The sequence below is a fragment of the Pseudomonas sp. HLS-6 TE3448 genome, assembly GCF_053629555.1.
The window spans coordinates 3142870-3600222 of record NZ_JBRJIO010000001.1; the positions used below are offsets into that span (position 1 = coordinate 3142870).

A 457353-nucleotide genomic window follows, 5' to 3' on the forward strand; every position below is an offset into this window, starting at 1 on the left:
ATCAATTGCGTCAGTGACGAAGAAACCCTGGGTGGTCACTTCCTGCACCTGCTGCATGACAAGAAGCCGAGCGACCTGCACGTCAAGGTGATGAACGTTTCGCTGATCCTTTATGCAGAGCACGAGTTCAACGCCTCGACGTTCACCGCCCGTGTTTGTGCCTCGACGCTTTCGGACCTGTATTCCTGCATCACCGCAGCCATTGGTTCGCTGCGTGGCCCGCTGCATGGTGGTGCCAACGAAGCAGCCATGGAAATGATCGAGCGCTTCTCTACGCCTGAGGACGCCATCAGCGGCACCTTGGCCATGCTGGAGCGCAAAGACAAGATCATGGGCTTCGGTCATGCGATCTACAAAGAGTCCGATCCGCGTAACGAAGTGATCAAGGGCTGGGCAAAACAATTGGCCGATGAAATGGGCGATACCGTGCTGTACCCGGTATCCGAAGCCATCGACAAGACCATGTGGGAGCAGAAGCGCCTGTTCCCGAACGCCGACTTCTACCATGCCTCGGCTTACCACTTCATGGGTATTCCGACCAAGCTGTTCACGCCGATCTTCGTGTGTTCGCGCCTGACCGGCTGGGCTGCTCACGTCTTCGAGCAGCGCGGCAACAACCGCATCATTCGTCCAAGCGCCGAGTACACCGGCGTTGAACAGCGTAAGTTCGTGCCAATCGAGCAACGCTGAGAAGGGTGAAGCTGAACAGGATGTGCTTGCAGGTCCCGGCAAGGCCGGCTCCTGCAGGCGCTGTTCAGCGTTACCTACCGCTGACCTTTCCGTGATTGAGTCCCGCGCCATGAACACAGCATTTCGCAAGAACCTGCCCGGCACCCGCCTGGATTACTTTGACGCCCGTGCGGCTGTCGATGCAATTCAGCCCGGCGCCTACGACAAGCTGCCCTACACCTCCCGCGTGCTGGCAGAAAACCTGGTTCGCCGTTGCGACCCGGCCACCCTGAACGCTTCGTTGAGCCAGTTGATCGAGCGCAAGCGCGACCTCGACTTCCCCTGGTTCCCGGCGCGGGTGGTGTGCCATGACATTCTCGGCCAGACCGCACTGGTCGACCTGGCGGGTCTGCGTGACGCCATCGCCGATATGGGCGGTGACCCGGCCAAGGTCAACCCGGTAGTACCGGTACAACTGATCGTCGACCACTCGTTGGCCGTGGAGTGTGGTGGTTTCGATCCGGACGCCTTTGCCAAGAACCGCGCCATCGAAGACCGTCGCAACGAAGACCGTTTTCACTTCATCAACTGGACCAAGCAGGCGTTCAAGAACGTCGATGTGATCCCGCCAGGCAATGGCATCATGCACCAGATCAACCTGGAGCGGATGTCGCCGGTGATCCACAGCACAGACGGGGTGGCCTTCCCGGATACGCTGGTCGGTACTGACAGCCACACCCCGCATGTCGACGCACTGGGCGTTATCGCCATTGGTGTTGGCGGCCTTGAGGCTGAGAACGTTATGCTCGGTCGTGCGTCCTGGATGCGCCTGCCGGATATCATCGGCGTCGAGCTGTCGGGCAAGCCACAGCCAGGCATTACCGCCACCGACGTGGTGCTGGCGCTGACCGAATTCCTGCGTAAGGAAAAGGTCGTGGGTGCCTACCTTGAGTTCTATGGCGAGGGCGCGCGTGCACTGACCCTGGGTGACCGTGCAACCATTTCCAACATGGCCCCGGAGTATGGCGCCACGGCGGCGATGTTCTCCATTGACCAGCAAACCATCGACTACCTGAAACTCACCGGTCGTGAAGACGAGCAAGTGAAGCTGGTCGAGACCTATGCGAAGGTCGCGGGCTTGTGGTCCGACAGCCTGGCGCATGCCGAGTACGAGCGTGTGCTGCGTTTTGACCTGTCCAGCGTCGTGCGCAACATGGCCGGCCCGTCCAACCCGCACGCTCGCGTGGCAACCAGCGACCTGGCCGCCAAAGGCATTGCCGGTCAGTGGGAAGAAGTTCCTGGCCAGATGCCCGATGGCGCTGTGATTATTGCCGCCATCACTAGCTGCACCAACACCAGCAACCCGCGCAACGTTATTGCTGCCGGCCTGCTGGCGCGTAACGCGAACAAGCTGGGCCTGACCCGTAAGCCGTGGGTGAAGTCCTCGCTGGCGCCAGGTTCCAAAGCGGTAGCCCTGTACCTGGATGAAGCCGGCCTGACGTCCGAGCTGGAACAGATGGGCTTCGGCATCGTGGCGTTCGCCTGCACCACCTGCAACGGCATGTCCGGTGCACTGGACCCTAAAATCCAGCAGGAAATCATTGACCGCGACCTGTACGCCACGGCAGTGCTTTCGGGTAACCGCAACTTCGATGGTCGTATTCACCCGTATGCCAAGCAGGCCTTCCTGGCATCGCCGCCGCTGGTGGTTGCTTACGCCATTGCCGGTACCATCCGTTTCGATATCGAAAAAGATGTGCTGGGCGTGGTCGATGGCAAGGAAATCCGCCTGAAAGACATCTGGCCGACTGACGAAGAAATCGATGCCGTGGTCAAGGCATCGGTGAAGCCAGAGCAGTTCCGCAAGGTCTACATTCCGATGTTCGCCATCCACGAAGACACTGGCCCGAAAGTCGAGCCACTGTATGACTGGCGCCCAATGAGCACCTACATTCGTCGTCCGCCATACTGGGAAGGCGCGTTGGCGGGCGAGCGCACCCTCAAGGGCATGCGCCCGCTGGCGGTGCTGCCGGACAACATCACCACGGATCACCTGTCGCCGTCCAACGCCATCATGCTGGACAGCGCTGCGGGCGAGTACCTGGCCAAGATGGGCTTGCCTGAAGAGGACTTCAACTCTTATGCGACCCACCGTGGCGACCACCTGACCGCCCAGCGTGCGACCTTCGCCAACCCGAAACTGTTCAACGAAATGGTTCAGGAAAACGGCAAGGTCAAGCAAGGTTCGCTGGCGCGGATCGAGCCGGAAGGCAAGGTCACTCGCATGTGGGAAGCCATCGAGACCTACATGGAGCGCAAGCAGCCGCTGATCATCGTCGCCGGTGCCGACTACGGCCAGGGGTCGTCCCGTGACTGGGCAGCCAAGGGCGTACGCCTGGCCGGTGTCGAAGCCATCGTTGCCGAAGGTTTCGAGCGTATTCACCGTACCAACCTGGTGGGCATGGGTGTCTTGCCGCTGGAGTTCAAGCCGGGCGTCAACCGCAAGACCCTGGGCATCGACGGCACTGAGACCTTTGATGTGGTGGGTTCGCGTACCCCGCGTGCCACGCTGACGCTGGTGATCAACCGCAAGAACGGCGAGCGGGTCGAAGTGCCGGTCACTTGCCGTCTCGATACCGGCGAAGAAGTGTCGATCTACGAAGCGGGCGGTGTATTGCAGCGCTTTGCCCAGGACTTCCTCGAGTCGGCTGGCGCCAAGTGATGTAGGCGCCTGCAGGGGGCAGTGTTTGCCCCTGCAGGCACACCGCTGATTATGTGGGGGGCGGCCATGCCGTCCCCTGCGACGGGCGAGCAGTATCCAACAGGACAAGATTCCCATGGCTCACGTACCGCAGATCAAGATTCCCGCTACCTACATCCGTGGCGGCACCAGCAAGGGCGTGTTCTTCCGCCTTCAGGATTTACCCGAGAGCGCCCAGATCCCGGGCGCAGAGCGTGACGCGCTGTTGCTTCGCGTGATTGGCAGCCCAGACCCGTATGGCAAGCAGATCGATGGCATGGGTGGAGCAACCTCCAGCACCAGCAAGACGGTCATCCTCTCGCGCAGTATCAAGCCGGACCACGATGTCGATTACCTGTTCGGTCAGGTCTCCATCGACAAGCCATTTGTCGACTGGAGCGGCAACTGTGGCAACCTGTCGGCAGCGGTCGGCTCGTTTGCCATCAGCAGTGGCCTGGTCGATGCCAGCCGCGTGCCGCAGAACGGCATCGCGACCGTGCGCATCTGGCAGGTCAATATCGGCAAGACCATCATCGCCCATGTACCGATCACCGAGGGTGAGGTTCAGGAGACCGGTGACTTTGAGCTCGACGGTGTGACCTTCCCGGCTGCCGAAGTACAGCTTGAGTTCCTCGACCCGGCCGCCGAGGAAGAGGGCGCTGGTGGTTCGATGTTCCCAACCGGCAATCTGGTTGACGACCTCGAGGTGCCGGGTGTCGGCGTGCTCAAGGCGACCCTGATCAATGCCGGTATCCCGACCATTTTCGTTCAGGCCGAAGCCGTAGGCTGCACGGGTACCGAGCTTCAGGACGCAATCAACGGCGACCCAGAGGCATTGGCCAAGTTCGAAACCATTCGTGCTTACGGTGCGCTGCGTATGGGGCTCATCAAGCACCTGGACGAAGCTGCCACGCGTCAGCACACGCCGAAGGTTGCGTTTGTCGCGGCGCCTGCTGACTACATCGCTTCCAGTGGCAAACCGGTCGCGGCGAAAGACGTCGACCTGCTGGTTCGTGCGCTGTCCATGGGTAAGCTGCACCACGCCATGATGGGCACGGCGGCGGTTGCCATCGGTACCGCTGCAGCCATTCCGGGTACGCTGGTGAACCTGGCGGCCGGTGGTGGTGCGCGCAGCGCTGTGCGTTTCGGTCACCCTTCGGGTACCTTGCGGGTAGGCGCTGAAGCCGTTCAGGAAAACGGCGAGTGGACAGTGACCAAGGCCATCATGAGTCGCAGTGCGCGTGTATTGATGGAAGGTTGGGTGCGTGTGCCCGGCGACGCCTTCTAAAAGCGTCTAGCGTGTTTTCCCTGTCGCCGACAAGGCGTGCTTCCCAGCAGGAGCAAGGCTTGTCGGCGATGCTGTTTTCAGTGGGTGTGTAACTGCGTGGCCCGGCATAACCTCAAATGGGGTTACAGGTATTTGAGAATGCGCCCTTGAAAATGCACAGTGTCCCCTGTTTCCGTGTTCAGGAAGAGCGTTTGTGCAGATCGGGCTGCTGGGGTGAACGAGCTCCAGAAGCCGCCTCTTGGTTCACTCACTGCTGAGACGCGGTAACCGCGCTGATCGCGCAGCACGAACTCGAACGTTGCGGGGTTGTCGTTGTCGCCCTCAAGCTCGACTTTCCAGAAGTCGCAAACCTCGGCCACTTGATAGAACCCCAGATAGCCATTGCGGCTCACGCCGACCTTTGCGCCACTGTAGGCGCCGTCGGGTGCTGCGCTGATGTTGTAATGGATGCGATCTTCAATGTGTTCGATGAAATCGAAACGAAAGGCCACATTGGGTTCGTCCTGCTCACTCTGTATAAGCCAACCATCCCCCGCAACAGAGTTATCCTTCAGGTACCCAACCGGGTAGAGGTACTCTCCTGTTGTACTCAACAGTGTGGCAATAAATGATTTTCCGCTGATGTCGGCCATGTCAGGCTTCCTGTGCTGGTTATGGTGTTAAGCGCGTCCTTGGCGCTGGGCCAACATAAGCCAGTGGAAGAGTCGCATTCAGTCGGAAACACACCCTGAGCGCTTTTATGCGCGGGGTGTCAGTGAGTACGCGGCGCTTGCATCGCGGGCAAGCCCGGCTCCTGCAGGGTTGTGTGGCAGGCTTGCCAGCCCTGTGGGGCTCAGAAAAACAAATGCCCCGACAGGTCGGGGCATTTGTTTTGTAGCTGCTGCAAGCTGCGTTTTCACGCAGCCTGCAATGGCTAAGTCAGCTTAGGCTTGAACGACCGGGATGTTGGCGTTCGCAGCGGCTTCACGGAACTCAGCGATCTGGTCGAAGCTCAGGTAGCGGTAAACGTCGGCAGCCATGCTGTCGATGTTCTTCGCGTACGCCATGTACTCCTCGACGGTCGGCAGTTTGCCCAGGATGGACGCGACTGCAGCCAGTTCGGCGGAGGCCAGGTATACGTTGGCACCATCACCCAGACGGTTCGGGAAGTTACGGGTCGAAGTCGACACAACGGTCGAGTTCGCAGCAACGCGAGCCTGGTTACCCATGCACAGCGAGCAGCCCGGCATTTCCATGCGCGCGCCAGCCTTGCCGTAGATGCCGTAGTAGCCTTCTTCGGTCAGCTGGTGAGCGTCCATCTTGGTTGGCGGCGACAGCCACAGGCGCGTTGGGATCGAGCCTTTGACCTTCTCCAGCAGCTTGCCGGCAGCGCGGAAGTGACCGATGTTGGTCATGCACGAACCGATGAACACTTCGTCGATTTTCTCGCCCTGTACGGTCGAGAGCAGACGGGCGTCGTCCGGGTCGTTCGGGGCGCAGAGTACAGGCTCTTTGACGTCGGCCAGATCGATTTCGATGATCTCGGCGTATTCGGCGTCCTTGTCGGCTTCCAGCAGAACTGGGTTGGCCAGCCAGGCTTCCATCGCTTGGGCGCGACGTTCCATGGTGCGTGCATCGCCGTAGCCTTCGCTGATCATCCAGCGCAGCAGGGTGATGTTCGACTTCAGGTACTCGGCGATCGCTTTTTCTGGAAGCTTGATGGTGCAACCTGCAGCGGAACGTTCAGCCGAGGCGTCAGACAGTTCGAACGCTTGCTCGACAGTCAGTTCGTCCAGGCCTTCGATTTCCAGGATGCGGCCGGAGAAGGCGTTGATCTTGCCTTTCTTCTCGACGGTCAGCAGGCCTTTCTGGATGGCGTAGTAAGGGATGGCATGAACCAGGTCACGCAGGGTGATGCCAGGTTGCAGTTTGCCCTTGAAGCGCACCAGGATCGACTCTGGCATGTCCAGCGGCATGACGCCGGTGGCAGCAGCGAAGGCGACCAGGCCGGAACCGGCCGGGAAGGAGATGCCGATCGGGAAGCGGGTGTGCGAGTCGCCGCCGGTGCCGACGGTGTCAGGCAGCAGCATGCGGTTCAGCCAGCTGTGGATGATGCCGTCGCCTGGACGCAGGGACACGCCGCCACGGGTGCGGATGAAATCCGGCAGGGTGTGGTGGGTGGTGACGTCGATTGGCTTCGGATAGGCCGCGGTGTGGCAGAACGACTGCATGACCAGGTCAGCGGAGAAGCCCAGGCACGCCAGGTCTTTCAGCTCGTCACGGGTCATTGGGCCAGTGGTGTCCTGGGAACCCACGGTGGTCATCTTGGGCTCGCAGTAGGTGCCTGGACGAACGCCAGTCACGCCGCAGGCCTTGCCGACCATTTTCTGTGCCAGGGTGTAGCCTTTGCCGGTGTCGACAGGCTGCTCTGGTTTCTGGAACAGGTCGGAAACCGGCAGACCCAGCTCGGTACGAGCCTTGTCAGTCAGGCCACGGCCTACGATCAGAGGGATACGGCCGCCAGCGCGGACTTCGTCGAGCAGCACCGGGGTCTTCAGTTCGAAGGTGGTGATGACTTCGTCGGTGCCGTGCTTGCAGACTTTACCGGCGTGTGGGTACACGTCGATCACGTCGCCCATGTTCAGGTTCGATACGTCGAACTCGATTGGCAGTGCGCCAGCATCTTCCATGGTGTTGTAGAAGATCGGAGCGATTTTCGAGCCGAAGCAGAAACCGCCAGCGCGCTTGTTCGGAACGTACGGAATGTCGTCGCCGAAGAACCACAGAACCGAGTTGGTTGCGGACTTGCGGGACGAGCCGGTGCCAACCACGTCGCCGACGTAGGCAACCGGGAAGCCCTTGGCTTTGACTTCTTCGATTTGCTTGAGCGGGCCGATTGCGCCTTGTTGCTCAGGCACGATGCCGTCACGCGCCATTTTCAGCATGGCCAGGGCGTGCAGCGGGATGTCAGGGCGCGACCAGGCGTCCGGGGCAGGGGACAGGTCGTCGGTGTTGGTTTCGCCAGGTACCTTGAAGACAGTCAGGCTGTACTTCTCGGCGATGGCAGGCTTGCTGGTGAACCACTCACCGGCGGCCCAGGATTCCAGAACGGCCTTGGCGTGAACATTGCCGGCCTTGGCTTTTTCAGCCACGTCGTGGAAGGCATCGAACATCAGCAGGGTGTGCTTGAGCTGTTCGGCAGCAACAGCCGCCAGTTCGGCGTTGTCCAGCAGTTCAACCAGAGTGGCGATGTTGTAGCCACCTTGCATGGTGCCCAGCAGTTCGACGGCGCGTTTCTTGTCGATCAGTGGGGACTTGGCTTCGCCCTTGGCGACGGCAGACAGGAAGCCGGCCTTGACGTAGGCGGCTTCGTCCACTCCTGGTGGAACGCGGTTGGTGATCAGGTCGACGAGGACGGCTTCTTCGCCAGCAGGGGGATTCTTCAGCAGCTCGACCAGGCCTGCGGTTTGTTCGGCGTTAAGCGGCTGGGGCACGATACCCTGGGCGGCACGCTCTTCGATGTGTTTGCGGTAGGCTTCAAGCACAGTTATTACCCTCATCAGTGGTCCCAAATGGGTGTCCGGGACGCTCATCCAGAAATTCCGGTACCCATGCGCAATACGGCTTTTTGGGCCGCGTAGCCAGGGTTACAGGAAATCCTTACAGAAGCTGCTTTCAAAGTTTTACGCCTGTAGAACGGAGGCTGATGAGGGCTGGCGCGGGCATTCGACTGTCGAATCTCCCGCACCAACGCCGTTCTACCGGATGAACTGTGCTCGTGACGCTTTGAAAACAGCTTCTAACGGACATTGGCGCCTTTAAAAGGCCGGGTGATTCTACGGTAAAAAGTCGACAAAGGTAAGGCGAGTGCAATGACTTTGCGGGGTGACCACCGTTAGACAAAGGGCTAACATGGCGGCCTGTCCTGTCGCCTTGCTGTTGATCCCCCATGCCCAATCATTCCATCAAGACGCCTTGCGTCGGCCTTTGCTCCACTGTCTACGGCGACCTGGTGTGCCGCGGTTGCAAGCGCTTTCATCATGAAGTGATCCAGTGGAACGGTTACAGCGAAGAGGAAAAACGTGCGGTCTGGATGCGCCTGGAGCAACTGTTGGTGCAGGTGATGACGGCCAAGCTGGAAGTCTTCGATAGTGCGCGCCTGCGCCAGCAACTGGAGCAGCGACAGATTCGCTTCGTGCCGCAGCAGTCGGAGTATTGCTGGGCGTATCAACTGATTGCCCGAGGGGCGCGGGTGATCCGCGATGTGGAAGCCTACGGCATGGTTCTGCTGCCGGAGTTTCGCGAGTGGGAGTTGCCGCAGTTGCGCGATGCGATTGATCGCGAATTCTTCCTGCTGTCCGAGGCCCACTACCAGCGCTATATCGCGCCGGGCTTTTTGAAGAACGGGCTGGGCTGATACAGCGGGTCGGAGCCGGCGATGCCGGCCCCGACGGTGGCTAGCCTTTGGCCAGTTCTGCCAGGTGGTCGGCAGCTTCTTCGCTCTTGAGCACCAGTACATCGCTTTCCAGTGCGTCGAGTACCACCTCGGCAGTATTGCCGATCAGGGCGCCGGTGATGCCTGTGCGTGCCACCGTGCCGATCACGGTGAGCACGGCGTCCAGTTCTTTCACGTAGTGAGGAATCAGTACATCGGCGGGGCCTTCGGCGACATGCAGGCGTTCGTCGCTGATATCAAACTCCGCCTGGAACGCCTTGCACTCTTCGCGGTAGCGGGCCTCGATGGTTTCCTTGAGCTGATAGATCGGGTCGGCTGCCGAGAGCATGGGCGAGGGGTGGGCGCTGACGACATGCAGTTGGCCTTTGGCCAGGGTGGCGATCTCATAGCTGTGGTCGACGATGCGCTTGTGCAGGCGGCGATGGTGTTCATCATGGTTGCCAACATCCACGGCCGCCAGAATGACGCCGTTGGTCCAGGGCCTTTCGTGCTTGACCATCAGGACGGCGCACGGGCATAGACGCAACAGCTTCCAGTCCGATGGCGTGAGCAGGGCTTTTTTCAGCGGGTTGTCCGGGCGATGCTCTTTGATCACCAGTTCGCAGCCTTCGGCCTGTTGCACGTCGATGATCGACTCGTGCAGGGTGTCGTGCCAAGTCTGCTCGTAGGTGACATTGTTGTAGCCATCGTCGTGAAGCTGGCTGCACAGCAGGCTGAGCAGGGCGCTGTGGTCTTGTTTCTTGTCGCACATCAACAGGTGCAAGCGGGCACCTGTGGCGCCGGCGATGAGTTTTGCCCGGGTCAGGGCCCGGCTGTGGGCGTGCGTCGGGTCAAGTACCACCAGGATGCTGCGGACGGCTTGCATGAGCATGAACTCCCTTCTTCAATAGCGACCAATGACTGACTATAGTCGGCGCTCGATGGATCGGGTGTTGATACACATCAAGCATAGCCGGTGGTGATCGTCGCCTGCGTGCGTATAATTGCCGGCTTTGTCGTCGTCCTGTCCGTGAGCACCATGCACCTTATTCCCGAAATCGATGCGTTCCTGGCCTGCCGTACCCCTGATGCCTGGGTGGAGGCTGCGTTGGCCGATCAGGAGACGATGCTGATCGACCACAAGAATTGTGAGTTCAAGGCTGCCAGTACCGCCATGAGCCTGATGGCCAAATACAATACGCACATTGACCTGATCAACATGATGTCGCGCCTGGCCCGCGAAGAATTGGTCCACCATGAGCAGGTGTTACGCCTGATGAAGCGGCGCAAAATCGCCTTGCGGCCGGTCTCGGCAGGTCGCTATGCGTCGGGCTTGCGGGCGGTTGTGCGTAACCATGAACCGGTAAAGCTGGTCGACACCCTGGTGGTCGGTGCTTTTATCGAGGCGCGCAGTTGCGAGCGTTTCGCTGCCGTAGTGCCGCACCTGGACGAGGAACTGGGCAAGTTTTATAACGGCTTGCTCAAGAGTGAGGCTCGGCATTTCCAGGGTTACCTGAAGCTGGCCTATCAGTACGGTGAAGAAGCTGATGTCGACCGGGCGGTAGAGAAGGTCCGGGCGGCCGAAGCGGAGCTGATCACCGCGCCGGACAACGAGTTCCGCTTCCATAGCGGCGTTCCCAGCTGGCAGTAACGGCCCGCACGCGAAAAGGGGCATGGCCCCGGCCTTGTTGGTGATGGTGTCACCGGCATGCCTCTGCCCGAGCAGGGCGTGCCGACGACAGGTGTTCAGCGGAAAGCGAACGGTGCCAGTTGAAAGCCTTGCTCATCCACCTGCAAGGCCCAGCCCTGACGGTCCCAGTCCCCCAGTACGATACGCCGTGCTGGCGTATTGCCCAGCGCCAGTTTGTGAATCGCCGGGCGATGAGTGTGCCCGTGCACCAGGGTGCGCACGCCATGCTGCTGCATGACCCGTGGCACTTCCTCGGGCGTCACATCGACAATGTCGTTGGCCTTCATGCGGGTTTGCGTACGGCTTTCGCTGCGCAGCTTGCGCGCCAGTTTCTGTCGTGTACTCAGCGGCAAATGCCGCAGTATCCACAGGCTGAGCGGGTTGCGCAGGTAGCGGCGCAGCTTCATGTAGGCCAGGTCACGGGTACACAGGCTGTCGCCGTGCATCAGTAACACCGGTTCGCCACCCATTTCGACCACGCAGGGATCGTTCAGCAAGGTGCAGCCCGCTGCCTTGCAGAATGCCTGGCCGATCAGGAAGTCGCGGTTGCCATGCATCAGGAAAATCTGCGTGCCACTGTCGCTCAAGGCGCGCAGGGCCTGACAGATGGATGCCTGGTAAGGCGTCATGGCGTCGTCGCCGATCCAGGCTTCGAAAAAATCGCCAAGAATGTACAGCGCCTGGGCCTGTCGGGCGCGGCCCTCAAGCAGATCAAGAAACGCCCGGGTAATGTCCGGGCGTTCTTCTTGCAGGTGCAGATCGGAGATCAGCAGTATCACTCAATGATCTCGGCTTTCTCGATGATCACGTCGTCTTTCGGTACGTCCTGGTGGCCGGCCTTGGAGCCGGTAGGGACGGCCTTGATCTTGTCGACGACGTCCTGGCCTTCGATCACTTCACCGAACACGGCGTAGCCCCAGCCTTGCACGTTCTTGCCGCTGTGGTTGAGGAAATCGTTGTTGGCAACGTTGATGAAGAACTGCGCCGAGGCCGAATGCGGCTCCATGGTGCGGGCCATGGCGATGGTGTACTTGGCGTTGCTCAGGCCGTTGTCCGCTTCGTTCTGGATGCTTGGACGCTTGTCTTTCTTTTCTTTCATGCCAGGCTCGAAACCGCCGCCCTGGATCATGAAGTTGCCGATGACGCGGTGGAAAATGGTGTTCGAGTAGTGGCCGGCGTTGACGTACTCGATGAAGTTGGCCACGGTAATCGGGGCCTTTTCGGCGTTCAGTTGCAGGACGATGTCGCCGTGGTTGGTGCTCAGTTTGACTTTGGACATGCTGAAATTCGCTCTTTTCAAGGCAATTGAAATAGGTTGCGCAGGATCGCGTAATAACCCTGACGCTCAGTCTACAGGCGGCGATACGCGGTTCGCGGCTGTTTTTTTGCAATGGCGGTCAATATTCGCGCCTGTTTGTCGGTGCTGACCTGTCGGCAGCTTGACTGCTTCGGCTATGATAAGCGCTTTGATTTAGTCGGCCTACCCTGGCCGTGTACCCGTATTCAAGGATCCTATGAGCAAGCCCACTGCTGACACCGCTCCCAACGCCGCTGCCAAAGGCGCTCCCGCTGTCCCTGCGAACTTCTTGCGACCGATCGTGCAGGCTGACCTGGACTCGGGCAAGCACAGCAGCATCGTCACTCGTTTCCCGCCAGAGCCCAATGGTTACCTGCACATCGGCCACGCCAAGTCGATCTGTGTGAACTTTGGCCTGGCCGAGGAGTTCGGTGGTGCCTGCCACCTGCGTTTCGATGACACCAACCCGGCCAAAGAGGACCAGGAGTACATCGACGCGATCCAGAGCGACGTCAAGTGGCTGGGCTTTCAGTGGACCGGTCCGGTGCGTTATGCCTCCGACTACTTCGGCCAGCTCCATGCGTGGGCCGTCGAGCTGATCAAGGCCGGCAAGGCCTATGTCTGCGACCTGACCCCGGAGCAGGCCCGCGAGTACCGTGGCAACCTGACCGAGCCAGGCAAGAACAGCCCGTTCCGTGAGCGTTCGGTCGAGGAAAACCTGGACCTGTTCGCCCGCATGAAGGCTGGCGAGTTCAAGGACGGCGAGCGTGTACTGCGGGCCAAGATCGACATGGCTTCGCCGAACATGAACATGCGCGACCCGATCCTCTATCGTATTCGTCACGCCCATCACCACCAGACCGGTGACACGTGGTGCATCTACCCGAACTATGACTTCACCCATGGCCAATCCGACGCCATCGAAGGCATTACCCATTCGATCTGCACCCTCGAATTCGAAGGCCACCGCCCGCTGTACGAGTGGTTCCTGGACAACCTGCCGGTGCCGGCCAAGCCGCGCCAGTACGAGTTCAGCCGCCTGAACCTGAACTACACCATTACCAGCAAGCGCAAGCTCAAGCAGTTGGTCGACGAGCAGCACGTCAACGGCTGGGATGACCCGCGCATGTCGACGCTGTCCGGTTTCCGTCGTCGTGGCTACACCCCGGCTTCGATCCGCAACTTCTGCGACATGATCGGTACCAACCGTTCCGACGGTGTCGTCGACATGGCCATGCTCGAATTCAGCATCCGTGATGACCTCGACCGTACTGCGCCACGTGCGATGTGCGTGCTGCGCCCGTTGAAAGTGGTCATTACCAACTACCCGGAAGGCCAGGTCGAGCAGCTCGAACTGCCATGCCATCCGAAGGAAGACATGGGCGTTCGCGTCCTGCCGTTCGCTCGCGAGCTCTACATCGACCGCGACGATTTCATGGAAGAGCCGCCAAAAGGTTACAAGCGCCTGGAGCCTGCCGGTGAAGTGCGCCTGCGTGGCAGCTACGTGATTCGTGCCGACGAGGCCATCAAGGACGCCGACGGCAACATCGTCGAGCTGCGTTGCTCGTACGACCCGGACACCCTCGGCAAGAACCCGGAAGGCCGCAAGGTCAAAGGCGTCATCCACTGGGTGCCGGCGGCTGAGAGCGTCGAGTGTGAAGTACGCCTTTACGATCGTCTGTTCCGCTCCGCCAACCCGGAGAAAACCGAGGAGGGCGGCAGCTTCCTGGACAACATCAATCCCGATTCGCTGCAGGTGCTGAGTGGTTGTCGGGCGGAACCTTCTCTGGGCAAGGCCCAGGCTGAAGACCGCTTCCAGTTCGAGCGCGAAGGTTACTTCTGCGTCGACATGAAAGACTCCCAACCGGGCCGCCCGGTGTTCAACCGCACCGTGACCCTGCGCGATTCGTGGGGCAGCTAAGGAATCCTCGTGCTTACCATCTACAACACCCTGACCAAGAGCAAGGAAGTCTTCACCCCGCTGGAAGGCAACAAGGTACGGATGTACGTCTGCGGCATGACCGTGTACGACTTCTGCCACCTGGGCCATGGTCGCAGCATGGTCGCGTTCGATCTGGTCACCCGCTGGCTGCGTTATAGCGGCTACGACCTGACCTACGTGCGCAACATCACCGACATCGACGACAAGATCATCAACCGTGCCAACGAGAACGGCGAGTCGTTCGACGCCTTGACCGCACGCATGATCGACGCGATGCACGAAGACGAGCGCCGGCTGAACATCCTGCCTCCAGATCAGGAGCCGCGTGCCACCGATCATATCGCCGGCATGCACGCGATGATCCAGACCCTGATCGACAAGGGCTATGCCTACGCGCCGGGTAATGGTGACGTGTACTACCGGGTCGGCAAGTTTGTCGGCTATGGCAAGCTGTCGCGCAAAAAGATCGAAGACCTGCGTATCGGCGCACGGATCGAGGTTGACGAAGCCAAGCAGGACCCGCTGGACTTCGTCCTCTGGAAAGGCGTCAAGCCGGGTGAGCCGAGCTGGCCGTCGCCATGGGGCCCAGGGCGTCCAGGCTGGCACATCGAATGCTCGGTGATGTCCACCTGCTGCCTGGGCGAGAGCTTCGACATTCATGGTGGCGGCAACGACCTGGAGTTCCCGCACCACGAGAACGAAATCGCCCAGAGCGAAGCGGCAACCGGCAAGCCATACGCCAAGGCCTGGATGCACTGCGGGATGATTCGCATCAATGGCGAGAAGATGTCCAAGTCCTTGAACAACTTCTTCACCATTCGCGATGTGCTCGAGAAGTATCACCCGGAAGTGGTCCGTTACCTGCTGGTATCGAGCCATTACCGCAGCTCGATCAACTATTCCGAAGACAGCCTGCGTGAGTCCAAGGGTGCGCTGGAGCGCTTCTATCATGCACTGCGTGGCCTGCCGCTGGTTCCGGCGCAAGGTGGCGAAGAGTATGTCGAGCGCTTCAAGGTCGCGATGAACGACGACTTTGGCACGCCTGAGGCCTGCGCGGTGCTGTTCGACCTGGTACGCGAGATCAACCGTGTGCGTGACGCTGAGCCGCAGATCGCTGCCGGTCTTGCTGCTCGCCTGCGCGAGCTGGCGGGGCTGCTGGGTGTGTTGCAGCTGGATGCCGATGACTTCCTGCGTGCGGGCGCCGAGGGTCGTGTCGATGCCGCCGAGGTTGAAGCACTGATCCAGGCGCGTCTGCAGGCGCGGACCAACAAGGATTGGGCCGAGTCCGACCGTATCCGTGATCAGCTGACCGCCATGGGCGTGGTGCTTGAAGACAGCAAGGGCGGCACTACCTGGCGCCTGGCTGACTGACCAGCTGCGCCCTCGCAGGCAAGCCTGCTCCCACTGTGGGAGCGGGTCTTGCCCGCGATTCCCTCGCCAGTGCTACCGGCGACAATGCAGCACGAGCTTGGCGCCACCCAGCGCGCTTTCTCCTATCTCCAGATCGAACCCATGCAGGTCGACGATCGCTGCAACGATCGACAGGCCCAGTCCAAACCCTGGGTGCCGATGACCTTCCTCGCTGCGATAAAACCGTTTTAACACCGCCTGGCGCTCGTCTTCCGGAATACCGGGGCCGCTGTCCTGTACCTCGATATGCACGCCCTGTGCATCGCTGTGGGCGCTCAGTGCGACCTGGCCGTGGGCCGGGGTGAACTTGATCGCATTGCTCAGCAGGTTGGCCAGTGCCTCGAACAGCAATTCGCGGTCGCCGTGCAGGCTGGGCAGTTGGTTGGGTATCTGCAGGCTCAGGTTGATGTCGCCGTCTTCAGCCAATGGAAGGTAGAAGTCGTACAGCTCCAGCAGCAGTGCATGCGGGTCCAGTTCGACGAACCCGGCACGGCGTTGACGGTCTTCCAGTTCGCTGATGCGCAGCAGGCCGCGAAAGCGCGCCATCAGCGTGTCGGTTTCCGCGATAGCGTGGTCCAGTTGCTGGGTTTGTGCGGAGTCGTCGCCCGCTTGTTGGCGAATGCGGTACAGCTGGGCGCGCAGGCGGGTGAGGGGGGTACGCAGGTCGTGGGCAATGTTGTCGCATACACCCTTGACCTCGTGCATCAGCCGTTCGATACGGTCGAGCATGGCGTTGACGATGGCCGCCAGCATGTCCAGCTCGTCACGCCGCGGGGACAGTGGCAGGCGGTGTGTCAGGTCGCCGGCGACGATCTGTTCGGCGCTGGCCTGGATCGCCCGGATGCGTTTGAGCGGGCGACGGCGCAGCAGGTACCAGCCGGCGATGCCTGGAATGATCGTCAGTGAAAGCCCCCAGAGCAGGGCATGCAGGATGATCCGGGTAACCACGAACAGCGAGCCATTGTCACGTACCAGAACCAGCCACCGGCCGTCAGGGACCTTCAAGGCTACTGCATCGCAACTGTCCTTGGGCAAGTGGGGGGCATCTTCATCCAGGCAGCGGCCAAGCTCATGGATTCTGCCATCCAGGCCCAGCTCCGGGGGAATCTTGCGAATCTCGCCACTGAGTGGATTGAAGGCTGCATCGAACAGGCCGTAGGCATCGAAGCTGCGCTCCTCGAAGGCCTGGCTGGCAATCAGCGCATCATCCAGTTGTTTGCCGCTCATGTGTGCAAACAGGTGCTGGCGTTGTTGCAGCGAGTGCCGGGTGAGTTTGTTCAGGTAGCCGGACACCTCAAAGTACAACACCCCCATGAGGATGCTGCTCCAGGCCACGAAAAGGAAGCTGTACAGCGCCAGCAGGCGACTTGTGGATGAGCTCCAGCCCTTAGACGGGTTCGGCAATGGCATAGCCGGAGCCCCGCACAGTGCGAATCAGCGGCACTTGGCCCGGGGCGTCGATTTTCTTGCGCAGGCGACCGATATGCACGTCGATCAGGTTGGTGCCGGGATCAAAGTGGTAGCCCCAGACTTCCTCGAAAATCATCATGCGGGTGATGACCTGGCCGGCATGGCGCATGAGGAACTCCAGCAGCTTGTACTCGGTCGGTAACAGGTTGAGTGCCAGTTCGCCGCGTCGGGCTTCGTGGCTGATCAGGTCCAGTTCCAGGTCGGCGACCTGCAGGCGAGTCTGTGTGATGCCGGTGTTGTTTCGGCGCAGCAGTACTTCGACCCTGGCGGCCATCTCATCGGACGCAAATGGTTTGGTCAGGTAGTCGTCGCCGCCGGCGCGCAGGCCACGTACCCGCTCATCGACATCGGAGAGGGCGCTGATCATCAGGATCGGCGTGGTGATCTTCAGGTTGCGCAACGTGGTGACGATCGTCAGGCCGTCGAGCTCAGGCAGCATGCGGTCCAGCGTGATGAGGTCATAGCTGCCGGCGATGGCCTTGGCCAGGCCTTCACGGCCGTTGTTGGCCCAGTCAACCTCCAGGCCATGGCTGGAAAGTTCGGCGACGATCTCCTGGGCGGTGACAGCGTCGTCTTCGATAGTCAGTACGCGAGGCATGCTTTTACCTGGGCGGCGAGTGGAAGCTCGATTGTGCCAAAGAATAGGCGGTGCTCGGGTTAAAGAAAAATTCATCTAGCCGATCGCCGGTACGGCCGAGCGCTTCAGGCCAGAAAAAGAAACCCCGCCGGGAGGCGGGGTTCGGAATCAGGCGACCTTGACGATCCAGCCTTCCGGCGCTTCGACATCGCCACTCTGGATGCCAGTCAGCTCGTTGTAGAGCTTCTGGGTTACCGGGCCGACATCTGTCTCGCTGTAGAACACGTGCAGCTTGCCGTTGTACTCGATGCCACCAATCGGGGTGATCACCGCAGCGGTGCCGCAGGCGCCTGCTTCGGTAAAGCGGTCGAGTTCGTCGATCAGTACGTCGCCTTCGATCACGTTCAGGCCCAGACGCGATTTCGCCAGTTCGATCAGCGACAGGCGGGTGATGCCAGGCAGTACCGAGGCGGACTTCGGCGTGACGAATTCGTTGTTCTTGGTAATACCAAAGAAGTTGGCCGAGCCGACTTCCTCGATCTTCTTGTGGGTCAGTGGGTCAAGGTAGATGCAGTCGGCGAAGTGGGCTTTCTTGGCCTCGGCACCTGGCATCAGGCTGGCGGCGTAGTTACCACCGACCTTGGCGGCACCGGTGCCCTGTGGCGCGGCGCGGTCATAGCTGGAGATCAGGAAGTTGTGCGGCTTCATGCCGCCCTTGAAGTACGAGCCAACCGGGATCGCGAAGATCGAGAAGATGAACTCGGGCGCGGTACGCACGCCGATGTTGTCGCCTACACCAATGACGAACGGGCGCAGGTACAGCGCACCTTTGCCGTAGGGCGGAATGAAGCGCTCGTTGGCCTTGACCACTTGCTTGCAGGCTTCGATGAAGGCTTCGGTCGGTACCTGCGGCATCAGCAGGCGCGCGCAGCTGCGCTGCATGCGCTGGGCGTTCTGGTCAGGGCGGAACAGGTTGATCGAGCCGTCCTTGCAGCGGTAGGCCTTCAGGCCTTCGAAACACTGCTGGCCGTAATGCAGCGCGGTGGAGCCTTCGCTGATGTGCAGGGTGTTGTCTTCGGTCAGGGTGCCCTGGTCCCACTCACCGTTGCGCCAGTGCGACAGGTAGCGCTTGTCGGTCTTGATGTAGTCGAAGCCCAGCTTGTCCCAGTTAATGCTTTCGTTACTCATGGCACCCTCGATCGGTTGGCAAATGCCTGGTTGGTCAGGCGACGCATCTTGCGCAGGCAGCCACGATAATACATCCCGTGCAGATCGGAAACGCCTAGACGTGCATATTGGACGTGCGTAGGTGCCTCTTGCTGCACGGTCTCGGCAATCCGCGCCCGGTGTTCGACTAATGTCGTGGGGCTGATGCGCCGATCATGTCCCAGGCTCATCAGCCATGCACCAATTGCCCTTACCTGTCTCGGGGCTGTTCCTTGCTCAGTTCGAGCAGGCGTTCTACCCCGATGGGCTCCTCGGCCATCAGGGGGATCACGGCATAGCGTCTGGCGTGCTCACTGGCCACGTGCTCGATTTCCCTGAGCTCATTCTTTGCCCGTCTACGAAGCAGGGGCGATTGGGTTGTGGTGGCCGCGATGCTGTTGTTGATCACCCATGCCCAAGGCTCAATGCCAGCACGCCGCAGGTCGGCTTGCAGGTTGGCCGCTTCAAGTACCGGTGTCGTTTCGGCCAGTGTTACCAGCAATACCTTGGTTTTCTTCGGGTCTTGCAACTGCATCATCGGGGTACTGAAGTGCATGTTGCTGCCTTCCATTTGTCGGGCGATGTCGCGGTGGTAGGCCCCCGTGGCATCCAGCAACAACAGGGTGTGCCCGGTCGGGGCTGTGTCCATGACCACAAACCGCCTGCCGGCCTCTCGAATGACTCTGGAAAACGCCTGGAAGACGGCGATCTCTTCAGTGCAGGGCGAGCGCAGGTCTTCGGCCAAAAGGGCTTTTCCCTGCTCATCCAGGGCCGCGCCTTTGGTGGCCATCACGTGATCGCGATACCGCTGGGTTTCAACCTTGGGATCAATGCGGCTGAGGGTCAGGTTGCTCATTGAGCCGCTCAGGGTGTCGGCCAGATGCGCTGCCGGGTCCGAGGTGGTGAGGTGAACCGGCAAGCCCCGGTGGGCCAGTTCGACGGCCACCGCCGCTGCCAGGGTGGTTTTACCTACGCCACCTTTGCCCATGATCATGACCAGCCCGTGGCCATCCAGGGCGATGTCATCGACGAGGTCGCTCAGGCTTGGCGCATCAATGCGAACGGCGGGGGGCTGAAGGCCTTCAGCGTCACCCTTATCACGCAACAACTGTTTCAGGGCTTCAATGCCGACCAGGTCGAAGGCCTTCAGTGGCAGTTGATCCAGCGGCAGTGGCTTGAGTACGTCAGGCATTTGGGCAAGCGCCAACTGCTCCCGCGCATACACCGCTGCAGCCAGTGGGTCTTTTTCTGCTTCGCTGCCGGGCAGCACGCCGTTGACCACCAGGTACTGCTCGCGAAGGCCGAGGGTGGCGAGTTCTTCATGGGTGTGGGCCGCCTCGCGTAGCGCGGCATTTTGTGCCCGAGCGACCAGTACCAGCCGCGTGCGTGCCGGGTCGCAGAGCGCCTCAACCGCCTTGCGGTACTGGTCATGCTGTTTGTCGAGGCCCGCCAGCGGTCCAAGGCAGGAGGCGTCGCCCTTGCCGGTATCAAGAAAGCCACTCCAGGCGCCAGGGAGCTGCAGCAGGCGAATGGTATGCCCGGTAGGGGCGGTGTCAAAGATGATGTGTTCATAGGTGTCGGTTTGTCGGGAGCCGACCAGTAGTGCTGTGAACTCGTCGAAGGCCGCAATTTCCGTGGTGCAGGCGCCAGACAATTGCTCTTCCATGTTCTTCACGACACTGGCCTCAAGCACGCCCCGGGCAGGGCCAACAATGCGGTCTCGATAGGCCTGCGCTGCAGCCTGTGGGTCAATTTCGAGCGCTGACAAATTGGCCACCGAGGGCACCGGGGTGATGTGGTTGCCAATGCTGATGCCAAACACTTGTCCAACGTTAGACGCCGGGTCGGTACTCACTAGCAGTACGCGCCGACCTTGTGCGGTGAGCTGCAATGCCGTGGCGCAGGCAATCGAGGTTTTGCCCACACCGCCTTTGCCAGTGAAAAACAGAAAGCGCGGGGCATTTTCAAGAAACTGCATGAGGTGTTCCCTGTCGACGGTTCGGCAATCGCCAAAACCTGTGTTTGGAAATAAACGTGCGCATCAGTCTAGTGCCTGTCAGGGCAAGGCAATCACAGGGTGCCCAGGTTTCTTGCTGCGGAACCTGCTCCGGGCTTGAATCGGCATGACCTCTTGACAGTAAGTTGTACAAAAAACGGCGAAGCATCGCATTAAGCTGTACAAAACCAATTTTATGTACAACTATTTTGAAGTGCCGCTGTGCATGCAGTACCGAATGCCAGAGAAACCAACATTTCGGCGTTGTCAGAAAAGGTAGAGCCATGCCATGGACAGATCGCTATTTCCCCTGCTGCGTCAGTGTCTGACGCGCGTGGTCGACCGCAGGACCTTGGGCTTGTTGTTCAGCGCCCTGTTGTTGTGCAGCCCCGGTGCTTTCGCCAGTTGGCAGGCGCTGCTGCCCGGTGGTCGTTTGATCGGTAGCGCCGAGTTTCGGCTCTATGGTTTTCGTGTGTACAACGCGAGCCTGTGGGGCGCTTCGGCCCAGGTGGACTATCAGCAACCCTTTGCGCTTGAGCTGACCTATCACCGGTCGATTACCCGTGCCCAACTGGTAGACGTCAGCGTTGATGAAATACGTCGACTACGGGGCGGGTCGGTCGATGAAGTGCAACTCAAGCTGTGGCAGGCACAGATGGCGCGGGCCTTTGTCGATGTCGAACCGGGGCAGCGGATCATCGGGGTGTTCTTGCCCGGTGCCGGTGCGCGGTTCTACGTGGATGATCGTTTGCATTACGAGGTCGCAGACCCTGCGTTTTCGCGGGCGTTCTTTGATATCTGGTTTGACCCGCGTACACGTAACCCTGAGTTACGCCAGCGCTTGCTGGGCGGGCAATGACGATGAGGGTAAGCATGATGTGGAAGTCCTGTCTGCTGGCGTGCTGCTTGCTGTTGAGCAGTTGCGGCAACGTCGAAGTCGATCATTACCGCAACGAGGCGCCAGCATTGGACTTGCCGCGGTTCTTCTCGGTGCCCGTCCAGGCCTGGGGCATGTTCCAGAAGCGTTCGGGTGAGGTGGTCAAGCGTTTCCACGTGACCATTGAGGGGCGGATGGAAGGGCGCGTGCTGATCCTCGATGAGCGCTTCGTTTACAGCGATGGCACCCGTCAGCAACGCGTTTGGCGCCTGACACCGAAGGGGCCGGGGCGCTGGAGCGGTACGGCGGGTGACGTGATCGGCGAAGCCGAAGGTCAGGTGGCCGGTAATGCACTGCGTTGGCGTTACACCCTCAACCTGGAGGTGGACGGCGCGTTTTATCCGGTGCAGTTCGATGACTGGATGTACCTGATGGATGACAACACACTGATCAATCGCTCGTTCATGTCCAAGTTTGGCCTGGAGTTGGGGCAGGTGACCCTGTTCTTCCGGCGCGGCGGGGGTGAACCATGAACAGCCTGCCGGAGGGCTATCGGGCATTGGTGATCGGTGCGAGTGGGGCGATCGGTGGTGCTTTCGTTGATACGCTGCGTGAGGATCCCCGGTGTGCCGCCGTGCATGGCCTGGGGCGTGGCACACACCCGGTACTGGATTTGACCGACCCTCAGAGCATCGCCATGGCCGCACAGTTTTATGAAGGCCAGCCACCGTTTGATCTGATCGTCTTGGCTGCCGGTGTTCTGTACGGTGAGGGCTTCATGCCGGAGAAGGCGCTGGAGTCACTGAACCAGGCGCAACTGTTGGCAACGTTTCAGATCAATGCCATTGGCCCTGCACTGGTGTTGCGGCACTTTTTGCCCCTGCTCGGGAGCAACGGTCTGCTGGCGGTACTGTCGGCCAAGGTCGGTAGCATCGCGGACAATCACCTGGGTGGCTGGTACAGCTACCGGGCCTCGAAGGCGGCGTTGAACATGCTCCTTAAAACGGCAGCGATCGAAGCTGCGCGGCGTTGGCCCGGCAAGCGCCTGGTTGCGCTGCATCCTGGCACTGTTGCTTCAGCCTTGTCGCGACCTTTTCGTCCGGAAGCGCGGGCTCCGCGTGACGCCGTGGCGGACATGCTGGCCGTGCTTGACGGAGTCACCGCCGCCGACAGCGGCAGCTTTTTCAGCTACCAGGGCGAACGTTTGCCCTGGTAGTTCCACTGTGGCACCTCTAGACGGGGCTATGCCCCTGGGAGCGTCAAGTATGAACCTTCAGCAACTGTCAGGCTTTGCCGATGCCGGGCGCATTGACGAGCTCAATCTGGTTTCTCTTGAAGGCGGTATCTATGTCTTGCAGGCACTGATGGAGGGAAAGCTGCACCCGTTGCTTGACGAGCAGGGACACAACCTCTGCCTGCGCTCGACGACGCACGCCCGAGAGGTGTTGCAGCATTTACCTGAAATCCCCTGCCTGCTGGTGCAGAAGGTGGTGCATGACGAAATGTGCGGGCTGGGTAACAGTGCTGATGCGCCGCTGAAACTGCCGTTCTCCATACGCTCTACCTGGTAGTTGCAAGGAAACGGCGCGTGGCCCGAAGCGGTACCCTTGGCACCGCTCATTTCGGGCTTCTAGCCACGCGGTGCAAGGCGGGCAACAACAGCGCCCAGAGTATGGCCAGCAGGGCCAAGGATGGCCAAAGCCCATAGGGTAGGCCGACGTCTGCCAGGCGTGCACCGGCATAGTAAGACAACGGCCCACCCAACGCGCCGACAAGTGCCGCCAGCCAGAGGCGGGATGCCGTCCAGGCCAGGCTCTGGCGCAAGGTGCTGGCGAATAGCAGCCAGAGCATCGCCAGCCAGCCCGGCAGTACCCAGCGCGGCTCACCGAAATCGAACACGCCCAGGTTCAGTAACAGGCTGTCCAGCGCCCAGCCACAGGCAGCGATTTTCAACAGCTGGCGACATTCGCGTACCCGTACCGGAGCCCACGCCACGTGCAAGGCCAGGCATCCCAGTGCCAGCAATAGCCAGGCCGGGTGCCGTGCGCCAAATATGCAGGCTGCCCAGCCGATCTGGAACAGCACTGCATTGCCAATCAGGCGTCGGTTCATCCTCAGGCTTCCAGTGCCTCTAGCAGCGGCGCGGGACGGGCATCAGGTTTGGCCAGGACCAATTGCGCCACGCCGATACCACGTTCCAGGAAGCCACCCTCGCAGTAGCAGAAGTAGAACTCCCACATACGTTGAAAGGTTTCGTCGTAGCCCAACAGCTGCAATGCGTGGCGTCCCCGGCAGAGGTTCTCGTGCCAGTGGCGCAGGGTGCGTGCGTAATGCAGGCCGAAGTCTTCCAGGTGATGGACGTTCAGGTCCGTGTTACGGCTGGCAACGTCCAGCATGCGGCTCAGCGAGGGTAGGGCGCCACCGGGGAAAATGTAGCGCTGGATGAAGTCCACCGAGCGCCTGGCCTGTTCATAGCGCTGGTCACGGATGGTAATGGCTTGCAACAGCATCAGACCATCGTCCTTGAGCAGGCGTGCGCACTGTTGGAAGTAGTTGGGCAGGAAACGGTGGCCCACCGCTTCGATCATTTCGATCGAAACCAGCTTGTCATAGCGTCCTTCAAGGTCACGGTAGTCCTTGCGCAGGACAGTAATGCGCGCTTGCAGGCCTTGCTCGGCAACACGCTTGCAGGTGTAGGCGTACTGCTCTTCGGACAGTGTCGTGGTGGTCACGCGGCAGCCGTAATGAATGGCGGCGTAGAGCGCCATGCTGCCCCAGCCGGTGCCGATTTCCAGCAAATGATCGCTGGCTTGCAGGTCAAGCTTGCGACAGATGCGCTCCAGTTTGTTCAACTGTGCCTGTTCGAGGCTGTCTTCTGAGCTGCGGAACATTGCCGCCGAGTACATCATGGTCGGGTCCAGCAGGTGCTCGAACAGTTCATTGCCCAGGTCGTAGTGTGCGGCAATGTTGCGCTTGGAGCCCCTTCGGGTGTTGCGGTTGAGCCAGTGCAGGCCCTGAACCAGAGGACGCCCGAGGCGCGCCAGGCCGCCTTCCATGGCGTCGAGTACGTCAAGGTTGGCGACGAACAGGCGAACCACGGCGGTCAGGTCAGGGCTGGTCCAGTGACCGTGTACGTAAGCTTCCCCGGCGCCGATCGAACCGTTGGTGGCGATCAGCCCCCACAGTGCATCATCCAGCACCTGAAGCTCGGCCATCAGGCTGGCATGGGGTTCGCCGAATATCAGGCGCTGGCCGTCTACTACGACGGTCAGTTGGCCTTTGCGCAGTTGCGCCAGTTGGCGCAGCACCAGGCGTTTGAGCAAGCCTGTGCTACCGGCGGCGAGGGCTCCGCTTTTGGCTACGGCCAGGTTAGGGCTCTTCATGGTCAACGTCCTCGCTACGGTTACGGGCGACACGTAAATGCCGCTGGGTGTTGTAATGGGAAAAGATCGGCGTGCGCTTGAGCAGCAGGCGCAGGGCTTGCCAATAGATGGCAGTAACGGTTTTCGCCGACATCCAGGGAAAGGCGATCAATTGGCGGTGCAAGGTGCTGCGGGTCAGGGCTATGCGGTTCAGACCAAGACCGGCTTCAAACACCTTCTGCGGCCCATGCCAGTCCTGCATGGTGATGTTCAGGTGTTGCCCTGGCGCGGTGAAGCGCATGCGGTACTCCAGGTCGGGTGGCAAAAATGGCGAGACGTGAAAGGCTTTGGCGACGCTGAACTGCTGCACGCCGTGTTCATTGCACGGCAGCACATAGTGGAAGCGCTCGCGCCAGGGGGTATTGGTGACTTCGCACAGAATCGCCGCGAGCGTGTCATGCTCGTCGAAACAGAAGAAGAAACTCACCGGGTTGAAGGCCAATCCCCAGTTCCGCGCCTGGGTCAACAGGCGTATGGCGCCACCCGGTGCGTAACCCAGGGCCTCCACGAGCAGCAGATTGACCGCATCGGCAAGCGCCATGCCGTTGCGTGTGTAGCGTGGCAAGTAATCCTGTTCGCGGAAGCTGAACGCCGAAAACCGCTCGCGCCCGGCAAACGGGCTTAATGCAAACAATGCATCCTGCTCGGCCAGGTCCAGGTACAACATGCTCATGCGGTAGCGAAAGGCATGCGCGCGCGGGGACAGGCGCCGGTGGCTGACCCAGCCTTCATACAAGGCGCTGTTCATAATCGTTCACCGAAGTGCTGAGCCACCTTCAGTGCACTGACCACGCCATCCTCATGGAAGCCGTTGGCCCAGTAGGCGCCGCAGTAGTAGCTGTGCTGCGGGCCCATCAGTTCAGCGTGACGTGCCTGGGCCGCAAGGGCTTCGAGGCTGTACTGGGGGTGCGCGTAGCGAAAGCGACCGAGCACCTGTGCCGGGTCAATGGCGTCACTCTGGTTGAGGCTTACGCAGAGGGTGCGTGGTGCGTCCAGGCCTTGCAGGATGTTCATGTTGTAGGTCACGGCCGCTGGGCTGTGCTCGGGGCCACCCAGGCGGTAGTTCCAGCTCGCCCAGGCCAGGCGACGGTCGGGGAGCAGGCGCGTGTCGGTATGCAGCACGACATCGTTCTGCGCATAGCGTATGGCGCCGAGTATCTGTTGTTCCTGTTCGGTAGGCGTTTCCAGCAGCGCCAGTGCCTGGTCGCTGTGACAGGCAAACACCACCTTGTCGAAACGCTCGGTGCCGACAGCGCTTGTGATACTGACGCCCTCGGTGTCACGGCGTACACGTTGCACCGGGCAGTTCAGGCGGATGTGCTTGGCGTAGCTGGCTGTCAGTGGCTTGATGTAGGCACTGGAGCCGCCCTGGATAACCCGCCATTGCGGGCGGTTGGTGACTGAGAGCAGGCCATGGTTGCGAAAAAAACGTACGAAGAACGCCAAGGGAAAGCCGAGCATGTCGGCCAGTGACATCGACCAGATCGCCGCCCCCATCGGCACGATGTAGTGTTCGATGAAGCGATTGCCGTAGCCACGCTGTTGCAGGTAGCTGCCGAGGGTCGTGCTGGCGTCGATGTGCTGGCGGTCGAGGTCCAGTGGTGCTTCGCGATTGAAGCGCAGAATGTCCCGCAGCATTCCCCAGAACGCCGGTGAAATCAGGTTGCTGCGTTGAGCGAAGAGGCTGTTGAGGTTATTGCCGTTGTACTCCAGGCCGGTCTTTGGCTCATGTACCGAAAAGCTCATCTCGGTGGGGCGTGAGGTCACGCCCAGATGGTCCATCAGGGCAATGAAATTCGGGTAGGTCCAGTTGTTGAAGACGATGAAGCCGGTGTCGACCGCATAGTTCTGCTCGTTCAATTGAACGTTCACGGTATGGGTATGGCCGCCTACTCGCCCTTCGGCCTCGAATACGGTGATGTCGTGGTTACGCTGCAGCAGGTAGGCTGCCGTCAGGCCGGCAATTCCGCTGCCGACGATTGCAATACGCATGGGGTCAGGACTCCTGGCCAGGCCGTGCAAGCCGCTTGCCCAGTGCCAGTTGCCAGTGTTTTGGCAGGTGGCCGAGCAGCTTCAGGCAGGCGATAAACAGTGCTGGGAACGCCACTTCATAAGGACGGGCGCTCCAGTTTTCGGGCGATGTGGCGGGCGGCTTTTTCCGCCGACCAGCGCAACGGCATGGGGAAGTCGTTGCGTCGTGTCAGGGGCGTATCTACAAAACCCGGGCTGACCAGCGTGACCGCGATGCCTTGGGCATCCAGGTCGATCCGCAGTGAGTCGATCAGGTAGCGCAGGGCCGCTTTGGAGGCACCGTAGGCACCTGCTCGCGGGAGGGGCAGAAAGGTCACTGAACTGCCTATGGCCACCAGGTGCGGTTCATGGCCGCGTTGCAGCAGGGGCAGCGCGGTCTCGATGGTCAGGCTGGCGGTAAACAGGTTGGCTTGGACCACGCGCATCACCAGCGCGGCCTCGAAGTGCTCGGGCGTGAGGTATTCGCAGGTACCGGCATTGGCGATGACTTGATCCAGCGCGCCCCAGTGTTGAGTGATGCGCTCGCCAATTTGCCTGACCTGATTGCTGTCGAGCAGGTCGCCTGGCACGAGCAGTACCTGCCCGGGGAAGCGTGTCGCGAGTTGTTGCAGTGGGGCCGTGCTGCGCGCGGTCAGTGCGAGCTGATGGCCTTGCTCAAGCAGCACTTCGGCCAAGGCTGCGCCAATCCCGCTGCTGGCGCCGGTAAGCCAGATTCGCTTCATGCCAGCCTCCGCTTGAGCCCGCGGATCACGCTACCCAGCAAGGGCAGGTGTTCATAGAGCAGTGCGCCGGCATCGAAGTAGTCGCGGTGATAGTAGACCTTGTCTGCCCAGCGCAGATGGGAGCATCCGGTAACGCTGACAGGCGCTCCACCACGCAGGCGGGGGTGACGGTAGGTCATGGTCCAGCGCAGGTAGCCCGAACCTTCGGCGACTGCGTCATGGCCGTGGAACTGGAAGCTCAAGTCCTCGACATTGGCATACAGCTCGGAAAAGTAACGCTGCAGGGCGTTCAGCCCATTGATCTGATGCAGCGGGTCGATAAAGCACACGTCAGTGCTGTAGAGGCTTGAAAGGTGCTCCAGGTGGTCGCGATCCAGGGCGGCGAATCGCTCGGCGAACTGCTGCAGGAAGGTCGACATCCATAGGCCTCTAACTTGTACATTTGTAGGAATTTGTACAAGTTAAGGCTAAGGCAATATCTGTACAAGTCAATTTTTTTGTATAGATATTTTTTGTATCAATTTTGGGTCATTGCCAGCCTGTCCTCCAGCGCTCGCTGTCGCGAAGCTCGCGCCAGTCCAGCCATTCGCTACGACCGCTGTAGATGGCTTGCAACTCGATCTTCAGCAATGTGCCTTGTTCGTCATGCAGCAGATCGGTTACCAGAAAGTGTTTCTCTCGATTGAGTGGTGTGCAGGCTGTCCATTTGGACAAGGCCAGCTTTCGTGGATTGAAGCGGTTCATGGGAGCTCCTGCCGGTAACGCGGTGCTGTTCAGGGAGGGCGTCGGCGCAATTGCTGTCGAGTTATATTGTACAAATATATTTTCATGTACAAGCCTATTTTGCGTTGGGTGCTGTGGCGGTGTTGGGGCTCGCAGCTGCTATCTCGGCTTGTTCCAGGTGTTCCGGTACCGAGACGGACCAGCCGAGCTCAAGGCTGATGCGGCGACGCAGGGTATCGGCTGCCTCCGGTTCACCATGCACCACATAGGTGTGTTTGGGTGGGCGCTTGAAGCCACGCAGCCATTGCATGATTTCATCGGCGTCGGCATGTGCCGACAGGCTCTCCAGGGACACCACTTCGGCTCGCACCGGAACATCCTCGCCGTGCAGTCGAATGGAGGGCGCACCGGCGATGATCTGTGCTCCCCGGGTGCCGCCTGCCTGATAGCCGGAAAACAACAGGGTGTTATGCGGGTTGGGCGCCAGGGTCTTGAGGTGGAACAGCACCCGTCCACCGGTGGCCATTCCGCTGGCGGCGATAATCACGGCCGGGCCACGCTGTTGGTCCAGGCGTTTGGATTCTTCAACGGTGCGCACGATGTGGGTGGCGCGAAACATCGACTCGCATTCGCGTGGGGACAGCCGGTGTTCACTGCAAAATCGCTGATACAGCACCGTCGCATCTGTCGCCATGGGGCTGTTCAAATAGATCGGCAGGTCAGGAATCGCGCCGCTCTGTTTAAGGCGCGAGAGGTGATACATCAGCAACTGGGCACGGCCCACGGCAAAGGACGGAACCAGAGTAATGCCATGGCGCAGGGCTGTGCGGGTGATGACGTCAGCCAGTTGCTTTTCGGTGTCTTCGGGTGGGTGCAGGCGATCACCGTAGGTGGATTCAACGAACAGGTAGTCGGCCTCTTCGATGAGCTCCGGGGCGAGCATGATCGGGTCGTTGAAACGGCCCAGGTCACCGGAAAATACCCAGGTGGAACCGTCGGCGATGATCTCCACGGTTGCCGCCCCAAGGATGTGACCGGCAGACCTCAGGTGTATCCGGACGTCGGCGAGGATGTCTTGTGGATGGTGCAGGGCAATGGGGCGAAAGTGCTTGAGGGCGCGCTTGGCGTCGTCCTCGGTGTACAGCGGCAGCGCCGGATGGTGTTTGGAGAAGCCTCGCCGATTGGCGTATTCGGCCTGTTCCTCTTGCAGGCGACCGCTGTCGAGCAACAGGATACTGGCCAGTTCGCAGGTGGCCTCTGTGGCGTAGATGGGCCCGCGGTAACCGTCCCTCACCAGTGCCGGGATGTAGCCGCTATGGTCCAGGTGAGCATGGGTCAGGACGATGGCGTCCAGGCTGCGCGGTGGCATGGGGAACGGGGCCCAGTTGCGTACGCGCAAATGTTTGTAGCCCTGAAACAGCCCGCAGTCGACCAGTACGCGCTGACCGTTATGTTCCAGTAGGTACTTGCTGCCGGTAACCGTACCGGCGGCGCCGAGAAACGTGACGTGCATGGCATGTCTCCTCAACAACCCTGTCAACAGGCTGATACCACGCGCTGTGGCCAGGCCGGTTGTTCCTGTGTGCCCGCCCGGCAGTGCGTTGTCGGGCCTTGGCATGGGCGCGCGTCACGTACTCCAGTGATGCTCCATTGCCATGAGAGCGGGCATGTCCAGAATTTCCACCTCGCGCCCCGCAAAGCGAACGATCTGCAAATCGCGCAGGCGTGCCATGCACCGGCAGATGGTTTCGAGCCTTAACCCCAGGTATGAGGCAATGTCTTCGCGGGTCATACGCAAAACAAAACCCAGTGCCGAATAGCCACGCATGGCATAGCGTTGGGATAACTGTAGAAGAAAAGCGGCGAAGCGCTCATCGGCGTTCATGTTGCACATCATCAGTAGCCGCTCATTGTCCCGGACGATCTGCCGGCTCATCAGGCGGTTCAGGGTTTGTTGCAGAGCGGGGCAGTTGCGGGCCAGTTGCTCGATCTGGTGATAGGGGATCGGGCACACTTCGCTGTCTTCCAGTGCCAATGCGCTGCAGGCATAACGCGAGGTACTGATGGCATCAAGCCCCATCACTTCACCGGCCATCATGAAGTCGGCGACCATGCCGCGGCCGTGGGCGTCGATCAAGGAAATCTTGAAACAGCCCATGCGGACGGCGTAGAGGTAGGTTAGCGGATCATTGGAATGGTAAAGGGCAGCGCCTTTCTTGATGCGCATGCGCTGTGAGATCAATGAATTGAAGGTGTCGCGCTCGGCATGTGAGCAGCCGCCCGGCAAACAAAAGGCGCGTACTGCGCATTGAGCACAGGAAGCGCCTAGAGAGAACAGCCTGGTGCGTGAAACGGTGGGCGTGGTTTGCAGTTCGGCGTGTTCTAGAGCGACTGCGTTATTGTTAGGTTGCATAGCGTCTTGCTCCATGGGGAAGCGGTGAACTTCTGAAGCAGAGGCCACTGGGCACTAAGGCCTTGCAGTGGAGTCATCGCTGGAAGTCGACGTGCAGTGGGTGAGTGATGCGCTGCCTGGGAGCAGGGCTGGAGGATGTGCCGTGCCAGCGGGTGGGCGGCGCGCAAGGTGGCAGTACGTGTGGTGCTTTGATTCGGTCTTCCAGGCGCTGCACGAAACAGGTGGCTTCTGCTTCGGTCCGAAAGGCCACGACCCATGTGTCCAGATGAACCAGCCAGCGGCTGGTTGGTGCGTCCTTTTCGAGTTCGATCAGCATGACGACTCTCCTGTCGACGGATGTCGACGGTTACAAGGCGTGTTTCAAATGTCCTTTTTTCAAGAGCCTGAGTGTAAAAAGGCCTTCGTTGAAGGTGAGGCTGAAGTTGTTCAGCGATACCGAGGCAGGAAGGCGGTGTGAGGAGCGAAACGGCCCGGCGCACAGTGATGCGTCGGCACGCCGCTGAACGGCCCAGCCACTGAGCACCAGGTGTTTGGGGCTCAGGTCCAGGTGCAGGTTTTCAATACTCAAACCCTGCAGGTGGGCGTAAATCGTAAAGTTCGTCCTGCTGTTGGCGGCCGCCAATTCCGGGTTGCAGGGCAGCTCCACTTCGCGGCGTCGCAAGGCCGCCATGTCCGGTAATCGTGGCTTGCTCATCAGGGTTGAAAACATTTCGCATGCTCCCGGTCACTGTAGGGGGAACAGCCTCCATGCCTGAAACTATACGGTTTGGTGCTCTATGCGTTTAGCTACTGCTCAAGGCGTAATGGCGACTTTCATGACCCCGTCACGTTGGTGGGCGAACAGGTCATAAGCGGCTTCGATATCGTCAAGTTTGAAATGATGGGTGACCAGCGGCTTGAGGTCGACGCGACCACTGGCGACAACGTTCATCAGGCGGCGCATCCGTTCCTTGCCGCCAGGGCACAGGGTGGTAACGATACGGTAGTCGCCAAGGCCGGCAGCGAATGCATCGACCGGTATGCGCAAGTCGCTCGAGTACACGCCCAGGCTTGAAAGCACGCCACCGGGGCGCAGAACCCGCAGTGCCGACTCAAAGGTGGCCTGCGTACCCAGTGCCTCGATGGCGACATCGACACCGCGTCCATCGGTGAGCGCCATGATCTGATCCACCACATTGCCGGCCTTGAAGTCGACGGTGTGGGTAACGCCCAGCTGTTTAGCGACCTGCAGCGCGTGCAGCGACGGTGTCAACGCCGATGACGGTGGTGGCGCCCATCAGCCGGGCGCCGGCCGCTGCGCATAATCCAATCGGGCCCAGGGCGAATACCGCAACGGTATCACCGATTTGCACGCCGCCGCGCTCCGCACCGGAAAAGCCGGTGGACATGATGTCGGGGCACATCAACACCTGCTCATCGGTGAGGGTATCGGGTATCGGGGAGAGGTTGACCATGGCGTCCGGTACCCGCACATACTCGGCCTGGCAGCCATCGATGATGTTGCCGAACTTCCAGCCTCCCGTAGCACGGAAGCCATGCCGCGTGCCGGGGCCATCCTGGGATGCGCAGCCGCACAGGCAGGCGTAGCTATGGCCACTGGGCGTGATTGCGCCGGCGATCACCCGCTGTCCTTCGCTGAACCCCAGGACTTGTGAACCGAGTTTCTCGATGACCCCGACGGGCTCGTGACCAATGGTCAGCCCTTTGGCGACCGGGTATTCACCGCGCAGGATGTGGACATCGGTGCCGCAGATTGTGGTGGTGGTAATGCGCAGTAGCGCATCCAGCGGTCCAATCTCTGGAATTGGCTTTTCATCCAGAACAATACGGCCTTTTTCAACGAAGATTGCCGCTTTCATTTTCGCCATGGCTGTGTCTCCTGAGCGCAGCGCATCGGTTCTGATCACTTTCAACAGGCTGCTCCTGGCGAGGGGCTGAAAGGTTGATCTGAATCAATGAGTATGGCCCTGAAATCGTGGATCCGCGACCGTGTGTCGTTTTGCCGGTAAAAGAAATGCGGACTCTGACCCACATCAAGCCGCAGGGGGCAGGTGGCCGCAGGATAGGGCTTGAATTGCCTTTGGGCAGCACGCTTCCTGCTTGAAGGGCTGCAGGCCAACTTCCGTCTGATGAGAGGTGCGTCATGACCATGCAAAAACATCTTATGTTGGTGTCCTCGCCGTTGATGAAAGCCGGCCCGGCCTTTGACAGAGCCTCTGCCTTGGCAAAGGCACGGGATGAACCGCTGCACATTGTCGCCTTCGACTATGTGGAGGGGCTCGCAACAGCGGGGCTGGTCAATGCTGAGGCGCTGCAGCAGATGCGCGAGGGCTATGTGGAGCGACACCATGCCTGGCTTGAGGACCAGGCCCGGCCAATGCGCAAGTTGGGTATCGAGGTCACGACCGAAGTGGTGTGGGCCGAGGATGTGTTGCCAGAAATTCTGGCGCACCTGCGTGAGGAGCCGATAGACCTGGTAATCAAGGAGGTCGAGCACGAGTCACGCCTCATGCGCGCGATGTTCACTACCCTGGATATTCATTTGCTACGCGAGTGCAAGGCGCCATTGCACTTTGTGAGCAAAACCCGCAATGCGTTGCCGCGCAGGATTGTGGCTGCTGTTGATCCCTTCCACCCAGACGACCAGTACAAGGGCTTCAATGACCGGATCATTTATGAAGCGCTGAAACTGGCGATGCAGTGCAAGGCTGAAGTGCATCTCGTGTATGCCCATGACCTTTCGTCGATGGGCACGGGAGAGTACGGTTTTTCCACCGGTTCGATGCTGTTTTCCTCAAGCCTGGCGCAGAAGGTCTTCGATATTCAGGGAGAAAGCTTCAATGAGCTGGCCGAACGCAATGGTATCCCCGCTGAAAATCGGCACATGATTGTCGGTAACCCGGCAAAGGTCTTGTCCAGCTTTTCCGAAACCCGCGATATCGATGTCATTGTCATGGGGCGTGTGCATCGGCGAGGGGTGAGCAAAGGCTTCGGCAGTACGGTGGAAGATGTCTTGTACCGGATGCCTAGCAGCGTGCTGGTGGTCACCCCTGAGGACTTCGATGGTTAAGGGCCACCCGGTATGGCGCGCCCCGGTGACCCGGGGCGTGTTCGGGACGGTTAGCGGCTCAGCTCGAGTTCATGGGTCAGCTCGCTGAACTGGCCGTTTTCATAGCGACTGGTAAACCCCAGCTTTTTCGCCAGCCGATGCATGCCGTAGTTACTGGCCAGATCCAGTGAGATCATCTGCTTGAACCCGTTGCGGCGGGCAGCCTCGATCAGGTGCCCCATCAATAGCGTGCCCAAACCCCGGCGTTGCCAGTCGTCGGCAACCGCTACGGCGCATTCGCAGTGCTGCTCTGCTGGCATCGCCGCATAGCGGCTCACACCGACTTCGTGCAACTCGCCGTCGACATGCGCCAGCGCGACGTAGGCGACACGGTCGTGGCCATCCAGGTCCATCAACTGGTCCAGCAGGGTGAGGTCTTCTCGGTTGAATCCGCCCATGAAGCGAGCGCGACGGGCTTCGGCCGACAAGTGCCTGACAAACTGGAATTCGCGCAGGCGATCACGCTCCTGTAACGACCGGATCAGCACATGAGTGCCGTCATTCAAGGCTTCTATCCAATGCTCTTCGGTTTCACCCTGGCATAGCGCGGACAGGGCTTTGTGCTGGCTTGGATCAGTCGACATGGTGGTGCTCCCAGATGGCAAGGGGGGTGGAGGCCTGTTTGAAGGTGTACGACGATCAGCCGCGTTGCGTCTGATTTACATCAAGTCTTCAGTCCTTTGTGCGGTTGGGCGGCAGGCTTTGGATGGCTGGCGGGGCGCGGTTCAGAAATCGTTCCATGCAGGCCATTTGCTCGGCGTCGGTCACTGCTGAATAGGCGGCACTGTTGAGCCATTGGCTGTGGAGCAGTGCAAGGCGGACAACCCCGTTTTTCTCCATAAAGCGTTGGGAGATGCACTGGCATACCGGGCCCACCAGGTAGGCCAATGCCTGTTCCTGCTCGTTGGCGACCAAGGTGCTGGTTAAGCGGGTAACGCAGGTGGCGACAAGTGCTGCGCCAGCGCGCGCTGCCAGATAGGCCGTTGCGGTGTAACCGCCGACGAAAAGCAGCATGATAAGCGTGAGCAGGATCAGCTCGTGAGGTCGTCGACGGCGCACAGGGACGGCCCTCTCCAGCGTTTTGGGTGATGCATCGGCTGGGGTGCTGGACGCTCGCGCGCAAGCCAGACCGATCAGCCAGCAGCCCGTGGTAAAGATCAGAATCACTACCAGCAGCGCCAGCCACAGCCGGTTGAACACGTCGAACCCGGTGATGATCGCCAGCACGCTGACGAAACCAAGACCACCGACGACAAAGCCGAGCCGTGCCAAGGCGTCGATCAATCGGGCTTGTCGTTTGTCGACCTTCATGGCATCGCCCTCGTGCGCCTACCCACCTCAAGGGTAGTTCGCCGTGCAGCCTGTGCTCGGTGCATGGCCTGCTGCGCCACAACCACGCACGTCGGGAATTGGCCCACAACCTGCATTGGCCCCTGCATCGATAGCTGATCGATTGGTCAAACACGTTGTGCGCTGTTGTCGTGCATGAGGTGAGGGTTGTTCAACTGCACCTGTGGCCTGCTCGCCCTTTCGGCGCACAGTGCCCAGTGTTCACCGGGGCGGGTTGCATGTTTGTTGCTGAACCACTCGACGCCGCTTGCATCCCTGCAGGCTGGAGCGCCGAGCTCACGCTGCGTTTTGTTCGTTGTGACACGAAGACCTGTATTGGTGCGCGACGTCACTTCGGACCTCTTTTGGTGCAACGTCCGTTCTACCCCGAGGGCGCGCCGTGCCACGTGTATGTGCTGCACCCGCCGGGCGGTGTGGTGGGGGGCGACCGCCTGGCGCTGGATATCCACCTGGAGCCAGGCAGCCACGCGCTGATGACCATGCCCGGCGCCACCAAGTTCTACCGCAGTGCCGGCCCGACTTCGATCCTCAAGCAGCATTTTCACCTGGCAGAAGACAGCATCCTGGAGTGGCTACCTCAGGACAGCATCTGCTTTCCCGGCGCCCGTGTGTCGTTGCAGACCTGCTTTAGCCTGGCCCCCGGTGCCCGCCTGCTGGCGTGGGAAACCCTGTGCCTTGGGCGTCCGGTGATGGGCGAGACCTTTAGCCATGGTGCGCTGGACAGCTGCTTGCACATCGACATGCCTGATGATCCCGGCCTGCATGAACGCCTGCGCCTTGAGGGTGGGCACCTGGGCAAACTCGGCGGCTACCCGTTGCTGGCGACGTTCTGCGCCGCTCCGGCTAACCCGCAACTGTTGGAGCAGGTTCGCGCCCTGATCGACGACCTTGTCACGCCCGCCGGGGCAACCCTGCTGGGGCAACTGTTGGTGGTCCGCCTGCTGGACCACGACAACCAACGCCTGCAATCCACCCTGCAACGGCTGTGGCACGCCTTGCGACCGGCTGTTGTCGGCCTGCCGCCGTGCCCGCCACGCATCTGGGCTACCTGAGAAAACACACCATGGAACTGACGCCAAGAGAAAAAGACAAGTTGCTGCTGTTCACCGCGGCGTTGCTCGCCGAGCGGCGCCGCGACCGAGGGCTGAAACTCAACTACCCCGAAGCCGTGGCGCTGATCAGCGCCGCCGTCATGGAGGGGGCACGGGATGGCCGTACGGTCGCCGAACTGATGAGCCTGGGCCGTGAAGTCGTGGGTCGTGAGCAGGTGATGGAAGGTGTTGCAGAAATGATCCACGACGTGCAGGTGGAAGCGACCTTCCCCGATGGGACCAAGCTGGTCACCGTCCATGACCCGATCGTCTGACCGCCGCTGCAGGAGAACGCCATGATCCCCGGAGAAGTACTGGTCGCCGACGGCGACCTCGAACTCAACACAGGCCGCGAAGCGCTATGTGTCAGCGTCGCGAACCACGGCGACCGGCCAATTCAGGTCGGGTCGCACTACCACTTTTATGAGGTCAACAACGCGTTGGTATTCGACCGTGAAGCCACCCGTGGTTTTCGCCTGGACATCGCCGCCGGTACAGCCGTGCGCTTTGAACCGGGCCAGTCGCGTACCGTCAACCTGGTGGCATATGCCGGCAAACGCGAGGTCTACGGTTTTCAGGGGCGGGTGATGGGCAAGCTGGAGGCAGGGGCATGAGTCGAATTTCTCGTCAGGCCTACGCCGACATGTTTGGCCCCACCGTCGGCGACCGCGTGCGTCTGGCCGACACCGACCTGTGGGTGGAGGTCGAGAAGGACTTCACGATCTACGGTGAAGAGGTCAAGTTTGGCGGTGGCAAGGTGATCCGTGACGGCATGGGCCAGGGCCAGATGCTCGCAGCAGACGCAATGGACCTGGTATTGACCAATGCGCTGATCATCGACCACTGGGGCATCGTCAAGGCCGACATCGGCGTCAAGCACGGCCGCATTGCGCGCATCGGCAAGGCGGGCAACCCCGACGTGCAGCCGGGGGTAACCGTGCCGGTAGGGCCTGGCACCGAAGTCATCGCGGCCGAGGGCAAGATTGTCACGGCCGGTGGCATCGATTCGCACATTCACTTTATCTGCCCGCAGCAGGTCGAGGAGGCGCTGACCTCTGGCGTCACCACCTTCATTGGTGGCGGCACGGGGCCGGCCACGGGCACCAATGCCACCACCTGCACGCCGGGCCCTTGGTACCTGTCGCGCATGTTGCAGGCCGCTGATGCGCTGCCGATCAATATCGGCCTGCTGGGCAAGGGCAACGCCTCGCGGCCCGAAGCCCTGCGCGAGCAGATCGAGGCCGGTGCCGTGGGCCTCAAGTTGCACGAAGATTGGGGCTCGACGCCCGCAGCCATCGATTGCTGCCTGAACGTGGCTGAAGAAACCGACGTGCAGGTGGCGATCCACAGTGACACCCTCAACGAATCCGGTTGCGTCGAGGACACCCTGGCAGCCATCGGTGATCGCACCATCCATACCTTTCATACCGAAGGGGCGGGCGGTGGACATGCACCGGACATCATCCGCGCCGCTGCCTTCGGCAACGTGCTGCCATCCTCGACCAACCCGACCTTGCCGTACACCATCAACACGGTGGATGAGCACCTCGACATGCTGATGGTCTGCCACCATCTTGACCCGAGTATTCCCGAGGATGTGGCCTTCGCCGAATCGCGGATTCGCCGCGAGACCATCGCTGCCGAAGACATCCTGCACGACATGGGCGCTTTCTCGATGACGTCGTCCGACTCCCAGGCCATGGGCCGCGTCGGTGAAGTGGTGTTGCGTACCTGGCAGGTCGCCCACCAGATGAAACGGCGGCGCGGCCCACTGGCGCCGGACACCGCCCGCAACGACAACTTCCGGGTCAAGCGCTACATCGCCAAGTACACCATCAACCCGGCACTCACCCATGGCATCGCTCATGAGGTGGGCTCGGTCGAGGCCGGCAAGCTTGCCGACCTGGTGCTCTGGTCGCCGGCGTTCTTTGGCGTCAAGCCGTCGCTGGTAATCAAGGGCGGGATGATTGCCATGGCGCCGATGGGGGACATCAACGGTTCGATCCCGACCCCGCAACCGGTTCACTACCGGCCGATGTTTGGCGCCCTGGGGGCTGCCCGACATGCCACGCGCATGACCTTTTTGTCCCAGGCGGCGGTAAACCGAGGCGTGGATCAGGCGCTGGGCCTGCGCAGCCTGATCGGCGTGGTGAGCGGCTGTCGTCGTGTGCGCAAGGGCGACATGGTGCACAACGGCCTGCAGCCAACGATCGAGGTGGACTCACAGACCTACGAAGTACGCGCCGACGGCGAATTGCTGGTGTGTGAACCGGCCAGTGTGCTGCCAATGGCGCAGCGTTACTTCCTGTTTTGAAGGAGCAAGCATGATTGTCTTAACCCACCGGGTAACGGATGCGCCGCGAATCAGCGGCACCGTCACCCTCGCTCTCGACACTCGCATCAAGAGCCGCGTGCGCATCACCCTGGACGATGGCCGAGAGGCTGGCCTGATGTTGGAACGTGGCCAGCTGATTCGCGGTGGCGAGTTGCTTGCAAACGAGCAGGGCACAGAAGTGATTCGGGTACAGGCGGCTGCCGAGCAGGTGTCAACGGTGCGTAGCGACGACCCGTTGCTGTTGGCGCGTGCGGCCTATCACCTGGGCAACCGCCATGTGCCATTGCAGATCGAAGCCGGTTTGCTGCGCTACCAGCACGACCATGTGCTGGACGACATGGTGCGAGGCCTGGGCTTGCAGGTTGCCCGGGAGCCGGCGCCGTTCGAGCCAGAGGCGGGCGCTTACCAGAGCGCACCGCATAGCCATAGCCATAGCCATGCCCACGACCACCCCTTCGTGCGTGTGCCCGGCCACGCCCACCCCTGAACTCGACCTGGAGGCACCCCCATGAAAAAGACCCTGGCCCTTGCACTGCTGCTGATTGCGCTACCGGCCTTCGCCCATCCGGGGCATGACACCCACCCGCTGCAGGACGGCCTGCTGCACCCGCTGACCGGCCTTGACCACTTGCTGATGCTGCTGGGTACCGGTGTCTTGGCCGCATTGACCGGCCGCACCCTGGCACTGCCGTTGTTGACCCTGAGTGCCATGTTGGGTGGCGCCGTGCTTGGCCATCTGCTGGGTGGTGTGCCGGGTATGGAAGTCATGATCATCGGCTCGTTGCTGGTTGCGGCTGGCGCACTGCTGTTGCCGGGCCGTCAGCGCTTGCTGGCCCTGGCCATGCCACTGTTTGCCCTGTTCCACGGCTGGGCCCACGGGGTCGAGGCCAGCCCTGGTGCCTTCTGGGTATTCAGTGCCGGTTTCGTGGCCGTCAGCGCCATGCTGTTGTGGGTGGGCTTCGTCGGCGGTTGCCTGCTGCGTCGCCATCGCCGCTTGCAACACCTCTTCGGTGGAGGCTTGCTGGCGGGTGCAGCAATGGTGCTGGCCGGCTGATGAGTACCGATCTCAAGCTGCTGCGCCTGCTGCAGTTGGCCAGCCCCAACCTGCCGGTGGGTGGCTTCACCTACTCGCAAGGCCTGGAGTGGGCGGTGGAGGCGGGCTGGGTATGCGGTGCCGAAGGCTTTCGCGCCTGGCAGCGTGAGCAGCTCGAAGACACCCTCGGCCACCTCGACTGGCCACTGCTGGCGCGCCTGTATCAGGCCTGCTGTGACGACGACGCCTCGGCGTTCGCCCGCTGGAGCCAGTTCCTGCTGGCCAACCGCGAGACCGCCGAGCTGCGGCTGGAAGAGCGCCAGCGTGGCATGGCTCTGGCCCGGTTGCTGGATGGCTGGCAACTGTGTCAGGCGCCGGCATGGCGCCCGAGCCTGGAACTGACCCAACTGGGCGGCATGGCCTGGCTGGCCGCGCACTGGGGCATCCCGTTACGTGACCTTGCCCTCGGCCACGGCTTCGCCTGGCTGGAAGGCGCGGTGATGGCGGGGGTCAAGCTGGTGCCCTTCGGTCAACAGGCTGCCCAGAGCCTGCTACGCGACCTGTGCGGCGAGCTGCCTGGCGTGCTGGACACGGCCCTGACACTCCCTGACGCGCAACTCGGGGGTGGCCTGCCGTTGCTGGCCATCGCCTCGGCTCGTCACGAAACCCAATACACCCGATTATTCCGCTCCTGAGGAAACTGCCATGCAAAGCTACAAGCAACCCCTGCGCGTTGGTGTCGGCGGTCCGGTCGGCTCCGGCAAGACCGCATTGCTCGAAGCCCTGTGCAAAGCGATGCGCGACCATTACGAGATTGCCGTGGTAACCAACGACATCTATACCAAGGAAGACCAGCGCATCCTTACCGAAGCGGGCGCCCTGGCCCCCGAACGTATTGTTGGTGTGGAAACCGGTGGCTGTCCGCATACCGCCATCCGCGAAGATGCTTCGATGAACCTTGCCGCAGTGGAAGAGCTGGCGCGTAAGTTTGGCAACCTGGAAGTGATCTTCGTCGAGAGTGGTGGCGATAACCTCAGTGCCACTTTCAGCCCGGAACTGGCCGACCTTACGGTGTACGTGATCGACGTGGCCGAGGGCGAAAAAATCCCGCGCAAGGGTGGCCCGGGTATCACCAAATCGGACTTTCTGGTGATCAACAAGATCGACCTGGCACCCTACGTGGGGGCTTCACTGGAAGTGATGGAGCGTGATACCCAGCGCATGCGCCCTGCGCGACCCTGGGCGTTCACCAACCTCAAGACCGGGCATGGGCTGCATACCGTGATCGACTTCATCGTCGAGAAAGGCATGCTGGATGCCGCTCGCGCCTGAGGGCACGTACTGCCGAGCCTGGTTTCTACCCTGTTGTAGGGGCCGGGTTTGCTGTCGATGAACACATTGAATCATTTGCAATATTTACATGAGAATCATTACCAAATTAAAATCGATGCCATTCACACCCCTTTGAGCATCGCCTTTGAACGCCGTATCCAACCTGTTTTCTCGTTCACCTTCCGCTCCCTTCCTGCTCTGTGCGCTGACCAGCGCCATGCTGTCTGTTCCGGCTGCTGCCGAACCTGCACAGACCACACTGCCTGCGACGCAGATCGCCGCCGAGGCTTCCGACACGGCAGAAGGTTACCGTGCCAGCAGTGCCAGTACGGCGAGCAAAAGTGACGTTCCACTCAAGGACGAGGCACAGTCGGTCAACGTGGTGACACCGCAGACCATTGCCGACTACAACGTTCGCTCGCTGGACGATGCCATGAAGTTCGTCAGTGGTGTCAGCCAGGGCAATACCCTGGGCAACACCAAGGATTCGCTGGTCAAGCGTGGGTTTGGCACCAACGACGACGGCTCCATCCTGCGTGATGGGGTACGCTCGGTGGTCTCGCACAACTTCAGCGCCACCACCGAACGTGTCGAAGTCCTCAAGGGGCCGGCCTCGCTGCTGTATGGCGCCATGGAGCCTGGCGGCGTGATCAATGTGATCAGCAAACAACCCCAATACGTGCGCAGCACCACGCTCAGTGGCTCAGCCTTCAGTGAAGGTGGTGGCAGCTTTGGGGTGGACACCACCGGCCCGCTGGGTGATACCGGCCTGGCCTATCGCCTGGTAGCCGAGCGGCAGAGCGAGGACTACTGGCGTAACTACGGGGTCGACCAGCATACCCTCATCGCGCCATCGCTCAGTTGGACCGGTGAGCGCGCCAGCCTCACGCTGGCCTACGAATACAACGATTACACGAGCCCGTTTGACCGTGGCACCGTGTTTGTCGATGGGCATCCCGCCAGCGTCGACTATGACAAGCGGCTGGATGAGCGTTGGGCAAAAACCGAGGGGATCAGCGAAACTGCCACGGCGCGGTTTGAGTACCAACTGAGCGATGCCTGGAAGACCCGCCTGACCTACGGCTGGAATAACGACCGCTACAGCCTGGCGATTGCCCAACCCTCGGCACTGTCTGCCAGCGGTGTACTGCAGCGCCGGGCCAATGGTGGGCTCTACGATTACGAAACCCGCTATGCCAGCCTGGACTTCATTGGCCAGCAGGTATTTCTGGGGCAACAGCACGACCTGCTGATCGGTGCCGAGCAGGAAGACTCTGACAAGTTCCGCGGCAAGACCTACCGCAATGCCGTGGACAAAGACTTCAATATCTATTTGCCGGTTTACGGTGGCATGGATAAGCCAAGCCTCATCAGCCAGGCCGACAGCAACCTGAGCAATCAGCTGACCTCCACGTCGCTCTACCTGAAAGACAATTGGCACCTGAACGATCAGTGGATTCTGGTCTTGGGTGGCCGTTATCAGCATTACGACCAGTTCAGCGAACAGGGGCTGGGCAGCAAGCGGAAGTTGAACCGTGACAGCAATGGCGCCACCTTCCTGCCGATGCTGGGGGTGGTTTTCAAGGTCAACGACGACCTGTCGCTTTACGGTAACTACAGCCGTTCATTCGTGCCCAATGACGATGTGGACGACAATGGCAATACCTTTGATCCTGAAGAGGGGCGTAGTTACGAAGTCGGTGCCAAGTATGACCTCGCGCCTGGCCTCAACCTGAACCTGGCGCTGTTCGACATCGAGAAGAAAAACGTTGTGACCCCTTCGGCAGTAACCGGTATCAACGAGGCGGCGGGCAAGGTGGGTTCCCGTGGTCTGGAGCTGGATGTAACCGGGCGCATTGCCGAGCGCTGGGACATGATCGGCACCTATGCCTACACCCGAACCGAGATTCTTGACGACCCGCAGAATGAAGGTAATCGTCTGGGCCAGGCGCCTGAACACGTCGCCAGCCTCTACCTGAGCCACCACTTGCAGGTGCCTGCGGGGCTGGGTGACTGGCATGCGGGCGGCGGTGCTCGCTATGTCGGTGACCGCGCCGGAAACAACGAAAACACGTTCTACATGAGCAGCTACACCGTGGCGGATGCGTTCTTGCGCTGGGACGTACCGATGGCGGGCTACAAGACGCGCCTGCAACTGAACGTCGACAACCTCTTTGACAAGCACTACTACCCATCGAGCACCGGCAGTGCGTTGCAGGTCAATGTGGGCGAACCCCGTACGGCCAGGATCAGCGCCAGCGTCACCTTCTAGCGTAATCGCTGTGTGAGTTGGCTTGCCAACGATGCAGACGCCATCGCAGGCAAGCCAGCTCCAACAGAGCCCGCGCCAGCTGTAGGAGCCGGGCTTGCCCGCGATACAGACGCCGCGAACTCACGGACACACCACCGACGCCATCGCAGGCAAGCCAGCTCCAACAGAGCCCGCGTCAGCTGTGGGAGCGGGTCTTGCCCGCGATACAGACGCCACGAACTCACGGATACCCCACCGACGCCATCGCAGGCAAGCCAGCTCCAACAGAGCCCACGTAACCTGTAGGAGCCGGGCTTGCCCGCGATGCAGACGCCGCGCACTCTCTGAGACCCCACCGAGGCCATCGCAGGCCAGCCTGCTCCAACAGGCTCCGCGCCAGCTGTAGGAGCCGGGCTTGCCCGCGATGCAAACGCTGCGAACCCACGGACACCCCACCGACGCCATCGCAGGCAAGCCAGTTCCAACAGAGCCCGCGCCAGCTGTAGGAGCCGGGCTTGCCCGCGATGCAGGCGCCGCGAACTCGCTGAGACCCCACCGACGCCATCGCAGGCAAGCCAGCTCCAACAGGGCCCGCGTCAGCTGTAGTAGCCGGGCTTGCCCGCGATGCAAACGCCGCGCACTCACAGGCACCCCACCGACGCCATCGCAGGCAAACCTGCTTCAACAGCGCCCGCGCAACCTGTAGGAGCCGGGCTTGCCCGCGATGCAGACGCCGCGAATTCGCGGACACCCCACCGACGCCATCGCAGGCAAGCCAGCTTCAACAGCGCCCACGCAGCCTGTAGGAGCCGGGCTTGCCCGCGATGCAAACGCCGCGAACTCATGGACACCCCACCGACGCCATCGCAGGCAAACCTGCTTCAACAGCGCCCGCGCAACCTGTAGGAGCCGGGCTTGCCCGCGATACAAACGCCGCGAACTCGCGGATACGCCACCGACGCCATCGCAGGCAAGCCAGCTCCAACAGAGCCCGCACCAGCCTGTAGGAGCCGGGCTTGCCCGCGATGCAAACGCCGCGAACTCACGGGCACCGCGCCGAGGTCATCGCAGGCAAGCCAGCTCCAACAGGGCCTGCGCCAGCCTGTAGGAGCCGGGCTTGCCCGCGATGCAAGCGCCGCGTATTCAGCGGGCTAGGCACCACAGATCCAGCGCTCGGACGGTTACCTAAACAAGAAAATTCCCCGGTCGAACCTCACCAGTGCCTTCCAGCACCGGTATCTGCGCCTCGTCCTTCAGGTTCACTCCCGACAACTGCCGCCGCCAGGCCTCGCGCATCAGGTAACCCAGTTTGTGGGTGGCCATGGCGTAACTCAGCCCCTCCAGCCGCACATTGGAGATGCAATTACGCGATGCGTCGTTCAAACCCACCCGTGGGGCATAGGTGAAGTACAGCCCGAGGCTGTCCGGCGAGCTGAGCCCGGGCCGTTCACCAATCAGAATCACTACCATGCGTGCGCCGAGCCGTTCAGCCACTTCATCGGCAACGGCCACGCGGCCTTGTTCGACCAGGCAAATCGGCGCAACGCTCCAGCCTTCATCCTTGGCCAGTGCTTCGATACGCTGGAGCATCGGTAGGGCATGACGGTGTACCGCCAGCGCAGACAGCCCGTCTGCCACCACCAGGGCCAGGTCGACCCCTTCCGGTTGAGCCTTGGCGTAGTCGCGCAGTTGCGCCACCGACGCTTCGTTCAAGCGCCGGCCCAGGTCGGGGCGTTGCAGGTAGGTGTGCCGGTCTGGCGCGGCGCTGTGCAGGGCCAGGCTCTGCCCGCAGCCTGCTGCCAAACCGGCCAGGTCAAAACGCAGGTGCACCGCGTCACGTGCCTGGGCATGGGCGTACTGGAAGTCGAGTTGTGCGGCCGTGGGCAAGCTGGTGCCTGCACGGCCCAGGGCAATCCGTGCCGGGGTCAGGTTGCGCAGCTGTTGCCAGGGGTCGGGCTGGGCTGGGCTTTTGGCGTTATCGTCCATCGTTACCTCTACTTCAACTGTGCCAGGGCGTTGCGAAACAGCGGTGGTACGCCGCTGCCCAGGCGCACTTGGCCGTCGCGTTGTTGCAGGATGTCCATGCGGGCCAGCCATTCCTCAAACTCCGGTGCCGGTCGCAGGCCTAGGGCCTTGCGCGCATACAGGGCATCGTGGAATGAGGTGGTCTGGTAGTTGAGCATGACGTCATCGGAACCTGGAATGCCCATGATGAAGTTGATCCCCGCCACACCCAACAAGGTCAGCAGCATGTCCATGTCGTCCTGATCGGCTTCGGCATGGTTGGTGTAGCAGATATCGCAGCCCATGGGGACGCCGAGTAGCTTGCCGCAGAAATGATCCTCCAGTCCGGCACGGATGATCTGCTTGCCGTTGTACAGGTATTCCGGGCCGATGAAACCGACCACGGTGTTCACCAGGAACGGGTTGAAATGCCGGGCCACGGCATACGCGCGAGCTTCGCAGGTCTGCTGGTCGACACCATGGTGAGCGTTGGCCGAAAGGGCGCTGCCCTGTCCGGTTTCAAAGTACATCAGGTTGTTACCCAGGGTGCCGCGTTTCAGGCTCAGGCCCGCCTCGTAGCCTTCCTGGAGAATGCCAAGGCTGATGCCGAAACTGCTGTTGGCCGCTTGGGTGCCGGCGATGGATTGAAACACCAGGTCCAGTGGCACGCCTCGTTCAATTGCGGCCACAGAGGAGGTGACATGGGTCAGCACGCAGGATTGCGTTGGAATGTCGTAATGCTGGATGACCCCATCGAGCATCTTCAGCAATTCGCTGATGGCGCTGAGGCTGTCGGTGGCCGGGTTGATGCCGATCATGGCGTCGCCATTACCGTACAGCAGGCCGTCGAGCAGGCTGGCGGCGATGCCAGCAGGATCATCGGTCGGGTGGTTGGGTTGCAGCCGCGTGGACATCCGCCCACGCAGCCCCACGGTATTGCGAAAACGCGTCACCACGCGGATTTTCTGCGCGACCAGCACCAGGTCCTGAACGCGCATGATTTTTGAAACAGCGGCCGCCATCTCTGGGGTCAAGCCGGGCGCCAGTGCCTTGAGGCTGGCTTCGTCGGCTTCGTCACCCAGCAGCCAGTCACGAAAGCCACCAACCGTCAGGTGGCTGACCGGTGCGAAGGCCGCAGGGTCGTGGCTGTCAATGATCAGGCGTGTAACTTCATCCTCTTCATAGGGGATCAGGGCTTCGCTGAGAAAGCGCTTCAAGGGCACATCGGCCAAGGCCATTTGTGCCGCTGCACGTTCCGCGTCACTGGTGGCAGCTATCTCTGCAAGACAGTCGCCAGAGCGCGCCGGGCTGGCCTTGGCCATCAATTGCTTTAGGCTTTCAAAACGCCAGGTCGTGCCGGCGACTGTATGCACGAAGCTCATGGTGTGTCTCCTTACTCGCTGGCCAGTGCCACGGTGCCTGCGTTCTGGCTACGTACCGCGACGCAGAACAGCATGCCAATCGCCATCAGGCCAATGAAGATCCCGCAGATCAAGGTGTTGAACCAGACCATCGCCACCAGGCAGACCACCGCCAGCAACAGCGCAATGGCCGGTACCACCGGGTAACCCGGGGCACGGAAGGTGCGCTCGAGGTCGGGCTCGCTGCGACGCAGTTTGAACAGGCTGAGCATACTGACAATGTACATCACGATAGCGCCGAACACCGACATGGTGATCATCGCCGCAGTCAGGGTCATGCCCTGCAGGTTGATCAGGCCGTCGCTCAGGATGGCTGCGATACCGACTACGCCGCCGGCCAGAATCGCCCGGTGCGGGGTGTGGAAGCGCGACAGCTTGGCCAGCCCTTTGGGCAAGAAACCGGCGCGGGCAAGGGCGAAGAATTGTCGCGAGTAACCCAGAATGATGCCGTGAAAGCTTGCCACCAGGCCGAACAGGCCGATCCACACCAGCATGTGCATCCAGGTCGAATCGTTGCCCACGACCGACTTCATGGCCATCGGCAACGGGTCGTTGATGTTGGCCAGTGTGCGCCAGTCACCCACGCCACCGGCGAAGATCATGACGCTGATGGCCAGGCTTACCAGGGTCAGGATGCCGGCGATGTAGGCACGCGGAATGGTGCGTTTCGGGTCTTTCGCTTCCTCGGCGGCCATGGCGGCGCCTTCGATGGCCAGGAAGAACCAGATGGCGAAGGGGATCGCGGCGAAGATGCCACTCAGCGCGCCCAGGCTGAAGGTGTCGGCGCCGGCCCAGCCACCCAGGGCAAAGCTGCTGAAGCTGAACGCGGGTGCGACCACACCCATGAACACCAGCAGCTCCAGCACGGCGAGGATGGTGACCACCAGCTCGAACGTAGCGGCAATGCTCACCCCGACAATGTTGAGGGTCATGAAGACAAAGTAGGCGCCCACCGCGGCTACCTTCGGATCAAGGTTGGGGTACTGCACATTCAGGTAGGCGCCAATCGCCATGGCGATCGCAGGCGGTGCAAAGACAAATTCGATCAGCGTCGCCATCCCGGCGATCATCCCCCCGGTCACACCAAAGGCGCGCAGGCTATAGGCAAAGGGGCCGCCGGCATGAGGGATGGCGGTGGTCAACTCGGTGAAGCTGAAGATGAAGCAGGTGTACATCACTGCGACCAGCAGGGTAGTCACCAGAAAGCCCAGCGTACCGGCGGTGCCCCAGCCATAACTCCAGCCGAAGTATTCGCCGGAGATCACCAGCCCGACCGCGATACCCCAGAGGTGCAGGGTGCCTAATGTTGGTTTTAGTTGTGATACGGCCATGGTATGTCCCCTTGAAGGTGTACCCGAAAAAATGCCTGGCTGGGAGCATAACCACAGGCCTGCGCTCAAGACTTGACCGACCGGCACGGCCATAATTGCATTCGGTCAACTTTCGCCAAAGGCGCACGGATGGCGCGGACGGCACCGATCATGCCCTCACTTGGGGCAGGCCGGAATCACCCTGCTCAGTGTCACCGAGCGGCAACGGGTGCAGGCGCCACGGCCTACACACTGCCCATTGCACCGAGTATTCGGGTAGCAGTTTGGGGTGTCGGCACACCGGCAACATCCTGTGCTAAAGCGTTTATGCACAAAGGTACGGTATTTGCTTGAAGGGGTGATCGCATTCTCCACACGGTAACAGCAGCCATGTTCCAGTCATCCCTTGCCCAGGCTCCCCTGAATGCCCCTCGTGCGAACAATCGAGGTGTGCTCTCGGCAGCTGCCACTGGTATGGATGCCTTTATCGTCAACCATGGCGGTGACCTGGACCGGGTGTTCGGCCATGCCGGTATCGACCCGGAACAACTCCAGCACCCGACCTTGAGCCTGGCCTTGCCGAACTACTGTCAGGTATTGGAAGAGGCGGCGCAGCAGACCGGGTGCGATAATTTCGGCCTGCGTTACGGCGAGCAGTTCCAACCCCAGGCGCTTGGCCTGCTGGGCTATGTGGGGCTCTGTTCGGCCACCCTGGAAGACGCGCTGATCAACTTTGCGCAGGCCTTTCCCTATCACCAGCACAGTACCTTGATCCGCCTGGTTGATCAGGGCGAGTGCTACAGCTTCGATTACCAGATCCACCACAGCGCTATCCGCCAGCGGCGTCAGGACGCCGAGCTGACCATGGGCATGGCGATGAACCTGGTGCGTCATGTACTTGGGCCGAAATGGGCACCGCGTGAAGTCGCCTTTGAACACGCCCGGCCACAAGACTGGCATGAGCACCGTGAGGTATTCGACGCCCCGGTGTATTTCGAGCGCTCCTGTAACTCCATTTTGATTCCCAAGCGCGAAATCGCCGGCAAGGCCATGCCTGGCCATGACCCGGTATTGCTCACGCTGGTCAAGGATGCGATTCGGCAACTGGGCGAAACCAACGCCGGTCCGGATCTGTTGGAGCAGGCGTGCCAGGCCATCATCACGCTGCTGCCACAGGGTGATCCGAGCCTGGACAGCGTTGCCGATCAACTGCAACTGCCGCACTGGTTGCTGCAGCGTAAATTGCGTGAGCAGGGCCTGAGCTTTACCCAGTTGCTGGATCAGATCCGCCAGGACCTGGCCTTGCAGCATCTGGGGCAGCAAAACCTGAACATCTCCGAACTGGCACCACTGCTGGGTTACTCGGAAACCAGCGCATTTTCCCGCGCCTTCCGCCGCTGGTTCGGCGTCAGCCCGCGCCAATGGCGCAGCGAGCACTAGGCCTGCACAACCCTGCACGCGTTACGCTAGCCTGCCCTCAATGCCCACAGCACGTCCAGTACGTGTTGCGTAGGTCGCTCAACGTCGCCGGTACGGTGGGCGATGCCCAGTTGGCGCCACAACAAGGGCTGTAGTGGCCGCATGACCACCCGCGTATCGGGCAATGGCGTGTCGGCTTCGTGGGGCAGCAGTGTTGCGCCATAACCGGCCGCGACCAGGCTTTTGATGGCGTCGTTGTAGTTCAGTTGAATGCGTGGTGTCGGCTGGTGGCCGTCGTTGGCGAACCACTCGGACGTCAAGCGTGAAAGCCGTGTGCTGTTGTCATTCAGTATCAAGGGCTGGGTGGCCAGCCAATCGGGGGTGACGACCTCCGGGCACGCCCAGCGCGCAGGCAGGAACGCCATGACCGGGTCGCGTCGCCAGGGTTCGATTCGCACGCCCTTCGTTGCCGTTTGCGGGAGCGCGACCAGGCCAATGTCCAGCGTGCCTTCGACCAGTTTCTTCAGCGTCTCTTGCGAGGTCAGCACGGCGACCTGGACGTCGATCTCCGGGTGCTGCTGGCTCAGGGTTTCCAGCGCCTGCGGCATCAACTGGGCGATGGCTCCGGTCGAGGCACCCAGCCGTACGCGGCCAGCCAGCCCCTGCACCTGACGCTGCACCTCCTCAAGGGCTTGCTCGGCATCGGCCAACAAACGCCGTGCACGCTCCACCAGTGTTTCGCCAATCGCCGATGGCTGAACGCGCCCCCGTGTACGCGACAACAGCCGGGCGCCAACCCGTGATTCCAGATCGGCGATATGCAAGCTGATCGTGGGTGGCGCAAGGTTCAGCACCCGAGCGGCTTCGGCAAATGAGCCCAGGTCGGCAATCGCCACCAGCGTGCGCAGGCGGTCCAGGCTGATTTCACGCATGGCGGGTTCCTTGGTCAGAAAAACTGAATGTGATCGTTTGGAAATTCAACTTTTCCTATCTTAAGCCAGCATCGAAGATTAGGCCTGCTGATTTCTGACGTTCGAGAGCACTTCATGACCACTCCTCTTGTATTCATCGATGGCGACCAAGGCACCACCGGCTTGCAGATCCACCAGCGTTTGCGCGGTCGGACCGACCTGCGGTTGCTCACGCTCAGTGCTGAACACCGCAAGGATGCAACTCATCGCGCCGAGGCCATCAATGCCTGTGACATTGCGATCCTGTGCCTGCCCGACGACGCTGCACGTGACGCGGTAGCGAGTATCGAAAACCCCGCGGTACGGGTGATTGATGCCAGTTCGGCGCACCGCACCCACCCGGACTGGACCTATGGCTTCGCGGAAATGAGCCCGGAGCAGGCGCAGCGCATTGCGACGGCGCGGCGTGTCAGCAACCCCGGTTGCTACCCTACGGGGGCGATAGGCTTGTTGCGCCCACTGCGAGAGGCGGGGCTGGTGGGCGCGGACTACCCGATCAGCGTGCATGCCGTATCGGGTTACTCCGGGAGAGGGCGCGCGGGGGTGGAGGCGCATGAGGGGCAGAGCGCGTCGCTCGCACCGGCATTCCAGGTGTATGGGTTGGCGCTGGCGCACAAGCATGTACCGGAAATTCAACAGCACAGCGGCCTGAGTGAGCGGCCGATGTTTGTGCCTGCCTATGGGGCGTTTCGGCAAGGCATTGTGCTGACCATCCCCTTGCAGGTTCGGTTGTTGGCTCTGGGCACGAATGCGCGGCAGTTACACGCGTGCCTGCAGCAGCATTATGCCGGTGCGCAGTACGTGCAGGTCATGTCGATGCATGAGGCCAAGGCACTCACACACCTGGATCCGCAGGCACTCAATGGTACCGATCAATTGCGCTTGATCGTCCTGGAAAACGAACCTGCGGGGCAGGTGCTGTTGGCGGCCGTGTTCGATAACCTGGGCAAGGGCGCTGCCGGCGCTGCCGTGCAGAACCTGGATTTGATGCTGGTAGGCGCAGGCCACCCTTTACCGTCACGCCGGTAAGGGTGGCCTGCTCACGCAGTGGCGACCATGGGCCGCCTGGCCGCAATCAGGCAAGGTCGAAACGATCAAGGTTCATCACCTTGTTCCAGGCTGCCACGAAATGACGCACGAACAGCGGCTTTGCATCGCGGCTGGCGTAGACCTCGGCAATGGCCCGCAGCTGTGCGTTTGAACCGAACACCAGGTCAACGACAGTGCCTGTCCATTTGAGGGCACCCGTCGACCGATCACGCCCCTCCAGTACACCTTCAGTTGCAGCGGATCTCTGCCAGGTCGTGTTCATGTCGAGGAGGTTCACGAAGACATCATTGGTCAGTGTTTCAGGCCGCTGAGTGAACACGCCGTGCGCAACCTGCCCGACATTGCAGTTCAGGGCGCGCAGGCCACCGATCAGCACCGTCATCTCCGGGGCGCTGAGCGTCAGTTGGTTCGCCCGGTCCAGCAGCAGCTCGGCTGCCGATTCTTCAAGCCCGCTGCGCAGGTAGTTACGGAAACCGTCGGCGCTGGGCTCCAACACGGCAAAGGACGCCACATCGGTCTGCTCCTGCGATGCGTCGGTACGCCCGGGTGAGAACGGCACGGTCACCTCATGGCCAGCCCGTTTCGCCGCAGCTTCTATGGCTGCGCAGCCGCCCAGCACGATCAGGTCGGCCAGCGAGACGTTCTTGCCACCGGCCTGGGCGTTATTGAAGTCCTGCTGGATCGCCGTCAGTGTGTGTAGCACCTGCGCCAATTCAGCAGGTTGGTTGACCGCCCAGTCTTTCTGCGGCGCCAGGCGAATGCGCGCCCCATTGGCACCACCACGCTTGTCACTACCGCGGAAGGTGGCGGCCGATGCCCATGCCGTCGTAACCAGTTGCGCGATCGAAAGGTCGGATGCCAGAAGCCGGGCTTTCAGGGTTGCAATGTCCTGCTCCCCGATCAGTGGGTGATCCACCGCTGGAACAGGGTCTTGCCAGAGCAGGGGCTCCTGGGGGACGAGCGGGCCCAGGTAGCGAGAAACAGGCCCCATGTCCCGGTGGGTCAGCTTGAACCAGGCTTTGGCGAAAGCCTCGGCCAACGCCTGAGGGTCTGCGTGGAAGCGTTTTGAAATCGGCGCGTACACCGGGTCCATGATCAGTGCAAGGTCGGTGGTGAACATGATCGGTGCGTGGGTTTTCGTCGGGTCATGTGCGTCCGGTACGGTACCGGCGGCAGAGGCCTCCTTGGGCGTCCACTGGTGGGCACCGGCAGGGCTCTTGGTGAGCGTCCACTCGTAGCCGAACAGGTTCTCGAAGTAGTTGTTGTCCCATTTCACCGGGTTGGTGGTCCAGGCACCTTCCAGCCCACTGGTGATGGTGTTGGCGCCGTTGCCGCTGCCAAAGGTGTTTTTCCAGCCCAGGCCTTGTTCTTCGAGCGTCGCGGCTTCCGGCTCGGGGCCTACATACTGGCTTGGATCGGCGGCGCCGTGGGCTTTGCCGAAGGTGTGGCCGCCGGCGATCAGTGCCACGGTCTCTTCGTCATTCATGGCCATGCGGGCGAACGTCTCACGAATGTCCCGTGCTGCCGCGAGCGGGTCCGGGTTGCCATTCGGGCCTTCCGGGTTCACGTAGATCAGGCCCATCTGAACCGCGCCAAGCGGGTTTTCAAGTTCGCGATCACCGCTGTAGCGCTCGTCTGCCAGCCACTTGCCTTCCGGCCCCCAATAGATGTCGTCTTCGGGCTCCCAGATATCGACACGTCCACCGCCGAAACCGAAAGTCTTCAGGCCCATCGAGTCCAGGGCGACGTTACCCGCGAGCACCATCAGGTCAGCCCAGGAGAGACTGTTGCCGTACTTCTGCTTGATCGGCCAAAGCAACCGCCGTGCCTTGTCGAGGTTGCCGTTGTCAGGCCAGCTATTGAGCGGCGCAAAGCGTTGCGCACCACCCCCTGCGCCACCGCGCCCGTCAGCGATACGGTAGGTGCCTGCGCTGTGCCAGGCCATGCGGATGAACAGAGGGCCATAGTGGCCGTAATCGGCAGGCCACCATGCCTGCGAGTCTGTCATCAGGGCATGCAGGTCTTTGATCACCGCATCCAGGTCGAGGCTTTTGAACGCCTCGGCATAGTTGAAGGCTTCGCCCAGGGGATTGGCCTGGGGGGCGTGCGAGTGGAGGATTTTCAGGTTGAGTTGATCAGGCCACCAGTCGGCATTCGAGGGTGCCCCGGCTGTGGTGGGTTTGCGAGCGCCGCCCGCGAACGGGCAGGTTGCTTCGTTAGACATGATGCTCTCCTGTGATGTCCGGTTATCCGTCAAATCAGCGTGGAACCTGACGGTGGCGCCAGCCAATAGGTTTTCAGTATGGGATTCATAGTAGACAGGGAAGGTGAACAGTCTGGCGCTTTCGGATGTTTAAAATAATCGACTGGCGGCGGTGGGGAAGGTGTCTTTTAAGCCACAAAAATCCGCTTTACCCAAAAAAACGTCGCATTTCGTCTTTTTTTATCCAAATTCCAGCGGTAATTGTTTGACATATTTAACGGCTTTGGCAGACTGCAAAGCCGTTGTCATAAGTGGTTACGATTTCCTCGTGCTGGTTACAGATGAGCCGTCGTGCCGCCTGCGATACGCAAACAAAAACAACATAGTCAGTCGCGCTGCCCCTGCACGAGCCATGCTCGTCAGCCCGGTGTCGGACGAGCCAACGGAAAGTACAAATGCTGATTTGGTTTGTTGCGCTTTATCTGCTGCTCACGGTAGGTGTCGGTTTCTACGCGTCCACTCGCGTGAAAAACTCCAGGGACTTCGCTGCCGGTGGTCGCAGCATGTCCTTCCCGCTGGTCGCCGCGATGGTATTCGCCACCTGGTTCGGCTCTGAGGCCGTATTGGGGATACCTGCTACCTTCATCCAGGAAGGTTTCGCCGGCATTATCGAGGACCCTTTCGGTTCCTTTGGCTGCCTGATGTTGGTCGGCCTGATTTTCGCCCGCCCCCTCTACCGCATGAACCTGCTGACGCTCGGTGACTTCTTCCGCAAGCGCTTTGGCCCGAACGTGGAAATGATCACCAGTATTGTGATCATCCTCTCCTACCTTGGCTGGATTGCCGCACAGTTCACCGCACTGGGTGTGGTGTTCAACGTGCTCTCTGACGGCGCCATCAGCACCACCCAGGGCATGTTGATCGGCGCGGTGATCGTGCTGCTTTACACCTTGTTCGGCGGTATGTGGTCGGTTGCGCTGACAGACTTCATGCAGATGCTGATCATTGTCGCCGGCCTGGTTTATCTGACCTGGCTGATCGGTGACATGGCGGGCGGGCCTGCTGCGGTCATTTCCCATGCGGCCAACGAAGGCAAGTTCAGTTTCATGCACAGCTTCGAGCCGAAGGACTTCGTTGCCTTCATCGGTGCTGCGGTGACCATGATGTTCGGCTCGATTCCGCAGCAGGACGTTTATGCGCGGGTCATGTCGGCCAAGACCGAGAACATCGCAGCGCGCGCATCGATGGCAGGCGCCTGTTTCTACCTGGCCTTCTGCATGCTGCCGATTTTCCTGACCTACGCGGCCTCGATGATTGATCCGGCGATGGTTCAGCAATGGCTGGCTGAAGATGCCCAGATGATCCTGCCGCACCTTATCCTGGAGCGGACCCCATTGTTCGCCCAGATCATGTTCTTCGGTGCGCTGCTTTCGGCGATCATGTCCACCGCCTCTGGCACACTGCTGGCGCCGTCGGTGACCTTTACCGAGAACGTGCTCAAGCGCTTTTTGCCCGACATGAACGACAAGCAGTTCCTGCTGGCCATGCGCCTGACCATCCTGGTGTGCGCCATGGTCACGTGCCTGTTCTCACTGTTCTCCAATGCCAGCATCTACGAGATGGTGGGCAATGCCTACAAAGTGACCTTGGTTGCCGCTGCGGTGCCGTTGTTCGCAGGCCTGTTCTGGAAGCGCGCCACCACTCAGGGGGCTCTGGCCTCGATGGGTTTGGGCATGGCGTCCTGGCTGTGGCTGGAATACACCCATACCGATGCTGACTTCTGGCCACCGCAACTGGCCGGGCTGCTGTTCAGCTGGCTGGGCATGCTGCTGGGGTCGCTGTTGCCGCAGATCTCGACTGCCCGCGCCCCGGTTCGCGAGCACGGGGTGGGCAACGCCTCGGGTGCTGTCGCTGTCGAGTAAGCCTCGCGATAACGAGCCGATTGGCTGACGGTACGAATGAACGGGCAGTGCGCAAGCGCTGCCCGTTTTTTTGCGCGCAAACCAGACGCGCCTGCCCGTGAGAATTTCAAACACGGCGAAGACTTCTGTGAACACATTTCTGCAGTCGATGTCGCAACGCCGGGCAAATGGGTCATTTCTGCGAGAAGTAGTGAGTAAAACGCACGAAAACAACGGAAATTCAGCGCCAAAATAGTGGCATATTAATTGCTTCCGGGGCCTCGTATGGTTCGATAACTATAAGAGGGTCCAATTGCTATGACCATCACTTGCGTTGCTTCCCAGCATGTCGAGGTATCCTCGATTGCCTGCCAATGGCGCTTCACACGCCTCATGTCCTCAGCGTATGAAGAGAGCCAATGCTATGTTTTTTAAGTATTCCTTGCGCACGCAAATGCTGACGCTGCTGGGCGTCGGCCTGATGCTGGTGCTGTGTTCAGCATTGGTGTGTTTCAGCCTTTTCGCTAATAGCCTGAATACCTACAACGCGTTGCTGACGCGCTCTGCCCAGGCATCGAAGTATGTCAATGAAGCCAGCCTTGCATTCAAACGCCAATCTCAGGCGTTCAGTAGCGCAGAGCGTGGCCTGGCCGTGTTTGAAACTGAAGAACGCAAGGTTAGGGAGTGCTTGGCCAACGTGCTGGCGCTGGATATGGATCTGTCGCTAAAGGCCAAGGTCAATGACCTACTCAGCGCACATCAGGTATTCGGCGATCAGTATCGTGAGCGTCACGACGCCGTCGCGACCAATGGTGTGGACAACGGCATGGATCGGCCCGTCAGTGAGCAGATGGACGCCTTGGTGGAGCAGCTCTATCAAGACACCCAGACCCAACTTGGGCAGGTCGATGCCCATGCCGAGCGTATTGGCTGGGTCGGTACCCTGGCGCTGTTGCTGGTCAGTGTGCTGACGTGGCTGTTTGGCATGTGGTTGATCAACCGCAACCTGATCACACCATTGCGTGGTCTGATGGCGTCTATCGTCCAGCTCAGCCAAGGTCATTTTGGTCAGCGGATCAACAGTCACCGAGGCGATGAGCTGGGGCGTCTGGCGAAGGCGACCGACGCGCTGCATGACGTGCTCTCGGACACCTTCGCCGGCCTGAAACACGGCACCCGGCAACTGGATACCGCCAGTGACGAATTGAAGACCATCGCCAGCCAGTTGGGGCAGGGTGTTGAAAATCAGGGGTTGCGTACCGATCAGGTGGCGACTGCGATGCAAGAAATGGCCTCTGCGGCCCAGGAAGTCGCCAGCCATACCGCACAGGCAGCCCGTGCCGCTGACGATGCCGAGAACGCCACTCAGCAGGGCGAGAAGGCCATGCTCGGCATGGTCAAGAGCATCAATGACATTCGCGACGAAATCACCGGTACGGCCAGCGTTATCCATCGCCTGGAAGCCGACAGTGGGCGCATCGGCGAAGTGCTGGCGGTGATCCACAGTATTGCAGAGCAGACCAACCTGCTTGCGCTTAACGCGGCTATCGAAGCCGCCCGAGCCGGCGAACAAGGCCGAGGCTTCGCCGTCGTAGCGGATGAGGTGCGTAACCTGGCGCAGCGTACGGCGCAGTCAACGGCGGAAATCAATACCATTATTGATGCCGTGCAAAAGGGCGCGGAGCGCGCGGTGCAAGCGATCGAAAGTGGTAAGCGCAGCAGCGAGAATGGCGTCGAGCAAGTGCGGCAGGCCGGCGAAATTCTCAGTGGCGTTACTGGCGCGGTGCAGACCATCCGCGATATGAGTCAGCAGATCGCCACGGCCGCTGAAGAGCAAACACTGGTCACGGAAGATATTTCGCGCAACCTGTGCGAGCTGGTGGCGATTGCCGCGAGCAATCAGGAAAGCGTGCGCCGCACTGAAGGGGCCAGCAAGAACCTGCATCATGTGTCCAGCACCTTGGCTGAGCTGACCGGGCGACAGAGCTGTTGATGACGAAACCAATCCGAAGCGTTCACCTGCCGTGTGGGGTTGCTCGGTCAAGTGGTGGTCATTGTCGGAATCTGAAGCAGGTTCATTTGCTGTTCACCACATCAAAAAATCCGAGCGCCATCTCAATGCTGGTGAGGGTGGACCAGAGTGCGCTGAGGGTTTGGTTGTCGACCACCTCACAGGCTTTTGCGTTGGCGGCGTAGGCGGAACGTAGAAAAATGGATAGGTGTATCAGGGCATCTTCGGCATTGATGCAAGGACGGACGCTGAATAGCGGGTCGTGACCACCTTCGCAGGAGCCGAAAGTAGCGCTGGCGGTTTTTTGCAGGGTACAGGTGGGGGCGGATCGGGAACGACTTTTTGAATGGTGAACTCCTTTTGCAATGGAGCTGCCAGCTATCGCCGCGAAACGATAGGGTGGCAGCTGTACGCAGGTTCGCGGACCGAGGCAAAAGGAACTCGGCAGACCCGAAGGTCTCCCACGCACAGCCGCCATTACTCAGAAAACGGGCACAAAAAAAGCGCCTGGAATTGTGTTGGTGGGGCGCTGTAGCGCCTTTTGCTATTCGGGCCGCGACGCCCGGTCACTGAATTTGCAGCGACTGTATAAGGTTATCGGGGTTAGGAAGGGTATCCAAGCAATGGATCTGACAGGATTTGGGGTTACTGGCGTTAGCGACCGAGCCCTCAGAGAACGGAAAGCATCGCCTACAAGGTGGGCTCCTGCGACGCAGGTGTAGACGCCTGCCTTGTCGGCGATAGGGGGGTAGAGGTTCTAACGGTCAGGTCACGACTCGGTAGCACGGCTCGTACGCCGCTCCGCCCGGCAGTTTCATCCTGTGCTGCTCGACGAAGGCCTTCAGCAGGCGGTCCAGCGGCTGCATGATTGCCGCGTCACCGTGGATTTCATACGGGCCGTGTTCTTCGATCAGACGAATGCCTTTGTCCTTCACGTTACCCGCGACGATGCCGGAGAAGGCACGGCGCAGGTTGGCCGCCAGTTCGTGCGGCGGTATATCACGGCTCAGCTTCAGGTTGGCCATGTTGGTGTGGGTTGGGTCGAACGGGCGTTGGAAGCCTTCGTCGATCTGCAGCAGCCAGTTGAAGTGGAAAGCGTCGTTACGTTCGCGGCGGAACTGTTTGACGGTCTTCAAGCCTTCGGTCATTTGCCGTGCCACTTGGGCCGGGTCGTCGATGATGATCTGGTAGTGACGCTGTGCCGCTTCACCCAGGGTTGCGCCGACGAACGCATGCAGTTGGTGCAGGTAGGCTTCGGCGCTCTTTGGCCCGGTGAGGATGACCGGGAATGGCAGGTCCTGGTTGTTCGGGTGCATGAGGATGCCGAGCAGGTAGAGGAACTCTTCGGCCGTGCCGGCGCCGCCCGGGAAAATGATGATGCCGTGGCCGACGCGGACGAAGGCCTCAAGGCGCTTCTCGATGTCCGGCAGGATCACCAGTTCGTTGACGATCGGGTTGGGGGCTTCCGCAGCGATGATGCCCGGCTCGGTCAGGCCCAGGTAGCGTCCGCTGTTCATGCGCTGCTTGGCATGGGCAATGGTGGCGCCTTTCATCGGGCCTTTCATCACGCCGGGGCCGCAGCCGGTGCAGATGTCCAGTTTACGCAGGCCCAGTTCGTGGCCGACCTTCTTGGTGTACTGGTATTCCTCGGTGCTGATCGAGTGACCGCCCCAGCACACGACCATTTTCGGTTCGAGCCCAGGGCGCAGGGTGCGGGCGTTGCGCAGCAGGTGGAAGACGTAGTCGGTGATGCCTTGGGAGCTGCTCAAGTCGATGCGCAGGCTGTCCAGCTCGTTCTCGGTGTAGACGATGTCTCGCAGGGCGCTGAAGAGCATTTCGCGGGTGCTGGCAATCATTTCGCCGTCGACGAAGGCGCCGGCGGGTGCGTTGATCAGCTCCAGGCGCACGCCACGGTCCTGCTGGTGGATACGGACTTCGAAATCCTGGAAGGCGTCGAGAATGGTCTTGGCGTTATCGACGTGGGCGCCGGTGTTGAGGATGGCCAGCGTGCACTGGCGGAACAGTTGGTAGATGCTGCCCGAGCCGGCTTCGCTCAATTGCTGAACTTCGCGCTGGGACAGCGTTTCCAGGCTTCCTTTGGGACTTACCGACGCGTTGATTACATTTCTTGGGATCATTGTGTAATTCCTTTAAACGATGCCAGCCTGCCTGGGGTGGCCTGTGGCATTCGGAGGGTTGACACCGAACGTCGCCGCACAGGGCAGGTACTTTTCAAGCGCTCGGGCGATAACGCAAACACGGTTCTCAGGTCCTCCGTCAAATGTGCGTTCAGGTTATGGCTGATACCTCGTCGGGTTGTTGCCAGTAACCTGAAAGCACTGTGTGTTCAGGCGGTTACATTACTAATGCCACACTTTGCCGGGGCCTGTCTTTGAAAAAATACGAGAAAGGTGTGTCCTGGTACGCACGTGCCGGGTACTGCCCTTGACGCTGGGGCAGGAGGCAGGTTGCGTTTGTGCTGTGCAGCCGGGCTGAGGGGTAGGGCGTCGATTTGAGCATAGGCCGTGGAGCGAGGAACATTGCAGAAATTGCCGTGCCTTTGTTAGCGTATGAAACGTATACGTTGCATATACGGAGCCTCATCGTGGGTATCGTCAAGATTTCAGAACAGATGCATGAAGATCTGCGCCTTGCCAGCAATGCACTGAGCCGCTCGATCAATGCGCAAGCCGAGCACTGGATGCGCATTGGCATGTTGGCCGAGCTGCACCCAGAACTAGATCACAGCGCAATCTGCCGCCTGCTGATTCGTGCCGAACAGGCGGGTGGCCTGCATTTGGGCCAGCTTTCTGCACTGGCCGCTGCTGCATCTGGCGCCCGCGTCAAAACCGCCGTGGAGGCTGGACAATGAGCAAGAAAATTACCCTCAAGACACCCGCCGAAATTGCCATGGCGCGTGTGGCCGGAACACTGGCTGCCGAGGTATTGGCGATGATTGCGCCGCACGTCAAACCGGGCGTTTCGACCAATGAGCTGGACCGTCTGTGCCATGACTACATCGTCAACGTACAGAAGGCCATACCGGCCAACGTCGGTTACCACGGCTTCCCGAAAACCATCTGTGCGTCGGTCAACCATGTGGTCTGCCACGGCATTCCCTCGGACAAGCCGCTGGAAGAGGGCGATATCGTCAACATCGACATCGCGGTCATCAAGGACGGCTGGTTCGGTGACACCAGCCGCATGTATTTCGTCGGCAAGCCCCGGCCTGAAGCTGAACGTCTGGTCAGCACCACCTATGACGCAATGTGCGCCGGCATTCGCGCCGTGCGCCCGGGCGCTACGCTGGGTGATGTCGGCCATGCCATCCAGCGCGTGGCCGAGCAGGCCGGCTACAGTGTCGTACGCGAGTACTGCGGGCACGGTATCGGCAAGGTCTATCACGACGAACCACAGGTGTTGCACTACGGTACGCCGGGGCAGGGGCTGACGCTCAAGCCTGGCATGGTGTTCACCATCGAGCCGATGCTCAATGCCGGTAAGCGGCATGTGCGCACCCTCGGCGATGGCTGGACGGTCATCACCACCGACCGCTCGCTGTCGGCGCAGTGGGAGCACATGGTTGCGGTGACCGAGAACGGCGTTGAGGTGCTGACGCCCTGGCCGGAGGGTGCGCAGGGCAATTCGGCGACTGTTTGAAGGTGGGCGCCGATGTGCAGGCGTCGAGGCGAGCACGCGCTATAGTTCAGGGAAGCCTTTGATCAGCAGTCAGGCTTTCCTGGGGTTTACCGACCACGCGTACTAAACGTCCTGACGGGTAATTGAAATGCGCAACCTGATGGTGCTGTTGGGCATGATAGCTGCCCTGTCGTGCGCTTTCGCTGAAGAACAGGGGCCCGCTTTTCCGTACATTGTCGACGGCACCAACAGGATTACCGCGATACTGTCCGAGTCCCCGACGCCCAGTCGCAAGGACCTGATCAAAGTCAGCACCATTGCGTGTGACGCGTTGAAACAGTTGCTGATGGATCAGAGGTTTTACGAAGGGCTGTTTGCCGTTGCGAATACGATGCCGGATACCGCACCCGAACGGGCGAAGTGGGTGCGTGATATTGAGCTGTTCAACCTGCGTTTTCTGGCCATCGAACAGCGGACGTTTGAAAGGGCCGGGCTAGATGAGCGCGCCACCAAGAGCCTGGTGGACGCCTTGAGCAAGTACCGCTCCAGTGTGTCCAACAAGGTTGATCCCAAGGTCATGATCGATGCCATGGGGCGTGTGAAGGATGACTTCTGTAAAAGCGCTGTCGAGTTGCAGGACTTGGAAGACAAGGCCGTCGAACAGGCTCAGGTCGCGGCGTTGGCAGAAAGGTCAGCATGGCGCTGGAAGGGTATCGCCGTCATTGCCCTGGACGTCGGTGCTGCTGCTGCGATTATTGTTGGCAGTGGACCCGCGGGGGCCGTGGTCGCAGGGCCCGCTGTCACGGTCGTGGCCGGTGGGTCTATCGCGGTCGGCCAAGATATGATGGGGCGCGGAAAAGACTGACCGGCTAGTGAATCACCTGTTGGCTACTGCGGGCTCCTCTCTCGCAGCGCGCTACGCGATACCAGTATGCCCGGCAGCATCGGCGCCCAGAAACTCAGGCCGCGAAACAGCAGCGTCGCGGAGAGTGCCACGGGCAGTGCAATGCCCGCCCAATGCAGGGCACTGACCGCGCCGCCTTCAAATACGCCCAGCCCGCCGGGCGTTATGCCGATACTGCGCAACAGGCTGGCCAGCATGAAGGCGGCATACACGCCGCTCCAGTCGGCATGGGCTCCCATGGATAGCACCAGCGCCCAGAGGGTGGTGGCGTCCAGGAGGAAAATGCTCAGGTCCAGCAGGGTCGTGGTAGTCAATAGGTGCGGGTTACGGGTCAAGCCTGCGTCGGCTTCGTTCAGGGTGTCGAGGCTGTGTTTGACCCAGCGGTACCGGGTGATGCCGTTCAATGCGCGTGTGGGTTGATGCCCTTGCAACAAGGCCAGGCCGACGACCACGGCCAGGCTGCCCACGGTGAACAGCGTACAGGCGGTGATCAGCAGGGGGCTTGCATGCCCGTCCACGATCAGGATGACCAGCGCCCAGGCGATGGCCACTACGTAGGCAAGCATGTAGGAGAACATGCTGATGACAAAGCAGGAGATCACCACTGGGCGTGATATGCCGAGGCGCTCAAAGGCCGTGCTCACGGCGACGGCGCCGCTGACGCCATAGGTCGGTAGGGCCTGATCGAAGAACAGTTTGAGTAGCCCCAGCCTGCAGGCTTTCATCAATGACAGTCGGGCATGACCGGTGCGCGTGATTCGCCGATAAATCTGCCCCTGAACCACATAGGTCATGGCTTGCAAGGCCAGCGCCAGAACGAACCAGCCAGGCTGCACTTGTTGACTCAACTGGAGCAGGCTCTGTGCTTCCGAGAGATGCAGTGCGACGGCCACGACCCCTGCAAGTGATGCGGCTCCCAAAAGCCAGGAACTCCAAAGCACACCACGTGAACGCATACTGCGCAGGGCCGAGGACGAGCGGCTGTTGTGCGGGTTGTCAGGGCTGCTCATGTTTCACGCTGGCTAGATCAATGGGCGAGCAGGACGAGGCCTGGCTTTAGCTCGTTGTATGTAGTGGTAGAAAAAGCGTTTGGCCAGTTCGACCATCATCAGATAGACCAGCACCATGGCCCCGAGAATGGCGTAGAAGGCCGGGGGCAGCGGTACGAAGCCGAAATAGTGGTTCAAGGGTGAGTAGGGCAGTGCCAGTGCCAGTGCGACGACCGTCAGCGAGGTCACGGTGAGTACCGGGTTGGCGCGGCTCTTTAGGGGGTTGCCACGGGTGCGGATGATAAAGATCACCAAGACCTGGGTGCACAGCGACTCAACAAACCAGCCGGTCTGGAACAGCCCTTCATTGGCCTTTAGAACCTGCAGCATGATGTAGAAGGTCAGGAAGTCGAACAGTGAGCTGATCGGCCCAATGATCAGCATGAAGTTGCGGATAAAGGCCAGGTCCAGCACCTGTGGGTGGCGCATGTCCTCGGTGTCGACCTTGTCCAGTGGGATCGGCACCTCGGAGATGTCGTAAAGGATGTTGTTGAGCAGGATCTGTGTCGGCAACATCGGAAGAAACGGCAGAAACAGCGCTGCGCCGGCCATGCTGAACATGTTGCCGAAGTTTGAGCTGGTGCCCATCATGATGTACTTGAGGATATTGCCGAAGGTACGCCGACCTTCCAGTACCCCGGACAGCAGCACATGCAGGTCTGGCTTGAGCAGGATGATGTCAGCGGCTTCCTTGGCAACATCGACCGCCGAGTCTACCGAGATGCCGACATCGGCCGCGTGCAGCGATGGCGCGTCGTTGATACCGTCGCCCAGGTAGCCGACGACATGACCCCGGGCGCGCAGTGCCAGCAGCACGCGTTCTTTCTGCCCGGGATTGACCCGGCAGAACAGGTTGGCGGTTTCGACACGGGCACGCAGGGCATGGTCGTCCAGCAGGGCGATTTCCTTGCCAGTCAGCAGGCCGGTCACGGGAATGTTCAACTGCTCGCAGACATGCTGTGTGACCAGGTCACTGTCGCCGGTCACAATCTTGATCGACACACCCACTCTGGCCAATGCAGACAGCGCTGCACCTGCGCTGGCTTTCGGTGGGTCGATAAAGGCGCAAAAGCCGACCAGTATCAACTGCGCCTCATCGCCTACGACGGCATGGGCATGGGTTTGCTCTACCGTACGCCAGGCGATACCCAGCACCCGCAGGCCTTCCTGTTCCAACGCGTGATACTGGGTATGAATCGCTAGCCGGTCGGCCTCGCTCATGGGCCGGGCCTGGGCATCGGGGCCGCTTTCATAGTGGGTGCACAGCCCGATCACGTCGTCCGGTGCGCCTTTGACCAGCAGCCAGCGCTCCTGGCCGTTGTCGATCAGTACGGAGACACGTCGACGCTCAAAGTCGAAGGGCACCTCATCAACCTTGCTCCAGGTGCCCGGGTCGAAGTGGCTGGTGGCAAGAATGGCCTCATCGAGCGGGCTTTTCAGCCCGGTTTCAAAGTGGCTGTTGAAATAAGCCAGCATCAACGGGCGGTCGCTAGGCTGGCCCAGTGGGTCGACATGCCGCTCCAGGTGGATGACCGCTTCGGTCAAGGTGCCGGTCTTGTCGGTACACAGGACGTCCATAGAACCCAGGTCCTGGATCGCCGAGAGGCGTTTGACGATCATGTCCTTGCTCGCCATGCGCAGTGCGCCGCGTGAAAGCGTCACTGACACCACCATGGGTAGCAGCTCAGGGGTCAGGCCGACGGCTAATGCGACCGCGAAAATGAACGATTCCAGAAGGGGTTTGTGCAGCGCGACATTGACCAGCAGCACGAACAACACCATCAGCACCGTCAGGCGCATGATCAGCAAACCGAAGTGGCGTGTGCCCAGCTCAAACGCAGTGGGCGCAGACTGGCGGGAGACGCTGTCGGCAATGGCGCCGATGGCCGTTTGTGCCCCCGTTTTGACCAGCCATACCGTGGCGCTCCCGCTGATGACCGAGGTGCCCATAAATACCGCATTGCTCGCGTCGGCCAGTTCTGTGGCCGACGCTGGTGGCAGCTGTGCGTGTTTCTCAACAGGGTAGGGTTCGCCGGTCAACAGGGCCTGCTTCACGAAAAAGTCGCGGGCCTCGATCACCCGGGCATCTGCGGGAATCAGATCGCCGGCGCTAAGTTCCACGACATCCCCCGGTACAACCTCGGTTACGGCGATCTCCTGTGTCGTGCCATCACGGCGCACACGGGTACGTACCGCGACGGTATGGCGCAGTTTCTCGGCGGCGGCATTGGCGCGGTACTCCTGGACAAAGTCCAGCGTCACGCTAAGCATGACGATGCAACTGATGATGACGAAATTCACCACCTCGCCGCTGAGGGCCGAGATGGCGCTGGCGGCCAGCAGAATGATCACCAGCGGGTTGCTGAAGCGGCTCAGGTACTGACGCAGGATCGACCGTTGCTGTGTGCTGATAAAAGCATTGGGGCCGAATTGCGTCAGGCGGCGTTTTGCTTCGGCAGCCGAAAGCCCTGAGGTGAGGGTCGAACTGGCCTCAGTTGGAATCGGCTCCAGCCACCATGCTGTGCTTGGTGCACTGTTCGCCATGTCAGTGCCCTCTGTCATGAACCTGGTCGCAGTCAGTGTAGTTCGCGTGAACAGGGTGGCGTCCGATCAGGTGTCATAGGCAAAGGAAGCTGCGCATGGCTATGATTGAACGCCATGACAGCCTCTTTTCCGATCCGCCAACCCTGTCCACCCGGTGCCTGCGACTGTGACCGCGAACAGTTGCTGGACAGTCCTGGTGCCGATCAGCGCATCCTGCTCCTGACCCGCCAGGAGGAAAAGCGCCTGCTCGAGCGCCTGGAAAACCTTGAGAGCCTCGCTGACCTTGAGCGTATGAAGCGGCGTATGCATGAACAACTGGGCATCCGTCTGGATATTGCCCCGGGCGTCAATGAAGTGCGTACCATGCGCGGCATCGGTATTCATATCGGTGCGCAAACCGGGCTGTGCCGTAAAACTCGCCAATCGATTCCTGCCGCTATCCGCCGGGCATTGGAGCGTCGCCCCGAGATTGCCTATGAGTTGCTCAATGCCCACGACCTTCTGCGTGATGCTTGAGGTACCCGTGGGACACTGAATTGGCTCGGCAAGACGTGCCAGCAAAAAGCCATTCCTTTGGATATGCGGTATAAATTGTGCTCGCCGTTTCGGCAGTATCGACAGAGCTGAACATGCTGAGTCATATCAAACCTCAAGAGCTTGGCCTGTGCAGACCCGCAAATGCGCCAGGCATGTTGCCGGACAAGCGTTTTGACAGTCTTCTACGTATCGCCCGCGGCCATTTTGGGGTTGTCGATGCCTTGTTCCTGCCTGAAGCAGTAAGTGGCTTGTGGGCGGATACGCATGAGGGCAGGGCGCTGTCAGGGCTGCCTGATGTGTTTTCGCTGGGTCGATACTTTTCCCCGAATAATGATGTATTGGTGATCCCCGATACCGTTGCAGACGGGCGTTTTCGCAGGCCATTGCACGACACCTGCAACCGGCCGGTGCGTTTTCTGGCCGGCTGCCGGGTCATCACCCCAGCGGCAGAGTCGGTTGGTTTTTTTTGCCTGCTTGATGACGCCCCTCGGGACATGACTGCAGAGGACCAGGCATTTCTGCGCGACCTGGCCCGTTTGGCTGCCGAGATCATCGCGCGTGATGGCACACAGGCTCGCCTGGAGGAGGAGGTCAACACCCTGCGCGAAGGCGAGCGCCGCATGACGCTGGCTATCGCCGGTAGCGGAACCGGTATCTGGGATCGCGACATTCAGGCCGGTGAAATCTATTACTCCGCGGGCTGGAAGGCCATTCTGGGCTATGCCGATGCCGAGATTTCCAATCGTATTGAAGACAGTTACACGCGTATCCACCCGGATGACGTCGATTACGTGAGGGCTGCCATTCGCGCGCACTTTGCGCAGCAGACAGCAAACTACGAAGTCGAACACCGTATTCGCTGCAAGGATGGCCGCTACAAATGGATTTCCAGTCGGGGCCGGGTGGTCAGCCGCGACGCCGACGGTACACCGCTACGAATGATCGGAACCACCACTGACATTTCAGCCATCCGTGGCATGTCGGAGCGATTGCAGCAGACGGTCGACCTGCTCACCAACCTGACCAATGAAGTGCCCGGGCTGGTCTTCCAGTACCAACGCACGCCCGCGGGCGACTCGTCGTTCTCCTATGCCAGTGCCGGTATTCAGGACATGTATGAGCTGACGCCGGAGCAGGTCGCCGCCAACGATGCGCCCGTCAATCGGCTCATTCATCCCGATGACCTTCCGGGTTACCGGATGTCGTTTGATGTGTCGGCAGCAAGCCTGACACCGTGGCATTTCGAGTACCGCGTCTGGTTGCCCCGACAAGGCTTGCGCTGGCGCCAAGGTGATGCCCGGCCTGTTCGGCTAGCGGATGGCAGCACCCTCTGGCACGGATTCATCACCGATATTACCGAGCGTAAGCGGATCGAGGCAGAGCTTCATGAGTTCGCCACCGTGGACTTTCTTACCCAACTGCCCAACCGCCGGCATTTCATGATGCAGATCGAGGCTGAGTTGATGAAGGTGCAACGTGCCCTTGACCGTCACTCAGCCGTGTTGATGTGTGACCTTGATCATTTCAAATTGATCAACGATCAATGGGGGCATGCTGTCGGCGATCAGGCGCTCAGGCATTTTGCAGCCATCGTGCGGGATCAGCTCAGCGAATGGGACCTGGTGGGCCGCGTGGGGGGTGAAGAATTCGCCGTTGTGCTGAGTGGCAAGGACATCGCACAGGCGAGCGCTTTTGCTCAGTTATTGCAGCAGCGTATTACCGAGACCCCATTGCGGGTTGGCGACCAGCGCATTCCTCTGACCGTCAGCGTGGGGGTTGCGGCCATCATGCCCAGTGACACCAGTGCCGATGCCGCGTTGTCGCGGAGTGATGAGGCGTTGTACCGGGCCAAGAAAAACGGCCGTAACCGTATCGAGTGCTATTGACCGGTGCGCGGGTTACACAGGTAAACGCCAGCGGCTCAGTCGTACTCCGCTTCTTCATGTTCACCCAGCAGGCGCCGTTGCCGTGGTGTGGCCGCGTCCACGACTGCAGGGTTGAAGCGCCAGTACAGGTAGGGTGAAAACTTCTGGGCCACCATGCGTCGGCCATAATGCACTTGCAGCAGGTAGCGGGTGCGGTCGAGGGTGCGGTTGTCGCTGCCGGCATGCCACAGCTCGCTGCGAAACATCAGCACGTCCCCGGCCTCGCACAGCACCGGCTGTGCCGGTTTGCCTTGCCACTCATTTTCACCTGCCGCCGGTGGTCGCCCGGCGCGGTGGCTTCCCGGTATTACTCGCGTGGGGCTGAGGTCGGCATCGATCGTGTCCAGGTACAGATGTGCGGTACAGATCTGCATTGGCAACTCGAATGCAGGCTCGGCCAGCAGGTTTTGCGGCAGGGCCATGGCCAGGTAGTCCAGGTGCAGTGCAGCGCCGATGAAGCCAGGATGGCAGCGCCAGGCGGTCTGGCCAATGATGTGACAATCCTCGCCCAGGGCTGCTTCGGCCAGTTCGATAACCCCGCTCAGGTCGAGAAACGGCAACCACAGGGGGTCGCGGTTGAACACGCATTTGTAATGTTCAAGCAGGCCGCTGTAATCCCAGTGTTGGGGCTTGAGATTATCGATTGCAGCACGCAGGGTGGCGATTTGCGCAGCGTTCAGCACGCCGGGCAGCAGTACGAAGCCGTCTCGATGCAATGCTGCCAGGCGGCTGGCGGTCTGTGTGGGCAAGAGGTCGGTGGTGGCCATGGCGTGTCCCTGTATAACGCGGAAAGCACGCCTTCATACTGGCCCCCTGCGCGGTGCTGTGCCAGGCGCATCCACACCACACTGAGATGACCGTTGATTCAGAACGATAGGCGCTGTGAGCATGGCAGGGGGCATCAAGGCCCTGTCGGTGTTTGCGCCCGGTTGCGGAACTCTATGGGGCTGGACTGGACGTGTTTGCGGAAGAACCTGCTGAAATAGCCGACATCGCTGAAGCCCAGGCCGTGTGCGATCTGCTTCACGCTCTGACTGGAATGGGCCAGCTCGCGTTTGGCTTCGAGCACCAAGCGAGCATTGATTACGGTCATTGGTGTCATCCCCAGTTGCTCCTGGCACAGTCGACCGAGGGTAGCCGCGGTGACGCCAAGTTCATCGGCGTAATCGTTGAGCGAGCGATGCTGGCGAAAATGCACGTCTACCAGCTCACGAAAGCTGGTCACTTGCTGGCTGCGACGGGTGTTAGCGGTTGCGGGTGAAGGATCGCCTGCCGCGCTGAAACGCATGAACTGGATCACCAGGGCCAGCAGCAGCGACATGCTGCAGGCGACATGCTCGCGGGCGCGATTGTGGTACTCCTCGTACAAGGCCAGGCACAGCGGGAGGAGTGGGTCTTGCGCAGGTGACCAGTGCGGGATGGCTATCACCTGTGGTTTGAGCAGTTGCGGTAACAGCGTCGGGCATAGCATGCGGGTGATGCTTTCCAACGGGTGTTGCACGGCCGTTATAACATGCCCCTCGACCGCCCCGGCCCAAGAGAAACCATGCACGATCTGCGTGGGGATGAACAGTATGCAGGGGGCCTGGATGCTGACTTTGACATTGTCCAGCAGGACTTCACCGGCGCCGCTCTGCAGGTAGAGGATCTGCAGCAGACCCTCGTGGCGATGCGCTGAGATTTCCCAGTCGTGGGCGCCGGAGCGCTTGGAAATCGACTCCACATGCAAGGATTCATGCCATGCCGGCTGAGGTGATTCACCGTAGAGGGCGTAGTTGGGGATCTTGTTCATTGTTGTTATGAGTACTCTCGACCGTCAGGTCCTCGGTACTTTTACCCTAACCAACCTTCAGGGCATCAGGCAACTCTGTCTGCCAGGTGCAGCATCAGGCCGGGTGCGGGTGCGCAATTGTCGAAAAAGTCTGGTTGGTTGTGGGTTTTGTCCATTCTGACCAAGCACCTGATGCCCCTATGCTCTGGCTCACGTGAAGGAGCTGCCTGGCTTCCCTTTCGCGTCAGTCGCGGCCCGGTGCCGCGCAACGATGGCGGCTTGCTGCGCCGCCGCGCCTTCGAGACATGCTGGAGAGCGTCATGAATAACAATAATCAAGCGAGCAACTGGTTGGGCCTGGAGTCCGCCGTCTGTGTGATCACCGGCGCTGCCGGCGGCATAGGCGCGGCCATCGCCCGTGCGTTGGTGGAACAACGGGCCCAAGTGGTGTTGCTCGATCGCGATGACGACGGCTGCCAGGCTCTGGCGGCCTCGTTGTCCGAAACGTCTGCCACTGAGGTGGTGGCTCTGAGCTGCGATATCGCCGACTCGCAGAGTGTGCAGCGTGCCGCCGACTGGGTCAGCGAGCGCTTTGGGCGTTGTGACGTGCTGATCAACAATGCCAGTGTGCTGCAACCCGGCAGCCTTGCAGACATCAGCCTGGCGAGCTGGAATCGGTTGCTGGAGGTCAACCTCACCGGTTACCTGTTGTGCTCCCAGGCGTTCGGGCGGCTGATGCTGGCCAATCAGGCGGGCAGCCTCGTGCATATCTCCTCGATCGCTGCTCATTTTCCGCAGACCCACAGTGGTGCCTACAGTGCGGCGAAGGCCGGGGTGAGTATGCTTTCACGGCAGCTTGCCGCCGAGTGGGGGCCGCAGGGTATTCGCAGTAATGCGATCTGCCCTGGGCTGATTCACACGCCGCTGTCTGCAGCGTTCTACGCCGACCCCAAGGTCGAGCAGCAGCGTAAGGCGATGACGGCCAATCAGCGTATTGGCCTGCCCAGCGATATTGCCAATGCCGCGCTGTTTCTCGCCAGCCCACGGGCCAACTATGTCAATGCTACCGAGCTGACCGTCGACGGCGGCCTCGAAAGCATGTTGATGGCGTTGATTCCGCGTCCCGGTTACGAATCCCCGGCCACCCGCCGCTAGCCCAGTCGAGCCTGCAACGTTGCGCACGCCAGTGCGCGGCGGGCGCTTGCCTGCGGGACATGAACACGGAGATAACGACAATGACACGAATGAGTTCGACGGCGACACAGACCTGCGATGTGCTGGTGATCGGCGCAGGTGCGGGTGGCCTGGCCACTGCGATTGTCGCCAAGAAGCAGGGCCTGGATGTGATCGTAGTGGAGAAGGAGGCCTTCTTCGGCGGCACCACGGCGTTTTCCGGTGGTGTGTTGTGGGTACCCTGTAACCCGCAGGCCAGTGCCAGTGGTATTCAGGATAGCCGCGAAGCTGCGCGGACTTACCTGCGCAATGAAACCGGCGATTATTTTGACGCCGAGGCGGTTGACGCCTTCCTCGACAATGCACCGGCCATGGTGTCGTTTTTCGAGCGTGAGACGACCGTCAAATTCATGCCGACGCTGTACCCGGACTATCACCCTGACGTGGCTGGAGGGGTTGATATCGGTCGTTCGATCCTGGCCGCGCCTTTTGATATCCGTCAGCTTGGGGCCGACATGGCCAGATTGCGTCCGCCGCTGAAGACCATCACGTTCATTGGCATGATGTTCAATTCCTCGAACGCCGACCTGAAGCACTTCTTCAATGCCACCAAGTCGCTGACCTCGTTCATCTATGTGGCCAGGCGTCTGGCAACGCACATCAAAGAGCTGCTGTTGTACCGTCGCGGCATCAACGTCACCAGCGGCAACGCCCTGGCGGCGCGCCTGGCCAAGTCTGCGCTGGACCTGGGTATACCCATCCATACACAGACGGCAGCGCGCCAACTGTTGCAGGAGCGGGGGCGAGTGAGTGGCGCGCTGCTTAACAGCGTGCACGGTGAGTGGCGTATTGATGCGCGGTGTGGGGTGGTGCTGGCCGGCGGTGGCTTTTCGCATGACCTGCAGCGCCTCAAGCAGGCCTACCCTCACGTCAAACGTGGCAGCGAGCACTTTTCGCCAGTGCCAAGTGGCAACACCGGCGATGGTGCGCGCATGGCCGAAGCGGTCGGTGGCCAGCTTGAGATTCGCTTCAAGGATGCCGCCGCCTGGATGCCCGTGTCCAAGGTACCTATGGGCGATGGCAGGTTCACCGCTTTCCCGCACCTGCTGGATCGCTACAAGCCTGGGGTCATCGGTGTGCTGCGCAACGGTCAGCGCTTTACCAACGAGTCCAATTCCTACCATGACGTCGGCGCGGCGCTCATACGCGCCTGTGCAGATGAGCGTGAAACGGCCATGTGGCTGGTCTGTGATGCTCAAGCCATGGCCAAGTATGGCCTCGGTTATGCCAAGCCGGCGCCGATGCCACTTGGCCCTCTACTGCGCAATGGCTACCTGCTCAAGGGTGACAGCCTGGCTGAATTGGCCCGCAAGGCGGGTATCGAAGCTGCTGGGCTGGAGCAGACGGTGAGGCAGTACAACCTCGGCGCGGAACAGGGCGAAGACCGCGAATTCGGTCGCGGCAGCACCTGCTTCAACCGCTACCTGGCGGACCCACAGCATCAGCCGAATCCGTGCGTGGCGCCGATCGGTAAAGGTCCGTACTACGCGGTGAAGGTCATCATGGGTGACCTGGGTACGTTTGACGGGATCAAGACCAGCGTTGTGGGTGAAGTGCTCAACGAGACAGGCGCAGCCATTCCCGGGCTGTATGCCGTCGGCAATGACCGCGCGAGCATCATGGGCGGCAACTACCCGGGCGCAGGCATTACCTTGGGGCCGATCATGACCTTTGGCTACATCACCGCTCAGCACCTGGCGCAGAGCTTCAGGCCGCAGGCGGACAAACCCTCACAACAGGAGGTTGCATGATGAACCACAAAGCCATCGTCGATCACCGCATCTACACCATCAAGCCCCGCGGTATGGCCGAATTCATCGAGGTATTCGAACGTCTGGCCATGCCTGTTCTGCTCAAACACCTGGGGGCGCCTCTGGCGTTCTACAGCAGTTGCATCGGGCCGCTTAATCAAGTGGTGCATCTATGGGGTTATGACAGCCTGGACGACTTTGAGAAACGTAGTGCGGCGCGTGACCGTGACGAGACGTTCGCGGCTTATCTACAGGCATCGGCGCACCTGATCGTGGCTCAGGAGACACGCATCATCAAGCCCGTGCATTTCCAGAGCCTCAACCTGTTGTAACCAGGCCAACAATGCCGTGCGAATCGCTTCAACAATAAAAAAGCGGGTGCCGCAGCTTGGCTGTCGAGCACCCCTACAAAATAGAGGTGAACGTGGTGGATAAAGTTCAAGCAATAGACGTGCGTGAATTGATCAACAACCGGCCCGTCGGGGCTTATCAAAAGTGGGTGGTTTTTCTTGGCTTCCTGATCATCGCCCTGGATGGCTTCGATGTGGCGATCATGGGGTTTATCGCCCCACAATTGAAAATGGACTGGGGCCTCAGTCATCAGGACCTGGGCCCGGTACTGAGTGCCGCGCTGATTGGTCTGGCATTGGGGGCGCTGGTGGCCGGGCCTTTGGCTGATCGCTATGGGCGCAAGATTGTGCTGGTGGTGAGCGTGTTCTTCTTCGGTCTATGGACACTGGCCACGGCCTTTTCCCCTGACCTGACCAGCATGGTGATCCTGCGCTTTCTGACGGGGCTCGGGTTGGGTGCAGCGATGCCCAATGCCTGTACGCTGGTTTCCGAGTTTGCCCCGGATCGCAAGCGCTCGTTCATGATTACCCTGGCGTTCTGCGGCTTCTCCTTTGGCGCTGCCGCAGGCGGCTTTGTCTCTGCCTGGATGATTCCCAACTTCGGCTGGCAAAGCATGCTTGTACTCGGCGGTGTCGCGCCGTTGCTGGTGGCACCGCTGCTGTTCTTCAAGCTGCCAGAATCGGTGACGTTCCTGGTGATCAAGCAGGCACCACAGGCGCACATTCGTCGCATTGTCGACAAACTGGCGCCTGGCGTAGCCAGCGCCAGCTCAACCTTCTGCCTGCCGAAGGCTGCGATCGTGAATGCCAGTGCTCCGCAGATCGTACTGTCGGCACAGTACCGCTTCAGTACCCTGATGTTATGGAGCGGTTACTTTCTCGGTCTGTTTCTGGTCTACCTGTTCAGCAGTTGGTTACCGACGCTGGTCAAGGAGGGTGGCGGTTACAGCGTGGCCGACGCAGCCATCGTTACGGCGATGTTCCAGATCGGCGGCCCCGTGGGTTCCCTTGTGCTGGGTTGGGCGATGGACCGCTGGAGCAAATACGGGGTGTTGATCGTCAACTATCTGGCCGGCGGCCTGGTGATTTTCGCCATCGGTCAGACCCTGCAGCACTTTGCGTTGATGTGCGCCGCAGCGTGGATGGCGGGGTTCTGCTTCAACGGCGGCAGTGTTGGCCAGAACGCCCTGGCCGCGTCGATCTACCCGACTGAAGCGCGCGCAACCGGCGCCAGCTGGATGAGTGGTGTGGGTCGCTTTGGTGCCATCCTCAGTGCCTTTGCCGGGGCGCAGATGCTTAGCCTGGGCTGGTCGTTCGCGCAGGTGTTCAGCGTACTGGCGATTCCGGCGTTGCTGACGGCCTTGACTACCTATGCTCAGGGGCGGCGCGCAGCGGCTCTGGCCCGGCCCGGGGCTGTGCGACTGTCGCCCCTCTGAAACTATGCTGCTACTGGCTGTTCAGCCACTGGTGCAGGCCCCGCAGAGACGCTTAGACTTGTGGTTTACCGCGCAGCCATCGGCTGCGCACTCACAGGGAGGTGAATATGGCTTTTTCACACGATGAGCGCGCTGCGCTGCTGGATGTAAAGGGCGTTGGCCCCACCGTGGTCGACCGGTTGGAGCAGTTGGGTTTTAACTCGCTGGCTCAACTGAGCGAGGCCAACGCGCTGGATATCGTTACCCAGGCGGCGGCATTGGTGGGTTCCAGTTGCTGGAAGAACAGCCCGCAGGCGCGAGCGGCGATCGCAGCGGCGATTGCCCGGGCGAAGGCAGTGCAGGGCTGAGCGGTTTGCGCTGCTTGCGGGCAGGCATTGACGACGCAACGCACCTGCGCGAGGCTTGCGGCCATATTGAACAGAGGGTTCACACGATGTTGATCGACGCCACCCAGGCCACGCTGCTGGTCATCGATGTTCAGGAAAAACTCATTGGCGCGGTGACTGACCCGGCGGGCACCGTGGCCCGTACCCGCTGGTTGCTGGCTGCCACCGGTGAGCTTGGTTTGCCGGTGGTGTTCTCCGAGCAGTACCCCAAAGGCCTGGGCTTGACGCTGGCGGCACTCAAGGAGGCGGCACCCAATGCCGAGGTGGTCGAGAAACTGCATTTTTCCTGCGTGGCCGCCAACTGCCTGCCGGCCAGCCTGCTCGGCCGTGATCAGGTCATTGTCTGCGGTATGGAGACCCATATCTGCGTACTGCAAACCGTCCTGCACTTGTGCGAGGCGGGTAAGCAGGTGTTTGTCGTCGAGGATGCCTGCGACTGCCGTAGCCCACTGAGCCAGGCTGCCGGTGTGCAGCGTATGCGTGCTGCCGGGGCGCAGATCGTCACCCGTGAAATGGTGCTGTTCGAGTTGCTGGGCAGCGCCGGTCACGAGCAGTTCCGGCACATCAGTAAAACCTACCTGGTGGGCGAGCAGCCCTGAAACCGAGGCCCTTGCGTTGCAGGTGTCGCCTATCGTACCTGCCATTCTCGAGTAGGGAACGCCATGTTGTTTGTTGTCATGCTGGGGGGCAAGCACCCCGGCGCCAAGATCGAAGTTCACGATGTGGTTTTCGCTGTTGCCCCAAGCCTGGAGGCGGCTTATCCGCAATTGCGCGAGCAGTGGTTCGGCAGCCCCAAGGGCTTGCATATCGACTCCTGGCTTGAGGTTGATGGGGCTGAGGGGTATGTGTTGCACTGGTCCGACCTGCAGCCAGCTGCGGGTGATCCACGCTTGTACTTCATCAACCTTGGGGGTTATGAGCCGGGCAGTTTTGGCGAGGCTCATCGCTACCTGCTGGTGGTCGCGTGCAGTCCGGCGGAGGCCAGGCTCAAAGGCAAATTGCAGATGGCCCGAGACTGGCTCAAGCCGCATACCGATGCCGTGCTGGATGTCGATGACTGTATCGCGATTGATCAGGTGGGTGGACGCTACGTGCAATTGGTCGCGGGCGAACATGCACCCATTGCGCAGTTCAGCGATTACATCATTCTCTCCTGACGTGCCTGTGAGGTATGGCTGTGGCCTATTGATCTGAATTAGAGTGCGCGTTTTTCCACCCTCGATTTCTACAGGATGTTCCGATGAACACGCGTGCCCTCGTTTCCTTTTGCTCGACCCTGGCGTTGAGCAGCGTTGCGCTGTTGGCCCAGGCACAGGCCCAGGCAACGGTGGCTCAGGTCTTCAATGGCGAGATGCTGGGCAGCAGCCTGGGCTATTTTGAATCGGTTGCAGGTGTTGCCCAGGCTTCGGATGGCGATACCCACAGCTACCGCGTGCAAGGGTGCGAGGTTACCGCAACGGCAGCGGGCGGGAAGGTCAGTGCATTGCGCCTGGCGTTGTCGCCTACCTGCAAGGCTGACTTGAGCAGCTTTATCGGTACTTTTGCTCCGCCGGGCAATGAACCGTTGACGTTCGGTGCGCTTAACCGCTCTACAGGTGGCCCGATGGCGTTTTATGCAGACTGCCTGGACCTGTGTGGTAACGCCTATGATCCGTCGGTCTATGCCCTTTGGGAGGGGCCACATGCGGTCAACTTCACGCAAGTGATGCTAGAAGTGGTATTGGCGGGTGATCAGGCGGTCAACGCGGCCTACAACTGGCGTGAAGCGATCAGCAAGGCCAAGGGGGACGACTTCGTGGTCGATAGCCGTTTCAACTGCGAGCGTACGTTCGACCCGGCGGCGATGCATATTTTCCAGGGTGTGGAGGTGACGGCCGTGACCATTGGTAGTGGGCTGAGCACGCCCGGCTGCTGAAACCACGGCGGTATCCTTGCGGGTGGTCCATGACTTCACTTCGATTGCTGTTGTGCCTTGCTGTGTTGCTCGTGCTGGCCGGTTGCGCCTCACCGCGCACCACCCAGCCTGCCAGCCCTGCCGAGTTGCGGGCTCAGATCGCTCGCCTGTTGCCGGCCAACCTCGCCGATCGCCAGGGTTGGGCGAAGGATATTCAAGTTGCCTTTACCCACCAGGGCATTGCCGCAACCCGCGACAACCTGTGTGCTGCGCTGGCGGTCACTGAACAGGAGTCCACCTTCCAGGCCGACCCCAGCGTGCCAGGTCTGGGGCGCATCGCCCGTGAAGAAATCGACCGTCGTGCCGCCAGGCTGCATGTCCCGCAGTTTCTGGTCAATGCGGCGCTCAATACCCGTTCACCGAGTGGCAAGAGCTACAGCGAGCGCCTGGAAACGGTGCGCAGCGAGCGGCAGTTGAGTGCAATCTTCGATGACCTGATCAGCACCGTGCCCATGGGGCGCACACTGCTTGGCGGTCTCAATCCGGTGCGCACCGGCGGGCCGATGCAGGTGAGCATCGCCTTTGCCGAACGCCATGCCAAGGGTTACCCCTACACGTACACCGGCACGATCCGACAGGAAGTGTTCAGTCGCCGTGGTGGGCTGTATTTCGGGATTGCTCATTTGCTCGCTTATCCGGCGAACTATGATCGGCAACTGTACCGTTTCGCTGATTTCAATGCCGGTTGGTACGCCAGCCGTAATGCGGCGTTTCAGCATGCCGTCAGCCGGGCATCAGGTGTCAGTCTGGCGCTCGATGGCGACCTGATCGCCCCGGGTGCGATTCTGCCGGGAGCGACAGAGCGGGCCGTGAGGCAGTTGGGTGATGCGCTGGACATGCGCAACCCAGCGATCCGCAGTCAGTTGGAGGAAGGCGACAGCCTGGCATTTGAAAGTACTCGTCTTTATCGACGCGTGTATGCCCTTGCCGAGCAGCACGAGGGCAAGCCACTACCCCGTGCGCTGCTCCCGGGGATTGTGCTGGAAAGCCCGAAGATTACCCGCACGCTGACCACCGCCTGGTTTGCCAACCGGGTCGAAGCGCGTTACCAGCGTTGCATGCAGCGTGGTTAGGGGGACCACCGCCAGTGTCGGTACGGGCAAAGCCAGGCGGGCTAAAGGTTTGACCCGTGCGGTCGATAGGCTGACTAACGTAAATACCATCAGGACGATAAGCACATGGTCGGAATCAATACGCTGGCGGCCGGCATCAGCATCAACGGCAGCCCAAGTGCAACCAATGTCAATGGCGTCAGTATCAATGGCGCGGCGCCTGCCGAGGCGACAGCTACAAGCGGCGTCAAGGCCGACCTTTCCCAGGTGCGGGAGAATGGCGAGGCCAAGGCCAGTGGTGCCAGCACAAGCGACAGTGAGCCAGCACACATCAAGCAGTTGCGTGAGCAGATAGAGCGGCTACAAAAGCAGTTGGCCGAACAGCAGAAGCAATTGCAGAAAGCGATGGCCAGTAAGCAGGAGGAGACAGCCAAGGCGGCTGCGGTGATGGCCGCCCAAAGCGCCGTTTCAAGCACCATGGCCGCTATTCAGGTCGCGACCAGTGCCTTGCTCGAAGCCCTGACCACCATCGGTGGCGGCAGTTCGGGTTCGCTGGTCAGTACCAGCGCCTGATACGTGCCTTGGGGCCTGCCATGCATAACGCCGGGCAGGCCCTGTAACCCTTCAGTCGGCGACTGGCCGGTTCTGGGTCCGCTCTGACTTGTAGCGCATCGCCACGGCTGGCGCTGCGCTTGCCTTGCCGGTTTCCATCCACTGGCGCAGGCGGCTGGCGTCGGCAAAGTGGGTGTATTTGCCAAAGGCGTCGAGAATGACCATGGCCACTTGCCGGTCAGCCATGCGCGTCAGCAGCACCAGGCAATGCCCCGCCTCATTGGTGAAGCCGGTCTTGGTCAGCTTGATGTCCCAATCACTCTTGTTGACCAAGTGGTCGGTGTTACGAAAGCCCAAGGTGTATTTGGGTTTGCGGAACGCCACGGTCTTCTCGCGTGTGGTGCTCAACTCGCTCAGCATCGGGTAGTTGCGCGCGGCCAGCAGCAGCTTGCTCAGGTCGCGTGCGGTCGACACGTTGTACATCGACAACCCGGTCGGTTCGACATACCGCGTGTGGGTCATGCCCAGTGCGCGGGCTTTGCTGTTCATGGCCTTGATGAACGCATCGTAGCCGCCGGGGTAGTGGTGCGCCAAGGTTGCCGCCGCGCGGTTTTCCGAGGACATCAGGGTAATGAGCAGCATCTCTCGACGGTTCAGCTCACTGCCGAGTTTGACCCTGGAAAAGACGCCCTTCATTTCCTTGGTCTGCGCAATCGTGACGGGGATCACCTCGTCCATGCGCTGCTTGGCGTCGAGGACTACCATCGCGGTCATCAACTTGGTGACCGATGCGATCGGTCGCACGACGTCGGCCTTGTTGGCGTACAGCACCTGGTTGGTCTGCACGTCGATCAACAGAGCACTGCCGGATGCCAGGCGCAGCTTGGAAGGGTCACGTTGAACTTGCGCGGGTGGTTGGGCAACAGCATTCGACGAGACTGCGGCGGTACCTGTGAGCAATAGCAGCAGACTTAAAATCGAAAGAGAGGTTTTCACGTTGGCGCTCACTAAATGTTGGTATGTCGTTGGCTGTGCAAAGGTTTTCGGTAAAAAACCGTTACATTTTAGGAGTATGGCTCAGGGGCTGTCGATTGCCCCGGAATCATTAGGCCAAAAATGAAACAAATTTAACCTTGTCCCATGCGTGTACCTATCAGCCGCGTCTCCAGCTTCCCGACTTCCGACCAACCTGCTGATGAGCTGAGTCAGCGTGCGTAGGTAGAGCGTAGTACGGGGGCAGGCGATCTGAATGGTTTGGCGACATGAGGCACGTTGCCTGTTCACGCTTGGCATACTGTGCCTTCAGCGCATTTCAGGAGATCCGCATGACCCCCAGTAAAGACACCGTCTTGTGCATGTCTCTGGCAGGCCGTCCTGGCACCTTTGGCGTACGTTTTCACAACCACCTGTATCAGCAGTTGGGGCTGGATTATTACTACAAGGCCATGACCACCACCGATCTGCCCGCAGCCATCGGCGGGATCCGTGCCCTGGGCATTCGCGGTTGCGGTGTGTCGATGCCCTACAAGGAGGCCTGTATTGCCTTGATCGACGAGCTGGACCCATCGGCTGCGGCCATTGACTCAGTCAACACCCTGGTCAATACGGCTGGGCACCTGAAAGGCTACAACACCGACTATCTGGCAGTACGCCAACTGCTGGCGCGCCATCGTCTGGACCCGGACATGAGCTTTGCCTTGCGTGGCAGTGGGGGCATGGCCAAAGCTGTGGCCTGCGCGTTGCGTGATGCCGGCTTCGTCAATGGCACCCTGGTCGCGCGCAACGAAGCAGCGGGGCGGCGACTGGCGCAGGTGTGCGGGTATGGCTGGCAAGCAGAGCTTGGTAACCTGCGTGCACAGTTGCTGGTCAATGTGACGCCGATTGGCATGGCCGGTGGCGATGAGGCGGATCAGTTGGCGTTCGCGCCCGAGGCGATAGCGGCTGCACAGTGGGTGTTCGATGTGGTGGCGATGCCGGAGCAGACACCGTTGATCGTGCAGGCACAGGCGCTGGGCAAGCCGGTGATCACTGGTCTGGACGTGATTGCGCTGCAAGCACTGGAACAGTTCGTGCTGTACACCGGGGTAAGGCCAACGGACGAGCAGGTCGCCGCGGCAGTGGCGTACGCACGAATGCCATCGCCAGTGTTGGCGGCGCCTGCAGCGTTGTAGGCGTATTGTCGGGAGCCTGCCGTTGTCGGCCCGGCCACCCAGGCCGTGTGTGTTACTCCAGCTGCGCCAGGCGCTCTTCCAGCGCGGCGATACGGGCTTCCAGCGCTTCGATACGTTCCAGCGACACCGCGCTGGCGGTCGAGCGTTCCGGCCCTTGCTGCCGTGCTGCGAGGATGGCTTCGATGTCTTCCGGATCGCCGAATGCATGGGTGTACCGGTCTTCCCGCTGGCCGGCCTGGCGCGGCAGGTGCAGCGCAAAACCGCGTGCAATCAGGCGTTCAAGTTGATGCACGACCTGCTCGGCATCGTCAAAGTCGTGCATGCGGTTGCTGCGGGTCAGCAGCTCGTTGACGGTCTGCGGGCCGCGCAGAAACATCAGGCCAAGCAACGTCACTTGTGCCGGAACCAGCTCCAGGGCCTTGTCGATACGGTGTTCCCAGCGGTCGGCGCGGCTGCCCATCTGCAGGCGGGTCATGCCTTGGCTTTCCAGGGCGCGCAGGCTCTGGCCGACTTGGCCTTGACTCAGGTTCATCACCGGCTCACGGCTGGTTTTCTGGTTGCAGGCCAGCACCAGGGCGTTGAGGGTCAGTGGGTAGGTTTCGGGGTTGGTGGCCTGTTTCTCGATCAGCGAGCCGAGAATACGGACTTCGGTGCTGGTGAAGCGGGCAGGGGAAGCGGTTTCGTGTTCGGCGGACATGGCCCTGTCTCTATTCGAGGAAAGGCTCTAGCCTAGGTGCGGTTGACGGTAAAACACAAGCAGCCGGTGCCCGGGCACCGGCTGCAGGGGCATGGTCAGGCGCGAGCGGCTTGACGCTCTTTGGCCTGGCAGGCTGCGGCGGTGAAGAGTACGTCGGTGGAGGAGTTCAGCGCAGTTTCTGCCGAATCCTGCAGTACCCCGATGATGAAACCAACTGCCACCACTTGCATGGCGATTTCGCTGGGGATGCCGAACAGGCTGCAGGCCAGCGGGATCAGCAGCAGCGAGCCGCCAGCCACGCCGGAGGCGCCGCAGGCGCACACCGCTGCCACCACGCTGAGCAGTACGGCGGTCGGCAGGTCTACGGTGATGCCCAAGGTATTTACCGCTGCCAGGGTCAGGACGGTAATGGTGATGGCGGCACCGGCCATGTTGATGGTTGCACCCAGAGGGATCGATACCGAGTAGGTGTCTTCATGCAGGCCGAGCTTGTTGCTCAACGCCAGGTTGACCGGGATGTTGGCGGCCGAGCTACGGGTGAAGAAGGCGGTGATGCCGCTTTCACGCAGGCACATGAACACCAGTGGGAACGGGTTGCGACGGATTTTCCAGAACACGATCAGCGGGTTGACCACCAGCGCGACAAACAGCATGCAGCCGATCAGGACGGTCAGCAGGTGCAGGTAGCCGATCAGGGCATCAAGGCCGGACTCTGCCAGGGTCGAGGCGACCAGGCCAAAGATACCCAGTGGCGCAAAACGAATGACGACTCGTACGATCACGGTCACGCCGTTGGACAGGTCTTCCAGCACGGTTCGGGTCGTCTGGCCAGCATGGCGGATGGCAATGCCAAGGCCGATGGCCCAGGCCAGGATACCGATGAAGTTGGCGTTCATCAGGGCTTTGACCGGGTTGTCTACGGCGCTCAGCACCAGGCTCTGCAGGACCTCACCAATGCCACCCGGAGCACTCAGCGAGGCCTCGGAGGTGCTCAGTGCCAGGTGGGAAGGGAAGGCCATGCTGGCAACTACCGCAACCACCGCAGCCGCAAAGGTGCCCAGCAGGTACAGCACCAGAATCGGACGGATATGGGTTTCCTGACCATGGCGATGGTTGGCGATAGACGCCATGACCAGAATGAACACCAGGATGGGGGCGACAGCCTTCAGCGCGGAGACGAAGACCTTGCCAACAAAGGACAGGTTTGCTGCGGTTTCGGGTGAGATCAACGCGAGGGCGATACCAGCAATCAGGCCAACCAGGATCTGTAGCACCAGGCTGGTTCTATTCAACAGGTTTAGAACGGGGGTCATGGCAGGTGTTTCTCTGTCTTGTTCAAGGGTTTCGGCAGTGCCGAAACGTGGCGCATTGACGGCGTCTGGATGGCAGGGCCGCGAAAAAGGGCGCGACTTTAGCACAGTGTGCAGCCGAGGGTCGCTGCACGGTGTCGGAGCGTGGTGCAGGCGTGTAGTATGCCCGCCCTTTTGGCGCGGCTGCCGCCGCGTGCTTTCTGCGTTGGAGTGTGGATGTTATTGCCTATCCTGTTGCTGGCTGCGGCCGGCTTCACTGTATTGACCACGGAGTTCATTATCGTCGGGCTGCTGCCGGGCATTGCGCGTGACCTGCAGGTCAGCGTCTCCCAGGCGGGGCTGCTGGTGACCTTGTTCGCATTCACCGTGGCCTGTTGCGGGCCGTTTCTCACCGCGTGGTGCGCGCGCTTCGATCGAAAACGACTGTTTATCGGAATTTTGCTGGTGTTTGCGGCCTCCAATGCGCTGGCGGCGGTGGCTTCGAACATTTATGTAATGGGCCTGGCTCGGTTGATCCCGGCGCTCGGGTTGCCGGTGTTCTGGGCATTGGCCAGTGAAACGGCGGTGGACATCGTCGGCCCGGCTTACGCTGGACGCGCCATTGCCAAGATCAGCTTTGGTGTGGTGTGTGCGACGGTGTTTGGCATCCCGGTCGGCACCTTGATTGGCGACGCCCTGGGATGGCGGGCGGCTTTTGCGGTGCTGGCCGTGCTGGCGCTGGCCAAGGCGTTGTTGTTGTACGGCTACCTGCCACGCACCCCGCGTCAGACGCCAGCCTCGTCACTGCTCGGGCAATTTGGCATCTTGCGCAGCCGTTTGTTGCAGGGGCATGTGCTGTTGTCGGTGCTGGTGTTCAGCGGCATGTTCACGGCGTATACCTACCTGGCCGATATGCTTGAGCGCTTGGCCGGCTTCGATGGCAGCAGGGTGGGTTGGTACCTGATGGGGTTTGGTGCGGTCGGTTTGGTCGGCAACAGTCTGGGCGGTCGTGCCGTGGACCGTCATCCTCTGCTGGCGTCCAGTGGCTTCTGCGCCGTGATGGTCATAGGCTTGGTGGCGGTGGTGCCGAGCATGCAGTCCACGGTGGGCCTGATGTTGGCGTTGGCCATCTGGGGTGCGACCCAGGCCGCGCTGTTTCTGGTTTCCCACGTGCGCCTGATCAAGGCCGCCCCCAAGGCGCCGGCGTTTGCGGCTTCTCTCAATATTGCCGGGGCCAATCTTGGCATCGGCCTGGGGGCGATCATTGGCGGTTGGGTCATTGATACCCTGGGCTTGGCCCGCCTGGGGTTGTCTGCCGCTGTGTTGATCACGTCGTCGGTGATCCTGGGGCTGTGGTTGATGAGCGCGCGGTTCCGGCCAGAGGCCAGTTGAACAGCTCGCGTCGGGCGCCTTCGGTGATGGCAAGTATGCCGGGGTGTTTGACCTTGCGTTCCACCGAGATGGCATAGAACGACTCGATCACGGCATCCGTCTGGCCGATCAGCTCGACGCCGTACTGTCGACAGACCTCGTCGGCGATGACGCTGGGGGCGATGAATATTCCGCTGCCTGACTGCCCGAAGGCTTGCATCAAGGCGCTGTCATCGAAGTCACCGATGATCCGTGGTTGCACATTCTGTTCGGCAAACCAGCGCAGCAAGCGGCTGCGTACGACGGTTTCCTGCCCGGGTATCAGCAGTGGCGCATGTTGTAGCCCTTGAGGAAAGTTGGCCCCGTAGCGCGCGGCCAACGTGGCGGTGGCAAAGAAGCTGATGCCGCATTCTCCCAGCTTCTGGCTGTAGCCTTTGATGTCCAGGTGGCTGGGCATTGGGCTGTCGGAGATGACCAGGTCCAGGCGCTGAATCGCCAGGTCGGCAAGCAGGCGCTCCAGCTTGTCTTCGCGGCAACTGATGCGCAGTGGGTCGCTCATTTCCATGGTGGGGGCAATCAGCCGGTAAACGATGGACTTTGGCACCACATCCGCGACGCCAACCCGAAACAGGATCTGCTTTTCTTCTGGCTGTGTACGCAGCAGGGCCTCAAGTTCGCCGCCGATCTGAAACATGGGCTCGGCATAGCTCAGGGCCTGGCGACCGGTTTCGGTCAGTTCCAGTTGACGGCCTACGCGGCGAAACAGCTCTACCCCATAGGTTTGTTCCAGCAGGCTGATCTGTCCGCTGATGGTTTGCGGGGTCAGGTTCAGTTGCTCGCAGGCGCGCACAATGCTGCCGGTTTTGGCCACGACCCAGAAGTAGTGCAGCTGCCTGTAGTTGAGCATGAGGGCTCTCACTTCGTAAAAACCGAAGTATAACCCTTAAAAAAACGAATTTTCCTGATGTATCTCGGTCTTTAGAATGCATTGCTATCTAAAGCGCCGGCTTCAGGGCTGGCCGTTACAAGAGGAAAAAACATGCTTCACTTCAAATCGATTGGTACGCCGTTGGTGCTGGTGCTGGCGTTGTTTGCCATCAGCGGCTGTGAACAGGCAGAAAAGTCCGCCCAGCAGGTGCTCAATCAGGCCGCACAGTCGGCCAAGGAAGCCATCGACAAGACCAATGAAGCGGCTCAACAAGCCTTGAGCGAAGCCACAGGTTCGCAGGCAGAGAAGAAGCCTTCTGACACCGAGCGCGATGACAGCACTCAAGACATCTGATTCAACCAATCCCCCCGTTCAGGACTGATTCATGGAATACCTGTTAGAACTTGCTGCAAGCCCTACCGCCTGGGTCGCCCTGGCCACCTTGGTGGCCATGGAGATTGTCCTGGGTATCGATAACCTGATCTTCATTTCCATCCTGACCAACAAACTGCCTGAACAGTACCGCTCCAAGGCGCGGCGCGTGGGTATCAGCATGGCGCTGGTGATGCGTCTGGCGCTGCTCAGTACCGTTGCCTGGATCGTCCAGTTGACTGAACCGGTGGTTGACGTGTTTGGCCAGAGTTTCTCCTGGAAAGACATGATTCTGATCGCGGGTGGCCTGTTCCTGTTGTGGAAAGCAACCACTGAAATTCACCACAGTGTTGATCCCGTGGCACAGGAAGACGCCAAGGCGTCGTCGACCATTACCCTTGGCTTTGCTGCTGCGATTGGCCAGATCCTGTTGCTGGATATCGTCTTCTCGATCGACAGCATCATCACTGCTGTGGGCATGACCGAGCACTTGCCGATCATGATCATCGCCGTTATCAGTGCCGTGGTGGTGATGATGGTGGCCGCTGATCCACTGGCGCGCTTCATCAACGACAACCCGACTGTCGTGATGCTGGCCCTGGGCTTCCTGATCATGATCGGTATGACCCTGATCGCTGAAGGCTTCGGTGTCCACGTGCCAAAAGGTTACGTTTACGCGGCCATGGCGTTCTCGACGGCGATCGAAGTGCTTAACATCCTGTCGCGACGTGCTCGCATGAAGCGTGAAGAAATCTCGGCCTGATTACTGATTCAGGCGTGACGGCCGGCCCGGGTTAACCCGGGCCGGCCGTTGTCGTTTCTGTGGGGCTGAGTCAGTGTGCGTGGGCGTGTCGGCGCTGGCGATGAGGCACGCCTGCCGTCATATCCCGGGGTTGCAGGTGAGGGTGATGGTGGCGACGCGTGATGCGCAGTACGCCCCAGAGCATTGCGGCCGCGACGCTCAGCCAAGCGCCGATCAACATGAAAATCGCCAGTGTCAGGCTCATGTGTGCCTCCTTTAAGCCGAGCAGGCTCTTGCGCCTGCCTCATGCAACAGTCTAGCTGTTGTTACATGGCAAGCCATTGACCTATGGTCTAGCACCTTGGTCTGCTTTGTTCTAAGCCGTAGGCGGGCTATACCGCGAAGCGCTGCCGGCCTATGATCGCAGCCGAGGCCGGGCGCTGCCTGCCGGGCACCAGAACAAGCGAGAGTCCATGCCTGTATTTCCCATCGCATCCCGTCGTCTGTTTGCGGCTGTGGCCGTAACCCTGAGCCTGGCCGGTTGTGCCAGCCCATTCTCGTCTCAGCTCAATGGCATGGCGCAGCGGGTTGAGTTGAGCGGTGTGCCATATTTCCGTGGCAATGCGAACCAGAGTGCCTCAATGGCCTTGGCGGCGATATTGTCTCAACAGGGTGTGAGGATCACGCCAGGTTTGCTTGATGGCCCCCTGCATTTGCCGCAAGACGTCGACAAGCTGCCGGAGTCAATGCCGGCTGTAGCGCGTGAGTACGGGATGATGGTTTACCCACTGGACCGTCAGTTGCCAGCGCTGCTAACGCAGGTTGCTGCAGGTAATCCGGTATTGCTGCGTTACAGTGAGGGGACAGCGCTGTGGGGCGAGCCGCGGTATGCCTTGCTGGTCGGTTACGACCGCTACAAGGAACGCGTGCTGCTGCGTTCGGGCAATAATCGGCGCTTGCTGATGGGCTTCGACAGCTTCAATGCTGCCTGGCAGAAGGAGGGCGCCTGGGCTGTGCTGGTACAGCAACCTGGGCAGTTGCCGGCGCAGGTAGACCGGCAGCGCTGGCTCAAGGCAGCCAATGATCTGGCTCAGGCAGGCCAGGAACAGGCTGCCCGCCAAGCCGTCAAGGCCATTGGCCCGTGACGGCTTGAGCGGTAGGCGTTAAACGCCGAGGCGGTCGCGCAGGCTGTAGTACCAGGCACCGATGGCGCTGAACGGTACACGCAGCAATTGCCCGCCTGGGAACGGATAGTGCGGCAGCTCGGCAAACGCATCAAAGCGTTCTGCCTGGCCGCGCAGCGCTTCGGCCAGCACCTTGCCTGCCAGATGGGTGTAGGTCACACCGTGACCACTGCAGCCCTGCGAATAGTAGATGTTGTCGCCAAGACGGCCGACCTGAGGCAGGCGCGACAGGGTCAGCAGGAAGTTGCCGGTCCAGGCGTAGTCGATCTTCACGTCCTTGAGCTGCGGGAAAGCCTTGAGCATTTTCGGGCGAATGATCGCTTCGATATTGGCCGGGTCGCGTGCGCCATACACCACGCCACCGCCGAAGATCAGGCGCTTGTCAGAGGTCAGGCGGTAGTAGTCGAGCAGGTAGTTGCAGTCTTCAACGCAGTAGTCCTGTGGCAGCAGCGAGTGTGCCAGGTCGGCATCCAGAGGCTCGGTGGTGATCACCTGGGTGCCGCATGGCATCGATTTTGCGGCCAGCTCCGGCACCAGGTTACCCAGGTAGGCATTGCCGGCGACAATCACGAACTTGGTGCGGACTTTACCCTGAGGGGTGTGTACCACGGGGTTGGCACCGCGTTCGATGCGCACGGCAGGCGACTGTTCATAGATCTTGCCGCCGAGGGATTCAACCGCTGCAGCTTCGCCCAGCGCCAGGTTCAGCGGATGGATGTGCCCGCCGCTCATGTCGAGCATGCCGCCGATATAGCTGTCGCAACCGACGACTTCGCGGATGCGGCGCTGGTCCATCAGTTCCAGCTGATTATGGCCAAAACGTTCCCACAGGCGTTTCTGTGATTCCAGGTGGCCCATTTGCTTGGAGGTCAGGGCGGCGAACACGCCACCGTCTTTCAGATCGCACTGAATGTTGTATTTGGCGACGCGCTCACGAATGATCCGGCCGCCTTCAAACGCCATCTGCCCGAGCAGTTGTGCCTGTTTGGGGCCGACAGTGCGTTCAATGACGTCAATGTCGCGGCTGTAGCTGTTGACGATTTGCCCGCCGTTGCGGCCAGAGGCACCGTAGCCGACTTTGGCAGCTTCCAGGACAGCAACCTTGAAACCGTTTTCAAGCAGGAACAGTGCGCTGGACAGACCGGTGTAGCCGGCGCCGATCACGCAGACATCGACATCAATTTCTTCCTGCAAAGCTGGGCGCTGCGGAACAGGATTGGCCGATGCGGCGTAGTAGGACTGAGGGTAGGGGGTGTGCGCCATGGGGGTGGACCTCTGTTTTATATTTTTTACGTATGAGCTGATCCTATCAACAATAATTAACACCCGCTAGCGGGGTGTTTAAAATTCTGAAAACGACCAACCCACAAATATTTTTAATATTCAGTGAGTTAGCGCGAAAAAAAGAGTTGACACCATTCGTCAATTCCGTAGAATGCCGCCTCACAGCAGGCACATAGCTCAGTTGGTTAGAGCACCACCTTGACATGGTGGGGGTCGTTGGTTCGAGTCCAATTGTGCCTACCAAATCAGACCGCTCCTGTTGGCGGCAGCAAAAAAGGCGATCCGAAAGGGTCGCCTTTTTTGTTTGGGGCGATTTTTTGCGTGTTCAGGGCATGCAGCAAAAGTTTGATTTATTTGCATATTTCTATTTACGGGTTGTAAAAACCTGAGTAGAATGCGCCCCACAGCAGGCACATAGCTCAGTTGGTTAGAGCACCACCTTGACATGGTGGGGGTCGTTGGTTCGAGTCCAATTGTGCCTACCAAATTAAATCCACTTTAGTGTGGTAGCAAAAAGGGCGATCCGAAAGGGTCGCCCTTTTTGTTTGTCCGGGGAAAAAGATTTGAAAGCCGTGCGGTGTGGGTAGGGCTATTCCAGTTCTGCCACCGTCACCGTGTGCTTGAAGTGATGTCGCCACAGGTTTATTCCCAGTGCCCCTGAGCGATCCAGGGACGAGCCTTGGGTCAGGTCGGTAATCAATGTCGGTTGCAGCCCCGCATCGAATAGCACAAAGCCTGCCGCCAGCACGCAGGTGTCCGTCTGGATGCCGCATACCAGGACACGGTCCGGTTTCAATTGCTTGAGGTGGTTGAGGGTCTCGCTGGAGAGGCAGTAACCGTATTTGGCGAACACCCTGTCGGCCGCGATCAGGCAGTGCTCGTTTTTAGCGGGATGCCAGCCAAGTTGGCGTTGGAACGGGGTGTGGTGCTCGTCGTGGCGCTCTACCGTTGCGACTGACGGCATGCGCCCGAGGAGTGTGTTGATGCCTTCGACCAGCCACTGGGGTGGGTTGAAGGAAGGTTGTACGTCAATGATCAACAGTACCTGGTGCATAGCCGTCCTCTCGAGGGGAATGCGGGTCGATTGTAACTGCCGTTGCCTTGCAGGTGCTAAAATCCGCCGCTGGCATTCAGGAGATAGGCGCGTGCGCAAAGTGGCGGTGGTAATGGCGATGCTGGCGTTGGCTGGCTGTGAGAATGATGTAGAGCGCGCTCACAACAAGGTCGCCGAGCATTTGCAAAACCCGAAAACGGCCAAGTTCGCCAATGTTCGTATTAATGAGCAGGGCGATATTTGCGGTCAGGTTCGCGGCAAGGATGCGGCGGGCGTGGTGGAAGCCTATCGCAGCTACGTGGCGATCAAGCAGGGTGCCGAGTACGAAGTGATCATCGATCAGGACGGTAACAACCTGCGCCTGCGCGAGATCTGCGGCGGTGCCGACCTGCAGCGCAAGGCTGAAGCGCTGGCCGACCAGCCGGCTGCTCAGGGCTGGGATGTCGAAATCATTCAGGGGGCGAACATGGGCGCACTGACGGATATGACCGCGCGGCTGATCGAGCGTGGCATCCCGTCGTCGGTGGTTTACCGCGAGGGTAAGCCGGTGGTGCTGCTGGGCCCCTACGCGGACAAGGCGGCAGCGCTGGCGCAGAAAGCCGATGTCATGGCGCGCCTGGGTATCGACTCGGTGGTGATCCAGCACGACGCACCGCGATAGTCGCGTCGCGCCGGTTGTGGGTGAATGCCGGGCAGCGCCTGCGGGCAAGCGCTGCCCGGCGCGTCAACCGCAGGCCTTCATGTTGACCGGCCCGACAAACTCGTTGCCGTGGCCCATGACGCACGCCACCCGCTGGTTGCGCTGAAGCTCCCAGGCTTGAGGTGGGTAGGTCTTGTTCCAGGCTTCGTACAACTGGCGATCCTGTTTTGACAGGCGCAGGTTGTATTGCTTGCTCATATAGAAGTAGGTGCGTGCGATCATCCCGCGGATGGATGGGCGCGGCATCACCTTCTTCGCCTTGAAGTCGATCTGGGTCAGGCAGGAACCGTATTGTCCGTGTTGCTCGGGCAGCCAGCCAAAGCTGAAGTTGCTACGGTCACCGTTGACCTCGCCGATGCTCGGTACCAGGTTGTGCAGATCGGCTTCTGCGCGTTGATAGACCTGATCATTGCGCGAGCAGTTCTTGCGCCCGCCGTCCTGCCAGCACTGACGCTGATGGCCAATCTGCCAGGCCGGCACAATATGTTCCCATTCTATTCGCGCGGCGCGGTTGGCGTTCTTGCGCGGTACATAGCCGCAGGCTTCGAGGTCGACACGGTTGCCGTTGTACTTGCAGCCACAATAGAACTCGGTCGATTGCGGGGCGTAAAGTTTCCAGGCGACTTTCTTGGCTTCGCTGAAGGTGCGCGGGGCGTCGGCGTGGGCGGCGAAACTGAGCAGCAGGCAGGATACTGCAAAAATCTTGAATCTCATGCGTGCTCAGTCTTCCTTCGGTACAACCCAGAAAATCTGAACGCCGCCATCATCGCGATGCGCGAGGGTGACGTTATCGTTCTCGGCGATTTCTTCGAGCAGGGTTTCCCAGTCGTCGGGAGATTCATGTTCCAGGCGAAAGATCAGTGCTGACCGTGCTTTCTGTGCGGTCGGCGAATTGATGATTTTCTGGATGCGCAGGCCGAGTTGCTCGTAACTGCTGGCGGGGGTCGATGCTGAGGAAGTGGTTGCCACGGAGCGCTCCTTGTTTTTGCTGTATGTGCATACAGTATTTTACTGTAGGCCATTTCGCAACACCTTGTGGGTGTAGGAGCGCTTCAGACAGTGCATGCAGCGATTTGCTGCACGCCTTTGAAACTATTTTTGCGCTGTGATGCCCGCCGCAGAGCGGCGGGCGGCCGGAAGGCGGGGATCAGTACTCCCAGAAGATCCGCTGCAGCTCTTTGCTGTCCTGGGTCTTGGTCAAGGCAACCATTGCCAGAATGCGGGCTTTCTGTGGGTTCAGGTCATGAGCGACAACCCAGTCGTTCTTATCGTCCGGTTGCTCGGCGTTACGCAGCACGAACCCGCCGGCATTGACGTGGGACGAACGAATGATCTGTACGCCATTCTTGCGCAACTCCTGCAGGGCAGGGACTACGCGGGACGAGACAGAGCCGTTACCCGTGCCGGCGTGGATCAGTGCCTTGGCGCCGTTCTGTGCCAGTGCTTTGTAAGCAGTGTCCGTCACGTTGCCGTAGCCGTAGGCGATATCCACTTGGGGCAGGCTGCTGATCTGCTTGATGTCGAATTCCGAATCTTGAGTGTGGCGCTTGGCCGGAAGGCGGAACCAGTAGGATTTGCCTTCAACCACCATGCCCATCGGGCCCCAGGCGCTCTTGAAGGCCTCGGTCTTGATGTTGACCGACTTGCTCACGTCGCGGCCAGACTGAATTTCGTCGTTCATGGTGACCAGCACGCCTTTGCCGCGGGACTGCTTGTCGCTGGCCACGGCCACGGCATTATAGAGGTTGAGCATGCCGTCAGCGGACATGGCCGTGCCTGGGCGCATCGAGCCGACTACCACGATAGGCTTGTCGGTCTTCTCGACCAGGTTCAGGAAGTAGGCGGTTTCTTCGAGGGTGTCGGTGCCGTGGGTGATGACGATGCCATCGACATCCTTGCTGTCGGCCAGTTCGGCGACGCGTTTGCCCAGTTGCAGCAGGTTTTCATTGGTGATGCTTTCCGATGCGATCTGCATGACCTGCTCGCCACGGACGTTGGCCAGGTTGGCCAGCTCTGGTACGCCTGCGATCAGCTTGTCGACACCCACTTTAGCGGCCTGATACGTCGCACTGTTGGCAGCGCCGGCGCCTGCACCGGCGATGGTCCCGCCTGTGGCCAGGATGACCACGTTGGCCAGTTTCTGTTGACTCTCGACGTCCTTGGCGTTGGCGCCTGCAGGCAGGAGCAGCAGCAGGGCCAGGGCACTCGGTACAAAGGAGTTGAACGCAGCTTTCATTTTTGTTCTCGCTTATTGGTTGAAGTGCGGTGTTGCCAGGCAAAGAACAGCAGAAAGCGTACCAGTTCACTTGGTTTGGCTTAACGTATTGTTTTTATTGGAAATTATGAGTGCCTTGAACGTATCTTCTGGTGTTTTAGGGATCGGCTTCCCGAATTTTTCTGTATTTGGCTGTTCGGTTTTCCGATCTGTTTAAAGGATAATTCCCCTGCTTGGCCTCGCCGTCAGCTGATAGCGGGGCTATTTGACAAAGGTGGCGGGCATTTCCATAGTGAAGTAATGCAAACGTTTGCTACTTGATAACAATAATGTACCGGAGTGATTTCATGACGTTGCCCTTCACCGGACGCCTGCTCGGGGCTGTTGTGTTGAGCGCTCTCAGCGCTTTTGTTCCCGTTGCCCACGCGGTCGAACAGGCTGCTGTGAAGCCCAGGGTTGCCTTGGTCATGAAGTCCTTGGCCAACGAGTTCTTCCTGACGATGGAAGACGGTGCCAAGGCCTACCAGAAAAGCCACGCAGGTGAGTTCGACCTGGTGTCCAACGGTATCAAGGATGAGTCCGATACCAGTAACCAGATCCGTATTGTCGAGCAAATGATCGTTTCCCAGGTCGATGCGCTGGTGATTGCACCTGCCGATTCCAAGGCGCTGGTGCCTGTGATCAAGAAGGCCATGGATGCCGGTATCACGGTGGTCAACATCGACAACCGCCTTGACCCGGGCCTGCTCAAGAGCAAGCACCTGAGCGTGCCATTCGTAGGGCCAGACAACCGCAAGGGCGCTCGTCTGGTGGGTGACTACCTCGCTGCAAGGCTCACGGCCGGTGATCAGGTTGGCATCATCGAGGGGATATCGACGACCACCAATGCGCAGCAGCGTACGGCGGGCTTCAAGGACGCGATGGACGCGGCGCAGATGAAGATTGTCTCGGTGCAATCGGGCAGTTGGGAGATCGACAAGGGGCGCGCCGTAGCGTCGGCCATGCTCAACGAATACCCCGATCTCAAGGCCTTGCTGGCCGGCAACGACAGCATGGCGCTGGGTGCGGTCTCGGCGGTGCGGGCGGCGGGCAGGACGGGTACGGTGCAGGTGGTGGGTTACGACAACATCTCGGCGATCAAACCGATGCTCAGCGATGGTCGTGTGTTGGCCAGTGCTGACCAGTTCGCTGCCAGGCAGGCTGTATTCGGTATTGAGGTGGCGCTGAAGATGCTCAAGGGGGAGTTGCCGCAGGTGGATGCTGACAATGTCATCCAGACGCCGGTTGAGTTGGTCACGGCGCCGTAGCCTTCATTTCCAGTGAGTACCCTGTATGCCTGCGACTGAGGATATCGTGCTGTCGGTCAGCGCTGTGGGCAAAGCCTATGCGCAGCCTGTACTAAGCAATATTGACCTGGCCCTGCGCCGCGGCGAGGTCTTGGCCCTGGCGGGGGAGAATGGTGCCGGTAAAAGCACCCTGTCCAGGATCATCGCAGGCTTGGAACCGCCCACGGCCGGCCAGATGCAGTTCAACGGCAAGCCTTACCTGCCTGGCAGTCGCGCGGCAGCCGAGCGGTTGGGCGTGCGTATGGTCATGCAGGAACTGAACCTGTTGCCGACACTCTCGGTGGCTGAAAACCTGTTTCTCGGCAACCTGCCCGGTCGCGCCGGTTGGATCGACCGCAAGCGTTTGCGCGTACTGGCCCGGGCGGCTATGGCACAGGTCGGTCTTGAAGCAGTCGACCCGGATACGCGGGTGAGTGAGCTGGGCATCGGTCATCAGCAAATGGTCGAGATTGCTCGCAGCCTGATCGGTGACTGTCATGTGCTGATTCTGGATGAGCCGACCGCCATGCTGACGGCGCGCGAAGTGACATTGTTGTTTGCTCAGATCGAGCGCTTGCAGCGCCAAGGAGTGGCGATTGTCTATATTTCCCATCGACTGGAAGAGCTCAGGCATCTTGCTCAGCGAGTCGCCGTGCTGCGTGACGGTCAGTTGATATGCGTTGAGCCGATGCAGCGTTACAGCAGCGAGCAATTAGTCAGCCTGATGGTGGGGCGCGCGTTGGGTGAGGCGATTGACCTTGGCGAGCGTCGTATTGGCGAGCCGATTCTCACGGTCGATGGGTTGGGGCGGGGAGAGATGGTGTCTGATGTGTCCTTCGAAGTGCGCAGTGGCGAACTTTTCGGGCTCTACGGATTGGTCGGTGCCGGGCGTACGGAGCTGCTGCGATTGATTTTCGGCGCCGACTCGGCCGACCAAGGGCGTGTCGCTTTAGGTAACCCGCCCAGGTCGGTACACCTTGCGTCCCCGGCTGAGGCCGTGCGCGAGGGTATTGCGCTGATCAGCGAAGACCGCAAGGGCGAGGGCTTGCTGCTGTCTCAATCCATTACGGCGAACATTGCCTTGGGCAACCTGTCGGCGGTATCTCGAGCGGGTGTTGTCGACCGTGATGCGGAGCAGGCCTTGGCGCGACGGCAGATTGAAGCGATGCAAATACGTTGTACGGGTGCGGATCAGGTTGTGAGTGAGCTCTCTGGCGGGAATCAGCAGAAGGTTGTGATGGCGCGTTGGCTGGCGCGTGACTGCTCGGTGTTGCTGTTTGACGAGCCGACCCGTGGCATTGATGTGGGGGGCAAGTTCGATATTTATGGTTTGCTCGCCGAGCTCGCTCGTCAGGGCCGGGCGTTGGTCGTGGTTTCCAGCGATCTGCGCGAGTTGATGTTGATCTGTGACCGTATCGGTGTGCTCTCCAGAGGGCGCTTGATCGACACCTTTGAGCGTGACACATGGCGTCAGGATCAGCTGCTGGCGGCGGCCTTCGCCGGTTATCAGGGGAGCGCTGCATGAGTACCACGCCGGTTCAAGCCTCGGCTGCTGTTGCAGGCACGCGCGGCGGGCGTTATCAGGGTGTGGGTGCCTACCTGGGCCTGGCGGGTGCGCTGCTGATATTGATCGTGCTTTTTTCGCTGTTGAGCAGCCACTTTCTTTCCTACGCTACCTTCAGCATCCTGGCTAACCAAATTCCCGACCTGATGGTACTGGCGGTCGGGATGACCTTTGTATTGATTGTCGGCGGCATCGATTTGTCGGTTGGTTCGGTGCTGGCCCTCGCGGGTTCCATCGTCAGTGTCGCCATCCTCGGCTGGGGCTGGAGTGCGCTGCCAGCGGCGTTGCTCGGCATGGCCTGTGCGGCAATTGTCGGGACCGTTACCGGCTCGATTGCTGTCGCCTGGCGAATTCCCTCCTTCATCGTTTCGCTGGGTGTATTGGAGGTTGCGCGTGGCGTGGCCTACCAGATGACCGATTCGCGCACGGCCTACATCGGTGATGCCTTTGCCTGGCTGTCTGAGCCGCTGGTATTCGGTATTTCGCCCGCCTTCGTGATTGCCTTGCTGGTGATCGTGGTTGCTCAGTGGGTGCTTGTGCGCACGGTGTTCGGGCGTTACCTGATCGGCATTGGCACAAACGAAGAGGCTGTGCGCCTGGCGGGCATCAATCCGCGCCCTTACAAGGTGCTGGTGTTCTCGTTGATGGGGCTGCTCGCCGGGTTGGCCGCACTGTTTCAGATTTCCCGGCTGGAGGCGGCCGACCCCAATGCGGGCTCTGGGCTGGAGCTGCAGGTAATCGCCGCTGTGGTGATCGGCGGTACCAGCCTCATGGGTGGGCGCGGCTCAGTCATCAGCACCTTTTTCGGCGTCCTGATCATTTCCGTGCTGGCTGCAGGGCTGGCACAGATTGGCGTCTCGGAGCCAAGCAAACGCATTATTACTGGCGCGGTGATTGTTATCGCTGTGATCCTCGACACCTATCGCAGCCGGCGTACACGCAGGCGGAACTAAAAATGGCAACGATTAAAGATGTAGCGGCCTTGGCGGGGATTTCCTACACCACGGTGTCCCATGTGCTGAACAAGACCCGGCCGGTCAGTGAGCAGGTTCGACTGAAAGTCGAGGCCGCGATTGCTGAGCTCGACTATGTGCCCAGCGCAGTGGCGCGCTCGCTCAAGGCGCGCAGCACCGCCACGATTGGCTTGCTGGTGCCTAACAGTGTCAACCCTTACTTCGCCGAGCTGGCCCGGGGTATTGAGGATGCCTGTGAGCGCAACGGCTACTGCGTCATCCTGTGCAACTCCGATGACAATCCGAAGAAGCAGCGCAGTTACCTGCGGGTGTTGCTGGAAAAGCGAATCGACGGCTTGATTGTCGCGTCGGTAGGGGAGGATGGCGACCTGTTGGAAAGCTTGCAGACCGTGCGCGCGCCGATGGTGATTGTCGACCGTGCCCTCGATGGAGTGGAGGCCGACCTGGTGCGTATCGACCATGAGCAAGGGGCGTACATGGCTACGCGCCACCTGCTTGAATTGGGGCATCGAGACATTGCCTGTATCAATGGGCCTGCCAGTACCAGTGTTGCGCGGATGCGCCTGGCGGGTTTCACGCGTGCGCTGGCTGAAGCGGGCATTACAGTGGTTGAGGGCAGGGTGCTTGACAGTGACTTTTCCGGCCTTGGTGGGTATGGCGCTGCGGCAAGGCTGTTGGGGCAGAACCGGCCAAGCGCAATTTTTGCAGCTAATGACATGATCGGTATCGGTGTGTTGCGAGCGGCTGCCGAGCGCAATATCTGTGTGCCCAGTGAGCTGTCGGTGATCGGTTTCGATGATATCCAGCTGAGCCAGTACGTTTATCCCGCTTTGACCACGGTCGGCCAGTCGATCCGTGAGTTGGGCGAAATCGCGGTTGAGCGGTTGCTGCACCGTATTGCTGAGCCGGCCGGTAGCGCTGTTGAGCAGCGCATTGTGACGCCGAGTATCGTGCTGCGTGAGTCGACGGCACCGCGTCCGGACACGTTTACTGATTAGCGCAGAGGGCGCGGAGCCATGCAGGCGAGCATCGTGGTGGTTGGCAGCCTCAATATGGACCTGGTCGTGCGAGCTGAGCGCTTGCCCAAGGCGGGTGAAACCCTGGCGGGTGAGTCTTTCACCACTGTGCCCGGTGGCAAGGGCGCGAATCAGGCGGTGGCCGCTGCGCGGCTTGGTGCGCACGTTGCGATGATTGGTTGTGTGGGGGATGACGCCTACGGCGTGCAGCTGCGTCAGTCGCTGGCCGCTGAAGGTATTGATTGTCAGGCCGTCAGTATCAGTGCCGACACCTCCAGTGGTGTCGCGCTGATAGTGGTAGGCGCGGCAAGCCAGAACGCTATCGTGGTTGTTGCGGGTAGTAATGGGCAACTGCTGCCTGAGTCGGTACAGCGTTTCGATACGTTGCTACAGGCCGCCGAACTGATCATTTGTCAGCTGGAGGTGCCCGCCCTGACGGTACTGCATACATTGGAGCGTGGTCATGCATTGGGCAAGGTGGTGATTCTCAATCCTGCTCCGGTGGCAGGGCCACTGCCATCGAGTTGGCTGGCGTTGGCCGACTACCTGATTCCCAACGAAAGTGAGGCCGCGGCGCTGACGGGGCTTCCGGTGACGTCCCGCGAGACTGCCGAGGGCGCTGCGCTGAAACTGCTGGCGCTGGGTGCGGGCAAGGTGATCATTACCCTGGGTGGCGAAGGTGCTGTGTTCGCTGATGCTCAGGGGGTTGAGCATTTTCCTGCGCCGAACGTGCAGCCTGTCGACACCACGGCGGCAGGAGATACCTTTGTGGGTGGTTTCGCTGCGGCCCTTCTGGCTGGGCGCGGTGAGCGAGAGGCGATAGCCTTCGGTCAGCGTGCTGCTGCGTTATCGGTAACGCGAGCGGGTGCGCAGCCCTCCATTCCACGTCTTGGTGAGCTGGAATCGGTATGAGCGATGATGTCAGGTCCTGAGCGTGTCGCCCTGTTCGGGCGCGTAACGTCCGAGTATCTGTTCGATGAAGGCGCGAGCGGCATCGCTGCCCAGTTCCTTGACGAGCAGGTCGATGGCAATAAGGGTTAATTCTTCGGGGGTGCCTGGGCTGTAGGCGCTTTGACCGTCGGGCCATTTGACCTTTATGTCGGCGTCTATGTAGTGGCTTGCCATGGAAGTCTCGAAACGCGTGTGCAGGTGATGAGGATTCGAATGCCGCACCCTGGCGTTCGAAGGGGAGGTTAGATTGCCCTCCGCCAGTGCTGGCAGTAAATCATGCGCCTGATTCGAGCGCACTGCGACTTAGGAATAAGAACCGCTACATGGCAAACTATTGGTGTTTTGATTTCCAGGTGACCCCGTGCAGATTGATCTGAACAACCCCGAGCAATTTACCCTTGAAGCCGTTCGCGAACTGCTCGCGTCCGGGGATGGCCGTATTCACAATCAGTTGCGGGTGAATCGGGCAGGGCAGGCCTGGCTGTCGCCAGTGGTGGGTGGTCGTGAGCTCGAGGGGTTGGCCTTTCGTCTGGAAACCTGGGCTGCCGGTTCCGGCTGTGTAGGGGCGCAGGCTGCCGTTGATGAGCGTTGGGTGCGGCAGGTGTTCAAGGTGCTGCAGGACAACTGGCCGACGCCTTCATCCGACTACATCGACCTTTATTAAACGTGCAAAATCCGGTCACGATTGCAAGTTTCCCGTCGAGGGTGGCTCAGGCAGACTGTGCATGCTTTGAAACAAAAAGTGATGAAAGCTGCCTGCTCGGGCAGATTCTGGTTTTAAAAGGAGAGTTCATGTTCCGCATTCGTGCATCTTTGGCCGGTATGTTGGCGGCTGTCGTTCTGGCAGGTTGCAGTGCCACCGGTTCTTCAACGAAGGCGCCTGAAGTGTCCGCGCCAGTGAACAGCGATGGCCGTTGCCAGGCCAGTGCCGCTGAATTCGCCGTCGGCAAGCAGGCGTCCGCTCAACTGCTGGAGCAGGCGCGCAAGGCCAGTGGTTCGCAGTTGGCACGTGTGCTCTCGCCGCACGACATCATGACCCTGGAGTACCGTTCCGAGCGGTTGAATCTCAATACCGATGAACGCGGCGTCGTTATCCGCGTCAACTGCGGCTGACACGCTCGAATTTCAGGCACAAAAAAACCCGTCACCAGGACGGGTTTTTTAATTCGTACTGATTACTCAGGGCGAACTTGTGCAGCCTGCATGCCCTTCTGGCCTTTCTCGGCAACGAAGGAAACGGTCTGGCCTTCTTTCAGGCTCTTGAAGCCGTCAGATTCGATGGCCTTGAAATGAACGAACAGGTCGTCGCCGCCACCTTGAGGAGTGATGAAGCCGAAGCCTTTCTCATCGTTGAACCACTTTACGGTGCCGGTTTGGCGATTGGACATGGGTGTATCTCCAGGAAACATGATTTTCAATAGTGCGGTGTTGCCGAGGCCAACAGGGTGCACGGGGGTATCATAGTCTAAATATGCGTCCGTGGCGGCTTTTACCTTTGCATAATGCTGATCTGAGGCAAGTTTATTGTCGGATTCTCTGTTTTGAGCCTATTTTTTGGGGGCGCAGGCGGCTCTGACCGCATCCTGGGCTCGCTTCACGAGGGCTGCATCCACACCGGTTCTGCTGTCCAGTTGCTCGATTTCCTGGGTGGTGAAGTTTTTCTCGATGGCGTTTGCACCGCAATCACAGTGTTTTTTTGCCGTGGTCATGGTCATGCCGGGTTGCGCAGCAGCGGCGGTAATGCACTGATCCAGGTAATCGCCTTTCTTGCCGGCAGGCCAGGCGCCGGCCTGGACGCTCAGGGGCAACAGCAACACGCCTGCGGTGGTCAGGGCCAGTAGGGACTGAATTCGCATGCCGGACACTCCTATTCGATCGGGTCATTCAAGAGTAGGACGCTTCTTTAGACTCTGAGAGGAAAAATCCGCTCTGGTTCACCACTTCCGAAAAAAACAGAATTATTTCTGCGTGTTGTGGCGTGTGAGCCGCGATCCGTAAAACGCTTTGTGTTAGCATCGGCGGCTTATAGATTTTTACCTCCAGTCACTCTGGTTCGTTCCCTGGCAGGCCGTTGGCTTCTGTCACTGTGAGACAGGCTTTCTTTTTGAAAGACAGGGGCGGATCGCGTACTGGCTCATCCCAACCCACGTGACCTTTGGTAGGGGTCACCACTAGGAGAGGAGGCGCCATGCCCATTATTACTCTTCCCGATGGCAGTCAACGCTCGTTCGACCAGGCGGTTACCGTCGCCCAGGTCGCAGCATCCATTGGTGCAGGTCTGGCCAAAGCCACCGTCGCCGGCAAGGTCGACGGCAAGCTGGTCGATGCGTGCGATCTGATCGAGAACGACGCCCGCCTGCAGATCATTACCCCCAAGGACGAAGAGGGGCTGGAGATCATCCGTCACTCGTGCGCTCACCTGGTTGGTCACGCCGTCAAGCAGCTGTACCCGACCGCCAAGATGGTGATCGGTCCGGTCATTGACGAAGGCTTCTATTACGATATCGCCTATGAACGTCCGTTCACCCCTGATGACATGGCTGCAATTGAGCAGCGCATGCAGCAGTTGATCGACACCGACTACGACGTCATCAAGAAGGTTACCCCGCGCGCCGAGGTCATCGAGGTGTTCAAGGCACGTGGTGAAGACTACAAGCTGCGCCTGGTCGAAGACATGCCGAACGAGCAGGCCATGGGCCTGTACTACCACGAAGAATACGTTGACATGTGTCGCGGCCCGCACGTGCCGAACACCCGTTTCCTCAAGTCGTTCAAGCTGACCAAGCTGTCCGGTGCCTACTGGCGCGGCGATGCCAAGAACGAGCAGCTGCAGCGTGTCTACGGCACTGCCTGGGCAGACAAGAAGCAGCTGGCTGCGTATATCCAGCGCATCGAAGAAGCTGAAAAGCGCGACCATCGCAAGCTCGGCAAACGCCTGGGCCTGTTCCATACCCAGGAAGAAGCCCCGGGCATGGTGTTCTGGCACCCGAATGGCTGGACCCTGTACCAGGTGCTTGAGCAGTACATGCGCAAGGTGCAGCGTGATAACGGCTACCTGGAGATCAAGACCCCGCAAGTGGTCGATCGTACCCTGTGGGAGAAATCCGGGCACTGGGCCAACTACGCCGAAAACATGTTTACCACCGAGTCGGAAAGCCGCGATTACGCGATCAAGCCGATGAACTGCCCATGCCACGTGCAGGTGTTCAATCAAGGCCTGAAGAGCTACCGTGAGCTGCCGCTGCGTCTGGCCGAGTTCGGTGCTTGCCACCGTAACGAGCCGTCCGGTGCGCTGCATGGCATCATGCGTGTGCGCGCCTTCACCCAGGACGACGCCCACATCTTCTGCACCGAAGAGCAGATGCAGGCCGAAGCCGCTGCGTTCATCAAGCTGACCCTGGACGTGTACGCCGATTTCGGCTTCAAGGACATCGAGCTCAAGCTCTCCACGCGTCCTGAAAAGCGTGTTGGCTCCGATGAATTGTGGGATCGCGCCGAAGGTGCACTGGCCTCTGCATTGGACAGCGCTGGTCTGGCCTACGATCTGCAGCCAGGTGAAGGCGCCTTCTACGGGCCGAAGATCGAGTTCTCGCTGAAAGACTGTCTCGGTCGTGTCTGGCAGTGTGGTACCCTGCAGCTCGACTTCAACTTGCCGATCCGTCTTGGCGCTGAGTACGTGTCCGAAGATAACGGTCGCAAGCATCCTGTCATGCTGCACCGTGCCATTCTGGGCTCCTTCGAGCGTTTCGTCGGCATTCTGATCGAGCACTATGAGGGTGCATTCCCTGCCTGGCTGGCGCCAATGCAGGCGGTGGTCATGAATATCACCGACAAACAGGCAGAATTTGCGCTGGATGTTGAAAAAACCCTCAATGAAAGCGGATTCCGTGCCAAGTCCGACTTGAGAAATGAGAAGATCGGCTTTAAAATCCGCGAGCATACGTTGCTCAAGGTTCCCTACCTTTTGGTTATTGGGGACCGGGAAGTCGAAACACAAACCGTCGCTGTGCGTACACGTGAAGGTGCTGACCTGGGCTCGATGCCTGTCGCGCAATTCGCTGAATTCCTCGCACAAGCGGTTTCCCGGCGTGGTCGCCAAGAATCGGAGTAATCATTATTAAGCGTGATATGAGACAAGATAAACGAACTGCACCGAAGGCCCCGATCAACGAGAATATCTCGGCACGCGAGGTTCGGTTAATTGGCGCTGACGGCGAGCAGATTGGCATCGTCTCGATTGATGAAGCGCTTCGTATCGCTGAAGAAGCGAAGCTGGATCTGGTAGAAATTTCTGCCGACGCAGTCCCGCCTGTCTGCCGAGTCATGGACTACGGCAAGAGCCTTTTCGAGAAGAAAAAGCAGCAGGCTGCAGCGAAGAAAAACCAGAAGATCATCCAGATTAAAGAAATTAAGTTTCGTCCAGGGACGGAGGAAGGGGATTACCAGGTAAAACTACGCAACCTGGTACGTTTCCTTACTGATGGGGACAAGACCAAAATCTCTCTGAGATTCCGTGGTCGTGAGATGGCTCACCAGGAGCTGGGTATGGAACTGTTGAAGCGGATCGAAGCTGATCTCGCGGAATACGGAACCGTCGAACAGCATCCTAAGATGGAAGGACGCCAACTTTTGATGGTCATCGCCCCCAAGAAAAAGAAATAACCACCAGGGCACGGCAGGCCTTGCGGTTATGTTTATCCACTGAATGCGGAGTATCCGAACATGCCAAAAATGAAAACCAAAAGCGGTGCCGCGAAGCGTTTCCTGAAAACCGCTTCCGGCTTCAAGCACAAGCACGCTTTTAAGAGCCACATCCTGACCAAAATGTCGACCAAGCGTAAGCGTCAACTGCGTGGTAGCAGCCTGCTGCACCCGTCTGACGTTGCAAAAGTCGAGCGCATGCTGCGCGTACGTTAATTTCGGTCAAAGATAGAGGAAGTTACTCATGGCTCGTGTAAAGCGTGGCGTCATCGCTCGTAAGCGTCACAAGAAAATCCTGAAACTGGCTAAAGGCTACTACGGCGCTCGCTCGCGCGTATTCCGTGTTGCCAAGCAAGCGGTCATCAAGGCAGGCCAATACGCCTACCGCGACCGTCGTCAGAAGAAGCGTCAGTTCCGCGCTCTGTGGATCGCTCGTATCAACGCTGGTGCTCGTAACAACGGTCTGTCTTACAGCCGTTTGATCGCTGGTCTGAAAAAAGCGTCCATCGAGATCGACCGTAAGGTTCTGGCTGATCTGGCAGTGAACGAAAAAGCGGCGTTTGCTGCGATTGTCGAGAAGGCTAAAGCCGTTCTGGCTTAAGTACCCACGACAATCATTCGCCGTCGACATTGGCGGCGAATGTTAAACGTCATAAATAGGGGAAGAGCCTGTAAGCTCTTCCCCTATTTCGTATCTGGAGTCTGTACATGGAAAACCTGGATGCGCTGGTCTCCCAAGCCCTGGATGCTGTGGAGCGCGCTGAAGACATCAATGCCCTGGAGCAGATCCGGGTTCAATTCCTTGGCAAGAAGGGCGAGCTGACTCAGGTGATGAAGACCCTGGGCAACCTGCCAGCCGAAGAGCGCCCGAAAGTCGGCGCGCTGATCAACGACGCCAAGGAACGTGTTACCGAGGTGCTCAATGCCCGCAAGGCCGCCTTCGAAGAGGCTGAGCTCAGTGCTCGTCTGGCTGCCGAATGCATTGACGTGACCCTGCCGGGCCGTGGCCAGACTTCCGGTGGTTTGCACCCGATCACCCGTACCTTGGAGCGGATCGAGCAGTTCTTCACCCATATCGGTTACGGCATCGCCGAAGGCCCAGAGGTCGAAGACGACTACCACAACTTTGAAGCGCTCAACATTCCTGGCCACCACCCGGCGCGGGCAATGCATGACACCTTCTATTTCAATGCGAACATGCTGCTGCGTACCCACACCTCGCCGGTGCAGGTGCGGACCATGGAGTCCACTCAGCCGCCTATCCGCATTGTCTGTCCTGGTCGCGTCTACCGTTGCGACTCGGACTTGACCCACTCGCCGATGTTCCACCAGGTCGAAGGCCTGCTGGTTGATCGCGGGATCAATTTCGCCGATCTCAAAGGCACCATCGAAGAATTCCTGCGCGTGTTCTTCGAGAAAGAGCTGGCGGTACGTTTCCGTCCATCGTTCTTCCCCTTCACCGAACCGTCGGCTGAAGTCGATATTCAGTGTGTGATGTGCAGCGGCAAAGGCTGCCGTGTCTGCAAGCAGACCGGCTGGCTGGAAGTCATGGGCTGCGGCATGGTCCACCCGAACGTCCTGCGCATGTCTGGCATCGACCCTGAAGAGTACCAGGGCTTCGCCTTCGGCATGGGTGCTGAGCGCTTGGCCATGCTCCGTTACGGCGTCAACGATTTGCGTCTGTTCTTCGACAACGATTTGCGGTTCCTTGCGCAATTTCGCTAGGTCGCGCACCCGTAACGAATCTTTCAGGAGAGCAGAATGAAATTCAGTGAAAAGTGGCTGCGCGGTTGGGTCAACCCGCAGGTATCCCGTGACGAGTTGGTTGCTCGTCTGTCCATGGCTGGCCTTGAGGTCGACAGCGTCACCCCGGCAGCCGGCCAGTTCAGTGGCATCGTCGTAGGCGAGGTGCTGAGCACCGAACAACACCCGGATGCCGACAAGCTGCGCGTCTGCCAGGTCAGCAACGGTAGCGAGACCTTCCAGGTCGTGTGTGGCGCACCCAACGTTCGCCCAGGCCTGAAAATCCCGTTTGCCATGATCGGTGCCGAACTGCCGGGCGACTTCAAGATCAAGAAAGCCAAGCTGCGTGGCGTTGAATCCAACGGCATGCTGTGCTCGGCTGCCGAGCTGCAGATCAGTGAAGAAAACGACGGTCTGCTGGAGCTGGCTGCCGATGCGCCGGTTGGCCAGGACATCCGTGAGTATCTGGACCTGGACGACGCCAGCATCGAGGTCGACCTGACCCCGAACCGTGGCGACTGCCTGTCCCTGGCTGGCCTGGCCCGTGAAGTCGGCGCCCTGTATGACGCGCCTGTTACCCGTCCGGCAGTGCCTGCCGTTGCTCCGACTCATGATGACGTTCGCTCGGTCGAGGTGCTGGCCCCGGCTGCCTGCCCGCGTTACCTGGGGCGCGTTATCCGTAACGTCGACCTGTCGCGTCCGACCCCATTGTGGATGGTCGAGCGCCTGCGCCGGGCCGATGTTCGCAGTATCGACGCTGCCGTCGACATCACCAACTACGTGATGCTTGAACTGGGCCAGCCGTTGCATGCATTCGATCTCGCCGAAATCAACGGCGGTATCCGTGTGCGCATGGCCGAAGAGGGCGAGAAGCTGGTCCTGCTGGATGGTCAGGAAGTTGCGCTGCGTAGCGACACCCTGGTCATTGCCGACCATGAGCGCGCTCTGGCCATTGCGGGTGTAATGGGGGGCGAGCACAGCGGTGTTTCCGCGACTACCCGTGACATCTTCCTGGAAAGCGCCTTCTTCGAGCCGATTTCGGTGGCTGGCAAGGCTCGTTCTTACGGCCTGCATACCGACGCCTCGCACCGCTACGAACGCGGTGTCGATTCGCAACTGGCCAAGGAAGCCATTGAACGTGCTACTGGCCTGCTGCTGGAGATCGTTGGCGGCGAAGCCGGCCCGGTCATCGAGGCGGTCAGCGAGCAGCATCTGCCAAACGTTGCGCCGATCACCCTGCGTGCCGACCGCATCAATCAGATGCTGGGCATGGAAATGGACAGCGCCGAAGTCGAGCGCCTGCTCAATGCCCTGGGTCTGAAAACCTCAGGTGGAGCAGGGCAGTGGCAGGTCGAGGTGCCAAGCCATCGTTTCGACATCAGCTTGGAAGTTGACCTGATCGAAGAGCTGGCCCGTCTGTACGGCTACAACCGTCTGCCGGTTCGTTACCCGCAAGCACGCCTGGCGCCGCAAGCCCGTGCCGAGTCGCGTGGCGAGCTGCCAGCACTGCGTCGTCTGCTGGTTGCCCGTGGCTATCAGGAAGCGATCACCTACAGCTTTATCGACCCTAAACTGTTTGAGCTGTTCAGCCCAGGCGTCGAGCCGCTGCTGCTGGCCAACCCGATCTCCAGCGACATGGCGGCCATGCGTGCCTCCCTGTGGCCAGGTCTGGTCAAGGCCCTGCAGCACAACCTTAACCGCCAACAGGATCGTGTGCGCCTGTTCGAAAGCGGCCAGCGCTTCGTTGGTCAGCTGGACGGTCTGCAGCAACAACCCATGCTTGCCGGCGTGGTCTGCGGTAGCCGTATGCCTGAAGGTTGGGCCAATGGCCGCGACAGCATCGATTTCTTCGATGTGAAGGCAGACGTTGAAGCACTGTTGGGCTTCTCTGGTTCGCTGGGTGATTTCACCTTTGCCGCTGGCAAGCACCCGGCACTGCACCCAGGCCAGACCGCACGCATCGAGCGTGATGGTCGCGAAGTAGGCTACCTGGGCGCCATCCACCCAGAACTTGCGAAAACCCTGGGTCTGGATCGTCCAGTGTTTGTTTTCGAACTGGTCTTGGGCGATGTGGTTGAAGGCCGCCTGCCGAAGTTCCACGAGCTGTCGAAATTCCCGGAAGTACGTCGTGACCTGGCTTTAATTGCAGGACGTGATGTAGCTTCGAGCGCAGTGCTTGAGGTAATCCGTGAAAATGCAGGCGAGTGGCTTACAGACCTCAGGCTGTTTGACGTCTATCAGGGTAAAGGCATTGATCCCGATAGAAAAAGCCTGGCTGTTGGCTTGACCTGGCAGCATCCATCGCGCACTCTTAATGACGATGAGGTGAACGCTGCGACTCAAGACATCCTCACCTCGCTCGAACAAAGGTTGAACACCACGTTAAGGAAATAGCGTATGGGTGCTCTGACGAAAGCTGAAATGGCCGAACGGCTGTACGAGGAGCTGGGCCTGAATAAACGTGAAGCCAAGGAATTGGTCGAACTGTTTTTCGAGGAAATCAGGCACGCTCTTGAAGACAACGAGCAGGTCAAATTGTCCGGTTTCGGCAATTTCGACCTGCGTGACAAGCGCCAGCGGCCGGGCCGCAACCCGAAAACGGGTGAAGAGATCCCGATCACGGCACGTCGCGTCGTCACCTTTCGTCCAGGGCAGAAATTGAAAGCCCGAGTTGAGGCTTATGCTGGAACCAAGTCATAACGACGAGCTTCCGCCGATTCCTGGCAAACGCTACTTCACCATTGGTGAAGTCAGCGAGCTATGCGCGGTAAAACCGCACGTGCTTCGTTATTGGGAGCAGGAATTTCCTCAACTCAACCCGGTCAAGCGCCGCGGAAACCGCCGGTATTATCAGCGCCAAGACGTGCTGATGATCCGGCAGATCCGCGCCTTGCTATACGACCAGGGTTTCACCATCGGCGGCGCGCGCCTGCGCCTGTCGGGTGATGAGGCCAAGGATGACACCACCCAGTACAAACAACTGATTCGGCAAATGATTGTTGAACTGGAAGATGTGCTGGTGGTTCTGAAGAAATAACCCGGCAAAGGATCAGGAAAATAATACTTCCAAAATTCAAAAGCTTAAGGTACATTCTTCAACGTTCTCAGCAACATCGAGAGCGGGTTTAAAGCCCAGTCGGGGCGTAGCGCAGCCCGGTAGCGCACTTGCATGGGGTGCAAGGGGTCGAGTGTTCGAATCACTCCGTCCCGACCAATATTCCTGAGTAAAATCAGACACTTAAGCCGATCAGCTGGATCGGCTTTTTTGTGCCTGCGCAAAACCCGCGCAAAACTGGCGCAAAACTATTGGGCGATTTCGCCAATATCCAAGTCGGCTTCGACCTCAGACCAGACCACATCGGCATGGTCCTTCTGATAGTTCCTGGTCATACCTTCCGTGGTGTGTCCGGCGATCTTTTGTCCGTCCTTACCGGCGCGCTTGTACAGGTGCAGTGAGAGGGCGCGAACCTCATGAAACCCCGGCATCTCCTCCTCTTTGAAGTCGCCGTAGCATCCCGCTGCATCCCTCGCATCCTTGAAGGCCCTGGTGAGAAAGCGCTCATCAACCTTCGTCCAATGATCTTTCCCCTCCCGTTTTTTCTTCCGCTCAGGCCGCCGATGTATCAGGTATGGCGACAGAATGTCGTCCCGGCATCTGGCCAGCACTTCATTGAGCTGACTGGTGACCTTGATCTTCAGCCAGCCCGCGTCGGAAGCCTTCTCCGTTTTGTTCTGCACCACATACAGGAAGCCGTCCCGAACGTCCTCGAACTTCATGTCGAGAATGTCGCCACGTCGTTGTGCGGTGATCAGCGCTAGGTCGATAGCGTTTTGGAGCCAGCGTGGCGACTTTTCGCGGATCGCCTTGAGGCCTTCAACGGTATGGCGCTTGCGCTGTTTCTTCTCGATTTTCGGTATGGTGCTTGCGGCTGGATTGTCCGGGCATAGGCCTTTCGCTGCCGCATGATTGAACACATCGATCAGGATTGCCCGGGCCTGGTTGCTGGCGCGGGCTGTCAGTGGCTCAAGGAACTCAGCGACCATCCTGATGGTGATTTGATCTATCGGGCGCTCACCCAGTGCGGCACGAACCTGCTTGAAGCGGACTGCGTAAAGGTCCAGCGTGGCCTTGGCGAGCTCCCTCGGCGGCAGAACATCGCGCTCGTATGTTTCGAGGAACTCGGTGACGGTGACGCTTGTTTCGCCCAGCACGGTGGCCACAAGGTCAGCGCCGCGCAAGAAGGTAGCGTTTAGCTGGTGCGCGGCATCAATTGCCTTGCCGCGATCAGCGCCAAACTGAAACCACTTCCCATCCGTGGGGCGGCGATAACGGTAGGTGCCCCGGCGCTGATCGAAGTAGAGATTGATCGGCAGGCCTTTGTTGGCCTTGTTCCTGGGGCGCGGGACCATCAGGCAGCTCCTTTCAGTACCATGTCTACCAGGTTGTTGCCGGTCATCCGCTGGTAAGCGGCCCAGTCAACGTACCAGATGTTGCCAACTCGTTCCCCCGGGATCTTCCGGTTTCGCAGGTGGTTGCGAATTGCCTGAGAGCAAAGTGGCGTTCCATTCTCTCCCCACTTTCGGCGTTGAAATTCGCTGATCTTGATTAGTTCTTTCTTCATATTGGGCTCCACGCCGCGCATGGCGGCAGAGGTGGGGAGTGTTAGTAGTCGGTGCTGGAGCTTGAGCTGCTATCGCTCGAGCCGGATGGGCTGCAGCTATCGCTCGACGAGTAGCTGCTGCCGCTGTCATGCCCGCCAGAACTGTGGCTCGAGCAGCTGTTGTGGGATCGGGGTGGCTCGTAACTGTCGACCTGGTTGACCGGGTTCAGTGGACTGAACGGGCTCAGGGGGTTGAGCGGGTCAAGCATCGGGTCTGGTCTTCCGGCAGTCGGGCTATGGCCAGCGGTATAGGCGGTTGATGCTGATGCAGAGGGTGTCGGGCGCTGCGGCTTTGCCTTGCGACGAAACAGGCGGCTCAGGAAATTGGGCATAGCTCATCCTCGCCCGCCTATCGGCAGGCTTGAGTTGTTGTAGGGGGAGGGGTTACTGAATCTTGCCGGTTAGGCGCTCGCGCCATGTCAGGCGCCGGGGTAGGTGCTCACGGTCATCCACCTCGACCACTACATAGGCTGTGCGGTCGAAGGCGGCATCACGTCGCGCCGCAAGAAGGCACGCTTCGTCATCAGCAGCTTCATGACTGGTTGCGTTTAGCTCGTGCACGTTGAAGCCGTTGCTATGGACGTGCCATCCGTGGATCACAGCGATGAACCTGCTCATAGCCTCGGCCCCTTCCAGATCAGATAGGCCATGTAGGTGAGGGCGATCATGGCTGGGCCTCCTGCTGCACACCAAGCTCTCCAAGCACCTCGGTGGCGATGGCAAAACCGGGGGTTCCCAGCGGGCATTCCTTGATGATGCGGTTCAGTCCATCGATCAGGTCGCGAGCCGTTCCGATCATCATGTCGGCGTCGGCGTCCATATCCAGGCCGAGGGCTTCGCCAATGCTGCCGATGGAGACGCAGGCATCCAACAGCATGCGCTTGCTGCGCTCGGCATCCTTGCGCAGCGCCTCGTTCTCGGCCTTGAGTTGGTCGTAGGCCGAGGCCATCACGACCTCTGGGCCATGCGGGTCATAGCCGATCCAGCCGCCGCTCTCTGAAACCATCTGGACGACCTTGTAGCGGTGGACTTCTGTCATGACATCAGCTCCTTCGGCACCTGGACTGTGTTACCGGTGATCTTGGTTATGACGGCTCTGCAGATCGCCACGAGTGGGCTCGGGCCCATCAGCCAGTCGGTTGGCTCATTCGGCCTGCTGGGGTAGGCGGTCCAGCCGCCCAGCGCTGGGCCATCACCTATCTGGTGCTTTATTTTCAACGGACCGCCAAGCGCCCAGCTCTCTTGCGGGTTGTACCGCTCGCGCCGTTCGGTTGCTTCGCCGCGATAGTTCACGAACACCCTGGCCGGCGCGCCGTAGTGCGGCTTGGCCACATGCACATCCAGCCTCTCGGCCTTGGCGACCGCCCAGGCCAGCCCCTCGCCGACTAGGTCTGCCGTCTTTACTTCGATAAGTTCGGTCATGGCTTCACCACCCTCAGTTTGTTCCGGTCAACCTCGGGCAAACCCTGGATAACCGCCTCAAGGACGGCGCGCGCTGCATCGCTCCCGATGTCTGCACACATGGTCCCGGCGGCCGCTGCAATGAATCCGGCATATGCCTGGCCCTTTTCCCTGTATCCGTGGAAGCCATCGAGCCTCGTCGCTTCATCAAAGGCTGGGAGCAGCAGCGTCCAAAGGTTCTGCCCATATTCCATGGCTTTAGTCACAGCAAATACCTCTCTTCATTCCAGAGCGCTGGCGCCTGTGTAGGGGTAGGGGTGTCTTTTCCGCGCGGGGAGAGCTGGCGCTGGTTGCCGGCCACTTGCGGCAGCCAGACCTTCACGCAGCTGATGGCGTTGTTGCCCAGCGAGTTCATGGCGTAGCAGACGACGCCGCGGGGCTTGTCCTCGAAGGACCAGACGCCTGACGGCAGTTCGGTTGCGCTGGCGCCGGTGGCCAGCAGCAGGAGGAAGAGGGCGAGGCGGGTCATCAGCAGTCCACCCAGTTGAGCTCTTTGATGTAGTCGCCGCCGGCGCACAAGTGCTCGTCGTTGATCGCTTCCAGATCCTTGATGTCTGCCAGGGCAGCCTTTGCACGTTCCATCGCCAGCTCGGCGTGGCTCAGCTGGTGGCGCTTGCGGGCCTTGTAGCTTCGCAGCGCCTCTTCTTTGTCGGGGTAGGCGAACCGGCGCCAAGAGTCTTTCGAGACGCGCTTGGCATTACTCCAGACCTTCCCGGTGGCTTGCTGCCGCGCCATGGCATATCCCTCGCTGCCTTCGGGCACAAGCCAGTAGCAGTGCTCGCTTTCGCGGATCACCACGTAGCGCCGGCACACGATCGTGACGCCTTCGGGGCCGATGGAATCGATGTAACGGAAGTGGTCTGGCCAGGCTGTTTGGTTTTCTTCAGACATGACTTCGTCCTTGCCGCCATATCGCGGCAGTGAATAGAGGGGAGAGGGGTATTTCGAGGTGGAGTACAAATGTACTCTTTGGTCAGTTTGGCTTGGTGTCGGCGTTCAGGGAGTCATGGAAAGCAATCACCGCTCGATTGTATGCAGCTGAACCCTGCACGCTCATGCCGATGATCCGCAGCAGCTCTCGCGCCGAGTGCTCCTGCTCGGCCAGTTTGGCGCGTAGCCTGTCTCGCTCTGATTCCACGGATTTGAGTTTGGTCTGAAGGCTCAGTGCAATCTGGCTTGGCCGCTCAGCCTCGCCAGCGTCGGCGTGGATGTAGAGTAGGAATGTCCCACCTTTCTCCCGGCACTCCTTCAGCCATCCAGGCTTTACGAAGTCGACAGCGTATTCGCCATCGCCGTCCAGCAGCTTTTCGCATTCCAGGCGCATGACCGGCTCGCCCTTGTGCTGTCCAGGATGCAGCGGTAGCCGCCCGCGGCACGCATCGCATGCATGAATATGCCGATTCTCGACGTCGCTCAGCAGGCCGCTTCCATGCCAAGGATGGTGATCAGGGACGATCCCGCAGTAGTCGCACTGTGGGTATTCGCTGGACTCACCCTGGTGCTGCTCGGCTGGCTGAGCCAGGGCCATGATGTGCGTCCTGCCGCCGATATAGTGCCAGTCGATTTTCCATCCGGTGACACCGGACAGGCTTTGACAGATCGTCTCTGCCGCGTGCTTTGGCACGTCGCCAACTAGGCAGACGCTCACGCCGTTCTTGAATACGTCATCTGAGCATGGCGGCAGTTGGTCTGTGGCTATCTCGGTGTTGCTGGATCGGTTTTCTGTGGGCATGGGGATACCTATTGGTCAGCTACAATTAACGATTCATGGGTAGGGAATGGCTATGACTACTTACGCGGTGACTGCGGCTAGGTACGACGAAGGCAAACAGCTTGTCGCGCTTCAGGGACAGGAAACGCACGGCTCTCCGGCCGCCTTAACTGAGCTTTCGAACAACGTGCGCGACTTTTCTGTTTCGGAAGTACTGCGGTTGATTAAGGAAGGGGACAGCTTCCACCCTTTTTTCCGATCGGAAGGAGTCCTAGCTGGTTCAATAGTCCCTGATGGAAACGGGTCGCTGACAGAGGACCGGTGCGTGCCAGGAAGACAAATTTCCGATCTTCCTAGATTCTGAAGGCGAAGATCACGCGGCTTTCAGCAGCGCTTCTATCACTCTCTGACCTGCCAGCGGCGGTACTGCGTTCCCGGCCATGTGCATGGTCAGCCGGTGGTTGTCCGGACGCAGGGTGTCAGCCGGGAACGACATCGCGGCCAGCGCCTCGCTGGCGCTGAGCATCCGCATTCGGTTGCCATCGACCAGTGCCCAGCGGTCCAGGGTAGTGATGGTGCCGATTGGACGGTTGATGTCGCGCCCAGTGGTGCCAGAGCCTTTGCCGTAGTAGGGCATGATGAACCGCTCTCCGAAGCGCTCGCGACCGTTGCGCACTCTGTCCAGGGTGGCTTGGGCCCGGCCCGGCTTGTTGATCGGTGACCAGCGCCCGGCATCGAAGTCGAGGAAGCTGGCGGCCGGTACGTGCTGGCGCTTGTGAAGCTCGAGCATCAACGGCGCTTTGCTGCGAGTTAGGACCAAGAACAGTCGCACGCGATGCTGCGGCACGCCCAAGTCGGCACAGTCAACGACATGCGGTGCGACCTGGTACCCCAGCGCTTGAACTGCCGCAACCCACGCCGGGTACAACGCCCAGTCGGTGAACTCTTCTACGTTCTCCACCAGCCCCGCTTCCGGCCGGTGAAACTCCAAAGCGGATACCACCGCCCAGGCTGTTGAGCGCGACGAGTCGTGCTGCGGGTTGCCGGACTTCTTGCCCCGGGCCTTCGAGTGGCCTTGGCAACATGGAGAGGCCAGCAGCAGGTCGTGTGCAGGCACCTGCTCCCATCGAGCCTGATGCAGATCTTGGCAGACGTGCTCGGCATGCGGGTGGTTGGCTGAGTGCCACTTCACGGCTTCAGGCCAGTGGTTGGCCGCCCAGAGAACCTGGACGCCTGCGGCGCGCGCGCCTGTGCTCCATCCGCCGAGGCCGGCGAACAGGTCGATTGCTGTGGTCATGATGGTCTCGCTGTAGAGGTCAACTGCCGAACAGGCTGAATTGGCTGATCGATCGTTGGCATGCAGGGTTTAGCCAGAGGCATTCGGTGCGGGAGGCTGTGCCACGGCCTGCGGAAATGCGCGCTGAGGTGGTGTGCCTTGTCCAGCCGGACAGGGTGTCGTCGTAAAGCTCGCTGGGGTAGCCGGATAGCGCGACCATTCCTTCTAGCTCGAGCAAGGAGGTGAGCAGCTCGCTGTGCTGCTGGTCGTTCATCTCGTGCCGGTAGTACCGCCCGCTTGCCGCGCTCTTGTATCTGGTCTCATGGACGTATGGCGGGTCCACGTAGTGCAGCGTCGTCCTGGCGTCGTGCGCCTGCATAACCTCGATCGCGGGCCGGTTTTCGATAAGGACGCCGGTGAGGCGCTGGCCGATCGCGGCGATCGACTCCGGATACTCGAGCCAGAGTGACTGGGCAGTTCCGTATTCGCGCTTGGTGTCGATTCGGAATCCAGTGATGCCTTTGGTGGCACCGGCGGAGCCAAAGCCCATTTGCGCCCTGATGATGGTCCGGCGTGCGCGCTCGACGGGCTCTTCAGCAGGCTCCCAGGCCCGCTCGAATTCCTGCCTCGCATATGGAGTCAGGACCACCGCCTCAAACAGCGCTGTGCGCTTCTTCGGATCCTGCAGCACGCGAAACAAGTTCACTATGTCTCCGTCCAGGTCGTTGTACACCTCGGCGTAGGAGCGTGGCTTCTGCATCAGGACGCCGGCGGCGCCGCCGAAGGGCTCAACGTAGCAGGTGTGCCGTGGGAAGTACTGGGTGACCCACGACGCCAGTCGGAACTTGGAGCCGTGGTACCGGATCACCGGCGCTGTGATGGTCATGGAATACTCCATTGCAGGCGCCGCCCTCGCCGGGGTGGCGTGATTCGTTGAAGTGGTCTATTTGTTTCTGACCCGGCAATGGGCCGGGCCAAGGAGGGAGGCATGGACAAAGCGAAACGCAACAGGATCGTCGCCAAAGCTTCTGGACTTACTGAAGGCGAGGTTGACTCATACCTTGCTGAGGTGATTGAGCGGCCGGACGGCTCATGGCTCGTATATTTCGGCCAAGAGGTCGAGCGCGACCGCGAGGCAGCCGCCAAGCTTCCGGCATCGAAGACCATTGAGGTATCGAAGGAGGAGGTCTGCGGCGGGGGCGGGTACGATCACGATAACGGCTGAAGCGCTTGCTGGCAGCGCTCGATGGTCAGGCTGCTGCGCGGACCTTGAAGGTGAGCATTGCCGTCGCGTCGTCGTTGAAGCACTCGGCAAGCTCTTGATAGGCCCGGTACTTGGCCTGGCTACGAGTGGCTGCCCATATGCGCCGCACGTAGTGGCGCGCATCGCCAAGCATGTACCTCACGTCATCCCAGTCATACAGCCCGTTGGTGAGCACTTCCCACTGCTTGAGCGGTAGCGTCTCGGCCATTTCGCCGTACTGCATCTCCCAGGTGGGGTGGTAGTTGCGGATGCGCTTCTTCGGGTCGCTGTCGAGGATGACACCGATGTAATGCCCGCGGTCGGCGATGATTACGCCAGGCTCGCCATTGGCGATCACGCGGCGCCCGATCTCGGCTGGCACGTTGTAGTGTCGCCGCACGTAGTCGCAGTTGTAGTTGCTCATGGCTTTCTCCGCGCATGCGCCGCCCTCCGTGGCCGGATGCGGCATGGTGGCAAATTGGGTTGAGATGGTGTTTGATGATCGCCACTTAGGATTTGGAGGTTCAAAAGTGGGACCAGAAGTGGCATCCGAAGATCAGTTGGAACTACTTCGGAGGTGGGCGGGCTGCCCTGATGAATTTGCCAATACTGATAGGGATACTGCCGCGGCCATGTATCGGACGCTCTTTCGCCTCGGCGTCCGTAACATCGAGGCGTGGCAGATTCTGAATTACCTAAGAGGCGAACTGCCATTGAGCTCCAAGCATTTCGACCAGATTCAGGATGTCTTTATGTGCGAATCGTCCTCTGATCGGGAGGCTGTTAGAAGCAAGTATCAGCAGGCTTAGGCCGCGCTGCGCTTGAGCTGATCAATCAGCTGCGTCGGCAGGTTGTTGATGGTCAGGCTGCGGTTGTCCTGGTCGAACTCGATGCGCGAGCCAAGCAGGTGTGCCTCGAAGCTGATCGACATACCCTCGGCCCGGCCGGTGTAGCGCCGGAACTGGTTGAGGGTGCGCTTGTCAGCCGGGATCTCAGGCGAGAGGCCATAGTCCTTGTTGCGGATGTGGTCGTAGAAAGCCTTGGGGCGATCCTCATCGATCAAGCCGGACAGTTCCTCCAGGCTGATCGGCTCACCCATCTTGGTCTGGGCGGTGGCGTAATCGACCAAGGTCATGGTTTTCTCGCGAGCCGACTCCTCGTGCAGATCTTCGCTTTCCACGAAGTCGCTGAAAGCCTTGAGCAGGGTGCGGGTCTCGCCCGGGCCGTCGATGCCTTCCTGACAGCCGATGAAGTCGCGGAAGTAGTCGTTCGACTTGCGCCCATTCTTGCCCTTGATGAACGAGATGTACTGCTTTGATGCCGAGTTGCTGCGCCACTCGCTCAGGTTGATGCGCGCAGCTAAGGATAGAGTGCCGGTATCCAGATGACGGGAGGTTGCTACGCCGAGGTCGGTGGTGACCGCTATCGTCTCGACTTGCTGCAGGATGGCGACCGTCAGGTAGTCCGTGAGGCCTTGGGTATAGAAGGCGAAAAGGACATGCCCACCAACGGACAGATTGGATTCCTCCATCAGCTTGGTCAGGTGCTCGGCGGCGATGCGGGTGAAGTCGATGAACTCCATGTCACCGTTGACGAACTTGCCCAGCCAGCCGCTCAGCGGGTAAGCGCCGGATTCGCCGTGGAAGAAGCCCCAGGCCTTGCCCGTCTTGGCGTTGTAGCTGTCGTTCACGTCATGCAGCAGGTTTTCGATGGCCTGCGTCTCCGGCAGGCTATCGGTGGCCAGGTGCAGGACCGCAGGGCTTCCGTCGGGCTTCTTGTCGATCTGGTGAATAACTGCGCGGCGAATGGGCATAGGTGTTCCTCCGTGGCCGGCTGGCGGCATGGTGGCAATTTGGTTTGGGATGGGGTATTACGGATCGCTAGAACAGGCGGGAGATGGTGCCCAGCCGGATAACGAAATCAAAAGAAGGAATTTGAGCGTGATAAAGCGCTGTATACGTTTGGTGGGTGTGGCGCTATTGGCTTGCGGCGTTACCGCTTGCTCGACTATCGATGGGCTAGAGCCTACCGACAAAGGCATAACGGTAGAGGTGGCTCACAAGCCTTATGCCGAGGTATGGAAGTCATCGGTTAATGCTATGAGCACCAATATGGCTATTGTCGAAATGGATAAATCAGCGGGGGTGATAAAGTCTGAAGTGCCTGCCGGAATGGCAACATGGGGAGAGGTTGTTGGGCTGTTCATCACTCCTACAGCAAAAATCTCCGATAGCTACAAGATCCACATCGTGAGTAAGACTCGTTCAACCTATCAACTGACGGGGCAGAACTGGGCTCCATCGGTAGCAGCTCGCATACAGGCTGACCTGGATACTGAGTGACTGACATTAGCGGCACTACACGTCGCTGCAGATACGAAGTGATTCACTTTCCCTGAACATCTCAAGCTTCTGCGCCACAGCCGGTGACACCGTGATTTCGTGGCGCGGAGGTGTCAACAGCGGCACCGCGCCGCGCGGACCCAGCGCATGCAGGTGATGAATCATCAGCGTCATCGCCTCGCCCTGTTCCTCGATCCCGGCCCACTCCATCAGTTCCAGCAGGGCCTGCTTAGTCCCTGGTCGAACCTTCAAGCGCAGGTCTTCTTCCTGAAGCTTGGCGGCCTTCAAGCGGCGGCGCTCGTCGCGCTGCTGCGGCGTCATCGCCATACACCACCTCCTTTAATCCGCTAGGCGGCATGTGAACATGCAGCTGCCGACGGCGCTGCTGCGTGAGCTTGTGGATGGGTTTCATGGGTGGCACACCTCAATGGGCGTTTTCTTCGTCAAGCCAGAAGGCATAACCACCAGTAGACGCTTGTTTCCGCGATACACGCCCCATGGCTGACCAGTGGACGTGGCCATGGCCGCCGCGTACTTAACGGCGGGCACTGGCAGGGAGATTGTGGCGATCATGGCTACGCTCCGGCGAGACAATGCAGCGGTGCGAAGGGAATATCGTCGTCGAAGCTGTCGTAGTCCGGACCATTGGTGCCTTGCTGGCTTTGCTGGGGCGCTTGTTGTCGGGGCTGCTGGCGATTCTGCTGCTGCCGAGGTTGCTGATGTTGCTGGTTGGCCTGCTGACCCTGCTGGGGAGGGCTGCCTGCGAACTTGATGATGATCACCCGCCCAGTGAGCTTCACGCCCTGCGAGCCATCTCCCTTGGTGTAGGTTTCGACGTGGGCATCGTCGATGGTGAAGTGCACTTGCTGTCCTTTGAGCAGGTAAGGCGCCATCGCCTCGGCCTGCTTGCCCCAGATAGTTGCGTCTACCCACTGGGTAGGGCGCTTCCCGTCTTGACCGAAGGGGTCGCCGTTTGGCGTGAAGCGCAGTTCGGCGTCTCGACCGATGCGGCCGATGTCGGTAAGAGTAGGCATCGTGATTCCTTGAGTTATGCGGCCAGGCCGAGCACCTTGTGCATGCGCTCGTCGAGGATTTCATAGAAGGTTTTCACCCGTTCGGTGAGCTTGCGGATCATGGCTTCGTCGCGGTACACGCGTTTGACGAAGAGCGGCATGCCGGGCCAGTAGCTGATGAAGTCCAGCCACTCGCGCTCGGAGACCCTCAGGCCGCCCTGGCACTGGGCTACGTGTTCCTTTGGAACCTCACCGGCCAGAATCACGCCGACCTGAAACTTGGGCAGCTTGGTCTTGATCTCGGTGAGGCCGTCGTCGCCGACCAGAGCGTCAGGCGAGTACCCGATGCCGTGGTTCAGGATGATCCCTACTGAACGAGTCTTGAGGCTTTCGCGATCCTCATACAGGTTGCGAGCAACACCCTCCAGCTCATGGCCGCGAATGGTTGCCTTGGTCTGGAAAGGGATCTCGGCGGCCTCTTCGGTGATGCGCTCACCGATCAGCTGATCCATGTAGGTGAAGGCCGCTACGCCGAAGCCCGCTTCACCCTTGCCGCTGACCAGCAGACAGTCCAGTTCGGAGCAGGTGATGATGCCCAGTCGCAGGGCCAGCCATTCCGGTGTGCCTTGCTCGATGTCAGTGATGATCTGCATTTGAATCTCCCTCGCTTGCTGCGGCGTTTTGGCTGGCCGACTTGGTAAGCATCCCAAGCACCTGGTCGAATGAGGCTTTCTCAACCGCTGATGGAGTGCCATGGATATTGGCGAACGCAGCCTTGGCTTTTTCGCTGCAGCGTTCCAGCAGCATGGCTAGCTGGGCGGCCTGTACTGAGGTCACGCGCGGGGTTATGACCGCGCCGTTTCCGTCGTCGTCCTCACCGGTGGTGGTGAAGTTGAGCAGAGCACCAGCGGTGTAGCGCTTCCCGTAGCTCACGCTGGAGGCCACGGCCTGTACGCCGTTCTTGCTGCCGGTGGTGTCGGCCGGAAGGACCAAGGAGGTGGTTTCACGATGTCCGGCGCGGTGGCTCAGGACGCCTTCGACCTCGATGCCACGCTCGTTGCGTGGAGTGCGGAAGGACAGGGCGAATCCATGTCGGGCAAGGACCGGCTTGATCATCTCGTTGATGTCTTCCCAGAGTGCGTAGGTGCTTTGGATACGGCCGTTCTTGTCCTTGATGCCTCCGCGCTCGCCGATAACCGGCAGTTCTTCCTGCATCGCGGCCAGGGCCTCGTCGAACTGCTGCTTGGCCTGTAGGGCCTGAATGTTTTGGTGCATGACCATCAGGCGTTCCATCTTGTCGATGTCTGCCGTTGGCGACATTGCGACCTGCTGGATGATCTGCAGGATGGTCACCGACTCGGCGGCGATCACTGGGGTGTTGGTCTGTTCGACCCGGGTGACTTGGCTCATGGCGACCTCAGTAGGAGATGGAAATGTTGGGGATCTGGCGCTTGGCGATCAGCGTCACCGCTTGCCGTGCGCCTTCCTCGGTCATGCCGCCAGTGACGAAAGCGTCCAGTGCGGCGCGGTTGATCTTGGCTTTGTGCGCCTTGTCGCGTTCGCGGGCCTCTTGCTGGCGCAGGATCTCGGCGGCAGCAGCATCGGCGCGGCGGCGCTCGTCCTGGCGGGCCTGCTCGGCAGCCTCTTCAGCACGGCGGGCGGCGGCCTGGCGCTCTTGCTCTGCACGCTGTTCAGCCGCAAGGCGGTCTGCTTCGGCCTGTGCTGCGGCGCGTTCGGCCTGCTCGGCCTGTAGCTTCAACTCAAGCTCCCGGCGGTCGGCGGCTGCCTTGGCTTCCTGTTCTCGGCGTAGGGCGGCTTCGCGCTCAGCCTGGGCTTTCTGATCAGCTTCGATCCTGGCACGCTCAGCAGCTTCCCGAGCAATACGTTCCTCCCGGTCTTTCTGCTCGCGGGCTTCAGCCTCGGCGCGCAGTCGGGTCAGCTCTGCCTGCTCAGCTTCGTACTGCTGTCTGGTAGCCAGGGCAGCGGTCAGCACCTTCAGCGCATCGTCCTTGGCACGGGCGGCTTCCGCCTCAAACTCTTCCCATGCCTCGCCCAGCTCAACGCCGGACAGCTCGGCGATCCGGCCTTTAAGCTGCTGTGCGTCCAAGGTGCCCAGTTCGACGGCCTGGCCCTTCATGCGGGTAATGGCGTCAGTGTGGCGGTCAATCCGGGCATCCGCTTGCGCTCGGCGTCGATCTTCTTTGGGATTTCCTTCAGCTCGGCGACCAGGTCTTTGCCGACGTTGTCGAGGGCAGTCTTGGACCGGGCAACCTTGTAGGCGATTGATGCGATAGCCTCACGACCTTTGCGGGTTGTGACGTCAGGCACGAAGGAGTCGATCTCTTCGCGGATCTTTTGCAGGTATGGGTCCAGGCCGTTTGCTACCTGGTACACCTGTAAGGCGGTTTCTTTCGGAGGCACGACGGCCAGTTCAGTTTGTGCGGACACGGGAATCCTTGCCGCGAATCTCGCAGCGATTGAAGTGGTGGATTACTGAGTGATGGCGCTGGCCAGAGTGCTCAGCAGCATCCAGCCAGTGAAGAAGGAGAGGGCGAGGAAGCTTCCGCGCCAGTGGGCGATGCGGCGGGCGCGCTGTTCGGTGGTCACGCTGCGTCGTCCTCTCGCTGCGCAAAGCGATCCAAAGCAGAGTCGGCTGCAAGCTCTTCGGCGCGGGCCCGTCCGTACTCGTTTGCCCAAGGGCGAATCAGGGCCTCCGCAACATCGTGCAGAGCTGTAGGGTGCTGGCCAAGCGCTTCGCACGTGAGATCGTAGGCTTTGCCGTGGACGCGGCGATCATCTACTGTGAGCCAGAAGCTAACGTGCGAGGTGTTACCGTCTGCGGTGGACTGGCCGACTTTAGTGTTGAGCTAATGCGTGGCTATGCATCAAATACTAATATTAAGAGCGTTGTTATGAAAGGCGCTCAGCGTGGTTATATCGCACTTGATGCAACGGGGCATGGCCAAGGGTTTGATCGTCGCGGATTTATAATGGCGGACGGTAGCTATCAGATGGATGGTAACAGGACTATTCCGAGTTCGGCAGTATCTCTAAAAGGTACTGGTGGGTTTTATGCTATTGATGGGTTTGTGTCGTACGGTAGCTCGGGTCATGGGGTTGAAGTTGAATCTATCGATGCGTGCGTTTCTAATACGCTCATTCATAATGCAAGCCAGTTTACTGATGCAACGTATTCGGTTTACTACATAGGTAGCAGCTCTGCTAGGGTTACATTTGCTGGATGTGTAGAGTACAAGCAGGGCGTGCAAACAGCACCTGCTAATAAAGCCAAATACGCAGTTGAGAATTTTGGTGCAGGTACACGCTTTTCCACGCAGGTTAACCAGTTTGGCCTGCTGGCAGCTTCATCTTATTTTATCCAAAGCGGCAAAGTTTCGTTTGGGCCAGATCCACGCATTCAAGCAAGACGCACAGCATACGCAGATACTGTTCCCACCACAGGAACTTGGACAGCAGGTGATCGGGTTGTAAGAGAGACCCCGCTTATCGGCTCTCCGAAAGCGTGGGTCTGTACAGTAGGAGGAACCCCGGGTACCTGGGTAAGCGAAGGGGTTTTGTAATAGCTGGTGAAAAAAATCTTCGTCAATTTCTGATGAATGTTGACATTTCAATGTGTTTTAACAACAATGCCGCGATTGAAAGTAAAGTAAGGGGTATAGGTTGTGCAGCGATCAAAGCTTGAATCACTAACATTTTTAAGGTTTATCGCTGCAGCAATTGTTGTCATTTTTCACTTTGGGAGGGGTACGGAAGTTTACAAGGCTTTGCCTGCTATATTTTCGTCTGGTCCCATTATGGTGACGTTCTTTTTCGTCTTATCAGGTTTTGTGATTTCAATTTCACATGTTGGTCGTGATATGCCTGTGGGTGAGTTTTATTTGAATAGGCTGGCTCGTATTGCTCCAATATATATCCTTGCTCTTGCGGCGTTTGTTTTTGCTTATAATGGTCCGTACTTTACTACTGGTGTAATACTCTCTGCGGGATTTTTGCAGGCCTGGTTTCCACCATTCCCGCTTTCGGCTAATGCGCCGGGATGGTCAATATCAGTAGAGATGTTTTTCTATGCGATAAGTCCGCTGCTGTTGATTGTGGCTAACGTTGGCGAAAAAAAATCGTATGCTAAATGGCTTTTTGCAGGGGTTGTTTTCTGGATTGGTACGCAGTTTGTGTTGGCGCAACTGAATAGGTCGCCATTCTATGCGGGATATCCATCGGTGTCTCATGATCTTATTTATTACTTTCCTGTATCTCATCTTTGTAGCTTTATTCTTGGTTTTGCAGGCGGCATGGCGTATAGAAATAATTTTCTAATTGGATTGTCTGGGTGGAAGGCGCTTATACTGTTTTTCATATCCTTGATGGTGGCGTCTTACATTGCAGGGAATGCAAGGTTTTTGAATGATGCATTTGGAGTTAATTTCGCGTTTGGTGGTAGTTTCTATGCTGCTATTTTCCTTCCTGTAATCTACTTCTGCGTATTGTCTGATAAGTTGCTTTCAAAGGTTCTTGCGCTGCCATTTTTGGTTTTGCTTGGTGAGGCGAGTTATTCGCTATATATTCTTCAAAAACCTGCTTACGTATACTTTGATAGGGCGCTTGCTGGGGTCCAGTTTTCTGGGGCGGATACGAAGTTTTATTGTTTTTTTCTGTTTTTGATTATTGCTTCGATTGTTTCGTATTTGGTTATTGAAAAGCCGGTTGTGATGCTGGCTAAAAAGGCTGTGCGGATGGTTTCTGAAAGGCGTTCGGAAATTTTCCCGTCAGTAGGATGATTAAACTTTTTGCGGCTTTTTAGTGTTGCTGTTGTCACCGCGTAAAATTTTTTAGTGGAGTTTACACAGGCATCATAGCCTCTACATTTTCTGTAGCTCCCCTCCCCAATGCCCGCCCAGTCGCGGGCTTTTTTTCGCCTGGAGACAACCATGGCCAAGATTTCCGACTCTCTGGCGGGCAGCAAGAATGCGCTCGCCTTCCTCGACATGCTGGCGTGGTCGGAGGGTACCTCGACCAGCAAGTACACACGCAACGATGGCTATGACGTAATTGTCGGCGGCCTCAACAGCCCGAACACGTTCACCAACTATGCCGACCATCCTGGCGTTCTGGTGACCGTGAACACGAAAGGGCTGAAGTCGACCGCTGCAGGGCGGTATCAGCAGCTCCAGCGCTACTGGCCGCACTATCGTGATTTGCTAAAGCTGCCGGACTTCGGGCCCGTCAGCCAAGACAAGCTGGCATTGCAACTGATCAAGGAGCGTGGCGCGCTGGCGGACGTACATGCCGGCCGCATCGAATCAGCCATCTCAAAGTGCAGGAACATTTGGGCAAGCCTGCCAGGCGCTGGCTACAAACAGCATGAGCGCAAGCTGGACGACCTGATCGCCCACTACATTGCCGCTGGCGGTAGGCTGGCATGAAGTGATTGGGGCTGCGCGTAGTTGTTCCCATTGTTTTGCTGGCCTTGCTGATCTGACTTGCGCTTGGAGGGCTGGGGGCGTGGAAGTGGCAGGCCAATAGCTACGACAAGCAGTTGGCCAAGCAGGACGAAGACTTCCAGCGCGAGCGCAACGAAGCCTCTGTGGCCGTGCTCGACTGGCAGCGGGACGAACAGATAAAGCGCCGAGCGCTTGAAGACCGCCTGCAGGCGAATGACAAAACCCACTACAAGGAACTGCTCGATGCGCAACAACTTCAGGATCGCTTGCGTGACCGCCTTGCTACCGCTGATTTGCGGCTGTCAGTCCTACTCTCCGCCCCCGCCAACACCACGAGTGGTAGCGGTGGGGTGCGAGAAGCCTCCGGCCCCAGCGGTGTGGTTCATGGAAGCACGCGAGCCGAACTTGACCCAGCGCATGCTCAACGAATTGTCGCCATCACCGGAGACGGCGACCAAGGATTGATTGCGCTGCAGGCGTGCCAGGCGTTTGTACGCGAAGGCATGCAGTGAGCAGAGCTGGTGAAAAGCTATTTAGCAGAACCCTACAACTTGATGCTATCGATACTTTTGGGTGAGGTGCAAATTCAAGGTAATCTGAGCTGGAGGCTGGCTCACAATTGAAGTGATGGAGCTTAATTGTTTGTAAATTAAACTCCATTTTAGGTTTGGCTCAATTTACTTCTTGATATTTTTGTAGCAATATGTGCCGGGCGCCTCCATTTTTTGACCCACAGCTAAAGCATGAAGATGAAGATGATTCGCCTGAGCCCATCGCGCTATGGCAGCTGTATTTACTTCTCCCGTCATTATAAACAACAGTCCAGCAGATGTTAGCAGTTGAAGAGCCATTGTTGGTCATTATTACATACCCGGAACCGCCATTATCATAAGAGCATGCACTCATCGAGACGGGGTATGCCGCGTGCGTCCATGACTCGCACTGATCGGCATGGGCAGTTGCAACTGCCGCCATTAATGATAGGGCGCCTAGTACAAGTTTTTTCATGTTGATTTCTCTAAGTTAAAACGCGTGCTTATTATTGGTTTCGCATGCAGTTAGCTTGCAGCGTATCGGCATAGCTTCTATGAGCTGAATATTTTCTCAAGTAGGCAGCGTCTCATAGCCCTCTGGGCACCCGTAGCGTACCCTGATTTGTCTCAGATTTTGTAGCAGTAAATGACGGATCTTGACTGAATTTAGTCATTGAAGGCTGGAGCTGAATTAAATGTTCCTTGGGAGGAAAAGGGGCGTATCACTTGCTGGCAGGCGATGCCAGTCGATACGGCACGTCCTTTGCCATTGCTCCGAAGACAACGATCACGCCGATGATAATCGCCAGAATTTCAAATCCCCGCATAGGTATCCCTCCCTATACAGCGCAGCCAAGCGCCATGATGTTCTGGTTGAGGCGATAGAGAAGGGAGCGGGGATCGTTTGTCATGGCGGTTCCTCCAGTGTGAAGGAAAGCTCAGAAGGCAGGGAATGCAACCAGATCGCTCAGATCATACTCAGAGGCATACATTAAATTGGCGGCCGCATTTTCTGCCGTCTTGTGTCCTCACTGACCGACAAGAACCGGCGCGTCGTAAAACCGCTGCGCACGCCAGACCTTAAGTTTGGCCGTAGAGCCAATAGCTGATCGTCCAACGGCCAGGCGAAAATCAGTTGCATCCTCTATTGGGTTGTCGTTGACGGCTACAACGACATCGCCTCGTGAAAGCCCTGCCTTTTCCGCATTGCTGCCAGGTGACGCACCTTCAATCCATACCCCCGTGGCCGGAATCTTAAGCTGAGGCGCTTTGACTGGATCAACTGTGTCAATGATCGCCCCTATACGGCCTAGTAGCGGTGACAGAGGTGGGCAGTTTTTCCCTTGGAATACTTGTGACACTGCAGATTTCTTGGCATCTCCCACTTGCTTGGCCATGGGGTTAGGTGAGGCTATAAGCTGATCAGATTCAGACAGCGATAGATGTAAGTAGTCGCATGATCGGCTTTGGTACTTCGTAACTGTTTCTTTGGCCACAAGATCCGCTAATGTCGACCCTTGCACTGATTTGGTTGCGATTGCTGAGGCAGATGTAGCTGGGGCTGTGACGGACGCCGATGGGAGGGCGTTAGGAGTAGTTGTTTCCGCACTATCTGAAATGGTCGATGCTACGGCCATAGAGCCGACAGCGGCCGCACCAATGGCGGCCATTGTCCCTGTGTCAACTCCGGCGCCGCCAAGCAATGAGCCTGCCATGGCAAGCTCAGTCATCCCGCCATCGGAAGCGCAACCGCTTATGCCTGCAAAGCAGTAGGCGAAGGCGAAATAGCGAGCTGTCTTCGAGACGTATAAAAGCATTGAGATCCCCAGGCTGTTAGATAGCACGCATCCGTACCGAACGGGATCATGGCTATTTGCCTCGATTTTGTATACAGCCAAATGTGGGCACAACAAGGGCGGGGGTTCGCTGCGTGAAGGGCAGGCGGTGTAGAAGGGGGCAAAGCGGAAACAATGAGCCCGGCACTTGGCCAGTCTCTCTGTAGACGGGGCCAAATCCCTTTGGCTGAGCTCATTGTGTTCTGACGGTGTTACGAACGGATGACAGGGCAGTGAAAAACCCATAGAGACTGGCTTACTTCGTTTGGTAGTTGCCCGTTGCTGGGTCGGCTGTGGAGACCGGCTCGACGCTTACTTCTACCGCCTCACTCTCGGTATGGCTCAGGCAGCTCCGTTGCCTCGCAAGGGGTCTTGGCCCGAACAATGAGACCCAAGTGGGTTTCCTCTGGATACCCGGCAAGCCTTTCCTCGCCGTCCTGAAAGGTGCGGCACATTGGCAATCAATGACTATGCTATGGCGTACCCACAAAGCGCTGTGCCTTGGTATCCGTCGTGTTGTTCTCTCAGCTATCACATGGAAGAGTAAACCTATGAAGCCAATCCGTTCCTTTGCCTGCACTGTTGTTCTTGCTTCCATCATGTCCGCTACCAGCTTTACGGCCCTTGCTGCCGATGTGCCGTTGGGCGGTAGTGCGATAGAAGGCCATGTGGTGACGCATGTGCTGGCCGTTGATGCGGCGAATTATCAGGTCACTATTGAAGGCGCCGACAAAAAACCAGTGACTATCCAGCTAACGGATCAAGCCAAGGCTTTGCACAACTTGAAGGTCGGCGACAACGTTGACATAACTGTTGTTCGCTCAATCGCCTACGTGCTCGACACCAATGTTGGGGGTGCGCCAGGTGTCAGCAATGAATCAATGACCACCCGCGCCGCCAAGGACAATCCTCATCCGGGTGGTGAGGCGGTTCGCCGGGTCAAGGTGACGTCGAAGATCACTCACATTGACTTGAAAAAACATGAAGTGACCTTGCTGCCTCCTGAAGGAAAAGTGACAGTCCTCAAGGTTGAGGATCCCGAACTCCAGGCCCGAATGAAGAACCTCAAGGTCGGTCAGACGGTCAATGTCATTTACACCGAAGTACTGAAGGTTAAAACCTCGCGCTAGCCGTGCAGGCTGACAGGCATAGGCCTGGACGCAGCAGTATGTGCGTGCCCGTACCGGACGAGGTACTCACCGGCGTGATACCTGCGTCTGGTTACGGCCTGAGTTTTTGGCAATGTAAAGCGCTTTGTCGACTCGCTCGATCAGATCCGGTAATGCTTCGTCAGGCTGGAGCTCACCCAATCCAATCGACAGGGTAATACAGCCCGCGTGTTCATGTTGGTTGTGCTGAATGGCCTTTCGGCAGCGTTCAGCCAGCGGCAGTGATTGGTCCAGGTCGCAGCCACTGAAAATAAGCAGGAACTCCTCGCCACCCCAGCGTATGACGCTGTCGTTAGCCCTTAGTGCACCAATCATGCTGCGCGACACCGCTTTTAGGACCGTGTCGCCGGCAGTGTGTCCCCAGGTGTCGTTGACGTGTTTGAAGTGGTCAATGTCGGCCAGTGCGATCGACATGGGCAGCTTGCTACCACGAGACTGCATGTAGGCCTTTTCCAGTGCCAACTCTCCGGCTGCTCGGGTTAGTGCGCCGGTCAGCCCGTCGAAGCGCACCATTTCACGAAACATCTGCTCTTCGAGTATACGAGTGGTCAGGTCGCGAAAAATGCTCACGTAATGGGTGATGTTGTCGGCCTGGTCAGTGAGAGGGGTTATTGTCTCGTCACAGTAAATCAGTTCGTTGTTCTTGCTGCGATTAACAAAGGTGCCTTTGTAGGAGCGGCCCTTTTTCAGGGTCTCCCACATGTCTTTATAGAATTCAGGGTCTTGTTCCCCAGACTTGAGCATGTTCGGATTGCGGCCGAGCACCTCCGTCAGCCCGTACCCGGTGATCTTTTCGAAGCCTTTGTTGACGAATTCGATGGTGCCACTGGCATCCGTGATAACGACGCCATCATCGGTTGCATTAAGTACGTGGGCGAACAGCTGGGTCGTATTTTGGGCAGCCATCAGGCTGCTGATGTCCTGCTGTATCGAAATGAAATGCGTGATTTCGCCAGCCGTGTTGTGTACTGGGGAAATATTCCACTCAACGGTGTAAGGGCGTCCATTCTTGCGGTAGTTGATTGTCGAGCCTTGAAAATGGGTGCCATCCCGCAGGCACTGGCGCAGCCGATCAATCACCTCGGGATTGGTCGCGGGGCCTTGGAGTATACGAGCGTTACGTCCCAGTAACTCATCTTCGCGGTAGCCAGTCATTCGCAGGAAAGCTTGATTAGCGTAGAGAATACGATGCTCGCCTTCGTCAGCGTCTGTCAGTAAAACGGCATTGAATGACTGATCAAGTGCAAGTGCAATCACGCTCGGATCGATGTGACTGGCAATGGTTTTCATACGCGGGGAACACTCCCTGTGTGAGCCGGAGCTCGATGGTGGCAGGTTGTTGTTGCTGATGCAAAATGACGCAGTCGCCTGGGTACGGTCGATTGCAGCGGGCTGATAGGCTATTGCGCTCCAGTAATGACCTGGATAATCGATTTTTCACCTCAACATCTGCTCCATAATGGTCAGTACCGGCCCGCGGGAGTCAGTTGCTGATACCATGTTCGCAGCTTCAATCGGGTGCCCGAGCTCAGGCTGCATCAAACGCTGGTGGGGTAGTCTTGGATGAATCTCTTGCTCAGTCGTTGAAGCTAATCGGCACCGCCCAGCAGTTCTCTAATCCGGGTACGGCGTCTGTTGTCTGGTATTTTCCTTGGGGCATGTCATGAATGATTTTGAAAGTGCGTCCATAAGAGCGCTGGCCTTTCTGCGTCGCACGCTAGGCTTCCAGCTGTGCATGGTGACCCGAACCGAGGGCAACGACTGGACGGTATTGCACAGTGACGACCGGGGTTATGGTGTCGTTCCTGGCGACGTCTTCAATTGGGACGACTCCTTCTGCAGTGAGATGGTCAAGGGGCTTGGGCCAAACATTGCCTCGGACTCAAGCCAGGTCCCTGCTTATGCCGCTGCCGAAATAGGCCGGAAAATACCGATCGGAGCCTACATTGGCGTGCCGCTTCTGCTTGCGGATGGACGCTTGTTTGGGACGTTGTGCGGTATCGATCCTCAGTCCAGGCCCGATAGCATTTCCGCGCATCAGGAACTGATTGAGCTGGTGGGCGAAATGCTCAGCACGATTCTGCAGATGGAGCTCAGGGTCGACGAAGAAGAGAGGCGGGCAGAGCGTTATCAGGCTCAAGCGCTCACAGATGCATTGACGGGGGTCTACAACCGTGCGGGATGGGTTCAGCTTCTTGCCAAGGAAGAAGCGCGCTACCAGCGTTATCGCCAGTCCTCTGTTGTGATCGTCGTCGATTTAGACGAGCTGAAGGCCATTAACGACCGTGATGGTCATGCCGCCGGCGATGTGCTGATCAAGCGTGCAGCGTTTGCATTGCAGAAGGCGTCAAGGGCTGAGGACATTGTCGCAAGGCTGGGGGGCGATGAGTTCGGCATCATTGGCGTCAACTGTGACTGGGGTGGCGGTCTGGCGCTGTGCGAGAGGATCAAGGAAGCGCTTGAAGAGGAAGGCATCAAGGCTTCCTATGGGCTTGCAGTGACCAACAAGACTGTCCGTATCTCCGAGGCGCTGACGATTGCAGACCGTGCAATGTATGAGCAAAAGCGCCAGCGCAAGTCTGCTGATGCCGAACGGCTTCAGGGTATGCACGGCGTGTAACAGCCTTATCCTGGGGCGTGCGCGCGCAAGGCGCGGCACGCTCAGTGCATTAGCTCAAACGCTTCAGGAAGTGATGGCAGGCAATCTGATAGTGGCGCTGCATGTAGAGCCGATGAGCCGCGCCCCTGTCAGTTCCAACACCGGAGTCCAGGTGAACGGCTGAACAGCCCAGGCGTTCTGCTTCTGCCTCCACCCAGGCAAGTAGCTCTGAACCGAAACCTTTTCCGCGCCATTGCGGGAGTGTTGCAATGTCGACGACGTAAAGCGACTTTCCTAACCAGAGGGAGTGCTGGATGCGATAACCCAATACACAGACTGCATTGGGCGACTCATCGGTCCAAAGTCCGATCAGGTTGTAGCCATTCGGACGAAGAAACTCATCAACCTGAGTAACAATTTCAGTCGCAGAGTATCGCGGCCATAACTCGCATAGGGCCGCCGCAGCCATCGCTGTTTCACCGGCACTTACGGTTTTGATTGTGAAGGACATAAGTGTCTCCGTGGCTGTCCATGCAATTTGACGGTTATTTCCCAGGCGGCCTGATTGCTAACACTTGTAGTTTGCTTCAATCAGTCTCCCCTTGGCGGCGTGAACATGCTTGATCAGCAACTTCTCCAGTTGCTCCCACAGTGCCGCTTCAGTACTGAATGCCACGTTGAAGCGCATCCAGCCCGTGGCTTGTGAGTCGACCATGAACAACTGCCCGGGGCCGAGCATGATGCCGTGTTTGAGGGCTTCGTCAACCAGCGCGGCACTGTCGGGGATGGCCGGGTGACGGGTCCAGATGTACATGCCTTCATCTGAATCGACAAACAACTCGAAGCCCAGCCGGGTGAGCTGGCGGCTGACTTCCTGTTGCGCTTCCGACAGGCGTTGGCGCATGCGCTTGAGGTGTTTGCGCCATCGGCCATCGGTGATAGCCGCATACACCACGCGTTCCATGACCTGTGAGGTGGTCAGGCCCGAGCGCATCTTCAGGTGCAGCAATTGCTGCATCAGCGAGGGGTTGGCCAGCATGTAGCCGACGCGCACGTTGGGGGAGATACTTTTGGAATAGCTGCCGACGTACACCACCTGTTGCAGGTGATCGAGGCTGGTCAGGCAGGGCAGGGGCTCTGCGATCATGTCGGCGTAGAGGTTGTTTTCCACAATCCGAAAGCCGTGCTGCGAGGCGAGTTGCAGCAGGCGGTGCAATTGCACGAGGGGCGTGCGCGAGCAGGTCGGGCTGTGCAGGTGCGGCTGGGTGAAAAACACCGTTGGGCGGTGGTGCGCGAGCAGCCGTTCGAGGTGGTCCAGGTCGTAGCCGGCCGGGGTGCGCGGCACACCGATCAGGGTGGCCCCCTGGAAGCGCAGGATGCTCATCAGGTTGGGGTAGCCGGGGTCGTCCACCAGCACCACGTCGCCCGGTTGCACCAGCGTGCGCACAGCAAGGTCCAGCGCCTGGCTGCCGCCATGGGTGAGCATCAACTGGGTAGGCGGCACGACGATGCGCAGGTCCTGCTGCAAGTTCTGCGCGGTGAGCGTGCGCAACTCCAGCAGCCCCATGGGGTCGCCATAGCCACTGAGCTCCATCACGCTGCTGGCAACCTGACGCAAGCCGCGACGCAGCCCGTCTTCGAACATCCAGTCGTTTGGCAGCCAGCCGCAGCCGGGTTTGAAGGCCAGTTGTCGGCTTTCAAAAATCTGCTGCAAGTACCACTCGGAGTTAAACGTGGGTTTGACCGGGCGCGGTTCGCTGGCTTGTGCGTTGATCCGCTCGTTTGCCGAGCGGTTGACGAAGAAGCCCGCATTGCCCCGACTGATCAGCAAGCCTTGGGCGACCAGACGGTCGTAGGCTTCGACTACGGTAAACGTGCTGACCGAATAGGTGGCGGCGAAGGCGCGAATCGACGGTACTTTTGCGCCGGGTTTGAGGGTGTTGTTCTCGATCAACTCACGCAGCCCGTTGATGATCTGGTTGACCAATGGGGGCGATGCGTCGGGTCGTAATTCAAACATGGGGAAGCTGTGCCTTCAAATGAGCGTACCACCAAGCACCTGCAGGAAAACGGAGTGTGCTGCATCGGCGACCTGTACAGTGCAGTGACGATTTGTGCGCGCTGTGCATGGCTCTTGGCGTCAGACATTTTTACATTAGGTGTCAGTTATCGCCAGACCAAAGCCGTTGAAGCTTCATGAACAATCACAATCTATCCGATGCTTTTCCGACGGAGAGTGCTCCGTTCACGTCTTTTCCGCTGATGTCGTCGCCTGTTGGTGCCGTTCATCCGTCCCTTGCACCACACCTCAGGCCCACCGGACGAGCCTGAGCACGATAGAAACCCTGCCCAACGTGGCCGTTTGTCGGCTCGGGCACACCATCGTGCACACAATCAGACAGCTGATGCAGAGGTGAACGCGACGATCGTCGTGCTTTCACGAGTTTCCTTAGATAAAAAGAACACGAGGTAGACTACTGATGGACGCAACATCCACATCCACTTCCACAGCGAAGGTGGAGCATGAGAGCAAGCTCAGTGCTTCGCTCAAATCGCGCCACCTGACCATGATGTCGATTGCCGGGGTCATCGGCGGCGCATTGTTCGTCGGCTCTGGCAGTGTGATCCACAGCGCTGGCCCGGCTGCCGTACTCGCCTATCTGGCCGGTGGCATCCTGGTGGTGCTGATCATGCGCATGCTTGGCGAAATGGCCACGTCATCGCCTGATACGGGTTCGTTTTCCACCTATGCCGAACGTGCCATTGGCCGTTGGGCCGGTTTCACCATCGGTTGGCTGTATTGGTGGTTCTGGGTCATCTTGATGGCGTGGGAAGCCTACGTCGCAGGCAAGATTCTGCACGGCTGGTTCCCCTCGGTCAGCATCAACACCTTCACGTTGATCGCTACCCTGACGCTGATTGGCGTCAACTTCTTCAACGTCAAGCACTACGGTGAGTTTGAGTTCTGGTTCGCCCTGATCAAGGTGGTGGCCATTGTCTGCTTCCTTGTGGTCTGTGGCATGGCCGTGGTCAATTTGTGGCCGACCGGTGAAGTGCATGGCATCAGCAACCTGACGGCGGTGGAAGGCTTCATGCCCAATGGCATTGAGTCAGTCGTTGTGGCCATGCTTGGGGTGATGTTCGCGTTCCTCGGTGCTGAAATCGTTACCATCGCTGCGGCCGAATCGAAAAACCCTTCCGAGCAGATCGTCAAGGCGACCAACTCGGTGGTTTGGCGTGTATGCCTGTTCTACGTGGGTTCGATCTTCCTGATCGTAGCCCTGGTGCCGTGGAACGATCCGCTGCTGGGCCAGTCCGGCTATGGTTCTTACCGTCGTACGCTGGAGCTGTTGGGCATCCCTGGCGCTGAGATGGTGATGAACTTCGTGGTTCTGACCTCGGTGAGCAGCTGCATGATTTCGGCGCACTACACGGCCTCGCGCATGCTGTTCTCCCTGGCTACCCGTGGCGATGCGCCGGCGATCTTCAAGATGACCCGCGCCGGCAGCGGCGTACCGGTATTCTCGATTCTCGGTTCATGCTCGGTAGCGGTGTTTGTTGCCCTGATCAACTTCAGCGACACCCTGCGGCCCAAGGATGTGCTGGACGTACTGATGAACACCACCGGCATGATTGCCATGCTGGTTTACCTGGTGATCGCCTTCTCGCAACTGAAAATGCGTCGCAAGCTGGAAGCTGAAGGCAAGCAGATTCGTCTGAAGATGTGGCTGTTCCCTTGGCTGACCTACCTGGTGATTGCGTTCATCATCGCGTGCCTTGTTACTATGGCTTTCGTTGATGAGTACCAGGTGCTAGTGATCTCTACCGGTATCGCGTCCATCGTCGTGGCGCTCATGGGGGCAGTCGTTCACCGGCGCGCCCTGAAAAACAAGGCCGCCTGAAGCAGCCTCCCTTCCTGGGCGACCTCGGTTCGCCCGGATACGCGCCTGGCGTATTGCCAGGCGCAGCGCGTAACCGGTGCCTGTCAGCTTTCAGGCGCCGGTAAACGTCGATTTCGCGCCTTTCTCAAGGCCCTGCCGGTAAAGACGCCGGACACTGCCCCCAGTCAACCGCCCAGTACGTGCTACAGATGACGATCTGTACTGCTTGTTTGCAGTGCGTTGGTCAGGCTGGAAGGTCACTGCACTTTAACGTTAATGGTTGAACAACTTGGGTGGTTAACAGGCATTGGCGAGATATTGATTTGAAATAGTCGTCTGCCTGATTAATTTCAAGAGCGCATACACCACCTGTGGGTACTTGGGGGTATGAGTGAGTCTGTCAAGAACATGACGACAGTGCGTTACATATTATTGGATCCAATTAAGGTGATTGATTTTCAAGGGAAATGAGATCTATTGCCATCACGGTTGTTGCGGCACCTGCGTGCCGTGGGCATAGACTAAAATGTGAGCCTGGCAATTCATGGGTTATGTTTAAACATCATGACAGTGAGTTGCCGTTGGTCGGGTGCCGTTAAAAGAGCGACCTCCAGAAACTAAGCGCTACTATATTGATATCAAGCCTAGTGTTTCTTTTTACTGAGAAAATGCTTGATATATAGAGGTTTCTGTCCTTTGCGTTTGCAAGGGAGGGGGAATGAAGTGGAGCAGGTCACTTTAGCTATCCGACATCTGCGCGATGAGCAAATGCTGCTGCGGCAAGGGGGGCTTTACTGGCTGTCCATTGATCATGTGAGCGACGCCAAAGTCTTGGCGCTTCAGTTCCTGGAGGGGCTAGGGCACATTCAGGCAGCCACGTTGGTGTGCTTCAACCAGGCCCCCCAAGAGGTGGTTGCCTCATTGGAGCGGCACGCTGGCCCCACAGCGTTGAGTATGTTTGAAGTGCCTGAGGCGTCGATCAGATTGGCGCTCGAATCGTTGAACCATGAATTGAGCCGAGCCGCTGTCAAAAAGGGCAGTCCAATCGTTTTGATGCTTCCGGCAGCCAGTTGGCAGGGGTTCGGCAGCCAGAATTTGCAACGCTGGTGTGAGAGCCTGGCAACCTGGTTGGATAGGCACGGTTGCACATTGCTGGTGCTGTGTCATGGCCAGGCTCCGAAGCTTCATGCACATTTGATAAGCCTTAATGAGCGGCTTTCCGGGCTGGCGCGGCTTTATCGTCGTGACGGTGTTACCCGCTATCAACTGAGTTATTGGCACAGTCCGCTGGGCGTTTGCAGTGAGCAGGAGTTTGAGCTGGAGGCACATCCTGAGGGATTCGCGCTGGCCTTGTTCGAACGTACCAATCCGCAACCGACACAGAGTGAGGACCAACGGCTCTACCTGGCGCTACGCTCGGTGCTGGAAGGCATATCACCACTGTCTCATCAGTGGAGGCAATTCGATAACTATGACGACCTTTTTCTCCAGGCAAGTCGGGCAAAAGCTGCAAGCGTCATAGTGGGGGTAACGAACAATCTGCAAGTCGAGGAACTCGCCCAGCGATTGTATGAGTTGCGCGAGCGCTGCGGCATTTCGCTGAAAATCATCGTACGGGAATTGGCCGCTTGCTTACGCTATCGGGATGAGCGTCTGTTGGTGTCCTGTGGGGCGAATATCATCGTGCCCTATGGGGTTTCGCCAGCCTGTTTTTTCAGTTTGGTTGACAGTGTTCAGGGGCAGGTTTGGCGGCATAGCCTGAACATCAAGTTAAACGAGTTGCTTGAGCGGCTCCGGCCACCGACGGTGTTTGGTGTGGTGTCGCCGCACCAATTCATCTCGATACTGGACCCGATCTATGAGCGTGACGCCGGGGAGGTCAGCCATCAATTGCTGAGGTTGCAGCCGCGCAATGACATGACGGCTGAGCAATACCTCAACCAGATCGATCTGCGTCGTCTTGGCGATATTGCATGCGTGCTCGACGGCGTGTTGTACCTGTTTCTGTTTGCGTGCAGGGCCGATGGCGTGGCCAGTGCACTGGCGCGGATTTTCCGATTGCCTTGGTACGACCTGTTCAGTGAGTGCCAGTTTTTGTTTGGTATTGAGGGTTTACCACGTAAAGCCTTGTTGGACACGGCGGTTCCCCCGGTGAGCGCCCGGCTGGCTTCGGTTGATGCCGATGCAGGGGCGGTAGTGGATACGCAGCGGAGAAATACCTACACGCCGCGGCCTATGGTCTTGCCCGTCACGGAGTATCGCCCATGAGCACTTCCGATCTGCTGCAGGTCATTGCGCTCAGCAGTGTACTGACATTGGCACTGGTGGTTTTTTTCAGGAGTTTCTGGCGTTCGCTTGCGACGCTGTTGCGAGGCTGCTTGCGGCCTCGTTACCTGAAATCAAAAGGCCTGCGTCGTCGCGTGGCGGCCACCACGGCAAAGGGTGAGCCCGATGAGCCAGCTTAAGATCATTCCGTCTCAGCCTGTACGACGCAACACCGGTTTGGGGATGTGGAACGTTTATTTTCTGATCAAGTTCGTCATGCTCTGGATGGGGTACCTCAACCTGCAGATATTGCCCAACCTGGTCTTTGCCGCCTTTTTGTTGGTGCCTCTGAATAGTCGAAAGCTGGAGATCCTGCGCGCCCTGATCGCGCTGCCAGTGGGGGTGATGCTGTTCTATCAGGACACCTGGTTACCGCCTTTGGCTAACGTGTTGAATCACCCGGGGCTGATGTCCTTCTCTGCAGACTATTTTCTCGAACTGGCGGGACGCTTTATCAATTGGAGCCTCTGTGGCTGGTTGCTCCTGGTGATGGTGATGTACCGTCTTGTGCATCAGTGGTTACGGGTAACAACCTTTACCCTGATCGGTTTGGCCTGGTTGGGCGCTACGAGTTTGCTGGCCTTGCAGGCCCCCTCTGAACCAGCCGTTGCAATGGTCGCCTCGCCAGGGGTTGCCAGCAAGAAAGTGATGGTTGCCGAGCCCGACAATGAGACCCTTAACCGCTACTTGCAGGATTTCTATACCACCGAAGCAACACGTCGTGTCGAGTTCAAACCGCCGATCACAGATGCTCCGCCGTTTGACCTGCTGTTGATTAACGTGTGCTCGTTGGCCTGGGACGATATCGACTCGGTGGGCTTGCGTGACAACCCGCTGTTCCAGCAGATGGATGTGGTATTCGACAACTTCAACTCTGTCACCTCTTACAGTGGGCCGGCAGCCATTCGCTTGCTGCGTGCCAGTTGTGGCCAAGCAAGCCATACCGCCTTGTACAAGACATCGCCAGAGCAGTGCCTGTTGTTCGATGAGTTGAGCAAGTTGGGGTTTGCCAGTGAAGTGATGCTTAACCACACCGGTGAATTCGAAGGCTTCATTGACAGGGTCCGTACTCAGGGTTCACTCCCGGCACCTGCCGTGGATATCCATAGGCTGAAGAACCCGATAGTCAGTTTTGAAGGCTCGCCTATCTGGCGAGATGGCGAGGTCTTGGATAAATGGTGGCAGCACCGTGAAAGCGAGAACCAGTCGCGCGTGGCGCTTTTTTACAACACCATTACCTTGCATGACGGTAATCGCCTGCGCGCAGAGGACGGAAGCTTGAAGAGCGCCGACTATAAAGTGCGTGCACAGATGCTGCTCAGTGACTTGAGCGGCTTCATCAAGCAGCTGGAGCACAGTGGCCGGCGCGTGGTGGTAGTGATTGTGCCGGAGCATGGTGCCGCCCTGCACGGTGACCGCATGCAGATTTCTGGCATGCGCGAAATTCCAAGCCCATCAATCACCCATGTCCCTGTCGGTATCAAGCTGGTAGGGATGGGCGCCAGTCCACGCACCAGCCCCCTGCACATCAGTGAACCGAGCAGCTTTCTGGCCCTCTCGGAAATCATCAGCCGTCTTTATGTCGCGCAGGCCCAACCGCAGGGCCTTGACTGGACTACCTTGCTGACCGGCCTTCCGCAAACACCGGTGGTTTCGGAGAATGCTGGGACCGTAGTGCTTGAGTATGCCGGCCGACCTTATGTTCGAATCAAGGAGAATGGCGCATGGCTGCCTTACCCGCAGAAACTCAATTGAATTCGAAGGTATTGTTGCGCTACGAGCATACTACTGACATTGCTCAGCTCAAGGTTTGCCTGCAATTACCTGATCTGGAGTATGTCGATGTTTCCGCTCAGCTTGAACTCAAGGGTGCATTGCAACGTTGGCCGTTGCTGGCGGCTGTCAGCGAGGTAGCGCAGCACGAGGAGCGGGTGTTGCCGCTCGAACGCCAGGAGGCGAAATGATTTCCCTGAGTGTACGTGGCATACGCGGTGGGGTTGGCAACAGCTCGCTGCTGGCTGCCCTTGGCCATGCATTGCACCACCTCGGCCAGTCCGTCTTGTTGGTGGATATGTGTCCTGAGAACCTCCTGGGCTTGCATTTCAACCTGTCAGTTGGCGAGCGCGGTGGTTGGGCGCGTGCTCTGCTCGATGAGCAGAACTGGGAGGATCAGGCCTGGACGCTGCAGCCGCAATTGTGCCTGCTGCCTTATGGGCAGTTGGATCATCCAGAGCAACAGCAGGTTGAACATCGTTTGTCTAAGGACCCCGACGTGTGGGCACGACGCCAGGCGGCCTTGGCCAAACACTTTGACTGGATGCTGTTCGACTTGCCTCAGCGTTTGCCCGGGCATGCGAAGGTCGGCAGTTGTGCATTACAGATTCAGGTCGCCGAAGCCGACGCAGCGTGCCACGTGCTGTTGCATCGCGCTGAAGCACTGAATGGCTATTTGTTGGTTAATCGATTCGAGCCTGCCAGTTTGCTTCAACGCGACCTGCTACTGATTTGGCGAAGGCTTTTTGGCGTACGAATGCTGCCATTGGCGGTCCACAATGATGAAGCCATGCGCGAGGCATTGGCGCTCCAGAAGCCGCTTGGGCAACATTCGCCTGCCAGCCTTGCGGCTCAGGATGTGCTCAGCCTTGCCACCTGGTGCCTGGCTCAACGCCAGGATCGACCATGATCACCCGTTGGTTTCCCTACGCTCATCTGCGCCAACGGCATGGTTGCAACCCGTTGGTGGCATTTCTGTTGGCGACAATGAACGCACTGGCCTGGCTGGTGCTGCCGCTTGAGTCGCCCGCCTGGCGAAGCGTGCTTGATCAACCTATGCGCTGGTATCCGCACCTGGCCCGCAAGACGCCGAGCCTGGGTGACCCGATACGCTACACCATACAAAGCCTCTGGCTGCTACTGATTCGTCCGTTAGGGCGGGCGCCCCGTAAAGCCCGTGAGCCGGGGTTGCTGCAGCGCCTGGTCGGGCTCTGCCGGCAGGGATGGGCGCGTGTCGTCGAGGTTCTGGAGCAGTTGCCCGAGCGTGTTGTACAGCGCACGCACCTGCATCAGGGGACACATTGGTGGGGCGGGCTAGGGCGCCCTGTTCGATACCTGCTTGATGGTGTGATTGCCGTGATTGCGCTTGGCTTGGCGCTGTTGTGCATCACCGAACCGTTTGGCCTGCTCAATCAGACGATTTTCGTCATTCTGCTCTGGGGATTGGCCATGCTGATTCGGCGAATCCCGGGACGCCTCCCTACATTGATGCTGATCATGTTGTCGGTCATCGTCTCCTGTCGTTACCTGTGGTGGCGCTACACCGCGACGCTGAACTGGGATAAACCATTCGACCTGGGCTGTGGTGTACTGCTACTGATGGCTGAAACCTACTCGTGGGTAGTGTTGATCCTGGGCTATATCCAGACCAGTTGGCCGCTTGAGCGCAAGCCGGTACAACTGCCCAGCGATGTGCGCTTGTGGCCGACAGTTGACCTGCTGATTCCCACCTACAACGAAGACCTTGCCGTGGTTCGAGGCACCGTTTACGCAGCACTGGGCATCGACTGGCCACGTGACAAACTCAAGATCTATATCCTGGATGATGGTCGGCGTGAGGTGTTTCGACAGTTCGCCGAGGAAGTGGGGGTCGGCTACATCGTTCGTGACGATAATACCCATGCCAAGGCTGGTAATCTCAACCATGCGTTGGGTCATATAAACAGCGAGCTGGTAACGATCTTCGACTGCGATCATTTGCCGGTGCGCTCATTTTTGCAGCTGACCGTGGGGTGGTTCCTGCGTGACCCGAAGCTGGCGTTGGTACAAACCCCGCATCACTTTCTCTCGCCCGATCCATTTGAGCGCAACCTGAACCTGTTCCGCCGCAGCCCCAATGAAGGCGAACTGTTTTATGGGCTGGTCCAGGATGGCAATGACCTGTGGAATGCTGCATTTTTCTGCGGTTCGTGTGCCGTGCTACGGCGCTCTGCACTGGATGAGATTGGCGGTTTTGCCGTGGAGACGGTAACCGAAGATGCCCACACGTCGCTGCGTCTGCATCGTCATGGCTGGAACTCCGCTTATATACGTGTACCGCAAGCGGCCGGTCTGGCCACTGAAAGCCTGTCGGCACATATTGGCCAGCGTATTCGCTGGGCGAGGGGCATGGCGCAGATTTTCCGCACCGACAACCCGTTGCTGGGGAAAGGCCTGACACTCCTCCAGCGTATCTGCTACGCCAACGCAATGCTGCACTTCCTGGCCGGCCTGCCACGGTTGATTTTCCTCACTGCGCCGCTGGCGTTCCTGCTCCTGCATGCCTACATCATTTATGCGCCGGCGTTGATGATCCTGTTGTATGTATTGCCGCACATGGTTCACGCCAGCCTGACCACCTCCAGGATGCAGGGGGCCTATCGTCGGACATTCTGGGGCGAAGTCTACGAAACGGTGTTGTCGTGGTACATCGCCCGCCCGACCACCGTGGCACTGTTCAGCCCCAAGAAGGGCAAATTCAATGTCACGGCCAAGGGTGGCCTGATGGAACACAATCAGTTTGACTGGCGCATTGCCAAACCGTACCTGATCCTTGCACTGCTCAACCTGGCAGGCCTGGTTTTCGCGGTCTGGCGTTTCATCCATGGCCCGGCAAACGAGTACAGCACCGTGCTGATCAGTGGTGCCTGGGTGGTCTACAACTTGCTCATCATTGGCGTTGCGGTCGCGGTGGCCGCCGAAGTGCGGCAGGTGCGCAGTACCCACCGGGTTCAGTCGAAACTACCGGCGGCGGTGCGCCTGGACAGCGGTCATTGCTATCCGGGGATTCTGCATGACTACTCCGATGGCGGGGCTTGCATCAACGTCAATGCCGACCTTTCCCTGTCGCCAGGGGCGCGTATCTCGGTGCTGATGCAGCGTGGCGCTCGAGAGTTCCTGTTTCCGGGCACAGTAACGCGTAGCCAGAAAGGCACCATCAGTATCCGTTTTGCCGAGATGTCGGTGCAGCAGAAAATTGACTTCGTGCAGTGCACGTTCGCCCGCGCTGATGCCTGGTTGGGCTGGAGCGAGGCGTTCACGCCTGACCAACCGTTGTACAGCTTTATCGGGATTCTAAAGATGGGTGGGCGCGGCTACAGGCGGCTGTTCAGCTATTTGCCTTCGTGGGCCTCGCGCTTGATCAATCCGGTCTTGCGTGTGTTGCGCTGGCTAGCAAGCTATCTGCCGCGCGTGCCGACCCATTCCCCTAGCACTTCCAGCGAACCGGTGACCACGCAATGAGCCGAACTCTCAGGACATTCTGCTTTACCAGCTTTCTGCTCCCGGCCCTCGGCTTCTGCCTGGCGCAGGCTGAACCTCTGACGCCACAGGCCTCGACACCGAATGAGGTGAGGTCATCACTGAACGGGCTTCCAAGTTGGAGCAAAACGCTCAGCTTCGAAAAGTTGGGGCGCAGTTCCGACAGCTTGTTGCTGGGTATTCACAACAGCGATCAGATTGTGTTCAGCATGCGTCATGACCGGATCGCCAGTGATGTTCGCTTGCAATTGGAGTACACGCCTTCACCGGCGCTGCTACCACTGGTCTCACACCTTCGGGTTTACCTCAATGATGTCCTGATGAGTGTGGTCCCCATCGCGAAAGACCAGCTAGGGAACAAGACGACTCAAGAGCTCATCCTTGATCCACGCCTTGTCAGTGACTTCAACCGGGTGCGCCTGGAGTTCGTCGGGCATTATTCAGAACTTTGCGAAGATCCTGCAAACAGTGCGTTATGGCTGAACGTCAGCCGTACCAGTCACTTGCTCATCCAGGAGCAGGCGCTATCGCTGAAGAACGACCTGGCCTATTTTCCGATGCCGTTCTTTGATACGCGAGGGCAGGAAAAGGCGATGGTAAACATGGTGTTCGCCGACTCCCCAACGTTGGGTGAACAGCGTGCAGCGGGCATACTGGCGTCTTATTTCGGTAGTTTGGCCGGTTGGCGCGGCACACAGTTCCCCGTGTTGTTTGACCAGTTGCCGGCGGTGAGCGAGCACAACAGGGCAATGCCCTCGATCGTCTTTGCCAGCAACGGACATCGGCCAAAAATGCTGGCAGACCTGCAGAAGTTCCCGCTGGTCCAGGCGCCATCCATTCAGATAATTGATAACCCCGCTGACGCTTACAGCAAGGTGCTGCTTGTGCTGGGGCGTAACGAAGACGACCTGGTCACTGCCGCGCAGACCCTCGCGCTAGGGGGAGGGTTGTTGAGTGGTTCGCAGATGACCTTGGACACGGTCCGGGACATACCGCGACGCCAGCCTTATGACGCGCCGAACTGGATGCGCACGGACCGCCCCGTGCGTTTCGCCGAGCTGATCAAGTACCCCGAGCAACTGCAAGCCAGTGGCTTGCGGCCGCAGCCGATCAGCCTTGAAATGAAGCTCCCGCCTGATCTTTTTTTCTGGCTCAATCGAGGCGTACCGCTGGAAACGCGGTATCGCTACACCGTGCCATCAACCAATGATGCATCACAGCTCAATATCAGCCTGAACAATCAGTTCATCAGCAGTTTGCCGCTGGGCAAGAATACTGGTGATGTGATCAAAGGCTTGAGCGCGATGGTGTTGTCCAGTGATTCGATCGACGCCAGCCACAAACTGTTGGTGCCGTCGTTAAAAATCGAAGACCGCAACACCCTGCGTTTTGACTTTAACTTTGCCAGTACCTTGAGCAGTGCCCAGAAGGGCCATTGCCAGACGTCCTTGCCGTCGACCAATCAGGTGCTGATCGACCAAGAGTCGACGATTGATCTTTCCGGCTACCATCACTACCTCCGGATGCCGGACCTGCGTGCCTTCGCCCGCAGCGGTTTCCCATTCAGCCGAATGGCCGACCTCTCGGAAACCATGGTGATGGTGCCCGCTCGCAGCGATGCCACGCAGATCAGTACCTTGCTTGAAACCCTCGCATGGATTTCAGCGCAGTCTGGCCTGCCGGCTTTCGGGTTGCGATTGTCAGACGACTGGAAAGCGGTCGCCAACATCGACGCAGATCTGCTGGTGATGAGCCAGATGCCTCAGAACCTGCGCAAGAGCCAAGACCTTACTCAACTGCTCGACCATACGCGATCCTCGATTCTGAATGCCTCACGCCAGCAGGCAGGTGGCGCGGGCATTGCGTATGCCGGTGAGTCCGCAGGTGAAGGCATCGCGGCAGCTTCGATCGCCAATGCGCCGCTGGCTGCGGTTATCGGGTTGCAGTCGCCATTCAATGCCCAGCGCAGCATTGTTGCCTTCCTGGCCAACAGTGATGAGGACCACCAACTGTTGCGTGATGTGCTCAACGACACTGGAAAACTGGACGCGATGACCGGCTCTGTGGTGTTGGTGCGTAGCAGTGGCGTTAGCGGCCAACAGGTGGGGGACCAATATTTCGTCGGGCATCTGCCATGGTGGATGTTGGTGTGGTACCGACTTTCCGATCAACCTGCCGTACTCGCAGCTGTAACGAGTATGAGCATGCTGTTGGGGGCTTTCCTGCTGTGGCGCGTCCTGCAGTGGGTCGCACGTCGGCGTCTGGCGAACAAGCCGTGAGGTTGCTCAAGGACATGGGGGCGCTTGCACTGGCGTTGAGCGTTGTGGCGCCGGTCAGCGCCAGCGAATGCCTGTGGCCCGCCTGGGAGGGTTACAAGCACGCGCTGTTGAGTCAGGACGGTCGTGTCATTGATCGTTCCTCGAAGCAACACATTACGACCTCAGAGGGGCAGGGGTATGGGATGTTCTTTGCCTTGCTGGCCAATGATCGGGACAGCTTTGCTCAGTTGTTGAACTGGACCCAGAACAACCTTGCCGAGGGTGATCTGAGCCGACACTTGCCGGCCTGGAAATGGGGCAAGGATCAGCACGGTCATTGGTCGGTGCTCGATACCAACAATGCCAGTGATGCCGACCTGTGGATCGCTTACAGCCTGCTTGAGGCCGGTCGCCTTTGGGGGCGGGAGGACTATGTGACGCTGGGGCGCAATATGCTCTGGCGCAGCGCCGCGCAAAGCCTGCGTAAACTGCCGGGGCTGGGTTTGATGCTATTACCTGGCGACACGGGGTTCGAGACCGCAGAGGGCTGGCGCCTGAACCCCAGTTACTTGCCGTTGCCGTTGCTCGCCCGGTTTTCCCAGGAGTCGTCGATTTGGGCCGAGCTGGCAGACAACACACGACGGATGTTGCTTGAGGGAACGCCCAAGGGCTTTGCCCCCGATTGGCTTCTCTGGCGCGAGGGTCAGGGCTGGAAGGTGGATGCTGTTAAAGGCAGTGAGGGTAGTTACGATGCGATCCGGGTGTACTTGTGGCTCGGCATGCTGGCGCCGGATGCCCCCGGACGGACCGATTTGCTCAAGCACTTCCTGCCGATGGTCGAGGTAAGCACTCATGACGGCTTCCCTCCAGCGTCTGTCGACAGTGCAACCGGGGCTCACACCGGTATTGGTCCTGTTGGCTTTTCGGCAGCGCTGTTACCCTTGCTGGCCAGTGATCCGACGTCCGTCGCGGCGCTGCAGGCCCAGCGCCAGCGCCTGCATCAGGAGCTGCCTCAGGCCAATGCGTATTACAACCAGTCGCTGACAATGTTTGGTCAGGGGTGGGATGACCATCGTTATCGATTCAACAAGGAGGGCCGGCTTGTGCCGAGCTGGGTTGATTCATGCAAAGAATAAGAACGTGGGGACTGTTGTTTAGCTGTCTATCGGGTGCAGCGCTGGCCCAACCAATGAGTAGCAATGATCAGCAGCAGTGGTTATTGGAGCAAGTCCGTATTGGCGAGGCGTCTTACCGTGAAGACCTGGTGCGTGACTCCTTGGCACGTCTGGAGTTGATCGCGCCCAACGACCCTGAAGTGCTGCTGGCCAAGGTGCGTCAGGCGTTGCAGCAAAAAAATCCAGCGCTGGCAGAGGCGCGCGTGGCGCAGTTACGCAGCCAGGCGCCAGGTTCCCCGCAACTGCAGCATGCTGAGGACCTGCTGATGCTGCAAACGCCGGAAGGGCAGAAGCGCTTGCAGGAAGCGCGCTTGCTGGCGGCGGCGGGGCGCGCCGAAGAGTCGGCCAAACTCTATGAGCAATTGTTCGACAAGGGCCCGCCTGATTTCATTACAACCATGGAATTCTGGAGTGTTCGCAGCAATATCCCAGCCCAGCGCGATATGGCTATTGAGCACTTGTATGAGCTGGATCAGCAGTACCCAGGCAATGTCGAATTGCAAAAGCTGATGGGCAGGCTGCTGACTGCGCAAAAACGTGATGCGGAACGCGAGTACAAAGCGCTGTTGGATATGCCGATGGGCAGTGAAAGTGCGCAGGCCTGGCAAGGCTTCATCGAGCACTACCGTCATTTGCCGATCAAGGAAGATGCCCGAAACCAACTGCAGCGCCAGCAGCAACTGCTGGGCGATCCTGCCTGGCGTGCTGGTATAACCGGCAAGAAGCTGGTTGATGAGGGGAAAAACGCCAATGCCGAAGCGGACTTGCGTCGTGCCTTGATCAAGTATCCCGAGGACCCCAGCCTGCATGGGGCCCTGGGTATTGCCCTGATGCGTCAGAAAAAGTACGAAGGCGCATATGACGCATTTTCCAGTGCGTTGAGCAAAGAGCAGGATTCCCGTTGGATCAGCAAGTGGGCCGATCTCAAGACAGCCAACTATCAATGGATGCTGTTACAGAAAGGCGATGCCGCATTAGAGCGAAAGGAGTACAGCGCCGCTCAGGGCTTTTACCAACGTGCCCATGATGCCAAGCCCGGCGATGCCGATGCCCTGGTCGGGCTGGCTGCTGTCGCCCGTGCGCAACAGCGTGATACGCAAGCTGAAACGCTGCTGCTCAAGGCACGCAAACTCGAGCCTGGCAATGGCAGTGTCGTGCGTGCACTGGTGAGGCTTTACCAATCACAATCGCCGGGCAAGGCAGAAGCCTTTCTCGACAGCCTGTCGCCGTCCGAACAGCGAGAGTTTGCCGCCTTGCGCGATAGCTTGGCGCTGGATCGGCTCAAGGCGCAGGCCGATGCGGCGGCACAGCGTGCCGACTGGGCACAGGTGGCTGCCTCATTGAGCAAGGCCAGGGTATTGGCGCCAGACGATCCGTGGTTGACCTATCGTTTGGCCAACAGTCAGCGTGAGTTGGGGCAACGCGCAGCTGCCGATGACAGTTTCCGTCAATTGTTGCAGCGCAAGGGGCAGGACAGCGAAACCCGCTACGCCCATGCCCTCTACCTGGCCAGTGATTCGCGCGATGCCGAGGCTCAGGATTCGCTCTCGAAAATACCCGTATCGGCATGGACCGATAACATGCACGAACTGGCCAACCGGTTGCGTCGTCGCCAGCTGCAAGCCCAGGTCTCGGCGCTGCGTGAGCGCGGTCAGGAAGATCAGGCTGAGGCTTTGTTGCTGCGTTCAGCCACGGTTGACGACTACGCGACGCTGGCTGACTGGTCATTGCAGCGGGGCGAGTATGCCAAGGCTCAACGTTACTATCGGACTGTTCTGGAGAAGGAACCACAGAACGCCGACGCCCAGCTGGGGATGATCGAAACCCTGATTGCCAGCGGCCAAAAAGCATCGGCGCGTCAAGCGCTGCAATCACTCAAGCCTTCCCAGGACGTGAGTCACGATCCGGCGTATCAGCGTCGGCTGGCCAATGCCTGGGCTGCGGTGGGCGAGCGTGAAAAGGCCAATGCGGTGTTCGCCCAGTTGATGAAGACACCACAGACCGACCCCGTGATATACCGCGATGCGGCTCGTTCGATAGCCAAGGATAACCCTCAGCAGGCGTTGGACTATTACGCACGGGGCATGGCGGCTGCTGGCATGCTGACACCCGAGCAAGCCGTACCGCGGGATGATCGAGCCCTGACCCTGGCGAGCCGTGAGCAAGACGGCGATGATTGGTTGGCAAGCAGCTTGCGCAGTGATGTCGACAAGCTGTACCAACAGACGAGCCCGACGATCACCCTTTACCACGACTACCTCTGGCGTACCGACAACTCAGCGTCAGGTATCTCCGATCTGGTGACCCAGACCAGCATCGTGCGGGTTGATACGCCGCTGCTTGAAGGGCACGGCTTCCTGCAGGCGGAAAACATTGACCTGAATGCCGACAGCTTCAAGACCAACGCCGATGGCCGTACCACGACGGACTTCGGCACCTGTTCGGTGCAGTTGCGTAGACAGAGTACGGGAGCCGTGTTGCCCAAGGGGTGCGTGAACGAATCGCAAAGTGTCAGTGGCCCTGCCATGGCACTGGGCTGGAACAACGCTCAATGGTCTTTCGACCTTGGCCGTACCCCGGACACGTTTGAAATTCCCAATTGGCTGGGGGGCGTCAGCTACGGCAGTGATTGGCACACACTCGGCTGGCGGCTGACCGCCTCGCGGCGGCCCGTTTCCAACTCCGTGGTGTCGTATTCCGGCGCTGTCGACCCTAATACCGGGATTCGTTGGGGTGGCGTTACGTCCAATGGGTTGACCCTGAGCCTGAGCCACGACCAGGGAGGGGTTGACGGTATATGGGCCAGCCTTGGCAGCTACTGGCTGCGTGGTAAAAACGTCGAGAACAACCAGAAGCGTTCGGCGATGGCGGGTTACTATTACCGGCTGATCGATCGTGCCGATGAGCGCCTGCGTACCGGGTTGACCCTGATGTACTGGGGTTACGATAACAATCAGGACGAATACACTCTGGGTAACGGTGGGTACTACAGCCCGCAGAAGTACTACTCAGTGAGCGTTCCGCTGAACTATAACTGGCGCAACAGCGACTGGTCGGTGCGTCTTGAAAGCTCGGTTGGCTGGTCTCACGCCAATACTGATGCCATCTCCAGTTCCAAGCTTCAGAGCTTGATAAGAAACGCAGGTTATGAAGTGCTGGATGGCGGCAGCCTGACGTCGAGCTCGGGTAGCAGCAGCGGCGCCAGCATCCGCCTCCAGGGCTTGTTCGAGCGTCGACTCACGGATCACATGGTCCTCGGGTCGGGCATCACCTGGCAGCACAGCGACGCTTACGCGCCCAGTACGGTCGTTCTCTACCTGCGGTACAGCTTTGATGTCTGGCAAGGCAACTTGCCGCTACCGATAGAGCCGGTGACACCTTACGCTGACTTCCTCTAGTCATTGCGCGAACAGCCGTTCCGCCCCTTGTGATCTGCGACGCTAGTCGCAGATCATTCGTCTGTATTTTTAAACGCTTCTAGCCTGCTGGTTTGTGTCAGGTCACCTGTTGCTGCAGGTGATAAAGCGCTCGCGTCCCTTAAGGAAAGTTCCCGACAGATAGGTTAATATCAAGTGAAGGCAAATTGACATCATTTAACAAAACAACCTGCCATCATCTGCAGGGAGGCCAAGTGAGTAAACGTCCTTACAGGACAGGATTGCGCCAATGGATCTGGCAAGCATTTGTGCAAAGCGCTTTGATTCCGCTGGTGTTGGTGGAAACGATACTGATAGCTTGCTACTTGTTCAGTAACCAAGCCGTTCGCGAATCCCAGCTCGAGTACCTGGAGCACAATGCAGTCGACAGCCTCAGCGCTACCGCCGAGCAAAATGCACGTATTGTTCAGGATCAGCTCGGGCATATTGCTGGCATCACGGGCATGTTTGCTCAAATGACAGCCAACGCATTGCATACCCCTGCTCAGGGAGCAATGGAAAGCCTGGCGCGCACGTCGAGCGGGGCGCTTTTCAGCCCGCATGACCTCGGTGGAGCGGCGTCCTTCTACTCGTCTGTAACGCCCCCTTCGCGCCAGGACCTGAGCAAGGTCAGGCGACTGGCACAACTTGATCCGTTGATGCGTGAAATCAAGCGTCACGAGCCGCTGGTGGCGAGCCTTTACTTCAATAGTTGGGACAGCTACAACCGCATCTACCCCTGGATTCGCGCTGACGAGCAGTACCCACATGATATGCAGATTCCTGGGTACAACTTTTACTACCTTGCCGACGCCAAACATAATCCGCAGCGCACTGCACGCTGGACCGATGTCTACCTTGACCCGGCGGGGCATGGCTGGATGATGTCGGCGATTCAGCCGGTCTACACAGGAGACTTCCTCGAGGGCGTAGTAGGCCTGGATATTACGGTGGGCGGCATCCTCGATGAAATCGGCAAGCTCAAGGTGCCGTGGGGCGGCTACCTGATGCTGGTCAGCAACGACATGAAAATCATGGCGCTGCCGCCAGAGGCTGAGCATGACTTTGCGTTGCGTGAGCCCCCCTCGCAGGACACGCAGAAAGCACTGCAAGGCGATCACTTGAGGTCTGACGATTTCAGTCTGGCGCAGCGAGCGGATTTCAATGACCTTGTGGGTGCGCTTGCCCGGCAGAGCAGCGGCAATACCGAGGTGATGCTGAGCGGCCGCCCGCACTTGGTCGCCTGGAGTGAAATACATCCAGCCGGTTGGCGTTTGCTGGCGATTGCCGACACGCGGGAGGTCATGGCCGCGACCAACAACCTGGCCAGCCACTACCGCAACATCGGCTATTTGATGATTGTCGGGTTGGTGGTGTTCTATCTCGGGTTCTTCACGTTCATGTGGGTCCGTGCCCGCACGCTCAGCGAACGGCTGCGGCGTCCCATCGGCGACATTGGTGAGATGTTGCAGCAGATCGGTCGCGGCGTATGGCATCCACAACGTGCCGTGTCGGATATTCAAGAGTTGGACGACATGGCCGGCGATGTGCTGTCCATGGGCAAGCAACTTGCGTCCAGCGAGGCGCAACGTAACACGGCCCAGCAGCACCTGAACCTGGTCGTGGAGAGCATAACCGCAGGTCTGTGGGAGTATCGTCTTGAGGACGACCGTCTGTTGCTGCACGGTGAGCTCTGCCAACGCTTCAACCTTGCAGGCTCAGAGCTGACGCGAGCGGCCTTCCATCGTCACGTCCACGCTGAGGATATCCCGGCCCTGGACAAGGCACTGGATGCACTTCGCCAGGGGCATACGTCGCGACTCGATCTGGAACTGCGCCTGTTGCGGGCGGATGGAACGCCGCTCTGGTTGCTTTGCCGGGGTCGCCTGATTGAAGAGAACGGCGCTGAGGCGCGTGTTGCAGCAGGTACCTTCGTCGACATCGACACCCTCAAACAGGTGGAAGAGGATCTGCGTCGCCGCACCTTGGAGGCGCAGGCCGCAAGCCAGGCCAAGTCGCGCTTCATCTCCAGCATGAGCCATGAGCTGCGTACACCGCTCAATGCCATTTATGGTTTCGCCCAGTTACTCCGCATGCAGGCGGATGAACAAAAGGCCGAGGTGCAGCCACTGAACGAAATCCTTGGGGCCAGCGAGCACCTCACGCATCTGGTCAACGACTTGTTGGACTGGTCCAGCTTGCAGGCCGAGACTCAGCGCCTGCAACTGCGGGCTGTTGAGGTGACTGGCCTGATGCGCGAGTGTGCCGAAATGGTCCGTTCCCAGGCCGAGGCTGCCGGGCTGCACCTGATCCTGCAGCCGACGCAAGGTTCACTGAGTGTACTGGCTGATGCCCGGCGTTTGCGTCAGGTCCTGCTTAACCTGCTGTCCAACGCGATCAAGTACAACCGCCCTGAAGGGCGCCTGCTAATGGGCGTGGAAACCTGTGGTGATCGGGTTCGGTTGTTTGTCGAGGACGGCGGGTACGGTATTGCCCCGGAGTTGCAGCATGCGCTGTACGAGCCTTTCCAGCGTCTTGGAAAGGAAAACACGGCCATTCAGGGTACCGGCATTGGCCTGGCGTTATGTCGTGAGCTTGCTGAGCTGATGAGCGCACGTATGGGGCTGTGCAGTGAGCCAGGTGTTGGCAGCCGTTTCTGGATCGACTTGGCCCATGCCAATGCCCGCCCGGCACATGCCGTGTCGGCACCTGCGCCGCGGTTGTACTACGTGGGTGACGACGATGCGACCCGCCACTGCATTGACACTACGCTTCAGGGGATGGTGACGCTGGATGCCGGAAGCCTCGCCGAGTGCCTGTTACAGGTTCGCGCCCAGGGTGCTCCGGCAATATTGCTGGTCGATTGCGACCGGCAGGGCAGCGAGCTCGGCGATTCACTGCAACAACTGCGACGCATGCCCGGTGGCGATGGGATGCTTGTGATTCTGCTGGGCTCTTGCCCCAGGTCATTGGCGATGCTGGGGTGTGAGTTTCAGGCGGTACTCAAGCAACCACTCGCGTCGGATGAACTGCGAGCGTTGGTCAGCGCACTGCTGCAACAGGAGAGTCTGAATGTTTACTGATATTCCCGCGGATACTCGCATTGTCATTATCGACGACGTCGCGGCTAACCTGCGCTTGCTTGAGTCAAGTCTGAAGGCCTTTGGCCTGAAACATGTGAAAAGCTTTGCCGACTCCGGTACAGGGCTGTGTTGGTTGCAGGAGCAGCCTTGGGATCTGCTTTTACTGGACCTGGACATGCCGGCCCCGGATGGATTCGAAATTCTGCGCCAGCTCAGTGGGCGTGACCGCTCACGTTCGCCAGTGATTATTCTGAGTGCCTTGAGCGAGCCTGAGCACCGTCGTCTGGGGCTGGAGTTGGGTGCCAATGACTACCTGAGCAAGCCCCTGGATCTGACCGAGTTGGTCTTGCGTGTGCGCAACTGCCTGCGCCTGTCCCAGGCAACCGAGAAGCTGCAAGACCTCAACCGAGAGCTGGAGGACAAAGTGCGTGAGCGCACCCTTCAGTTGCAAGACAGCTATTGCGCCGTAATCAGGGCCCTTAGCCGCGCTGCAGGTTACCGCGATGATGATACTGGCGAGCATACCTTGCGCATCGGTAATACTGCAGCCCTGTTGGCGCAGGCCATTGGGATGTCGGCGCGTTGGTGCGAGCTCATTCGCATGGCGGCGCCCATGCACGACCTCGGCAAGATCGGCATTCCTGACCGGATTTTGCGCAAGGAAGGGCCGCTCACGCTGGAAGAGCGCCAGGAAATGATGGGGCACTCGCGTATCGGGTATAACATTCTGCATGAGGAGCAGGCCACGGAACTGACCGAGCTGGCTGCTGAAATCGCTCTGTGCCACCACGAGAAGTGGGATGGCAGCGGCTACCCGCGTGGTCTTGCAGGAGAAGCAATTCCGCTGGCGTCGCGCATTGTTGCCCTATGCGACGTTTACGATGCGTTGCGCATGCCTCGCCCCTATAAGTGCGCTTGGAGCCCCGAGCGTACACAGGCCTATATTCTTGAGCAGGCTGGCCGACACTTTGATCCGAACCTGGTGCTGGTAATGCAACGCCATTTTGATGCGATCGAACAATTGATAACAGAGAGTTCAGGGAAGGACGGTAATGAGAGGCGAGATGATCTCTGCTCCGTTTCATCTGGTTGATGGATAGCCTTGTCACATATTTGAAATATTTGTCGCCACAGCCATCCTGTTGTTTTTGAATTTGTTTTCATTGGTGCTGCCAAACATTAACAAATCTTAATTAACTTCTTGTCGCGGGTTAGCTCGGCTTGTTTTTTGAGCATAGGCGCAGAATAGAGTGCCCCTTGTTTAAAAGAGTGATGGCGCATCGCCATTTATGTATTGCAAAATCGCATCAGTCAAAATAAGCTTCAGTCAGCTGGTGCATTACAGTGATTTGGAAGTGGTACTTTTCCCCAGCGATTAGATCATGGATCGATTTTTAAATGCTTATTGGAGGCATCAGTCTCCAATAATCAATCTCGTTCCGAGAGGTCATGATCTTGAGAAGCAGTTTGCCGATTTTCCCCCACACGCTAAGCGTTCCATTAGCGCAGCGACTGAAAACGTACTTCCCAATGAGCCAGCAAATGGCTGAAGCCTCCGGTCACAGGGCCAACATTACGGTGAGCTTTCCTCTGTTGCAGATGGCCTGAAGCTCACTGCGCAACAGCGCAATGTCCTGGTTGCGTGCTTTGATAGTTCGTTGCCAAGCGGCCCAGACCGCAGTGCTTCTTCTTGTAGATTGGGGTATCAGATGGCAAACCTTATGGAAACGGTGAACAGCCGCACTCAGTTGGCTGGGCAAAACCGTCTTGAACTGCTGCTTTTCCGCTTTAACGAAAATCAATTGTATGGCATCAACGTATTCAAGGTACGCGAAGTACTCAAGTGTCCTCGACTGTCGGCACTGCCAATGTCCCATCGCGTGGTCTGCGGTGTAGCGAATGTGCGTGGCGCATCCATCCCGATATTGGACCTGGCGCTAGCCACTGGACTGCCGGGTGTTAAAGACCACAGTACAGCCTTTGTCATCATTACTGAATACAACACCAAGACCCAAGGATTTCTGGTCAGTGCGGTAGAACACATCGTCAACCTTAATTGGGAAGGTATACATCCGCCACCCACGGGCAGTGGTACGCATAACTACCTTACTGCGGTAACGCAGGTGGACGGCAAACTGGTTGAAATCATCGATGTGGAAAAAGTACTGGCCGAAGTTTCGCCCGTTTCTGAACAGATTTCCGAGGGCGTAATTTCTGCCTCTATCCAGACGGCAGCTGCCAGGTTATGCGTGCTGACGGTAGATGACTCTTCTGTTGCGCGTAAACAGGTTTCCCGATGTCTGGAGGCCGTGGGTGTAGATGTGATCTCCCTCAGCGACGGGCGTCAGGCGTTAGACTATTTGCACCACATGCTCGATGAAGGGAAGAAACCAGATCAAGAATTGCTGATGATGATTTCTGATATCGAGATGCCGGAAATGGATGGCTATACCCTGACTGCGGAAGTCCGCAACGACCCACGGATGCACGACTTGCACATTGTGTTGCACACGTCCTTATCCGGCGCCTTTAATCAGGCGATGGTAAAAAAAGTGGGTGCTGACGACTTTCTGGCCAAGTTTCGCCCCGACGATCTAGCCGGTCGAGTCATTGAGCGAATGCAACAGCTGGGTGCTTGAAAGCGCTTTTGAAAACCCTGATCGGCAACACGAAAAATAACGGTATAGCGTCATGTTGAAGCGCATAGCTGTCACAGATTTACGCGTGGGTATGTACATCACAGAGTTTTGCGGGGCCTGGACTGATCATCCCTTCTGGAGAGAACGCTTTCTACTGAACAGCGATAGCGATTTAAGACGAATAGTGGACTCAGCAATACGCGAAGTCTGGATTGAAACCAGCAAGGGTTTAGATGCCGGAGCCGATGTACCGGCTGTTGGTGTGGCACAGGTCAACTCTTCTGCTGATGCAGTATTGGCCGCGGTCGCAGAGCGAAAAGTAAAAACGCTAGCGAAGGTTTCCATGGAAGAGGAAGTACTCGCGGCCCTGCGACTTTGTGGGCGCTCGAAAACAGCTATCATGGAAATGTTCAACCAAGTACGAATGGGCTGTGCGATTGATCTGCAGGGTGTCAACCAGTTGGTGGATACCATTGCCAACTCTATCGTGCGGCATCCACATGCCTTGATCAGCTTGGCACGCCTTAAAAGCGTAAACGAATACACCTACATGCATTCCGTTGCGGTCAGTGGGCTGATGATCGGGTTGGCACGTCAGTTGGGCCTCTCGCAGAGTACTGTCCATGAAGCCGGCCTCGCGGGGCTTTTGCACGATATAGGGAAAATGGCAATCCCACTGGAAATACTCGATAAACCTGGAAAACTGACGGGCGAGGAGTTCAGTGTGATCTATCAGCACCCTGAACTCGGTGCGCGTATCTTGATGGACAGCCATCACGTCAGTGCCATGGTGCTTGATGTGTGTTTACACCATCACGAAAAAGTCGACGGCACAGGCTACCCGCATAAGCTATCAGGCGAACAGATCAGCATGCTTGGGCGTATGGCAGCTGTTTGTGATGTGTATGATGCAGTTACATCGGATCGACCTTACAAGAAGGGTTGGGGGCCTGCAGACGCCATGCACAAGATGGCCGAATGGGAAGGGCATTTTGACCCTGTCATTTTCCAAGCATTCGTCAAGTACATGGGGATCTATCCAGTCGGCTCCCTCGTTCGATTGGAAAGCGGACGTCTGGCGGTCGTGCTTGAACAGAACGAGTCCTCTCTGCTGACTCCCAAGGTGAAGGTGTTTTTTTCAACTCAGAAAAAAATGTCGATTCCACAAGAAGTTGTCGACTTGAGCAAAAAGAAATCGGCAGACCGTATTGTCAGTCGAGAGGCTCACGACGCCTGGAATTTCAAGAACCTGAATTATCTCTGGACAGGGCAATAACAACGTCATCGAGGTTAGCGCTGGAGCGTGAGGCCTTTTGGGTTTAACGGAGCGGCCTACGGCACTGTGCTCACGGACACCAATGCCGGGAACTCCTCGGGGGTCAGGGTTTCTTTCTCCAATAGCAGTCTTGCGCCGGTATCCAGATCGGTCCGGCGCTGTTCAAGCAACGCCTTGGCTCGACTGTAGGCATCCTCAAGCAGCCCTCTGATCGCCAGGTCGATCTCGCGCGCGGTATGTTCCGAATAGTCCTTGTCGCGTGCGGCCAGCAGGTTTTCTCCCAGGTAACTTGCGGTGTGCCGCTCCAGCACGGCCTGGCCGAGGGTTTCACTCATGCCAAAACGGGTAACCAACTGCCGGGCGATGTCGGTGGCCTTGGCGAGGTCGTCGGCGGCCCCGGTGGAGATTTGGCCATAGACGATGAATTCGGCAGCACGCCCGGCCATGAGCACGACCATACGGTCTTTCAGCGTCTGGCAACTGACCAGGTAGTGATCGGCGTTTGGACGTTGCAGGGTGTAGCCCAGGGCGCCGACCGCACGGGGTACGATGGAGACCTTATGCACCGGGTCCATGGCCGGCAGCGTTGCTGCGGCCAAGGCGTGGCCCATTTCGTGATAGGCGACCACCTGGCGCTCCTGCGGCAGCAGCAAGCTGCTTTTGCGCTCCACGCCGGCAACGATTCGTTCCACTGCGGCAGTGAAGTCATCTAGCGTGACGGTCTGGGCGCCGCGTCGGGTTGCGACGATCGCCGCTTCGTTGACCAGGTTCGCCAGGTCTGCACCGGTAAAGCCCGTGGTGATGTCGGCGATACGTTCGCTATTGATCGATGGGTCAACCGTGACGTTCTTCAGGTGGACCTTGAGAATCTCGCTACGGCCTTTGCGGTCAGGCCGGTCGATAATGATCTGCCGGTCGAAGCGACCGGCGCGCATCAGTGCCGGGTCGAGGATTTCGGGGCGGTTGGTTGCTGCCAGCAAGACCACCCCCTCGCGCGGATCGAAGCCATCCAATTCGGCCAGCAACTGATTGAGTGTCTGCTCTTTTTCATCGTTGCCACCAAAGGCACCGACCCCGCGCATTTTCCCCAAGGCATCCAGTTCATCGATAAAGATGATGCAGGGCGCGGCAGCACGGGCCTGCTCGAAGAGGTCGCGCACCCTGGCCGCGCCCACGCCCACGAACATCTCGACGAACTCCGAGCCGGAAATGGAAAAGAACGGTACACCCGCTTCACCGGCCACGGCCTTGGCGACCAAGGTCTTGCCGGTGCCTGGAGGCCCGACCAACAGGATACCTTTGGGGATGTGGGCGCCCAGGCGAGCGTACTTGGCCTTGTCTTTCAGGAAGGAGACGATTTCGACCAGTTCGGCCTTGGCCTCGTCGATCCCCGCTACATCCGCGAAGGTCACGCCCGTCTCTTGCTGGACGAAGATTTTTGCCCTGGATTTTCCGACTCCCATCAGGCCGCCCATGCCTTGCTTCCCTGCCATCGAGCGCATGATCAGGTTCCAGACAAACATCAACAACACCAGTGGCATGAGCCAGCCCAGCAACTGGCTGCCAAAGGAGCTTTCCGGTATGCCGGTAAAGCGGATATCGGCTCCGGACGCACTGAGCTCAGTGGCCAAGGCCGGGTCGACCCGTACCGTCGAAAACTGCTTATGGCCGTTGATCGGTTCTTCCAGTGTGCCGGAAATCTGCTCACGCTCGATCTTCAGGTCCGTGACTTTATGGGCCTCCAACAGTTGGAGGAACTGGCTGTAAGGAATGGGTTCTACCGGATTCCGATTGGACTGCATGAACTGCAGCATGACCAGGGCGATAAAGGCGAACGCAAAGAATGCAAATTCCCAGCGAAAGTTCTTCATGGCTGCGGCTCGTCATGAACCGCGCAGCCGCGGACTGGCTCAAGTGATGGCATGGCCCACTTCCTTTAAGGTTTTGATGCTTCAACCATAGAACAAAGCGTAGCTGGCGGAGCAGTTTGGCTATGCAGGAACATCTCGCCTACGCTTGATCTGTTGCATCAACCCTTTTGGGCCGAATGCCCAACATGGATTGCCCCGGTTCAACAAACGGGGCATGTCGCACTGGGGGCACCCTTGAGGCCAATTCAACGGTATGCAAACGCCGACAGCTTCTGTCATCTGCGCCTGGCGTCGCTGAGCGACACGGCGCCAGTTCGTCCACGATTGCAATCCTGACGTGACCACTGTGCCGTTCATGTCGCAGTTGCCCTATCGAGCCCTGTTGGTAGTGTCCGCTATCACGTTGTTGGCCGGCGGGTTTCTCTACCTGAACGCGCAGACCGCACTGGCGCATGGGCTGTGGCTGGCGGGGGTGTTGCCGGTCCTGCTGGGGCTTGCCATTGATATCGTCAAAACCCTGTTGCGTCGTCAAGCTGGGGTTGATGTGCTGGCCTTGCTGTCGATCAGCCTGGCGCTGGCGCTGGACGAAGTCTTCACGGCAGCGGTCATTGGCCTGATGGTGGCCAGCGGGCGGGCCCTGGAAGATTACGCCCAAGCGCAGGCTCGCCGTGAAATGACGGCATTGCTGAACCGAGCCCCACGCTTGGCTAACCGTTATGAAGACGGTCAACTGCGGCAGGTCAGTCTTGATCAGGTGGTGCCGGGCGACAGATTGTTGGTACGCAGCGGTGAAGTGGTGCCGGTTGACGGTACCTTGAGCGGCACGGCAGAGCTGGACGAGTCCACCTTGACCGGGGAGTCCTTGCCCGCTCGGCGGCTGTCCGGCGACACCGTGCGCAGTGGGGCGATCAACGCCGGTGCGGCGTTTGACATGATGGCGAGCGCCAGCGCTGCCGATAGCACGTTTGCCGGGATCGTCCGGCTGGTTGCCTCGGCACAAGCAACGCGTAGCCCGGTCACCCGACTGGCGGACCGTTATGCCCTGTTGTTCGTACCGCTGACGCTGGCCGTGGCAGGCGCGGCCTGGTTTTTTACCGGCGACCCGATTCGGCTGCTGGCGGTATTGGTCGTCGCAACGCCGTGCCCACTGATTCTGGCGGTGCCGGTGGCGATTGTTTCCGGCGTGTCCCGCTGCGCGCGCAGAGGGGTGCTGGTGAAAGGGGGCGGTGCGCTGGAACGGCTTGCTCAGGCCAACATCCTGTTTTTCGACAAGACCGGTACCCTGACGGGAGGCAATGCGCGCCTCGTTGCCATTCAGTGTGAGCCAGGCACCGCTGCCGAGGAGGTCCTGCGCCTTGCGGCGTCCCTGGAGCAGGCCTCCAATCACGTGATTGCCGCCGCGGTAGTGGCTGCGGCACGTGAGCGCGGCCTTGTGCTCTCAGTACCGACGCAAGTGGCCGAGGAACCGGGGGCAGGGGTGTCTGGACGGGTGGATGGCAAGACAGTAAGCGTCGGTAGCTTTGCCTATGTGATGCGCTCCACTGCGCCGGCAGCCTGGAGCCAGTTGTTTCTTCAAAGCCTGAGGTACGACGGCGCATGTGGGGTGTTTGTCGGGGTTGAGGGCGTGATGCTCGGGGCGCTGCACCTGACCGACGAGATTCGGCTGGAGACACCGAGAGCCCTGCGCCTGTTGCGCAGAGCGGGGATAGAGCGCTTCGTGATGCTGACCGGCGACCGGCAAAACGTTGCCGAGTCGATCGGCGCGGTACTCGGCGTAAGCGAGGTCCTTGCCGAGCAAACGCCTGGCGACAAGCTCGCCGCCATCCAGGCGGCACGCCGCGATGGCGTGGTCATCATGGTGGGCGACGGCGTGAATGATGCCCCGGCGCTGGCGGCGGCCGACATCGGTGTCTCCATGGGAGTACGCGGCGCAGACGCCTCGTCCGAGGCGGCGGATGTGGTCTTGCTGGTAGACCGTCTGGATCGCCTGGCGGAAGCACTGATAGTGGCACGTCGAACGCGCCGCATTGCGGTTCAGAGCGTTGGTGTCGGCATGGGGCTGACTCTGGTGGCGATGATCGCTGCAGCGTTCGGCTATTTACCGCCTGTCGCAGGCGCCCTGTTGCAGGAGGTGATCGATTTGCTCGCGATCCTCAGTGCGTTGCGTGCTCGCCAGTCGGGTTCGGCACGCCCGGCGGGCGTGTTGTCGAGCGAGCAGTGGGCACAGTTGCAGGTTGAGCACCAACAGCTCAAGCCCGTGCTGGAGAGTGTCAGGTCCCTGGCCGACCGCCTGAATAGCCTGTCCGGCCCGGTTGCGGCAGCTGAACTCGCTGCGTTGAACGAGCGTTTACTGAATCAGCTACTGCCTCACGAGCGCCAGGACGACAGTGAGCTGTACCCACGCATTGCCATCCTGACAGGGGGTGATGACCCGATGGCGGCGATGAACAATACACACCGCGAGATTTTTCGTATTACCCGGCGGCTTGCACACATTGCGCAGGATCTGCCGGCAGAAGGGCCCGACTCCGCCTACCTGCAGGAAATCCAGCGGCTCTTGTACGGCCTGGATGCGATTCTGCGTATGCATTTTGCTCAGGAAGAGGAGCTCTATCACGCGTTCAGGGACAGTGCCTGAGTTGCGCGCCACACATCCGGGAACGTCTGCAAATGTGGGCTTTTTTGATAAAAGTCAAGGCTGCCCGGGGGCATTCATGGAGGCTGTCAGTACAGGTCGGTGGCTGAACTACCCCGGAGTGCATGCTGATGGCTCACACAAAAATTCTCTTCCGTTCCGCTGCGCGCGAGAAGATTCTCTGCGGTGCGGCGCAATTGGCAGATGCGGTTCGCGTGACCCTCGGGCCCAAATCGAAATCGGTGCTGATCCAGAGCAAATGGGGCAACCCCATCGTCTGCAATGACGGTGTGACCATTGCCAAACGGGTCGATCTGCAGGACCCCGAGGAGAACCTCGGTGCGCAGATGCTGCGTCAGGCGGCCGAGCGTACGGGCGATGCAGTGGGGGATGGCACCAGCACCTCGACCTTGCTGGCCCATGCGATCCTCGCCGATGGCATACGCAACGTCGTCGCGGGCGCCAGTGCCATTGACCTCAAGCGCGGCCTGGACCGTGGGTTGGCGCTGGTGATGCAGTCGCTGCATGACCAGTCGCGTCCGGTGAGCTCCTTCAAAGAGAAGGCCCAGGTGGCCACACTTTCGGCTCATAACGATGCCAGCATCGGTCAATGGGTGGCGGATGCCCTGGAAAAAGTCGGTATTGAGGGCGTCGTCAGCGTCGAAGAGTCCAAGACCACCGAAACCATGGTCGAAGTCATGGAGGGCATGCGCTTCGACCGTGGTTATGTCTCGCCGTATTTTGTGACCGATACCGAGAAAATGCAGGTGGAGCTCGATGAGGTTTACCTGCTGCTCTGTGACCACAAGATCGGCCTTCTCAAAGACCTGCTGCCACTGCTTGAGAAGGTTGCTAAAAGTGGCCAGCCGCTGGTGCTGATTGCCGATGACATCGAGGGTGAAGCCCTGACCACGCTGGTCGTCAACCAGATTCGCGGCGTATTGCGCGCAGTGGCGATCAAGGCCCCGGGGTTTGGTGACCGACGCAAGGAGATGCTCCAGGACATTGCCGTCCTGACCGGTGGAACGGTGATTTCCAGCGAGCTGGGCATTGAGTTGGAACAGGTCGAATTGAGCCAGTTGGGGCAAGCGCATCGTGTCGTCGTACAGAAGGACAGCACGGCACTGATTGGCGGCGCCGGTACGCGTGAGGCGATTGAGGCGCGGCTGCAACACCTGCGTCAGCAAATGGACAGCACCACCAGCGACTACGATCGCGAGAGGCTTCAGGAGCGCCTGGCCAGGCTGTCGGGCGGTGTTGCGGTGATCCGTGTAGGCGCACCTTCCGAAGCCGAGATGAAAGTCCGCAAGGATGCCCTGGATGATGCCATTTCAGCGACGCGTGCGGCCATTGCCGAGGGCATCGTCCCTGGCGGTGGGCTGGCGCTGCTCAAGGCCATTCCGGTGATTGCGGCCGAGGAAGCGACCAGTGAAGGGGACTTCAAGACAGGACTGCAGATTCTGCGCCGGGCCTTGGAGGCACCGGCGAGGGTGATTGCGGAAAACTCTGCGGTAGATGCCGGGGTCGTCGTTGCGCGCATGCTCGCAGAGCCCGCCAACATTGGCTTTGATGCCTCCAGCAACCGCTACGTGGACATGTTCGAGGCTGGCATCATCGACCCGACAAAGGTGGTGCGCATCGCCTTGGAAAACGCGGTGTCAGTGGCCAGCATCCTGCTGTTGACCGAAGCCACCATGACCGATATCCCGGAAAAGGAACCATCACCGTCCATGCAGCTCCCTGAGTGACAGGCCCCCGTACCTGTCGCTCAGGAGGGGGCTTTGCGCTAGCCGGGCAGGGCACTCAAGAGGTCAATCATGCATCCGACGCTTATTACCAAAACCATGGGCGAGTGCCCGGTGACACCGAATTGGCTCGATAGCAGGCAAGCCCGGGAAAGGTTTTCCTGGCAGGCGCAAGCAGCCGAGTTGGGCGGGTTGCCGGGTGGAGGGTTGAACCTCGCCCATGAGGCCGTTGACCGGCATGCGCTGGGCGAGCGCCGGGAGCATACGGCATTGCGGCTGGTTGAACGTAACGGCGGTTGCCGAGACATCAGCTATGCCCAACTGAGCCTGCTGAGCAATCGTTTTGCCAGCCTGCTGAACCGCTTGGGTGTGCAGCCGGGCGAGCGCGTGTTCATGCTGTGCAACCGAGGGCTGGAGTTGTACCTCGGCGTGCTTGGCGGCTTGAAGCTTGGTTGCGTGGTGTCGCCACTGTTCTGTGCATTTGGTCCCGAGCCGATCGAAACGCGCCTGCGCCTTGGCGAGGGTCGCGTGCTGTTGACCACTGAAGCGCTCTATCGACGTAAGGTCGCGGCCATTCGTGAGCGCTTGCCCGCCCTCCGGCATGTGCTGCTCTATGACGAACAGGGCGCCGAGATCGAGCCGTTGGCCGGCACACTCCGCTTGCAGCCGTTGTTGGACGAGGCCGATGAGCAGTTCCCGGTTGCCCAGACTACCCCTGACAGCCCTGCGCTTTTGCACTTCACCAGTGGCACGACGGGCACGCCCAAGGGGGTGCTGCATGTCCATGGTGCGGCGTTGACTCACCGGGTCACGGGCAAGTACGCGTTGGATCTGCACCCTGATGATATCTATTGGTGCAGCGCCGATCCTGGCTGGGTCACGGGTACCTCCTATGGCATTTTCGCGCCCCTGTTGCTGGGGGTGACCAGTGTGGTCGACAGCAACGAGTTCGACGCCGAGCGCTGGTACTGCATGCTTGAAGCCCAGCGGATTACGGTCTGGTACACGGCACCGACGGCGATCCGGTTACTGATGAAAGCCGGCGCAGCACTGGCGCACAACCATCATTTTGACTGTTTGCGGTTCATTGCCAGCGTTGGCGAGCCGCTTAACCCAGAGGCGGTCTGGTGGGGCAAGGAAGTGTTGGGCCTGCCGATCCATGACAATTGGTGGCAGACCGAAACGGGCGGCATCATGATTGCCAACACCGTGTCGATGGACATCAAGCCCGGCTCCATGGGCAAGCCGCTGCCGGGCGTGGACGCCGCAATTGTCACGCTCAATGCAGATGGCACCTTGTGCTTCCTGGCAGATGAAGAGGTCGGCGAGTTGGCCCTGAGACAGCCGTGGCCAGCGATGTTTCGTGCCTATCTCGGACAGGAAGCGCGTTACCGCCAGTGTTTTGTCGGTGACTGGTACCTGAGCGGTGACCTGGTTCGCCGGGATGCTGATGGCTATTACTGGTTCATTGGCCGTAGCGACGATGTGATCAAGTCAGCCGGACACCTGATCGGCCCGTTCGAAGTCGAGAGCTCGCTCATGGAGCATCCGGCCGTGGCGGAAGCGGCGGTGATCGGCAAGCCCGACCCTTTGTTGGGTGAAACCGTGAAGGCCTTTGTCTCCCTCAAAAGCGGCTTCACAGCCAGCCCGCAATTGCATGACGAGTTGCTCGGTCACGGGCGTAAGCGGCTGGGCGCGGTGGTCGCGCCCAAGGAGTTGGAGTTCGTCGCGCAACTGCCACACACCCGCAGCGGGAAGCTCATGCGGCGCCTGCTCAAGGCAAGGGAACTGGGCTTGCCCGAAGGTGACACCTCCAGCCTGGAGAACCCGTCATGAGCCCGCAGCCGTTGCCCTATGCAGACGATGTGCTGCTTGCCTTGCTCCGTGACATGCTGCGTATCCGCCGTTTCGAGGAGCGTGCTGCCGAACTCTATGGCGAAGGAAAAATTCGCGGTTTCCTGCACCTTTACATCGGTGAAGAGGCGGTGGCTGTTGGCGTCATGCATGCACTTGGCGCCCACGATGCGGTGGTCTCGACCTACCGTGAGCATGGTCACGCGTTGCTCAAAGGGGTGCCGATGCAGGCGATTTTCGCCGAGATGTATGGGCATCAGGAGGGATGCTCACGCGGCCGCGGCGGCTCGATGCACCTGTTCGATGCCAAGACCCGTTTCTACGGCGGCAACGCGATCGTCGCGGGTGGTTTGCCGCTGGCGGTCGGCCTGGCCCTGGCCGACCGCATGCAGGGAAAGACCGATGTCTCGGTGTGTTTCTTCGGTGAAGGGGCGATGGCGGAGGGTGCATTTCATGAGTCAATGAATTTGGCGGCTCTCTGGCAACTGCCCGTGCTGTTTTGTTGCGAAAACAACCTCTATGCCATGGGTACCGCGTTGTCGCGCTCACAATCGCAAACCGACCTGTGCGCCAAGGCTGCGGCCTATAAGGTCGCGACTCAGTCGGTGGATGGCATGGACGTGATTGCCGTGCATCAAGCCACGAGCGTAGCCCTTGAGCATGTCCGGGCAGGGCGTGGTCCTTACTTCCTGGCGTTTCAGACCTATCGGTTTCGCGCACATTCCATGTTCGACCCGGAGTTGTACCGCGACAAGGCGGAAGTGGAGCAATGGAAGGCACGTGGCCCGATCCACACCTACAGCGCACGGCTCAAGGCGCAGGGCGTGGTTGACGAAGCCGGCTTTCTCGCGATCGCGGCCCAGGTGGAGGCGCAAGTGGAGGCCGCGATTGCCGATGCCGAGGCCGGTAGCCTGGAGCCGCTTGAGGATCTGTACCGCGATGTGCATACCCCGCAGGCTGCGCCATGAACCCGTCCATGACCTACCGTGAAGCCCTGCGCGAGGCCTTGCGCGACGCCTTGCAAAAGGATTCCCGGGTGTTCTTGATGGGTGAGGACGTAGGGCGTTACGGTGGCAGCTATGCCGTCTCCAAGGGGTTGCTTGAGGCGTTCGGCCCCGAACGCATTCGCGACACGCCCTTGTCCGAGCTGGGGTTCGTGGGCGCCGGTATCGGCGCAGCGCTGGGCGGCATGCGCCCGATCGTCGAGATCATGACGGTCAACTTCAGTTTGCTCGCTCTGGACCCGCTGATGAACACGGCGGCGGCCTTGAGGCATATGTCCGGTGGGCAGTTTTCTGTGCCGCTGGTGGTGCGTATGGCGACGGGTGCCGGGCGCCAACTGGCCGCACAGCATTCGCACAGCCTGGAAGGCTGGTACGCCCATATCCCTGGGTTGAAAATTCTTGCGCCGGCGACCGTCGAGGATGCGCGCGGCATGCTCTGGCCGGCCTTGCAGGACCCGGATCCGGTGCTGATCTTCGAGCATGCTCAACTCTACAACCTCGAAGGTGACCCAGGTGATTGGCAACACGTGGATATCGGCAGCGCAAAGGTCCGACGAACAGGCAAGGACCTGACCCTGATTGCCTATGGCGGCACGCTCGGCAAAGCACTGAAGGCAGCCGAGCAGTTGGCCGGGGAGGGCATTGATTGCGAGGTCATCGACCTGCGCGTGCTGCGTCCTCTGGATGACGCCACCCTCATGTCTTCCGTCGGCAAGACCCATCGCGCGCTGGTTGTCGATGAGGGCTGGCGCAGTGGCAGCCTGGCAGCCGAAATCATTACACGGATCGTCGAACAGGCTTTTTTCGAGCTGGATGCGCCACCTTCAAGGGTGTGCAGTGCCGAGGTACCCATTCCCTATGCCCGGCACCTCGAAGAAGCCTCGCTGCCACAAGTCGCGACAATCGTCGCCGCCGCCCATGAACTGTGTCGGGGGACGTGAACATGCATAGCGCAACGTGTCGCGCGCGCAGGCAGAACTGGGGGCGCACACCATGATCGAGTTCAATCTGCCGTCACTCGGTGCCGACATGGATGAAGGCACCTTGTTGGAGTGGAAGGTCCAGCCGGGTGAAGTGGTCAAGCGAGGTCAGGTGATTGCTGTTGTCGACACGGCCAAGGCTGCCGTAGAGGTTGAGTGTTGGCATGACGCTACGGTCGCGCAATTGTTGATTGAGGTTGGCACCAAGGTACCGGTCGGCACACCGATCGCGCTGTTGCTGGCGCCAGGTGAACAGGCACAAAGCGCGCCACTCACCGCCACCGGCAGCACCGCCACCGGCAGCGGCCATGGACGGGTTGAAACGCCCAAAGCCGTCGCCGGCCGACCACGGATTTCCCCGGTGGCCCGCAAGCGCGCGGCCGAGTTGGGCCTGGATGTCACGCTGCTTGGCGGTAGCGGACCACACGGTGTGATCACGCTGGACGATGTCGAAGCGGCCGCTCGTGCTGCAACGCCACCGGACCGGAACCAGGCCATGCGTCAAACCATCGCCATGGCCATGAGCCGTTCCAAGCGAGAGATTCCGCACTACTACCTGTGCGAGACCCTTGAGCTGGGCCACGCCATGACCTGGCTGCAGGCACACAATGCGCACTGTCCGTTGCAGGAGCGCTTGTTGCCCAACGTACTGCTGTTAAAAGCCGTGGCCCTGGCACTGCGCACGTACCCCCGGCTCAATGGCTTCTGGCGCGACACAAATACCTTCGAGCCTGCAACCGGCAGTGATCTTGGGGTGGCGATCTCGCTGCGCCAGGGCGGCCTGCTTGCGCCGGTCTTGCACGATGTCGCTGACAAGTCATTGCCCCAGTTGATGAGTGAACTGGCCAGCCTGGTGGAGCGTACGCGCAGTGGCTCCTTGCGCAGCTCCGAGCTCAGCGGTGCGGGCCTGACGGTGACGCTGCTTGGCGATCAGGGGGTGGACACCGTCATTGGCGTGATCTACCCGCCCCAGGTGGCGCTGGTCGGCTTCGGGCGGATCAGTGAGCGGCCCTGGGTGCGTGAGGGGCAACTCTGCGTGATGCCCTCCGTCGTCAGCAGCCTGTCTGCCGATCATCGGGTCAGCGACGGCCACTATGGCGCGCGGTTTCTCGTTGAGCTTGGTCATTTACTACAACAACCCGAGAACCTTTGAGGCATGCACACATGGATCGACAATTGATCAGCAGTGAGGTTCTGAATGCCTTGAAAGGCATCGCGCCAGAGCTGGAGGTCGAGCACCTGCGCAGCGATCGGTCACTGCGCGAAGAGGTTGATCTGGACTCCATGGACTGGCTTCGCTTTATCGAAGCCTTGAACAAGCGCGTCGGCATCGCCATTCCCGAAGCCGATTACCAGCAGGTACAAACCCTGGATACGCTCGTCGACTATTTGTTGCAAAAGGGCACGACGAGCGCGGATCCGTCCTTGATAAGCCCTTAGGAAGGTGTCAGATGAACCCTAGTCCTTCGTTGCAAATGACCTTGCGTGACAGAACGGCTGCCGGCCAAAGCCTGGTGGAGTCGCTGCTGCAATTCGCACAACGGGATGATGTCATTGTTCTCGGCCTGCCACGCGGTGGTGTTCCGGTTGCCTACGAAATCGCCAGCGCTCTTGAGGTTCGCCTGGACGTGATGCTGGTCCGCAAGCTGGGCGTGCCCTCTCATGAGGAATACGCCATGGGCGCCATTGCCAGTGGCGGTATACAAATCGTCAATGAGGACGTGTTGCGAGCCAATCACATCGATCAGGTTACCCTCGACGCTGTGGTCGAACGGGAAACCCGTGAGTTATCACGCCGCGAGCACGCCTACCGGGCAGGGCGACAGCCCTTGAACCTCAAGGATCAGGTGGTGATTCTGGTCGATGACGGGCTGGCCACCGGGGCCACAATGATGGCTGCGGTACATGCCGTACGGCGACACAACCCGGCGCACATTGTCGTTGCCGTGCCTGTGGCGGCACTGGACTCTGCCGAGGCCTTGCGCAGTGAAGTGACCGAGCTGGTGTGCCCGCTCACGCCTGAGTGGCTGGTGTCGATCGGGCAATGGTACCTGGACTTTTCCCAGACATCGGACGACGAGGTCATCGACCTGCTGCAGCGTGCCTGGCAGCGTGAATCTGGCGTGTGAATGGCACCGTTTTATGGGGAACAAGCCGCTGTTGAAGCGGCTGCGTGACCCCTACACGCCAAACGGATAGGTCTCGTCTTCCGGTTCCAGCTTCTGGGATTTGGGCAGTGGCAACGCTGTGACCGGAAGCGTCTTTTCAAACCACACCATTGCGTCGAATTGGTCGGCCAGTACTGCCTGAAAATAGTGGCTTTCGCGTTCACTCTGCGGGCGGTAGATGACACCTATGGCCCGTTCCAGCAGCGACATGGACAGCGCGTCGCGCAGATCCTCTCGTTGCGGATCACGCCAGTCGGTCAATGAGCGGGCCACGCCGGCCTTGAGAAATTGCTGTTCCCAGCTATCGGCACGTGAGGGGCGCACATCCTTGATGTGCATGTCGCCATCCCAATCATCGGCCGCCGCTACCTGACCCTGATCGGTGCTCATGCCGATCAGCACCACGTCCCGACCATAGGCGCTGCGGCACAGTTGGCCAATGTTGAATTGTCCCATCCAGCCCATCTCCGTGGCACTTGCATTGCCGATATGGGAGTTGTGCGCCCACACCACGGCTTTGGCTTCAGCACCCCGATGTTCGAGCAGCGCCTGCAAGGTGTCGAACATATGCCGGTCGCGCAGGTTCCAGGAGGCGCTCGAACCACGATAGATGGCGCGGTAGTACTGTTCCGCCGCCCGGATGACTTGTGCATTCTGCCGGGCATCGAAAAAGGCTTCATCGTCCTTTACCAGCCCGGCCAACTGCTTGGCCAACATGACGTTCAGTTGCTCGACCACCGCTTGCTCACAGGGCATTACACCTGCACGTTCGACAAAGTGACCATACAGGGTCGGATCATCCTGCCAAGGGGTCAGACAGCCGTAGCGTTGCCGCGCTTCATGGGCCAGCAGCGGGTCGACACCCTCCAGATAGTGCAGCACCTCCCGAATGGAGTTGCGCAAGCTGTAGACATCCAGCCCACGGAACTCGACACGCCGCTCCGGGGCCATCGAGTGGTTGTACTGGTGTAGCCAGTGGGCAAAGGTTTTCACCTCGGTATTGCGCCACATCCAGGTAGGAAAGCGGCTGAAGATATGGCGCTTCCAGGCCGTTGGTGCCAGCCCGCGCACATAGCGGTCAACGTGGCTGGCATCTGGCCAGTCTGCTTCGACGGCAATGATGTTGAAGCCGTGCTGGGTTATCAGCCGTTGAGTAATCGCCGCACGGGCCCGATAGAAGTCCGAGGTGCCATGACTGGCTTCGCCGATCATGACCACCCGCGCATCGGCGTAGCGGTCAAACAGCGCGCCGAAGGCTTCTGTCTCCAGCGCTGGCAACGGTTCAGCGTAATGGCGTAGCAACGGCGTAATAGCGGCCTGGGCGCTGTTGGCGCGGTAGGCATAGGGTTTCTTCAACATGCTGTGGGTACTCCCGGACGTGGGCTTTCGTCATTCAGGTAGCCCTGTGCCTGACGCAGCAATTGCCGGGCTTTATCGGCTTTCAGTTGCTGCAAGGCACAGTCCTGCTGGCGCACTGAGCCGTTGGCGAGGGAAAAACTGCGAGTCGCGGCCCTTAATGAAAGAAAGAATGCCAAGGGGCGGCAGTCTTCGTTCATGTCACCGTGTTGCAGATAGCTGTTCAACAGGCACACCGCCAGAGGGTGCAGACCATGATGGTCCAGGTCCATTAACACGAATGCCACGTCGTAGAGCCTGTCGATACAGGCGATTCGCTCGCTGAACTCAATACCGTCGAATAACGTCGGATGCCCGTTGTACAAACAGATGTTGGCCAAGCGCAGGTCGCCATGACAACGCCGCACCCGTCCCTCGCGTCGGCGCTGTTCCAGGCATTGGGTCAAGCCGTCGAGTGTCGAACGGCTGGCACTGTAGAGGGCGTTGACCGCGTCCATCGCCAAGAGCTGCGGATAGCGGCACATTTCCCGATGGTTCTTTTCAACTTCCCAGGCCAGGTCATCCACGCGACCGAAGGCCGGGGTAACCTCGGCGCTGGCATGAAACCGTGCAATGTCCGCTCCCAGTTCAGTGATCAGCGGCTCGCTCAGTCGACCCTCAACGGCCATGCGGTCGAACAGCGCTTCCTGAGGAAAGCGCCGCATGACCACCAGCCAATCCACGACCTGGCCGTCACCGTCGAATGCCAGCTGGCCATCTGATTGGCGTGTGATCGGGCATAGGCGCAAATACAGGTCTGGGGCTGTCCGGCTGTTGAGTCGCAACTCAGCCCGGCAGGCCTGCTCGCGGCGTTCCAGGGTCAGGAAATCCAGCGCAGCATACGCCACTGCGAGCTTGAGCTTGTAGGCTCGATCCGCGTGGAGAAACACTCTGGAACCGTGGCTCTCTATGCAGATGACCGGCTGCTCAGGCCCTGGGTAGTTGCCGGGGCATGAGAGAAAGGCGATGACCTCGTCCTGCGAGTTGCTCATGGTCGTCTCGATGGGTAGGTAGCCGTTGCAACTACTCTATCCAAGACAGGTCCGGGCCTTTTGACATTTGTCAGAAAGGTGGACTCGGTGCCGTCTACAGGACACCAGACGACAAAAAGCCCGCGTAAGGCGGGCTCTCTGCGACGGGTCGCTGATCCATCAGCTGCAGGCAGTGTGCGCTTGCGCTGCTGACACCACCATGGGCAAAAGGTCGTACTGTCGGAGCGTGCGCTGCAGCTGCCGCACTCGCGCAGGGCCTTCAGGGGGTGAGGGTGGTGGCGGGGTAGAACAGGATATTAAGGACGAAGAGCATTACCCAGAAGCCGATTTCCAGGGTTTCGGTGATCGGTTGGATACGCTTCAGTGCGCCATAGACATGCACGGCGAACATCAGGCCGAAGACCATGAACAGTAGGTCGAAGGCGTAGCTGTAACTAGTGCCGGTCATGACCGAACGCAGCATGGCGGCTTCAATGACCAGAATGAATGCGCCAAGGCAGCGTCCGAAGTAAATGGCCAGGTGCTGATGGTCCGGGATCGTCCAGCGCATGGCTTTGGCCCAGGCAATAGGCGCAATGAAGATCGGCAGCGCGAAGAAAAGCGTGGTCACGATCATCAGGGTGGCGATGTATTCCTTGCTGTATTGCGCATAGTAGCCAAGCATCGACGAACTCCTTGTTCCGATGGCGCAGTGAAGCGCCACTCAATCGCTGTTGTTGTTATGGAGGGCCTGTTCTGCGCGGCAAGAATTGCGATCGGCCTGTCGGGCTGTCAAGCACACGGGGGCTTTCCAGTACCAAAGAGGCAGGGGGTACGACTTAAGGTGTGGGCGGCAACAGGGTGACCAGATGCGCGATGGGCGTACCGACGGCAGAACCTACGGAAACGCTGCGCTGATGGTCACCCTGGTGGCCCTGAAGGCGCTTACTTCAAGGTTTTCAGGTAAGCGATCAGGTGTTGGCGGCTCTGCGCGTCTGCCTGGCCGGGGAACATCATCATGTTGCCCGGCAGCAGGGTGGCAGGGCTGCTCAGCCATTTGTCCAGGTTGGCTTCATTCCACTGCAGCTTGGCGCCTTGCAGTGCGGCAGAGTAGCTGAAGGCGGGTGCTTGGGCGCTGGCACGGCCGAACACGCCATGCAGGCTTGGGCCCATGAGATTCTTGCCCGCTTCGGGGCTGTGACAGAAGCCGCACTGGGCGGTGAACAGGGTTTTGCCCTGGGCGGCGTCGCCCTGAGCCAGGGCCAGAGGGGCAGCCAGCAGCAAGGCACTGGCAGCGAACAGTTGCGCGTAGTTCATGGTATTTCCTAGCGGTAAAAACCGCCCCGCCGAGAGGTGCCGGCGGGGCATCAAGAGCAATCAGAACGGGTTGGCGAGGTCGATGCCCGACTTGCCTGGCGCCAGAATGTTGTTCGGATCCAGGGCACGCTTGAGTGCATGCTCAACCTTGCGCTTCACCGGGCCGTAGCTCTGCGCCACACGCTCCTGGAAGGCTGTGTTGACGCGGTACACGGCGTAGCCTTCGCTCTCGAACACATCCAGCAGTTCGGCGAAGCAGGCGTTGGCGCGCTTGGTCTCTTCCGGGTTGGTGCGGTCGTACAACACGTCGATGACGTGGTGCATGTCGCGCCAGCCGACGATGAACTCGCCGACATAGTCCAGGCCATGCTTGTTGAGGATCTTCTTGGCCAGCGCCTGCTGCTTGTTGCACTCGCTGCCACGGGCCTGGCTCACCGGGGCGAACCACATCGAACCACCGCCGCCACGCCAGTTGTACAGGCCGAATTCCTGCAGGTTTGGCACACCCGACATCAATTGCGCGCGGTACTTGAACGGCTGGGTGTCACCGGCTTCTTCCTGGGTGACGATGCGGCCTTTGCCCAGTTGTTTCAGGGCGCCGGTGACGATCTTCCAGTTCACATCGACCTGTTCCTGAGTGCCGTAGAGCGCGGCGTACACGTTCCAGGCACCGAGGTTCTTGTCTTTCTGGATCTGCTTGAGGATCGCGTCGGAGGTCGCACCCGGCTCAGTGGTGTAGTCGGCACGGCGGGTGTTGCAGGTGGAGGCTTCCCAGAGTACGCCGGCGATGACCACCGAGTTCGGGATGACCTGGGCAATACGCAGGGGGCGGATGAATTCGACAATCTCAGCGATGTCCGACTCGTTCTCGAACTTGATCTCGAACGGCTTGAACACCGGTGGTTTTGGCATCAGCCAGAAACCCATCTTGGTGCAGATACCATAGTTGGCCTGGGTGAACATGCCGTCCAGGGTTGGGCCGTAGCCCCATTTGAACACCTGCCAGGCCTTGTCGCCCTTAACGCCGCCCATGCCGGTACGGTAGACGTCACCGTTGGCCAGTACCACTTCCATGCCGCATTGCATCAGGAAGTGCTCACCGTAGGGGGTGTAGCCCACGCCACGGTCCATGGTATTGCCCAGCGGGCCGGCGATGGCCGACGGCGCGGAGAACGACAGCATGAGCGGCAGGTTGTTTTCCTGCAGGTAGTCGTACAACTGCTGGTAGGTCACACCCGGTTCGACCAGTGCCGTACACAGCTCTGGGTCGACATGCAGGATCTTGTTCATCTTCTTCAGGTCGAGGATCACCTGGCCGCGTTGGCCTGGCGCCGCCGAACCGTAGCCGAAGTTACGGCCGGTGGAGATGGTCCATACCGGAATCTTGTGTTCGTTGCAGATCTTCACCACGCCTTGCACCTGCTCGACGGTGGTGGCGGTGACGGCGGCGGATGGCGTGTGTTCGGCGTTGTCCACGGCCATCATGATCTTGGTGTAGGGGATCAGTTGATCGTCCTTGACCAGAACATTGTCCTCGCCCAGCAGCTTACGGAACTTGGCGATGGCTTGTTGGAAGTTGGCAGCATCGACGCCGCGCGGGAGCAGGGTGTTGTTGGTTTGCTCAGTCATCTGTTAGCTCCTTCAAGCTTCGATCGAGAACGAAACGAAATTGCCGGTCAACGGCGATGGGCGGCTGGCCACCAGGGGTGCCTGTCCGCTGTCGGCGCTGCCCATTACTGCCAGGGCGTAGCCGAGCGTGGCGGCCCATTGCTCGGAACCGGCGCGGTTACGGCTGGCGGCGCCCATCTGCAGGGGGGCTTTGTTGCCATGCAGGCGCTGCTCGCTGAGGCTGAACCCGGTGCCACAGGCGTTCAACTGCAGGCCCAGCTGCGGGGCGCAGCCGCTGGCCGCTTGGGCGCTGAGCAGGCGGTGCTGCGAGGCGGTGGCCGTTGCGTTGTGCTGGCCCAGCCATTGCACCCGGGCACCTGTGCTGCGCGCCAGGTCTACGATCAGCTCGGCGCTGGCATCGTCGACCAGGCCAATGATGCGTTGCGGCTGGCCACTGCGCAGGCGCTTTTCCAGGCCGAGGATGAAGTCCAGGCTGAGGTCGGTGCGCTGCACACTGACCTGCCTGGCAGCTGGGCTGGCGTTGATCCCCTGGAGGAAGGCCGACTCAGCGACATTGCCGCTGACCAAGGCCAGGGTCGGCAGCGCCGGCCGGGCCCGGCCGCCGAGCATGGTGTTGGCCATGGCCAGGCTGGAACTGCCCATGGCAACACCGGCCAGGCCGCCCAGGGCCATACCCTTGAGCAGGAAACGACGTTCGACGTTCATGACGCGCTCCTTAAGGTTTGGCCGCTGGTGCAGACGCTTTGGAAATGTAGTCGGCGACCTGTTGCAGCGAGTTGTCGTCGATGAACGAAGCGGGGAAGGCCGGCATGGCGCGGAAGCCGTTGCGCACCACGGCGGTGATGTACGCCGGTGGCAGTTGGCGACCCTTGATCACCGGGCCGACCTTGTTTTCATGGCAGTGGCCGCAAACCTTGGCGTAGACGTTTTCTCCGCCTTTCCAGACGCCATCACCATCGGCGGCGGCATTACCGGCAAGCACGACAAAAGGCAGGGCGAAGCAAGCCGCGAAAGTCCGTTTCACAGCTGAGCTGTTGAGGAGTGATGACATTTCGTACTCCATATTCTTATTGGTAGGTTGGTTCATGGGAGCCTTGGGCCGGATCAGAAGGGATACGGACGAGGGGCGTGTTGCAGGGTGATCCAGTGATCAGTGGTGAACTCTTCAATGGCCCAGTCGCCATTGAAGCGGCCAAGGCCGGAATTCTTCTCGCCACCGAACGGTGCGTTGGGTTCGTCATTGACCGGGATGTCGTTGACATGGGTCATGCCGGCATGAATACGCTGGGCGAACTGCACGCCGCGCTCCAGGCTGGAGGTGAACACCGCGCTGGACAGGCCGTACTCGCTGCGGTTGGCCAGCTCCAGGGCATGCTCGGCATCACGGGCGGACTGAATGCCGACCAGTGGGCCAAAGATTTCTTCCCGGGCGATCTCCATGTCGGCGGTCACGTTGCCGAACACATGCGGTGGCATTACATTGCCCTGGGCTTGCGCGCCGACCAGCAGCGTGGCGCCTTCGGCGATGGCCGTGTTGATCTTCTCCTGAAGGCCGGCCAGTTGCTTGGCGTTGATCACCGGGCCGACTACGGTTTCGGCCTTGCTCGGGTCGCCGTAGGGCAGGGCTTTGACGCGCTCGACGAAGCGGCGGGTGAAGGCTTCCAGCAGTGGCTGTTCGACGATGATGCGGTTGATCGCCATGCAGATCTGCCCCTGGTGCAGGAACTTGCCCACCACGGCGGCATTGACGGCCTGCTCGACATCAGCGTCAGCCAGGACCACGAACGGGCTATTGCCGCCCAGCTCGAGGGCAACGTGCTTGAGGTGTTCGCCGCCGCTGGCAATGCGACCGATGTTGCGCCCAACCTGAGTGGAGCCGGTGAACGAGATGAACGCCGGTACCGGGTGCTCGACAAAGGCATCGCCGATTTCCGCGCCGGAGCCCACGACCACGCTGAGTACGCCAGCTGGCAGGCCGGCTTCTTCGAAAATACGCGCCAGCACCAGGCCGCCGGTGACCGGGGTATCGCTGGCCGGTTTGACCACCACAGCGTTGCCCAGGGCCAGGGCGGGTGCCAGTGAGCGGGCGGTCAGGTGCAGGGGGAAGTTCCACGGGCTGATGACACCGATCACGCCCAGTGGCATGCGGTAGACGCGGCTTTCCTTGCCCGGGATGTTCGACGCAATGATGCGCCCGTGTACGCGGCTTGGCAGGCTGGCCGACTCCAGGGTGATGGCACGGGCGGCGCCCCACTCGATCTGGGCCTTGATGCGGGTACTGCCGGACTCCCGGATGATCCAGTCGATGATTTCTTCGCGGCGTTCGTCGAAAATCTTCACTGCATTAAGCAGCACCTGGGCGCGCGCGGCGGGCCCTTTGCTTGCCCACTCGGCCTGGGTTTCGCGTGCCTTGCGGTAGGCCGCGTCCAGGTCTTCGCGATTGGCCAGGGGAATGTCCAGCAAACGCTGTTGGGTGAAGGGGTCGAACACTTCCAGCGAGCGACCGGCGCTGCCGGCACGCCATTCTCCGGCGAGCGGCTGCAAGTCAAGGTTCTGATAGGCAGGGCGAGTAGCGGTCATGATGTTCTCTCTTATAGAACCGAAAGGTCATCCATCAGCGGCTTGAGCGCCGCTGGCCGAAGGCTTCCGGCTGGTCGTGGTACGCAGGGTTACGGTTCAGCCTTGCAGCTGATGGAGGGCACCGAGGGCACTGTCCGGGAGGTTGCACAAGGAGACTAGCCGCACCGGCAAGGTGCAGCGGGTGTCAAGCGCGAAGTGGGCAGTGGTCATGTCGGGGTCACCTGTATTTTTTTTATCGATGTGCACGTGACCTGTGACTAACAATTATCGTGCCACGCGGCTTAAAATTAATTTTTCCCTTTTAAAACAGTGTCTTGCGAGAATTTACAGGCGCGACAGGATGTCGCGGGCAGGAGGGTTTGAAGCGGCAGGTGCGGAAATTTATGCAGAGAAGTCGCAAGCTGTCGAAAGCTCGGCAGTGCGCCGAATGAAGAGAAATTGTGCGGTTATCGGACGAAAGTGCCTGAAGAGGGTGGCTAGTCGTCCGCCTGCCGATTGACCCGACGGGGGGGCTGGGCATACTGAAAGGCTACTTATCTGCCTTCTGTTGATTGCCTATGACTCGTACAACAACAACCAGCAAGACCGGCCGTCCTGCGGATGAGGATTTTCTCAAGCAGTTACTCGGTCGACAGAAGCGCCTGATCGTTGATCGGGCCAGCCAGTTCGGTGCCAGTGGTTTGCCTTCCGCTGAACAACTGGCTGAAACCGTGGCCTTCGCCCCACAGGATGGCAGCATATGGCTGTGCGGCCAGCGCATGATGCTGCTGCAGGGCTCTGCGTTCGGGGCTATTCGCCGTGAACTGATTGACGCGTTGGGGTTTGACAAGGCGCGTGGCTTGCTCACGCGTATCGGTTGGCAAGCCGGTGCACGCGATGCTGCGCAGGTCAGCGAGCAATGGCCCGAGGGTGATCACGCCAGCCTCTACAGCGCCGGGCCGCGCCTGCATATGCTTGAGGGCATGGTCAATGTCGAGGTCGTGCGTTTCGAGATCGATTCCAGCGCCGGGCACTTCTACTCCGAATTCCTCTGGCACAACTCCCTGGAGGACGATGAACACATTGCGGTCTACGGCTTGGGTGGCGAACCGGCCTGTTGGATGGAGATCGGCTATGCCAGCGGCTATGCCTCGTCGCTGCTCGGGCGTCTGGTGGTCTTTCGCGAGGAGGAGTGCCGCGCCATGGGCCACCAGGCCTGCCGCATCGTCGGCAAGCCGGCCGAGCAGTGGGAGGATATCGACGTCGACCTGGCGTATCTGGACGCGGGCGACTTCCTGAGCCGCAGTGCCTACAGCTCAGGTACCGAGACGACCCTTGCCGAGCTCGACGTACCGCCTGAGGGTAAACAGCTGGTGGGGATTTCCGCTGCCTTTGTCGCGGCCAGTCAGCTGTTGCAACGCGTAGCACCGACCCAGGCCACGGTCCTGCTGACCGGCGAGTCTGGCGTGGGCAAGGAGTTGTTTGCACGTACCCTGCATCAGGCCAGTTCGCGGCACCACACGCAACTGGTGGCCTTGAACTGCGCAACCCTGCCAGAGAATCTGGTGGAGGCCGAGCTGTTTGGTGTCGAGCGCGGGGCCTTCACCGGGGCTGACCGTTCGCGGCCCGGGCGTTTCGAGCGGGCTGATGGCGGTACCTTGTTCCTTGATGAAATCGCCACGCTCAGCCTCAGTGCGCAAAGCAAGATTCTGCGTGCCTTGCAGGAAGGCGAGATCGAGCGAGTAGGGGGGACGGCGCCGATTGCGGTCGACGTACGGGTGATCGCCGCCACCAACCTGGACTTGCGCCGTGAAGTCGAAGCCGGACGTTTCCGTGAAGACCTGTTCTATCGACTGAACGTCTTCCCGATTCACCTGCCGCCGCTGCGTGAACGTCGCGAAGATATTCCGCTGTTGATGAGCTACTTCCTGCGTATCTTCAGCCAGCGTCATGGTCGTCAGCTGGCCGGTTTCAGCACGCGCCTGGTCAATGCACTGCTGACCTACCGTTTCCCGGGCAACATCCGCGAGCTGCAGAACCTTATCGAGCGCGGTGTGATTGCTGCTGGTGACGGCGAGGTGATGGACGTTGTGCACCTGACCGAAGCCGGGGCGCCGCTGATGGCGACGGCGATCGGCCTGACTGCCGAGGGGCGTCTGTCGGCGACGCGAGCCGCTGAGGAGGCTGTATCGCCCGCCTCGGAGCCTGCCGTTGAGCCTGTGGCCGATGGTGCGGCCGAGGAGCCGGCGTTGGCGAGCCTGCAGGACTTCGTCTCGGGACGCCAGCGGGTCTTGAGCACCTCGCTGGAAGAGATCGAACTGCGCCTGGTGCGCCTGGCGCTGGAACGCTCCGGTGGCAATGTGACTGCGGCCGCACAGATGCTCGGCATGAGCCGAGCTCAGGTCAGTTACCGCCTCAAGGGTGGTTGAAGGCCTGTAATGCGATTAAAAACGCCCCGCAACCTGTACGGTTCGGGGCGTTTTCATTACGGCCTGCGGGTGCGGCTCAGAGCGCGGTGGTGAACTTCAGCCAGTATGTCTGGCCTTCGGCGCGGTTGCGCACGCTCGATTCGTCCTGCCACTTGGCACTCAGCGACCAGCCGCTCTTGCTGGTGTACTGCACTGCAGGGCCAATGGAGAAGGAGCGGCCACGGTTGCCGTCGTTGGCGTCAACCAGGGCTGCGGCGGCGCAGTTTGAGGCGCTGCATTTGTCATCGCTGATCTGCTGATAGGCGTGGCCGCCGACACCGAGTACCCAGCCGTTACCCAGGCCCCAGCCGAGGGTGTAGTCCGCATGCAGTTCACGGCCAGACTGGTAGTGGGTGTCCTTATTCTCGAAGTTGTAGTCGTGCATCAGCCGCACGTCGGCATTGAAGCCGTTGGGGTCCATGTAGGTCATGGCATACACCGCCTGTACGGTGTAGTAGTTGTTGCCCAGGTTGACCAGGTCGTTCTTGTCGTACTCGCTACCGGTAGGCAGCACGAAGTCGACGCCCACGGCAGTGTGGAACTTGTCACTGTGGTGGAAGCCGATCACCGGGCCGAGGTGCGCGTCACCGATGCCGCGCTTGTGGTCGTGCGGACCATTCTTGACGTTCAGGCGGATATCGTTGAGTGGCAGCAACGCATGAAAGCCGAGGTTGCCACCCAGGACCTTCTGCTCGGTAACCCAGACAAAACGTGGAACGATGGTGGTCACGCGCAGGTCGATGTCAGCCGCTTTGTCGCCGGCGTTGTCGCGCAGGGTGTCGGCCAGGTAGTTGCCGACGAACACCTGACCGTACGTGCCAGGCGGCGGCAGGATACCCATGCCGTAGTTTTCGATGCCCATCGGCCAGGATGAGATACCGCCTTCAGTGGCCTGAACCTGTGAAGCCGTGCTGGCCAGCAGAAGGGCAGCAGTGAGCGCAAGGGGTGTGGCGAGGGTGAATTTCTGATGCATGAGAGGGTCAGCCTTATTGTTATGAGTCATGCGCAGAGGGTTTTATGCCGCTGCGCAAGGGGGACGCCTCTCAACTACCGTGCCAGTTTTTAATTTTATTTTTTAGCCTTTAAAATCAATAAGTTATGTTTTTAAGGCCTAACGTTTCTGCGCCTTGCATGCCTGAAAGTGGCGGTATTTATTAAGAAAATTCGGCTGACTGCGAAAAACTCGCGGGTGTTCAGGCGCCGCTTTCGTGGTGCCCGGCCGCTTGGCGGAATGCGTTAGGGGTCTGGCCACTGAGGCGGCGGAAGAAGCGTGAGAAGTAGGTCGGGTCGCTGAAGCCCAGGCTGTCGGACAACTGGCTGATGCTCATGGTGGTGTAGATCAGGCTGCGCTTGGCTTCCAGTAGCAGGCGTTGGTGAATGATCTGCAGCGCTGTCTGCCCGGCCAGTTCTCGGCACAGGGTATTGAGGTGCACGCTGGAAAGGCCGACACGGTGGGCGAAGTGCTCCACTGAGAGATGCTCCCGGTAATGCTGTTCCACCAGCTTGATAAAGCTGCTGAGCAATTGCTGGTTGCGTTCGCCACGGCTACTTGGTTGCCTGTTCTGCAGGCCTTGGCGGCTGATCCAGACCATCAGCACATTGACCAGGGAGTGCAGCAGCAGGTCGCGTGCTGGCGCGCTGCCTTCATACTCCTGATGCAGGGCTGTGAACAGGGTATTGAGGGTACGGCGATCACGCCCGACCGGGTAGCAGCCGGACGATGCCAGGACGGTCAGTGGCGCACCCAATTGTGCCTCCAATTGCGCGACCAGTGGCGCACCAAGGGTGAGTACGTAGCCCTCGATATTTTCTGAAAACTGAAAGCCATGCACGGTCAGCGGCGGCGTGACCTGGATCGACGCTTCCAACACCTTTGTACGCCGTCCCTCGACCTCGACCATCGCTTGGCCACGCTGTACGTAGAGCAACTGGAACAGGTCGGCGTGACGGTGTGGCTTGATCTCCCAATGGTGCAGGCTACTGCGTTTGGGGATCGACTCGCAGTGCAGCAGGTCCGGGGTTGGCCATGCCTGGTTTTCACCGTACAGCTTGAATACGGGGATGCTGGGAAGGCTGGTTTTCATCGTGCGAAGCGACCTGGCGGGTGTGGTTAGAGGGGGGTATTGGTTCGTTCGATAATCGAACCGTATTTTCAAAAGTGCAATTCATGGGCGAAATATCACCTTTTTTTCCAGTTTTTGTAAGTAAAAATGCAGGGGCCAAATAAAACAATAACCTCCAGTCGTTGCCCGAAACCGGCTGGAGTGCCCATGTGAGATCACAGTAATGAAAACTCAGGTTGCGATTATCGGTGCCGGCCCTTCTGGACTTCTGCTGGGTCAACTGCTGCACAAGGCTGGCATCGACAACATCATTCTTGAACGTCAGACACCGGACTATGTGCTCAGTCGCATTCGTGCCGGTGTACTGGAGCAAGGCACGGTGGACATGCTCCGTGAAGCCGGTGTTTCCGAGCGTATGGACGCCGAGGGCCTGGTTCACGACGGCGTCGAGTTGCTGGTTGCCGGTAAGCGCATTCGCGTTGACCTCAAAGCGCTGACCGGTGGCAAGACCGTGATGGTCTATGGCCAGACGGAAGTCACCCGTGACCTGATGGACGCTCGCACTGCCAGCGGTGCGCCGATCATCTACTCGGCCGAGAATGTGCAGCCGCACGAGATGAAGGGCGAAAATCCTTACGTCACCTTTGAAAAAGGCGGCGAAACCTACCGCATCGATTGTGACTACATCGCCGGTTGCGACGGCTTCCACGGTGTTGCCCGCAAGAGCATCCCGGAGGAGATCCTCACCCAATACGAGCGCGTGTATCCATTCGGCTGGCTGGGCCTGCTGTCCGACACCCCACCGGTCAACCATGAACTGATCTATGCCCACCATGACCGTGGTTTCGTCCTGTGCAGCCAGCGCTCGCTGACCCGCAGCCGTTACTACCTGCAAGTACCGCTGACCGACAAGGTCGAAGCGTGGTCCGATGAACGCTTCTGGGATGAGCTCAAGGCACGTCTGCCGCAGGAAGTGGCCGACAAGCTGGTGACTGGTCCATCGCTGGAGAAGAGCATCGCCCCGTTGCGCAGCTACGTGGTTGAGCCGATGCAGTATGGCAAGTTGTTCCTGGTGGGCGACGCGGCTCACATCGTGCCACCGACCGGCGCAAAAGGCCTGAACCTGGCCGCCTCCGACGTGTGCTACCTGTACCGCATCCTGGTCAAGGTCTACAAGGAAGGCCGCACCGACCTGCTGGAGAAATACTCGGAACTGGCGCTGCGCCGTATCTGGAAAGGCGAACGTTTCAGCTGGTTCATGACCAACCTGTTGCATGATTTCGGCGACCACAAGGACGCCTGGGACCAGAAGATGCAGCAAGCCGACCGTGAGTACTTCCTCAACTCCCATGCCGGCCTGGTCAATATCGCCGAAAACTACGTCGGCCTGCCTTACGAAGACGTCGAGTAATCAGCGTGTTGGGCGCCCGCAACCTGGGTGCGGGCGTTGCACTGTGCAAACGGAGACTGAATCATGGGTGTGTTTGACTGGAAACACTGGCTGGTAGTGTTGGTCGTGGCGGTGCTGCTGTTTGGTAGCAAGCGCCTGAAGAACCTGGGTGCTGACCTGGGTGAATCGATCAAGGGTTTTCGCCGTTCGGTGAACAGCGAGGATGATGTACCGGCGCCGGCAGTAGCGTCGGCGCGGGTTGAAGGTGAAGCCCGTGAGGCTCAGCACGCCGCACGCGAGGAACACCCTGGCAACCGCTGACTGACGCCTCGCTGAAACCATCGCAAGCTGTAGGAGCCGGGCTTGCCCGCGATGCAGACGCCGCGCACTCACTGACACCGCGCCGAGGCCATCGCAGGCAAGCCAGCTCCAACAGAGCTCGTGCAGCCTGTAGGAGCCGGGCTTGCCCGCGATGCAGGCGCCGCGCATTCACTGACACCGCGCCGACGCCATCGCAGGCAAGCCAGCTCCAACAGAGCCCGCACCAGCTGTAGGAGCCGGGCTTGCCCGCGATGCAAACGCCGCGCACTCGCGGATACCCCACCGACGCCATCGCAGGCAAGCCAGCTCCAACAGAGCCTGCGCCAGCCTGTAGGAGCCGGGCTTGCCCGCGATGCAAACGCCGCGAACTCATGGGCACCGCACCGACGCCATCGCAGGCAAGCCAGCTCCAACAGAGCTCGTGCTGTAGGATCGGGGCTTGCCCGCGATGCAGACGCCGCGCATTCACTGAAAGCCGCGATAACGCCGGCAGGCGACGTCTTTGTCCTATTGGTTTTCAACACCCGCGAAAGCTGGCAAGGCATACTCGGGTGGCATGTGGCTTACTTAACCAATGAGGCAAGGATGAGCGATATTTTCACCACTCAGGAGGCCGGCGTCCTCACGATTGCTTTTAACCGTGAAGCAAAGAAAAACGCCATTACCGCGACCATGTATGACGCGCTCAGTGAGGTGCTGGTCAGTGCCGCGGCTGACCGCGAGGTTCGCGTGGTGCTGATTCGCGGCAGTGAGCAGGTCTTCTCTGCCGGCAATGATCTTGGTGACTTCATCGCGCATCCGCCCGCGACCGAGGATGCCCCGGTCTGGCGTTTCTTGCGCACCTTGAGCGCATTTCCCAAGCCGATTGTCGCGGCGGTCTGTGGCGTGGCGGTCGGTGTCGGCACGACGCTGTTGCTGCACTGCGACCTGGTCTATGCGGGCACCAACGCCCGTTTCAGCGTGCCTTTCGTCAGTCTTGGCCTTTGCCCGGAAGCCGCGTCCAGCTTGCTCTTGCCCAAGCTGTTTGGTCATCAAGGCGCTGCCGAGGCGTTGCTGACCGGCGAGCCGTTCGATGCCGAGTTTGCGCTGCAGTCGAAGCTGGTCAATCGCGTGCTGCCACCGGAAGCCGTCCTTGACTTCGCGTTGTCCCAGGCACGCAAGATTGCCCAGCAACCGTCGAGTGCTGTCATGGAGACCAAGCGCCTGCTGAAACTGGCAGATGCCAGCGACGTGCAGGCACGCATCAATGAAGAAGCGAAGCGCTTTGCTCAAATGCTTGACGCAGAGGCCGCCCGAGAAGCGATCGCAGCCTTCTCCGAGAAACGTAAACCGGATTTCAGCCGGTTCTGATCGAGGGATGGGCAGCCGTGTTTGAACAGGCTGCCCATCGAAGAAAACACGCGTGGTTCAAGGCTTACAGCGCGTGGCTATAGGCCGTTCTGGAGGCGTGGGTCGAGGTCCGGATCAGCAACAGTACGGAGCCAATGACCGGCAGGCTTACCAGCAGTAGCGCATAACGCAAGGACTGCTGGCCAAGCAGGGGTTGCAGCATGTCGCTGAACAGGCCGGTCACCAGCGGCCCGATGCCGACACCGAGCAGTGTGCTGACGATGGTTTGCAGGGCCATGGCCGTACCGCGCCGGTTGGACGGTACCAATTGGGTGACAAGGTTGTAGGACGGCGCTACCCACCAAACGGCGAAGAAGCTGTAGAGCGCACACCACACCATGGCCGTTGGAATCGGTACGCTGCCGAGCGTGACCAGCACGGTGTCGGGCCAGAGCAGGTAGGTGCTCAGGGTGGCGATGGCGGTCAAGTGACCCAGCACCGGAATCGAGAGCTGCCAGTGCGGGTTGCGTCGGCTCAGGCGGTCGCTCAACCAGCCGCTGAACAGGCCCCCGACACCGGCGGCGGTGCCGCAGATGACCCCAGCCAACAGGCCGGCATGTTGCAGCGAGAGGCCGTGGGAGCGTACCAGGAAGCTGGTGTTCCACATGCCAATGGCGTAGGAGCTGAGCGTGGTCAGGCCGCCCGCCAGTATCAGGCAGCGATAGGCAGGCAGCGCCCATAGCTTGCGGGCTTCAGCGCCCATGCCGAGCAGTGGCGCGTGGGCATGGGCGGGAGCAGGGCTCAGGTCCCAGCGCCCCCGTACCGGGTCGCGCACCACGATGGCCATGATGGCGGCAAACAATAGGGCGGGCAGGCCAAGGGCAATGAATGCTGTACGCCAGCCATACACTTCGACCACCCAGGCACCGATACTCAAGCCGATGATCGAGGAAAACGTTGGTGCGGCGGTGAAGCAACTGATGGCGAGTGAACGTCGATGCGGTGGATACAGGTCGGCGATCAAGGACAGGGATGCCGAGGTCGTTGGTGATTCGCTGACCGCGACCAGCATCCGGGCAATGGCCAGTACCAGAAAGCTGCCGGCCAGCCCGCAGGCCATCGTTGCCACCGCCCAGAGCAGGCACGACAGTGCGAGCAGGCGCGTACGCGGCAGACGATCCACCAGACGTCCCGCCGGCAAGCCCATCAGCGCATACACCGCCGCGAAGGCCAGCCCGGAGATCAGGCCCATGGCCGTGTCGCCAACCCCGAACTCCGACTTGATTGGCTCAATCATCACCGCAAGTATCTGGCGCCCGACAAAATTGTCGGCGAATACCAGTGCCAGCAGCAACAACAGGCCGTGGCTGCGCCAGCCGACCGAGGTGGCCGGCATGACGGTTGCGCCGGTCGTCATCGCGGCGCCCAGAGATCGGGCAAGCCGGGGTCGCTCACTACAATCAGGCGCTTGAGCAAGACCTTGAGGGCTTGCGCGTCGGCACTGCCGAGCTTGGCCGACAGTTCTTCCTCCACCACCTTGGCCAGCGCCAACTGTTGCAGCGACACCTCGCGGCCGTTTGCCGTGAGCACGAAACGCAACTGATCGGCATCGCCCTCGATCGCCACCAGGTGCTGGCGCTCGAGAAAGCGCATGCCGGCCAGTGTGACCTCATGGCCGGTGTAGCTGACAAAGGTGTTGATTTCCTCAAGGCTCAGGTTATCGCGGATACACAGCACCGAGAGAATGAAAAAGGCCTGTTCGTCCAGCTGCTGGTTGCTCACCATGCGCCGCAGGGCATTGAGCACCTGGTAGTGCCCGCGCCCGAGCAAGTAGCCGAGCAGGTCTTCGGTGTAGCTGCATTCCGGTGGCGGCGGTGTGGTTGCCAGGCGCAGCTCGCTGCGCGGCTTGCGGGTGGCCAGCGCATACTGGCCGCTCTGGAACGCCAGCGGCGCCCGGTCGCTGTGATCGAAGGCCAGTACTTCCCCGACAAAGATCACATGGTCGCCGCCCTCATACTGGAAGGCAGTACGGCATTGGAAGCGTGCGGTGCAGTCTTGCAGCAAAGGCGCCTCGCTGACGCCATTATCGAGTTGGACTTCGGCAAACTTGTCTTCGCCCTGGGTGGCGAAGCGCCCCGAGAGTTTTTCCTGTTCGGTGGACAGGACATGCACATTCCAGTGCTTGCCGTTGCTGAAAACCGGCAGGCTGCGGGCGTTCTTCGACAGGCTCCAGAGCACCAGTGGCGGGTTGAGCGATACCGAGTTGAAGCTGTTGGCGGTGATCCCCACCGGTGAGCCGTCTTCGGCCTGGGTCGTGATGATCGTAACCCCGGTAGTGAAGGTACCGAGCGCGGCGCGGAAGGCCTGGGGATCGAAGCTGGCGTTTTGCATAGCCATGATAGACCTCATGGAGTGGAGTTTTCGTGTGGCCAGTATTGGTCGCCGCAGGGCGCTGTACATCGTCTCAACGGACTAACGCTTTTGTTCGATTCTCGTCCGATCGGACGAAGCGCCGGGCGTCGCCCCGCGACTAGTGTGGCCTCATGCGCATCCGGCGCTTCCGGGCCTTGGGGCCAGCACCAGCGAGGGGACACGAATGAGTTCAGCCACGTCATCCGTACAAGCGCTTTCGAGCCTGTTATCCCGGCAAAAACAAGCCTTTAACAGCGCCGGCGCGGTCAGTGCCGACACACGTCGTCGGCGTATTCAGCAGGTGATCGACCTGCTCGTGCGTCACCACGGTGTGTTGACCGAAGCGATGGATCAGGATTTCGGCGGCAGGCCTGCAGGCTTTTCCCTGATGAACGATGTGCTGGGTTCTCTCTCGTCGCTCAAGCATGCGCGGGACAACCTGCACCTCTGGATGCAGGACGAGCCACGCCCGGCATTCGCGCCCTACGACCAACTGGGCGCCAAGGCCTGGGTCATGTATCAGCCCAAAGGGACGGTGGGCATCATCGGTACCTGGAACGCCCCGCTGTTTACCTTGTTCAGCCCGCTGGCTTGCGCACTGGCGGCGGGCAACCGGGCGATTCTCAAACCGTCGGAGGTGGTTCCGCGTACCGCTGAGTTGGTAGCACAGTTGTGTGCTGAGCACCTTGACCCGCTGGAGATCGCCGTGGTCACGGGGGGCGCTGAGCTGGCGGAAGGCTTCACTGCCCAGCCGTTCGACCACATGGTGTTTACCGGCAGTACTGCGATTGGTCGCGCTGTGATGCGTAATGCTGCGCAGAACCTGGTACCGGTGACGTTGGAGTTGGGCGGTAAGTCGCCAGTGATCATTGCGCGCAGTGCCGACCTGAACAAGGCGGCGTTCAGCATCGCCGCAGCCAAAGCCTGTAATGGCGGGCAGATCTGCATCAGTCCCGACCTGGTGTATGTACCGCAGGCGCACCTTGAAACTTTCCTCAGCGCCTTGCGCAGTGCCTATTGCGAGCTCAACCCCTCGGTTGCCGGCAACCCGGATGTGGTGGCAGTGGTCAATCAGCGGCATCTGGCCCGTGTCGAAGGCTATGTGGACGAGGCCCGGGCCCTGGGGGCTCGCATCGAAAGCCTGCCGGAGGCGTTGGCGGTTGATGCCGAGGACCGTCGCCGGCCCCTGCGTGTGGTGGTCAATCCGCCGGGTGACAGCCAGATCATGCGCGAAGAAATCTTTGGCCCGGCCATGGTGGTGCTCACGTATGAAGACCTTGATGGGGTGATCGCCGACATCAACGCCCGGCCACGACCGCTGGCGCTGTACTACTTTGGCGAGGATCAACAGGAGCAGCAGCGGGTACTGGAGCACACCCTGTCGGGCGGCGTCACCGTCAATGACGTGATGATGCATGCGGCGATGCACGATGCGCCGTTCGGTGGCGTGGGCGCCTCTGGCATGGGGCATTACCACGGCCGTGAAGGGTTTCTTGAGTTCAGTCACCTGCGCACCGTGTTCAAGGCGCCTGCGCATGACCCGCGGCGTGAATGGGGCCTGCTGCCGCCGTATAGCGAGCATTACCTCGCGGCCATGATGGCCATGGTCACCGCTGACTGACTCATTGTGCATGGGGCGCTCGGATGAGCGCCTTGTCGCCTCTACGGGGTTTACCGTTGCTTATGTTCAACGCGATCACTATTGCCCAGCGCCTGTGGTTCTGGGCGTTGTTGGCCACACTGTTGTTTATCGTTGCGGTCGGTTTTGGTGGCTATGGCCTGCAACAGGCCCGTGACAGTCTGCGTACCATCAATGAAGACAATCTGGCGACGCTGCTCACTGTCGGTGAGGTTCAGCACCGTCTCGACGAAAGTCGGCGGCTGGTGTTGCTTGCCATTCAGCATGACCCGGAAGGCCCGCTGGTGGCGGCGTTCGACCGCTCGATCGATGTGACGCTAGCGGCCATCGAAGCCAACAATCACGCGCTTGCTCAGGTGTGGGCCAGCTACCGCCAACGCCCCTTGTCCAGCCATGAACAGCAGGTGGCCGAGGCCTTCGATGGCCATTACCAGGCCTGGCTGGGTGAGCTGGAGCTTTTGCTGGAGTCCTTGCGCGCGGGTGACTATCGGCTGTCCGGCATCATTTCGTTCCTGCGCATGGCCGAACCTGCTGGCGATGCGGCGGGTATTGAACTGGGCAAGCTGCAGACGTTGCAGAAGGAAGCGGCTGCGCGGGCATACGACCTCGCCCAGCAACGCTATCGCTCGACCCTGCTGGCGTACCTGTTGCTGGCGGTGGTGGGGGTGTTGGCTGGCAGCGTTACCGCGTTCTCGACCTTGCGTCGCCTGAAACGGGCTTTTGCCCAGGCGGGCGCCAGTGTGCGCGCGATTGCCAGTGGCGACCTGTCGCAGCCCATCGAGGTCAAGGGGCGCGATGAGTTTGCCCGGATGCTGGGTGATATCGCGACAATGCGCGACAGCCTGCACGGGTTGATCTCGCAGATGCGCTCGTTGGTGCAGCGTGTCAGTCACGAGGCGGCGCACATGGCCGAATCGGCAGAGCTGGCCTCGTTGGCTGCGCAGCAGCAGGCTGACGCCGTGCGCGGCATTTCTTCTGCAGTTGAGCAACTGTCGGGTTCAATCAGCGAAGTCGACACCCAGGTCGGGGTTTCGCGCAACATCACGCAGCACTCGGCGGGGCGCTCGGGCAAAAGCGAAGGTTTTATCCGCGATATGGCCCATGGAATGAACCGCATCAGCGACGTGATCAGCGACACCGCCGTGCATATCCGTGAGCTGGAAGTCTTCTCCGGCGAGATCAGTACGGTGCTGAATGTGATTCGCAGCATTGCCGAACAAACCAATTTACTGGCGCTGAACGCCGCCATCGAGGCCGCAAGGGCAGGAGAGCAGGGCCGTGGCTTTGCCGTGGTGGCCGATGAGGTCAGGCTGTTGGCGCAACGTACGGCCCGTTCAATCGGTGAAATCGACCTCACGGTACAACACATCCAGGAGGGGACCCAGGCGGTGGTTGGCGGGATGGATCGGGTAATCAGCCGGGTACGTGATGGGGTCGGGCTGGCAGAGGAGGCCGGCGACTCGGTGGCGCAGATCCGCAGTGGTACTGACGATGTGATTCGAAGCGTCGACACCATTGCTGTGGTGATCGCCGAACAGGTACGGGTTACCCAGGAAATGGTCGCGCGCGTTGAGAGCGTTTCGGCCGGCACCGGCGTGCTCTCGGCCAATGCCGGCCGCAGTGCCGCGGCGGCGTCTGACCTGGAGCAGTTGGCGCGTGCACTGGACCAGTTGTCCGCCAGGTTCAATGTCGTCTGACGGGTCTAGTCCGCTTTGACGATGAGAGCGCCCCGGTCAGCCGTGATCATGGGATGCACACCGCCAGCGTCCCCGTATCGTCGTCGGCGGTCTTTCCTGACCTCAGCTAATGGCATAACAACAATGACGGCTCAAGTTCAGTCTCAAACCCACTACGACGTGATCGTCGTTGGTTCGGGTGCAGGTGCGATGACGTCGGCGGTCTTCCTCGCCGACCAGGGTTTCAGTGTGCTGATCGTGGAAAAAAGCGACAAGTACGGTGGTACTTCGGCTATTTCCGGCGGTGGGATCTGGATCCCGAACAATCACTACTTTGCTCGCCAGGGCGGTAACGATAGCTTCGAGTTGGCGATGCGCTACCTCAAGGCCGCGGCTGGCGAGCACGTCGATGATGCACGCCTGCAGGCCTACCTGGACAATGCGCCAAAGATGATCGAGGCGCTCACCCGTACCAGTCGGGTACGTTATGCGGTGGCTGCCAAGTACCCGGACTACTACCCGCATTTGCCTGGTTCGCTGCCCGGAGGACGCACCCTCGACCCCGAGTTGTTCGACACCAGCCTGCTCGGCGAGGAACTGGACAACCTGCGCAAGCCGTCACCCTCGACCTTGCTGATGGGGCGTATTGCCTGGACTGCCCGGCATGCGCACAAGGCCATGGCCCGCAGCTTCGGCTGGCGCTGGCTGATCATGGGCCTGATGCTGCGCTACAAACTGGACTTCAAATGGCGGCGCAAAAGTAAATTCGACCGCCGCGCGGCCCTTGGCAGTGCGTTGGTTGCGTCACTGCGTCGTTCTCTGATGGACCGTAACGTGCCGTTGTGGCTGAACACCGATTTTCGTGGGTTGCTCACGGAGCAGGGCCGAGTCACGGGGGTCACGGTGCAACGTGAGGGTCAGGAAAAGCAGCTGCATGCGCGTTACGGGGTGATTCTGGGCTCCGGTGGCTTCGAGCAGAACCAGGCATTGCGCGAGCAATACCTGCCCAAGCCGACCCGCATGGCCTGGAGTGCGACGCCACCGGGTAACAACACCGGTGCTGCGTTGGAAGCGGGGATCGCCCAGGGCGCGGCGACCGCGTTGATGGACTGGGCCTGGTGGGCGCCGACCATTGCCGTGCCAGGAGAGGAAAAACCGCGCGGTATCTTTGCCGAGCGGGCATTCCCCGGGGCAATCGTGGTCAACGGCGAGGGGCAACGCTTCGTCAACGAAGCGGCTCCGTACCTGGAGTTTGTCGATGCCATGCTCCGCGACAATCAGCGTACAGGCGGAAAGTCCGTGCCGGCCTGGGTGATTTTTGACGGGCATTTCCGCTTCCACTACGCCATGGGCCCGTTGATGCCGGCCCAGGTCATGCCTGACAGCCGTCTGCGCAAGGAATGGTTGAACACCTTGTACTGGAAGGCCGACACCCTGGCGCAACTGGCCGAACAGATCGGCGTCGATGCAGTGGGCCTTGAGCGCACAGTGGACAAGGTCAACGACTATGCGCGCACCGGCCAGGACCTGGACTTCGACCGTGGCGGCAATGTGTTCGACCGTTACTACGGCGATAGCAATATCAAGCCCAACCCGTGCCTGGCGCCCCTGCGCAAGGGGCCGTACTACGCCATGCGCCTGGATGCCGGTGATATTGGCACCAAGGGCGGCTTGCTGACCAACGAACATGCACAAGTGGTGCGCGACAACGGTACGCCCATCGACGGCCTGTACGCGATCGGCAACTGCTCCGCTTCGGTAATGGGTACCAGTTATCCGGGGGCGGGCGGCACCCTCGGGCCGGCGATGACCTTCGCCTATGTCGCTGCCAACCACCTCGCCAGCCAGCGTTAGGAGCCGTCATGGAGATGTCTGATAACAGCACCTGTACGGCGATTCAGGCACCATTGCGCGTTGCCGACAGCAGTAGCGTGACATGGGATGAGCAGTGCGATGTGCTGATCATCGGTTGGGGCGCGGCCGGGGCCTGTGCGGCACTGGAGGCCCGCGCCAATGGCGCCGATGTGCTGATCGCCGACCGTTTCACAGGTGGCGGCGCCAGTGCCAAGAGCGGTGGCGTCGTGTATGCCGGTGGGGGGACCCGGTATCAGCACGCCGCAGGCTTCAGTGACACCCCCGAGGCCATGTTTGATTACCTCAAGCACGAAACCCAGGGCGTGGTCAGCGACGAGACCCTGCGGCGTTTTTGTGCGGACAGCGTGGCCAACCTCGATTGGCTGGAAAGCCACGGTGCGCCTTACGCGCACCAGATGCCACCAGGTGGCAAGACGTCCTATCCACCCGACGGCTACTTCCTCTACTACTCCGGCAATGAGCTGGTACCGCAGCACAGCGGCCCGTTGCCACCGGCGCCACGCGGCCACCGTACGGTCGGCAAAGGCCAGTGTGGTGCAGTGCTGTATGCGCACCTCAAGGCGGCTTGCCTGCGCGCCGGGGTGCGGCCACTGCTGCAATCAGCCGCCAAGCGCCTGGTACTTGACCAGGAGGGCCGGGTGATTGGTGCCGAGCTGTGGTGCCTGCCGCCGGGCAGCAAGCAGGCGAAGCTGCACGCCCGTTGGGCTGCCCGTGCCGAGCGCTTGCAGAACTTTTCCCCGGCCTACTGTGACAGGTTACGCCTGAGGGTCAGCCAACTGGAGCGCGAATTCGCCCGGCCACGGCTGGTCAGGGCCCGGAACGGGGTGATCCTCAGTACGGGCGGGTTCATCTTCAACCGCGAACTGATCAAGCAGCACGCGCCGAAATTTCGCCGCAACTTCAAGGTAGGCGCCACCGGCTGTGACGGCAGCGGCCTGCGCCTGGGCGTGAGCGCTGGTGGTGAGGGCGCTGCGCTGAATCGGGTGTCGGCCTGGCGGTTCATCAATCCGCCCTACAGTTGGCACAAGGGCATCGTGGTCAACAGCCAAGGCCAGCGTTTCTGCAACGAAGAGGTCTATGGCGCGACGCTGGGTCAGCCGTTGATGGAGGAGCAGGGCGGCAAGGCCTGGCTGGTGCTCGATGCCCCGCTGCGCAAGAAGGCGATCCGGGAGGCACTGTTCGGTGGGTACTGGTGGTTCCAGAGCGTGCCGGCGCTGGCGTTGATGCTGCTCAAGGTGAGCAAGGGCAAGTGCCTGGAACAACTGGCTACGGTCACTGGCATGAAGGCCAGCGCGTTGCGCCAGTCGCTGCAGGCCAACAATGCGGCTGCGCGTGGTGAGGCGCCCGATCCATTCGGCAAGTCGCCAGGCGGTCGCCAGGTGCTTGAGCAGGGCCCGTTCTACGCCTGCGACATTTCCGTGACCAACCCGGTCTTCCCGCTAGGGGCGTTGACCCTGGGTGGTTTGCGGGTGGATGAGGGCAACGGGGCCGTGCTGGATACCCAAGGGCAGCCCATTGCGGGCCTTTACGCTGCCGGTCGCACCGCCCTGGGTATTCCCTCACACCTGTACATCAGTGGTCTATCACTGGCCGATTGCGTGTTCTCCGGGCGTCGCGCCGGGACGGCAGCCGCAATCAACCGTGCACAGCCACTGCAACATAACCGCGCACACGAGATGAGCTGATGACGATCAAGGAGAACAACATGCCCGGACGGGTTCATGGCAAGGTGGCGCTGGTGACTGGCGGTGCCAAGGGTATTGGCCGTGCCAGTGCACGGTTGTTGGCGGCTGAAGGCGCACAGGTGCTGATCAGCGATATCGACGTCGTTGCCGGTGAGGCACTGGCTGCCGAGATCGGCCCGGCTGCGGCGTTTATCCGCCATGACGCCAGCAGCGAGGCAGAGTGGAAGCAGGTCATGGCGCACTTGCGTGAGCGCTATGGCCGCCTGGATATCCTGCTCAACAATGCCGGCATACTGCTGAGCGGTTCAGTCGAAGAAACTTCGGTGCAGGACTGGCAGAAGGTCATGCGGGTCAATGCCGACAGTGTGTTTCTCGGCTGTCGCGAGGGGATTGCGCTGATGAAGGAGGGCGGTGGTTCGATCATCAACCTGTCGTCGATTGCGGCACTGGCCGGGCGTGATGATTTCATGGCCTACAGTGCTTCGAAAGGCGCTGTGGCGGCCTTGTCGCGTTCAGTGGCGGTGCTCTGCCGACGACGCAAGTACCGGATCCGCTGCAATACCCTGCACCCGGACGGCGTACTCACCGACATGACCAGTGGCGGCTTCCCGCAGGGCGTCGACCCGGTCCGCCTGACCATCGACAGTGACCCGATGAACCGCATGTGCTTGCCCGAGGATGTGGCGGCCAGTGTGCTGTTTCTTGCCAGCGATGAGTCCCGGGCCATCAACGGCGTCGAACTGCGCATCGACAGTGGGCAGATGGTGATGAGCATCTGATCATCACGTTAGTGCTTGATTGCGCAAGGCCGCTTGCCTGTTGAAACGGGCAAGCGGCCTTGTGCTGTGTTGCAGTGCTACGTTCGCGTTCTGGCGGGGCGATGCCGTTCAATGCCCCTCGAATTGTGCCGGGCGCTTTTCGATAAAGGCTTGCATGCCTTCTTTCTGGTCTCGGGAGGCGAACAGCAGGGCATTGGCCTTGCGCTCCAGTGCCAGACCGGCCTCCAGCGGCGCGTCCATGCCGGCGAGAATCACTTCCTTGATCTGTTCGGCGGCCAATGCCGGCATCGCCGCGATGACGCGGGCCAGCTCCAGGGCGTGAGCCTGGACCTGGTCATCGTCCACCAGGTCACTGACCAGGCCGGCCACCCAGGCTTCTTCGGCGCTGATCGGTTGCCCGGTCAGGGCCATGCGCATGGCCTTTACCTTGCCCACGGCGCGGACCAATCGCTGGGTACCGCCAATGCCCGGCATGATGCCGATACGAATTTCCGGTTGGCAGAAGCGTGCGCTGCGCCCGGCGACGATCAGGTCGGCAAGCATCGCCAACTCGCAGCCACCGCCATAGGCGTACCCGCAGATCGCCGCGATCACCGGTTTCGGGCAGTGCTGAATCGGCGCCCAGACCCGTTCGGTATGGCGCCGGTAGATATCGATAGGGCCGACGCCGGCCATGCTGTTGATATCGCCGCCTGCGGCAAACACCTTGTCGCCGCCCGTCAGCAGGATGCAACGCACCTGTGGGTCGGCGCTCAGTTCGCTGAAGTAACGCGACAGCAAGGCTTGCAACTCCAGGCTCAGGGCGTTGGTCGCGTGCGGACGGTTGAGCCGCAGCAGGGCTACGCCAGGCAGCGGGCGTTCGAGCAGAACCGGTGGAGCGGATGAATCAGGCATGAGCGTCCTCGTGAGCCAGGCGTCAGGTGAATGCCTGCCAGTGTCACGGCCGGACGGTGATGATTCATCGTCCGTTCAGACGAAGAATGGGCCTGGCTTTGTCCCTAGAGTGAACCCTGTCAGCAGAATTAAGGAGCGCGACATGGGGCTGCATTCGGGGCTTGATTACAGTGGCAAGGTGGTGCTCGTCACCGGCGGTACCAAGGGCATTGGCGCGGGCATTGCGCGTGAGTTTCTGGCGGCCGATGCGCAGGTGATCGTCTGCGCCCGCTCAGCGCCTGAGCAGGTGCCGACGCTGGAGGGCAAGCGCGCCATCTTCATCCCGGCGGACGTGCGCGACCCGGACTCGCTACAGGCGCTGTTCGACACCATCAGTCGCGATTTTGGCCGCCTTGACGTGGTCATCAACAACGCAGGCGGTAGCCCGGCAGCCGAGGCCGCCAGCGCATCGCCACGTTTTCACGACAGCATCATTCGTCTCAACCTGATCGCGCCTCTTAATGTCGCCCAGCACGCCAACCGCCTGATGCAGGCGCAAGTGCAGGGCGGTTGCATCGTGTTTATCGGCAGCATCAGCGCCCTGCGCGCCTCACCCGGGACTGCGGCCTATGGCGCGGCCAAGGCTGGCGTCCTGTCGTTGGTGCAGTCGCTGGCGGTGGAGTGGGGGCCGAAGGTTCGTGTGGTCGCGGTCAGCCCGGGCCTGGTGCTGACGGAACAGGCCCACCTGCATTACGGCAACGACGCCGGTATCGCCGCCGTCAGCGCCGGTATCCCGGCCGGTCGCATGGCCGTGGCGGCGGATGTCGCCAATGCCTGCCTGTACATCGCCTCGCCGCTGGCCAGCTACGCCAGCGGCTGCAACCTGCTGCTGCATGGCGGTGGCGAACGTCCGGCGTTTCTCGGTGCGGCGCAGGTTCTGCCCACCTGATCGACCCATGGTGGCGGCCGGGTCCGGTTGCCGCCCTCAATTTGCAGGAGACGACTTTGGCTGATCCACAATTGCTATCCAATGTGCGCGCCCTAGTGGGGCGCCAATACGGTCGTGTGTATGCCTGGGATGAGGTCAATGCACCGATGATTCGTCAGTGGTGCGAGATCATGGGTGTCGAGAACCCGCTCTACACCGATCCTGCGTTTGCCCTCGGCACGCCCCATGAGGGCTTGATTGCGCCGCCGGCGATGTTGCAGGTGTGGACCATGGAAGGCTTCCATGCCAACCACTATCCGCCAGGCTCCACCGACGAAAACCCCTATGAAGTGCTCAAGCTGTTCGAGCAGTACGGCTATAACTCGGTCGTGGCAGTGAACTCCGAGCTGAGCTTCACGCGCCCCCTGCGTTTGGGTGAAAAGCTCTACTACACCACCCGCCTGGATGCGGTGGGCGATGAAAAAACCACCGCCTTGGGCACGGGCTTCTTTGTCACCCTGGTGATGAGCCACTTCGTCGAAAAGGCCGGTGGTGACGAACCGGTAGGCGAGTTGCTGTTCCGCGTGTTCAAGTTTCGCCCGGCCAATGCTCAGCCAGCCGCGCCTGCGCCGGCCGTAGCCGCTGCACCTGCCAAGGCCAAGCGCCCGCAACCGGGCATCAGTGACGACACCCGGTTCTTCTGGGAGGGCTGCGCACAGGGCCAACTGTTGATCCAGCGTTGCACGGCCTGCGCCACCTTGCGCCATCCACCCGCGCCGGTCTGCATCCAGTGCCACAGCTTCGACTGGGACACCGTCCAGGCCAGTGGTCGCGCCAGCCTCTACTCGTTTGTGGTCATGCACTACCCGGAGGTCGCGCCGTTCGATCACCCGAACCCCATCGGTCTGATCGAGCTGGAGGAGGGCGTACGCCTGATCGCCGGGTTGGTCGGCATTGAGCGTGAGCAGTTGCAGATCGGCCAGCGTTTGCAGGTCGAGTTCCAGACCTTCGATGACGCGCTGACCTTGCCCCTGTTTCGGCCCGTCGGCGCGTAGGAGTTGACCCCATGAATTTTGAATTGACCGAAGACCAGCGCGCGATTGCGCAGATGGCTGACAGCCTGTTTGTCGACCACTGCCACGACGACTACCTGCGTCGCTGGGATACCAGTGGTGAGCCGCTGATGGCTCCACTCTGGGCGCTCTGCATTGAAACCGGGCTGCACGCCTTGGCGATTCCTGAATCCCACGGTGGCAGTGGCCTGGGCATGACCGAGCTGATGCTGGTGTTGCAGGCTCAGGGCAAGGGCTTGGCACAGGTGCCGCTGTGGCGGCATCAACTGGCCGCAGCGACCCTTGCCGAGTTCGCATTGCCCGAGCTCGCGACCTGGGCCGAAAAAGCCGCCTCGGGTGAAGCCATGCTGACCCTGGCCATCGATGCCCTTGGCAGTGCCTGCGGCATCGAGCTTCAGGCCCGTCCGTGTGCCGAGGGCTGGGAAATCAATGGTCGGGTTGCGGCCGTGGCCCTGGGTGAACAGGCACAGGCGGCACTGGTGCTGGCAGACGTAGACGGCCAGCCGCGGTTGTTGCTGCTTGACCTTTCGGTCGCACAGGTAACCCGTGTGCCAGCGGTGCTTACCCACGGTGAAGCCGTGGCCGATGTGCATGTCGAGGGCCTGCGCGTTGCGGCCCCGCAGTTGCTGCCCAGTGCCGCCCTGGCCTGGCTGGAGCCGCGCAGCGTGGCAGCCTTGGCCGCGTTGCAGTTGGGTGTCAGCGAGGAGCAGATCCGCCGCACCGTGGCCTATGTCAGTGAGCGTCAGCAGTTCGAGCGGCGTATCGGCAGCTTCCAGGCGGTGCAAATGAGCATGGCCGATGCGCATATCGCCCTTGAGGCCCTGCGCAGTGTGCTTTGGCAACTCTGCTATCGCCTCGACGCGGGTTTGCCGTCGCCGTCGGAAGCGCTGGCTACCGCTTATCTGGCGTGTGAAGCGGGACATCGCATTGGCCACATCGCACAGCACGTGCATGGCGGTATCGGCGTCGATCTGACGTACCCGATCCACCGTTTTCTCTATTGGAGCCGCGCCCTGGGCCTCGCCCTGGGTGGTTCGGCGGCAAGCCTGGAACGTCTCGGCGATTGGCTGAGCGATAACGACAAGCTGGGATGGAAATATGACCTCGAAGAACACCAAGCGCTTTGAAGACGTGCGCCCCGGCGAAGTGCTGCCTGAACTGGCGGTTCCAATCACGGTCGGCCTGATCACCGGTGGAGCGATTGCCACCCGGGATTATTTTCCGGGGCACCATGACCTGGAGGCAGCCCGCGCACTGGGCTCACCGCATATCTTCATGAACATCCTGACCACCAACGGGCTGGTGCAACGTTATGTCGAAGGCTGGGCGGGGCCGTTGGCCACGTTCACCTCACTGAAAATCAAGCTGGGTGCACCGAACTACCCCGGTGACTGCATGACCTTCAGCGGCAGCGTGACCCGCCAGGATGCCGACACCCGTACGGTGGAAGTCACCCTCAGCGGCAAAAATTCCATGGGCAACCACGTGACCGGTACGGTCGCGCTGGTCCTGCCCTGACAGCCGGAGACACAGACATGACGACTTCGTCGATATCCGGACGCGCCGCGATAGTTGGTTTGGGCGCGACCGAGTTTTCCAAGAACTCCGGGCGCACGGAACTGCGCCTGGCCCTTGAAGCCACGCTGAGCGCGCTGAAGGATGCGGGCATTGACCCTTCCGAGGTTGAGGGCTTCAGCTCTTACTCGGTGGACAAGGTTCCGGAATACGAAATTGCCCGCCTGTTGGGTTGCAAGGACGTGAAGTTCTTTTCGCAAGTGCCCCACGGCGGTGGTGCGGCGTGTGCGCCGATCATGCACGCGGCCATGGCGGTGGCCACCGGTGTAGCAAAAGTGGTGGTGGTCTACCGGGCCATGAACGAGCGGTCCTGGTATCGCTTCGGTACCGGCACGTACGGTTTCGCCTCGACGCCGATCTTCGAGAACGTCAACTACGGCTGGTACATGCCCCACGGCTTCCATACGCCGGCGGCCTGGGTGGGCATGTTCGCTCAACGCTACATGCACACCTATGGGGCCACGTCCGAGGATTTCGGTCGGGTCGCAGTGGCCGTGCGTGATTTTGCCGCGACCAACCCCCAGGCGTTTTTCTACGGCAAGCCGATTACCCTCGAGGAGCACCAGGCCTCGCGCTGGATCTGCGAACCGCTGCACCTGCTCGACTGCTGCCAGGAGTCCGATGGCTCCGTGGCCATGGTGATCACTTCGGCGGAGCGTGCCCGCGATCTGCGCCAGAAGCCGGTGATGATCAAGGCCGGTTCCCAGGGCATTACTGACGGTCAGCAGATCATGACCTCGTTCTACCGTGACGACATTACCGGGTTGCCGGAAATGGGCGTGGTGGCCCGTGAGCTTTATCGCCAGTCAGGGCTGGGGCCGGAAGCGTTTCAGACAGCGGTGATCTATGACCATTTCACCCCGTTCGTGCTGCCGCAACTGGAAGAGTTCGGTTTCGCCAAGCGTGGTGAGGCCAAGGAGTTCATCCGCGCGGGCCATCATGCCCGTGGCGGCAAGTTGCCGATCAACCCCCACGGCGGACAACTGGGCGAAGCCTACATTCATGGCATGAACGGAGTCGCCGAAGCGGTACGGCAGGTGCGCGGCACCGCAGTCAACCAGGTGCCGGCGGTAGAAAACGTGCTGGTCACTGCCGGTACCGGCGTGCCGACCAGCGGCCTGATTCTCGGCGCGGCCTAAGGAGGCGTTATATGTTCGTTGATCTGACTCCTGAACAACACGCCCTGCGCCACAAGGTGCGGGACTACTTCCAGGCGCTGATGACCCCGCAGCTGCGTGAGCAGTTGCGGGGCCAGGAAGGCGGCGAGCTGTACCGGCAAACCATTCGGCAAATGGGCCGCGACGGTTGGCTGGCTGTTGGCTGGCCCAAAGAGCATGGTGGCCAAGGCTACGCGGCCACTGAGCAGTTGATTTTCTTTGAAGAGGCCAACATTGCCGGTGCGCCATTGCCGTTCGTGACCATCAGCACTGTTGGCCCGGCCCTGATGACCCATGGCAGCGCGCTGCAAAAGGAGCGCTTCCTGCCGGGCATCGCTGCGGGCGAGATCATGTTTGCCATCGGCTACTCCGAGCCGGACGCCGGCAGTGACCTGGCGGTTCTCAAGACCAGCGCACGCCTGCAAGGCGATGAGTTCGTGGTCAATGGCAACAAATTGTGGACGTCCGGTGCCGATGCGGCGGACTACATCTGGCTGGCGGCACGCACTGACCCCACGCAAGCGCGTCACAAGGGGATTTCGATCCTGATCCTCGATACCCAGGCGCCCGGGTTCTCCACGACACTGATCCCGACCACCAGCATTGCCACGACTGCCACCTATTACGACAACGTGCGGGTGCCCAAGGACATGCTGGTTGGGGAGCTGCACGGTGGCTGGAAGCTGATCACCGAGCAACTCAACCATGAGCGGCTTGGGCTTGGCTCGTGGTCGGACAAGGTCGTCGCATTGTTCCGCCGGGTCTACCTGTGGGCGCGTTGCCGTGATGAACAGGGCCGACGGGCCATGGACAAGGGCTGGGTGCGCAGTTCGTTGGCAGAGTGTTATGCCCGCCTGGAAGCGATGCGCCTGATCAACTTGCGTATCGCCGCCGACCTTGAGCAGCAGCGCATGGATGTGGCCCTGAGTTCGACCACCAAGGTGTATGGCTCCGAGTCAGCCATCGAGATACTGCGCAAGCTCGCCGCCATTCTCGGCGCCAACGGTTCGTTGCGCAGCGGCTCGTCAGCGGCCTTGTTGCAAGGGGAGCTGGAGTACGAACTGCGCTCTTCGGTCACCCTGACGTTTGGCGGTGGCACCAACGAAATTCAGCGTGAACTGATCGCCCAGTTCGGCCTGGGCATGCCACGTACCCAACGCTGACAGCGCCCCGCGCCGCTCAGCCAATACAACAAGAACAGTACCCGCTCCGGACTGAGTCCGGGGCCGGGTCGAGGGTGAATTTCATGAGCACGATTGAGCAATTCAGGCACGAGACCCGTGCCTGGCTGGAGGCCAACTGCCCCTTGTCCATGCGAACCGCCATGGCGGAGGGCGAAGTGGTGTGGGGTGCCAGCCAGCCGCAGTTCCCCAGCGAAGACGCCCGGTTGTGGTTTGAGCGCATGCGTGACAAGCGCTGGTTCTGCCCGGAATGGCCCGAGGAGTACGGCGGTGCGGGCTTGAGCGAAGAGCAACTGGCGGTCCTTGAGAGCGAAATGCGCAGGCTCAAGTGTCGCCCGCCCCAGATCAACCTGGGCATCTGGATGCTTGGGCCGGTGCTGCTGGCATTTGGCAGTGAGGAGCAGAAGCGGACGTTATTGCCGCCCATGGCCCGGGGTGAAGTGCGCTGGTGTCAGGGCTTCTCAGAGCCTAACGCGGGTTCCGACCTTGCCAGCCTGAAAATGGCGGCCCGTGATGCTGGCGACCACTTTGTCGTTGATGGCAGCAAGATCTGGACGTCCTACGGCGATAAATCCGATTGGATGTACGCTCTGGTACGAACCAACCCCACGGTGCCCAAGCATGAAGGTATCAGCCTGATCGTGCTGGATATGCGCAGCCCTGGGGTCAAGGCGGTACCGATTGACCTGATCAGCGGCAAATCGGCGTTCTGCCAGGTGTTCTTCGATGCGGTGAAGGTGCCCAAGCAGCAACTGATCGGCCCTATGGATGGCGGCTGGAACCTGGGCAAGTACCTGCTGCAGCACGAACGCAAGGCCATGTCGAAGTTTGGCGAGATCAGCCTGCCCTCGCATTTCCATTTGCTTTCGCTGCTGCGTGAGTACCTGCCGCGCCCTCAAAGCCAAGGCGAACAGGCGCTGCATGCCCGCGCCGTGGCCTGCGCGATGAATGAACACGCCTATGGCCTGACGGTTCAGCGCATGACTGAAGAAGCCAGGTTCGGTGACGACGTCAGTGGCCTGATGTCGATCATGAAACTGGTGCACACCGAGCAGGAGCGCGACAAGTTCGAAGTCCTGCTCGATGCCATGGGCGGGCATGCCTTCGGCTGGCAAAGCGAGGCCTTCAGTGCCCAGCAACAGGCGATTACCCGGGCCTGGTTGAACAGCTATGCCCTGACGATTTCCGGTGGTGCCTCGGAGATCCAGCTCAATGTCATCGCCAAGCGCGTGCTTGGTCTGCCCGATGCAAAGAAAGGAGTGACGCCATGAACCTGCGCTACAGCGAAGAGCAGCGCTTGCTCGCCGACAGTGCCCGGGATTTTCTCGCGGCGCGCAGCCCGGTCGCGGTCCAGCGTCGGCTGCGCGACGAGGGCTCGGTGCTCGGTTTTGATCCGCAGCTGTGGCAAGCCGCCGTGGACCTGGGCTGGAGTGCGATTCCATTTCCGGAAAATTACGGGGGCCTGGACTTTGGCTGCATGGGGCTTGGGCCGGTGTTCGAGTCTATCGGCCACAACCTGGCGGCCACGCCCTTGCTGTCGAGCGTGGTGCTGGGTGGTTCGCTATTGCACCTTGCGGGCAACCCGCAACAGCAGGACCGCTGGCTGAATGCCCTGATCAGCGGCGAGAAACGCCTGGCCCTGGCGCTGGATGAACAGTCACGTCATAACCCGTTGGGTACGGCCCTTGAGGCGGTGGTCGAGGGTGACGGTTTCCGTTTGCGGGGTGACAAGTACTGGGTGGTCGACGGGGTTGGCGCCGATGCGTACCTGCTGGCTGCGCGTACCTCGGGGCATGCGGGTGAGGCACAGGGGATCAGCCTGTTCCTGGTACCTGCCGATACCCCTGGCCTGAATTGCAGCGCCTTGCCGTTGATCGACTCGCGTAACTGTGCGCGGTTACGGCTGGACGGTGTGCAACTGGGCAGTGACGCACTGTTGGGCACGCTCGGTGATGGCTGGGCCGCGCTGGACACCGCGCTGGACCGCGGTCGTGCGTGCCTGGCCGCAGAACTGTTGGGCATGGCCGAGCAACTGTTCCAGACCACCCTCGACTACCTCAAGACCCGCGTGCAATTCGACACGCCGATTGGCTCGTTCCAGGCCCTGCAACACCGTGCCGCCCAGTTGTACGTCGATCTGGCCCTGGCCCGCAGCGCAGTCATGGCCGGGCTGGCGGCCCTGGACGACGCCAGCCTGAGTGTCGCCGAACGCGGCAGACTGGTCAGCCTGGCGAAGTGGAAGGCCGGTGATACGGCAATCAAGGTCAGCAATGAAGCCGTACAGATGCACGGTGGCATCGGGGTCACCGATGAACTGGATGTCGGCCTTTACCTCAAGCGTGTGCGCGTTGCCCAGGCCTGTTTGGGCGACCGGGATTTTCATTGCGAACGCTATTCGGCCCTCGACGAGGCCTGCGCCTGAAGGCGCGACGTCTCGGTTGCCCTGGAGAACGACACATGAGCATTGAACGATGGCAAACCGCTTGGCAGCAATTGATTGCACCGGGCTCGCCTTTTGAAGTGGTAAGCCCGGAGGAGGGTGGTGCACGTTTCTTTCGGCACACCGCATACAACCTGGTGGAAGCAATTGATGCCGGTCGTGTGCACGGTGAGCGCGAGTTCCTGGTGTGGCAAGCCCAGCGGCTGACCTTTGCCGAGTACTTCGATCAGGTTGACCGGCTGGCGGGGCAGATGGTCGCCTGTTTTGACCTGCGCCCCGGCGAGCGGGTTGCCATTGCCATGCGCAATCAGCCGGCCTGGCTGGTGGCATTCGCCGCGATCCAGCGTTGCGGCGCGGTGTGTGTACCGCTCAATAGCTGGGGGCTGCGTGACGAGTTGCTGCATGGCTTGCAAGACAGCGGTGCCCGCGTGCTGCTGTGCGATGAACCGCGGCTAAGTGTGCTGCAAGACGACCTGGCCGGCGACCAGCTGCCAACGATCGTTGTGGGAACGGAACGTCAGGTACAGCTGCCCGAGTACTGTCTTCGCTATGAAGACCTGTTGGCCGACGCGCGCTTGCCTGTTCCAGTGGTGACTATTGACCCTGACGCACCGGCACTGATCCTCTACACCTCCGGCACTACCAGCCGGGCCAAGGGCGTGGTGTCCAGCCACCGAGCGATCTGTCAGGCCCTGACCGCACTGGAGTTCCAGAGCGCATTCTGCGCGCTGAGCTCACCTGAACTCATCAGTGGGGTGATCCAGAGCGGCTACCCACCCACCACCTTGATGGCGGTTCCACTGTTCCATGTCAGCGGGTTGCATGCGCAGTTCCTTTCGGCAATGCGCAGTGGCCGGCGCTTGCTGCTGATGTACAAGTGGGACGTCGAACGCGCCCTCGATCTGATCTGTGAGGAGCACTGTACCCAGTTCAGCGGCGCACCGGTCATGATGCAGCAATTGCTCGCATCGCCACGCTTTGGCTCCGAGCAGACCGCCAGCCTGTTCGGGCTGGGTCTTGGGGGCGGTGCGTCCTCCAGTGGTTTGCTGGCCGAGATGATCGCGCGCAAGCCCGAGGCCATTTGTGGCAGCGGTTACGGCCTGACGGAAAGCAACGGCATCGGTGCGGCTATTGGGGGCGATCAGTTCGTCTACAAACCGGCAACGGCCGGTTGGCCATTGCCGATTGTCGATGTGCGCATTGGCGACGACCCGCAGCAGCCGTTGCCCAACGGTTCCAGTGGTTTGATCTGGCTGCGTTCGCCAACCCTGATGAGCGGCTATTGGAACCTGCCGCAGGCCAGCACCGAGGCCTTGCGCGACGGGTGGCTCGACACGGCGGATATCGGCTACCTGGACGAGGAGGGGTTTCTTTGCATTACCGGGCGGCTCAAGGACCTGATCAACCGCGGTGGCGAGAAAATCTCGGCGGCCGAAATTGAAGCCTGTGTCAGTGAAATGCCCGGTGTTGACGAGGCGGCGGCATTTGCCATCCCCGATCCGGTACTGGGTGAAGCCGTGGCGTTGGTCATTCACGGCAATACCGGGCAGATGCCCGACCAAGCGCACGTCTGTGCATTCATTGCCCAGCGGCTGGCGGGCTACAAGGTTCCGGCGCGGGTGTACTCGCAGGCTGAGCCACTGCCACGCAACGCCACCGGCAAAGTGCTCAAGAGCGCGCTGAAAGAAAGGTGGAAGCACCTTGATTTTTAGTCTTTCCGGACGATGTTGGCGCCGTCAGAACACGAACAATAGGCCCATACCCGCAAGCCTTATCAGCGAAGGAGGCAATACATGAAAATAACAAGAACAGGTGTCATGCTCGCAGCCGCATTAACCGCCAATGCCGGGATTATCGGTAGCGCATACGCCGAGGTGTCGCCTCAGGAAGCCGCCAAGCTGGGCAAGGAACTGACCTGCGTCGGTGCCGAGCAGGCCGGTAATGCTGCAGGAACCATTCCCCCGTACACCGGCAAATACCTGGGTGAGGTCCCCGGCTGGAATCACGTGAAGTTCTCGGGTGACCAACCTGTGGACCCTTACGCGTCGGAGAAGCCGATCCTGGTGATCACCGCACAGAACATGAGCCAGTACGAGGCGCACCTGACCGAAGGCCAGAAAGCCTTGCTGAAGAAGTACCCGACCACCTACAAGATGAACGTCTACCCTGGGCATCGGGATTTCCGTTACCCCGATTATGTGTGCCGGCGGGCGATGCAGAATGCGCTGACTGCCAAGCTGGTCAATGACGGCCTGGGCATTGAAGGGCTCGGCCAGATACCGTTCCCGATTCCGAAAAATGGCATGGAAGTGCTTTGGAACCATCAGTTGCCGGCGCGCGCCTACACCGAGGAAAAGATCAGCGACCTGGCGTCCGTATTGCCCAACGGCAGTATCGGTTGGGGCCGTGCTCATGCGCGCAACCTTTCGCAGGCCAACTCGCCAACGGTCGAACCCAAGACCGAAGACAAGGTCCAGGCGATGAGTTACAACACCACGCTGAAACCGGCCCGTGACAACGGCGTGATCAGCATTGCCCATGAACCCTACAACTTCGCCACCGAATCCCGCCAGGCCTGGAGCTATAGCCCGTCGACCCGGCGTGTCCGGCAAATGCCGGGCTACGGCTATGACCAACCGATGATCGGCACCAACGGGACCATGACGGTCGATGAGGACCGGTTGTTCAACGGCGCGCCGGAACGCTACACCTGGAAACTGATTGGCAAGCGTGAAATCTACAGCCCGGCCAACGCGTTCAAACCGAACGCGGGGAACATCAAGTACGCTGACATGCTCACGCCCAACCACCCCAATCCTGAGTTCATGCGTTATGAGCTGCGGCGTGTCTGGGTGGTGGAGGCTGACCTGAAGGAAGGCTATCGCCACGTCTATGGCAAGCGGGTGCTGTTCATTGACGAAGACACCTGGAACGCGGTCATGGCCGATAACTACGATGCCCGTGGGCAGCTGTGGAAGCATGCAATGATCAACTACTACTACCATCCGGACATGAGCGGCTGGCAGGCAGGTTCACAGTTTTTCATGGACTTGAACTCGGGCCAGTACACCGGCTACGGGATGACCAACGAGGCGAAGAAGGGGCCGATCCTCAACGAGAGCAAGTTCACGCCGGACATGTACACGTCCGACGCGGCGCGGGCTATCGGTCGCTGATCGTTACACTGTAGTGGCTGCACCTTGAAGCCCTGCCGGTCTCCGGCAGGGCTTTTTTCTGTCGGCGCAGACGCCAGCGTTACGCCATCGGCGTACACAACTCCACAAGCAAGCCATCGGGACAGCGCAGGTACGACACGGTTTGCCCCCAGGGCTTTTGCTCGGGGGCCTTGAGCTCGGTTGCTCCGCAGGCCAGTGCCTGGGCGTGGGCGACCTCGACAGTATCGGTGGCGAGTGCGATTTCCATGCCCAGCGGCCGGGCTGATTCAGCTGCCACTACCAGCCCCTCTGGCAGGTTGGCCTGGCCCAGCGCCCGTGAAGCGAAAGCCAGGGTGGTGGCACCGGTGTCCAGTTCGCCATAGTCGCCAGACTCATGCAAAAAGCGCCGGTTAATGCCAAAGGCCTGTTCAAAGAACGCCAGCGATGAGGCGACATCGGGTACGTAAAGAATGGTGTAGGCAAATTTCATGGGCAGTCCCTGACCTTGAGTTGATCCAGTTGATGTGTATACACGTTTTCAGCGGGCCTTTGGCGCCGCGGTTTTCTTCGGACGTTTGGCGCTGCTCGATGGTTTACGCGCTGCGGCCTTGCGTTTCTTTTTCCAGGGGGCGCTGCTACCCCCGGCTGGAACTGCCGGGCCGCTGATGTTCAGGCTGAGCCCGGCACATCGCTCGACCTGCTTGCTCATCCATGCCGATTGCTTGGCAACGAACGCCTCCAGGCTCATCTCGCCGGTTTGCACCATGTCCAGTGCCTGCTCCCAGATAGCCGTAGTGCCTGGGTCGGCAATGGCCCGAGGTACGGCGTCGATCAGGCTGCAGGCCGCCGGGGTGGCCGACAACGCCTTGCCGTTCTTCACCAGGTAGCCTCGGTCGAGCAAGCCCTGGATGATTCCGGCACGGGTCGCCTCGGTACCAATACCAGTGGTGTCCTTGAGCTTTTGCTTGAGCCGTGGATCGTCGACCAGCTTGGCGACGTTCTTCATGGCCTTGATCAGGTCGCCCTCGGTGAACGGTTTGGGTGGCTGGGTCCAGAGGTCCTTGAGATTGACCCCGGCCACGGTGCAGTGCTGGCCTTTGCTCAGTGCCGGCAACACCTGCGCTGCCGGCGTTTCGCGACCTTTGCCTGGGTTCAGGGCTTCGGGTAGGGCGCGGCGCCAGCCGGGTTCGACGATACGCTTGCCAACGGCGCGCAGGGCCTGACCGGCACAGTCGAAGTCGGCCTCGGTGCGGTCGTATTCGTGGTTGGGCAGAAACTGCGCCAGGTAGCGTGCGCGGATCAGGCTGAACACCGCCTTGTGCTTGCTCGGCAAGCGCCCCAGGTCGATGGCCGCAGCGGTAGGGATGATGCCGTGGTGGGCGCTGACCTTGGCATCGTTCCAGGCGCGTGAGCGGCGTTGCGGCTCCAGATAGGGTTGCAGTGCGGCCAGGCTGGCGTCGGCCCGGCCCAGTGCGGCGAGAATGGCCGGGGCCTCGCTGTGCTGGCTCAGCGGCAGGTAGCCACAGTCACTGCGTGGGTAGGTGATGACCTTGTAGGTTTCATACAGCGCCTGGGCGATGTCGAGGGTTTCCTGGGCGCCCAGGCCCAGCTTTTTCGAGCAGAGCTCCTGCAGGGTGCCGAGGTCGAAGGGCAACGGGGCGGCCTCGCGTACCCGTTCAGTGCTGACGTTCACTACCTCAGCGCTGGCCGCGCCGCCAATGGCCTCGGCGGCCTGCTGTGCCAGTACCGGGTTGAGGCAGCGGCCCTGATCGTCACAGGCGTCTTCCGGGGCGCGCCACTGCGCGGTAAAACTCGCATTGGCGCTGCTCAGCGTCACCTCGATGGCCCAGAACGGTACCGGCACGAAGTCGGCGATGCTGCGGTCGCGGTCGACCACCAGGCGCAGGGTAGGGGTTTGCACCCGGCCAACCGGCAACACCCCCTGGTACCCGGAGCGACGGCCGAGCAGGGTGAACAGGCGACTCATGTTCATGCCGATCAGCCAGTCGGCCCGCGAGCGACCCAGGGCCGAGTGGTAGAGGCTGAACGTAGCGGCACCGGGCTTGAGCGCTGCCAGCGCCTTGCGGATCGAGGCATCGTCGAGTGCCGATAACCACAGGCGCTGAATCGGCCCACGGTAGCGGCAGTGCTCGACCAGTTCACGGGCGATCATTTCACCTTCGCGGTCGGCGTCGGTAGCGATGACCAGTTCACGGGCTTCGCTGAGCAGGCGTTTCACCGCCTTGAACTGGCTGGCGGTTTTCGGTTTGACCAGCATCTTCCACTGCTGCGGCACGATGGGCAGGTCTTCCAGTACCCAGCGTTTATAGCGGGCATCGTAGGCGTCAGGTGGTGCGGTTTCCAGCAGGTGGCCGATACACCAGGTTACGCAGAGGTCGTTGCCGACCCAGCAGCCATCACCGCGCCGGTTGGCGCCGAGGACTTTGGCGATGTCCTTGGCCTGGGAGGGTTTTTCGCAGAGAAAGAGGCGCATGGCCGATGATGAGTCTGGCGGCTATAGAAGTTGCATAGCATGCGCAGGGTGGCGGCGAGAGGCAAGCATTATCTGTATGGATGTACAGTCAATTGTGTCTGCGGGTTTGCCAGGGGCTGGGCAATCCGCGGGTGCGGTCTTGCCAGCTGCCTGATCCTCGCAGGTTGTGGGAGTGAGCCTTGCCCACCAGTAGCAACCCTGCTAACGCTAAAAAAACCGACTCAGCCTTGTGCAGAGGCCTTCAGCGCCTGCGCCAGGTCGGCCAGGATGTCGTCGCTGTGCTCGATGCCAATGGACAGGCGCACCATGTCACGTGGCACTCCGGCCTTCTCCAGTTCTTCGTCGTTCAACTGGCGGTGGGTCGTGGAGGCCGGGTGGCAGGCCAGCGATTTGGCGTCGCCAATGTTCACCAGGCGTACCACCAGTTTCAGCGCATCGATGAAGCGCGCCCCGGCTTCCTGGCCGCCCTTGATGCCGAAGGAGAGGATCGACGCCGGCTTGCCACCGGTGTAGCGCACGGCCAGCTCATGCTCGGGGTGGTCCGGCAGGCCGGCGTATTTCACCCAGGCGACCTGTTCATGCTCACGCAGGTAGTTCGCCACTTTCAGCGCGTTCTCGGTATGGCGCTCCATGCGCAGGGCCAGTGTTTCCAGGCCTTGCAGGATCAGGAAGGCGTTGAACGGCGACAGTGCCGCGCCGGTGTTGCGCAGGGGTACCACGCGGCAGCGGCCGATAAAGGCTGCCGGGCCGAAGGCTTCGGTGTAGGTGACGCCGTGGTAGGACGGGTCAGGGGGGTGTTGAGCAGGGCAAAACGCTGCTTGTATTCAGCCCAGGGGAAGTTCCCAGAGTCGATCACGATGCCGCCGATGCTGGTGCCGTGGCCACCGATGTACTTGGTCAGCGAATGCACGACGATGTCGGCACCGTGCTCGAACGGGCGGCACAGGATCGGGGTGGCGACGGTGTTGTCGACGATCAGCGGCACGCCATGGCGGTGCGCGGCGTCGGCCAGTGCTCGGAGGTCGACGATGTTGCCCGCCGGGTTGCCGATGGACTCGCAGAACACCGCCTTGGTCTTGTCGTCGATCAGTGCCTCGAGCGCGGCAATGTCGTCATGGGCGGCGAAGCGGGTCTGGATGCCGAAGCGCGGCAGGGTGTGGGCCAGCAGGTTGTAGGTGCCGCCGTACAGTTTGGCCACCGAGACGATGTTGTCGCCGGCCTCGGCCACGGTCTGGATGGCGTAGGTGATGGCAGCCATGCCCGAAGCCACGGCCAGTGCGCCGACGCCACCTTCAAGCGCGGCCATGCGTTTTTCCAGGACGTCGTTGGTGGGGTTCATGATCCGCGAGTAGATATTGCCAGCCACCTTCAGGTCGAACAGGTCGGCACCGTGCTGGGTGTCGTCAAAGGCGAAGGAGGTGGTCTGGTAGATCGGTACGGCAACAGCCTTCGTGGTTGGATCGGGGCTGAAGCCCGCGTGAATGGCTAAGGTTTCCAGCTTCATACAGTCGTTCCCTGAGCGTTCGGTTGGAGGAGCGTGAGCATGGGCCGCAGTGTCTGCGTCGGTCAAGAGCTGCCAGGCCTGCTGAAACGCTCCTCCTGCGACTCACTCGCCTGGTGTGTGCATGCCCGCGCGTCTGAGCAGTTGCCTGCAGCGTTCAGACAAGTGCAGCACCCGCAGGTGCTTGCCGGCATTGGCATAGCGTTCGCGCAATGTCTTCAGCGCGGCGATTGCCGAGTAGTCGACAAAGCTCAGGTGGCGGCAATCGAGCGTCACCTGGGCCGGGTCGTTGGCCGGGTCGAACTGGTTCAGGAACTGGGTGGTCGAGGCGAAGAACAGCGTGCCATGCAATTGGTAGCGCTTACTGCCATCGGCTTCCAGATGGCCGTCTGCGTAAAGCTCGCGGGCTTGCTGCCAGGCAAAGTTCAGGGCGGCAATGATGATCCCGCACAGCACGGCGGTGGCCAGGTCGGTGAACACCGTGATGACGGTCACCGAGATGATCACCAGTACGTCGTTCAAGGGCACTTTGTTGAACACCCGCAGCGAGGCCCAGGCGAAGGTCTGCTGCGAGACCACGAACATCACCCCGACCAGCGCGGCCAGCGGGATGCGCTCGATCAGCGGCGAGAGAAACAGCACGAACAGCAGGATCATCACCCCAGCGATCACGCCCGAGAGGCGACCACGGCCACCGGAGCTTAGGTTGATCACCGTTTGGCCGATCATCGCGCATCCACCCATGCCGCCGAACAGCCCTGAAACCATGTTGGCTGCACCCAGTGCTACGCACTCGCGATCCGGGTAGCCACGGGTTTCGGTGATTTCATCGGTAAGGTTAAGTGTCAGCAGGGTTTCCAGCAGGCCGATCAAGGCCATCAAAATCGCATAAGGGGCGACGATGCCGAGGGTTTCAAGGTTCCAGGGTAGCTGGGGCAGCGCAAATACTGGCAGGCCGCCGGCAATATGGGCCATGTCGCCCAAGGTGCGGGTCGGCAGGTCAAGCAGGTACACCGCAAGGCCGACACCCAGAATTGCAACCAGCGCCGGTGGCACTGCGCGGGTGAGGCGCGGCAGCAGGTAGACGATGGCCATCGTCAGCGTGACCAGCCCGATCATCAGGTAGAGCGGGGCACCGCTGAGCCAGGCTTCTGCGCTCTTGAAATGCTCCAGTTGGGCAAGGGCAATGATGATGGCCAGGCCATTGACGAACCCCAGCATCACCGAGTGCGGCACCATGCGCACCAGTTTGCCCAGCCGCAGCAGGCCGAAGGCGACCATGATCAGCCCACCCAGCAGCACCGTGGCGAGCAGGTACTGCACGCCGTGCTGCACCACCAGCGCCACGATTACCACCGCCATCGACCCGGCAGCGCCGGAAATCATGCCTGGTCGCCCACCGAACAGGGCGGTCAAGGTGCAGATAATGAACGCACCGTATAACCCCATCAGCGGGTTGAGGTGCGCGACCAGCGCGAAGGCGATGCATTCGGGCAGCAGGGCGAAGGACGTGGTAAGGCCGGCCAGGGCCTCGGCGCGTAGGCGAATGGGTTTCATGGGGTACCTGAAAAAAACCGACCGGCGAAACCGGCCGCGGTCAACGGTGTTGGCAAGAAGGGGAGCGGATCTTACGCAATTGGAAATGTCACGGCCAGCCTGCTGGTTGGCCGTGTTGTCTTTAGGGCCGCGTACCGTGGCGGCTAGCCCTGTTTCTTGATAATCACGTCGGTAATGCTGGCTGGCGCTTCTGAATAGCGAATGAACTCCATCGAGTAACTGGCCCGGCCCTGGGACATCGAGCGCATGTCGGTGGAGTAGCCGAACATTTCTCCCAGTGGCACTTCGGCACGCACCACCTTGCCCGCCGGGCTGTCGTCCATGCCCTGGATCACGCCACGCCGACGGTTGAGGTCGCCCATCACATCCCCCATGTATTCTTCCGGTGTGACCACTTCGACCTTCATCACCGGCTCCAGCAGCACTGCACCGCCTTTTTGCGAAAGTTGCTTGGTGGCCATCGACGCGGCGATCTTGAAGGCCATCTCGTTGGAGTCGACGTCATGGTACGAGCCGTCGAACACCGCCGCTTTCAGGCCAATCAGCGGGTAGCCGGCCAGTACGCCGTTCTGCATCTGTTCTTCGATGCCTTTCTGGATGGCCGGGATGTACTCACGGGGGATGACTCCACCGACCACTTCACTGGTGAATTCCAGGCCTTCCTTGCCTTCATCGCTTGGCGAAAAGCGAATCCAGCAATGACCGAACTGGCCGCGACCACCCGACTGGCGGACAAACTTGCCTTCGATCTCGCAGGTATTGCGGATTTTCTCGCGGTAGGCTACCTGGGGTTTGCCGATGTTGGCATCGACGCCGAACTCGCGCTTCATGCGGTCGACGATGATGTCCAGGTGCAACTCACCCATACCGGAAATGATGGTCTGTGCAGTTTCCTCGTCGGTCTTGACCCGGAACGACGGGTCTTCCTGGGCGAGTTTGCTCAAGGCGATGCCCATTTTTTCCTGGTCGGCTTTGGTCTTGGGCTCCACGGCCACCGAGATCACCGGGTCGGGGAAGTCCATGCGCTCAAGGATAATGGGCTTGTTGATGTCGCACAGGGTATCGCCGGTGGTGACATCCTTCATGCCGATCAGTGCGGCGATGTCGCCTGCGCACACGGCCTTGATCTCGGCACGCTGGTTGGCGTGCATCTGCACCATACGCCCGACCCGTTCCTTCTTGCCCTTGACCGAGTTGAGTACCGCATCGCCTGAGGACAATACCCCGGAGTAGACCCGGACAAAGGTCAAGGTACCCACGAACGGGTCGGTGGCGATCTTGAAGGCCAGGGCCGAGAAGGGCTCGTTGTCGTCGGCGTGACGCTCCAGGTGCTTGTCTTCGTGTTGCGGGTCGGTGCCGTTGATGGCCGGGATTTCCGAAGGGGCCGGCAGGTAGTCGATCACCGCGTCGAGCATCAGCGGCACCCCCTTGTTCTTGAACGACGAACCGAGGATCGTCGGCACGATCTGGTTGTCCAGGGTGCGCTGACGCAATCCTGCCTTGATTTGCGCCGTACTCAGTTCGACACCGTCCAGGTACAGGCTCATCAACTCGTCGTTGGCTTCGGCGGCGGCTTCGATCATGTGGGCACGCCATTCTTCTGCCAGTGGCCGCAGCGCGTCGGGGATTTCCTCCTCGCGGTAGCTGGTGCCCTGGTCATCGTCGTTCCAGTAGATCGCTTTCATCTTCACCAGGTCGATCTGCCCGACAAAGTGCTCCTCGGCGCCGATGGCCAGTTGAATCGGCACCGGGTGGTGCCCCAGGCGCTTGTCGATCTGTTTCACCACCCGCAGAAAATCGGCGCCCTGGCGGTCCATCTTGTTGATGTAGGCCAGGCGAGGCACATGGTATTTGTTGGCCTGGCGCCAGACGGTTTCAGACTGCGGTTCGACGCCATCGGCACCGCTGAAGACCACCACCGCACCGTCGAGCACGCGCAGCGAGCGTTCGACTTCAATGGTGAAGTCAACGTGGCCGGGGGTGTCGATGATGTTGAAGCGGTACTTGTTCGGGAACTGCTTGGTCGAGCCTTGCCAGAAAGCCGTGGTGGCTGCCGAGGTGATGGTGATGCCGCGCTCCTGCTCCTGGGCCATCCAGTCCATGGTCGCGGCGCCGTCATGCACCTCGCCCATTTTATAGTTGACCCCGGTGTAGAACAGGATGCGTTCGGTGGTTGTGGTCTTGCCGGCGTCTACGTGGGCAACGATGCCAATGTTGCGGTAGAGCTCGATGGGAGTGGTGCGCGCCATGATGGGTCACCTGTACGTGTGCGTGCTGGGTATTCCCAAAGTAGCAGAACAATCGACACTCGGCGGGCGCCACCCGGACATACGGCGCCTGTCAGACCTCAACCTTGTAGTTCAACCCCAGCTCATCTCCCGGTAGGCCGCGAATACCCCAGTTCTCCCGCGGGGTTTCAGACAGGGTAATTTCCACATCCTGGGCGCTGATACCGGTGCGTTCGCCGATGTACAGGAACAACAGGCGAATGAGTGCTTTCTTCGCCTGTACCGAACGGCCCTCGAACAGGCTGATCTCAATGATGGTGTACTGGTGTGAGCGGTCGTCGGGGTAGAGGAAATCCGCCGGGTCCAGCGCAATGAAACGTTGGAAACGTTTCTCGACCGGATACGCCAGTGCAGCCATCACTGCGGCATGAATCGCCTCCGACAGTCCTGTGCGGTGGCGCTCCAGTGTCGAGCGCAGGCCATAGACCTTTATTTGTGCCATGGGTAATCCATCCTTGGAAATGTGCTGGGTCAGATTGTGGTGCTGGTTGCGAGGTAAAGGTCCTTTTGCCACTGCGCAAAGCGTTCATCCAGGCGTGGTTTCAGCCTGTCGAAGTTGTCCCAGGTGTCGGCCACACTGCTGGGGCGATCACCCTTTGTCGCCAGCAGGTCCTGGCAGTCGGCGGCAAACTGGCCGTTCTCGATGGCCAGGTAGTGGGCGACGAAGGCATTGCCCTGGCGGTTGAGGTCTTCAGCGTTGAGCCTGCTGTCGCAGCACTGGCGAAAGAACAGGCCGGGCGTGAGGGTACGTTCAACCAGCGAATTGATCTCGTAGTCGAAGTCTGCCTGAAAGTTACGGCTGGTCAGGGACCGTTGCACGGCCCAGGCGACGAACAGGGCGGTGTGGGGCAGTGTGGCAAGGGCTCGCAAGGAGGCGTCATCGTACGTCATGGGGCTCATCCTTTTTTGAATCATTATTCTTCCAGGGCAGTTAGCCTACACCACAACGCTGCCTGCTCGCAGCCAAGGCCCCATGTATCACTATGACGAGTAGGGGTGGGCAGGCGCAGTGCTTGCAGGCGGATGCCTGGACGCGGGTCCGCGAGCTGCGGGTTCAGGTGGCACGAAACTCCCAGACAATCTCTACCACACGCACCGCCAACAGCATGTAGACCAGGCACAGAATGACCTGCAGGAGCAGCGGATGGCGGGCCTTGGACAGCTTGCGCAGGCCGTCGGCCATGTTCAGCAGCATCAGAAAAACGGCCAGCGCTATCAGCCCGACGCCGGCCATGTGCGCTGCGAACAGGCCGAAATACACTTGGCCATCACCGGTGAGCGTGCTGCTGCCAGCCGCCAGCAGCAGCGAGCACATGAGAAAGTTGCGCAGGTTGTCGAAGACGTCCTTGTTCAGCCCATTGTCCAGCAGACGGCAGATGTGGCGCAGCAGTTCAGCCATGGCAAGGCTCCGCGAGGTGGCGAGGGTGCCTTGAGTATGGCTGCTGTTTCAGAACACCTGGCGCAGTAACCAGTACAGGCTACCCGACAACACAATCGCCGCCGGCAGGGTCAGTACCCAGGCCATCAGCAGGTTGGCGATGGTCCGTAGCTGCAGGCCCGAGCCATTGGCGGTCATGGTGCCGGCCACGCCAGAGGACAGCACATGGGTGGTCGAAACGGGCAAGCCGTACAGGTCTGCCGCGCCAATGGTGAACATCGCGACCAGTTCGGCGCTGGCGCCCTGGGCGTAGGTCAGGTGGGTCTTGCCGATTTTCTCGCCGACGGTCACCACGATCCGCCGCCAACCGACCATGGTGCCCAGCCCGAGGGCGATGGCCACGGCAACCTTCACCCAGAGGGGAATGTAGTGCGTGGCATCGTCGATCTGCCGTTTGAAGTCTTGCAGGGTGGCCTGGGTCGCCGGATCAAAGTGGATCAGCTTCTGCTTGTCCATCAGGCGAATGGCTTCGCTGGTCAGGTACATGTCGTTGCGCACATTGGCCATGGCCTCGGCCGGTACGCCGGCAAAGGAGCCATATCCCTTGACCTCTTGGCCAATCAGGCCGGCGAGCGCGGCCAGGGCGGGTAGCAGATCGGCATTTGCCTGCTGGCTGCGAATGAAGGTGGTGAGGGTCTGTCGCGGATCGTCGGGGGCCGGCTGTGGCGCCGTGCGCACCAGCGCCTGTTGGGTGGCCTCGGCCACGAAGGCGAATTGCACGGATTGTTCAGCGGGCATGGTGCGGTTCAGTGCATAGGCCATCGGCAGGGTTCCGACCAGAATCAGCATGATCAGCCCCATGCCTTTTTGCCCGTCGTTGGAGCCATGGGCGAAGGACACACCGGTACAGGTCAGGATCAGCATCCCGCGAATCCACCAGGGCGGTGGTGCGTTGCCGACGGGCGCCTGGTACAGCGCCTTGCGCTTGACCAACAGGCGCAAGGTCAGCAGCAACAAGGCGGCGCAGACAAAACCGACCACCGGTGACAACAGCAACGAGTAGCCGACCTTGCTGGCCTGGGTCCAGTCTATGCCGCTGGTGCCGTTGCGACCGTGCATCAGGGCATTGGCCACGCCAACGCCGATGATTGAGCCGATCAAGGTGTGTGACGATGAAGCCGGCAGCCCCAGCCACCAGGTTCCCAGGTTCCAGACAATCGCCGACAGTAGCAGGGCGAAGACCATCGAGAAGCCGGCCGACGAGCCGACTTGCAGGATCAGTTCCACCGGCAGCAACGCGACGATACCGAAGGCTACTGCGCCACTTGAGAACAGTACGCCGAGAAAATTCCAGCAGCCCGACCAGATCACGGCGAACGAGGCCGGGAGCGAATGGGTATAGATGACCGTGGCCACCGCGTTGGCGGTATCGTGGAAACCGTTGACGAATTCGAACCCCAGAGCGATTACCAGGGCTACGCCCAGCAGGACAAAGGGTGTCCAGGTGGTAATCACCGTGCCACTGGCACTGACATCGCGAAACAGGCTCCAGGCGGTGTACACCAACCCGGCCAGCAACAAGGAGAAAAACAGGGTCAGCGTGGCGCGGCTGGGAGTTTGGCTAACGCTTGAAAGTGCAGAGCGTGTCGCCAGTGTCGGGGTGGTCATGAGAAGGGGTCCAGGTAGCGTTTGCCATGAAGTAACGAGCCGTGCGTGACCAGCATAGAAACAAACAGTGATGGCGATCTGATCTTGATCAAGTAAACCTGTAAGTGCGTACGTTTTACTGACAAGCGTTGTATCGTCCACAGCGTCCGTACAGGCGCTGATACGCTGTTGATCCCTTCGTCGGCAAGGCCGGCATTTTTGGTTGATCGTTTAATGACCCTGCAACTGATTCGCGCTACTGACCAGCACTTGCCTTTTGCTCGCGCGCTGACGTGCGACAACATGCTGCCGTATTACCGGGAGTACGACCTCCTGTGGATGGATGAAGCCTTTGATCAAGCCTGGACCTGGCGTGAGCAATGGCTGATCGTCGAGGGCGAGCAGTTACTGGGTTTTTGCAGCCTGAGCCAGGATGCCCGGGCGCTGTTCATTCGCGAGCTGCAGGTGATTGCAAGCGCCCGGGGGCAGGGCGTCGGCTCCTGGGCGTTGGAGCAGTTGGCGGTCTGGGCGGCAGCGCGGCGCCTGCCGTTGTTGCGCCTGACCGTATTCAAGAGCAACCCGGCGCAGGGGTTGTACCGGCGCCGGGGCTTTGAAGCGGTGGGTGAGGACGATTGCTTTGTGCGCATGCAGCGCGTTATTGCACGGCAGCCACCTGGCTGACGCGGATCACCTGGTGCTGACGCAGGGTGGCGTCGAGCAGCAGGCTCTGTACGGGCAGCAAATCGCCGATCAACAGGTTCTGTAGCAGGGGGGTACCGTTGAAGCGGTTAGGCCCCAGGTCCATCCGGCTCAAGCCTTCGACCCGCACCACCGCCTTGCCGACCTGGCCCAGGGTGTTGCCGCTAAGAATCAACGGGCCGGGCAGGGCGCTGGCATTGCGCAGGCTGACGGCATATTCCGGGGTGTTGCCAATACGGTTGTTGATCAGCGTTGCCGCGGCGACTTCACTGGCATCTATCGCGCTACCCTGGCTGCTGCCGATCAGGTTGTCGTCAATCAGCAGCGGTGCAGTGCCCGTGGGTTGCAGGCTGCGCAGCAGGATACCGTTGCCCCGGCTGGCGCCGATGCGGTTGCCGCTCAGTACGAGTGCACCGTGTTGTTCGCTGACCTCGATGGCAGCCTTGTTGGCGCCAAGGATCAGGTTGCCCTCGACCAGCGCCCGGGTGTTGCCACGCAGGCGGATGGCGCTGTTGTTGTCGACGCCGCGGATCTGGTTCTGGCTGATCAGCGCCTGACTGTCGCGGATGTCCAGGGCGTATTGCTGTGATTGCTCAAAGCGATTGCTGTCGAACTGGGCCAGGGTATGCTGCAGCTCTACTGCACTGAGTTCGTTGAACTGGCTGTTACGCACCAGCAGCGTCGCCGGTCGGCTGTTGGCGGGTTGCTGCACGCTCAGGGCGGTACTCAGGCCACGCGACAGGTTGGCGTTGTAGCCCAGGCGGTTGAGGGTAGAGTTCAGCACCTGGGTGTGGCTGCCGGCCCAGGCCACCACAAACGGCCGCCAGGCCCGGTCAGTGCTGCCTGGTTTGTCGCCCGCGACGCTCTCCAGGCGAGACTGGTTCAGGCCCAGCCAGCCCTGGTTGATCAGCGCTGTACCGGAGTAGCTGTACAGGTACAGGCTGGTGCCTTCGAGCACCAGGCCACCGTCGCTGGCGATCATCAGTGGGTAGCTGAGCAGGTAGCCGTCCTTGTAGCGCTTGAGGATGCGCTCGTCCTTGAGGGCGTCATGCAGTTGCGCAAGGGTAACGCTGCCACTGCGAATCAGGACTGCGTTGGGGTGGTGCGCCTGATAGCCGGCAATCGCTCGGAACAGGCCGTTGTTGACGAACGGCTCGAACGGCCAGCTACCGCCCTGGGAAGAGAACATTGGTTGCAGGCTGACACTGCCGCGTCCGGCAGGGCGCGGGCGTTCAGGCATGTGCATCTGCACAGCCTCACGGGCCTGGGCCTGCAGCTGTTGCAGGTGTGCTTGGTGCTCTGCAGTGGCAACGGTGCTGAGTGACTGCTGCAGCGGCAGGCTCTGGCTGGCGGCGTGAGCGCTGCCAGCCAGCAACAGCGCCAGGCAGGGAAGGTAGAGGTGACGGGCAAACAAGGCCATGGCGGTTCGTCCTTGGGTTACGGCAGTTTGGGGTATAACGGCTTGAGCGGGCCGCCGAGCTGGCTGTAGTTGTCGACGTCGCCGTCTTCGCTGTCATACAGCTGACGCGCCAGGCGGTTGTCCGGGGCGCGTTGCAGGAACGGGATCAACCAGGCCAGCTTGTACGGCGCGACATCGGTCTGTGACTGGCCCTTGAGTTCCGGCAGGTTGTCGGGGTCAAGGATGCTGCGCGCGGCAAAGTTGGCCAGCAGTTCCAGGGTTTGCTGATCCTCGCTGCTCCAGGGCAGGTGGTTGGCCCGCGCCGACTCGGCCAGCAGCACCAACGGCACCAGGGCATACTGGCTGTAGGTCGCGGCCAGTTTGCTGCGCGCTACTTCCAGCGGCAGGTAGGCATAGCTGCCGTCGCTGCTGCGCACGGCCTGCTGCAGGCCTCGGCGCAGGTTGCCGTCGGCCCAGTGGATGAAGTCGTCGCGCTGCACCAGCATGCCGGTCGCGGCGACTGCCCAGGCGGCCCAATAGTCATGGTTGTTGAACCAGGTGAAGTCCGGCGTCTGACGCGGCTGGTACTCACGGATGACCAGCTCGCCAAGGCGCTCGAACCAGGCGTTTTGGGCGGGCGAGAGCTTAACCTTGCCATTGCTCGCCGCCTGGGTCAGCAGCAGGTTCGAGGCCATGGCGGCGACCGCCCATTTACGTGCGGCCATGCCGGTGCTGCTGGCGTCGGGGTTGAGCAGCGCGCCCGCCTGGGCCCAGCGCTCCAGCCACTGGTCCTGGCAGGCCAGGGCCATGTTGGCTTCTTGTGGGGTTTTGGCCCGCAGGAAGCGTTTGTTGGCGTAAATCAGCCCACCGATGAACGCCTTGACCTGCTTGCCGACCTTTTCCGTGCCAGCGTCCGGGTCGCTGCGCAAGGTCGATTTGCTGGCGTCGCTCTGGTCGTACTTGCTTTGCAGTTGCAGGTTGCCGGTGTAGGGCGATGGCGGCTCTTTACTGCAGGCCAGGCTGCGGTAGTCGGCAATCATCGCCGACTGCGCGGTGGCCTGAGCCGGCCAGATCGAGCTGGCGGCCAGGCTACTGCCCAGGTGCAGCGCGGCGCACAGGCCTAGCCCGGCGACGCTCCAGCGTTTTACAGGCATAGTCGGGTTTCCACTTCAGTGGCAGCAGTGCCGGGTTTGGTGGGTTCAAGAAACACCGAGAGCAGGTTGGCGCCGGCGAACTCCTTGGCCTTGCTCAGTTCAAGGTAGTACTGCCCGCCGGTGACGGCTGCTTCGCGGCGGAACCAGACCTTGTCGCGGGCACCGTTGTCGTAATAGACGATGACGTAGAAGTCCTTGACGTTCTTGTCGCTGATCTTGATGTCCAGAAAGCCCTGGCCACTGCTGAGGTTCTTGCGTGCCTCACCGGCATTGCTGAGCAACTCGATGCGGTCACTGACCTTCAAGGCCGGGCGCTGCACGTGGTTGCCGAGCACTGCGGTAGAGGTCGAGCAACCGCCTTTGATCGCCGGAATCAGTTGCCGATACATGGGTTCGGACTCTAGCTGATAGTTGGCGGGCAACTCCCAGATGATCAGCTTGGGCGGCGCCTTGGGCTTGTAGTTGTCCGAGAGCAGGTATTCCAGCAGTGAGCCATCCTGGCCGACGCCGGGCAGGGCGTAGTTGAGGATGTCCACTTCCAGGTACTGCTTGAGGTAGCCGTCGAAGTTGAACTGCTTGCTCTCGTCCTCGCGCGCGGCCGAGTTACTGTCACCGACCAGAATCACCTCTGGGTCCGGTGCTTCGTCGAACAGTGCGTTGGCGTCGTCGGCCATGGGGATGGTCTGGTAGCCACGCACGTACTGGAAGCCATAGTTGTTGCCGCAGATATAGCTCATCGCCAGGTTCAGGGTGCCGTCCTTGGGCACCATGACGCCAGGTTCAGTGCGGTACTGCTTTTTGCTCAGTTCGGCATAGAACGGTTGCCGGCGCACCTCGTCGGCCAGCAAGCGTGCAGTTGCCTCGGCACCACTGGGGGTCCAGTGGTGGTCACGACGAAAGAAGTACTCGCCCTTGGGCGGTGTGTGCACCAGTTGCATCATGTCGGGTACCACTGCGCCGGCACTGCGCAACTGTTGCAGGTAGTTGCTCAGGTTGCCGCTGGCCCGGGCGAAGTCGAAGCCGTGCAGTTGGCCGGGATAGAGCTTGTCGCGGTGCATCAGCCCACGGGTGGGCTGGATCGCCATGGCGACATGGATACCTTGTTGACGGAACGCAGCCATCAGCCGGGCAAACTCTGGACGCATCGGCGCCGGGATACCGAAATCGTTGGTCAGGTCGACCATCGAGCGGAACAGCCAGCGGTTTTTGCCCGGGACAATTTCACGCATCAGCTTCATGCGCCCTTCGGCGTACTTCTGCGGGTCGCTCAGGGCGGGGCAGGTCATGCACTCAAGGCTCTCGCAGGCAGCACGTTTGCCGGTTTCAGTTGCCGTGGCGGGCAGGCTGAAGCAGGCAAGGGCGGCGACAAGGCCCAGGGGGAGTAAAGTCTTCATGTGCGCGATTCATCATCCTGTTGAACAAGGGCAGTGGTCATTCACTCGCTGGGGTCAATGCTGTTGGCCAGGCTCAGGCTGCGGTAGCCGCTGCCTTGAGGCAGCAGCACGTAGCTGTAGGAGCGACCTTTCTTCAGGAACAGTTCCTCGAACCTGGCCACGTTCTGTTCCTCGACATAGGCGGCGAAGCCGATCTTGATTTCGTTGACCATGCGGCTGCCGGTCTGGTCCTTGCCCAGCGGGTCGATGATCACGTGCTTGCCGTCGACGGTTTTCAACGCCGCCTTGGCCGGCGTCAGGTTGTAGAAGGCGACCTGGGCCTTCTTCGGTTCGTTGACGTATTTGTCGGCAATCAGGGTGAGGCTGTTGCCGTCATAGACCACGGTACTGGCGGCGTTCTTGATCAATTGCGGTTCGATCGACTTGCTGCCGACTGCGATCTTGTGTGTGCCGGCAGGGGTGAAACGGTAGCCGCTGAGTTGCCCGGGGGCGACCTTTTGCGGGGTTACCTTACCGCTCAGGGTCACCTCGATGTTGCTGTTGCTCAGGTTCAATACCCGAACAAAGGCCGAGTCGGCCGGGGCCACGGCGTCATACAGGTCGGCGTTGCCTTCGGCGGCGAGAACAATCGGCGCGTTGAGTACGCCAAGGGCCAGAGCGCTGGCGGCCAGGAACTGCTGCAAGGTACGGGTCATGGGGATCTTCCTTTAAAAGTGTTGGGGCTGGGCGGGGCGGCTCAGTGAACCGATCCGGTGGGCAAGCAGGGTGCGCAGCGGGAACTCCCAGACCACGGTGTCGATCTGGGGATTGGCCAGTTGGTCGCTCTGCAGGAATTGGCTCATGGCCTCGAATGGCCCGCGGGCCTCGACGGCGACACTGAGCAGGTCGCGGTTCAGTGCTTCCTTGAGGAAACCGACGAAGTTCCAGTCATCGATCTTGCTGTAGCTGGTGCCGACCAGCAGCAGGCTCTGGTGCTCCTCGGCGAACAGCTGATCGGCGTTCTGACTGGCCTTGAGGGTTTCGTAGACAGCGATCGAATTGGCACCGAACTGCGGAGCCAGGGGGCTTTGCCCGAACTGGATGTAGTTCATCAAATCGCCCTTGACGATTTTTTCCGCCACCTTGTTCGACACGTAACGTTCGTCACCGAGCAACTCAGGCCGTTGGCGGGCCAGTTCATAAGCGGCCAGGCGGGCGCCTTCCGGGCTCCAGTGGGTGTCGGACTTGAGGAACAGTTCCGGCCCTTCCAGGTGCTGCAGAAAGCTTGAACGCACCGGTGTGACGACGATTTGTCGTGCCTGGAGCTGGCCGACGAAACGGTCATACAGGCTCACTACCCGCGGGTCGAAGGGGTGTTGGGTGTGGGCCGCATAGATGTCCAGCTTCATGGGCAACGGCAGTACGATCAGCTGCTTGTTGTGCTGTTTGAGTTGCTGCTCGACCGCGGCAATCTGTGCCAGTTGCCCCTCAATGTTGGCGTCCAGGTCGTTGGGTACGCGGTACTCCTGGTTGGTGTAGAGCCAGCCATCCTTGCCCAGCACCACACCTTTGGTGCCTTCGCCAAACAGTTGGTACTGGGCGTTGGCCCACAGTGCTACCGAGGGTTCGCGCAGGAAGAAACGCTTGTCGTAGGCCTGCTCGAACTTGCGCAGCAACTTGCCGTCGACGAACAGCGTCCAGGCGTCGCTCTGGTTTTTTGCGAAACTGAAAACGGGCGGTAGCGAGTAGATGAACATGCCCGCCAACACCAGGCAGAACAGAATGCCGTTGACCTTGCTTGCCGAGTTGAACACCGGGTACATGGCAGTCTCCTAGAACTGGAAGTACAGGAAGGGCGAGAAGGAATGCGCCGCCAGGCTGCTCAGCGCCAGGCCGAACCCGCACCACAGCAGCACGGCCTTGAGGCCGCCGACGTGGCGCATGAAGTAGTGCTCCTTGTTGCCGGCGTAGTAGCGCACGTTGTTGCTCCCGGCCAGGATCAGCCAGCACAGCGCCACGGCGGCAAAGGACATGGCCATCTTCGACGCGCCGAGTACGTACAGCTCCAGCGAGCCGAGACCGTTGAAACCGAACAGCGCCTGGTAGATGGCCAGGCTGTGGCGCAGGTCGCTGGTGAAGAACAGCGGCATACTCAGGGTGATCAACAACACCGTGCGCAGGTTGCGGCCCAGGTGGTAGGGCGTGGTGATCTTGGTTGCCAGGTTGAATTTGCGCTCGATCACCATGCCGAATCCGAAGAACAGCCCCCAGCAGATGAACGCGAAGCTGGCGCCGTGCCACAGGCCCGACAGCAGCATGGTGTAGACCAATGCGGGCAGGGCGCCGGCAATGCGTTTGCGTACCAGCGGCATGTACACGTAGTCACGCAGGAAGTGCGCCAGGGTCATGTGCCAGCGGGCCCAGAACTCGGTGATGCTCTGCGAGACGTAGGGCTGGTTGAAGTTCTCCGGAAAACGAAAGCCCATCATCAGGGCCAGGCCCAGGGCCATATGGCTGTAGCCCGCGAAGTCGAAGTACAGCTGCAGGGTCGAGATCACCAGGCCGAACCAGGCATCGCTCAATTGCAGGGTGCCTTCGCTGACGAACAGCACGTTGATCGGCGCCAGTTGGTCGGCGATCAGCACTTTCATGATGAAACCGAGCATGAACCGGCACACGCCCAGCGAGAACAGCTCCAGTGAATGGGTCCGCTGGCGCAGTTGTGGGGCCAATTGGCTGTAGCGCAGGATCGGCCCGGCAACCAGGTGAGGGAACAGTGCAACGAACGCGGCAAAGTCGATGAAGTTGTTGGTCGGCGTGGCGTCCTTGCGGTAAATGTCGACGATGTAGCTCAGGGCATGGAACACATAGAAGGAGATGCCCAGCGGCAGGAAAATCGTCTCCAGGGTAAAGGTATTGATGCCCAGCGGTGCGAGCAGGGCGGCCAGCACTTCGGCGCCGAAGTTGGCGTACTTGAAGTAGCCCAGGGTCGACAGGTTGCCGATGATGCCAATCCACAACAGACGAAACGCCCAGCGTTTGTCGCCGGCATCCAGGCGTGCCTTGATGCGCAGGCCGAACCAGTAGTTCCAGTAGGTGATGGCGACGAACAGCAGCAGAAAGTCCGGGCGCCACCAGGCGTAGAAGATGTAGCTGGCGGCCACGATCACCGTTGAGCGCCACTGCGGCCGGGCAAGGAAGTACACGGCCAGGAACAGCGGCAGGTAGAGGAACAGAAAGACGTTGGAGGCGAAGATCATCTCGGGGCCCGTCCTTAGTAGCTGATCACGACGCCGAGCGTCAGCTGATAGTCATCGCCGGTGTCCAGCGCGTTACCTGCATTCAGGTAGCTGGCGCTGACCAAGGTGTTGACGTCCAGGTGTTTGCCGTCGATGGCCACGGGAAACATTTTCCAGTAGTAGTTCAGGTCGAGCATCTGCCCGACGGTCTTGCCACCGGTATGGGTGCCTTGGGTGATGGCCTGATTACGCGCACTGCGCTGATCACCGTCGATGCGTATCGGCAGGGTGCCTTCGGCGTCGCGCAGCTTGAGCTCGGTGAGCCTCAGGTCCAGGGCGCTGCGTGGGGTTGGCTGGGTTTCCAGGGCGAAGCCGTAGTAACTGAGGTTGCGCAGGTCCAGGCTGACGAACGAGCTGGTCAGGCGGGTGCTATAGGAGCCTTGGCGGGTGATACGGTCAGACTGGATGGTGTTCAGGCGAAAGCCGTCGTTATCATCGCTGGGCTTGTCGGTCAGGCCGCCGCGCAATGCCAGGCGCGGGGTCCAGGGCAGGTCGTGGAAGCGCTTGCCAATCTCGCCCAGCGCCGCCCAGCCACGGGTACTGTTGCCGGTGCTGGTAATACCATTGCCGTCGGTGTTGTCGATCTTGCCATCAAGCCCGGCCAGCTCCAGGTGGTAGTCGCTGAACAGCGGGCTGACCTGCAAGTCATCGGCCTTGAAGAACAGCCCGTAGCGCATGCCCTTGAAGTCGTAGCGGTCTTCAGGGTCGTGGCCGCTGTGGTCGTCCTCATGCATCAGGCGTACGCCCGCCCAGTTACGCTCGCTCCAGCGGTAGGCATACTCACCCATCAGGTAGGTGGTGCGCTCTTCGCTGTCGGCCAGGGTGTTGACGTCACTGTTGTAGTTGTAGAACTTCTGCGCCACGGCGAGGAAGCCATGGGAAAAGGTGTCGTTGTAGTTGAAACGCAACGACTCAAGGCTGTCATCCCACCAGATCCCGTAGTCGTCAAAGTATCGCTGGCGGCCTGCCGACAGTGAAAAGCGCGGGTCGTCACCCAGCAGGTTGCGTTTGACGTAGAGCTCGCGCAGCTCGGCGTACCAGCCTTCGGGCTGCTCGCGGTCGAAGCTGTTGGCGTTTTCATTTTGCACGCTGATTGCCTGGCTGGAGTCATAGTCCAGCCACAGGCGGCCGTAGACCTGCCACTTGGCCCAGCGTTTTTCCGGTGAGTACCAGGCGAACGAGGGCTCGTAGCGCAGGCTGTAGAACATCTCGCGACTGCGACCGACCTGCGAGCTTTCCGGGCCGTAGCCGGTTTGCACGGTGAGCTTGTTGAAAAACTCGGAAGTAATCATCGGCTCGCTGCCATCGCTGGCGGCAACCCGTACCGGTTCGCTGCTGTCGGCTTCCGGGCCGGTGATTTCTTCGGCGGCCAAGGCTGCGTAAACAGGGGTCAGGGCGAGCAGGGCGCCGAACAGGGAATGGTGCGCTTTCACAGGGTAGCCTCCTTCAACAGATCGTTACGGGCCACCAGGGCGCGTTCGATGTCATCCTTTTTCAGGGTTTTTTCCAGGCGTTTGAGCAGGCTGCGGGCGCCGTTTTCGCCCAGGTCCAGAGCGACCCGTGCATAGGTGTAGGCCTTGACCGGGTCATGACAGATCGCCCGGCCATACGCATGCAGGGTCGCCATGCGGTACCAGGCCGCGGTGGAGCCGTCTTGTGCCTGTTGCTGGAAAATCGCCAGGGCTTTTTCCTGGTCGGGCTCGTCCTCGACGCCCTTGCTGTAGTACTCGCCAAGCAGCAGTTGGGCATCGGGGTAGTGGCTGGCGATCAGTTCATCGATCAGTGCACGGGCTTTGTCCGGGTCGAGGGTGAGCCAGTTGTTGACCATGTAGAACGAGGCTTGCAGTGCCTTGGCCCGGGTTGGCTCCCGGGTCTTTACCTGGTCGATCAGGCTTTGGGTTTCCTCGGCGTTGTGCTCGGTCGGGTTGGAAATCATGTAGTTGGCCTTGGACACCATTGCCGGGACGAAACCGCGCTCCACCGCGTTGTCACGCCAGCGGTGAGCTTCGGCGGTGGCAAGATCAAGGGCTTCGGCCTCGGCCTTTTCCTGGGCCAGTTGCTGTGGGCTCGGTTGGGCTTTGTCCGGGCCCATGCCGTTGGCCTGGCGCTCGTAGCGGTCGGCGTCCTGTTCGGCGCGGCGCACGCTGGTGATGCTGTCGAGCAGCGAACCGATACGGTGAACGATGTCCACCGGCAGTTGCGGCCGCTCGGCCTCCAGGGTTCGGGCGAAGGCCGGGAAGGCCGTGTCCTGATCCTCGCCAAGGAAGCGGTAATAACGGTCGATGGCCCGTATGTCGGTCCGCACCGCCTGTTGATAGCCTCGCTCGGCCGCGGCACGATCGCCCTGGCGCTCGGCCAGAACAGCGCGGTACAACGCCGGGCGGCAGTTGAGCAGGCACGACTGCTCATACAGGCCAAGCACCTGCGCCGCTTCATGGGTTGGCACCAGTTCCGGGTACACCAGGAACACTTCCAGGGTTGTGCTGGCGTTACGCGGGTCGAGGTTGCTCGGGTAGCGCGTCAGCGCCTGTTCAACCCAGGCGCGCTGGCCCTGGCGCAGGCTCGGGCTGCGGTCGAGCAGGCGCGCCAGTGAAGCCAGCGCCGGGACCAGCCCGCGCCCGTCGGCAAAGGCTTCGCGGTACAGACGAATCACTTCCTGGCGGCTGGCACCTTCACTGCTCGACAACAGGTCGCCCAGCAACAGCTTGGACGCCAGGTCACCACGCTCGGCCAGCACGCGCAGATCAGCCGTGACCTCGGCGCTGGGGTCTTTGTACAGCGCATAGCGGATTTGCTCCAGGCTCTGCCCGGCCAACGCCGGGGCAGTGCAGGCCAGGGCGCCGAGCAGCAACCAGGTGGGCGTCATCGGTTTCATCGCTCGGCCCTTAGCGCGACAGCGACGGCAGACCGAGGAACAGGTCTACTGACACCGGTTTCAGATAGGCCTGGGCTGGCAAGCGCGTGTCCGGACGGATCGTCAGGGCCAGGTTCTTGTTCAGCTCATCCACCCGCGAGTCCACCACCGTGCCGGTGAAGCGCTCGTCGAGGCCGAACACCTGCAGGTCGACCGAGGTCACCCGGGAGATGTCGGCGAGCTTGTCGAACGGCACGTTGGCGGTGACGAACAGGTCTTCGTTTTTCGGCAGCAGGTGCATGAGTGGCGCCTGCTTGTAGCCGAAGCCGTCCAATGGCTTGCTTGGGAAGTACACCTGGCAGTCGCACGGGCTGTTGATCACGGTTTCGATGGTGGCGCGACCGAGCAGGGTTTGCAGGTCGCCGGGCGACAGGTCGGCGACTGCCTTCATGTCGGCCGGGCTGGTAAAGCTGGTTGCCAGTTGCGTTGAAATGCTCGCTACCGGCTCGCCGGCCTTGACCTCGGTCTGCCCCGGTTGCAGCAGGAACTTCACATAGCCGTTGTCGGGCATGCTGATGACCTGGGCATTGGCCGACACCTGGGCTTGCAGCGCCGGGATGCGAAACAGCAGCAGGTAGCTTTTGTAGGCAACAAAGCTCAGCGCGGCGATCCCGGCGGCGGTGTACAGCAGGGTGCCGGTCATGGCCTTGAGGCGGTCGCCGGCCGAGCGCGCGCTGGCGTAGGTGTGCTTGCGTTCCTTGATGTAGTTCTCGCGTTGCATCACGTTGAACAGGCCATTGATGTCGGCGATTTCGCCGGACATGTAGGCGGTGATGATGTAGCGCAGGATGTCGCGCTTCTGGGCATCGAGGTCGACGAACTGTGCGCCGACCTCCTGGCCGCGCTGGGACACGATCTTGACCTTGCTGTCGATGTTCAGGTCGATCTGATTCAGTCGCAGCTTGATCGAGGCGTTGTACAGGCTGCCGATCTTCAGCGGGTCTGCATGAACCAGGCCGATACCGCCCAGGGAAATGTCCTGCAGCGTGCTCTCGAATGAGGGTTGGCCCGTTGCGCTGAGCAGGACCCGGGCATTGAGTTTGGTGCGCACGTACTGACGTTCGTCGATCGCTTCATGGACCACATTGGCCGGTACTGTTGGGGTGCTGGAGCTACTCATGACAGGCGCCTTTCCTTAACGTTGCGTGAGTTCGAGAAGAACCGAGATGACCCCGAAGAAGATCGCGATGGAGGAACACAGCATCGCTTTGGAGGACCAGCGGTTCAGGGCTGCATCGAAGTTGACGCTGCCGTTGCTTAATGTGGTTTTTTGTCGGGTCCAGCGCTGTTGGTCCATGTGGAACATTGCGTAAACCTTCATCACCGAGCCGACGATCTGGTTGTAATAAAGAACGAACGGGTACACCGGGCTTACCGGGTGCCCGGCAAACAGGAACATCACCGTGACCAGGGTGCGCGACAGCAGCACCCAGAACAGGTACACCAGCAGGTACTGGATGCCGAACACCAGGCCGGCCACCACCGATGCAGTCAGGCCCATCAGGCATGTCCACATCGATACCCGCTGATCCAGCAGCACATACAGGGTGAACAGCCCCAGTCGCGCTCGCCCGAGCAGGTGGGTGGCGCGGAAGTTCTGCCGCAGCGAGTTGCCGTACCAGCGGAACATCAACTGCCGGGTTGCACGCCAGAAGCTGTTGTCTGGCGGATGCTCCACGGTCAGGGTGTTGCTGTCGGGCACATAGAAGGTGTCCCAACCCGCACGCATCAGGCTCAACCAGGATGACTTGTCGTCACCGGTGAGGAATTGGAAGCGGCCCAGGCGCCAGTGTTCGAGGAAGTCGGCTTCGACATCCCTGATGAACTCGGGGTCGGTCATCACACTGGCACGGAAGAACGACAGCCGCCCGGTCAGGGTCAGCACGCGGTGCGACAGGGCCATCGAGCACATGTTGATGTGCCGTTGAACAAAACGCATCGAGTGCCATTCGCGCATCAGGCGGCTGCCTTCGACCTCGCAGAACTCGTTGGTGGTCAGGCCGCCGACATTGGGCAGGTAGGCAAACAGCTTGACCGCACGTTCGACACAGCCGGGCAGCATCATGGTGTCGCCATCGACCACGCCGACCACCGAGTCTTCCATGGGCATCTGCCGCGACAGTGCGCGAAAGGCATGCGCCAGGCCATCACGCTTGCCGGTGCCGCGGGCGCGGACGATAACCAGCTTGATGTCGTCGCGGCCCTTGACCTCGTTACGCATGATGTCCTTGATGAAGTGCTCGTCGCCTTTCTCGACGATCGAGGCGATGACCGTGCACGGTACCTTGAGCCGCTGCACTTCCTGGAATACCGACTGGTAGACCTTGAAGGTGGTATGGGTCGGGATACGGAAACTGGTGACCACCATGAACATGTGGGCTGGCAGTGCTGCATCGCCCATGCGCTCGACGGCCTTGCGAATACGTGGAAACTTCCAGTGCAGGAAGTACATGCCGCGCAGGTAATGGACAATGGCGTTGCCATAGCGCCACATGCCCAGGGTGCCGATGATGAAAATGAACAGGTGGTGATTGGGGTCCAGGTATTGCGGTGCAACCATTTCCGAGGCCAGCGCGACCAAGCCGAACAGGCAGGCCCAGGCGCAGAAGCGTGCGCTTGCCCTGAGCATGCCTGAGTGACCCGCAGGTTGGCCTGACTGTCGTTCCATGTGTTCGTCTCTCCTTGATGGTGGCGGCGCCTGCCGGCGACACGGCTGCACGTCGCCGTCCCGCGAGGCGGGCGGACGATGGCAGGTCATGTCAGTTGATGGCGGGTGCCGGCTGCTCTCTTGGCGGAGCGTTCAGGCTTACCAGCAGATCCCTTCACGGGAAGCGTCACTGGTATGCGGCATGAAGCCGACCAGATCGACGATCTGCTTGTTGTCGTTGCGCTCCAGCGCCAGGGCGAAACGGTTGTCGTTGTTACCGAGCACGATCACGTCCGAGTCGTCGATGACCTGTTGCAAGTCGTTGCAGAGCAGTGAGGAGACGTGCGGGATTTTCCCTTCGATGTAATCGCGGTTGGCACCGAATACCCGCGCGTACTCCACGTTGGCGTCGTAGATGCGCAGGTCATAACCTTTGCCGATCAGCATTTCGGCCAGCTCTACCAGCGGGCTCTCGCGCAGGTCGTCACTGCCAGCCTTGAAGCTCAAGCCGAGCAGGCCGATACGACGTTTGTCGAAACCGGTCACCAGGTCGAATGCGTTCTGCACCTGGCTGCGGTTACTGGCCATGATCGAGGCAAGCAGTGGGTGTTCGACGTCCAGCTGGCCGGCGCGGTAGGTGAGGGCGCGAACATCCTTGGGCAGGCACGAGCCACCGAAGGCAAAGCCGGGGCGCAGGTAATAGCGTGACAGATTGAGTTTGTGGTCCTGGCAGACCACATCCATCACTTCACGGCCGTCGACGCCCGAGGCCTTGGCAATGTTACCGATCTCATTGGCGAAGCTGACCTTGGTCGCATGCCAGACGTTGCAGGTGTACTTGATCATTTCGGCGACTTCGATCGACTTGCGAATCACCGGTGCGTCCAGGCCCTCGTAGAGCGATTGCAGCAGCTCGCCAGACTGGCTGTCGAGCTCTCCGATGACGGTCATCGCCGGGAAGTCGTAGTCGTTGATCGCCGTACTTTCGCGGAGGAACTCCGGGTTCACCGCGACGCCGAAGTCGACACCGGCACGTTTGCCGGACGTGGCTTCAAGCAGCGGGATCACCACATTCTTCACTGTTCCGGGCAGCACGGTGCTGCGTACCACAACGGTGTGCCGCGAGGGCTTGTCACGCAGCGCTTCACCGATCTGGCGACACACGGCCTCCATGTAGACCAGGTCCAGGTCGCCGTTCTTCTTGCTCGGGGTACCAACGCAGAGCAGTGACAGGTCGGTTTCCAGAACTGCGGCCTGAACATCGGTCGTGCCACGCAGCAGCCCTTTGCGCAGGCCCTCCTGCAGCAATGCCTCAAGGCCAGGTTCAACGATGGGTGACTGGCCCTGGTTGATCATCTCGATCTTGGCCTCGGAGATGTCGACACCGATCACCTGATGTCCGCGTGCCGAAAGGCAACCGGCACAGACAGCCCCAACATAACCCAATCCAAAAATACTGATATGCATAGTTCCCTCTCTCCCGGTTCATCGACTGATCCGGGATAGTTAGTTAGACATGTTTATAGGGCGGCAGGCGCACGCTGACAGACAGCGCGAAGTTGTATTGCGCAGGCGGTTTTTCTGTCTTTTTTACATCCTATAAGACGACTTTTAATGCTTGCAAGTAGCGAGTGCCTACAAAGTTGATGAGTGGTCAAATTAAATCAATTAAATTTAAAAAACTGTTTAAAATCAATGGCTTAAAGTTTGATGTAAGTTAGGCGTCAAAAAATTGAAGGCTTTTTCGTGGTGGTTTGTTGGCGTCAAAATGTCTGCTTAAGGCGTTTTTTGGGCCTGAAACATTGAAGTGTGTTCATTTTTTTGGCGCGTGCGCTCGCGCAGTGTCAGTGCGCGCAGTTCATGTGTTTTTATAGTGTGTGGTGGGCCACTGCAGTTCACTTCGATAATATTCAATAACCTGTAATTCCGGCGTGATAGGGAACTTCAGCGGTGCGAGAAATAATGTTCAAACACTAACGGTGGGGGGGAAATGAATGGCGTCATGTCGGGCTGTCACGGGCTGGCTTGTGTTGCACGCTGTATCGCGTGCATAGTTCGGGAGCGCTTCATTACCTATTGTTATTTTCAGGGAGCCCCCTTGGGGGTGTCGTGTAAGGGATTTTGTATTCAGATGACTGGAATCGGTTCGCGTATCAGGGAAGAAAGAGAGCGGCTTGGGCTGACTCAGCGTGCTTTTGGCGACATCGGTGGTGTCGAGCCCAATGCTCAGGGCAAATACGAGAGTGGTGAGCGAACGCCCAAGCTGGACTATCTGGCCGCTGTGGCAGGGCGCGGTGTCGATGCCTTGTATGTGCTCAGCGGGGTGCATACCCCGGTGACGTCCAATGGCTTGTCGTCTGCTGAAAGCCAGTTGCTCGATTGCTATCGCACGTTGCCGCAGGCCGATCAGGAGGCTGTGGTGCAGTTGCTTCACAGTCTGTCCAGGGGGATGCCGCGGCCCGCTGTGGGTGTAAGGAAATTGACGTCGGTATCGTGACGCTTTCCGTTAGGATTCGTGTCGGGTTTTTTGTTAGAGTGGCGGGATCCAATTTAAGACCGTAACGCGAGGTGTCAGCTTGATTAGGGTCCTGGTGGTCGATGATCACGATCTGGTGCGTACAGGCATTACCCGAATGCTGGCTGATATCGACGGTCTTCAGGTGGTCGGCGAGGCGGATTCGGGCGAGGCTTCATTGAAGGTCGCGCGTGAGTTGAAGCCGGATGTCGTCCTGATGGACGTCAAGATGCCGGGTATCGGCGGCCTGGAAGCCACCCGCAAGCTGCTGCGTAGCCACCCTGATGTGAAAGTGGTGGCGGTAACGGTCTGTGAAGAGGACCCGTTCCCGACGCGTTTGCTGCAGGCGGGGGCCGCCGGCTACCTGACCAAGGGCGCCGGGCTGGATGAAATGGTGCAAGCGATACGCATGGTGTTTGCCGGGCAGCGTTATATCTGCCCACAGATCGCCCAACAGCTTGCACTCAAGCCGTTTCAGCCGCAGGGTTCGCCCTTCGACGCGTTGTCAGAACGAGAGATCCAGATCGCGCTGATGATCGTCGGTTGCCAGAAGGTACAGATCATTTCCGACAAGCTGTGCTTGTCGCCGAAAACCGTGAACACGTACCGTTACCGTATCTTTGAAAAGCTTTCGGTCACCAGCGACGTCGAACTGACGTTGCTGGCGGTCCGCCATGGCATGGTCGACGCCAATCTCTGAACATGATCCCTGTTTTTGACTCAAGCGCCTTCCTGGCGACCTGCAGTGGTCGCCCGGGCGTCTATCGAATGTTCGACGAGGACGCGCGCCTGCTTTATGTAGGCAAGGCGAAGAACCTCAAAAAGCGCTTGGCCAGCTATTTCCGCAAGACCGGTCTTGCGCCGAAAACGGCAGCGCTGGTGGGCAAGATCGCTCAGGTCGAAACCACCATTACCGCCAACGAGACCGAGGCGCTGCTGCTGGAGCAGACGCTGATCAAGGAATGGCGGCCGCCTTACAACATCCTGCTACGTGACGACAAATCCTACCCCTATGTCGTGCTTTCCGAGGGTGAATACCCGCGCCTGGGCATTCACCGTGGCGCCAAGAAGGCCAAGGGCAAGTATTTTGGGCCTTATCCCAGCGCCGGAGCCATTCGCGAGAGCCTGAACCTGCTGCAGAAAACCTTTCTGGTGCGTCAGTGTGAAGACAGCTATTACAGCAACCGCACGCGGCCTTGCCTGCAGTACCAGATCAAGCGCTGCAAGGCTCCGTGTGTCGGTCTGGTTGAGCCGCAGGTGTATGCCGAAGATGTACGTCACTCGGTGATGTTCCTGGAAGGGCGCAGCCACCAACTGACCGATGAGTTGAGTGCGGCCATGGAGCGTGCCGCCATGGCCCTGGAGTTCGAGCGCGCGGCTGAGTTGCGCGATCAGATTGCCTTGCTGCGGCGTGTCCAGGACCAGCAGAGCATGGAGGGCGGTAGCGGTGATGTCGATGTGATAGCCGCGTTCGTCAACCCGGGTGGTGCCTGCGTACACCTGATCAGTGTGCGTGGCGGGCGGGTACTGGGCAGCAAGAACTTCTTTCCGCAGGTGGGTATTGAAGAGGACGTGGCCGAAGTCATGGCCGCGTTTCTCTCGCAGTATTATGTGGGGAACCCTGAACGCGACCTGCCGGGCGAGTTGATCGTCAACGTGGTGCATGAGGACTTCGAGGCGATCACCGCCGCGATCCATAGCCTGCGTGGCCGCGAGTTGAGCATCAGCCACCGGGTGCGCGGCACGCGCGCGCGCTGGCAGCAACTGGCGGTTACCAACGCCGAACAGGCGCTGATGGCGCGCTTGGCCAACCGCCAGCACATGGCGGCGCGATTTGAAGCACTGGCTCAGGTGCTCAAGCTCGACGAGATCCCTCAACGACTGGAGTGCTACGACATCAGTCACTCCAGCGGTGAGGCGACCGTGGCGTCCTGCGTGGTGTTCGGGCCGGAAGGCCCGCTCAAGTCGGATTACCGTCGCTACAACATTGAAGGCGTGACGGCTGGCGACGACTATGCGGCCATGCACCAGGCGTTGACCCGACGCTTTGCCCGGCTCAAGGAAGGCGAGGGTAAGCTGCCCGATATCCTGCTGGTGGACGGCGGCAAGGGCCAACTGAACATGGCTCGGGATGTACTGCAGGAACTGGCCGTACCCGAGCTGATTCTGCTGGGCGTGGCCAAGGGCGTTACGCGCAAGGCTGGCTTTGAAACCCTTTACCTGAATGATGCCGCCCACGAGTTCACGTTGCGCGGGGATTCACCGGCGTTGCACCTGATCCAGCAGATTCGCGACGAGGCCCACCGGTTTGCCATTACCGGCCACCGTGCCCGACGCGGCAAGGCGCGGCGTACCTCCAGCCTTGAAGGTGTTGCCGGGGTAGGGCCCAAGCGTCGTCGCGACCTACTCAAACACTTCGGTGGGTTGCAGGAATTGGCCCGTGCCAGCGTAGAAGAAATCGCTAAAGCACCCGGAATCAGTAAAAAGCTTGCTGAGTCGATTTATGACAGCCTGCATAGCGAGTAGAATGCCCGCTCACTTTGCAGCCAGTTGTGCCGATGAATATTCCTAATTTGCTTACCGTTCTTCGCGTCCTGCTCATACCGATCTTCATTTTGTTGTTCTATATGCCGTACCACTGGAGCTACCTTGCCGCCAGCACGGTCTTTGCCATTGCCGCAGCGACCGACTGGCTGGATGGCTACCTGGCCCGGCGCCTGCAACAGAGCACACCGTTCGGTGCGTTTCTCGACCCTGTTGCCGACAAACTGATGGTTGCGGTAGCGCTGGTATTGCTGGTTCAGGTGCATGCCAACCTGTGGCTGACCTTGCCCGCGGCGGTCATCATCGGGCGCGAAATCGTTGTTTCGGCACTGCGCGAGTGGATGGCCGAGCTTGGCGCCCGCGCTCATGTGGCGGTGTCGAACCTGGGCAAGTGGAAGACTGCGGCGCAGATGCTGGCGCTGGTGATCCTGTTGGCCAACCCGCCGGTGCTCAACTTCTGGGTGGTGCTGGGTTATTCGTTGCTGATGATCGCTGCGGGCCTGACCTTGTGGTCGATGCAACAGTACTTGCGGGCGGCCTGGCCACACCTGCGGGACGGTTCAGAAAAAAAATAAAACTTTTTTGAATCAAAGGCTTGACGAGGTTTTTAAAATCGCTAGAATAGCCTCCATCAAGACGACGCGGGAATAGCTCAGTTGGTAGAGCACGACCTTGCCAAGGTCGGGGTCGCGAGTTCGAGTCTCGTTTCCCGCTCCAAATTTGGTGCAGCGAATCTTGATAGCTTCATAGAAAGGTGCGCTGCACATGAAAAACCCCAAGGTGAAAGCCTTGGGGTTTTTTGTTTTGCGGCAGAGCATACCTTCCAGGCCGTCTTCGATCAGTGGGTAGCCGACACGGATGGGCTTGCGCTCAACGTGGCGGCCATTGGCCTTGAAGCCCTGAAGGTGCAATACGAAGAGGGGCTGATGGAACAGTGCGCGGCTCGGCGCGCACCTGGTCAAGCGCCTGCAAGGGCTGGCCGTACCGGCGATTCGCGAAGTGCGCGGTCGTGGCTTGTGGGTCGGTATCGAGTTGGATCGTCCGAACAAACCTTACTGCGAAGCCTTGCTCCAGGAAGGTGTGCTGACCCGTATCAAGCGAGTGTTCACGCAACTGCAATGAGTCAGCAACTCGCCAGCCAGGCCGCTTGCTCACAGGTCACGCCACTGCCGAACCGTTCACGGTAGGTGGAGGGCGGTAGGCCGACGGTGTTGCGAAACGCCTTGCGAAAGCTTTCCACCGAGCGATAGCCGCACACTTGCGCAATGCTGGTGGTGCTCTGGTCGGTGCTTTCTAGCAAATCCCGGGCGCGGCTCAGGCGTTCCTGTTGCAGCCAGGCCTTGGGCGATAACCCGGTGGTTTCAACAAAGCGCCTGAGGAAGGTGCGTTCGCTCATGGCCACCTGGCTGGCCATCTCACAGACGCTCAGCGGTTCGTCCAGGTGTTCGCGGGCCCATTGCAGCACGCGGGTCAGTTCGTTGCGCGGTGATTTGCTCACCGGCGTCACGATGAATTGTGACTGGCCGCCGGTGCGCTGGGGCGCCATGACTAGGCGCCGGGCCACCGAGTTGGCGATGTGTGTGCCGAAGTCGCGGACGATCAGGTGCAGGCAGGCATCAATGCCGGCGGCGCTGCCCGCCGAGGTAATCAGTTGCCCCGAATCGACATACAGCACGTTCGGGTCAACCTTGATCAGTGGAAAGCGTGCGGCCAGTTCATCGGAGAGTTGCCAATGGGTCGTTACCGTTTTGCCATCGAGCAAACCGGTAGCGGCGAGGACGAACACCCCGGAACAGATCGACAACAAGCGGGCACCCCGCGCGTGTGCATTGCGCAGCGCTTGCAACAAAGCCTCGGGAGGGGCTTCGTGGCGACTGCGCCAGCCCGGAATAATAACGGTCTGGGCGCTGTCAAGCAGCTCCAGCCCGGCATCGACGCTGATTTGAATGCCGCCCAGCGCATACATGGGGCCGGGGTCGACGGCAGCAATCTGGCATTTGTACCAAGGGACATCGAGTTCCGGGCGCGGTAGGCCGAAGATCTCCAGCGCGATGCCAAACTCGAAAACGCAGAGGCCTTTATAGGCCAGGATGGCGACAGTTCCAGGGTGGTCGTGCATTTGGCGTAAACTTACCGTTTATTGTCGAATGCCGCACTGTAGCCGACCGATTGAGTCCCCTACAATCACTGCCGGACAATCACCGAATGAACAGGCGGCAGCGCTTTACCCAAGCGACAGCCGCATTGTCGGCGGCCACTTGAATGCGTCGACAGATGATTGCCCACTTGTCCTTACAATGAACAGGTTGACTTGGCCATCCGGCAAGTGCGAGTTGTCTCGATCTGTTATATGAACGGGTTCAAGTTTCCCTACTATTTAGTTTGCGCCGCTAAAGCGCTAAGTTGTCTTGGGGGCTGGACTTTCAGAATAAAGCTGATTGATGAATTGCGGAAATTCGGCAGTAACTAGTGGGTGCTCGTTAAACAGCGATTGCTCTATAAGGGTTAATCAGGACGCTGTGAGGTAAGGGACTATGTTATTTGTACAGATTTTATTTGTGATGTTGACCGCCAAGTTGCTCGGCGCTGCGCTGGCACGTCTTGGTCAACCTCAGGTGGTAGGTGAAATGATCGCCGGTTTCGTACTGGGGCCGGTCATCCTCGGGCAATTGTTTCCGAGCTTTCACCAACAGCTGTTTGATGCCGACGCTACCCGTCAGTTGAAAGTCCTCAGCGAACTTGGCCTGCTGCTGTTTACCTTCGTCATCGGCGCTGAATTCCGCTTTCCCGCCAAAGGCAGCAAGACCGGGCTCAAGGCCTTGGTAATTGGCGGGTTCAGCATTGTTCTGCCGTTTGCGCTGGGCATGGCGATTGCGCCTTGGCTGTTCGAGCGCTTTGCGCTGCCGGGCGTGTCGCGGCTCGGTTTCACTCTGTTCATCGGTACAGTGTTTTCGGTCACGGCTTTTCCGGTGCTTGCGCGGATTCTCAAGGAGCGCGCCCTGCTCGATAGTGAAGTCGGGACGATTGCCCTGGTGGCGGCGGCCATGACCGACGTGGTCGCCTGGCTGCTGATTGCGCTGGTGGCGATGGTCAACGGCCACGACAGTAGCTGGCTGGTGCTCAGCGGGCGAATCATCGGGCTGTTGTTGCTGGTCGCGGTGTCGTTTCTGTTGCTCAAACCGCTGCTTCGCAAATGGCTGTCCGCAGATGATCGCCTGGCCCAACCCAAGGTGCTGATCGTGTTGGTGGCCGGGGTGCTGATCTACGGCAGCCTGACCCATGCCCTCGGCGTGCATGCGGTGTTCGGGGCGTTCCTGTTCGGGCTGTGTCTGCCACGGGAGCAGCAGTTGCTAGAGATGATCATTGAGCGCCTGGAGCACGTCTCGCTGATCATCCTGATGCCGTGTTTCTTCGCCCTGACCGGCCTGAGCACCAGCGCTTCTGCGTTCTCCAGCCTGGGCTTGCCGGTGCTGGCGGTGATTCTGATGGTGGCCATTGTCGGCAAGGTCGTCGGCAGCGCCCTCAGCGCGCGGTTGATGGCCTACCCGTGGTCGATGGCCTTGACCCTCGGGGCCTTGATGAACACCCGCGGCTTGATGGAGCTGGTGGTGCTCAAGATCGGCCTGGACCTAGGCATCATCGGCGCCGAACTGTTTACCGCGTTGGTGGTGATGACCATTGTCACCACTTTGATGACCGGTCCTTTGTTGAGTTTGAAGCGCCGTCAGTGGCCGGTTGCCAGCGTTATTCATCAGTCTTGAACTGACAAAACCTGCGGATTAGTTGGATCGTTCAATAAAAAGAAAGGAAGCTATCATGGAAAATCAGAAACCCAGTCTGGTCGTGGATGTACTTGAGCAACAACTTGAAAGGCACTTTCAAGCCATGCTGTCCGATGAAAATCGAATGAAGAAGATTCGCAATGAATTTCGTCGCGATGGTTATTTCAACTTCAAGGATTTCACCTTTCTGCCGCGCAAGGTATTGGAAAGTGTCCATGAAGAAGTACATGAGTTGCTCGATGAGTATTCGGTGCGTCGCGATGTGACCGTTCCGTCCACCGGCAATACCTACCGCAAAATGTATAACGTCAACCAACCGGAAATTGCCGAAGGTGGAACCTTGATTCCGGCGTTGTACCAGTCCAAGGCCCTGCGCAACTTTCTCGGTAACATTGCCGGTGACGACTTGGCGTCCTGCTGGGAGCAGGAACAGTACCTGATCACCAAGCTCAGCCACCCGGGCGATACCCACGGCTGGCATTGGGGCGACTATCCCTACACCATGATCTGGATCATCGAAGCGCCTGAAGACCCGGCGATCGGTGGCGTCCTGCAATGCGTGCCGCACAGTGAATGGGACAAACAGAACCCGCAGATCTGGCAGTACATCCTCAACAACGACATCAAGTCCTATCACCACCTCAAGGGCGATGTGTACTTCCTCAAATCCGATACCACCTTGCACCACGTTGCACCCATCCAGCAGGAAACCACCCGGATCATTCTCAACACCTGCTGGGCCAGTGCCCACGATCGCCGCACCGATGTCGCCCACGAAAGTATCGACGTGATCTGGGGCACTGAAGCGCGCACGGCCGAAGCCGAAGAAGCCTGACGCCCCTGACGCCCCTGACGCCCCTGTCGCCAAGCGAACGCAGCCATCCGCGCGGCCTGTACCTCATATGCCGTTGCCATTCGTATCTTCAAGGAGAAGTGCCATGTCCATCAGCCAAGAAACGTTCCAGTCCGAATCCGCTTATGTTGTCCGCGATACCTCGGTCGATCTTGAGCTCAAGCTGTTCATGGATGAGCAGATTGACTACATCCTCAAGCATCGCGCTACCGAGCACCCATTCCTTAATGCCTATGCACAGAAAGGCCTGAGCCCCGAGCAGAGCAAGGTGCTGTACCTGGAAACGCTGCACTACTTCAAATTCCTGCCGTTCTACGTCTGCGGTATTTCTACCATTACCCGTGACGAAGCGGTGTTGCGCACGATTGCCTTCAACGCCCGTGACGAGCTGGGCGAAACCCGCTCGCACTCGGACCTGTATCGCAAGTTCCTCCATGACAAGGGTATCGATGAAACGCAGATCCAGACTTACAAGTGCCTGCCCAGCACCCAAGCGCTGAACGACGGTATTTGCGCGCTGTACAGCACGCCGCCGTTGCAGAAAGCCCTCGGTGGTCTGTTTGCTGATGAAGCTATGTCGGCGTCGATGGTTTCCAAATACAACGACGGCCTGATCCACGAAGGCGTGGACGAACGCGGCCGGTTCTTCTGGACGTTGCACATGGAAGTGGAAGTCGGCCATTCCAACGCGGTGTTCAACGTCATGGAGAAACACCTGCAGACCGAAGAGCAGCGTCGCCTGTTTGCCGAAGGCATTGAACAGTACCTGCACCTGATGGAAGTGTTCTGGGACGGCATTGAACGCAAACTCAACGTCGAGGCGCTTCAATGACAGTGAACAGTGAATCTCGCAATGGCGTGGCCTTCGGCCTCGGCGCAACCTTGCTCTGGGGTTCCTACCCACTGTGGTACAAACCACTGGCGGGGTTGGATGCCTATCACCTGCTGTCGTGGCGGGTGGTGTTCGCTGAGTTGTTCCTCGTGGCGCTTTTGCTGTTGACCGGGCGCCTGCCGGTGCTGCGCTCAACCCTCAAGACGGTGCGCCCAGCCAACGTGCTGACGGTTGCGGCGGTGCTCGGACTGTGGTGGTTGATGTACATCTACGGGATCATGACGGGGCGCGTGCTGGAGGTGGCTTTCGGCTATTTCCTCAGTCCGATCATGAGCATGCTGGTGTCGCGGCTGATCTTCAAGGAGCGACTGACGACCTTGCAGACCTGGGCTATCTTCCTCGCCGTGACCGGCGTGATCCTGATGGCCTTCGAGTTGCTGAACCTGCACTCATTCCCCTGGATCGCGCTGGTGATTGGCTTCTGTTATTCCTTCTACGGGATATTCAAGAAGAAGGTGCCTGGAGATCCGGTGGTGGTCCAGACCCTGGAAATCGGCGTGTTGCTGCCGTTTGCCGCGGTGTTCCTGGCACTGGCTCATGCGGCGGGGCAAGGGCATCAGTTCCTGCTGTCGATCAACCACGATGTGCTCTTGGTCGCCACCGGTCTGATCACTGTGCTGCCATTGTGGTGGTACAGCCTGGCAGCCAAGCGTCTGTCGATGATCACCCTGGGCTTTCTGCAGTTTGTTCCACCGATCTGCAACTTTGTGTTGGCGGCATTCGTTTACGGTGAGCCAGTTTCGTCACTGAAACTGGCGGCGTTCGCGTTTATCTGGCTGGCGCTAACATTGTTCACCTGGAACTCGATTCGGGTGCAACGGGCGGCCGCTGCTGCCAAATTATCTGCTCAACTGTGTAGCGCATGAGCCCAACCGCGCGCCGCCCTGTGGGCGGCGCGACGGGTGTATAAGGAGATTGAAATGAAAAAAGTCGCTGTGGTTGGATGCACCGGCGCCGTGGGCATGACCATGCTCCAGCTGCTTGAAAATACCGCGTACGAGGTGGTGTGCATGGCCTCGCCACGCTCGGCCGGTAAACGACTTAAGGTTGGCGACAGCGAGCACTTGATCGAGCCGTTCTCGGTCGAAGGTTGCGCCACCTGCGATATCGTATTCCTGTGTGTTTCAGGGGCGTTTGCCTTGGAGTACGGCGAGCGCCTCGCCCAGTCTTCCTATGTAATCGATAACTCGTCGGCGTTTCGCTATGCCGATCACGTGCCGTTGTTGGTCCCACCCATCAACGGCCAGCGCTATGCCGGTGAAAAACTCATCGCCAACCCCAACTGCTCGTCGGCCATTGCCTTGATGGTGCTTGGCCCGTTGCACCACGAATATCAGCTCGACAGCGCGATCATTTCCACCTACCAGGCCGCCAGCGGCGCCGGGCAACCGGCGATGGAAGAGCTTCGTGAGCGGGCCAAGGCCTTCACCGACTATGGTGATCACGACGGCGCCGAGCACTTCGCGCATAACCTGGCGTTCAACGTGATTCCCCAGGTCGACTCGTTCGAAGACAACGGCTACACCCGCGAAGAAATGAAAGTGGTCTGGGAATTGCGCAAGGTGTTGGGCGAACCGGACCTGGCCATCAGCACCACCGCCGTGCGCGTGCCGACCCTGCGTTCCCACGCCGAAGCCTTGAGCCTGCGCTTCAAGCAACCGATCCGCTCTCTGGCTCGCGTTCGCCAACTGCTCAGCGCCGCTCCGGGGGTTGAAGTGGTGGATACGCCCGAGCAGGGCTGCTATCCGATGCCCATGACTTCGACCTACAAACACGCGGTAGAGGTCGGGCGGATCCGCTACAACCTGATCTACAAGGAGCACGGCCTGGACCTGTTCATCAGCGGCGATCAGCTGTTGCGCGGGGCGGCGCTGAACGCGTTCGAGATCATGCAATTGATCGACGATTGACGTCTGGTCCTTGCCGATCTCGCCATCAGGCCATTAGCCTCTGTCCACATGTTGCGACCAACGGATCTCTACCGCCCTCAAGGCTATAATGACTCGTCCAAAACTGATCATTGAGCCTTGCATGGGCTTAGCTTGTGCATGAACAGGATTGATAGGCGTTTGCGATTTTGATCAATCACTTTTGCGATATTTTTGATTAGATTGATCAGTGCAATCTTTCGCTAGGTGCTAGCGCTGAATCAGCGTGTATTGATTGCTAAAGGCATCGCGCTGGGCATCCAGGTAGCGCAGATGGGCATCTGCTCCGTCCTAGTAGCTGTAACGAGATGTTCACAGAGAAACCACAAGGGCACCTCAGTTGCCCATGCGCTGCGGGTCAAGCCAGTTTGCTGCGAATTGCCAATACCGATTGGCGTGTTCCACGCCCAAGGCGGTGTCAAGTGTGGCCTGATCAATGTCGGCACAGTCAGCCAGCACGGCTCACTAGGCTCTGTACGAAAAGCCTTGATACTCGGTGATGCTGCGTTGAAAACAGCCTCGGAATGCTCATTTACAACCCGTAAACTCCGCTTCCTCGGCTGTTTTCGCCTTGCCTGACCTTCGTCTCAAGACTTTTCATGCAGACCCTAGCAGCAGACAATCCAGGGCGGCCATTTAAGACGATGGCGGGCAATGACTGCCTCGCCACCGCTGAATGACCGTCGCGTCAGGCTGGCACGTACGGGGGATAGTCGACATAACCCTTGGCGGTGCCGCCGTAGTAGGTGTCGCGATCTGGCGTCGACAAAGGCCAGCCGTTTTTCAAGCGTGCGACCAAATCAGGGTTGGCAATGAACGGTTGCCCAAAGGCCGCCAGATCGATCAGCCCAGCATCAACCAGGTCTTGGGCGCGCTCCAGTGTCATGTCACCGGCAAGAATCAGCGCTGTTTGGCCCAATTGCGCTTTGCAGTGCTCCAGCAGTTCTCGAAGCGCTTGCTCCTGCGCAGTAGCGCTTTCACTCGCCAGGAAAAAGTGTGTCTGATCCATGACGTGGACATAGGCGATCCCACGCGTGTTCATGCCTGCGCAGAGTGCAGAGTAGGTCTCGTCGATCTCGGGGTAGAGTGGCATGTCGAAGAGCTGCCCGTACGGAGAGATCCGAATACCTACCCGGTTTGCGCCAATTCTGGAGCAAACGGCATCAACCACTTCAAACACGAAGCGCAGGCGGTCTTCCAGGCTTTTCGCTGAATAGCGGTCGGAGCGGTCATTGACCAATGGGTTCAGGAACTGCTCGATCAGGTAGCCGTTGGCGCCATGAATTTCCACGCCATCGAAACCGGCAGCAATTGCATTCGCTGCGGCTTGCGCAAAATCTTCAACGACTCGACCGACTTCCTCAGTAGCAAGAGGGCGGGGAGTCGACGTTGGGACAAATCCTGGTTCACCGTTCTGCGTGTATCCGAAGGCGATCGCGCCTTGTGCAACTTTGCTCGTGGCACTGACGGGCGCTTTCCCGTCGGTCTGAATCGAGGTGTGGGAAACACGTCCAACATGCCACAACTGGGCAAAGATTTTGCCGCCCACGCTGTGGACTGAATCGGTGACCAGCTTCCAGCCCTGGATCTGGTCTTCTGTGAAGATCCCGGGATTGAAGAGATAGCCCTGGCCCTCGCGGGAGATCGGGGTACCTTCGGACACAATCAGGCCAGCTGTGCCTCGTTGGGTGTAATGCAAGGCCACCTGTTCAGTTGCGATGTCCTCTGGTGCCCGTGACCGGGTCATCGGTGCCATGACGAAGCGGTTGTTCAGCGTCAACCCGTTCAGGTCATATGGGTCAAACAGGTCAATCATGAGTCTTGGCCTCCAGGTGGGGTAACGCACTGCTATAGAGGGCGCGATGGTAGGAGGTTGCGAAAAAGGTCACAATTAAGGCTGAAAGCAAAACACTATTGCTATAACAGCAATTTTTGAGTGTGCATTTGTTTGATTGCTTAAGGCTGAAAGCACGGCATCGGCTGAGCATTTGCGGGTCATCGCAGCCTCCCCGAGCCCCCCCGAGCCCCTGAAGGACACCTGACATGCATCTAAAAGCCCACAGGTTTTTCGCGATGGTTGCCCTCAAAGGCAGCTTTTCCGCGGCAGCCCGCCACTTCCAGGTGCCGGCCTCATCGGTTTCACGTTTCATTGCGGCGCTTGAGCGGGAGGTTGGACAACAGCTCCTGTATCGAAGTACTCGCGCGGTAAAGCTGACCGATGCGGGTGAGCGTTATTACCTTCAGATCAGGGAAGTTCTGGAGTTGCTGGACGCAGCAGATGAAGAAGTCAGCGGTAAAGGGGGGGACATTGGTGGCCTGGTGCGGATCAATGCACCTGTCGCGCTAGGCCATCTTCACATCGTGAAGCTCCTCAATGGTCTTTATCTGCAATACCCCGAATTGACCGTGGAGCTGGCTGTCACCGATGCGTTCATTGATCCTGTACAGGAGGGCGCGGATATCACATTCCGAGTCGGGCATTTAGAGGACTCGGGTTTGATCGGACGGAAAATCTGCGACCAACGCTACGTACTCTGCGCGAGCGCAGAGTATGTGGAACGGTATGGAAAACCTTCGTCGCCGCAGGAACTGCGAAACCATTCCTGTCTCGTCTATAAGGGAACGGGTGGAGCGCAGCGCTGGTATTTTCGTCGTCCTGAGAGCGAGGCAGTAGAAATCATTGATGTTCAGGGTCCACTCCGAAGCAACAACGCTGAGGTGCTGGTGGCAGCGGCATTGGCTGGAAGGGGGATCGTATTCTTTCCTTCCTGGCTATTCAGCAAAGAGCGCTTCAGGAACAAAGAGTTGATCCGGCTTCTGCCCGAATGGGAGGGCTCCGTGGAGGCGATGCCAAGTCAAATACACCTGATATCCCCCGAGAACCGGCTTCGCTCGCGAAAAGTGCGATTGGTTTGGGATTACTTTCTGAACGCCATTGGCACGCCGCCTTATTGGGACGACTTGGAGTGACGGCCTGGCTATGCGCAGGCGCTTATGGAGGTAAACCGTTGGCCTTGCCAGCCATGAACAGCGCGCCTCAGAACGACAACCTTGGCCCCAGATAGCTGTTAGCACTTTCGATGTCGTCATCCCCCAGTGCCCCGACATTGGCAACCAGGCGTAATCTGGCCAGCAGGTAGCGCAATTTGGCTTCGAACAGATCGCGGCGGGCGGTGTAGATCTGCTCTTGGGCGTTGAGTATGTCGACATTGGTACTGGTACCGGCCATGAACCCCTTTTTTGACGAGTCCAGTGCGCGCTCGCTGGATTTGACTGCTTTTTCCAGCGCATGGATGCGTGCTTCACCACTTTGCACACCGCGATATTCCCGTGTGGTGCCAGAGATGATTTCTTCGCGGGTAGCGTTCAAGTCTTCTTCGGCCTGGTCCCGGCTGGCGACGCTTTGCCGGGCACGGGCGCTGACGTAGCCACCGCTGTACAACGGAATGTTCAGTTCCACCCCGGCAGAGGCGTAGCGGTTTCGCTCGTTCTGGGTGGAGAGGGTTTCGCTGTCGGCTGCGGTGTAGCCCACAACCAGATCAAGGGTTGGCCAGTGGCCGGCCTTGGCCTTGGCAACTTCCTCATCGGCGGTGCTCACGTTCAAGCGGCGGGCACGGATTGCAGTGCTGTCAGTGCCTGCGCGGATGATCCATGCCTGCAGGTTGTCCGGTTGCAGGGGCGGTGTCGGGAAGGTGTCCTGCAGGGTTGCGATCTCATCCGGCGCCTGCCCCAGGTACTCCTGCAGCAGACGCCTGGCGACCACCAGGCTGTCTTCGGCCTCGATGAGTTCGGCTTGGGCCAGATCTCGGCGCGCGATTGCCTCGTCGACATCGGTGATGGTGCCATCACCCAGTTGCTTACGCCGTTGAGTGGAAGCGACCTGCTCATTGAATGAGTTGAGTTTGGCTACTGCCAGTTTTACGGTTTCGTGAGCCAGCAGCACGTCAAAATAGCGACCGGCCAATCGCACCGCCGCATCCTGAGTCTTGCCATCGAACACCGCTTCACCGTACTCGGCCTGATACTGGCCTTGGCGGTACTCGGCCATTTTCTGTTTGTTGAATAGCGGTTGACGTAACTGCAGGGTCGCACTTTTGGAGGCGTAGTTCAGATCGTTAGTGTGGCTATTGCCGAAAAAGTCCGGCTGCTTTTGGGTGCCGTCAATGTGGTTTTCAAAGGCGGTTATTCCCACTTTGGGTAGCAGCCCGGATTGACCAATGGCACGATTTTCCCGCGCAGCGTCGCGCTCGTGCCCGGCGGCAAGGTAGGCCGGGCCCTGGAACTGCATCAAGTTCCAGGACTCGCGAAGGTCCAGGGCCGGCACCGGCTGAGCCAGGCATAGCAAGGCGGCGAAGCCAATGAACATGCCGCACCTGCTCACGTTATTGCTCCTTGAATGCGCCATCGACGCGTTCCAGCAGCGGTTTCAACAGGTAGCTCAGCATCGTGCGTTCGCCGGTCTTGATCGTGACCGAGGCCGGCATGCCGGCGCGAATATGGTTGCTGCCGAGCAGGGCCATGCCAGCCTCGGTCACTTCGATCTGAGCCAGGTAAAAGGGTTGTTTGTTGTCTTCGCTCACCAAGCGGTCGGCGGAAATGGTCAGGACCTTCCCGGGAATGTTCGGCGTTTGCACATGGTTGAACGCCGGGAAGGAAATGGTCACCGGCAGCCCCGGCGCCATGCGGTCGATGGCCTGCACCGGGATCATCGCATCGATTTGCAACGGTTCGTGAGCCGGGACGATTTCCATGATCTTGAAACCTGGAGCGATCACACCACCGATGGTCGACACGCTCAGCCCCTGGACCACGCCCTCGATGGGTGAGCGAATCACGGTGTGCCGGACCTGATAGTCCAGCGCCTGTAATCGATCGGTGAGCGTACTGCTTTCCTTTTGCACGTCCGCCAGCAACGACTGTACTTCCTTGCGGTAGTCGTATTCGCGTTGAAGGATGCGCAGCTTGATGTCGGCAACCTGACTCTTGGCCCGGGCGATGTTGTTGAGGTTCTCCGCCTGCGACGCATTGAGATCTGAGCCGGAGCGCTCCAGCTCGAGCATGCGGTTGCGCGGCACATAGCCTTCGGCGGCCAGTTGGCGTACTCCGGTGAGTTCTTGATTGAGGAAGCCGAGTTGCGCCGAGCGGGCCGCGTAGATGTGCTGCATACCCTTGATCTGAGCCTCGGCCGCCGCTTGCGATTCGCGCAGGATGCCGATCTCGCCTGCCAGGCTGGCGCGTCGCGTTGCGAACAAATGTCGCTGCAGAAGGATGGCGTGGGCCAAGTGTTCATTATTGGCGTAGCGTTGCAACATGGCGGGGTCGAACACTACATCAGGCAGCCCGTCACGCTCGGCCTCCAAGCGGTTTTCCATGGTTTTGGTGGCGATGAACTGTGCGTTCACCACCCCTTGTTCCGAGAGTGCTTGGGTGGCATCGAGTCTTACCAGTTCCTGATTCAGGGTGACACGTTCGCCTTCGCGTACCCGTATGGCTTCGACGCTGCCGCCGGTGAGGTGCTGGATGGTTTTGCGGTTGCTGGTGACCTTGACCGTCGCTGTGGCAACGATGCCGGCATCCAGCGGTGCCAGCCATGACCAGAGCAGAAATCCGCCAAAGCCAAGGATGACCAGCAACACCCCCCAGCGCGCTGGACGTTGGTCGTTGACATCAATGTTCGCAGCCGCGCCTACCGATTCCTTGTTGCGCGGATCAATACTCAAGGCGCCCATTTACTCTCTCCCGCGAACGGCTGAAAGGTTCGTGGCGCCAACAGTTGGCAGCACGCTGGTCTGGCGCAACGCCGCAAAAACCTCTTCCCGTGGGCCGAACAGCTGGGTGCTGCCGTCACGCAGCATCAGGATTTTGTCGACGGTACCGAGAATGCTAGGGCGGTGAGAGATCAGCACCGTGGTGCAGCCTCGTGATTTAAGGTCTTTGAGTACGTCAACCAACGCTTTTTCGCCGGCGTCATCGAGGTTGGCGTTGGGCTCATCCAGCACGATAATCGACGGGTCACCGTAGAGGGCGCGTGCCAGGCCGATACGCTGGCGCTGGCCTCCGGACAGTGGATTGCCATCAACCTCCAGCGTCGTGTCGTAACCCTTGGCAAAGCGCAGGATCATGTCATGCACGCCGGCCCGTTTGGCCGCCACGATCACCGCATCGCTGTCGACCTCACCAAATCGCGCAATGTTGTCGGCGATGCTGCCTTCGAACAATTCAACATCCTGAGGGAGGTAGCCGACCCAGGGGCCGAGTTCTTCCTTGTTCCACAGATAGACGTCCACGCCGTCGAGCCGCACCTTGCCGCTCTGTGCCGGCCAGATGCCTACCAGTAATCTGGCCAGGGTCGACTTGCCCGAGGCGGAAGGACCGATGACGCCCAATGATTCGCCCGGCGACAGGCTGAAGTGCGGCCCGCGAATGATGGATTGGCTCATACCCGGCGCCCCGGCGTGCAGGTGCTCGACTGACAGCATGCCGAGCGGGCGCTGCAGCTTCATCGCTGCGGCCTGGGGTGGAAAATCTTGTAGCAGTTGCTGCAATCGTGACCAGGCACGGCGAGTGGTCAGCAGTTGTTTCCAGGCGCCAATCAACTGCTCCACAGGTGCAAGTGCGCGGCCGCTCAGGACGGAGCAGGCGATCATCATGCCCGGGGTGATAGCCCCCTCTATTGCCAGCAGGGCCCCTGTGCCAAGGGTCAGCGATTGCAACACCATGCGCGCGAAACGGCCAAGGCCGCTGATATAGGCTGCGCGGTCTGACGCCAGGGTTTGCATTTCCAGAATACGCAAATGGCTACCGAACCAGCGTTGGGTGATGGCCGGTAACATCCCCATGGCTTCGATGACTTCGGCGTTGCGCAGGTTGTTATTGGCGAAGCTAGCGGAGACTTGAGCTGCCAGATTGGCCTCATTCAGGGGCTTTTTTGTAGCGATTTCGGTGAACCAGGTCAGTGACACCAAAATGAGTGAGCCTGCCAGGGTGACAGTTCCCAGTAGTGGGTGAATCAGGAAGGCGACAAACAGATAGATCGGCGTCCAAGGGGCGTCAAAAAACGCAAACAGACCGTTACCGGTCAAAAACTGCCGCACGTGAGCCAGATCTTGCAGGGCCTGGGCCGGGTTACCACCGGCGCGCTGAAGGTTGCGCGCGAATGCGGCCGTGAACACCCTGCGGTTCAGGGCCATGTCCAGACGGTTGCCGACCCGGATCAGCACATGAGCACGTACCACCTCCAGCGTAGCCATCAAGGTGTACAAACCGATCATAAGAAGGGTCAGCATCAGCAATGTGGTGATGTTGCTGCTGACCAGCGCCCGGTCATAGACCTGCAGCATGTAGATAGCCGGAGCCAGCATCAACAGGTTGATAACGCCACTGAACCCGGCCAGCGAGTAGAAGGTGTGGCGCAACTGAAACACTACCTCGGCAAATTCGGAGCGCTGGCGGTTTTTCTTATCCATCGGAAGGTTCCAATGCCGGGGCTTTATGTACCTCAGCGTAGGAGGGCGACACCTGGTCGGATAAGAAGCCGATCCGGATTTTTCAAGGTGTCATTTTTTTGATGATTTTGACGGCCTTTAAAAACAATCACTTGGTGAGGTTATTTTCAGACGATTGTGAGGGGAACTGCTTATTGACGGGTAAATTTCGTCCGACTTAAGTCTAATTTTTGGCCTCGATGTTCCAGGCATTTGCGACGGTCGCTCCGCGTCTGCCCGGGTTACCTGCTATTAATCAATGAGTGTTCGAAACCTCGCCCTGTCAGGAGCCTGTCATGAATTCTTTCATCCGCATTGGAATTGCCGATGATCATCCTTTGTTGCGTGAAGGCGTTGCCAATACGCTGAGGAAGAGGCCGGACTTGCAGGTGGTGGAGCAAGGGGAGAGTGCCGATGAAGCCCGCGGCATTGCCTTGCGGTTGAGGCCGGATGTAATGCTGATGGACGTCAATATGCCAGGCGACGTGTTTGGCGCGGTGCGGTTCATTTCCACCCACGTGCCGGACGTCAAGGTGCTGATGTTGACGGTTTCCGAGGCCGAAGATGATGCCTACTCGGCGCTGGAAGCCGGCGCGCGTGGGTATGTATTGAAAGGCGTCAGTGGACCTGATCTGGTGCAGGCGATTAGGTCGATTGCCAAAGGTGAAACATTCATTACCCCTGAGTTTGCAAACAGGTTGCTGAGCAACCTCAAGAAACACGAGGTGGACATTCACAAAACCGACCTCACTCATAGAGAGGAACAGATCATTCGTGAGGTCTCAAAAGGCCTGACCAACAAGGAAGTTGCGTCAAAGCTGCTGATCAGTGAAAAAACCGTCAAATACTACATGACCTGTGTGATGCAGAAGTTGCACGCCCGCAACCGTGTCGAGGCAGTAACAGCCTTACGCCATTATTGGCGGCGGGAGGCCATTGGTCGTCTGGGCATTAGGGATATCAAGCAGCGTATAGATGCCTAGCGTCTCCCGACTAGAGATTGAATTGTGCATTTACCGAGGTGCCAGCCTGGGACGAATCGATACTGAACTGTCCACCGAGGGATTCCACGCGATAACGCAGGCCCGCGAGCCCCAGGCGAGTCCTGCCTGAGGTCTCGGCCTCCATGGCATCAACCGAAATACCCGGCCCACTGTCTTTGACTCTGATAGAAAGCCGCCCATTTATGTAGTCTGCGCGAACGGTCTGGCCTTGGCCTTGGGCATGTCGGTAAGCGTTGTTCAGGGTTTCCTGCACGAAACGGTAAAGGCAGAGTTTGAGGGGTAGTGATGTCTCTTCGGGGAGCTGCCCCAGTTGCATGTTGACCTTGCTGCCTGTGCGCTGCTCGTGCCGCAGGGCCACCAGCTGCAACTCCTCCTGCAAGCTCAGATCGTTGATTTCCGGAAGTGCCAGGCCCCGCGACAGATCCCGTACTTCACGCAATGCATCGGTAGCGGCGCGCCGTATGGTTTCCAGGGACTCCTGATCGACGGTTGTGCAGTTTTCGGCCAAGTCATCGAGCTGAACCAAAATCAGGGTCAGTAGCTGTGCCGGACCATCATGCAGGTCTGCGCCGATGCGTCTTAGCGTGAGTTCGTTGATTCTGGAAAACTCCTGCGTCGCCGTGGCTATCTTGCGTTGCAACACAGCATTGCTCAGGTGCAATTTGTTCTGCTCCAGCATGCGCGATCTCAGTGCCACCTGCTGACGCTGGATAATCTTGTCCCCGCGTCGAACGATGAAAAACAACAGCGTCAGCATGGCCAGCGTCGCGGTGCCGACGACCATCCATACCTGCTGATGGACGCGATTGATTTCCTGCTCAAGGCTTTCGGCCTTTTCATAGAACTCCCCCACTGCAATGATTTTTCCGGTATTTAGCTCTCGCAGCGGTGCATAGATTTCATACAGCGGAATATTTAAATTGCGTTCGAACTCACTCTCTGTCTGTTTCAGCTCATCAAGGTCGGTGACGACGTTGCCTTTGAGCGCATCAGTGATTTCAGTCATCGGGAACTTGCGATTGGCGATGGATTTGTCTGTGCTGTACACCACCGTGCCGTCCGGTCGCCAGATCTTGATCGAGACAATGTGCCGTTTCAGCGAGCTGCCCTCCAACAGACTGTCCAGGGACTCTATGCTTGACGGCGAGAGTCCGTTATCGCGACTCAATTCCTGCACATAGGGCTCCAGAAACGCTTCCATGTAATGGGCGCCGGCCTCGGCTGCGCTTTGCACGGCTGCTCGTTCTATTCGCTCGCTCACCAGTTCGCCGACGAAAAACATCGTCAGCCCCAAGATCAGTGTGGCGGCAATCACGAACTGCGTGGAGCGGCTCAAGTTGCGTGCCTTAATCATCACGCGAGTACGCCACAGCTCACTGCGGTCGGGCATGGGTACAGGCTCGACCGCAGTCTCAGTCGCCTCAATAGAGGCCTCCGTGTTCGATTGGGGTTTGGCCGCTTTTGCCATCAGTACGGCTTCCTGATCATGGTGTTGAGTCAGTAGTGCTTCACGCACTCAGGCGTGAGAACGCATGACGGCCGCTCACGCGTTTATCCCGTCCGGTGTTGCTGATTGAGTAGATGCTGTGCACGCTCAGGTCACTATAGCCGGGCAATCCAGCACTGCATGTTGCGCCTTGGTGTATGGCCTGGATTCGTCAGTCAGTTCAGGGTTGATTCAGATTTCAGCGTGGGATGAACGGCAGGCTTATACCCGACCAAGGTCTCAGTCGTGTCAGCGACGAAAGTCTCAATTTTTCATTAGACCTTCGCACCTGCCGTGATTCGTCTGCGTTCGTAATGCTGTCGGTGAAGAAGTAGTAATTGGATCCTTCCGCCTACAGGCTGCGCCTCAGGGTTGGCATCAAGGTCTGATCAATAACGACGGAACTGAAGTTTGAACTCCATTCGACAGGTGAAATATCATGGCCACGCGCTATATTTTGAAGCCTTTCCGATTCAATCTTTCCGATCTTGATTTCATGCAGCGCCAGATTGACTTCCGTCCGCTGTACGATGCGGATGGCAATGCAATCATCAACTGGGACGGCGCCAGCGCGATCTACGACGCCCAGCACACGTTGATCTATGACCCGGGCACAACGCCCTTGAGTCAGGAGCAGATTGCCAGCAACCTTGCACTGTATGGCCATTCCTACGCTTCGGTCACGGCCTCTCAAGGCCTGCGCGACCCCTCGGGCCTGAACAACAACCTCTATCTTGTGAATGCCACTTGGGGCGCTGTCGATCAGCCCTTCCTGCAGCGCGCGGCGGTGATTTTCGATCACTACATCAAACCCAAGTCGGGGCTCGTGGTCGATACGAACAACCCCGATAACTATGTGGACGGCGTTCTCGTTGCCAACCCGACCAAGGTGCCCAGCGACCCGAATGCGTTTTACGCGAACACATTCACGACGCCCCCTGATCCCGCGGCGGCGGACTACACCAAGCATGGCGACAATCCCGCCACGCCGCTTGACGAAGCATCCCCCGCCCATGATGTAGTGGACTACACGCCGCGCATGATCAGCCAGTTGGTCAGCACGGGTGGTGTCACCTTCGAGACTCAAACGGGCAGCACCCATCTTGTCAAGGACGCCAACGGTTTCACCCAAGTGGCCGACTACGGCATGCTGGAGTCTCTCGGCCAGCAGGACACTCAGCGTCCGTATGATCTGCAGTTCGACGCGAACGGCAATCCGGTCTGGCAGCTCGATGCCAATGGCAACCCACTCATTGACCCGATCACCGGCGCGCCGGTGCAGGCGCTGGTTCAGAACCAGGAATTCTTCATCGGCGCGCAGAACCCCGGGGTGTCGCCGGTCAACGGCTGGTTTGTGCTATTCGGCCAGTTCTTCGACCACGGCCTCGATTTCATCGGCAAGGGTGCCGATGGCAGCAAGATCACCATCAACCTGTCCCCAGACGACCCCCTCTACGGTGTCATCAACCCCAGCACAGGCCAGCCCACCACCAGTATTGTGATTTCGCGCGCGGATGTGAGCGGTTTCACCGCCGATGGAACACCACAATGGAACAACCACACCTCGCCTTACATTGACCAGAGCCAGACCTATGGCTCCAATCAGGAAGTGACCGATCTGCTGCGCGCCTGGGTCTCTACCGATGGCGGTGCCAGCTACCAGGCGGGTGCGCAAATGCTTGACGGCAACACTTCGGTTGCCTGGAAAAACGCGTTTGGCGAAACGACTCACGCTACCTTGCCCACACTGAACGAACTGCGTGCGCACCTGCTGCTCACCCAGCGTGCCGACCTGACGTGGGAGGACGTGAGCAACCTGCGCAATCGCGATGCCACAGGTCACGTGGCAACCGGGGCTGAGGCCGGCAACTCTGGCCAGGCGCTGATTCTTGATATGAATCCGCGGTTCGATGAGGCGCACTTCAAGAACCCGTTGAATCCCGACGCTGCCACTGACTTTCAGAACAATATCGCTACCCTCAAGGCCGCCGCACAGGCACTGGGTACCGGTTACGATTTCTCCTACATCGACGGCCAGGGCGCGAATGACGGTTACCTTGAACTGAAGGTTCCGGCTGGAGCCATGGGCCCTGGCTCGCCAACCATGACGCTGACGGGAGCCAGCGCACTGGCGCTGTGGGTGAACTTCAGTGATTTCAGTATCAAGACATCGATGCAGGCGGGGCCCACCGTGGTTGCACTTGACCCCACAGTGCATGCCGCTGTCGGTGACCTGCTTCTGGCGGCAGTGGGTGACCATTACATTGCTGGCGACGGCCGCGTGAACGAAAACGTCGGCCTTACCGCGATACACCATGTCTGGCACGAAGAACACAACTTCCAGGTACGCAACATCCAGGAAGCCGTCGCGGCCGAGGACCTGCGTCAGGAACGGCTCGACCAGGCCGGGACCTACAATCACGACCTGCTTCACGAGTGGCAGCAGTCTGTTACCAGCAAGCCGACAGACGTTGTAGCCACTGGCGTCAGCGTGGTCGGCAACCACTATGAAGACGCGCAGGGCAACTACGTCTATGCAAGCGGCACCATTGCCTGGGATGACAACAAACTGTTCAACGCCGCGAAGATTACCGTCGAGATGGAGTACCAGCACACGGCGGTGGATCAATTCGCACGCACCATCACCCCCAACATTGCCGAATTCGTCGGTTACAACAGCGGTGAACAAGCGGATGTGAGCCTGGATTTTTCACAAGTGGCTTACCGTTTTGGCCACAGTATGCTGCGCGAGTCTATCGACGTGATCGACCCTTCGGGCGGCATTACCAATGCGGTGATGCGCGTTGCCCTGGAACGTGCCTTCCTTACCCCGGAATTGTTTGCGCAGAAGGGGGCGGCCGCCATCGCCTTGGGCATGACGCACCAGCAGGCCAATGAGGTCGACGAGTTCATCACGCCCGCGCTGAATCAGGGTTTGCTCGGCCAGCCGCTGGACTTGGCTGCTATCAATATCGCCCGGGGCCGTGACGTGGGTACGCCCACGCTTAACGAATTCCGCAAAGCCATTGGCCTGAGTGAATACAGCAGTTGGGCGGACTTTGGCGCCAACATGATCCACCCGGACAACCTGGTGAACTTTATTGCCGCTTACTCGTTTGATGGCGACGTGGCCCGCGCGACTGCGCTCGTCGGCCTGGAGAACGGCAGCATTACCGAAGGCAGCGCCAGTGCTCACGGCTATACCTACAATCAGGCGTTGAACTTCCTCAACAACACCTTCAACAGCCCGAACGAAGCCGGCAGTTACGGTGTCGACGGTTTCCAGCACATCGACACCTGGATCGGCGGGCTGGCCGAGGCGCACATCACCGGCGGCCTTCTGGGGGAAACCTTCGATACGGTGTTTGTCGACCAGATCAGTCGATTGATGAACGGCGATCGCTTCTACTACCTCTACCGTCTGGATCAATTGCAGATGGGCGAGGGCATCATCAATGAGCAGTTCAAGGACATCATCGAGCGCAACACCGGTGTCGAACATCTCAATGGCAGTGTGTTCGCCTATGCCGATAAGTACTACGATCTGACGCAGAACGAGGTCGCCAATGCCAAGACCGAACACAAGTACGCCGATGCGCTGAAAGCGTACGAAGACAGTCACCCGATTTATGCAGCAGATGGCACAACAGTCATTGGCCATCAGTCGCTCGGCATTTACTCCACAAAAGGCAATGCCACCAGCGGTAACGCAGACATAGTTACGGTCAACGGCGTGCAATATATTCGTGACGTCCGTGTCGAGGACGGCGCCCCAACGTCCGGCACCACTGCGCTTAACGGTGGCAAGAACCTTGACGGCACGCCGAACAGCGGCGCCGATGCGCACGAGGTGATCGTTGCCAGCGACAACAACGATCTCATCTACGCGTGGGGTGGCGACGACACCGTCTATGGCGAAGGCGGCAATGACATCATCTACGGCGGCAGTGGTATCGACCGCCTTTACGGTGGCGATGGTGATGATCGCATTTACGGCGGCGACGGCGGCGACCTGCTGGACGGCGGCGCTGGTGACGACTATGTGAGCGGCGAGCAATCCGGTACGGCCGCCGCGGGCATCGACCAGATCATTGGTGGCGAAGGCAATGACATCCTGCACAGCGGCGTGGGCATCGACAAGCTTTCGGGCGAGTCGGGCGACGACTTCATATTCGGTGAAGGCGACACCGATGCCTTCACCCACGGAGGTGATGGCAACGACATCATTGACGGCGGTGACGGTGGAGACCTCTTGTGGGGCGACGACGGTGACGACCTGATCATCGGAGGCGATGACCAGGATATTTCAGCCGGTATGAATGGCGACGATATCCTGCGCCCGGGGGCCTTCTCTCAGGCTATGGGCGGCGGCCCGGACGAGGTGCTGGGCGGCGACGGCAAGACGGACCTTGGCAACGATGGCAAGGGTATTGGATTCGATTTGATCGATTTCAGCGACCATGCCAAGGCCCCCAAAGGCATCACGATCGATTTCTCGACCCAACAAAACCCTGCCGTGGCGATCGACCTGACCACCCCGTTTCCGGCCTGGGTGGGCATTGAAGGCGTGATCGCCAGCCAGAATGACGACACCATCCTGGGGGATGCGAGCGGCAACTGGTTGATCGGTGGCAGTGGTAACGACCAACTGGCCGGTGGCCTTGGCAATGACGTCATTATCGGCGACGGCACTCGTCTGGACAGCCTGATCGGCACCTATAGCGGTGGCTATGACAATTACATCGATGGTGCCAGTCACCGCGCGGCTGGCTTCATTGGTAACAATGGCCTGCTTGACGCGGTCGGGCCTGGCTTCGAGAAACACTTTACCGAGATGCTGAAGTCGGCCACCTTCGAGAACCTGGAGTTGGGCGGCAGCCAGGTCACGCGGCTGTGGCGCAACGGGGTGGCGACCGCAGACCTCGCCGACAGCGTCACGGTCGGTGACGGCGGTACGACCGGGTCGTCGGACACGGCAGTTTTCACCGGTAACCAGGCAGACTACAGCATTGAAAAAATTGAGTTTCTGACGAAAAACCAGGGGCTCATTACCGCCTTTAAAGTCACCGATAAAGTGGCGGGGCGCGACGGCACGGATATTGTGGTCGGTGTGGAAAAGCTGGCCTTTGCCGATCACACCATCAACCTGAATCTACCCAACCATCTACCGACCGGCAACGTCATGCTGTCGGGCTATGCCACGGCGCCGACCGCCGCCAATCGTCCGGTACCGAGCCAATACCGGTTGAACGCCAACACCTCGGCGATCCAGGATGCCGACGGCCTGCCCAGTGCGAACGGTTTTTCCTATCAGTGGCAAGCGTTGGTCGGGGCGGTGTGGCTGAATATCGTCGGCGCGAATGCGGCGAGCTTTGCTCCGACGTCGGCACAGTTTGGTCAGCAGTTGCGGGTGATCACCACCTACACCGATAACAACGGCACACTGGAGCATCTGACCTCTGATCCTTCTGAGGCGGTCGGGCGCTTTATCGAAGGCACCAACGCCGGCAATACCCTGACCGGCACCAACTATCAGGACATCCTGTTGGGCTATTCGGGCAACGATGTACTCAACGGTGGCCTGGGGGCCGACGTGCTGGACGGCGGCAGTGGCAACGACACGATGCGTGGTGGGGTCGGTAATGACATCTACAGGGTCGATGCCAATGGCGATCTGGTTTTAGAGAGCCTGAATGAGGGTACCGATACCGTCATGTCCTCGGTCAGCTACACCCTGGGCAGCAATCTTGAGAACCTGACCTTGCTCGGAGCAGCCAACATCAGCGGTACCGGTAACGCACTGGACAACATCATCACCGGCAACAGCGGTAACAACCCGCTCAGCGGGCTGGCCGGCAACGACACCATTTTGGCTGACGCCGGTAACGATACCATCCTGGCATCCTTGAACGACGGCAACGACCGCTATGACGGTGGTTTGGGCATCGACACCTATGACCTGTCCGCCACCTCGGCGGCCGCGACGGTCGACCTGCTCACAGGCACGGCAACCAGTACCCAGACCGCCAGCGATACCCTGACGGGCATCGAGAACGTCACTGGGAGCACCAACAACGACCACATCCAGGGCAATGCTGTCAGCAACTTTTTGCAAGGCCAGGGCGGTAATGACTGGATTGACGGTGGTGATGGCGACGACATCCTGATGGGCGGCCAGGGCATCGACACCCTGTTCGGTGGCCTGGGAAATGATACCTTCCGTGCCTCAACCAACGATGGTAATGACAGCTACGACGGTGGTGCCGGGGTCGATACTTACGACTTGTCGGCGACCTCCGCCGCGGCCACGGTAGACCTGGCCGCGGGTAATGCCAGCAGCGCGCAAACCGGGAACGATACGCTGAGTGGGATTGAAAATGTGATCGGCGGCAGCGGGGCCAATACCGTGATCGGCGATGCCGGCGATAACGTGCTTCAGGGCCTGGCCGGTAACGACACGCTCAGCGGTGGTGGCGGCAACGATACCCTGATCGGCGGCGCGAACCGTGACACCTTGAGTGGCGGAGCAGGCAATGACGTGTTTGTCTTCACGGCATTGGGGGATTCAGGTACGTCCAACGCTTCTCGCGATGTCATCACTGACTTTACCCAGGGGCAAGACCGCATCGACCTGTCACTGATCGATGCGCGCACATCTGGAGGCGGCTCGGCCGGCAATCAGAGCTTCACCTTCCTCGGCGAATGGAACGGTAGCGGCACTGAGTTCAACAATCAGGCGCAACTGAAATACCACTTCGTCAAGGTCGGCGGCGTCGACCACACCTATGTAGAGGGCAATGTGAACAGCGGCAGTGGTGCCGACTTCCAGATCGATCTGGTCGGGCATGTGGTGCTGACAGCGAGCGATTTTATCGGTGTGGTGTAGGTCGTTAATGCACCGGGGGCGCTCTGCAACAGCGAGCGCCCCTGCCGTGCAACTCGTAGACGTTAGCAGCACCGGTCTTTGGGCGAGAGCACGCTCAGGGCGGCAAAACGGGAAGGCATCGGCTTACTTCAGAAGTGTTATCTGCTGGCGTTGAATTTCCTCGCGTTTCATTTTCAGGTAGGGGCCGAGTTCAAGCTCATGGAGTTGTTGCGGATAGCGCTCAACAGCCGCGTGCCAGGCTCTCAGGCGTTGCTCCTGCTGTGCCGGCGGTGGCACGAGCAGCGTGGACAGGTAAGCGTCTATTGCCAGGTAGTAGCGCATCGTATTGCGCTCAATCACACCCAGGGTATTACCCACGTAGACAGACTCTCCGCTGCTATTTTGGCCAACGATACTGAAACCGACCTTGTTGTGCCCGGTCGTGGCCAGGTAACCCACCATGGCCAGACGTGCGGAAAGGCCATACGTATAGGAGTAGGACAGGTGCAGGAAGCTGCGCTGGGCGTCCAGCGGCACCGCTTCCAGTTCGATACGAAACAGGCGTGTATCCAATGGCCCCTCGGCCGCTTTCAGCAAGATGTTCAGGTAGTCGGCGTTTGACGCAGCCGCGGTATAAAGAAACGTGAAGGGGTAGGCATCGGCCAGGGACGAGTTCGATTTTTGGCCAATACTGAGTTGCAGCGTCGGGCCAGCACTGGTGTTGGCGTTGATGCAACGTTTGACGTTCTGATGCAGGATGAGGATATCGCACCAGTGTTTGATCTCCCCAAGCTGTGAATTGACCACGTCGAAGGGGTACTCGACGACTGCATAGACTTCGCCTTTGAGGCCATTGGGGTATTCGCTCGACAGGAGAACCAGCGGTCTATTGAATGGGTTGTGCGTCAATTTCTGCTCTAGAGCGCCGTAGCGTGCTTTCAACGTCTGGGCTGCGTCCTGGGCATGGGCCTGCGGCAGTCCCATCAGGGTGCAGAGCAGGGTTATTTTGAGAACAGTACTCCAGCGCAGCGCTGCTTGGCTCATAGCCAGTACTCCCATAGCCGGCCCATCAGTTCTTTGATCCTCACGCCCATTGAGCGGTGTCGCCATTGTTCCAGCGTGATCTCGGTTGAATTGGCCAGGTCGGCCTGGAACGCGGCCTGCATTTTTTTTCCGAATTCGGTGCCCAGTACGACAACGTTGACTTCATCGTTGTGCAGGAAGCTGCGCCAGTCGAGGTTGGTAGAGCCAACACTCGACCACACACCATCGATGACTGCCGTCTTGACGTGCAGCAGCGCATCGCGGCGTTCGTACAGCTTGACCTTGGCGGCTAGCAGTTCGCTGTAGTAGGCGCGGCCGGCGTGGAACACCAGCCAGGAATCAGTGCTGCTGGGCAATACCAGCTTGACGTCGACGCCCCGCGCGACCGCGTCCTTGAGCGCTTCCAGCAACTGCGGGTCGGGCACGAAGTAGGCGTTGGTCAGCCATATTTCGGTCTGCGCGTTCTGCAGCGCGGAGATCAGCGTTGCATAGATCAGGCTGAAAGGCTCATCGGGCGAACTGCCAATGGCACGTACAACTTCGGTACCTTTGCGCTCGGGGGGCGGAAAGTAGTGACGTGCCGTCAGAGCGTCGCCTTTCTGACTCGCCCATGTGTGGATAAACAATTTCTGTAGTTCCGCAACCACGGGCCCCTCAATACGCAAGTCGGTATCGCGCCAGGGTAAATCACCGCTCGGACGTATCTTCGTGCGAGCGCCAAATGAGCCGCCCGAATAGACACTACTGATGTTGATCCCACCGAGGAAGGCTGTACGCCCGTCTATTATCAGCAGCTTTCTATGGTCGCGCTGATTCACGTCCCAGCCTGCCTTGGCCGTCATTGGATTGACCGGGTTGTACTCCAGAACCTTGATACCCGCGTCGGTCAATCGAGTGAAAAACGCTTGGGGGGTGGCAAGGGTGCCGACGCTGTCGCGGATCAGATTGACTTGTACACCCTGTCGTTGCCGAGCGATCAGTGCGTTGGCGAAGCGCCGGCCAACTTCATCATCATCAAGAATATAGGTCTCCATGTTGATATGGTCGCGCGCCGCCTCTACGGCTTTGATCATCGCTTGGTAGGTTGCTGGCCCGTCTTGCAGTAAATCGACCTTGTTTCCCTCGGTCAGCGGGCTGCCGACGATGGACTCTTCAATGGCCAGGTGCACGTCGAAAATATCGGTCTTTACGCCGGTGGATTTGAGCCGGTCGAGAATGGCCTTGCTGCGCTCGGCTGACAGCGGACCGTGTATCCCATCGAACTGTATCGGAGGCGAGTGCGCGCGAGCCATGTCGGGCACTATTCTCGGTAATGTGCTGCAGGAAATCAGAAATGCCAGGAACACAACCAGGCACAGCATCAGTGGAATACGCACACATTTCCACACGGCTAGCAGACTCATTGGCTGTCCCTCTGCGAGGTGAGGGTAATAGCGGAACCGCAACCTGGAAGATTCGCCGTGCAGGCTGCTCGCAAGGCTGCATGGCGAAGCTTCAAAGGCGTGTTTCAGTACCGTAGATCGGTCGATTGCACGCTCGTCACACCTTTCACGTTTTGCGCGAGTTCGATCGCCAGATCACGTTCCGTTTCGTTCTCCACCGTACCATTCAACGTGACGATACCGTCCTTGGTGTTGACCGTAATGCCGCTGCCGTTGACGTTGCTGGAGTACATAAGGGTGGATTTGACCTTTGTCGTAATCCAGCTGTCGGCAACATCTCGTCCCGCTGCATTCGCGGCGCTTTGGGTGCTATCGGTCATCGTTGGCTCGGACGGCTCAATGACCAATTGATTATCTACCTTCACGACGCCGTGGGTATTTCTGGCCAGACGGCCGGCCAGCTCCCGGTCAGCGTTGCTGTTGGCGGTACCACGCAGTGTTACCTTGCCTGACTCGGTCTGGACGTTAGCGGACATGCCATCGGCCTGTTTGCTCCACAGCAACTTCGATTTCACCGCGGCAGTGATGGTGGCATCGTCAATCATGGTGCCGTAGCTGCGCGCTGCGGAGGAAACAGGCGCAACGTAATCAGGCTGGACGATGATCTGGTTGTCGACGGCATCAATCCCACCGACACCCAGAGCAATGGCGTTCGCCAGGTCTTTATGAGGGCTTTCATCCACGTAACCGCTCAGTGTGGCTTTGCCATCTGCCACCGATACGTTCAGGTCGTTGGCACGCAAATAAGGATTCAACGCAAAGGTCGTCCAGATTTGGGTTTCCTGTCGTGTATCCGTGAAGGTCTTGGCATTCGCTGCGGCGATGCCGTTTGTGGCGCCTATTGCCAGTGAGATGCTGGCGGCGAGTATCAGGTTGCGTAATTGTCTTTGCATCAGCGTGCACCCTCTATGATGGAGGCCCGACAGGCGTGCATCATTGCATCGGGCTGGAGTGCACTGTGACAGCGCAGGCGGTTGGCGTCGGTGCGTTACCGCGCTTAAGTTGGCGTTGTCTGGTATGCGCTGGAACGCGCACATCAGCGTTACTGCAAGGGTTAGTCTTGGTGTTCATACCACTTCATCAGAGGCAGAACCGACATACCGTGTACCACGATAGAGACAGTGACGGTCACCAACGTCAGGGTTATCAATTGTTGAGCCACGTGGGGGGGCAGGCCATGGCGATTGGCGAACATCAGGTAAAAGATGGAACCTATTCCGCGTATCCCGAACCAGCAGATCATCGCGCGCCGTGGTGTGCGCATGGGTTCGCCCAGCATCCCAATCGCAACGGCCAGCGAGCGCAGGAGCACGAACAACAAGGGTATGAACCACCACAAGGCTGGCCAATAAACCACGTAGGGCAGTAATGCCCCCACGAACAGTACCATCCCAAGTTCGGCCAACTTTTCGAGTTGTTCATTGAACCCGATCACTGCGCTCGTCATGGTTGCGCTGGCATGGTGGGAGTGCGTGGCCAATGCCTCGTAGGCGTGGCCGCTTACCCCAGGCCTCGTGCTCAGTGATGCCGTATTGGGCTTCGGTTGCTCCTTGACCCGTTGCAGCGCCAGCCCTGCGGCGAATACGGCCAGGAAGCCGGATGCCAGGCTCAGTTGCGCAGCGCCATAAGCCATCGCCAGAAGACCGAGTGAGAGGAATTCGTCCAGGCCTACGGCCAGCTTATAGCGCGTACGCAGGTGAACAACGAGGCGGCCGATGATTGCGCCTAACGCAGCGCCGATCAGCAGGCCTCCCGCTGTGGCCCAGATCAGGTCTATTGCCCACCAGCGCCAGCCACCCGTGCCGAGGTCGTGCAACCCCAGCAGCCCGAGGCCCAGCATCACGAAGGGAAACGCCGTTCCGTCGTTCAAGCCACCTTCTCCGGAAAGGCTGAAACGCAGGCGATCTGGATGGACTTCACTGTCAGTTTGCACCCCGGAAGCCAGTACAGGGTCTGTCGGGGCAAGGATGCCTCCCAGCAACACAGCGGCACCCAGTGGCAGCCCCAGTCCCCAGACACCGACAGCGGTGATAAGCCCTACCGTGAGCACCATGGAGATGAGTGCCAAGCGTAGCGGCACCCTCCAGCGCCTGTCGGAGAATGGAACGGCACCCATCTTCAATCCCACGTTGAACAGTGAGATAAGCACTGCGACCTCGGCGACCCATGCCAGCACATCGGCATGATGCGCAGGGTTCAGGGTGATCACCGCGAGCCCCGCAGGCCCCAGCGTGTAGCCGACAAAGAGGTAGACCATGGCGCTGCTCAGCAGCAACCGAGCGAGCAGGGTTCCACCCAGCACCATGGTGATGAGTAAAAACCCGAGGAGTAGGGACCATAGGGCAATAGACATGGCAGTCAGGCAACCTGGGGCGCGTCTTAACCTTGTCCAGCATCCTCTACTGCAGGCCCAGGTACTACAGAAAATTGAATCCTTGTGCACGGGGCGCCTGGATGTGGAAATGCACCCGCGGGTCTATCATTGTGAAAACCCGTGTATTTGCAGGCCATTGGCACCATTGGTGAAACCATGTCTGAGCGTCTCCACCCGTTGCAGAACCGTCTGTTGGCGGCGTTGCCCATCGAGGTACAAGAGCGGCTGATTCCCCAGTTGGAGTTGGTCGTCTTGCCCTTGGGCAAGGTCGTGTATGAGTCAGGTGATTCTCTTCAGTATGTCTATTTCCCTACCGACGCCATCATTTCCCTGCTTTACGTGATGGAAGACGGGGCCTCGGCGGAAATTTCTGTTGTAGGTAACGAAGGGCTCGTTGGCATAGCCGTGTTCATGGGCGGCGAAAGCACTCCGAGCCGGGCCATTGTGCAGAGTGCAGGGCATGCCTACCGGCTGGCGGGGCATCGCCTGAAAAGTGAGTTCAACCGGCATGGCGAGATGATGCAGCTGTTGCTGCGCTACACCCAGGCCTTGATTACTCAAATGGCACAGACCGCAGTGTGCAATCGCCATCACTCAATCGACCAGCAGCTGTGTCGTTGGTTGCTGCTGTCGCTGGATCGCTTGCCGAGTAATCAGCTGATCATGACCCAGGAACTGATTGCCAACATGCTTGGCGTGCGTCGCGAGGGCGTCACGGAAGCTGCGGGTAAATTACAGAAACTCGGGGTGATCGAGTACAGCCGTGGCCATATAGAGGTGTTGGATCGCGCGAAGCTCGAGGCGCTGTGTTGCGAGTGTTATGCCGTTGTAAAGAAAGAAACCGATCGTCTTCTTGCCCATACAGTCCTTAGCCATACCACTTCTCACTGAACAGGCTCACCGTGTGTCTCGCCGCCGGCGCTATCGTGCTGTCCCGTCGTGAGGCTTGTAAAAGAGGAACTTTCCTGTTTCGGCCGTCTTGGTGTATTGCTTGGCCCAATCGGGTGTTACGCCTTTGCTATGGAAGTACAACGCGCCGCCTGTTCGGTCGGTGAGTTGTTGGTTGAGCGCCTTGCGTGCTACCTCCTTGGCAAGCAGGTAGGGCGCGTCTTCATCTACATGATCAGAATTGCCGTCACACCACCAGGAAAATTGACAGGCATGCTGTTCGGAGCCTTGTTTGACCACTTCGCAAACCGTGCCTGGAAAGCCTGCATGACCTACTCGGTTCAGGACGACGCTGGCTACCGCTTCCATGTCGGCAGGCGCACCGCCTTTGGCTTCCCAGTAGATGGTGCGTGAAAGGCAGCTAATTGTATTGTCCAGGGAGGCTGCGCCCACAGGGTCCACGGCTTGCGCTTCAGGCTTTGTGAGGGGCTCGGCCCTGGGTAACGATGTCGTGCTCTGGTTCGCCGCAGCTTTCTGTTCCAGGGCCTTTGCCTTGTCGACCGTTGCGGCCTTGTTTGGCTCAGGGTCGGCGGCAACGGCCTGGTTGCAGAGCAGGACAAGTGCGAAGCCGGCAGCTGTGGCTACTGATACGAGGCGCATGCTCAAACCTTCAGTGTGAGTCCTGTTTGACTTCGTACGCGTGTGACTCAAGGCAGTCGCTCCCAGACCTCGGTATTGGCCAGCTCTTCGTCGGTAGCATGTCGGGTTTTTCCGTACAAAGGGTCCAGCTCGTAGCAGCCGGTCTGCTCATAAAGGGCTGAGTAGCGAATGCCGCTTAGCTTGTTGAGGTAACGTACCAGTGGATGGCACTGCGCATTGATGCGCGTTACTGCGAGTGAATCAGTCATGGTGTTCATGATTACGCCTGTTGCAGCGAATGCTGCTTTTCCCTGGCTCCATTCTGGCCTTGTAGAGGGGCAGGGTATGTACGCCATCGCACACAGTGCTCTGGGCGTGATTTTCAGGCTTCGGTGTGGAGCGCGCAGTAGCATTCGCATGACGCAGCTTCCAATCCCTTGCGGTCAAGGATGGTAATGTCGCCACGGGAGTATCGAATCAAGTTGCGCTCTTGCAGGGCTCCGGCAGCCAGGGTCACGCCACTGCGCCTTACGCCAAGCATGTTCGCCAGGAGCGCGTGCGTCAGATAAAAATGGTTGGCATGTGCGCGGTCATGAGTCATCAGTAGCCAGCGCGCCAGGCGCGGCTCGATCTCATGGAAATGAGTGCAGGCTGCCGTTTGCGCCAGTTGCGTGAGGAACAGGTACAGGTATTGATTCAACCGTTGCAACAGCACGGGATGCTCGTGGAGCGCGATTTTCAGCTGTGCACACTCCATTCGCAGGCTGCTGCCGGGCCCTTGTACGATCGCCCGCATGGGGGCGGTGTTGGCACCTAGTGCAAGGGTCGCACCGAGCATGCCTTCGTAACCGACCAGACCTATTTCAAGGGGTGGATGGCCGCTTAGCGTCGTCATCAGGGAAATGAATGCGGTGCTTGGGAAGTACACATGCAGCAGGGGCTGGCCAGGCTCACACAGCACGCTGCCAAAGGCCAGGTCGACGTGCTGGCACTGATCCAGTATCGGGTTGAGGTCCTTTTCAGGCAGGCCCTGAAGCAGGTGGTTCTCCACCTGCCGTGGTGTTTTGGCTGGCACGTGATTGTCCTGCAGCACGGTGACAGTGACGAGAGCGGTGCTGTACGGTCTCGTGCAGAAAGTTTGGGCAACGTTTGCCCGACCGTCTGTTCGCTACAGCACGTACTCGTGTGGTTGCCAGAGTGGGTTCAGCTCGCTGTACACCGGCTGCGCTGTTTATGCTTTTGAATGGACCCGATCATCGAGTTGGATCAGCGTTTCAAATCTTCCTTCAGGTCGCCAATGCCTGCCTGAACATTGCCAATCGTTTTCTCGATCTTTCCTTTGTTTTCCAGGTTTTTGTTGCCAACAGCCTTGCCTGCGACTTCCTTGATCGTGCCTTCAATTTCTTTGGCTCTGCCTTTTACTTGATCCTTGTTCATGAGGTTCTCCAGGTTCTTTTTGCGATAAGGGGGCTTCGTGTCGAGCGTTCTCAGTGACGCCCACGTTCAACAGGCTCGGCGCAAAAGACCCTGGCGTCTGTGCGGCACCGTACAGAACATTGTCTGCCAAAGGCTCACGCTGATCGTGTCAGATCGCTGTGCGCGCGCGACAGCGATAAAGCCTGCTCTTTTCTTTCGCGCGCTCGAGGAAACAGCCATGAGCGTGGGCACAATTCTATTAATCATCTTGATCCTGCTACTGATCGGCGTGTTTCCGAGCTGGCCGCACAGCAGGAACTGGGGATACGGACCGACCGGCGGGTTGGGCATCGTGGTGATCATTCTCATCGTGTTGCTGCTGATGGGGCGGTTGTAACCGACTGACGGATGTCAGTCGCACAGCCCACGATCACTTCCTTTCTATTTCGGGTATTGGAGTTCAGCAATGAAACATTCACTACGGTTATTGTTTTCGATGGCTTTTGTCGTCCTGTCATTGGCATCGGCAGGGCTCATTAACAGTGCCAGTGCTGCAACGGCCGCGGACCTGGACAAAGATTCCCAACAGGCCTTGCAGATGCTCTACAAGGCAGACCCATTGGCTCAGACCCTGTCGCGCACCGCCAAGGCTGTGCTCGTGTTCCCTAACATCGTCAAGGCCGGCCTGGTGTTTGGTGGCAGTTATGGTGAAGGCGAGTTGTTGATCGGCTCCAAAGTGGACGGCTACTACAACTCGGTGACCGGCTCCTGGGGGCTGCAGGCAGGCGCCCAATCCTACGCTTATGCCGTGTTCTTGATGACCGACAAAGCCCTGCAATATGTGCGCGACACGAAGGGCTGGGAGGTCGGCGTCGGGCCTACCGTCGTCGTCGTTGATCAAGGCGTGGCGAAGAATCTATCGAGTTCGTCGTTGCAGCACGATGCCTATGCGTTTGTCTTCGATCAGCAAGGGTTGATGGCGGGTATCAGCATTGAGGGCACCAAGATTTCCCTCATCAAGCGCTAGCCCAGCGTGCGCCCCGATCCAGCGTCAATGTCGGGGCGTTCACCTCAGGAGCACTGTCCATGAACACCTTGACTATAGAAGGCTGGTACAAGACCAGTAGCGAGGCCCCCCCCATCGAGTTGGGGCAAATTCATTTTCACGTCAGTGGCGCGGATCATGTTCGCCTTGAGGCGGCTGAAGAGCAGTTGAAAAAGACCAACGCGCCCGAGGTGATGGTTGATGTCGACATCAGCCAGATGGATTTGATCATGCCTCCGGAGTGTGGCCCGTTGTCGGATTGCCAGTTTCGCGTTTACTTGAGTGCACGTGACCAACGCGGTCAGTTTCATTTGGTCGGGCACCGTGCCGCTGACGGTGCTCTGGTCTATAGCAATGCGGTCATGGTTGATCAATTGGGGTGAGGCGATGTTTGAAGCCCCACGCTTGCTATATGCACCGGGGCAGTCAAACGTCGAGGCGTGCTGTGTTGACAGCCCGGCACAATCTGGCGTTTCCCTCAAAGGCCCTGATCGACCGTAAATGGCAACCAGGCCTGGCCAGGCTCAGCAAGGCGCTTCAGTTATGCTCGATCAGCATGAGCGCAAGGGTGTTCGACTCCAGCGCCTCAAACACATGAGGCTGATTCGCCGGATATCTCATGTAGTCCCCGGTTCGCAGAAGCGTTGGTCCACTGGCCGGGCCAGCATAGGCGCAGCCCTGACAAACAAACACATGTTCAAAAGTACCCGTCGGGTGCGCCTGGGATCGGTGTGGCTGGCCGGGCTGAGCGACCACCCGGTACATGTCACGACGTACACCAGGCGGGCAGTCAGCCAAGAGCGTTGCTGCGTATTCGGCATCGTCCGCGATGATAGGCGATCCTTCCCCTGCGCGAATCACTGTTACCTGTTGCACAGGCTGTTCGAAAAAGCGCGTGACCTGAATGCCCATGGCTGTGGCCAGCGACCATAACGTTTCGATGCTGGGGTTGCCGGATCCTGATTCCAATTGCGAGAGCGTGGACTTCGCGATGCTGGCGCGGCGGGCGAGATCGCTTACCGACAGCCCCGCCTGCAAGCGTTCGCGCCTGATCGCATTGGCGAGGAGTGTGATGGGGGTAAGATTGTTCGTTATATCGGTCATGTGTTCGTTATGAGTTGACTGGACGGGTCTGTAGCGGCCATTATGGCATCCGATTGTTCGTTTTGGTGTACTGCGGTTGTTCATCATCCCATGAATGACCGTGCACAAACAGGATGTTGCAGAATGAAGACCCGTTCGCGTGGAACGCTTGAAATGATTGCCGCCATGTCCGTTTCCGGCACCGTCGGGTGGTTTGTGGTGCAGTCTGGCCAGTCCGCTTTGTCGGTGGTGTTCTGGCGCTGCCTGTTCGGTGCTGGCGTCATGAGCTTGGCCTGCTGGTGCCTGGGCGTCTTGCGCAATGTTCGGGTGACGCAGCGGCAGTGGGGCTGGATGCTGCTGGGCGGTGTAGCCCTGGTCTGCAACTGGTTGCTGTTGTTCAGGGCTTACGATCAGGCATCCATTGCGGTTGCCACGGTGGTCTACCACACCCAGCCGTTCATGCTGGTGGCGCTGGGAGTACTGCTGTTCGGCGAACGGCTTTCGGCAACCGGGGCAGGGTGGTTGGTGCTGGCTTTCCTCGGCATGCTGCTGATTGTTTCTTCCACGTCTGGCGCTGCGGGCGCACATTACCTGACGGGTGTCGTGCTTGCCCTGGCTTCGGCTTTTTTCTACGCGATCGCTGCAATCATCGCCAAGCGTCTGAAGGATGTGCCGCCACATCTGATTGTGCTGGTGCAACTGCTGGTCGGCGTAGCCATGCTCTGGCCTTGGGCGCATATGCCCGATGCGACTGAACAGGCGCAGAACTGGGGGTATCTGATCACCATCGGGGCGGTACATACCGGGCTGATGTCGACACTGCTGTATGGTGCGATCCAGAAAATTCCTACTGCGCTGATTGGCTCCTTGTCTTTCATCTATCCGGTGGTGGCCATTCTGGTTGACTGGGTGGCTTTCGACCATGCGCTCAGTGCTCTGCAGTTGGCGGGTGCGGTGGCCATCCTGCTGGCTGCTGCCGGGATGAACCTCGGGTGGGGTTGGCCCAAGCCCGGCAGGCCAAGGCGGTCGTCAGAGGGCGGGCCTGCTGCCCGCGCATGAGTCGCACCGGAGCAGCCAAACCCGCAGAGCGTTGTTCTTGAGTGCCCGGTACCTTTGCAAGAGCGGCCAGGAGAATCGTTTCGACCTTGCGGTGGGCCGCTTTTGATTCCGCCCGCAGAGGCTGGTGAAAAGTGCGGAGTGACACGCCCAGTGCATTTCCGCTGGCGGGCACGTTGGACAGCCCAGAGATTCGTCAGGCCCGAATCGACCTGGCAGCCTGCTTTCGCATGGCGGCCCTGCTGGGAATGGGCGAAGGTATTTGCAATCATTTTTCCTTCGTGCTGCCGGGGCACCGGGACCTGTTTCTGGTCAACCCGTATGGCCTGGCGTTTGCCGAGGTCACGGCCTCGTCGCTGCTGATCTGCGACTTCCACGGTCGCGTGGTGGCGGGTGAGGGCCAGCCAGAGGCCGCGGCGTTTTTCATTCATGCACAGCTGCACCGCCTCAACCCCCGGGCGACTGCGGCCTTCCACACCCACATGCCTCACGCGACGGCGCTGTGCATGCTGGAGGGGCAGCCCTTTGCCTGGGCCGGACAAACATCGCTGAAGTTCTACGAGCGCCTGGCCGTGGACGAGGATTACAACGGCCTGGCGCTGGACGCCACCGAAGGTGAGCGCATCGCCCGGGCGGCGGGGACGGCAGATGTGGTGATGCTGAAGAACCATGGCCCGCTGGTACTGGGGCCGAGCATCGCCGAGGCCTGGGATGATCTGTACTACCTGGAGCGGGCCGACGAGGTGCAGCTCAAGGCAATGGCTAGCGGCAGACCCTTGCAGCGTGTACGCCATGAAGTTGCCAGTGCGGCCTGTCGGCAAATGCTGATCGGCAATGCCGAGAGTGCACGCCTGCATCTGGAGAGTGTGAAGCGTCAATTAGTGCGCACGGAACCTGAGTTCGCCGTGTAGAGCGATGCTCGTTCCTTATGTCGAGGTGCGTGTTGATGTTCACACACGCCGATCAACTGTTCATGCACGAACAGTTGATCAACAGGCTGTCGCCACGCAGGCACGAGTCGGTGGCATTATTTTCAATCTAAGTATCTGAAAATAAACAGAAATTATCTGTTGGCACGGATCCTGTTACATAGCTTGCAAACGCACCTGAGAGTGGTGCGAAGCTGAGTAGACAGGAGCAGCCCAGTGCCACGTGAAATGCAGTTGAGCATCGTTGAGATGAGCGGTCTGGGCCTTCCAGGAGTTGCCTATGAAGGTCCATGAGCTGAACACCCGGCCGCTTGACGTGGTGCCGGACTTTGCCCTGTCGGCGCTGCGTCGCTGGGCCAGGGAAAAACCGTTGCAGATCGCCCTGCGTCATCGTCGCCAAGGCACTTGGAAGGCCTGGCGCTGGATCGATGTGTTGCGTGAAGTTGAACGGTGCGCTGCCGGCCTGCGTCAGCAGGGTTTTGTGCCTGAAGCGCGGCTGGTGTTGTGCGGTGCGATTGAGCCGTCCCTGCTGATCTTGGCAATCGCGGCCCACAGCCTGGGTGGATACAGCGCAGTCATCAGCCCGCAGAGCCGTGGCGAGGTGTTGCAGCGGCAGTTGCGTCTGTTACGACCGGATTTTGCCTTCGTGCAGCGCCGCGAGACCGTTGCGCATTGGCGTCTGGCCGGGCTTGACCCGCTGGCGCCACTACGACTGTTCTGCGCCCAGGCCAGCACCGCACCGCACGGAGCGTTCCAGGTATTGCCCTTGGCGACACTGTTTAGCGGTGAACCGTTGTATCACGCTCGTCAGGGGTGGGCTCAGGCTGCGCGTGATGCGGTGGTGTGGGTTGATGAAGGCACGGAGTGGGCCCAGGGCCTGACTCATGTGCTAAGCCGCTGGCTGGAACGTGGCGAAGGTTTTGCCTTTCCGGAAACCCGTGAAACGGCGAGCCGCGACCGCCGTGATATCGCCCCGACTGCACTGTTGTTGTCAGCTCAGCGTGCACAGACACTGGCTGAGGAAATCGAGGCACGGCTGGCACCTCAAGGCAGTTGGCGCCGCCGCTTGTGCGACTGGACCCTGGCGGATCCTCGCCGTGGCTTGCGTCGCTGGATCAAGTCGCGGGTGCGCCATTTGCTCGGTTTCCAGCGGGGGGCCCACATTGAACACCCGGCCAATGCCGATGCCGAGCGTGCCCCTGGCCGGCTGTTGTGGCTGCACGAGGACCTGGAGCGTGTCGCATGAGTACGCTTCTTGAAGTCCGCAACATCTCCCTGTCGTTCAAAGGCGTGAAGGCCATCAACGACCTGTCGTTCGCCGTGCGCCGTGGCGAAATCTGCGCGTTGATCGGCCCCAACGGCGCGGGCAAGAGCTCGCTGTTGAACATCCTCAACGGTGTCTACCGTGCCGATGCCGGCGAGCTGGTGTTCGATGCCGAGCGGCTGCAGCGCCCGCATCCCCTGACGGCAGCGCGCCTGGGCATCGGCCGCACGTTCCAGAACAACGCGCTGTTCAAGAACATGAGCGTGCTGGACAACCTGCTCACCGGCCTGTCGCGTTTCCAGCGCAGCTTTTTTCTCGAGCAGGCGCTGGGCTTGCCACGGGCCCGGCGCGAGGCGCGGGTGTTCGCCGAACGTGCCGAGCAGGTGTTGGAGTTTCTGGAGTTGCAGCTCTGGCGCGACGTCGCGGTGGGCAGCCTGGCATATGGCCTGCAAAAGCGCGTCGAGCTGGGCCGCGCCCTGATCGCCCAGCCAACGCTATTACTGCTCGACGAACCCATGGCCGGCATGAATGCCGAGGAAAAACAGGAAATGAGCCGCTTTATTGCGGACATCAACCGCGACCTGGGCACCACGGTGATTCTGATTGAGCATGACATCAAGGTGGTCATGGACCTCTGCGCCCACGTCGTGGTGCTCGACTACGGGCGCAAAGTCGGTGATGGCACGCCCGCTGAAGTGCAGGCCAATCCTGACGTAATCGCTGCCTACCTGGGGACCGTGCACTGATGAATTTCTTCTTGGAAACCCTGATCGGTGGCTTGCTCGCCGGCACCATGTACTCGTTGGTAGCGATCGGTTTTGTGCTGATCTACAAGGCCAGTGGCGTGTTCAACTTCGCCCAGGGTGCGATGCTGCTGTTTGCTGCGTTGACCTTTGTCAGCCTGCACGAGCAGGGCGTGCCCTTCGTGCTGGCGCTGGCCCTGACCCTGGTAGTGATGATCATCGGCGCCCTGCTGATCGAACGCCTGGTATTGCGGCCGTTGGTCAACCGCTCGCAGATCACCCTGTTCATGGCCACCCTCGGCCTGTCCTTCATCGTCGAAGGGCTGGCGCAAGGGCTGATGGGCGCCCAGGTACGGGCGCTGGACCTGGGCATCGAGGATATCCCGTTGTTCGTGGGCGAGGTCATGATCAGCCAGTTCGACCTGGTTGCTGCCGCGGTTGCCGCAGTACTGGTCGCGCTGTTGGCGCTGCTGTTCAACCGCACGCGAATCGGTATAGCCCTGCGTGCGGTGGCGGACGATACCCGCGCGGCCTTGTCCATTGGCATCAACCTCAACCGCATCTGGCAGATTGTCTGGGCCGTGGCCGGGATGGTCGGGCTGGTGGCCGGCTTGTTGTGGGGCGCGCGTCAGGGGGTGCAGTTCTCGCTGTCACTGGTGGTGCTCAAAGCCCTGCCGGTACTGATCATCGGCGGTTTCACCTCGATTGGCGGAGCCATCGTCGGCGGGCTGATTGTCGGTGCTGCCGAGAACCTCGCCGAGGCCTATATCGGCCCGCTGATTGGCGGTGGCATCACCCCTTGGTTCGCCTACTTCCTCGCCTTGGTATTCCTCTATATCCGCCCGGCCGGCCTGTTTGGCGACCGTGCCATCGAACGAGTGTGATCGTATGACCACGACTACTGCGCGCCTCACCGCCAGCTTTGACGATGCGCCCCTGACCCTGGTACGTCGGCGCTGGCCTCTGGGCCTGGCGCTCCTGCTGCTGGTGGCCTTCGTGGCCTTGCCGCTGCTGGGCGATGACTACTGGCTCAATGCAATCCTGATCCCGTTTCTGGTGCTGTCGCTGGCCGGCCTGGGCTTGAACCTGCTCACCGGCTACACCGGCCAGACGTCGGTCGGCGCTGCCGGCTTCATGGCGGTCGGCGCCTTTGCCACCTATGGCCTGTTGCTGCGTGTGCCGGGTATCCCGCTGCCGCTGGCGTTGGTGGGCGGCGGGTTGATTGCCGCATTCCTAGGCATGCTGTTCGGCATCCCCAGCGCAAGAATCAAGGGCTTCTACCTGATGGTCACCACACTTGCCGCACAGTTTTTCATTGAGTGGGTGTTTGCCAAGTTTCCCTGGTTCTACAACTATGCGTCGTCCGGCACCATCAGTGCGCCGCGCCTGGAACTGTTCGGCTACAGCCTGGCCTCACCGGTTGGCCGCTACCTGCTGACCTTGAGCTGTGTGGTGCTGCTGACCTGGGTTGCGGTGAACCTGGTGCGCAGCCAGATCGGCCGCAACTGGATGGCGATCCGGGACATGGACACGGCCGCGGCAGTGATCGGCATCCCGGTGGATCGCTACAAGCGTCTGGCGTTTGCGGTCAGTTCGTTCTACCTGGGCATTGCCGGTGCGCTCTGGGCGTTCGCCTACCTGGGGACGGCCAGCGCCGGCAGCTTTGATATCAACCGCTCGTTCCAGATCCTGTTCATCATCATTATCGGCGGCATGGGCAGCATTGCCGGCAACTTCGTCGGTGCCGCGTTCATCAGCCTGATGCCGATCTTTCTCAACCATGCCGGGCAGTGGTTGTTCGGCGGCAATGTCGATGCCGGTCAGTTGCAGAACCTGCAGAAAATCATCTTTGGCACGCTGATCATCGTGTTCCTGATCAAGGAACCGGAAGGGCTGGTACGCCTGTTCGGCAACCTGCGCGACCGGCTCAGGACCTGGCCACTGCGCTTCTAGCGCGATCAAGATTTCCATGCACCTTGACCCGACCACGGGAGGGGACGAACCACACTCCATCTCAAAGAAGTGAACGACATGCGTAACCCCCTCCAGCGTACCCTCATCAGCGCCTTGTTTGCGCTTGGCTTCCAGTCCCTGCTGCCCGCGGTGGCGCAGGCCGCCAGCAATGAACAGTTTGTGCCCATGGCCACCTACCGGGTCGGCGCCTATGCCTCCAGTGGCATCCCTTGGTGGGCTGGCGAGATCGATTATTTTCGCTACATCAACGAAGTCGAGGGCGGCATCAATGGCGTCAAGCTGGTCTGGCAGGAGTGCGAGACCGAGTGGAGCGTTGATCGCATCGTCGAGTGCTACGAGCGCTACAAGGGCGGCTTGAACGGCGCACCGACCGCGTTCTTCTTCACCCACAGTACACCGGGCTCGTATGCGTTGATGGAGAAGGGCGCGGCTGACCGGATCCCGCTGATCGATGGTGCGGGCGGGCGTACCGAGTCCACCGACGGCAGCGTGTTCCCCTACGCGTTCCCGTTGTTGCTCAATTACTACGGCCAGGCGTCGGTGGGTATCAACTACATCGCCCAGCGCGAAGGCGGGTTCGACAAACTCAAGGGCAAGAAGATCGTGACCGTGTACCACGACTCTGCCTATGGCCGCGAGACCCAGGCGCCGATGGCGTTGCTGGCGCAGAAGTACGGCTTTGAAAACATCCAGATCCCGGTGGCCGATCCGGGTAACGAACAGTCCGCGCAGTGGCGCCAGGTGCGCCAGATCAAGCCGGACTGGGTGTTTCTGCGCACCTGGGGTGTGTCCACGCCGGTCGGTATCAAGACCGCAGCACGCTTTGGCATTGCGGTCGATCGCATCATCGGTGACGTCTGGGCCGGCTCCGAGGCTGACGTGATTCCGGCCGGCACCGCGGCCAAGGGCTACCAGGCGCTGGCACCGTTCCCCGGTGGCGCAGAGTTCGAGATTCACAAACGCCTCAAGCAGTACATCCTCGACACCGGCAAGAGCGATCTCAAGGACCCAGCCTACTTCGGCAAGGTGTACTACAACGTCGGCTTGATCAACGCGGCCATCGCGGTCGAGGCACTGCGCACTGCGCAAACCAAGTTCGGCCATCGCCCGTTGAATGGCGAGGAAGCACGCTGGGGCTTTGAACACTTGAACATCGATGCGGCGCGCCTCAAGGCCAGCGGCTTCGAGGGCTTGCTCCCGCCTTTGAAACTGTCGTGTGCTGATCACGAGGGCGGTGGTGCCGCCCGCGTGCAGCAATGGGACGGGGAGAAGTGGCAGTTGGTGACGGGCTGGCTGCAAGCCGACCGCGATACGTTGCGGCCGCTGATCGAGGCCAAGTCCGCCGCCTATGCCAAGGAAAAGGGCATCACCCCACGTGATTGCGCGGCCGAACAGTAAGCCTGCCTGCCTCATGAAAGCACCTGCCCGCGGCACCCCTTGGGTTGCCGCGCGGCGAAAGGACGAGAGAGAACCCATGATCCTGAATGCAACCCTCAAATACAGCGCCACCGCGCTCGCCCTGGCGCTAGGCCTCTACTCGGCATTGCCACAGCCAGCACAGGCCGCCGCCACAGAACAATTCTTTCCCCTGGCCACCTACCGCGTCGGCGCTTATGCCTCCAGTGGTATTCCGGTGTGGGCCGGGATGATCGACTACCTGCGCTACATCAATGAAGTGGAAGGCGGCATCAACGGCGTCAAGTTGGTGTGGCAGGAATGCGAGACCGAATGGACGGCGGAGAAGGGTATCGAGTGCTATGAGCGCTTCAAGAACGGCCTCAATGGAGCCCCCGTGGCCCTCTATCAGCCCAACGGAGCACCCGCTGCGTACGCCCTGGCCGACAAGGCTGCCGCTGACAAGATTGCGCTGATCACGCTCGGCTATGGCCGCACCGAGGCCACCGACGGCAGTGTGTTCCCGTACAACTTCCCGGCCATGTTGACCTTTTATAGCGAGGCCTCGGCATTCATCAATTACGTAGCAGCGCGCGAGGGGGGCCTGGACAAGCTCAAGGGCAAGAAGATTGCCACCGTCTATCACGACTCCGCCTACGGCCGTGAAACCCAGGGGCCGCTGCAGCTGCTGGCAGAAAAGTATGGTTTCGAGAACATCCAGATCCCGGTGGCCGATCCTGGGAACGAGCAGGCTTCGCAGTGGCGTAAGGTGCGCCAACTCCAGCCGGACTGGGTATTTCTGCGTACCTGGGGCGTGTCCACGCCGGTGGCGATCAAGACGGCGGCACGCTTCGGTTATCCGGTAGACCACATTGTCGGCGACATTTGGGCCAGCTCGAATGAGGACGTACTGCCCGCGGGCGAGGCGGGCAAAGGCTACCTGGCGCTGACACCCTACCCAGGCGGTGCCACCTTCGATATTCACCAGCGCATCAAGCAGCACATTCTCGACAAGGGCAAAAGTGACCTCAAGGAGCCCAAGAGTTTTGGCAGCGTGTACTACAACTCCGGGCTGGTGAACGCGGCCATCGCGGTAGAGGCGATACGCGCCGGGCAGAAAAAATTCGGCAACCGTCCACTCAACGGTGAAGAGGGACGCTGGGGCCTGGAGCACTTGAACCTCGACGATGCACGCCTCAAGGAGATCGGGTTTCTGGGCCTCATGCAGCCGCTCAAACTGTCGTGTGATGACCATGAGGGCGGCGGTGCAGCGAAGGTACAGCAGTGGGACGGCAAGCAGTGGAACCTGATCACCGACTGGGTTCAGGCCGACCGTACGACCTTGCGCCCACTGATCGATGCCAAGTCTGCCGAGTACGCCAAAGAAAAAGGTGTTCAAGCACGCGATTGTGCGGCTGAGCAGTAAGTGATGCCTGCCCTGCGTACCGCGATCCTGAACGGTGCGCCCTGAGCTTAGTAGAAGGTGCGTATAGATGAATACAGTAACCCGTCCTGATGTCGAGCGTGCCGAGCTGCTCGCCGTCGAGGACATCGAAGTGGTCTATGACGGCGCCATCCTCGCGGTTGTCGGCGTTTCTCTGCGGATCGAGGAGGGCGGTATTGTCGCCCTGCTGGGGGCCAACGGTGCAGGTAAAAGCACCACGCTCAAGGCTATCTCCGGCCTGGTCCAGGCCGATCGCGCGCGGGTTACCCGCGGCCAGATCCACTTTCGCGGGCAGGACACCGCCGGGGTCGCGGCCAACGTGCTGGCACGCCAGGGCATTGTCCATGTGCTGGAAGGGCGTCATGTGTTTGCCCATCTCACCATCGAGGAAAACCTGCGCAGTGGCGGCTTTTTGCGCAACCCCTCCAGGCGTGAGCTGGAGCAGGACCTGGAGCGGATCTACACCTGGTTTCCGCGGTTGAAGACCAAGCGCAAGACCCAGGCGGGGCTGACCTCAGGCGGCGAACAGCAGATGCTGGCCATTGGGCGTGCGCTGATGACCCGGCCCTCTCTGGTGTTGCTTGATGAGCCGTCCATGGGCCTGGCACCGATCATCGTCGAGGAAATTTTCGACATCGTTGCTCAGCTCAATGCTCAGGAAGGCGTGAGCTTTCTGGTGGCCGAACAGAACATCAATGTTGCGCTGCGTCACGCCAGTTATGCCTACATTCTGGAGAACGGCCGGGTGGTGGGTGAGGGCGCGGCCAGTGAGTTGGCCGCCCGCGAAGACATCCAGCATTTCTACCTCGGTGGCAAGGCCGACTGAGGCACGCCACGCACTCGTTTTCCTCCTCTTCCGATGGGTGCCTGTGCGCCCATCGGTGCGGTTTTCTACCGTACCCCCGCACCTGATCTCTCCTTTTCCAGCCCGCATAGAACATGACTGTCCGCCTGCGAATTCGCCTGCGGTGGATGGCGTTCGACTGTGCCTGACGGTGTTCGGGTGTCGACCTTCGAATGTGCTGTGTGGCACGCAACACTGATCGGTCAGTTTGCCCGTTGGTAAAATTCCCGTTTCTCAGGTTTGTATTTTAAGTTGTTGATATATAACGATTAATTAATTGGCATGGTTGTTGAAATAGTTGAGTAAACAGCGCCTGCACGGGCGTTACATACGCAACTACTAGGACCTTGCCATGCGTTTTGGAAACAACCATCGAACAGCCCTTTCATTGACCCTTGCCCTGGCCAGCCCGGCCTTTGCCGCCAGCGAAGAAAGCGAAGGCTTCCTTGAGGGCACGCAGGTACATGTGCTCAATCGCAACTACTTCTTCAGCCAGGACTACCGCAACGGCGATTTCGCCCGCAACCCCAATACCGGTGAACGGCAGAGCCAGCACCGCGAATGGGGGCACGGTGTGATTGCCGATGTGCAATCCGGTTTCACTCAGGGCACGGTCGGCTTTGGCCTGGATGTGCAGGGCGTATTGGGCCTCAAGCTCGATGGCGGTAATGGTGTGGTCGGCAACGGTGTGGGGGTGCCTGGCATCGTTTCGCGCTCTGGCGCCAACTTCGATGGCGAACCCAAGGATGAGTACAGCAAGGTCGGCGCGGCGCTGAAGGTGCGTGCCTTCGACACCGAAGTGCGCTACGGCGATGTGCGCCCGACCAGCCCGGTACTCTATGCCAGCGATATCCGCCTGTTGCCCCAGACCTTGCGCGGCCTGGTGTTTCGAAACACCTCCGTGGAGGGCCTGACCCTGCAGGGCGGCAAGCTTGAATCGAGCAGCGATCGCAACGCCAGCAACCACCGTGGCGACCTCGGCACGGTGTACGCGGGGCGCTTCAAGGGCGCCAACGATGTGATCTACCTGGGCGGTGACTATGTGTTCAACGACCAACTGAGCTTCAAGTTGCACACCAGCCGACTTGACGACATCTGGAACCAGTCATTTGCCCGCTTCGATTTTGTGCAGCCGATCAACGAGGCCCTGAGCGTCAACACCGGCCTGAACTACTACCGCACCCGCGACAGCGGCAAGGCGTTGGCCGGCAAGATCGACAACGACTCCTGGAGCGCCCATGCCGGGCTGGGTTATGGCGCCCATGCCTTCAAGTTGAGCTACACGCGGATCGACGGTGACACGCCGTTCGACTATGTCTGGAACACCTACGACCTTGAGCTGGATGCCGCATCCCAGATATCGGACTTCAACAACCCCAACGAACGTGCCTGGGAGGCGCGTTATGACTACAACTTCGTTGGCCTCGGTGTGCCCGGCCTCACCCTGACCACGCGTTACGTGCGCGGTACCGACATTGATGGCAGCCGCGCCGGGGGGGCCTACAGCTACTACAGCGGCATCAAGGATGGCAGCCACTGGGAGCGCAACGTCTGGATCAAGTATGTGGTGCAGAGCGGGCCGGCCAAGGACCTCTCATTCAACCTGATGCAGGCCACGCACCGTGTCGGCGGCGATCACGTGGCCGAGTCCAACGTTGACGAAGTGCGTTTCATCGTCGAGTACCCGCTGGATTTCCGCTTGTAAGCCTGTGCTGTAGCCCTTTCTTACCTGTACCGCATGGAGTAGTCACGCATGACCGATAGACTGCATACCCGCCTACCCGAGCAGGCCGTTTCAGCGCCTCGGCGTCCGGCCCATATTATTCGTAGTGATGCCGAAGCCATTGAGGTGGCCCAGCGCCTGGCCCAGGATTTTGCCCAAGAAGCCGTTGCGCGTGATCGCGAGCGACGTCTGCCTTGGGCGGAGCTGGACCGCTTTTCCGAGAGTGGCCTGTGGGCCATTACCGTTCCCAAGGCCCAGGGTGGTGCTGGCGTGTCCTACGCCACGCTGACCGAGGTCGTGGCAACCGTTTCAGCGGCGGACTCCTCGCTGGGGCAGTTGCCGCAGAATCACTACGGTGTCATCAACAACCTGCTGTTGACCGGGAGCAAGGCACAGCAACATCACTATTTTGCCAAGGTGCTTGCCGGCTATCGGTTCGGCAATGCCTTCTCCGAAGCCAAGAGCAAAACCGTCACTGCATTCGAAACACGCATTCACTTTGAGGGCGACACCGCGGTGCTGGAGGGCGAGAAGTTCTACTGCACCGGCGCGCTGTTCGCTCACATTGTCCCGACGGCGGCGGTGGATGAGCAGAACCGGCCGTTCATTGCGTTTGTGCCACGGGACGCGCAAGGGCTGAGCATTGTCGATAACTGGGATGGCTTTGGGCAGCGCACCACCGCCAGTGGCAAAGCAGTGATCGACCGCGTACGCGTGCCGCTCAGCGCCGTGATTCCGGCCTGGAAAGCCTATGACCGACCCACCGCCGATGGGCCGGTGTCGCAGATCATTCAGGCTGCGGTGGACACCGGTATTGCCCGAGGCGCGTTTGCCGAAACCCTGCGCGTGGCGCGAGAGGCGCGTCCGTGGGTCGACAGTGGTTTGCAGCACGGTTGGCAGGACCCATTGAGCCAGGCTGCGATTGGCGACCTGGCCTGGCGCCTGCACGCTGCCGAAGCGATCCTCCGGGCGTCCGCCCAGGCCGTGGACCTTGCGCTTGCGGAGCCTACCGAAGCAAGCGTCGCCCACGCCTCGGTGGTTGTCGGCCAGGCCAAAGTCCTGTCTACCGAGATCGCCCTGTTGGCGTCGACCCGGCTGCTGGAACTGGGAGGCACGCGCAGTGTGTCTGCCAGCCAGGGGCTGGACCGTTTCTGGCGTAACGCGCGCACGCATACGCTGCACGATCCGGTGCGCTGGAAATACCACCTGATCGGCAACCAGCGCCTGAACGGCGTCAATCCACAACGTCATTCCTGGAACTGAGGACCTGCTTATGTCTCATGCTCATACACTGGCCGACCTGGGGTTCGCGCAAAATGTTCAACGTGCGCTGGTCGAACACTTGCAAGGGAGCCCGTTGAAGGACGATACCCTGACCATCGCAAGTATTGGTGACCTGGAGGTGCGTATTGCTGCCGCCGATGCGTTGCTGGCGCAGGCCGGGCGCTCGTCGGTCGAGGCCGCCAGCGCACGCTTGGCTGCCGCAGAAGCGGCACAACGGGCGAGTGAACTGCAGGTCGAACTGACCGGAAGGCAAACGCCGCGCCCGTCAATTGAGGGCGATGCCGTACCGTTGTCGCAACTGCGCCGTCGCTTGGGCGACCACTACCTCAATGGTGTGGCACTGACCTGAGCAAAACACACCTGCCATCCCGAGGGATCGGCATGGCAGGTGTGTCATTGATTACGCTACTTTGAGCGTGTTAACGCAGGTGAATCGGGCAACAAAGGCGTTGCTGGCGTAACGCTTGAGCTTGCGGGCCACCAGGCAGGTGAACAGCGGTTCACACAGCACCAACGGCAGGTAGGACGCTGCGAACATCGCCCAGTTACGCAAAGGTGTCGGCTCTTCGCCCATGGACAACCAGAAGCCCACCATCGCCACTACGCCGGTGTAATACACCGCATCGAACTTGACCACCTCGGTCCAGCGAACACGCCGCCCACCGATGTCAAAGAAGTGCCTACCCAGCAAGCCATGAGCCACGATCAGTGGCAGCATCAGCGACAATGCATTGACCCCCAGATGCAGCAGATCCTGCGGTTCAAACAACAGGCCTTGCAGCAACAGGCCGATGGCAAAGCCAAACAGCGTGGGAACAAACCCAAAGATGATGTAAACCGCGGAAGCGCCTACAAAATGCAGCTCTGATGCCCCGATTGGTAAATGGAACACTTCCATGAACACCGAGAAAAATGCCGCAGCCAGCACGGTTTTGATCAGGTTGTCGGGGCGTAGCAGCTTGTGTGAAAACGCCGCAAGCGTGGCAATGGCGGCAGCGTTTGCGTACAGCACTTTAGCGGCGTTGAGCACGCCAGGTTCAATATGCATCGGTTCTCCCTCCGAGGGATGCGAGTTCAGGAACTGCCAATAGCATTGGCGGTACTTGTGGCAGGTCTCCTGGCTCAAGGCTCAACACCCTCTCGCGCCTTCCCGGCTGAATTGGCCAGTGGCGTTTGCGAAAGAGCTAACCTATTACAGTTGCGGGGGCAGCGCAGGAATAACCGAAAGGTGCACCTGCTTCCCTATTGCTTCACCGGCGGGTGAAACCACAAAGCGTGGACAGAGTAAGTAATGCCGTTCATTTAAGGAAGCGGCATGCCCACATTCCCTGTTGCAGGCTTGCCTGCGATGGCGTCGGCGGGGTGTCAGTGAGCATGCGGTGCCTGTATCGTTGGTCAGGACGGGTCCTTGAATACGCGGCGACCAAGGTAGCTGAACGACAGCACCAGCAGAATCAGTGCGCCCGTGGCCACCTGTTGCCAGTAGAAGTTCCAGCCGATCAGCAGCAGGCCATTGGCGGTGATGTTCAGGAAGAGGACGCCCAGCAGCGTACCCGGTACGTTGGCCCGCCCATGGCGGTTGAGGGTGGTGCCGATAAATACGGCGCCGATGGCATTGATCAGAAAGGCGTTACCCGACATCGGTACGTAGGCATTCACTGTGCTGCTCAGCAAAATACCCGCGACTGAGCAGGCCAGGGCGCACGCGATGAACACCCGGGCGGTGATGCGCTGCACCGGCACACCGCTGTAGCGCGCGACCTCCGGTTGTTCGCCGATGGCCAGCACCTGACGGCCGAAGCGGCCTTTGGCGAGCGCTACACCGTAACCCGCCGCCAAAATCGCAACGATCAGTAGCGGCAGCGGAATGCCGAGCACGACGATGCTGGCCAGGGCAGGGCGTGCCTGTGCAGCCAGGTAGATCGGCTGGCCGCCGTCTGAGAGCAACTGCTGCACGCTGGTGCCGATAAATAGCGTACCGAGTGTCGCCAGGAATGGCGAAATACGCAACCCGCTGATCAACACTGCGTTGAACATGCCGGTCAGGCCGCCCACCAGTATCGCGGACACGATTGCCGGCAGCAGCCCAAAGCCGGCATTGAGCGATACGACGAACGTCAGTGCAGCCAGATCCAACGCTACGCTCACCGAAAGGTCGATACCGCCAGCGCTGATTGCCAGCGTCATGCCGATGGCGACGATGGCCAGGAGGGCGAAGTTGTTGAGCAATACACTGCTGAGGTTGCCCACACTGAGAAAACCGGGTGCATTGACCGCGAAAAATACCAGCAGCACCAGGAACAAGACGGGCAAGACCAGGCGCAGCCATTGACGACTGATTGATACCGAGGCGGTGCTGGGTAGCACTGTGGTTGATTGGTTCATGTCACGACCTCCCACGCAGCAGGCTTGAACTGGCGACGACCAGCAGAATCAATACACCCTGAACACCGTTGACCCAGAAGCTGGAGATGTTCAGCAGCTGGAAACCATTGACCAGGAAACCCACCAGCAACGTGGCCAGCAATGTGCCGCTGATGCTCGGGCGCAGGCGGCGGGAGAACACGCTGCCTAGAAAGGCGATGGCCACAACCGACAGCAGCATCTCCCCAGAGCCGGTGGTGCTGCCACTGAACCAGGCGGCCGAACAAAACGACGCCAGGCTCCCGCACAGACCACTGAGCAGGTAGCTGGAGAACTGATAGGTCGCCACAGGCAGGCCTGCTGCAGTTGCTGCTTCCGGGTACTCGCCAACGGCATACAGGCGCAGGCTGTAACGACTGAACTGGATCAGCAGCGTCAACAGCAGCGCGGCCATGAGGAACACCCAGGCCAATGCCGGCTGCCCCAGCCAATGACCAAAACTGAGCAGCTCCAGTAGCGCTGACTCGGTTGGTAGCACGGTATTTTCCGTCAGTACCAGCTCCAGGCCGGCAATCAGGTTCATGCTGGCCAGCGTCGCCAGCAGTGGCGGCAGGCGCAGGCCGACCACCACCAGGCCGTTCAGCGCGCCGATGGCCAGGCCACATGCCAAGGTCAGGGCGATGCTGCTGGCCGCACTGACGCCCGCATTGTTCAGCGTGGCATAGACGGCGGCCGACAGCCCGAGATTGGCCGCCAGCGACAGGTCAAGGCCGCCAGATACCACGTTGGAGCCGCCACCGATGATCACGATGGTCAGCCCGAAAGCGAGTAGGCCGAGGATTGCAGACTGCGCGAAGACATTCGAGAGGTTGGTGGGTGAAAGGAAGTTTTGCGCTGTACTGGCAAATACCAGCAAGATCGCCAGGAACGCCAGCGAAGCGCCATGGCGCAGCAGTTTCAATTGCCAGCGGTTCGAGAGTCGTGGGACCGACACGCTGGCCAGGGAGAGATCAGTGGACATAGTCGGGTTCCTGTTGATGATGTGTGCCGGACGCAAGCGCCAGTAGCGTGTCGCTGTCGAGCTCGGCGGCCTTGCGTTGTGCAACGATGACCCCTCGATGCATGACATAGAGGCGGTCGCACAGGCCCAGCAGCTCGGGCAGATCGGACGAAAGCAGCAAGACACCGGCGCCTTGCTCCACCAGCTTTCCGATCAGACGGTAGATCTCCACTTTGGCGCCGATGTCGATACCGACGCTGGGCTCGTCCAGCAGGTAGAGGGTCGACTGCCGGCTCAGCCACTTGGCCAGTGCCACCTTCTGCTGATTGCCACCGCTGAGCTGGCGCACCCTGGCCTGCGGCCCGGAGGTCTTGATCAGCAGATGTTCGATCAGGGCTTGGGTTTCCTTCTGCTCGCGGCGTTCCGAGAGCAGCCCAAACCGGGTGAAGCGTGAGAGGCTGGCCAGGGTGCTGTTCTCCTGAACGGACAGGTCCAGCGCCACCCCTTGCCGGCGGCGCTCTTCCGGCAACAGGGCAATACCTTCACGCACGGCCTGATGCGTACTGTTCAACTCGACGCGTTGCCCGTTCAGGCGAATCTCGCCCTGTTGCGCCGGATCCAGACCGAACAGGCTTTTCAGCAGCTCCTTGGCGCCGGAGCCCACCAGCCCGGTGAGGCCGACGATTTCGCCACGGCGCACCAGCAGGTCGATATCGCGATAGGCATGCCGCTTCTCCAGGCCGCTCACCTGCAGAAGCGGCTCGCCCAATGCGACGGGCTGCTTGGGGTACATCTCGGCCACTTCGCGGTTGACCATCAGGCGCGTAATTTCTGCCAGCGACGTGCTGCGCGGATCGACCTCGGCGACATCACGCCCATTGCGCAATACGGTCACCCGGTCACACAGGTGTTCGATCTCTTGCAGGTAGTGAGAGATGTAGATGATCGCCAAGCCCTGATCACGCAATCGCTTGACGATGCGCAGCAATTGCTCAACCTCGCGTTGCACCAGCGCTACGCTGGGCTCATCGAATACCAGCACCTTGGGTTTGGCGATCAGCGCGCGGGTAATCTGCACCACCTGTTGCTCGGCACTGCTCAGCTCACCGATCAATGCATCCGGCGGCAATTTCAGGTCGAAATACGCGTCAAGCAGGCGTTCGGCTTCCCGCTGTTGCGCACGGCGATCGACGAAAGGGCCGCGGTGTATTTCCTGGCCGAAGAACAGCGCCTCGCTCACCGTGAAACTGGCGGGCAGCAGTCGCTCCTGGTGAATGAACTGAATGCCGAGACGTGCCACCTGACGCGGCGTGAAGTGAGTGTATTGCTGACCGTCCACCCACAGGCTGCCGGCATCCGGGCGATGAATGCCGGCAAGCACCTTGATCAGGGTCGACTTTCCAGCACCGTTCTCACCGACCAGGCCATGCACGCTGCCACGCTGGACGCGCAGGCTGGCATCGTCCAGCGCCCGCGTGACGCCGAACTGCTTGGTCAGGTTGCGAAGCTCCAGGGCAGGGATGTTGTTCAAGCATCACCCCTGAGGCGGCGAACGTCATCGACGTTGTCCGCTGTGGTCAACAGTGTCTCGACGAAGGTTTCCTTGGGCAGGTCGTGTTCACCTGCCAGGTAACGGGCGACGTTGTGCACCGCCAGGCGTCCGATCAGTGCCGGTTGTTGCGAAACCACGGCGGCGACCGGCGTATTGGGTTGTTTAAGCAGGTCCAGTACTTCCGGTGTGCCGTCGACGCCGTAGGTCCTGATCTCGGTGCGCCCTGCGTCGATCAGCGCCTGGCTGGCACCCAACTGCGGCAAATCCCAGGCCGTCCAGATCGCATCGATCTCGCCCTTGGGGTATTTGTTCAGCAGCGCGGCGACTTGACTGCGGGCGTCCTGCACGGTGTTGGGGATGACATCACGCAGCTCCGGCTCGAGGAACTCGATTTGTGGGTAGAACTTGGTCACGAGCTTCAACTGGTCGTAACGAATACCGCAGCTTGGCACCCCATAAAAGCCATTGAACACCAGCACGCGTCCCTTGCCGCGCAGGTCCGCCACCAGCTTCTTGGCCAGGATCAGGCCGGTGCTCCAGTTGTCCGCCGAGATGGTATTGATGGCGTACTGCGACGGCACCTCGATGGTGAACAGCGGAATGCCGGCCGCCGCAATACGCTTGAACCAGGGGTCGATGATGCTCAAGGTGCCCAGCGTGTGGATCACCGCATCAGGCTTCTGGGTGACCAGGTTCTGAAGCTGGGTGACCATGGCCTTGTCGTTGCGCCCCGCGTCCAGGGTGATGGGCGTTCCGCCCAACCTTTTTACTTCTTCGACCTGCGCGGCGAACGCACGGCTATCGAAGTAGATGCTGGTGCCCACGGTGCTGATGGCGATGCGTTTGCCCGCCAGTGAAGGTACCGGTGTATCGCCGCTGGCGTCGCCACTCGGGCTGGCTGCTCGGGCCAGGGAAGAAAGACCAAGGCCGGCAGCCAGGGTAACGCCAGCACCCAGCAGGGCGCGTCGGCCGATATCGAAATCACTTTTCTGGCTCATTGGTCACCTCGCAGTTGTTGCATTTCATCCAGGTTGTTTGCAGTGGTCAGCAGGGTGGAAACGTGGGTTTCCTTGGGCAGGTCTTTTTGCCCGGCCAGGTAACGCGCGACATTCTGTACTGCGGTTTTTCCGATCAAGACGGGTTGCTGGGCCACAACGGCGCCAATGGGCGAATCGTCTCGCTGTATCAGGTCGAGCACTTCCGGTGTGCCATCGACACCGTAGGTCTTGATCTCGGTGCGCCCGGCGTCAATCAGCGCCTGGCTGGCGCCCAGTTGCGGGATGTCCCAGGCCGACCAGATGGCCGCGATTTCACCTTTGGGGTACTTGTTGAGCAACGCTGCGACCTGCGAGCGGGCGTCTTGCACGGTGTTGGGGATGACGTCACGCAGCTCGGGCTGAATGACCTTCAGATCAGGATGGTCGGCCAGCGCCTTGATCAGTTCGTCATAGCGAATGCGGCACACGGGCACGCCATAGAAACCGTTGAACACCAGGATGTTGCCCTTGCCATCGGTATCCTTGACCAGTTGCTCCGCCAACAAACGGCCCGCTGCGTAGTTGTCCGAGGTGGTGTTGTTGATGCTGTACTGCGAGGGCGCATCGATGGTGAACAGCGGAATGCCGGCAGCCTTGATGCGCTTGAGCCAGGGGTCGATCACGCTGAGCGTACCCAGCGTCTGGATAACGGCATCAGGTTTTTGGGTGACCACGGTTTGCAGTTGCGTGACCAGGTTTTTGTCGTTTCGGCCGGCATCCAGCGTAATGGGAGTACCGCCCAGGCGTTTTACCTCGTCGACCTGAGCCTGGAACGCCTTCACGTCGAAGTAATGGCTGGTGCCGGTCATGCTGATGGCGATGCGCTTGCCTGCCAATGACGGCACGTCGTCACTGGCGTAGGTGTTGGCGCCAAACAACAACGTGGTGCAGAACAGCATGTGCAGAAGTTTCATCGTATTCCTCTTCAAGGCATGTACGGCTCGACCGGCTACTTAACGGTCAGTAGCGGGCGACACATTTCTAGGGTGAGAGGAACAAGGCGAGAACCATGCCATGTTTAAAAGTGCTTTTAAAACAATGGCTTGGCTGTATTGAGCGGTAAGGTTGGAAGCACTGCACAGAACAAAGTGCTGAATGGCTGTTCGGGACCGAACAGCACGTAGGCGGTGATGCGCGGGTGACGAGGTTTAGCGCAGAACCGAACGGCCTGGGGGTGGCCGTTCAGTTGCAGTGCCGCGCGTTTGCGCTGCAGCGGTGTGCGAGGGGGTCAGTTGGGTTGCTGCATGCTGCCTGTCTTGTTCAAACGTACATGCCAGCTCAACGCCTGGCTGAGGTCGTGAGGGGTATGCCCGCCCAGCAGGCAGGCGGCGCTGAAGTAGTCATCGAGGGCCGCGCGGTAGTCTGGGTGTACGCATTGATCAATAATCACCCGGGCCCGCTCTCGAGGTGCGAGGCCCCTCAAGTCAGCCAAGCCGTGCTCAGTGACCAGAATATCCACGTCGTGCTCTGTGTGGTCGACGTGGCTGACCATGGGCACTACGCGCGAAATGTTCCCGTCCTTGGCAATCGACTTGGTCACGAATATCGACAGGCGAGCGTTGCGGGCAAAGTCCCCGGAGCCGCCGATACCGTTCATCATTTGGGTGCCGCAGACGTGAGTGGAGTTCACGTTGCCGTAGAGATCAAACTCCAGCGCGGTGTTGATTGCGATGAGCCCCAGGCGTCGAATGACTTCCGGGTGGTTGGAGATTTCCTGGGGGCGCAGTACCAGGCGGTCAGCGTACTTTTCCAGGTTGCCGAAGACTCGCTCGCCACAGGGGCCGGACAGGGTGATGGAGCATCCCGAGGCAAATTTCAGCTTGCCGGCGTCAAGCAGGTCGAACGTGGAGTCCTGCAGGACTTCGGAGTACTGCACCAAGTCGTTGAAGGGCGCGTTGATCAGGCCACACATCACGGCATTGGCAATGGAACCCACGCCCACTTGCAGCGGCGCCAGGTTTCTTGGCAGACGGCCCATTTCCACCTCTTGCTCGAAGAACCGCACCAGGTGGTCGGCAATGGCCTGCGTGTCATTGTCAGGCGGCAACATGGTCACGGTCGCCTCGGGCGAGTTGCAGATGACGATGGCGGCGATGCGTGACGGATCGATGTCGATCGCCTGGCTACCGATGCGCTCGTTTGAGTGACGAATGGGGATCGGGCCACGGTGAGGGCGATCTTGAGGCAGGTAGATGTCATGCAACCCCTCGAAATGTGGATTGCTCGCCAGGTTGAGTTCGACGATTACCTGCTTGGCCGCCAGGGCCAGGCTTGCCGAGTTGCCCACGGAGGACGTAGGTACGATATGCCCTTGCTCGGTGATGGCCACCGCTTCGACGACCGCAATATCCGGGGTGGGCAGGAAACCATCGCGCACCTGTTCGACCACTTCCGAGAGGTGCTGGTCGATGAACATGACGCGCGCTTCGTTGATGGCTTTGCGCAGTACCGCATCGCCCTGAAAGGGCATCCGCCGTGCCAGCAGGCCGGCTTCGGCCATTTTCCCATCCAGCCCTCCGCCAAGGCTGGCGCCGGTAATCAGGTTGATTTTCAGTGGCGTGCGCTTAACCTGCTCGATCAGTGCCAAGGGAACCGCTTTGGCGTCTCCCGCACCGCCAAAACCACTCATGCCGATGGTCATGCCGTCTTTGATGAGCCGTGCTGCCTGCGTCGCACTCATGATCTTGTCGTGCAGGGAAGCCAGTCGAATACGCGAAGCGTGCATGGGGGAAACCTCAAATAGGGGGAGAAATGGACGGGCTACCGGGCATCAAACGCCCAATGGGTACGCGCGTCCTTACTCAGCTGGGCCGTTGCGAAGCGCTGCTCGCCTGATTGTTCTTGGGGGTGGGCAGAAGGGGAGGCCGAGACGATCAAGGCGGGTATCGCTATGTTGTGGGGCAAACATGTGTTGCAAACGTGCGGTGACCGTTAAAGGCCACCGCAGTGGTTCGCAGTGCCAGTCGTTACTGGGGGCTAGTCAATGAACGCGCAGTCAAAATTGTTCGTCGTCCAGTGCCATGATGCTTCTGCTGCCGCTGCCAATGGCGGTCAGCAGGGCATGCACGCGCGGCAGTAGCTGTTCGGCATAGAAGTCGGCAGTGACCAGCTTGGCTTTCAGGAACTGAGGATCGCCGCTGCCAGCGTCGAGCAGGGCTTGGGCGCTCAAGGCCGAGCGAGCCATCAGCCAACCGCCGCAGAGGTAGCCGAACAGCATCATGAAGTTCACGCTGATACTGCCTGCCAGGTGCGCGTCGGTTTTCGCATTGTCGAGGAGAATGCGCAGGGCCTGCCGGCCAGCGCCCAAGGCGCCTTCCAGTGCCGCAGCCTGATTGGCGAGGTGCGTCGAGCGTTGCAGCACAGCGACGGTTTCGCCGATATCGTCCAGCAAGCGGCTGATCAACTGGCCTTCGTTGAGCAGTGTCTTGCGCCCGACCAGGTCAAGTGCCTGGATGCCGGTGGTGCCTTCATAGATGGTCAGGATACGGGCGTCACGATAATGCTGGGCGGCGCCGGTTTCTTCGATGAAGCCCATGCCACCGTGAATCTGCACGCCGAGGGAGGTCACCTCTTGCGCCATCTCGGTCAGCCACCCCTTGACGATGGGGGTGAGCAGGTCGACGCGACCTTGATGCAGCTTTGCCGCGTCTGCGTCAGGTGCGTAGGCGGTACGGTCCACTTCGGCGGCGGCCACCAGTGCCAGGGCTCGCATTGCCTCGATGGACGCCTTCATCTGAAGCAGCATGCGCCGCACATCCGGGAAGTGGATGATCGAGAAGCGGCTACCGTCCTTGCGCGTGCCTTGCAGGCGGTCCTTGGCGTACTGCAAGGCGTGTTGGTAGGCGCGTTCGGAGATGGCCAGGCCTTGTAGGCCAACACTTTGTCGAGCGTGGTTCATCATGGTGAACATGCACGCCAGCCCTTGGTGTGGTTCTCCCACCAGGTAACCAATGGCGCCACCGTTATCGCCAAAGCTCATGACACAGGTCGGGCTGCCGTGGATGCCCAGCTTGTGCTCCAGCGCAATGCAGCGGGCATCGTTGAGTGCGCCTGGCTTGCCTTGGGCATCAAGCAGGAATTTAGGCACGACGAACAGCGAAATGCCTTTTACGCCGGCCGGTGCATCTGGCAACCGGGCCAGTACCAGATGGACGATGTTCTCCGTCATCTGGTGGTCGCCCCAGGTGATGAAGATTTTCTGCCCGCTGATCAGGTAATGGTCGCCCTGAGGGATAGCACGGCTTTTGATTGCGGCCAGGTCTGAACCGGCATCCGGCTCGGTGAGGTTCATGGTGCCGGTCCATTCGCCACTGACCAGCGGGGCAAGGTAGGCATCACGCAAGGCGGGCGAGCCGTGGTGGGCGATGGCCTCGATTGCACCTTGCGTCAGCATCGGGCAGAGGGCGAAGGCCATGTTGGCCGAGTGCCAGATTTCATTGACAGCAGTGCCGATCACATTCGGCAGGTTTTGGCCGCCCCAGATTTCCGCCGCAGTCAACGAAGGCCAGCCGCCGGCCTGGAACTGCTGATAGGCATCGGCAAAGCCGAGAGTTTCCTGGACGCCGTGCTCGCCCAGACGTGCGCCCTGGGTGTCGCCAATCCTGTTGAGCGGTGCCAATACGCCAGAGCCCAGGCGACCGGCTTCGGCCAGAATCGCGGACACCAGTTCATCATTGATGTCATCCCGATGTGCCGATGCACACAAGGCTTCCAATTCGACCAGCTGCTGCAGGACGAACTCGCTGTCGCGATAGGGATGGGTGTAATCACTCATTAAGACATCCTCTTTAAAACGATGCGTCAGGCCGACCGTGCTGTTCACGCTGCTGGGGCCAAACGTCAGGGTCGTGTCATGGGTATTGGGTATTGGGTATTGGGTATTGGAAGCGTCAGGCCTTGCGTTGAGCTGCGCCCGATAATCGACCAAATTGGCCAGGTGCGATGGGGCGCTCGCCTCGACTGTCATGGGCCCGCTGGCATTGGCCACAGCCGTCGCCCAGTGCATGAAGGCGCGCTAGTGGGGGCAGTGTGAGCCGGTAATTCTGTAGGGCAGAGGGCGCATATCGGCCGCGCTTCAGGCCGTTGGCGTGCACGCTGGGCGCAACGGATGTCGCCTGGCGCGGGTACATCAATACGTTTAGCCTGCGGTTCTTGCGCGGACGAGTAGCTGTCCCTGGCGTTGTAACCGCGTTTACTGCTTGCACGTGCACGGACGGGTTCCTTGGGAATTGTCGGAAATGGCAGCGTTTTACCCGCATCAGTCAGGCCTCTGCTGGCGGTCGCTACCTTCCATTGGAAGGGCCCCTGGCGACAATAACGAAACCAGTCGAAAAATAGACATAAACGGACAGCGGTATGGCGGTAGACTTCGCGGATGTGATGCAGGGATATGTCTTCGATGGGTATAGAGCGCTATTCCATTTCCATTCATTTCGCCCGAATGCTCATGAACGCCGGGCGCCGCCTTCAGCTTGACGAGGCGGTGCTGCTCAATGAGGCGGGCCTTAATCGACGCATGCTGGACAATGCCCATCTGCGGATCACGCCTGATCAATTCAGTCGCTTGATGCGAGCGGTCTGGCGTTTGGCCGATGACGAGTTTCTGGGCATGGGCGCGCAGCGTTGTCGGCAGGGCGTGTTCGCCATCATGGCCAAGCAGGTCGTTCATTCACGTAACCTGCACTCGGTGTATTACAAGCTGAGCCACTTCTACAATGTGGTGAATGACTCCTTGCACCTGGCGCTTGATGTCGTCGGTGATGAAGCGGTTTTTTCGATGCGGCTCAAGGATCCGGCTCAAGACCCGGACTACCTGCTCAGAGGTTTTCTACTGCTGTTGTGGCATCGTTTTCCAAGCTGGTTGATTGGCCAGCGGATTTCGCTGAAGCATGTCGCGTTTGACCATCCGGCCCCCAAACACCTGACAGAGTACCGTTTGATGTTTCCCTGTCCGGCGAAGTTCGACCAGCCGGTGACCTGCCTGGTATTCGATGCGGCGGTACTCAAGGCACCGCTGGTGCAAACACCCGAGGCCCTCAGGGTTCATTTGAAGCGAGCGCCATTCGACTGGTTCACTCGGCCGGCCTACTACCCCGTCTATACACGGCGGGTGCTGGATTACCTGGAGCGCTCGGAGAATCTGGCTGAAGCCACCATTCAGCATGCGGCACTCGCGTTACACCTCACCGACAGAACACTGAGGCGAAAACTCGCGGCTGAGGGAAGCCAGTTTCAACGGCTCAAGGATGGTGTGCGTCGGGACATGGCGATCCATTACTTGAGCCAGACGTCGATGTCGATCAGTCTTGTTTCCCAGGTGCTGGGTTTTTCTGAGCCTTCCGCGTTCACTCGGGCGTTCCGGCAATGGACAGGGGAGCTGCCGAAGACCTACAGGGATGTCGCACGTGATAGAAAATAGTCGGCAATGGTTTTCTGGCCAGTCTGTTCGACCCAAGTCGCGCTTCAGCCTTTTTGCGGTTCGATGGTAAAGTCGCCGCCATGAAACTCGCCCGCTCAGACCGCTCGCTCATTGCCTGGATGCTGTACTTCAGCGTTCTGTTCAATGTGTTTGCCTGCGGTTTGGGGCACGGGCAGGTGATGGGGCTGGAACTCAATGGCTTGGGTGGACAGTTCTGCGCCTCCCTCGGCGGCAAGGCCACCAGCCCGAGCACTGACCTCGGCAACCCTTCGGCCAGCGGCTGGGGCGCCAGTTTTTCGTGTCCGATTTGCTCTGCGCTAAGCCTTGGCGTCGCCATGCTGTTCTGCCTCGGCTGGTTGCTACGGCTGGGGCGAACACAACGCCCCGGCCGTGAGCAACGCTGCAAGGCGCCCCCGCGTTATTCCTGGCCCTCGGCCAATCCTCGCGCATCCCCTCTGATTTAACGCTCGCAAGCGGACGGCCTTATTGGCCGGTGACCGCTGCAGGCCTTCGTCCGCTATTCGCCTTGCTGTCGCCCATGCGCCACAGCGTGGGGCGGGTGTTTGATTGTCATCATCCTTAGGGTGTTGCATGCAGGGTGGTATGAGTAACGCCAGTCAGCAGAACGTCTGGGTCGCGGCGTTTCTGGCGATTGTGCTGAAGGTCATGGCGCTGCCGATGGCCGGTGCTTTTGGTGCGTTGAGCATTGAGCAGTTGCTGACGGGCAGCTTTTGCTCGGTGGGCAGCGTGCAGCAGGTCACGCTTGCGCTCGACAAACAGCAGCCATCCTCTGCGGGCAAGGCTGACCAATTCCATTGTTGCTGTTCTCAAACGCTTGAAGCCGTATTCATTCCGCCAGCGTCGGTGGCGCTGATCGGTGCTATCGCGGCGTCACCGCGGCCGTTCACACCGCCATTGTTCTGGGTGTCGCCCCGTGCCCGCTGGCCATCGATCAACCCCCGAGCGTCTCCTGCTCGTCACGCATGACCGGCTTTTTCTGCACACCCGAATCGGGTGTGCCCATGGTTAATGGTGACAGGGTAAGGAGCGCAACATGGCGCGTGGTATTGAAGGTTTGAATCGCCCATTGGGGAGGCTGACATGCGAGCGCTAGCGGTTCCGTCAGGCGCCTCGCGATTGGTCAGCAAGGCTTCCCGACTGGGGAAAAAAGGGGATTTTCTGCTGCCGTTTCCCGACTACCCCAGCAACGCACGCAGCTTCGTGCACCTGGATGCCCGTCTGCTGCCGTACTGGCACACGTTGTTCGATGTGTGCCCGGCGCTGCTTAAGCTCGACCCTCCGGATGGTCTGAATATCTTTCGTGGTTTCATGACCTGGGCGTACCGCAATCATCCGCCACTGAACTGGACGTATTACCTGAGCGTGTGTCGCTGGCTGCTCGGCTCCAGCTACCGGGCACGGATCAACGACGCGCACATCGAGTCGTTCATGAGTGCTGCTGCAGCGCGTTGGATCAATACCGATGACAGCCTGGCGCGCGGGCTGGTCTTGGCCTGGCAAGGCTCACCGCAGATGCTCTTCGATTGGAAGGTGGCGCCTCGTCCAATGCTCGCGCCCGATGTGGAGCAGGAAGAACTCCCTCCAGTGCCGTGGGACTTTGCCTGGTGCCCACTGACGGGCAAGGGCGGCACGGGGTTTCGCAGGTGGTTGCCGGTACCCTGAGTAGCGCTTGCCGGGCACGTCGGTGGCGAGCCAGCCTGTCGGCTTTGTGCGACAGGCTGCCGCATCCCTGGCAGCCGCCCATAAAGCGGCTTGCCTGGGAGGCCCTGGCATGACCTGGCCGTGGCGGGATGTCGCAGGTCAGCGCCAAGGCAGCCCCATGCTAGAGTCCTGGACGACGCGTTGATTGCTCTTGGCAGGGTACGCCGCGGCACTGAATGTCAGGGGGCTGTAATGACCCTGGCATTTTTTATGTTCCAGGAGCCACACCTGATGCGTTCGTTAACGTTGAGTGTTGTTTTCGTCGTGCTGGCGTGGCTGGCAGGCTGCGCGGGCAACAAGCCGGAAACTGCAGATGTACAACCCGTGACCATTGGTTTTTCACTGATGGCTGCTGGGCGGCCAGTGCACTGCGGGGCGATGTTCGGGCCTTTGGGGCGCGATCAAAAACGAGTGTGGTTACATGATGCACGCTTCTATGTCCAAGACGTTGCACTGATCGATGAAACCGGGCGGCAAGTACCGCTGCGATTAAGCCTCAATGAGTGGCAAAACGCTCAGGTTGCCTTGCTCGACTTTGAGGACGGTACCGGCCATTGCAGTGGCGGTACGCCCGGCACCAACACCACGGTTGTGGGCACGTTACCTGCCGGGCACTACACCGGGCTGGCCTTTACAGTGGGCGTGCCAGAGGCCCTCAATCACACCAGCACTGAACTGCAAGGCCCGCCGCTGGACCTGGCCGCCATGGGCTGGAGTTGGCAGGTCGGGCGCAAGTTCGCCAAGATCGAGGTCGATCCCGAAGGAGGGGTGACCAGGGCCGATGGTTCGAAAGCCGCCACCTGGTATCTACACCTGGGCTCGACCGGTTGCACGGGCAACCCGGTTACCGGGGAGACCGTGTCTTGCCCGCGTGGCAACCGTGTTTTATTACGCATGAAGGGCTTTGAGCCGAGTAAACAGGTGGTCACACTGGACCTGGCCACCCTGTTTCAAGGCAGCCAGCTGTCCAGTGATGAGGGTGGGGCCGTGGGTTGCATGAGCGGCCCCGACGATCCTGAATGCGTGGCGTTACTTGAACATCTGGGTGTGTCGCGGGAGTCAGGAGCACTATCTGCCTTCAGGGCACAGCCCAAGCCATGAGTGCGCGCCGGCTGGCGATGTGTCTGGGCGTACTTGTCGGCATCGGCGCAGCGCTGCCGGTGATGGCGCAAACCTGGTCATGGAACCTGCCTTCCCATGTGCCGGAGCCTCGGGTACCTGCAGATAATCCGATGTCGACGGCCAAAGTCGAGTTGGGGCGGTGGTTGTTCTTCGACACCCGGTTGTCTGCCGACGGCAGCCGTTCATGCGCCTCTTGCCACCATCCCGATCGGGCCTTTACCGATGGCCGGGCGCGCTCGGAGGGCATGGCCGGGCAGTTGACCCACCGAAATGCGCCCAGCCTGGCCAACAGTGCCTGGAATGCCACCTACAATTGGGCTGCGCCTGCGATCGTGTCGCTGGAGCGACAGATGGAAATACCGCTGTTTGGCGATGACCCTATCGAGATGGGTGTCAATGACAACAATCGTGCACAGATCCTTCAGCGCCTGCGTGACGATCCGCTGTACCTGCCCCTGTTCCGGCAGGCCTTTCCAGAGCAGGCAGCACCGCTGAACATGGCCTCGATCATCAAGGCGATTTCAGCGTTCCAGCGCAGCATTGTCTCGGCGGACAGCCGCTATGACCGTTATCTGCAGGGTAAGCAGACCCTGAGCGCCGCAGAGCAGCGGGGTATGACGCTGTTTTTCGGTGAGCGAGCGGAATGCCATCACTGTCATGGCAGCTTCAATTTCAACGATCAGGTGGTACATGCCAGGAGCCGTGTGGTGGAAACGCCGTTTCACAACACCGGGCTCTACAACATCGACACCGCCGGTGGTTTCCCTTTTCCCAACCGCGGCCTGTACGAAAGCACCGGCAAGCCCGAGGACATGGGCGCCTTTCGTGCGCCTGGCTTGCGCAACGTAGCCGTCACCGGGCCTTACATGCACGATGGCAGCATCGCTAGCCTGGAGGAGGTGATCGACTTTTATTCTGCGGGCGGTCGGGTGATTCGTTTTGGCCCCAACCAGGGAGATGGACGGCTCAATCCGCACAAGAGCGGCCTGATAGCCAGGCTCGACCTCAGCGATGAGGAAAAGGGGGATCTACTGGCGTTTCTGCAGTCCCTGACGGACGAATCGCTGCTCAAAGACCCGCGCTTTTCCGACCCTTGGAAGCACAAGCACTGAGCCGTCATTGCCTGCGCAGGTGGCACTCAGCAGGACGTCCGGCCCGCGACAGTACGACGCAGCTCGTTTACGCACGGCTGCCGTGAGCGGTCAATAAACGTGAGGGCTGCAAGACGTCCGCGCGTGCTGGCCAACACGGCCAAGCCGTGCGGCGGGCTGTCGCAGTTTTAGCAGCAGGCCCTGAGGCACTAGAGTCGCGCCGTCCGTTGACAGGGTAGTCGCTGGCGCCATCCAGAGCGCTTTATCAGGGCTTTGTGGAGCATGCCGGACGGCTGCCGCCAGATTATCGAGCGAGCACCTTCATGGTTTTAAAACAACGTCCTGGCCCTGCGCCACTGGGCTGGTCCCTGGTTTTGGTCAGCGTGTTCAGCAACGCTGCCGAGCAACCACTGGCCTTGCCGGAAACCACCGTCGTCGGCCAACGTGAGCCCGGCTATAAAGCCGAAACCGTCAGTGGATTCAATAAAACCCCGCTCAGCCCACGAGAGGTTCCTCAGTCGGTCAGTGTGGTGACGCGTCAGCAGATGGACGACCAGGGCATGGTCAGTGTTGCCGACGCCATGCAGCAAGTGACCGGCGTCACCCTCATCGCCAATGACACCTTGAGCTACCAGTATTTGTCCCGTGGTTATGCGTTGGGCGTGATGTACGACGGTGTGCCTTCCTACAACGGCATGACCCCGTCCAACCAGTTCGACTTGCCGCTGTACGAGCGCATCGAAGTGCTCCGGGGGCCGTCCGGCCTGCTGCAGGGCGCGGGTGAGCCCGGCGGCGTGGTCAATCTGGTCAAGAAACGGCCCCTGGATCATTTCGCCGCCAACTGGGCCCTCTCTGCCGGTTCCTGGGATACCTACCGCCGTGAGGGCGATATCAGCGGGCCGTTGAATGACAGCGGCAGCCTGCGCGGTCGCCTGGTGCTGTCGAGCGAGGATCGCCAGTACTTCTACGATCGAACCAGCAGTGACAAATGGTTGGGGATGGCCGCCCTTGCTTACGACCTGAATCCGCAGACCACACTGGACGTTTCCTACAGCACCCAAGAGCAGCAGGTGCAGGCGCCCTGGTCCGGATTACCGGCGTATGACCTGGTGGATGCCAAGGGGCACTACAGGTTGCTGGATGTGTCGCGCTCAACCTTCCATGCCCCTGACTGGGGACGGCTGAGTTACGACACCCATGAGTGGTCGGCCAGCCTTGAACATCGCTTCGACAACGAATGGGTACTCAAGGGCGCGGTCAACCGGCGGGAACAGTACCAGAACTACAAGTACGCCTATGCCTCATCGGGCCTGGCACCGCTGACCGATACCCTCCGCTACAGCAGCATGCAAGGCGCCTACAACTACACCCGCGAAGGCATGGACGTGTTCTTGAGCGGGCCGTTCGCGTTGCTGGGGCGTACCCACAACCTGCTGCTGGGGGCCAACGCTGAGGTGTACAACAGCCGTGGCCGCTCCGGGCGTGGTGTGGGCGGGAGCACAACCTTTGACGGGCTCGACGACCTGCCCGAACCGACGATTGCATACACCTCGGGCAGAGAGAGTGAAACCGAACAGTACGGTCTCTATTCGCGGCTGAACATTAGCCTTGCCGATCCGTTGACGCTGGTGCTGGGGGCTCGCACCACGACCTTCAGCAGCCGTACCCGCGACGTTGCGCCATCCAATGCCTCGGACTGGCGAGACGGCGCTGAAGCCGATCAGCAGATCAGCCCTTACGGCGGTGTGCTGTACGAGTTGAACCCGAACATCACCTTGTACGCCAGCTATACCGACATTTTCGTACCGCAGACCCAACTGAAGGCGGATGGCAGCGTGCTCAAGCCGCGTGAAGGGCGCCAGTATGAAGTCGGCAGCAAAACCGAATGGCTGGAAGGGCGCCTGGGGCTGTCGTTGGCCTGGTTCAATTTGCGCGACGAGAACCGTGCCTACGCCGATCCGGCTTATCCAAACGACAACTACTACCTGAACGCCGGCGAAGTAGAGAGCGAGGGCTGGGAGCTGGAAGTCAGTGGCAAGCCCGCCGCTGGGCTCGACCTGTCGGCAGGTTACACCCGCCTGGAGACGCGCTACCTGCAAGCCCGGGAGAACCAGGGGCGAACCTACTCGATCCAGACGCCCAAGGACCAGCTCAAGCTGTGGAGCAACTACCGCTTTGACGAGCAGAGCGCCCTGGCGGGATTCAGTGTCGGCCTTGGGGTACTGGCCAATGGTGCCACACAGAGTTCACGTGGCTGGCGCGACGAACTGGTGAACAGTGGTTATGCCGTGGTCAACGGCCGTATCGGCTATCAGCTGGACAAACAACACAGCCTTGACCTGCACATCAACAACCTGTTGGACCGCACCTACTACGCCTCAGTCGGTACCCCCAACATCTACAACTTCTATGGTGAGCCGCGCAGTTTTACGCTTACCCTGAGAGGGGCGTATTGAGTGTGTGACGCAGGTTGATCTCGACGGGCTGTAAACCCCTTGGTCGCGATGTATCCTTCATCCAGGACTCTATGAGGTGATCAGCGTGCAACCCGCGGGGATTTCTACACGATGAATGCGCTCAACGACGAAGGACCGTCTTTGCCTGTGGTGCAATCTGCCGACGCTACGGTGCGTCGCCGCTCATTGATTGCGGGTTGTGGCGCCCACGCTGTCCATGATGGCCTGACCGACGTTATCTATGTGCTGTTGCCGATCTGGCAGGCGCAGTTTGCCTTGAGCTATGCCCAGATCGGCCTGTTGCGTGGTGCCTACTCGGGGATGATGGCCGGTTTCCAGTTATTGGCAAGCCGTGCCGCGAGGCGCTGGGGGAGAGCACGCCTGTTGGTGGCCGGTACCGCACTTGCGGGGCTTGCCTATGTGTTGGCAGGGCAGGCTGGTGGGTTGAGCCTACTGTTGATGGCGCTGTTGCTGGGGGGATTGGGTGCGAGTACTCAACACCCACTGGCGTCTTCGTTGATTACGGACACTCACGAGGCGGGCGGGGGCGTCAAGCAAGCGTTGTCGCAGTACAACTTCGCTGGGGACATCGGTAAAACGCTGCTGCCGGGCGTTGTCGGCCTGCTGCTGATGCTGATCAGTTGGCGCGCCAGCGTCACCCTGATGGGCCTGCTCGGCCTGATGGCTGCGGGCCTGCTGTGGTGGCTGATTCCGGCGCAGGCGCAGCCCGCGTCGGCTCAGGGTAAAGCCTTCGCGGCAAACGCCGGGCGGGGTTCTGTCGGCGGGTTGCGTGCCCTGGTCCTGACCGGCACGCTGGACAGCGCGGTGCGGATGGGGTTCCTCACCTTCTTGCCGTTCCTGCTGCAAGCCAAAGGGGCCGGGACGGCAGGCATAGGGTTGGCGCTGATGATGTTGTTCGTCGGTGGGGCGTTCGGCAAGTTGCTGTGCGGCTACCTGGGCGTACGCATTGGCATGATGAAGACCGTATGGCTGACCGAGTTCTCTACCGCTGCGCTGATCATCTTGGCGGTGTACCTGCCGTTTTACGGCCTGATGGCGACCCTGCCGCTGCTGGGGCTGGTGCTGAACGGTACGTCGTCGGTGCTCTATGGCACCGTGCCGGACCTGGCCGGCCCAGGCAAGCGCGAACAGGCCTTCGCCGTGTTCTACACCGGCACGATTGGTGGCGGTGCGCTGGCGCCAGTGGTGTTTGGTCATCTGGGCGATATCACGGGGGTGCCCTTCGCCGTGATCATCGTGGCCACCACCTTGTTGCTGACGCTGCCGTTGTCCTGGTACGTGCAGAAAGGCCTGGACGCAGAACCTGCCGTGGCCTGAAAAGCGGGCAGGGCGAGCGCCACTGCCCGTTTTACCGTTAGCGCGTTTCCAGCCTTGAGCGGTCGGCCTCCATACCACCGAGCAACGCCTGCGCCAGCCCTTGAGCCTTCGTTGTTTCGTTATTGATCCGCCAGCAATTCCATCATTCGAGTGATGTCTTTGCGGCCCACCTTTGAGGCCGGTATAAACGCACAATAGGGGTGGCCGAGTGGGAGCGACACCGACGACAAGCTGATCAAACGCCCCGCATCCAGGTCAGCTCGAGCAATAAGTCTATGCCCGAGAGCAATACCAAGGCCCAGGCGCGCCAGCGAAACCGACAAGCTGGACAGGCCACATCGTACGCCCTGCTTCGGGTCGGGGTAGTGGTTGCTGGATATCAGCGAAAACCAATCGTGCCAGGTGGGGCCTGACGCATAGCTGGCACCCCAGTGGGTATGGATGAACAAGTTCTGGGGGATCTGCGAGAGGTCAAACTCGTCATTACCATGAGCCGACCAAAATTCAGGTGTACAGACCGGAACCACCTCATCGCGTACCAGGTGTATGGCCGTCACGCCAGGGTAATGGTAATCGCCATAACTGACCCGAATGTCAATGTCATGACGGATCAGGTCTATCGGATCGTCTTCAACCCGGATATCAACCGCTAATTGCGGATAAGACTCCAGGAGTGTTGAGAGCTTTGGTGCGAGCCAGGTTTCAGCCAATGAAAAGGGAACACTGACAACCAGCCGTCGTGAGTGCAAGTCCCCCTCCAAGATACGTGTTGTCATGGCGGCGATGTCGTTCAATGCACGGGAGGTCTGCGGATAGATGGCATGCCCGGCATCTGTCAGCGTGATGCGGTTTCCGGTTCGCACAAAAAGTTTGCGCTCCAGGAAGTCTTCAAGATGTTTGACTTGCTGGCTAACTGCAGCCGCGGATACGCCCAGTTCTTCAGCTGCCAATACGAAGCTGCCCATCCGCGCCGCAACCTCAAACGCTTTAACGGCATTCAGCGGTGGTAGACGACTCATGTTGCTCCCCTAGCAAAAGATTTTCTAATGGTAAGTTAACAATTACTGCCGTTGTGAGAAAGTTTTTCTCGCGGTACGTTCATGCCTCACTTACTAGGAGGTACCTATGCGAGACATTCTAGATTTGGAGCGCTATCCGCTGGATCAGGAAGGTAGCCCCGAATGGCAGGCGATGGTCGATCGAGCCGCTGTTGAGTTGCAAGAGACGGGGATGTTCAATCTGACGCAGTTGATGAAGCCGCAAGCGATCAAAAAGGCGGTGGCGGAAATCAAGCCCAAAATGGACAGTCAGTCTCACACGCACTCGCGTCGGCACAACATCTATTTTCTGCCCGACTTCAAGGAGCTGGATCCAAAACACCCGGCGCTACGTGAGGTCGAGTCGACCAACCACACGCTGTGTGCTGATCAGATTGAAAAAAGTATCGTGCTGGCTATTTACGAGTACCCACCACTGCTGCGTTTTATTGCGGCCGTCATGAAGAAGCCATCACTTCACATGATGCAGGACCCTTTGGCGCGTGCCAATGTCATGAGCTACCGCGAAGGTGAGGCGTTGAACTGGCATTTTGACCGCAGTGAGTTCACCACTACCTTGCTGCTGCAGGAGCCATTCGAGGGCGGAAAATTCCAGTACCGGAGCAATCTGCGCTCGGCTGAGAACCCCAACTATGATGGCGTTGCAGCCGTTCTCGACGGACGCGACCCAGAGGTCAAAACCCTGACCCTGGAAGCCGGAACCTTGAATGTGTTCCGCGGTGTCAACGCCCTGCACCGAGTAACGCCTATCGAAGGTTCGCAGGAACGACTGATTGCCATTTTCTCTTATTACGAGAGGCAGGATGTGAAATTTAGCGAGGAAGAAAGCATCGGTTTTTACGGTCGCGCGTACTGATCAGTATTACCGGAAAGTGATGAATGGACTCCAGGTCGGCTTCTTGCGCTTATGTGAGAAGCCATGAGTTATACCATTCAACGTTGATTGCAACGGAGAACGCATATGACAACAATAAAAATCAAGGCGTTAACAAAACAGATCAAGTTTGCTCTGATCGGTGTCGCCTGGCTCTGCGCATCAGTGTCCGAGGCTAAAGAGTGGACCTCTGTCACTATCGCTACCGAAGCTGCTTATCCGCCTTGGAACATGACGCTTCCCGGAGGCGCCATCGGTGGTTTTGAGCCTGAGTTGATGGCTGATCTCTGTGCGCGCATGAAGCTCAAGTGCACCCTGCAAGCCCAGGATTGGGATGGGATGATCCCTAGCCTGCAGGCTGGCAAGTTCGACCTCATCATGGATGCCATCGTCATCACCCCCGAGCGCGAGAAAGTGATTGCTTTCTCTCGGCCCTATGCCGCGACCCAAGGTGTACTTGCTGCCAGCGATCCGGAGTTGATCGCCAAGGCAGGCGTAGCCGCAGAGGTCGTCAAGCTCACCGGCGATGCCACGCTGGATAAACCCTTTATCGACAATCTACGGACATTGCTCAAGGGTAAAACCATCGGCATATCGTCCGGCACTGCCTATACCCAGTTCATCGAAACCAACTTCAAGGACATTGCCTCCATCCGTGAGTACAAGAAGTCCGATGAGCACGTTCTGGATTTGCAGGCCGGACGTATTGATTTCAGTTTCGATGACGTGACCTTTTTCAGCTCGGTGCTGGACATGCCTGAGAACAAGTCGGTTTCCATGGTGGGTTCCAAGATCGGTGGCCCTATTTGGGGGCCGGGAGAGGCACTTGGCTTCCGTAAGGATACCCCTGAGTTAAAGGCAAAGTTCGACGAAGCATTAAGCGCTGCGTTGGCGGATGGCACGGTGAAGAGACTGTCCGAAAAGTGGTTTAAGGCTGATATCACACCATAAGAAGATTGCTACTGGGTCGGAAGTAGAGAGCTGTCCCCGCGCCTGCGGATAAACAGCCAGTCAATGCCGACCCTGTAACTCCGTAACGCGTCGTTGTGAGCCCGTTTATGGGCTTTCAACAGAAAAGAAGCGTTTCGATATAAAGGATACAGTTATGGATACCTTGCAGATGCTCAGTTTCGGTGACACCGGCTGGGGCCTGGCCTTGTCGAAGGCCATCGGCATGACGCTGTTACTGACGGTGGTGTCGCTGCTCGTCGGTGCAGTGTTCGGTAGCCTGGTCGCGGCAGCCAAACTGTCACGCCGATCTGGGCTGCGCTGGCTGGGTGACGCGTACCTGGTGCTGTTCAGAGGCGTTCCCGAGCTACTGGTGATTTACCTGTTCTACTTTGGCGGTGCCACCGTCGTTTCTGCTGTAGGTCACTGGTTCGGCGCCACGGGTTACATCGGCATGCCCCCCTTTCTGGTGGGCGCACTCGCGGTCGGACTGCTTTCCGGCTCTTACCAGGCTGAAGTCTATCGTGGCGCTTTCATGGCAGTCCCTCGAGGTGAACTGGAGGCGGCCCTGGCCATCGGCATGGGGCGATTCATGCGTTTCAAGCGCGTGTTGATCCCCCAGGTGATGCGTTATGCGCTCCCAGGTTTGGGCAATGTCTGGCAGATGACCCTGAAAGATTCAGCGCTGATTTCAGTCATTGGCCTGGTCGAGTTGATGCGTGCCAGCCTGATGGCAGCCGGTTCTACCCGTCAGTACTTTGCCTTCTACATCATTGGCGGCATCGGCTATCTGCTACTGACCGGGTTGTCAGGGCGCATTTTCAATATCGCCGAGGCTCGGGTGCAGCGCACGCAGCGCCGCAGTCCTCTTCAGCACTGAGACAGGTGAGCCTCAAATGATCGATTTTGCATTTTTGCTCGACACACTACTGAAGTTGCTGTCGGCACTGCCCACCACGCTGATGTTGTTTTTCAGCTCCCTTTCGTTGGGCCTGTTGCTGTCATTCGGCATTGTCGGCATGCGTGTCAGCCGCTGCCCATTGCTCAGCTATCCAGCACGTTGCTACATCATGATCTTTCGCGGCACGCCGCTGATCATTCAGATGTATCTGATCTATTACGGGCTTGGGCAGTTTCCGGTGGTCCGCGAGAGTTTCGCTTGGGTTGTCCTGCGCTCACCTTATGGCTGTGCAGTCGTCTCACTGGCGCTGTGTACCGCTGGGTATACCGCAGAAATCATCCGCGGCGGCCTGCTCAGTATCCCCTATGGCCAGATCGAGGCGGGGCAAGCCATCGGTATGTCGCGCTTGGCGCTGTTGCGCAGGATCATCGCTCCGGTCACGTTGCGCCAGGTTCTGCCAGCTTACTCCACGGAGGCGATCCTGATGCTCAAGGCCACCGCACTGGCCAGCTTGATTACCGTCTGGGATGTCACCGGTATCGCTCAACAGATCATTCAGCGGACCTACCGCACCATGGAGGTGTTCGCCTGTGCCGCGTTTATCTATCTGGTACTCAACTACCTCATCGTACGCGCCATGCGCTGGCTCGAGCATCGTCTGACGCCGCACCTGCGTGAGCGGCCAGTGCATATCCCAACGAAAGCCAAACTTGACGCCGGCAGCAATCCGAAATCCCTGCGGAGCTCACTATGAATACTCAGTCTATGGCCGCGTTGTCGGTCAGCAACATCCAGAAGTCTTATGGTCAAGCGCATGTGCTCAAGGGCATATCCCTGAATGCGCACAAGGGCGACGTTGTGTCGATTCTCGGTGCAAGCGGTTCGGGGAAAAGTACATTTTTGCGTTGCATCAATCTGCTCGAAACACCCGATGAGGGCAGTATTAGCCTCAATGGTGAAACCATTGAAATGAAGCGCCTGCGTGATGGTCGTCAAGTGCCCAGCAATACGCGCCAGGTTGAACAGATCCGCAGCCGTCTTGGCATGGTGTTTCAAAGCTTCAACTTGTGGTCGCACAGAAGCGTCATTGAGAACGTCATAGAAGGGCCTATGCGAGTGCTCAAGCGCTCACGTGCCGAATGTGTTGAAGAGGCCGAGCAGTTACTGCAGAAGGTCGGGCTGTATGACCGACGCGATTACTACCCGGCCCATCTGTCCGGTGGTCAGCAACAACGCGTGGCGATTGCTCGGGCCCTCGCCATGAACCCTCAAGTCATGCTTTTTGATGAGCCGACTTCGGCACTTGATCCGGAGTTGGTGGGCGAGGTGCTCAAGGTCATGCGCGGGCTGGCGGAAGAAGGTCGCACGATGCTGGTGGTGACCCACGAGATGGGCTTTGCCCGTCATGTGTCCAATCGAGTCGTCTTCATGCAGAACGGTCATATCGACGCCCAAGGCACGCCAGCCGAATTGTTCGAGGGGTTGCCCACCGAGCGCTTTCGCCAATTTGTAGCCAGCCACCAGTTAAGGAGTGCGGAATGAGCACCGCCACCCACTCATATCGCGTCAACAATGGCCCGGCATCAGCAGGCATCACGGCTGAGGACAGCCTGGGCGTAATCCTTGGCGATACCCCGTTGACCTGGCGAGAGATCGTCAGGGTTGCGCGCGATGGCGCACAATTGAGCCTCAGTGATTCAGCCTGGGCCCGTATCGATAACGCTCGCGCCATCGTCGATCACATCGTGGCACGGGGTGAGCGGGCCTATGGAATCAGCACCGGCCTTGGCGCACTCAGTAGCGTGAGACTGGAGGGCCCGCAACTGGCGCAGTTGTCGCGCAATACCCTGTTAAGCCATGCCTGTGGCGTCGGGGCGCCGCTAAAGGTTGAGCAAACGCGGGCCATCATCTGCGCGGCAATCAACAACTATGCCCATGGCCACTCAGGTATCAGCCGTAATGTAATAGAGGCGTTGATCGCATTACTCAACCAGCACATTACGCCAGTCGTGCCCTCACAGGGCTCTGTCGGCTATTTGACTCACATGGCGCACGTTGGTGTCGCGTTGCTGGGCTTTGGCGAGGTTAGCTGGCAGGGGCGGTTGATGCCTGCTGAACAAGCACTGCATCAGGCTGGCATGGCTAGGCTGGAACTGACCGCCAAAGACGGTATCAGTTTGGTAAATGGCACGCCCTGCATGACGGGTTTGGCATGTTTGGGGTTGGCCGATGCGTTCAATCTGGCCGACTGGGCGGACGTCATCGGTGCGATGAGTTTCGAGGCACTTAAAGGGCAGATCGATGCGTTTGATGAGGCCGTCCTTGCACTGAAACCCCATCCTGGTGCTCAGCACGTTGGTACCAGACTGCGCGCGCTGCTGGCAGGTAGTGAAGTGATTGCCAGCAGCCGCGGCATTCGCACCCAGGATGCCTTGAGTATTCGCTCGATCCCCCAGATTCATGGCGCCTGTCGTGACCAGCTGACTCACGCCGAACAGCAGATCAATATCGAATTGGCTTCGGCGACTGATAATCCACTTGTTGTCGGAACACCAGACGACTATCGCGTTCTGTCTCAGGCCAACCCACACGGAGAGTCCGTGGCGATGGCTGCTGACCTGCTGTGTATCGCAGTTGCAGAGCTTGCGGGGGTTGCAGAGCGCCGTCTGGATCGGTTGATCAATCCTCTCATTAGTGGGCTGCCTCCTTTCCTGGTCAGCTTGCCCGGGGTGAACTCGGGAATGATGATCGCGCAATATGTCGCGGCTGCCTTGGTCGGAGAAAACAGACACCTTGCACAGCCTGCAGTGGTCGATAACTTTGTGACGTCTGCCCTGCAGGAAGACCACCTTAGTCTCGGTACCGGTGCAACCCTCAAGCTGCTCAAGGTTATCGACAATACGACCCAGGTACTCGCCATCGAATACCTTCTGGCAGCACAGGCCTTCGAGTTCCTCAAAGAACAACGATTCGGCGATGGCACTGGGGCTGCCTGGCGCCTCCTGCGCGAGCAGGTTCCGCCTTATGATGAGGACCGCTGGTTAGCACCTGATATTGAAAGTGCTGCGCGTTTGGTACGAAAGCATTCCGCATTGGGCGCTGTTCTGGGTAACTGATTTTTAAGTTTCAACTACAAACGTGGTGGTTTGTCATTGCTGATATTGCAGTGCATTAGTCTGCGCTGTTAATAAAAGGGTGGCCTATCGCGTGGCGGTATTCTGTTGTCGATAAAAAAGTAAGTGATCATAAAACAAGAATAAGGATTAATTGTCATGCAGCTTAATAAGTGGCGCGTGTTGGCCTTGGCCATCGCTGCGGCAACAGTTCAACACGCCTTTGCTTCAGAAGAAGCAACCTCTCTTGCTCCGGTCATGGAAGGCTCCAGTCAAGCGAAGAGCAATGGCTTTGTTGAAGACAGCACGTTGCACCTGGAGAGCCGTAACGTCGCATTTTACAAGAACTATAAAAACACTGATCCAGGTACGCAGAATTACATCAACGAGTGGGGGCAGGCAGAGCTGCTGACGTTCACGTCGGGTTATTCCCAGGGTGTTATCGGTTTCGGCGTAGATGCCTTTGCTAATGGTGCTGTACGGCTCAATGGCGGTGGTGGTACCGGCGGCAGCCAGGTTTTTCCGACCAATGCAAGTCATTGTGATGACATTACCGGATCCTGCCAGGCGCAGGACGGCTATGGTATGGCCGGTGGCGCTGTCAAAATGCGCATATCTGAAACTGAACTTAAAGTCGGCACCCTGATGCCGCAAAGCCCTGTGTTTGGTACATGGGACGGCTATCTGATGCCGCAACATGCCAATGGCGGTTTGTTCAGCAGTCACGAAATAAAAAATCTTGCACTGCAGGGTGGTCATTTTACTTCCGGCAACGCCGACAATAGCACCAATCATGATGGTAATTTGGGCACTGCCTATGGCTGGACTCGGGTGGACAGCGCCACGTATGTCGGTGGCGATTATACCTTCAGCGATAATTTGTCAGGTGGTCTGCACGCCGCGAACTACGAAGACGTGTGGAATCAATACTACGCTGACCTTTATCATCATTTTAATATCAGCGATGGTCTGTCGCTTGCTACGAGCTTGAACTATTACAAGACGGATGACGCAGGCGACGCCAGAGCCGGCAAGATAAACAATGATGCGTACAGTATCGCCCTGAAACTGACGGCTGGCGCCCACAGCCTTACCGTTGCTCATCAGCGTATCAATGGCAACACGCCATTTGACTACCTGGGTATCAGTGGTCAAGGGGGAGAGCACTCGGGCAGCTATGTTGGTGCCGGTTCAATCTGGTTGGCGAACTCCTCGCAATGGGCCGACTTCAATGCCCCAGGCGAAAAATCCTACAAGGTGCAATATGACCTCGATGCAGGCGCGCTGGGTGTTCCTGGGCTGAGCTTCATGGTCCGCTACGTTACCGGTAAAGATGCAGACGGTACGGGTGCGGATGCACATGGCGCCTACAGTTTTGAAAACACTATTCGTAACGGTGAAGAGTGGGAACGGGACGTCGAAGTTCATTACGTCGTTCAGGAAGGTGTCGCCAAGGATTTGTCGTTCAAAATTCGACAGGCGACCTACCGCGGCAATGAAGATATAAGCCACAACTCCGGCTCTGATGAGGACGAAATTCGTATCATTACCTCGTATCCGCTGAATATCTTCTAATCAACATCTGTGTGCAGGCTGTTGTCAGGCCTGTTTGGTTTGAATATGCGCCTGTCGTTGTAACTGCGATCAAGAGAGTGCTCGTCTCTCGCGATGCGAGGCTCTCTTTGTTCGCTGCCCTTGAGGCTAAACGAAACTATCAAGATGACGCTTGGCCGTTGCCGGTTTAGTGCATGCCGGGCGTTTTCTGCTTGCTGGAGTTCAATCGGGTTGAGTATTAAACAGCGTTTAGTGGCGGTGTTTATCGCCATGGCTTGCGTGCCTGTACTGCTGATTGCTGCTTGGGTGATATTCGACCAGCGCCAGCAGGCAAAGGACATATTTGTTGAGAGCAGCAGTCGTGAAATTCGGCAGATTGACGGTGCCATGCAACTGTTTTTTGATGGCATTTCCCAGAATGTCTCTTATTTGGCAAATCTGGAGTTGGTTCGGACTGCAGATGGGCTGCTCAAATCATATCAAGGTTCTGCGCCTGAACGCTTGCCTCCCAGTGAGCGCGGGCAGGCGTTATTAAACATGTTCACAGCGTTTGCCAACACTCATCCTGCCTATGCCTTCATTACCTTGGGCTCTTCCGATGGTGGTGTTGCTTTTTGGCCCGACTACCCGCTCAAAGATTATGACCCCAGAGTGCGGCCTTGGTATGAAGTAGCACTTGCCCATCCCGGAAAGCCTGTGCGCACTGAGGCGTACGAATGGAAAGAGGGAAACATTGCGTTAGTGGGTACGGTACAGGCGGTCGTCAATCCTGAGGGAAAGGTCAGCGGTGTACTGGACATCGATGTGTCACTCAAACAACTGACCGATCTGGTGCACAAGATCAAGATCGGTAGCACCGGGTATCTCATGCTGCTTGAGCGCGACGGAACAGTACTGGCGGATGCGAGCACTACCGAACATTCGTTCAAGTCGTTGGCGGAGCTTGGCTCTGAGTATGCGCCCCTGAACGTCGCCTCGGACGGGTACCTTGAGCTTGAGCTCGGTGGAAAGAGCTACATGGCCAACATAGTCAGTTCTCCTGGATTGGGGTGGCGCTTCGTCGGGCTGATTGAGAAAGAAGAAGTGCTGGCCGGGGCTCAGCGGCTAGCCTGGCACCTCAGCCTGGTAGCGACATTGTTAGTCATCGGCTTTGCACTCCTGGGGGCGACCCTCGCACGCCGCATAGTGGAGCCTATCCAAGGGGTCGTCTTGGGACTAGAAGGCATTGCCAACGGTGAGGGCGACCTGACCCGTTCGCTTCAGTGCGCAGGAAAGGATGAAACCGCCATACTCGCTCGCTGGTTCAACACGTTCCTGGAAACGATCCGCCAGCTTGTGGTGCGCATCACCGGCGCGTCTGAGGTGCTAAACAAAACGTCCTCAAAAATGATGATGTTTGCGACGGATATGAATGATGCCGCCCAGCGGCAGAGGGAGTCGCTGGAGTTGGTATCGACGGCGTTTAACGAGATGGTGGCGACGGCAAACGACGTTGCCAAAGCGTGCGGCTCGGCGGTCAACTCTGCCGATGCAGGGCAGGGGCACGTTGTGGATGGTCAGCGCCAGATTGCCGATGCCGCGTTGAGCGTCGAGCAGTTGAGTATCAGCCTGGGGCAGGCTGCCGACGCGTTGGAGCTGCTGAAACAGGACAGCCAGAACATTAACGCAATCCTCGATACGATTCGATCGATAGCCGATCAAACTAACCTGTTGGCTCTCAATGCTGCTATTGAGGCCGCTCGCGCCGGTGAGCAGGGGCGTGGATTTTCCGTCGTTGCGGACGAGGTGCGTGCCTTGGCCAGGCGCACAGCCGATTCGACAGGGCAGATTGGTGAAGTCCTGGGAGGACTTGTCGAGCGGACAAGCCGCGTTACTGGCCAAATGCAGCAAAGCCTTTTGCTATCGCAGGGAAGTGTCGAACGTATCGAGTCTGCCAAGGCCAGCTTTCAAAGTATCCAGAGCGCGGTGGACGACATTCGGGACAGGAACGTACAGATCGCCACCGCAGCGGAGGAGCAACATCAAGTGTCAGAAGAGATCAATCGCCACATTGCAGGCGTCCTCGACGATGCGTTGCAGGTGGTCGATTTTGCTCAGAAGTCCCATTCAGAGTCTCGACAGCTCACGAACGTATCGGGTGAGCTCCAGACGTTGATCGGTCGATATCGGACCTGATCACCGCGGGTGGACTCCCGGCGTGCCTCCTGTTTCGCAAATCAATCTAGTTTTCGTGTGGTTTCTGCAGACGGTGAACGTCTGCAATTTCTTGCTTGAATGTACTTGTACATACAAGTATATATGTGAGTAGATGTGCGATGCCTTCCTCCGGTTTACTGTGGAGAAATGCACAGACGTCACTCCGTACTAATACCCCTACCAAGGAGCCTGGCATGACCAAATACCGTGACACCGAAATTCGCGCCCCGCGCGGCACTACGCTGACCGCCAAAAGCTGGCTGACCGAAGCGCCGCTGCGCATGCTGATGAACAACCTCGACCCTGAAGTCGCGGAAAACCCGAAAGAGCTGGTGGTGTACGGCGGCATTGGCCGTGCGGCGCGTAACTGGGAGTGCTACGACAAGATTGTCGAGAGCCTGACCAACCTGAACGACGACGAAACCCTGCTGGTGCAGTCCGGCAAGCCGGTCGGCGTGTTCAAGACCCACGCCAACGCCCCGCGCGTGTTGATCGCCAACTCCAACCTGGTGCCGCACTGGGCCACGTGGGAGCACTTCAACGAACTGGATGCCAAGGGCCTGGCCATGTACGGCCAGATGACTGCCGGTAGCTGGATCTACATCGGTAGCCAGGGCATCGTTCAAGGCACCTATGAAACCTTCGTCGAGGCCGGCCGCCAGCACTACAACGGCAGCCTCAAGGGCAAGTGGGTACTGACCGCCGGCCTGGGTGGCATGGGTGGCGCGCAGCCGCTGGCTGCAACGTTGGCCGGTGCCTGCTCGCTGAACATCGAATGCCAGCAGAGCCGCATCGACTTCCGCCTGAACAGCCGTTACGTCGACGAGCAAGCCGCCGATCTGGACGATGCGCTGGCACGCATTGCCAAATACACCGCCGAAGGCAAGGCTATTTCCATTGCTCTGCTGGGCAACGCGGCTGAAATCCTGCCTGAACTGGTCAAGCGCGGCGTGCGTCCAGACATGGTCACCGACCAGACCAGCGCCCATGACCCGCTCAACGGCTACCTGCCAGCAGGCTGGACCTGGGAACAGTACCGTGACCGCGCACAAACCGAGCCGGCTGCCGTGGTCAAGGCGGCCAAGCAGTCGATGGCCGTACACGTGCAGGCCATGCTCGATTTCCAGAAGCAGGGCATTCCGACCTTCGACTACGGCAACAACATCCGTCAGATGGCCAAGGAAGAAGGCGTAGAAAACGCATTCGACTTCCCAGGCTTCGTACCGGCCTATATTCGTCCGTTGTTCTGCCGTGGCATCGGCCCGTTCCGCTGGGCGGCCCTGTCGGGTAACGCCGAAGACATCTACAAGACCGACGCCAAGGTCAAGGAACTGATTCCGGACGATGCGCATCTGCATAACTGGCTGGAAATGGCCCGTGAGCGCATCAGCTTCCAGGGCCTGCCAGCACGTATCTGCTGGGTTGGTCTGGGGCAGCGGGCCAAGCTGGGCCTGGCCTTCAACGAGATGGTTCGCCGCGGCGAGTTGTCGGCACCGATCGTGATTGGTCGTGACCACCTGGACTCAGGCTCTGTGTCGAGCCCGAACCGCGAAACCGAATCGATGATGGATGGTTCCGACGCTGTGTCCGACTGGCCATTGCTCAACGCACTGCTCAACACCGCCAGTGGCGCGACCTGGGTCTCGCTGCACCACGGCGGCGGTGTCGGCATGGGCTTCTCGCAGCACTCCGGCATGGTCATCGTCTGTGACGGTACCGACGAGGCTGCCGAGCGAATCGCCCGCGTTCTGACCAACGACCCGGCCACTGGCGTGATGCGCCATGCCGATGCCGGTTATCAGATCGCCATCGATTGCGCCAAGGAACAAGGCCTGAACCTGCCGATGATTACCGGAAAACGCTGATGTAAGGGCCCATGCGCAGGCAGTGCTTCGCCCTCAGGGGCGGGACTTGCGCATGGGTCATATGTCTGAAGATGTGTATTTAAATAACTAAGTTAGTTGGTTGAATACGTGAGGATCAGGTGCCAAGAAATCGCTCTTGGTATTGCTTTGGTGTTACCGATAAGTACTTCTTGAATACGTTGCGCATTTGGTCAGTGGTTGCAAACCCACACTTGAATGCCACACTTTTCATTGGCAGTCCGCTTTCACTCAATAAGCGCCTCGCTTTATCAACTCGGGCTTTCTCCAGGAACTCAGAGGGGCAGACTCCCACCTCCTTATGGAAGGTTCTTGTAAAGTTCCTCAGGCTCATTGAAGCGTGATTGGCCATAAGCGATACATTGATCTTTTGGTCAATATTGTTCAATACCCATTCTTGAACTGCACGCATTCCTGAGGCTTGGGTCATCTGGCTCGTCAGGTTGGCGCTGAACTGTGACTGACCGCCGGGCCGCTTGAGGAAAATCACCAGGTCTTGTGCCACTTGCAGCGCAAGATCATGACCGAAATCAGCTTCGACAAAGGCAAGCGCCAAATCCACTGAAGCGCTTACGCCTGCTGACGTCCAGAGGTTTCCTTCATGAATGAAAATGGAGTCAATGTCGACCTGGATGCGGGGGTAGTTCTGTTGCATGACCTCAGCCATTCTCCAGTGCGTGGTTGCTCGCTTGCCGTCAAGCAGGCCGGCTGCAGCCAGGAAAAACGCTCCTGAACACAGGGCAGCAAAGCGCTCAACTCTTGTTGCGACCCGTTTAGTCCAGGCCACAATTTCCGATTGTTCTTCGACAATTCGCTCAATTTCGTGTGCGCCAACGACCAAGATCGAGTGCGGAAGCGATTCCTCGTCCAGTGTATGAGTTGCACTTAAGGACATTAGCGTATCTGACGGGATGGGCCCCAACTGTGTTGAGACAATTCTAACCTCGTAGCCTGGCGCTTTTCCCTGTGCTTCCAAGTGTTTATTTGCATACGTGAAGACGGTCATGGGGCCAATGGCCTCGAATGACTTGAACTCAGGATAAATCACGATATCGATCGTTCGGCGTGTGGCCGTATCAGAACGGAGCATACTTATATCTCTTGTGTAGTGCTTGGCCTGATTTCATGCCAGCTTGGCCGAATTCAGCGCCATTTTCATCAGCGTAACGAATCGATTTTTTTTATTGTAGAGACAACTAAATAACACACGGTAGGTACCCGTTACCATGATCAAGTCGCGCGCAGCTGTCGCTTTCGGACCTAATGAGCCACTTAAAATCGTTGAAGTTGATGTTCAGCCCCCCAAAGCTGGTGAGGTGCTGGTTCGGATCGTTGCGACTGGCGTTTGCCATACGGATGCCTACACCTTGTCTGGCCAGGATTCGGAAGGCGTGTTCCCTTGCATTCTAGGTCATGAGGGCGGTGGCATCGTCGAAGCGGTAGGTGAGGGCGTCACCTCGCTGACGGTCGGCGATCACGTCATCCCGCTCTACACGGCTGAATGCGGAGAGTGCAAGTTCTGCAAGTCCGGCAAGACCAACCTCTGCCAGGCCGTACGAGCCACTCAAGGCAAGGGTTTGATGCCTGATGGCACCACCCGTTTCTCTTACAACGGCGAGCCTGTTTACCACTACATGGGGTGTTCGACCTTCTCCGAGTACACCGTACTGCCCGAAATTTCCCTTGCGAAAATTCCAAAGGAAGCGCCACTGGAAAAGGTGTGCCTGTTGGGTTGCGGTGTGACCACCGGTATCGGTGCTGTACTCAACACCGCGAAGGTGGAAGAGGGCGCTACCGTGGCCGTCTTTGGCTTGGGCGGTATCGGTCTTGCTGCGATCATCGGTGCCAAGATGGCAAAAGCTTCTCGGATTATTGCCGTCGATATCAATCCGGCCAAGTTCGCTATTGCCGAGGAGCTGGGTGCCACTGATTTCATCAACCCCAAGCAGCATGATCGGCCGATTCAGGAGGTCATCGTCGAGCTCACCGATGGCGGTGTCGATTACTCCTTTGAATGCATCGGCAATGTCCAGCTCATGCGCGCAGCGCTCGAGAGTTGCCATAAGGGTTGGGGTGAGTCGACCATCATCGGCGTCGCCCCGGCCGGCGCCGAAATCAGCACGCGTCCTTTCCAATTGGTCACCGGCCGTGTTTGGCGCGGTAGTGCCTTTGGTGGCGTTAAAGGCCGTACCGAACTGCCGAGCTATGTTGCGCAAGCCGAGAAGGGCGAGATCCCGCTCGACAAGTTCATCACCCACACCATGGGGCTGGAGCAGATCAACGACGCCTTCGACCTGATGCACGAAGGCAAGAGCATTCGCTCAGTCGTCCACTTTTAAATGATTCTCCGGTGCCTCACAGGAGGTACCGGTTTCTTCCTGCAACACCCCCACCTGCAATGGAGACTTTCATGTCGATTTTCACTCATGTAACTGTTGGGACCAATGATCTGGTCAAAGCCCGCAAATTCTACGACGAAGTGTTGGGTAAGCTGGGTTTCAAGCGCCTTGCTGATCTGGGCGACAACGGCTCGATCTGGGGCGTGGATAAGCCCGCGTTCTTTGTACTCAAGCCAGCCAACGGCCAGCCGGCCAGTGTGGGCAATGGCGTGACCGTGAGCTTCGAAGCTCAGAATCGTGCCCAAATCAACGCCTTCCACGACGCTGCACTGAGTGCTGGCGGCAAAGACGAAGGCGCAGCAGGGACACGTGACTGGGCACCGAATGCCTATGCTGCATATGCCCGTGACCTCGATGGCAACAAGCTTGCCGTCTACTGCTTCAAGGCCGAGTAAGCATGCTTAAGCGGCACTCATCGGGTGCCGCTTTTTTCCTCTCGCGCCGTGATCATGGCGCCTCAGTGGATTTCCTGATGGGTTATCCGCGTTCATGGCAGTACACCTCGCCTGTAAGTACGCCATCATCTGCTGGCTGTGCACATCAAACAGGCAGCAGCTGAGCCACTGCCCGTTTTACCGTTAGCGCGTTTCCGGCCTTGAGCGGTCGGCCTCCATACCACCGAGCAACGCCTGCGCCAGCCCTTGAGCCATATCAACGGCCGTGCGGGTGGACCAGAGCAGATGCCGGGTTTCGCTGTCGACCACCTGACAGGCTTGTTCATTGGTGGCGTAGGCGGAACGTAGCAGGATGGTGAGGTGGATCAGCACGTCTTCGACGTTGAGCCCGGCGCGAACACTGAACAGCGGATCGTGGCTGTCTTCGCAGGAACCGAAGGTGGCGCAGGCGGTGGTTTTCAGAATGTTGGTGGGCGGGGGATCGGGGACTATCTTGGTCATGGTGACGCTCCTAGAGTAGTGAGCCACCACCTATCGCTACCAAACGAATGGGTGACGGCTGTACACAGGTTGGTAGACCGGGACTCTAGGAACCCAGCGCGCACGAGGGCGCCCTGCGCACAGCCGCCATAACACGAAGTAGCAGACACAAAAAAAGCGCCAACTAGTTCGGATGGGGCGCTTGCACGCCATAGAGTAAGCGGGCTACCAAACCCGTTCGCTGGATTTACAGCGACCGTGGAAGGTTAACGGTGCAGAGATTTGGATTCAAGCGCTGGTATGGATGAACTGACGCGAATGTCCTTGATGCCCATCAAGGGTGGCAGCTGTACGCGGGTTAGCAGACCAGGGATCAAGGAACCCGGCGCACCCGAAGGCGCCCCACGCACAACCGCCATAGCACGAAGCAACAGGCAAGAATTAAAGCACCTGTTGAACGAGGGCTGGGCTGCTGAAATCGGCCGCTGTATTGGGCGCAATGTGGAAGAGGGTAATTGGGCTGAAGTGTGTATTCAAACGCATAATTGTACGAACTTATGCGAATGTCCTTGATACCCGATAAGGGTGGCAGTTGTACGCGGGTTGACAGACCGGGCTCCAGGTCCCGGCGCACCCGAAGGTGCCCCACGCACAACCGCCATAGCACGAAGCAACAGGCATGAATTAAAGCATCTGCTGAGCGAAGGGGGGCACTGTATGCACCATTGAGCGATGGCTGCTCATGCTGGGCTTGATATGAACAAGACAGGATGGCCATTTCTGGCCGAGAGCTGACCTCCGCGAAGGGCCGCTTTGGGGTGCGGATTCAACCGGTGGATGCGATGCAAGCACCGCGAATTTACTGAGACCACGCTGATACCATCGCGGGCAAGCCCGCTCCCACAAGATGGACTGCAGTCCGGTGGGGGATTCATACAAGCAGGCTTGCCTGCGATACAAACACCGCGAAGGTACTGGCACCACAGCGCCTTGCCGGAGCGCGCAGTACAGCATAGGGAATTTGCTACTTCATCGAAGATTGCCTGACGTGGTTGGCTCAATTGGGCAGGTAACCCTCGACATAGCGCACCGTCTTTTCCAACGTTCGCGCCAGGTTGGGATGTGTTAACTGATACTTGCTTTCCAGTTGCTTGCTATCGCTCATGTCGAAGCGCTGCGTCTGAATAAAGTTCAGTGACTCGGCGCTGATCGCGAATCGGGCTGCCAGTCCGGGAATCGTCAAAAGCCACCTGAGCACCCCTATCGCTACATGGCGGCGGGGTGCCTTGACCTTCAGCGTTATTGCGACCTGCTGAAGCATCCCTTGTAAGTTCGGTGTGCGTTCATCGAGCGCCAGAACCTGCCGGTTGGCCATCGAAGGGTCGAACGCCACGCAGGTTATCATCGTCACCAGGTAATCGACGCTGACCAATGGCAGCCAGTGCGCGGCGGAACCGGGGACAGCTTTGAACCGGCCTTGTGCCAGATTTCGAATGAGTTCGGCCAGCGGTTGCCCTTCCAGGATGTGCCCACTCTCGCTGTGGCCGCACACCGTAGCAGGATGAACGATCGTGTAATCCGCGCCCGCTTCCTGCATGTAACGAATGACTGCGAAATGGGACTCGAGCTTGCTGCCTTCGTAGCCACCTACACGACTGTAGACTGCGGGCCAATGTGTGTTTTCAGGGTGCTCATTATCAACCCCGATACTGGCAAGGTGGGTAAGGTTCTGCAGCATAAAGCCGCCCACCATCAACAATCGGATGCGCTGGCTCGCCGCAATCCTGGCGACGTTCAGGGCCCCTTGCACATTGATTGTGCGGGCGCGCTCCATTGTAAGCCCCCAGGTAAATTGCGCCGCGAGGTGGAAAACCACAGAGGCCGAAGACACGCGCTGCATGTCTGCCTCGCTGAGTCCAAGCCCCTTTCTACTGATATCGCCCTCAACGGCATGGATATACGCGGGGTTACCGCCCAGTCGGCCTACCTGCTCTCTGAGGCGCTCAATGTTTTCAGGGCTGCGCATAAGCACCCAGGTCGTGTGCCCTGTGGCAGTAAGACGGGCCAGCAAATGTTGACCCACAAACCCGCTGCCGCCTGTGACGAAGCATTCAACGCTCATGCCTGACTCCTTGTTTGGACGATTGGCGCAGGCTAAGGTGTAGAGCCTGCTCTACAGTCAAGGAATTTTTAATGTGAACATTGGGGAGTTGGAGCGCCGAAGTGGCGTCGGGCGCCATGCATTGCGCTATTACGAGCAGCTCGGGCTGATCGTGGCCCATCGACAGGCCAACAACTACCGCAGCTACAGCGATCAGACCGTTGTTGATTTGGCATTCATTCAGAGTGCCCAGAGTGGAGGGTTTTCACTCGCTGAGATCGGCGACATCCTCGCGGCCAGGCGGGGCAATACGATCGATTGTGCTCAAGGCGCGGCCTTGGTCGCCAGCAAGATGGCCGAAATTCAAGCGAAGATCACCACCCTGCAAGCCGCGTATGTTTTTTTGGAAGCGGAGCGTGAGAAGCTTGAAGCTAGTGCCATTGCCAACGGACAGACTATTCCTCATCTGTCTGTCCCTGAGCATGCCTCGACGCCATAGCCTCCGGGCGAGGCCATTCAGCATGGCACCAGCACCCTGAAGCTTGCCTTGCCAATATGCATGGCGAGGCGACATATCGGGTCACCGCTATGTCGCTTGACCTAACGAGTTAGGAAACCTTGATAACCACTTTGCCGAAGGCGCCTCGGGCCAGGTGCTCGAACGCCTTGTGGGCGTCGTCGAACGAATAGGTCTGATCGATAACTGGGCGGATCGCGTGTTCGTTCAGGAATTCATTCATGCGATCAAACGACGAACGAGGTGCTACTGCGATGCCACGAATAGTTGTCTGGCGGAAGATCAGCGGCATCAGGCTCAGCGAGGTGGTCTGACCGGTGAGAAAGCCGATTTGGGCGATCTTGCCGGCGGCCTTGGTTGCCAGGATAGACTGGTTCAGGCCCTCGCCACCGGCCACATCCAGAAGCAGGTCTACGCCTTTGCCGTCGGTGAGTTTCAGAACTTCCTCTTCCCATCGAGGGAAGGTCCGATAGTTCACGCCAGCCACTGCGCCAAGCTTTTTCACCGCCTCTAGATTGGCGTCGCTGCTGGAGGTAACGATCACCTTGGCGCCGAGTGCGGTTGCCAACTGCACGGCAAAAATCGATACGCCGCCGGTGCCCTGCACCAGAACGGTCTGGCCCGGTTGGATCTGGCCGTAGTCGACCAGCGAATACCATGCGGTCAGCGCTGCAATCGGCAGCGTCGAAGCTTCTTCGTCGGACATGTTGTCTGGTGCACGAACAGCGCTTTCTTCGTGAATGATCATGAATTCGGCCAAGCCACCGGGCAGCGGCATGCCGAAGCAGTAGGCAGGTTCGTCCGGCCCTGGCTCACCATCAATCCAACGCGAGTAGAGGTGCGAGTTGACGCGGTCGCCCACCTTGAATCGGCTTACGCCTTCGCCCACGGCGACGACAGTGCCTGATGCATCGCTGACCGGAATCAGCGGTTTGGGTACCAAGTGGGGTTCGTAGAAGCCATCGACGATGGCCTTATCGCGAAAATTCAGGGAAACCGCTCCGATCTTTACCAGCAACTCGCCTGCCTTGGGAGCGGGCGTAGCGGTTTCGCCGAGTGCCAAGTTATCGAGTCCGAAATCATTCAAAAGCCATGCTTTCATGTGCCTATCTCCAGTTAGGGTGACCTAGTGGCGACATTCTCCCCAAGCTGGAGCGTTCAATAAATGCTCAGGTCGGCAAAGGATTGTTATTTTTTAAGGCAACAATCAGACTAGATGTTTGCGCCTATCCGGCAATAAAAATGACAAGTGAGAAGACGCTATGGAACTACTCCAGTCTATGCAAGTGTTTGCCCGATTGGCCGAACTTGGCAGTTTTACCCGTGCGGCGGATGCCATGCAGATCGGCCGCCCGCAAGTAACCCGCGCGATACAGGAGTTGGAAATTTCGCTTGGCGTTCGGCTGTTTCAGCGCACCACCCGTACGGTCAGGCTCACCTCAGAAGGGGAACAATTCTACGAGCGTGTCAAAACGATTCTCGGTGAGGTTGCGGATGCCACGGCGATGTTCTCGTCTCCAGGTTCAACCTTGCGTGGTCGATTGCGGGTTGATATCCCTACCGCGTTTTCGCAGCCTGGGCTGATCGAGAGCTTGCGAGCGTTTTCAACCCTCTATCCTGCAATCGAGTTGGCTCTGGGGGTCACCGACAGGACCGTCGATCTGGTTGCAGAAGGCGTGGACTGTGCGTTGCGAATCGGCGAGTTACCAAGTTCAAGCCTCGTAGCCTCTCGCATCGGTATGGCTACCATGGTCACCTGCGCGGCGCCGCGATACCTGAAGGAACACGGCGAGCCCAAAACCTTGGAGGATCTGAGCGCGCACCGCGGCGTGACCTTTCTTTCCGGGCAGAACCAGCGCCCACTGGCTTGGCAGTTTATGGATGGCGGTCGCGAGCAATCGCACATCAGTCGCCAGGGCATTACCGTCAACGAATCCAACGCTTATGTCGAGTGTGGCGTGGCGGGCTTCGGCATACTTCAGGCCCCCGGCATAACTCTGGACCGTTTTCTAGCAGACGGAACACTGGTTGAGGTGTTGCGTGCCTTTCGTCCGCATCCAAGACCCGTATCGGTGCTGTACCCCAGCCGCTCGCACCTTGCACCGCAGGTCGAGGTCTTTGTTTGTTGGGTGCGCGAACAATTCCCTAAACTGTATGGACGCTGGCTAGAGCGTTAGAAAGGGCGCCAGAAAGGCTTTTCGGTAGATGCTGAGAAGGTAAAAGGAGTTTCGACATCAGCGATGTTCATGCACCTGACCCGCGATCTCGCTAAAGATCTACATCTACGGCTATCTCTTCCGCTGCTATCGACTGTCTCGCTACTCGACAATCGCCGGATGAGCCTGCACTGGACTGCCCAGCATGTCGCGATAGGATGGAGGCTGTTGGCCATCCAGGTCGACAATGCCGTACTTCACCGCAACTTCTGCCCCGATCAGGACCTGCCCGGACTGCGTCATTCGGTCAGGGTCGCAATACAGCGCGTGAATGACCTTGCCAGTAAACTCCGGGCTTTCCATGACGAACGAAAATTCCTCGTAGCGATCCGGGTGCTCTTGCAATGCGCGTGTCGTGCGCTCCGTGCGCAGCGGACCCATCCAGATGGACACCACCGCGACATCGTAGGGGCGAAAGTCCACGGCCATGTCTTTGGCGAACTTGTCGACACCGGCCTTCTGCGCGCCATAGGCAGCGCCGTGCATGTAGCAGTTCGAGCCAAATGACGAGGTGAACACGATCAGTCCGCCACGATGCTTGGCCATCAGCGGAGCCGCGTACCAACTCACCACATAGGCGGAGCGTAAACCGACGTCGAGGATCTTGACGAGATCGAGCGGCTTCTCCCAGAACGGTCCGGGGTTTATCAGTTGATCGTGTAGAAACGTCGCGTTATTGACAAGGATGTCGAGCCGCCCGCTCTCTCGCTCGACCTGCTCGAAGAGGCTGCGCACCTGCTCATCATCGGCGTGATCGCACGCGACGGCGATGCCCTTGCCGCCTAACGCATCGATTTGGCGCGCCGTCTCGTGGATCGTGCCTGGTAACGGCGCATCGCCCTCGTTCTGTGAGCGGCCGGTCACGTACACCGTCGCGCCCGCCGCGCCGAGTGCCAGAGCAATGCCTTTGCCGGCACCACGCGACGCGCCTGTTACAACCGCGACCAATTGGCTGTGATCGTTACTCATCTGCAGGTGCTCCCATTTCTGTGGCACTCGCCTGAACACCGGCGAAGCGCACACCGGGCTCGGTCTGCTCATAGCTGGCGATCAGCGTGGACGTCACCACGCAGCGCGTGGCGCTGATCTTCCAATGACCGTTGATCTTGCGGTACTCGTCGTCATAGTGCGCGCCAAGCTGGGTGATAGCCTGCGATTGCGTGTCGATCATCTGGTAATGCAAACCCCAGGTGCCACGGGCGTGCGTGTCATCAAGCACATCGATCTGCGGGTTGACGCCATGGTGCATCTCGACAACATGTGGATGGCAGCCGAGCTGTTGGAAAATCGCCACGAGTTGATCGCGGTCTTCGAACACACCGATCCGGCCGTAGTCGATAAGCACCGGGCCCGGCGCGAAGCAGTCGCGCATGCCCTGCGGATCCTTCAGATCGCAACACGCCAGATAGCGCGCCTTGAGCTGGCGAATCGCTTCGACATCTTCAAGCGTGCGCAGGCGGGTTTCCAGTTGATCAATAGAGGTCATGCCATCTCCTTGAGCCAGAGTGTGCCCAGGCACCATGGTACAAGTGCGACCGCCCCGGTTATTCATCCATACAGACGATGTGGTTCACGTGCCGGCATGATGATGGGCACTGACAGAAATGGTATTGCAGGCTCACCGCGCAGGAGCTGCGCCTGGGCAGACCTCTTTGTAGCCAGATGACTGCACCAGAAATTTGCTGACCAGCAAGGTAATCTGCTGGTGGATTAACCCGCGTGGGCGACCACTGTCACCATCCACTCCGATGATGCCATCGCCTGGCGCTTCTTTTTCGAGCAATGCCTGCGCGTCAGGCTTGCACTGCGACAGGAAACTGAAATGGCATGCTTCGCTGATTCGAGGTAATGGTTTGACGCTTGGATTCCCTATGATCCGCGCTCCTGTTTGTACATGTACGATGAATCATTTCTTCGGATAGGACGGCGCATTGGTGTTTGAGATGCGTTTGCGTAGCTCTTCAGTGGGGAACGTACGTTGGTGACATAATGCGGGCTTTGGTAGAAGCTCGACGCGAATCTATTTCTTGGAATGGGAGGATTCTATGACTATGCGTATTTCGGCGGTTAATGTAATTGCCCCTCAAATCGAGGGCAGCCAATGCTGACGGCAATCTTGCACGGGAAGGCAGGCCGCGTTGAGATTGATGGGCGCCAGCTAAGTTGGCGCGCCTTGTTTCGCAAACGTGAAGATCTCCTGACGAGCGTGCTGTTCGGGCGCATGCCTTATTTGTCTGACTGTGTCCATGATGCGTTTTTACGCGTCCTGCTCGGTAATGAATACGCGGGGGATTTTGGACAGTTGAGTGATGTTCAGTTCTGGCCAAGGTTGAGTGAAAGTGAAGGTCGCAGATATGTCGAACCAGATGTGTTGATAGAGTATCCACATCATCGGCTGCTGATCGAAGTGAAGCCGCCATTTGGTGGTATGCAAACCTCCAAGCAATGGCGAGCGGAGGTCCAGGCCCTTCACAGACAAAACGACGAGCCAAAACAAATCATCTTACTTGCCCTAGGCCGCAATCATCCCGAATGGAGGAGTTCGGCAGACAAGCTCGAAAGAGATTTTTCATCAATAGGCCTCCGTGTAGTTTGTCTGGACTGGCCAGAACTTCTGAGAGGGCTCGGACTCATCCGAGATCTAGCAGACGTTCGGGATGATCGAGTATTCCAAGACTGGTTCGAAGCTTTTCGATTGTTCGGCATGGTGAGCGATACCATGCCGTTCAGTGACCTGCTGCCGCTGTGTAACGGATGTGGAAGTTTCCACAAACAGCTTGAGCTTGTTCAAAGCTGGACGGCCATTGCAAAAATACCCACGCTAAGCGCTGGTACCCAAGACTGGGCTGACCTGCTGCCGATTACGAAATTTTTAGAAAAGGAAGAATTAGTACAGTGGAAATGACTCGCGAACAAGCCGCTTCTCTCGTAAATCAGGTACAGAACTCTCATCGCTTACTGGCTGGGTTCTACAGACGTCTCTTACCTGCTCTGGATGAACTGGCTGCCAAATTCGGAGCCGGCTTCTGGTTCTGGGATCCCATCAATTTTGACCGTCCATGCCGGTCTACCACCAAACCTTCGAGCAAGTGGGCCTGGGATTACTTACCTCTGCTTAATGCTCAATTCGTATATGCACGAACTGATGAAGAACAGCAGGCTGTTATCCAATTTAAGCTGCATACGGACCCCTCAGTTCTCAAGCGGAATCGTCAAGGTAGCGGGCAGCCTGATCCGCTCAGCCTTCCTGATGCGACGCCAGCAATTCGTATCTATGCCTATTGGCTGAATGACAGTTCGGTTTTGGATATCAAAAAGCAGTGGGAAGAGGCCGAATATCCTAAGGGGGATGCGTTTTCGATTTCGACACTGACCAGTGAGTTGCAAGGAACATGGTGGGAGGTTGACCTAGCGGACTTTGTGTTTGCGCCACAGGGTACGGAAGAGGCCATTGGCAAGTTCGTTTCATTGCCTGCTTCCAACATCTGATGAAAGTGCTAGGGCTCTTGTGATCCGCGGTTGCTGGTGAGGCCCGGCCGAGTTGGCGCTTCGCGCTGGCACCCGAGACCAAAGAGTATCCCGATAGATTGTCGGTTCCCGGTCTAAAAGGAATCAGTCCAGGGCTGCTGCCGGTCAGAGGCTGCGTTGGGTTGTGGCGGCTACTCGCGAACGGCAGCTTTTGGCCGAAAGCTGTCATCCGCGAACGGCAGCTATCGGCCAAAAGCGGACATTCAGAGGGCCACTGCGGTCATTAAGAAAAACTCCAGCAAAGTGAGTGAGGCAGCCTTGGAGCTGCTTGAGACTCAGGTTTATGATCACATGATTTCAAAATGCCTGCATGGGGTTTCCTCTCATGGATAAACAGCTCGGACGCTTACATACCACTGCTTGTTTTAATTCTGCTTCTACGTTTAACGAGCCAACATTGCGCACCAAGGCGTATGCCAATGCTGCTCTCACAGAAATTGTGAAGCTCCAGCTCGAACAGCCTGAAATCCTGAGCACGCTGCTCAAAGGTGGAAACCAAGGCACAAAGTTATTGAACACCGCCCCCTATCAGGTGAGAAAATCACTAGATTGGAGACACCTGCGAACCGTCATCGCATTAGCATTACAATAAATTTATAGGTCGCATCATGAACGCGAAAAAGACACTAGTAACGCTAGAGTTTGACTTGGGAAGTAATCACTTTGTCGGCAGCTCCGATGCGATCACGGACAGTGAAAAAGATATAGGTAGAAGAATTATAAAGTCTCTATCTCGTACATTTTTAGATATTTCTAGCGCATGGATCAAAGACTTTGAAGAAAAGGTTTCAAGTGGTGAGTGCGCTGAAGCTTATGAGGTTTTCGAAAAAAATCAAAGCCTTTTTCAGTTCTCTAAAAGCACAGATATCCTCATTGCCCTACTAAAGCTAGATGTATCAAAGCTAGAAAAAGAGCAACGCAAGGAATACTTGTTATTTCGAGTTGCATATTCTGCTCATATTGGCAGGCGGCATTTGACTCAAAATGACTTGGACTCATTACTAGATGAGTTTCGCGACGATCTTGATCCTGTACTTATTCAAAATCTTTTTCTTGAAAAAGCAAATGTTGCCGCTCAAGAAAATCTTCGTAACAAAGCGTCCGTTCTATATAGAAAGGTTATTGAGTTTCCCGATGCAGATCCTGGAACCATTGCGTGGGCCTATCAAGGACTATCCTTAATTTCTGATAATGAAAAAGACCGGATTTCTTTCACTGAGAAAGCCGCCGATAAGCACTTGGAGAGTGGTAATCGCCAACAAGCAATTGTTAATTTCTTGGTTCTATCGGAATCAATGGAGAATAGTAGTCCTGAAAAATCCTTGGAGTTGATTGATCGCTGCATTGATCTTTATAACTCAGAAAAGCTACTGGATCGCGACCTTATCGGCTCCTTAAATTACAAAAAAGCACAGTATCTACACCGTATCGGTCAGCCTCAGGAAGCTATGAGCTATGCAGTTCAATCAATTGAACTGCGCAAAGGTTTAATAGGTAATGAGATAGACCTTCATGCCAATTTTTCCCTTGCCAGCATAATCGCTGAAGAGATAGGCGATCATGAAGCCGCAGTAAATTACAAAGAAGAGGCGCAATGTATCTCCAGCCTAATTGATGATCTAGGGTTCGATTTGCGGATGCGACTCAGTGATGCCATGATGAGCAATGGCGCCATCAATGAAGAGTTATTCTCTGAGATTATTGCCTTTCAAGATGAGTCAATTCTTTCTGCCGCACTGCTTTACCAATCGTGCACAGCCGACCTAAGCACTGAAGAGGCATTAGAAAGCTTGGATAGGGCCAGGTTAATTCTCGAGAAAGACAAAGACGGCGATAAGCGACTGCTTGAGATTGTCTATTTTTCTATCGCAGAAAGATACCGAAAGGAAGGAATGATTTCCGAGGCTCTTGCTAATTATAAGATGTCATTGTCCTATAATCAGTTCTCAAGCTCTGCAGCGCAAAACTGTCTTGCAATGCTATTTGATGCCAATCTATGGGTGGAGGCAGAGAGCCTTTTGCGGGATCGAATTGAGCTGGTCGGCGAGCTCCCTAATATTTGCTTTGCGTATGGCAAGGCTTTGTGTGAAAGCGGAAAATATACTCTGGCGCTCAAGTATCTTAGTAAGTCTGATGCAGGTATTAAGCAAAGAGAAGCATATATTTCCAAGTGCCTGAACAACTTAAGTAATCATGAGCTGGCTAATTTCACCGGCCACAATGTCGCCAAGGAAAAGCCAGTCAGTGCCGATATTTTCTATACTGCCCTAGAGGAGTTTGCAGCCTCTATTAGTTCAGATTCAAGGATGCACTTCTGGTATCAAGATAAAGAAATCAAAGACTATAAGTGGGTTAGTAAGCCTGAGGAACTAGCCAAGCAAATGCTGATTACCTTTCTGAATGGAAAATTCGGAAAAGGCGAGATGGAAATTCTCCAAGAGCCTAGAGCTGGTGCGGGATTCATCGATTTATATGCAATATTGCCTGGCGGACTCAGGGTGGTTGTCGAGCTTAAAATGTGCGGCGGCGGATATACTTCCACATATGCAATTTCGGGTGAGAGTCAAATTATTCACTACCAAAAGAATAGGAATACTAATCTTGGATATCTAGTCGTCCTCGATGGTCGCATGAGGGACTTTGGGATGGGGTTTAAAAAGCTTCAAACAATTAATACTCATACAATCTACAGCGTTGCGGCAGATATGCGCCCTAAGATAGATAAGAAAAAATCGAACTGACCTCTAGCGAAGAGATGTATTGCTTGCTTCTAAGCAAAATCTAAGCTGTGGATAGAAGGGGGTCTATAAGCGTGAGCGCATTAACTTGGGACGATTTATTTGTAGAAGCTGCGAATCTCGACTTTGACGCCTTGCTTCAGGAGTGGCCCGGCGTGATAGCTGAGCAGATCCGCCCAACCGGAGCGTCGGTGTTTGGCGATCTTTTTTTGAGCGCAAAACCGGCGAAGTAGAGAAGTTTGATGTGCTCAAGGGCGGACTGCACTTTGTCGCGGAGAGCTTTCAGCAATTTTCCAAATTGATGAACTCCCAGGAGTGGCAGGAACAGAATCTCCTGAGCCAAGGAGTCGCGCTGCTCCATGAGAGGGCGTCCTTCGTGATGCGGGACAGTTCTTCGGATTTGCCCCCCATCCAGCGCTTGTAGGCGAAATAGATTGGTCGCGAGTTTTACCGCTAAACGCCAAGGTGTGGAATTCGATCTGTGCACAGACGCTAATTGGTGTCCAAGCCGTAGAGGTACCAGTATCGCCTCCCGTTGCGACCAAACATGCCTGGTGGAAGTGGAAGAAAAAATAACGGCGGCGCTGACTGCTAGCCTAGTCGGCGCCCGCCATCGGTTCACTTTTGACCGTCCACTTCTGGCCGACATGAGTCAGTAGCCGTAGGTGCAGCCTACTGATACCGGTCAGTCATGAAAGGCAGAAGCAGTGAACGCGGACATATGCCAGCGCTAAGTTAGAGCGGCTTCCAAAGCCTCCTCATCCACAATGTCGTCAGAATCGAAGATGCCGGTTTCAGCAATTTTTTCTCGAGCGTTTTCGATGTCCTGCACGAACATGACCACAGCGAGATCCTTGGTCGCTCGAGAGCAACACACGTAGAAAAGCCTTCTGGTGCGATCCATCACGCTATCCCTGCCCTGTGCTAGGTTTTCCAGATCAGTATCTGAGGGCTCCACAATGCCGAAGTATTTTTCGTAGGAGAACTGCCTTTGTCCTCTGCCTTCTTCGTCATCTATGAGCACCAAAACGCGTTCGAATTCCGCCCCCTTCACTCCCTGCTGGGTCGCAAACGGTGAAAGATCTTCGAGGTAGTGACGATAGCCAGCCAATTCACTGACACCGCAACGTAGGAAAGCCGACACGGCGGGGATCTCAGGATCATCATCGTCGGCTGTGCGGTCTAGGCCCAAGTATTTTGTCCACGCTTCGTCCAGTTGTAGCAGACCTGCTGCCTGGGAGTGAACGAGCACGTCCTGCAGCAATGCATCGCTCGAAAAAATAAGTCTGGCCAACTCTGTCGTGGATGTTTGCAATGCCCGAAGCACCGCTACCGGATCGCTACCGACCAGAGCCGTTGGCTGCAGTAACGGACATTCCGAACGCAGAAAAGTCATGACGTCGAGCCTTCGGTCTTCTGAAACCGCCGTTGCCAAGGGTAGCAAGTAATTCAGAAACGGCCGCAGCGGCCATGCGGTACCGTCCTTAAGGCCCTCTTTGATGGACGGTGGTGCATCGTTGTCATTCAAAGCAGCGTAAAGATTCGGAAAGCCGAGCCTCGCTGCCGCCATCCGATGCACGACAACCAAAACCCTGAAGTCAGCGACAGGATCATCACTCACCCAATGATCGTCATCGTTCGTACGCCGCATCCATTCACGAACTTTAGCTAGCTTCATAGAGCGATGGTCATCTGCTCTCAGTAGGAAGAATCGAACAGATCCCATAACAGGTTCAGGATTGCCGTCGACCCAGTTCATCCGGCCTCGTGTTTGAGATAAACCGTCATCGGGCTCCCGGATAGCATTCACTACCTGGAGCACTCGCAGCGGACACCTGAAATTTTCTGGCTTGGTGATTTGCTCCCAGCCTTCGGCTGTCTCAATAACTCCAGCACCTTCAAGGTAGATTTTTTGCATCGGATCGCCAAAAAATCCGAGGCAGAACTCCACAGGAGTCGTCTCGGCGATCCTTCTAAATGCAGCCACTACTTCCGGACGCGTGTCTTGGCTTTCATCAATGAAAAGGACTGGATACCTGCTGGCGATGACATCACGAAGCAACTGGCTCTGCTCGATTAGCTCGACCGCCGCCGAAATAACGTCGAAGTGCCCGAGTACACCTCGCCCGAAATCGCTTCCGGCGCCGTAGTTAAAATGAGTCAAATGCCTTACGGCCTCAAGGTGACGCTGATAACGCGCGATATCTTTCACGAGCCGCTCACGAGTTGCTGCCCGAGTCCTAGGCTTGTCGTGATGCTGCTGCGCTTCGGCGATTTTCTCGTGGATCCTTGCGATGACCCAAGCCTTCAAGTTCACCTGGAAGGGCCTGATTACCGTCCACAGAAAACTATGAATCGTCGAGACATGGAATAGCGGATCGTTACCTACGTCCCCCCAGATCTCCTTGACCGCTACTTCAGTGTAGGTAATGCAAGCAACTCTCTGACCACGCATGTTGAGCTTTAGTCTTCGCGTCTGGCCAAGGTGCGCAAGGGCTTTTACCAGCGACGTCGTCTTTCCAGAACCCGCGCCAGCAACCATGACAAAGCTGCGTTGAGGGCGCTGGTCCAGGCACAACCTTAGTTCGATATCTGCTTGAGTATCCGGCTGACCGATACGCGCTGTCATACCTCACCCCCGTTGAGAAGCGCCTCCGCCTCAGCTACTGCGGGCGGTGGCGGGGCGACCAGATCCTCCAACCAACGAAGACCGTCCGAAATGTAATTTGGCACCGTCCATGCCGACGGCTCTTGAGCCAGCAGCCCGAGAGCGAAATCAGTTTTACGAAAACTTGAGCTTTTGACCTTACGGTAAAGGCGCTCCGCAATACCTGCGATTTCCAGATTGTTGGAACCCTTGATACGTAGGCCGAGATCCTTGCGGTCCAGGTGCTGCGTCCAGGTTAGATTTTGCAGTGCAAACGCTTCCTCCAACGTCCTGCCTGTCCTCACCTGAGTCGCTCCGCCCCACACCACCGCTACTGGAGTCTGGTAAGCAACGCGTACAAGGGCGCCGCCTTCTTCGTTTCGGAGTTGAGTGCGCTGTTCGGCGGTCGCAGCCAGCAAATCGTCAATCGTGGTGTGCCCAGGCAGCCACTTGATCAACGTCTGGTTTGAAGTAAGAGCCCCGGCTTCATGAACCATGCACGCCTTGCGCCCTTTACGTCTCGCTTCAGCCTCCTCCGCGTCCTCATTGTCGTCAGGCTCTGCATCCGCAGGATCCTCATCAACCGGCAACTCGCCGTTTGCGGCTAAAGCGCCCGCTGCGGGCGGAGAAACACTGTCAATGTCGGTCACGATCAGCGAAGTGAGCCCCAAGAAATCAATGAGGCCTTTGAATCGATGCCCGAACGCACCTCCCACCTCTAAAACGCTCAAATAGTTCGACTGAAGGCGAGGTGCAGCTTTAGCAATCATTTGCGGCATCAGCAGCCGCTCGACGTTCCCTTCAACCAAAATGGCCGCATCAGCGAAGAACATGTCGCAGTGAGTTAGCCTGAGATATCGCTCAAGAAAATCCCTGGTGCGGTCATTCGGGTCGTTAGGATCTAGGGCCGCCTCATAAAAAGATGCCATGCTGAGCACTTTAGATTGCTGTATGCCGGCATCCGCTACTCGCCGAAAATATCGAATAGGTTTGAAGCCTCGCTCGTAAAGAACGTGAGGTGAGTGCGTCGAGACTACAAGCTGGCTGGTGCAAAATGGGCTGTCTTCCTCGGGCACGGCGAGGATGTCTAACACTTTCCGAACGAAAACCTGCTGCAGCTGTGCATGGAGATGCGCCTCCGGCTCTTCTATGAATATCAGGTGGAGCGGTGGGCGGTTTTCCTCAATGTCCAACCATCGACTGTGAACATCGAGCAGTTCAACAACCATATAAATCAGGTTCTTGAAACCTAGGCCGTTGTACCTATCAGGCAAGGTTGCCGTGACCTCTGCTGCTCCGAGAGCGCCGAGCGCGTAGTGCACACGTGCCCCTTCATGGCTACTCAGAATGGTCGCAGGGTTCAATGCAGTCTTGATCAGCAGCCGAGGATTGTTGACCCCGGGATAGCCCAGATCGGCCAGCCGCTCCAAAGTGGGTCCGAAGACACGTTCCAGGTGGTCATTCAGCAGGCTCTCGGACTGGTATAGTGCGCGCTGAGCGTCATAATCCTCGCCGCGCTTCTCAAGGTTCCTTTCATAGAAACGACTCAAACAGCGGGAGAGATCTTCAGATCGAGATCCAGCATTGGAGTCGGACAGGTGACGCTGAGCATGTAAACAGTCGACCTTTACTAAGCTAGCCAGCACATCCCTTCCACTGCGACCCTTATCAGGAATCAGGCGTAGAGGCACGAAACCATCAAGCTGTCTAAACTCAGGGTCAAATCCGGCGCTATCGAGTATGTAGTACCTCAATTCGAAATCACGCCGTAGCCTGTCACCTACGGTATCTGCAATGAAGTCACAAAGGTCACGCGGTCGCGGGTTGTACCCGTCTTGCCCAATGGCTGGCTCCACGTCTCCCTGTGCCACGCCTTCCTCTGCTGGCTGCAACAGAGCATGCCGCGCGCTGGCCCGTGCTTCTTGGAAACTGCTTCTCAGAAGGCCGGCATCTGCTGCTGCGAGCTCCACTCGAATACCAACCCGGCTACCTTGCCAATCTAGGCTAGGTAGCAGATCTACAACTCGATGCAGATCGGCTGGCGTGACGCAGAACCAGATGTCGAGGGAAATGGTTGGCAGTTCGACTCCGTCCGCCCCTTCTCCGAAAGCGTTGATGGCGTCCCAGCACTCTGAGCTGAAATCATGGAGGGTAAATCGATCCTTCGAAGCGGAGGTAAAAAGCTGCAAAGCGTGCGCCGCAGATGTTTTACCGCTGTTGTTGGCCCCGACGAATATTGAAATATCGGACGCCAGATCGATGCGAGTGTCCTTCAGACGACGGAAGTTACGCACCCAAACGGTCTCAATATGCATATCCTTTCGTTCCCTGAAAAATAGTTTTTGAATACTGAACTACTCGCTTCCACTTTCCCAGACACGCCAAGTAATTTAGTCGGGTGAACGGGCCCTCTGACCAATGTCCGCTTCTGGCCGATCGCTGCCCTTCGCCAGAGGCTCCTATGGGTCGGATAGCGACGGTCTAGCATCGAACGTCACTATGGATGATCAGACTTCCGTCTGTTCCGCCATTTCCAGGGCATCATCTACCTCGACTCCCAAGTACCTGACGGTGCTTTCAAGCTTCGTATGACCAAGCAGGAGTTGGACAGCTCTCAGGTTCTTCGTCCTGCGATAGATCAATGATGCCTTGGTTCTTCGTAGCGTGTGAGTACCGTACAGGGTTGGGTCAAGGCCAATTGCTGTTACCCACGCTTTAACTATTCGAGCATATTGCCTGGTGGAAAGATGGTCTGAAGAGTGCAGCCGGCTCGGAAACAAGAAGTCCTCGCTGCGTAGGTTCGCCTGAAGCTTCCAAGCTTCCAGAACCATGCGGGTTTGTTTAGTAATTTCAAATTGCACTGGGTGGGTTTTCTGCTGCATCACGATGGCCCGTGACGACACATGTTCCCCATGGGCTATGTCCCGGACTCGCAGCTTGGTTAAGTCACAGGCACGCAGCTTGCTCTCGATGGCCAAGTTGAATAGGGCCAAATCACGTGTCTTCTCAGCAAGCTGAAGTCTTGCGCGGATGGCCCAGACATCTCTGGCTCGGAGCAGGGCTCAAGGAGCCCAGCGCACCCGAAGGCCCCCCTCGCGCAACCGCCATCACACGAGAAATAGGCGCTCTCGCGTGAGGCGTGCGCACAGTCGCTGATACGTGGACAATAAGGCGCCCCCAACTACAGACAAAGGAAACGCGCGCATGTTGAACACGGATGAACCGGTTACCGGGCTGGTCGATGCCTTTGGCTCGGGGGCGGGTTGTATTGGCAACGCTGAGCAATGGACGCTGGTGTTCTACCTGGCCGCCTGGAAAAGCCAGGACGGTGCCCTGACGCAGCAGCGGCAGCGGTGTGAGATGCCGGTAGAGAAGAGTGCAGTCGAACATTGGATGCGTCAGGTTCGTGCCTACAGTCAGCATACCCTCCATGTGCAGGGGGAGGCGGCGAGCGGTGCAGTCCTGGTGCGCAGTATTACGCCTTGTCAGGCCGCCGATGCCGAGCTGAAACGCGTTGCGGACGATCTGCAAATCCCTGTGCGGTTGGATACCCCGGAATTTGGCGTGCTTGAGCGGGAAAAGTGCTCCGATCAGTTTGAAGGGACGGCGCTCTGGAACGGTTCAGAGATCAACCTGCTGTTGCGTTGCGCCGACCCTGAGAGCCCTCAGGCTGTCATCTCGCTAGCGGCGGGCCTGTTTCAGGCACAGCAGCAGTGGCATCGTCGTATCAGCGATTTTGCGTTGAGCCAATTGTTGCCGCTGAAGAACGAACACTGGCTTGGCGAGGATGAAGCGCAATGCACTGCTGCAGATTTCCTGTCACGCATGAAGCTGCTGACCATCGAGATCGACGATGCCGGGGATTTCACCTTTTGGCATGAGGACGGTGAGTTGTTCTTCGGCCATGCCATCGAGGTGCGTGGCAATCTGGTCGATGGGCCGACGGACGCCGATATTCCTGGCTAGTGTGCTGCTGCGTTTCAGCCCCCGCTGGCGGTCAGGATGCTTGCCACCTGCCGTGGTTGGCAGTTGAGGTAGGCCGAGGATTTCAGCCAGCGTTGGTCGGGGTACCAGGAGAACATGAACTGGCCGCCCTTGAGTTTGTCGATAACCTGGCGCGCCACTTGTGGTCGAACAGCCGGGCAGCCCTGGCTGCGGCCGATACGGCCCTGGCGCTTGCTCCACAAGGGGTTCACATAGTCGGCGGCATGAATCACGATGGCACGGTCCCGCGCTTGGTCGTTGAAGCCCGGCTCCAGGCCGTCCATGCGTAGCGAGTAACCGTGGCTGCCCTCATAGCTTTCCTGGGTGCGGAACAGCCCTAGGCTGGACTGGTAGCTGCCTAGGCGATTGGAAAACTGGGTGGCGAAATTTTCCCCGGACTTTTGTCCATGGGCGACCAGGTCGCGCAGCACTACGGTCTTCTTGTTCAGGTCGAAGATCCAGAGCCGGCGTGCCGTGGAGGGTTGCGAGTAGTCGATCACGGCCAGGTGCCGTGCTTGCCGGGCGCCATTGTTGACGGCACATTGCATGGCGCTCAGGGCGCCTTTCAGCGCTTGGGGATTGAGTTCTGGAGCGGCCTGCGAGAGGCTGTCATACAAAGCAGGGTTGTTTGTGTTGGCGGCGAACGTTGGCGTGCAGATCACGCCCAAGGCTGCTGTTGCCAGAAAAAGTCGGCACAAAAAGGTCAGCATGTGTGAAGAGTCTCCCTTGCCACTTTGACTCCTGACATCGTGTCGTCCCCCTCGGCAGCCTAGCTTGTACACTGGCCCGATTGTTTGTCGTATCTGCTGCAAAGGTTGACCGTCAACCGTGACGGCCATGGATTGGAGTAAAGCAGTTGTTCAAAAAGTCCGCATGTTACTTGAGCATTTGCTTGCTCGCTGCGCCATTGGTCGCGTTTGCCGAAGTGGCGCCTGCCGAGAATCAAAGCCCGCTGCAATTAGCGCTCACCCAATTGGCGGTCGCGTGCCCGGGCCTGGCCAAGCACGTGGACACGCCGACGCAGGCGCTGCTGCAGGCCTTCTATCAGCAGCAACAGGGCCTTGCGGTGTGGTCGGTCAACGGGCGTGTGGCGGCCTTGCAGGCCGAGTTGCAGCACGTGGCCGACGATGGCCTGGACCCGGCCAACTACGCGTTGCCGGCTGGCAATGGGGCGGGCGACGCGCTGTGTGCTGATATCCAGATCAGCCAACAGTACCTGCAGGCTTTACAGGATCTGCACTATGGTCGTTTGCAGCAAGCGCGTTTCGAGCCCCTGTGGCATGCCAATGAGGTACAACGCGACCGACAGGCCGAGGTGCTGGCGCTCGCCGGTCCGGGGCTGCAGAACATTGCCGGGGCCTTTGCCCAGGCCCGCCCGAGCCTGGAACAGTATCAATACCTGCGTCATGTGTATGCCCAGCAGCGCCAGCAGCCGTTGCCCCACTGGCAGTCGCTTGCCAGCGGCCCGTTGCTGCGCCCGGACATGCAGGATGAGCGGGTGCCGCAGCTTGCACAGCGGTTGTTGAACGAGGGCTATTTGAGCAGCCTTCCGGTTACCGTCGATTCGCACTACAGTGCCACGCTGGTTAATGCAGTGAAAAATTTCCAGCTGAGCCATTCGCTGCAAGCGGACGGGGTGATCGGGCCGGGAACCTTGAACGAGTTGAACGTCAGCCCGGCGGCGCGGCGCGAGCAGTTGCGCATCAACCTTGAACGCTTTCGCTGGCTGGCCCAGGAAATGGAGCCTACCAGCCTGTTGGTCAATGTCGCGGCGGCCCAGTTGATCGTCTATCAGAACGGGTTACCGGTATGGCAGACGCGCACGCAGGTGGGCCGTGCCGAGCGCCAGACCCCGCTGCTGAAGTCCCAGGTAACGCGCCTCACCCTGAACCCGACCTGGACGGTGCCGCCAACCATTCTGCGTGAAGACAAGCTCCCGGAAATCCGTCGGGATCAGGCCTTCCTGAGCCGGCAGAACCTTCAGGTGCTGGACAGCGATGGGCAGCCATTGGCGCCGGAGGATATCGATTGGGAGAATCCCGGCAACATCCTCTTGCGTCAGGGTGCGGGGCCGAGGAACCCGCTCGGGCAGATGGCGATTCGTTTCCCCAACCCGTTTTCGGTGTACCTGCACGACACGCCCAGCCAGGCGCTGTTCAACAAAGGGCCTCGCGCGTTCAGCTCGGGTTGTGTGCGGGTCGAGCACGCGTTGCAGTTGCGCGATCTGTTGTTGAGCCCGCCCGAGCGTGCCCGCACGGACCAGCTGTTGAGCACCGGGCTTACCCATGAGTTCCGCCTGGCAACGCCAGTACCGATTGTGCTCAGCTACTGGACGGCTCAGGCCGACCGCCAGGGCAAGGTGTCCTACGCTCCGGATATTTACGGGCGTGATGGCGCATTGTTGGCCGCGCTGGCGGTGAAGCGCTGACGCGGTCGGGCAAAACGCCCGATTTTGTTCTGTTCACAGCCGTGATGCACCAGCGCGTAGCGGCGAGTACCTTCCGCTACGCGCATTCTTATCCCTGTACCTCGATTCCTCCGGTGTTCCTGTCGATCCATGCGGGTTTTTGTTACCTCCTTGGAGGTAACGGCAGGCAGTTTGGCAGATAGATTGCTTTTACCTTCGGGAATGAAATTTTCTTTTTGGGAAATTTTGTTGACGAACCTGAGGCTAGGGGCGGGCGATTGATCGCACGCCACTTATGAGAGCAATGCTGCATCACTGTTGAGGAATACACATGAACGGCTCTTTCAGAGGTGGCCGATTGGCGGCGGTCGCTGCGCTCACGTCAGTGACGCTCCCTACGTGGGCGGCGGATCAGCCGCTTGCGCTTAACAGCGGTGACACCGCCTTTGTGACGACGTGCGCGTTGGTGGTGTTGTTGATGACCTTGCCTGGCTTGGCGTTGTTCTATGGTGGCCTGGCACGTAGCAAGAATGTGCTCTCGATTCTGATGCAGGTGTTTTCAGTTGCATCGTTGATGTCGGTGCTATTTGCCATTTACGGCTATTCCCTGACGTTCACGTCAGGTGGCGAATGGCAAGCGGTTATTGGTGGGCTCGATAAACTGTTTCTCAAGGGCGTAGGCCCCGACGCACTTCAAGGCACCATTCCTGAGTTGCTGTACTTCTTGTTCATGCTGCTGTTCGCAGCCATTACCCCGGCGATCATCTGCGGCGGTTTCGCTGAGCGGATGAAATTTTCGGCGGTCATGGTGTTCATGGCCATCTGGTTGACGATCAATTATCTCCCCATGGCGCATATGGCTTGGGGAGGCGGTTGGGTGTTCGACCTGGGTGTTCAGGACTTCGCGGGCGGTAATGTGGTGCACGTCAATGTCGGCATTGCATCGCTGATCGGCGCCTTCCTGCTGGGGCGCCGTCGCGGCTACGGAACCTCGGCGCTGGCGCCGCATAACATGACCATGACCATGACCGGTGGCTCGATGCTGTGGGTGGGCTGGCTGGGTTTCTGTGGCGGCTGTGCATTGGTGGCCAATGGTTTTGCCATGCTGGTGATGGTCAACACCATGCTCGCCAGCGCGGCAGGGGCGTTGGCGTGGTTGTTCGTCGAGTGGAAGCATCGTGGCAAGCCGAGCATGCTGGGTGCGTTGTCCGGGGCTATTGCCGGCCTTGTCGCGATCACGCCGGCCTGCGGTTTCGTAGGCCCAATGGGGTCTATCCTGCTGGGTTTGATCGTTGCGCCGATCTGCTTGTGGGCCGTGGAAAAACTCAAGCCGATCCTTGGGCTGGATGACGCATTCGATGTGTTTGGCGTGCATGGCGTTGGCGGTATCGTCGGCGGTTTGCTGACCCCGGTATTTGCCATGACCTCTCTGGGCGGGCTGGGTTTCAGCGGGGAGCGCGGCGTGCTGGATCAGTTGTTGGTCAATGGTGGCGTCTTGGCGTTCAGCATCCTGTTCTCGGCGGTGTCGAGCTTTATCGCCTTCAAGGTGGCCGCCGTGCTATGCCGTGGCCTTCGTGTCGACGAAGAACATGAAGTGGACGGTCTGGATCTGTCGTCTCACGGTGAAGTGGGCTACAAGTACTCGAATTAAGGAGCGCACTCATGAAAGTGATCACTGCGATCATCAGGCCTTTCAAGCTCGACGATGTACGTGAGGCCTTGGCTGAAGTGGGAGTGACAGGGTTGACGGTGACCGAGGTCAAGGGCTTCGGTCGGCAGAAGGGGCACTCCGAAATCTATCGGGGCTCTGAATACGTTGTCGACCTGATTCCCAAGATCAAGCTTGAAGCGATTGTCACCGATGCGCTGTGCGAGGCAGCGCTGGAAGCCATCATCAACGCTGCACGCACGGGCAAGATCGGTGATGGCAAGCTGTTCGTCACCGAGGCGTCGCAGGTTGTCCGGATTCGTACCGCAGAGGTTGGCGCCGACGCGGTCTGAGCCTCGAGGGTGGGCGAAAGGGGCGACCTGTGGATGCAGGTCGCCCCTTTGCATCACGGTTGATGGTCGGTGTTTTTCAGGGTGTTGTTATGACCGCTCTACAGATTCGCACCGTCGGGGTCACGGACATCCAGGTCCATGACATCTACCTGGGCCTGGGTAGCAACCTGCGCCGGCAATGGCATTTGAGTCAGGCGTGCATCGCGTTGCGGGCGTCACTGGGGCCATTGCGTTGTTCTCCGGTCTTTGAGAGCAGCGCGGTCGGGCTAGAAGCACCGGCCTTTTTCAATATGGTCGTGCAGGCGCAGACCACCCGTTCCCTGGCCTCCCTGGTTGCTGAGCTCAAGGCGCTGGAGGCGCATTTCGGCCGCTGCCGGCAGACCCCGGATCAGGTCAGCCTGGACATTGATCTGTTGATGTATGGCGAGCAGGTTGGACAGTTCGGTGACCTTGAGTTGCCACGGCCAGAGATCCTGGAGCAGGCCTTTGTGCTTAAACCCCTGGCCCAGCTGGCGCCAACCTGCCGGCATCCGCGCAATGGGCAGACGTTCAGCGAGTTGTGGAACGGCTTTGTCGTAAACGCACCGCTGACAGCGGTTGAGCTGAGTTTGCCGTCGCTGGGCTGAGGGCGCTATCCGTGAAGGGGCAGGTGAGGGCGCCTGCTGCGCAAGAGCCACCGACATCTCTGCCGGTGGCCCGCGTCTCTGGCAACGGCTGGCGAGTGGGGCTCAGCTGAAGATAACGGTCTTGTCGCCGTTAATGAACACCCGGTGCTGCAAGTGGTACTTCAGTGCTTTGGAGAGTGCAATGGTCTCGGTATCCCGGCCGATTGCCACCAACTGCTCGGCCTGGTGGGCGTGGTCAACACGCTGAACTTCCTGCTCGATGATCGGGCCCTCGTCGAGGTCGCTGGTCACGTAGTGGGCGGTGGCGCCGATCAGTTTAACGCCACGTGCGTAGGCCTGGTGGTAGGGTTTGGCACCCTTGAAGCCGGGCAGGAAGGAGTGGTGGATGTTGATTGCGCGGCCAGACAGCTTGCGGCAGAGGTCGTCGGACAGAATTTGCATATAGCGCGCAAGCACCACCAGGTCGGTTCCGGTCTCCTCGACGATTTTCATCAGTTCGGCTTCCTGCTGGGCCTTGTTGTCTTTGTTCACCGGCAGGTAGATGAAGCGGATACCCTCGCGTTCGGCCATGTGCCGCAGGTCGAGGTGGTTGGAGACAACAGCGGTGATCTCCATGTGGAGCTCGCCTTTGTGATGGCGGTACAGCAGGTCCACCAGGCAATGGTCGAACTTGCTGACCATGATCAGCACTTTGGGCGGCTGGCTGGAGGAAAACAGTTCCCATTGCATCTCCAGTGGCGTGGCAACGTCAACGAAACCGCTGCGCACACGGTCGATGTCGGGCTCGCAACCGTCGTTGAAGCGGAACACCGCGCGCATGAAAAAGCGCGAGGTGACTTCGTCGTCAAACTGCGAGAGTTCGCTGATGTAGCACTGTTGGTTCGCAAGGAAGGTGGTGACGGCGGCGACGATACCCGAGCGTGCCGGGCAACTGATTTTCAAGACGAACTGGTTCATGGCGGGGTGATCCGATGGAGGGAATGGGTGACAGCACACGGGGCGCGCGGGTGCGGCCCCGTGTGTCGGGTTAGCCTTTGGCGGTACGTTTTTTCTTCTCGGGGTCGTCGAACGGCATTTCATGGGCGATGGCGCTGGCTTCCAGGCTGCCTTTGACCACCAGTGGCGTGCCATGCACGGCGATGGCGGTGTCCATTCGGGCGATGGCCAGGGAACGTTGTGTCAGGCGTGAGTACATAGGGCAGGTGATAACGCCGACCTGCTTGCCGTCCTGCCATAAGGTATCGCCTGGTTCGGCGGCGAGTGGGGCGTCTATCAGTACGCCGAAGATCTTGAAACGCTCCTGACCTTGCAGGCGGTAGTGCTCGTGGGCGCCGCGAAAGTCCTGCTTGCCTGGCGAGACGGTGAAGTCCAGGCCCAGCTCCCAGAGCGTGTCCCCGGCTTTTTCCTGCGCAAACGGGTACATCTCGGAATTGTCATAGGGAAAGAACAGCAGGTAGCTTTCGGTGCGCAGCCAATCCAGGGCGAGGAACGCACAGGGGATGATGCCCAGAGGACGGCCTTTCTCCAGAATGGTGTCCCAGATCAAGGGGGCATCGGCGGCCTTGCAGAAGATCTCATAGCCGCGTTCGCCGGTGTAGCCGGTGCGCGAGATCATCACCGGGCGACCGAAGAGTGTGGTCTGGACATGGTGGAAGTAGGGCAGGTCGCGAATGCCCGGCACGTGTTCGGCAAGGAAGTCCACCGCCAAGGGCCCTTGCAGCGAGAGGTCGTGGAGGTCGTCATCGAACAGCAGGGCGACCTGGCGCCCCGCCGCCTGGCGAACCAGCATCTCATGGCCGTTGCCTGCCCCGTGCACGACCATGAAGGCGTTAGGGCCCGTGCGATAGATCACGCAGTCATCGGCGAACTTCCCGTCTTCGTTGAGCATGCAGGCATACACCGACTTGCCCGGGTAGACCTTGCTGATATCCCGAGTGGTGGCGTAGCTGAGCAGGCTTTCGGCGTGAGGCCCGACGTAGTGGACTTTCTTCAGCCCCGAGACATCCATCAGGCCAGCCTTGGTACGGATCGCCTCGTGATGGTCGGCCAGGTCCGAGGCGTAGGTCCAGGCGGTGCCCATGCCGTTCCAGTCTTCGAGCGCGGAGCCCAGGGCCAGGTGTCGGTCGCGCAGTGCGCTGATGCGCCATGAATGAGCCATTGATCGTTTCCTTCTAACGGGTCGTTGAGAGAGTCAGGCGTGTGGGTCGAACTGGCTGAGCCACTCCAGCAATGGCTGGCGGTAGCGGGTCATGCCCTTGTAGTCGGCGATGGGGGCGGGCAAGTCGCGTAGCACGCGATGCAGGCGCTTGGCCCAGGCGGGGTTGGTGACGAGTTCGTTGAGGCTGATCAGGTAGGTACGAATACTGAACATCAGCCCGTTGCTGCGCGGCAGGCGCGCCATGAATTGCAGCTCGACCCGCAGGTGCACCAAGGCCCCGGCGTTTTCTGCGGTGACGGTGCTGCGGTCGTGGCCCCATTCATGGAAGGTTTCCGGCGAGGTGTCCATGCGCGGATTGATCGTCAGCGTCCAGTTCAAGCGGCGTACCGGCTTGTCCACTTGAATGTTCAGCAGGTATTTCAAGGCACGGTCAAACACGCCCAGTTCATGCGCCATGGGCACTGGGGTGTGCCATTGCTTGAAACTCATGCCGGCGTCGAAGGCCAGTGACCAGTCCGCCGGGCTGGTGACCATGCCCGCATCCATGAACAGGTCGTTGTCGCGCTGGTCGAGCAGGGCGATATCCCCCTGGACCTGGCGGGTAATGAACTCCAGTGGTTCGCAGGGCAGTGTGTCGGGATCGCCAAAGGTAAAGTGCTGATCGATACCCAGAACGTGGTTCTGCCAATGCCATTGGTCACCGGTGCGGGTGAGGCTGAATAGCGTCGGGTAGTCGTTGCTCAGGTGTTCCATGAACATCTGCAGCGCGTCCCAGGAAGCCGTCTGCATATGTGGCATGACCAGATAGCGGCGCGGGTCTTGCTGCACTACCCGCGCCCGCTCGGCCATATCGGAGCGGTAGTGCTCGTCAATGTCGAACCAGTGCTCGAACACCGAGCCCGGCTCGCGGGGCGTGGCCGGTTCGATGTTGACCGAGTACATGTACTGGTCTTCCGGGAATGGGAACGGAAAACGTGCGATCGCATGGGGACTGTTGCTAAAGGTGAAGTCGTCGCGATACGTCTCGATGGGTTTGAGGGTCGGTGTCATGGCCAGGCTCCAGGCAAAAATCAGAGGTCGAGCACCAGCGAGCTGCCGCAGCCGCGGGATACACACGGCATCAGGCGGTCAGCGCGCTCGGTAGCGGCAAGGAAGTGGTCGCGGTGGGTCACATCGCCCTTCACGTAGCGGGTCACGCATTGCCCGCAAACCCCGCCACGGCAGAGGTTGGGAATTTCGACAGCATTGGCCTCGAGGGCTTCGAGCAGGCTTTCGTCAGCGCCGACCTCGATACGCCGTCCGCTCTGTGCCAATTCAACGCTGAACGGTACGCCGGGTTCGGCGCTGCTGAAGGCTTCCCAGTGAATACGGCCGTCCGGCCAGCCCAAGGCACTGGCCTGTTCCCGGACGCTGGCCAGCAGTCGCTGCGGCCCGCAGATGTACAGGTGGCTGCCCAGCGGTTGGTTGCTCAGGATCGGTGCCAGGTTCAGTGGCCGCTCAAGGCTGTCGTAGGCATGCAGCCTGTCGCCCAGGCGCGCAGCCAGCGGCTGTACATAGGCATCGGTGAGGCCGCTGCGATAGGCGTAGTGCAGCTCAAATGAGGCGCCTTCGCGCAACAGGTGCTCGCTGTAGGCCAGAAACGGTGTGATGCCGATACCCCCGGCGATCAGGATGTGATGACGACCCAGGGTATGAATGGGGAACAGGTTGGCGGGGCGAGAGACGTTCAGCACGTCGCCCACCTTCAGGGTTTCGTGCAGGTACCTTGAACCGCCGCGTGAGTGTTCCTGCAAGCGCACGGCAATGCGATAGGCCGTGCGGCCTGCAGGTGCGTTCAGCAGTGAGTAGGCATTGCGCAGGGTGCGTTGTGCCAGCGGAACATGTACCTGGATATGACTGCCCGCCGAGTAAGGGGGCAGGGCGGTGTCGACGGCTTCAAAGGTGATCTCGCGAATCACCGGGGTGATGTTGATGGCAGCCTGCACGCGTACCTGGATAACGTCATTCATGCTGGCAGCTCCGAGTAGGGGGCGTCTGCATTCAGGCAAACGCCCAGGTAGGCACCCAAGCGTCGTGAGAAATGCCCACGCACCTCCAAGGCAACAGCGCAGGCCGGGCATTTCACCGCGTCGGCCAGCGGGTGGCTGTGCACGCTGGAGCAGTGCACACAGTAAACAGGGCGTTGCACGGTTTCGGTTGGGGCGCAGAGGCTGATTTCGTCGTCCGACAAACCGTGCGTGATGGCCTGTGCATGGATCGCCCAGATGAAGGCTTCGCTGCCGAGCACATGCAGTTGCACACCCACATGCAGGCGTGCAAAGCGCTGCTCCAGGACCTGCTGCAGGCTCTGCAGCGAAGGGCTGTCCGCGGCTCCCAGAACCAGGCAGTCGACCTGTCGGGTTTGCGCCAGGCGGCTGACCAGTGCCTGTGTGCGCGGCAAGTCACTGCCGTCGCTGATCACAAGGTGGCACTGGGCATCGGGATTGATTGCCATGGGCGGGTAGTAAGGGACGCTTTTGAATGGAGCATGGGGGCTTGCCGTTGAGTTGGCCATGTGCGCTCTCTGCTGGGTGGATCACCCTGGCAAGCCTGAAGGACTGGCCAGGCGGGATAGGCTCATCAGTGGCAGGGTCAAGTCGTAAGGTCGCGTGCAACGCTTTGATGCAATCGAGGCCTTCAGGCCTTCTGTTGGTGCGCGCTGTTTCGCCTCGGGCAGCGCCTGCGCCTTGCACGGATGGCTCAGGGCGCTCTTTCCTGTTGGTGGATATAGTTTCCTACAGGGAATTACCTGGCAATTCGCTCATTGGGAGTACCTCTTAAGGGGTAATGCAAAGGGGTACGGAACTTGCTCATTGATTCATCCTGCAATGACACCACTGTCGGCATGCAGGAGGAGGGTCTTTGACGGATTGTCCAATGAGCGAGTACGCGGCTATCGACCAGAAGGCGTTGGCGTTACTGCAAACCGAGTTGCTGTTTGCCCTGCTGGGTGAAGAGGACGTCAATCTGCTGCTCGAGGGCTTTGTTGCCCAAGCCTCCAGCCTGCTTGTGGGCGCGAGCCTGCACCTGGACCTGCACATGCCGGCCGCGCCCGAAGACGAACGTGCGGTCAACGTTCACGTGCCCGGCCAAGAGGGGCATGGACGGTTGACGATGAGTGTCGTGGAGGCCGCTCCCGAGGGTGCGCGGACGCTGCTGCTGGAGCTTGCCCGCTTTATTGAGCGCGTGTTGCTGCATGCATTCAAAGGCTCCCTGCTATCACCCGGCCAACGTGCAGTACCGCAGTCGATGATTGCCCGGGAATTGCACGATGGGGTCGCCCAGGAGCTGGCCTATCTGTCACTGCAGACCGCTCGGCTGCAGCGTCGTATACAGCAGCCAGACAAGGCCTTGGCCATCGTCGAGGTGCTCAAGGGCGGGCTGTCGAGGTTACAGCGGCAAGTCCGCGAACTGATCAGTGAAGCGCGGCTGACCATGAACGGCAAAACCCTGCGTGAGTCTCTCGGCGAATCCGTCGAGGAGCTCTCACGGCGCAGCAACATGGTGTTTCATCTGGACAACCGATTGCCCGATGGTCTGTTGTCGGGCGACGTCGAACTGCAGCTGCTGCAAATTGTTCGCGAGGCACTGGTCAACGCGCTGCGCCATGCGCGGGCGCGCAATGTCTGGATCAGCCTTGTCCGTGACAATGCCGCCGGGGTGTTGATGCATGTCGAGGACGACGGCATCGGGCTGCAACCGGCTTCACATGAGGTTGGGCATTTTGGCATGTCCATCATGCAGGAACGGGCGGCGCTGATCGGCGCCGGGTTTGAGGTCGGGGCACGCCAGGGTGGAGGCACTCGCCTGGCGCTGGTGCTCCCAGCAGACGCATTTTCCATGAGGAGTCACCCATGAATCACACATCGATCGTCTTGATTGATGACCATCCCTTATTCCGCCGTGGCCTATCGGAAATGTTCGCCGACAGCGGCGACCATGAAGTGGTCGGGCAGGCGGCAGAAGGGCTGCTGGGGATCGACCTGGTGCTGGGGCTCAAGCCCGATTGCGTCTTGCTCGACCTGCACATGCCTGGCATGACGGGGCTGCAGGTGCTTGAGGAGTTGAACCGGCTCAAGTGTGAATGTCAGGTGATCGTGCTGACGGCCTCGCTTGACCGGGTGGAACTGGTCACCGCGTTGCGCCTCGGGGCTCAGGGCTTCTTGCTTAAAGACACCGATCCCGAGGTGTTGCTCGACTATGTCCGCTGTTGTGGCCGAGGCTCGGCGGTGCTTAACGAGAGCCTGGTGGCCTTGCTCGCGGATGCTTCCGGCACAGCCGTCAGCGATGCGGCAAGCGCGGCCCATGGCCAGTTCGCGGGCCTCACCGAGCGGGAGAAGCAAACCCTCAACCTGCTTGCCCATGGGTTGAGCAACAAACTCATTGCCCGTGACCTGCGGATCAGCGAGGGGACGGTGAAGGTGTACGTGAAGAACCTGATGCGCAAATTGCAGATGCGCTCACGCCTTGAATTGGCGGCCTGGGTTCACCAGAACTGTGCCACCCAGTTTGTCGGAGGGAGGACGAATGCCGTTCACTGAGTTCGCGAGCGTGGCCAACCTGCTGGATGACTTTCCTGTCGCGCTGGTGGTGCTCGATGGCGAGGCACGGATCATCGGGCACAACGCCCACTGGTCACAGCGCATGACGCCGACGGTCGGCAGCCTGCTCAGCGATGCGGTTCACCATGAAGACCAAGGGCTGTGGCAGGCCTTCATCGCCCGTTGGCAAACGCCAGAACCCGTAGCGCAATCCCTTGAGCTGCGGCTGATCGATCAGGGCAACGGGTTGCTCTGGTGTGAGGTGTCTTGCCGGTTCAAGGCCGGCTGTGCCCTGTTGTCGTTTCAAGACCGCACCTCTCGGCGTCAGCAGGAAATTCAATTGCTGGCCAGCCATCGCAGTGCCAGCGACCTGTTGCACAACTTGCCGTTCATGATTTATCGCGGCCGGATCAATCGTGAGTGGAGCATGGAGTTCGTCAGCCGAGGGTGTGAGCAACTGACCGGTTTCAGCGCGCAAGCTATCGAGGACCGGGACGCCGGCGGCTATGGTCGGCTGATCTTGCCGGAGTACGCTGATTACATCTGGTATGGCGTACAAACCGCATTGCTCAGGCGCGAACCGTATTCGCTGACGTATCAGATCCGTTGCGCCAATGGCACGGTCAAGTGGGTGCAGGAAGAGGGCACGGGCATTTTCACCGATGGCGGCGAGGTGCTGGGTATCGAAGGCGCGATTTTTGAGGTGCGGCCAGTCGCCGCTGGCTAGCCAGCGGCGATGGACTTTGTGGCGTCGATAGGTGTTCCGGTTAGCGTGCCGGGTCAGGCGCGCACGCGGCTCTTGTCCGGGTCATAGAAGATCGGCGCACAGACCGTAGCGTCGATGCGTTTTTGCAAACCATCGACTTTACCCACCTGCAGCACTTGGCCAGGCTCCGCGTAGGCCACATCGACCCGACACAGAGCAATGTTGCTGGCCAGCAATGGCGAGCGACAGGCGCTGGTGATAACACCGACCTGCGCGCGCCCGTGGTACACGCCATCACCATGATGAGCCACTTCATTGCCTTGCAGTGTCAGCCCGACCAGTTTGTGCGTGGGATGCGCACTGCGCCGCAGCAAGGCCTCACGGCCAATAAAGTCATCGGTCTTGCTCTTGAGTGGCACACTGAAACCGATACCGGCCTCGAACGGATCGGTTTGGTCGGTGAACTCGTAGCCCGCAAAAATCAGCCCAGCCTCGATGCGCAGCATGTCCAGGGCCTCTAGCCCCAGGGGCACGATCCCCAGGGGTTGGCCCAGGGCCCAGATACGGTCCCAGATCTGTTCCGCATCCTGCGGTGCGCACCATACTTCGTAGCCCAGTTCGCCGGTGTAGCCGGTACGGGAAACCATGACCGGGCAGCCGTCGAAACCGTCCAGTCGTCCTACCAGAAAGCGGAACCAGCCCAAAGCGTCCAGCCCGGGTTGAGTTGCGGGTGTCCAGATCATCTGTTTAAGCAGCTCACGGCTCAGCGGGCCTTGCACCGACAGGTTGTGGATCTTCTCGCTGGCGGACTTGACCCAGACTTTCATGCCGAGCTTTTGCGCCTGTTCACGTAGCCATACCCCGGCGTACTCTTCGCCGCAGATCCAGCGGAAGTTGTCCTGGCCAAGGCGCAGCAATGTGCCGTCGTCGAGCATGCCGCCATGCTCATGGCACATGGCCGAGTAGACCACTTGGCCGACGGCCAGGCGCCTGATGTCGCGGGTCAGGCAGTACTGCAGCAACGCCTCGGCGTCGGGGCCCAGGATCTCGAATTTGCGCAGTGCGGTCAGGTCCATGACGGCAACGCGCTCACGGCAGCCGTAGTACTCGTCGATTGCCCCAAAACCATCGAAGCGCAGCGGCAGCCAACAGTTGCGGTAATTGGTAAAGCTGCCGGTCAAGGCGCTGGTGCGGGAGTGGAATGCTGTCTCTTGGGTCAGCACCGGGTCGGCATCCGCCGTTTTTCGATTGGCCATGGCGATAGAGAATCGTTCCTTGTCGGCGTAGACACGAATATGGATATCGGTCGGGTTCCAGCCGTTGGCCGGGTCGATGTCATCGGGGCAGGAGGAACTGGCACAGATCAGGTCGTTCATGGCCCGCATCAGGACGTAGTCACCCGGCCGCGACCAGGGCTCATCCATGACCATCTGTTGATGGGCGTCGATGGCCGTATTGAAAAAGAAGTTGATCGCCGGCCAGCCGCTGCGAGCCTGTACACCATGAGCCTGCAGGGCACGGCTGAGGTTGTCGCTGCAGTTGTCATGAGCAAAATAGCCATGGCTTTCGTAGTAGCGTGCGGTGCAGGCCAGGGCAAAGGCATCGTGACGGCCGACCGTATCGCGCACAACCTCAAGCATGGGCCGCATCTGCCGATCGAAGAACTTGGCGAACAACCCAGGGGCTGGATAGGCATTGCCGTTCAGGGTGCGGGTAACGGTTTGGTCGAGGTCGAACTCCAGGCCCTTGTCCAAGTCTCGACGGTTCAGGGCAACGAAGTCCGAGGACTGGCGCCCGGCGACATCGATGACCTGAATGTACTGCCCCTTGCTCACGGCATAGCTGCGGGCGCTACCGGCAGGCAAGGTAAATTCGTCCACCAGGTCGGCCAGCGGTTCTGGCAGCGTGGGCACATGGACCAACGAGGGATTGGCACGATGCACCCGTATCCGCAGTTCACTGGGTGTTTGCTGGGCGTCCACTGACGTCGCGTGAGCCGGCGCGGCAATGATCAGCAGCAGTGGCTCGCCAAGGGTGAACTGGCGACTGTAGCCTGCCGCCGAGTCGACGCTCCACAGCATCCCTGCGCCAGGCAGGCGCTGGGTGTCGAAGCCACGTTTGGTGAGTGCCTGCAGTATGCGCTGTACCTGTCGGCTATTGCCTGCCAGCGCCTGTTGGATAAAGCCGAAACCGCTGCCAGCGATCAGCCCCAGGCTCGCCAACGCTGGGTTGATCCTGGTGCTGAAGGCCATGACTTCGCAGGGCTGGAGGCCCTCGACATCAGTTATCTGCAGGGTATCGCCCGGGCCCAGCTCGACCAGTGTCAGGCCGCCGCCGTTGACCCGGTAGTGCTCGGTCGCCGCTGTCTGTGTGAGCAGCCCGGGTTCCCATGGTCGTGAAATACGCGGTGCTTGCATGCCGCTTCTCCTGTGTCCTGAGTACCTGGGCGGCTTAGCTGGCGGATTTGACGGTAACGTGTGGCTCGCTGAGGTAGGCCTCCATTGAGTCGTCCAGCGCCTCGAGCCAGGGGGTATGGTGGGGTGGTGACTGGGTGCCGGTCATCAGCGAGCGATAGGACTTATCACGGTAGCCCATGATGTTGGTCGCTTTGTCGTGCTTCCATTGCAGGAAGGTTTCGTTCACTGCCGGGATATCGAAGCTTGGGTAGTCCGTTGCGTCCACCAGTTGCTGGATGTACGCCCCCTGGTACTCGAACATTTGCTGGTTGGTTTGCAGCTCGGCTTCGCGTGCCTGCCATTGCAGGCAGTCGGCGTTGCGGGTGGCTGCGTCAGGCAAGGCGATACGCTGCAGGATCACATCGCGCGCATACCAGGCTTGAGCATCAAACATGTTGAAGGAGTACCACTGGTCCTGCATCCCGAGGTAGATCAGCTTCGGGTTGGGTTCCCAGAAGATCCCCTTGTAGAGATTGCGCGGCCAAAGGCGGTTGTCGGTTTTCAGACTCAGCGATTCAGGCAGGAACGGGAAGTGGTGCTTGTACCCGGTGCACAGAATCACCGCGTCGATCGGCTTGCTGGTGCCGTCGATAAAGTAGGCCCGGTCGTTCTCCAGGCGTTGCAGCAGGGGCTTTTCTTCCCAGTTCGATGGCCAGTTGTAGCCCATGGGCGACGTACGATAGCAACTGGTGATACTGCGGGCGCCATACTTGTAGCACTGCGACCCAATGTCCTCGGCAGAGTAGCTGCTACCGACAATCAAGAGGTTCTTGTCTTTGAATTCCAGTGCTTCGCGGAAGTCATGGGCATGCAGAATACGCCCGGCAAAATGTTCAAAACCTGGGAAGTAGGGGACTATTGGCGTCGAGAAGTGCCCACAGGCATTGATCACGTAATCAAATTCTTCCAGGGTCTCGGTATCGTTCTGGTAGTCATGGGCCAGAACGGAGAAGCGCTGAGTGTGCTCATCGAAGCTGACCTGACGCACCACCGTGTTGAAGCGGATGTAATCGCGTACACCGGCTTTCTCGACGCGGCCCTTGATGTAGTCCCAGAGGACTTCACGGGGAGGGTAAGAGGCGATCGGTCGGCCAAAATGCTCTTCAAAGGTGTAGTCGGCAAACTCCAGGCACTCTTTCGGCCCGTTCGACCAGAGGTAGCGGTACATGCTGCCGTGGACCGGCTCGCCGTTTTCATCCAGGCCGGTGCGCCAGGTGTAGTTCCACATGCCGCCCCAGTCTTGTTGCTTTTCGAAGCAGACCAGTTCGGGAATGGCAGCGCCTTTGTCCCGAGCCGATTGAAACGCCCGAAGTTGTGCCATGCCGCAAGGGCCTGCACCAATAATTGCAACGCGTGAGTTCATGGGTGTGCCTCTTAGTCCGAATTGACATCAGCGTGTTCCGCATCAGTGATGCGATAATTCCTGTCCGGAAAAATACTTGCCCAAAAGGAATCTCTGCTCAATCCGGAAAAAGAGGTATGCCTAAAGAGGTAGCTTGATAGAAACCACTGGCGATATACCCACAAAGAGGTATCTGTGTGGCGCGAAGCCCCTTGTTATAGTCCGACAGGCGTTTGCTCACCCGCGCACTCGCCAGAACAACGCGAGCGTAGTGTTCACTGTCAGGAGAAGTCGCCATGTGGTTCAGACATTCCGCAACCGCGCTGGCCGTTGAACTTACCCGCATGATGAAGTGCCTGTTGGTCGAACAACCGGCAGATATCAATCAGGCCGTGGGGTTGAAGCGTCAACCTGAATTGCTTGCCGTTTTTCAGGCATTGAGCGAGCAATGGCACGCTCATCTGCAGTGGCAGCGTCAGGCTGCCATGGTGCCGACGGCGCCTTGCAGCGCTGAGGACTATCAGCGTTTGCTCGCGCAATTGGCCGATGTCGAGCATCAGCGTCTTGAACTTGAGGCCGAGTTGGCGCATTGCCGCGAAGAACGGGCGGCAACGGCCGAGGTGCAAAATCGTCGGGTAGAAGATGAGCAGGCGTGGGCGCTCACCAGGCAGGCGCTGACAGAGGGGTGTTGGGACCTCACGGTCGTTAATGGTGATGCTGATCATCCGAAGAACATAATCCGGTGGTCTGACCAGTTTCGCCAGCTTATCGGCTACAGCCCTGAAGAGTTCGCAGATGGTTGGGACAGTTTTTTTGCCGTTGCGCAGCCGCAGGACCTGAAAAATGTCATGCGGGTGTTTGCTGAGTGCACGGCCAAAAACTCGGCTCAGTCTACCTACACCGTTGAATACCGCATGCGTCACAAAACCCGCGGTGAAACCTGGTACCGCGAGCGTGGCTGTTGCCTGCGCGATGCTCAAGGTGTGTTGCTCAGGGTGGTGGGTGCGGTACGTGACATCAGTGACGAGAAGGCTGCTGAAGCCCTGCGTACCCGTGAGCAAGACACGATAAGGAACACCTATGGAGAAATCGCCAAGGTGGCAGGTGCGATCAAGGGGATTGCCGAACAGACCAACCTGTTGGCACTGAACGCGGCCATCGAAGCCGCCCGTGCTGGTGAGCAGGGGCGGGGTTTTTCTGTGGTGGCCGATGAGGTTCGCAACCTGGCCAAGCGTACCCAGGAGTCGGTGCAGCAGATTCAGACGATGCTCAAACGAGATGAGTGAACCACCATCACCTGCGCGTGGGCTAGACAGTCGTGATACGCAGTGATGCGGTGTAGAGGCACTTGGAATGTTAATGTTATAAGATAACATTTGTTTCCGGAATCAGGTGCCTCAGCATGTCGCTTCTCGCGTTGGAGAAGGCCCCGGCGGGCTTTCGTTACCCCCTTTCACAAGCACTCGATGCCCTTCCCTGGAATGAGCAGGGCTTGATTGCGGCCATTGCACAGCAGCATGACACGGGCCAGGTACTGATGCTGGCCTGGATGAGCCGTACGGCATTGGAGCAAACCCTGGCCACCGGGCGGGTGAGTTACTGGTCGCGTAGTCGGCATCAGCTGTGGCGCAAGGGCGATACGTCCGGGCATGTCCAGCAATTGATCGAAGCGCGTCTGGACTGCGATGGCGATGCCATCCTGCTGCAGGTGGAACAGCACGGGCCTGCCTGCCATACCGGGCGCCCAAGCTGTTTTTACAATGTGATTTGCGGTCAGCAGATCGAGGTACAGGGTGCGCCGGGAGGTCAGCCGTGAGCAGTGTGCTGATCCGTAATGCCCGCTTGGTCAATGAAGGGCGCATCGTCGACGCTGACCTGCTGGTTGCCCATGGTCGTATCGAAAAGATCGCGGGCAGCATTCAGGGGCGCAACGCCAGCGTGGAAATCGATGCCGCGGGGCAATGGTTGCTGCCCGGCATGATCGACGACCAGGTGCATTTTCGCGAACCTGGCGCACCGCACAAGGCCAGCATCGCCAGCGAGTCACGCGCCGCCGTGGCCGGTGGTATCACCAGCTACATGGACATGCCCAATACCCACCCGGCAACGCTGGACCTGAACGCGCTGGCCGACAAGAAGTCCCGCGCTGCGCGCAGTTCGGTGGCCAACTACGGCTTTCACTTTGGCGTCAGCAAGGACAACCTTGAGACGGTAGCCCGCCTTGACCCGCGCGAGGTGGCGGGGGTGAAGGTGTTCATGGGCGCGTCTACCGGCGACATGCTGGTCGATGACCCGTTGCTGCTGGAGCGGCTGTTCGCCTGTGTGCCGACCGTGCTGTTGGCCCATTGCGAGCACACGCCGTCGATTCTTGCCAATGAAGCACAGTTTCGCGCGCGCTACGGTGACCTTATCAGCCCCGCGCTGCACCCGCAGATTCGCAATGTCGAGGCCTGTTTTCGCTCATCGAACCTGGCGGTGGAGCTGGCGCGGCGTTTTGGTACGCGGCTGCACGTCCTGCACCTGAGCAGCGCCCGTGAGCTGGCACTGTTCGAGGACAAACCGCTGGCTGAAAAGCACATCAGCGCCGAAGTCTGTGTGCATCACCTGGTGTTCGACGACCGTGACTATCCAGCGTTGGGCAACCGCATCAAGTGCAACCCCGCGATCAAGTCCCAGGCGGACCGCGATGCCTTGCGCCAAGCCTTGTTGGGCAATCGCCTGGACGTGATCGGCACCGACCATGCCCCGCACACCCTTGAGGAGAAAAGCGTGCCTTACAGTCAGGCACCGTCCGGCCTGCCTTTGGTGCAGCACGCGTTGCCAGCGCTGCTGGAACTGGTTGAGCAAGGCCTATTGCCGCTGACACGTCTGGTGGAAAAGACCAGCCATGCCGTCGCTGAGCTGTTCGCGATTTCGGAGCGGGGTTACCTGCGCGAAGGCTACTGGGCGGACTTGGTGCTGATCGAGCGCCTGGCGCAGCCGCGCGCTGTCGACCTCGATCCGTTGCTTGCCCATTGCCAATGGACGCCGTTCAGCGGTCGCGCATTTCATCACCGAGTGGCCACCACCCTGGTTTCGGGACAGTTGGCTTGGCATCAGGGGCAATTGTTCGACGATTGCCAGGGCCTGCCGCTGTCTTTCACCCCTCGCCGGTAAATGCCCCTGAGAGGCGTGGATAGAGGCTATGCCTGAGGCTGCTCACTGGCGGCCAGCCTTCGACCCTGAGTAGCATGACGCCGGCAAGACTTGCCAGCATGGCGGTGTAAGCGCAAGCTCTGGCGCTTATGCGGTATCCCCACCTCAAGGACGCAGTGAGCTGCCATGGTCGCGCATACGCCAACGTTGTTTGCCTCCGTTGCCCTTGTGGCAACCATCATGGCGTTCTGCTTGATTCTCGTGGCCCAGTACAACCAGCGTGACGGTGTATTGACCACCGGGGTCGGCTTGCTTGCCCATGCGGCTGCCTATGTCTGCTACACCCTCTATGGGCACGGCCCTTTGTGGCTCACCTATGGCGCGGCCAACACCTTGTTGTCGATTGCTCTGGGTTACTACGCCATCAGTATCTTCCGGATTCGTGACCTGACGGTGCCCTGGCTTCGCGTGTTCAGCCTGCCGCTAGTCATGCTGGTGTCGATGGCGCTGCTGATCGACACCCTGGAACTGCGCATGTTGGCGGCATCGCTGGTGCTGATCCTGCAATGCCTGTTGATTGTTTGTCTGGCCTACCGGTACAGCGAGCCCGGGGGTAGGGCGCAGGTCTTGCTGATTATCGGCGGGAGCATCAGCCTGATCGGCCTGGGCATGCGTGTGGTGGCGATCCTGCTCGGTGGCGCAGCCGAGATGCAATATAACGTCAGCAACCTGACGCAAACCATTTCCGTGAGTATCGGGACGGCGACGGTGATGATGTACTCACTCGGCCTGGTGTTGCTGTCGAAGGAGCGCAGCGAGTCGAAGCTGCAGCATATGGCCCATCGTGATGTCTTGACCGGCATGCTCAATCGACGGGCGATCCTGGAGCGGTTTGCGGACGAACTGGAGCGCGCGTATCTGGCCCGGGCCAGCCTGGCGGTGGCGATGATCGACATCGACCACTTCAAGCAGATCAATGATATTCACGGTCACCTTGTTGGTGACTCGGTGCTTGTCCATTGTGCGCGGCACTTGAAGAAACGCCTGCGTCATGCCGACATCATTGGCCGTTACGGCGGCGAGGAATTCCTCGTGCTGCTGCCGTCCACCGATGCCGAGGGCGCGCTGGCCGTTCTCGACGCACTGCGTATGTCATTGGCGAGGGCACCGGCGGTGGTCGATGGGCTGAGTATCCCGGTGTGCTTCAGTGCCGGCGTGTGGTGCGGCACTCCCGAGCCAGGCGACAGCACGGCGAACCTGATTGCCAGGGCCGATGTCGCCCTCTACGAGGCCAAAGCCTCCGGCCGAAACACGGTGCGGTTGGCACCTGTTGCACCAGAAGCCTCGGCAGGCTATGCCCGCGACAGTGTTCAGGCACCCGGTTAGCGCGCTTAGAAGAAAAAATGTGAACAAGGGGTTGCCAAGGTCAAAAAACGAGTACATAATCCCGCTCACTCCACAGGGAGTCAGCAAAAACTCTTTAGATAACAAAGAGTTGAAGCGAGTTTGAAGCAGCGATAGCAGCTTCGAACATTTGAGGCCGAGTAGCAAAGTGGTTATGCTCCGGATTGCAAATCCGTCTACGCCGGTTCGATTCCGACCTCGGCCTCCATATTTGAAAGCCCCGCAGATTAACGTCTGCGGGGCTTTTTCGTTGTGGTGCGGAAAGCCAAGAGTTCCGAAACTTTGAGGGCGGAGTTCCGAAACTTTCCTACTTCGAGGGCTTGGCGATGGCGCCGACCCGGCGGTAAACGCGCTCGGTAATGCCTTCCTTCGAGTGTCCCAGCAGCACGCTCGCATCGCTCAGATCGTTGATCTCCGACGCTGCCTTCGGTCGGATATCGCGGAACTGGAACTGGGCGATCCGGTTGGCGAGGTCCGGCTTCTTCTCGACCTCGGCCTTCACCTTGGCGGCCTCACGGGCGTCTGCCCACCGGTTGCGCAACATAGGCCAGCTCATACGCTTGCCGTGCTCGTTGACAATGAAGAACGGCGAAAGGTGCTCGCTGGTCCTGCGCATGATTCGCTCAAGCAGCAGGCCCAGGCTGTTTTTCGCCCCCTCCACTTCCAAGACGTAAGGGTCAATTACGTACCTGACGTGACAAGTAATCATTCGATCATTCCTTTGAATATTGGCAAAACAAATTTTACACATGGTATATGCCAGACAGTCTATAACCGCTTCGGGTCAGCTTCTTCCTTTGGCTTACACCCGGTAACCAAGTCAATCGTAAGCCGGGTAATGACATCGGCATTGTCTGTCAGCATCTCAAGATGCTCGCGGACTCGCTCATGCGTGTTCGTTGAGCCTCGCTCTTTAAAGCGCATCGTCTAAGGGCTGAATCGAGGTTGCAAGAAGCTCTTTCAACAATGCTCTACCTTGAGGCCAATCACCGAACCCATTGGCCGAACTGATATGTCCTTGGTCTCCGATGTTCACCAGACGGCTGCCCCAGGCATCAGCACATCGCAAGCTGAAGTCTGTATCTGCATAGGGGTCGTTGGTACTTGCGACAACAACACTAGGGAATGCGAAACGCTTCAGCTCTAACGGACTAAACCCCAGAGCCTTGTTTGGAAAAGTGGGGCGATCAGGGTCAGGTACGGCAACCAGCAAGGCGGCTCGGATCGCTGTGTGTCTACTCTGCGCCCAATGGGCAACCTGCAAGCAGCCGAGACTATGGGCTACCAACACCGTGTTAGGTCCAGTTCGGTGAATAGCAGCCTCCAGATTATCGACCCATTTTGCGCAAACGGGGCGCTTCCAATCTTGCCCCTCGATACGCTCCATAGAGGTATCGCTGTTGGCCCATATTGTTTGCCAATGCCCTGGTCCGGAATTGCCAATGCCTGGTAGAAGCAATATTGAAGGTGTCATTTCTTGTTTCTCGGAAGTGGTGTCCGCAAAATGTAGCGAATGAGGCATCGACCTTGGATGGCAAGTCATTTGAAATGAAGTACCTTTGACCGATGACTCATCGGATTATTCAGCGGGGAGGGCGCATGGGGCTTGATAGCAAAGACCTGCAGATTCTGGAGGCTCTACAAAAAAATGCACGGCAAAGTCTGGCATCGTTGGGTAAACGCATTGGGCTTTCGCAGCCAGCTATGAGCGAGCGAGTCCAGAAGCTTGAAGCTGCTGGTGTCATAGAAGGTTATTGCGCTCGAATAAATTTGCGTAAGGTAGGACTAGGTCTGCAAGCAATCCTACGCGTTCGCACAACCCATCAGCACATCAAACATTACCTGGATTTATTTAACGATATACCTGAAGTCTTAGAAGCAGACAGGATCACCGGGGAGGATTGCTTCATCGTTCGCTGCGCGTTTTCTCAACCCGCTGACTTGGAGTCCATAGTCGATGCGCTGGCTGTCCATGGTTCAGTCACAACCTCGCTGGTTCTGTCCAATGCTGTACGCAAACCGGTACCTGTACGTTCAATAAGTGGGTCAGACAATTAACTGTCTGCAAGATGGGGTTGTCCATATTTCAAGGTCCTTCCTGTAAGTCCTCCTGCGGGGCTTTTTCGTTGTGGGCTGGAAAACCGATAGTCCCAAAACTTTTAGAGGGCAGTCCCAAACTTTCTCATTTTGAGGGCTTTCTGTACTGGGCAACCATGGCAGGGGTGATGGTGTCGATTGAGGCGTTAGAGAAGGGCGGGGATTGGATCGTCTGGCATGGTGTTTCCTCCGTTTCGAAGGGAACGTAGCAGGCACAAAAAAGCCCGGCGCTTGGCCAGGCTCTCTGTAGACGGGGCCAAATCCCTTTGGCTGAACTCATTATGTTCTGACGGTGTTACGAGCGGATGACAGGGCAGTGAAAAGCCCGTAAAGACGGGTTTACTTCGTTTGGTAGTTGCCCGTTGCTGGGGCGTCTGTGGAAACCGGTTTAACGCTTATTTCCTTAGTGCAGTGTCACAGCCCTGCGACTTTCGCCAATCCTGATTCGGTCCAGCGCCCGGTTTAACGCATCCAAGGCATCGAGGAGGGCTTTCGCCTCGGCCTCGCGGCCATCGCCCCAAAGGCGTTCAGCCATTTTGTTCAGGGCCTGAATAGATTTTTCAATGTCAGCAGCGGTTGCTGTGGCGGTGTCTGTTGGCGGCTTCTTTTTCGGCATTTTTAGAGACTCTGCAGCGCCCACAACCATGCCGACCGGCCGGCAATTCTCGTCAAGCGGCTCAATCGGGCATCCAGGGGGCAGCGGCTTCAAGAAAAATCTCCCCTCACATCCTGAAGTATGTCTGGAGAGTCGTGCGTAACCTCGCCATCCCTCATGGCGACAGAGCCAGCCTTTAGCTAGCTGCTACAGAGGGCCGCTTGAGGGGCTATTGCGTTCCCGCTCGGCGGGGAGCATGAAAAACCCGACCACCGCGTCGGCATTTTGTATGTGTTTTCCATCCCTCTGACTATTCTCAACTGACCTGAGATGGCAGAAGAGAACGTGAATATGAAGCGGAATTGGAACTACATCAAGGGCCTTCTTGAGCAAGTTGAACGGGCCAACAGAAAAGGGGTTCTTCAAGAGGATGCCCTGAAGGGAGCGCTTGGCCCGGACATTCATGATCACGCCAAAAAGGAACAAGGGACCCACGCGCTCCAGCTCATCATCAAGGAAGCGTTCGTGGAGTACACCTTGGATGCTGCAGGCGTTGAGACTTTGATCTCACTCACATGGAAAGGCCATGACCTGCTTGACGACATGAGAGCCAACGTCGCCAAGTACGAATTCAAGTCATTTGGTTAATTCTTATATTTCTAAGCTCCGTCATCGAACGGGGCTTTTTTGTGCCAAGGAAACACGATTCACAGCAGCCAGGGCAACCTGCGGGGAGGCCTGGGCACTGGTAGCCTGCACACCTGCATAGAGTCGTTCTCTGCCTAGCCTGATTACAACGCAAACCTAGTCAGATTTCCTGGCGGGGGCCATGAGCGAATTGGCCTCTCGGAAGCTGATGGCGTTACTGGCGAAGTTGAACGTCCCCATGGTTTTTACCTCCAGCGCCGCGCGGATAAACTCACCCAGTGCGGCCCGGGCCAATGAACTACCGAGGCTGATTCTTCGGACACCAGCCGCTGCAAGCTCATCCACGGTGAACGTAGAGCCTGCCAAGCCCATCACCACGTTGACCGGTTTTTGTAACGCCTCGCACACCCGCTGGATAGCATTCAAATCGGGCAGGCCGGGGGCGAAGAGGACATCGGCTCCAGCCTGCTCAAATGCAATGAGTCGGCGAATGGTGTCGTCCAGATCATGTACGCCAGCACTGAAGTTTTCAGCACGCGCCACAAATACAAAAGGCAGTGACAGGCTGCGTGCAGCCTCAACACCCGCAATAACTCGCTCCAGCGCATGGTTGAATGCGTAGATTGGCGCTTGCGGGTTACCCGTGGCGTCTTCGATTGAACCGCCAACGAGACCAATTGCAGCAGCCATGCGGATAGTTTCGGAAACCTCCTCAGGTGAGTCTCCAAATCCGTTTTCAAGGTCGGCACTGACAGGTAAATGGGTTGCCTCGACGATGCTTTGAGCATTGGCAAGTATCTCCTCGCGCGACACCGCGCCTTCCGCATCCCGACGGCCCAGGCTAAATGCCAGACCAGCACTGGTCGTTGCCAATGCCTCAAACCCCATGGACGTCAGAATTTTTGCGCTGCCAGCGTCCCACGGGTTTGGCAGAACAAGGGGTTGTCTGCGCGAATGAAGCGCTTGAAACGCCAAAGCTTTATCCAGGCTATTCATGTAGGTTCCAGTCGTTGGTTTGAGCAACAGCCAGGTAGCCATGGCCGAATCGCTGATGTCGGCGGTGTGCTTCGCTCAGGCAGGCGTAAGCAGCCTGGCTGAGTAGAGCGTCAATCAGGTGCAGTTGCGCAGAGCCTGATAGTCGAAGTCTTTCATCTTCGCCCAACCAAACACTTTACCTGCATCGCGCTCCGGGTCAGCGGCGTCGTAATCAGGAACCGTCAGTAGCTGCACAAAGCCATTTGCTTCCGCGCCAATGGTGAATGCGCTGAACGTCTTCAGGACAGAATTGCCAGCCTGAGCATTGGGTTCGCTGAAAATCACAACGTTTTGCTTGAACTTCAGACTTCCATCTTTGGCAACGGTCGTTTTAGGGTAGACGCACTGGCCAACATTGCTGGATGCAGAGGCCATGGCGGGTCCAAAGGCAGCCAGTGCCGCAACCAGAATAAGCTCTTTCATTCTCGATCCTTGACGCTTTAACGTGGAGTCGCCAAGGCTATCACAGTGATGTCTATTTGATATCTCTTCGGTTCCAACACTCGACGTGAACACCCCAGTGGCATGCGGCCTGTAGGGCTGCTCGCCAGTTCTGATCGCTTCTCGTTGAGTATTTTCACCGCATCCGAAACAGTCCTCAGCCGTTCACCCGGGTGGCTATTTGAGGTTGGATGGGGTATTACGGGTAACCGGCATTGGGCCGGGCCAAGGAGGTTGTTGTGAGCCTGAATCAAGCGCAAGTCGATGCGGTAGAACACCTTCTGATGGCTTTCCTGAAACACTCCGAGAATGCCCAGATTGTTGCGAAGGTGTACGAGGACGCGTATGCGTCCATCATGGGGAGCGATGGGCCGGCAGGCACAGCGGAAAAGATGGCCTCCCTTGAGCACTTGAATAACCTTCGGTTGCAGGCCAAGTAGTCAGCGTTTCCAGCGGGTTCCCAGAGCCTCGCGCTTGCGAAAATGCCCACGCTTGCGCGCCACAGTTGGTGATGCTGTTATGTGTGGCGCGCAACGGCAGCTTTTCGCTAATGGCGGCTACATTTCCGGCCGCTTTACACGCTAATGCTCCCCTCTAGATATTGCACCGCGTGCCCTGATACAAACACCCGACCTGCCTCAACGCGGCAGTCCAGCACACCGCGTCGGCGTGAGGCCTGCAACGCTAACAATCGCGATTTCTGCAAACGCTCTGCCCAAAAGGGTGCCAACCCCGCATGAATGGAGCCGGTGACCGGATCTTCGTCACCGCCGTTGGCTGGCCAGAAGTAGCGCGAGACAAAGTCGTACTGCTCACCTGGTGCCGTCACGACCACATCACGCGGGCCCAATTCGATCAATTTGTCGAGCTGTGGCACCACGGTCTCGACCTGCTGTTGATCGGCATAGATGGCAAAGTAGGCTTGTCGGTTGACCCAATATTCGCTGGGCGTGATCGAAAGACCTTCCACCAATTGGGCAGGCACATCAACAAGCGGCTGAGGCGCGAGCTCAGGAAAATTCAACTCGATCTCACCGCTGGGTAACTGCGTCACCGGGATCTCTCCAACCGCTTTGGCCCAGAACGTGATGGATTTGGAGGCACCCGGTTGGTTGAACAGCACAAAAGCGCTGGCCAAGGTTGCGTGACCGCAGAAGTCGATCTCGGTGAGTGGTGAGAACCAGCGAATCTCATACTGCCCGTGCGCGTTACGGACAAAAAACGCTGTTTCCGGTAGCGAGTTTTCAATCGCAATTGACTGCATCATCTCTACGGGAAGCCAAGACTCAAGGGGTACTACGGCTGCAGGACTGCCGGAGAAGACGTCGGAAGTAAATGCATCGACTTGGTAGAGTTTAAGGCGCATGAGGAGTCCATTCGAAACAGAGGGGAACGGTACGTTAGCAAGAGGGTTCCGTGTCCAGTAGTGACAGACCTGTGTTTTTTGGAGGATACAGCCGCTCATTTGGATGCGGGTTGAACGCGTGCGCTGGAGTCACGTCGGGGCTTTTGGGCCTACAGTCTTAAATGTCTGCCACTGATAAGGAGTTCAAATGAACCTGTTGTCTTCGACCTTGCCGCCACGGCACGTTGCTCTGCTGGGGTACGGCGGTTTGCTGCCGTTTATTGCACTGGCGCTGCTGCTCCCGTTTTCTCTTGAATATCGGCCGTTGTTGTCGGTGGCGCTGGTCACCTACGGCGCGGTCATTCTGAGCTTCGTTGGTGCCTTGCACTGGGGCTTCGCCATGACCGCGCAAGACCTGAGCGCCGAGCAGCGCCGCGACCGATTCATCTGGAGCGTCATCCCGGCCCTTGTCGCGTGGGCTGCCACGTTACTGCCGGTGTCCTGGGGGTGTTTGCTGTTGATCGTCGGGTTTGTTGTCCACTATTTGCAGGACCGGCAGCTGTTTCGGGTTATTAGCCTGCCTGACTGGTACCTGCCGATGCGATTGCGCTTGACCGGCGTGGCGAGCCTCTGCCTGCTGCTTGGCGCGGTCGTTATGGCGACCCACTCATGAAGCCGCGAGAGCCCGGTTCGTCGTCTGTGCCGGGCAGTCGTTTGTCGCGGCTGATACGTTTTGGCAGCTTGGCTTCGGGCGTTGCGAGCGGCATGCTGGCCGAAGGCGCTCGGCAGTTGGCACAAGGCAAACGTCCGGCGCTCAGTGACCTGCTGTTGACGCCTGGCAATGTACAGCGCGTGGCAAATCAGCTGTCGCAACTGCGTGGCGCCGCCATGAAAGTCGGGCAGTTGTTGTCGATGGACGCAGGTGATTTGTTGCCGCGCGAGCTCAGCGACATCCTTTCCCGTCTGCGCTCGGACGCGCATCCGATGCCCATGAGCCAGCTGGTCGCAGTTCTCAACGAAAGCTGGGGCAAGGGCTGGGAAGGGCGCTTCGAACGGTTTTCCTTTACCTCATTGGCGGCGGCGTCCATCGGCCAGGTTCATGCGGCGCAAGGCAAAGACGGCCAACGCCTGGCGATCAAGGTGCAGTACCCGGGCGTGCGCGAGAGCATTTCCAGCGATGTGGACAACGTCGCTACCTTGCTGAGCATCTCCGGGCTGCTGCCTAAAGGCATGGACGTTGCGCCGCTGCTCGAAGAGGCCAAGCGTCAACTGCAGGACGAAGCGGATTACCTCAAAGAGGCCGAGCACTTACGGTACTTTCATCAACTGTTGGCCGACAGTCCTGACTTTCTGGTTCCTCGTGCGTACACCGAGTACTGCTCGCCAACCATTCTGGTGATGTCTTTCGTCGATGGGGTCGCGGTGGAGTCATTGGAGCACGCGCCTCAGGCAGAGCGCGACCGGATCATCGCGTTGCTGTTCGGCCTGCTTATGCGCGAGGTGTTCGAGTTCCAGTGCGTGCAGACCGACCCCAATTTTGCCAATTACCGCTATCAGCGGGACACCGGCCGGATGGTGTTGCTCGATTTCGGCGCCACGCGCCGTTATGCCCGCAACAGCACCGAGGCCTTTCGTCGCTTGCTGATTGCAGGCCTGCGTGAAGACCGCGCCGCCATCGCCGACGCCGCGCTGGACATCGGCTACTTTCAGCCTGAAACCCTGCCCAGACATCGGGCGTTGCTGACCGACCTGATCGCCCAGGCCTGCGAGCCGCTGCGGCATCAAGGCGCCTATGACTTTGCGGCCTCTGACCTCGCCGTACGCCTGCGTGATGCCGGGTGGCAACTGGGCGCCGACCGCGACTTCTGGGGCACTCCGCCGGTGGATGTACTGTTTCTGCATCGCAAGGTGGGAGGCTTGTACCTGTTGGCCGCGAAGCTGAAGGCGCGGGTGGATGTGCGGAGCCTGTTTGAGCCTTACTTGATTTGAACGTTTTGCGTGCAAACAGCTGGCAGGCAATGCTGCTCACCTAAGGACAACGCTGCTATTCCTCGCCTGCGCCGCAAGGCTTTTCTAGCTCCAACGGGGCTCAGTGACCATACAGATGTTGGTGTACGGCATAGGGTTCGCTGCGCTCACCGCGGTGGGATTTGCGCTCATGGGTGTGTTTGCCACAGCGCTATCGCAGTGCCTGCGTCAGCGACCGCGACTCGTCAATGGGCTGAACGTGGGGGCGGGGCTGACCTTTGTCGCGTCGGGTATGTCGATTGCTGCGCTCTCTCAGAAGTAGCGGTCGATGCGCCGCCGTCCGTGATGAGCGAGTGTTTATGGAACCAAAATACTCTGGAGCGTCTACATTCCAGAGGATCATCACTTTCTGAGAGGACGGATATGTTCAGATCTCGCGCGTTGATTGCAGCGGTTACCTGTTTGACGCTGGTTTCCGGTCCTGCCACGGCTGTGGCTGATCCTGGTAATGGCAAAGGGCAAGGTGGGGGCAAGGGAAATCCGCACAACGGCCAGGACTACGGCAACCAAGGTGCTCATGGCAACAACGGAAAAAACTCAGGGGGCAGTGACTGGCATAATGGCCCCAGCATCAACCGGGCAAGTGTCCTGGACATCGTTGGTGGCTATCGAGATTACTGGAGCCCAGGGCCAGCCTTGCCACCCGGCATACAAAAGAACCTGGCCCGCGGTAAGCCGCTTCCGCCGGGAATCGCTAAAAAGCTCGATGGTCGGCTGATTGGCAGGTTGCCTCACTATGATGGGTACGAGTGGCAACAGGTGGGTGCCGACCTGATCCTGGTTACGCTGGCAACCGGGCTCATCTATGAGGTCATCAACGGTGCTTTTGATTGACGATTGAGTGATCACCATCACAAAGCACACCCGTCCGTCGCGAGGGCGTGAACTGTTGAGTGGTTGGCGCGTCATAGGACGTGCGATATCAACCTTCACGGAAGCCATCATGCGTTTAAAGAACAAGAGTCTCGTTGCTGTAATGTCGTGCGTCATGGCGCTTGCAGCGGCCCCATTACTCCCTGCGGGCCTGTCCATCATGGGCTCCGCTTATGCGAAGGATGGTGGTGGTCACGGTGGCGGTAATGGTGGTGGCAATGGCGGCGGCAATGGCAATGGTGGTGGTCACAGTGGTTCAGACCACGCTGGCAACGCCGACAGTAACGGCCGTGGTAAAGGGCTGGACGCCGATCATACCGGCAAGGCTGTGCGCGACCATGGCACAAGCGGCAACCACTTCGGCAGTGATCGCAATAATGATCGCGGCCATGGCACCACGACTTCTGGCATTGCCCATTCCAAAGATACGCGCGGTGTCACTAAAGCCACTGCAATTTCGACGTCTACCCCAGGTGACCACAATTCGAAGGGGTTGAGCAAAGCAGGGACGTCGGGATCGAAAAAATCGCATTGAAATTGATGGAAGGTCGCTCAGCCAGATTGCCTGGTTGAGTGTCAGGCCTCGATATTCAAAAGCCCCGCAGACTTCTGTCTACGGGGCTTTTTCGTTTCATGGCGTGCCAATCATCCCTGGCGCTGAGCTACCCAGTAGTCATGCAGGGCGCGGGCAGCCGGCTCGATGGCCTCTACCTGCAAGCGGTGCCGAACCACATCCAGGTCTGCCGGAAGTTCGAAGTTGTCTTGTTCGGCGCAGGTGCTGATCGCCTGGAACAGTGCCGCTTGAGGTGCTGGCAGCTCGGGCCAGTTGCCTACGGCGACCCCACGCAGGTAACCGAAGCACCATTCTTCAGCCAGCGTGAGTGCCTGGCCCTGGTGTTCGGTCTGTTCAAAGCGTGCCTTGAAGGCTTGCGCGTCGAGGGCCAATTGCGAGGCCAGCGTGTTCATGTGGCGTACGCTCAACTCAATGAACTGCCTGCACTCCTCAGGGCTTTCCCAGTCCGGGTTTTGCCCGCCCCAAATGGCCGGGAACCACTCGGCGATGTCCACCTGCACAGGGCTGGAGACCAGCGCGGTGAAGTAGCCGTCGAGTTCGGAGGGGTTGAGCACCGAGTGATCATCGCCGTACTTCAGCAAGGTGTCTTCGATAAAGGTGAAGTCAGTGGCGTCTAGGGGATGGGTGTGCATGGGGCTGTTCCTCGGTATACGCGCGTAACGTGTGAGCGTCGCTTGAAAAAGGCGTGGAGGATGGCGCTTCTGGCGGTTTTTATCCAGCCCGGCTTGTTGGTGCCACGCTGACCTGCGACGTGCCCAGCCCTCTGGAAGCGACCACCGCTTGATGTGCGCGGTGGTCATGCGAGGTGGGTCGTTAGAACGGAACGGCCACGGTGAGTTGGCTGTAGACGTTGGTGCCGTTGCCGCCTACCTGGTTGCCGCCGTTGGTTTCATCCTTCTTGGGCTGGTACAGGCCAACCAGCGGGCTGATGACCAGGTGCTCGTTGACCGCCCATTCGACGTACAGGTCCAGCTCGCGAGCGTCCAGGTTCAGCGCATTGCTCTTGTGCAGGGTGTTGAAGTCGAAGTACAGCGCGCCGACGGTGACGTTTTCCAGTGGGTTAGCCTTCAGGCCGACGTGGTGCACACCGGTGTTGCTGTTGAACGGGCCGGAGTAGTTGGCGGCCACTTCACCCTGGAACCAGGTGCCGTAGCCGGTGCTCAGGCCGTTGAACAGCGGGTCCCAGCCTTCGGAATAACGGCTGTAGCGGTAGGTCAACTTTGGTGCCCAGGCGACATCGGCAAAGGTGTAGCCGGCCTCGGTGTACCAGGCTTTTTCGGCGCCAGCGTCCTTGTCCTGCCAGGCGTACTCGAAGGCGAAGCTGGCGTTTTCGATGCCTGCGTTGCCTTCGCCGCGCAAGCTGTAGACATCCATGCCATCACGTTGCTTCTGGAAGTCGCTGGCCCATTGCTCGCTGACACCCAGGCCATGAATCCAGGTCAGGCCCAGGGTGCCGACGTCAGCGGTGTAGTCCAGGGTGCCGGCGGCCAGTTCGGTCTCTGCCTGTGCGCGGTTGTCGGATTTGAGCCAGAGCATGCTGCCATGCAGGCCGTCCTTGCCTCCCAGGCGCAGTACGGCGGTGCGGTCGAAGGCATGACGGGCGGCGAGGTAGTAGGCGCCGCCACGGTTCAGTGCGCCGTCGGCCGGGCCGTTGCCCAGGTTCGGGCCGTCGTCGTTAAGCAAGAAGCCGCTGCCGATCTTGACCACCTGGCGGCCTGCGGAGATATCGACACCGTCCTTGCCCAGCACCGGGAACAGATCGGCTGAACGCCAGCCCAGGTAGGCGTCTTCAATCTTGGTGGTGCGTTCGGAACCGTCGGTATTGCCTGCCGCGTCGCCGTCACCCCAGGTGCCCGAACTGACCCAGTTGAGTGCGCCATAGGCCGTACCTTTGCCGCCCAGCCCTTGATCGCCGCTGACGCCGTACTTGATGAAACCTTCCCGCCAGGTGGAGCCACCCGTTGTGCCATCGTAGTTCTTGCGGCTGTTGAACAGGCCATAGACCGCTAGAAAGTCGGCGTTCAGGTGCGTGTCGTCGTCGGCATACAGTGCGTAAGCCGTGGCGGTCTGGCTGGTGGCGAATGTGGCGACGCTCAGGCCGATGGCCTGTACCCACGGCAACAGGTGAATTTTTTTACCCATGAAACTCTCCCTCGTTTTTTCTTCGTAGCACGGACGGCTGCGTTTTTTGATTGAAGGACTACCTTGTTCAGACAAGATCGTCGTCGCGTGCTGGCTGGCGACGGGCTATTAGCGCGTTGTTGTGGGGGGCAAGTCTTGTTCGTGGCTGCCAGTGCCCTTGATCCCGGCGGCCAGTGTCGGCAGTTGCTCGGCTGCCGCCACGGTCGCGTGTTGCTCAAGGATGTTGCGGGGCTGAGGCCTGGGTTTCAGGTAGTGTTGCACCGCCGTCGACAATGAGGGTTTGCCCGGTGATGTAGGCAGCCCGCTCCGAGGCCAGGAACAGCATGGCGTTGGCGATGTCCTGCGGTTCGCCCAGACGACCCAGGGGAACACCCTGAGCAATGCGCGCATTGAGTGCTTCATCGCCCAGGTTGGCCATTGCAGGTGTACGCACCATGCCCGGTTCGACTCCGTTGACCCGTACGTTACAGGCGGCCAGTTCCAATGCCGCGCTGCGGATGAAACCGTTGACCCCGGCCTTGGACGCGGCGTAGTGGCTCAGCCCCGGAAAGGCGACCCGGGGACCGGTGACCGATGAGGTCACAAGGACAGTGCCGGCGCCCTGGCGCTGGAACAGTGGCAGGGCGCCCTGGGTTAGCCAGAACAGCGCCGAGAGGTTCACCGCCAGTGTGCGCTGGAGGACCTCGGGGGTGATCTGGGTGAACGGTGTCAGGGGAAAGTAGCCTGCGTTATGCACCAGCACATCCAGCCGCTCAAGGCGTGCGAGCAGGCTGAAGATTGCCCCTGGGTCCGCCAGGTCGATGCCAATGGCTTCGGCCGTTCGACCTTCGGCCTGCAATGAAGCCACCAAGGCATGCGCCTAAGCCAGGTTCAGATCAGCGATCAACACCTTGGCACCACTGGCGGCGAAGCCCTCGACGATGCTGCGGCCTATGCCTTGTGCGCCGCCGGTGACCAGGACGGTCTGCCCGCTGAAGTCGAAGTGTGTACTCATCAGGCACCCTCCAGGTGGGTGTAGGCCAGGGTCGGCACATCGACGATGCTTGAGCCGCCGTCCGCGGCAATGACCGCCCCGGTGATGATCGAGGCCTGGTCGCTGATCAGAAATTGGCAAAGCGTGGCGATTTCGTCGGCACTGGCCGGGCGCCGCAGTGGCACATCGGCGGTAACCCGACGGTAGGCCGCCTCTAGATCTTCGTGGTAGTGCTGCATCAATGGCTGCATTTCCTCATCGGCCATGGGCGTGCGCACCCAGCCTGGGCAGACGCAATTGACCCGCACGCCCAGAGGGCCGTAGTCGCGTGCCAGCGACCGGTTGAGGCCGATCAGCGCGTGCTTGCTGGTGGTATAGCCGCACACTTGCGGGCCCGCAGCGAGGGCGGCAATCGATCCCATCAGGACGATGCTGCCGCGTCGCTCGATCAGCAGCGGCAGGCAGGCGCGGGCGCTGTGGAAGGCGCTGTCGAGGTTACTGCGCAGCGCCGCATGCCAGCCGTCGTCTGAGGTGCCCAGCGCCGCGCCAAGGCCATGCCCACCGGCGCAGGCGATCAGTGCGTCGAGGCCACCGAAGCGCTTGCGGATCTGCTCGATGAAACCGGCCCAGGCCTGGCTGCTGGCGGCATCGCCGACCAGCACCAGCGCGCCCGTTGCGGCAGCGACCTGTTCCAGTGCTTCCCGGCGACGACCGACCAGCACCAGGTTGGCGCCCTGGTCGGCCAAGCGTCGCGCGCAGGCTGCACCGATCCCGGTTCCGCCACCGGTAATCAGGATCGTCTTAGTCATGCGCGTGGACCGTGGTGTTGACCAGGTTGCAGTAGGAGGACACCGGGAAGTTCGACAGTTCATCGAAACTGCCGCCGGCATAGCCGAAAATCTTGCCGTCGCTGCGGTGGTTTTTCAGGTCGATCATCACCAGGCCCAGCGTTGGCACGATCTTCTCGCGCCAGACGAACAGGTAGAGCTGATCGGCGATCTTGTAGTAGTGCGCGCGGTCGGTGTCGCACAGGCCTTGTTCGACACCTTTCAGGCACTGCCAGGCATAGTAGTGCTCGTTCAGGTAAATGTGCTCGTAGACCTCGGTCGGGCTGTAGCGGTAGCGGTTGCGGATACCGACAAGTTCTTGCGTCGGTGCATGCGGGCAACTGCCTTCGCGCCATGGTGTGTCCAGGCTGCCGTGGAAAAATTGTGCGTCCACGCGGGTCAGGCTTTTCCCGGCCAGGGCCAGGTGGTAAAGGCCCTCATGGGTTTCTGGTTCACGCGGCAGACGGCCGATAACGGCGGTAAAGGAGTGTGTCAGGGTGTCCAGTACCAGCGAGATCGACCAGTCCTGGCCGTGCTCGTTCTTGAGGAAATCCACCAGGTAGATCCCCGGGCGTATCGAGGTCGCGCGGTAACTGGCACTGCCGCTGGAGTGGCCGTCGGCGGCGACCCAGTGCAGCTGCTGGGCGTCGAAGCGGTGGACGATTTCCCAGCCATTGGCGAAGAACAGGTTGAATTGCTTGCCGGCCAGTTCGGCGAGCTGCGGCAGGATAAACGCTTCGGGGGCGAAGCCCTCGGCCAGGGCGCCTACAGTGATCCAGTCTGAGTGGGGGGTATTCATGGTGGTTGCTCGTGCGGTGGAAGATGCACGGATGGTGCCTCCCGCTGGCGCACGGCGGTATCAACCAGAGGGTTGAGTTCCAGTGTTTTCCGGGAGGAACAGTGCCCCGACCAACTCGGTGCGGTTTTTCACGCCGACCTTGCGGAACAGGTTGATCAGGTGGGTTTTCACCGTTGGCAGGCCAAGGTCGAGATGGCGCGCCAGTTGTTTGTTGCTCACGCCTTCCTGTAACAGCATGGCTATCTCGCGTTCGCGTGGGGTCAACCGTTGCAGGCGATCATCCCTCGGCGTGTTTGGCAGCTGACGCGCCGCCAGTTGCATCAGGCCGTGCAGCGGTAACAGGCTTTGCAGTTCGTGCGCCTGGAACAGGCCCAGACCGCTGCAGCGCAACAACGACAGGCCGGCGGCCGGGCGGCCATCGACGTGGGCAATTACCTCGACCACGTCCACCACCTGATGCTGGTTGAGAAAGCGCTGGTAACGGCGGCCGTTCGCCTCGCTCTGGTAAGCCAGACCTTGGCGCAGCGACACCACCGGCAAGCCGATGGCCATGCAGTTGCTGGGTTGCAGTGGGTCGAGGTGACGGTAGTGCTCCAGGTAGGTCTGGTGCATGGGCGCTTGCATGCCCAATAGCTGGAAATCACAGGCTTGTAGCTGCGTGTCGATGCGATAGAACGCCCCTAGCGACGTGGGTACCTGCTGGCTGAAGGCGTGCAGGCAGTGTTGGCCGAGTGCTTCGGTGTAGGCAGGCATGGTGCAGTCTTCGTCCGCAGCAGGGGGTTAACGGCGGCCAGACCAGAAGCCTGACAGTTGGTGCCAGCTTTTGCCGGCACTGAGCAGCAGTGGCCGGAAATGATCCTTGCCATACACCTGAATACGTCTGACCGAACTGATCAAGTCGTAGCGCGCCGAGCCTTCGCTCATGCCCTCGGCCAACACCTTGCAAATGATATGGCTGGGGGTGACGCCAAAGCCCGAGTAGCCCTGCACGAAGAAGGCATTGGCGCGGCCGGGCAGGGTGCCGATCTGCGGGAACAGGTTGGGGCTGCAGGCCATCGGGCCACCCCAGGCCAGGTCGATGTTGACGTCCTTCAGGTACGGGAAAATCTTCAGCATCAGCCTGCGGTTCCAGGCTTTCAGGTCAAGCGGGATGTGCTCGATGAACGGTGTGGCTGAACCGAACAGCAGGCGATTTTCACGGGTGACGCGGTAGTAGTCGATGATCGGCCGAATGTCGCTGTAGGCCCCACGGATGGGGCTGATGCGCTGGATCAGTGCGTCCGACAGCGGCTCGGTCATCATCTGGAACGCATAGGTGTTGATCGTGCTCTTGTGCAGTTCGGGTTCCAGCTTGTTGAGAAAGCTGTCGCAGGCCCAGAGCAGTTTGCTTGCCTTGACCGACCCTTTGGCCGTGCGCACGGTGATCCGTTCGCCGTAGGACACCTCCAGTGCCGGGCTGTACTCGAAGATCTTTACGCCGTGACTGGCCAGTGCCTGGGCTTCCCCCAGCAACAGATTCAAGGAATGCACATGACCGCCGCCCATATGCAGCAGGGCGCTGCTGTAGGCGTCTGAGCCGATGATCTGCTTGACCTCGGCGCCGGCCATGAAGCGGATCTCGTGTTTTGAACCAAGGGATTTGAACGCTGTTTCCCAACTGCGCAGGGTCTTTTCCTGGCGGCGGTTGAAGCCCATGTAGCCATAGCCGTGGCAGAAGTCCGCGTCGATGGCGTACTTGGCGATACGCGCCTTGATGATGTCGGCACCGAGGTCACTGATCTCGAAGATCGAGCGCAGGCCCGCTTCGCCGACATCCTGCCTGATCGTTTCCAGGTCGTGGCCAATGCCCGCCATGATCTGCCCACCGTTGCGCCCGGTGCCGCCAAAGCCCAGGTAGCGTGCCTCCAGCACAACGGTATTGGTGATGCCTTTTTCGGCCAGTTCCAATGCGGTGTTGATACCGGAAAAGCCACCGCCAATGACCACGACATCCGCTTCCAGGTCGGTTTGCAGGTCCGGGAAGTGCAGGTCGTACTTCCTGGTCGCTGTGTAGTAGGTTGGCGTTTCGATGTTGATCATGGCTGCCACCTGGAACAAGGGTTGTGAGGTAAAACAGGATGCGCCCTTTGAGGCGACGGTGCGGGCCTTGGCCTTCAAGCGAGCTACAGGCGTAACCGTTGACCTTGAGTCTAGTGGCCGAGCAGCGTGCGGACGCGTTCGACGGCGGCCTCGGCACAACGGCCATCGACGGCTTCGGAGGCACCGGAAACGCCAATGGCGCCGATTACCTGCCCCTCATGCAGGAAGGGTGCGCCACCACCAAACAGGGCCATATTGCGTTGCAGCGGCAAGCCTTGGCGGACGCCCTCGGAGCATTTTTCCAGGCGGGCTTGCCAGCCCTGTGTGGCGATGCCGAAGCCCACGGCCGTCAGTGCTTTGTTCAAGGCAATGTCCTGCGATGGCCGGGGCGCCCTGTCCATGTGCGCGCTGTGAATCGGCAGGCCGCTTGGGTCGACCACGACCAGGCTGATGCGTACCTGTTCTTCTTCGGCTTTTTCCAGGGCTGCTTGCAGCGCCTGCATGGCCAGTCGCAGGGTGATGGTGGGTTGCTGGCGTAGCAGTTCGTTCATGTCGCGACCTTGTCTGTTCATTGATCGGTTGAAACGGCCGGGTGCGTGCTCAATGCGTTTCGCTGGCCTGTGCCTGTGCCTGTTGCCGGGCGCTTCGGCGTTGCGCCAGCAGTTGCCAGGCGCAGTAAAGCAGGAGCAAAGCGCCGGCGATCTGCATGGCCCATGGGCCGCCAAAGCGTGCCGCCAGCAGGCCGGCGAGCAGGCCACCGATGGCGTCGAAGCCGAAACGGGTCGAGGTGTAGAGCGATACCACCCGGCCACGTAGCACTTCAGATGCCTGGCTCTGCAGCAGGATGTTGGTGCCGACGTTGTTGATCGTCACGCCGAAGCCCAGCACTGCCATTGCCGCCAACGACAATGCCAGCTGGGTACTGGCTGCAAACACCAGCAAGGCGACGGCACTGGCGCCGGCGGTGGCGATGATCAAGCGCTGCAGTTGTTCGGCGGACCGGTGAGCGGCTAGCAGCAGGGTCGAAAGCAGCGAGCCGAACCCGGCCGCCCCCCAAAGCCAGCCCAGCGTCCTGGCATCACCGGCGAAGATGTCCCGGGCGAACACCGGCAGCAGCACGGCGTAGCTTGAGGCCGTGATGTTCACGATCAGTACGCCGAGAATCAGGCCGCGTACCGATGGCGTCTGCAAGGCGTAGGTCAGGCCTTCGCGGAAGACGCTGCGCATGCTGCCGTTGGCGCGCACACCGGCGCTCATGCGCACGGCCAGCAGGCCGGTGATCAGTGCGCCGTAGGACAGCGCGTTCAGGGCGAAGCACACCGCCTCGCCGGTCATGCCGAGCAGCAGCCCGGCCAGCGGCGGGCCGACGAAGCGCGAGCAGGTAAACAGCGAGGCATTCAAGGCCAGGGCATTTGGCAGGTCGTCGACATCATCGACGAAACGGCTGAGCAGCGATTGGCGCAGCGGTGTGTCCACGGCATTCAGCACGCCCAGGACGAACGACATGAGCACGATCAGGTTCGCGCCAATGTGGCCGCTGTAGGTCAGCAGCGCCAGTAACAGTGCCTGCAGGCCCAGCAGGCTCTGGGTCAGTATCAGCAACCTGCGTTTGTCGTGGCGATCAATCCAGGCCCCGGCAATCGGGCCGACAAACAACTGTGGCAACAGGCTGGCGCAGGTGGTGATGCCCAGCAGCGCTGCGGAATCAGTCAACCGGTAGACCAGCCAGGACAACGCCACCATCTGCACCCAGGTGCCTAGCGTGGAAATCGCATGGCCAACGAAGTACAGGCGAAAGTTACGGTGGCGCAGCGCCCGGATCGAGGAGGGCCAGCGAGACGACGTGGAAGGTTGGGGGTGGTTCACGACAAGGCGCCCGTCAGCGGCTGATAATGTTCACATATTAACTTAGTGTGCCGTCCTGTCATGCGCCTGTGCCAACAGATTATTCGCCTTGCACCGCGTTCAGTAGCGAATCATCACCGACTTCAGTTCGGTGAAGTCATCGATGAAGGCCCCACCGAATTCACGGCCGATACCCGAGGACTTGGTGCCGCCAAAGGGGACGGCCGGGTCGAGCAGGGTGTGCATGTTGACCCAGACCGTGCCGGCTTCGATTTCCGGTACCAGGCGCAGCGCTTTGGACAGGTCGTTGGTCCATAGGCTGGCGCTCAGGCCGTAGGCGGTGTTGTTCATCAGCGCCAGCAGTTCCTCTTCGGTGTCATACGGGAAGAAGGTCGCGACCGGGCCGAAGGTTTCTTCATTGAGCAGGGTGTCGTTCACCGAGTTGGCCAGGATGATCGTCGGCTCCACGTAGCAGCCGGGGCCTTCGCTGATCTGGCCGCCATGAATGATGGTGCTGTTTTCGGCGCGGGCGGTAGCGAAGAACCGGGCCAGTTTCTGCTGGTGTTGCTTGTTCGCAACCGGGCCAAACTGGGTGCTTTCATCCAGTGGCGAGCCAACCTTCAGTTGCGCCAGGCGTTTGGACAGCGCGTCCATCATCGGCTCGATCTGCGAGCGGTGGACGAAGAAGCGTTCTGCGGCGGCGCAGATCTGCCCGGAGTGAAGGAAGCCGGCTTCGATCATGCCATTGACGGCCTTGTCTATATCGACGTCAGGCAGAAAGCCCGCCGAGTTCTTGCCGCCCAGCTCCAGGGTGGCACGGGTCAGTTTGGCACCCATCGCGCCTTGGCCCACGGCGATGCCGGTCGGGACCGAACCTGTGAAGGACACCTTGTCGGTGCCTGGGTGCTCGATCAGCGCCTTGCCGACACTGCCGCCGCCGGTCAGCACGTTGAGTGCTCCGGCAGGCAGGCCCGCTTCACTTGCCAGCTCGGCGATGCGCAGGATGGTCAGCGGGGTGAACTCGCTCGGTTTGATGATGATGCTGCAACCGGTGGTCAAGGCTGAGGCCAGCTTCCAGATCGCGATCATGGTGGAGAAGTTCCACGGCACAATGCCGACCACCACGCCAATCGGTTCGCGCAGGGTAAAGGCGCTGTAGCGCTCGCCAGCAAAGGAGGGCAGCGATGGGGTGATGGTTTCGCCAGTGATCTTGGTTGCCCAGCCGGCGTAGTAGCGCAGGAAGTGGGCCGCCTGATCGACCTCGAAAGCGCGTGAAATGTGGATGATCTTGCCCGATTGGCAGGTTTCGATCTGCGCCAGCTCCTCACGGTGGCGCTCCAGCAGGTCGGCGAGCTTGAACAACACGCTGGCGCGTGCCGCCGGGCTGGTGCGTGACCAGACTTTGAAGCCGCGATTGGCCGAATCGACGGCGCGCTCGACATCGGCCTGGGTTGCATCGCTGACCTGCGCAATCGCCTCGCCAGTGGCCGGGTTCAGCACCGTGAGCCTGTTCGTTGAGCTGCTGGCGACATAACCGCCGTCGATGTACAGGCTATGGTCGCGCTCAAGGAAGGCGTTGACCGAGGGAAGCAGTGCGATATCGCTCATGCTGGGCAGACTCCAGGCAGGGAAGCAGGCGGCGGCTTGCCGCGCTGAAATAGACGTATGGCACGAGCTTACCCGGCGCTGGCGGGGCGATCTTGACTCTGCCTGTCAGCGACATGTCTGTGCCTGCCATCGGTCAGGCAGGTGGCTGCTGTCGGGTGTGGCCTGAAGAGGGTGTTGGCTATGGAAAGTACAATCTTCCATCTGGAACGTGCATTTTCCTGGGCGAGACTGCCTCGCATACTGGCCCGGCATTCGTAAGTGAGCGGCGCCTGGTCTACTGCGTCCAGCGCTCAATGCCGCAGCCAAATGGGTTTTGGCCGCGGCAGGTCACTTGGGTCCAATAATAATGAGCCAGACCATGAAAAAGCCAAACTCCTTGCTGGAAGATCTCAAGTCTATTCTGCCAACCATCGCCGCTAATGCGGACGAGGCCGAGAAGGCGCGTACCGTACCTGCCGAGAACATTGCGCTGCTCAAAGGCACTGGCCTGCACCGCGCATTTCTGCCGAAGAAGTTCGGAGGCCTGGAAATTTCCCTGCCCGAGTTTGCCGAGTGCATTGCACTGCTGGCCGGCTCCTGTGCCAGCACCGCCTGGGCCATGAGCCTGCTGTGCACCCACAGCCATCAGTTGGCGATGTTCCCGGCCAAACTGCAGGAGGAGATCTGGGGCAGCAACCCCGATGCCACCGCCAGCAGCAGCATCGCCCCGTTCGGGCGTACCGAAGAGGTTGACGGTGGCGTCACCTTCAGCGGTGAAATGGGCTGGAGCAGTGGTTGCGATCACGCCGAGTGGGCGATTGTCGGCTTTCGCCGCAAAAACGCCGAGGGCACTCAGGACTACTGCTTCGCCGTGTTGCCGCGCAGTGACTACCAGATCCGCGATGACTGGTACGCTGTCGGCATGCGCGCCAGCGGCAGCCGCACCCTGATCATCGACAACGCCTTCGTGCCTGAGCACCGTATCCAGAAGGCCAAGGACATGATGGAAGGCAAGTCCGCCGGCTTTGGCCTGTACCCCGACAGCAAGATTTTCTACGCACCTTATCGCCCGTATTTCGCCAGTGGCTTCTCCACCGTGAGCCTGGGCATTGCCGAGCGCATGCTTGAGGTCTTCCGTGAGAAAACCCGTAACCGCGTGCGTGCCTACACCGGTGCTGCCGTAGGTGCCGCCACCCCGGCGCTGATGCGTCTGGCCGAGTCCACCCATCAGGTCGCTGCTGCCCGCGCCTTGCTGGAAAAAAGCTGGCAGGACATTGCCGAGCACAGCGAGCGCCACGAGTACCCAAGCCGCGGCACCCTGGCATTCTGGCGGACCAATCAGGGCTACGCTGTAAAGATGTGCATTCAAGCGGTTGATCGCTTGATGGATGCGTCTGGCGGCGGTGCGTGGTTCGAGAGCAATGAAAGTCAGCGCCTGTTCCGTGATGCGCACCTGACCGGTGCTCACGCCTACACCGACTACGATGTCTGTGCGCAGATCCTCGGCCGTGAACTGATGGGCCTTGAGCCTGATCCTTCGATGGTCTGATTCAGCGGTTCTTCTCGTCACGCGTATCGAATAACAACAAACGAGGCTGTCGTCGCGACAGCCCGGGAGTCTTGCATGTCCACCCTTACTGAAACCACCTTCGACGCACGGGCCTTCCGCCGGGCGCTGGGCAACTTTGCCACGGGTGTCACCGTAGTGACGGCTGCCGATGCCAGCGGCCGCAAAGTTGGCGTGACCGCCAACAGTTTCAACTCGGTATCCCTGGACCCGCCACTCATCCTGTGGAGCATCGACAAGCGCTCGAGCAGCCTTGAGGTGTTCGAGGAGGCCAGCCACTTTGCGGTCAACATCCTGGCGGCAGACCAGATCGACCTGTCGAACAACTTTGCCCGCCCCAAGGATGACCGCTTCGCCGGGATCGTCTACGAGGCCGGTGAGGGTGGCGCACCGCTGCTCGCGGATTGCTCAGCGCGTTTCAGTTGCGAGAAGTACCAGCAACTGGACGGCGGGGACCATTGGATTCTGGTCGGCAAGGTAGTGGCGTTCGATGATTGCGGGCGCTCGCCACTGTTGTATCACCAAGGTGCCTACTCCATGGTGTTGCCACACACACGCATGACCAAGCGTGAGGAGGGGCAGCCGCCCAGCAGCAACTTCCAGGGCCGTCTGAGCCATAACCTGTACTACCTGATGACTCAGGCCTTGCGGGCCTATCAGACCAGCTACCAGCCTCGGCAACTGTCCACCGGCTTGCGCACCAGTGAGGCGCGCATGCTGATGGTGCTGGAGAACGATGCGGGGCTGGGCCTTGCTGACCTGCAGCGTGAAGTGGCGATGCCCGAGCGCGAGATCGTCGAGGCTGTTGCCAACCTCAAGCGCAAAGGGCTGGTGTCCGATGACCACGAGCGGGTGGTGTTGACGGGTAAGGGCATTGAAGAAACCGAAGCCCTGTGGGCGATTGCCCGTGAACAGCAGGACAAGGTGTTTGGTCAGTTCAGCGAAGAGCAGATCGAAACCTTCAAGACGGTGCTCAAGGCGGTGATCAAGAGCTGACGCCCTGGCAGCGGCGAACAACTACCTTGGCACGGCGGCGCAAGACGGCGATCTGGGAATACGGTCAACTCACTATCCCCCCCGACTGGATAGCCAAACGGTGCGCTGATGTTTTTCAAACGCAATCACTGGGCAGGTGAGTTGACTGAGGTCTTGCTGCAAATAATTGCCGGCCAGCCCGGTGCGGCGCATCAGGCGCCGTTGCTGGCCAGCCATCCGCAGTTGCGGGCGACGCTGGAAAACCTCAGCGTCGAGCGCCAACAGGTCGACCAGCAGTTGGCGCAGGCGCAGGCCACTGCAGCAGAGCTGGCCACCCGGCTCGATCAGGAACAACACCATCTGCAGAGCGCACAGGCGCAGCATACGCTTCTGCAACAGCGTTGCGAGGCGCTGCAGGCCGCGTTACTGGATCAACAGCACGAGACCCAGGCGCTTGTTCAACAGGCGCAGATCTGGGATTTGTTGCAGTCGACCCTCACCGAAGGCACCTGGGACATCTCGGTCGCCCATGGCGATGTACGCCACCCCTCCAGCTCAATGCGTATCTCTAACCCGTTCCGTGCACTGATGGGCTATCTGCCGCAGGAGTTGCCCGATGGTTGGGATGCGCAGGTCAGTATCACGCACCCGGACGACCTGGCTGAGATCATGGCGGTTTTCGACCGGGAGATCCTCAAGCCCGGTGGTAGCGGCGAGTATGTGTTCGAGTACCGGATGCAGCACAAGACCCGCGGTTTTATCTGGTGCCGTGAGCGTGGTCGTGCGGTACGTGATGAACAGGGCGTGCTGACCCGTGTGCTGGGCGCGGTGCGCGACATCAGTGACGAGCGCAGTGCACAGGCCAGTCACGAACAGATGCTGACCCAGAACCAGGCGACCTACGCGCAGATCGCGACTGTTGTCGGGGTCATCAAGAGCATCGCCGAGCAGACCAACCTGTTGGCCTTGAATGCCGCGATTGAAGCGGCACGTGCCGGTGAGGTGGGGCGCGGCTTCTCGGTGGTCGCCGATGAAGTGAAGAAGCTTGCCGAAAGTACCCGCCAGGCCACCCAGCAAATCCAGGCCATGTTGCACCGGCAGTAAAACCGGCGAGGTCGGTTGCAGGCAAGCGCTCGACCTTCATATGTGGCAGGCTGCAACAAAGACGACGGCAGCCACGGGCAAGACGATGAGCGGAGGCGAAGCGCACAGTGGACGTACACGGTGACAACCCGCACCTGGAAGGGGCGTTGCAGGTTGACGGGTTTTGTCGCCATTTATGTCACACACTGAAGTCAGGGGCATTATCCAGATGTCAATCAATAAAAAGCTCACCGAGCATCTGAATCGCGGCACCGTCGGATTTCCCACGGCACTGGCCAGTACGGTTGGTCTGATCATGGCCAGCCCGGTCATCCTGACCGCAACCATGGGCTTCGGGATTGGTGGCAGTGCCTTCGCTGTGGCCATGGTGATTGCCGCTGTCATGATGCTGGCTCAGTCGACGACCTTTGCCGAAGCGGCCTCGATTCTGCCAACCACCGGTTCGGTCTACGACTACATCAACTGCGGCATGGGGCGCTTTTTCGCCATTACCGGTACGCTTTCAGCCTACCTGATCGTCCATGTCTTCGCCGGTACCGCCGAGACCATCCTCTCAGGGGTCATGGCCCTGGTGAACTTTGAGCACCTCAATACCCTGGCCGAATCCGCCGGTGGCTCGTGGTTGCTGGGTGTGGCGTTCGTGATCGTGTTCGGCATTCTCAATGCCTTCGGCGTCAGCGCCTTCGGTCGTGCGGAGATCATCCTGACCTTCGGTATGTGGACCACCCTGATGGTGTTTGGCGTGCTTGGCCTGATTTCTGCGCCGGCAGTAGAGTTGGACGGCCTGTTCGGTGAGTCGTTGGTGGGCACCGACCTGATCACCATCCTGTCGCTGGTTGGCATGGCCATGTTCATGTTTGTCGGCTGCGAGTTCGTCACGCCGCTAGCCCCGGACCTGCGCAGGTCTGCCTCGGTGATGCCCAAGGCCATGGCCCTGGGGCTGCTGGGTGTGGCGTCGTGCATGTTCATCTATGGCGCGGCAATGAAGCGTCAGGTCGAGAACATCGTGCTTGACCCTGCCACCGGGCTGCACCTGCTGGACACGCCGATGGCCATTCCGAAGTTTGCTGCCCAGGTCATGGGTGACATTGGCCCGCTGTGGCTGGGTATCGGCTTCCTGTTCGCCGGCGCTGCGACCATCAATACCCTGATGGCCGGCGTACCGCGGATTCTCTACGGCATGGCGGTGGACGGTGCATTGCCCAAGGTGTTCACCTACCTGCATCCGCGCTTCAAGACGCCGCTGCTGTGTATCCTCGTCGCGGTACTGATTCCTTGCCTGCATGCCTGGTACCTGGGGGGTAATGCAGACAACATCCTGCACCTAGTACTGGCTGCGGTGTGCGCCTGGAGTACGGCCTACCTGCTGGTGACCCTGTCGGTGGTCATCCTGCGCATTCGCCGTCCTGACCTGCCACGTGCCTACCGCTCGCCGCTCTTCCCGCTGCCACAGATCCTCTCCAGTGTCGGTATCCTGCTGGGGATGTGGTTCATTACCCCACCGGGCATGAACCCCGCCGACATCTACGTTCCATTCGGCATCATGCTGGCGGCCACGGCAGCCTATGCGCTGTTCTGGACACTGTGTGTGCAGAAGGTCAACCCGTTTGCCCCGGCACGGGTCGAAGACGTCCTGGCGGTGGAGTTCGCCAACGAGCCTGGCATTCACCTTAGCGGTCATGTCCATCATGCTAGCAAAGCTGTTTGACCTGTTCAGCGCCCAGCGGGCCCCGGCCGGTTATCGGCCCGGGGTCACCCTGGAGTTGCTGCGGCGCAACCTGGGAATACACCGTTTCCACCTGACGGAGACGGGCCGTGCCGAGTTCGATCTGGGGGCGACGGGGCTGCGCGTGCAGGTCAGCGAGCGTACTCAAGCGCAGTTGCTGATGCATCTGGTCATGACCGAGTTCCGTCTCCAGGTGCCTGCCTTTGAACAGGGCAACGTCCTCTTTGATCTGCACCATACTGGCTCGCTCAAGCGTACCGGTATTCGTTGCCGCTACCGTAGCGGCGACCGGACGCTGTTCGAGGCCGTGTCGAAGCGGCTGCTGGGCGACGCCAGGCTCAGCGCGGCGCTGATGCCGCTGGATTTCAAGCACCTGAGCATCGAATACGCGCTCAATGGCTGGACGGTTACTCTGGAACACATGGGGGGCAGCGAAGTCGTCAACCGTATGCCTGCCTTTCGTCGCTACGTAAAATTCAGCAGCGAACAGAAAGTGCTGCTTGAGCATACGCTGACGGCTCTGCAACGCGTGTTACTGGCACGTTAGCCAAAGGGTGGCATGAATACTGCTCCACATTGCGTGATGGATTATGGTTGTGCGCTCATTGGTAACATGTTAACAATTGAGTCATAAAAATAAGTTCGCGTGTGGAGGTATTCATGAGCATCCCCCAGCTTGATGGCAACAGACTGGAGCGTTGGACCACAGCCATGCAAAGTGTCTGTGGTCGTTTCGAGACCGAGTTGGCGTTTAACCGGTCGCTGTTCATCGGTGAAATATCGACCAGCCTGCGGGCCGGTCTGCAACTGTCCAACCTGCGAACCAATGCGGGCAACATCAAGCGCTTTGGTGACAACCCTGACCGTGACGATGACCAGCATTGTTTCCTGGTCAGCCAGCGTACCGGTTATTCGCAAATCACTCAGGGGGGCGTCAAAATCCAGCTTGCGCCGGGTGAGATGCTCTTGATGGACTCTGTCGGCCCCTGCGAAATCACCCCGTTCGGTTTGATTGAACACACCTCGTTGTCGTTGTCGCGCACTGAGGTGCGCAAGCACCTGAAAGGCCAGGGCGAGACCTTTGGCAAAATTTCCTCCAGTAACGCGTGTGGCCGCATGTTGCATGTGTTGATGGATGAGCTGTGCAAGGACACCGATGAGCATTCCTCGGCCAATGCGCAAGGTGATGCGCTGCAGAGTGCCTTCATTTCGTTGCTCAGCCCGGGTTTCGAACGCGCCGACGCCAGTAGCACTTCGCTGACCGTCAATGGTGTCAACCTGCGCAGCTACGTGCAGAAGGTGATCGATGAATCACTGACCCAGCCAGGCTTGAGCCCGGCAAGCCTGGCCAGTCGCCTGAACATTTCGGTGCGCCACCTCTACCGTCTGTTTGAGGAGGAGGGCGACAGCGTTTGCCGCTACATTCAGCGTGCCCGCCTCAAGCGCAGCGCCGACGACCTTTCCAACCCGTTCCTGAAGACCGAATCGATTACCGCCATTGCCTACAAATGGGGGTTTACCGACTCGGCGCACTTCAGCCGCTCGTTCAAGAAGCAGTTCGAACAATCGCCGAAAGATTTTCGTGCTCACGTACTCAGCGCTGCTATGGCCGGCACGGCGTAACCGATAACCTAATCACTCGATAGCACGTTTACCCAGGACGTCCGTATGTCGTCGGCAAGCTCGGTGCGCACTACCTACCTTTCGGTCGGTAGTGTCATTGGGTGAGCCGGTACGGCAGTGAGTGCGCAGCGCTTGCATCGTTGGCAAGCCAACTCCAACAGAGGGGTGCCGCAGTCTGTGAAAGCGGCTACGTTGGCTGGAAAAAGCAAACCCCCGCTGAAAGCGAGGGTTTGTTGGTGAAGGGGAGCCTTGAGACGGGTCAGACGACCGCGAAGTAGTGCTTCACAAAGCTCTCGCTGACGACTTCCCAGAGCACCGGGGTGCCCTTGGTCACGAACCAGCTGTCGCCGGCTTTGTAGCGCGTGCTCTGGCCGGTGGACTCATCAGTGAGCAGCACTTCGCCGGTGACGACCACGGCCTGTTCGTTGAATGGGTAGACCATGCGGAACTTGCCTTGGGTCGTGCCGAAGTAGGCGCTGCTGACCGGATCGGTCGGTGCCCCGAAGGTCATTTTGCCGAAGGCTTTGACTTCGCCTTCCAGAATCTCGGAACCCAGGTCGGCAACGGTGCCCCAGGCGTCGAGTTCGGACAGCGCAATGTTGTTCTGTACAGTTGTAAGGGTCATGGCAGTGCTCCAGTGAGTGAACGATAAGGGGTTTCAACGCCGGCCGTTGAAGTAGCCAGACAGCTGATGCAGGCTTTTGCCGGCCGTCAGCAGCAGGGGGCGAATGTGGTCTTTGCCGAGGATCTGGGCGTGTTTGACCGAGCTGATCAGGTCGTAACGCGATGAACCTTCGCTCATGCCCTCGGCGAGGATTTTGCAAATGATGTGGCTCGGGGTGACGCCGAAGCCCGAGTAGCCTTGTACATAGAACGCATTCGGGCGGCCGCTGAGTGTGCCGATCTGCGGGAACAGGTTGGCGCCGGTGGCCATTGGGCCGCCCCAGGCCAGGTCGATCTGCACGTCCTTCAGGTACGGGAAGATCTTCAGCATCAGGTTGCGGTTCCAGGCCTTCAGGTCCTTGGGGATGTGTTCGATGAATGGTGTGGCGGCACCGAACAGCAGGCGGTTCTCGTTGGTGACCCGGTAGTAGTCGATGACCGGGCGAATATCGCTGTAGGCACCGCGGATCGGGCTGATGCGCCGGATCAATTCGTCGGACAGCGGCTCGGTCATCAGTTGGAATGCGTAGGTGTTGATGGTGCGTGCGTGCAACTCTGGCTCCAGCTTGTTGAGGAAGCTGTCGCAGGCCCACAGCAGCTTGCGCGCTTTCACCGAGCCGCGCCCGGTACGCACGGTGATCTGCTCGCCGTAGCTCACTTCCAGGGCCGGGCTATGCTCGAAAATACGTGCGCCCAGGCCGACCAGCGCCTTGGCCTCACCGAGCAGCAGGTTCAGCGAGTGCACATGGCCGCCGCCCATGTGCAGCAGGGCGCTGCTGTAGGCGTCCGAGCCGATGATCTGCTTGACCTCGGCGCCGGCCAGGAAGCGGATCTCGTCCTTGTTGTTGATCGATTTGAAGTCTTTCTCCCAGGCGCGCAGGGTTTTTTCCTGGCGGGCGTTGAAGCCCATGTAGCCATAGCCGTGGCAGAAGTCTGCGTCGATGGCGTACTTGGCAATACGCTCCTTGATGATCCCGGCGCCCAGTTCGCTGATCTCGAAGATCTCGCGCAGGCCTTGCTCGCCGACACTGCTCTTGATCTTCTCCAGGTCGTGCCCGATCCCGGCCATGATCTGCCCGCCATTGCGGCCCGTACCGCCAAAGCCCAGGTAGCGTGCCTCCAGCACCACAACGTTGGTGATGCCTTTTTCGGCCAGTTCCAGCGCAGTGTTGATGCCGGAGAAACCGCCGCCAATCACGACGACGTCCGCTTCAATGTCACTTTCCAGCGTCGGGAAACTGAGGTTGTATTTCTTGGTAGCCGAGTAGTACGTAGGCGTTTCGATAGTGATCATGGCGCAGCCTGAACGGTTGAATTGGCACGACGGCAGGGCTTTTCGCAAGCGCTGTCCCCTGGGGCCTATTAAGTTCCTAACGAACGGTAGGTGTCTTGACTCTGCGTGCCGAGGGCTTTGATCCGGCCTGCCAGCGCAGGCGTTTCAGGCCGGGCCGCTTGACGGCAGCCCTTGCATTTCGGATGATCGTTTCATGAATACATTAATGACCTGTCGCAGCGACTATTACGGCTACCCGCTCACCCCATGAGGCGGTAGTTGCTGCGTGCACCCGATCCGCCTGAGGCGAATCGGATAGTGCTCCCTTCTCCTCGGGCCTTACCCCTGGAGACAGCAATGAACGACACCCAAGACCGTTTGATCGACCACCTGCAGGCGCGGGGCTTTATTCACCAGAGTACCGACCTGGAAGCCTTGCGCACGCACTTGGCCACGGGGTCAAGAACGATCTACCTCGGCTTTGATGCCACCGCCGACAGCCTGCACGTAGGCCACCTGCAAGGCCTGATGCTGATGCGCTGGCTACAGAAGGCCGGGCACCGGCCGATTCTGTTGATAGGTGGCGCCACGACCCGTATCGGTGACCCGAGCTTTCGTGACGAGAGCCGGCCGATCCTCAGCGAAGCGCAGATCCAGGCCAATATCGCTGGCATTACCCGTACCTTTGGCCGTTACCTGAACCTGGGAGAGGGCGCTGGTTTTGTCGTCGATAACGCCCAATGGCTCGATGGCATTGGTTACCTGCAGTTTCTGGATCAGGTGGGGCGCTACTTCTCCATCAATCGTTTGCTGACCTTCGACGCGGTTCGCCAGCGCCTGGAGCGCGAGCATTCATTGTCGTTTCTTGAGTTCGGCTACACCCTGCTGCAGGCCCACGACTTTACCGAGCTGGCGCGCCAGTACGACTGCACGGTGCAACTGGGCGGTGCTGACCAGTGGGCCAACATCATCAATGGTGTGGAGCTGGGGCGCCGTCGTGACAATCGCCAGCTGTTTGGCCTGACCATGCCGCTGTTGACCAGCAGCGATGGCAAGAAAATGGGCAAGTCGGTCAGTGGCGCGGTGTGGTTGGACGGTAGCCGCCTGGCACCGTTCGATTTCTGGCAGTTCTGGCGCAACTGTGATGACCGCGATGTCGGGCGCTTCCTGGCGCTGTTCACCGAGCTGCCGCTGGAGGAGATTCAGGCGCTCACGGCGCAGGGCGGTGCCGCGTTGAATCAGGCGAAGTGCGTATTGGCTGATCACGCTACGGCGCTGGCCCATGGCGAGGCTGCGGCACAGCAAGCCCATGCGGCGGCAACTGCCTTATTTGCTCACGGTGAGGCGGCGGAGCTGACCACGCTGAATATTTCGCGCGCCCAGGTGCAGGCCGGTATCAGCCTGGCCGAGCTTCTGGTCGAGACGGGCTTGCAGGCATCACGCTCAGCGGCACGTCGTCTGGCCGAGGGGCGTGGGCTGCGGCTGGATGGGGAGCTGGTTGAGTCGGCTGAGCGGGAAATGGACCGGCAGGCCAGCCAATGGCGGGTGAGCCTGGGCAAGAAACGCCATTTCGACATCAAGGTGGTGGGCTGACGCGAGCGGGGTTTAGCTGAAACACGGCCTGCTCAGCAGGCCGTGTTGGTCAATGGACCTGGCCGTTACTTGATACCCAGGCACATGTACTTTTGCTCAATGTAGTCATCAATGCCGTACTTGGAGCCTTCGCGGCCCAGGCCGGACTGCTTGATGCCGCCGAAGGGGGCCACTTCGGTGGAGATCAGCCCTTCGTTTACGCCGACCATGCCATATTCCAGCGCCTCGCTGACGCGCCAGGCACGACCGAGGTCGCGGGTATAGAGGTAGGAGGCCAGGCCGAACTCGGTGTCGTTGGCCATGGCGATGGCTTCTGCTTCGGTGTCGAAGCGGAAGATCGGTGCCAGTGGCCCGAAGGTTTCGTCACGGGCCACCAGCATCTGCGGGGTTACATCGCCGAGCACGGTGGGCTCGAAGAAGTTGCCGCCCAAGGCATGGGGCTTGCCGCCGGCGAGCAGCGTCGCGCCTTTGCCCAGCGCATCGTTGATGTGTTCTTCGACCTTGGTCACCGCCTTGGCATTGATCAAGGGGCCTTGCTGGACGCCGTCGGTATCGGCACTGCCAACCTTGAGCGCCTTGACGGCGCTGGCGAGGCGTTCGCTGAAGGCCTCGTAGATGCTGTTCTGCACCAGAATACGGTTGGTGCAGACGCAGGTTTGCCCGGTGTTGCGGAACTTGGAGCCGATCACGCCTTCAACAGCCGCATCCAGGTCGGCATCGTCAAAGACGATAAAGGGCGCATTGCCGCCCAGTTCCAGGCTGACTTTCTTGATGGTTTCAGCGCATTGCGCCATCAACAGCTTGCCGATACCGGTCGAGCCGGTGAACGAGAGCTTCTGCACCAGCGGGTTACCGGTCAGCTCCGCTCCGATCTCGCGCGAGCGGGTGCCAGGCACAATATTAAGCACGCCTGCAGGAATACCGGCACGCTCGCCCAACTCGGCTAGCGCCAGTGCCGACAATGGGGTTTCCGAGGCCGGTTTGACGATAACGGTGCAGCCTGCCGCCAAGGCCGGGCCGACCTTGCGGGTGATCATGGCGTTGGGGAAGTTCCACGGGGTAATCGCGGCGACGACGCCAATTGGCTGCTTGATGACCAGTAGGCGACGGCCTGGCTTGTCGTGAGGAATGACGTCGCCATAGACCCGTTTGGCCTCTTCGGCGAACCATTCGATAAAGCTGGCGCCATAGGCAATTTCGCCACGGCTTTCTGCCAGCGGCTTACCCTGTTCCCAGCTCAGCAGGCGCGCCAGGTCTTCCTGGTTGGCCATGATCAGCTCGAACCATTTACGCAGAATCGCGCTGCGCTCTTTAGCGGTTTTGTCGCGCCAGGCTGGCAGGGCCGCATGAGCAGCGTCGATGGCGCGGGCAGTTTCGGCCTGGCCGAGGGAGCTGACGGTGGCGATGATTTCGCCGTTGGCCGGGTTGCTCACGCTGAAGCGGGCATGGTCGTCCGCCTCAAGCCATTGGCCGTTGACGTAGGCGTGCTCGCGTAGCAGTTTCAAGTCGTTGAGTGTCATGGTCATGCTCAGCAGTTAGTAGACGCTGCCGCCCGCGCTGGTGGGCGCGGCGCAGCCTTTGAATTTGCCGGCCAGGGCCTGCAGGCCACGCATCAGCACGGTGGTGTCGACACCGACGGCGACGAAGGCTGCGCCCAGTTCGATGTAGCGCCGGGCGAGTGCCTCGTCAGCGCTGAGAATGCCGGCTGCTTTGCCAGCCTGCTGGATCCGCACGATGGCGTCTTCGATGGCCGCCTGGACTTCGGGGTGGCCAGGGTTGCCACGATGGCCCAGTGAGGCACTGAGGTCGGCCGGGCCGATGAACACGCCGTCGACGCCGTCGACCGCTGCGATGGCGTCCAGGTTGGCCAGGCCTTCACGGTTTTCGATCTGCACCAGCAGGCACATCTGCTGGTCGGCGTGATCCAGGTAGCCGGGAATGCTGTTCCAGCGCGAGGCGCGGGCCAGGGCGCTGCCAACCCCGCGAACCCCCTGCGGCGGGTAGTGGATGGCGCGGACCAGTTCGCGCGCCTGCTCGGCGCTTTCGACCATGGGCACCAGCAAGGTCTGGGCACCGATGTCCAGCACCTGCTTGATCAGGGCGGTATCGCCGATCACCGGGCGAATGATCGGTTGGCTCGGGTAGGGCGCCACGGCTTGCAACTGGCCGAGCATGCCGCGCAGGTCATTCGGGGCGTGTTCGCCATCGATCAGCAACCAGTCGAAACCGGCATTGGCCGCGAGCTCCGCGCAATAGGCATCGGCCAGGCCGAGCCACAGGCCGATCTGGGCTTCGCCACTTTTCAGGCGTTGCTTGAAGGTATTGATGGGCATGTCCATGGGCTGCTCCTCAGACAAAACGGCAAGCGATGGAGCCGAGCATGTCGTAGTCGACATGGAAGGTATCGCCCGGGTTGGCCGCAACCGGACGGGTGAATGAGCCGCCAAGAATGATCTGACCGGCTTCCAGGGTGACGTCATACGGCGCCAGTTTGTTTGCCAGCCATGCCACGCCCTTGGCCGGGTGGTTGAGTACGGCCGCAGATACGCCGGACTCCTCGATCACGCCATTGCGGTAGAGCACGGCAGGTACCTTGCGCAGGTCGATCTCGGTCGGGCGCACGGCCCGTCCGCCCATGACCACGCCGGCGTTGGCGGCGTTATCGGAGATGGTGTCGAAGACCTTGCGGGTGGCCTTGGTCTGCGGGTCAATCTGTTGAATACGTGCGTCGATGATTTCCAGCGCCGGGATTACCCACTCGGTGGCGTCGAGCACGTCGAACACGCTGACGTTCGGGCCCTTTAGTGGTTTACCGAGGATGAACGCGAGCTCCACCTCGACCCGAGGCACGATGAAGCGGTCAAAGGGAATGTCACTGCCTTCTTCGAACATCATGTCATCGAGCAGGGCGCCGTAGTCCGGCTCGGTGATGTTCGAGGAAACTTGCATGGCCCTTGAGGTCAGGCCGATCTTGTGCCCGACCAGCTTGCGACCGTCCTTGATCTTCTGCGCTACCCAGGCGCGCTGGATGGCATAGGCGTCTTCGATGGTGATGGCCGGGTGTTCGAGCGAGAACTGGCGGACTTGTTCGCGCGAGCGTTCGGCACGGTCGAGTTGGGCAGCGGCTTGCAAAATCAGGCTGTGGTCAAGCATGGAAAAGGCTCTCTTACTGTGGATTAACGATGGCAGCCCGGGTGCGCAGCACCAGGAAACCGCCCAGAGCGATGAACAACGCCAGTACATACAAGGCCAGGCTGGCGCTGTGCGTGGTGTCGCGCATCCAGCCGATCAGGTAAGGCGCAAGAAACGAGGCGATGCTGCCGAACGAACTGATCAGGGCGATGCCGGCCGCCTGGGTACTGTTGGAAAGAAATGCCGGTGGCAACTGCCAGAACATCGGCAAGGCGGCACTGGCCCCCATGCCGGCGACAACCAGACCACTGAGCACCATGACCGGATTGGCGGGTGCCAGGCCGGCCACTGCGATCCCCAGTGCCGACATCAGCAGCGGTACGCACAGGTGCCAGCGGCGTTCCCGGTGACGATCCGAAGAGCGTCCGCAGGCGATCATGAACAGGCAGCCGAACAGGTAGGGCACGGCGCTGAGCAGGCCGACCTTGCCGTCGCTGCCGATGCCGGCACCGTGAATCAGGGTGGGCATCCAGAACGCCAGCGTGTTGACCGCCAGCATCACTGCGAAGTACACGGCGACCAGTAGCCAGACCTGCGAGTCCTTGAGGATGCCGGAGAACGAGGTGATCGACTTGCGTTGCTCTTCATGGCTGAGCTGTTCGCGCAACTGACGTTTCTGCTCGTCGGACAGCCAGTTCACGGTTTCGAAACTGTCAGGCAGGCACTTGAGTACGATCAGGCCCAGCAGTACGACAGGAGCGCCTTCGATCAGGAACATCCACTGCCAGCCACGCAGCCCGGCAAACTCATGGAAACGCTCGAGGATGCCGCCCGACAGTGGGCCGCCAATCACCCCGGCCATCGGTACGGCAATGGCGAACAAGGCGGTGACCTGCGCACGGCGCCCGGCCGGGTACCAACGGTTGAGAAAGACCAGGATACCGGGGAAGAAGCCTGCTTCGGCTACACCCAGCAGGAAGCGCAGTACGTAGAACCCGCTCGCGCTGTCGATCCACAGCATGCCGGTAGAGAGCATGCCCCAGACCACCATCAGGGTGGCGATCCAGCGGCGTGGGCCAACCCGGTCCAGGGCCATGTTGCTGGGTACGCCGAACAGTGCGTAGGCGACAAAGAACAGGCCTGCGCCGAAACCGTAGACGGTATCGCTGAAGTGCAGGTCGGTGCTCATCTGCATCTTGGCGAAGCCGATGTTGATGCGGTCGAGGTGGGCAAACAGGTAACAAATCAGCAGCAGGGGCATCAGTCGCCAGGTGACGATGCTGTGGGTACGGTCCTGGGTAGCGGCGGTGATGCCTTGAACGCTATGGGCTGTGTTCATGATCTTGTGCTTTTTATTAGAGAGATCAGGGGTAAAGGCAACGAGGTCAGTTGCCTTGTGATTTGAGGAACGCGTGGACGTTGTTTTCCTTGAAGTTCAGGACCTCGTGCAGCTCGATCATCTCGAAGGACAAGGCCAGCAGGCGTTCGGCCTGCAGGGGCGCAAAGTGCGCCTTGATCACCTCGAACAGGGCTTCGGCGACACGCTGGCGGGTGGCCAGGTCCCGGCCATGGCCGACTTTCAGGATCATGTGCACGAAGGCATAGTCGTGCTTGCCATCGGCCATGCGCCAGGTGTCCAGGCGAACGGCACGGCTGCGGATGCCGCCCAGTGGGAACACGCCACTGGCGCCCAAGGTGGCATGAACCTTCTCGAACAGGCCGGGCAGGTCAGCCTGCTCTTCGAGGTTGTCGGTGTACTCGGCAATGAAATGCGGCATGGGAACTCCTCTGCGCCGGGCAGCCTTGAGCCTGTTGCTCAAGGCTTGCGCTACGTTAAACCGGGAAGATGGCGTTGATTTGGCCGGTACCAGAGCTGCCGAACGGCTCGGTGAGCACCTCGACAGGCTTGTTGTAGTCGGCGCCACCGAGCAGGCCCAGGAGCATCGCGGTGTCATGCATGCCGCCTTCGCCAAAGCAGTGCGCGGCGTAGTCCGGGAGCATGGCGCAGAACTCCTTGAAGCGGCCTTGCTTCCATAGCTCGACCACGCGCATGTCCATCTGCTTGTCGAATTCGCGGGTCCAGTTGTGGATGTTCGCTTCAGCGTTGCGGTCGTCCGAGAAACGGTGTGACAACGAGCCGGAGGCCAGCACCAGGACCTTGCGGTCGCTCTTTTCAATGGCCCGGCGTACGGCGGCGCCGAATGTGAAGCTGTCTTCCAGGCGATGCCAGGCACACCAGGCCGCAACCGAAACGACATTGAATTTTTGCTCGTCCGGAACGTCCATGTGCATGTAGCGCATGGGCACCAGGGTGCCGTACTCCAGCTCCAGGCTCGGAATGTTGTGGGCCAGGGTGCGCACGTCGGCGGCATTCGCCTCGGCGGCGATCAGTTCACCCAGTTCCGGGCAGCCAGGGTACTCAAAGTGCATGTCCTTGATGAAATGCGGCAGCTCGTTGCTGGTGTAGATTCCCTTGAAATGTTCGCCGCAGTTGACGTGGTAGGCACTGTTGACCAGCCAGTGCACATCGAACACAACGGCGGTATCGGCGCCCAGTTCGCGTGCGCGGCGGCCAATCTCCTTGTGGCCGGCGATGGCGGCTTCACGGCAGCCATGGTGTTTGCCCGGCAGTTCGGAAAGGTACATCGATGGCACATGACAGACTTTGGCTGCCAGGACGACTTCGCCCATGATGAAACTCCTGAAAATTGTTCTTGTTGTGCGTTGTAGGAGCCGGCCTTGCCGACGCTGTGCTCACCCTATACAGGGTGCTGTCGTTATCGCCAACAACGGCGGCTCCCGTGCAGGTATCAGACGCCCCAGCGTGGAATGTGGTGGCTGCCCATGGAAATGCACACGTTCTTGATCTCGGCGAACACTTCGAAGCTGTACTGGCCGCCTTCGCGACCGGTACCGGAACCTTTCACGCCGCCGAACGGCTGGCGCAGGTCACGCACGTTCTGGCTGTTGATGAAGACCATGCCCGCTTCGATGCCACGCGCCAGGCGGTGGGCCTTGCCGATGTCCTGGGTCCAGATGTAGGAGGCCAGGCCGTATTCGGTGTCGTTGGCCAGTTGCAGTGCTTCGGCCTCGTCCTTGAACGGGATCAGGCAGACCACAGGGCCGAAGATCTCTTCCTGGGCAATGCGCATCTTGTTGTTCACGTCCGCGAATACCGTCGGCTGGATGAACTGGCCGCGGCTCAGGTGCGCCGGCAGGTTGGCCGGGCGCTCCAGGCCACCGGCGAGCAGGGTGGCGCCTTCTTCGATACCGATCTTGATGTAGCCGGTGACCTTGTCGTAGTGGGCTTGAGTGATCATCGAGCCTACTTGGGTTTTCGGGTCTTGCGGGTCGCCGACGATCAGGCGCTTGGCACGGGCGGCGAACTCGGCAACGAATTGCGGGTACACGCTTTCCTGGATGAAGATCCGGCTGCCCGCGGTGCAGCGCTCGCCGTTCAGCGAGAAGATGGTGAACAGAGCCGCATCCAGTGCGCGCTCAAGGTCGGCATCTTCAAAAATCAGCACCGGCGACTTGCCGCCCAGCTCCATGGAGTACTTCTTCAAACCGGCGGTCTGCATGATCTTCTTGCCGGTGGCGGTGCCGCCGGTGAAGGAGATGGCACGTACATCCGGGTGACGAACCAGGGCATCGCCTGCGGTGGCGCCATAGCCCTGGATCACGTTCAGCACGCCGTTGGGGATGCCGGCTTCAACGGCCAGGCGACCCAGCTCGTTGGCGGTCAGTGGCGACAGTTCGCTCATCTTCAGAACGGCGGTGTTGCCCAGTGCCAGGCACGGCGCTGTCTTCCAGGTGGCGGTCATGAACGGCACGTTCCACGGCGACACCAGGCCGCATACACCCACTGGCTGGTACAGGGTGTAGTTGAGCATCTGGTCGTCGACGGGGTAGGTGTGACCGTCCATGCGGGTGCAGACTTCAGCGAAGAAATCGAAGTTGTGCGAGGCGCGCGGGATCAGCACGTTCTTGGTCTGGTGAATCGGCAGGCCGGTATCCAGGGTTTCCAGTTCGGCCAGGTGTGGCACGTTCTGCTCGATCAGCTCGCCGAGTTTGCGCATCAACCGCGCACGTTCCTTGGCCGGGGTGTTGGCCCATTTCGGGAACGCTTCCTTGGCGGCGGCAACGGCCTGCGCGACTTCTTCAGCACCACCACTTGCGACTTCACCGATGGCCTCGCCGGTGGCCGGGTTGTAGTTGACGAAGGTGTCTTTGCTCTCGACCTCGCGGCCGTTGATCCAGTGTTTGATCATGGTGTTCAAGCCTTTTTGTTCTTGAAGAAGTCAGCTTCACTGACAATGCGGTTGACCAGGCGACCGACGCCCTCGACTTCAACTACCACCTCATCGCCTGGCACGACATCGGCCAGGCCTTCAGGTGTGCCGGTGGCGATCATGTCGCCCGGCTGCAGGGTCATGAAGCTGGAGAAGTACTCGATCAGGTAGGGAATGTCGAAAATCATGTCCCGGGTGCTGCCTTCCTGTTTCAACTCGCCGTTGATCCAGGTGCGCAGTGTCAGGTTGCTTGGGTCTGGTACGTCCGCCACATCGACGATCCATGGGCCGACCGGGGTGGTGGCATCACGGTTCTTCACCCGCAGGTTGGGGCGGTAGTAGTTCTCGAGGTAGTCGCGGATCGCGTAGTCGTTGCACACGGTGTAGCCGGCCAGGTACGCCAGGGCGTCTTCGCGCTTGACGTTGCGTGCCGGTTTGCCGATCACCGCTACCAGTTCGCACTCGTAGTGCATGTAGGCGACGTTGTCCGGGCGCCAGGTGATCTGTTTATGGCCGGTATAGGTGCCGGGCGACTTGATGAAGGCCAGTGGCTCTGTCGGCGGTGCGAAAGCCAGCTCGGCGGCGTGGTCGGCATAGTTCAGGCCCAGGGCGAACATGCTGCCGGTGGCCGGTGGCAGCCACTCGACCTGGTCTTCGTTGATACGGCGACCATCGGCCAGGTGCAGGACGTTGTCGGCGTCGACCGTGGCGAGGTGAACCTCGCCTTCAAAGCGGATACGGGCGTGTTTCATGAGGGCTCCTCTTACTCGGCCACGATGTGGTTAACGAGGCGGCCCAGGCCGCTGATTTCGACTTCGACGCGGTCGCCAGGCAGGACATCGACACGGCCTTCAGGGGTGCCGGTGATCAGCAGGTCGCCTTCATGCAGGGTCATGAACTCGCTGAGTTCGGCAATCAGCTGCGCCACCGAGCGGACACAGTTGGCGGTGCTGTTGGACTGGCGCAGTTCACCGTTGACCCAGAGCTTGATATCGAGCGTCTGAGGGTTGGCAACCTGCGAGGTCGGCACCAGCTCCGGGCCGAACGAGCAGAAACCGTCACGGCATTTGGCTTTGACGGCAGGGCGGTAGTAGCTGTCTTCCGGCAGGCTGAATTCGTTGACGATGGTGTAGCCGGCCACATAGTCCAGCGCGTCTTCGACACTGACGCGGCTGGCGTCCTTGCCGATGACCACGCCCAGCGCGGGGCCTGGTTGCAGGTGCTCGATGCCTTGGGGGTAAACCACTGCATGGTCATGCTGGTTACGGGTGTTGGGGGTCTTGATGAACAACACTGGTTTGACCGGTGGTTGCTTGTAGGGCGGCTCGTTAAAGGCGGCGAGGTGCTGATTCAGCAGCCCCTGATAGTTCAGTGCAACGCCGAACAAGGTGCCGGTCGCAACGTCATGCAGGGCACGGCTCATGCTTTTCTCCTGGCAGGGGCAGGACATGGGCTGCCCTGCGTCTATTTGTTAATGTGTTATCGTTATAATTAATATGTTAACGACCGTCAAGGTATTTGCCATCGCGTCGGCCTTTACCGTGGCAGTGGTACGATGGGCAAACGCCGCGTGACGTGCGAACAGGTCCAGCGTGGCGACCAAGAACAGCATGAGTAGCCCGCGATGAAAGATCGCCATCCGATTCCAAACATCAACATCGGCAAGGTGTACGACCAGCGCTACAGCGACAGCGAAGTGCATTACGACAAGCTGGGTAATCTCGCCGGCTTTTTCGGCCGCAACATGCCGGTGCACCGGCACGACCGTTTTGTTCAGGTGCACTACGTCAAGAGCGGTACGGTGCGGGTTTATCTGGATGACCAGCAGTACGTGGAGGCGGGGCCGATGTTCTTCCTCACGCCGCCGACCATTCCGCACTCGTTTGTCACCGAAGCCGATGCCGATGGCCATGTCCTGACCGTGCGCCAGCAACTGGTCTGGCAACTGATGGAGGCAGAGCCCGGCTTGATTCCGGGGCCGCGTTTGCCGGCTGCCTGCGTGGCCCTCGGTCGGCTGTCGGGGCCGTACCAGGACGAGGCGCGTCGCCTGGAGTTCCTGTTCGAGACACTGCGCGAAGAAAACAGTCAGTCGTTGCCCGGCCACGCTTCGGCATTGTCGAGCCTGACGCGCTTGATCATGATCAGCCTGCTGCGGCTGTGCGCCAATTCGCTCGAGGCAACACCGGCTCGCCACGAAGACTTGCAGATCTTCCACCGCTTCAATGAGTTGATCGAGCGCCACTACCGCGAGCACTGGGCGCTGTCGGCCTATGCTTCGGCCATCGGCGTGACCGAGGCGCGGCTCAATGACGTATGCCGACGCATTGCTGACTTGCCGTCCAAGCGCTTGGTGCTGGAGCGGGTCATGCAGGAGGCGAAGCGGCTGCTGTTGTTTACCGGCAGTTCGGCCAACGAGATCTGTTATCAGCTGGGCTTCAAGGATCCGGCGTACTTCAGCCGGTTTTTCCAGCGTTACGCGCAAATCACGCCAGGCGAGTACCGGCAGCGTCAGGTGGGCTTGCGATAGGGAGTGCATGGCGCCTCTGCCTTTTTTATTGGCCGATGGTGGCGCCTGCAGGGCTGCGCGGAAATGGCTTTTCCGGGTGATGTATTGCACTTTTCATGACGGGTAGACGGTAGGGCTCTTCAGTTGCATAGTTAATATGCTAACGTTCTCGCCCCTGTTCGTCGGTGTCTGTGTGCCCATGACTACTGTTGCCCGTCCTGATCGCTTGCTTGTGCTGCTGGCTGCGCTCGTCGCCTTTGCCCCGTTGTCGATCGATACCTACCTGCCCAGCTTGCCGGAGATCGCCAATAGCCTGGCGGCCAGCCAGACGCAGGTGCAAATGACCATCGGCGTTTTTCTGCTCGGTTTGTGCATCGGCATGTTGTTTTACGGGCCGCTTTCAGACCGCTTTGGTCGCCGCCCGATTCTCCTGGCCGGCCTGGCACTGTACCTGGTGGCCAGTGTCGGCTGCATGGCTGCATCCAGTGTGGAGCAGTTGATCGCCTGGCGTTTCTTTCAGGCGTTGGGTGGTGCCGCAGCCTCGGTGCTGGCCAGGGCCATTGTCAGGGACCTGTATCCGCTGAATCAGGCGGCGCGAGCGCTGTCGTTGATGCACCTGGTGACCATGATCGCCACCCTGGCGGCACCGCTGGCGGGCAGCGCGCTGCTGAGCCTGAGTGGTTGGCGCAGTATTTTCGGCGCATTGCTACTGTTCTCGGTGCTGTGCCTGTTGGCGTCGCTGCGCTGGATCCCGGAAACCCACCCGGCCAGCCGCCGTGGCCGTTCAGTGGGCGCTGCGTTTGCTGCCTACTGGCACATTGGCACGCAACGTCGGGCCTTGGGCTGCATTCTGTGCATGGGGTTCTCCTTTGGCGGGATGTTTGCCTTCATCACCGCCTCACCGTTCGTCTATGTGGAGTATTTTGGCGTCTCGCCAAGTGACTACGCGTGGCTGTTCGGGATGAACATCGCTGGAATCATCGTCATGACCTTCGTCAACGCACGGCTGGTCACGCGGGTGGGAACGCTACCGATGCTGGGCGTAGGCGCGGTGTTGGCGGCGCTTTCGGGGGTGGCCTTGGCTGTGGTCGGCTTCACCGGGGTGGCCGGTCTGGCGGCAATGGCGACGTGCATCCTCGTGTATGTAAGCGTTACCGGGCTACTGGGTGCCAACAGCGTGGCGCGTCTATTGGCCCTGTACCCTCAGCAGGCTGGCGCCGCCGCTGGTTTGGCGGTGTCTGGGCAGTTTGCCTGTGGCGCCGGTTTCAGTGCGCTGGTCAGCTACTTCGCCAATGGCACGCCATTGCCGATGTGCCTGGCCATGGCGGCTGCCGGTGTTGGCAGCCTTGGTGCGTTCCTGCTGATCTATCTGGGGCGTGGCGAGGCGTGTTCCGGGTTGGCAGGCCAGTTCCAGCCGGGGAGTGCCCCTGGAGGTCGCCAAGGTTCTAGTGGGTAACAATTTGTATTTTGTTAACATGTTTATTTTTCGTGGGTGCCCTTGCTGCCACTTCGGGGCACCCTTAAACTGCCACCTCATTCATTGTTTAACTCAATCATGGCTATTCCCAGACCTTCCCTGACCCTCACGTTGCTTCAGGCACGTGAAGCGACCATGTCCTTTTTCCGCCCGGCGCTGAACGCCCAAGACCTGACCGAGCAGCAGTGGCGGGTCATCCGTATCCTGCGTCAGCAGGGCGAACTTGAAAGCCATCAACTCGCGCACCTGGCGTGCATTCTCAAGCCAAGCATGAGTGGTGTGCTCAAGCGCCTGGAGCGCGATGGCCTGGTGTCACGGCGCAAATCCACGGAAGACCAGCGGCGTATCTTCATAAGCCTGACTGTGCAGGGCCATCAGTGCTTCCTGGAAATGAGCGAGCAGATGGAGCGCAACTACCAGGAGATCCAGCGTCAGTTCGGTGAAGAGAAACTCGACCAACTGATGGGCTTGCTGAACGAATTGAAGAAGATCAAACCCTGAGCGCGAGGGTTCCTGAAGCGGACCATTGACGATTACGCCAAGCACGCCTATACAGGCGCCTTGGATGTATTGGCTCAATGCAGGAACCCTTCATGAACGACGAGATTGATATTCACGAACCCGAGCACGATCACCTGCTCGATCATGAGTTCGATGAAGACTTCGACGCGGTAGAGGCTGAAGCCAACCCGCTATTCGACCACGCCGAAGACGACGATAGCGAAGACGACGACGCCGAGTGGGATGAGTTTGATCGTGAAGATCAAGAAAGTTGGGAGCGTAACCTCGACTGATCGCTGGCCGTGATGCCTGCTTGCCACGGCCCCTTTCCCATACCCGCACGTTTAAAAACCCTCAGGACACGCTGCCATGAGCCAGCCACAAGGACCCGTCATGCCTAATGTTTGTGCAAATTCTCCTCAAGACGATGCTGTTTACGAACAGCAGGCGGATGTTCTGAGCGATGCGGCATTCGCGGACGTGAGCAGTGCACCCAAGGCTATCGAGGTGATCTGCCGGTTCATCCGCTCCTATGATCAGCACCGTCATGAGATGCCGCTGGCGCAGTGGCTGGTGCACGAGTTCAACCAGCAGCCAGACCTGTGGGCGAACAAGGCTGAGGCTGAACGTGTCGCGCAGGTGCTCATTGATTCGGTAATCCGCACAAACCAGCACAAGGCCTCGCTGCAGCAGCACCTGGACATGGGCAAAAGCGCGACCAACTGGCTGGCCAGGGAGTTGGAGCAGGACGCCCAGCGTAACCCCGACCTTAAGCTGCCGGACTACGCCGCTCAGGTGCAGGGGATGCTGCAGTCGGCCAATGCTGCGCTGTTGCCGGGGATGCAGCCGGACATCCGCCAGACCACGCTGCCCAGTGAAGTGCTGCGCCCAAGTATCTGGGACGACAACGCCCGGCTGGCGGTCAGTAAGGAGATCAACAATCAGGCGCTGCTCAATGCGGCGCTGAATGCCTCCTGCCACGGTGCACGCATTCTCGGCCAGCGGGCCTGGAACTGGATGCGGGGTGAGGAAAACGCACCGGCCAGCGAGGCCCTGCAGGCATTTTTCGACAGCTCGCTGAAGTCGGCCCAGCACGTCGGCGCACAGGTTGCCGTTTCGGGCGGGGTGCTGGTGGCCGCCAAGCGCGGTTGGCTGGGCCTGCCCGCTGAAACGCCGGTCGAGGTGATTGCTGCAACGACCTATACCGGTCTTGAGCAGGCCAAGGCGCTGTACAAGTTGGGGCAGGGTGACATCCTTGCCGACAGTGCCATTAATGCCATCGAACAGACCACGCTGGTGGCCGCGCGATCATTGGCGCAGATGGCCGAAGAAAAAGGCGCAGAGCTCGGCACGCAGTGGGGCATGTCGCTAGGCGCAGCGTTTGGCCCTCAGGGCGTGGCCGTGGGTGGCATGTTGGGCGGTATTGCCGGGCGTCTTGGTGGTAAGGCGGTGGGCGCACTCATTGAAAAGGGCGGCCGGAAGATTGTCGAAGTGGCCAGCAAGGTCGTCAGGAAAGTCAGCGAGGGGATCAGGGAGGCGGTGTCGGCGTTTGCCGATGGCGTGAAGAATTTCGTCGGTGGGTTGTTCAACTGAGGTGATGTCGATGACGAACAAACCGGTATTTGCGGCGCAACTGGAAGCGCAGTTGCGCGCCGGTGCCCCCGCCATTTTCATCCACTCCGCCGAAGAAGCCCGTGTCGATCAGTTGCTGATCGCGCTTCAAGAGCGGCTCGGGCTCAAACGTATCCATGAGTGGAACCTGGGCCATGGCTGGGTCGACTTCACGAACAAACAGCCGCTGAGCAACCCGGACTCTGGCACTACCGAGCTGGAGCACGCGCTGCTTCAGTTGCTGGATGCAGACCTGGAGCAGACGCTGATTCTGATCAAGGGGGCGCGGCTTGCGCTGGAGAACAACCGCCTGGCGATTGCCCGCCTCAAACAATTGCTCAACCGAATCGAGCGTGGCCATGCCATTGGTTGTTCGGTCATCCTGGTGTCCGAGTCGGTGTGCATCCCTGCTTCGATCGAGTCTCAAGTCACCTTGTTGCCGCTTCCACTGCCGGATCGCGAGGACATTCAAGCGCTGCTGGCGCAGGCTGATGCCAGTGGGCAACTGACCCTGCCAGGCGATCTGGTTGACCTGGCGGTGTCCGGACTGAGCGGGTTGACCGCCAGCGAGATCGGCCGGTTGTTGCGGATAGTCAGCCTGCAGACGCCGGTGCTGACTGAGCAGGGGTTGAAAACCATGCTCCATGAGAAGGAACAGATCATCGCCAAAAGCGGTGTACTGGCGTTGGTTCGCGTCGATGAAGCGCCGGACGACATCGGCGGGCTGGAGAAGCTCAAACACTGGCTGGCACAACGTGCGGCCATTGTGTCGCAGTTGGACAAAGCCACCCGGCAAGGGGTCAAGGCACCGAAAGGGGTACTGATTGCAGGCATGCCCGGTTGCGGTAAATCGCTGACCGCCAGGGTCGCTGCCAGCCTGTTCCAATTGCCCCTGCTGCGCCTGGATATCGGCTCGCTGCTGGGGAAATACGTCGGTGAAAGCGAGCACAACATGCGTCGCGCCTTGAACATGGCGGAGATGGTCAGCCCGTGCATTCTTTGGGTCGATGAGCTGGAGAAGGCCTTTGTCGGCATGGGCGGCGGCAATGCCTCGGAAGTCACTGCGCGGCTGCTGGGCTACTTCCTGACCTGGATGCAGGAGAAGACTGGAGCGGTGTTCGTCATTGCCACCGCCAATGACATCAGCGCACTGCCACCTGAGTTGTTGCGCAAAGGCCGTTTCGACGAGATTTTCTACGTCGGCTTCCCCAACGCGGTGGAGCGCGAACATATTCTGAAGATTCACCTGCGCAAGGCCCGCCAGCCGGTGGACGGCTTGGACTTGCCTGCGCTTGTCCAGCAGTGCCGTGACTACTGTGGTGCGGATATCGAGAACGCGGTCAACGAAGCCCTGGCCAATGCCTTCATTGCTGGCAGCCCGCTGACGCAAGCGCATTTGGCTGAGGCTATCCAGTCCACCATTCCTTTGCGGGAAACCTTGCGCGAGCAGGTTGGTAAGTATGAAGAGCTGTTCGAGAAGCTCAAGTTGCGCCCGGCGTCCGAGTATCAAGGCTTGAGTGTGGCGCAGATGATCAGGATGGCCGCAGACCCCAATCAGGTGAAACGTGAAGAAGTGGCAAGCAACCCCGATTGCCCGGACGATCAACTGGAGAAGCTGGCGGGTGATTCGCAACGCAGTGTGGTGAAGGCGGTTTACGAGAACCCACGCTGCCCTGAGCGGCTGTTGACGATGCGTATCAACATTGCACAGAACAGCCCGCTCTATGATGTTGAACTACTCGCGTTGGCCTGCCTGAACGATAACGCGCCAGAAGATCTGCTGGTGCGTCAGGTCAAGGACGGGCAGGTTGCCAGGGAGCTGCGGGCCAAATTGGCCGGTCGCGTGAAAGGCCCGATGCTGCTGCAGTTGTTGGCGAGCGACCCGGAGGTTGAGGTGCGTCGAGGGCTGGCGAGCAACCCGGCCCTGCCTGAGGTCATGCAGTTGCAGCTGCTCAAGGACAAGGATACCTCGGTCGTGGCGGCGTTGATTCTCAACCCTTCGTTGGCGAGTGGCGCAGAACGGCAACTGCTTGAACATGGCGACAGCAGTATCAAGCAAGCCTTTGCCAAACGCCCTGAACTGACCGAGGCCGAGCAGCAGCTGTTGCTGAAGAATGCCGATGCGGCACTGAAGATCATGCTTTCGCTGCATCCGAAGCTGGCGCACAGTGTGCAGTTGCTGCTGGCCAAAGACCCGCTGCAGAGCGTACGGCTCAACCTGGCCGGGAATCCGGGCTTGGGCAAGGCGACGCAGGTGGTGTTGGCTGGGGATACGTACGGCGCTGTGAAAGTGGCGCTGGCCAAGAACCCGGGGCTATGCCTGGATGACGCGGATCAACTGAGCTTGAAGAAATACGTTCTGGAAAACCGCCATTTGTCAGGTGGCTTCGGTGTCGGAGTAGGGGGCTCGCTGGCAGGCGTGTTCAGCTGGTCTGGCAAAACGAGCTAGGTCGTTTGCGCGTCTACGAAAAACCAACTACGGCGTAGATCACAGTCAAGTATCGTTTCAGCACGGGCAAAGTGTTTTATCCCGATTTTGCCCGTCATTTCCCGACATTTTTTGTCACATTTCGCCACTGTTAAAATTTCTTCCTGCTCTTCATGTTATTACCGTTTACGTAAAGGTCATCTTCGTCTAGTGTTTGCGTTTACGTAAAGGGAAGAACACCCGCAGCGCCATAACCAATAAAAATAATCAAGGTTAGAGGGCTACACATGTCACCAGAGTTCGTGTTGGAAACACGTGGCTTGACCAAGGAATTTCGCGGTTTTACCGCGGTCGACTCGGTAGATCTACGTGTACAGAAGGGACACATCCACGCGCTGATCGGGCCTAACGGGGCCGGCAAAACCACCGTATTCAACCTCCTCACCAAGTTCCTCACGCCCACCCGTGGCGAGATCCACTACCTCGGCAAGCCGATCACCGGCATGCAACCCAACGAAATCGCCCGTCTTGGTCTGGTGCGTTCTTTCCAGATATCGGCGGTGTTCGGCCACATGAGTGTGGTGGAAAACGTGCGGGTAGCGCTGCAGCGCAAGTTGCGCAACTCGTTTCATTTCTGGAAGTCCGAACGCAGCCTCGACGCCCTCAATGAGCGTGCGTTGCAGATGCTGGATGACGTCGACCTGCTGCCCTATGCCGACACATTGACCATCGAGTTGCCCTATGGGCGCAAGCGCGCGTTGGAGCTGGCGACCACGCTGGCGCTGGACCCGACCGTGCTGTTGCTCGACGAGCCGACCCAGGGCATGGGCCACGAGGACGTTGAAATGGTCATTGGCCTGGTGCGTCGCGCGGCAGTAGGGCGCACCGTACTGATGGTGGAGCACAACCTCAATGTGGTCAGCCAGTTGTGCGACCGCATCACGGTACTGGCGCGTGGTTCGATCCTCGCTGAAGGTGACTACGCCAGTGTTTCGGCAAATCCGCAGGTGCGTGAAGCCTACCTGGGCAGTGAAGCGGTCTGCCTCGAGGAGGCCCATGCATGAGCAGCCTGAACGTTCCGGATTTCGAGCAACTGCGTATCAGCGACCTGCATGCCTTCTATGGCGAGTCGCATATCCTGCACGGCATCGACATGCAGGTACGGCGGGGTGAACTGGTCACCCTGTTGGGGCGTAACGGCGCGGGGCGCTCGACGACCTTGCGCGCGATCATGAACATGGTCGGCCGCCGCACCGGCTCGATCATGGTCAATGGCAACGAAACCATCGGCATCGCCGCTCACCTGATCCCGCGTCTGGGGGTCGGTTATTGCCCTGAAGAGCGCGGTATCTTTGCCAGCCTCAACGTCGAGGAAAACCTGCTGCTGCCGCCAATGGTGCGCAGCGATGGCATGAGCCTGGACGACATCTACGCGATGTTCCCCAACCTTTATGAGCGCCGTTTCAGCCAGGGCACACGCCTGTCGGGTGGCGAGCAACAGATGCTGGCGATGGCGCGCATCCTGCGCACCGGGGCCAACCTGCTGCTGCTCGATGAGATCACCGAAGGCCTGGCCCCTGTCATCGTGCAGAAGCTGGCCGAGGTGTTGATCAAGCTCAAGCAGAAGGGCCTGACCATCGTACTGGTGGAGCAGAACTTCCGTTTTGCGGCGCCGCTGGCCGATCGTCATTACCTGATGGATCACGGCCAGATCGTCGAGGAAATCAGTGCTGCCGAGCTGGATGCGAAACAGGAACTGCTGAACCGCTGTCTCGGCGTCTGAGCGCCGTTTAACCCCTGTGCTGTTTACGTCGGCGTGGCTTCAGTCATGCCGGGCGGGGGTCGCTTTGCCCTTTACAACAACAATAACTGTGGAAAGTGGGTGAACTACATGAAGGTTTTCCAAAAGACTGCTTGCGCCATGCTCGCCTCCGGCCTGATCGCCGGTGCAGCCCAGGCTCAGATCAGCGACGATGAAATTCGCATTGGTTACCTGGCCGACATGTCCGGTACTTACCGTGACCTTTCCGGTCCGGGCGGCCTGGAGGCGCTGAACATGGCGGTCGAAGATTTCGGCGGTCAGGTCAATGGCAAGAAAATCGTGGTCTTCAGCGCCGACGACCTGAACAAGCCGGATGTCGGTGCCAACACCGTGCGTCAGTGGGTTGATGAGCGCAATGTCGACATGGTCACCGGGATGGTGGCGTCCTCGGTCGTGCTGGCGGCAAGCAAGGTGGTAGAGCAGTCCGGCAAACTGGCGCTGATTTCCGGCGCGGCGGCCTCAAGCCTGACCAACGAATATTGCTCGCCCAACCACATCCACTGGACCTATGACTCCTACGCCCTGGCCAATGGCACGGCCAAGTCGGTACTCGCTTCCGGAGGCAAGAACTGGTTCATCCTGACCGCCGACTATGCCTTCGGTCATGCGATGGAGAAGGACATCACCAAGGTCGTCCAGAGCGACGGTGGCAAGGTGGTTGGCACGGTTCGCCATCCGTTCCCCAGCAGTGATTTCTCCTCCTACATCCTCCAGGCCCAAGGGTCTGGTGCGGATGTGATTGCCTTCGCCAACGCCGGTGCCGACACGGTCAACTCGCTGATGACCGCAAGCCAGTTCGGTGTTGCCCAGTCCGGGCAGAAGCTGGCGGGTATGGTGGTGTTCCTCAACGACATCCATGCCATGGGCCTGGACGTTACCCAAGGGTTGATGCTGACCACGGGCTGGTACTGGGACATGAATGATGAAAGCCGTGCCTGGGCCCAGCGCTACTACAAACGCTTCGGCAAGATGCCGGGCATGGTTCCGGCGGGCATCTACTCGGCAACCACGAACTACCTGAACGCAATCAAGGCCACCGGCAGTGACGAGGCGCAGGCGGTACGTACCCAGATGATGGCCACCCCGGTCAATGACATGTTCGCCAAGAACGGCAAGATCCGCGCTGACGGCCGCATGGTTCACGACATGTACCTGGCGCAGGTGAAAACCCCGGCCGAGTCGAAGGGGGAGTGGGACCTGTACAAGATCGTCAGCACCATTCCCGGCGATGAGGCCTACCGGCCGCTGTCCGAAAGCACCTGCAAACTGCTGCCGAAAAGCTGATCGGCAACTGAATCAGGCTACGCGCCCGGTTGCTTGCAGCCGGGTGTCACGGACTTCCAGCGGATGGTAATTCATGACTATCGTATTCGGCATTCCCCTGAGCGTACTGCTCGGTCAACTGCTGCTCGGGCTGATCAACGGGACGTTCTATGCCTTGCTCAGCCTGGGCCTGGCGATCATCTTCGGCTTGCTGCGGATCATCAACTTCGCCCATGGCGCCCAGTACATGCTCGGTGCGTTCGCGGCCGTGCTTGGGCTCAATTACCTGGGTGTGAACTACTGGGTTGCCCTGGTGCTGGCGCCGTTACTCGTCGGCGCGCTGGGCATGCTTATCGAGCGCGGCCTGTTGCGGCGCATCGCCGGTGAAGACCACCTCTACGGGCTGTTACTGACCTTTGGCCTGGCGCTGATCGTTGAAGGCACCTTCGTCAAACTGTTCGGTGTTTCCGGTTCCTCCTACCCCATGCCTGAACAACTCAAGGGCGGCGTCAACCTGGGCTTCATGTTCCTGCCCATCTACCGCGCCTGGGTGGTGGTAGCGGCCTTGGTGGTGTGCCTGGCGACCTGGTTCATGATCGAGCGCACACGCCTGGGTTCCTACCTGCGTGCGGGTACCGAAAACCCGAAACTGATGCAGGCGTTTGGCATCAACATGCCGCTGCTGATCACCCTGACCTACGGCTTCGGTGCTGCCTTGGCGGCCTTCGCCGGCGTATTGGCGGCACCGATCTACTCGGTGACGCCGACCATGGGCGCCAACCTGCTGATCGTGGTGTTCGCCGTAGTCGTGATCGGCGGCATGGGTTCGATCATGGGCGCGATTGTCACCGGCCTGGCCATGGGCCTGATCGAAGGGCTGACCAAGGTGTTCTATCCAGAGGCGGCCAACACCGTGGTGTTCCTGGTGATGGTGCTCGTGTTGCTGGTTCGTCCTGCGGGACTGTTCGGGAAAGAGGTGTGACGATGACGAGTCTGGAGATCAAGCAGGGCGCTGGCGTCCTGCAACCGAATGTCGTACAGGAGCGTCGTCAGGCGGCGGCACGGCGCAAGCGCTGGTTCTACCTGGCGCTGGTGGGTGTGGCGCTGCTCGCACCACTGGCGGTGTACCCGGTGTTCCTGATGAAGCTGCTGTGTTTTGCGCTGTTTGCCTGTGCGTTCAACCTGCTGCTGGGCTATGCCGGGCTGTTGTCGTTCGGCCACGCGGCGTTTCTCGCCTCGGGCGGCTACGTCACGGGTTACGTGCTGAGTACGTACAGCGGCCTGGGAACCGAGCTGGGCATTCTTGCCGGAACCCTGGCGTCCACCGCGCTTGGGCTGGTGTTTGGCCTGCTGGCGATCCGGCGCCAGGGTATTTACTTCGCGATGATCACCCTGGCCTTGGCGCAGTTGGTGTTCTTCATCTTTGTCCAGGCGCCGTTCACCGGAGGCGAGAACGGTCTGCAGGGCGTGCCCCGTGGGCAACTGTTCGGGGTCTTCGACCTGAACAACAACCTGACCCTGTACTACTTCGTTCTGGCCGTATTCGTGTTCGGCTTCGCCGTGATCCAGCGCACGATCCATTCACCTTACGGCCAGGTGCTCAAGGCCATCCGCGAGAACGAACCACGGGCGATCTCGCTGGGCTACAACGTCGAGGCGCACAAGCTGCTGGCCTTTGTGATTTCCGCAGCGTTGACCGGCCTGGCCGGTTCGACCAAGACCGTGGTGTTCCAGCTGGCCTCGTTGACCGACGCGCACTGGCACATGTCCGGCGAGGTGATCCTGATGACCCTGCTCGGTGGCGTCGGCACGGTGTTTGGCCCATTGGTCGGCGCCGGCATCGTGGTCACCCTGCAGAGCTACCTGTCCAATGGGCCTCTGGGTGAGTGGGTGCATGTGATCCTCGGTTTGATCTTCGTCATCTGCGTGCTGTTGTTCCGGGTCGGCATCGTCGGCTGGGTGCTGAAACTCGCACGGCGCAATTTCTAAGGGCAGCGTTGCAGGCAACGCTGGGGGAATACCGCACAGACGTTGGTCTGGGCTTGGTACGGGTGCATCAGCACGCTAATAAGAAGAGAGACCTATGAGCGCAATTCGTTCTACCCGCATTCTGTTGTTACCTGGCCTTGCCGGGGCCATTGGCGTTTGCTCACCGGCGTCCGCTGCGTTTCTGGAGGACAGTAAAGCCAGTGTGGAGATGCGCAACTTCTACATGAACCGCGACTTCCGCCAGCACGCGGCGCCGCAGAACAAGGGCGAGGAATGGGCGCAGGGCTTCATCATGCGCTATGAGTCCGGATTCACCGAGGGCACCGTAGGCTTTGGTGTCGACGCCTTGGGCCTGCTCGGGGTCAAGCTCGACTCAAGCCCCGACCGTGCTGGCGCAACCGGCTTGCTACCGCGCGGCGCCCAGTCGAAGCGGGCACCTGACGACTACAGCGAGCTGGGGCTGGCCGCCAAGGTACGGGTCTCGAAATCCACCCTCAAGGTCGGCACCCTGATCCCCATGCTGCCGGTGCTGACGCCGAACAACTCGCGCCTGCTACCGCAGACCTTCGAGGGTGGTTGGCTGAATTCCACGGACCTCAGTGGCCTGACCTTCGACGCCGGGCGCCTGACTCAGGTGAACCAGCGCGACTCGACCAACCGTGAAGACATGACCCTGATGAAGGGCCCTCGGCGCAATATCGTCACCACCGGCAAGGCGACATCGGACAAGTTCGATTTCGTCGGTGGTACCTACGCCTGGAGCAAGACGCTGAGCACGGGTTACCACTACGCGCAGTTGGAAGACCTGTACAAGCAGCATTTCCTGACGTTGGTGCATGTATTGCCCATCGCCGAGGGGCAATCCCTGAAGTCCGACCTGCGTTTTGCCGATGCCAGCGATGATGGCCGCAGCAACGTCGACAACACCTTGCTCAGTGGCATGTTCACTTACACCCTGGGGGCTCATGCCTTTGGTCTCAGCTACCAGAAAATGAACGGTGATACCGGCTTTGCCAACGTTCAGGGTACCGACCCTTACCTGGTCAACCTGGTGCAGATCAACGACTTCGCCAACCAGGACGAGCGCTCCATGCAGGCCCGTTACGATTACAACTTCGCGGCCTGGGGTATTCCCGGCCTGACCTTCATGACCCGCTACGTCAAAGGCGATCAGATCGAGCTTGGCGCGGCAGGCGGCGAGGGCAAGGAATGGGAACGTAACACCGATATCGGCTATGTCGTTCAAAGTGGTCCACTGAAGAACGTCGGTATCAAATGGCGAAATGCAACCTACCGCTCCAGCTTTGCCAGCGACATCGACGAAAACCGTCTGATCCTCAGCTACAGCCTGCCGCTCTGGTAAGTGCAGTAATGCGCCGAACAGGGCCCGACTCGGCAACGATCGGGCCTTTTTCCTGCGCGGTTGTGAATGGCTGCAGCGATGACGCAAACAGACTATCGGGTGGCAGTTGCAGGTATGACGGGCCCGCGCATAAGGCTATGCTGTTTCGACATATTACAAGGCGTGCGAGGGAAGGATGCCAGTCAAGGATCTGCTGTTGGCGTTGGTGGTGATCATCGCCTGGGGTGTCAATTTCGTGGTGATCAAGGTGGGCCTTGATGGGCTACCGCCCATGCTGCTGGGTGGGCTGCGCTTTTTGCTGGTGGCGTTTCCGGCGATTCTGTTTATCAAGCGTCCCGCGCTTCCCTGGCGCTGGCTGATTGCCTACGGCGCCACGATTTCGCTGGGCCAGTTTGCCTTCCTGTTCGAGGCCATGGGTAACGGCATGCCGCCGGGGTTGGCGTCCTTGGTGTTGCAGTCACAGGCCTTCTTCACCCTGTTTTTCGCCGCCATGTTTCTTGGCGAGCGCCTGCGTGTGGCCAGCGTTCTGGGGCTGCTGGTGTCGGCGGGTGGGCTGGTGTTGATTGGCAGTGAAAACGGTACCAGTGTCCCGGTTTTCGCCCTGATCCTGACGTTGTGTGCTGCCGCCAGTTGGGCGATAGGTAACATCATCACTCGACGCTTCGGCAATGTGGACCTGGTTGCATTGGTCATCTGGGGTGGCTTGATTCCACCGCTGCCGTTTTTTGCGTTGTCCTGGTGGCTGGAAGGGCCAGTGCTGATTGAGGCTTCGCTGCGAGGTATCGGCCTGAGCTCGATCCTCTCGCTGGCGTACCTGGCCTTTGTGGCGACCATGCTCGGCTACAGCCTGTGGAGCCGGTTGCTGTCGCGTCACCCGGCAGGCAAGGTCGCGCCATTTTCGTTGCTGGTACCGGTGGTGGGGCTCAGCTCCTCGGCACTGTTGCTGGACGAGCGGTTGAGCGATGTGCAGTGCTGGGGCGCATTGCTGGTCATGGGCGGTTTGTTGATCAACGTGTTTGGCCCGCGTCTGCTGCAGCGTTTGCGTGCGACTCAAGCGCAAGTGTCCTGAAGCGCGGGTGGCCTGCAAAAAAACACCCTGCGAAGGCGTAGGCCTTGCAGGGTGTTTTGGCGTGACTCAGCGTTGCCCGCATCTGCGGGCTTTCGCTATCAGCGGCGGCGGAACAGCGGCAGCGGCTCATCGGTGGCGGCCTGATAGGTCACCGAGAAGTCCTTGAGGCTTTCCAGGGCTTCGTATGGGTCCTTGTCGGCACGTACCGCGAAGGCATCGAAACCACAGCGGGCCATGTAGAACAGTTGGTCGCGCAGCACATCGCCGATTGCGCGCAGCTCGCCCTTGAACTGGTAACGGTCACGCAGCAGACGTGCGTTGGAGTAGCTGCGGCCATCGGTGAATGCCGGGAAGTTCAAGGCGATGACCTGGAACTGGGCGGCATCTTCACCGATTTCCTCGGCTTCTTCGTCGCTGTCCAGCCACACGCCCAGGCCGCCATCGCGGGCCTTGAGGGCATGGGCGTGATCGCGCCACAGCTGCAGCGGTACGATGTAGTCGTCGCAGTTGCTCAGCTCGTCCAGGGTGACGTCCTTGGGCAGCAGGTGCCAGGTTTCGTCGACGACCTGGTTGTTCTTAATGATTCGCTGCATAGACGCGCTCCTTGAAGGGGTCAATGCCAATACGTTGATAGGTGTCGATGAAGCGCTCGTCTTCGGTACGTTGTTCCACGTACACGTCGATCAGCTTTTCGATCACATCCGGCATGGCATCCTGGGCGAACGAAGGGCCGAGGATCTTGCCCAGGCTGGCATCGCGGCTGGCGCTGCCACCGAGGGAAACCTGGTAGAACTCTTCGCCTTTCTTGTCCACACCGAGAATACCGATGTGGCCTACGTGGTGGTGACCGCAGGCGTTCATGCAACCGGAGATGTTCAGGTCCAGCTCGCCGATGTCGAACAGGTAGTCCAAGTCATCGAAGCGGCGCTGGATGGACTCGGCAATCGGGATCGACTTGGCGTTTGCCAGGGAGCAGAAGTCGCCGCCCGGGCAGCAGATGATGTCGGTCAGCAGGCCGATGTTCGGGGTGGCGAAGCCATTTTCGCGCAGCTCAAGCCACAGTGCGTGCAATTGGCGTTGCTCGACGTCGGCCAGAATGATGTTCTGCTCGTGGGAGGTGCGCAGTTGACCGAAGCTGTAGCGCTCGGCCAGGTCGGCAACGGCGTCCAGTTGCTTGTCGGTCAGGTCGCCTGGGGCCACGCCAGTCGGTTTCAGCGACAGGGTGACAGCCACGTAGCCTGGGCGTTTGTGCGCACGGGTATTGCGCGCACGCCAGCGGGCGAAACCTGGGTGTTGCTGCTCCAGTTCGGCCAGCTCGTGGTCGAGGTTTTCCAGCGCCTTGTACTCAGGGTCAACGAAGTGCTTGGCGACACGGTGCAATTCGGCTTCGGTCAGCGTGGTGCTGCCGCCACGCAGGTGAGCCATTTCGGCCTCGACCTTCTCGGCGAACACTTCTGGAGTGAGCGCCTTGACGAGGATCTTGATCCGCGCCTTGTACTTGTTGTCGCGTCGGCCGTAGCGGTTGTAAACCCGCAGGATGGCGTCCAGGTAGCTGAGCAGGTCCTGCCACGGCAGGAACTCGTTGATAAATGCACCCACCACCGGGGTACGGCCCAGGCCGCCACCGACCAGTACACGGAAACCCAGATCGCCGGCTGCGTTACGCACAGGTTCCAGGCCGATGTCATGGACTTCGATGGCAGCGCGGTCGTTGACCGAACCGTTGATGGCGATCTTGAACTTGCGCGGCAGGTAGGCGAATTCAGGGTGGAAGGTGGTCCACTGGCGAACGATCTCGCACCATGGGCGCGGGTCGATCAACTCATCGGCGGCCACACCGGCAAACTGGTCGGTGGTGACGTTGCGCAGGCAGTTGCCGCTGGTCTGGATCGCGTGCATCTGCACGGTAGCCAGTTCGGCCAGAATCTCCGGAATGTCTTCCAGTGCCGGCCAGTTGTACTGGACGTTCTGCCGGGTGCTGATGTGGGCGTAGCCCTTGTCGTAGTCGCGCGCGATCTTCGCCAGCATCCGCGTCTGACGCGACGTCAGCTGGCCATAGGGCACCGCGACCCGCAGCATGGGGGCAAAACGTTGGATATAGAGGCCATTCTGCAGGCGCAGGGGGCGAAACTCTTCTTCACTGAGCTCACCGGCCAGGTAGCGTCGGGTCTGATCACGGAACTGCTTGACGCGGTCCTCGATGATCCGCTGATCGTACTCGTCGTATACGTACATAAGGGTCCTGTTTTCAGGCTGCAGGCAGCTAATCGCGCGCACGGCCGCGCACTCCGGAGCGGAGCTGTGGAAAGATATCAGCTTGTGTTTATGCGCAAAAGTGAAGTTTTTGCATATGCAAAGAACCATTTGGACTAAGTGAGACTGTGTTGCGTTTAGCCATAGGGCAGGGCATGGGCGTTATACTGCGCCGCTTTATTCTGTGCGAGCCTGTCCCCCATGCTGAAAGCTCTGGCTAGATGCCTGTTGCTGAGTCTGCCATTGGCAGCCAATGCTCAGGCGCCCTCGGTGGTTTTTTTGAACCCGGGGTACTCCAATGAGACTTTCTGGGTCAGTTACTCGCGCTTCATGCAAGCGGCTGCCAGCGATCTTGGCATGCAGTTGCGGGTCGAATACAGCGAACGTGAGCCGGCGCGTGCCATGACGCTGGCACGGCAAGTGCTGGAGGGGCCGCAGCGCCCTGACTACCTGGTGCTGGTCAATGAGCAATATATAGCGCCGGAGATCATTCGCCTGTCCCGTGGCAGCGGGGTAAAGCTGTTTCTGGTCAACAACGGTTTGACGCCCGACCAGACGCGGCTCATTGCCGACAGCCCGGACAAATACCCACAACCTATCGCGACCCTGGTCACGAATGACGAGGAGGCGGGCTATCGCATGCTCACGGCATTGATTGCCCAGGTGCCGGCGCCTGCGAAGGGCCAGCAAATCGACTTGCTGGCGTTTTCCGGGATGAAAATCACCCCGGCCTCGCAACTGCGCGAGCGCGGCATGCGTCGGGCGCTTGCCGAGCACCCCGAGGTGAACCTTCGCCAGGTTGTCTATGGCGGTTGGGGTCGGGAACGGGCGTATGAGCAGGCCAGTCAGTTGCTGCATCGCTATCCGAACACCCGACTGGTCTGGTCGGCTAACGATGAAATGGCCTTTGGCGCGATGCAGGCGTTCGAGGAAGCCGGGCGCAAACCCGGCAAGGATGTCTACTTCAGCGCCGTCAACAGCTCGCCAGAGGCCTTGCAGGCGCGTATCGACGGGCGCCTGAGCGTACTCATGGGCGGGCACTTCTCGCTCGGTGGCTGGGCCATGGTGTTGTTGCACGATGATGCGCTCGGGTTGCCGATCAGCCGCGATGGCCAGCATCGGTACCAGGTGCCTGTGCTTCAGCTTATTGATCCCGCTCGAGCCCGGCGCTGGCTGAAGCTGGTCAACGAGCCCGACTATGGCCTGGACTTCAATCGTTTCAGCGCCGAAGGCAAGGCGCGCAGTTTTCGCTACCCATTCCTGACGGCGCCGGTGGACTACTAGGCTCTGTACGAAAAGCCTTGATACTCGGTGATGCTGCGTTGAAAACAGCCTCGGAATGCTCATTTACAACCCGTAAACTCCGCTTCCTCGGCTGTTTTCGCCTTGCCTGACCTTCGTCTCAAGACTTTTCATGCAGACCCTAACCGACGAACAGCCAAAAGACCTGGCTTGAGCAAAGGGCATCGCTGGGCTTAACTGCTACAGGTGTCATGCATTCCCATAACCACTACAAGAGGCGATGCAATGGGAAATTCAACCAAGTCGGTTAAGAGTGACAGTCATGTCGACGCTTGGGCGACACTCTGCCTGATCATCCTGGTGGTCGTGACAGCCGTGTACTGGGTCAGTCATCAGTGACATCACCCGCTGGGTAGCATGAGACCGCCTGCAGCATGGATACCTGCGGGCGGTTTGCGTTTCAGGCGGCGGTCAGGTGCAGGGCCAGTTTTACCAACCCCAGCAGTACCAGAATAAACAGCAAGGTGAACAGCGTACCCAGCACAATGAAGTGACTGGGTTTGCCGTGGGTGAAATCGCGCGCGCGGTTCTTGTTGCTCTGCACGCCGAAGGCGGCGGCCAGCACGCTTTGCAGCATTTGCCAGAAGGTCGGTGGCTTGCCTTGGGCGGGGTCGTCCATGATCAGCTCCTGTGGGCGGAAGGCCTGTCCACAGTGTAGCCCCTCAAGGAACGTCTGCAGGGCGCGACACAACGTCGACCCTGCAGCTGCCCATACCGATGACCGATGACCGATGCTTAAGCGTCGTATCCCAGGTTGGGTGCCAGCCAGCGCTCGCTGACGCTCAGGTCCTGGCCTTTGCGCGCTGTATAGCTCTGCACCTGATCCTTGTCGACCTTGCCCACGGCGAAATACTGCGCCTGTGGGTGGGCGAAGTACCAGCCGCTGACCGCAGCTGCCGGGAACATTGCATAGTGCTCGGTCAGGGTGACGCCGCTCTGGCCTTGCTCGCCGATTTCGGTACCGTCGAGCAGTTGGAACAGGGTGCCTTTTTCGGTGTGGTCCGGGCAGGCAGGGTAGCCAGGGGCCGGACGGATGCCCAGGTACTGTTCCTTGATCAGCGCTTCGTTACTCAGTTCTTCGTCTTTGGCGTAGCCCCAGTACTGCTTGCGCACCTGTTCGTGCAGCCATTCGGCGCAGGCCTCGGCCAGGCGGTCGGCGAGTGCCTTGACCATGATCGAGCTGTAGTCGTCGCCTTTGTCCTGATAGGCCTTGGCGACTTCTTCGGCGCCAATGCCGGCGGTGGTGATGAAACCACCGACATAGTCGGTCACGCCGCTGTCTTTCGGTGCCACGAAGTCGGCCAGGGAGAAGTTGGGCTTGCCGTCGGTCTTGATGGTCTGCTGGCGCAGATGGTGCAGCAGGGCCAGTGGCTGGCCATCCTGCCCATAGACTTCGATGTCGTCGTGGTTGACCTGGTTGGCCGGCCAGAAGCCGAACACTGCCCGGGCGCTGATCAGTTTTTCATCGATCAGCTTGCGCAGCATCTGTTGGGCGTCTTCGTACAGCGCCGTGGCCGCTTCGCCGACCACTTCGTCGGTGAGGATGCGCGGGAACTTGCCCGCCAGGTCCCAGGAGATGAAGAACGGCGTCCAGTCGATGTACTCGGCCAGTACGTTCAGGTCGATGTTTTCCAGTACCTTGGCGCCGGTGAAAGTCGGCACGACCGGCTGATAGCCCGCCCAGTCGAACGATGCCTTGGCCGCGATGGCCTGAGCGTAGCTCAAGCGCTCAGTGCGGGCGCTGCGGTTGGCGGTACGTTCACGTACTTCGACGTACTCTTGGCGGGTGCGCTCGACGAAGCCGGCTTTCAGTTCCTTGGACAGCAACTGCGTGGCGACGCCCACGGCACGCGAGGCGTCAGTGACGTAGACGACGGCGTCGTTGCTGTACTTGGGCTCGATCTTGACCGCTGTGTGCGCCTTGGAGGTGGTCGCGCCGCCGATCATCAGCGGCAGGTGGAAGTCCTGACGCTGCATCTCGCGGGCGACATGCACCATTTCGTCCAGTGACGGCGTGATCAGCCCGGACAGGCCGATGATGTCGCACTTCTGCTCACGGGCCACTTGCAGGATTTTTTCGGCCGGCACCATCACGCCGAGGTCGACGATGTCGTAGCCATTACAGCCCAGCACCACGCCGACGATGTTCTTGCCGATGTCATGCACGTCGCCTTTTACCGTGGCCATGAGGATCTTGCCCTTGGCTTCCGGCTTGTCGCCTTTCTCGGCTTCGATGAACGGAATCAGGTGGGCCACCGCCTGCTTCATCACCCGTGCCGACTTGACCACTTGCGGCAGGAACATCTTGCCAGCGCCAAACAGGTCACCGACCACGTTCATGCCGCTCATCAGCGGGCCTTCGATGACCTCGATCGGGCGTGCGCACTGTTGGCGGCATTCCTCGGTGTCCTCGACGATAAACGCAGTGATGCCTTTGACCAGGGCGTGCTCCAGGCGCTTGCCGACGGGCAGTGAACGCCATTCCTCGCTTTCGACTTCCTTGGTGGCGCCGCCACCCTTGTAGTCATCGGCGATGGCCAGCAGGGCGTCGGTGCCTTCGGGGGTACGGTTGAGTACCACGTCCTCGACCCGTTCGCGCAGGGCAGGGGGGATCTCATCGTAGATCTCCAACTGACCGGCGTTGACGATACCCATGGTCAGGCCGTTCTGGATCGCATGGTAGAGAAACACCGAGTGGATCGCTTCACGGACCGGGTTGTTGCCCCGGAAAGAGAACGACACGTTGGACACACCGCCCGAGGACAGTGCATGGGGCAGGTGGTCGCGGATGTAGGCGCAGGCTTCGATGAAGTCCACAGCGTAGTTGTTGTGCTCCTCGATGCCGGTGGCCACGGCGAAGATGTTCGGGTCGAAAATGATGTCTTCCGGGGGGAAGCCCACTTCATTGACCAGAATGTCGTAGCTGCGTTGGCAGATTTCACGCTTGCGCGCGGCGGTATCGGCCTGGCCGACTTCGTCGAAGGCCATCACCACCACGGCAGCGCCATAGCGCTTGCACAACTTGGCGTGATGCTTGAAGGCGTCGACGCCTTCCTTCATCGAGATCGAGTTGACGATGCCCTTGCCCTGAATGCACTTCAGGCCCGCTTCGATCACCTCCCACTTGGAGGAGTCGATCATGATCGGTACGCGGGAGATGTCCGGCTCGCCGGCAATCAGGTTGAGGAACTTGACCATGGCCGCCTGGGAGTCGAGCATCCCTTCGTCCATGTTGATGTCGATGACCTGGGCGCCGGCTTCGACCTGCTGCAGGGCGACTTCCAGGGCTTCGGTGTAGTTTTCTTCGCGGATCAGCCGGGCGAACTTGGCGGAACCGGTGATGTTGGTGCGCTCACCGACGTTGACGAACAGCGAGTTGCGGTCGATGGTGAACGGTTCCAGGCCCGACAGTCGACAGGCCTTGGGAATGTCCGGAATAGCCCGTGGCGGGTACTTGGCCACTGCTTCGGCAATCGCCTGGATGTGCGCAGGTGTGGTCCCACAGCAACCGCCGATAATGTTCAGGAAGCCGCTGGCGGCGAACTCTTCAACGACGGCAGCCATTTCCGCCGGGGTTTCGTCGTACTCGCCGAACGCGTTCGGCAGGCCGGCGTTAGGGTGTGCAGAGACCTGGGTATCGGCCTTGCTCGACAGTTCTTCCAGGTACGGGCGCAGGTCCTTGGCACCCAGGGCGCAGTTCAGGCCCACCGAAATCGGTTTGGCATGGCGTACCGAGTTCCAGAACGCTTCGGTCGTCTGCCCGGACAGGGTGCGGCCCGAGGCATCGGTAATGGTGCCGGAAATCATGATCGGCAATTCGACATTGTCTTCCTCGAACACCTGCTGCACGGCGAAGATTGCCGCTTTGGCGTTGAGGGTGTCGAAGATGGTTTCGATCAGGATCAGGTCGGCACCGCCTTCGATCAGGCCACGGGTGGCCTCGATGTAGTTGGTCACCAGTTCGTCGAACGTGACGTTGCGGTAGCCGGGATCGTTGACGTCCGGGGAGATCGAGCAGGTGCGGCTGGTCGGGCCGAGCACGCCGGCCACGAAGCGTGGGCGATCCGGGGTTTCCAGGGTCTTGGCGTCGGCCACCTGGCGGGCAATGCGGGCGCCCTCGACGTTCAGTTCATACACCAGCGCTTCCATGCCGTAGTCGGCCTGGGAGATCTGTGTGGCGTTGAAGGTGTTCGTCTCCAGAATGTCGGCACCGGCATCCAGGTACGCTTTCTCGATTGCGGCGATGACGTCGGGGCGCGATAGCAGCAACAGGTCATTGTTGCCCTTGACGTCGCTGGGCCAGTCGGCGAAGCGCGTGCCACGATAGTCGTGTTCCTCCAGACGGTAGCTTTGGATCATAGTACCCATGCCGCCATCGAGGATCAGGATGCGCTCTTTGAGTGCTTTCTGAAGTGCTTGGAAACGAGCGCTGCGGTCAGACATAGGACTACCTGGTCGGGCAAAGACAAAAGTTGCGGAATAATAACAAAGCTGCGCGGTTTTTAGACGTGCCACTGATTTGCATGAATTTCATTCATGTTGGCACGGTGCTGCCACCGGTAGAATCGTGAGGCTTTTAATTTCCAGGACAATTGGCACATGGTGCATCGTTTACTTGCCGGCGCCGTCGCGCTGCTGATCAGTGGCATGGCGTTGGGGCAAGCGCCTCAATCCAGCCCGGCTATTTCCTATACCCGGGACATTCAACCCATCTTCACTGAGAAATGCGTTGCCTGCCATGCCTGCAACGATGCTGCCTGCCAGCTCAAGCTGGAAAGTGCTGAAGGCGCCGAGCGTGGCGCTTCGAAGGTGCCGGTCTACGAGGGCAACCGCACGACTGCAGTGCCCCCGACCCGATTGTTCTACGACGCCCACAGTGTCGATGCCTGGCGGCGCAAGGGCTTCTACTCGGTGCTGGATAACCAGGGCAGCCAGGCCGCGCTGATGGCGCGGATGCTGGAGCTGGGGCATTCAACCCCGCTGAAGCCAAACGCCAAGCTGCCTGAAGACATCGTGCTGGGCTTGAACCGGGAAAATGTCTGCCCGCTGCCCGGCGAGTTCGACGCCTATGCCAAGGCGCATCCCCGTGAGGGCATGCCGTTGGCGGTCACCGGCCTGACCGATGCCCAGTACCAGACCCTGCAGCGTTGGTTGGCGGCGGGTGCGCCAGTCGAGCACAACCCGATCCAGCCCAGCGCCAAGGAGGCGGCACAGATCCAGGAATGGGAAGCGCTGCTCAACAGCCCGGGTTCGACCGAAGCGCTGGTAGGCCGCTGGCTGTATGAACACCTGTTCCTGGCACACATTTACTTTGTTGGCGGGGAGCCGGGGCACTTCTTCCAATGGGTACGTTCCCGTACACCCAGTGGCCAACCGATTGACCTGATTGCCACGCGTCGGCCTAACGATCCGCCTGGCACCGACTTCTACTACCGGTTGATGCCCGTACAGGGCGTCATCGTACACAAGACCCACATCACCTACCCGATGGGGCCGCAGAAGCTCAAACGTGTCAAACAGCTGTTCTACAGTGGCGACTGGCACGCGGCTGCGCTGCCGGGCTATGGTCCGCGCCACCGCGCCAACCCGTTCGAGACGTTCGAGGCGATCCCGGCGGTAGCGCGCTATCAGTTCATGCTGGATAACGCCGAGTATTTCGTCCGCACCTTCATTCGCGGCCCGGTGTGCCGCGGTCAGATCGCCACTGACGTGATCCGTGACCACTTCTGGGCGCTGTTCCAGGAGCCGGCCCATGATCGCTACCTGACGGATGCCAAGTACCGCGCTGAAGCCACGCCATTGCTGGCAATGCCTGGGCAGATCGACGATGTTGGCAGTATCTTGACCCTCTGGCACACCTACCGTGACAAGCGCAACGAGTATGAAAGCCTGCGCCGTGAAGCCTATGCCGACATGCCGGCGCCAAGCTGGTCAAGCCTATGGGCGGGTAATGACAATGCCTTGCTGACCATCTTCCGGCATTTTGACAGTGCCTCGGTCAACAAGGGCCTCATTGGTGATGTGCCGCTGACCTTGTGGCTGTTCGACTACCCGCTGTTCGAGCGTACCTACTATCAGTTGGCGGTGAACTTCGATGTGTTCGGCAACGTGTCGCACCAGGCCCAGACCCGTCTGTACTTCGATCTGATCCGCAATGGCGCCGAGGTCAACTTCCTGCGCCTGATGCCGGCCAACAAGCGTGGTGCCATCCTCAGCGATTGGTATCAGAACGGCGGCAAGGTGAAAATGTGGATGGACTACGAGGAGATCGACACCAGCACCCCGAGCGCCCTGAAGCTGGACAAGCGTGACCCGAAACGTGACTTTGGCCTCAAGCTGATCGAGCGGACCGGTAGCCTCAACGCAGCCCCTGACCCGATCAATCGCTGCCATGGCGCCTACTGCTCACGGCCACAGATGACTGACGAGTTCCGCGATGTCGAACAGTCGCTGAGCCGCCTGGCTTCGCGTCCTGCAGCGGGGCTGAAGGTGATCAACCAGTTGCCGGAAGCGACCATGCTGCGTATCGAAGGCGAGGGCGGCAAGCGGCAGGTCTACTCCATGCTGCGCAACCACGCCCACAGCAACGTTGCCTTCATGCTGGGCGAGGAGTCGCGGTACCAATTGGGGTTGGATACCTTGACCCTCTACCCCGGCGTGATGAGCAGCTACCCGAACTTCATGTTCAATATTCCGGCCAGGGATGTACCGGAGTTTGTCGAGGACATGGAAGCGGCCCGTGACGACACCGCCAAATTCGAGCGTATTGTCATGCGTTGGGGTGTACGCCGCAGTCATCCGCAGTTCTGGCAGTATTTCCATGACCTGAGCACCTACATCAAGGAAACCGAGCCAGTGGAGGCGGGTGTGCTGGACATGAACCGCTACGAAAACCTCTAGGGCGATCCTCCCTTCATCAGGCCGCTTCCGGCGTTTGGGCTTTCTGCTCAGGACGCCCGAAGCGGCTGTTGTTTTTCCGACAAAAATACTGGGACTTTGTTCGCGCGTCAGGTTGGCGTAAACTGCCGCCAAGTCTGTGAGGAAACCACTTCAATGAGTGCCATAACGATTACCGATGCTGCGCATGATTACCTGGCTGACCTGCTGTCCAAGCAGAACACTCCGGGCATCGGCATACGCATTTTCATCACCCAGCCGGGCACCCAGTACGCCGAGACCTGCATCGCCTACTGCAAGCCGGGCGAAGAGAAGGCCGAAGATACCGCCCTGGGCCTGAAGAGCTTCACCGCCTGGATCGATGCGGTCAGCGAGCCTTTCCTTGAGGATGCCTTGGTCGACTACGCGACTGACCGCATGGGTGGTCAACTGACCATCAAGGCGCCGAACGCCAAGGTGCCGATGGTCAATGCCGACAGCCCTATCAACGAGCGTATCAACTATTACCTGCAAACCGAGATCAACCCGGGGCTGGCCAGCCATGGCGGTCAGGTCAGTTTGATTGAGGTGGTCGATGACGGCATTGCCGTACTGCAATTCGGCGGTGGTTGCCAGGGCTGTGGCCAGGCTGACGTGACCTTGAAAGAAGGCATCGAACGTACCCTGCTTGAGCGTATTCCCGAGCTCAAGGGCGTACGTGACGTCACCGACCACTCTCAGAAAGAGAACGCCTACTACTAGGGTGTTTGCGACAGATTGACAAAGGCCTGGCGCTGCCAGCGCCTTTGCGCGTTAGCGCAGTCGATCAGTCGGAAAAGAAGGGTGGGCGTGTCATTCGCAACAAATGATGGTCGCCTCTGTATCGCCAGCAAGGTTGGCTCTCAGTGTGAGTTGGCCTTGCTGGCGATGCATCGCAGCACTCAGGCTGCGATTTCAGGCTTTTTTAGTGCAAGGCGCACGCGTTGGCGGCAGGCATCGCCGAAGGCCTGGAACATCTTGACCGAGTCCGGGTTTTTCGCAGCTTGCCACTCCGGGTGCCACTGCACGGCGAAGAGGAACGGCGACAGGCTGGGTGCATGGACGGCTTCGACCAGGCCGTCTTCGGCGTGGGCGATAGGCTCAAGGCCTTTGCCGAGGGTTTTCAAGCCCTGGCCATGCAGTGAGTTGACGCGAATTTCATCGGTCTGCAACAGTTCACGCAACCAGCTGTTCGGTGCAAGGCGTACGCCGTGTACAGCCTGGTACTGGATGTCCACTGGGTCTTCCGGGTTTTCCCGATGGTCGTTGAAGCCTGGTTCGGCGTAGACCTTCTGATAGATATCGCCACCCAGCGCGACGTTGATTTCCTGCATGCCGCGGCAGATACCGAAGATTGGCAGGCCACGCGCAATTGCGGCATGCACCAACGGGATGTCGAACAGGTCGCGAGCCTTGTCCTGGGCTTTGCCTGGGGTGTGGTTTTCCTGGCCGTAAAGGCTTGGGTCGATGTTGCTGCCCGCACCGGTCAGGTAAACGCCGTCGGCCATGTTCAGGTATTGCTCAAGGTCGTCGGCACCGCAGCAGGTCGGTACCAGAACCGGTACGCAACCTGCCAGTTCGACCAGTGGAACGATGTACTTGTGGGTCATGACCTGATAGTCGTGGCCCTTGCGCTCCTGGGCACCCATGGTCATCAGGACGACGGGCTTGCGGAGGGTCTGATTCTTATTGCCAATGTTGCTGTTGGGCATATGTCACCTTTGGACAGGCGCAGCCTGTCATTGTTGTGCAGGCGCATCGATCCAGCCTGATGCTACCTGAGGTTTCGAGCACTGCCGGAAGGCACGCAATGGCCTGTTTCCAGTCGAAACCTGTTACATAGCTTGCCAGCGCCGTTAAATATGTCAAACAGCTTTGTGTAAAATTATTGCTTAGTAAGCTACTAATTTTGCCGTTCAGCTTGCTAAGTGTTTGAAATATAGAGGTAATTTGTGATTTTTGTAGTTCATTATATTTAACGTTTTTGGCGCGCGCTGCGGGAGTACGGGCCTTGGCGAGACAGGATCGCGCAAGGCCCTTGGCTCAGTGCAGGATCTGCGCGAGGAAGCCTTTGGCCCGTGCGCTTTGAGGGTTGTTGAAAAACGCCTCAGGCGGGCTGTCCTCAATGATCTGACCACCATCCAGGAACAGTACGCGCTCTGCCACCTGGCGGGCGAACCCCATCTCGTGGGTAACGCACAGCATGGTCATGCCGGTGTCGGCCAGCCTTACCAGCACGTCCAGTACTTCGGCGACCATTTCCGGGTCGAGTGCCGAGGTGGGCTCGTCGAACAACATGATTTTCGGTTTCATGCACAGTGCCCGTGCAATCGCCACCCGCTGTTGTTGCCCGCCAGAGAGCTGGCTGGGGTACTTGCCTGCCTGGCTTTCGATACCGACCTTGTTCAAGTAGAAACGTGCGCGCTCCTCGGCTTCCTGGCGTGACAGGCCACGCACGCTCATGGGCGCCAGGGTGCAGTTGTCGAGCACGCTCATGTGCGGGAACAGGTTGAAATGCTGGAACACCATGCCGATCTCGCTGCGTACTTGAGCGGCTTGGCGGGTGGTTTCGGCAAGGTCGGTGTCATTGACCCGAATCGTGCCCTTTTCAGCGATCTCCAGGCGATTGATGCAGCGGATCAGTGTCGACTTGCCCGAGCCTGAAGGCCCGCAGAGGACGATGCGTTCGCCTTCGCGTACCTGCAGGTCGATATCGCGCAATACATGGTAGGCGCCGTAGTACTTGTTCAGGCCTTCAATCTTCACCACGACGTTGCGTGGGTCGGGCTGGGCGATGGGTTGGGCAGTGGCAAGGCTCAGGGGGCTAGGCATTGTTATTGTTCTCCCGAAGTCAGTTGAAGCGCTGTGCACTGTAGGGCGCAGGGTCGGTGAAAGGCTTGGCACCGGTGATCATTTCCGCCAGCAAGCGGCCGCTGACCGGGCCCAGGGTCAGGCCGTGGTGAGCATGCCCGAAGTTGAACCACAGGCCTTTGTGACGCGGTGCCGGGCCAATGACCGGGCGCATGTCCGGTAGGCATGGACGGCGCCCCAGCCAGGGCTCGGCTTCGATGCGCTCGCCGAGAGGGAACAGCTTGCGTGCGATGGCCTCGCAACGTTCCAGCTGGATTTGATTGGCCGGCGCATCGCTGGCGGCAAATTCGATGCCGGTGGTCAGGCGGATGCCCTTGACCATGGGGGCCAATACGAAGCCACCCTGTACGTCGCAGATCGAGTGCGTCAGCTCGGCGCCGGCGCGGGGGCGATAATGGGCGTGGTAACCCCGCTTGATCTCCAGCGGAATGCTGTAGCCCAGCGGCTTGAACAGATCGGCGGCTTGCGGGCCAAGGGCGATGACGACCTCAGCCGCGCTGATCGGCCCCTGGCGGCTGTCGACCTGCCAATCGCCGGCCACCTGGCGCAGGGTGCGGGCGTCGCCATGAATGAACTGGCCACCGCGTTTGACGAACAGTGCGGCATAGCCGCGCGTCAGGCCACCTGGGTCGCTGACTGTTTTGGGGTCCAGCCAGTGGATGCCGCCAACGACGTTTTCGCTGAGATCGACTTCGCGGGCGTGCAGTTGTTGGCGGTCGAGGATCTCGTAGCGCAGGCCGTAGGGCTTGAGCGCATGGGCCTCATCCTGTGCAGTGGCAAAGGCCTCGGCATTGCGGTACACCTCGATCCAGCCCTTGGCCTTGATCAGGTCGCCGAGCTCGGCAGCTTCGATCAGGGCGTCGTGCTCCTCTACGCAGCGTTCCACCAGTGGCAGCATGGCGCGGGTGGCTACGGCGACACCGGCAGGCGAGGAGTTCTGCCAGTACTTGAGTAGCCAGGGGCCAGCCTTGGGCAGGTAGCGCAGGCTGTAGCGCACATCGGGTTGGCGATTCAGGCTGTAGCGCAGCAGGCGGGAAAGCTCGCGGGGGAAGGCGTAGGGGATCACGCTGGAGCGCTCGATCAGCCCGGCGTTGCCGTGGCTGGTGCCGCTGCCAGGCTCGGCGCGGTCGATCAGAATCACCTTGCGCCCACGGGCTTGCAGGTGCAGGGCGGTGCTGACGCCGACGATACCGGCGCCCAGAACGATGGTTTGGCATTGCATGGAACGGTCCTCGAAAGGCTGCACGGTTTAGCGCAGGTGACGGCCCAGACGGCCTTCGATGTGTTTGAGGCTGCGTCGCACGATCTCGACGATCAGCAGGTAGAGCACTGCAGCCCAGAGGTAGACCTGGAAGTCGAAACTGCGCGAGAAGGCCAGTTTGGTGATACCCATCAGGTCATAGATGGTCACCAGCGAAGCAATGGCGCTGGCCTTGATCATCAGGATCAATTCGTTGCCCAGTGGGCCAACGGCGACAATCAGTGACTGGGGCAGGATGACCTTGAAGAAGGTGGTCGAGCGCTTCAGGCTCAGTGCCTTGGCGGCTTCATACTGCCCGGGAGCGACCGCCATCAGGCTGCCGCGGAAGATCTCGGCCTGGTAGGCGGCGGTGTTCAGGGTGAACGCCAGCAGGGTGCAGTACCACGCCTCGCGGAAAAACCACCAGAGCCCGACGTCCTGCCAGAAGCCCTTGAAGGAGCTCAGGCCGTAATACAGCATGAACAGTTGGGCCAGCAGCGGCGAACCGCGGAAGAAGTAGATATAGCCGGCACTCAGGCGCTGCACGACCAGGTTGTTCGACAGCCGCGCCAGGGCCAGCAGCAGGCCGAGGATTGCGCCGAGGGTGAACGAGATTGCCACCAGCTTGGCGGTCACCAGCAGGCCATCGACAAAGCGCGGGCCGTAGCGCTCCAGCAGTTCGGGATCGAGGAACAGCCTTAGCAGATCATCGAAAGTCATGGGCGTGCGCTCCGCAGGTGGCGACTGAAATACCGCTCGATAACGTTAAAGGCGCGTCCCGACAGGGCCGAAAACAGCAGGTAGCCGAAGCAGGCGACGGCATAGAAGAACATGGGCTCCTTGGTCACGCTGACCGCCAGGTTGGTCTGGCGCATCAGGTCTACCAAGGAGATGGTCGAGACCAGCGACGTGTCCTTGAGCAGCGACAGCCAGTTGTTCGACAGGCCGGGCAAGGCGATACGTACCAGTTGCGGAAACACCACTTTGCGAAAGGTTGTGGTCTTGCTCAGGCCCAGCGCCGCCGATGCTTCGTATTGGCCCTTGGGCACGGTCTTGAACGCTGCCAGCCAGATCTCACTGGAAAAGGCGGCGAAGACGAAGCTGAAGGCGATCATCGCGGCCAGGAAGGTGTTGATCAGCACCTCACCTTCATAACCCATGGCGGCGAGGATTTTCTGTGCTGCAATCTGGCAGCCGTAATAGATGATCAGCAGGGTCAGCAGCTCTGGCAGGCCCCGGAACACGGTGGAGAAGACGGTAGCTGCAGCCTTCGGGAAGCGCTTTGGCGAGCGGGCGGCGAGGGCGACACCCAGCCCCAGGGGCAAGCCAATGGGCAGGCAGGCCAGGGCCAGGCTGATGGTGACTACGGCGCCGGCCAGCAATGCCTGGCCCCAGCCGCCGCTGGCAAACGACAGCAGTGACAGTTGTTCGATCATGCTCGAACCCTCTTTTTAGACCGTGCAGGAGCCGGTATGGCATCGACGCGTTGTCACCGCGATCTAGGCCTGGCGCCTATCGCCGGCAAGGCCGGCTCCTGCAGGGATGTGGGGCTTATTGGTAGATATCGAAGTCGAAGTAGCGGCTGGAGATCTTCTGGTAGGTGCCGTCGGCGACGATCTCGTCCAGCGCCTTGTTCAGGCGTTCGCGCAGGGCGTCGTCGTCCTTGCGAACGGCGATCGAGGCATCGGCGGTGGTGCCTTTTACATCACCAATGAACTTGCAGCAGTCCTTGCCGGACTTGTTCAGCCACTCGATCAGCGGAAACTTGTCGGCAATCACGCCATCCAGGCGGCCTGCGGCGAGGTCGGCGTTGGCTTCATCAAGGGTAGGGTAGAGCTTGACCTCGGCGCCGGCCTTGCCATAGACGTCTTCGGCATAGATGGCCTGGGTCGAGGACGATTGTGCGCCCACGGTGTAGCCCTTGAAGTCGGTCTGTGCGTCGGTGATCTTGCTGTCCTTGGCCACGGCGACCGAAAGGGGGGTCTTGTAGTAGTGGTTGGTGAAGGCGATTTTCTTGCGGCGCTCTTCGGTGTTGATCATCGACGCGACCACGGCATCGTATTTCTTGGCCATCAGTGCCGGAATGATGCCTTCCCAGTCCTGGGCGACCAGGGTGCATTGCACCTGCATGCGTTCGCACAGGGCGTTGGCGATATCGACGTCGAAGCCGTGCAGCTTGTTATCCGAGTCGACGTAGTTGAACGGGGGGTAAGCGCCTTCGGTGGCGATTTTCAAGGTTTCTGCCTGGGCTGCGCCGATTCCGGCGAGCATCAGTACGCAAGCGCTTGCAAGGTGGACGACTCGTTTCATCATGTACCTCGATTGGTATTTTGCACTCTGGCTATTGTTTGCTCGTTGACGTGTAGCCAACGAATTCGTTGTGTAGAGCGGCAGTGGCTTCCAAGCGTTTTTCAACATCCGGTCCGAGTTTCTTGCAGACCTCGTTGACCATCAGGTGTACCCACGACAGCATCGTCGCGGTGGACTCCCAGAACAGATTGAAATCGGTGGGTATACGAAAGACTTCGTCGGCGTGGGCATCGGCCCAGTCGCAGAAGGTGTCGGTAACCAGTGTTACCGGGATGCCCGCTTCCTGTGCCTTGCGACACAGGTTCAGGGCATGGCGTGAGTAGCGGCGCGCCTCGAACACCACCAGGGCACAGTCGTCCGGCTGGCTGAGCAGCACGTCGCCAAAGTGCCCGGCGCTGCCATCGACGGCATGCACGCCATCACGCAGGTATTGCAGCAGGTGCACCATGCACAGGGCGATGCCGCGCTCGGTCTGAAAGCCGGCGACGAATATCTTCCGTCGTTCAGAAAGGCGTTGGGCGACGCTGTGCCAGAGCGCGGTGTGGCTGTATTCATGCACCCGCACCAAGGCCGCGACTTCCAGTTCAAAGCTGCGAGAGGCACCTTCTTCAGACTCGCGCCGTTGTTGGCGGAATTCTTGCAGGCGATCACCGACCAGCCAGGGGCCATCGCCCAGGTCATTCTTGAGGTCGTGTTTGAGCGCCTTGAAGTGCTCATAGCCCAGTGCGCGGCAGAAACGACCGACACTGGACTCGCTGATGCCAAGTTTGTCGGCGATGCTGGCAGCGGTCTGGAAAGGCAGTTCATGCAGGTTGCCCAGCATGTAAGTGGCGATCTTGCGCCCAGACGCCGAGGCGTTCTGCAGGCTGCTTTCCAGGCGTTGTTTGATCGGTTGGCTCACGGACGACTCTCACGGCGGTTGCGCTTGACGAAGAAAATGAATGTTTTCTGTCATCAAGTCAACATTTGACAGATAGCTGTCACTGCGCGAGAGTTTCCAGCCTGCTCATCGCTGTAGCCCAGTCCAATTCCAACAAGGGAGCTTCAGATGTCCGCACGTCCTGATACCGCAGTCGCGCACCTTGCCTTTGCCGAACTGCAGGCTTTGCTGCATCGGATATTCGTTCGTCACGGTACCAGCGAGGCCGTTGCCGACGCGCTGGCGTACAACTGCGCCAGCGCTCAGCGTGACGGCGCCCACAGCCACGGTGTTTTTCGCATTCCGGGGTATGTATCAACCCTGGCCAGTGGCTGGGTAGACGGCAAGGCGCAGCCAGACGTCGAAGATGTCGCCTCTGGTTATGTCCGGGTTGATGCCAGGGGTGGTTTTGCTCAGCCTGCACTGGCCGCTGCCCGTGGGTTGCTGGTGGAAAAGGCGCGCAGTGCCGGTGTGGCGGTGCTGGCCATTCACAATTCCCACCACTTTGCGGCCCTCTGGCCCGACGTAGAGCCGTTCGCCGAAGAGGGGTTGGTTGCCCTGAGCGTGGTCAACAGCATGACCTGTGTGGTCCCTCATGGTGCGCAGCGGCCGTTGTTTGGCACCAATCCGATCGCTTTCGCTGCACCTTGCGCGGGCAGCGACCCCATCGTCTTTGATATGGCCACCAGCGCCATGGCTCACGGCGACGTGCAGATTGCTGCGCGTAAGGGAGAGCAATTGCCGGAGGGTATGGGGGTGGACAGCCACGGCCAGCCGACCTGTGATCCCAAGGCGATTCTGGAGGGTGGGGCGCTGCTGCCTTTTGGTGGGCACAAGGGTTCGGCGTTGTCGATGATGGTCGAGTTGCTGGCGGCAGCGTTGACGGGCGGTCACTTCTCGTTCGAGTTCGACTGGTCGCAGCACCCCGGTGCCAAGACGCCCTGGACCGGGCAATTGATCATTGTCATCGACCCTGCCAAGTCAGTGGGTAATCGCTTTGCCGAGCGCAGCCGCGAGCTGGTGAACCAGATGCATGAGGTGGGCTTGAAACGTATGCCGGGTGAGCGGCGTTATCGCGAGCGCGAGTTGTCGGCGCAGCAGGGCGTGACCCTGGCGGTGCAGGAGCTGGAGCAGTTGCGCGCCCTTGCGGGAGAGCAATGAGCCGATGACGGCGATGCGGGGCCGTGCAGCGCTGCACTGACGAGTTGCACGCGAAGACATGTTCCTTGGCGTTCAGTACAGGTATCCTCGCGACAGCTGTTAGTCCGAACTGTCCTGACCCAAGGAGCTGCACGCTGTGTTCAAACATGTTGATGCCTATGCCGGCGACCCGATTCTCTCGCTGATGGAGACCTTCAAGGCCGACCCTCGTGCCGACAAGGTCAACCTGAGTATCGGTCTGTATTACGATGCTGCCGGTGTGGTGCCGCAACTGGGCGCCGTGGCCGAGGCGGAAAAACGCCTGGCCGGCCAGCCTCACCAGGCATCGCTGTACCTGCCGATGGAAGGCCTGGGCAGCTATCGCCAGGCTATCCAGACCCTGCTGTTCGGCGCCGGTCATCCTGCGGTAGAGGGTGGACGTGTGGCTACCGTGCAGACCGTCGGCGGTTCGGGTGCATTGAAAGTAGGGGCTGACTTCCTCAAGCGTTACTTCCCGGAGTCGCAGGTCTGGGTCAGTGATCCGACCTGGGACAACCACCGCGCAATCTTTGAAGGTGCAGGTTTCAAGGTCAATACCTACCCGTACTTTGATCAGCAGAGCCGCGGGCTGAATTTTGACGGCATGCTCGCGACGTTGCAGACCCTGCCGGCCAACAGCATTGTGCTGTTGCACCCATGCTGCCATAACCCTACCGGTGTCGACCTGAGCCAGGCGCAGTGGCAGCAGGTGATCGAGGTGGTCAAGGCGCGCAGCCTGATCCCGTTCCTTGACATTGCCTATCAGGGCTTTGGCGAAGGCCTGGTAGACGATGCCTACGCCATCCGTGAAGTTGCCCGTGCAGGCGTCCCCTGCCTAGTCAGCAATTCGTTCTCGAAGATCTTCTCGCTGTATGGCGAGCGCGTAGGCGGCTTGTCGGTAGTCTGCGATGACGTGGCCAGTGCACAAAGTGTATTGGGCCAGCTCAAGGCCACCGTGCGTCGCAACTATTCCAGCCCACCGAACTTCGGTGCCCAATTGGTCGCAGCCGTGCTCGGCGACGCGGGCCTGAATGCCCAGTGGGAAGCCGAAGTGGAACAGATGCGCCTGCGTATTCTTGAAATGCGCCAGGGGCTGGTCGATGCCTTGGCCGCGCTGTTGCCGGGTCAGGACTTCCAGTTCTTCCTGCGTCAGCGTGGCATGTTCAGCTACACCGGCTTCAGCGTTGAGCAGGTTCGTCGTCTGCGTGACGAATTTGGTGTGTACCTGATCGACAGCGGCCGGGTGTGCATGGCGGGCCTGCGCCCGGACAACCTGCAGCAGGTGGCGAAGGCGTTTGCTGCGGTGCAGCGTCAGGCGTAACGCCGCGCCTGTGCTGACACCTCACTGATACCCTCGCAGGCAAGCCTTGCTCCCGGCGCTCACCGAGCCGCGTGGGGGCTGGCCTGCCTGTGATGAGGTAGTACCGGTTTGACGTTGTTTTCCTGGGTGATGTTGCGCCAGGTGCAACCGTTCCTCTGGTAGCACTTTGCAAGTGCAACCAATCAGCGCAAAATCGCGCCCCCTTACTATAGGTTGGGAGCGATGAGGCGTCTGTCTCGCAGCTCCTGGCCCTGTTGTAGTCTTGCGAGTGGAGTTGCACCCGGATGAACGAGCAGGCCCCAAGCGTTGATCAACGCTTTGAATCGACCCCCGTTGCCCTTGGCAACTGGGCCCGTCATGACACCACCTGGATGCTGGGCCTGTTCGGCACGGCTATCGGCGCAGGCACCTTGTTTCTGCCGATCAACGCGGGTCTCGGCGGTTTTTGGCCGCTGTTGGTCCTGGCGCTGTTGGCATTTCCGATGACCTTCTTTGCTCACCGTGGGCTGACCCGTTTCGTGTTGTCAGGCCGTGATGGCGCGGATATCACCGAGGTCGTCGAGGAGCACTTCGGGCTCAAGGCCGGTGCCTTGATCACACTGTTGTACTTCTTTGCGATCTTTCCGATCCTGCTGATCTACAGCGTGGCCTTGACCAACACCGTCAGCAGCTTCATGGAGCACCAGTTGCACCTTACGCCGCCACCGCGCGCGGTGTTGTCCCTTGTGCTGATCCTCGGTTTGTTGGCCGTAGTACGGTGTGGTGAACAGGCCACCGTCAAAGCCATGAGCCTGTTGGTGTACCCGTTTATCGTCGCCCTGGCGTTTCTGGCGGTGTTCCTCATTCCCCATTGGAGTGGCGGCATCCTGACGACGGCCAGCGAAGTTCCGTCGGCCTCTGCGTTTCTGCATACCCTGTGGCTGGCGATTCCGGTGATGGTATTTTCGTTCAACCACTCACCGATCATCTCGGCCTTCGCCGTCGACCAGAAACGCCGTTACGGTGTGAACGCTGAGCAGCGCAGCGGGCAGATCCTGGCCCGTGCCCACTTGTTGATGGTGGTGATGGTGCTGTTCTTCGTGTTCAGTTGCGTATTGACCCTGACGCCAGCCCAACTGGCCGAAGCCAAGGCGCAGAACCTGTCGATCCTGTCGTACCTGGCCAACCATTTCAGTAACCCGACCATTGCGTTTGCCGCGCCGCTGATTGCCTTCGTGGCCATCTCCAAGTCGTTCCTGGGTCACTATATCGGTGCCAGCGAAGGCCTTAAGGGCATGATCGTCAAAAGCGGCTGGCGCCCGGGCGCCAAGGCGCTGGACCGGGTTACCGCAGCGTTCATGCTGGTGGTGTGCTGGATCGTTGCCACGCGCAATCCAAGCATCCTCAGCATGATCGAAACCCTTGGCGGGCCGGTCATCGCAGCCATTCTGTTCCTGATGCCGATGTACGCCATCCGTCGTGTACCTGCCATGCGTCAGTACAGCGGTGCGCTGTCCAACGTGTTCGTGGTCGCGGTGGGCTTGGTGGCCATTTCGGCGCTGGTGTATTCGCTGCTGGGCTGATGCCTTGTGCTGAGGGCCAGGAAGGCCCTTCAGCACCGCCCCGGCGGGGTATCAGGCCCGACATCGTGAATGGATATGCCTGTTTGCATCAGGGTCGGTGGGCGTGTTTGTGGTGGGTGGCACTCGCCTTCGCGAACATATCCATTCCCTGCAGTGGCACCACCGGCTGGTTTCGCCTTTTACGGCGACCCACTTTTGAAGGGCACAAAAGTGGGCAAAACGCCCTGTCCCGACATCCGGCCCTAGGCTGCGCTTCGGGTTCCTTCCTTACGCCATCGCTCCCGCGTGGACGCGCCGACGGGCCATCCATGGCCCATCAGCACTTGCGAGGCATCCATGCCTCGCACCCCACTACGCGACGGCTCCACTCAGCCTACTGAAGGGACGCCCCGCAGCGCCTGACATTCCGCGCACTGACAGGCAGATGCTCGCTGTTTTGCTTGCCTGCGAAGATTTTGGGCTTTTCGGCGTTGCTTTTTCATACGCTGAACCTGCAGGCGCCGCCAAATTGTCCCTTCAGGAGGTCGAACGCAGGCAGTGCGTAGCTGGGTGCCAGGCAGGGATGCCTGGCAAGGGCTGAGGGCCAGGAAGGCCCTTCAGCACGGCCCCGGCGGGAGCACTGCCGGAGTGAGAGAACCCGCAGCGCAGCGGAGGGCCGGATGTTGGGACGAGGGGTTTTGGTTACTTTTGTCCGACAAAAGTGACCCGCCGTAAAGGCGGAACGGGGTATCGGGCCCAACATCGTGAATGGATATGCCTGCTTCCATCAGCGGCGATACACGCTTGTGATGTGTGGCATTCACTTCGCGAACATATCCATTCCCTGCAGTGGCACCACCGGCTGCTTTCGCCTTTTACGGCGACCCACTTTTGAACGGCACAAAAGTGGGCAAAACGCCCTGTCCCGACATCCGGCCCTACGCTGCGCTTCGGGTTCCTTCCTTACGCCATCGCTCCCGTGTGGACGCGCCGACGGGCCATCCATGGCCCATCAGCGCTTGCGAGGCATCCATGCCTCGCACCCCACTACGCGACGGCTCCACTCAGCCTACTGAAGGGACACCCTGCAGCGCCTGCCACTGCGCGCACTGACAAACAAAGCCCACGCAGGAAATCGACGTTATCCATCAAGGCGCCAACCTTGCCGGCGATGCTTTTTCATACGCTGAACTTGCAGGCGCTGCCAAATTGTCCCTTCAGCACGGCCCCGACAAAAGTGACACGCCGTAAAGGCGGAACGGGGTATCAGGCCCGACATCGCGAATGGATATGCCTGCTTTCATCAGGAGGGTGCGTGTTTGAGGGTGCTTGACCAATCCCGCTAATTGGGCGAACAGTATGCCGAGGGCCGGGTTTAAGCTTGCAGATTGTCTACAAGAATTGTCTGAAAACTCAACAATTTTTGTCTGCCCATAGGTGACGGGGCACTTTCGTGGTTAACTCTGGTCCTTTACTCAACTCCCGCATAAGGACTCCGTTCATGGCTCAAGTGACTCTTAAAGGCAATCCGGTTCAGGTCAATGGGGAACTGCCGCAAGTTGGCACCCAGGCACCTGCGTTCAGCCTGGTCGGCGCTGGTCTGGCTGATGTGTCGCTGAAAGACTTCGCCGGCAAGCGCAAAGTGTTGAACATTTTCCCGAGTGTCGATACCCCGACCTGCGCCACGTCCGTGCGCACCTTCAATGCCAAGGCCAACGATGTCGCCAACACCGTTGTGCTGTGCATCTCGGCTGACCTGCCGTTTGCCCAGGCCCGTTTCTGCGGCGCCGAAGGCCTGGAAAACGTCAAGAACCTCTCGACCCTGCGCGGCCGCGAGTTCATCGAAAACTACGGTGTGGCCATTGCTGACGGCCCGCTGGCTGGCCTGACGGCACGTGCTGTAGTGGTTCTGGACGAGAACGACAAGGTGCTGCACAGCGAGTTGGTCAAGGAAATCGCCGAAGAACCAAACTACGACGCGGCCCTGGCTGCGTTGAAGTAACGTTGAAGTAATCCGACGCCATCGCCGGTATTACCGGTGATCAAGGCGTACAGATTTGCAAGCGTTTGTAACGGCCTGGCCTTCGTCCAGGCCGTTTTTATTTATAGTTCAGCATCTTGCCTCTGTAAGCGCTAAGTAAATTGCCGGTAAAGGCGCTTTGCTTAACGGTCTCATCTGCTTATCGTTCAGCCTTCTCAAAAGATATCCCTGCGCACAATGGTCGATCACCCAATGCATGCTCCTGCTTCCCGTTCCCCTCGTCGCTGGCTCGTTGGCCTGCTGATCCTGTTGCTGGTCGCCGGCCTGTGTTGGTGGCTGTGGCCTTCGACGCCGGTAAAAAACACCAGCATGGCGCCAGGAAAGGGCGGTCGACCGGGCTTCGGGGCCTTTGGTGGGCCGGTGCCGGTGCGTGTTGCGCCTGCTACCGTGGCGGACTTTCCGGTGTACCTCAAGGCATTGGGCACGGTTACGGCCACCAACACGGTGAACGTGCGCAGCCGCGTGGCCGGTGAGTTGGTCAAGGTCAACTTCCAGGAAGGGCAGAAGGTGAAAGCCGGTGATCTGCTGGCTGAGATCGATCCGCGCAGCTACCAGATCGCCTTGCAACAGGCAGAAGGCACCCTGGCGCAGAACCTTGCGCAACTGAAAAATGCCCAGATCGACCTGGAGCGTTACAAGGGCCTTTATGCTGAAGACAGCATCGCCAAGCAGACCCTCGATACCCAGGCGGCCTTGGTTGAGCAGTATCAGGGCACCATCAAGACCAATCAGGCGGCCGTTGGCGATGCCAGGCTGAACCTGGAGTTCAGCAAGATCCGTGCGCCGATCGGTGGTCGTCTGGGCCTGCGCCAGCTTGATGTCGGCAACCTGGTGGCGGCCAACGACACCACGGCGCTGGTGGTCATCACTCAAACCCAGCCGATCACTGTCGCCTTTACCTTGCCCGAGGCCGAACTGTCGACGGTGCTTGCGCGTTATCGCAGTGGCGCCAAGCTGGCGGTGGAAGCCTGGGATCGGGGGGATCTCAAGCAGCAGGCTGTCGGGGTGCTGAGCAGCCTGGACAACCAGATCGACACCACGACAGGCACCCTGAAGTTCAAGGCACGCTTCGAGAACCAGGATGAAGTGTTGTTCCCCAACCAGTTCGTCAATGTGCGCTTGCTGGCCGATACGCTGAAAGACGTGGTGTTGGCCCCGTCGGCAGCGATTCAGTTCGGTACCGAGGGATCCTTCGTGTATGTGATGGACGGCGACAAGAAGGTGCGCATCCGCAAACTCAAGGTCGGTGCCAGCGATGGTGAGCACACTGTGGTGATCGAGGGCCTGGCCAAGGGCGAGCGGGTGGTGCTGGAAGGCACCGACCGTTTGCGTGATGGCAGTGATGTGGATGTGGTCAATGACAGTTCCGAGGTGCCTGCGACCCCCGGCCAGCACTTGCAGGGGCAGGAGCAGCAGGATGCCTCGGCGCGTCCGGGGGCTCAGGTTGCCAAGGGTAAGGCGGGCGCATGAACCTCTCGCGGCTGTTCATCCTGCGCCCGGTGGCGACCACACTGAGCATGCTGGCCATCGTGCTGGCTGGCCTTATCGCCTACAGGTTGCTGCCGGTGGCGGCGTTGCCGCAGGTCGATTACCCGACCATTCGGGTCATGACGCTTTATCCCGGTGCCAGCCCTCAGGTGATGACCAGCGCTGTTACCGCGCCGCTTGAGCGCCAGTTCGGGCAAATGCCCGGGCTGACCCAGATGGCCTCCACCAGCTCGGGCGGTGCTTCGGTGCTGACCCTGCGGTTCAGCCTGGACATGAACATGGACGTCGCCGAGCAACAGGTGCAGGCGGCGATCAACGCTGCCAGCAACCTGCTGCCCAGCGACCTGCCGGCGCCACCGGTGTACAACAAGGTCAACCCGGCCGATACCCCTGTGCTGACCCTGGCCATCACCTCGAAAACCATGCTGTTGCCCAAGCTCAATGACCTGGTCGATACCCGGGTCGCGCAGAAGATTGCGCAGATCAGCGGGGTAGGGATGGTCAGCATCGCCGGCGGCCAGCGCCAGGCGGTACGCATCAAGGTCAACCCCGATGCCCTGGCGGCGGCCGGGCTTAACCTGGCCGATGTGCGTACATTGATCGGTGCGTCCAACGTCAACCAGCCCAAGGGCAACTTTGACGGCCCGACCCGGGTGTCGATGCTCGACGCCAACGACCAGCTGCGTTCGCCCGAGGAATACGCCAACCTGATCCTGGCCTACAACAACGGCGCGCCGCTGCGGCTCAAGGATGTTGCCGAGATCGTCGACGGTGCCGAGAACGAGCGTCTGGCGGCCTGGGCCAACCAGAACCAGGCAGTGCTGCTCAATATTCAGCGCCAGCCGGGGGCCAACGTCATTGAGGTGGTCGACCGGATCAAGACCCTGCTGCCGTCGATTACCGACAACCTGCCAGCCGGCCTTGATGTCGTGATACTCACTGACCGTACCCAGACCATTCGGGCCTCGGTCAAGGACGTACAGTATGAGCTGTTGATCGCCATCGCCCTGGTGGTCATGGTCACCTTTGTCTTCCTGCGTCGCTTGAGCGCCACCTTGATTCCCTCCATCACCGTGCCGCTGTCATTGATCGGCACCTTCGCGGTGATGTACCTGGCGGGCTTCTCGATCAACAACCTGACGCTGATGGCACTGACCATTGCCACCGGCTTTGTGGTGGACGATGCCATCGTCATGCTGGAGAACATCTCCCGGCATATCGAAGAAGGCGAAACGCCGCTGCAGGCTGCGCTCAAGGGCGCCCGGCAGATCGGCTTTACCCTGGTGTCGCTGACCTTCTCCCTGATTGCGGTATTGATCCCACTGCTGTTCATGGCCGACGTGGTGGGCAGGCTGTTCCGTGAGTTCGCCATTACCCTGGCCGTGGCCATCCTGATTTCCCTGGTGGTTTCGCTGACACTGACGCCGATGATGTGCGCGAGGCTGCTCAAGCGTGAACCCAAGGCAGAGGAACAGAGCCGTTTCTACCGTGCCAGCGGCGCCTGGATCGACTGGATGATTGGTCATTATGGCCAGGGTTTGCAGTGGGTGCTGCGTCACCAGCCGCTGACCCTGTTGGTGGCGGTGGCAACCCTGGGCCTGACCGTCGTGTTGTACCTGATGGTGCCGAAGGGGTTCTTCCCGGTGCAGGACACCGGGGTTATCCAGGGGATTTCCGAGGCGCCGCAGTCGGTATCGTTCGCCGCCATGAGTGAGCGTCAGCAAGCCTTGTCGGCGATCATCCTCAAGGACCCGGCGGTGCAGAGCCTTTCGTCCTACATCGGGGTTGATGGCGACAACGCCACGCTGAACAGTGGCCGCTTGTTGATCAACCTCAAGCCGCACAATGAGCGTGACCTGACTGCGGCCCAGGTGATCCAGCGTCTGCAGCCAGAGGTCGACAAGCTGGTCGGTATGCGCCTGTTCATGCAGCCGGTGCAGGACTTGAGCATCGAAGACCGGGTCAGCCGCACGCAGTACCAGTTCAGCCTGTCATCGCCGGACGCCGAGTTGCTGGCGCAGTGGAGCGGCAAGCTGGTCGATGCCTTGCGCCTGCGCCCGGAACTCACTGATGTTGCCAGCGACCTGCAGGACAAGGGCTTGCAGGTGTACCTGGTCATCGATCGCGATGCGACCGGACGCCTGGGTATCAGCGTTGCCGACATCACCAACGCGCTCTATGACGCCTTCGGGCAGCGCCAGATCTCCACCATCTACACCCAGGCTACCCAGTACCGTGTGGTTTTGCAGGCTGCTGACGCTGCCACCCTTGGCCCACAGGCGCTGGAGCAGGTCTACGTCAAGAGTGCCGATGGCGGGCAGGTCCGCTTGTCGAGCCTGGCACGTATCGAGCAGCGTCAGGCGCAGTTGGCAATTGCCCATATCGGCCAGTTCCCAGCAGTGATGATGTCGTTCAACCTGGCGCCCGGTGTTGCGCTGGGCGAGGCGGTCAAGGCGATTGAGCAGGTGCAGCAGGACATTGGCATGCCGCTCGGGGTGCAGACACGCTTCCAGGGCGCAGCCGAAGCGTTCCAGGCCTCGCTGTCGAGTACCTTGTTGTTGATCCTGGCTGCCGTGGTAACCATGTACATCGTGTTGGGGGTGCTCTACGAGAGCTACATCCACCCGGTTACGATCCTCTCGACCTTGCCGTCTGCTGCGGTCGGGGCCTTGCTGGCCTTGCTGCTCAGTGGCCATGACCTGGGGATGATTGCAATCATCGGCATCATCCTGCTGATCGGTATCGTCAAGAAGAACGCGATCATGATGATCGACTTCGCCCTGGAGGCTGAACGTACCCGCGGTGTTGATCCACAAACGGCGATCTATGAAGCGGCGTTACTGCGTTTCCGTCCCATTTTGATGACTACCCTGGCGGCGCTGTTCGGCGCTGTGCCGTTGATGCTGGCTACTGGCTCTGGCGCAGAACTGCGTCAGCCACTGGGCCTGGTGATGGTGGGTGGCCTGCTGGTCAGCCAGGTGCTGACGCTGTTCACTACGCCGGTGATCTACTTGTATTTCGATCGGCTGGCGCGGCGTTTCAGTGGTCGCAGTGCCGCGGGTGTGCCGGTATGACGTTGGACTGGAGCTGCCGCCGATGAACCTGTCCGGCCCGTTTATTCGCCGTCCGGTGGCGACGATGTTGTTGAGCCTGGCGATCATGCTGCTGGGTGGCGTGAGTTTCGGCTTGCTGCCGGTGGCACCGCTGCCGCAGATCGATTTCCCGGTGATCGTGGTGTCGGCCAACCTGCCGGGGGCCAGCCCCGAGGTCATGGCCTCGACCGTGGCGACCCCGCTGGAGCGCTCGATGGGCGCCATTGCCGGGGTCAACACCCTGACCAGCCGGTCCAGCCAGGGCTCGACGCGGGTGATTCTTGGCTTTGAGCAAGGGCAGAATATCGACGCCGCTGCCCGCGAAGTGCAGGCGGCGATCAATGCCTCGCGCAACCTGTTGCCCAGCGGTATGAAAAGCATGCCGACCTACAAGAAGATCAACCCGGCCCAGGCACCGATCATGGTGCTGGCGCTGACGTCCAGCGTGTTGCAGAAAGGTCAGTTGTACGACCTTGCCTCGACCATCCTGTCGCAGAGCCTGTCCCAGGTGCCCGGGGTAGGGGAGGTGCAGATTGGTGGTAGCTCGCTGCCGGCGGTGCGCATCGAGCTGGAACCACAGATGCTTAACCAGTATGGCGTGGCCCTGGATGAGGTGCGCGAGACCATCGCCAACGCCAACCAGCGCCGGCCCAAAGGCTTCGTCGAAGACAGTGCGCGCAACTGGCAGGTCCAGGCTAACGATCAACTGTACGAGGCCAAGGATTATGAGCCCCTGGTGATCCGTTACCAGGACGGTTCGGTGCTGCGCCTGAGCCATGTGGCCAAGATCAGTGATGGCGTGGAAAACCGCTATAACAGTGGCTTTTTCAATGATCAGGACGCGGTGCTGCTGGTCATCAACCGCCAGACCGGGGCCAACATCATCGAGACCGTGGCGAAGATCAAGGAGCAGTTGCCGGCCCTTGAAGCCCTGATGCCGGCCAGTGTCAAACTGGACCTGGCCATGGACCGTTCGCCCGTGATCAAGGCCACCCTCAAGGAGGCTGAGCATACCTTGCTGATTGCGGTGGCCCTGGTCGTCCTGGTGGTGTTCCTGTTCCTCGGCAACCTGCGCGCCTCGTTGATTCCGACCCTGGCGGTACCCGTATCGCTGGTGGGTACCTTCGCAATCATGTACCTGTGCGGTTTTTCCCTGAACAACCTGTCGCTGATGGCGCTGATCCTGGCCACCGGGCTGGTGGTGGACGATGCCATCGTGGTGCTGGAAAACATTTCCCGGCACATCGATGAAGGCATCGCGCCGATGCGTGCAGCGTTTCTCGGGGCCAAGGAGGTGGGTTTCACATTGTTGTCGATGAACGTGTCGTTGGTGGCGGTGTTCATCTCCATCCTGTTCATGGGTGGCATTGTTCAGTCGTTGTTCCGTGAGTTCTCCATCACCCTGGCGGCCGCGATCATCGTCTCGCTGGTGGTGTCGCTGACCCTGACACCGATGCTCTGCGCACGCTGGCTCAAGCCGCACCCGGTTGGCCAGCAGACCCGCCTGCAGCGTTGGAGCGAGCAACTCAACCAGCGCATGATGGCCGGTTATGACCGTACCCTGGGCTGGGCACTGCGTCATCGTCGGCTGACACTCATCAGCCTGTTGCTGACCATCGGTGTGAACATTGCCCTTTACGTCGTGGTGCCCAAGACCTTCATGCCGCAGCAGGACACCGGCCAGCTCATGGGGTTCGTGCGCGGTGACGATGGCCTGTCGTTTTCGGTCATGCAGCCGAAGATGGAGACCTACCGTCGGGCGTTGCTCCAAGACCCTGCGGTGGAAAGTGTCGCTGGCTTCATCGGTGGCAACAGCGGCATCAACAACGCCATGGTGTTGGTACGCCTGAAGCCGATCAAGGAGCGCAAGGACTCGGCACAGAAAGTCATCGAACGTTTGCGCAAGAACATGCCCAAGGTGCCGGGCGGGCGCTTGTTCCTGATGGCGGATCAAGACCTGCAATTTGGCGGTAGTGGGCGCGAGCAGAGCTCTTCACAGTTTCTCTACACCTTGCAAAGCGGCGACCTGGCCTTGTTGCGCGAGTGGTACCCGAAGGTTGTTGCCGCCCTGAAGACCTTGCCAGAGCTCACCGCGATCGATGCGCGTGAAGGCAGCGGTACCCAGCAAGTGACGCTGGTGGTCGATCGCGAACAGGCCAAGCGCCTGGGCATCGACATGAACATGGTCACTGCGGTGCTGAACAATGCCTACAGCCAGCGGCAGATCTCGACCATCTACGACAGCCTGAACCAGTATCAGGTGGTGATGGAGGTCAACCCGCAGTACGCCCAGGACCCACGTACCCTGGAGCAGGTGCAGGTGATCACTGCGGCGGGCGCGCGCGTGCCGCTGTCGGCGTTTGCCCGCTATGAAAACAGCCTGGCCAGCGACCGGGTCAGTCATGAAGGTCAATTCGCTTCTGAAGACATTGCCTTCGATATTGCTGAAGGCTACAGCCAGGAAGCGGCCATGGCCGCCGTGGAGCGTGCAGTGGCCAAGGTCGGCCTGCCCGAAGAGGTGATCGCCAAGCTGGGCGGTACCGGCAATGCCTTTGAGGAAAGCCAGAAAGGCCAGCCGTTCATGATTCTCGGCGCACTGCTGGCGGTGTACCTGGTGCTGGGCATTCTGTATGAAAGCTACATTCACCCGCTGACCATTCTGTCGACGCTGCCGTCGGCCGGGGTCGGCGCCTTGCTCACGTTGTACCTGGTGGGCAGCGAGTTCAGCCTGATCTCGTTGCTGGGGCTGTTCCTGCTGATCGGCGTGGTGAAGAAAAACGCCATCCTGATGATCGACCTGGCCTTGCAGCTGGAGCGGCATGACGGGCTGAGCCCTGAAGAATCGATCCGTCGCGCGTGCCTGTTGCGTTTGCGGCCGATCCTGATGACCACCCTGGCGGCCATCCTTGGTGCCCTACCGCTGTTGCTCGGCGGTGCCGAGGGTGCCGAGATGCGTCAACCGCTGGGCCTGACCATCATTGGTGGGCTGGTCTTCAGCCAGATCCTCACGCTTTACACCACCCCAGTGGTCTACCTCTACCTGGACCGTCTGCGCCATCGCTTCAACCGTTGGCGTGGCGTGCGTACCGATGCTGCTCTGGAAACCCCGCTATGACTCAACGCCCGTTACTTTCCGACCGCACCCTGCAGCAGTTGCTAGCCGCTCGAGGCTCGCGCTTGCTGGCGACCGGCATGTGCCTGGTGATGCTCAGCGCCTGTACCCTGAGCCCGAATTACCAGCGCCCGGAAACCCCTGCGCAAGCGCCGTTCAAGTATGCCGAAGGCTGGACACCGGCAACGCCGTCCGATGCATTGGCCCGAGGCGCCTGGTGGGAGCTGTATGGCGATAGCCTGCTCAACGACCTGATCGTGCAACTCAATGCCAATAACCAGACGGTCGCCCAGTATGAGGCTCAGTACCGTCAGGCCCAGGCCTTGGTGCGCAGTGCTCGCGGCTCGCTGTTTCCCAGCATTGACCTGAGCGCCGGCAAGACGCGCTCAAGCCAGGGCACCGGTAGCAGCAGCTCGAGCCTGAGCAATAACAGCAGTGGTATCCGTAATACCTACAGCACCCAACTGGGCGTGAGTTGGGAGGCTGATCTGTGGGGCAAGCTGCGCGAGGAGTTGGCCGCCAACGAGGCCAGTGCTGAAGCGAGCCTGGCCGATATGGCGGCGATTCGTCTGAGCCTGCAGTCGGAGCTGGTGCAGAATTACCTGCAACTGCGGGTGCTGGATGAGCAAAAACGCCTGCTTGAGGCGACTGTCGAGGCTTACCAGCGTTCGCTGAAAATGACCGAGAACCAGTACCGTGCCGGCATCTCCGGCAAGGATGCCGTGGCTCAGGCACAAACCCAGCTGAAAACTACACAGGCTGACCTGATCGATCTGATCTGGCAGCGTGCCCAGTTGGAAAACGCGATTGCCGTATTGCTTGGCAAGGCACCGTCCGAGTTTGCCTTGGCGGCGAGCGATCGCATCCCGACGTTGCCTCAGGTGCCGCTGGCCTTGCCGTCACAGCTGCTGGAGCGTCGTCCTGACATCGCGTCGGCTGAACGCAAGGTGATGGCTGCCAATGCCAGTATTGGCGTGGCCAAGGCGGCTTACTTCCCCGACCTGAGCCTGAGCCTCAGTGGTGGTTACAGCAGTAGCAGTTTCAATGATTGGGTCAGCCTGCCGAACCGTTTCTGGTCGGTCGGGCCGCAACTGGCCTTGACCTTGTTCGACGGCGGCAAGCGCGCCGCTGAGGTCGACCGTACCGAAGCGGTCTATGACCAGACCGTCGCCCAGTACCGGCAGACGGTGCTGGACGGTTTTCGTGAGGTAGAAAACTACCTTGTGCAGTTGAAAGTGTATGAGGATGAGGCCCAGGTGCGTAACGAGGCGCTGGCCTCGGCCCGCGAGTCGTTACGCTTGACCAATAATCAGTACAAGGCCGGCTTGATTGGCTACCTGGATGTGGTCAATGTGCAGGCCACTGCCTTGAGCAATGAGCGCAGCGTGCTTACCTTGTTGCAGGGGCGCCTGGTGGCCAGTGTGCAGTTGATCGCGGCCCTGGGTGGTGGCTGGGACACACAGACGGCGTTCGCCCCGCAGCCTTGACGGTTCTGTCAGCGAGGGTGGCGGTACGGTGCCCGCTCTGGCACGGTACCGCAGTTCACGGAGGCTGGAACGTCGCCACTGAAACTCCGTGCGTTTCGCTAAAGCTTGAGTACAATCATCGGTTTTATCGGGCCTCAACACTGGCCCTCCAACCCGGTTGTCAAAGGCCTCATGTTGATTGGTAGTTACGCCCCCTCGCTGGTATTGATTTCCCTGTGTGTGGCCATCCTTGCATCGTATACCGCGCTAGACCTCTCCGGCCGTATTGCGACGGCCAAGGGGCGTGCGGTACACCTGTGGATGGGTGGAGGGGCCATGGCCATGGGCTTTGGCATCTGGTCGATGCATTTTATCGGGATGCTCGCCTTCAGCCTGCCGATCCCGCTGGGTTATGACATCACCTTGACGGCCTTGTCATTGCTGGTTGCGGTGTTGTCGTCGGGTTTCGCCCTCTGGCTGGTCAGCCAGCCGCGCTTGCCTTGGCGTACGTTGGGGTTGGGTGCCTTCATCATGGGTGCCGGCATCAGTTGCATGCATTACACCGGCATGGCGGCCATGCGCATGCAGCCGGGCATCGAGTACGACCCTATATTGTTCGTAGCCTCCTTGCTGATCGCCGGGGGCGCATCGGCGGCGGCGCTGTGGATCGCGTTCCGCTTGCGCCTGCACACCCCTTATGTTCGTCAGTTCCGTGGCTGTGCCGCCGTGGTGATGGGGGTCGCCATTGTCGGCATGCACTACACCGGCATGGCCGCGGCCAACTTCGCCGATGGCAGTTTCTGTGGCGCCCAGGGCGGTCTGAGCGGCAGTGGTCTGGATTATCTGGTGTTGATCACCACCCTGGCGGTATTGGCCGTGGCGTTGTTGACGTCGGTGCTGGATGCGCGCCTGGAAGCGCGCACGGCTGAACTGGCGCGCTCGTTGACGCTGGCCAACGAGGAACTTACCCAACTGGCCTTGCATGACACCTTGACCGGGCTGCCCAATCGTACCTTGCTGGCCGACCGGATCGATCAGGCCATCAGCAAGGTGGCGGAGCAGGGCGGCTGCTTTGCCCTGATGTTTATTGACCTTGATGGCTTCAAGCCGGTCAACGATGCCTTCGGTCACCATACGGGGGACCAGTTGCTCAAAGAGGTTGCCTTGCGTCTGCGCGGGCACCTGCACAGCCAGGATACCCTGGCGCGTATTGGCGGCGACGAGTTTGTCTTGCTGGTAGAACTGGATGAGCCGGATGATGCCCTGGGTGTCGCGACCAAGCAGGTCAACCTGATATCACGACCGTTTCGCATCAGCGATCAAAACCTTCAGGTATCCGCCAGCATCGGCATTTCCCTGTACCCCGGCAACGGCACCGATCAGCACGAACTGCTGCGCAATGCCGATGCGGCGATGTACCACGCCAAAAGCGCGGGCAAGAACGGCTACAGCTTTTTCGATGTATCGATGAACAGCAATGCCCGCTTGCAGCTGCAATTGCTTCAGGATCTGCGCATGGCGCTGGAGCAGGGGCAGTTTCGTCTCTTCTACCAGCCCAAGTTCGATGCCCAGAAGCGCCAGCCCATTGGCGCTGAGGCCCTGCTGCGCTGGGAGCACCCACAGCACGGTCTGTTGCTGCCGGATCGTTTCATTGTGCTGGCGGAAAAGACCGGCCTGATCATCCCAATCGGGGATTGGGTGCTGAATGAAGCGTGCCGGCAAATGCGCCTGTGGATCGATCAAGGTTATGCCGATTGGCGCATCGCCGTGAACCTGTCGGCGATCCAGTTCTGCCATGCCAGCCTGGTCGAGAGCGTTGCCGGGGCATTGGCACGGCATCGGTTGCCGCCTAATACCCTGACGCTGGAGATTACCGAGACCACTGCCATGCATGATGCCGATGCCAGTTTGCTGGTATTGCAGCAGCTCTCGGACATGGGCGTGGACTTGTCGATCGACGACTTTGGCACGGGCTACTCCAGTTTGATGTACCTCAAGCGGCTGCCGGCCAACGAGTTGAAGATCGACCGCGGTTTCGTGCGTGATCTGGAACACGATGGCGACGATGCGGCCATTGTTTCGGCAATTGTTGCGTTGGGCCAGGCGCTGGGCTTGCGCATCGTTGCCGAAGGGGTGGAAACCGATCGGCAACAGGACTTCCTGACGCGTTTGGGCTGTGACTCGCTGCAGGGCTATCTGTTGGGGCAGCCGCAGTCTGCCGAAGACTTCATGGCCAGAATCGAATCGGCCAGCCAGGCCGGTGTACCGGCCTAGCTGTCATGCCGAGTGCAAGGTGCTGGACGGTGCAAAGGCATCGAGCTTGGCCTCCACGGCCTCGATGATCAACTCGACATCGGTAGCCTGCATCACGGTGGCGCAAGGAATGCCGGTAATTGCCAGCAAGGTTTCGCCCGTGGCGCGGTCAAACAGGCGGGCTACCATGCTGCTGGGCGCATTCATGCTTGCCTCAAAGCCCAATGGATGGAAATGCCAACGCATTACCTGACAGGCGTTTGGAAACGTCAGTTTGCTCATGCTGGCCTCCTTGATTTTCAGCGTCACACGGTGTGTTGGCTATTTCTCAGGGTACAGCGCGTCCCTAACCATAGCATTCACTGGGACGTTGTCCGGGACCTGAGCGCGGTTTATCACCGGTTGTTTGACCCTGGTCATGGCCCTTCGTTCGGATAGTTTTTCAACGCAAACGTTTGTCTTTGGGGGTTGAGCCGCCAGGCACACGGCATTCTGCTATTTTTACCGGCAGTCGGCTGGGATGCCCGCCTGGAGGTTTCTGACCAGCGGTACGCCCGAGGTGTGCCATCAGTCAAGGAGCCCTCCATGCAGTATTCAACCCTGACCCAACGTATTGCCGGTGATGGTGCTGCCGTCTGGAACATTCATTACCGAGCCTTGGAACTGCAGCAGCAAGGCCGCGACATTCTGTTGCTGTCGGTTGGCGACCCTGATTTCGACACGCCGAAGTCGATTGTCCAGGCGGCGGTCGACAGCCTCGCAGCAGGCGACACTCATTATTCGGATGTGCGTGGCAGCCTGGCCTTGCGCCAGGCCATTGCCCGCCGACATGCACGGCTTAGCGGGCGAGCGGTGGATGCGCAAGAAGTCGTCGTGCTGGCCGGAGCACAGTGTGCACTGTACGGCGTGGCCCAATGCTTGTTTGATCCGGGTGATGAGGTGATTGTCGCCGAACCCATGTATGTCACCTATGACGCGGTGTTCGGTGCTTGTGGGGCCAAGTCGGTGCCCGTTGCGGTCAAGCCCGAGAAGGGGTTTTGTATTGAACCGGCGGATGTCCGGGCGCTGATCACCCCGCGCACGCGGGCCCTGCTCATCAACAGCCCGCACAACCCTTCAGGCGCCAGCCTGCCACGGGCCACATGGGAGCGCCTGGCGCGGCTGTGTATCGAGCATGACTTGTGGCTGATCTCCGACGAGGTCTATAGCGAATTGCTGTATGACGGCGAACATGTCAGCCCGGCGAGCCTGCCGGGTATGGCTGAGCGTTGTGTGACAATCAACAGCCTCTCCAAGTCCCATGCCATGTCCGGTTGGCGGGTAGGGTGGATGATCGGTCCGCCAGCCCTGGCCGATCACTTGACGCACTTGGCCCTGTGCATGCTCTATGGCCTGCCGGACTTCATCCAGAATGCGGCTCGGGTGGCCCTGGAGCACGAACTCCCAGAACTTGTGCAGATGCGCGAAGCCTACCGCGAGCGGCGTGACCGGGTGTGCGCCAGCCTGGAAGGCTGTGCGGGAATCCGTGTGCACAAGCCGGATGGCGGCATGTTCGTGATGATCGATATCCGTGAAACCGGCTTGAGTGCACGGGCCTTCGCTGAGCGCCTGCTGGAGGAGCATGGTGTGGCGGTGTTGCCCGGCGATGCATTCGGCCCCAGTGCCGCTGGGCATCTGCGCCTGGGCCTGGTACTGGACAGTCAACGACTGGTGTTGGCCTGCCAGCGCATTGCCCGCTGTGCGGTGCAAGCGCTTGAGGGGCAGGGCCCGTCAGCTCAGTAAGCCGGCAGCAATATTGATCGTGAAACCCAGGATGGCCGTGTTGAAGAGAAAACCGATCAGTGAGTGCGCCAATACCACGCGGCGCAGCTCACGCCCGGCGACGCCGACATCGGCGGTTTGTACGGCCACGCTCAGGGTGAATGAGAAATAGTGGAAGTCCCAGTAATCGGGGTTGCATTCGCCATCGGCAAAACGCAACAAGGGTGCCTTTGCCTCATCGGTGTAGAACAGCCGCGCATAGTGCAGGCTGAAGACAGTGCCGATCAACAGCCATGAACCGCTTACGGTGAGCCCGGTGAAGGCATAGCGCAACAGCTGTTGGCCATTCTCCAGGCCCCGGCTGCCGACCAGTTCGAGGGTGACGGCGGCCAGGCTGGCGATGGCGGCGATACTCACGGTGAACAGCACCAGCCCGGCATTTTCGTCTTCGATGCTTGCCACCTTGCGAACCCGTTCCGGGTTGGCTCGCAGGGTCAGCCAGAGCACCAGTGCCAGGTAGAACCAGACACCGATGTTCCAGCCAATCAAGATGTGCTGGATCAGGTCATGTGCGGGAATCAGTATGCCTGCAATAGCGCCTAGTAGAGCCGCTGCGCTCAAGCGTGGATGAGTGTGTGCCAGTTTGTGAAATGCCATGCTGCCTCGTTTTGTTGGATGCCTGCGCAACTCTAGCCTATACCTACAGAGCCTTCCTTTGCGCGCCATGGAGCGAGAGCATGAAAAGAGCGTTGATCGTCGGTACGCTGTGCCTGAGCGGGCTTGTTCTGTCCGGCTGTTCGAGCAAAGTCGTCGAACCGGAGCAATATTCCGGTTTCCTCAGGGATTACAGCCGTTTGACTGAAAACACATCGCCTTCCGGGGCAACGGTGATGCGCTGGGTGGACCCTGACCTGAAGGTTGGCCGTTACACGAGCGTCTACATTGAGCCCAGCCAGTTCTACCCCAAGCCACAGGCGACCGAGCGTATACCGCAAAGTACCCTGCAAGGGATTACCCGCTACTATGACGCCGCACTCAAGCGAGAAATCAGCAAATCGATGCCGCTGGCCACGGGGCCTGGCCCAGGCACTATTGTCGTCAGGCCGGCAATCACTGCGGTCAGCAGCAAGACCGAAGGCTTGAAACCGTATGAAGTGATTCCGATCGCCTTGGTTGCTGCTGCTGTGAGTACCGCTTCGGGAATCCGTGACCAGGAAACCGAGATCGCCACCGAAGCGGCATTTCTCGATGGGGGCAATAACAAGGTACTGGCTCAGGTCGTGCGCAAGGGCAGCGGCAAACCCCTGGAGAATGAAAAACAGGTATTGGTCCCGGACGATGTCAAGGTCGTACTGGATACGTGGGCCTCGGATATGAACCTGTCGTTCCAGAAACTCAAGTCCCATTAGGTTTGTTGGTTTGTCCTGATGCCGGCTGCTCGACCGGGGTATCGGTTTCCATGATGGGAGGGCTTGTCGGCTATTGGCAGCAGCGTCACGCGGGATGAGTTACCATCCGCCCGGTGCCAGGTCAAAATGCTTGGCAATCAATGACCTGGCTCTGGCCTCGGACCATGCTGGCGCTGCTACAGGACCTCCCGTTTTGCCCGATTCACTGCACAATCCGCTGCTGCAATACCTTGCGCGTCTGGCGCCCTCCAGCCAGTTGACCATGAAGTACGTCCTGCAGGATGCTGCCGACCGGCTCGGCTTTGAGGATTGCGACATCGCCGAGGTACCCTGGCACCTGCTCGACCCCGCACATGTCACCGCACTGGTGGCGGCGCTGCGTGCCGACGGGTTTACCCCCAACACCTCATCGCTGTATGTCAATGCGGTACGGGGCGTCATGAACGAGGCCTGGCGGTTGAGCCTGATCAGCCACGAACAGCTGCTGAAGATTCGCACGGTGAAAGCCACCCAGGGTGTACGCCTGCCCGTGGGGCGTAACCTCAAGCGCAGCCTGATACGCGAACTCATGGAGGTGTGCGCCGCTGACCCACGCCCACAAGGGTTACGCGATGCAGCGGTAATCGCATTGCTCTATGGCACAGGGATGCGCAAGTCCGAGTCGGTTGATCTGAAACTGTCGCAGATCGACTTTTCCGAGCGCAGCCTGCAGGTGCTGGGCAAAGGCAACAAGCAACTGATCAAGTATGCGCCGGCCTGGGCGTTCGACAGGCTCAATGCCTGGTTGGCCTTTCGTCGTTCGCAACTGCCGGAAGGGCAGGCCGATGACGACTTCCTGTTCAACCGCATACGACGGGGCAGCCATATCACCCGCGAACGCATCACCAAGCATGCGATCTATTACATCGCCCGCCAGCGGGGGCAGCAGGTCGGGGTGAAGATCATGCCCCATGATTTTCGCCGCTCGTTCATTACCCGGGTGATCGAAGAGCACGACCTGTCGATTGCCCAGAAACTTGCGCACCACAGCAACATCCAGACCACTGCCAACTATGACATGCGCGACGACAACGAGCGGCGGCGGGCGGTGGATCGTTTTGATATGTAGCGGTCGGCGTCGCGAGCTTCCCGCTCAGTGGATGCTCGACGCCAGCTCGAAGATCGGTATGTACATCAGGATCACGATCACCCCGATCAAGAGTCCGATAAAGGTCATCAGCAGCGGCTCGAACAGCCGCACGAACCATTCGATCCAGCGGCCGACCTCTTCATCGTAGAAATCAGCGCTGCGCTCCATCATCTGCCCAAGATTGCCGGCCTGCTCACCGGCGCGCAACAGGCGTAGCGAGACCGGGGTGACCAGTTTCCCGGCGTCCAGTGCGGCAGACAGTGACAGGCCTTCGCGGACACGCTCGCACGCCTGGTCCAGGCGTTGACCTGCCGTGGCACCAAGCAACCCACGGGCCATCGCCATGGCGGTCAGGATCGGAATGCCACCTTGCAGCAGAATGCCCAGCGAGCGATAGAACCGTGCTAGTTCATACATCACCAGGCGGCGGTGCAAGGCGGGTACCCGCTCCAGTTGTCGCCCTAGCCAGCGGCGTACAACCGGTTGGCGTTGCAGCAGTGCCAGGGTTGCCATCAGCAGGCCAAAACCCGCCGCCAGCAGCCCTTGGTGAGCATGCAGGAACAGCCCAGCATGCATCAGTACCTGCGATAGCCATGGCAGGTTCGAGCCAAGCCCTTCAAATACCAGGCTGAAGCGTGGCACCACATACCCCAGTAAAAACAGCACTACACCGCCACCGACCAGCAGTAGCAAGAACGGGTAGATCGAGGCGCCGACAATCCGCTGGCGTACTTCATCCAGGCGCTGGCGATAGGCAACATAACGGCCCAGTGCTTCGCCCAATGCCCCGGTTTTTTCGCTGGACTGCACCAGCGCGACGTACAAGGTCGGAAAGACCGCCGGCCATTGCCCCAGCGCCAGCGAGAACGACTTGCCCTCGTAGAGTTGGCGTACCAATCCATCGAGAACCTTGCGAGCGGCCGCTGCGGTTTCTTTTTCCGCCAGGCTCTCCAGCGCGTCGATCAGTGGCAGGCCTGCGTTGAGCAGGGTGGTCAGTTCCTGGCTGAACAGCACTAGGTCAAAGTGCTCCCGATGTCGCCAGTTCAGGCCGGGCCAGCGATCGCGGCTGCGCAGGCTGACCACCCGCAGGCCCTGCTGTTCGGCCAACTGACGGGCCTGAGCCGGGTCAGGCGCATCAAGCGTCAGGCAGACTACGCCAGCCTTGCCCAAGGCCTTGAGTTCAAAACGCATGGTTCGACCCTCCGCTCACTGCCAACTGGTGATCTCGGCATTCTCGCCTTCACCGCCGGGTTGGCCATCCTTGCCCATAGACAGCAGGTCATATTCGCCGTTTTCTCCGGGCTGGCGATAAATGTAGGCGCGCCCCCAGGGGTCTTGCGGTACCTGCTTCTGCAGATAGGGGCCAGTCCAGCGGCTTTCACCGCTTGGCGCGCTGACCAATGCCTGCAGGCCTTGCTCTGAGGACGGGTAATGGCCGACCTCCAGTCGGTACAGGTCCAGTGCCTTGCCCAGGCCTTCGATCTGCGCGCGGGCCACCTTCGCCTCCGAGCGCCCCAGTTGGCTGAAATACTTGGGCGCGACGATGCCGGCCAACAAGCCGAGCACCACCAGCACCACCAGCAATTCGAGCAGGGTGAAACCCTGTTGCGCGTGACGTTTGTTGTTCATGCCGTAGACCTCCGTTGTGCGCCTGAAGTGGCTTATGCAATTGCCATGCGCGTTCAGTTGGCAGCCGCAGCGATGCGCCTGGAAAGCGGCACGCTGCTTGCGTCAGTGCTGTGGAGCCTGGAAAAGCGGGGCATAAGCCCCACTTTCTGGGGACGCAACGGGGAGGGATTCGCGATGAAGCGCGTGACGGCTGTGCTCTTGACCTGGTGGGTGTGCAGTGGCCCGGTTCTGGCGGATGTCTACATCTCGGTTTCCAGCACTGGCAGTTATGTACTGTCGAATGTGCATCGCCCGGGGCGCCACTACCAGCGCGTGGTGGTTGAGCCAGGGCCTGTGCAGGCGAGTGCCTTGCAGCCGCAGTTGATTACTGGCATGCCCTATGCGGGATTGATTGCCGACGCCGCCAAGGCCCATGACGTGCCTGAGGCACTGCTGCATGCGGTCATTCAGGCAGAGTCGCGTTACAACGCCAATGCACGCTCGCCCAAGGGGGCGGCCGGGTTGATGCAACTGATGCCCGATACGGCGCGTGAACTGGGTGTCACGGATGTGCTCGACCCGGCTGCCAATCTGCAGGGGGGCGCACGTTACCTCAAGCGCATGCTGAACCTGTTCAATAACGACATAACGTTAGCGGTGGCCGCCTACAACGCCGGGCCTGATGCGGTGATCCGCCGTGGTCGGGTGATTCCACCGTTTGCAGAGACACAGCGTTATGTGCCGAGTGTGCTGCGCCAGTATCGGCGTCTGCAAGGGATTGCCGTGGATGCGCCGCTGTAGGCCGCACGGTCGTGTTTCGTCCCATGGGCAAGCGATGCGTATCGGTGGCAGGCCGTCTCTGCGCGCAATGGCCTGCTCGAAATGGTAGCATTCGGCCATCTACTGCCGGAGATCATTGCCATGGAACGGGTTACTCAGCAACATCGCTGGCCCTTGCTGCTTGGTATTCTGCTGTTGTGCAGTGCAACATCGGTCATGGCCGCCAATACCCCCTGTTCTGGGCGCAAGGGTGGGGTGGCAGGTTGTGATGGCGACCTGTTCCTGTGCAATGACGGTTCTATCAGTGGTTCGAAAAAAAGCTGCACGGCCTATCTGGGCGGCAGCCGTTCGCAGGTGGCGCGTCAATCACTGCAAGGCAGCAACGACGGCTGCTCGTGTGGCAGTGGGGCGTTCTGTACCGGCCCTCGGGGTGGTGTGTATTGCCTGACGCCAAGTGGCAAGAAAAGCTACCGGCGTCACTGAGCCTGGTTGGACATCCCGTCAATCAATGCCCACAAGCGGGCATCGGTGAAGTCCTCCACCACCAGTTGCGCGCCAGCGGCTAGCAGCACCTCTGGCCGTTGGCTGGTGCTCAGGCCAACAGTGAAAATGCCGGCCTTGCTGGCTGCCGTTACCCCAGGAATCGAGTCTTCAAACGCCAATGCGTATTCGGCGCGTGCTTGCAGGCGCTCAAGGCCGGTGAGATAGGGCAGGGGGGCGGGCTTGGCGCAGGGCAGTTCCTCGGCCACCAGGATATGTCGAAAACGCCCGGCCATACCCATGGCGGCGAGCATGTGCTCGGCATTGGCCCGTGGTGCATTGGTGACGACGGCCATGCCCAGGCCGGCAGCCTCGCCATGTGCAAGCAGGCGCGACAGACCGGGTGTCGGTTGCAGGCGCGGCGACAAGGCGCGAAAGCGCTCCTCCTTGCGCTCGGCGAAGGCCCGGTGCTCGGCAACCGAGCGTTCCGGGAACAGGTAGCGGCACAAATCGGCATTGGCTCGGCCACTGACATGCGCATCGAACTCTTCTTCGGTAAAGACCCGGCCTTCTTCGAGCAACAACTGCTGCATGGCCAGCAGGTGCAGCTTGTCGGTATCGGTCAGGGTGCCGTCGAGGTCGAACAGCAGGGCATTGAGCATGGTGGGTTTCCGCTACAGGTCTGATGGCGACGATCATAACGGACTCATTTCGCCTTGGGGCGATCAATGGGGCTGGTCAGTGTTTTACGAAAAGAGTACAAGTGTACTCCATGACTAGATTATCGCCCAAACGCACCGCCATCCTGACCTTCATCCGTGAACGCATTGCCGAGCACGGTCAGCCACCGAGCCTGGCCGATATCGCCCAGGCCTTTGGTTTTGCTTCGCGCAGTGTGGCGCGTAAACACATTCAGGCCCTCTGCGAGGCCGGTCTGATCGAGGTCACGCCGAACCAGGCACGCGGTATCCGCCTGGCCGGTGTGTTGCGTCGGCCCGAGGTGCTGGAGATTCCGGTGCTGGGGCAGGTGGCGGCCGGGCGACCGATTGGCCCGGATATCGATATTCATGAGCAATTGCTGCTGGACCCGCAGTTGTTCAGTCGTACCCCGGACTACCTGCTCAAGGTGCGTGGTGACTCGATGATCGACGACGGTATCTTCGATGGCGATTTGGTCGGCATCAAACAACAAGCCGATGCCCGTGACGGGCAGATCGTGGTTGCCCGCCTGGACGGTGAGGTGACCATCAAGCGCTTCCAGCGTGCCGATGGGCATTACCGCCTGTTGCCACGTAACCCGGCCTATGCGCCGATTGACGTTGGCCCCGAACATGAGCTGGTGATCGAAGGTGTGTTCTGTGGCCTGCTGAGGCGCGGCTGATGGGTGCCGTTGTCAGTCTCGACGGGCTGCTGGACACGCGCCAGGTCTGGAAAGGGCGGCCGGTTGCCCCGCCGCGTGAGGTACAACCCACCGGGCATGCGCCGCTGGATGCAGCCTTGCCCGATACCGGCTGGCCGTCCGGGGCGCTGACCGAAGTGCTGCTGGCGAGCGCGGGCAGTGGCGAGCTGCAGTTGCTCTGGCCGAGCCTGGCGCGCTTGACCACAGGCGGCGAGCGGGTGGTGCTGGTAGCGCCACCCTATATCCCGTATGCCCCTGCCTGGCAGGCCGCTGGGGTCGACTTGCGCTGGCTGTCGCTGGTGCAGTCCGCCCCGAGCGATGCACTCTGGGCCACCGAGCAATGCTTGCGCTCGGGCAGTTGCGCCGCAGTGCTGTGTTGGCCGCAGCATGCCGATGATCGGGCCCTGCGCCGTTTGCAGGTCGCTGCCGAAACGGGCCAGGCCCTGGCCTTTGCCTGTCGTCCTCAACACGCGGCGTTGAACCCTTCACCGGCGGCCTTGCGTATTGCCGTCGATTGCCAGCCAGCGCAGTGGCGGGTGCTCAAGTGCCGTGGCGGACGGGCTCCGGCAGCCCCCATTGCTGCGTGCTGGCGAGGCTGATGCAGCATGCTCTGGGCCTGTATCCTGCTGCCGCAGCTGGCACTCGATGGTGTACTGCGCGGGCGTGATGAGCCCGACGCACCGTTGGTATTGATCAGCGGGCCTAGCCAGCGCCGGGTGTTGCAGGCCGTCAACCCGGCGGCCCATGCCTTTGGCTTGCGTGCCGGGCAAACGCTGAGTACAGCGCAAGCCCTGGCCCAGGGGTTTACGTGTGTTGAGCATGACCCCGCAGCCACGGAACACTTGCAGCAATTGCTTGCGGCCTGGGCGTACCGCTTCAGCTCGCAGGTCAGCCTGGATTACCCCCGAGCCCTGTTGCTGGAGGTCGAGTCCAGCCTGGGGCTGTTCGGGCCCTGGCCTGTGTTTGAGGCGCGCTTGCGTGAGGAGTTGACGGCCCTTGGTTTTCGCCATCGCATCGTGCTGGCCAGCAACCCGGTAGCTGCCCGGATGCTTGCCAATGGGCATGACGGGCTGGCCGCTTTCTGCCCCGAACAAACCCGCGCTGCCTTGGTGCGGATGCCCGTTGAGCGTATCGGTCTAGCGCCGGACGCCGCCACGGCGCTTGCGCGCATGGGGTTGCGCCGCCTGGATCAGGTGCTGGCGCTGCCGCGTGATGCGCTGGCCCGACGTTTCGCCGCGCCGGTGCAGTTGCATCTGGACCGGCTGCTGGGTCTGCGGGCCATGGCATTGACGTGCTACATGCCGGCAGACCGTTTCGATGCGCGGCTGGAGCTGAACTTCGATGTTGAATCCCATCAGGCGCTGTTGTTCCCCTTGCGCCGGTTGATCAACGACCTGGCGGTGTTCCTGGTCGGACGAGATGTGGGTGTTCAGCGCTTTACGCTGCACCTGGAACATGCCGAGGTCGAAGACACCCGCGTGGTGGTCGGCTTGCTGGCGGCTGAGCGTGAGGCGGGCATGTTGTTCGAGCTGGCCCGTGGGCGGTTGGAGGCGCTGCAGCTTGCGGCCCCTGTGCGTAATCTGCGTTTGCTGGCTGAGGATTTGCCACGTTTCGTACCGCCGCTGGCAGCGCTTTTCGACGTCCGGCCGCAGCAGTACCAGCCATGGGAGCAGTTGCGCGAGCGGTTGCGTGCGCGCCTTGGTGATGACGCTGTAGGGACGCTGCAGGTGCAGGCTGACCACCGTCCCGAGTGCGCCTGGTACTCAGGGGAAGGGCGTTCGGCTGACGTGTCGCTGCCGGCTGCACCACGTCCTGGCTGGTTGTTGGCCGAGCCGCAAGCATTGCTGCCGGACGGTTTGCAGGTGTTGGCCGGGCCTGAACGTATCGAGTCCGGTTGGTGGGACGGTGACGATATACGCCGTGACTATTACCTGATCGAAACCGTCAGCGGTCAGCGCGGCTGGGCCTACCGCAATGTCGGCGACAGTCGCGCGCTGTGGTTGCAAGGCTGGTTCGCATGAGCGTTGCTTATGCCGAACTGCACTGCCTGTCGAACTTCAGTTTCCAGCGCGGCGCCTCCAGTGCGCAGGAGCTGTTCGCGCGTGCCCGCCAGCAGGGTTACCAGGCTCTGGCAATCACTGATGAATGTACCTTGGCCGGTATTGTGCGGGCCTGGCAGGCAGCGAAGGACTGCGGCCTCCCGCTGATCATTGGCAGCGAAATACGCCTGGAAGATGGCCCGAAACTGGTGCTGTTGGTGGAGGACCTGTGTGGTTATCAGCACCTGTGCAGGCTGATCACCCTGGGGCGTCGTCGGGCAAAGAAGGGCGAGTACTGCCTGCACCGCGATGACTTCAACAGCCCTTCCCCGGGGCTGCTGGCGTTGTGGGTGCCGGATGACGAGCGTGACGCCAGCAACGGCCACTGGTTGCGTGAGGTGTTTGCTGAGCGCCTGTGGCTGGCGGTGCAGTTGCACCGTGGCCCGGACGACCGCCAGCGCCTGGCGAACCTGCTGGCGCTGGCAGCTGAGACCGGCATTCCTGCAGTCGCCTGTGGCGATGTGCATATGCATGCCCGTGGACGTCGGGCCTTGCAGGACTGCATGACCGCTATCCGCCATCACACGACCGTGGCCGAGGCCGGGCACCGTCTGTTCGCCAATGGCGAGCGACACTTGCGACCGTTGCAGCACCTGGCCGAGTTGTACCCGCCCGAACTGCTCCAGGCCAGTGTGCAAATCGCCGAGCGCTGCCAGTTCGACCTCGGTCAACTGCGCTATCAGTACCCTAGGGAAGTGGTACCGCACGGCCATACCTCGACCAGTTGGCTACGTCAGTTGTGCGAGCACGGTCTACGTTGGCGCTGGCCTGAGGGTGTCGACGACAAGGCCCGTGGCATGCTGGAGCATGAGCTGGCCCTGATCACCGAGCTGGGTTACGAAGGGTACTTTCTCACGGTCCATGACATCGTGCGGTTTGCCCGCGAGCAGGGCATCCTCTGCCAGGGGCGGGGCTCGGCAGCCAACTCGGTGGTGTGCTTCGTGCTGG

General features: G+C 59.8%; 405 protein-coding genes, 5 tRNA genes, 10 pseudogenes and 1 riboswitch (2 of these 421 cut by a window edge). Of the genes and pseudogenes, 232 read left to right on the forward strand and 188 right to left on the reverse strand.

Features of this window, described 5'->3' with window-relative positions:
- From prpC to prpF, 3 genes are all read left to right on the forward strand, one after another.
- Positions 1–690: the 3' portion of a bifunctional 2-methylcitrate synthase/citrate synthase gene (prpC, locus tag AB7M23_RS14550; RefSeq protein ID WP_065759488.1), read on the forward strand. The gene continues 438 nt to the left of window position 1, outside the view; only the last 690 of its 1128 coding nucleotides appear in the window; its start codon lies beyond the left edge, outside the window; its stop codon occupies positions 688–690.
- A 109-nt stretch (positions 691–799) separates the two neighbouring features.
- Positions 800–3391 (forward strand): Fe/S-dependent 2-methylisocitrate dehydratase AcnD, encoded by a 2592-nt coding sequence (acnD, locus tag AB7M23_RS14555; RefSeq protein WP_065759487.1) that lies wholly within the window; start codon positions 800–802, stop codon positions 3389–3391.
- Positions 3392–3506: 115 nt separating this feature from the next.
- The gene (gene prpF / locus AB7M23_RS14560) at positions 3507–4697 is read left to right on the forward strand and encodes a 2-methylaconitate cis-trans isomerase PrpF (protein WP_099774048.1); all 1191 of its coding nucleotides are present in this window, start codon (positions 3507–3509) and stop codon (positions 4695–4697) included.
- 122 nt (positions 4698–4819) lie between these two features.
- On the opposite strand, the gene AB7M23_RS14565 is transcribed toward prpF, so the two are convergent.
- Entirely contained in the window at positions 4820–5329 is a 510-nt protein-coding gene (locus AB7M23_RS14565; RefSeq protein WP_454241140.1) for a hypothetical protein, read from the reverse strand.
- Between the two features lie 291 nt (positions 5330–5620).
- On the reverse strand, positions 5621–8221 hold the full coding sequence (gene acnB / locus AB7M23_RS14570) for a bifunctional aconitate hydratase 2/2-methylisocitrate dehydratase (RefSeq protein ID WP_065759484.1): 2601 nt from the start codon (positions 8219–8221) through the stop codon (positions 5621–5623).
- Between the two features lie 404 nt (positions 8222–8625).
- Here acnB and AB7M23_RS14575 point away from each other — a divergent pair, with 404 nt between their 5' ends.
- On the forward strand, positions 8626–9093 hold the full coding sequence (locus AB7M23_RS14575) for a DUF1289 domain-containing protein (RefSeq protein WP_065759483.1): 468 nt from the start codon (positions 8626–8628) through the stop codon (positions 9091–9093).
- 40 nt (positions 9094–9133) lie between these two features.
- Here AB7M23_RS14575 and AB7M23_RS14580 read toward each other — a convergent pair whose 3' ends face one another.
- Entirely contained in the window at positions 9134–9997 is an 864-nt protein-coding gene (locus tag AB7M23_RS14580) for a universal stress protein (RefSeq protein WP_065759482.1), read from the reverse strand.
- A 153-nt stretch (positions 9998–10150) separates the two neighbouring features.
- Here AB7M23_RS14580 and miaE point away from each other — a divergent pair, with 153 nt between their 5' ends.
- Positions 10151–10762: a tRNA isopentenyl-2-thiomethyl-A-37 hydroxylase MiaE gene (gene miaE / locus AB7M23_RS14585; RefSeq protein WP_454241141.1), complete on the forward strand. Its 612-nt coding sequence runs from the start codon at positions 10151–10153 to the stop codon at positions 10760–10762.
- Positions 10763–10857: 95 nt separating this feature from the next.
- Here miaE and AB7M23_RS14590 read toward each other — a convergent pair whose 3' ends face one another.
- The gene (locus AB7M23_RS14590) at positions 10858–11580 is read right to left on the reverse strand and encodes a UDP-2,3-diacylglucosamine diphosphatase (protein ID WP_454241142.1); all 723 of its coding nucleotides are present in this window, start codon (positions 11578–11580) and stop codon (positions 10858–10860) included.
- Complete coding sequence (locus AB7M23_RS14595) at positions 11577–12080, reverse strand: peptidylprolyl isomerase (RefSeq protein WP_065759480.1); 504 nt, start codon at positions 12078–12080, stop codon at positions 11577–11579. The genes AB7M23_RS14590 and AB7M23_RS14595 overlap by 4 nt, the downstream gene beginning before the upstream one ends.
- 235 nt (positions 12081–12315) lie before the next feature.
- Here AB7M23_RS14595 and AB7M23_RS14600 point away from each other — a divergent pair, with 235 nt between their 5' ends.
- The gene (locus tag AB7M23_RS14600; RefSeq protein ID WP_065759479.1) at positions 12316–14019 is read left to right on the forward strand and encodes a glutamine--tRNA ligase/YqeY domain fusion protein; all 1704 of its coding nucleotides are present in this window, start codon (positions 12316–12318) and stop codon (positions 14017–14019) included.
- A 9-nt stretch (positions 14020–14028) separates the two neighbouring features.
- The gene (gene cysS, locus AB7M23_RS14605) at positions 14029–15411 is read left to right on the forward strand and encodes a cysteine--tRNA ligase (protein WP_454241143.1); all 1383 of its coding nucleotides are present in this window, start codon (positions 14029–14031) and stop codon (positions 15409–15411) included.
- Between the two features lie 72 nt (positions 15412–15483).
- Here cysS and AB7M23_RS14610 read toward each other — a convergent pair whose 3' ends face one another.
- The 4 genes from AB7M23_RS14610 to arsA form a co-directional block, all read right to left on the reverse strand.
- Positions 15484–16860 carry a sensor histidine kinase gene (locus AB7M23_RS14610; protein WP_102052579.1) on the reverse strand — a complete coding sequence of 459 codons (1377 nt, stop codon included), beginning with the start codon at positions 16858–16860 and terminating at the stop codon, positions 15484–15486.
- Positions 16838–17518 carry a response regulator transcription factor gene (locus tag AB7M23_RS14615; protein WP_065759476.1) on the reverse strand — a complete coding sequence of 227 codons (681 nt, stop codon included), beginning with the start codon at positions 17516–17518 and terminating at the stop codon, positions 16838–16840. The genes AB7M23_RS14610 and AB7M23_RS14615 overlap by 23 nt, the downstream gene beginning before the upstream one ends.
- 147 nt (positions 17519–17665) lie before the next feature.
- Positions 17666–18685: a branched-chain amino acid aminotransferase gene (locus AB7M23_RS14620; protein WP_065759475.1), complete on the reverse strand. Its 1020-nt coding sequence runs from the start codon at positions 18683–18685 to the stop codon at positions 17666–17668.
- Positions 18686–18914: 229 nt separating this feature from the next.
- Complete coding sequence (gene arsA, locus AB7M23_RS14625) at positions 18915–20681, reverse strand: arsenical pump-driving ATPase (protein ID WP_454241144.1); 1767 nt, start codon at positions 20679–20681, stop codon at positions 18915–18917.
- Positions 20682–20988: 307 nt separating this feature from the next.
- On the opposite strand from arsA, the gene AB7M23_RS14630 reads away from it, so the two are divergent.
- The 4 genes from AB7M23_RS14630 to AB7M23_RS14645 are packed head-to-tail and all read left to right on the forward strand — an operon-like array spanning position 20989 to position 23147.
- Positions 20989–21558 (forward strand): chalcone isomerase family protein, encoded by a 570-nt coding sequence (locus AB7M23_RS14630; RefSeq protein WP_454241145.1) that lies wholly within the window; start codon positions 20989–20991, stop codon positions 21556–21558.
- A 17-nt stretch (positions 21559–21575) separates the two neighbouring features.
- The gene (locus tag AB7M23_RS14635; RefSeq protein ID WP_102052605.1) at positions 21576–22109 is read left to right on the forward strand and encodes a DUF3833 domain-containing protein; all 534 of its coding nucleotides are present in this window, start codon (positions 21576–21578) and stop codon (positions 22107–22109) included.
- Positions 22106–22792, forward strand: a complete 687-nt coding sequence (locus AB7M23_RS14640) for an SDR family NAD(P)-dependent oxidoreductase (RefSeq protein ID WP_065759473.1) — start codon at positions 22106–22108, stop codon at positions 22790–22792. The genes AB7M23_RS14635 and AB7M23_RS14640 overlap by 4 nt, the downstream gene beginning before the upstream one ends.
- Positions 22793–22841: 49 nt before the next feature.
- Complete coding sequence (locus AB7M23_RS14645; RefSeq protein WP_065759472.1) at positions 22842–23147, forward strand: DUF6482 family protein; 306 nt, start codon at positions 22842–22844, stop codon at positions 23145–23147.
- A gap of 46 nt (positions 23148–23193) precedes the next feature.
- On the opposite strand, the gene AB7M23_RS14650 is transcribed toward AB7M23_RS14645, so the two are convergent.
- From AB7M23_RS14650 to AB7M23_RS14705, 12 genes and pseudogenes are all read right to left on the reverse strand, one after another.
- Positions 23194–23688, reverse strand: coding sequence for a DUF2878 domain-containing protein (locus AB7M23_RS14650; RefSeq protein ID WP_454241146.1), 495 nt, complete (start codon positions 23686–23688; stop codon positions 23194–23196).
- 2 nt (positions 23689–23690) lie between these two features.
- Complete coding sequence (locus tag AB7M23_RS14655) at positions 23691–24959, reverse strand: class I SAM-dependent methyltransferase (RefSeq protein ID WP_454241147.1); 1269 nt, start codon at positions 24957–24959, stop codon at positions 23691–23693.
- Positions 24946–25746, reverse strand: a complete 801-nt coding sequence (locus AB7M23_RS14660) for a DUF1365 domain-containing protein (protein ID WP_102052574.1) — start codon at positions 25744–25746, stop codon at positions 24946–24948. The genes AB7M23_RS14655 and AB7M23_RS14660 overlap by 14 nt, the downstream gene beginning before the upstream one ends.
- Entirely contained in the window at positions 25743–26990 is a 1248-nt protein-coding gene (locus AB7M23_RS14665) for an NAD(P)/FAD-dependent oxidoreductase (protein ID WP_454241148.1), read from the reverse strand. Before AB7M23_RS14665 ends, AB7M23_RS14660 begins: the two co-directional genes overlap by 4 nt.
- A 4-nt stretch (positions 26991–26994) precedes the next feature.
- Positions 26995–27751, reverse strand: a pseudogene (locus AB7M23_RS14670) (SDR family NAD(P)-dependent oxidoreductase).
- Entirely contained in the window at positions 27748–28170 is a 423-nt protein-coding gene (locus tag AB7M23_RS14675; protein WP_102052571.1) for a nuclear transport factor 2 family protein, read from the reverse strand. Before AB7M23_RS14675 ends, AB7M23_RS14670 begins: the two are co-directional and overlap by 4 nt.
- 109 nt (positions 28171–28279) lie before the next feature.
- Positions 28280–28495 (reverse strand): TIGR02450 family Trp-rich protein, encoded by a 216-nt coding sequence (locus AB7M23_RS14680; RefSeq protein ID WP_065759465.1) that lies wholly within the window; start codon positions 28493–28495, stop codon positions 28280–28282.
- Between the two features lie 94 nt (positions 28496–28589).
- A complete protein-coding gene (locus AB7M23_RS14685) occupies positions 28590–29987 on the reverse strand; it encodes an MBL fold metallo-hydrolase RNA specificity domain-containing protein (protein ID WP_454241149.1) in 1398 nt (465 codons plus the stop codon).
- Positions 29988–30101: 114 nt separating this feature from the next.
- Positions 30102–30887, reverse strand: a complete 786-nt coding sequence (locus tag AB7M23_RS14690) for a helix-turn-helix domain-containing protein (protein WP_102052570.1) — start codon at positions 30885–30887, stop codon at positions 30102–30104.
- A gap of 73 nt (positions 30888–30960) precedes the next feature.
- Complete coding sequence (locus AB7M23_RS14695; RefSeq protein ID WP_102052569.1) at positions 30961–31203, reverse strand: hypothetical protein; 243 nt, start codon at positions 31201–31203, stop codon at positions 30961–30963.
- A 30-nt stretch (positions 31204–31233) separates the two neighbouring features.
- On the reverse strand, positions 31234–31596 hold the full coding sequence (locus tag AB7M23_RS14700) for an Hsp20/alpha crystallin family protein (RefSeq protein ID WP_102052568.1): 363 nt from the start codon (positions 31594–31596) through the stop codon (positions 31234–31236).
- A gap of 84 nt (positions 31597–31680) precedes the next feature.
- A pseudogene (locus tag AB7M23_RS14705) lies at positions 31681–32755 on the reverse strand (NAD(P)-dependent alcohol dehydrogenase).
- A gap of 275 nt (positions 32756–33030) precedes the next feature.
- Between AB7M23_RS14705 and AB7M23_RS14710 the strand changes: the two are divergent.
- Entirely contained in the window at positions 33031–33957 is a 927-nt protein-coding gene (locus tag AB7M23_RS14710; RefSeq protein ID WP_454241150.1) for a universal stress protein, read from the forward strand.
- 50 nt (positions 33958–34007) lie between these two features.
- Here the strand turns inward: AB7M23_RS14710 and AB7M23_RS14715 are convergent, their stop codons facing one another.
- Entirely contained in the window at positions 34008–34580 is a 573-nt protein-coding gene (locus AB7M23_RS14715; RefSeq protein ID WP_454241151.1) for an N-acetyltransferase family protein, read from the reverse strand.
- A gap of 88 nt (positions 34581–34668) precedes the next feature.
- Positions 34669–35280, reverse strand: coding sequence for a hypothetical protein (locus AB7M23_RS14720; RefSeq protein WP_454241152.1), 612 nt, complete (start codon positions 35278–35280; stop codon positions 34669–34671).
- A 284-nt stretch (positions 35281–35564) separates the two neighbouring features.
- Here AB7M23_RS14720 and AB7M23_RS14725 point away from each other — a divergent pair, with 284 nt between their 5' ends.
- The 9 genes from AB7M23_RS14725 (at position 35565) to AB7M23_RS14765 (ending at position 43409) form a co-directional block, all read left to right on the forward strand.
- Positions 35565–36398 carry an urease accessory protein UreD gene (locus AB7M23_RS14725; RefSeq protein ID WP_454241153.1) on the forward strand — a complete coding sequence of 278 codons (834 nt, stop codon included), beginning with the start codon at positions 35565–35567 and terminating at the stop codon, positions 36396–36398.
- A gap of 11 nt (positions 36399–36409) precedes the next feature.
- A complete protein-coding gene (locus tag AB7M23_RS14730; RefSeq protein WP_099774060.1) occupies positions 36410–36712 on the forward strand; it encodes an urease subunit gamma in 303 nt (100 codons plus the stop codon).
- Positions 36713–36733: 21 nt separating this feature from the next.
- On the forward strand, positions 36734–37051 hold the full coding sequence (locus tag AB7M23_RS14735) for an urease subunit beta (protein WP_454241154.1): 318 nt from the start codon (positions 36734–36736) through the stop codon (positions 37049–37051).
- A complete protein-coding gene (ureC, locus tag AB7M23_RS14740; RefSeq protein WP_454241155.1) occupies positions 37048–38751 on the forward strand; it encodes an urease subunit alpha in 1704 nt (567 codons plus the stop codon). Before AB7M23_RS14735 ends, ureC begins: the two co-directional genes overlap by 4 nt.
- A gap of 10 nt (positions 38752–38761) precedes the next feature.
- Complete coding sequence (gene ureE, locus AB7M23_RS14745) at positions 38762–39259, forward strand: urease accessory protein UreE (RefSeq protein ID WP_454241156.1); 498 nt, start codon at positions 38762–38764, stop codon at positions 39257–39259.
- A gap of 21 nt (positions 39260–39280) precedes the next feature.
- Positions 39281–39826 (forward strand): HupE/UreJ family protein, encoded by a 546-nt coding sequence (locus AB7M23_RS14750; RefSeq protein ID WP_454241157.1) that lies wholly within the window; start codon positions 39281–39283, stop codon positions 39824–39826.
- Positions 39826–40500, forward strand: a complete 675-nt coding sequence (locus AB7M23_RS14755; RefSeq protein WP_454241158.1) for an urease accessory protein UreF — start codon at positions 39826–39828, stop codon at positions 40498–40500. Before AB7M23_RS14750 ends, AB7M23_RS14755 begins: the two co-directional genes overlap by 1 nt.
- A gap of 10 nt (positions 40501–40510) precedes the next feature.
- The gene (ureG, locus tag AB7M23_RS14760; protein ID WP_065761775.1) at positions 40511–41137 is read left to right on the forward strand and encodes an urease accessory protein UreG; all 627 of its coding nucleotides are present in this window, start codon (positions 40511–40513) and stop codon (positions 41135–41137) included.
- Between the two features lie 217 nt (positions 41138–41354).
- Positions 41355–43409: a TonB-dependent siderophore receptor gene (locus tag AB7M23_RS14765; RefSeq protein WP_454242178.1), complete on the forward strand. Its 2055-nt coding sequence runs from the start codon at positions 41355–41357 to the stop codon at positions 43407–43409.
- Between the two features lie 1164 nt (positions 43410–44573).
- Here AB7M23_RS14765 and eutC read toward each other — a convergent pair.
- From eutC to eat, 3 genes are read right to left on the reverse strand one after another with little or no spacing between them, the layout of a single operon-like run.
- Positions 44574–45374: an ethanolamine ammonia-lyase subunit EutC gene (eutC, locus tag AB7M23_RS14770; protein WP_102052555.1), complete on the reverse strand. Its 801-nt coding sequence runs from the start codon at positions 45372–45374 to the stop codon at positions 44574–44576.
- Positions 45375–45382: 8 nt separating this feature from the next.
- Entirely contained in the window at positions 45383–46774 is a 1392-nt protein-coding gene (locus AB7M23_RS14775) for an ethanolamine ammonia-lyase subunit EutB (protein WP_102052554.1), read from the reverse strand.
- Positions 46775–46785: 11 nt separating this feature from the next.
- Positions 46786–48144 (reverse strand): ethanolamine permease, encoded by a 1359-nt coding sequence (gene eat / locus AB7M23_RS14780; RefSeq protein ID WP_065759549.1) that lies wholly within the window; start codon positions 48142–48144, stop codon positions 46786–46788.
- Between the two features lie 369 nt (positions 48145–48513).
- On the opposite strand from eat, the gene qhpR reads away from it, so the two are divergent.
- Positions 48514–49563, forward strand: coding sequence for an AraC-like transcriptional regulator QhpR (qhpR, locus tag AB7M23_RS14785; protein WP_065759548.1), 1050 nt, complete (start codon positions 48514–48516; stop codon positions 49561–49563).
- A gap of 26 nt (positions 49564–49589) precedes the next feature.
- Here qhpR and AB7M23_RS14790 read toward each other — a convergent pair whose 3' ends face one another.
- Complete coding sequence (locus AB7M23_RS14790) at positions 49590–50474, reverse strand: LysR family transcriptional regulator (RefSeq protein ID WP_065759547.1); 885 nt, start codon at positions 50472–50474, stop codon at positions 49590–49592.
- Positions 50475–50588: 114 nt separating this feature from the next.
- Here AB7M23_RS14790 and argC point away from each other — a divergent pair, with 114 nt between their 5' ends.
- The gene (gene argC / locus AB7M23_RS14795) at positions 50589–51542 is read left to right on the forward strand and encodes an N-acetyl-gamma-glutamyl-phosphate reductase (RefSeq protein WP_454241159.1); all 954 of its coding nucleotides are present in this window, start codon (positions 50589–50591) and stop codon (positions 51540–51542) included.
- Positions 51543–51588: 46 nt separating this feature from the next.
- Here the strand turns inward: argC and katG are convergent, their stop codons facing one another.
- Positions 51589–53787, reverse strand: coding sequence for a catalase/peroxidase HPI (gene katG / locus AB7M23_RS14800; RefSeq protein WP_454241160.1), 2199 nt, complete (start codon positions 53785–53787; stop codon positions 51589–51591).
- 434 nt (positions 53788–54221) lie between these two features.
- Between katG and AB7M23_RS14805 the strand changes: the two genes are divergently transcribed.
- Positions 54222–55688, forward strand: a complete 1467-nt coding sequence (locus AB7M23_RS14805; protein ID WP_454241161.1) for a sodium:solute symporter family protein — start codon at positions 54222–54224, stop codon at positions 55686–55688.
- Positions 55689–56091: 403 nt separating this feature from the next.
- Complete coding sequence (locus AB7M23_RS14810) at positions 56092–57660, forward strand: methyl-accepting chemotaxis protein (protein ID WP_454241162.1); 1569 nt, start codon at positions 56092–56094, stop codon at positions 57658–57660.
- A 782-nt stretch (positions 57661–58442) separates the two neighbouring features.
- On the opposite strand, the gene ppnN is transcribed toward AB7M23_RS14810, so the two are convergent.
- On the reverse strand, positions 58443–59816 hold the full coding sequence (ppnN, locus tag AB7M23_RS14815; protein WP_454241163.1) for a nucleotide 5'-monophosphate nucleosidase PpnN: 1374 nt from the start codon (positions 59814–59816) through the stop codon (positions 58443–58445).
- A gap of 467 nt (positions 59817–60283) precedes the next feature.
- Between ppnN and AB7M23_RS14820 the strand changes: the two genes are divergently transcribed.
- The 3 genes from AB7M23_RS14820 to AB7M23_RS14830 all read left to right on the forward strand — a co-directional run bounded on the left by AB7M23_RS14820 (position 60284) and on the right by AB7M23_RS14830 (position 62182).
- Positions 60284–60550, forward strand: a complete 267-nt coding sequence (locus AB7M23_RS14820) for a ParD-like family protein (RefSeq protein ID WP_065759527.1) — start codon at positions 60284–60286, stop codon at positions 60548–60550.
- Positions 60547–61338 (forward strand): type I methionyl aminopeptidase, encoded by a 792-nt coding sequence (gene map, locus AB7M23_RS14825; protein ID WP_454241164.1) that lies wholly within the window; start codon positions 60547–60549, stop codon positions 61336–61338. The genes AB7M23_RS14820 and map overlap by 4 nt, the downstream gene beginning before the upstream one ends.
- Positions 61339–61465: 127 nt before the next feature.
- A complete protein-coding gene (locus tag AB7M23_RS14830; protein ID WP_454241165.1) occupies positions 61466–62182 on the forward strand; it encodes a hypothetical protein in 717 nt (238 codons plus the stop codon).
- Between the two features lie 23 nt (positions 62183–62205).
- On the opposite strand, the gene AB7M23_RS14835 is transcribed toward AB7M23_RS14830, so the two are convergent.
- Both AB7M23_RS14835 and mgtA read right to left on the reverse strand, forming a co-directional pair.
- Positions 62206–63231, reverse strand: coding sequence for a lysylphosphatidylglycerol synthase transmembrane domain-containing protein (locus tag AB7M23_RS14835; RefSeq protein WP_454241166.1), 1026 nt, complete (start codon positions 63229–63231; stop codon positions 62206–62208).
- 12 nt (positions 63232–63243) lie between these two features.
- On the reverse strand, positions 63244–65814 hold the full coding sequence (mgtA, locus tag AB7M23_RS14840; RefSeq protein WP_454241167.1) for a magnesium-translocating P-type ATPase: 2571 nt from the start codon (positions 65812–65814) through the stop codon (positions 63244–63246).
- Between the two features lie 114 nt (positions 65815–65928).
- On the opposite strand from mgtA, the gene AB7M23_RS14845 reads away from it, so the two are divergent.
- On the forward strand, positions 65929–66330 hold the full coding sequence (locus tag AB7M23_RS14845) for a hypothetical protein (protein ID WP_454241168.1): 402 nt from the start codon (positions 65929–65931) through the stop codon (positions 66328–66330).
- A 113-nt stretch (positions 66331–66443) separates the two neighbouring features.
- Entirely contained in the window at positions 66444–68237 is a 1794-nt protein-coding gene (locus AB7M23_RS14850; RefSeq protein WP_454241169.1) for a sensor domain-containing diguanylate cyclase, read from the forward strand.
- A 35-nt stretch (positions 68238–68272) separates the two neighbouring features.
- Here the strand turns inward: AB7M23_RS14850 and AB7M23_RS14855 are convergent, their stop codons facing one another.
- Both AB7M23_RS14855 and AB7M23_RS14860 read right to left on the reverse strand, forming a co-directional pair.
- On the reverse strand, positions 68273–69043 hold the full coding sequence (locus AB7M23_RS14855; RefSeq protein WP_454241170.1) for a phytanoyl-CoA dioxygenase family protein: 771 nt from the start codon (positions 69041–69043) through the stop codon (positions 68273–68275).
- Positions 69044–69177: 134 nt separating this feature from the next.
- A complete protein-coding gene (locus AB7M23_RS14860; protein ID WP_454241171.1) occupies positions 69178–70068 on the reverse strand; it encodes a helix-turn-helix domain-containing protein in 891 nt (296 codons plus the stop codon).
- A 299-nt stretch (positions 70069–70367) separates the two neighbouring features.
- Here AB7M23_RS14860 and AB7M23_RS14865 point away from each other — a divergent pair, with 299 nt between their 5' ends.
- The 10 genes from AB7M23_RS14865 (at position 70368) to AB7M23_RS14910 (ending at position 78781) form a co-directional block, all read left to right on the forward strand.
- Positions 70368–71201, forward strand: a complete 834-nt coding sequence (locus AB7M23_RS14865) for an SDR family NAD(P)-dependent oxidoreductase (protein WP_454241172.1) — start codon at positions 70368–70370, stop codon at positions 71199–71201.
- Positions 71202–71281: 80 nt separating this feature from the next.
- Positions 71282–73030 carry an FAD-dependent oxidoreductase gene (locus AB7M23_RS14870; RefSeq protein WP_454241173.1) on the forward strand — a complete coding sequence of 583 codons (1749 nt, stop codon included), beginning with the start codon at positions 71282–71284 and terminating at the stop codon, positions 73028–73030.
- Positions 73030–73362 carry an NIPSNAP family protein gene (locus AB7M23_RS14875; protein ID WP_099774091.1) on the forward strand — a complete coding sequence of 111 codons (333 nt, stop codon included), beginning with the start codon at positions 73030–73032 and terminating at the stop codon, positions 73360–73362. The genes AB7M23_RS14870 and AB7M23_RS14875 overlap by 1 nt, the downstream gene beginning before the upstream one ends.
- A gap of 95 nt (positions 73363–73457) precedes the next feature.
- Entirely contained in the window at positions 73458–74816 is a 1359-nt protein-coding gene (locus tag AB7M23_RS14880; RefSeq protein ID WP_454241174.1) for an MFS transporter, read from the forward strand.
- A 107-nt stretch (positions 74817–74923) separates the two neighbouring features.
- On the forward strand, positions 74924–75163 hold the full coding sequence (locus AB7M23_RS14885) for a Pathogenicity locus (RefSeq protein ID WP_102052535.1): 240 nt from the start codon (positions 74924–74926) through the stop codon (positions 75161–75163).
- A gap of 86 nt (positions 75164–75249) precedes the next feature.
- Entirely contained in the window at positions 75250–75801 is a 552-nt protein-coding gene (locus AB7M23_RS14890) for a hydrolase (protein WP_454241175.1), read from the forward strand.
- A gap of 63 nt (positions 75802–75864) precedes the next feature.
- Positions 75865–76359: a DUF1543 domain-containing protein gene (locus tag AB7M23_RS14895; protein WP_099774093.1), complete on the forward strand. Its 495-nt coding sequence runs from the start codon at positions 75865–75867 to the stop codon at positions 76357–76359.
- Positions 76360–76442: 83 nt separating this feature from the next.
- A complete protein-coding gene (locus AB7M23_RS14900) occupies positions 76443–77117 on the forward strand; it encodes a hypothetical protein (protein ID WP_454241176.1) in 675 nt (224 codons plus the stop codon).
- 29 nt (positions 77118–77146) lie between these two features.
- Positions 77147–78229, forward strand: coding sequence for a DUF1615 domain-containing protein (locus AB7M23_RS14905; protein WP_099774095.1), 1083 nt, complete (start codon positions 77147–77149; stop codon positions 78227–78229).
- Positions 78230–78334: 105 nt separating this feature from the next.
- On the forward strand, positions 78335–78781 hold the full coding sequence (locus tag AB7M23_RS14910; RefSeq protein WP_454241177.1) for a hypothetical protein: 447 nt from the start codon (positions 78335–78337) through the stop codon (positions 78779–78781).
- A 51-nt stretch (positions 78782–78832) separates the two neighbouring features.
- On the opposite strand, the gene pbpG is transcribed toward AB7M23_RS14910, so the two are convergent.
- Positions 78833–79756, reverse strand: a complete 924-nt coding sequence (gene pbpG, locus AB7M23_RS14915; RefSeq protein ID WP_099774097.1) for a D-alanyl-D-alanine endopeptidase — start codon at positions 79754–79756, stop codon at positions 78833–78835.
- 329 nt (positions 79757–80085) lie between these two features.
- Between pbpG and AB7M23_RS14920 the strand changes: the two genes are divergently transcribed.
- Positions 80086–80931 (forward strand): shikimate 5-dehydrogenase, encoded by an 846-nt coding sequence (locus tag AB7M23_RS14920; protein ID WP_371917212.1) that lies wholly within the window; start codon positions 80086–80088, stop codon positions 80929–80931.
- Between the two features lie 52 nt (positions 80932–80983).
- Here AB7M23_RS14920 and AB7M23_RS14925 read toward each other — a convergent pair whose 3' ends face one another.
- Both AB7M23_RS14925 and sstT read right to left on the reverse strand, forming a co-directional pair.
- Entirely contained in the window at positions 80984–81628 is a 645-nt protein-coding gene (locus AB7M23_RS14925; RefSeq protein ID WP_102052533.1) for a YceH family protein, read from the reverse strand.
- Positions 81629–81723: 95 nt separating this feature from the next.
- Positions 81724–82941: a serine/threonine transporter SstT gene (gene sstT / locus AB7M23_RS14930; protein ID WP_454241178.1), complete on the reverse strand. Its 1218-nt coding sequence runs from the start codon at positions 82939–82941 to the stop codon at positions 81724–81726.
- Between the two features lie 213 nt (positions 82942–83154).
- On the opposite strand from sstT, the gene AB7M23_RS14935 reads away from it, so the two are divergent.
- Positions 83155–84309, forward strand: a complete 1155-nt coding sequence (locus AB7M23_RS14935) for an MFS transporter (RefSeq protein ID WP_102052531.1) — start codon at positions 83155–83157, stop codon at positions 84307–84309.
- Here AB7M23_RS14935 and nhaR read toward each other — a convergent pair.
- Positions 84245–85195, reverse strand: coding sequence for a transcriptional activator NhaR (gene nhaR, locus AB7M23_RS14940; RefSeq protein ID WP_099774100.1), 951 nt, complete (start codon positions 85193–85195; stop codon positions 84245–84247). The genes AB7M23_RS14935 and nhaR overlap by 65 nt on opposite strands.
- Before the next feature lie 132 nt (positions 85196–85327).
- Between nhaR and AB7M23_RS14945 the strand changes: the two genes are divergently transcribed.
- Positions 85328–85570: a hypothetical protein gene (locus tag AB7M23_RS14945; RefSeq protein WP_065761917.1), complete on the forward strand. Its 243-nt coding sequence runs from the start codon at positions 85328–85330 to the stop codon at positions 85568–85570.
- A 31-nt stretch (positions 85571–85601) separates the two neighbouring features.
- Positions 85602–86351 carry a TerC family protein gene (locus AB7M23_RS14950; protein WP_102052530.1) on the forward strand — a complete coding sequence of 250 codons (750 nt, stop codon included), beginning with the start codon at positions 85602–85604 and terminating at the stop codon, positions 86349–86351.
- Between the two features lie 70 nt (positions 86352–86421).
- Here AB7M23_RS14950 and AB7M23_RS14955 read toward each other — a convergent pair whose 3' ends face one another.
- Positions 86422–86595, reverse strand: coding sequence for a hypothetical protein (locus tag AB7M23_RS14955; RefSeq protein ID WP_176717495.1), 174 nt, complete (start codon positions 86593–86595; stop codon positions 86422–86424).
- 208 nt (positions 86596–86803) lie between these two features.
- Here AB7M23_RS14955 and AB7M23_RS14960 point away from each other — a divergent pair, with 208 nt between their 5' ends.
- Complete coding sequence (locus tag AB7M23_RS14960) at positions 86804–87475, forward strand: hypothetical protein (RefSeq protein WP_102052529.1); 672 nt, start codon at positions 86804–86806, stop codon at positions 87473–87475.
- A gap of 18 nt (positions 87476–87493) precedes the next feature.
- On the opposite strand, the gene AB7M23_RS14965 is transcribed toward AB7M23_RS14960, so the two are convergent.
- Positions 87494–88777: an NAD(P)/FAD-dependent oxidoreductase gene (locus tag AB7M23_RS14965; protein WP_065761993.1), complete on the reverse strand. Its 1284-nt coding sequence runs from the start codon at positions 88775–88777 to the stop codon at positions 87494–87496.
- 187 nt (positions 88778–88964) lie between these two features.
- On the opposite strand from AB7M23_RS14965, the gene AB7M23_RS14970 reads away from it, so the two are divergent.
- Both AB7M23_RS14970 and AB7M23_RS14975 read left to right on the forward strand, forming a co-directional pair.
- Positions 88965–89041, forward strand: a tRNA-Val gene (locus AB7M23_RS14970).
- A 165-nt stretch (positions 89042–89206) separates the two neighbouring features.
- Positions 89207–89283: transfer RNA gene (locus AB7M23_RS14975), tRNA-Val, on the forward strand.
- A gap of 104 nt (positions 89284–89387) precedes the next feature.
- On the opposite strand, the gene AB7M23_RS14980 is transcribed toward AB7M23_RS14975, so the two are convergent.
- A complete protein-coding gene (locus AB7M23_RS14980; RefSeq protein WP_454241179.1) occupies positions 89388–89852 on the reverse strand; it encodes a cysteine hydrolase family protein in 465 nt (154 codons plus the stop codon).
- Between the two features lie 91 nt (positions 89853–89943).
- Between AB7M23_RS14980 and AB7M23_RS14985 the strand changes: the two genes are divergently transcribed.
- Entirely contained in the window at positions 89944–90513 is a 570-nt protein-coding gene (locus AB7M23_RS14985) for an SPOR domain-containing protein (protein WP_330523069.1), read from the forward strand.
- Between the two features lie 63 nt (positions 90514–90576).
- Here the strand turns inward: AB7M23_RS14985 and AB7M23_RS14990 are convergent, their stop codons facing one another.
- The 3 genes from AB7M23_RS14990 to AB7M23_RS15000 all read right to left on the reverse strand — a co-directional run bounded on the left by AB7M23_RS14990 (position 90577) and on the right by AB7M23_RS15000 (position 92788).
- Complete coding sequence (locus AB7M23_RS14990) at positions 90577–91266, reverse strand: endonuclease (RefSeq protein ID WP_102053743.1); 690 nt, start codon at positions 91264–91266, stop codon at positions 90577–90579.
- Between the two features lie 6 nt (positions 91267–91272).
- A complete protein-coding gene (locus AB7M23_RS14995; protein ID WP_065762037.1) occupies positions 91273–91521 on the reverse strand; it encodes a DUF1654 domain-containing protein in 249 nt (82 codons plus the stop codon).
- A gap of 178 nt (positions 91522–91699) precedes the next feature.
- Positions 91700–92788 carry an asparaginase gene (locus tag AB7M23_RS15000; protein WP_454241180.1) on the reverse strand — a complete coding sequence of 363 codons (1089 nt, stop codon included), beginning with the start codon at positions 92786–92788 and terminating at the stop codon, positions 91700–91702.
- A 326-nt stretch (positions 92789–93114) separates the two neighbouring features.
- On the opposite strand from AB7M23_RS15000, the gene AB7M23_RS15005 reads away from it, so the two are divergent.
- The 5 genes from AB7M23_RS15005 to rbsK are packed head-to-tail and all read left to right on the forward strand — an operon-like array spanning position 93115 to position 98558.
- Positions 93115–94074: a substrate-binding domain-containing protein gene (locus tag AB7M23_RS15005; protein ID WP_454241181.1), complete on the forward strand. Its 960-nt coding sequence runs from the start codon at positions 93115–93117 to the stop codon at positions 94072–94074.
- A 25-nt stretch (positions 94075–94099) separates the two neighbouring features.
- Positions 94100–95617 (forward strand): sugar ABC transporter ATP-binding protein, encoded by a 1518-nt coding sequence (locus AB7M23_RS15010; protein ID WP_454241182.1) that lies wholly within the window; start codon positions 94100–94102, stop codon positions 95615–95617.
- Positions 95614–96609 (forward strand): ABC transporter permease, encoded by a 996-nt coding sequence (locus AB7M23_RS15015; RefSeq protein ID WP_454241183.1) that lies wholly within the window; start codon positions 95614–95616, stop codon positions 96607–96609. Before AB7M23_RS15010 ends, AB7M23_RS15015 begins: the two co-directional genes overlap by 4 nt.
- Positions 96610–96611: 2 nt before the next feature.
- Positions 96612–97628, forward strand: coding sequence for a LacI family DNA-binding transcriptional regulator (locus AB7M23_RS15020; protein WP_454241184.1), 1017 nt, complete (start codon positions 96612–96614; stop codon positions 97626–97628).
- An 18-nt stretch (positions 97629–97646) separates the two neighbouring features.
- On the forward strand, positions 97647–98558 hold the full coding sequence (gene rbsK, locus AB7M23_RS15025) for a ribokinase (protein ID WP_454241185.1): 912 nt from the start codon (positions 97647–97649) through the stop codon (positions 98556–98558).
- A gap of 9 nt (positions 98559–98567) precedes the next feature.
- On the opposite strand, the gene AB7M23_RS15030 is transcribed toward rbsK, so the two are convergent.
- Positions 98568–98771 carry a hypothetical protein gene (locus tag AB7M23_RS15030; protein ID WP_083199845.1) on the reverse strand — a complete coding sequence of 68 codons (204 nt, stop codon included), beginning with the start codon at positions 98769–98771 and terminating at the stop codon, positions 98568–98570.
- 187 nt (positions 98772–98958) lie between these two features.
- Between AB7M23_RS15030 and AB7M23_RS15035 the strand changes: the two genes are divergently transcribed.
- Positions 98959–99261, forward strand: coding sequence for a hypothetical protein (locus tag AB7M23_RS15035; RefSeq protein WP_099774111.1), 303 nt, complete (start codon positions 98959–98961; stop codon positions 99259–99261).
- Between the two features lie 128 nt (positions 99262–99389).
- Positions 99390–99710 carry an I78 family peptidase inhibitor gene (locus tag AB7M23_RS15040; RefSeq protein ID WP_065760831.1) on the forward strand — a complete coding sequence of 107 codons (321 nt, stop codon included), beginning with the start codon at positions 99390–99392 and terminating at the stop codon, positions 99708–99710.
- 62 nt (positions 99711–99772) lie between these two features.
- Here AB7M23_RS15040 and AB7M23_RS15045 read toward each other — a convergent pair whose 3' ends face one another.
- Together AB7M23_RS15045 and AB7M23_RS15050 are read right to left on the reverse strand one after the other, a co-directional pair.
- Positions 99773–99985 carry a cold-shock protein gene (locus AB7M23_RS15045; protein ID WP_003179963.1) on the reverse strand — a complete coding sequence of 71 codons (213 nt, stop codon included), beginning with the start codon at positions 99983–99985 and terminating at the stop codon, positions 99773–99775.
- Between the two features lie 159 nt (positions 99986–100144).
- A complete protein-coding gene (locus AB7M23_RS15050) occupies positions 100145–100453 on the reverse strand; it encodes a hypothetical protein (protein WP_330523075.1) in 309 nt (102 codons plus the stop codon).
- A 332-nt stretch (positions 100454–100785) separates the two neighbouring features.
- On the opposite strand from AB7M23_RS15050, the gene thrS reads away from it, so the two are divergent.
- From thrS to AB7M23_RS15095, 9 genes are all read left to right on the forward strand, one after another.
- Entirely contained in the window at positions 100786–102708 is a 1923-nt protein-coding gene (gene thrS, locus AB7M23_RS15055; protein ID WP_065760829.1) for a threonine--tRNA ligase, read from the forward strand.
- Entirely contained in the window at positions 102708–103259 is a 552-nt protein-coding gene (infC, locus tag AB7M23_RS15060; RefSeq protein WP_176717451.1) for a translation initiation factor IF-3, read from the forward strand. Before thrS ends, infC begins: the two co-directional genes overlap by 1 nt.
- A gap of 60 nt (positions 103260–103319) precedes the next feature.
- Entirely contained in the window at positions 103320–103514 is a 195-nt protein-coding gene (gene rpmI, locus AB7M23_RS15065) for a 50S ribosomal protein L35 (protein ID WP_009394045.1), read from the forward strand.
- 28 nt (positions 103515–103542) lie between these two features.
- Positions 103543–103899, forward strand: coding sequence for a 50S ribosomal protein L20 (rplT, locus tag AB7M23_RS15070; protein WP_009394046.1), 357 nt, complete (start codon positions 103543–103545; stop codon positions 103897–103899).
- A gap of 107 nt (positions 103900–104006) precedes the next feature.
- Entirely contained in the window at positions 104007–105023 is a 1017-nt protein-coding gene (pheS, locus tag AB7M23_RS15075) for a phenylalanine--tRNA ligase subunit alpha (protein ID WP_065760827.1), read from the forward strand.
- A gap of 36 nt (positions 105024–105059) precedes the next feature.
- Positions 105060–107435, forward strand: a complete 2376-nt coding sequence (gene pheT / locus AB7M23_RS15080; protein WP_065760826.1) for a phenylalanine--tRNA ligase subunit beta — start codon at positions 105060–105062, stop codon at positions 107433–107435.
- Positions 107436–107438: 3 nt separating this feature from the next.
- Positions 107439–107741, forward strand: a complete 303-nt coding sequence (ihfA, locus tag AB7M23_RS15085) for an integration host factor subunit alpha (RefSeq protein ID WP_002553164.1) — start codon at positions 107439–107441, stop codon at positions 107739–107741.
- Positions 107722–108078 (forward strand): MerR family transcriptional regulator, encoded by a 357-nt coding sequence (locus AB7M23_RS15090; RefSeq protein WP_010222411.1) that lies wholly within the window; start codon positions 107722–107724, stop codon positions 108076–108078. Before ihfA ends, AB7M23_RS15090 begins: the two co-directional genes overlap by 20 nt.
- A 100-nt stretch (positions 108079–108178) precedes the next feature.
- Positions 108179–108255, forward strand: a tRNA-Pro gene (locus tag AB7M23_RS15095).
- A gap of 89 nt (positions 108256–108344) precedes the next feature.
- Here AB7M23_RS15095 and AB7M23_RS15100 read toward each other — a convergent pair.
- The 12 genes from AB7M23_RS15100 to AB7M23_RS15155 form a co-directional block, all read right to left on the reverse strand.
- Entirely contained in the window at positions 108345–109451 is a 1107-nt protein-coding gene (locus AB7M23_RS15100) for a tyrosine-type recombinase/integrase (protein WP_454241186.1), read from the reverse strand.
- The gene (locus AB7M23_RS15105) at positions 109451–109663 is read right to left on the reverse strand and encodes a hypothetical protein (RefSeq protein ID WP_102053734.1); all 213 of its coding nucleotides are present in this window, start codon (positions 109661–109663) and stop codon (positions 109451–109453) included. Before AB7M23_RS15105 ends, AB7M23_RS15100 begins: the two co-directional genes overlap by 1 nt.
- Before the next feature lie 41 nt (positions 109664–109704).
- Positions 109705–110034 (reverse strand): hypothetical protein, encoded by a 330-nt coding sequence (locus tag AB7M23_RS15110; protein ID WP_454241187.1) that lies wholly within the window; start codon positions 110032–110034, stop codon positions 109705–109707.
- Positions 110035–110086: 52 nt separating this feature from the next.
- Positions 110087–110320, reverse strand: coding sequence for a hypothetical protein (locus tag AB7M23_RS15115; RefSeq protein WP_102051626.1), 234 nt, complete (start codon positions 110318–110320; stop codon positions 110087–110089).
- Positions 110321–110366: 46 nt separating this feature from the next.
- Positions 110367–110741, reverse strand: coding sequence for a hypothetical protein (locus tag AB7M23_RS15120; RefSeq protein ID WP_102053731.1), 375 nt, complete (start codon positions 110739–110741; stop codon positions 110367–110369).
- The gene (locus AB7M23_RS15125; RefSeq protein WP_454241188.1) at positions 110738–111124 is read right to left on the reverse strand and encodes a phage protein NinX family protein; all 387 of its coding nucleotides are present in this window, start codon (positions 111122–111124) and stop codon (positions 110738–110740) included. Before AB7M23_RS15125 ends, AB7M23_RS15120 begins: the two co-directional genes overlap by 4 nt.
- Positions 111121–111369: a hypothetical protein gene (locus AB7M23_RS15130; protein ID WP_454241189.1), complete on the reverse strand. Its 249-nt coding sequence runs from the start codon at positions 111367–111369 to the stop codon at positions 111121–111123. The genes AB7M23_RS15125 and AB7M23_RS15130 overlap by 4 nt, the downstream gene beginning before the upstream one ends.
- On the reverse strand, positions 111366–111632 hold the full coding sequence (locus AB7M23_RS15135) for a hypothetical protein (RefSeq protein ID WP_454241190.1): 267 nt from the start codon (positions 111630–111632) through the stop codon (positions 111366–111368). The genes AB7M23_RS15130 and AB7M23_RS15135 overlap by 4 nt, the downstream gene beginning before the upstream one ends.
- Positions 111632–112054, reverse strand: coding sequence for a hypothetical protein (locus tag AB7M23_RS15140; protein WP_454241191.1), 423 nt, complete (start codon positions 112052–112054; stop codon positions 111632–111634). The genes AB7M23_RS15135 and AB7M23_RS15140 overlap by 1 nt, the downstream gene beginning before the upstream one ends.
- 82 nt (positions 112055–112136) lie before the next feature.
- Positions 112137–112895 (reverse strand): hypothetical protein, encoded by a 759-nt coding sequence (locus tag AB7M23_RS15145; protein WP_454241192.1) that lies wholly within the window; start codon positions 112893–112895, stop codon positions 112137–112139.
- A 352-nt stretch (positions 112896–113247) separates the two neighbouring features.
- Positions 113248–114171, reverse strand: a complete 924-nt coding sequence (locus AB7M23_RS15150; RefSeq protein WP_454241193.1) for a DNA cytosine methyltransferase — start codon at positions 114169–114171, stop codon at positions 113248–113250.
- A 19-nt stretch (positions 114172–114190) separates the two neighbouring features.
- A complete protein-coding gene (locus tag AB7M23_RS15155; RefSeq protein ID WP_102053725.1) occupies positions 114191–115036 on the reverse strand; it encodes a DNA adenine methylase in 846 nt (281 codons plus the stop codon).
- Between the two features lie 102 nt (positions 115037–115138).
- Between AB7M23_RS15155 and AB7M23_RS15160 the strand changes: the two genes are divergently transcribed.
- On the forward strand, positions 115139–115375 hold the full coding sequence (locus AB7M23_RS15160) for a hypothetical protein (RefSeq protein ID WP_102053724.1): 237 nt from the start codon (positions 115139–115141) through the stop codon (positions 115373–115375).
- A gap of 25 nt (positions 115376–115400) precedes the next feature.
- Here the strand turns inward: AB7M23_RS15160 and AB7M23_RS15165 are convergent, their stop codons facing one another.
- Entirely contained in the window at positions 115401–115817 is a 417-nt protein-coding gene (locus AB7M23_RS15165; RefSeq protein WP_454241194.1) for a hypothetical protein, read from the reverse strand.
- Between the two features lie 381 nt (positions 115818–116198).
- Complete coding sequence (gene yejK, locus AB7M23_RS15170) at positions 116199–117206, reverse strand: nucleoid-associated protein YejK (protein WP_454241195.1); 1008 nt, start codon at positions 117204–117206, stop codon at positions 116199–116201.
- Here yejK and AB7M23_RS15175 point away from each other — a divergent pair.
- Positions 117199–117735: a hypothetical protein gene (locus tag AB7M23_RS15175; protein WP_454241196.1), complete on the forward strand. Its 537-nt coding sequence runs from the start codon at positions 117199–117201 to the stop codon at positions 117733–117735. The two genes, yejK and AB7M23_RS15175, sit on opposite strands and share 8 nt — an antisense overlap.
- A gap of 15 nt (positions 117736–117750) precedes the next feature.
- Here the strand turns inward: AB7M23_RS15175 and AB7M23_RS15180 are convergent, their stop codons facing one another.
- From AB7M23_RS15180 to AB7M23_RS15200, 5 genes and pseudogenes are all read right to left on the reverse strand, one after another.
- Complete coding sequence (locus AB7M23_RS15180; RefSeq protein ID WP_454241197.1) at positions 117751–118062, reverse strand: hypothetical protein; 312 nt, start codon at positions 118060–118062, stop codon at positions 117751–117753.
- A 248-nt stretch (positions 118063–118310) separates the two neighbouring features.
- Positions 118311–118769 carry a single-stranded DNA-binding protein gene (locus tag AB7M23_RS15185; protein WP_454241198.1) on the reverse strand — a complete coding sequence of 153 codons (459 nt, stop codon included), beginning with the start codon at positions 118767–118769 and terminating at the stop codon, positions 118311–118313.
- 14 nt (positions 118770–118783) lie between these two features.
- Positions 118784–119401 carry a lambda exonuclease family protein gene (locus tag AB7M23_RS15190; RefSeq protein ID WP_454241199.1) on the reverse strand — a complete coding sequence of 206 codons (618 nt, stop codon included), beginning with the start codon at positions 119399–119401 and terminating at the stop codon, positions 118784–118786.
- Entirely contained in the window at positions 119385–120158 is a 774-nt protein-coding gene (locus tag AB7M23_RS15195; RefSeq protein ID WP_454241200.1) for an ERF family protein, read from the reverse strand. The genes AB7M23_RS15190 and AB7M23_RS15195 overlap by 17 nt, the downstream gene beginning before the upstream one ends.
- Positions 120159–120165: 7 nt before the next feature.
- Positions 120166–121196, reverse strand: a pseudogene (locus AB7M23_RS15200) (hypothetical protein).
- Between the two features lie 290 nt (positions 121197–121486).
- Between AB7M23_RS15200 and AB7M23_RS15205 the strand changes: the two are divergent.
- The 4 genes from AB7M23_RS15205 to AB7M23_RS15220 all read left to right on the forward strand — a co-directional run bounded on the left by AB7M23_RS15205 (position 121487) and on the right by AB7M23_RS15220 (position 124719).
- Positions 121487–122329, forward strand: coding sequence for a hypothetical protein (locus AB7M23_RS15205; RefSeq protein WP_454241201.1), 843 nt, complete (start codon positions 121487–121489; stop codon positions 122327–122329).
- A gap of 102 nt (positions 122330–122431) precedes the next feature.
- Positions 122432–123544: an acyltransferase family protein gene (locus AB7M23_RS15210; protein WP_454241202.1), complete on the forward strand. Its 1113-nt coding sequence runs from the start codon at positions 122432–122434 to the stop codon at positions 123542–123544.
- A 150-nt stretch (positions 123545–123694) separates the two neighbouring features.
- Entirely contained in the window at positions 123695–124189 is a 495-nt protein-coding gene (locus tag AB7M23_RS15215) for a glycoside hydrolase family 24 protein (RefSeq protein WP_454241203.1), read from the forward strand.
- A 71-nt stretch (positions 124190–124260) separates the two neighbouring features.
- Positions 124261–124719: a lysis protein gene (locus AB7M23_RS15220; protein WP_454242179.1), complete on the forward strand. Its 459-nt coding sequence runs from the start codon at positions 124261–124263 to the stop codon at positions 124717–124719.
- A gap of 1049 nt (positions 124720–125768) precedes the next feature.
- Here the strand turns inward: AB7M23_RS15220 and AB7M23_RS15225 are convergent.
- Positions 125769–126557: a PDZ domain-containing protein gene (locus AB7M23_RS15225; protein ID WP_454241204.1), complete on the reverse strand. Its 789-nt coding sequence runs from the start codon at positions 126555–126557 to the stop codon at positions 125769–125771.
- Positions 126558–127126: 569 nt separating this feature from the next.
- On the opposite strand from AB7M23_RS15225, the gene AB7M23_RS15230 reads away from it, so the two are divergent.
- The gene (locus AB7M23_RS15230; protein WP_454242180.1) at positions 127127–127705 is read left to right on the forward strand and encodes a hypothetical protein; all 579 of its coding nucleotides are present in this window, start codon (positions 127127–127129) and stop codon (positions 127703–127705) included.
- 66 nt (positions 127706–127771) lie between these two features.
- On the opposite strand, the gene AB7M23_RS15235 is transcribed toward AB7M23_RS15230, so the two are convergent.
- On the reverse strand, positions 127772–129034 hold the full coding sequence (locus tag AB7M23_RS15235) for a sensor domain-containing diguanylate cyclase (RefSeq protein ID WP_065760824.1): 1263 nt from the start codon (positions 129032–129034) through the stop codon (positions 127772–127774).
- A 373-nt stretch (positions 129035–129407) separates the two neighbouring features.
- On the opposite strand from AB7M23_RS15235, the gene AB7M23_RS15240 reads away from it, so the two are divergent.
- The gene (locus tag AB7M23_RS15240) at positions 129408–130364 is read left to right on the forward strand and encodes a sensor domain-containing diguanylate cyclase (protein WP_454241205.1); all 957 of its coding nucleotides are present in this window, start codon (positions 129408–129410) and stop codon (positions 130362–130364) included.
- A 49-nt stretch (positions 130365–130413) separates the two neighbouring features.
- Here the strand turns inward: AB7M23_RS15240 and AB7M23_RS15245 are convergent, their stop codons facing one another.
- Positions 130414–130854 carry a GNAT family N-acetyltransferase gene (locus tag AB7M23_RS15245; protein WP_454241206.1) on the reverse strand — a complete coding sequence of 147 codons (441 nt, stop codon included), beginning with the start codon at positions 130852–130854 and terminating at the stop codon, positions 130414–130416.
- 57 nt (positions 130855–130911) lie between these two features.
- Positions 130912–132363 (reverse strand): aminotransferase-like domain-containing protein, encoded by a 1452-nt coding sequence (locus tag AB7M23_RS15250; protein WP_454241207.1) that lies wholly within the window; start codon positions 132361–132363, stop codon positions 130912–130914.
- 460 nt (positions 132364–132823) lie between these two features.
- Here AB7M23_RS15250 and AB7M23_RS15255 point away from each other — a divergent pair, with 460 nt between their 5' ends.
- From AB7M23_RS15255 to AB7M23_RS15320, 14 genes are all read left to right on the forward strand, one after another.
- A complete protein-coding gene (locus tag AB7M23_RS15255) occupies positions 132824–134245 on the forward strand; it encodes an amino acid permease (protein WP_454241208.1) in 1422 nt (473 codons plus the stop codon).
- A gap of 702 nt (positions 134246–134947) precedes the next feature.
- Entirely contained in the window at positions 134948–136492 is a 1545-nt protein-coding gene (locus AB7M23_RS15260) for a BcsE family c-di-GMP-binding protein (protein WP_454241209.1), read from the forward strand.
- Complete coding sequence (gene bcsF, locus AB7M23_RS15265; RefSeq protein ID WP_454241210.1) at positions 136489–136689, forward strand: cellulose biosynthesis protein BcsF; 201 nt, start codon at positions 136489–136491, stop codon at positions 136687–136689. Before AB7M23_RS15260 ends, bcsF begins: the two co-directional genes overlap by 4 nt.
- Positions 136676–138304: a cellulose biosynthesis protein BcsG gene (bcsG, locus tag AB7M23_RS15270; RefSeq protein WP_454241211.1), complete on the forward strand. Its 1629-nt coding sequence runs from the start codon at positions 136676–136678 to the stop codon at positions 138302–138304. The genes bcsF and bcsG overlap by 14 nt, the downstream gene beginning before the upstream one ends.
- A complete protein-coding gene (gene bcsR, locus AB7M23_RS15275) occupies positions 138274–138513 on the forward strand; it encodes a cellulose biosynthesis protein BcsR (RefSeq protein WP_099774209.1) in 240 nt (79 codons plus the stop codon). Before bcsG ends, bcsR begins: the two co-directional genes overlap by 31 nt.
- On the forward strand, positions 138510–139232 hold the full coding sequence (gene bcsQ, locus AB7M23_RS15280; protein WP_454241212.1) for a cellulose biosynthesis protein BcsQ: 723 nt from the start codon (positions 138510–138512) through the stop codon (positions 139230–139232). Before bcsR ends, bcsQ begins: the two co-directional genes overlap by 4 nt.
- Positions 139229–141823, forward strand: a complete 2595-nt coding sequence (gene bcsA / locus AB7M23_RS15285) for a UDP-forming cellulose synthase catalytic subunit (protein ID WP_454241213.1) — start codon at positions 139229–139231, stop codon at positions 141821–141823. The genes bcsQ and bcsA overlap by 4 nt, the downstream gene beginning before the upstream one ends.
- Positions 141820–144120, forward strand: coding sequence for a cellulose biosynthesis cyclic di-GMP-binding regulatory protein BcsB (gene bcsB / locus AB7M23_RS15290; protein WP_454241214.1), 2301 nt, complete (start codon positions 141820–141822; stop codon positions 144118–144120). The genes bcsA and bcsB overlap by 4 nt, the downstream gene beginning before the upstream one ends.
- A gap of 14 nt (positions 144121–144134) precedes the next feature.
- Positions 144135–145235 (forward strand): cellulose synthase complex periplasmic endoglucanase BcsZ, encoded by a 1101-nt coding sequence (gene bcsZ / locus AB7M23_RS15295; RefSeq protein ID WP_454242181.1) that lies wholly within the window; start codon positions 144135–144137, stop codon positions 145233–145235.
- Entirely contained in the window at positions 145223–148672 is a 3450-nt protein-coding gene (gene bcsC, locus AB7M23_RS15300) for a cellulose synthase complex outer membrane protein BcsC (RefSeq protein ID WP_454241215.1), read from the forward strand. The genes bcsZ and bcsC overlap by 13 nt, the downstream gene beginning before the upstream one ends.
- 233 nt (positions 148673–148905) lie before the next feature.
- Positions 148906–151773, forward strand: a complete 2868-nt coding sequence (locus AB7M23_RS15305) for a sensor histidine kinase (protein WP_454241216.1) — start codon at positions 148906–148908, stop codon at positions 151771–151773.
- The gene (locus AB7M23_RS15310; protein ID WP_454241217.1) at positions 151763–152866 is read left to right on the forward strand and encodes an HD domain-containing phosphohydrolase; all 1104 of its coding nucleotides are present in this window, start codon (positions 151763–151765) and stop codon (positions 152864–152866) included. The genes AB7M23_RS15305 and AB7M23_RS15310 overlap by 11 nt, the downstream gene beginning before the upstream one ends.
- A gap of 616 nt (positions 152867–153482) precedes the next feature.
- A complete protein-coding gene (locus AB7M23_RS15315; RefSeq protein WP_454241218.1) occupies positions 153483–154412 on the forward strand; it encodes a chemotaxis protein CheV in 930 nt (309 codons plus the stop codon).
- Positions 154413–154464: 52 nt separating this feature from the next.
- A complete protein-coding gene (locus tag AB7M23_RS15320) occupies positions 154465–155688 on the forward strand; it encodes an HD-GYP domain-containing protein (RefSeq protein WP_454241219.1) in 1224 nt (407 codons plus the stop codon).
- A gap of 56 nt (positions 155689–155744) precedes the next feature.
- Here AB7M23_RS15320 and ftsH read toward each other — a convergent pair whose 3' ends face one another.
- Entirely contained in the window at positions 155745–157559 is a 1815-nt protein-coding gene (gene ftsH / locus AB7M23_RS15325) for an ATP-dependent zinc metalloprotease FtsH (protein WP_454241220.1), read from the reverse strand.
- Between the two features lie 355 nt (positions 157560–157914).
- On the opposite strand from ftsH, the gene AB7M23_RS15330 reads away from it, so the two are divergent.
- From AB7M23_RS15330 to AB7M23_RS15365, 8 genes are all read left to right on the forward strand, one after another.
- Positions 157915–160197, forward strand: a complete 2283-nt coding sequence (locus tag AB7M23_RS15330) for a heavy metal translocating P-type ATPase (RefSeq protein WP_454241221.1) — start codon at positions 157915–157917, stop codon at positions 160195–160197.
- Between the two features lie 128 nt (positions 160198–160325).
- Positions 160326–161942 carry a chaperonin GroEL gene (groL, locus tag AB7M23_RS15335; protein WP_454241222.1) on the forward strand — a complete coding sequence of 539 codons (1617 nt, stop codon included), beginning with the start codon at positions 160326–160328 and terminating at the stop codon, positions 161940–161942.
- 69 nt (positions 161943–162011) lie between these two features.
- On the forward strand, positions 162012–163775 hold the full coding sequence (gene acsA / locus AB7M23_RS15340; protein WP_454241223.1) for an acetate--CoA ligase: 1764 nt from the start codon (positions 162012–162014) through the stop codon (positions 163773–163775).
- On the forward strand, positions 163772–164761 hold the full coding sequence (gene pdhA / locus AB7M23_RS15345) for a pyruvate dehydrogenase (acetyl-transferring) E1 component subunit alpha (RefSeq protein WP_454241224.1): 990 nt from the start codon (positions 163772–163774) through the stop codon (positions 164759–164761). The genes acsA and pdhA overlap by 4 nt, the downstream gene beginning before the upstream one ends.
- Positions 164758–165738: an alpha-ketoacid dehydrogenase subunit beta gene (locus tag AB7M23_RS15350; protein ID WP_256588054.1), complete on the forward strand. Its 981-nt coding sequence runs from the start codon at positions 164758–164760 to the stop codon at positions 165736–165738. Before pdhA ends, AB7M23_RS15350 begins: the two co-directional genes overlap by 4 nt.
- Positions 165739–165790: 52 nt before the next feature.
- On the forward strand, positions 165791–166930 hold the full coding sequence (locus AB7M23_RS15355; protein ID WP_454241225.1) for a dihydrolipoamide acetyltransferase family protein: 1140 nt from the start codon (positions 165791–165793) through the stop codon (positions 166928–166930).
- 11 nt (positions 166931–166941) lie between these two features.
- Positions 166942–167217 (forward strand): acyl carrier protein, encoded by a 276-nt coding sequence (locus AB7M23_RS15360; RefSeq protein WP_102053455.1) that lies wholly within the window; start codon positions 166942–166944, stop codon positions 167215–167217.
- 11 nt (positions 167218–167228) lie between these two features.
- A complete protein-coding gene (locus AB7M23_RS15365; RefSeq protein ID WP_454241226.1) occupies positions 167229–167906 on the forward strand; it encodes a phosphoribosyltransferase in 678 nt (225 codons plus the stop codon).
- A 51-nt stretch (positions 167907–167957) separates the two neighbouring features.
- Here the strand turns inward: AB7M23_RS15365 and AB7M23_RS15370 are convergent, their stop codons facing one another.
- The 8 genes from AB7M23_RS15370 to pchA all read right to left on the reverse strand — a co-directional run bounded on the left by AB7M23_RS15370 (position 167958) and on the right by pchA (position 175837).
- Positions 167958–169304, reverse strand: a complete 1347-nt coding sequence (locus AB7M23_RS15370) for an erythromycin esterase family protein (RefSeq protein WP_102053453.1) — start codon at positions 169302–169304, stop codon at positions 167958–167960.
- Positions 169298–170332, reverse strand: coding sequence for a phosphotransferase (locus AB7M23_RS15375; RefSeq protein ID WP_454241227.1), 1035 nt, complete (start codon positions 170330–170332; stop codon positions 169298–169300). The genes AB7M23_RS15370 and AB7M23_RS15375 overlap by 7 nt, the downstream gene beginning before the upstream one ends.
- A 259-nt stretch (positions 170333–170591) precedes the next feature.
- Positions 170592–170996 (reverse strand): hypothetical protein, encoded by a 405-nt coding sequence (locus AB7M23_RS15380; RefSeq protein WP_102053451.1) that lies wholly within the window; start codon positions 170994–170996, stop codon positions 170592–170594.
- Between the two features lie 260 nt (positions 170997–171256).
- Positions 171257–171628, reverse strand: a complete 372-nt coding sequence (locus AB7M23_RS15385) for a c-type cytochrome (protein WP_065760038.1) — start codon at positions 171626–171628, stop codon at positions 171257–171259.
- Positions 171629–171688: 60 nt separating this feature from the next.
- The gene (locus tag AB7M23_RS15390) at positions 171689–173257 is read right to left on the reverse strand and encodes an FAD-binding oxidoreductase (RefSeq protein ID WP_065760039.1); all 1569 of its coding nucleotides are present in this window, start codon (positions 173255–173257) and stop codon (positions 171689–171691) included.
- Positions 173258–173269: 12 nt separating this feature from the next.
- Positions 173270–173962 (reverse strand): hypothetical protein, encoded by a 693-nt coding sequence (locus tag AB7M23_RS15395; RefSeq protein WP_454241228.1) that lies wholly within the window; start codon positions 173960–173962, stop codon positions 173270–173272.
- Between the two features lie 10 nt (positions 173963–173972).
- Positions 173973–174308 carry a c-type cytochrome gene (locus tag AB7M23_RS15400; RefSeq protein WP_065760041.1) on the reverse strand — a complete coding sequence of 112 codons (336 nt, stop codon included), beginning with the start codon at positions 174306–174308 and terminating at the stop codon, positions 173973–173975.
- A 53-nt stretch (positions 174309–174361) separates the two neighbouring features.
- Positions 174362–175837 carry a 4-hydroxybenzaldehyde dehydrogenase gene (gene pchA, locus AB7M23_RS15405; RefSeq protein WP_454241229.1) on the reverse strand — a complete coding sequence of 492 codons (1476 nt, stop codon included), beginning with the start codon at positions 175835–175837 and terminating at the stop codon, positions 174362–174364.
- Between the two features lie 557 nt (positions 175838–176394).
- Between pchA and AB7M23_RS15410 the strand changes: the two genes are divergently transcribed.
- Positions 176395–178245, forward strand: a complete 1851-nt coding sequence (locus AB7M23_RS15410; RefSeq protein WP_454241230.1) for a sigma 54-interacting transcriptional regulator — start codon at positions 176395–176397, stop codon at positions 178243–178245.
- A 76-nt stretch (positions 178246–178321) separates the two neighbouring features.
- On the opposite strand, the gene AB7M23_RS15415 is transcribed toward AB7M23_RS15410, so the two are convergent.
- Positions 178322–179257: a SphA family protein gene (locus AB7M23_RS15415; RefSeq protein ID WP_102053448.1), complete on the reverse strand. Its 936-nt coding sequence runs from the start codon at positions 179255–179257 to the stop codon at positions 178322–178324.
- A gap of 220 nt (positions 179258–179477) precedes the next feature.
- Positions 179478–180368, reverse strand: a complete 891-nt coding sequence (locus AB7M23_RS15420) for a helix-turn-helix domain-containing protein (RefSeq protein WP_065761945.1) — start codon at positions 180366–180368, stop codon at positions 179478–179480.
- Between the two features lie 202 nt (positions 180369–180570).
- On the opposite strand from AB7M23_RS15420, the gene pobA reads away from it, so the two are divergent.
- The 3 genes from pobA (at position 180571) to AB7M23_RS15435 (ending at position 183408) form a co-directional block, all read left to right on the forward strand.
- Positions 180571–181758, forward strand: coding sequence for a 4-hydroxybenzoate 3-monooxygenase (gene pobA / locus AB7M23_RS15425; RefSeq protein ID WP_330523103.1), 1188 nt, complete (start codon positions 180571–180573; stop codon positions 181756–181758).
- A 63-nt stretch (positions 181759–181821) separates the two neighbouring features.
- The gene (gene tatA / locus AB7M23_RS15430) at positions 181822–182058 is read left to right on the forward strand and encodes a twin-arginine translocase TatA/TatE family subunit (RefSeq protein WP_454241231.1); all 237 of its coding nucleotides are present in this window, start codon (positions 181822–181824) and stop codon (positions 182056–182058) included.
- Between the two features lie 585 nt (positions 182059–182643).
- A complete protein-coding gene (locus tag AB7M23_RS15435; protein ID WP_454241232.1) occupies positions 182644–183408 on the forward strand; it encodes an enoyl-CoA hydratase in 765 nt (254 codons plus the stop codon).
- 64 nt (positions 183409–183472) lie between these two features.
- On the opposite strand, the gene AB7M23_RS15440 is transcribed toward AB7M23_RS15435, so the two are convergent.
- Together AB7M23_RS15440 and AB7M23_RS15445 are read right to left on the reverse strand one after the other, a co-directional pair.
- Positions 183473–184783 (reverse strand): spinster family MFS transporter, encoded by a 1311-nt coding sequence (locus AB7M23_RS15440; protein ID WP_454242182.1) that lies wholly within the window; start codon positions 184781–184783, stop codon positions 183473–183475.
- A gap of 17 nt (positions 184784–184800) precedes the next feature.
- Entirely contained in the window at positions 184801–185784 is a 984-nt protein-coding gene (locus AB7M23_RS15445; protein WP_099774232.1) for a flavin reductase family protein, read from the reverse strand.
- A gap of 199 nt (positions 185785–185983) precedes the next feature.
- Between AB7M23_RS15445 and AB7M23_RS15450 the strand changes: the two genes are divergently transcribed.
- The 5 genes from AB7M23_RS15450 to AB7M23_RS15470 all read left to right on the forward strand — a co-directional run bounded on the left by AB7M23_RS15450 (position 185984) and on the right by AB7M23_RS15470 (position 193453).
- Complete coding sequence (locus AB7M23_RS15450; RefSeq protein WP_454241233.1) at positions 185984–187420, forward strand: coniferyl aldehyde dehydrogenase; 1437 nt, start codon at positions 185984–185986, stop codon at positions 187418–187420.
- 23 nt (positions 187421–187443) lie between these two features.
- Positions 187444–189135: a methyl-accepting chemotaxis protein gene (locus AB7M23_RS15455; RefSeq protein WP_454241234.1), complete on the forward strand. Its 1692-nt coding sequence runs from the start codon at positions 187444–187446 to the stop codon at positions 189133–189135.
- Positions 189136–189258: 123 nt separating this feature from the next.
- Entirely contained in the window at positions 189259–190968 is a 1710-nt protein-coding gene (locus AB7M23_RS15460; RefSeq protein WP_065760550.1) for an FAD-binding protein, read from the forward strand.
- Positions 190969–190976: 8 nt separating this feature from the next.
- Positions 190977–192674: an FAD-binding protein gene (locus AB7M23_RS15465; RefSeq protein WP_454241235.1), complete on the forward strand. Its 1698-nt coding sequence runs from the start codon at positions 190977–190979 to the stop codon at positions 192672–192674.
- A gap of 20 nt (positions 192675–192694) precedes the next feature.
- Positions 192695–193453 carry an SDR family oxidoreductase gene (locus tag AB7M23_RS15470; RefSeq protein ID WP_330523135.1) on the forward strand — a complete coding sequence of 253 codons (759 nt, stop codon included), beginning with the start codon at positions 192695–192697 and terminating at the stop codon, positions 193451–193453.
- Positions 193454–193561: 108 nt separating this feature from the next.
- Here the strand turns inward: AB7M23_RS15470 and AB7M23_RS15475 are convergent, their stop codons facing one another.
- Positions 193562–194347: an enoyl-CoA hydratase gene (locus AB7M23_RS15475; protein WP_065760548.1), complete on the reverse strand. Its 786-nt coding sequence runs from the start codon at positions 194345–194347 to the stop codon at positions 193562–193564.
- 142 nt (positions 194348–194489) lie between these two features.
- Between AB7M23_RS15475 and AB7M23_RS15480 the strand changes: the two genes are divergently transcribed.
- The 10 genes from AB7M23_RS15480 (at position 194490) to AB7M23_RS15525 (ending at position 205856) form a co-directional block, all read left to right on the forward strand.
- On the forward strand, positions 194490–195275 hold the full coding sequence (locus AB7M23_RS15480; RefSeq protein ID WP_065760547.1) for an SDR family oxidoreductase: 786 nt from the start codon (positions 194490–194492) through the stop codon (positions 195273–195275).
- A gap of 56 nt (positions 195276–195331) precedes the next feature.
- Positions 195332–196309, forward strand: coding sequence for a bifunctional MaoC family dehydratase N-terminal/OB-fold nucleic acid binding domain-containing protein (locus tag AB7M23_RS15485; RefSeq protein WP_099774237.1), 978 nt, complete (start codon positions 195332–195334; stop codon positions 196307–196309).
- An 11-nt stretch (positions 196310–196320) separates the two neighbouring features.
- Positions 196321–197454, forward strand: a complete 1134-nt coding sequence (locus AB7M23_RS15490; RefSeq protein ID WP_454241236.1) for an acyl-CoA dehydrogenase family protein — start codon at positions 196321–196323, stop codon at positions 197452–197454.
- Complete coding sequence (locus AB7M23_RS15495; RefSeq protein ID WP_065760545.1) at positions 197426–197845, forward strand: MaoC family dehydratase; 420 nt, start codon at positions 197426–197428, stop codon at positions 197843–197845. Before AB7M23_RS15490 ends, AB7M23_RS15495 begins: the two co-directional genes overlap by 29 nt.
- A gap of 17 nt (positions 197846–197862) precedes the next feature.
- On the forward strand, positions 197863–199041 hold the full coding sequence (locus AB7M23_RS15500) for a lipid-transfer protein (RefSeq protein WP_454241237.1): 1179 nt from the start codon (positions 197863–197865) through the stop codon (positions 199039–199041).
- A gap of 11 nt (positions 199042–199052) precedes the next feature.
- Entirely contained in the window at positions 199053–200222 is a 1170-nt protein-coding gene (locus tag AB7M23_RS15505; RefSeq protein ID WP_065760543.1) for an acyl-CoA dehydrogenase family protein, read from the forward strand.
- Between the two features lie 83 nt (positions 200223–200305).
- Positions 200306–201511, forward strand: coding sequence for an acyl-CoA dehydrogenase family protein (locus AB7M23_RS15510; RefSeq protein ID WP_454241238.1), 1206 nt, complete (start codon positions 200306–200308; stop codon positions 201509–201511).
- Complete coding sequence (locus tag AB7M23_RS15515; RefSeq protein WP_454241239.1) at positions 201508–202662, forward strand: acyl-CoA dehydrogenase family protein; 1155 nt, start codon at positions 201508–201510, stop codon at positions 202660–202662. The genes AB7M23_RS15510 and AB7M23_RS15515 overlap by 4 nt, the downstream gene beginning before the upstream one ends.
- Positions 202663–202697: 35 nt before the next feature.
- Complete coding sequence (locus AB7M23_RS15520) at positions 202698–204392, forward strand: class I adenylate-forming enzyme family protein (protein WP_454241240.1); 1695 nt, start codon at positions 202698–202700, stop codon at positions 204390–204392.
- Between the two features lie 81 nt (positions 204393–204473).
- The gene (locus AB7M23_RS15525) at positions 204474–205856 is read left to right on the forward strand and encodes a DUF1329 domain-containing protein (protein WP_454241241.1); all 1383 of its coding nucleotides are present in this window, start codon (positions 204474–204476) and stop codon (positions 205854–205856) included.
- 79 nt (positions 205857–205935) lie between these two features.
- On the opposite strand, the gene AB7M23_RS15530 is transcribed toward AB7M23_RS15525, so the two are convergent.
- The 9 genes and pseudogenes from AB7M23_RS15530 to AB7M23_RS15570 form a co-directional block, all read right to left on the reverse strand.
- A complete protein-coding gene (locus tag AB7M23_RS15530; RefSeq protein WP_099774243.1) occupies positions 205936–206325 on the reverse strand; it encodes a VOC family protein in 390 nt (129 codons plus the stop codon).
- 48 nt (positions 206326–206373) lie between these two features.
- Positions 206374–208329 carry a DNA topoisomerase III gene (locus AB7M23_RS15535; protein ID WP_454241242.1) on the reverse strand — a complete coding sequence of 652 codons (1956 nt, stop codon included), beginning with the start codon at positions 208327–208329 and terminating at the stop codon, positions 206374–206376.
- A 221-nt stretch (positions 208330–208550) separates the two neighbouring features.
- Positions 208551–209833, reverse strand: a pseudogene (locus AB7M23_RS15540) (bifunctional O-acetylhomoserine aminocarboxypropyltransferase/cysteine synthase).
- 102 nt (positions 209834–209935) lie between these two features.
- Entirely contained in the window at positions 209936–211387 is a 1452-nt protein-coding gene (locus AB7M23_RS15545) for a SulP family inorganic anion transporter (protein WP_065760775.1), read from the reverse strand.
- Between the two features lie 143 nt (positions 211388–211530).
- Entirely contained in the window at positions 211531–213636 is a 2106-nt protein-coding gene (fusA, locus tag AB7M23_RS15550; protein ID WP_454241243.1) for an elongation factor G, read from the reverse strand.
- A 91-nt stretch (positions 213637–213727) separates the two neighbouring features.
- Complete coding sequence (locus AB7M23_RS15555) at positions 213728–214117, reverse strand: tautomerase family protein (protein WP_102053430.1); 390 nt, start codon at positions 214115–214117, stop codon at positions 213728–213730.
- Between the two features lie 29 nt (positions 214118–214146).
- Positions 214147–214566: a DUF7832 domain-containing protein gene (locus AB7M23_RS15560; protein ID WP_102053429.1), complete on the reverse strand. Its 420-nt coding sequence runs from the start codon at positions 214564–214566 to the stop codon at positions 214147–214149.
- Between the two features lie 163 nt (positions 214567–214729).
- A complete protein-coding gene (locus AB7M23_RS15565) occupies positions 214730–215074 on the reverse strand; it encodes a hypothetical protein (protein WP_099774250.1) in 345 nt (114 codons plus the stop codon).
- A 48-nt stretch (positions 215075–215122) separates the two neighbouring features.
- Positions 215123–216721: an inorganic phosphate transporter gene (locus AB7M23_RS15570; RefSeq protein ID WP_454241244.1), complete on the reverse strand. Its 1599-nt coding sequence runs from the start codon at positions 216719–216721 to the stop codon at positions 215123–215125.
- A gap of 213 nt (positions 216722–216934) precedes the next feature.
- On the opposite strand from AB7M23_RS15570, the gene AB7M23_RS15575 reads away from it, so the two are divergent.
- A complete protein-coding gene (locus AB7M23_RS15575; protein WP_099774252.1) occupies positions 216935–217381 on the forward strand; it encodes a GNAT family N-acetyltransferase in 447 nt (148 codons plus the stop codon).
- On the opposite strand, the gene AB7M23_RS15580 is transcribed toward AB7M23_RS15575, so the two are convergent.
- From AB7M23_RS15580 to AB7M23_RS15630, 11 genes are all read right to left on the reverse strand, one after another.
- Entirely contained in the window at positions 217356–218819 is a 1464-nt protein-coding gene (locus tag AB7M23_RS15580) for a right-handed parallel beta-helix repeat-containing protein (RefSeq protein ID WP_454241245.1), read from the reverse strand. The genes AB7M23_RS15575 and AB7M23_RS15580 overlap by 26 nt on opposite strands.
- A gap of 17 nt (positions 218820–218836) precedes the next feature.
- Positions 218837–219952, reverse strand: a complete 1116-nt coding sequence (locus AB7M23_RS15585) for a polysaccharide lyase (RefSeq protein WP_454241246.1) — start codon at positions 219950–219952, stop codon at positions 218837–218839.
- Positions 219943–221346 carry an alginate O-acetyltransferase AlgX-related protein gene (locus AB7M23_RS15590; RefSeq protein ID WP_454241247.1) on the reverse strand — a complete coding sequence of 468 codons (1404 nt, stop codon included), beginning with the start codon at positions 221344–221346 and terminating at the stop codon, positions 219943–219945. Before AB7M23_RS15590 ends, AB7M23_RS15585 begins: the two co-directional genes overlap by 10 nt.
- A 41-nt stretch (positions 221347–221387) precedes the next feature.
- Positions 221388–222041: an alginate O-acetyltransferase AlgF gene (locus AB7M23_RS15595; RefSeq protein ID WP_065760785.1), complete on the reverse strand. Its 654-nt coding sequence runs from the start codon at positions 222039–222041 to the stop codon at positions 221388–221390.
- A 12-nt stretch (positions 222042–222053) separates the two neighbouring features.
- Entirely contained in the window at positions 222054–223148 is a 1095-nt protein-coding gene (locus tag AB7M23_RS15600) for an alginate O-acetyltransferase (protein ID WP_454241248.1), read from the reverse strand.
- A gap of 9 nt (positions 223149–223157) precedes the next feature.
- The gene (locus AB7M23_RS15605; protein WP_065760787.1) at positions 223158–224585 is read right to left on the reverse strand and encodes an MBOAT family O-acyltransferase; all 1428 of its coding nucleotides are present in this window, start codon (positions 224583–224585) and stop codon (positions 223158–223160) included.
- Positions 224586–224599: 14 nt separating this feature from the next.
- Positions 224600–226057 (reverse strand): alginate export family protein, encoded by a 1458-nt coding sequence (locus AB7M23_RS15610; protein ID WP_454241249.1) that lies wholly within the window; start codon positions 226055–226057, stop codon positions 224600–224602.
- Positions 226054–227499: a tetratricopeptide repeat protein gene (locus tag AB7M23_RS15615; protein WP_065760789.1), complete on the reverse strand. Its 1446-nt coding sequence runs from the start codon at positions 227497–227499 to the stop codon at positions 226054–226056. Before AB7M23_RS15615 ends, AB7M23_RS15610 begins: the two co-directional genes overlap by 4 nt.
- Before the next feature lie 10 nt (positions 227500–227509).
- Complete coding sequence (locus AB7M23_RS15620; RefSeq protein WP_454241250.1) at positions 227510–228658, reverse strand: PilZ domain-containing protein; 1149 nt, start codon at positions 228656–228658, stop codon at positions 227510–227512.
- Between the two features lie 15 nt (positions 228659–228673).
- On the reverse strand, positions 228674–230167 hold the full coding sequence (locus AB7M23_RS15625; protein WP_065760793.1) for a glycosyltransferase: 1494 nt from the start codon (positions 230165–230167) through the stop codon (positions 228674–228676).
- A gap of 177 nt (positions 230168–230344) precedes the next feature.
- On the reverse strand, positions 230345–231652 hold the full coding sequence (locus tag AB7M23_RS15630) for a nucleotide sugar dehydrogenase (RefSeq protein ID WP_102053420.1): 1308 nt from the start codon (positions 231650–231652) through the stop codon (positions 230345–230347).
- Positions 231653–232316: 664 nt separating this feature from the next.
- Here AB7M23_RS15630 and AB7M23_RS15635 point away from each other — a divergent pair.
- The 6 genes from AB7M23_RS15635 (at position 232317) to AB7M23_RS15660 (ending at position 236366) form a co-directional block, all read left to right on the forward strand.
- Complete coding sequence (locus tag AB7M23_RS15635; protein WP_454241251.1) at positions 232317–232682, forward strand: helix-turn-helix domain-containing protein; 366 nt, start codon at positions 232317–232319, stop codon at positions 232680–232682.
- 79 nt (positions 232683–232761) lie between these two features.
- Positions 232762–233400: a response regulator transcription factor GacA gene (gene gacA / locus AB7M23_RS15640; protein WP_454241252.1), complete on the forward strand. Its 639-nt coding sequence runs from the start codon at positions 232762–232764 to the stop codon at positions 233398–233400.
- A gap of 2 nt (positions 233401–233402) precedes the next feature.
- Positions 233403–235226: an excinuclease ABC subunit UvrC gene (gene uvrC, locus AB7M23_RS15645; RefSeq protein WP_099774264.1), complete on the forward strand. Its 1824-nt coding sequence runs from the start codon at positions 233403–233405 to the stop codon at positions 235224–235226.
- A 32-nt stretch (positions 235227–235258) separates the two neighbouring features.
- On the forward strand, positions 235259–235819 hold the full coding sequence (gene pgsA, locus AB7M23_RS15650; RefSeq protein ID WP_065761978.1) for a CDP-diacylglycerol--glycerol-3-phosphate 3-phosphatidyltransferase: 561 nt from the start codon (positions 235259–235261) through the stop codon (positions 235817–235819).
- Between the two features lie 66 nt (positions 235820–235885).
- A tRNA-Gly gene (locus tag AB7M23_RS15655) sits at positions 235886–235961 on the forward strand.
- Between the two features lie 282 nt (positions 235962–236243).
- A complete protein-coding gene (locus AB7M23_RS15660) occupies positions 236244–236366 on the forward strand; it encodes a hypothetical protein (protein ID WP_454241253.1) in 123 nt (40 codons plus the stop codon).
- 1 nt (position 236367) lies between these two features.
- On the opposite strand, the gene ftrA is transcribed toward AB7M23_RS15660, so the two are convergent.
- The gene (ftrA, locus tag AB7M23_RS15665; protein ID WP_065760656.1) at positions 236368–237363 is read right to left on the reverse strand and encodes a transcriptional regulator FtrA; all 996 of its coding nucleotides are present in this window, start codon (positions 237361–237363) and stop codon (positions 236368–236370) included.
- A gap of 442 nt (positions 237364–237805) precedes the next feature.
- Between ftrA and AB7M23_RS15670 the strand changes: the two genes are divergently transcribed.
- The 5 genes from AB7M23_RS15670 (at position 237806) to AB7M23_RS15690 (ending at position 242681) form a co-directional block, all read left to right on the forward strand.
- On the forward strand, positions 237806–239005 hold the full coding sequence (locus tag AB7M23_RS15670; RefSeq protein ID WP_176717449.1) for a cation:proton antiporter domain-containing protein: 1200 nt from the start codon (positions 237806–237808) through the stop codon (positions 239003–239005).
- A 55-nt stretch (positions 239006–239060) separates the two neighbouring features.
- Complete coding sequence (locus tag AB7M23_RS15675; RefSeq protein WP_454241254.1) at positions 239061–239861, forward strand: HalD/BesD family halogenase; 801 nt, start codon at positions 239061–239063, stop codon at positions 239859–239861.
- Between the two features lie 103 nt (positions 239862–239964).
- Positions 239965–240711 (forward strand): iron-containing redox enzyme family protein, encoded by a 747-nt coding sequence (locus AB7M23_RS15680; RefSeq protein WP_454241255.1) that lies wholly within the window; start codon positions 239965–239967, stop codon positions 240709–240711.
- Entirely contained in the window at positions 240708–241637 is a 930-nt protein-coding gene (gene rarD, locus AB7M23_RS15685; protein ID WP_065760660.1) for an EamA family transporter RarD, read from the forward strand. Before AB7M23_RS15680 ends, rarD begins: the two co-directional genes overlap by 4 nt.
- 54 nt (positions 241638–241691) lie before the next feature.
- Positions 241692–242681, forward strand: coding sequence for an aspartate-semialdehyde dehydrogenase (locus AB7M23_RS15690; RefSeq protein ID WP_454241256.1), 990 nt, complete (start codon positions 241692–241694; stop codon positions 242679–242681).
- Positions 242682–243387: 706 nt separating this feature from the next.
- On the opposite strand, the gene AB7M23_RS15695 is transcribed toward AB7M23_RS15690, so the two are convergent.
- Positions 243388–244515 (reverse strand): alkene reductase, encoded by a 1128-nt coding sequence (locus AB7M23_RS15695; protein ID WP_454241257.1) that lies wholly within the window; start codon positions 244513–244515, stop codon positions 243388–243390.
- A 227-nt stretch (positions 244516–244742) separates the two neighbouring features.
- On the opposite strand from AB7M23_RS15695, the gene AB7M23_RS15700 reads away from it, so the two are divergent.
- On the forward strand, positions 244743–245669 hold the full coding sequence (locus AB7M23_RS15700) for a LysR family transcriptional regulator (protein ID WP_454241258.1): 927 nt from the start codon (positions 244743–244745) through the stop codon (positions 245667–245669).
- A 67-nt stretch (positions 245670–245736) separates the two neighbouring features.
- On the opposite strand, the gene AB7M23_RS15705 is transcribed toward AB7M23_RS15700, so the two are convergent.
- Genes AB7M23_RS15705 through AB7M23_RS15715 form a run of 3 tightly spaced genes read right to left on the reverse strand, consistent with a single transcriptional unit; the run spans position 245737 to position 250165 of the window.
- On the reverse strand, positions 245737–247065 hold the full coding sequence (locus AB7M23_RS15705) for a TolC family outer membrane protein (protein WP_454242183.1): 1329 nt from the start codon (positions 247063–247065) through the stop codon (positions 245737–245739).
- A gap of 16 nt (positions 247066–247081) precedes the next feature.
- Positions 247082–248428, reverse strand: a complete 1347-nt coding sequence (locus tag AB7M23_RS15710; protein WP_454241259.1) for an HlyD family type I secretion periplasmic adaptor subunit — start codon at positions 248426–248428, stop codon at positions 247082–247084.
- Positions 248429–250165 carry a type I secretion system permease/ATPase gene (locus AB7M23_RS15715; protein ID WP_454241260.1) on the reverse strand — a complete coding sequence of 579 codons (1737 nt, stop codon included), beginning with the start codon at positions 250163–250165 and terminating at the stop codon, positions 248429–248431.
- 314 nt (positions 250166–250479) lie between these two features.
- Here AB7M23_RS15715 and AB7M23_RS15720 point away from each other — a divergent pair, with 314 nt between their 5' ends.
- Complete coding sequence (locus AB7M23_RS15720) at positions 250480–251166, forward strand: response regulator (protein ID WP_454241261.1); 687 nt, start codon at positions 250480–250482, stop codon at positions 251164–251166.
- 10 nt (positions 251167–251176) lie between these two features.
- Here AB7M23_RS15720 and AB7M23_RS15725 read toward each other — a convergent pair whose 3' ends face one another.
- Positions 251177–252655 carry a sensor histidine kinase gene (locus tag AB7M23_RS15725; RefSeq protein ID WP_454241262.1) on the reverse strand — a complete coding sequence of 493 codons (1479 nt, stop codon included), beginning with the start codon at positions 252653–252655 and terminating at the stop codon, positions 251177–251179.
- 457 nt (positions 252656–253112) lie between these two features.
- Between AB7M23_RS15725 and AB7M23_RS15730 the strand changes: the two genes are divergently transcribed.
- Complete coding sequence (locus AB7M23_RS15730; protein WP_454241263.1) at positions 253113–259559, forward strand: peroxidase family protein; 6447 nt, start codon at positions 253113–253115, stop codon at positions 259557–259559.
- A 123-nt stretch (positions 259560–259682) separates the two neighbouring features.
- Here the strand turns inward: AB7M23_RS15730 and AB7M23_RS15735 are convergent, their stop codons facing one another.
- The 4 genes from AB7M23_RS15735 to AB7M23_RS15750 form a co-directional block, all read right to left on the reverse strand.
- Positions 259683–260582 carry a hypothetical protein gene (locus tag AB7M23_RS15735; protein WP_454241264.1) on the reverse strand — a complete coding sequence of 300 codons (900 nt, stop codon included), beginning with the start codon at positions 260580–260582 and terminating at the stop codon, positions 259683–259685.
- Positions 260579–261985, reverse strand: a complete 1407-nt coding sequence (cls, locus tag AB7M23_RS15740) for a cardiolipin synthase (protein WP_454241265.1) — start codon at positions 261983–261985, stop codon at positions 260579–260581. The genes AB7M23_RS15735 and cls overlap by 4 nt, the downstream gene beginning before the upstream one ends.
- Positions 261986–262089: 104 nt before the next feature.
- Positions 262090–262917, reverse strand: coding sequence for a BON domain-containing protein (locus tag AB7M23_RS15745; RefSeq protein WP_454241266.1), 828 nt, complete (start codon positions 262915–262917; stop codon positions 262090–262092).
- 161 nt (positions 262918–263078) lie between these two features.
- On the reverse strand, positions 263079–264377 hold the full coding sequence (locus AB7M23_RS15750) for a cation:proton antiporter (RefSeq protein ID WP_454241267.1): 1299 nt from the start codon (positions 264375–264377) through the stop codon (positions 263079–263081).
- A 177-nt stretch (positions 264378–264554) separates the two neighbouring features.
- Here AB7M23_RS15750 and AB7M23_RS15755 point away from each other — a divergent pair, with 177 nt between their 5' ends.
- The gene (locus AB7M23_RS15755) at positions 264555–265289 is read left to right on the forward strand and encodes a Crp/Fnr family transcriptional regulator (RefSeq protein ID WP_454241268.1); all 735 of its coding nucleotides are present in this window, start codon (positions 264555–264557) and stop codon (positions 265287–265289) included.
- 30 nt (positions 265290–265319) lie between these two features.
- On the opposite strand, the gene AB7M23_RS15760 is transcribed toward AB7M23_RS15755, so the two are convergent.
- The 4 genes from AB7M23_RS15760 to AB7M23_RS15775 all read right to left on the reverse strand — a co-directional run bounded on the left by AB7M23_RS15760 (position 265320) and on the right by AB7M23_RS15775 (position 267362).
- The gene (locus AB7M23_RS15760) at positions 265320–265946 is read right to left on the reverse strand and encodes a cell wall hydrolase (RefSeq protein ID WP_454241269.1); all 627 of its coding nucleotides are present in this window, start codon (positions 265944–265946) and stop codon (positions 265320–265322) included.
- A 47-nt stretch (positions 265947–265993) separates the two neighbouring features.
- Positions 265994–266203 carry a hypothetical protein gene (locus AB7M23_RS15765; protein ID WP_454241270.1) on the reverse strand — a complete coding sequence of 70 codons (210 nt, stop codon included), beginning with the start codon at positions 266201–266203 and terminating at the stop codon, positions 265994–265996.
- Positions 266204–266307: 104 nt separating this feature from the next.
- Positions 266308–267000, reverse strand: a complete 693-nt coding sequence (locus AB7M23_RS15770; protein WP_454241271.1) for a Crp/Fnr family transcriptional regulator — start codon at positions 266998–267000, stop codon at positions 266308–266310.
- A gap of 191 nt (positions 267001–267191) precedes the next feature.
- Positions 267192–267362 (reverse strand): CsbD family protein, encoded by a 171-nt coding sequence (locus AB7M23_RS15775; protein ID WP_454241272.1) that lies wholly within the window; start codon positions 267360–267362, stop codon positions 267192–267194.
- 217 nt (positions 267363–267579) lie between these two features.
- On the opposite strand from AB7M23_RS15775, the gene AB7M23_RS15780 reads away from it, so the two are divergent.
- From AB7M23_RS15780 to AB7M23_RS15790, 3 genes are all read left to right on the forward strand, one after another.
- On the forward strand, positions 267580–267738 hold the full coding sequence (locus tag AB7M23_RS15780; RefSeq protein ID WP_330523130.1) for a DUF3309 family protein: 159 nt from the start codon (positions 267580–267582) through the stop codon (positions 267736–267738).
- Between the two features lie 69 nt (positions 267739–267807).
- Complete coding sequence (locus AB7M23_RS15785) at positions 267808–268368, forward strand: lipid-binding SYLF domain-containing protein (protein WP_330523131.1); 561 nt, start codon at positions 267808–267810, stop codon at positions 268366–268368.
- Positions 268369–268427: 59 nt separating this feature from the next.
- Positions 268428–268769 (forward strand): hypothetical protein, encoded by a 342-nt coding sequence (locus tag AB7M23_RS15790; RefSeq protein ID WP_454241273.1) that lies wholly within the window; start codon positions 268428–268430, stop codon positions 268767–268769.
- 154 nt (positions 268770–268923) lie between these two features.
- Here the strand turns inward: AB7M23_RS15790 and AB7M23_RS15795 are convergent, their stop codons facing one another.
- Positions 268924–269490 (reverse strand): helix-turn-helix domain-containing protein, encoded by a 567-nt coding sequence (locus tag AB7M23_RS15795; protein ID WP_454241274.1) that lies wholly within the window; start codon positions 269488–269490, stop codon positions 268924–268926.
- A 123-nt stretch (positions 269491–269613) separates the two neighbouring features.
- On the opposite strand from AB7M23_RS15795, the gene AB7M23_RS15800 reads away from it, so the two are divergent.
- From AB7M23_RS15800 to AB7M23_RS15855, 12 genes are all read left to right on the forward strand, one after another.
- Positions 269614–270528 (forward strand): DMT family transporter, encoded by a 915-nt coding sequence (locus AB7M23_RS15800; RefSeq protein WP_454241275.1) that lies wholly within the window; start codon positions 269614–269616, stop codon positions 270526–270528.
- Between the two features lie 173 nt (positions 270529–270701).
- Complete coding sequence (locus AB7M23_RS15805) at positions 270702–271436, forward strand: aldolase (protein ID WP_454241276.1); 735 nt, start codon at positions 270702–270704, stop codon at positions 271434–271436.
- Positions 271437–271734: 298 nt separating this feature from the next.
- Entirely contained in the window at positions 271735–272700 is a 966-nt protein-coding gene (locus AB7M23_RS15810; RefSeq protein WP_454241277.1) for an AMP-binding protein, read from the forward strand.
- Positions 272697–273464, forward strand: coding sequence for an ABC transporter ATP-binding protein (locus AB7M23_RS15815; protein WP_454241278.1), 768 nt, complete (start codon positions 272697–272699; stop codon positions 273462–273464). The genes AB7M23_RS15810 and AB7M23_RS15815 overlap by 4 nt, the downstream gene beginning before the upstream one ends.
- Positions 273464–274345, forward strand: a complete 882-nt coding sequence (locus tag AB7M23_RS15820; RefSeq protein WP_099774282.1) for a branched-chain amino acid ABC transporter permease — start codon at positions 273464–273466, stop codon at positions 274343–274345. Before AB7M23_RS15815 ends, AB7M23_RS15820 begins: the two co-directional genes overlap by 1 nt.
- A gap of 4 nt (positions 274346–274349) precedes the next feature.
- Positions 274350–275414 (forward strand): branched-chain amino acid ABC transporter permease, encoded by a 1065-nt coding sequence (locus tag AB7M23_RS15825; protein WP_454241279.1) that lies wholly within the window; start codon positions 274350–274352, stop codon positions 275412–275414.
- Positions 275415–275492: 78 nt separating this feature from the next.
- The gene (locus AB7M23_RS15830) at positions 275493–276833 is read left to right on the forward strand and encodes an ABC transporter substrate-binding protein (RefSeq protein WP_099774284.1); all 1341 of its coding nucleotides are present in this window, start codon (positions 275493–275495) and stop codon (positions 276831–276833) included.
- A gap of 82 nt (positions 276834–276915) precedes the next feature.
- Positions 276916–278256, forward strand: coding sequence for an ABC transporter substrate-binding protein (locus tag AB7M23_RS15835; protein WP_454242184.1), 1341 nt, complete (start codon positions 276916–276918; stop codon positions 278254–278256).
- A gap of 67 nt (positions 278257–278323) precedes the next feature.
- Complete coding sequence (locus AB7M23_RS15840) at positions 278324–279100, forward strand: ABC transporter ATP-binding protein (RefSeq protein WP_099774285.1); 777 nt, start codon at positions 278324–278326, stop codon at positions 279098–279100.
- A 370-nt stretch (positions 279101–279470) separates the two neighbouring features.
- Positions 279471–280823, forward strand: coding sequence for an OprD family porin (locus tag AB7M23_RS15845; RefSeq protein WP_454241280.1), 1353 nt, complete (start codon positions 279471–279473; stop codon positions 280821–280823).
- A gap of 48 nt (positions 280824–280871) precedes the next feature.
- Positions 280872–282104 carry an SfnB family sulfur acquisition oxidoreductase gene (locus tag AB7M23_RS15850; RefSeq protein ID WP_454241281.1) on the forward strand — a complete coding sequence of 411 codons (1233 nt, stop codon included), beginning with the start codon at positions 280872–280874 and terminating at the stop codon, positions 282102–282104.
- A gap of 10 nt (positions 282105–282114) precedes the next feature.
- Positions 282115–282474, forward strand: a complete 360-nt coding sequence (locus AB7M23_RS15855) for a hypothetical protein (protein ID WP_454241282.1) — start codon at positions 282115–282117, stop codon at positions 282472–282474.
- A gap of 51 nt (positions 282475–282525) precedes the next feature.
- Here the strand turns inward: AB7M23_RS15855 and AB7M23_RS15860 are convergent, their stop codons facing one another.
- The 8 genes from AB7M23_RS15860 to AB7M23_RS15895 form a co-directional block, all read right to left on the reverse strand.
- A complete protein-coding gene (locus AB7M23_RS15860) occupies positions 282526–283173 on the reverse strand; it encodes an energy-coupling factor ABC transporter permease (RefSeq protein ID WP_454241283.1) in 648 nt (215 codons plus the stop codon).
- Positions 283174–283215: 42 nt separating this feature from the next.
- Positions 283216–283411, reverse strand: a riboswitch (cobalamin riboswitch).
- A 109-nt stretch (positions 283412–283520) separates the two neighbouring features.
- Positions 283521–284510 carry an ABC transporter permease gene (locus tag AB7M23_RS15865; protein ID WP_454241284.1) on the reverse strand — a complete coding sequence of 330 codons (990 nt, stop codon included), beginning with the start codon at positions 284508–284510 and terminating at the stop codon, positions 283521–283523.
- 1 nt (position 284511) lies between these two features.
- Positions 284512–285510 carry an ABC transporter permease gene (locus AB7M23_RS15870; RefSeq protein ID WP_454241285.1) on the reverse strand — a complete coding sequence of 333 codons (999 nt, stop codon included), beginning with the start codon at positions 285508–285510 and terminating at the stop codon, positions 284512–284514.
- Positions 285500–287011 (reverse strand): sugar ABC transporter ATP-binding protein, encoded by a 1512-nt coding sequence (locus AB7M23_RS15875; protein WP_454242185.1) that lies wholly within the window; start codon positions 287009–287011, stop codon positions 285500–285502. The genes AB7M23_RS15870 and AB7M23_RS15875 overlap by 11 nt, the downstream gene beginning before the upstream one ends.
- Positions 287012–287016: 5 nt before the next feature.
- Positions 287017–288039, reverse strand: coding sequence for a sugar ABC transporter substrate-binding protein (locus AB7M23_RS15880; protein ID WP_454241286.1), 1023 nt, complete (start codon positions 288037–288039; stop codon positions 287017–287019).
- On the reverse strand, positions 288036–288992 hold the full coding sequence (locus AB7M23_RS15885) for a sugar ABC transporter substrate-binding protein (RefSeq protein WP_454241287.1): 957 nt from the start codon (positions 288990–288992) through the stop codon (positions 288036–288038). The genes AB7M23_RS15880 and AB7M23_RS15885 overlap by 4 nt, the downstream gene beginning before the upstream one ends.
- A gap of 314 nt (positions 288993–289306) precedes the next feature.
- The gene (locus tag AB7M23_RS15890; protein WP_454241288.1) at positions 289307–290803 is read right to left on the reverse strand and encodes a succinate CoA transferase; all 1497 of its coding nucleotides are present in this window, start codon (positions 290801–290803) and stop codon (positions 289307–289309) included.
- Positions 290804–291073: 270 nt separating this feature from the next.
- Positions 291074–292852, reverse strand: coding sequence for an acyl-CoA dehydrogenase (locus tag AB7M23_RS15895; RefSeq protein WP_454241289.1), 1779 nt, complete (start codon positions 292850–292852; stop codon positions 291074–291076).
- Between the two features lie 624 nt (positions 292853–293476).
- On the opposite strand from AB7M23_RS15895, the gene AB7M23_RS15900 reads away from it, so the two are divergent.
- The 8 genes from AB7M23_RS15900 to AB7M23_RS15935 all read left to right on the forward strand — a co-directional run bounded on the left by AB7M23_RS15900 (position 293477) and on the right by AB7M23_RS15935 (position 302225).
- Entirely contained in the window at positions 293477–294496 is a 1020-nt protein-coding gene (locus tag AB7M23_RS15900) for an AraC family transcriptional regulator (protein WP_454241290.1), read from the forward strand.
- An 80-nt stretch (positions 294497–294576) separates the two neighbouring features.
- Positions 294577–294960: a DUF2946 domain-containing protein gene (locus AB7M23_RS15905; RefSeq protein ID WP_454241291.1), complete on the forward strand. Its 384-nt coding sequence runs from the start codon at positions 294577–294579 to the stop codon at positions 294958–294960.
- 139 nt (positions 294961–295099) lie between these two features.
- Complete coding sequence (locus AB7M23_RS15910; protein WP_454241292.1) at positions 295100–295483, forward strand: DUF2946 family protein; 384 nt, start codon at positions 295100–295102, stop codon at positions 295481–295483.
- A gap of 114 nt (positions 295484–295597) precedes the next feature.
- Positions 295598–296179 carry a putative natural product biosynthesis protein gene (locus AB7M23_RS15915; RefSeq protein ID WP_102052030.1) on the forward strand — a complete coding sequence of 194 codons (582 nt, stop codon included), beginning with the start codon at positions 295598–295600 and terminating at the stop codon, positions 296177–296179.
- A 270-nt stretch (positions 296180–296449) separates the two neighbouring features.
- Positions 296450–297319 carry an MbnP family copper-binding protein gene (locus tag AB7M23_RS15920; RefSeq protein ID WP_454241293.1) on the forward strand — a complete coding sequence of 290 codons (870 nt, stop codon included), beginning with the start codon at positions 296450–296452 and terminating at the stop codon, positions 297317–297319.
- Complete coding sequence (locus AB7M23_RS15925) at positions 297316–298452, forward strand: MbnH family di-heme enzyme (protein ID WP_454241294.1); 1137 nt, start codon at positions 297316–297318, stop codon at positions 298450–298452. Before AB7M23_RS15920 ends, AB7M23_RS15925 begins: the two co-directional genes overlap by 4 nt.
- A 302-nt stretch (positions 298453–298754) precedes the next feature.
- Positions 298755–300887: a TonB-dependent siderophore receptor gene (locus AB7M23_RS15930; protein ID WP_454241295.1), complete on the forward strand. Its 2133-nt coding sequence runs from the start codon at positions 298755–298757 to the stop codon at positions 300885–300887.
- Between the two features lie 111 nt (positions 300888–300998).
- Positions 300999–302225: an MFS transporter gene (locus AB7M23_RS15935; RefSeq protein WP_454241296.1), complete on the forward strand. Its 1227-nt coding sequence runs from the start codon at positions 300999–301001 to the stop codon at positions 302223–302225.
- A 119-nt stretch (positions 302226–302344) separates the two neighbouring features.
- Here the strand turns inward: AB7M23_RS15935 and AB7M23_RS15940 are convergent, their stop codons facing one another.
- Positions 302345–303244, reverse strand: coding sequence for a LysR substrate-binding domain-containing protein (locus AB7M23_RS15940; protein ID WP_454241297.1), 900 nt, complete (start codon positions 303242–303244; stop codon positions 302345–302347).
- A 106-nt stretch (positions 303245–303350) separates the two neighbouring features.
- Here AB7M23_RS15940 and AB7M23_RS15945 point away from each other — a divergent pair, with 106 nt between their 5' ends.
- The 10 genes and pseudogenes from AB7M23_RS15945 to hutU all read left to right on the forward strand — a co-directional run bounded on the left by AB7M23_RS15945 (position 303351) and on the right by hutU (position 314734).
- Positions 303351–304139, forward strand: a complete 789-nt coding sequence (locus AB7M23_RS15945; RefSeq protein WP_102052034.1) for a HalD/BesD family halogenase — start codon at positions 303351–303353, stop codon at positions 304137–304139.
- 105 nt (positions 304140–304244) lie between these two features.
- Positions 304245–305108 carry a transporter substrate-binding domain-containing protein gene (locus AB7M23_RS15950; protein ID WP_454241298.1) on the forward strand — a complete coding sequence of 288 codons (864 nt, stop codon included), beginning with the start codon at positions 304245–304247 and terminating at the stop codon, positions 305106–305108.
- A gap of 154 nt (positions 305109–305262) precedes the next feature.
- Positions 305263–305985, forward strand: coding sequence for an ABC transporter permease (locus tag AB7M23_RS15955; protein WP_102052036.1), 723 nt, complete (start codon positions 305263–305265; stop codon positions 305983–305985).
- 16 nt (positions 305986–306001) lie between these two features.
- The gene (locus AB7M23_RS15960; protein WP_454241299.1) at positions 306002–306760 is read left to right on the forward strand and encodes an ABC transporter permease; all 759 of its coding nucleotides are present in this window, start codon (positions 306002–306004) and stop codon (positions 306758–306760) included.
- Complete coding sequence (locus tag AB7M23_RS15965; RefSeq protein ID WP_102052038.1) at positions 306757–307548, forward strand: ABC transporter ATP-binding protein; 792 nt, start codon at positions 306757–306759, stop codon at positions 307546–307548. Before AB7M23_RS15960 ends, AB7M23_RS15965 begins: the two co-directional genes overlap by 4 nt.
- Complete coding sequence (gene hutH, locus AB7M23_RS15970; RefSeq protein WP_454241300.1) at positions 307545–309122, forward strand: histidine ammonia-lyase; 1578 nt, start codon at positions 307545–307547, stop codon at positions 309120–309122. The genes AB7M23_RS15965 and hutH overlap by 4 nt, the downstream gene beginning before the upstream one ends.
- A 156-nt stretch (positions 309123–309278) precedes the next feature.
- On the forward strand, positions 309279–310694 hold the full coding sequence (locus AB7M23_RS15975) for an OprD family porin (RefSeq protein ID WP_454241301.1): 1416 nt from the start codon (positions 309279–309281) through the stop codon (positions 310692–310694).
- Between the two features lie 366 nt (positions 310695–311060).
- Positions 311061–311993, forward strand: a pseudogene (locus tag AB7M23_RS15980) (cache domain-containing protein); the annotation flags it as partial.
- A gap of 87 nt (positions 311994–312080) precedes the next feature.
- Positions 312081–312848 carry a methyl-accepting chemotaxis protein gene (locus AB7M23_RS15985; RefSeq protein ID WP_371917195.1) on the forward strand — a complete coding sequence of 256 codons (768 nt, stop codon included), beginning with the start codon at positions 312081–312083 and terminating at the stop codon, positions 312846–312848.
- 215 nt (positions 312849–313063) lie between these two features.
- Positions 313064–314734, forward strand: coding sequence for a urocanate hydratase (gene hutU, locus AB7M23_RS15990; protein WP_454241302.1), 1671 nt, complete (start codon positions 313064–313066; stop codon positions 314732–314734).
- 115 nt (positions 314735–314849) lie between these two features.
- Here the strand turns inward: hutU and AB7M23_RS15995 are convergent, their stop codons facing one another.
- Entirely contained in the window at positions 314850–315842 is a 993-nt protein-coding gene (locus tag AB7M23_RS15995) for a GlxA family transcriptional regulator (protein WP_454241303.1), read from the reverse strand.
- Between the two features lie 136 nt (positions 315843–315978).
- Here AB7M23_RS15995 and AB7M23_RS16000 point away from each other — a divergent pair, with 136 nt between their 5' ends.
- A complete protein-coding gene (locus AB7M23_RS16000; RefSeq protein WP_102052044.1) occupies positions 315979–317091 on the forward strand; it encodes an S-(hydroxymethyl)glutathione dehydrogenase/class III alcohol dehydrogenase in 1113 nt (370 codons plus the stop codon).
- Between the two features lie 71 nt (positions 317092–317162).
- The gene (locus AB7M23_RS16005; protein WP_102052045.1) at positions 317163–317546 is read left to right on the forward strand and encodes a VOC family protein; all 384 of its coding nucleotides are present in this window, start codon (positions 317163–317165) and stop codon (positions 317544–317546) included.
- A 183-nt stretch (positions 317547–317729) separates the two neighbouring features.
- Here AB7M23_RS16005 and AB7M23_RS16010 read toward each other — a convergent pair whose 3' ends face one another.
- Complete coding sequence (locus AB7M23_RS16010) at positions 317730–318047, reverse strand: hypothetical protein (protein ID WP_454241304.1); 318 nt, start codon at positions 318045–318047, stop codon at positions 317730–317732.
- A 1036-nt stretch (positions 318048–319083) separates the two neighbouring features.
- Complete coding sequence (locus AB7M23_RS16015) at positions 319084–320148, reverse strand: SDR family oxidoreductase (protein ID WP_454241305.1); 1065 nt, start codon at positions 320146–320148, stop codon at positions 319084–319086.
- A gap of 73 nt (positions 320149–320221) precedes the next feature.
- Between AB7M23_RS16015 and AB7M23_RS16020 the strand changes: the two genes are divergently transcribed.
- On the forward strand, positions 320222–320626 hold the full coding sequence (locus tag AB7M23_RS16020) for a MerR family transcriptional regulator (protein ID WP_454241306.1): 405 nt from the start codon (positions 320222–320224) through the stop codon (positions 320624–320626).
- A 109-nt stretch (positions 320627–320735) separates the two neighbouring features.
- Here AB7M23_RS16020 and AB7M23_RS16025 read toward each other — a convergent pair whose 3' ends face one another.
- Positions 320736–321746: a zinc-dependent alcohol dehydrogenase family protein gene (locus AB7M23_RS16025; RefSeq protein WP_454241307.1), complete on the reverse strand. Its 1011-nt coding sequence runs from the start codon at positions 321744–321746 to the stop codon at positions 320736–320738.
- Positions 321747–321906: 160 nt separating this feature from the next.
- Between AB7M23_RS16025 and AB7M23_RS16030 the strand changes: the two genes are divergently transcribed.
- Positions 321907–322821: a LysR substrate-binding domain-containing protein gene (locus AB7M23_RS16030; RefSeq protein WP_454241308.1), complete on the forward strand. Its 915-nt coding sequence runs from the start codon at positions 321907–321909 to the stop codon at positions 322819–322821.
- A 141-nt stretch (positions 322822–322962) separates the two neighbouring features.
- Here AB7M23_RS16030 and AB7M23_RS16035 read toward each other — a convergent pair whose 3' ends face one another.
- Positions 322963–323829, reverse strand: coding sequence for an SDR family NAD(P)-dependent oxidoreductase (locus tag AB7M23_RS16035; protein WP_454241309.1), 867 nt, complete (start codon positions 323827–323829; stop codon positions 322963–322965).
- Positions 323822–324346, reverse strand: coding sequence for a nuclear transport factor 2 family protein (locus AB7M23_RS16040; protein ID WP_454241310.1), 525 nt, complete (start codon positions 324344–324346; stop codon positions 323822–323824). The genes AB7M23_RS16035 and AB7M23_RS16040 overlap by 8 nt, the downstream gene beginning before the upstream one ends.
- Before the next feature lie 615 nt (positions 324347–324961).
- On the opposite strand from AB7M23_RS16040, the gene AB7M23_RS16045 reads away from it, so the two are divergent.
- The 4 genes from AB7M23_RS16045 to AB7M23_RS16060 all read left to right on the forward strand — a co-directional run bounded on the left by AB7M23_RS16045 (position 324962) and on the right by AB7M23_RS16060 (position 329129).
- Positions 324962–325765 (forward strand): hypothetical protein, encoded by an 804-nt coding sequence (locus tag AB7M23_RS16045; protein WP_454241311.1) that lies wholly within the window; start codon positions 324962–324964, stop codon positions 325763–325765.
- Positions 325756–326349 (forward strand): hypothetical protein, encoded by a 594-nt coding sequence (locus tag AB7M23_RS16050; RefSeq protein WP_454241312.1) that lies wholly within the window; start codon positions 325756–325758, stop codon positions 326347–326349. Before AB7M23_RS16045 ends, AB7M23_RS16050 begins: the two co-directional genes overlap by 10 nt.
- 364 nt (positions 326350–326713) lie before the next feature.
- Positions 326714–326980 carry a hypothetical protein gene (locus tag AB7M23_RS16055; protein ID WP_454241313.1) on the forward strand — a complete coding sequence of 89 codons (267 nt, stop codon included), beginning with the start codon at positions 326714–326716 and terminating at the stop codon, positions 326978–326980.
- A 16-nt stretch (positions 326981–326996) separates the two neighbouring features.
- Positions 326997–329129, forward strand: a complete 2133-nt coding sequence (locus tag AB7M23_RS16060) for a hypothetical protein (protein ID WP_454241314.1) — start codon at positions 326997–326999, stop codon at positions 329127–329129.
- Positions 329130–329265: 136 nt separating this feature from the next.
- Here the strand turns inward: AB7M23_RS16060 and AB7M23_RS16065 are convergent, their stop codons facing one another.
- From AB7M23_RS16065 to AB7M23_RS16080, 4 genes are all read right to left on the reverse strand, one after another.
- Positions 329266–329487, reverse strand: coding sequence for a hypothetical protein (locus AB7M23_RS16065; RefSeq protein WP_454241315.1), 222 nt, complete (start codon positions 329485–329487; stop codon positions 329266–329268).
- A 369-nt stretch (positions 329488–329856) separates the two neighbouring features.
- The gene (locus tag AB7M23_RS16070; RefSeq protein ID WP_454241316.1) at positions 329857–331755 is read right to left on the reverse strand and encodes a UvrD-helicase domain-containing protein; all 1899 of its coding nucleotides are present in this window, start codon (positions 331753–331755) and stop codon (positions 329857–329859) included.
- Positions 331752–334088: an ATP-dependent endonuclease gene (locus AB7M23_RS16075; protein ID WP_454241317.1), complete on the reverse strand. Its 2337-nt coding sequence runs from the start codon at positions 334086–334088 to the stop codon at positions 331752–331754. The genes AB7M23_RS16070 and AB7M23_RS16075 overlap by 4 nt, the downstream gene beginning before the upstream one ends.
- 192 nt (positions 334089–334280) lie before the next feature.
- The gene (locus AB7M23_RS16080; RefSeq protein WP_454242186.1) at positions 334281–334832 is read right to left on the reverse strand and encodes a tyrosine-type recombinase/integrase; all 552 of its coding nucleotides are present in this window, start codon (positions 334830–334832) and stop codon (positions 334281–334283) included.
- Between the two features lie 145 nt (positions 334833–334977).
- Here AB7M23_RS16080 and AB7M23_RS16085 point away from each other — a divergent pair, with 145 nt between their 5' ends.
- On the forward strand, positions 334978–335739 hold the full coding sequence (locus AB7M23_RS16085) for a DUF2262 domain-containing protein (RefSeq protein ID WP_454241318.1): 762 nt from the start codon (positions 334978–334980) through the stop codon (positions 335737–335739).
- Positions 335740–335753: 14 nt separating this feature from the next.
- On the opposite strand, the gene AB7M23_RS16090 is transcribed toward AB7M23_RS16085, so the two are convergent.
- Positions 335754–336467, reverse strand: a complete 714-nt coding sequence (locus AB7M23_RS16090; RefSeq protein WP_454241319.1) for a murein L,D-transpeptidase catalytic domain family protein — start codon at positions 336465–336467, stop codon at positions 335754–335756.
- 146 nt (positions 336468–336613) lie between these two features.
- Here AB7M23_RS16090 and AB7M23_RS16095 point away from each other — a divergent pair, with 146 nt between their 5' ends.
- The 4 genes from AB7M23_RS16095 to folK all read left to right on the forward strand — a co-directional run bounded on the left by AB7M23_RS16095 (position 336614) and on the right by folK (position 340791).
- Positions 336614–338185: a L,D-transpeptidase family protein gene (locus AB7M23_RS16095; RefSeq protein WP_454241320.1), complete on the forward strand. Its 1572-nt coding sequence runs from the start codon at positions 336614–336616 to the stop codon at positions 338183–338185.
- Positions 338186–338495: 310 nt separating this feature from the next.
- Positions 338496–339815 carry an ammonium transporter gene (locus AB7M23_RS16100; RefSeq protein ID WP_083199718.1) on the forward strand — a complete coding sequence of 440 codons (1320 nt, stop codon included), beginning with the start codon at positions 338496–338498 and terminating at the stop codon, positions 339813–339815.
- An 11-nt stretch (positions 339816–339826) separates the two neighbouring features.
- On the forward strand, positions 339827–340165 hold the full coding sequence (locus tag AB7M23_RS16105; protein ID WP_065757735.1) for a P-II family nitrogen regulator: 339 nt from the start codon (positions 339827–339829) through the stop codon (positions 340163–340165).
- Positions 340166–340254: 89 nt separating this feature from the next.
- On the forward strand, positions 340255–340791 hold the full coding sequence (gene folK / locus AB7M23_RS16110) for a 2-amino-4-hydroxy-6-hydroxymethyldihydropteridine diphosphokinase (RefSeq protein WP_454241321.1): 537 nt from the start codon (positions 340255–340257) through the stop codon (positions 340789–340791).
- 102 nt (positions 340792–340893) lie between these two features.
- Here the strand turns inward: folK and purU are convergent, their stop codons facing one another.
- From purU to AB7M23_RS16135, 5 genes are all read right to left on the reverse strand, one after another.
- Positions 340894–341748 carry a formyltetrahydrofolate deformylase gene (purU, locus tag AB7M23_RS16115; protein ID WP_065757737.1) on the reverse strand — a complete coding sequence of 285 codons (855 nt, stop codon included), beginning with the start codon at positions 341746–341748 and terminating at the stop codon, positions 340894–340896.
- Between the two features lie 70 nt (positions 341749–341818).
- Positions 341819–342949 (reverse strand): aminomethyltransferase family protein, encoded by a 1131-nt coding sequence (locus AB7M23_RS16120; protein ID WP_454241322.1) that lies wholly within the window; start codon positions 342947–342949, stop codon positions 341819–341821.
- Between the two features lie 33 nt (positions 342950–342982).
- Complete coding sequence (locus tag AB7M23_RS16125) at positions 342983–343999, reverse strand: heme-dependent oxidative N-demethylase family protein (protein ID WP_454241323.1); 1017 nt, start codon at positions 343997–343999, stop codon at positions 342983–342985.
- A gap of 20 nt (positions 344000–344019) precedes the next feature.
- Positions 344020–344958, reverse strand: a complete 939-nt coding sequence (locus AB7M23_RS16130) for a PDR/VanB family oxidoreductase (RefSeq protein ID WP_454241324.1) — start codon at positions 344956–344958, stop codon at positions 344020–344022.
- Positions 344955–345503 carry a dimethylamine monooxygenase subunit DmmA family protein gene (locus AB7M23_RS16135; protein WP_454241325.1) on the reverse strand — a complete coding sequence of 183 codons (549 nt, stop codon included), beginning with the start codon at positions 345501–345503 and terminating at the stop codon, positions 344955–344957. Before AB7M23_RS16135 ends, AB7M23_RS16130 begins: the two co-directional genes overlap by 4 nt.
- Before the next feature lie 362 nt (positions 345504–345865).
- Here AB7M23_RS16135 and AB7M23_RS16140 point away from each other — a divergent pair, with 362 nt between their 5' ends.
- Genes AB7M23_RS16140 through AB7M23_RS16150 form a run of 3 tightly spaced genes read left to right on the forward strand, consistent with a single transcriptional unit; the run spans position 345866 to position 348256 of the window.
- A complete protein-coding gene (locus AB7M23_RS16140; protein WP_454241326.1) occupies positions 345866–346846 on the forward strand; it encodes an ATP-binding protein in 981 nt (326 codons plus the stop codon).
- A complete protein-coding gene (locus AB7M23_RS16145; protein WP_099774309.1) occupies positions 346843–347529 on the forward strand; it encodes a response regulator in 687 nt (228 codons plus the stop codon). The genes AB7M23_RS16140 and AB7M23_RS16145 overlap by 4 nt, the downstream gene beginning before the upstream one ends.
- The gene (locus tag AB7M23_RS16150) at positions 347516–348256 is read left to right on the forward strand and encodes a PAS domain-containing protein (protein ID WP_454241327.1); all 741 of its coding nucleotides are present in this window, start codon (positions 347516–347518) and stop codon (positions 348254–348256) included. The genes AB7M23_RS16145 and AB7M23_RS16150 overlap by 14 nt, the downstream gene beginning before the upstream one ends.
- A gap of 53 nt (positions 348257–348309) precedes the next feature.
- On the opposite strand, the gene AB7M23_RS16155 is transcribed toward AB7M23_RS16150, so the two are convergent.
- Complete coding sequence (locus AB7M23_RS16155; RefSeq protein ID WP_454241328.1) at positions 348310–350652, reverse strand: DUF1989 domain-containing protein; 2343 nt, start codon at positions 350650–350652, stop codon at positions 348310–348312.
- 34 nt (positions 350653–350686) lie between these two features.
- Positions 350687–352054 carry an NAD(P)-binding domain-containing protein gene (locus AB7M23_RS16160; RefSeq protein ID WP_102052075.1) on the reverse strand — a complete coding sequence of 456 codons (1368 nt, stop codon included), beginning with the start codon at positions 352052–352054 and terminating at the stop codon, positions 350687–350689.
- 464 nt (positions 352055–352518) lie between these two features.
- On the opposite strand from AB7M23_RS16160, the pseudogene AB7M23_RS16165 reads away from it, so the two are divergent.
- The 5 genes and pseudogenes from AB7M23_RS16165 to AB7M23_RS16185 form a co-directional block, all read left to right on the forward strand.
- Positions 352519–353307 (forward strand): annotated as a pseudogene (locus AB7M23_RS16165) (methyl-accepting chemotaxis protein); the annotation flags it as partial.
- A gap of 128 nt (positions 353308–353435) precedes the next feature.
- Complete coding sequence (hisI, locus tag AB7M23_RS16170; RefSeq protein WP_454241329.1) at positions 353436–353849, forward strand: phosphoribosyl-AMP cyclohydrolase; 414 nt, start codon at positions 353436–353438, stop codon at positions 353847–353849.
- The gene (locus tag AB7M23_RS16175) at positions 353846–355189 is read left to right on the forward strand and encodes a dihydroorotase (protein WP_454241330.1); all 1344 of its coding nucleotides are present in this window, start codon (positions 353846–353848) and stop codon (positions 355187–355189) included. Before hisI ends, AB7M23_RS16175 begins: the two co-directional genes overlap by 4 nt.
- A gap of 165 nt (positions 355190–355354) precedes the next feature.
- Entirely contained in the window at positions 355355–356554 is a 1200-nt protein-coding gene (locus AB7M23_RS16180; protein WP_454241331.1) for a GGDEF domain-containing protein, read from the forward strand.
- A 152-nt stretch (positions 356555–356706) separates the two neighbouring features.
- Positions 356707–356780, forward strand: a tRNA-Cys gene (locus tag AB7M23_RS16185).
- A gap of 99 nt (positions 356781–356879) precedes the next feature.
- Here AB7M23_RS16185 and AB7M23_RS16190 read toward each other — a convergent pair.
- Positions 356880–357281, reverse strand: a complete 402-nt coding sequence (locus AB7M23_RS16190; protein ID WP_454241332.1) for a hypothetical protein — start codon at positions 357279–357281, stop codon at positions 356880–356882.
- Between the two features lie 204 nt (positions 357282–357485).
- Positions 357486–358115, reverse strand: a complete 630-nt coding sequence (locus AB7M23_RS16195) for an RBBP9/YdeN family alpha/beta hydrolase (protein WP_454241333.1) — start codon at positions 358113–358115, stop codon at positions 357486–357488.
- A gap of 56 nt (positions 358116–358171) precedes the next feature.
- Here AB7M23_RS16195 and AB7M23_RS16200 point away from each other — a divergent pair, with 56 nt between their 5' ends.
- Complete coding sequence (locus AB7M23_RS16200; protein ID WP_099776646.1) at positions 358172–358630, forward strand: Lrp/AsnC family transcriptional regulator; 459 nt, start codon at positions 358172–358174, stop codon at positions 358628–358630.
- Between the two features lie 442 nt (positions 358631–359072).
- On the opposite strand, the gene AB7M23_RS16205 is transcribed toward AB7M23_RS16200, so the two are convergent.
- Positions 359073–359285 carry a hypothetical protein gene (locus AB7M23_RS16205; RefSeq protein ID WP_065757889.1) on the reverse strand — a complete coding sequence of 71 codons (213 nt, stop codon included), beginning with the start codon at positions 359283–359285 and terminating at the stop codon, positions 359073–359075.
- Positions 359286–359594: 309 nt separating this feature from the next.
- On the opposite strand from AB7M23_RS16205, the gene AB7M23_RS16210 reads away from it, so the two are divergent.
- Entirely contained in the window at positions 359595–359912 is a 318-nt protein-coding gene (locus tag AB7M23_RS16210) for a DUF2513 domain-containing protein (RefSeq protein WP_065757797.1), read from the forward strand.
- A gap of 156 nt (positions 359913–360068) precedes the next feature.
- On the opposite strand, the gene AB7M23_RS16215 is transcribed toward AB7M23_RS16210, so the two are convergent.
- The gene (locus tag AB7M23_RS16215) at positions 360069–360908 is read right to left on the reverse strand and encodes an isocitrate lyase/PEP mutase family protein (protein WP_454242187.1); all 840 of its coding nucleotides are present in this window, start codon (positions 360906–360908) and stop codon (positions 360069–360071) included.
- Positions 360909–361022: 114 nt separating this feature from the next.
- A complete protein-coding gene (locus AB7M23_RS16220) occupies positions 361023–361370 on the reverse strand; it encodes a hypothetical protein (protein ID WP_454241334.1) in 348 nt (115 codons plus the stop codon).
- Positions 361371–361627: 257 nt separating this feature from the next.
- On the opposite strand from AB7M23_RS16220, the gene AB7M23_RS16225 reads away from it, so the two are divergent.
- The gene (locus AB7M23_RS16225; protein ID WP_065757800.1) at positions 361628–361828 is read left to right on the forward strand and encodes a hypothetical protein; all 201 of its coding nucleotides are present in this window, start codon (positions 361628–361630) and stop codon (positions 361826–361828) included.
- Positions 361829–361962: 134 nt separating this feature from the next.
- On the opposite strand, the gene AB7M23_RS16230 is transcribed toward AB7M23_RS16225, so the two are convergent.
- On the reverse strand, positions 361963–362754 hold the full coding sequence (locus AB7M23_RS16230) for a PhzF family phenazine biosynthesis protein (protein WP_454241335.1): 792 nt from the start codon (positions 362752–362754) through the stop codon (positions 361963–361965).
- A gap of 187 nt (positions 362755–362941) precedes the next feature.
- Here AB7M23_RS16230 and AB7M23_RS16235 point away from each other — a divergent pair, with 187 nt between their 5' ends.
- The 5 genes and pseudogenes from AB7M23_RS16235 to AB7M23_RS16255 form a co-directional block, all read left to right on the forward strand.
- On the forward strand, positions 362942–363406 hold the full coding sequence (locus AB7M23_RS16235; protein ID WP_454241336.1) for a DUF3429 domain-containing protein: 465 nt from the start codon (positions 362942–362944) through the stop codon (positions 363404–363406).
- Entirely contained in the window at positions 363403–364722 is a 1320-nt protein-coding gene (locus tag AB7M23_RS16240) for an ABC1 kinase family protein (protein WP_454241337.1), read from the forward strand. The genes AB7M23_RS16235 and AB7M23_RS16240 overlap by 4 nt, the downstream gene beginning before the upstream one ends.
- Before the next feature lie 94 nt (positions 364723–364816).
- Positions 364817–365023 (forward strand): annotated as a pseudogene (locus tag AB7M23_RS16245) (LysE family translocator); the annotation flags it as partial.
- Between the two features lie 101 nt (positions 365024–365124).
- Positions 365125–365595, forward strand: coding sequence for an anti-virulence regulator CigR family protein (locus AB7M23_RS16250; RefSeq protein ID WP_454241338.1), 471 nt, complete (start codon positions 365125–365127; stop codon positions 365593–365595).
- A gap of 142 nt (positions 365596–365737) precedes the next feature.
- Positions 365738–365863: pseudogene (locus AB7M23_RS16255) on the forward strand (hypothetical protein); the annotation flags it as partial.
- A 416-nt stretch (positions 365864–366279) separates the two neighbouring features.
- Here the strand turns inward: AB7M23_RS16255 and AB7M23_RS16260 are convergent.
- From AB7M23_RS16260 to AB7M23_RS16305, 10 genes and pseudogenes are all read right to left on the reverse strand, one after another.
- The gene (locus AB7M23_RS16260; protein ID WP_454241339.1) at positions 366280–366840 is read right to left on the reverse strand and encodes a UPF0149 family protein; all 561 of its coding nucleotides are present in this window, start codon (positions 366838–366840) and stop codon (positions 366280–366282) included.
- Positions 366841–367021: 181 nt separating this feature from the next.
- Positions 367022–368350 carry a hypothetical protein gene (locus AB7M23_RS16265; protein WP_454241340.1) on the reverse strand — a complete coding sequence of 443 codons (1329 nt, stop codon included), beginning with the start codon at positions 368348–368350 and terminating at the stop codon, positions 367022–367024.
- A gap of 214 nt (positions 368351–368564) precedes the next feature.
- A pseudogene (locus tag AB7M23_RS16270) lies at positions 368565–369344 on the reverse strand (SDR family oxidoreductase).
- On the reverse strand, positions 369344–370132 hold the full coding sequence (locus AB7M23_RS16275) for an SDR family NAD(P)-dependent oxidoreductase (RefSeq protein WP_099774457.1): 789 nt from the start codon (positions 370130–370132) through the stop codon (positions 369344–369346). Before AB7M23_RS16275 ends, AB7M23_RS16270 begins: the two are co-directional and overlap by 1 nt.
- Positions 370125–370949: a molybdenum cofactor biosynthesis F family protein gene (locus AB7M23_RS16280; RefSeq protein ID WP_454241341.1), complete on the reverse strand. Its 825-nt coding sequence runs from the start codon at positions 370947–370949 to the stop codon at positions 370125–370127. Before AB7M23_RS16280 ends, AB7M23_RS16275 begins: the two co-directional genes overlap by 8 nt.
- Before the next feature lie 60 nt (positions 370950–371009).
- Positions 371010–371702, reverse strand: coding sequence for a helix-turn-helix transcriptional regulator (locus AB7M23_RS16285; RefSeq protein WP_454241342.1), 693 nt, complete (start codon positions 371700–371702; stop codon positions 371010–371012).
- Positions 371703–371729: 27 nt separating this feature from the next.
- Positions 371730–373028 (reverse strand): NAD(P)/FAD-dependent oxidoreductase, encoded by a 1299-nt coding sequence (locus AB7M23_RS16290; protein ID WP_454241343.1) that lies wholly within the window; start codon positions 373026–373028, stop codon positions 371730–371732.
- Positions 373029–373138: 110 nt separating this feature from the next.
- A complete protein-coding gene (locus AB7M23_RS16295) occupies positions 373139–373579 on the reverse strand; it encodes a GlcG/HbpS family heme-binding protein (RefSeq protein WP_102052097.1) in 441 nt (146 codons plus the stop codon).
- A 49-nt stretch (positions 373580–373628) separates the two neighbouring features.
- Positions 373629–374894, reverse strand: a complete 1266-nt coding sequence (locus AB7M23_RS16300; protein WP_454241344.1) for an MFS transporter — start codon at positions 374892–374894, stop codon at positions 373629–373631.
- A gap of 99 nt (positions 374895–374993) precedes the next feature.
- On the reverse strand, positions 374994–376481 hold the full coding sequence (locus tag AB7M23_RS16305; RefSeq protein WP_454241345.1) for an aldehyde dehydrogenase family protein: 1488 nt from the start codon (positions 376479–376481) through the stop codon (positions 374994–374996).
- A gap of 358 nt (positions 376482–376839) precedes the next feature.
- On the opposite strand from AB7M23_RS16305, the gene AB7M23_RS16310 reads away from it, so the two are divergent.
- The 6 genes and pseudogenes from AB7M23_RS16310 to feaR all read left to right on the forward strand — a co-directional run bounded on the left by AB7M23_RS16310 (position 376840) and on the right by feaR (position 383455).
- Complete coding sequence (locus AB7M23_RS16310; RefSeq protein ID WP_454241346.1) at positions 376840–378009, forward strand: p-hydroxyphenylacetate 3-hydroxylase oxygenase component; 1170 nt, start codon at positions 376840–376842, stop codon at positions 378007–378009.
- Between the two features lie 75 nt (positions 378010–378084).
- A complete protein-coding gene (locus AB7M23_RS16315; RefSeq protein ID WP_102052100.1) occupies positions 378085–379023 on the forward strand; it encodes a p-hydroxyphenylacetate 3-hydroxylase reductase component in 939 nt (312 codons plus the stop codon).
- A 537-nt stretch (positions 379024–379560) separates the two neighbouring features.
- Positions 379561–380100: pseudogene (locus tag AB7M23_RS16320) on the forward strand (methyl-accepting chemotaxis protein); the annotation flags it as partial.
- A 214-nt stretch (positions 380101–380314) separates the two neighbouring features.
- Entirely contained in the window at positions 380315–381814 is a 1500-nt protein-coding gene (locus tag AB7M23_RS16325) for an APC family permease (RefSeq protein WP_454241347.1), read from the forward strand.
- Complete coding sequence (locus AB7M23_RS16330; RefSeq protein WP_454241348.1) at positions 381795–382379, forward strand: DUF3156 family protein; 585 nt, start codon at positions 381795–381797, stop codon at positions 382377–382379. Before AB7M23_RS16325 ends, AB7M23_RS16330 begins: the two co-directional genes overlap by 20 nt.
- A 113-nt stretch (positions 382380–382492) precedes the next feature.
- Positions 382493–383455, forward strand: coding sequence for a transcriptional regulator FeaR (gene feaR / locus AB7M23_RS16335; RefSeq protein ID WP_065757823.1), 963 nt, complete (start codon positions 382493–382495; stop codon positions 383453–383455).
- 259 nt (positions 383456–383714) lie between these two features.
- Here feaR and AB7M23_RS16340 read toward each other — a convergent pair whose 3' ends face one another.
- Positions 383715–384080 carry a cupin domain-containing protein gene (locus tag AB7M23_RS16340; RefSeq protein WP_065757824.1) on the reverse strand — a complete coding sequence of 122 codons (366 nt, stop codon included), beginning with the start codon at positions 384078–384080 and terminating at the stop codon, positions 383715–383717.
- A 33-nt stretch (positions 384081–384113) separates the two neighbouring features.
- A complete protein-coding gene (locus tag AB7M23_RS16345) occupies positions 384114–385412 on the reverse strand; it encodes an NAD(P)/FAD-dependent oxidoreductase (RefSeq protein WP_454241349.1) in 1299 nt (432 codons plus the stop codon).
- A 336-nt stretch (positions 385413–385748) separates the two neighbouring features.
- On the opposite strand from AB7M23_RS16345, the gene tyrS reads away from it, so the two are divergent.
- Positions 385749–386984, forward strand: a complete 1236-nt coding sequence (gene tyrS, locus AB7M23_RS16350) for a tyrosine--tRNA ligase (protein WP_454241350.1) — start codon at positions 385749–385751, stop codon at positions 386982–386984.
- Positions 386985–387049: 65 nt separating this feature from the next.
- On the opposite strand, the gene AB7M23_RS16355 is transcribed toward tyrS, so the two are convergent.
- The 9 genes from AB7M23_RS16355 to AB7M23_RS16395 form a co-directional block, all read right to left on the reverse strand.
- Positions 387050–388504 carry an NAD-dependent succinate-semialdehyde dehydrogenase gene (locus AB7M23_RS16355; protein ID WP_454241351.1) on the reverse strand — a complete coding sequence of 485 codons (1455 nt, stop codon included), beginning with the start codon at positions 388502–388504 and terminating at the stop codon, positions 387050–387052.
- A gap of 15 nt (positions 388505–388519) precedes the next feature.
- Positions 388520–389323, reverse strand: a complete 804-nt coding sequence (hpaI, locus tag AB7M23_RS16360; protein WP_065757828.1) for a 4-hydroxy-2-oxoheptanedioate aldolase — start codon at positions 389321–389323, stop codon at positions 388520–388522.
- A 10-nt stretch (positions 389324–389333) separates the two neighbouring features.
- Positions 389334–390137, reverse strand: coding sequence for a 2-oxo-hept-4-ene-1,7-dioate hydratase (gene hpaH, locus AB7M23_RS16365; protein WP_065757829.1), 804 nt, complete (start codon positions 390135–390137; stop codon positions 389334–389336).
- A gap of 13 nt (positions 390138–390150) precedes the next feature.
- Complete coding sequence (locus AB7M23_RS16370; protein ID WP_454241352.1) at positions 390151–391455, reverse strand: MFS transporter; 1305 nt, start codon at positions 391453–391455, stop codon at positions 390151–390153.
- Between the two features lie 46 nt (positions 391456–391501).
- Positions 391502–391894: a 5-carboxymethyl-2-hydroxymuconate isomerase gene (locus tag AB7M23_RS16375; protein WP_454241353.1), complete on the reverse strand. Its 393-nt coding sequence runs from the start codon at positions 391892–391894 to the stop codon at positions 391502–391504.
- Positions 391895–391949: 55 nt separating this feature from the next.
- Positions 391950–392807 (reverse strand): 3,4-dihydroxyphenylacetate 2,3-dioxygenase, encoded by an 858-nt coding sequence (gene hpaD, locus AB7M23_RS16380; RefSeq protein WP_330523732.1) that lies wholly within the window; start codon positions 392805–392807, stop codon positions 391950–391952.
- A 119-nt stretch (positions 392808–392926) separates the two neighbouring features.
- The gene (hpaE, locus tag AB7M23_RS16385) at positions 392927–394387 is read right to left on the reverse strand and encodes a 5-carboxymethyl-2-hydroxymuconate semialdehyde dehydrogenase (protein WP_065757833.1); all 1461 of its coding nucleotides are present in this window, start codon (positions 394385–394387) and stop codon (positions 392927–392929) included.
- 5 nt (positions 394388–394392) lie between these two features.
- Positions 394393–395160: a fumarylacetoacetate hydrolase family protein gene (locus AB7M23_RS16390; RefSeq protein ID WP_454241354.1), complete on the reverse strand. Its 768-nt coding sequence runs from the start codon at positions 395158–395160 to the stop codon at positions 394393–394395.
- A gap of 11 nt (positions 395161–395171) precedes the next feature.
- Positions 395172–395831, reverse strand: coding sequence for a fumarylacetoacetate hydrolase family protein (locus tag AB7M23_RS16395; RefSeq protein ID WP_099774482.1), 660 nt, complete (start codon positions 395829–395831; stop codon positions 395172–395174).
- A gap of 201 nt (positions 395832–396032) precedes the next feature.
- Here AB7M23_RS16395 and hpaA point away from each other — a divergent pair, with 201 nt between their 5' ends.
- From hpaA to AB7M23_RS16460, 13 genes are all read left to right on the forward strand, one after another.
- On the forward strand, positions 396033–396935 hold the full coding sequence (gene hpaA / locus AB7M23_RS16400; RefSeq protein ID WP_065757836.1) for a 4-hydroxyphenylacetate catabolism regulatory protein HpaA: 903 nt from the start codon (positions 396033–396035) through the stop codon (positions 396933–396935).
- Positions 396936–397113: 178 nt separating this feature from the next.
- Positions 397114–398370 (forward strand): Bcr/CflA family multidrug efflux MFS transporter, encoded by a 1257-nt coding sequence (locus AB7M23_RS16405; protein WP_454241355.1) that lies wholly within the window; start codon positions 397114–397116, stop codon positions 398368–398370.
- 99 nt (positions 398371–398469) lie between these two features.
- On the forward strand, positions 398470–398892 hold the full coding sequence (hpaR, locus tag AB7M23_RS16410) for a homoprotocatechuate degradation operon regulator HpaR (RefSeq protein WP_083199727.1): 423 nt from the start codon (positions 398470–398472) through the stop codon (positions 398890–398892).
- 92 nt (positions 398893–398984) lie between these two features.
- Entirely contained in the window at positions 398985–399185 is a 201-nt protein-coding gene (locus AB7M23_RS16415) for a hypothetical protein (protein ID WP_454241356.1), read from the forward strand.
- 100 nt (positions 399186–399285) lie between these two features.
- Positions 399286–400485, forward strand: a complete 1200-nt coding sequence (locus tag AB7M23_RS16420) for a DUF1269 domain-containing protein (protein ID WP_454241357.1) — start codon at positions 399286–399288, stop codon at positions 400483–400485.
- A 10-nt stretch (positions 400486–400495) separates the two neighbouring features.
- Positions 400496–402952, forward strand: a complete 2457-nt coding sequence (locus tag AB7M23_RS16425) for an AAA family ATPase (RefSeq protein WP_454241358.1) — start codon at positions 400496–400498, stop codon at positions 402950–402952.
- Between the two features lie 266 nt (positions 402953–403218).
- Positions 403219–403995, forward strand: coding sequence for an ABC transporter ATP-binding protein (locus tag AB7M23_RS16430; protein WP_065757842.1), 777 nt, complete (start codon positions 403219–403221; stop codon positions 403993–403995).
- Positions 403992–404714 (forward strand): ABC transporter ATP-binding protein, encoded by a 723-nt coding sequence (locus AB7M23_RS16435; RefSeq protein ID WP_065757843.1) that lies wholly within the window; start codon positions 403992–403994, stop codon positions 404712–404714. The genes AB7M23_RS16430 and AB7M23_RS16435 overlap by 4 nt, the downstream gene beginning before the upstream one ends.
- 108 nt (positions 404715–404822) lie before the next feature.
- Positions 404823–406037 (forward strand): ABC transporter substrate-binding protein, encoded by a 1215-nt coding sequence (locus AB7M23_RS16440; RefSeq protein ID WP_454241359.1) that lies wholly within the window; start codon positions 404823–404825, stop codon positions 406035–406037.
- A 73-nt stretch (positions 406038–406110) separates the two neighbouring features.
- Positions 406111–406998 (forward strand): branched-chain amino acid ABC transporter permease, encoded by an 888-nt coding sequence (locus tag AB7M23_RS16445; protein ID WP_065757844.1) that lies wholly within the window; start codon positions 406111–406113, stop codon positions 406996–406998.
- 2 nt (positions 406999–407000) lie between these two features.
- A complete protein-coding gene (locus AB7M23_RS16450; protein ID WP_409276948.1) occupies positions 407001–408005 on the forward strand; it encodes a branched-chain amino acid ABC transporter permease in 1005 nt (334 codons plus the stop codon).
- Between the two features lie 94 nt (positions 408006–408099).
- Complete coding sequence (locus AB7M23_RS16455) at positions 408100–409368, forward strand: OprD family porin (RefSeq protein ID WP_454241360.1); 1269 nt, start codon at positions 408100–408102, stop codon at positions 409366–409368.
- Positions 409369–409543: 175 nt separating this feature from the next.
- Complete coding sequence (locus tag AB7M23_RS16460; protein ID WP_102052117.1) at positions 409544–410437, forward strand: EamA family transporter; 894 nt, start codon at positions 409544–409546, stop codon at positions 410435–410437.
- A gap of 98 nt (positions 410438–410535) precedes the next feature.
- Here AB7M23_RS16460 and AB7M23_RS16465 read toward each other — a convergent pair whose 3' ends face one another.
- Together AB7M23_RS16465 and AB7M23_RS16470 are read right to left on the reverse strand one after the other, a co-directional pair.
- On the reverse strand, positions 410536–411030 hold the full coding sequence (locus tag AB7M23_RS16465; RefSeq protein ID WP_102052118.1) for a DUF934 domain-containing protein: 495 nt from the start codon (positions 411028–411030) through the stop codon (positions 410536–410538).
- Entirely contained in the window at positions 411014–412672 is a 1659-nt protein-coding gene (locus tag AB7M23_RS16470; RefSeq protein ID WP_102052119.1) for a nitrite/sulfite reductase, read from the reverse strand. The genes AB7M23_RS16465 and AB7M23_RS16470 overlap by 17 nt, the downstream gene beginning before the upstream one ends.
- A gap of 219 nt (positions 412673–412891) precedes the next feature.
- Between AB7M23_RS16470 and AB7M23_RS16475 the strand changes: the two genes are divergently transcribed.
- Entirely contained in the window at positions 412892–413974 is a 1083-nt protein-coding gene (locus AB7M23_RS16475; RefSeq protein ID WP_102052120.1) for an ABC transporter substrate-binding protein, read from the forward strand.
- Positions 413975–414392: 418 nt separating this feature from the next.
- Here the strand turns inward: AB7M23_RS16475 and AB7M23_RS16480 are convergent, their stop codons facing one another.
- Together AB7M23_RS16480 and metH are read right to left on the reverse strand one after the other, a co-directional pair.
- Positions 414393–414611: a DUF2970 domain-containing protein gene (locus AB7M23_RS16480; protein ID WP_065757851.1), complete on the reverse strand. Its 219-nt coding sequence runs from the start codon at positions 414609–414611 to the stop codon at positions 414393–414395.
- A gap of 116 nt (positions 414612–414727) precedes the next feature.
- The gene (gene metH / locus AB7M23_RS16485; RefSeq protein WP_099774496.1) at positions 414728–418435 is read right to left on the reverse strand and encodes a methionine synthase; all 3708 of its coding nucleotides are present in this window, start codon (positions 418433–418435) and stop codon (positions 414728–414730) included.
- Positions 418436–418591: 156 nt separating this feature from the next.
- Here metH and AB7M23_RS16490 point away from each other — a divergent pair, with 156 nt between their 5' ends.
- Together AB7M23_RS16490 and nfuA are read left to right on the forward strand one after the other, a co-directional pair.
- Positions 418592–420892 carry a fatty acid cis/trans isomerase gene (locus tag AB7M23_RS16490; protein ID WP_454241361.1) on the forward strand — a complete coding sequence of 767 codons (2301 nt, stop codon included), beginning with the start codon at positions 418592–418594 and terminating at the stop codon, positions 420890–420892.
- Positions 420893–421045: 153 nt separating this feature from the next.
- A complete protein-coding gene (gene nfuA / locus AB7M23_RS16495; protein WP_065757854.1) occupies positions 421046–421630 on the forward strand; it encodes a Fe-S biogenesis protein NfuA in 585 nt (194 codons plus the stop codon).
- 179 nt (positions 421631–421809) lie between these two features.
- Here the strand turns inward: nfuA and AB7M23_RS16500 are convergent, their stop codons facing one another.
- The 7 genes from AB7M23_RS16500 to AB7M23_RS16530 all read right to left on the reverse strand — a co-directional run bounded on the left by AB7M23_RS16500 (position 421810) and on the right by AB7M23_RS16530 (position 428229).
- Positions 421810–422619: a gamma-glutamyl-gamma-aminobutyrate hydrolase family protein gene (locus AB7M23_RS16500; protein ID WP_065757855.1), complete on the reverse strand. Its 810-nt coding sequence runs from the start codon at positions 422617–422619 to the stop codon at positions 421810–421812.
- A 331-nt stretch (positions 422620–422950) separates the two neighbouring features.
- A complete protein-coding gene (locus AB7M23_RS16505) occupies positions 422951–423739 on the reverse strand; it encodes an amino acid ABC transporter ATP-binding protein (protein ID WP_330523741.1) in 789 nt (262 codons plus the stop codon).
- A gap of 19 nt (positions 423740–423758) precedes the next feature.
- A complete protein-coding gene (locus AB7M23_RS16510; RefSeq protein ID WP_330523742.1) occupies positions 423759–425000 on the reverse strand; it encodes an NAD(P)/FAD-dependent oxidoreductase in 1242 nt (413 codons plus the stop codon).
- Between the two features lie 27 nt (positions 425001–425027).
- Positions 425028–425738 carry an ABC transporter permease gene (locus AB7M23_RS16515; protein WP_454241362.1) on the reverse strand — a complete coding sequence of 237 codons (711 nt, stop codon included), beginning with the start codon at positions 425736–425738 and terminating at the stop codon, positions 425028–425030.
- Positions 425735–426454, reverse strand: coding sequence for an ABC transporter permease (locus AB7M23_RS16520; protein ID WP_409276958.1), 720 nt, complete (start codon positions 426452–426454; stop codon positions 425735–425737). The genes AB7M23_RS16515 and AB7M23_RS16520 overlap by 4 nt, the downstream gene beginning before the upstream one ends.
- 115 nt (positions 426455–426569) lie before the next feature.
- A complete protein-coding gene (locus AB7M23_RS16525; protein WP_065757860.1) occupies positions 426570–427328 on the reverse strand; it encodes a transporter substrate-binding domain-containing protein in 759 nt (252 codons plus the stop codon).
- 31 nt (positions 427329–427359) lie between these two features.
- On the reverse strand, positions 427360–428229 hold the full coding sequence (locus AB7M23_RS16530; RefSeq protein WP_330523744.1) for a MurR/RpiR family transcriptional regulator: 870 nt from the start codon (positions 428227–428229) through the stop codon (positions 427360–427362).
- 147 nt (positions 428230–428376) lie between these two features.
- On the opposite strand from AB7M23_RS16530, the gene AB7M23_RS16535 reads away from it, so the two are divergent.
- The 9 genes from AB7M23_RS16535 to AB7M23_RS16575 all read left to right on the forward strand — a co-directional run bounded on the left by AB7M23_RS16535 (position 428377) and on the right by AB7M23_RS16575 (position 445761).
- Positions 428377–429408, forward strand: coding sequence for an Ldh family oxidoreductase (locus AB7M23_RS16535; RefSeq protein WP_454241363.1), 1032 nt, complete (start codon positions 428377–428379; stop codon positions 429406–429408).
- A gap of 136 nt (positions 429409–429544) precedes the next feature.
- Positions 429545–430747 carry an amino acid aminotransferase gene (locus AB7M23_RS16540; RefSeq protein ID WP_454241364.1) on the forward strand — a complete coding sequence of 401 codons (1203 nt, stop codon included), beginning with the start codon at positions 429545–429547 and terminating at the stop codon, positions 430745–430747.
- A 284-nt stretch (positions 430748–431031) separates the two neighbouring features.
- The gene (locus AB7M23_RS16545; RefSeq protein ID WP_454241365.1) at positions 431032–432309 is read left to right on the forward strand and encodes a serine/threonine transporter; all 1278 of its coding nucleotides are present in this window, start codon (positions 431032–431034) and stop codon (positions 432307–432309) included.
- A gap of 1480 nt (positions 432310–433789) precedes the next feature.
- Positions 433790–434290 (forward strand): thiol peroxidase, encoded by a 501-nt coding sequence (gene tpx / locus AB7M23_RS16550; protein ID WP_099774504.1) that lies wholly within the window; start codon positions 433790–433792, stop codon positions 434288–434290.
- Between the two features lie 216 nt (positions 434291–434506).
- Positions 434507–435799: an MdtA/MuxA family multidrug efflux RND transporter periplasmic adaptor subunit gene (locus tag AB7M23_RS16555; protein ID WP_454241366.1), complete on the forward strand. Its 1293-nt coding sequence runs from the start codon at positions 434507–434509 to the stop codon at positions 435797–435799.
- Positions 435796–438891 (forward strand): MdtB/MuxB family multidrug efflux RND transporter permease subunit, encoded by a 3096-nt coding sequence (locus tag AB7M23_RS16560; protein WP_454241367.1) that lies wholly within the window; start codon positions 435796–435798, stop codon positions 438889–438891. The genes AB7M23_RS16555 and AB7M23_RS16560 overlap by 4 nt, the downstream gene beginning before the upstream one ends.
- Positions 438892–438913: 22 nt before the next feature.
- Positions 438914–442024 carry an efflux RND transporter permease subunit gene (locus tag AB7M23_RS16565; protein ID WP_454241368.1) on the forward strand — a complete coding sequence of 1037 codons (3111 nt, stop codon included), beginning with the start codon at positions 438914–438916 and terminating at the stop codon, positions 442022–442024.
- Positions 442021–443508, forward strand: a complete 1488-nt coding sequence (locus AB7M23_RS16570; protein WP_454241369.1) for an efflux transporter outer membrane subunit — start codon at positions 442021–442023, stop codon at positions 443506–443508. Before AB7M23_RS16565 ends, AB7M23_RS16570 begins: the two co-directional genes overlap by 4 nt.
- Positions 443509–443679: 171 nt before the next feature.
- Positions 443680–445761, forward strand: coding sequence for a putative bifunctional diguanylate cyclase/phosphodiesterase (locus tag AB7M23_RS16575; RefSeq protein ID WP_454241370.1), 2082 nt, complete (start codon positions 443680–443682; stop codon positions 445759–445761).
- Between the two features lie 3 nt (positions 445762–445764).
- Here the strand turns inward: AB7M23_RS16575 and AB7M23_RS16580 are convergent, their stop codons facing one another.
- A complete protein-coding gene (locus AB7M23_RS16580) occupies positions 445765–446022 on the reverse strand; it encodes a DUF1652 domain-containing protein (protein WP_330522728.1) in 258 nt (85 codons plus the stop codon).
- A gap of 303 nt (positions 446023–446325) precedes the next feature.
- Between AB7M23_RS16580 and AB7M23_RS16585 the strand changes: the two genes are divergently transcribed.
- The gene (locus tag AB7M23_RS16585; protein WP_454241371.1) at positions 446326–447522 is read left to right on the forward strand and encodes a pyridoxal phosphate-dependent aminotransferase; all 1197 of its coding nucleotides are present in this window, start codon (positions 446326–446328) and stop codon (positions 447520–447522) included.
- On the opposite strand, the gene AB7M23_RS16590 is transcribed toward AB7M23_RS16585, so the two are convergent.
- Entirely contained in the window at positions 447511–448158 is a 648-nt protein-coding gene (locus AB7M23_RS16590; RefSeq protein ID WP_065757873.1) for a DUF1345 domain-containing protein, read from the reverse strand. The two genes, AB7M23_RS16585 and AB7M23_RS16590, sit on opposite strands and share 12 nt — an antisense overlap.
- An 80-nt stretch (positions 448159–448238) precedes the next feature.
- Here AB7M23_RS16590 and AB7M23_RS16595 point away from each other — a divergent pair, with 80 nt between their 5' ends.
- On the forward strand, positions 448239–448910 hold the full coding sequence (locus tag AB7M23_RS16595) for a DUF3313 domain-containing protein (protein WP_454241372.1): 672 nt from the start codon (positions 448239–448241) through the stop codon (positions 448908–448910).
- A 262-nt stretch (positions 448911–449172) separates the two neighbouring features.
- On the forward strand, positions 449173–450018 hold the full coding sequence (locus AB7M23_RS16600) for a site-specific integrase (protein ID WP_409277229.1): 846 nt from the start codon (positions 449173–449175) through the stop codon (positions 450016–450018).
- Between the two features lie 24 nt (positions 450019–450042).
- On the opposite strand, the gene AB7M23_RS16605 is transcribed toward AB7M23_RS16600, so the two are convergent.
- Together AB7M23_RS16605 and gspG are read right to left on the reverse strand one after the other, a co-directional pair.
- Positions 450043–451230 (reverse strand): type II secretion system F family protein, encoded by a 1188-nt coding sequence (locus tag AB7M23_RS16605; protein ID WP_454241373.1) that lies wholly within the window; start codon positions 451228–451230, stop codon positions 450043–450045.
- Positions 451231–451245: 15 nt separating this feature from the next.
- Positions 451246–451668: a type II secretion system major pseudopilin GspG gene (gene gspG, locus AB7M23_RS16610; protein ID WP_409276975.1), complete on the reverse strand. Its 423-nt coding sequence runs from the start codon at positions 451666–451668 to the stop codon at positions 451246–451248.
- 174 nt (positions 451669–451842) lie between these two features.
- On the opposite strand from gspG, the gene AB7M23_RS16615 reads away from it, so the two are divergent.
- The gene (locus AB7M23_RS16615) at positions 451843–452448 is read left to right on the forward strand and encodes a lytic transglycosylase domain-containing protein (RefSeq protein ID WP_454241374.1); all 606 of its coding nucleotides are present in this window, start codon (positions 451843–451845) and stop codon (positions 452446–452448) included.
- A 120-nt stretch (positions 452449–452568) separates the two neighbouring features.
- Positions 452569–452910: a YdcA family protein gene (locus AB7M23_RS16620; protein ID WP_454241375.1), complete on the forward strand. Its 342-nt coding sequence runs from the start codon at positions 452569–452571 to the stop codon at positions 452908–452910.
- On the opposite strand, the gene AB7M23_RS16625 is transcribed toward AB7M23_RS16620, so the two are convergent.
- Positions 452904–453569 (reverse strand): HAD family hydrolase, encoded by a 666-nt coding sequence (locus tag AB7M23_RS16625; protein WP_454241376.1) that lies wholly within the window; start codon positions 453567–453569, stop codon positions 452904–452906. The genes AB7M23_RS16620 and AB7M23_RS16625 overlap by 7 nt on opposite strands.
- A gap of 101 nt (positions 453570–453670) precedes the next feature.
- Between AB7M23_RS16625 and lexA the strand changes: the two genes are divergently transcribed.
- The 4 genes in view from lexA to AB7M23_RS16645 are tightly spaced (at most 6 nt apart) and all read left to right on the forward strand, a layout consistent with a single transcriptional unit that may run on beyond the window.
- Positions 453671–454288 (forward strand): transcriptional repressor LexA, encoded by a 618-nt coding sequence (lexA, locus tag AB7M23_RS16630; protein WP_065757877.1) that lies wholly within the window; start codon positions 453671–453673, stop codon positions 454286–454288.
- A complete protein-coding gene (imuA, locus tag AB7M23_RS16635) occupies positions 454288–454905 on the forward strand; it encodes a translesion DNA synthesis-associated protein ImuA (protein WP_454241377.1) in 618 nt (205 codons plus the stop codon). The genes lexA and imuA overlap by 1 nt, the downstream gene beginning before the upstream one ends.
- Before the next feature lie 6 nt (positions 454906–454911).
- Positions 454912–456327: a Y-family DNA polymerase gene (locus AB7M23_RS16640; RefSeq protein WP_454241378.1), complete on the forward strand. Its 1416-nt coding sequence runs from the start codon at positions 454912–454914 to the stop codon at positions 456325–456327.
- Positions 456303–457353 carry the 5' portion of an error-prone DNA polymerase gene (locus AB7M23_RS16645; RefSeq protein ID WP_454241379.1) on the forward strand. It continues 2048 nt past the right edge of the window, so only the first 1051 of its 3099 coding nucleotides appear in the window; its start codon is at positions 456303–456305; the stop codon falls past the right edge of the window. Before AB7M23_RS16640 ends, AB7M23_RS16645 begins: the two co-directional genes overlap by 25 nt.

Excerpts from the sequence above, each read along its gene's own strand:
- AB7M23_RS15175 (WP_454241196.1), top strand. The coding sequence starts at position 117,199 with ATGGGCATAGGTGTTCCTCCGTGGCCGGCTGGCGGCATGGTGGCAATT.
- AB7M23_RS15245 (WP_454241206.1), bottom strand. The coding sequence starts at position 130,854 with ATGTCCTTCACAATCAAAACCGTAAGTGCCGGTGAAACAGCGATGGCT.
- AB7M23_RS15030 (WP_083199845.1), bottom strand. The coding sequence starts at position 98,771 with ATGGCAAGCCACTACATAGACGCCGACATAAAGGTCAAATGGCCCGAC.
- AB7M23_RS14750 (WP_454241157.1), top strand. The coding sequence starts at position 39,281 with ATGAAAAAGACCCTGGCCCTTGCACTGCTGCTGATTGCGCTACCGGCC.
- AB7M23_RS16505 (WP_330523741.1), bottom strand. The coding sequence starts at position 423,739 with ATGCCTAGCCCCCTGAGCCTTGCCACTGCCCAACCCATCGCCCAGCCC.
- AB7M23_RS14845 (WP_454241168.1), top strand. The coding sequence starts at position 65,929 with ATGACAGCCTCTTTTCCGATCCGCCAACCCTGTCCACCCGGTGCCTGC.
- AB7M23_RS15745 (WP_454241266.1), bottom strand. The coding sequence starts at position 262,917 with ATGCAAAGACAATTACGCAACCTGATACTCGCCGCCAGCATCTCACTG.
- AB7M23_RS15315 (WP_454241218.1), top strand. The coding sequence starts at position 153,483 with ATGGCAAACCTTATGGAAACGGTGAACAGCCGCACTCAGTTGGCTGGG.
- ureC (WP_454241155.1), top strand. The coding sequence starts at position 37,048 with ATGAGTCGAATTTCTCGTCAGGCCTACGCCGACATGTTTGGCCCCACC.
- AB7M23_RS15890 (WP_454241288.1), bottom strand. The coding sequence starts at position 290,803 with ATGCACGCTTCGCGTATTCGACTGGCTTCCCTGCACGACAAGATCATG.
- AB7M23_RS16425 (WP_454241358.1), top strand. The coding sequence starts at position 400,496 with ATGACGAACAAACCGGTATTTGCGGCGCAACTGGAAGCGCAGTTGCGC.
- ftrA (WP_065760656.1), bottom strand. The coding sequence starts at position 237,363 with ATGCACGACCACCCTGGAACTGTCGCCATCCTGGCCTATAAAGGCCTC.
- AB7M23_RS15840 (WP_099774285.1), top strand. The coding sequence starts at position 278,324 with ATGAATACAGTAACCCGTCCTGATGTCGAGCGTGCCGAGCTGCTCGCC.
- pobA (WP_330523103.1), top strand. The coding sequence starts at position 180,571 with ATGAAAACTCAGGTTGCGATTATCGGTGCCGGCCCTTCTGGACTTCTG.
- AB7M23_RS16345 (WP_454241349.1), bottom strand. The coding sequence starts at position 385,412 with ATGATCACTATCGAAACGCCTACGTACTACTCGGCTACCAAGAAATAC.
- AB7M23_RS15090 (WP_010222411.1), top strand. The coding sequence starts at position 107,722 with ATGCTGGAACCAAGTCATAACGACGAGCTTCCGCCGATTCCTGGCAAA.
- AB7M23_RS15620 (WP_454241250.1), bottom strand. The coding sequence starts at position 228,658 with ATGAGTAGCTCCAGCACCCCAACAGTACCGGCCAATGTGGTCCATGAA.
- eutC (WP_102052555.1), bottom strand. The coding sequence starts at position 45,374 with ATGGACGATAACGCCAAAAGCCCAGCCCAGCCCGACCCCTGGCAACAG.
- AB7M23_RS15510 (WP_454241238.1), top strand. The coding sequence starts at position 200,306 with ATGAGCACGATTGAGCAATTCAGGCACGAGACCCGTGCCTGGCTGGAG.
- AB7M23_RS16590 (WP_065757873.1), bottom strand. The coding sequence starts at position 448,158 with ATGGCATTTCACAAACTGGCACACACTCATCCACGCTTGAGCGCAGCG.
- AB7M23_RS16395 (WP_099774482.1), bottom strand. The coding sequence starts at position 395,831 with ATGAGCCGTGCCCTGCATGACGTTGCGACCGGCACCTTGTTCGGCGTT.
- AB7M23_RS15635 (WP_454241251.1), top strand. The coding sequence starts at position 232,317 with ATGACTGGAATCGGTTCGCGTATCAGGGAAGAAAGAGAGCGGCTTGGG.
- AB7M23_RS15850 (WP_454241281.1), top strand. The coding sequence starts at position 280,872 with ATGACCGATAGACTGCATACCCGCCTACCCGAGCAGGCCGTTTCAGCG.
- bcsB (WP_454241214.1), top strand. The coding sequence starts at position 141,820 with ATGAGCCGAACTCTCAGGACATTCTGCTTTACCAGCTTTCTGCTCCCG.
- AB7M23_RS15545 (WP_065760775.1), bottom strand. The coding sequence starts at position 211,387 with ATGAAACCCATTCGCCTACGCGCCGAGGCCCTGGCCGGCCTTACCACG.
- rarD (WP_065760660.1), top strand. The coding sequence starts at position 240,708 with ATGACAGTGAACAGTGAATCTCGCAATGGCGTGGCCTTCGGCCTCGGC.
- AB7M23_RS15520 (WP_454241240.1), top strand. The coding sequence starts at position 202,698 with ATGAGCATTGAACGATGGCAAACCGCTTGGCAGCAATTGATTGCACCG.
- AB7M23_RS15015 (WP_454241183.1), top strand. The coding sequence starts at position 95,614 with ATGAGTACCACGCCGGTTCAAGCCTCGGCTGCTGTTGCAGGCACGCGC.
- AB7M23_RS16525 (WP_065757860.1), bottom strand. The coding sequence starts at position 427,328 with ATGAAACGAGTCGTCCACCTTGCAAGCGCTTGCGTACTGATGCTCGCC.
- AB7M23_RS16565 (WP_454241368.1), top strand. The coding sequence starts at position 438,914 with ATGAACCTGTCCGGCCCGTTTATTCGCCGTCCGGTGGCGACGATGTTG.
- bcsC (WP_454241215.1), top strand. The coding sequence starts at position 145,223 with ATGCAAAGAATAAGAACGTGGGGACTGTTGTTTAGCTGTCTATCGGGT.
- AB7M23_RS15555 (WP_102053430.1), bottom strand. The coding sequence starts at position 214,117 with ATGGCACAAATAAAGGTCTATGGCCTGCGCTCGACACTGGAGCGCCAC.
- AB7M23_RS15505 (WP_065760543.1), top strand. The coding sequence starts at position 199,053 with ATGTTCGTTGATCTGACTCCTGAACAACACGCCCTGCGCCACAAGGTG.
- AB7M23_RS16150 (WP_454241327.1), top strand. The coding sequence starts at position 347,516 with ATGCCGTTCACTGAGTTCGCGAGCGTGGCCAACCTGCTGGATGACTTT.
- AB7M23_RS15045 (WP_003179963.1), bottom strand. The coding sequence starts at position 99,985 with ATGTCCAATCGCCAAACCGGCACCGTAAAGTGGTTCAACGATGAGAAA.
- AB7M23_RS16570 (WP_454241369.1), top strand. The coding sequence starts at position 442,021 with ATGACTCAACGCCCGTTACTTTCCGACCGCACCCTGCAGCAGTTGCTA.
- AB7M23_RS15120 (WP_102053731.1), bottom strand. The coding sequence starts at position 110,741 with ATGACAGAAGTCCACCGCTACAAGGTCGTCCAGATGGTTTCAGAGAGC.
- AB7M23_RS14700 (WP_102052568.1), bottom strand. The coding sequence starts at position 31,596 with ATGTTTTCAACCCTGATGAGCAAGCCACGATTACCGGACATGGCGGCC.
- AB7M23_RS15690 (WP_454241256.1), top strand. The coding sequence starts at position 241,692 with ATGAAAAAAGTCGCTGTGGTTGGATGCACCGGCGCCGTGGGCATGACC.
- AB7M23_RS15885 (WP_454241287.1), bottom strand. The coding sequence starts at position 288,992 with ATGAAACTTCTGCACATGCTGTTCTGCACCACGTTGTTGTTTGGCGCC.
- AB7M23_RS16545 (WP_454241365.1), top strand. The coding sequence starts at position 431,032 with ATGAACGAGCAGGCCCCAAGCGTTGATCAACGCTTTGAATCGACCCCC.
- AB7M23_RS15225 (WP_454241204.1), bottom strand. The coding sequence starts at position 126,557 with ATGCTTTTATACGTCTCGAAGACAGCTCGCTATTTCGCCTTCGCCTAC.
- AB7M23_RS15710 (WP_454241259.1), bottom strand. The coding sequence starts at position 248,428 with ATGGGCGCCTTGAGTATTGATCCGCGCAACAAGGAATCGGTAGGCGCG.
- AB7M23_RS15235 (WP_065760824.1), bottom strand. The coding sequence starts at position 129,034 with ATGAAAACCATTGCCAGTCACATCGATCCGAGCGTGATTGCACTTGCA.
- AB7M23_RS14715 (WP_454241151.1), bottom strand. The coding sequence starts at position 34,580 with ATGTCGACTGATCCAAGCCAGCACAAAGCCCTGTCCGCGCTATGCCAG.
- AB7M23_RS15790 (WP_454241273.1), top strand. The coding sequence starts at position 268,428 with ATGAACACCTTGACTATAGAAGGCTGGTACAAGACCAGTAGCGAGGCC.
- AB7M23_RS14870 (WP_454241173.1), top strand. The coding sequence starts at position 71,282 with ATGACACGAATGAGTTCGACGGCGACACAGACCTGCGATGTGCTGGTG.
- AB7M23_RS14905 (WP_099774095.1), top strand. The coding sequence starts at position 77,147 with ATGACTTCACTTCGATTGCTGTTGTGCCTTGCTGTGTTGCTCGTGCTG.
- AB7M23_RS16450 (WP_409276948.1), top strand. The coding sequence starts at position 407,001 with ATGACGAGTCTGGAGATCAAGCAGGGCGCTGGCGTCCTGCAACCGAAT.
- AB7M23_RS15725 (WP_454241262.1), bottom strand. The coding sequence starts at position 252,655 with ATGGCAAAAGCGGCCAAACCCCAATCGAACACGGAGGCCTCTATTGAG.
- AB7M23_RS16500 (WP_065757855.1), bottom strand. The coding sequence starts at position 422,619 with ATGCCCAACAGCAACATTGGCAATAAGAATCAGACCCTCCGCAAGCCC.
- AB7M23_RS15985 (WP_371917195.1), top strand. The coding sequence starts at position 312,081 with ATGAATGATGCCGCCCAGCGGCAGAGGGAGTCGCTGGAGTTGGTATCG.
- AB7M23_RS15960 (WP_454241299.1), top strand. The coding sequence starts at position 306,002 with ATGATCGATTTTGCATTTTTGCTCGACACACTACTGAAGTTGCTGTCG.
- AB7M23_RS15020 (WP_454241184.1), top strand. The coding sequence starts at position 96,612 with ATGGCAACGATTAAAGATGTAGCGGCCTTGGCGGGGATTTCCTACACC.
- AB7M23_RS15920 (WP_454241293.1), top strand. The coding sequence starts at position 296,450 with ATGCGTTCGTTAACGTTGAGTGTTGTTTTCGTCGTGCTGGCGTGGCTG.
- AB7M23_RS15190 (WP_454241199.1), bottom strand. The coding sequence starts at position 119,401 with ATGCAGATCATCACTGACATCGAGCAAGGCACACCGGAATGGCTGGCC.
- tyrS (WP_454241350.1), top strand. The coding sequence starts at position 385,749 with ATGAACGACACCCAAGACCGTTTGATCGACCACCTGCAGGCGCGGGGC.
- AB7M23_RS15125 (WP_454241188.1), bottom strand. The coding sequence starts at position 111,124 with ATGACCGAACTTATCGAAGTAAAGACGGCAGACCTAGTCGGCGAGGGG.
- AB7M23_RS16595 (WP_454241372.1), top strand. The coding sequence starts at position 448,239 with ATGAAAAGAGCGTTGATCGTCGGTACGCTGTGCCTGAGCGGGCTTGTT.
- ureE (WP_454241156.1), top strand. The coding sequence starts at position 38,762 with ATGATTGTCTTAACCCACCGGGTAACGGATGCGCCGCGAATCAGCGGC.
- AB7M23_RS16510 (WP_330523742.1), bottom strand. The coding sequence starts at position 425,000 with ATGCAATGCCAAACCATCGTTCTGGGCGCCGGTATCGTCGGCGTCAGC.
- AB7M23_RS14580 (WP_065759482.1), bottom strand. The coding sequence starts at position 9,997 with ATGCAAGCCGTCCGCAGCATCCTGGTGGTACTTGACCCGACGCACGCC.
- AB7M23_RS15515 (WP_454241239.1), top strand. The coding sequence starts at position 201,508 with ATGAACCTGCGCTACAGCGAAGAGCAGCGCTTGCTCGCCGACAGTGCC.
- AB7M23_RS16230 (WP_454241335.1), bottom strand. The coding sequence starts at position 362,754 with ATGCGCCTTAAACTCTACCAAGTCGATGCATTTACTTCCGACGTCTTC.
- AB7M23_RS14860 (WP_454241171.1), bottom strand. The coding sequence starts at position 70,068 with ATGAACAAGATCCCCAACTACGCCCTCTACGGTGAATCACCTCAGCCG.
- hutH (WP_454241300.1), top strand. The coding sequence starts at position 307,545 with ATGAGCACCGCCACCCACTCATATCGCGTCAACAATGGCCCGGCATCA.
- AB7M23_RS15380 (WP_102053451.1), bottom strand. The coding sequence starts at position 170,996 with ATGCTTGGCTACTATGCGCAATACAGCAAGGAATACATCGCCACCCTG.
- AB7M23_RS16315 (WP_102052100.1), top strand. The coding sequence starts at position 378,085 with ATGTCCACCCTTACTGAAACCACCTTCGACGCACGGGCCTTCCGCCGG.
- AB7M23_RS14565 (WP_454241140.1), bottom strand. The coding sequence starts at position 5,329 with ATGGCCGACATCAGCGGAAAATCATTTATTGCCACACTGTTGAGTACA.
- AB7M23_RS15410 (WP_454241230.1), top strand. The coding sequence starts at position 176,395 with ATGACTCGTACAACAACAACCAGCAAGACCGGCCGTCCTGCGGATGAG.
- AB7M23_RS15965 (WP_102052038.1), top strand. The coding sequence starts at position 306,757 with ATGAATACTCAGTCTATGGCCGCGTTGTCGGTCAGCAACATCCAGAAG.
- AB7M23_RS14855 (WP_454241170.1), bottom strand. The coding sequence starts at position 69,043 with ATGGCCACCACCGACCTCTTGCCCACACAGACCGCCAGCCGCCTGGCA.
- AB7M23_RS16005 (WP_102052045.1), top strand. The coding sequence starts at position 317,163 with ATGTCGATTTTCACTCATGTAACTGTTGGGACCAATGATCTGGTCAAA.
- fusA (WP_454241243.1), bottom strand. The coding sequence starts at position 213,636 with ATGGCGCGCACCACTCCCATCGAGCTCTACCGCAACATTGGCATCGTT.
- AB7M23_RS14960 (WP_102052529.1), top strand. The coding sequence starts at position 86,804 with ATGCCTGTATTTCCCATCGCATCCCGTCGTCTGTTTGCGGCTGTGGCC.
- AB7M23_RS16250 (WP_454241338.1), top strand. The coding sequence starts at position 365,125 with ATGTTCAGATCTCGCGCGTTGATTGCAGCGGTTACCTGTTTGACGCTG.
- pheS (WP_065760827.1), top strand. The coding sequence starts at position 104,007 with ATGGAAAACCTGGATGCGCTGGTCTCCCAAGCCCTGGATGCTGTGGAG.
- AB7M23_RS15100 (WP_454241186.1), bottom strand. The coding sequence starts at position 109,451 with ATGGTCCCGCGCCCCAGGAACAAGGCCAACAAAGGCCTGCCGATCAAT.
- AB7M23_RS15445 (WP_099774232.1), bottom strand. The coding sequence starts at position 185,784 with ATGGCTATGCAAAACGCCAGCTTCGATCCCCAGGCCTTCCGCGCCGCG.
- AB7M23_RS15585 (WP_454241246.1), bottom strand. The coding sequence starts at position 219,952 with ATGCCTGTAAAACGCTGGAGCGTCGCCGGGCTAGGCCTGTGCGCCGCG.
- AB7M23_RS14665 (WP_454241148.1), bottom strand. The coding sequence starts at position 26,990 with ATGCGTATTGCAATCGTCGGCAGCGGAATTGCCGGCCTGACGGCAGCC.
- AB7M23_RS14955 (WP_176717495.1), bottom strand. The coding sequence starts at position 86,595 with ATGAGCCTGACACTGGCGATTTTCATGTTGATCGGCGCTTGGCTGAGC.
- AB7M23_RS14980 (WP_454241179.1), bottom strand. The coding sequence starts at position 89,852 with ATGCACCAGGTACTGTTGATCATTGACGTACAACCTTCCTTCAACCCA.
- AB7M23_RS15455 (WP_454241234.1), top strand. The coding sequence starts at position 187,444 with ATGAGCGCCTTGTCGCCTCTACGGGGTTTACCGTTGCTTATGTTCAAC.
- AB7M23_RS15145 (WP_454241192.1), bottom strand. The coding sequence starts at position 112,895 with ATGCCCACAGAAAACCGATCCAGCAACACCGAGATAGCCACAGACCAA.
- AB7M23_RS15215 (WP_454241203.1), top strand. The coding sequence starts at position 123,695 with ATGGCCAAGATTTCCGACTCTCTGGCGGGCAGCAAGAATGCGCTCGCC.
- AB7M23_RS15385 (WP_065760038.1), bottom strand. The coding sequence starts at position 171,628 with ATGAACTACGCGCAACTGTTCGCTGCCAGTGCCTTGCTGCTGGCTGCC.
- AB7M23_RS16190 (WP_454241332.1), bottom strand. The coding sequence starts at position 357,281 with ATGATTACTTGTCACGTCAGGTACGTAATTGACCCTTACGTCTTGGAA.
- folK (WP_454241321.1), top strand. The coding sequence starts at position 340,255 with ATGACCGCTCTACAGATTCGCACCGTCGGGGTCACGGACATCCAGGTC.
- thrS (WP_065760829.1), top strand. The coding sequence starts at position 100,786 with ATGCCCATTATTACTCTTCCCGATGGCAGTCAACGCTCGTTCGACCAG.
- AB7M23_RS15330 (WP_454241221.1), top strand. The coding sequence starts at position 157,915 with ATGTCGCAGTTGCCCTATCGAGCCCTGTTGGTAGTGTCCGCTATCACG.
- AB7M23_RS14595 (WP_065759480.1), bottom strand. The coding sequence starts at position 12,080 with ATGTCCAAAGTCAAACTGAGCACCAACCACGGCGACATCGTCCTGCAA.
- AB7M23_RS15830 (WP_099774284.1), top strand. The coding sequence starts at position 275,493 with ATGCGTAACCCCCTCCAGCGTACCCTCATCAGCGCCTTGTTTGCGCTT.
- gspG (WP_409276975.1), bottom strand. The coding sequence starts at position 451,668 with ATGAACAACAAACGTCACGCGCAACAGGGTTTCACCCTGCTCGAATTG.
- AB7M23_RS14640 (WP_065759473.1), top strand. The coding sequence starts at position 22,106 with ATGAACAGCCTGCCGGAGGGCTATCGGGCATTGGTGATCGGTGCGAGT.
- ihfA (WP_002553164.1), top strand. The coding sequence starts at position 107,439 with ATGGGTGCTCTGACGAAAGCTGAAATGGCCGAACGGCTGTACGAGGAG.
- AB7M23_RS15530 (WP_099774243.1), bottom strand. The coding sequence starts at position 206,325 with ATGAAATTTGCCTACACCATTCTTTACGTACCCGATGTCGCCTCATCG.
- cls (WP_454241265.1), bottom strand. The coding sequence starts at position 261,985 with ATGAGTCTGCTAGCCGTGTGGAAATGTGTGCGTATTCCACTGATGCTG.
- bcsF (WP_454241210.1), top strand. The coding sequence starts at position 136,489 with ATGAGCACTTCCGATCTGCTGCAGGTCATTGCGCTCAGCAGTGTACTG.
- AB7M23_RS16130 (WP_454241324.1), bottom strand. The coding sequence starts at position 344,958 with ATGAATGACGTTATCCAGGTACGCGTGCAGGCTGCCATCAACATCACC.
- AB7M23_RS16600 (WP_409277229.1), top strand. The coding sequence starts at position 449,173 with ATGAAGTACGTCCTGCAGGATGCTGCCGACCGGCTCGGCTTTGAGGAT.
- imuA (WP_454241377.1), top strand. The coding sequence starts at position 454,288 with ATGGGTGCCGTTGTCAGTCTCGACGGGCTGCTGGACACGCGCCAGGTC.
- AB7M23_RS15140 (WP_454241191.1), bottom strand. The coding sequence starts at position 112,054 with ATGTCTGAAGAAAACCAAACAGCCTGGCCAGACCACTTCCGTTACATC.
- AB7M23_RS14850 (WP_454241169.1), top strand. The coding sequence starts at position 66,444 with ATGCTGAGTCATATCAAACCTCAAGAGCTTGGCCTGTGCAGACCCGCA.
- nfuA (WP_065757854.1), top strand. The coding sequence starts at position 421,046 with ATGAGTGCCATAACGATTACCGATGCTGCGCATGATTACCTGGCTGAC.
- AB7M23_RS14680 (WP_065759465.1), bottom strand. The coding sequence starts at position 28,495 with ATGAACCGCTTCAATCCACGAAAGCTGGCCTTGTCCAAATGGACAGCC.
- AB7M23_RS15755 (WP_454241268.1), top strand. The coding sequence starts at position 264,555 with ATGTCTGAGCGTCTCCACCCGTTGCAGAACCGTCTGTTGGCGGCGTTG.
- AB7M23_RS14655 (WP_454241147.1), bottom strand. The coding sequence starts at position 24,959 with ATGAAGAGCCCTAACCTGGCCGTAGCCAAAAGCGGAGCCCTCGCCGCC.
- AB7M23_RS16025 (WP_454241307.1), bottom strand. The coding sequence starts at position 321,746 with ATGAAAGCATGGCTTTTGAATGATTTCGGACTCGATAACTTGGCACTC.
- AB7M23_RS15880 (WP_454241286.1), bottom strand. The coding sequence starts at position 288,039 with ATGAGCCAGAAAAGTGATTTCGATATCGGCCGACGCGCCCTGCTGGGT.
- AB7M23_RS15010 (WP_454241182.1), top strand. The coding sequence starts at position 94,100 with ATGCCTGCGACTGAGGATATCGTGCTGTCGGTCAGCGCTGTGGGCAAA.
- AB7M23_RS14875 (WP_099774091.1), top strand. The coding sequence starts at position 73,030 with ATGAACCACAAAGCCATCGTCGATCACCGCATCTACACCATCAAGCCC.
- AB7M23_RS15160 (WP_102053724.1), top strand. The coding sequence starts at position 115,139 with ATGGACAAAGCGAAACGCAACAGGATCGTCGCCAAAGCTTCTGGACTT.
- map (WP_454241164.1), top strand. The coding sequence starts at position 60,547 with ATGAGCAAGAAAATTACCCTCAAGACACCCGCCGAAATTGCCATGGCG.
- AB7M23_RS16220 (WP_454241334.1), bottom strand. The coding sequence starts at position 361,370 with ATGAAAGAGCTTATTCTGGTTGCGGCACTGGCTGCCTTTGGACCCGCC.
- AB7M23_RS15240 (WP_454241205.1), top strand. The coding sequence starts at position 129,408 with ATGAATGATTTTGAAAGTGCGTCCATAAGAGCGCTGGCCTTTCTGCGT.
- AB7M23_RS15955 (WP_102052036.1), top strand. The coding sequence starts at position 305,263 with ATGGATACCTTGCAGATGCTCAGTTTCGGTGACACCGGCTGGGGCCTG.
- pchA (WP_454241229.1), bottom strand. The coding sequence starts at position 175,837 with ATGACCGCTACTCGCCCTGCCTATCAGAACCTTGACTTGCAGCCGCTC.
- AB7M23_RS16490 (WP_454241361.1), top strand. The coding sequence starts at position 418,592 with ATGGTGCATCGTTTACTTGCCGGCGCCGTCGCGCTGCTGATCAGTGGC.
- AB7M23_RS14910 (WP_454241177.1), top strand. The coding sequence starts at position 78,335 with ATGGTCGGAATCAATACGCTGGCGGCCGGCATCAGCATCAACGGCAGC.
- hutU (WP_454241302.1), top strand. The coding sequence starts at position 313,064 with ATGACCAAATACCGTGACACCGAAATTCGCGCCCCGCGCGGCACTACG.
- AB7M23_RS16120 (WP_454241322.1), bottom strand. The coding sequence starts at position 342,949 with ATGGCTCATTCATGGCGCATCAGCGCACTGCGCGACCGACACCTGGCC.
- AB7M23_RS16520 (WP_409276958.1), bottom strand. The coding sequence starts at position 426,454 with ATGATCGAACAACTGTCACTGCTGTCGTTTGCCAGCGGCGGCTGGGGC.
- AB7M23_RS16210 (WP_065757797.1), top strand. The coding sequence starts at position 359,595 with ATGGCAGAAGAGAACGTGAATATGAAGCGGAATTGGAACTACATCAAG.
- hpaA (WP_065757836.1), top strand. The coding sequence starts at position 396,033 with ATGAAAGATCGCCATCCGATTCCAAACATCAACATCGGCAAGGTGTAC.
- AB7M23_RS16275 (WP_099774457.1), bottom strand. The coding sequence starts at position 370,132 with ATGACTAAGACGATCCTGATTACCGGTGGCGGAACCGGGATCGGTGCA.
- AB7M23_RS15855 (WP_454241282.1), top strand. The coding sequence starts at position 282,115 with ATGTCTCATGCTCATACACTGGCCGACCTGGGGTTCGCGCAAAATGTT.
- AB7M23_RS14835 (WP_454241166.1), bottom strand. The coding sequence starts at position 63,231 with ATGAGCAGCCCTGACAACCCGCACAACAGCCGCTCGTCCTCGGCCCTG.
- AB7M23_RS16285 (WP_454241342.1), bottom strand. The coding sequence starts at position 371,702 with ATGCCTGCCTACACCGAAGCACTCGGCCAACACTGCCTGCACGCCTTC.
- AB7M23_RS15470 (WP_330523135.1), top strand. The coding sequence starts at position 192,695 with ATGCCCGGACGGGTTCATGGCAAGGTGGCGCTGGTGACTGGCGGTGCC.
- AB7M23_RS14920 (WP_371917212.1), top strand. The coding sequence starts at position 80,086 with ATGACCCCCAGTAAAGACACCGTCTTGTGCATGTCTCTGGCAGGCCGT.
- AB7M23_RS15150 (WP_454241193.1), bottom strand. The coding sequence starts at position 114,171 with ATGACCACAGCAATCGACCTGTTCGCCGGCCTCGGCGGATGGAGCACA.
- hpaH (WP_065757829.1), bottom strand. The coding sequence starts at position 390,137 with ATGCTTGACCACAGCCTGATTTTGCAAGCCGCTGCCCAACTCGACCGT.
- AB7M23_RS16325 (WP_454241347.1), top strand. The coding sequence starts at position 380,315 with ATGTCAATCAATAAAAAGCTCACCGAGCATCTGAATCGCGGCACCGTC.
- AB7M23_RS14945 (WP_065761917.1), top strand. The coding sequence starts at position 85,328 with ATGCTTCACTTCAAATCGATTGGTACGCCGTTGGTGCTGGTGCTGGCG.
- katG (WP_454241160.1), bottom strand. The coding sequence starts at position 53,787 with ATGTCTAACGAAGCAACCTGCCCGTTCGCGGGCGGCGCTCGCAAACCC.
- AB7M23_RS16065 (WP_454241315.1), bottom strand. The coding sequence starts at position 329,487 with ATGGAGCAGCGCGACTCCTTGGCTCAGGAGATTCTGTTCCTGCCACTC.
- AB7M23_RS15580 (WP_454241245.1), bottom strand. The coding sequence starts at position 218,819 with ATGGCCTTGTTTGCCCGTCACCTCTACCTTCCCTGCCTGGCGCTGTTG.
- AB7M23_RS15050 (WP_330523075.1), bottom strand. The coding sequence starts at position 100,453 with ATGCGAATTCAGTCCCTACTGGCCCTGACCACCGCAGGCGTGTTGCTG.
- AB7M23_RS16045 (WP_454241311.1), top strand. The coding sequence starts at position 324,962 with ATGCTGACGGCAATCTTGCACGGGAAGGCAGGCCGCGTTGAGATTGAT.
- AB7M23_RS14950 (WP_102052530.1), top strand. The coding sequence starts at position 85,602 with ATGGAATACCTGTTAGAACTTGCTGCAAGCCCTACCGCCTGGGTCGCC.
- nhaR (WP_099774100.1), bottom strand. The coding sequence starts at position 85,195 with ATGCTCAACTACAGGCAGCTGCACTACTTCTGGGTCGTGGCCAAAACC.
- AB7M23_RS15730 (WP_454241263.1), top strand. The coding sequence starts at position 253,113 with ATGGCCACGCGCTATATTTTGAAGCCTTTCCGATTCAATCTTTCCGAT.
- AB7M23_RS15750 (WP_454241267.1), bottom strand. The coding sequence starts at position 264,377 with ATGTCTATTGCCCTATGGTCCCTACTCCTCGGGTTTTTACTCATCACC.
- AB7M23_RS16000 (WP_102052044.1), top strand. The coding sequence starts at position 315,979 with ATGATCAAGTCGCGCGCAGCTGTCGCTTTCGGACCTAATGAGCCACTT.
- AB7M23_RS15570 (WP_454241244.1), bottom strand. The coding sequence starts at position 216,721 with ATGACCACCCCGACACTGGCGACACGCTCTGCACTTTCAAGCGTTAGC.
- ureG (WP_065761775.1), top strand. The coding sequence starts at position 40,511 with ATGCAAAGCTACAAGCAACCCCTGCGCGTTGGTGTCGGCGGTCCGGTC.
- AB7M23_RS15000 (WP_454241180.1), bottom strand. The coding sequence starts at position 92,788 with ATGAAAGCTGCGTTCAACTCCTTTGTACCGAGTGCCCTGGCCCTGCTG.
- AB7M23_RS16290 (WP_454241343.1), bottom strand. The coding sequence starts at position 373,028 with ATGATCAACATCGAAACGCCAACCTACTACACAGCGACCAGGAAGTAC.
- AB7M23_RS16615 (WP_454241374.1), top strand. The coding sequence starts at position 451,843 with ATGAAGCGCGTGACGGCTGTGCTCTTGACCTGGTGGGTGTGCAGTGGC.
- AB7M23_RS15945 (WP_102052034.1), top strand. The coding sequence starts at position 303,351 with ATGCGAGACATTCTAGATTTGGAGCGCTATCCGCTGGATCAGGAAGGT.
- AB7M23_RS16370 (WP_454241352.1), bottom strand. The coding sequence starts at position 391,455 with ATGAACACAGCCCATAGCGTTCAAGGCATCACCGCCGCTACCCAGGAC.
- AB7M23_RS14690 (WP_102052570.1), bottom strand. The coding sequence starts at position 30,887 with ATGCAACCTAACAATAACGCAGTCGCTCTAGAACACGCCGAACTGCAA.
- AB7M23_RS14735 (WP_454241154.1), top strand. The coding sequence starts at position 36,734 with ATGATCCCCGGAGAAGTACTGGTCGCCGACGGCGACCTCGAACTCAAC.
- AB7M23_RS15825 (WP_454241279.1), top strand. The coding sequence starts at position 274,350 with ATGACCACGACTACTGCGCGCCTCACCGCCAGCTTTGACGATGCGCCC.
- AB7M23_RS16070 (WP_454241316.1), bottom strand. The coding sequence starts at position 331,755 with ATGACAGCGCGTATCGGTCAGCCGGATACTCAAGCAGATATCGAACTA.
- hisI (WP_454241329.1), top strand. The coding sequence starts at position 353,436 with ATGTCGCTTCTCGCGTTGGAGAAGGCCCCGGCGGGCTTTCGTTACCCC.
- bcsA (WP_454241213.1), top strand. The coding sequence starts at position 139,229 with ATGATCACCCGTTGGTTTCCCTACGCTCATCTGCGCCAACGGCATGGT.
- AB7M23_RS16470 (WP_102052119.1), bottom strand. The coding sequence starts at position 412,672 with ATGTACGTATACGACGAGTACGATCAGCGGATCATCGAGGACCGCGTC.
- AB7M23_RS15700 (WP_454241258.1), top strand. The coding sequence starts at position 244,743 with ATGCATCTAAAAGCCCACAGGTTTTTCGCGATGGTTGCCCTCAAAGGC.
- AB7M23_RS16480 (WP_065757851.1), bottom strand. The coding sequence starts at position 414,611 with ATGGACGACCCCGCCCAAGGCAAGCCACCGACCTTCTGGCAAATGCTG.
- AB7M23_RS16155 (WP_454241328.1), bottom strand. The coding sequence starts at position 350,652 with ATGCAAGCACCGCGTATTTCACGACCATGGGAACCCGGGCTGCTCACA.
- AB7M23_RS15785 (WP_330523131.1), top strand. The coding sequence starts at position 267,808 with ATGAAACATTCACTACGGTTATTGTTTTCGATGGCTTTTGTCGTCCTG.
- AB7M23_RS15195 (WP_454241200.1), bottom strand. The coding sequence starts at position 120,158 with ATGAGCCAAGTCACCCGGGTCGAACAGACCAACACCCCAGTGATCGCC.
- AB7M23_RS15765 (WP_454241270.1), bottom strand. The coding sequence starts at position 266,203 with ATGAACACCATGACTGATTCACTCGCAGTAACGCGCATCAATGCGCAG.
- yejK (WP_454241195.1), bottom strand. The coding sequence starts at position 117,206 with ATGCCCATTCGCCGCGCAGTTATTCACCAGATCGACAAGAAGCCCGAC.
- AB7M23_RS14600 (WP_065759479.1), top strand. The coding sequence starts at position 12,316 with ATGAGCAAGCCCACTGCTGACACCGCTCCCAACGCCGCTGCCAAAGGC.
- AB7M23_RS16390 (WP_454241354.1), bottom strand. The coding sequence starts at position 395,160 with ATGAAACACGCCCGTATCCGCTTTGAAGGCGAGGTTCACCTCGCCACG.
- AB7M23_RS14990 (WP_102053743.1), bottom strand. The coding sequence starts at position 91,266 with ATGAGATTCAAGATTTTTGCAGTATCCTGCCTGCTGCTCAGTTTCGCC.
- AB7M23_RS16340 (WP_065757824.1), bottom strand. The coding sequence starts at position 384,080 with ATGACCCTTACAACTGTACAGAACAACATTGCGCTGTCCGAACTCGAC.
- pdhA (WP_454241224.1), top strand. The coding sequence starts at position 163,772 with ATGAGCCCGCAGCCGTTGCCCTATGCAGACGATGTGCTGCTTGCCTTG.
- AB7M23_RS16075 (WP_454241317.1), bottom strand. The coding sequence starts at position 334,088 with ATGCATATTGAGACCGTTTGGGTGCGTAACTTCCGTCGTCTGAAGGAC.
- AB7M23_RS16640 (WP_454241378.1), top strand. The coding sequence starts at position 454,912 with ATGCTCTGGGCCTGTATCCTGCTGCCGCAGCTGGCACTCGATGGTGTA.
- ppnN (WP_454241163.1), bottom strand. The coding sequence starts at position 59,816 with ATGATCCCAAGAAATGTAATCAACGCGTCGGTAAGTCCCAAAGGAAGC.
- AB7M23_RS15910 (WP_454241292.1), top strand. The coding sequence starts at position 295,100 with ATGAGTAACGCCAGTCAGCAGAACGTCTGGGTCGCGGCGTTTCTGGCG.
- AB7M23_RS14755 (WP_454241158.1), top strand. The coding sequence starts at position 39,826 with ATGAGTACCGATCTCAAGCTGCTGCGCCTGCTGCAGTTGGCCAGCCCC.
- AB7M23_RS15675 (WP_454241254.1), top strand. The coding sequence starts at position 239,061 with ATGGAAAATCAGAAACCCAGTCTGGTCGTGGATGTACTTGAGCAACAA.
- AB7M23_RS16435 (WP_065757843.1), top strand. The coding sequence starts at position 403,992 with ATGAGCAGCCTGAACGTTCCGGATTTCGAGCAACTGCGTATCAGCGAC.
- AB7M23_RS16475 (WP_102052120.1), top strand. The coding sequence starts at position 412,892 with ATGCTGAAAGCTCTGGCTAGATGCCTGTTGCTGAGTCTGCCATTGGCA.
- AB7M23_RS15845 (WP_454241280.1), top strand. The coding sequence starts at position 279,471 with ATGCGTTTTGGAAACAACCATCGAACAGCCCTTTCATTGACCCTTGCC.
- AB7M23_RS15800 (WP_454241275.1), top strand. The coding sequence starts at position 269,614 with ATGAAGACCCGTTCGCGTGGAACGCTTGAAATGATTGCCGCCATGTCC.
- AB7M23_RS15400 (WP_065760041.1), bottom strand. The coding sequence starts at position 174,308 with ATGTCATCACTCCTCAACAGCTCAGCTGTGAAACGGACTTTCGCGGCT.
- argC (WP_454241159.1), top strand. The coding sequence starts at position 50,589 with ATGACCACTCCTCTTGTATTCATCGATGGCGACCAAGGCACCACCGGC.
- AB7M23_RS16085 (WP_454241318.1), top strand. The coding sequence starts at position 334,978 with ATGTTGAACACGGATGAACCGGTTACCGGGCTGGTCGATGCCTTTGGC.
- AB7M23_RS16445 (WP_065757844.1), top strand. The coding sequence starts at position 406,111 with ATGACTATCGTATTCGGCATTCCCCTGAGCGTACTGCTCGGTCAACTG.
- AB7M23_RS15415 (WP_102053448.1), bottom strand. The coding sequence starts at position 179,257 with ATGCATCAGAAATTCACCCTCGCCACACCCCTTGCGCTCACTGCTGCC.
- AB7M23_RS16625 (WP_454241376.1), bottom strand. The coding sequence starts at position 453,569 with ATGCTCAATGCCCTGCTGTTCGACCTCGACGGCACCCTGACCGATACC.
- AB7M23_RS15390 (WP_065760039.1), bottom strand. The coding sequence starts at position 173,257 with ATGACTGAGCAAACCAACAACACCCTGCTCCCGCGCGGCGTCGATGCT.
- AB7M23_RS15500 (WP_454241237.1), top strand. The coding sequence starts at position 197,863 with ATGACGACTTCGTCGATATCCGGACGCGCCGCGATAGTTGGTTTGGGC.
- AB7M23_RS15255 (WP_454241208.1), top strand. The coding sequence starts at position 132,824 with ATGGACGCAACATCCACATCCACTTCCACAGCGAAGGTGGAGCATGAG.
- AB7M23_RS15165 (WP_454241194.1), bottom strand. The coding sequence starts at position 115,817 with ATGAGCAACTACAACTGCGACTACGTGCGGCGACACTACAACGTGCCA.
- AB7M23_RS14935 (WP_102052531.1), top strand. The coding sequence starts at position 83,155 with ATGTTATTGCCTATCCTGTTGCTGGCTGCGGCCGGCTTCACTGTATTG.
- AB7M23_RS15370 (WP_102053453.1), bottom strand. The coding sequence starts at position 169,304 with ATGTTGAAGAAACCCTATGCCTACCGCGCCAACAGCGCCCAGGCCGCT.
- AB7M23_RS14630 (WP_454241145.1), top strand. The coding sequence starts at position 20,989 with ATGGACAGATCGCTATTTCCCCTGCTGCGTCAGTGTCTGACGCGCGTG.
- AB7M23_RS16375 (WP_454241353.1), bottom strand. The coding sequence starts at position 391,894 with ATGCCGCATTTCATTGCCGAGTACACCGACAACCTCGAAGAGCAGGCT.
- AB7M23_RS16200 (WP_099776646.1), top strand. The coding sequence starts at position 358,172 with ATGGGGCTTGATAGCAAAGACCTGCAGATTCTGGAGGCTCTACAAAAA.
- AB7M23_RS14900 (WP_454241176.1), top strand. The coding sequence starts at position 76,443 with ATGAACACGCGTGCCCTCGTTTCCTTTTGCTCGACCCTGGCGTTGAGC.
- AB7M23_RS14830 (WP_454241165.1), top strand. The coding sequence starts at position 61,466 with ATGCGCAACCTGATGGTGCTGTTGGGCATGATAGCTGCCCTGTCGTGC.
- AB7M23_RS14675 (WP_102052571.1), bottom strand. The coding sequence starts at position 28,170 with ATGTCGACCTTCCTGCAGCAGTTCGCCGAGCGATTCGCCGCCCTGGAT.
- tatA (WP_454241231.1), top strand. The coding sequence starts at position 181,822 with ATGGGTGTGTTTGACTGGAAACACTGGCTGGTAGTGTTGGTCGTGGCG.
- acsA (WP_454241223.1), top strand. The coding sequence starts at position 162,012 with ATGCATCCGACGCTTATTACCAAAACCATGGGCGAGTGCCCGGTGACA.
- AB7M23_RS14865 (WP_454241172.1), top strand. The coding sequence starts at position 70,368 with ATGAATAACAATAATCAAGCGAGCAACTGGTTGGGCCTGGAGTCCGCC.
- AB7M23_RS16145 (WP_099774309.1), top strand. The coding sequence starts at position 346,843 with ATGAATCACACATCGATCGTCTTGATTGATGACCATCCCTTATTCCGC.
- AB7M23_RS15795 (WP_454241274.1), bottom strand. The coding sequence starts at position 269,490 with ATGACCGATATAACGAACAATCTTACCCCCATCACACTCCTCGCCAAT.
- AB7M23_RS16240 (WP_454241337.1), top strand. The coding sequence starts at position 363,403 with ATGAAGCCGCGAGAGCCCGGTTCGTCGTCTGTGCCGGGCAGTCGTTTG.
- AB7M23_RS15760 (WP_454241269.1), bottom strand. The coding sequence starts at position 265,946 with ATGCGCCTCGTATCAGTAGCCACAGCTGCCGGCTTCGCACTTGTCCTG.
- AB7M23_RS15450 (WP_454241233.1), top strand. The coding sequence starts at position 185,984 with ATGAGTTCAGCCACGTCATCCGTACAAGCGCTTTCGAGCCTGTTATCC.
- AB7M23_RS16295 (WP_102052097.1), bottom strand. The coding sequence starts at position 373,579 with ATGAACGAACTGCTACGCCAGCAACCCACCATCACCCTGCGACTGGCC.
- hpaI (WP_065757828.1), bottom strand. The coding sequence starts at position 389,323 with ATGGACATGCCCATCAATACCTTCAAGCAACGCCTGAAAAGTGGCGAA.
- AB7M23_RS15575 (WP_099774252.1), top strand. The coding sequence starts at position 216,935 with ATGACCCTGCAACTGATTCGCGCTACTGACCAGCACTTGCCTTTTGCT.
- AB7M23_RS16205 (WP_065757889.1), bottom strand. The coding sequence starts at position 359,285 with ATGCCGAAAAAGAAGCCGCCAACAGACACCGCCACAGCAACCGCTGCT.
- AB7M23_RS16305 (WP_454241345.1), bottom strand. The coding sequence starts at position 376,481 with ATGAGCGATATCGCACTGCTTCCCTCGGTCAACGCCTTCCTTGAGCGC.
- AB7M23_RS15360 (WP_102053455.1), top strand. The coding sequence starts at position 166,942 with ATGGATCGACAATTGATCAGCAGTGAGGTTCTGAATGCCTTGAAAGGC.
- AB7M23_RS15605 (WP_065760787.1), bottom strand. The coding sequence starts at position 224,585 with ATGATCTTCGCCTCCAACGTCTTTCTGTTCCTCTACCTGCCGCTGTTC.
- AB7M23_RS16420 (WP_454241357.1), top strand. The coding sequence starts at position 399,286 with ATGCCTAATGTTTGTGCAAATTCTCCTCAAGACGATGCTGTTTACGAA.
- AB7M23_RS15535 (WP_454241242.1), bottom strand. The coding sequence starts at position 208,329 with ATGCGCCTCTTTCTCTGCGAAAAACCCTCCCAGGCCAAGGACATCGCC.
- bcsZ (WP_454242181.1), top strand. The coding sequence starts at position 144,135 with ATGGGGGCGCTTGCACTGGCGTTGAGCGTTGTGGCGCCGGTCAGCGCC.
- AB7M23_RS15350 (WP_256588054.1), top strand. The coding sequence starts at position 164,758 with ATGAACCCGTCCATGACCTACCGTGAAGCCCTGCGCGAGGCCTTGCGC.
- purU (WP_065757737.1), bottom strand. The coding sequence starts at position 341,748 with ATGAACCAGTTCGTCTTGAAAATCAGTTGCCCGGCACGCTCGGGTATC.
- AB7M23_RS16575 (WP_454241370.1), top strand. The coding sequence starts at position 443,680 with ATGTTGATTGGTAGTTACGCCCCCTCGCTGGTATTGATTTCCCTGTGT.
- AB7M23_RS15435 (WP_454241232.1), top strand. The coding sequence starts at position 182,644 with ATGAGCGATATTTTCACCACTCAGGAGGCCGGCGTCCTCACGATTGCT.
- AB7M23_RS16605 (WP_454241373.1), bottom strand. The coding sequence starts at position 451,230 with ATGCGTTTTGAACTCAAGGCCTTGGGCAAGGCTGGCGTAGTCTGCCTG.
- AB7M23_RS16440 (WP_454241359.1), top strand. The coding sequence starts at position 404,823 with ATGAAGGTTTTCCAAAAGACTGCTTGCGCCATGCTCGCCTCCGGCCTG.
- AB7M23_RS14765 (WP_454242178.1), top strand. The coding sequence starts at position 41,355 with ATGCTGTCTGTTCCGGCTGCTGCCGAACCTGCACAGACCACACTGCCT.
- rbsK (WP_454241185.1), top strand. The coding sequence starts at position 97,647 with ATGCAGGCGAGCATCGTGGTGGTTGGCAGCCTCAATATGGACCTGGTC.
- AB7M23_RS15040 (WP_065760831.1), top strand. The coding sequence starts at position 99,390 with ATGTTCCGCATTCGTGCATCTTTGGCCGGTATGTTGGCGGCTGTCGTT.
- AB7M23_RS15680 (WP_454241255.1), top strand. The coding sequence starts at position 239,965 with ATGTCCATCAGCCAAGAAACGTTCCAGTCCGAATCCGCTTATGTTGTC.
- AB7M23_RS16355 (WP_454241351.1), bottom strand. The coding sequence starts at position 388,504 with ATGACACTCAACGACTTGAAACTGCTACGCGAGCACGCCTACGTCAAC.
- AB7M23_RS15475 (WP_065760548.1), bottom strand. The coding sequence starts at position 194,347 with ATGCCTGATTCATCCGCTCCACCGGTTCTGCTCGAACGCCCGCTGCCT.
- AB7M23_RS14925 (WP_102052533.1), bottom strand. The coding sequence starts at position 81,628 with ATGTCCGCCGAACACGAAACCGCTTCCCCTGCCCGCTTCACCAGCACC.
- AB7M23_RS15715 (WP_454241260.1), bottom strand. The coding sequence starts at position 250,165 with ATGGATAAGAAAAACCGCCAGCGCTCCGAATTTGCCGAGGTAGTGTTT.
- acnD (WP_065759487.1), top strand. The coding sequence starts at position 800 with ATGAACACAGCATTTCGCAAGAACCTGCCCGGCACCCGCCTGGATTAC.
- miaE (WP_454241141.1), top strand. The coding sequence starts at position 10,151 with ATGCACCTTATTCCCGAAATCGATGCGTTCCTGGCCTGCCGTACCCCT.
- AB7M23_RS15490 (WP_454241236.1), top strand. The coding sequence starts at position 196,321 with ATGAATTTTGAATTGACCGAAGACCAGCGCGCGATTGCGCAGATGGCT.
- bcsR (WP_099774209.1), top strand. The coding sequence starts at position 138,274 with ATGGCTGCCTTACCCGCAGAAACTCAATTGAATTCGAAGGTATTGTTG.
- AB7M23_RS15115 (WP_102051626.1), bottom strand. The coding sequence starts at position 110,320 with ATGAGCAGGTTCATCGCTGTGATCCACGGATGGCACGTCCATAGCAAC.
- AB7M23_RS15525 (WP_454241241.1), top strand. The coding sequence starts at position 204,474 with ATGAAAATAACAAGAACAGGTGTCATGCTCGCAGCCGCATTAACCGCC.
- AB7M23_RS15320 (WP_454241219.1), top strand. The coding sequence starts at position 154,465 with ATGTTGAAGCGCATAGCTGTCACAGATTTACGCGTGGGTATGTACATC.
- AB7M23_RS15630 (WP_102053420.1), bottom strand. The coding sequence starts at position 231,652 with ATGCATATCAGTATTTTTGGATTGGGTTATGTTGGGGCTGTCTGTGCC.
- AB7M23_RS14695 (WP_102052569.1), bottom strand. The coding sequence starts at position 31,203 with ATGCTGATCGAACTCGAAAAGGACGCACCAACCAGCCGCTGGCTGGTT.
- AB7M23_RS15705 (WP_454242183.1), bottom strand. The coding sequence starts at position 247,065 with ATGTTCATTGGCTTCGCCGCCTTGCTATGCCTGGCTCAGCCGGTGCCG.
- AB7M23_RS15865 (WP_454241284.1), bottom strand. The coding sequence starts at position 284,510 with ATGAACCAATCAACCACAGTGCTACCCAGCACCGCCTCGGTATCAATC.
- AB7M23_RS15895 (WP_454241289.1), bottom strand. The coding sequence starts at position 292,852 with ATGAGTGATTACACCCATCCCTATCGCGACAGCGAGTTCGTCCTGCAG.
- AB7M23_RS15395 (WP_454241228.1), bottom strand. The coding sequence starts at position 173,962 with ATGAACGTCGAACGTCGTTTCCTGCTCAAGGGTATGGCCCTGGGCGGC.
- AB7M23_RS16060 (WP_454241314.1), top strand. The coding sequence starts at position 326,997 with ATGAACGCGAAAAAGACACTAGTAACGCTAGAGTTTGACTTGGGAAGT.
- AB7M23_RS16090 (WP_454241319.1), bottom strand. The coding sequence starts at position 336,467 with ATGCTGACCTTTTTGTGCCGACTTTTTCTGGCAACAGCAGCCTTGGGC.
- AB7M23_RS15180 (WP_454241197.1), bottom strand. The coding sequence starts at position 118,062 with ATGGCGATGACGCCGCAGCAGCGCGACGAGCGCCGCCGCTTGAAGGCC.
- pheT (WP_065760826.1), top strand. The coding sequence starts at position 105,060 with ATGAAATTCAGTGAAAAGTGGCTGCGCGGTTGGGTCAACCCGCAGGTA.
- AB7M23_RS15465 (WP_454241235.1), top strand. The coding sequence starts at position 190,977 with ATGGAGATGTCTGATAACAGCACCTGTACGGCGATTCAGGCACCATTG.
- pgsA (WP_065761978.1), top strand. The coding sequence starts at position 235,259 with ATGAATATTCCTAATTTGCTTACCGTTCTTCGCGTCCTGCTCATACCG.
- AB7M23_RS14965 (WP_065761993.1), bottom strand. The coding sequence starts at position 88,777 with ATGGCGCACACCCCCTACCCTCAGTCCTACTACGCCGCATCGGCCAAT.
- AB7M23_RS15695 (WP_454241257.1), bottom strand. The coding sequence starts at position 244,515 with ATGATTGACCTGTTTGACCCATATGACCTGAACGGGTTGACGCTGAAC.
- AB7M23_RS16585 (WP_454241371.1), top strand. The coding sequence starts at position 446,326 with ATGCAGTATTCAACCCTGACCCAACGTATTGCCGGTGATGGTGCTGCC.
- AB7M23_RS16415 (WP_454241356.1), top strand. The coding sequence starts at position 398,985 with ATGAACGACGAGATTGATATTCACGAACCCGAGCACGATCACCTGCTC.
- AB7M23_RS15870 (WP_454241285.1), bottom strand. The coding sequence starts at position 285,510 with ATGTCCACTGATCTCTCCCTGGCCAGCGTGTCGGTCCCACGACTCTCG.
- AB7M23_RS16460 (WP_102052117.1), top strand. The coding sequence starts at position 409,544 with ATGCCAGTCAAGGATCTGCTGTTGGCGTTGGTGGTGATCATCGCCTGG.
- AB7M23_RS16265 (WP_454241340.1), bottom strand. The coding sequence starts at position 368,350 with ATGGGTAAAAAAATTCACCTGTTGCCGTGGGTACAGGCCATCGGCCTG.
- AB7M23_RS14890 (WP_454241175.1), top strand. The coding sequence starts at position 75,250 with ATGTTGATCGACGCCACCCAGGCCACGCTGCTGGTCATCGATGTTCAG.
- AB7M23_RS14610 (WP_102052579.1), bottom strand. The coding sequence starts at position 16,860 with ATGCCATTGCCGAACCCGTCTAAGGGCTGGAGCTCATCCACAAGTCGC.
- tpx (WP_099774504.1), top strand. The coding sequence starts at position 433,790 with ATGGCTCAAGTGACTCTTAAAGGCAATCCGGTTCAGGTCAATGGGGAA.
- bcsG (WP_454241211.1), top strand. The coding sequence starts at position 136,676 with ATGAGCCAGCTTAAGATCATTCCGTCTCAGCCTGTACGACGCAACACC.
- AB7M23_RS15670 (WP_176717449.1), top strand. The coding sequence starts at position 237,806 with ATGTTGACCGCCAAGTTGCTCGGCGCTGCGCTGGCACGTCTTGGTCAA.
- AB7M23_RS15780 (WP_330523130.1), top strand. The coding sequence starts at position 267,580 with ATGAGCGTGGGCACAATTCTATTAATCATCTTGATCCTGCTACTGATC.
- AB7M23_RS15940 (WP_454241297.1), bottom strand. The coding sequence starts at position 303,244 with ATGAGTCGTCTACCACCGCTGAATGCCGTTAAAGCGTTTGAGGTTGCG.
- AB7M23_RS15310 (WP_454241217.1), top strand. The coding sequence starts at position 151,763 with ATGTTTACTGATATTCCCGCGGATACTCGCATTGTCATTATCGACGAC.
- AB7M23_RS16100 (WP_083199718.1), top strand. The coding sequence starts at position 338,496 with ATGAACGGCTCTTTCAGAGGTGGCCGATTGGCGGCGGTCGCTGCGCTC.
- AB7M23_RS15420 (WP_065761945.1), bottom strand. The coding sequence starts at position 180,368 with ATGAAAACCAGCCTTCCCAGCATCCCCGTATTCAAGCTGTACGGTGAA.
- AB7M23_RS15810 (WP_454241277.1), top strand. The coding sequence starts at position 271,735 with ATGAAGGTCCATGAGCTGAACACCCGGCCGCTTGACGTGGTGCCGGAC.
- AB7M23_RS15720 (WP_454241261.1), top strand. The coding sequence starts at position 250,480 with ATGAATTCTTTCATCCGCATTGGAATTGCCGATGATCATCCTTTGTTG.
- AB7M23_RS15005 (WP_454241181.1), top strand. The coding sequence starts at position 93,115 with ATGACGTTGCCCTTCACCGGACGCCTGCTCGGGGCTGTTGTGTTGAGC.
- AB7M23_RS15375 (WP_454241227.1), bottom strand. The coding sequence starts at position 170,332 with ATGAGCAACTCGCAGGACGAGGTCATCGCCTTTCTCTCATGCCCCGGC.
- sstT (WP_454241178.1), bottom strand. The coding sequence starts at position 82,941 with ATGACCCCCGTTCTAAACCTGTTGAATAGAACCAGCCTGGTGCTACAG.
- AB7M23_RS16035 (WP_454241309.1), bottom strand. The coding sequence starts at position 323,829 with ATGAGTAACGATCACAGCCAATTGGTCGCGGTTGTAACAGGCGCGTCG.
- AB7M23_RS15815 (WP_454241278.1), top strand. The coding sequence starts at position 272,697 with ATGAGTACGCTTCTTGAAGTCCGCAACATCTCCCTGTCGTTCAAAGGC.
- AB7M23_RS16620 (WP_454241375.1), top strand. The coding sequence starts at position 452,569 with ATGGAACGGGTTACTCAGCAACATCGCTGGCCCTTGCTGCTTGGTATT.
- AB7M23_RS14685 (WP_454241149.1), bottom strand. The coding sequence starts at position 29,987 with ATGCACGTCACGTTTCTCGGCGCCGCCGGTACGGTTACCGGCAGCAAG.
- AB7M23_RS15110 (WP_454241187.1), bottom strand. The coding sequence starts at position 110,034 with ATGCCCAATTTCCTGAGCCGCCTGTTTCGTCGCAAGGCAAAGCCGCAG.
- AB7M23_RS16330 (WP_454241348.1), top strand. The coding sequence starts at position 381,795 with ATGCTAGCAAAGCTGTTTGACCTGTTCAGCGCCCAGCGGGCCCCGGCC.
- AB7M23_RS16030 (WP_454241308.1), top strand. The coding sequence starts at position 321,907 with ATGGAACTACTCCAGTCTATGCAAGTGTTTGCCCGATTGGCCGAACTT.
- AB7M23_RS14615 (WP_065759476.1), bottom strand. The coding sequence starts at position 17,518 with ATGCCTCGCGTACTGACTATCGAAGACGACGCTGTCACCGCCCAGGAG.
- AB7M23_RS15905 (WP_454241291.1), top strand. The coding sequence starts at position 294,577 with ATGAAACTCGCCCGCTCAGACCGCTCGCTCATTGCCTGGATGCTGTAC.
- AB7M23_RS15950 (WP_454241298.1), top strand. The coding sequence starts at position 304,245 with ATGACAACAATAAAAATCAAGGCGTTAACAAAACAGATCAAGTTTGCT.
- AB7M23_RS14660 (WP_102052574.1), bottom strand. The coding sequence starts at position 25,746 with ATGAACAGCGCCTTGTATGAAGGCTGGGTCAGCCACCGGCGCCTGTCC.
- AB7M23_RS14805 (WP_454241161.1), top strand. The coding sequence starts at position 54,222 with ATGCTGATTTGGTTTGTTGCGCTTTATCTGCTGCTCACGGTAGGTGTC.
- AB7M23_RS14620 (WP_065759475.1), bottom strand. The coding sequence starts at position 18,685 with ATGAGTAACGAAAGCATTAACTGGGACAAGCTGGGCTTCGACTACATC.
- AB7M23_RS16040 (WP_454241310.1), bottom strand. The coding sequence starts at position 324,346 with ATGACCTCTATTGATCAACTGGAAACCCGCCTGCGCACGCTTGAAGAT.
- AB7M23_RS15590 (WP_454241247.1), bottom strand. The coding sequence starts at position 221,346 with ATGAAGACTTTACTCCCCCTGGGCCTTGTCGCCGCCCTTGCCTGCTTC.
- AB7M23_RS15615 (WP_065760789.1), bottom strand. The coding sequence starts at position 227,499 with ATGAAACCGATGACGCCCACCTGGTTGCTGCTCGGCGCCCTGGCCTGC.
- hpaE (WP_065757833.1), bottom strand. The coding sequence starts at position 394,387 with ATGATCAAACACTGGATCAACGGCCGCGAGGTCGAGAGCAAAGACACC.
- AB7M23_RS14575 (WP_065759483.1), top strand. The coding sequence starts at position 8,626 with ATGCCCAATCATTCCATCAAGACGCCTTGCGTCGGCCTTTGCTCCACT.
- AB7M23_RS15355 (WP_454241225.1), top strand. The coding sequence starts at position 165,791 with ATGATCGAGTTCAATCTGCCGTCACTCGGTGCCGACATGGATGAAGGC.
- AB7M23_RS16140 (WP_454241326.1), top strand. The coding sequence starts at position 345,866 with ATGAGCGAGTACGCGGCTATCGACCAGAAGGCGTTGGCGTTACTGCAA.
- ftsH (WP_454241220.1), bottom strand. The coding sequence starts at position 157,559 with ATGAAGAACTTTCGCTGGGAATTTGCATTCTTTGCGTTCGCCTTTATC.
- AB7M23_RS16405 (WP_454241355.1), top strand. The coding sequence starts at position 397,114 with ATGACTACTGTTGCCCGTCCTGATCGCTTGCTTGTGCTGCTGGCTGCG.
- AB7M23_RS16430 (WP_065757842.1), top strand. The coding sequence starts at position 403,219 with ATGTCACCAGAGTTCGTGTTGGAAACACGTGGCTTGACCAAGGAATTT.
- AB7M23_RS15135 (WP_454241190.1), bottom strand. The coding sequence starts at position 111,632 with ATGACCCGCCTCGCCCTCTTCCTCCTGCTGCTGGCCACCGGCGCCAGC.
- AB7M23_RS14810 (WP_454241162.1), top strand. The coding sequence starts at position 56,092 with ATGTTTTTTAAGTATTCCTTGCGCACGCAAATGCTGACGCTGCTGGGC.
- AB7M23_RS15565 (WP_099774250.1), bottom strand. The coding sequence starts at position 215,074 with ATGGCTGAACTGCTGCGCCACATCTGCCGTCTGCTGGACAATGGGCTG.
- bcsQ (WP_454241212.1), top strand. The coding sequence starts at position 138,510 with ATGATTTCCCTGAGTGTACGTGGCATACGCGGTGGGGTTGGCAACAGC.
- eat (WP_065759549.1), bottom strand. The coding sequence starts at position 48,144 with ATGGCCGTATCACAACTAAAACCAACATTAGGCACCCTGCACCTCTGG.
- AB7M23_RS14895 (WP_099774093.1), top strand. The coding sequence starts at position 75,865 with ATGTTGTTTGTTGTCATGCTGGGGGGCAAGCACCCCGGCGCCAAGATC.
- AB7M23_RS14650 (WP_454241146.1), bottom strand. The coding sequence starts at position 23,688 with ATGAACCGACGCCTGATTGGCAATGCAGTGCTGTTCCAGATCGGCTGG.
- AB7M23_RS14725 (WP_454241153.1), top strand. The coding sequence starts at position 35,565 with ATGTTTGTTGCTGAACCACTCGACGCCGCTTGCATCCCTGCAGGCTGG.
- AB7M23_RS16310 (WP_454241346.1), top strand. The coding sequence starts at position 376,840 with ATGAAAAAGCCAAACTCCTTGCTGGAAGATCTCAAGTCTATTCTGCCA.
- AB7M23_RS15625 (WP_065760793.1), bottom strand. The coding sequence starts at position 230,167 with ATGCTCAGGGCAAGCGCACGCTTCTGCGCCTGGGCCTGCCTGTTCGGC.
- AB7M23_RS14775 (WP_102052554.1), bottom strand. The coding sequence starts at position 46,774 with ATGAGCTTCGTGCATACAGTCGCCGGCACGACCTGGCGTTTTGAAAGC.
- qhpR (WP_065759548.1), top strand. The coding sequence starts at position 48,514 with ATGTTCCAGTCATCCCTTGCCCAGGCTCCCCTGAATGCCCCTCGTGCG.
- feaR (WP_065757823.1), top strand. The coding sequence starts at position 382,493 with ATGAGCATCCCCCAGCTTGATGGCAACAGACTGGAGCGTTGGACCACA.
- AB7M23_RS15935 (WP_454241296.1), top strand. The coding sequence starts at position 300,999 with ATGAATGCGCTCAACGACGAAGGACCGTCTTTGCCTGTGGTGCAATCT.
- AB7M23_RS15735 (WP_454241264.1), bottom strand. The coding sequence starts at position 260,582 with ATGAGCCAAGCAGCGCTGCGCTGGAGTACTGTTCTCAAAATAACCCTG.
- rpmI (WP_009394045.1), top strand. The coding sequence starts at position 103,320 with ATGCCAAAAATGAAAACCAAAAGCGGTGCCGCGAAGCGTTTCCTGAAA.
- AB7M23_RS16515 (WP_454241362.1), bottom strand. The coding sequence starts at position 425,738 with ATGACTTTCGATGATCTGCTAAGGCTGTTCCTCGATCCCGAACTGCTG.
- AB7M23_RS16215 (WP_454242187.1), bottom strand. The coding sequence starts at position 360,908 with ATGAATAGCCTGGATAAAGCTTTGGCGTTTCAAGCGCTTCATTCGCGC.
- AB7M23_RS15860 (WP_454241283.1), bottom strand. The coding sequence starts at position 283,173 with ATGCATATTGAACCTGGCGTGCTCAACGCCGCTAAAGTGCTGTACGCA.
- AB7M23_RS16260 (WP_454241339.1), bottom strand. The coding sequence starts at position 366,840 with ATGCACACCCATCCCCTAGACGCCACTGACTTCACCTTTATCGAAGAC.
- AB7M23_RS16010 (WP_454241304.1), bottom strand. The coding sequence starts at position 318,047 with ATGACCAAGATAGTCCCCGATCCCCCGCCCACCAACATTCTGAAAACC.
- AB7M23_RS15480 (WP_065760547.1), top strand. The coding sequence starts at position 194,490 with ATGGGGCTGCATTCGGGGCTTGATTACAGTGGCAAGGTGGTGCTCGTC.
- AB7M23_RS14790 (WP_065759547.1), bottom strand. The coding sequence starts at position 50,474 with ATGCGTGAAATCAGCCTGGACCGCCTGCGCACGCTGGTGGCGATTGCC.
- AB7M23_RS15105 (WP_102053734.1), bottom strand. The coding sequence starts at position 109,663 with ATGAAGAAAGAACTAATCAAGATCAGCGAATTTCAACGCCGAAAGTGG.
- AB7M23_RS15775 (WP_454241272.1), bottom strand. The coding sequence starts at position 267,362 with ATGAACAAGGATCAAGTAAAAGGCAGAGCCAAAGAAATTGAAGGCACG.
- prpF (WP_099774048.1), top strand. The coding sequence starts at position 3,507 with ATGGCTCACGTACCGCAGATCAAGATTCCCGCTACCTACATCCGTGGC.
- AB7M23_RS15915 (WP_102052030.1), top strand. The coding sequence starts at position 295,598 with ATGCGAGCGCTAGCGGTTCCGTCAGGCGCCTCGCGATTGGTCAGCAAG.
- AB7M23_RS14885 (WP_102052535.1), top strand. The coding sequence starts at position 74,924 with ATGGCTTTTTCACACGATGAGCGCGCTGCGCTGCTGGATGTAAAGGGC.
- AB7M23_RS16560 (WP_454241367.1), top strand. The coding sequence starts at position 435,796 with ATGAACCTCTCGCGGCTGTTCATCCTGCGCCCGGTGGCGACCACACTG.
- AB7M23_RS16195 (WP_454241333.1), bottom strand. The coding sequence starts at position 358,115 with ATGACTTGCCATCCAAGGTCGATGCCTCATTCGCTACATTTTGCGGAC.
- AB7M23_RS16555 (WP_454241366.1), top strand. The coding sequence starts at position 434,507 with ATGGTCGATCACCCAATGCATGCTCCTGCTTCCCGTTCCCCTCGTCGC.
- AB7M23_RS16465 (WP_102052118.1), bottom strand. The coding sequence starts at position 411,030 with ATGCAGCGAATCATTAAGAACAACCAGGTCGTCGACGAAACCTGGCAC.
- AB7M23_RS15460 (WP_065760550.1), top strand. The coding sequence starts at position 189,259 with ATGACGGCTCAAGTTCAGTCTCAAACCCACTACGACGTGATCGTCGTT.
- AB7M23_RS14730 (WP_099774060.1), top strand. The coding sequence starts at position 36,410 with ATGGAACTGACGCCAAGAGAAAAAGACAAGTTGCTGCTGTTCACCGCG.
- AB7M23_RS16455 (WP_454241360.1), top strand. The coding sequence starts at position 408,100 with ATGAGCGCAATTCGTTCTACCCGCATTCTGTTGTTACCTGGCCTTGCC.
- AB7M23_RS16105 (WP_065757735.1), top strand. The coding sequence starts at position 339,827 with ATGAAAGTGATCACTGCGATCATCAGGCCTTTCAAGCTCGACGATGTA.
- mgtA (WP_454241167.1), bottom strand. The coding sequence starts at position 65,814 with ATGGCGAACAGTGCACCAAGCACAGCATGGTGGCTGGAGCCGATTCCA.
- AB7M23_RS16160 (WP_102052075.1), bottom strand. The coding sequence starts at position 352,054 with ATGAACTCACGCGTTGCAATTATTGGTGCAGGCCCTTGCGGCATGGCA.
- AB7M23_RS14710 (WP_454241150.1), top strand. The coding sequence starts at position 33,031 with ATGACCATGCAAAAACATCTTATGTTGGTGTCCTCGCCGTTGATGAAA.
- AB7M23_RS16135 (WP_454241325.1), bottom strand. The coding sequence starts at position 345,503 with ATGGCCAACTCAACGGCAAGCCCCCATGCTCCATTCAAAAGCGTCCCT.
- metH (WP_099774496.1), bottom strand. The coding sequence starts at position 418,435 with ATGTCTGACCGCAGCGCTCGTTTCCAAGCACTTCAGAAAGCACTCAAA.
- AB7M23_RS15595 (WP_065760785.1), bottom strand. The coding sequence starts at position 222,041 with ATGACCCGTACCTTGCAGCAGTTCCTGGCCGCCAGCGCTCTGGCCCTT.
- AB7M23_RS15440 (WP_454242182.1), bottom strand. The coding sequence starts at position 184,783 with ATGCCGGCCACCTCGGTCGGCTGGCGCAGCCACGGCCTGTTGTTGCTG.
- AB7M23_RS15900 (WP_454241290.1), top strand. The coding sequence starts at position 293,477 with ATGGGTATAGAGCGCTATTCCATTTCCATTCATTTCGCCCGAATGCTC.
- AB7M23_RS16015 (WP_454241305.1), bottom strand. The coding sequence starts at position 320,148 with ATGAGCGTTGAATGCTTCGTCACAGGCGGCAGCGGGTTTGTGGGTCAA.
- AB7M23_RS16280 (WP_454241341.1), bottom strand. The coding sequence starts at position 370,949 with ATGAATACCCCCCACTCAGACTGGATCACTGTAGGCGCCCTGGCCGAG.
- hpaD (WP_330523732.1), bottom strand. The coding sequence starts at position 392,807 with ATGGGCGAAGTCGTCCTGGCAGCCAAAGTCTGTCATGTGCCATCGATG.
- AB7M23_RS16235 (WP_454241336.1), top strand. The coding sequence starts at position 362,942 with ATGAACCTGTTGTCTTCGACCTTGCCGCCACGGCACGTTGCTCTGCTG.
- AB7M23_RS16125 (WP_454241323.1), bottom strand. The coding sequence starts at position 343,999 with ATGACACCGACCCTCAAACCCATCGAGACGTATCGCGACGACTTCACC.
- AB7M23_RS15155 (WP_102053725.1), bottom strand. The coding sequence starts at position 115,036 with ATGACCATCACAGCGCCGGTGATCCGGTACCACGGCTCCAAGTTCCGA.
- groL (WP_454241222.1), top strand. The coding sequence starts at position 160,326 with ATGGCTCACACAAAAATTCTCTTCCGTTCCGCTGCGCGCGAGAAGATT.
- AB7M23_RS15600 (WP_454241248.1), bottom strand. The coding sequence starts at position 223,148 with ATGTACCCGGTGTTCAACTCGGCAAGCAAGGTCAACGGCATTCTGTTC.
- AB7M23_RS15925 (WP_454241294.1), top strand. The coding sequence starts at position 297,316 with ATGAGTGCGCGCCGGCTGGCGATGTGTCTGGGCGTACTTGTCGGCATC.
- AB7M23_RS15820 (WP_099774282.1), top strand. The coding sequence starts at position 273,464 with ATGAATTTCTTCTTGGAAACCCTGATCGGTGGCTTGCTCGCCGGCACC.
- rplT (WP_009394046.1), top strand. The coding sequence starts at position 103,543 with ATGGCTCGTGTAAAGCGTGGCGTCATCGCTCGTAAGCGTCACAAGAAA.
- arsA (WP_454241144.1), bottom strand. The coding sequence starts at position 20,681 with ATGCAGTTTCTTGAAAATGCCCCGCGCTTTCTGTTTTTCACTGGCAAA.
- AB7M23_RS16580 (WP_330522728.1), bottom strand. The coding sequence starts at position 446,022 with ATGAGCAAACTGACGTTTCCAAACGCCTGTCAGGTAATGCGTTGGCAT.
- uvrC (WP_099774264.1), top strand. The coding sequence starts at position 233,403 with ATGATCCCTGTTTTTGACTCAAGCGCCTTCCTGGCGACCTGCAGTGGT.
- hpaR (WP_083199727.1), top strand. The coding sequence starts at position 398,470 with ATGGCTATTCCCAGACCTTCCCTGACCCTCACGTTGCTTCAGGCACGT.
- AB7M23_RS16535 (WP_454241363.1), top strand. The coding sequence starts at position 428,377 with ATGTCCGCACGTCCTGATACCGCAGTCGCGCACCTTGCCTTTGCCGAA.
- AB7M23_RS15230 (WP_454242180.1), top strand. The coding sequence starts at position 127,127 with ATGAAGCCAATCCGTTCCTTTGCCTGCACTGTTGTTCTTGCTTCCATC.
- AB7M23_RS15930 (WP_454241295.1), top strand. The coding sequence starts at position 298,755 with ATGGTTTTAAAACAACGTCCTGGCCCTGCGCCACTGGGCTGGTCCCTG.
- AB7M23_RS15995 (WP_454241303.1), bottom strand. The coding sequence starts at position 315,842 with ATGCTCCGTTCTGATACGGCCACACGCCGAACGATCGATATCGTGATT.
- AB7M23_RS14645 (WP_065759472.1), top strand. The coding sequence starts at position 22,842 with ATGAACCTTCAGCAACTGTCAGGCTTTGCCGATGCCGGGCGCATTGAC.
- AB7M23_RS15560 (WP_102053429.1), bottom strand. The coding sequence starts at position 214,566 with ATGACGTACGATGACGCCTCCTTGCGAGCCCTTGCCACACTGCCCCAC.
- AB7M23_RS15975 (WP_454241301.1), top strand. The coding sequence starts at position 309,279 with ATGCAGCTTAATAAGTGGCGCGTGTTGGCCTTGGCCATCGCTGCGGCA.
- AB7M23_RS16055 (WP_454241313.1), top strand. The coding sequence starts at position 326,714 with ATGGATAAACAGCTCGGACGCTTACATACCACTGCTTGTTTTAATTCT.
- AB7M23_RS15250 (WP_454241207.1), bottom strand. The coding sequence starts at position 132,363 with ATGTTTGAATTACGACCCGACGCATCGCCCCCATTGGTCAACCAGATC.
- AB7M23_RS15365 (WP_454241226.1), top strand. The coding sequence starts at position 167,229 with ATGAACCCTAGTCCTTCGTTGCAAATGACCTTGCGTGACAGAACGGCT.
- AB7M23_RS15185 (WP_454241198.1), bottom strand. The coding sequence starts at position 118,769 with ATGCCTACTCTTACCGACATCGGCCGCATCGGTCGAGACGCCGAACTG.
- AB7M23_RS15495 (WP_065760545.1), top strand. The coding sequence starts at position 197,426 with ATGACCTCGAAGAACACCAAGCGCTTTGAAGACGTGCGCCCCGGCGAA.
- AB7M23_RS14635 (WP_102052605.1), top strand. The coding sequence starts at position 21,576 with ATGTGGAAGTCCTGTCTGCTGGCGTGCTGCTTGCTGTTGAGCAGTTGC.
- AB7M23_RS16180 (WP_454241331.1), top strand. The coding sequence starts at position 355,355 with ATGGTCGCGCATACGCCAACGTTGTTTGCCTCCGTTGCCCTTGTGGCA.